General features: G+C 59.6%; 428 protein-coding genes, 4 tRNA genes and 4 pseudogenes (1 of these 436 cut by a window edge). 219 read left to right on the forward strand and 217 right to left on the reverse strand.

Annotated features, from left to right (window positions below):
- The first annotated feature begins 80 nt into the window (after positions 1-80).
- The 4 genes and pseudogenes from Q1A44_RS06130 to Q1A44_RS21880 form a co-directional block, all read left to right on the forward strand.
- The gene (locus Q1A44_RS06130) at positions 81-920 is read left to right on the forward strand and encodes a TraM recognition domain-containing protein (protein ID WP_299621445.1); all 840 of its coding nucleotides are present in this window, start codon (positions 81-83) and stop codon (positions 918-920) included.
- A 333-nt stretch (positions 921-1,253) separates the two neighbouring features.
- Positions 1,254-1,559, forward strand: coding sequence for a hypothetical protein (locus Q1A44_RS06135; RefSeq protein ID WP_299621448.1), 306 nt, complete (start codon positions 1,254-1,256; stop codon positions 1,557-1,559).
- Positions 1,560-1,690: 131 nt separating this feature from the next.
- Positions 1,691-1,978, forward strand: a complete 288-nt coding sequence (locus Q1A44_RS06140) for a hypothetical protein (RefSeq protein ID WP_299621452.1) — start codon at positions 1,691-1,693, stop codon at positions 1,976-1,978.
- Positions 1,975-2,727: pseudogene (locus Q1A44_RS21880) on the forward strand (recombinase family protein); the annotation flags it as partial. The gene Q1A44_RS06140 and the pseudogene Q1A44_RS21880, both read left to right, overlap by 4 nt.
- 758 nt (positions 2,728-3,485) lie before the next feature.
- On the opposite strand, the gene Q1A44_RS06150 reads toward Q1A44_RS21880, so the two are convergent.
- Positions 3,486-3,569: transfer RNA gene (locus Q1A44_RS06150), tRNA-Tyr, on the reverse strand.
- A 118-nt stretch (positions 3,570-3,687) separates the two neighbouring features.
- Between Q1A44_RS06150 and rlmB the strand changes: the two genes are divergently transcribed.
- The 3 genes from rlmB (at position 3,688) to Q1A44_RS06170 (ending at position 6,127) form a co-directional block, all read left to right on the forward strand.
- On the forward strand, positions 3,688-4,464 hold the full coding sequence (rlmB, locus tag Q1A44_RS06155; RefSeq protein WP_299621455.1) for a 23S rRNA (guanosine(2251)-2'-O)-methyltransferase RlmB: 777 nt from the start codon (positions 3,688-3,690) through the stop codon (positions 4,462-4,464).
- 606 nt (positions 4,465-5,070) lie between these two features.
- Positions 5,071-5,592 (forward strand): GrpB family protein, encoded by a 522-nt coding sequence (locus tag Q1A44_RS06165; protein WP_299621458.1) that lies wholly within the window; start codon positions 5,071-5,073, stop codon positions 5,590-5,592.
- A 64-nt stretch (positions 5,593-5,656) separates the two neighbouring features.
- Entirely contained in the window at positions 5,657-6,127 is a 471-nt protein-coding gene (locus Q1A44_RS06170) for a CoA-binding protein (protein WP_299621461.1), read from the forward strand.
- A gap of 38 nt (positions 6,128-6,165) precedes the next feature.
- On the opposite strand, the gene Q1A44_RS06175 is transcribed toward Q1A44_RS06170, so the two are convergent.
- Both Q1A44_RS06175 and Q1A44_RS06180 read right to left on the reverse strand, forming a co-directional pair.
- On the reverse strand, positions 6,166-6,549 hold the full coding sequence (locus Q1A44_RS06175; RefSeq protein WP_299621464.1) for a DUF2147 domain-containing protein: 384 nt from the start codon (positions 6,547-6,549) through the stop codon (positions 6,166-6,168).
- 243 nt (positions 6,550-6,792) lie between these two features.
- Positions 6,793-7,170 carry a DUF2147 domain-containing protein gene (locus Q1A44_RS06180; RefSeq protein ID WP_299621467.1) on the reverse strand — a complete coding sequence of 126 codons (378 nt, stop codon included), beginning with the start codon at positions 7,168-7,170 and terminating at the stop codon, positions 6,793-6,795.
- Between the two features lie 134 nt (positions 7,171-7,304).
- Between Q1A44_RS06180 and hisA the strand changes: the two genes are divergently transcribed.
- Positions 7,305-8,024 carry a 1-(5-phosphoribosyl)-5-[(5-phosphoribosylamino)methylideneamino]imidazole-4-carboxamide isomerase gene (gene hisA / locus Q1A44_RS06185; protein WP_299621469.1) on the forward strand — a complete coding sequence of 240 codons (720 nt, stop codon included), beginning with the start codon at positions 7,305-7,307 and terminating at the stop codon, positions 8,022-8,024.
- Here the strand turns inward: hisA and Q1A44_RS06190 are convergent.
- Positions 8,021-8,830, reverse strand: a complete 810-nt coding sequence (locus Q1A44_RS06190; RefSeq protein WP_299621471.1) for a hypothetical protein — start codon at positions 8,828-8,830, stop codon at positions 8,021-8,023. The two genes, hisA and Q1A44_RS06190, sit on opposite strands and share 4 nt — an antisense overlap.
- A gap of 91 nt (positions 8,831-8,921) precedes the next feature.
- The gene (locus Q1A44_RS06195; RefSeq protein ID WP_299621473.1) at positions 8,922-9,746 is read right to left on the reverse strand and encodes a hypothetical protein; all 825 of its coding nucleotides are present in this window, start codon (positions 9,744-9,746) and stop codon (positions 8,922-8,924) included.
- 133 nt (positions 9,747-9,879) lie between these two features.
- On the opposite strand from Q1A44_RS06195, the gene hisF reads away from it, so the two are divergent.
- Positions 9,880-10,641 carry an imidazole glycerol phosphate synthase subunit HisF gene (gene hisF, locus Q1A44_RS06200; RefSeq protein ID WP_299621475.1) on the forward strand — a complete coding sequence of 254 codons (762 nt, stop codon included), beginning with the start codon at positions 9,880-9,882 and terminating at the stop codon, positions 10,639-10,641.
- Positions 10,638-10,973, forward strand: a complete 336-nt coding sequence (locus Q1A44_RS06205) for a phosphoribosyl-ATP diphosphatase (RefSeq protein ID WP_299621477.1) — start codon at positions 10,638-10,640, stop codon at positions 10,971-10,973. The genes hisF and Q1A44_RS06205 overlap by 4 nt, the downstream gene beginning before the upstream one ends.
- Before the next feature lie 170 nt (positions 10,974-11,143).
- Here Q1A44_RS06205 and hisH read toward each other — a convergent pair whose 3' ends face one another.
- Positions 11,144-11,785: an imidazole glycerol phosphate synthase subunit HisH gene (gene hisH / locus Q1A44_RS06210; protein WP_299621479.1), complete on the reverse strand. Its 642-nt coding sequence runs from the start codon at positions 11,783-11,785 to the stop codon at positions 11,144-11,146.
- Positions 11,782-12,369, reverse strand: coding sequence for an imidazoleglycerol-phosphate dehydratase HisB (hisB, locus tag Q1A44_RS06215; RefSeq protein ID WP_299621481.1), 588 nt, complete (start codon positions 12,367-12,369; stop codon positions 11,782-11,784). The genes hisH and hisB overlap by 4 nt, the downstream gene beginning before the upstream one ends.
- 145 nt (positions 12,370-12,514) lie before the next feature.
- On the opposite strand from hisB, the gene Q1A44_RS06220 reads away from it, so the two are divergent.
- Positions 12,515-12,754, forward strand: coding sequence for an Lrp/AsnC ligand binding domain-containing protein (locus tag Q1A44_RS06220; RefSeq protein ID WP_299621483.1), 240 nt, complete (start codon positions 12,515-12,517; stop codon positions 12,752-12,754).
- A 24-nt stretch (positions 12,755-12,778) separates the two neighbouring features.
- Complete coding sequence (locus tag Q1A44_RS06225) at positions 12,779-13,270, forward strand: cupin domain-containing protein (RefSeq protein WP_299621485.1); 492 nt, start codon at positions 12,779-12,781, stop codon at positions 13,268-13,270.
- A gap of 9 nt (positions 13,271-13,279) precedes the next feature.
- Here the strand turns inward: Q1A44_RS06225 and Q1A44_RS06230 are convergent, their stop codons facing one another.
- The gene (locus tag Q1A44_RS06230) at positions 13,280-13,957 is read right to left on the reverse strand and encodes an MIP/aquaporin family protein (protein WP_299621487.1); all 678 of its coding nucleotides are present in this window, start codon (positions 13,955-13,957) and stop codon (positions 13,280-13,282) included.
- A 231-nt stretch (positions 13,958-14,188) separates the two neighbouring features.
- On the opposite strand from Q1A44_RS06230, the gene Q1A44_RS06235 reads away from it, so the two are divergent.
- From Q1A44_RS06235 to Q1A44_RS06265, 7 genes are all read left to right on the forward strand, one after another.
- Positions 14,189-14,560 (forward strand): hypothetical protein, encoded by a 372-nt coding sequence (locus tag Q1A44_RS06235; RefSeq protein WP_299621489.1) that lies wholly within the window; start codon positions 14,189-14,191, stop codon positions 14,558-14,560.
- Positions 14,557-15,630 (forward strand): Rieske 2Fe-2S domain-containing protein, encoded by a 1,074-nt coding sequence (locus tag Q1A44_RS06240; RefSeq protein ID WP_299621492.1) that lies wholly within the window; start codon positions 14,557-14,559, stop codon positions 15,628-15,630. The genes Q1A44_RS06235 and Q1A44_RS06240 overlap by 4 nt, the downstream gene beginning before the upstream one ends.
- The gene (locus Q1A44_RS06245; protein ID WP_299621495.1) at positions 15,627-16,382 is read left to right on the forward strand and encodes a hypothetical protein; all 756 of its coding nucleotides are present in this window, start codon (positions 15,627-15,629) and stop codon (positions 16,380-16,382) included. Before Q1A44_RS06240 ends, Q1A44_RS06245 begins: the two co-directional genes overlap by 4 nt.
- Positions 16,379-16,642, forward strand: a complete 264-nt coding sequence (locus tag Q1A44_RS06250) for a hypothetical protein (RefSeq protein WP_299621498.1) — start codon at positions 16,379-16,381, stop codon at positions 16,640-16,642. The genes Q1A44_RS06245 and Q1A44_RS06250 overlap by 4 nt, the downstream gene beginning before the upstream one ends.
- Positions 16,643-16,730: 88 nt before the next feature.
- Positions 16,731-17,735 (forward strand): hypothetical protein, encoded by a 1,005-nt coding sequence (locus Q1A44_RS06255; protein ID WP_299621501.1) that lies wholly within the window; start codon positions 16,731-16,733, stop codon positions 17,733-17,735.
- A 141-nt stretch (positions 17,736-17,876) separates the two neighbouring features.
- Positions 17,877-18,305, forward strand: a complete 429-nt coding sequence (locus Q1A44_RS06260; RefSeq protein WP_299621504.1) for a hypothetical protein — start codon at positions 17,877-17,879, stop codon at positions 18,303-18,305.
- Between the two features lie 122 nt (positions 18,306-18,427).
- A complete protein-coding gene (locus Q1A44_RS06265; RefSeq protein WP_299621507.1) occupies positions 18,428-19,720 on the forward strand; it encodes an O-acetylhomoserine aminocarboxypropyltransferase/cysteine synthase family protein in 1,293 nt (430 codons plus the stop codon).
- Positions 19,721-19,749: 29 nt separating this feature from the next.
- Here the strand turns inward: Q1A44_RS06265 and Q1A44_RS06270 are convergent, their stop codons facing one another.
- Entirely contained in the window at positions 19,750-20,427 is a 678-nt protein-coding gene (locus Q1A44_RS06270; RefSeq protein ID WP_299621510.1) for an SIMPL domain-containing protein, read from the reverse strand.
- 167 nt (positions 20,428-20,594) lie between these two features.
- Here Q1A44_RS06270 and Q1A44_RS06275 point away from each other — a divergent pair, with 167 nt between their 5' ends.
- Positions 20,595-23,093, forward strand: coding sequence for a hypothetical protein (locus tag Q1A44_RS06275; protein WP_299621513.1), 2,499 nt, complete (start codon positions 20,595-20,597; stop codon positions 23,091-23,093).
- 67 nt (positions 23,094-23,160) lie between these two features.
- Here Q1A44_RS06275 and hppD read toward each other — a convergent pair whose 3' ends face one another.
- On the reverse strand, positions 23,161-24,255 hold the full coding sequence (hppD, locus tag Q1A44_RS06280; RefSeq protein ID WP_299621516.1) for a 4-hydroxyphenylpyruvate dioxygenase: 1,095 nt from the start codon (positions 24,253-24,255) through the stop codon (positions 23,161-23,163).
- A gap of 133 nt (positions 24,256-24,388) precedes the next feature.
- Between hppD and Q1A44_RS06285 the strand changes: the two genes are divergently transcribed.
- Both Q1A44_RS06285 and Q1A44_RS06290 read left to right on the forward strand, forming a co-directional pair.
- A complete protein-coding gene (locus Q1A44_RS06285) occupies positions 24,389-24,844 on the forward strand; it encodes an Lrp/AsnC family transcriptional regulator (protein WP_299621519.1) in 456 nt (151 codons plus the stop codon).
- A gap of 25 nt (positions 24,845-24,869) precedes the next feature.
- The gene (locus Q1A44_RS06290) at positions 24,870-26,747 is read left to right on the forward strand and encodes a cation:proton antiporter (protein WP_299621522.1); all 1,878 of its coding nucleotides are present in this window, start codon (positions 24,870-24,872) and stop codon (positions 26,745-26,747) included.
- Between the two features lie 72 nt (positions 26,748-26,819).
- Here the strand turns inward: Q1A44_RS06290 and cobT are convergent, their stop codons facing one another.
- Positions 26,820-27,827 (reverse strand): nicotinate-nucleotide--dimethylbenzimidazole phosphoribosyltransferase, encoded by a 1,008-nt coding sequence (gene cobT / locus Q1A44_RS06295; RefSeq protein ID WP_299621525.1) that lies wholly within the window; start codon positions 27,825-27,827, stop codon positions 26,820-26,822.
- Positions 27,828-27,901: 74 nt separating this feature from the next.
- Between cobT and cobS the strand changes: the two genes are divergently transcribed.
- Entirely contained in the window at positions 27,902-28,663 is a 762-nt protein-coding gene (cobS, locus tag Q1A44_RS06300; RefSeq protein ID WP_299621528.1) for an adenosylcobinamide-GDP ribazoletransferase, read from the forward strand.
- A gap of 63 nt (positions 28,664-28,726) precedes the next feature.
- Here cobS and Q1A44_RS06305 read toward each other — a convergent pair whose 3' ends face one another.
- The 5 genes from Q1A44_RS06305 to Q1A44_RS06325 all read right to left on the reverse strand — a co-directional run bounded on the left by Q1A44_RS06305 (position 28,727) and on the right by Q1A44_RS06325 (position 33,804).
- Positions 28,727-29,239, reverse strand: a complete 513-nt coding sequence (locus Q1A44_RS06305) for a CarD family transcriptional regulator (RefSeq protein WP_299621531.1) — start codon at positions 29,237-29,239, stop codon at positions 28,727-28,729.
- A gap of 306 nt (positions 29,240-29,545) precedes the next feature.
- Positions 29,546-29,881, reverse strand: a complete 336-nt coding sequence (fdxA, locus tag Q1A44_RS06310; protein WP_299621534.1) for a ferredoxin FdxA — start codon at positions 29,879-29,881, stop codon at positions 29,546-29,548.
- A 53-nt stretch (positions 29,882-29,934) separates the two neighbouring features.
- A complete protein-coding gene (locus tag Q1A44_RS06315; RefSeq protein ID WP_299621537.1) occupies positions 29,935-30,321 on the reverse strand; it encodes an RNA-binding S4 domain-containing protein in 387 nt (128 codons plus the stop codon).
- Positions 30,322-33,213 carry a helicase-related protein gene (locus Q1A44_RS06320; protein WP_299621540.1) on the reverse strand — a complete coding sequence of 964 codons (2,892 nt, stop codon included), beginning with the start codon at positions 33,211-33,213 and terminating at the stop codon, positions 30,322-30,324.
- Positions 33,214-33,231: 18 nt separating this feature from the next.
- Complete coding sequence (locus Q1A44_RS06325) at positions 33,232-33,804, reverse strand: tetratricopeptide repeat protein (protein ID WP_299621544.1); 573 nt, start codon at positions 33,802-33,804, stop codon at positions 33,232-33,234.
- A gap of 74 nt (positions 33,805-33,878) precedes the next feature.
- On the opposite strand from Q1A44_RS06325, the gene Q1A44_RS06330 reads away from it, so the two are divergent.
- The 6 genes from Q1A44_RS06330 to Q1A44_RS06355 all read left to right on the forward strand — a co-directional run bounded on the left by Q1A44_RS06330 (position 33,879) and on the right by Q1A44_RS06355 (position 40,547).
- The gene (locus Q1A44_RS06330; protein WP_299621547.1) at positions 33,879-34,169 is read left to right on the forward strand and encodes an SCP2 sterol-binding domain-containing protein; all 291 of its coding nucleotides are present in this window, start codon (positions 33,879-33,881) and stop codon (positions 34,167-34,169) included.
- Positions 34,169-35,110, forward strand: coding sequence for an alpha/beta hydrolase (locus tag Q1A44_RS06335; protein ID WP_299621551.1), 942 nt, complete (start codon positions 34,169-34,171; stop codon positions 35,108-35,110). The genes Q1A44_RS06330 and Q1A44_RS06335 overlap by 1 nt, the downstream gene beginning before the upstream one ends.
- 28 nt (positions 35,111-35,138) lie before the next feature.
- Positions 35,139-36,143, forward strand: coding sequence for a ligase-associated DNA damage response exonuclease (locus Q1A44_RS06340; protein ID WP_299621554.1), 1,005 nt, complete (start codon positions 35,139-35,141; stop codon positions 36,141-36,143).
- The gene (locus Q1A44_RS06345; RefSeq protein WP_299621557.1) at positions 36,140-37,732 is read left to right on the forward strand and encodes an ATP-dependent DNA ligase; all 1,593 of its coding nucleotides are present in this window, start codon (positions 36,140-36,142) and stop codon (positions 37,730-37,732) included. The genes Q1A44_RS06340 and Q1A44_RS06345 overlap by 4 nt, the downstream gene beginning before the upstream one ends.
- Entirely contained in the window at positions 37,725-38,582 is an 858-nt protein-coding gene (locus Q1A44_RS06350; RefSeq protein ID WP_299621560.1) for an amidohydrolase family protein, read from the forward strand. Before Q1A44_RS06345 ends, Q1A44_RS06350 begins: the two co-directional genes overlap by 8 nt.
- Before the next feature lie 144 nt (positions 38,583-38,726).
- Positions 38,727-40,547, forward strand: a complete 1,821-nt coding sequence (locus Q1A44_RS06355) for a M3 family oligoendopeptidase (protein ID WP_299621563.1) — start codon at positions 38,727-38,729, stop codon at positions 40,545-40,547.
- A gap of 43 nt (positions 40,548-40,590) precedes the next feature.
- Here Q1A44_RS06355 and Q1A44_RS06360 read toward each other — a convergent pair whose 3' ends face one another.
- The 6 genes from Q1A44_RS06360 to Q1A44_RS06385 all read right to left on the reverse strand — a co-directional run bounded on the left by Q1A44_RS06360 (position 40,591) and on the right by Q1A44_RS06385 (position 46,485).
- The gene (locus tag Q1A44_RS06360; RefSeq protein ID WP_299621566.1) at positions 40,591-41,547 is read right to left on the reverse strand and encodes a Hint domain-containing protein; all 957 of its coding nucleotides are present in this window, start codon (positions 41,545-41,547) and stop codon (positions 40,591-40,593) included.
- A 276-nt stretch (positions 41,548-41,823) separates the two neighbouring features.
- On the reverse strand, positions 41,824-42,093 hold the full coding sequence (locus tag Q1A44_RS06365) for a DksA/TraR family C4-type zinc finger protein (RefSeq protein ID WP_299621569.1): 270 nt from the start codon (positions 42,091-42,093) through the stop codon (positions 41,824-41,826).
- A gap of 48 nt (positions 42,094-42,141) precedes the next feature.
- Positions 42,142-43,113 (reverse strand): Gfo/Idh/MocA family oxidoreductase, encoded by a 972-nt coding sequence (locus tag Q1A44_RS06370; RefSeq protein WP_299621572.1) that lies wholly within the window; start codon positions 43,111-43,113, stop codon positions 42,142-42,144.
- A 113-nt stretch (positions 43,114-43,226) separates the two neighbouring features.
- Positions 43,227-44,144 (reverse strand): hypothetical protein, encoded by a 918-nt coding sequence (locus Q1A44_RS06375; protein WP_299621575.1) that lies wholly within the window; start codon positions 44,142-44,144, stop codon positions 43,227-43,229.
- Positions 44,145-44,331: 187 nt separating this feature from the next.
- Positions 44,332-45,228: an RNA polymerase sigma factor RpoH gene (rpoH, locus tag Q1A44_RS06380; RefSeq protein WP_299621579.1), complete on the reverse strand. Its 897-nt coding sequence runs from the start codon at positions 45,226-45,228 to the stop codon at positions 44,332-44,334.
- A 234-nt stretch (positions 45,229-45,462) separates the two neighbouring features.
- Positions 45,463-46,485: an RluA family pseudouridine synthase gene (locus Q1A44_RS06385; RefSeq protein ID WP_299621582.1), complete on the reverse strand. Its 1,023-nt coding sequence runs from the start codon at positions 46,483-46,485 to the stop codon at positions 45,463-45,465.
- Here Q1A44_RS06385 and Q1A44_RS06390 point away from each other — a divergent pair.
- Positions 46,484-46,783, forward strand: a complete 300-nt coding sequence (locus tag Q1A44_RS06390; protein WP_299621585.1) for a DUF6476 family protein — start codon at positions 46,484-46,486, stop codon at positions 46,781-46,783. The genes Q1A44_RS06385 and Q1A44_RS06390 overlap by 2 nt on opposite strands.
- A gap of 79 nt (positions 46,784-46,862) precedes the next feature.
- On the opposite strand, the gene Q1A44_RS06395 is transcribed toward Q1A44_RS06390, so the two are convergent.
- Both Q1A44_RS06395 and Q1A44_RS06400 read right to left on the reverse strand, forming a co-directional pair.
- A tRNA-His gene (locus tag Q1A44_RS06395) sits at positions 46,863-46,939 on the reverse strand.
- Positions 46,940-47,016: 77 nt separating this feature from the next.
- Positions 47,017-47,499: a GNAT family N-acetyltransferase gene (locus Q1A44_RS06400; RefSeq protein WP_299621588.1), complete on the reverse strand. Its 483-nt coding sequence runs from the start codon at positions 47,497-47,499 to the stop codon at positions 47,017-47,019.
- An 81-nt stretch (positions 47,500-47,580) separates the two neighbouring features.
- On the opposite strand from Q1A44_RS06400, the gene Q1A44_RS06405 reads away from it, so the two are divergent.
- Entirely contained in the window at positions 47,581-47,769 is a 189-nt protein-coding gene (locus Q1A44_RS06405; RefSeq protein ID WP_299621591.1) for a DUF6324 family protein, read from the forward strand.
- A gap of 92 nt (positions 47,770-47,861) precedes the next feature.
- Here the strand turns inward: Q1A44_RS06405 and Q1A44_RS06410 are convergent, their stop codons facing one another.
- Positions 47,862-48,557, reverse strand: a complete 696-nt coding sequence (locus tag Q1A44_RS06410) for an opacity family porin (RefSeq protein ID WP_299621594.1) — start codon at positions 48,555-48,557, stop codon at positions 47,862-47,864.
- 277 nt (positions 48,558-48,834) lie between these two features.
- Here Q1A44_RS06410 and Q1A44_RS06415 point away from each other — a divergent pair, with 277 nt between their 5' ends.
- From Q1A44_RS06415 to Q1A44_RS06440, 6 genes are all read left to right on the forward strand, one after another.
- A complete protein-coding gene (locus Q1A44_RS06415) occupies positions 48,835-49,896 on the forward strand; it encodes an efflux RND transporter periplasmic adaptor subunit (RefSeq protein WP_299621597.1) in 1,062 nt (353 codons plus the stop codon).
- Positions 49,896-53,060 carry an efflux RND transporter permease subunit gene (locus Q1A44_RS06420; protein ID WP_299621600.1) on the forward strand — a complete coding sequence of 1,055 codons (3,165 nt, stop codon included), beginning with the start codon at positions 49,896-49,898 and terminating at the stop codon, positions 53,058-53,060. Before Q1A44_RS06415 ends, Q1A44_RS06420 begins: the two co-directional genes overlap by 1 nt.
- Positions 53,061-53,325: 265 nt before the next feature.
- Positions 53,326-57,510 carry an Ig-like domain-containing protein gene (locus Q1A44_RS06425; protein ID WP_299621605.1) on the forward strand — a complete coding sequence of 1,395 codons (4,185 nt, stop codon included), beginning with the start codon at positions 53,326-53,328 and terminating at the stop codon, positions 57,508-57,510.
- Between the two features lie 228 nt (positions 57,511-57,738).
- Positions 57,739-58,740: an ABC transporter substrate-binding protein gene (locus Q1A44_RS06430; RefSeq protein ID WP_299621609.1), complete on the forward strand. Its 1,002-nt coding sequence runs from the start codon at positions 57,739-57,741 to the stop codon at positions 58,738-58,740.
- A gap of 2 nt (positions 58,741-58,742) precedes the next feature.
- Positions 58,743-59,537 carry an ABC transporter ATP-binding protein gene (locus Q1A44_RS06435; RefSeq protein ID WP_299621612.1) on the forward strand — a complete coding sequence of 265 codons (795 nt, stop codon included), beginning with the start codon at positions 58,743-58,745 and terminating at the stop codon, positions 59,535-59,537.
- A complete protein-coding gene (locus Q1A44_RS06440) occupies positions 59,531-60,292 on the forward strand; it encodes an ABC transporter permease (RefSeq protein WP_299622825.1) in 762 nt (253 codons plus the stop codon). The genes Q1A44_RS06435 and Q1A44_RS06440 overlap by 7 nt, the downstream gene beginning before the upstream one ends.
- Here Q1A44_RS06440 and Q1A44_RS06445 read toward each other — a convergent pair.
- The 4 genes from Q1A44_RS06445 to Q1A44_RS06460 are packed head-to-tail and all read right to left on the reverse strand — an operon-like array spanning position 60,289 to position 64,894.
- Positions 60,289-60,843, reverse strand: coding sequence for a pyridoxamine 5'-phosphate oxidase family protein (locus Q1A44_RS06445; protein ID WP_299621615.1), 555 nt, complete (start codon positions 60,841-60,843; stop codon positions 60,289-60,291). The two genes, Q1A44_RS06440 and Q1A44_RS06445, sit on opposite strands and share 4 nt — an antisense overlap.
- Positions 60,836-61,876 (reverse strand): lipocalin-like domain-containing protein, encoded by a 1,041-nt coding sequence (locus tag Q1A44_RS06450; protein ID WP_299621618.1) that lies wholly within the window; start codon positions 61,874-61,876, stop codon positions 60,836-60,838. Before Q1A44_RS06450 ends, Q1A44_RS06445 begins: the two co-directional genes overlap by 8 nt.
- Positions 61,866-64,241 carry an ABC transporter permease gene (locus tag Q1A44_RS06455; RefSeq protein ID WP_299621621.1) on the reverse strand — a complete coding sequence of 792 codons (2,376 nt, stop codon included), beginning with the start codon at positions 64,239-64,241 and terminating at the stop codon, positions 61,866-61,868. Before Q1A44_RS06455 ends, Q1A44_RS06450 begins: the two co-directional genes overlap by 11 nt.
- Positions 64,238-64,894: an ABC transporter ATP-binding protein gene (locus Q1A44_RS06460; protein WP_299621624.1), complete on the reverse strand. Its 657-nt coding sequence runs from the start codon at positions 64,892-64,894 to the stop codon at positions 64,238-64,240. Before Q1A44_RS06460 ends, Q1A44_RS06455 begins: the two co-directional genes overlap by 4 nt.
- A gap of 381 nt (positions 64,895-65,275) precedes the next feature.
- Here Q1A44_RS06460 and Q1A44_RS06465 point away from each other — a divergent pair, with 381 nt between their 5' ends.
- The 10 genes from Q1A44_RS06465 to Q1A44_RS06510 all read left to right on the forward strand — a co-directional run bounded on the left by Q1A44_RS06465 (position 65,276) and on the right by Q1A44_RS06510 (position 79,499).
- Complete coding sequence (locus Q1A44_RS06465; protein ID WP_299621628.1) at positions 65,276-66,571, forward strand: sugar ABC transporter substrate-binding protein; 1,296 nt, start codon at positions 65,276-65,278, stop codon at positions 66,569-66,571.
- Positions 66,572-66,747: 176 nt separating this feature from the next.
- A complete protein-coding gene (locus Q1A44_RS06470) occupies positions 66,748-67,686 on the forward strand; it encodes a carbohydrate ABC transporter permease (RefSeq protein ID WP_299621631.1) in 939 nt (312 codons plus the stop codon).
- A 12-nt stretch (positions 67,687-67,698) separates the two neighbouring features.
- The gene (locus tag Q1A44_RS06475) at positions 67,699-68,535 is read left to right on the forward strand and encodes a carbohydrate ABC transporter permease (RefSeq protein ID WP_299621634.1); all 837 of its coding nucleotides are present in this window, start codon (positions 67,699-67,701) and stop codon (positions 68,533-68,535) included.
- Positions 68,535-69,299 carry an SDR family oxidoreductase gene (locus tag Q1A44_RS06480; RefSeq protein ID WP_299621638.1) on the forward strand — a complete coding sequence of 255 codons (765 nt, stop codon included), beginning with the start codon at positions 68,535-68,537 and terminating at the stop codon, positions 69,297-69,299. The genes Q1A44_RS06475 and Q1A44_RS06480 overlap by 1 nt, the downstream gene beginning before the upstream one ends.
- 4 nt (positions 69,300-69,303) lie before the next feature.
- Complete coding sequence (locus tag Q1A44_RS06485; RefSeq protein ID WP_299621641.1) at positions 69,304-70,197, forward strand: AraC family transcriptional regulator; 894 nt, start codon at positions 69,304-69,306, stop codon at positions 70,195-70,197.
- Positions 70,194-71,615, forward strand: coding sequence for a mannitol dehydrogenase family protein (locus tag Q1A44_RS06490; protein WP_299621644.1), 1,422 nt, complete (start codon positions 70,194-70,196; stop codon positions 71,613-71,615). Before Q1A44_RS06485 ends, Q1A44_RS06490 begins: the two co-directional genes overlap by 4 nt.
- A complete protein-coding gene (gene ugpC / locus Q1A44_RS06495; protein WP_299621647.1) occupies positions 71,603-72,637 on the forward strand; it encodes a sn-glycerol-3-phosphate ABC transporter ATP-binding protein UgpC in 1,035 nt (344 codons plus the stop codon). The genes Q1A44_RS06490 and ugpC overlap by 13 nt, the downstream gene beginning before the upstream one ends.
- A gap of 160 nt (positions 72,638-72,797) precedes the next feature.
- A complete protein-coding gene (locus tag Q1A44_RS06500; RefSeq protein ID WP_299621650.1) occupies positions 72,798-78,149 on the forward strand; it encodes a GAF domain-containing protein in 5,352 nt (1,783 codons plus the stop codon).
- Positions 78,146-78,481, forward strand: coding sequence for an Hpt domain-containing protein (locus Q1A44_RS06505; protein ID WP_299621653.1), 336 nt, complete (start codon positions 78,146-78,148; stop codon positions 78,479-78,481). The genes Q1A44_RS06500 and Q1A44_RS06505 overlap by 4 nt, the downstream gene beginning before the upstream one ends.
- Positions 78,474-79,499: an adenylate/guanylate cyclase domain-containing protein gene (locus Q1A44_RS06510; RefSeq protein WP_299621657.1), complete on the forward strand. Its 1,026-nt coding sequence runs from the start codon at positions 78,474-78,476 to the stop codon at positions 79,497-79,499. The genes Q1A44_RS06505 and Q1A44_RS06510 overlap by 8 nt, the downstream gene beginning before the upstream one ends.
- 31 nt (positions 79,500-79,530) lie before the next feature.
- Here the strand turns inward: Q1A44_RS06510 and Q1A44_RS06515 are convergent, their stop codons facing one another.
- Entirely contained in the window at positions 79,531-80,451 is a 921-nt protein-coding gene (locus Q1A44_RS06515) for a LysR family transcriptional regulator (RefSeq protein WP_299621660.1), read from the reverse strand.
- A gap of 103 nt (positions 80,452-80,554) precedes the next feature.
- Here Q1A44_RS06515 and Q1A44_RS06520 point away from each other — a divergent pair, with 103 nt between their 5' ends.
- Positions 80,555-81,943: an aminotransferase class III-fold pyridoxal phosphate-dependent enzyme gene (locus Q1A44_RS06520; protein ID WP_299621664.1), complete on the forward strand. Its 1,389-nt coding sequence runs from the start codon at positions 80,555-80,557 to the stop codon at positions 81,941-81,943.
- A gap of 111 nt (positions 81,944-82,054) precedes the next feature.
- Here Q1A44_RS06520 and Q1A44_RS06525 read toward each other — a convergent pair whose 3' ends face one another.
- The 9 genes from Q1A44_RS06525 to Q1A44_RS06565 form a co-directional block, all read right to left on the reverse strand.
- Entirely contained in the window at positions 82,055-83,320 is a 1,266-nt protein-coding gene (locus Q1A44_RS06525; protein ID WP_299621668.1) for an aminotransferase class V-fold PLP-dependent enzyme, read from the reverse strand.
- 48 nt (positions 83,321-83,368) lie between these two features.
- Positions 83,369-84,376, reverse strand: coding sequence for a glutamate cyclase domain-containing protein (locus Q1A44_RS06530; RefSeq protein WP_299621671.1), 1,008 nt, complete (start codon positions 84,374-84,376; stop codon positions 83,369-83,371).
- Entirely contained in the window at positions 84,373-85,632 is a 1,260-nt protein-coding gene (locus tag Q1A44_RS06535; RefSeq protein ID WP_299621674.1) for an aminotransferase class I/II-fold pyridoxal phosphate-dependent enzyme, read from the reverse strand. Before Q1A44_RS06535 ends, Q1A44_RS06530 begins: the two co-directional genes overlap by 4 nt.
- Before the next feature lie 2 nt (positions 85,633-85,634).
- Positions 85,635-87,110, reverse strand: a complete 1,476-nt coding sequence (locus Q1A44_RS06540; RefSeq protein ID WP_299621677.1) for an aldehyde dehydrogenase family protein — start codon at positions 87,108-87,110, stop codon at positions 85,635-85,637.
- A gap of 3 nt (positions 87,111-87,113) precedes the next feature.
- Entirely contained in the window at positions 87,114-87,998 is an 885-nt protein-coding gene (locus Q1A44_RS06545; RefSeq protein WP_299621680.1) for an NAD(P)-binding domain-containing protein, read from the reverse strand.
- Positions 87,999-88,017: 19 nt separating this feature from the next.
- The gene (locus Q1A44_RS06550) at positions 88,018-89,304 is read right to left on the reverse strand and encodes a TRAP transporter large permease (RefSeq protein ID WP_299621683.1); all 1,287 of its coding nucleotides are present in this window, start codon (positions 89,302-89,304) and stop codon (positions 88,018-88,020) included.
- A gap of 3 nt (positions 89,305-89,307) precedes the next feature.
- Positions 89,308-89,877 (reverse strand): TRAP transporter small permease subunit, encoded by a 570-nt coding sequence (locus Q1A44_RS06555; RefSeq protein WP_299621686.1) that lies wholly within the window; start codon positions 89,875-89,877, stop codon positions 89,308-89,310.
- A gap of 84 nt (positions 89,878-89,961) precedes the next feature.
- Positions 89,962-91,002 (reverse strand): TRAP transporter substrate-binding protein, encoded by a 1,041-nt coding sequence (locus tag Q1A44_RS06560; RefSeq protein ID WP_299621689.1) that lies wholly within the window; start codon positions 91,000-91,002, stop codon positions 89,962-89,964.
- A gap of 89 nt (positions 91,003-91,091) precedes the next feature.
- Positions 91,092-91,991, reverse strand: coding sequence for a LysR family transcriptional regulator (locus Q1A44_RS06565; protein ID WP_299621692.1), 900 nt, complete (start codon positions 91,989-91,991; stop codon positions 91,092-91,094).
- A gap of 271 nt (positions 91,992-92,262) precedes the next feature.
- Between Q1A44_RS06565 and Q1A44_RS06570 the strand changes: the two genes are divergently transcribed.
- The 7 genes from Q1A44_RS06570 (at position 92,263) to Q1A44_RS06600 (ending at position 100,065) form a co-directional block, all read left to right on the forward strand.
- On the forward strand, positions 92,263-93,759 hold the full coding sequence (locus Q1A44_RS06570) for a trimethylamine methyltransferase family protein (RefSeq protein ID WP_299621695.1): 1,497 nt from the start codon (positions 92,263-92,265) through the stop codon (positions 93,757-93,759).
- Between the two features lie 4 nt (positions 93,760-93,763).
- On the forward strand, positions 93,764-96,190 hold the full coding sequence (locus Q1A44_RS06575; protein ID WP_299621698.1) for an FAD-dependent oxidoreductase: 2,427 nt from the start codon (positions 93,764-93,766) through the stop codon (positions 96,188-96,190).
- 353 nt (positions 96,191-96,543) lie between these two features.
- A complete protein-coding gene (locus tag Q1A44_RS06580) occupies positions 96,544-97,788 on the forward strand; it encodes an HlyD family efflux transporter periplasmic adaptor subunit (protein ID WP_299621701.1) in 1,245 nt (414 codons plus the stop codon).
- Between the two features lie 8 nt (positions 97,789-97,796).
- Complete coding sequence (devC, locus tag Q1A44_RS06585) at positions 97,797-98,960, forward strand: ABC transporter permease DevC (RefSeq protein ID WP_299621704.1); 1,164 nt, start codon at positions 97,797-97,799, stop codon at positions 98,958-98,960.
- 11 nt (positions 98,961-98,971) lie between these two features.
- Positions 98,972-99,709: an ATP-binding cassette domain-containing protein gene (locus Q1A44_RS06590; RefSeq protein ID WP_299621707.1), complete on the forward strand. Its 738-nt coding sequence runs from the start codon at positions 98,972-98,974 to the stop codon at positions 99,707-99,709.
- Positions 99,710-99,711: 2 nt separating this feature from the next.
- Positions 99,712-99,906, forward strand: coding sequence for a hypothetical protein (locus Q1A44_RS06595; protein ID WP_299621709.1), 195 nt, complete (start codon positions 99,712-99,714; stop codon positions 99,904-99,906).
- Between the two features lie 3 nt (positions 99,907-99,909).
- On the forward strand, positions 99,910-100,065 hold the full coding sequence (locus Q1A44_RS06600; protein WP_299621712.1) for a hypothetical protein: 156 nt from the start codon (positions 99,910-99,912) through the stop codon (positions 100,063-100,065).
- Positions 100,066-100,126: 61 nt separating this feature from the next.
- Here the strand turns inward: Q1A44_RS06600 and Q1A44_RS21885 are convergent, their stop codons facing one another.
- Both Q1A44_RS21885 and Q1A44_RS06605 read right to left on the reverse strand, forming a co-directional pair.
- Positions 100,127-100,267 carry a zinc-binding dehydrogenase gene (locus Q1A44_RS21885; protein WP_366942593.1) on the reverse strand — a complete coding sequence of 47 codons (141 nt, stop codon included), beginning with the start codon at positions 100,265-100,267 and terminating at the stop codon, positions 100,127-100,129.
- On the reverse strand, positions 100,233-101,132 hold the full coding sequence (locus tag Q1A44_RS06605) for a zinc-binding dehydrogenase (RefSeq protein ID WP_299621715.1): 900 nt from the start codon (positions 101,130-101,132) through the stop codon (positions 100,233-100,235). The genes Q1A44_RS21885 and Q1A44_RS06605 overlap by 35 nt, the downstream gene beginning before the upstream one ends.
- Positions 101,133-101,236: 104 nt before the next feature.
- Between Q1A44_RS06605 and Q1A44_RS06610 the strand changes: the two genes are divergently transcribed.
- From Q1A44_RS06610 to Q1A44_RS06630, 5 genes are all read left to right on the forward strand, one after another.
- Positions 101,237-102,130 (forward strand): LysR family transcriptional regulator, encoded by an 894-nt coding sequence (locus Q1A44_RS06610; protein WP_299621718.1) that lies wholly within the window; start codon positions 101,237-101,239, stop codon positions 102,128-102,130.
- Between the two features lie 34 nt (positions 102,131-102,164).
- Positions 102,165-103,154, forward strand: a complete 990-nt coding sequence (locus Q1A44_RS06615; protein ID WP_299621721.1) for an alpha/beta fold hydrolase — start codon at positions 102,165-102,167, stop codon at positions 103,152-103,154.
- A gap of 132 nt (positions 103,155-103,286) precedes the next feature.
- Positions 103,287-104,180: a haloalkane dehalogenase gene (locus Q1A44_RS06620; protein ID WP_299622828.1), complete on the forward strand. Its 894-nt coding sequence runs from the start codon at positions 103,287-103,289 to the stop codon at positions 104,178-104,180.
- An 11-nt stretch (positions 104,181-104,191) separates the two neighbouring features.
- A complete protein-coding gene (locus tag Q1A44_RS06625) occupies positions 104,192-104,389 on the forward strand; it encodes a hypothetical protein (RefSeq protein WP_299621724.1) in 198 nt (65 codons plus the stop codon).
- Between the two features lie 146 nt (positions 104,390-104,535).
- Positions 104,536-104,934: an MAPEG family protein gene (locus Q1A44_RS06630; protein ID WP_299621727.1), complete on the forward strand. Its 399-nt coding sequence runs from the start codon at positions 104,536-104,538 to the stop codon at positions 104,932-104,934.
- 69 nt (positions 104,935-105,003) lie between these two features.
- Here the strand turns inward: Q1A44_RS06630 and Q1A44_RS06635 are convergent, their stop codons facing one another.
- Complete coding sequence (locus tag Q1A44_RS06635; RefSeq protein WP_299621730.1) at positions 105,004-105,999, reverse strand: LysR family transcriptional regulator; 996 nt, start codon at positions 105,997-105,999, stop codon at positions 105,004-105,006.
- Positions 106,000-106,013: 14 nt separating this feature from the next.
- On the opposite strand from Q1A44_RS06635, the gene Q1A44_RS06640 reads away from it, so the two are divergent.
- The 4 genes from Q1A44_RS06640 to Q1A44_RS06655 all read left to right on the forward strand — a co-directional run bounded on the left by Q1A44_RS06640 (position 106,014) and on the right by Q1A44_RS06655 (position 109,357).
- Complete coding sequence (locus Q1A44_RS06640; protein ID WP_299621733.1) at positions 106,014-106,448, forward strand: DUF6326 family protein; 435 nt, start codon at positions 106,014-106,016, stop codon at positions 106,446-106,448.
- On the forward strand, positions 106,438-107,193 hold the full coding sequence (locus tag Q1A44_RS06645; protein ID WP_299621736.1) for a class I SAM-dependent methyltransferase: 756 nt from the start codon (positions 106,438-106,440) through the stop codon (positions 107,191-107,193). The genes Q1A44_RS06640 and Q1A44_RS06645 overlap by 11 nt, the downstream gene beginning before the upstream one ends.
- 193 nt (positions 107,194-107,386) lie before the next feature.
- On the forward strand, positions 107,387-108,466 hold the full coding sequence (locus tag Q1A44_RS06650; protein ID WP_299621739.1) for a tartrate dehydrogenase: 1,080 nt from the start codon (positions 107,387-107,389) through the stop codon (positions 108,464-108,466).
- Positions 108,467-109,357: an alpha/beta hydrolase gene (locus tag Q1A44_RS06655; RefSeq protein ID WP_299621742.1), complete on the forward strand. Its 891-nt coding sequence runs from the start codon at positions 108,467-108,469 to the stop codon at positions 109,355-109,357.
- Between the two features lie 85 nt (positions 109,358-109,442).
- On the opposite strand, the gene Q1A44_RS06660 is transcribed toward Q1A44_RS06655, so the two are convergent.
- Positions 109,443-109,925 (reverse strand): GNAT family protein, encoded by a 483-nt coding sequence (locus tag Q1A44_RS06660; protein WP_299621745.1) that lies wholly within the window; start codon positions 109,923-109,925, stop codon positions 109,443-109,445.
- A 118-nt stretch (positions 109,926-110,043) separates the two neighbouring features.
- Between Q1A44_RS06660 and Q1A44_RS06665 the strand changes: the two genes are divergently transcribed.
- Positions 110,044-110,403, forward strand: coding sequence for a WYL domain-containing protein (locus Q1A44_RS06665; protein ID WP_299621748.1), 360 nt, complete (start codon positions 110,044-110,046; stop codon positions 110,401-110,403).
- A gap of 263 nt (positions 110,404-110,666) precedes the next feature.
- Here the strand turns inward: Q1A44_RS06665 and Q1A44_RS06670 are convergent, their stop codons facing one another.
- Complete coding sequence (locus Q1A44_RS06670; RefSeq protein ID WP_299621750.1) at positions 110,667-113,096, reverse strand: hypothetical protein; 2,430 nt, start codon at positions 113,094-113,096, stop codon at positions 110,667-110,669.
- A 563-nt stretch (positions 113,097-113,659) separates the two neighbouring features.
- Here Q1A44_RS06670 and Q1A44_RS06675 point away from each other — a divergent pair.
- Positions 113,660-114,436 (forward strand): methyltransferase domain-containing protein, encoded by a 777-nt coding sequence (locus tag Q1A44_RS06675; RefSeq protein WP_299621753.1) that lies wholly within the window; start codon positions 113,660-113,662, stop codon positions 114,434-114,436.
- A gap of 204 nt (positions 114,437-114,640) precedes the next feature.
- On the opposite strand, the gene Q1A44_RS06680 is transcribed toward Q1A44_RS06675, so the two are convergent.
- The 5 genes from Q1A44_RS06680 to Q1A44_RS06700 all read right to left on the reverse strand — a co-directional run bounded on the left by Q1A44_RS06680 (position 114,641) and on the right by Q1A44_RS06700 (position 119,299).
- The gene (locus Q1A44_RS06680) at positions 114,641-115,276 is read right to left on the reverse strand and encodes an aspartate/glutamate racemase family protein (protein WP_299621756.1); all 636 of its coding nucleotides are present in this window, start codon (positions 115,274-115,276) and stop codon (positions 114,641-114,643) included.
- Positions 115,273-116,112 (reverse strand): ABC transporter permease, encoded by an 840-nt coding sequence (locus Q1A44_RS06685; RefSeq protein WP_299621759.1) that lies wholly within the window; start codon positions 116,110-116,112, stop codon positions 115,273-115,275. Before Q1A44_RS06685 ends, Q1A44_RS06680 begins: the two co-directional genes overlap by 4 nt.
- 1 nt (position 116,113) lies before the next feature.
- The gene (locus tag Q1A44_RS06690; RefSeq protein WP_299621763.1) at positions 116,114-116,935 is read right to left on the reverse strand and encodes an ABC transporter permease; all 822 of its coding nucleotides are present in this window, start codon (positions 116,933-116,935) and stop codon (positions 116,114-116,116) included.
- A gap of 90 nt (positions 116,936-117,025) precedes the next feature.
- A complete protein-coding gene (locus Q1A44_RS06695; protein ID WP_299621766.1) occupies positions 117,026-118,300 on the reverse strand; it encodes a PotD/PotF family extracellular solute-binding protein in 1,275 nt (424 codons plus the stop codon).
- Between the two features lie 12 nt (positions 118,301-118,312).
- A complete protein-coding gene (locus Q1A44_RS06700) occupies positions 118,313-119,299 on the reverse strand; it encodes an ABC transporter ATP-binding protein (protein WP_299621769.1) in 987 nt (328 codons plus the stop codon).
- A 230-nt stretch (positions 119,300-119,529) separates the two neighbouring features.
- On the opposite strand from Q1A44_RS06700, the gene Q1A44_RS06705 reads away from it, so the two are divergent.
- Both Q1A44_RS06705 and Q1A44_RS06710 read left to right on the forward strand, forming a co-directional pair.
- Positions 119,530-120,228: a GntR family transcriptional regulator gene (locus Q1A44_RS06705; protein WP_299621772.1), complete on the forward strand. Its 699-nt coding sequence runs from the start codon at positions 119,530-119,532 to the stop codon at positions 120,226-120,228.
- A complete protein-coding gene (locus tag Q1A44_RS06710; protein ID WP_299621775.1) occupies positions 120,225-121,055 on the forward strand; it encodes a GNAT family N-acetyltransferase in 831 nt (276 codons plus the stop codon). The genes Q1A44_RS06705 and Q1A44_RS06710 overlap by 4 nt, the downstream gene beginning before the upstream one ends.
- Positions 121,056-121,147: 92 nt before the next feature.
- Here Q1A44_RS06710 and Q1A44_RS06715 read toward each other — a convergent pair whose 3' ends face one another.
- Together Q1A44_RS06715 and Q1A44_RS06720 are read right to left on the reverse strand one after the other, a co-directional pair.
- Positions 121,148-121,708 carry a nuclear transport factor 2 family protein gene (locus Q1A44_RS06715; protein ID WP_299621778.1) on the reverse strand — a complete coding sequence of 187 codons (561 nt, stop codon included), beginning with the start codon at positions 121,706-121,708 and terminating at the stop codon, positions 121,148-121,150.
- Between the two features lie 76 nt (positions 121,709-121,784).
- A complete protein-coding gene (locus tag Q1A44_RS06720; protein WP_299621781.1) occupies positions 121,785-122,570 on the reverse strand; it encodes an SDR family oxidoreductase in 786 nt (261 codons plus the stop codon).
- 119 nt (positions 122,571-122,689) lie between these two features.
- Here Q1A44_RS06720 and Q1A44_RS06725 point away from each other — a divergent pair, with 119 nt between their 5' ends.
- Positions 122,690-123,589: a LysR family transcriptional regulator gene (locus tag Q1A44_RS06725; protein ID WP_299621784.1), complete on the forward strand. Its 900-nt coding sequence runs from the start codon at positions 122,690-122,692 to the stop codon at positions 123,587-123,589.
- 185 nt (positions 123,590-123,774) lie between these two features.
- Here Q1A44_RS06725 and Q1A44_RS06730 read toward each other — a convergent pair whose 3' ends face one another.
- Positions 123,775-124,329 carry a TetR/AcrR family transcriptional regulator gene (locus tag Q1A44_RS06730; RefSeq protein WP_299621787.1) on the reverse strand — a complete coding sequence of 185 codons (555 nt, stop codon included), beginning with the start codon at positions 124,327-124,329 and terminating at the stop codon, positions 123,775-123,777.
- Between the two features lie 302 nt (positions 124,330-124,631).
- On the opposite strand from Q1A44_RS06730, the gene Q1A44_RS06735 reads away from it, so the two are divergent.
- Positions 124,632-125,372: a hypothetical protein gene (locus tag Q1A44_RS06735; RefSeq protein ID WP_299621790.1), complete on the forward strand. Its 741-nt coding sequence runs from the start codon at positions 124,632-124,634 to the stop codon at positions 125,370-125,372.
- Positions 125,373-125,788: 416 nt separating this feature from the next.
- On the opposite strand, the gene Q1A44_RS06740 is transcribed toward Q1A44_RS06735, so the two are convergent.
- Positions 125,789-126,358 (reverse strand): TetR/AcrR family transcriptional regulator, encoded by a 570-nt coding sequence (locus tag Q1A44_RS06740; RefSeq protein ID WP_299621793.1) that lies wholly within the window; start codon positions 126,356-126,358, stop codon positions 125,789-125,791.
- Between the two features lie 130 nt (positions 126,359-126,488).
- Here Q1A44_RS06740 and Q1A44_RS06745 point away from each other — a divergent pair, with 130 nt between their 5' ends.
- From Q1A44_RS06745 to Q1A44_RS06755, 3 genes are all read left to right on the forward strand, one after another.
- Positions 126,489-126,866: a DsrE family protein gene (locus Q1A44_RS06745; protein WP_299621796.1), complete on the forward strand. Its 378-nt coding sequence runs from the start codon at positions 126,489-126,491 to the stop codon at positions 126,864-126,866.
- A gap of 27 nt (positions 126,867-126,893) precedes the next feature.
- Positions 126,894-127,862 (forward strand): pyridoxamine 5'-phosphate oxidase family protein, encoded by a 969-nt coding sequence (locus tag Q1A44_RS06750; RefSeq protein WP_299621799.1) that lies wholly within the window; start codon positions 126,894-126,896, stop codon positions 127,860-127,862.
- 98 nt (positions 127,863-127,960) lie between these two features.
- Positions 127,961-128,401: a GFA family protein gene (locus tag Q1A44_RS06755; protein ID WP_299621802.1), complete on the forward strand. Its 441-nt coding sequence runs from the start codon at positions 127,961-127,963 to the stop codon at positions 128,399-128,401.
- A gap of 1 nt (position 128,402) precedes the next feature.
- On the opposite strand, the gene Q1A44_RS06760 is transcribed toward Q1A44_RS06755, so the two are convergent.
- Entirely contained in the window at positions 128,403-129,395 is a 993-nt protein-coding gene (locus Q1A44_RS06760; protein WP_299621805.1) for a LysR family transcriptional regulator, read from the reverse strand.
- On the opposite strand from Q1A44_RS06760, the gene Q1A44_RS06765 reads away from it, so the two are divergent.
- Both Q1A44_RS06765 and Q1A44_RS06770 read left to right on the forward strand, forming a co-directional pair.
- Positions 129,379-130,530, forward strand: a complete 1,152-nt coding sequence (locus tag Q1A44_RS06765; RefSeq protein WP_299621809.1) for an FAD-dependent oxidoreductase — start codon at positions 129,379-129,381, stop codon at positions 130,528-130,530. The genes Q1A44_RS06760 and Q1A44_RS06765 overlap by 17 nt on opposite strands.
- Positions 130,527-130,727 carry a hypothetical protein gene (locus Q1A44_RS06770; RefSeq protein ID WP_299621811.1) on the forward strand — a complete coding sequence of 67 codons (201 nt, stop codon included), beginning with the start codon at positions 130,527-130,529 and terminating at the stop codon, positions 130,725-130,727. Before Q1A44_RS06765 ends, Q1A44_RS06770 begins: the two co-directional genes overlap by 4 nt.
- A gap of 451 nt (positions 130,728-131,178) precedes the next feature.
- On the opposite strand, the gene Q1A44_RS06775 is transcribed toward Q1A44_RS06770, so the two are convergent.
- From Q1A44_RS06775 to Q1A44_RS06790, 4 genes and pseudogenes are all read right to left on the reverse strand, one after another.
- Positions 131,179-134,319 carry an efflux RND transporter permease subunit gene (locus Q1A44_RS06775; protein WP_299621813.1) on the reverse strand — a complete coding sequence of 1,047 codons (3,141 nt, stop codon included), beginning with the start codon at positions 134,317-134,319 and terminating at the stop codon, positions 131,179-131,181.
- Between the two features lies 1 nt (position 134,320).
- The gene (locus Q1A44_RS06780; protein WP_299621816.1) at positions 134,321-135,448 is read right to left on the reverse strand and encodes an efflux RND transporter periplasmic adaptor subunit; all 1,128 of its coding nucleotides are present in this window, start codon (positions 135,446-135,448) and stop codon (positions 134,321-134,323) included.
- Between the two features lie 121 nt (positions 135,449-135,569).
- Positions 135,570-136,489, reverse strand: a pseudogene (locus Q1A44_RS06785) (IS3 family transposase); the annotation flags it as partial.
- 27 nt (positions 136,490-136,516) lie between these two features.
- Positions 136,517-137,624, reverse strand: a pseudogene (locus tag Q1A44_RS06790) (IS3 family transposase); the annotation flags it as partial.
- 504 nt (positions 137,625-138,128) lie between these two features.
- On the opposite strand from Q1A44_RS06790, the gene Q1A44_RS06795 reads away from it, so the two are divergent.
- On the forward strand, positions 138,129-139,517 hold the full coding sequence (locus tag Q1A44_RS06795) for an integrase arm-type DNA-binding domain-containing protein (RefSeq protein ID WP_299621819.1): 1,389 nt from the start codon (positions 138,129-138,131) through the stop codon (positions 139,515-139,517).
- Positions 139,518-139,762: 245 nt separating this feature from the next.
- On the opposite strand, the gene Q1A44_RS06800 is transcribed toward Q1A44_RS06795, so the two are convergent.
- The 15 genes from Q1A44_RS06800 to Q1A44_RS06870 all read right to left on the reverse strand — a co-directional run bounded on the left by Q1A44_RS06800 (position 139,763) and on the right by Q1A44_RS06870 (position 155,003).
- On the reverse strand, positions 139,763-140,452 hold the full coding sequence (locus tag Q1A44_RS06800) for a recombinase family protein (RefSeq protein ID WP_299621822.1): 690 nt from the start codon (positions 140,450-140,452) through the stop codon (positions 139,763-139,765).
- Between the two features lie 573 nt (positions 140,453-141,025).
- Positions 141,026-142,996, reverse strand: a complete 1,971-nt coding sequence (locus Q1A44_RS06805) for a hypothetical protein (RefSeq protein ID WP_299621825.1) — start codon at positions 142,994-142,996, stop codon at positions 141,026-141,028.
- Positions 142,997-143,190: 194 nt separating this feature from the next.
- Positions 143,191-143,526 carry a hypothetical protein gene (locus Q1A44_RS06810; RefSeq protein WP_299621828.1) on the reverse strand — a complete coding sequence of 112 codons (336 nt, stop codon included), beginning with the start codon at positions 143,524-143,526 and terminating at the stop codon, positions 143,191-143,193.
- A gap of 252 nt (positions 143,527-143,778) precedes the next feature.
- Positions 143,779-144,222 (reverse strand): hypothetical protein, encoded by a 444-nt coding sequence (locus tag Q1A44_RS06815; RefSeq protein ID WP_299621831.1) that lies wholly within the window; start codon positions 144,220-144,222, stop codon positions 143,779-143,781.
- Positions 144,212-144,460 (reverse strand): hypothetical protein, encoded by a 249-nt coding sequence (locus Q1A44_RS06820; RefSeq protein WP_299621834.1) that lies wholly within the window; start codon positions 144,458-144,460, stop codon positions 144,212-144,214. Before Q1A44_RS06820 ends, Q1A44_RS06815 begins: the two co-directional genes overlap by 11 nt.
- Positions 144,461-144,574: 114 nt before the next feature.
- Positions 144,575-146,182 carry a type I restriction-modification system subunit M gene (locus tag Q1A44_RS06825; protein WP_299621837.1) on the reverse strand — a complete coding sequence of 536 codons (1,608 nt, stop codon included), beginning with the start codon at positions 146,180-146,182 and terminating at the stop codon, positions 144,575-144,577.
- Positions 146,179-147,288, reverse strand: coding sequence for an AAA family ATPase (locus tag Q1A44_RS06830; protein ID WP_299621841.1), 1,110 nt, complete (start codon positions 147,286-147,288; stop codon positions 146,179-146,181). The genes Q1A44_RS06825 and Q1A44_RS06830 overlap by 4 nt, the downstream gene beginning before the upstream one ends.
- A gap of 2 nt (positions 147,289-147,290) precedes the next feature.
- A complete protein-coding gene (locus Q1A44_RS06835) occupies positions 147,291-148,514 on the reverse strand; it encodes a restriction endonuclease subunit S (RefSeq protein ID WP_299621844.1) in 1,224 nt (407 codons plus the stop codon).
- 51 nt (positions 148,515-148,565) lie between these two features.
- Complete coding sequence (locus Q1A44_RS06840) at positions 148,566-151,568, reverse strand: type I restriction endonuclease subunit R (RefSeq protein WP_299621847.1); 3,003 nt, start codon at positions 151,566-151,568, stop codon at positions 148,566-148,568.
- Positions 151,569-151,796: 228 nt separating this feature from the next.
- Positions 151,797-151,871, reverse strand: a tRNA-Phe gene (locus Q1A44_RS06845).
- Between the two features lie 103 nt (positions 151,872-151,974).
- Positions 151,975-152,157: a DNA gyrase inhibitor YacG gene (yacG, locus tag Q1A44_RS06850; protein ID WP_299621850.1), complete on the reverse strand. Its 183-nt coding sequence runs from the start codon at positions 152,155-152,157 to the stop codon at positions 151,975-151,977.
- A complete protein-coding gene (locus Q1A44_RS06855) occupies positions 152,154-153,176 on the reverse strand; it encodes a ribonuclease E/G (protein ID WP_299621854.1) in 1,023 nt (340 codons plus the stop codon). Before Q1A44_RS06855 ends, yacG begins: the two co-directional genes overlap by 4 nt.
- Positions 153,173-153,742, reverse strand: coding sequence for a nucleoside triphosphate pyrophosphatase (locus Q1A44_RS06860; RefSeq protein ID WP_299621857.1), 570 nt, complete (start codon positions 153,740-153,742; stop codon positions 153,173-153,175). Before Q1A44_RS06860 ends, Q1A44_RS06855 begins: the two co-directional genes overlap by 4 nt.
- A gap of 9 nt (positions 153,743-153,751) precedes the next feature.
- Positions 153,752-153,970: a translation initiation factor IF-1 gene (gene infA, locus Q1A44_RS06865; protein ID WP_005978431.1), complete on the reverse strand. Its 219-nt coding sequence runs from the start codon at positions 153,968-153,970 to the stop codon at positions 153,752-153,754.
- Positions 153,971-154,112: 142 nt separating this feature from the next.
- Complete coding sequence (locus tag Q1A44_RS06870; RefSeq protein WP_299622833.1) at positions 154,113-155,003, reverse strand: carbon-nitrogen hydrolase family protein; 891 nt, start codon at positions 155,001-155,003, stop codon at positions 154,113-154,115.
- Positions 155,004-155,189: 186 nt separating this feature from the next.
- On the opposite strand from Q1A44_RS06870, the gene Q1A44_RS06875 reads away from it, so the two are divergent.
- The gene (locus tag Q1A44_RS06875; protein ID WP_299621860.1) at positions 155,190-156,152 is read left to right on the forward strand and encodes a LysR family transcriptional regulator; all 963 of its coding nucleotides are present in this window, start codon (positions 155,190-155,192) and stop codon (positions 156,150-156,152) included.
- A 38-nt stretch (positions 156,153-156,190) separates the two neighbouring features.
- Positions 156,191-156,889: an NAD-dependent deacylase gene (locus Q1A44_RS06880; protein ID WP_299621863.1), complete on the forward strand. Its 699-nt coding sequence runs from the start codon at positions 156,191-156,193 to the stop codon at positions 156,887-156,889.
- A 179-nt stretch (positions 156,890-157,068) separates the two neighbouring features.
- On the opposite strand, the gene Q1A44_RS06885 is transcribed toward Q1A44_RS06880, so the two are convergent.
- From Q1A44_RS06885 to meaB, 4 genes are all read right to left on the reverse strand, one after another.
- Positions 157,069-157,533, reverse strand: coding sequence for a copper chaperone PCu(A)C (locus Q1A44_RS06885; RefSeq protein ID WP_299621866.1), 465 nt, complete (start codon positions 157,531-157,533; stop codon positions 157,069-157,071).
- A gap of 46 nt (positions 157,534-157,579) precedes the next feature.
- Positions 157,580-157,918, reverse strand: a complete 339-nt coding sequence (locus tag Q1A44_RS06890) for a hypothetical protein (protein ID WP_299621870.1) — start codon at positions 157,916-157,918, stop codon at positions 157,580-157,582.
- 160 nt (positions 157,919-158,078) lie between these two features.
- On the reverse strand, positions 158,079-158,369 hold the full coding sequence (rpmB, locus tag Q1A44_RS06895) for a 50S ribosomal protein L28 (protein WP_299621873.1): 291 nt from the start codon (positions 158,367-158,369) through the stop codon (positions 158,079-158,081).
- Positions 158,370-158,510: 141 nt separating this feature from the next.
- Positions 158,511-159,497 carry a methylmalonyl Co-A mutase-associated GTPase MeaB gene (gene meaB / locus Q1A44_RS06900; protein WP_299621875.1) on the reverse strand — a complete coding sequence of 329 codons (987 nt, stop codon included), beginning with the start codon at positions 159,495-159,497 and terminating at the stop codon, positions 158,511-158,513.
- 94 nt (positions 159,498-159,591) lie between these two features.
- Here meaB and hrpB point away from each other — a divergent pair, with 94 nt between their 5' ends.
- A complete protein-coding gene (gene hrpB / locus Q1A44_RS06905; RefSeq protein ID WP_299621877.1) occupies positions 159,592-162,006 on the forward strand; it encodes an ATP-dependent helicase HrpB in 2,415 nt (804 codons plus the stop codon).
- A 143-nt stretch (positions 162,007-162,149) separates the two neighbouring features.
- Here the strand turns inward: hrpB and gndA are convergent, their stop codons facing one another.
- The 4 genes from gndA to Q1A44_RS06925 form a co-directional block, all read right to left on the reverse strand.
- Entirely contained in the window at positions 162,150-163,553 is a 1,404-nt protein-coding gene (gndA, locus tag Q1A44_RS06910) for an NADP-dependent phosphogluconate dehydrogenase (RefSeq protein ID WP_299621880.1), read from the reverse strand.
- A 57-nt stretch (positions 163,554-163,610) separates the two neighbouring features.
- Positions 163,611-164,606, reverse strand: a complete 996-nt coding sequence (locus Q1A44_RS06915; protein WP_299621883.1) for a 2-dehydropantoate 2-reductase — start codon at positions 164,604-164,606, stop codon at positions 163,611-163,613.
- A complete protein-coding gene (gene argF / locus Q1A44_RS06920; RefSeq protein WP_299621886.1) occupies positions 164,599-165,504 on the reverse strand; it encodes an ornithine carbamoyltransferase in 906 nt (301 codons plus the stop codon). The genes Q1A44_RS06915 and argF overlap by 8 nt, the downstream gene beginning before the upstream one ends.
- Positions 165,505-165,577: 73 nt before the next feature.
- The gene (locus tag Q1A44_RS06925; protein ID WP_299621888.1) at positions 165,578-166,750 is read right to left on the reverse strand and encodes an aspartate aminotransferase family protein; all 1,173 of its coding nucleotides are present in this window, start codon (positions 166,748-166,750) and stop codon (positions 165,578-165,580) included.
- A gap of 264 nt (positions 166,751-167,014) precedes the next feature.
- Between Q1A44_RS06925 and Q1A44_RS06930 the strand changes: the two genes are divergently transcribed.
- Positions 167,015-167,920, forward strand: coding sequence for a DMT family transporter (locus tag Q1A44_RS06930; protein WP_299621891.1), 906 nt, complete (start codon positions 167,015-167,017; stop codon positions 167,918-167,920).
- Positions 167,921-168,012: 92 nt separating this feature from the next.
- Positions 168,013-168,588, forward strand: coding sequence for a GcrA family cell cycle regulator (locus Q1A44_RS06935; RefSeq protein ID WP_299621893.1), 576 nt, complete (start codon positions 168,013-168,015; stop codon positions 168,586-168,588).
- A gap of 71 nt (positions 168,589-168,659) precedes the next feature.
- Here the strand turns inward: Q1A44_RS06935 and cueR are convergent, their stop codons facing one another.
- Both cueR and Q1A44_RS06945 read right to left on the reverse strand, forming a co-directional pair.
- Entirely contained in the window at positions 168,660-169,043 is a 384-nt protein-coding gene (gene cueR, locus Q1A44_RS06940; RefSeq protein ID WP_299621896.1) for a Cu(I)-responsive transcriptional regulator, read from the reverse strand.
- Positions 169,040-171,424, reverse strand: a complete 2,385-nt coding sequence (locus Q1A44_RS06945; protein WP_299621898.1) for a copper-translocating P-type ATPase — start codon at positions 171,422-171,424, stop codon at positions 169,040-169,042. Before Q1A44_RS06945 ends, cueR begins: the two co-directional genes overlap by 4 nt.
- A 146-nt stretch (positions 171,425-171,570) precedes the next feature.
- Here Q1A44_RS06945 and Q1A44_RS06950 point away from each other — a divergent pair, with 146 nt between their 5' ends.
- The 6 genes from Q1A44_RS06950 (at position 171,571) to mdoH (ending at position 180,647) form a co-directional block, all read left to right on the forward strand.
- On the forward strand, positions 171,571-173,220 hold the full coding sequence (locus Q1A44_RS06950) for a thiamine pyrophosphate-binding protein (protein ID WP_299621901.1): 1,650 nt from the start codon (positions 171,571-171,573) through the stop codon (positions 173,218-173,220).
- A gap of 27 nt (positions 173,221-173,247) precedes the next feature.
- Positions 173,248-174,456, forward strand: coding sequence for a CoA transferase (locus Q1A44_RS06955; protein ID WP_299621903.1), 1,209 nt, complete (start codon positions 173,248-173,250; stop codon positions 174,454-174,456).
- A 172-nt stretch (positions 174,457-174,628) separates the two neighbouring features.
- Positions 174,629-175,975 carry a tetratricopeptide repeat protein gene (locus Q1A44_RS06960; protein ID WP_299621906.1) on the forward strand — a complete coding sequence of 449 codons (1,347 nt, stop codon included), beginning with the start codon at positions 174,629-174,631 and terminating at the stop codon, positions 175,973-175,975.
- 45 nt (positions 175,976-176,020) lie between these two features.
- Positions 176,021-177,259 (forward strand): OpgC family protein, encoded by a 1,239-nt coding sequence (locus tag Q1A44_RS06965; RefSeq protein ID WP_299621909.1) that lies wholly within the window; start codon positions 176,021-176,023, stop codon positions 177,257-177,259.
- A complete protein-coding gene (locus tag Q1A44_RS06970) occupies positions 177,259-178,782 on the forward strand; it encodes a glucan biosynthesis protein (RefSeq protein WP_299621912.1) in 1,524 nt (507 codons plus the stop codon). The genes Q1A44_RS06965 and Q1A44_RS06970 overlap by 1 nt, the downstream gene beginning before the upstream one ends.
- Complete coding sequence (gene mdoH, locus Q1A44_RS06975; protein WP_366942594.1) at positions 178,767-180,647, forward strand: glucans biosynthesis glucosyltransferase MdoH; 1,881 nt, start codon at positions 178,767-178,769, stop codon at positions 180,645-180,647. The genes Q1A44_RS06970 and mdoH overlap by 16 nt, the downstream gene beginning before the upstream one ends.
- Before the next feature lie 62 nt (positions 180,648-180,709).
- Here the strand turns inward: mdoH and bhcD are convergent, their stop codons facing one another.
- The 4 genes from bhcD to bhcA all read right to left on the reverse strand — a co-directional run bounded on the left by bhcD (position 180,710) and on the right by bhcA (position 185,139).
- Positions 180,710-181,708 carry an iminosuccinate reductase BhcD gene (gene bhcD / locus Q1A44_RS06980; RefSeq protein ID WP_299621915.1) on the reverse strand — a complete coding sequence of 333 codons (999 nt, stop codon included), beginning with the start codon at positions 181,706-181,708 and terminating at the stop codon, positions 180,710-180,712.
- A 77-nt stretch (positions 181,709-181,785) separates the two neighbouring features.
- Complete coding sequence (gene bhcC, locus Q1A44_RS06985; RefSeq protein ID WP_299621918.1) at positions 181,786-182,949, reverse strand: 3-hydroxy-D-aspartate aldolase BhcC; 1,164 nt, start codon at positions 182,947-182,949, stop codon at positions 181,786-181,788.
- A gap of 11 nt (positions 182,950-182,960) precedes the next feature.
- Positions 182,961-183,935, reverse strand: a complete 975-nt coding sequence (gene bhcB, locus Q1A44_RS06990) for a beta-hydroxyaspartate dehydratase BhcB (RefSeq protein ID WP_299621921.1) — start codon at positions 183,933-183,935, stop codon at positions 182,961-182,963.
- A 13-nt stretch (positions 183,936-183,948) separates the two neighbouring features.
- Positions 183,949-185,139, reverse strand: coding sequence for an L-aspartate--glyoxylate aminotransferase BhcA (bhcA, locus tag Q1A44_RS06995; RefSeq protein WP_299621924.1), 1,191 nt, complete (start codon positions 185,137-185,139; stop codon positions 183,949-183,951).
- Between the two features lie 197 nt (positions 185,140-185,336).
- Here bhcA and Q1A44_RS07000 point away from each other — a divergent pair, with 197 nt between their 5' ends.
- The 3 genes from Q1A44_RS07000 (at position 185,337) to Q1A44_RS07010 (ending at position 189,029) form a co-directional block, all read left to right on the forward strand.
- Entirely contained in the window at positions 185,337-186,173 is an 837-nt protein-coding gene (locus Q1A44_RS07000; protein ID WP_299621927.1) for an IclR family transcriptional regulator, read from the forward strand.
- Between the two features lie 85 nt (positions 186,174-186,258).
- A complete protein-coding gene (locus tag Q1A44_RS07005; protein ID WP_299621930.1) occupies positions 186,259-187,428 on the forward strand; it encodes a M20 aminoacylase family protein in 1,170 nt (389 codons plus the stop codon).
- Positions 187,429-187,433: 5 nt separating this feature from the next.
- Positions 187,434-189,029 (forward strand): gamma-glutamyltransferase family protein, encoded by a 1,596-nt coding sequence (locus Q1A44_RS07010; protein ID WP_299622839.1) that lies wholly within the window; start codon positions 187,434-187,436, stop codon positions 189,027-189,029.
- Positions 189,030-189,090: 61 nt separating this feature from the next.
- Here Q1A44_RS07010 and Q1A44_RS07015 read toward each other — a convergent pair whose 3' ends face one another.
- The gene (locus tag Q1A44_RS07015; protein WP_299621933.1) at positions 189,091-191,319 is read right to left on the reverse strand and encodes an NADP-dependent isocitrate dehydrogenase; all 2,229 of its coding nucleotides are present in this window, start codon (positions 191,317-191,319) and stop codon (positions 189,091-189,093) included.
- Positions 191,320-191,553: 234 nt separating this feature from the next.
- Between Q1A44_RS07015 and Q1A44_RS07020 the strand changes: the two genes are divergently transcribed.
- Positions 191,554-192,240, forward strand: coding sequence for a fumarylacetoacetate hydrolase family protein (locus Q1A44_RS07020; protein WP_299621936.1), 687 nt, complete (start codon positions 191,554-191,556; stop codon positions 192,238-192,240).
- On the opposite strand, the gene Q1A44_RS07025 is transcribed toward Q1A44_RS07020, so the two are convergent.
- A complete protein-coding gene (locus Q1A44_RS07025) occupies positions 192,237-194,183 on the reverse strand; it encodes a serine hydrolase (protein ID WP_299621939.1) in 1,947 nt (648 codons plus the stop codon). The two genes, Q1A44_RS07020 and Q1A44_RS07025, sit on opposite strands and share 4 nt — an antisense overlap.
- 179 nt (positions 194,184-194,362) lie before the next feature.
- Here Q1A44_RS07025 and Q1A44_RS07030 point away from each other — a divergent pair, with 179 nt between their 5' ends.
- Positions 194,363-194,761 (forward strand): nuclear transport factor 2 family protein, encoded by a 399-nt coding sequence (locus Q1A44_RS07030; RefSeq protein WP_299621942.1) that lies wholly within the window; start codon positions 194,363-194,365, stop codon positions 194,759-194,761.
- A 9-nt stretch (positions 194,762-194,770) separates the two neighbouring features.
- Here Q1A44_RS07030 and Q1A44_RS07035 read toward each other — a convergent pair whose 3' ends face one another.
- The 4 genes from Q1A44_RS07035 to Q1A44_RS07050 form a co-directional block, all read right to left on the reverse strand.
- Entirely contained in the window at positions 194,771-195,280 is a 510-nt protein-coding gene (locus tag Q1A44_RS07035) for a rhodanese-like domain-containing protein (RefSeq protein ID WP_299621945.1), read from the reverse strand.
- Positions 195,281-195,282: 2 nt separating this feature from the next.
- Entirely contained in the window at positions 195,283-195,810 is a 528-nt protein-coding gene (locus tag Q1A44_RS07040) for a YHS domain-containing (seleno)protein (protein WP_299621949.1), read from the reverse strand.
- Between the two features lie 153 nt (positions 195,811-195,963).
- Positions 195,964-196,752: an SseB family protein gene (locus Q1A44_RS07045; protein ID WP_299621952.1), complete on the reverse strand. Its 789-nt coding sequence runs from the start codon at positions 196,750-196,752 to the stop codon at positions 195,964-195,966.
- The gene (locus Q1A44_RS07050) at positions 196,749-197,330 is read right to left on the reverse strand and encodes a uracil-DNA glycosylase family protein (protein ID WP_299621955.1); all 582 of its coding nucleotides are present in this window, start codon (positions 197,328-197,330) and stop codon (positions 196,749-196,751) included. The genes Q1A44_RS07045 and Q1A44_RS07050 overlap by 4 nt, the downstream gene beginning before the upstream one ends.
- A gap of 97 nt (positions 197,331-197,427) precedes the next feature.
- On the opposite strand from Q1A44_RS07050, the gene Q1A44_RS07055 reads away from it, so the two are divergent.
- From Q1A44_RS07055 to Q1A44_RS07080, 6 genes are all read left to right on the forward strand, one after another.
- The gene (locus Q1A44_RS07055) at positions 197,428-197,763 is read left to right on the forward strand and encodes a metalloregulator ArsR/SmtB family transcription factor (protein ID WP_299621958.1); all 336 of its coding nucleotides are present in this window, start codon (positions 197,428-197,430) and stop codon (positions 197,761-197,763) included.
- Positions 197,756-198,790, forward strand: a complete 1,035-nt coding sequence (locus Q1A44_RS07060) for a permease (RefSeq protein WP_299621961.1) — start codon at positions 197,756-197,758, stop codon at positions 198,788-198,790. The genes Q1A44_RS07055 and Q1A44_RS07060 overlap by 8 nt, the downstream gene beginning before the upstream one ends.
- 244 nt (positions 198,791-199,034) lie before the next feature.
- On the forward strand, positions 199,035-199,694 hold the full coding sequence (locus Q1A44_RS07065) for an ATP-binding cassette domain-containing protein (RefSeq protein ID WP_299621964.1): 660 nt from the start codon (positions 199,035-199,037) through the stop codon (positions 199,692-199,694).
- Entirely contained in the window at positions 199,672-201,348 is a 1,677-nt protein-coding gene (locus Q1A44_RS07070) for a capsule biosynthesis protein (protein ID WP_299621967.1), read from the forward strand. The genes Q1A44_RS07065 and Q1A44_RS07070 overlap by 23 nt, the downstream gene beginning before the upstream one ends.
- A gap of 1 nt (position 201,349) precedes the next feature.
- Complete coding sequence (kdsA, locus tag Q1A44_RS07075; protein ID WP_299621970.1) at positions 201,350-202,183, forward strand: 3-deoxy-8-phosphooctulonate synthase; 834 nt, start codon at positions 201,350-201,352, stop codon at positions 202,181-202,183.
- A 27-nt stretch (positions 202,184-202,210) separates the two neighbouring features.
- Entirely contained in the window at positions 202,211-203,707 is a 1,497-nt protein-coding gene (locus tag Q1A44_RS07080) for a phosphomannomutase/phosphoglucomutase (RefSeq protein WP_299621973.1), read from the forward strand.
- Positions 203,708-203,757: 50 nt separating this feature from the next.
- Here Q1A44_RS07080 and Q1A44_RS07085 read toward each other — a convergent pair whose 3' ends face one another.
- A complete protein-coding gene (locus Q1A44_RS07085) occupies positions 203,758-205,683 on the reverse strand; it encodes an AsmA family protein (protein WP_299621976.1) in 1,926 nt (641 codons plus the stop codon).
- A gap of 102 nt (positions 205,684-205,785) precedes the next feature.
- On the opposite strand from Q1A44_RS07085, the gene rimO reads away from it, so the two are divergent.
- On the forward strand, positions 205,786-207,186 hold the full coding sequence (rimO, locus tag Q1A44_RS07090; protein WP_299621979.1) for a 30S ribosomal protein S12 methylthiotransferase RimO: 1,401 nt from the start codon (positions 205,786-205,788) through the stop codon (positions 207,184-207,186).
- Here rimO and Q1A44_RS07095 read toward each other — a convergent pair.
- Together Q1A44_RS07095 and Q1A44_RS07100 are read right to left on the reverse strand one after the other, a co-directional pair.
- Positions 207,183-208,421, reverse strand: a complete 1,239-nt coding sequence (locus tag Q1A44_RS07095) for an L-rhamnose isomerase (protein WP_299621982.1) — start codon at positions 208,419-208,421, stop codon at positions 207,183-207,185. The two genes, rimO and Q1A44_RS07095, sit on opposite strands and share 4 nt — an antisense overlap.
- 9 nt (positions 208,422-208,430) lie before the next feature.
- Positions 208,431-210,533, reverse strand: coding sequence for a bifunctional rhamnulose-1-phosphate aldolase/short-chain dehydrogenase (locus Q1A44_RS07100; protein WP_299621985.1), 2,103 nt, complete (start codon positions 210,531-210,533; stop codon positions 208,431-208,433).
- 185 nt (positions 210,534-210,718) lie between these two features.
- Here Q1A44_RS07100 and Q1A44_RS07105 point away from each other — a divergent pair, with 185 nt between their 5' ends.
- The 10 genes from Q1A44_RS07105 (at position 210,719) to Q1A44_RS07150 (ending at position 219,511) form a co-directional block, all read left to right on the forward strand.
- The gene (locus tag Q1A44_RS07105; RefSeq protein WP_299621988.1) at positions 210,719-211,519 is read left to right on the forward strand and encodes a DeoR/GlpR family DNA-binding transcription regulator; all 801 of its coding nucleotides are present in this window, start codon (positions 210,719-210,721) and stop codon (positions 211,517-211,519) included.
- A 40-nt stretch (positions 211,520-211,559) separates the two neighbouring features.
- Positions 211,560-212,561, forward strand: a complete 1,002-nt coding sequence (gene rhaS / locus Q1A44_RS07110; RefSeq protein ID WP_299621991.1) for a rhamnose ABC transporter substrate-binding protein — start codon at positions 211,560-211,562, stop codon at positions 212,559-212,561.
- A 72-nt stretch (positions 212,562-212,633) separates the two neighbouring features.
- A complete protein-coding gene (locus Q1A44_RS07115) occupies positions 212,634-214,166 on the forward strand; it encodes a sugar ABC transporter ATP-binding protein (RefSeq protein ID WP_299621994.1) in 1,533 nt (510 codons plus the stop codon).
- A gap of 11 nt (positions 214,167-214,177) precedes the next feature.
- On the forward strand, positions 214,178-215,161 hold the full coding sequence (locus tag Q1A44_RS07120) for an ABC transporter permease (protein WP_299621997.1): 984 nt from the start codon (positions 214,178-214,180) through the stop codon (positions 215,159-215,161).
- Positions 215,158-216,144 (forward strand): ABC transporter permease, encoded by a 987-nt coding sequence (locus Q1A44_RS07125; RefSeq protein WP_299622000.1) that lies wholly within the window; start codon positions 215,158-215,160, stop codon positions 216,142-216,144. The genes Q1A44_RS07120 and Q1A44_RS07125 overlap by 4 nt, the downstream gene beginning before the upstream one ends.
- Positions 216,144-216,458 carry an L-rhamnose mutarotase gene (locus Q1A44_RS07130; RefSeq protein ID WP_299622003.1) on the forward strand — a complete coding sequence of 105 codons (315 nt, stop codon included), beginning with the start codon at positions 216,144-216,146 and terminating at the stop codon, positions 216,456-216,458. Before Q1A44_RS07125 ends, Q1A44_RS07130 begins: the two co-directional genes overlap by 1 nt.
- Positions 216,455-217,843 carry an FGGY-family carbohydrate kinase gene (locus Q1A44_RS07135; RefSeq protein ID WP_299622006.1) on the forward strand — a complete coding sequence of 463 codons (1,389 nt, stop codon included), beginning with the start codon at positions 216,455-216,457 and terminating at the stop codon, positions 217,841-217,843. Before Q1A44_RS07130 ends, Q1A44_RS07135 begins: the two co-directional genes overlap by 4 nt.
- Before the next feature lie 193 nt (positions 217,844-218,036).
- Entirely contained in the window at positions 218,037-218,387 is a 351-nt protein-coding gene (locus Q1A44_RS07140) for a hypothetical protein (protein WP_299622008.1), read from the forward strand.
- Between the two features lie 54 nt (positions 218,388-218,441).
- A complete protein-coding gene (locus Q1A44_RS07145; protein ID WP_299622011.1) occupies positions 218,442-218,831 on the forward strand; it encodes a thiol-disulfide oxidoreductase DCC family protein in 390 nt (129 codons plus the stop codon).
- A gap of 47 nt (positions 218,832-218,878) precedes the next feature.
- Positions 218,879-219,511 (forward strand): hemolysin III family protein, encoded by a 633-nt coding sequence (locus Q1A44_RS07150; RefSeq protein ID WP_299622013.1) that lies wholly within the window; start codon positions 218,879-218,881, stop codon positions 219,509-219,511.
- On the opposite strand, the gene Q1A44_RS07155 is transcribed toward Q1A44_RS07150, so the two are convergent.
- Together Q1A44_RS07155 and Q1A44_RS07160 are read right to left on the reverse strand one after the other, a co-directional pair.
- Entirely contained in the window at positions 219,503-219,763 is a 261-nt protein-coding gene (locus Q1A44_RS07155; protein WP_299622016.1) for a DUF6455 family protein, read from the reverse strand. The two genes, Q1A44_RS07150 and Q1A44_RS07155, sit on opposite strands and share 9 nt — an antisense overlap.
- A 70-nt stretch (positions 219,764-219,833) precedes the next feature.
- Entirely contained in the window at positions 219,834-220,184 is a 351-nt protein-coding gene (locus Q1A44_RS07160; RefSeq protein WP_299622019.1) for a YigZ family protein, read from the reverse strand.
- A gap of 102 nt (positions 220,185-220,286) precedes the next feature.
- Here Q1A44_RS07160 and Q1A44_RS07165 point away from each other — a divergent pair, with 102 nt between their 5' ends.
- Positions 220,287-220,562, forward strand: a complete 276-nt coding sequence (locus Q1A44_RS07165; protein WP_299622021.1) for a hypothetical protein — start codon at positions 220,287-220,289, stop codon at positions 220,560-220,562.
- Here the strand turns inward: Q1A44_RS07165 and Q1A44_RS07170 are convergent.
- Positions 220,559-221,284 carry a M48 family metallopeptidase gene (locus Q1A44_RS07170; RefSeq protein WP_299622024.1) on the reverse strand — a complete coding sequence of 242 codons (726 nt, stop codon included), beginning with the start codon at positions 221,282-221,284 and terminating at the stop codon, positions 220,559-220,561. The two genes, Q1A44_RS07165 and Q1A44_RS07170, sit on opposite strands and share 4 nt — an antisense overlap.
- A 126-nt stretch (positions 221,285-221,410) precedes the next feature.
- Between Q1A44_RS07170 and Q1A44_RS07175 the strand changes: the two genes are divergently transcribed.
- The 14 genes from Q1A44_RS07175 (at position 221,411) to Q1A44_RS07240 (ending at position 232,602) form a co-directional block, all read left to right on the forward strand.
- Positions 221,411-221,650 (forward strand): hypothetical protein, encoded by a 240-nt coding sequence (locus tag Q1A44_RS07175; RefSeq protein ID WP_299622028.1) that lies wholly within the window; start codon positions 221,411-221,413, stop codon positions 221,648-221,650.
- Between the two features lie 62 nt (positions 221,651-221,712).
- Positions 221,713-222,576, forward strand: coding sequence for a branched-chain amino acid aminotransferase (locus tag Q1A44_RS07180; RefSeq protein WP_299622031.1), 864 nt, complete (start codon positions 221,713-221,715; stop codon positions 222,574-222,576).
- Positions 222,577-222,579: 3 nt separating this feature from the next.
- Complete coding sequence (locus Q1A44_RS07185) at positions 222,580-223,176, forward strand: 2-hydroxychromene-2-carboxylate isomerase (protein ID WP_299622034.1); 597 nt, start codon at positions 222,580-222,582, stop codon at positions 223,174-223,176.
- Positions 223,177-223,238: 62 nt separating this feature from the next.
- Positions 223,239-223,694, forward strand: a complete 456-nt coding sequence (locus Q1A44_RS07190) for a universal stress protein (RefSeq protein WP_299622038.1) — start codon at positions 223,239-223,241, stop codon at positions 223,692-223,694.
- Positions 223,695-223,793: 99 nt separating this feature from the next.
- Positions 223,794-224,357: a NifU family protein gene (locus Q1A44_RS07195; RefSeq protein WP_299622843.1), complete on the forward strand. Its 564-nt coding sequence runs from the start codon at positions 223,794-223,796 to the stop codon at positions 224,355-224,357.
- 52 nt (positions 224,358-224,409) lie between these two features.
- Entirely contained in the window at positions 224,410-224,775 is a 366-nt protein-coding gene (locus Q1A44_RS07200; RefSeq protein WP_299622040.1) for a GFA family protein, read from the forward strand.
- The gene (gene tsaB, locus Q1A44_RS07205; protein WP_299622043.1) at positions 224,772-225,344 is read left to right on the forward strand and encodes a tRNA (adenosine(37)-N6)-threonylcarbamoyltransferase complex dimerization subunit type 1 TsaB; all 573 of its coding nucleotides are present in this window, start codon (positions 224,772-224,774) and stop codon (positions 225,342-225,344) included. Before Q1A44_RS07200 ends, tsaB begins: the two co-directional genes overlap by 4 nt.
- Positions 225,341-225,781 (forward strand): ribosomal protein S18-alanine N-acetyltransferase, encoded by a 441-nt coding sequence (gene rimI / locus Q1A44_RS07210; protein WP_299622045.1) that lies wholly within the window; start codon positions 225,341-225,343, stop codon positions 225,779-225,781. Before tsaB ends, rimI begins: the two co-directional genes overlap by 4 nt.
- Before the next feature lie 190 nt (positions 225,782-225,971).
- A complete protein-coding gene (locus tag Q1A44_RS07215) occupies positions 225,972-226,976 on the forward strand; it encodes a BMP family ABC transporter substrate-binding protein (protein WP_299622050.1) in 1,005 nt (334 codons plus the stop codon).
- A 97-nt stretch (positions 226,977-227,073) separates the two neighbouring features.
- Complete coding sequence (locus tag Q1A44_RS07220) at positions 227,074-228,594, forward strand: ABC transporter ATP-binding protein (protein ID WP_299622052.1); 1,521 nt, start codon at positions 227,074-227,076, stop codon at positions 228,592-228,594.
- A gap of 121 nt (positions 228,595-228,715) precedes the next feature.
- Positions 228,716-229,834: an ABC transporter permease gene (locus Q1A44_RS07225; protein WP_299622055.1), complete on the forward strand. Its 1,119-nt coding sequence runs from the start codon at positions 228,716-228,718 to the stop codon at positions 229,832-229,834.
- A gap of 4 nt (positions 229,835-229,838) precedes the next feature.
- A complete protein-coding gene (locus Q1A44_RS07230) occupies positions 229,839-230,813 on the forward strand; it encodes an ABC transporter permease (protein WP_299622057.1) in 975 nt (324 codons plus the stop codon).
- 119 nt (positions 230,814-230,932) lie between these two features.
- Positions 230,933-231,850: a sulfite exporter TauE/SafE family protein gene (locus Q1A44_RS07235; protein WP_299622848.1), complete on the forward strand. Its 918-nt coding sequence runs from the start codon at positions 230,933-230,935 to the stop codon at positions 231,848-231,850.
- Complete coding sequence (locus Q1A44_RS07240; RefSeq protein WP_299622060.1) at positions 231,850-232,602, forward strand: TIGR02186 family protein; 753 nt, start codon at positions 231,850-231,852, stop codon at positions 232,600-232,602. The genes Q1A44_RS07235 and Q1A44_RS07240 overlap by 1 nt, the downstream gene beginning before the upstream one ends.
- Before the next feature lie 102 nt (positions 232,603-232,704).
- Here Q1A44_RS07240 and Q1A44_RS07245 read toward each other — a convergent pair whose 3' ends face one another.
- From Q1A44_RS07245 to Q1A44_RS07265, 5 genes are all read right to left on the reverse strand, one after another.
- The gene (locus Q1A44_RS07245) at positions 232,705-234,234 is read right to left on the reverse strand and encodes an AAA family ATPase (RefSeq protein WP_299622063.1); all 1,530 of its coding nucleotides are present in this window, start codon (positions 234,232-234,234) and stop codon (positions 232,705-232,707) included.
- 41 nt (positions 234,235-234,275) lie between these two features.
- Complete coding sequence (locus Q1A44_RS07250) at positions 234,276-234,911, reverse strand: acyl-homoserine-lactone synthase (RefSeq protein WP_299622066.1); 636 nt, start codon at positions 234,909-234,911, stop codon at positions 234,276-234,278.
- A 114-nt stretch (positions 234,912-235,025) separates the two neighbouring features.
- The gene (locus Q1A44_RS07255) at positions 235,026-235,757 is read right to left on the reverse strand and encodes an autoinducer binding domain-containing protein (protein WP_299622069.1); all 732 of its coding nucleotides are present in this window, start codon (positions 235,755-235,757) and stop codon (positions 235,026-235,028) included.
- A 355-nt stretch (positions 235,758-236,112) separates the two neighbouring features.
- Positions 236,113-237,393 carry a crotonyl-CoA carboxylase/reductase gene (gene ccrA / locus Q1A44_RS07260; RefSeq protein WP_299622072.1) on the reverse strand — a complete coding sequence of 427 codons (1,281 nt, stop codon included), beginning with the start codon at positions 237,391-237,393 and terminating at the stop codon, positions 236,113-236,115.
- A gap of 111 nt (positions 237,394-237,504) precedes the next feature.
- Entirely contained in the window at positions 237,505-238,899 is a 1,395-nt protein-coding gene (locus tag Q1A44_RS07265) for a 1-acyl-sn-glycerol-3-phosphate acyltransferase (protein ID WP_299622076.1), read from the reverse strand.
- 83 nt (positions 238,900-238,982) lie between these two features.
- On the opposite strand from Q1A44_RS07265, the gene Q1A44_RS07270 reads away from it, so the two are divergent.
- From Q1A44_RS07270 to deoD, 4 genes are all read left to right on the forward strand, one after another.
- Complete coding sequence (locus Q1A44_RS07270) at positions 238,983-239,378, forward strand: hypothetical protein (protein ID WP_299622079.1); 396 nt, start codon at positions 238,983-238,985, stop codon at positions 239,376-239,378.
- A gap of 70 nt (positions 239,379-239,448) precedes the next feature.
- Positions 239,449-241,410, forward strand: coding sequence for a protein meaA (locus tag Q1A44_RS07275; protein WP_299622082.1), 1,962 nt, complete (start codon positions 239,449-239,451; stop codon positions 241,408-241,410).
- Between the two features lie 324 nt (positions 241,411-241,734).
- Positions 241,735-242,058 (forward strand): H-NS histone family protein, encoded by a 324-nt coding sequence (locus Q1A44_RS07280; RefSeq protein WP_299622085.1) that lies wholly within the window; start codon positions 241,735-241,737, stop codon positions 242,056-242,058.
- Between the two features lie 154 nt (positions 242,059-242,212).
- Positions 242,213-242,920 carry a purine-nucleoside phosphorylase gene (gene deoD, locus Q1A44_RS07285; protein ID WP_299622088.1) on the forward strand — a complete coding sequence of 236 codons (708 nt, stop codon included), beginning with the start codon at positions 242,213-242,215 and terminating at the stop codon, positions 242,918-242,920.
- Between the two features lie 88 nt (positions 242,921-243,008).
- Here deoD and Q1A44_RS07290 read toward each other — a convergent pair whose 3' ends face one another.
- From Q1A44_RS07290 to Q1A44_RS07360, 15 genes are all read right to left on the reverse strand, one after another.
- Positions 243,009-243,851 carry a DUF1989 domain-containing protein gene (locus tag Q1A44_RS07290; protein WP_299622091.1) on the reverse strand — a complete coding sequence of 281 codons (843 nt, stop codon included), beginning with the start codon at positions 243,849-243,851 and terminating at the stop codon, positions 243,009-243,011.
- A 79-nt stretch (positions 243,852-243,930) separates the two neighbouring features.
- Positions 243,931-245,100: a type III PLP-dependent enzyme gene (locus tag Q1A44_RS07295; RefSeq protein ID WP_299622094.1), complete on the reverse strand. Its 1,170-nt coding sequence runs from the start codon at positions 245,098-245,100 to the stop codon at positions 243,931-243,933.
- Positions 245,101-245,329: 229 nt separating this feature from the next.
- Positions 245,330-246,109: a succinate dehydrogenase iron-sulfur subunit gene (locus Q1A44_RS07300; protein ID WP_299622097.1), complete on the reverse strand. Its 780-nt coding sequence runs from the start codon at positions 246,107-246,109 to the stop codon at positions 245,330-245,332.
- A gap of 70 nt (positions 246,110-246,179) precedes the next feature.
- On the reverse strand, positions 246,180-246,788 hold the full coding sequence (locus Q1A44_RS07305) for a hypothetical protein (RefSeq protein WP_299622100.1): 609 nt from the start codon (positions 246,786-246,788) through the stop codon (positions 246,180-246,182).
- A gap of 16 nt (positions 246,789-246,804) precedes the next feature.
- On the reverse strand, positions 246,805-247,134 hold the full coding sequence (locus tag Q1A44_RS07310) for a hypothetical protein (RefSeq protein WP_299622104.1): 330 nt from the start codon (positions 247,132-247,134) through the stop codon (positions 246,805-246,807).
- Entirely contained in the window at positions 247,131-247,961 is an 831-nt protein-coding gene (locus tag Q1A44_RS07315) for a hypothetical protein (protein WP_299622106.1), read from the reverse strand. Before Q1A44_RS07315 ends, Q1A44_RS07310 begins: the two co-directional genes overlap by 4 nt.
- A 6-nt stretch (positions 247,962-247,967) precedes the next feature.
- Entirely contained in the window at positions 247,968-249,773 is a 1,806-nt protein-coding gene (sdhA, locus tag Q1A44_RS07320; protein ID WP_299622109.1) for a succinate dehydrogenase flavoprotein subunit, read from the reverse strand.
- 41 nt (positions 249,774-249,814) lie between these two features.
- Positions 249,815-250,186 carry a succinate dehydrogenase, hydrophobic membrane anchor protein gene (gene sdhD / locus Q1A44_RS07325; protein ID WP_299622112.1) on the reverse strand — a complete coding sequence of 124 codons (372 nt, stop codon included), beginning with the start codon at positions 250,184-250,186 and terminating at the stop codon, positions 249,815-249,817.
- 11 nt (positions 250,187-250,197) lie between these two features.
- Positions 250,198-250,581, reverse strand: coding sequence for a succinate dehydrogenase, cytochrome b556 subunit (gene sdhC, locus Q1A44_RS07330; protein WP_299622115.1), 384 nt, complete (start codon positions 250,579-250,581; stop codon positions 250,198-250,200).
- Positions 250,582-250,727: 146 nt separating this feature from the next.
- Entirely contained in the window at positions 250,728-251,360 is a 633-nt protein-coding gene (locus Q1A44_RS07335) for a DUF1194 domain-containing protein (RefSeq protein WP_299622118.1), read from the reverse strand.
- 83 nt (positions 251,361-251,443) lie between these two features.
- Complete coding sequence (locus Q1A44_RS07340; RefSeq protein WP_299622121.1) at positions 251,444-252,151, reverse strand: DUF4344 domain-containing metallopeptidase; 708 nt, start codon at positions 252,149-252,151, stop codon at positions 251,444-251,446.
- 87 nt (positions 252,152-252,238) lie between these two features.
- Positions 252,239-253,270 carry a MaoC family dehydratase gene (locus Q1A44_RS07345; protein ID WP_299622124.1) on the reverse strand — a complete coding sequence of 344 codons (1,032 nt, stop codon included), beginning with the start codon at positions 253,268-253,270 and terminating at the stop codon, positions 252,239-252,241.
- Positions 253,270-253,473, reverse strand: a complete 204-nt coding sequence (locus Q1A44_RS07350; protein ID WP_299622126.1) for a DUF1737 domain-containing protein — start codon at positions 253,471-253,473, stop codon at positions 253,270-253,272. The genes Q1A44_RS07345 and Q1A44_RS07350 overlap by 1 nt, the downstream gene beginning before the upstream one ends.
- Before the next feature lie 3 nt (positions 253,474-253,476).
- A complete protein-coding gene (locus Q1A44_RS07355) occupies positions 253,477-254,025 on the reverse strand; it encodes an NnrU family protein (RefSeq protein ID WP_299622129.1) in 549 nt (182 codons plus the stop codon).
- Positions 254,022-254,885 carry a CoA ester lyase gene (locus Q1A44_RS07360; RefSeq protein WP_299622131.1) on the reverse strand — a complete coding sequence of 288 codons (864 nt, stop codon included), beginning with the start codon at positions 254,883-254,885 and terminating at the stop codon, positions 254,022-254,024. The genes Q1A44_RS07355 and Q1A44_RS07360 overlap by 4 nt, the downstream gene beginning before the upstream one ends.
- Before the next feature lie 354 nt (positions 254,886-255,239).
- On the opposite strand from Q1A44_RS07360, the gene Q1A44_RS07365 reads away from it, so the two are divergent.
- Positions 255,240-255,560, forward strand: a complete 321-nt coding sequence (locus Q1A44_RS07365) for a hypothetical protein (protein WP_299622133.1) — start codon at positions 255,240-255,242, stop codon at positions 255,558-255,560.
- A gap of 146 nt (positions 255,561-255,706) precedes the next feature.
- Here the strand turns inward: Q1A44_RS07365 and Q1A44_RS07370 are convergent, their stop codons facing one another.
- Complete coding sequence (locus tag Q1A44_RS07370) at positions 255,707-256,462, reverse strand: sulfite exporter TauE/SafE family protein (protein WP_299622851.1); 756 nt, start codon at positions 256,460-256,462, stop codon at positions 255,707-255,709.
- 165 nt (positions 256,463-256,627) lie between these two features.
- On the opposite strand from Q1A44_RS07370, the gene mdh reads away from it, so the two are divergent.
- Both mdh and Q1A44_RS07380 read left to right on the forward strand, forming a co-directional pair.
- Positions 256,628-257,590: a malate dehydrogenase gene (gene mdh / locus Q1A44_RS07375; RefSeq protein ID WP_299622135.1), complete on the forward strand. Its 963-nt coding sequence runs from the start codon at positions 256,628-256,630 to the stop codon at positions 257,588-257,590.
- Between the two features lie 70 nt (positions 257,591-257,660).
- A complete protein-coding gene (locus tag Q1A44_RS07380) occupies positions 257,661-258,482 on the forward strand; it encodes an adenylate/guanylate cyclase domain-containing protein (RefSeq protein WP_299622138.1) in 822 nt (273 codons plus the stop codon).
- Here Q1A44_RS07380 and Q1A44_RS07385 read toward each other — a convergent pair.
- Positions 258,466-259,509, reverse strand: a complete 1,044-nt coding sequence (locus Q1A44_RS07385; protein WP_299622140.1) for a glycosyltransferase family 2 protein — start codon at positions 259,507-259,509, stop codon at positions 258,466-258,468. The genes Q1A44_RS07380 and Q1A44_RS07385 overlap by 17 nt on opposite strands.
- A gap of 178 nt (positions 259,510-259,687) precedes the next feature.
- Here Q1A44_RS07385 and sucC point away from each other — a divergent pair, with 178 nt between their 5' ends.
- The 11 genes from sucC (at position 259,688) to Q1A44_RS07440 (ending at position 271,971) form a co-directional block, all read left to right on the forward strand.
- Complete coding sequence (sucC, locus tag Q1A44_RS07390; RefSeq protein ID WP_299622142.1) at positions 259,688-260,881, forward strand: ADP-forming succinate--CoA ligase subunit beta; 1,194 nt, start codon at positions 259,688-259,690, stop codon at positions 260,879-260,881.
- Positions 260,882-260,893: 12 nt separating this feature from the next.
- Entirely contained in the window at positions 260,894-261,451 is a 558-nt protein-coding gene (locus tag Q1A44_RS07395; protein WP_299622144.1) for a succinyl-CoA synthetase subunit beta, read from the forward strand.
- A gap of 12 nt (positions 261,452-261,463) precedes the next feature.
- The gene (gene sucD, locus Q1A44_RS07400) at positions 261,464-262,348 is read left to right on the forward strand and encodes a succinate--CoA ligase subunit alpha (protein WP_299622146.1); all 885 of its coding nucleotides are present in this window, start codon (positions 261,464-261,466) and stop codon (positions 262,346-262,348) included.
- 501 nt (positions 262,349-262,849) lie between these two features.
- Positions 262,850-263,374, forward strand: a complete 525-nt coding sequence (locus Q1A44_RS07405; RefSeq protein ID WP_299622148.1) for a hypothetical protein — start codon at positions 262,850-262,852, stop codon at positions 263,372-263,374.
- 193 nt (positions 263,375-263,567) lie between these two features.
- Complete coding sequence (locus Q1A44_RS07410; RefSeq protein WP_299622150.1) at positions 263,568-266,525, forward strand: 2-oxoglutarate dehydrogenase E1 component; 2,958 nt, start codon at positions 263,568-263,570, stop codon at positions 266,523-266,525.
- Between the two features lie 4 nt (positions 266,526-266,529).
- Positions 266,530-268,029, forward strand: a complete 1,500-nt coding sequence (gene odhB, locus Q1A44_RS07415) for a 2-oxoglutarate dehydrogenase complex dihydrolipoyllysine-residue succinyltransferase (RefSeq protein WP_299622152.1) — start codon at positions 266,530-266,532, stop codon at positions 268,027-268,029.
- A gap of 416 nt (positions 268,030-268,445) precedes the next feature.
- Entirely contained in the window at positions 268,446-268,838 is a 393-nt protein-coding gene (locus tag Q1A44_RS07420) for an MAPEG family protein (protein WP_299622155.1), read from the forward strand.
- On the forward strand, positions 268,781-269,380 hold the full coding sequence (locus Q1A44_RS07425; protein WP_299622158.1) for a hypothetical protein: 600 nt from the start codon (positions 268,781-268,783) through the stop codon (positions 269,378-269,380). Before Q1A44_RS07420 ends, Q1A44_RS07425 begins: the two co-directional genes overlap by 58 nt.
- On the forward strand, positions 269,377-269,787 hold the full coding sequence (locus Q1A44_RS07430; protein ID WP_299622161.1) for an MAPEG family protein: 411 nt from the start codon (positions 269,377-269,379) through the stop codon (positions 269,785-269,787). Before Q1A44_RS07425 ends, Q1A44_RS07430 begins: the two co-directional genes overlap by 4 nt.
- Positions 269,788-269,863: 76 nt before the next feature.
- On the forward strand, positions 269,864-271,252 hold the full coding sequence (gene lpdA, locus Q1A44_RS07435) for a dihydrolipoyl dehydrogenase (protein ID WP_299622164.1): 1,389 nt from the start codon (positions 269,864-269,866) through the stop codon (positions 271,250-271,252).
- A gap of 215 nt (positions 271,253-271,467) precedes the next feature.
- Positions 271,468-271,971, forward strand: coding sequence for a fasciclin domain-containing protein (locus tag Q1A44_RS07440; RefSeq protein ID WP_299622167.1), 504 nt, complete (start codon positions 271,468-271,470; stop codon positions 271,969-271,971).
- A 72-nt stretch (positions 271,972-272,043) separates the two neighbouring features.
- On the opposite strand, the gene Q1A44_RS07445 is transcribed toward Q1A44_RS07440, so the two are convergent.
- Genes Q1A44_RS07445 through Q1A44_RS07460 form a run of 4 tightly spaced genes read right to left on the reverse strand, consistent with a single transcriptional unit; the run spans position 272,044 to position 274,940 of the window.
- Entirely contained in the window at positions 272,044-272,646 is a 603-nt protein-coding gene (locus Q1A44_RS07445) for a pyridoxamine 5'-phosphate oxidase family protein (protein ID WP_299622169.1), read from the reverse strand.
- Complete coding sequence (locus Q1A44_RS07450; RefSeq protein WP_299622172.1) at positions 272,633-273,361, reverse strand: 1-acyl-sn-glycerol-3-phosphate acyltransferase; 729 nt, start codon at positions 273,359-273,361, stop codon at positions 272,633-272,635. Before Q1A44_RS07450 ends, Q1A44_RS07445 begins: the two co-directional genes overlap by 14 nt.
- Complete coding sequence (locus Q1A44_RS07455; RefSeq protein WP_299622854.1) at positions 273,361-274,242, reverse strand: FtsX-like permease family protein; 882 nt, start codon at positions 274,240-274,242, stop codon at positions 273,361-273,363. The genes Q1A44_RS07450 and Q1A44_RS07455 overlap by 1 nt, the downstream gene beginning before the upstream one ends.
- A gap of 20 nt (positions 274,243-274,262) precedes the next feature.
- Entirely contained in the window at positions 274,263-274,940 is a 678-nt protein-coding gene (locus Q1A44_RS07460) for an ATP-binding cassette domain-containing protein (protein WP_299622174.1), read from the reverse strand.
- A 144-nt stretch (positions 274,941-275,084) separates the two neighbouring features.
- On the opposite strand from Q1A44_RS07460, the gene Q1A44_RS07465 reads away from it, so the two are divergent.
- Positions 275,085-275,900 carry a zinc-ribbon domain-containing protein gene (locus tag Q1A44_RS07465; RefSeq protein ID WP_299622177.1) on the forward strand — a complete coding sequence of 272 codons (816 nt, stop codon included), beginning with the start codon at positions 275,085-275,087 and terminating at the stop codon, positions 275,898-275,900.
- Between the two features lie 38 nt (positions 275,901-275,938).
- Here the strand turns inward: Q1A44_RS07465 and Q1A44_RS07470 are convergent, their stop codons facing one another.
- The 6 genes from Q1A44_RS07470 to argH all read right to left on the reverse strand — a co-directional run bounded on the left by Q1A44_RS07470 (position 275,939) and on the right by argH (position 283,121).
- The gene (locus tag Q1A44_RS07470) at positions 275,939-278,569 is read right to left on the reverse strand and encodes a TIGR02302 family protein (protein ID WP_299622180.1); all 2,631 of its coding nucleotides are present in this window, start codon (positions 278,567-278,569) and stop codon (positions 275,939-275,941) included.
- Between the two features lie 42 nt (positions 278,570-278,611).
- Positions 278,612-279,877: a diaminopimelate decarboxylase gene (lysA, locus tag Q1A44_RS07475; RefSeq protein ID WP_299622182.1), complete on the reverse strand. Its 1,266-nt coding sequence runs from the start codon at positions 279,875-279,877 to the stop codon at positions 278,612-278,614.
- 60 nt (positions 279,878-279,937) lie between these two features.
- Positions 279,938-281,119, reverse strand: coding sequence for a sugar-transfer associated ATP-grasp domain-containing protein (locus tag Q1A44_RS07480; RefSeq protein WP_299622185.1), 1,182 nt, complete (start codon positions 281,117-281,119; stop codon positions 279,938-279,940).
- Positions 281,120-281,231: 112 nt separating this feature from the next.
- Positions 281,232-281,549: a DUF2834 domain-containing protein gene (locus tag Q1A44_RS07485; RefSeq protein WP_299622188.1), complete on the reverse strand. Its 318-nt coding sequence runs from the start codon at positions 281,547-281,549 to the stop codon at positions 281,232-281,234.
- A gap of 4 nt (positions 281,550-281,553) precedes the next feature.
- Complete coding sequence (locus Q1A44_RS07490) at positions 281,554-281,730, reverse strand: hypothetical protein (RefSeq protein ID WP_299622192.1); 177 nt, start codon at positions 281,728-281,730, stop codon at positions 281,554-281,556.
- Positions 281,727-283,121, reverse strand: a complete 1,395-nt coding sequence (gene argH, locus Q1A44_RS07495) for an argininosuccinate lyase (protein ID WP_299622195.1) — start codon at positions 283,119-283,121, stop codon at positions 281,727-281,729. Before argH ends, Q1A44_RS07490 begins: the two co-directional genes overlap by 4 nt.
- 25 nt (positions 283,122-283,146) lie before the next feature.
- On the opposite strand from argH, the gene Q1A44_RS07500 reads away from it, so the two are divergent.
- A complete protein-coding gene (locus Q1A44_RS07500) occupies positions 283,147-283,713 on the forward strand; it encodes a TlpA disulfide reductase family protein (RefSeq protein ID WP_299622197.1) in 567 nt (188 codons plus the stop codon).
- A gap of 79 nt (positions 283,714-283,792) precedes the next feature.
- On the opposite strand, the gene Q1A44_RS07505 is transcribed toward Q1A44_RS07500, so the two are convergent.
- The 3 genes from Q1A44_RS07505 to Q1A44_RS07515 form a co-directional block, all read right to left on the reverse strand.
- A complete protein-coding gene (locus Q1A44_RS07505) occupies positions 283,793-284,857 on the reverse strand; it encodes a Hint domain-containing protein (protein ID WP_299622200.1) in 1,065 nt (354 codons plus the stop codon).
- 192 nt (positions 284,858-285,049) lie between these two features.
- Positions 285,050-285,967: a lipid A-modifier LpxR family protein gene (locus Q1A44_RS07510; protein ID WP_299622203.1), complete on the reverse strand. Its 918-nt coding sequence runs from the start codon at positions 285,965-285,967 to the stop codon at positions 285,050-285,052.
- 272 nt (positions 285,968-286,239) lie between these two features.
- The gene (locus Q1A44_RS07515) at positions 286,240-288,531 is read right to left on the reverse strand and encodes an adenosylcobalamin-dependent ribonucleoside-diphosphate reductase (protein WP_299622206.1); all 2,292 of its coding nucleotides are present in this window, start codon (positions 288,529-288,531) and stop codon (positions 286,240-286,242) included.
- Positions 288,532-288,729: 198 nt separating this feature from the next.
- Here Q1A44_RS07515 and Q1A44_RS07520 point away from each other — a divergent pair, with 198 nt between their 5' ends.
- Positions 288,730-289,161, forward strand: coding sequence for a DUF1489 domain-containing protein (locus Q1A44_RS07520; RefSeq protein ID WP_299622209.1), 432 nt, complete (start codon positions 288,730-288,732; stop codon positions 289,159-289,161).
- 21 nt (positions 289,162-289,182) lie between these two features.
- Here Q1A44_RS07520 and Q1A44_RS07525 read toward each other — a convergent pair whose 3' ends face one another.
- The 6 genes from Q1A44_RS07525 to Q1A44_RS07550 all read right to left on the reverse strand — a co-directional run bounded on the left by Q1A44_RS07525 (position 289,183) and on the right by Q1A44_RS07550 (position 294,191).
- Positions 289,183-289,926: a glucose 1-dehydrogenase gene (locus Q1A44_RS07525; protein WP_299622211.1), complete on the reverse strand. Its 744-nt coding sequence runs from the start codon at positions 289,924-289,926 to the stop codon at positions 289,183-289,185.
- Positions 289,927-289,981: 55 nt separating this feature from the next.
- Positions 289,982-290,860 (reverse strand): NAD(P)-dependent oxidoreductase, encoded by an 879-nt coding sequence (locus Q1A44_RS07530; protein ID WP_299622214.1) that lies wholly within the window; start codon positions 290,858-290,860, stop codon positions 289,982-289,984.
- A gap of 3 nt (positions 290,861-290,863) precedes the next feature.
- Positions 290,864-291,298: a heme-binding protein gene (locus tag Q1A44_RS07535; RefSeq protein WP_299622218.1), complete on the reverse strand. Its 435-nt coding sequence runs from the start codon at positions 291,296-291,298 to the stop codon at positions 290,864-290,866.
- An 18-nt stretch (positions 291,299-291,316) separates the two neighbouring features.
- On the reverse strand, positions 291,317-292,603 hold the full coding sequence (locus tag Q1A44_RS07540; protein WP_299622221.1) for a TRAP transporter large permease: 1,287 nt from the start codon (positions 292,601-292,603) through the stop codon (positions 291,317-291,319).
- Between the two features lie 2 nt (positions 292,604-292,605).
- On the reverse strand, positions 292,606-293,139 hold the full coding sequence (locus tag Q1A44_RS07545) for a TRAP transporter small permease (RefSeq protein WP_299622224.1): 534 nt from the start codon (positions 293,137-293,139) through the stop codon (positions 292,606-292,608).
- Between the two features lie 77 nt (positions 293,140-293,216).
- Positions 293,217-294,191, reverse strand: a complete 975-nt coding sequence (locus Q1A44_RS07550; protein ID WP_299622226.1) for a TRAP transporter substrate-binding protein — start codon at positions 294,189-294,191, stop codon at positions 293,217-293,219.
- A gap of 322 nt (positions 294,192-294,513) precedes the next feature.
- On the opposite strand from Q1A44_RS07550, the gene Q1A44_RS07555 reads away from it, so the two are divergent.
- Positions 294,514-295,182, forward strand: a complete 669-nt coding sequence (locus Q1A44_RS07555) for a GntR family transcriptional regulator (RefSeq protein WP_299622229.1) — start codon at positions 294,514-294,516, stop codon at positions 295,180-295,182.
- Between the two features lie 13 nt (positions 295,183-295,195).
- Here the strand turns inward: Q1A44_RS07555 and Q1A44_RS07560 are convergent, their stop codons facing one another.
- Genes Q1A44_RS07560 through hisS form a run of 4 tightly spaced genes read right to left on the reverse strand, consistent with a single transcriptional unit; the run spans position 295,196 to position 298,999 of the window.
- The gene (locus Q1A44_RS07560) at positions 295,196-295,711 is read right to left on the reverse strand and encodes a redoxin domain-containing protein (RefSeq protein WP_299622232.1); all 516 of its coding nucleotides are present in this window, start codon (positions 295,709-295,711) and stop codon (positions 295,196-295,198) included.
- Positions 295,712-295,770: 59 nt separating this feature from the next.
- Complete coding sequence (gene hisG, locus Q1A44_RS07565; protein WP_299622235.1) at positions 295,771-296,460, reverse strand: ATP phosphoribosyltransferase; 690 nt, start codon at positions 296,458-296,460, stop codon at positions 295,771-295,773.
- Entirely contained in the window at positions 296,457-297,527 is a 1,071-nt protein-coding gene (locus Q1A44_RS07570; protein ID WP_299622238.1) for an ATP phosphoribosyltransferase regulatory subunit, read from the reverse strand. The genes hisG and Q1A44_RS07570 overlap by 4 nt, the downstream gene beginning before the upstream one ends.
- Complete coding sequence (gene hisS / locus Q1A44_RS07575; protein WP_299622241.1) at positions 297,524-298,999, reverse strand: histidine--tRNA ligase; 1,476 nt, start codon at positions 298,997-298,999, stop codon at positions 297,524-297,526. Before hisS ends, Q1A44_RS07570 begins: the two co-directional genes overlap by 4 nt.
- Positions 299,000-299,116: 117 nt before the next feature.
- Here hisS and Q1A44_RS07580 point away from each other — a divergent pair, with 117 nt between their 5' ends.
- Positions 299,117-299,311: a SlyX family protein gene (locus tag Q1A44_RS07580; RefSeq protein ID WP_299622244.1), complete on the forward strand. Its 195-nt coding sequence runs from the start codon at positions 299,117-299,119 to the stop codon at positions 299,309-299,311.
- A 52-nt stretch (positions 299,312-299,363) separates the two neighbouring features.
- Here the strand turns inward: Q1A44_RS07580 and Q1A44_RS07585 are convergent, their stop codons facing one another.
- Together Q1A44_RS07585 and dnaE are read right to left on the reverse strand one after the other, a co-directional pair.
- Complete coding sequence (locus Q1A44_RS07585) at positions 299,364-300,407, reverse strand: hypothetical protein (RefSeq protein WP_299622247.1); 1,044 nt, start codon at positions 300,405-300,407, stop codon at positions 299,364-299,366.
- Positions 300,408-300,500: 93 nt separating this feature from the next.
- Positions 300,501-304,028 carry a DNA polymerase III subunit alpha gene (gene dnaE / locus Q1A44_RS07590; protein ID WP_299622250.1) on the reverse strand — a complete coding sequence of 1,176 codons (3,528 nt, stop codon included), beginning with the start codon at positions 304,026-304,028 and terminating at the stop codon, positions 300,501-300,503.
- Positions 304,029-304,237: 209 nt separating this feature from the next.
- Here dnaE and xdhA point away from each other — a divergent pair, with 209 nt between their 5' ends.
- From xdhA to Q1A44_RS07655, 13 genes are all read left to right on the forward strand, one after another.
- Positions 304,238-305,617 (forward strand): xanthine dehydrogenase small subunit, encoded by a 1,380-nt coding sequence (xdhA, locus tag Q1A44_RS07595; RefSeq protein WP_299622253.1) that lies wholly within the window; start codon positions 304,238-304,240, stop codon positions 305,615-305,617.
- Positions 305,614-307,911, forward strand: a complete 2,298-nt coding sequence (gene xdhB, locus Q1A44_RS07600; protein ID WP_299622256.1) for a xanthine dehydrogenase molybdopterin binding subunit — start codon at positions 305,614-305,616, stop codon at positions 307,909-307,911. Before xdhA ends, xdhB begins: the two co-directional genes overlap by 4 nt.
- Entirely contained in the window at positions 307,911-308,864 is a 954-nt protein-coding gene (xdhC, locus tag Q1A44_RS07605; protein ID WP_366942595.1) for a xanthine dehydrogenase accessory protein XdhC, read from the forward strand. The genes xdhB and xdhC overlap by 1 nt, the downstream gene beginning before the upstream one ends.
- On the forward strand, positions 308,861-310,378 hold the full coding sequence (locus tag Q1A44_RS07610; protein WP_299622259.1) for an ABC transporter ATP-binding protein: 1,518 nt from the start codon (positions 308,861-308,863) through the stop codon (positions 310,376-310,378). The genes xdhC and Q1A44_RS07610 overlap by 4 nt, the downstream gene beginning before the upstream one ends.
- A 54-nt stretch (positions 310,379-310,432) precedes the next feature.
- The gene (locus tag Q1A44_RS07615) at positions 310,433-311,515 is read left to right on the forward strand and encodes an ABC transporter permease (protein ID WP_299622262.1); all 1,083 of its coding nucleotides are present in this window, start codon (positions 310,433-310,435) and stop codon (positions 311,513-311,515) included.
- 8 nt (positions 311,516-311,523) lie between these two features.
- Positions 311,524-311,916, forward strand: coding sequence for a hypothetical protein (locus tag Q1A44_RS07620; RefSeq protein ID WP_299622265.1), 393 nt, complete (start codon positions 311,524-311,526; stop codon positions 311,914-311,916).
- Positions 311,916-312,836 carry an ABC transporter permease gene (locus tag Q1A44_RS07625; RefSeq protein ID WP_299622268.1) on the forward strand — a complete coding sequence of 307 codons (921 nt, stop codon included), beginning with the start codon at positions 311,916-311,918 and terminating at the stop codon, positions 312,834-312,836. Before Q1A44_RS07620 ends, Q1A44_RS07625 begins: the two co-directional genes overlap by 1 nt.
- A 46-nt stretch (positions 312,837-312,882) precedes the next feature.
- Positions 312,883-313,965: a BMP family ABC transporter substrate-binding protein gene (locus Q1A44_RS07630; RefSeq protein ID WP_299622271.1), complete on the forward strand. Its 1,083-nt coding sequence runs from the start codon at positions 312,883-312,885 to the stop codon at positions 313,963-313,965.
- A gap of 277 nt (positions 313,966-314,242) precedes the next feature.
- Positions 314,243-315,892: a calcium-binding protein gene (locus Q1A44_RS07635; RefSeq protein ID WP_299622274.1), complete on the forward strand. Its 1,650-nt coding sequence runs from the start codon at positions 314,243-314,245 to the stop codon at positions 315,890-315,892.
- Positions 315,893-316,232: 340 nt separating this feature from the next.
- Positions 316,233-316,841: a glutathione S-transferase family protein gene (locus Q1A44_RS07640; RefSeq protein ID WP_299622277.1), complete on the forward strand. Its 609-nt coding sequence runs from the start codon at positions 316,233-316,235 to the stop codon at positions 316,839-316,841.
- A gap of 86 nt (positions 316,842-316,927) precedes the next feature.
- Entirely contained in the window at positions 316,928-317,854 is a 927-nt protein-coding gene (locus Q1A44_RS07645) for an aldo/keto reductase (RefSeq protein WP_299622280.1), read from the forward strand.
- Complete coding sequence (locus Q1A44_RS07650) at positions 317,851-318,909, forward strand: FAD-binding oxidoreductase (RefSeq protein WP_299622283.1); 1,059 nt, start codon at positions 317,851-317,853, stop codon at positions 318,907-318,909. Before Q1A44_RS07645 ends, Q1A44_RS07650 begins: the two co-directional genes overlap by 4 nt.
- Positions 318,906-319,556: a DUF938 domain-containing protein gene (locus Q1A44_RS07655; RefSeq protein WP_299622286.1), complete on the forward strand. Its 651-nt coding sequence runs from the start codon at positions 318,906-318,908 to the stop codon at positions 319,554-319,556. Before Q1A44_RS07650 ends, Q1A44_RS07655 begins: the two co-directional genes overlap by 4 nt.
- 25 nt (positions 319,557-319,581) lie before the next feature.
- Here Q1A44_RS07655 and Q1A44_RS07660 read toward each other — a convergent pair whose 3' ends face one another.
- From Q1A44_RS07660 to Q1A44_RS07680, 5 genes and pseudogenes are all read right to left on the reverse strand, one after another.
- Positions 319,582-322,083 (reverse strand): FAD-dependent oxidoreductase, encoded by a 2,502-nt coding sequence (locus Q1A44_RS07660; RefSeq protein WP_299622289.1) that lies wholly within the window; start codon positions 322,081-322,083, stop codon positions 319,582-319,584.
- 201 nt (positions 322,084-322,284) lie between these two features.
- A pseudogene (locus Q1A44_RS07665) lies at positions 322,285-322,932 on the reverse strand (spondin domain-containing protein).
- A gap of 4 nt (positions 322,933-322,936) precedes the next feature.
- Entirely contained in the window at positions 322,937-324,349 is a 1,413-nt protein-coding gene (locus Q1A44_RS07670) for an FAD-linked oxidase C-terminal domain-containing protein (protein ID WP_299622292.1), read from the reverse strand.
- 27 nt (positions 324,350-324,376) lie between these two features.
- Positions 324,377-326,158, reverse strand: a complete 1,782-nt coding sequence (gene ggt, locus Q1A44_RS07675; protein WP_299622295.1) for a gamma-glutamyltransferase — start codon at positions 326,156-326,158, stop codon at positions 324,377-324,379.
- Positions 326,159-326,231: 73 nt separating this feature from the next.
- Positions 326,232-327,218 carry a D-glycerate dehydrogenase gene (locus Q1A44_RS07680; protein ID WP_299622298.1) on the reverse strand — a complete coding sequence of 329 codons (987 nt, stop codon included), beginning with the start codon at positions 327,216-327,218 and terminating at the stop codon, positions 326,232-326,234.
- A 158-nt stretch (positions 327,219-327,376) separates the two neighbouring features.
- Between Q1A44_RS07680 and Q1A44_RS07685 the strand changes: the two genes are divergently transcribed.
- Entirely contained in the window at positions 327,377-327,835 is a 459-nt protein-coding gene (locus Q1A44_RS07685; RefSeq protein ID WP_299622863.1) for an SH3 domain-containing protein, read from the forward strand.
- On the opposite strand, the gene Q1A44_RS07690 is transcribed toward Q1A44_RS07685, so the two are convergent.
- Entirely contained in the window at positions 327,836-328,222 is a 387-nt protein-coding gene (locus Q1A44_RS07690) for a RidA family protein (protein ID WP_299622301.1), read from the reverse strand.
- Positions 328,219-329,136: a haloalkane dehalogenase gene (locus Q1A44_RS07695; protein WP_299622304.1), complete on the reverse strand. Its 918-nt coding sequence runs from the start codon at positions 329,134-329,136 to the stop codon at positions 328,219-328,221. The genes Q1A44_RS07690 and Q1A44_RS07695 overlap by 4 nt, the downstream gene beginning before the upstream one ends.
- An 88-nt stretch (positions 329,137-329,224) precedes the next feature.
- Between Q1A44_RS07695 and Q1A44_RS07700 the strand changes: the two genes are divergently transcribed.
- The 3 genes from Q1A44_RS07700 to Q1A44_RS07710 all read left to right on the forward strand — a co-directional run bounded on the left by Q1A44_RS07700 (position 329,225) and on the right by Q1A44_RS07710 (position 331,674).
- Positions 329,225-330,217, forward strand: a complete 993-nt coding sequence (locus Q1A44_RS07700) for an NADPH:quinone reductase (protein WP_299622308.1) — start codon at positions 329,225-329,227, stop codon at positions 330,215-330,217.
- Positions 330,214-331,536 carry a mechanosensitive ion channel family protein gene (locus Q1A44_RS07705; RefSeq protein ID WP_299622311.1) on the forward strand — a complete coding sequence of 441 codons (1,323 nt, stop codon included), beginning with the start codon at positions 330,214-330,216 and terminating at the stop codon, positions 331,534-331,536. Before Q1A44_RS07700 ends, Q1A44_RS07705 begins: the two co-directional genes overlap by 4 nt.
- A 63-nt stretch (positions 331,537-331,599) precedes the next feature.
- A tRNA-Gln gene (locus Q1A44_RS07710) sits at positions 331,600-331,674 on the forward strand.
- 158 nt (positions 331,675-331,832) lie between these two features.
- Here the strand turns inward: Q1A44_RS07710 and Q1A44_RS07715 are convergent.
- From Q1A44_RS07715 to Q1A44_RS07760, 10 genes are all read right to left on the reverse strand, one after another.
- Positions 331,833-332,978: a M56 family metallopeptidase gene (locus Q1A44_RS07715; protein ID WP_299622314.1), complete on the reverse strand. Its 1,146-nt coding sequence runs from the start codon at positions 332,976-332,978 to the stop codon at positions 331,833-331,835.
- Entirely contained in the window at positions 332,965-333,360 is a 396-nt protein-coding gene (locus tag Q1A44_RS07720) for a BlaI/MecI/CopY family transcriptional regulator (RefSeq protein WP_299622317.1), read from the reverse strand. The genes Q1A44_RS07715 and Q1A44_RS07720 overlap by 14 nt, the downstream gene beginning before the upstream one ends.
- 80 nt (positions 333,361-333,440) lie before the next feature.
- Positions 333,441-333,719 (reverse strand): DUF2160 domain-containing protein, encoded by a 279-nt coding sequence (locus Q1A44_RS07725; protein WP_299622321.1) that lies wholly within the window; start codon positions 333,717-333,719, stop codon positions 333,441-333,443.
- Between the two features lies 1 nt (position 333,720).
- Positions 333,721-334,518 carry a carbohydrate ABC transporter permease gene (locus Q1A44_RS07730; protein WP_299622324.1) on the reverse strand — a complete coding sequence of 266 codons (798 nt, stop codon included), beginning with the start codon at positions 334,516-334,518 and terminating at the stop codon, positions 333,721-333,723.
- A gap of 204 nt (positions 334,519-334,722) precedes the next feature.
- Positions 334,723-335,586 (reverse strand): carbohydrate ABC transporter permease, encoded by an 864-nt coding sequence (locus tag Q1A44_RS07735; RefSeq protein ID WP_299622327.1) that lies wholly within the window; start codon positions 335,584-335,586, stop codon positions 334,723-334,725.
- Positions 335,583-336,656 (reverse strand): ABC transporter ATP-binding protein, encoded by a 1,074-nt coding sequence (locus tag Q1A44_RS07740; RefSeq protein ID WP_299622330.1) that lies wholly within the window; start codon positions 336,654-336,656, stop codon positions 335,583-335,585. Before Q1A44_RS07740 ends, Q1A44_RS07735 begins: the two co-directional genes overlap by 4 nt.
- Positions 336,656-337,720: an ABC transporter ATP-binding protein gene (locus tag Q1A44_RS07745; protein WP_299622333.1), complete on the reverse strand. Its 1,065-nt coding sequence runs from the start codon at positions 337,718-337,720 to the stop codon at positions 336,656-336,658. Before Q1A44_RS07745 ends, Q1A44_RS07740 begins: the two co-directional genes overlap by 1 nt.
- A 93-nt stretch (positions 337,721-337,813) precedes the next feature.
- On the reverse strand, positions 337,814-339,547 hold the full coding sequence (locus Q1A44_RS07750; RefSeq protein WP_299622335.1) for an ABC transporter substrate-binding protein: 1,734 nt from the start codon (positions 339,545-339,547) through the stop codon (positions 337,814-337,816).
- Between the two features lie 282 nt (positions 339,548-339,829).
- Positions 339,830-341,485, reverse strand: a complete 1,656-nt coding sequence (locus Q1A44_RS07755; RefSeq protein ID WP_299622337.1) for an alpha-glucosidase — start codon at positions 341,483-341,485, stop codon at positions 339,830-339,832.
- Between the two features lie 82 nt (positions 341,486-341,567).
- Positions 341,568-342,914: an ABC transporter substrate-binding protein gene (locus Q1A44_RS07760; protein ID WP_299622339.1), complete on the reverse strand. Its 1,347-nt coding sequence runs from the start codon at positions 342,912-342,914 to the stop codon at positions 341,568-341,570.
- Positions 342,915-343,028: 114 nt separating this feature from the next.
- Between Q1A44_RS07760 and Q1A44_RS07765 the strand changes: the two genes are divergently transcribed.
- Positions 343,029-343,940 carry a LysR family transcriptional regulator gene (locus Q1A44_RS07765; RefSeq protein WP_299622341.1) on the forward strand — a complete coding sequence of 304 codons (912 nt, stop codon included), beginning with the start codon at positions 343,029-343,031 and terminating at the stop codon, positions 343,938-343,940.
- On the opposite strand, the gene Q1A44_RS07770 is transcribed toward Q1A44_RS07765, so the two are convergent.
- Positions 343,906-344,937, reverse strand: a complete 1,032-nt coding sequence (locus Q1A44_RS07770) for a substrate-binding domain-containing protein (RefSeq protein WP_299622343.1) — start codon at positions 344,935-344,937, stop codon at positions 343,906-343,908. The two genes, Q1A44_RS07765 and Q1A44_RS07770, sit on opposite strands and share 35 nt — an antisense overlap.
- A gap of 94 nt (positions 344,938-345,031) precedes the next feature.
- Between Q1A44_RS07770 and Q1A44_RS07775 the strand changes: the two genes are divergently transcribed.
- The 5 genes from Q1A44_RS07775 to Q1A44_RS07795 are packed head-to-tail and all read left to right on the forward strand — an operon-like array spanning position 345,032 to position 350,984.
- Positions 345,032-346,543 (forward strand): tripartite tricarboxylate transporter permease, encoded by a 1,512-nt coding sequence (locus Q1A44_RS07775; RefSeq protein WP_299622346.1) that lies wholly within the window; start codon positions 345,032-345,034, stop codon positions 346,541-346,543.
- On the forward strand, positions 346,540-347,010 hold the full coding sequence (locus Q1A44_RS07780; protein ID WP_299622348.1) for a tripartite tricarboxylate transporter TctB family protein: 471 nt from the start codon (positions 346,540-346,542) through the stop codon (positions 347,008-347,010). The genes Q1A44_RS07775 and Q1A44_RS07780 overlap by 4 nt, the downstream gene beginning before the upstream one ends.
- Positions 347,011-347,055: 45 nt before the next feature.
- The gene (locus Q1A44_RS07785) at positions 347,056-348,024 is read left to right on the forward strand and encodes a tripartite tricarboxylate transporter substrate binding protein (protein ID WP_299622351.1); all 969 of its coding nucleotides are present in this window, start codon (positions 347,056-347,058) and stop codon (positions 348,022-348,024) included.
- A gap of 54 nt (positions 348,025-348,078) precedes the next feature.
- On the forward strand, positions 348,079-349,482 hold the full coding sequence (locus Q1A44_RS07790; protein ID WP_299622354.1) for an aldehyde dehydrogenase family protein: 1,404 nt from the start codon (positions 348,079-348,081) through the stop codon (positions 349,480-349,482).
- On the forward strand, positions 349,479-350,984 hold the full coding sequence (locus Q1A44_RS07795; protein WP_299622358.1) for an AMP-binding protein: 1,506 nt from the start codon (positions 349,479-349,481) through the stop codon (positions 350,982-350,984). The genes Q1A44_RS07790 and Q1A44_RS07795 overlap by 4 nt, the downstream gene beginning before the upstream one ends.
- A gap of 6 nt (positions 350,985-350,990) precedes the next feature.
- Here Q1A44_RS07795 and Q1A44_RS07800 read toward each other — a convergent pair whose 3' ends face one another.
- From Q1A44_RS07800 to Q1A44_RS07815, 4 genes are all read right to left on the reverse strand, one after another.
- Positions 350,991-351,767 (reverse strand): transglutaminase family protein, encoded by a 777-nt coding sequence (locus Q1A44_RS07800; RefSeq protein ID WP_299622361.1) that lies wholly within the window; start codon positions 351,765-351,767, stop codon positions 350,991-350,993.
- Between the two features lie 177 nt (positions 351,768-351,944).
- Positions 351,945-352,727, reverse strand: a complete 783-nt coding sequence (locus tag Q1A44_RS07805; protein ID WP_299622363.1) for a phytanoyl-CoA dioxygenase family protein — start codon at positions 352,725-352,727, stop codon at positions 351,945-351,947.
- Between the two features lie 9 nt (positions 352,728-352,736).
- A complete protein-coding gene (gene irr / locus Q1A44_RS07810; protein WP_299622366.1) occupies positions 352,737-353,156 on the reverse strand; it encodes a Fur family transcriptional regulator Irr in 420 nt (139 codons plus the stop codon).
- Between the two features lie 72 nt (positions 353,157-353,228).
- The gene (locus Q1A44_RS07815) at positions 353,229-354,014 is read right to left on the reverse strand and encodes a 2OG-Fe(II) oxygenase (RefSeq protein ID WP_299622369.1); all 786 of its coding nucleotides are present in this window, start codon (positions 354,012-354,014) and stop codon (positions 353,229-353,231) included.
- 138 nt (positions 354,015-354,152) lie between these two features.
- Here Q1A44_RS07815 and fabA point away from each other — a divergent pair, with 138 nt between their 5' ends.
- From fabA to Q1A44_RS07840, 5 genes are all read left to right on the forward strand, one after another.
- A complete protein-coding gene (gene fabA / locus Q1A44_RS07820) occupies positions 354,153-354,662 on the forward strand; it encodes a bifunctional 3-hydroxydecanoyl-ACP dehydratase/trans-2-decenoyl-ACP isomerase (RefSeq protein ID WP_299622372.1) in 510 nt (169 codons plus the stop codon).
- A gap of 114 nt (positions 354,663-354,776) precedes the next feature.
- Positions 354,777-355,598 carry a hypothetical protein gene (locus Q1A44_RS07825; RefSeq protein WP_299622384.1) on the forward strand — a complete coding sequence of 274 codons (822 nt, stop codon included), beginning with the start codon at positions 354,777-354,779 and terminating at the stop codon, positions 355,596-355,598.
- An 87-nt stretch (positions 355,599-355,685) separates the two neighbouring features.
- Positions 355,686-356,915: a beta-ketoacyl-ACP synthase I gene (gene fabB, locus Q1A44_RS07830; protein ID WP_299622386.1), complete on the forward strand. Its 1,230-nt coding sequence runs from the start codon at positions 355,686-355,688 to the stop codon at positions 356,913-356,915.
- Positions 356,916-356,924: 9 nt separating this feature from the next.
- Entirely contained in the window at positions 356,925-357,716 is a 792-nt protein-coding gene (locus tag Q1A44_RS07835) for an enoyl-ACP reductase (RefSeq protein WP_299622388.1), read from the forward strand.
- Positions 357,717-357,763: 47 nt separating this feature from the next.
- On the forward strand, positions 357,764-358,138 hold the full coding sequence (locus Q1A44_RS07840; protein ID WP_299622390.1) for a hypothetical protein: 375 nt from the start codon (positions 357,764-357,766) through the stop codon (positions 358,136-358,138).
- 66 nt (positions 358,139-358,204) lie between these two features.
- Here Q1A44_RS07840 and Q1A44_RS07845 read toward each other — a convergent pair whose 3' ends face one another.
- Positions 358,205-358,639 (reverse strand): peptidylprolyl isomerase, encoded by a 435-nt coding sequence (locus tag Q1A44_RS07845; protein WP_299622392.1) that lies wholly within the window; start codon positions 358,637-358,639, stop codon positions 358,205-358,207.
- A 136-nt stretch (positions 358,640-358,775) separates the two neighbouring features.
- On the opposite strand from Q1A44_RS07845, the gene Q1A44_RS07850 reads away from it, so the two are divergent.
- The 9 genes from Q1A44_RS07850 to Q1A44_RS07890 all read left to right on the forward strand — a co-directional run bounded on the left by Q1A44_RS07850 (position 358,776) and on the right by Q1A44_RS07890 (position 368,295).
- Entirely contained in the window at positions 358,776-359,462 is a 687-nt protein-coding gene (locus Q1A44_RS07850; protein WP_299622394.1) for a haloacid dehalogenase type II, read from the forward strand.
- Positions 359,462-360,280 carry an alpha/beta hydrolase gene (locus Q1A44_RS07855; protein WP_299622396.1) on the forward strand — a complete coding sequence of 273 codons (819 nt, stop codon included), beginning with the start codon at positions 359,462-359,464 and terminating at the stop codon, positions 360,278-360,280. Before Q1A44_RS07850 ends, Q1A44_RS07855 begins: the two co-directional genes overlap by 1 nt.
- Positions 360,277-361,248 (forward strand): threonine/serine dehydratase, encoded by a 972-nt coding sequence (locus Q1A44_RS07860; protein ID WP_299622398.1) that lies wholly within the window; start codon positions 360,277-360,279, stop codon positions 361,246-361,248. Before Q1A44_RS07855 ends, Q1A44_RS07860 begins: the two co-directional genes overlap by 4 nt.
- Positions 361,245-362,438, forward strand: coding sequence for an endonuclease/exonuclease/phosphatase family protein (locus tag Q1A44_RS07865; protein ID WP_299622400.1), 1,194 nt, complete (start codon positions 361,245-361,247; stop codon positions 362,436-362,438). The genes Q1A44_RS07860 and Q1A44_RS07865 overlap by 4 nt, the downstream gene beginning before the upstream one ends.
- A 4-nt stretch (positions 362,439-362,442) precedes the next feature.
- Positions 362,443-363,231, forward strand: coding sequence for a 3-oxoadipate enol-lactonase (gene pcaD, locus Q1A44_RS07870; RefSeq protein ID WP_299622402.1), 789 nt, complete (start codon positions 362,443-362,445; stop codon positions 363,229-363,231).
- 3 nt (positions 363,232-363,234) lie between these two features.
- Positions 363,235-364,560: a lyase family protein gene (locus Q1A44_RS07875; protein ID WP_299622404.1), complete on the forward strand. Its 1,326-nt coding sequence runs from the start codon at positions 363,235-363,237 to the stop codon at positions 364,558-364,560.
- On the forward strand, positions 364,557-365,786 hold the full coding sequence (locus tag Q1A44_RS07880) for a TCR/Tet family MFS transporter (protein WP_299622407.1): 1,230 nt from the start codon (positions 364,557-364,559) through the stop codon (positions 365,784-365,786). Before Q1A44_RS07875 ends, Q1A44_RS07880 begins: the two co-directional genes overlap by 4 nt.
- Before the next feature lie 100 nt (positions 365,787-365,886).
- A complete protein-coding gene (locus Q1A44_RS07885) occupies positions 365,887-366,978 on the forward strand; it encodes an alcohol dehydrogenase catalytic domain-containing protein (RefSeq protein ID WP_299622409.1) in 1,092 nt (363 codons plus the stop codon).
- A gap of 84 nt (positions 366,979-367,062) precedes the next feature.
- The gene (locus Q1A44_RS07890; RefSeq protein WP_299622412.1) at positions 367,063-368,295 is read left to right on the forward strand and encodes a mandelate racemase/muconate lactonizing enzyme family protein; all 1,233 of its coding nucleotides are present in this window, start codon (positions 367,063-367,065) and stop codon (positions 368,293-368,295) included.
- A 2-nt stretch (positions 368,296-368,297) separates the two neighbouring features.
- Here Q1A44_RS07890 and Q1A44_RS07895 read toward each other — a convergent pair whose 3' ends face one another.
- The 20 genes from Q1A44_RS07895 to Q1A44_RS07990 form a co-directional block, all read right to left on the reverse strand.
- Positions 368,298-368,564, reverse strand: a complete 267-nt coding sequence (locus Q1A44_RS07895; protein ID WP_299622414.1) for a hypothetical protein — start codon at positions 368,562-368,564, stop codon at positions 368,298-368,300.
- Positions 368,561-369,028, reverse strand: a complete 468-nt coding sequence (locus tag Q1A44_RS07900) for a CIA30 family protein (RefSeq protein ID WP_299622416.1) — start codon at positions 369,026-369,028, stop codon at positions 368,561-368,563. The genes Q1A44_RS07895 and Q1A44_RS07900 overlap by 4 nt, the downstream gene beginning before the upstream one ends.
- A gap of 62 nt (positions 369,029-369,090) precedes the next feature.
- Positions 369,091-369,783, reverse strand: a complete 693-nt coding sequence (locus tag Q1A44_RS07905) for an RraA family protein (protein ID WP_299622418.1) — start codon at positions 369,781-369,783, stop codon at positions 369,091-369,093.
- A gap of 3 nt (positions 369,784-369,786) precedes the next feature.
- Positions 369,787-370,911, reverse strand: coding sequence for a cobalamin-independent methionine synthase II family protein (locus Q1A44_RS07910; RefSeq protein WP_299622421.1), 1,125 nt, complete (start codon positions 370,909-370,911; stop codon positions 369,787-369,789).
- Between the two features lie 10 nt (positions 370,912-370,921).
- The gene (locus Q1A44_RS07915) at positions 370,922-371,533 is read right to left on the reverse strand and encodes a class I SAM-dependent methyltransferase (RefSeq protein WP_299622424.1); all 612 of its coding nucleotides are present in this window, start codon (positions 371,531-371,533) and stop codon (positions 370,922-370,924) included.
- Positions 371,521-372,486 (reverse strand): cupin domain-containing protein, encoded by a 966-nt coding sequence (locus Q1A44_RS07920; RefSeq protein ID WP_299622427.1) that lies wholly within the window; start codon positions 372,484-372,486, stop codon positions 371,521-371,523. Before Q1A44_RS07920 ends, Q1A44_RS07915 begins: the two co-directional genes overlap by 13 nt.
- Positions 372,483-373,019 (reverse strand): DUF6653 family protein, encoded by a 537-nt coding sequence (locus Q1A44_RS07925; RefSeq protein ID WP_299622430.1) that lies wholly within the window; start codon positions 373,017-373,019, stop codon positions 372,483-372,485. Before Q1A44_RS07925 ends, Q1A44_RS07920 begins: the two co-directional genes overlap by 4 nt.
- 2 nt (positions 373,020-373,021) lie before the next feature.
- Positions 373,022-373,630 carry a pyridoxamine 5'-phosphate oxidase family protein gene (locus Q1A44_RS07930; protein ID WP_299622433.1) on the reverse strand — a complete coding sequence of 203 codons (609 nt, stop codon included), beginning with the start codon at positions 373,628-373,630 and terminating at the stop codon, positions 373,022-373,024.
- Positions 373,631-373,754: 124 nt separating this feature from the next.
- Positions 373,755-374,723 (reverse strand): ester cyclase, encoded by a 969-nt coding sequence (locus Q1A44_RS07935; RefSeq protein ID WP_299622436.1) that lies wholly within the window; start codon positions 374,721-374,723, stop codon positions 373,755-373,757.
- Complete coding sequence (locus Q1A44_RS07940) at positions 374,720-375,739, reverse strand: LacI family DNA-binding transcriptional regulator (protein WP_299622439.1); 1,020 nt, start codon at positions 375,737-375,739, stop codon at positions 374,720-374,722. The genes Q1A44_RS07935 and Q1A44_RS07940 overlap by 4 nt, the downstream gene beginning before the upstream one ends.
- A complete protein-coding gene (locus Q1A44_RS07945) occupies positions 375,739-376,500 on the reverse strand; it encodes an SDR family oxidoreductase (protein WP_299622442.1) in 762 nt (253 codons plus the stop codon). Before Q1A44_RS07945 ends, Q1A44_RS07940 begins: the two co-directional genes overlap by 1 nt.
- Positions 376,497-377,543, reverse strand: a complete 1,047-nt coding sequence (locus Q1A44_RS07950; protein ID WP_299622445.1) for an ester cyclase — start codon at positions 377,541-377,543, stop codon at positions 376,497-376,499. Before Q1A44_RS07950 ends, Q1A44_RS07945 begins: the two co-directional genes overlap by 4 nt.
- Positions 377,544-377,636: 93 nt before the next feature.
- Positions 377,637-378,965 (reverse strand): histidinol dehydrogenase, encoded by a 1,329-nt coding sequence (hisD, locus tag Q1A44_RS07955; protein ID WP_299622448.1) that lies wholly within the window; start codon positions 378,963-378,965, stop codon positions 377,637-377,639.
- Between the two features lie 9 nt (positions 378,966-378,974).
- Positions 378,975-379,505, reverse strand: coding sequence for an ester cyclase (locus Q1A44_RS07960; protein WP_299622451.1), 531 nt, complete (start codon positions 379,503-379,505; stop codon positions 378,975-378,977).
- Positions 379,506-379,632: 127 nt separating this feature from the next.
- Positions 379,633-380,784, reverse strand: coding sequence for a carbohydrate ABC transporter permease (locus Q1A44_RS07965; protein ID WP_299622454.1), 1,152 nt, complete (start codon positions 380,782-380,784; stop codon positions 379,633-379,635).
- A gap of 28 nt (positions 380,785-380,812) precedes the next feature.
- Positions 380,813-381,841, reverse strand: a complete 1,029-nt coding sequence (locus Q1A44_RS07970) for a carbohydrate ABC transporter permease (RefSeq protein WP_299622457.1) — start codon at positions 381,839-381,841, stop codon at positions 380,813-380,815.
- A 105-nt stretch (positions 381,842-381,946) separates the two neighbouring features.
- On the reverse strand, positions 381,947-383,164 hold the full coding sequence (locus tag Q1A44_RS07975) for an extracellular solute-binding protein (protein ID WP_299622460.1): 1,218 nt from the start codon (positions 383,162-383,164) through the stop codon (positions 381,947-381,949).
- A 93-nt stretch (positions 383,165-383,257) separates the two neighbouring features.
- Positions 383,258-384,304: an ABC transporter ATP-binding protein gene (locus Q1A44_RS07980; RefSeq protein WP_299622463.1), complete on the reverse strand. Its 1,047-nt coding sequence runs from the start codon at positions 384,302-384,304 to the stop codon at positions 383,258-383,260.
- Between the two features lie 182 nt (positions 384,305-384,486).
- The gene (locus tag Q1A44_RS07985; RefSeq protein ID WP_299622466.1) at positions 384,487-386,637 is read right to left on the reverse strand and encodes a thiamine pyrophosphate-dependent enzyme; all 2,151 of its coding nucleotides are present in this window, start codon (positions 386,635-386,637) and stop codon (positions 384,487-384,489) included.
- Positions 386,638-386,771: 134 nt separating this feature from the next.
- Positions 386,772-387,995, reverse strand: coding sequence for an acyl-CoA dehydrogenase (locus Q1A44_RS07990; RefSeq protein ID WP_299622469.1), 1,224 nt, complete (start codon positions 387,993-387,995; stop codon positions 386,772-386,774).
- A 100-nt stretch (positions 387,996-388,095) separates the two neighbouring features.
- On the opposite strand from Q1A44_RS07990, the gene Q1A44_RS07995 reads away from it, so the two are divergent.
- Positions 388,096-388,983 (forward strand): LysR substrate-binding domain-containing protein, encoded by an 888-nt coding sequence (locus tag Q1A44_RS07995; protein WP_299622472.1) that lies wholly within the window; start codon positions 388,096-388,098, stop codon positions 388,981-388,983.
- Between the two features lie 96 nt (positions 388,984-389,079).
- Positions 389,080-389,427 carry a hypothetical protein gene (locus Q1A44_RS08000; RefSeq protein ID WP_299622475.1) on the forward strand — a complete coding sequence of 116 codons (348 nt, stop codon included), beginning with the start codon at positions 389,080-389,082 and terminating at the stop codon, positions 389,425-389,427.
- On the opposite strand, the gene Q1A44_RS08005 is transcribed toward Q1A44_RS08000, so the two are convergent.
- Together Q1A44_RS08005 and Q1A44_RS08010 are read right to left on the reverse strand one after the other, a co-directional pair.
- Positions 389,424-390,101 carry an SOS response-associated peptidase gene (locus Q1A44_RS08005; RefSeq protein ID WP_299622478.1) on the reverse strand — a complete coding sequence of 226 codons (678 nt, stop codon included), beginning with the start codon at positions 390,099-390,101 and terminating at the stop codon, positions 389,424-389,426. The genes Q1A44_RS08000 and Q1A44_RS08005 overlap by 4 nt on opposite strands.
- Positions 390,102-390,218: 117 nt before the next feature.
- On the reverse strand, positions 390,219-391,778 hold the full coding sequence (locus tag Q1A44_RS08010; protein ID WP_299622481.1) for a 5'-nucleotidase C-terminal domain-containing protein: 1,560 nt from the start codon (positions 391,776-391,778) through the stop codon (positions 390,219-390,221).
- Between the two features lie 152 nt (positions 391,779-391,930).
- On the opposite strand from Q1A44_RS08010, the gene Q1A44_RS08015 reads away from it, so the two are divergent.
- From Q1A44_RS08015 to Q1A44_RS08025, 3 genes are read left to right on the forward strand one after another with little or no spacing between them, the layout of a single operon-like run.
- A complete protein-coding gene (locus tag Q1A44_RS08015) occupies positions 391,931-392,275 on the forward strand; it encodes a DUF952 domain-containing protein (RefSeq protein WP_299622484.1) in 345 nt (114 codons plus the stop codon).
- Positions 392,272-392,700 carry a DUF1330 domain-containing protein gene (locus Q1A44_RS08020; RefSeq protein WP_299622487.1) on the forward strand — a complete coding sequence of 143 codons (429 nt, stop codon included), beginning with the start codon at positions 392,272-392,274 and terminating at the stop codon, positions 392,698-392,700. Before Q1A44_RS08015 ends, Q1A44_RS08020 begins: the two co-directional genes overlap by 4 nt.
- Positions 392,697-393,740 (forward strand): quinone-dependent dihydroorotate dehydrogenase, encoded by a 1,044-nt coding sequence (locus Q1A44_RS08025; protein WP_299622490.1) that lies wholly within the window; start codon positions 392,697-392,699, stop codon positions 393,738-393,740. The genes Q1A44_RS08020 and Q1A44_RS08025 overlap by 4 nt, the downstream gene beginning before the upstream one ends.
- Before the next feature lie 92 nt (positions 393,741-393,832).
- On the opposite strand, the gene Q1A44_RS08030 is transcribed toward Q1A44_RS08025, so the two are convergent.
- From Q1A44_RS08030 to Q1A44_RS08040, 3 genes are read right to left on the reverse strand one after another with little or no spacing between them, the layout of a single operon-like run.
- Positions 393,833-395,167, reverse strand: a complete 1,335-nt coding sequence (locus Q1A44_RS08030) for an MATE family efflux transporter (RefSeq protein WP_299622493.1) — start codon at positions 395,165-395,167, stop codon at positions 393,833-393,835.
- Position 395,168: 1 nt separating this feature from the next.
- Complete coding sequence (locus tag Q1A44_RS08035) at positions 395,169-395,669, reverse strand: PaaI family thioesterase (RefSeq protein ID WP_299622496.1); 501 nt, start codon at positions 395,667-395,669, stop codon at positions 395,169-395,171.
- A complete protein-coding gene (locus Q1A44_RS08040) occupies positions 395,666-396,088 on the reverse strand; it encodes a PaaI family thioesterase (protein WP_299622499.1) in 423 nt (140 codons plus the stop codon). Before Q1A44_RS08040 ends, Q1A44_RS08035 begins: the two co-directional genes overlap by 4 nt.
- A 120-nt stretch (positions 396,089-396,208) precedes the next feature.
- Here Q1A44_RS08040 and Q1A44_RS08045 point away from each other — a divergent pair, with 120 nt between their 5' ends.
- The 10 genes from Q1A44_RS08045 (at position 396,209) to Q1A44_RS08090 (ending at position 406,722) form a co-directional block, all read left to right on the forward strand.
- Positions 396,209-396,583, forward strand: a complete 375-nt coding sequence (locus tag Q1A44_RS08045) for a MerR family DNA-binding transcriptional regulator (RefSeq protein WP_299622502.1) — start codon at positions 396,209-396,211, stop codon at positions 396,581-396,583.
- A gap of 23 nt (positions 396,584-396,606) precedes the next feature.
- A complete protein-coding gene (locus tag Q1A44_RS08050; protein WP_299622505.1) occupies positions 396,607-397,413 on the forward strand; it encodes a nucleotidyltransferase domain-containing protein in 807 nt (268 codons plus the stop codon).
- 175 nt (positions 397,414-397,588) lie between these two features.
- A complete protein-coding gene (locus Q1A44_RS08055) occupies positions 397,589-397,990 on the forward strand; it encodes a MerR family DNA-binding transcriptional regulator (protein WP_299622508.1) in 402 nt (133 codons plus the stop codon).
- A gap of 107 nt (positions 397,991-398,097) precedes the next feature.
- Complete coding sequence (locus tag Q1A44_RS08060) at positions 398,098-399,879, forward strand: acyl-CoA dehydrogenase C-terminal domain-containing protein (RefSeq protein WP_299622512.1); 1,782 nt, start codon at positions 398,098-398,100, stop codon at positions 399,877-399,879.
- Positions 399,880-399,927: 48 nt separating this feature from the next.
- Complete coding sequence (locus Q1A44_RS08065) at positions 399,928-400,140, forward strand: hypothetical protein (RefSeq protein WP_299622515.1); 213 nt, start codon at positions 399,928-399,930, stop codon at positions 400,138-400,140.
- A 24-nt stretch (positions 400,141-400,164) separates the two neighbouring features.
- Entirely contained in the window at positions 400,165-401,322 is a 1,158-nt protein-coding gene (locus Q1A44_RS08070) for an acyl-CoA dehydrogenase family protein (RefSeq protein WP_299622518.1), read from the forward strand.
- A gap of 297 nt (positions 401,323-401,619) precedes the next feature.
- The gene (locus Q1A44_RS08075) at positions 401,620-402,252 is read left to right on the forward strand and encodes a glutathione S-transferase family protein (RefSeq protein ID WP_299622521.1); all 633 of its coding nucleotides are present in this window, start codon (positions 401,620-401,622) and stop codon (positions 402,250-402,252) included.
- Positions 402,253-402,369: 117 nt separating this feature from the next.
- Positions 402,370-403,581, forward strand: a complete 1,212-nt coding sequence (locus Q1A44_RS08080; RefSeq protein WP_299622524.1) for an acetyl-CoA C-acetyltransferase — start codon at positions 402,370-402,372, stop codon at positions 403,579-403,581.
- A 61-nt stretch (positions 403,582-403,642) separates the two neighbouring features.
- Positions 403,643-404,524 carry a hypothetical protein gene (locus Q1A44_RS08085; protein WP_299622527.1) on the forward strand — a complete coding sequence of 294 codons (882 nt, stop codon included), beginning with the start codon at positions 403,643-403,645 and terminating at the stop codon, positions 404,522-404,524.
- On the forward strand, positions 404,521-406,722 hold the full coding sequence (locus Q1A44_RS08090) for a 3-hydroxyacyl-CoA dehydrogenase NAD-binding domain-containing protein (RefSeq protein WP_299622530.1): 2,202 nt from the start codon (positions 404,521-404,523) through the stop codon (positions 406,720-406,722). Before Q1A44_RS08085 ends, Q1A44_RS08090 begins: the two co-directional genes overlap by 4 nt.
- A 58-nt stretch (positions 406,723-406,780) precedes the next feature.
- On the opposite strand, the gene Q1A44_RS08095 is transcribed toward Q1A44_RS08090, so the two are convergent.
- The 4 genes from Q1A44_RS08095 to Q1A44_RS08110 all read right to left on the reverse strand — a co-directional run bounded on the left by Q1A44_RS08095 (position 406,781) and on the right by Q1A44_RS08110 (position 409,964).
- A complete protein-coding gene (locus Q1A44_RS08095) occupies positions 406,781-407,293 on the reverse strand; it encodes a GNAT family N-acetyltransferase (RefSeq protein ID WP_299622533.1) in 513 nt (170 codons plus the stop codon).
- Positions 407,294-407,499: 206 nt separating this feature from the next.
- Positions 407,500-408,126, reverse strand: coding sequence for a Hint domain-containing protein (locus Q1A44_RS08100; protein ID WP_299622536.1), 627 nt, complete (start codon positions 408,124-408,126; stop codon positions 407,500-407,502).
- A gap of 208 nt (positions 408,127-408,334) precedes the next feature.
- A complete protein-coding gene (locus Q1A44_RS08105; protein ID WP_299622539.1) occupies positions 408,335-408,976 on the reverse strand; it encodes a sulfotransferase family 2 domain-containing protein in 642 nt (213 codons plus the stop codon).
- A 70-nt stretch (positions 408,977-409,046) separates the two neighbouring features.
- On the reverse strand, positions 409,047-409,964 hold the full coding sequence (locus Q1A44_RS08110) for a DMT family transporter (RefSeq protein WP_299622542.1): 918 nt from the start codon (positions 409,962-409,964) through the stop codon (positions 409,047-409,049).
- 67 nt (positions 409,965-410,031) lie between these two features.
- Here Q1A44_RS08110 and Q1A44_RS08115 point away from each other — a divergent pair, with 67 nt between their 5' ends.
- Positions 410,032-411,660 carry an AMP-binding protein gene (locus Q1A44_RS08115; RefSeq protein WP_299622545.1) on the forward strand — a complete coding sequence of 543 codons (1,629 nt, stop codon included), beginning with the start codon at positions 410,032-410,034 and terminating at the stop codon, positions 411,658-411,660.
- Between the two features lie 51 nt (positions 411,661-411,711).
- Positions 411,712-411,936, forward strand: coding sequence for a CsbD family protein (locus Q1A44_RS08120; RefSeq protein ID WP_299622548.1), 225 nt, complete (start codon positions 411,712-411,714; stop codon positions 411,934-411,936).
- Positions 411,937-412,012: 76 nt separating this feature from the next.
- Here the strand turns inward: Q1A44_RS08120 and Q1A44_RS08125 are convergent, their stop codons facing one another.
- From Q1A44_RS08125 to Q1A44_RS08135, 3 genes are all read right to left on the reverse strand, one after another.
- A complete protein-coding gene (locus tag Q1A44_RS08125; protein ID WP_299622551.1) occupies positions 412,013-413,902 on the reverse strand; it encodes an AMP-binding protein in 1,890 nt (629 codons plus the stop codon).
- A 254-nt stretch (positions 413,903-414,156) separates the two neighbouring features.
- Complete coding sequence (locus Q1A44_RS08130; protein WP_299622554.1) at positions 414,157-414,405, reverse strand: hypothetical protein; 249 nt, start codon at positions 414,403-414,405, stop codon at positions 414,157-414,159.
- 113 nt (positions 414,406-414,518) lie between these two features.
- Positions 414,519-416,792 (reverse strand): NADP-dependent malic enzyme, encoded by a 2,274-nt coding sequence (locus Q1A44_RS08135; protein ID WP_299622557.1) that lies wholly within the window; start codon positions 416,790-416,792, stop codon positions 414,519-414,521.
- Positions 416,793-416,970: 178 nt separating this feature from the next.
- Here Q1A44_RS08135 and Q1A44_RS08140 point away from each other — a divergent pair, with 178 nt between their 5' ends.
- The 6 genes from Q1A44_RS08140 to Q1A44_RS08165 all read left to right on the forward strand — a co-directional run bounded on the left by Q1A44_RS08140 (position 416,971) and on the right by Q1A44_RS08165 (position 423,208).
- Positions 416,971-418,074 carry a cupin domain-containing protein gene (locus Q1A44_RS08140; RefSeq protein ID WP_299622559.1) on the forward strand — a complete coding sequence of 368 codons (1,104 nt, stop codon included), beginning with the start codon at positions 416,971-416,973 and terminating at the stop codon, positions 418,072-418,074.
- A gap of 9 nt (positions 418,075-418,083) precedes the next feature.
- Entirely contained in the window at positions 418,084-418,482 is a 399-nt protein-coding gene (locus Q1A44_RS08145; RefSeq protein WP_299622562.1) for a cytidine deaminase, read from the forward strand.
- Entirely contained in the window at positions 418,479-419,786 is a 1,308-nt protein-coding gene (locus Q1A44_RS08150; protein WP_299622565.1) for a thymidine phosphorylase, read from the forward strand. Before Q1A44_RS08145 ends, Q1A44_RS08150 begins: the two co-directional genes overlap by 4 nt.
- Positions 419,786-420,955: a phosphopentomutase gene (locus Q1A44_RS08155; RefSeq protein WP_299622568.1), complete on the forward strand. Its 1,170-nt coding sequence runs from the start codon at positions 419,786-419,788 to the stop codon at positions 420,953-420,955. Before Q1A44_RS08150 ends, Q1A44_RS08155 begins: the two co-directional genes overlap by 1 nt.
- A 164-nt stretch (positions 420,956-421,119) precedes the next feature.
- Entirely contained in the window at positions 421,120-421,752 is a 633-nt protein-coding gene (upp, locus tag Q1A44_RS08160; RefSeq protein ID WP_299622571.1) for a uracil phosphoribosyltransferase, read from the forward strand.
- 124 nt (positions 421,753-421,876) lie between these two features.
- On the forward strand, positions 421,877-423,208 hold the full coding sequence (locus Q1A44_RS08165; RefSeq protein ID WP_299622574.1) for an SPOR domain-containing protein: 1,332 nt from the start codon (positions 421,877-421,879) through the stop codon (positions 423,206-423,208).
- A 2-nt stretch (positions 423,209-423,210) separates the two neighbouring features.
- On the opposite strand, the gene Q1A44_RS08170 is transcribed toward Q1A44_RS08165, so the two are convergent.
- The 3 genes from Q1A44_RS08170 to Q1A44_RS08180 all read right to left on the reverse strand — a co-directional run bounded on the left by Q1A44_RS08170 (position 423,211) and on the right by Q1A44_RS08180 (position 426,307).
- Entirely contained in the window at positions 423,211-424,224 is a 1,014-nt protein-coding gene (locus Q1A44_RS08170) for a hypothetical protein (protein ID WP_299622577.1), read from the reverse strand.
- Positions 424,225-424,340: 116 nt separating this feature from the next.
- Positions 424,341-425,549, reverse strand: coding sequence for a Coenzyme F420 hydrogenase/dehydrogenase, beta subunit C-terminal domain (locus tag Q1A44_RS08175; protein WP_299622580.1), 1,209 nt, complete (start codon positions 425,547-425,549; stop codon positions 424,341-424,343).
- Complete coding sequence (locus Q1A44_RS08180) at positions 425,546-426,307, reverse strand: NAD kinase (RefSeq protein ID WP_299622583.1); 762 nt, start codon at positions 426,305-426,307, stop codon at positions 425,546-425,548. Before Q1A44_RS08180 ends, Q1A44_RS08175 begins: the two co-directional genes overlap by 4 nt.
- A 176-nt stretch (positions 426,308-426,483) precedes the next feature.
- Here Q1A44_RS08180 and glyA point away from each other — a divergent pair, with 176 nt between their 5' ends.
- Positions 426,484-427,779 (forward strand): serine hydroxymethyltransferase, encoded by a 1,296-nt coding sequence (gene glyA / locus Q1A44_RS08185; RefSeq protein ID WP_299622586.1) that lies wholly within the window; start codon positions 426,484-426,486, stop codon positions 427,777-427,779.
- A gap of 46 nt (positions 427,780-427,825) precedes the next feature.
- Here the strand turns inward: glyA and urtE are convergent, their stop codons facing one another.
- The 8 genes from urtE to carB all read right to left on the reverse strand — a co-directional run bounded on the left by urtE (position 427,826) and on the right by carB (position 438,444).
- Positions 427,826-428,521: an urea ABC transporter ATP-binding subunit UrtE gene (urtE, locus tag Q1A44_RS08190; RefSeq protein ID WP_299622589.1), complete on the reverse strand. Its 696-nt coding sequence runs from the start codon at positions 428,519-428,521 to the stop codon at positions 427,826-427,828.
- Positions 428,514-429,263 (reverse strand): urea ABC transporter ATP-binding protein UrtD, encoded by a 750-nt coding sequence (gene urtD / locus Q1A44_RS08195; protein ID WP_299622592.1) that lies wholly within the window; start codon positions 429,261-429,263, stop codon positions 428,514-428,516. The genes urtE and urtD overlap by 8 nt, the downstream gene beginning before the upstream one ends.
- The gene (gene urtC, locus Q1A44_RS08200) at positions 429,260-430,426 is read right to left on the reverse strand and encodes an urea ABC transporter permease subunit UrtC (RefSeq protein ID WP_299622595.1); all 1,167 of its coding nucleotides are present in this window, start codon (positions 430,424-430,426) and stop codon (positions 429,260-429,262) included. The genes urtD and urtC overlap by 4 nt, the downstream gene beginning before the upstream one ends.
- A gap of 4 nt (positions 430,427-430,430) precedes the next feature.
- Positions 430,431-432,356, reverse strand: a complete 1,926-nt coding sequence (gene urtB / locus Q1A44_RS08205; RefSeq protein WP_299622598.1) for an urea ABC transporter permease subunit UrtB — start codon at positions 432,354-432,356, stop codon at positions 430,431-430,433.
- Between the two features lie 64 nt (positions 432,357-432,420).
- Positions 432,421-433,707: an urea ABC transporter substrate-binding protein gene (gene urtA, locus Q1A44_RS08210; protein ID WP_299622601.1), complete on the reverse strand. Its 1,287-nt coding sequence runs from the start codon at positions 433,705-433,707 to the stop codon at positions 432,421-432,423.
- Between the two features lie 383 nt (positions 433,708-434,090).
- Positions 434,091-434,474, reverse strand: coding sequence for a VOC family protein (locus Q1A44_RS08215; RefSeq protein ID WP_299622605.1), 384 nt, complete (start codon positions 434,472-434,474; stop codon positions 434,091-434,093).
- 3 nt (positions 434,475-434,477) lie between these two features.
- Positions 434,478-435,032: a thioredoxin family protein gene (locus Q1A44_RS08220; protein WP_299622608.1), complete on the reverse strand. Its 555-nt coding sequence runs from the start codon at positions 435,030-435,032 to the stop codon at positions 434,478-434,480.
- A gap of 79 nt (positions 435,033-435,111) precedes the next feature.
- A complete protein-coding gene (carB, locus tag Q1A44_RS08225; protein WP_299622611.1) occupies positions 435,112-438,444 on the reverse strand; it encodes a carbamoyl-phosphate synthase large subunit in 3,333 nt (1,110 codons plus the stop codon).
- Between the two features lie 184 nt (positions 438,445-438,628).
- Between carB and Q1A44_RS08230 the strand changes: the two genes are divergently transcribed.
- Positions 438,629-439,252 (forward strand): hypothetical protein, encoded by a 624-nt coding sequence (locus Q1A44_RS08230; protein ID WP_299622614.1) that lies wholly within the window; start codon positions 438,629-438,631, stop codon positions 439,250-439,252.
- 91 nt (positions 439,253-439,343) lie between these two features.
- Here Q1A44_RS08230 and Q1A44_RS08235 read toward each other — a convergent pair whose 3' ends face one another.
- Both Q1A44_RS08235 and Q1A44_RS08240 read right to left on the reverse strand, forming a co-directional pair.
- Entirely contained in the window at positions 439,344-440,597 is a 1,254-nt protein-coding gene (locus Q1A44_RS08235) for a cyclopropane-fatty-acyl-phospholipid synthase family protein (RefSeq protein WP_299622617.1), read from the reverse strand.
- A 64-nt stretch (positions 440,598-440,661) separates the two neighbouring features.
- Positions 440,662-441,426, reverse strand: coding sequence for an alpha/beta fold hydrolase (locus tag Q1A44_RS08240; RefSeq protein ID WP_299622620.1), 765 nt, complete (start codon positions 441,424-441,426; stop codon positions 440,662-440,664).
- Positions 441,427-441,503: 77 nt separating this feature from the next.
- Between Q1A44_RS08240 and Q1A44_RS08245 the strand changes: the two genes are divergently transcribed.
- Positions 441,504-441,878 carry a hypothetical protein gene (locus Q1A44_RS08245; RefSeq protein ID WP_299622623.1) on the forward strand — a complete coding sequence of 125 codons (375 nt, stop codon included), beginning with the start codon at positions 441,504-441,506 and terminating at the stop codon, positions 441,876-441,878.
- A gap of 2 nt (positions 441,879-441,880) precedes the next feature.
- Here the strand turns inward: Q1A44_RS08245 and Q1A44_RS08250 are convergent, their stop codons facing one another.
- A complete protein-coding gene (locus Q1A44_RS08250) occupies positions 441,881-442,909 on the reverse strand; it encodes a fatty acid desaturase (RefSeq protein ID WP_299622626.1) in 1,029 nt (342 codons plus the stop codon).
- Positions 442,910-443,151: 242 nt separating this feature from the next.
- Here Q1A44_RS08250 and Q1A44_RS08255 point away from each other — a divergent pair, with 242 nt between their 5' ends.
- From Q1A44_RS08255 to Q1A44_RS08280, 6 genes are read left to right on the forward strand one after another with little or no spacing between them, the layout of a single operon-like run.
- On the forward strand, positions 443,152-444,516 hold the full coding sequence (locus tag Q1A44_RS08255; protein ID WP_299622629.1) for a glutamine synthetase family protein: 1,365 nt from the start codon (positions 443,152-443,154) through the stop codon (positions 444,514-444,516).
- Positions 444,517-444,546: 30 nt separating this feature from the next.
- Positions 444,547-445,692 carry an iron-containing alcohol dehydrogenase gene (locus Q1A44_RS08260; RefSeq protein ID WP_299622634.1) on the forward strand — a complete coding sequence of 382 codons (1,146 nt, stop codon included), beginning with the start codon at positions 444,547-444,549 and terminating at the stop codon, positions 445,690-445,692.
- 53 nt (positions 445,693-445,745) lie between these two features.
- A complete protein-coding gene (gene hydA / locus Q1A44_RS08265; protein WP_299622637.1) occupies positions 445,746-447,158 on the forward strand; it encodes a dihydropyrimidinase in 1,413 nt (470 codons plus the stop codon).
- Positions 447,155-447,544, forward strand: coding sequence for a VOC family protein (locus tag Q1A44_RS08270; protein WP_299622640.1), 390 nt, complete (start codon positions 447,155-447,157; stop codon positions 447,542-447,544). The genes hydA and Q1A44_RS08270 overlap by 4 nt, the downstream gene beginning before the upstream one ends.
- Positions 447,541-448,224, forward strand: a complete 684-nt coding sequence (locus tag Q1A44_RS08275; protein ID WP_299622643.1) for an aspartate/glutamate racemase family protein — start codon at positions 447,541-447,543, stop codon at positions 448,222-448,224. Before Q1A44_RS08270 ends, Q1A44_RS08275 begins: the two co-directional genes overlap by 4 nt.
- Positions 448,214-449,131, forward strand: coding sequence for a dihydrodipicolinate synthase family protein (locus tag Q1A44_RS08280; RefSeq protein ID WP_299622646.1), 918 nt, complete (start codon positions 448,214-448,216; stop codon positions 449,129-449,131). Before Q1A44_RS08275 ends, Q1A44_RS08280 begins: the two co-directional genes overlap by 11 nt.
- Here Q1A44_RS08280 and Q1A44_RS08285 read toward each other — a convergent pair.
- On the reverse strand, positions 449,128-450,048 hold the full coding sequence (locus Q1A44_RS08285; RefSeq protein WP_299622649.1) for a GlxA family transcriptional regulator: 921 nt from the start codon (positions 450,046-450,048) through the stop codon (positions 449,128-449,130). The two genes, Q1A44_RS08280 and Q1A44_RS08285, sit on opposite strands and share 4 nt — an antisense overlap.
- 96 nt (positions 450,049-450,144) lie before the next feature.
- Between Q1A44_RS08285 and Q1A44_RS08290 the strand changes: the two genes are divergently transcribed.
- Genes Q1A44_RS08290 through Q1A44_RS08300 form a run of 3 tightly spaced genes read left to right on the forward strand, consistent with a single transcriptional unit; the run spans position 450,145 to position 454,100 of the window.
- Complete coding sequence (locus tag Q1A44_RS08290; protein WP_299622652.1) at positions 450,145-451,305, forward strand: acyl-CoA dehydrogenase family protein; 1,161 nt, start codon at positions 450,145-450,147, stop codon at positions 451,303-451,305.
- 2 nt (positions 451,306-451,307) lie between these two features.
- Complete coding sequence (locus tag Q1A44_RS08295; RefSeq protein WP_299622655.1) at positions 451,308-453,317, forward strand: acetate--CoA ligase family protein; 2,010 nt, start codon at positions 451,308-451,310, stop codon at positions 453,315-453,317.
- Positions 453,318-453,320: 3 nt separating this feature from the next.
- Positions 453,321-454,100: a carnitinyl-CoA dehydratase gene (locus Q1A44_RS08300; RefSeq protein WP_299622658.1), complete on the forward strand. Its 780-nt coding sequence runs from the start codon at positions 453,321-453,323 to the stop codon at positions 454,098-454,100.
- Positions 454,101-454,138: 38 nt separating this feature from the next.
- Here Q1A44_RS08300 and Q1A44_RS08305 read toward each other — a convergent pair whose 3' ends face one another.
- Positions 454,139-454,816, reverse strand: the 3' portion of a protein-coding gene (locus tag Q1A44_RS08305) for a cytochrome c peroxidase (RefSeq protein ID WP_299622661.1). It continues 588 nt past the right edge of the window; the window shows 678 of its 1,266 coding nt (coding positions 589-1,266); the start codon falls outside the window, past its right edge; the stop codon is at positions 454,139-454,141.

The raw sequence follows: 454,816 nt of genomic DNA on the forward strand, positions 1-454,816 counted from the left end.
CAGATGCCCCAAGGTCTTCCTCTCTGCCATCGCTCTCGCCGCCATCGTCATCTATTGGCTATGAGTCCTGACCCTAGACGATGTCCCTGGCTGATTTGGTCTCGAATGATCAACCTTGGCAGTTTTACCTCTGTCCGCCTGCTGAGTATCTCAAGGCCTGGAGCCCAATCCTGCGCACTTTCTTTGTTGGCGCGACGCTCTACCAGTCCCGGTCACCCGGGGCGCGGCGCAATACTTTCCTGCTGGACGAATGCGGCCAGCTTGCGGGCGACAGTGGCTTTCCCCTTGTGCCTCGCTTGTTCACGTACGGCGCTGGGATTGGTATCCAACCCATCGCGGTCTTTCAATCCGAAGCCCAGATGAACACTTTGGGGCCCGAGGCAAAGGCGTTGATTCAATCCAGCGCGGCGGGGAAATTGATGTTCGCGCTGCGTGATTGGGAAAGTGCAAAAAACTGTGCCGAGATGTGTGGATCGCAAACGCTGGTCTATGATGATCACCTTGCGCAACAGCGGGCGCAGCATGCCAAAAACACCGCGCTGAAATCCATCATTTCGGGCGGCGACACGATACAAGCGGCTATGACATTTGCTCATCAGGGCTTCGAGGCAGAGCATCAGTCAAAGCAACACCGCCAGCTCCAAACTCCGGATGAGGTGATGAATGCGCCATCGGATATGGCATATTTCTTTCATGAAGATGTGCCGCTCCCCATTCGGCTACAGCGCAGACCCTATTGGACCGAGCGGTGTTTGGCGGGCCGGTACCACCCCAACCCATATCATCCGCCTCTGGACCGCGTGCGCGTGCAAACGCGGTGGGGGCAACGCACCCGCCTCGTGATCGTCGAACCCGTTCCAACGCACTTTGCGCATCTGCCGCAGTATCGCGACGGGATGTGGTCGCGGGTGAAAGTTTGATCCATGGCACACTCTAAACCCAACCCGATCACTTTTGCTGATAGTCAGCCGAACTTGCCCGGCGGCGACTTTGCTGCGCGACTGAGAGACATTCGCATCGCGCGGCAGTTTGCGGAGCGCACAGCAGCCAAGGAACAGAACCTCGGTCCGTCACGCTCACATGAGCAGCGCGACGCTTCTATGGTCGCGCAAGAGCGCCCACATCCCGCACCGCGTCCCACGCCGAATTTTGCCGCTGACGTCGATGCCGCCGTATTTGACGCGCGCTGGGACGCAGAGCGTCGCCGCGCCACACAATCGCATTCAACCACCCCCAACCAAGGAGAACGATCCATGACAGACAAAACACCCCACCGCCCCGAAGAAACCCTGCGCGAAGGCCCGCTCAAAGCCGCCATCTGGCGCAATGAGAATGACAAAGGCCCATATCATTCCGTGACTGTGGCCCGGACATACAAGGATCAGGAGGGCAACCTCCAAGACACTCAGAACTTCCGCCCCAAAGACCTGTTGGGCCTGTCGGAACTGGCGCGCCGGGCGCACCATCAGGTCCACGATCTGGACCGCGAGATGTTCAAAGAACAGCGGCGCACGGCGCAGGAACAGGCGCAATCGAAGGGGCAACCCCAGTCCCGGTGAACAATGGGCTTGGGCGCACCTCACGCCCAAGCCTCTGAAACTAGGAAAATAATCCTTGTCGGATTTCAAAATCACGAGCACACTGTTCCTCTTTTGTTCACGTCAAGGAGGAACAACCAGAAAGGACATTTATGACCCAAACACCCGCACCACCGCCGCCCGCAAAAGTGGGCCAACCACAGATCCATTTCGACGTGCGAGAGTGGATGCCATACCTTGAGCATTGCGAGGTCTCCGAGGAGGAGAAACACAAGCTCATCGAAACCCTTTGGGACATCGTACTCGCCTTTGTCGATCTAGGATGGCGCGTCACGCCACCACAAAATATCAGTGGACAAAGCCTGGAACTGTCCGCCGTCCTGCGCGCTGCTGTGCTAAAGTCAGAAGACATCGTTGCACGGCAAAAGGAGGATGTATGAACCAGAAAGCGCTAGTTTACTGTCGAGTCTCGTCAAAGAGCCAAGAGACGGATGGGCACGGGTTAGAGTCTCAAGAAGCCCGATGTCGTCAATACGCCGAAGCCAAAGGCTATGACTTTGCCGCAGTATTCCCAGACACGATTACCGGAGGAGGTGACTTTTTGTAGCGCCCAGGCATGGTGGCCCTGCTGAGCTTCATTGATGCGCAACCGGACGATAATTTCGTCGTCGTTTTTGATGACGTCAAACGTGCCAGTCGCGATACGCGGGGCTTTCTTGATCTTCGCGACGCGTTCCGCGAGCGCGGGGTGCGTGTTGAAAGCCCCAACTTTTCCTTCGATGAAACACCAGAAAGCGAATTTGTAGAAACAGTGATCGCCGCCCAAGGCGCGCTTGAGCGCAAGCAAAACGGGCGTCAGGTGAAGCAAAAGATGAGCGTCCGTGTCAGTCTTGGCTATTGGTGCCACCTCGAACCCACAGGCTATCGTTTTGAGAAAGTCGAAGGGCATGGCAAACTGATGGTCCGAGATGAACCGTTGGCTTCTATCGTGCACGAGGGGCTTGAGGGGTACGCGAGCGGTCGATTCCAGACCCAGGCGGAATTGGGTCAGTTTTTGCAAGACGACCCGCGTTTCTCGCGGGGTGCGTCGGGTCTTGTGGGTGCGGCACGCGTATCGCAACTGCTGCAACAGCCGCTTTATGCGGGTTATATCAACAGCGAGGCCTATGGGCTGTCTTGGAAGAAAGCGCAGCATGAACCGCTGATCTCGCTTGAAACCTATGAGAAGATTCAAAAGCGGCGCGATAGCAAAGCCAAAGCGCCGAAGCGAGCCAATATCGGTGATGAATTTGCCCTGCGTAGGATTGCAGTTTGTGCGTGCTGCGAGGCACCGCTGCGTTCGTCCTTCTCGAAAGGTCGGCATGGGGTGCGCTATCCCTACTACCTGTGTCAGACCCGGGAATGCGAAGCCTACGGCAAGTCAATCAAACGGGATGTACTGGAAGATGATGTCGGAGCAATCGTAAAGCGCTTGGAACCGGCAGAGGGTTTGACCACGCTTGTAGCCGCAATGTTCCGTAAGGCATGGGATATTCGCCAAGCACAGGCGGCAGATGTGGCGCGCGTCATCAAACGCCAGATCGTTGGAATCGAACGTGACGTTGAAAAAACGTTGGATCGTTTGGTGGATACAAGCTCACAGACAGTCATCCGAGCCTTTGAACGCAAGGTAGACCAGCTTGAAAAGGAAAAGGCACTCCTGTCGGAGAGGGCAGTGAATCAGGCTCAACCAACGCGCTCATTCGAAGAACAGCTAGAACCGGCTTTGGCCTTCCTGACAAACCCTTGGAAACTCTGGGAAAGTGGTGAGATCGCCTTGCGTCGCATAGTCCTGAAATTGGCCTTTGCGGGCCACATCAAATGCTGCCGAAATGAGGGTGCTAGAACCCCAGAAATATCTTTACCGTTCAAGGCCTTAGGAGCGTTCTGCAGTGCGGAAGTCAAGAATGGTGGGCGACCCTGGAATCGAACCAGGCGTGCGTCTCCGCGAGGGAGTTACAGTCCCCTGCCACACCTTGCGGCCTGTCGCCCACTGCGCCATTAGGACAACAGTGCCCTGCAAGCGTGAGCGGGTGATTACCGGGCCGCAATTGAAGGGTCAAGGCACAAAATCAGACCAGCGCAGATACGTGCGGGCTATGAGGACAGAATGAAAAAACCCAAATGGGTCGTTGAAAAGGAACAGGCTAAAAAGGCGGATGCATCGGCGACCGTCTGGCTTTTTGGGTTGCACGCAGTGCGCGATGCGCTGGTTAACCCGGCGCGGCAAAAACTGCGCCTGATCGTGACGCTGAATGCACAGACCAAACTGGCCGATGCCATCGCGCAAGCGGGCATCACGCCCGAGATTGCCGATGCACGGCGGTTCACAGCTCCGCTTGACCCCGGCTCGGTGCATCAGGGCGCGGCTCTTGAGGTCAAGCCTCTCGATTGGGGCAGCCTCGCCGATGTGGCGATCGGCGCCGATGCGCCCCGCCTCATCCTGCTGGACCGGGTCACCGACCCGCACAATGTGGGCGCGATCCTGCGCTCTGCCGAAGTGCTTGGGGCCTCTGCCGTGATCGGTATGCGCCACCACGCCGCCCCCGAAACTGGCGCGCTGGCCAAAACCGCCTCGGGCGCATTGGAACGTCAGCCTTACGTGCGGGTACGCAATTTGGCCGACGCCATCATTGAACTGCAAGGGATGGGGTATCTGGTGCTGGGGCTGGATGGAGAAGCAGAGCAAACAATCGAAACCGCCACCACCGGTCGCAAGGACCGGCCAATTGCCCTGGTTCTGGGCGCCGAAGGGCCAGGATTGCGGCAAAAGACCAAGGAAACCTGCGACCAATTGGTGAAAATCGACGCGGCGGGCGGGTTTGGGTCGCTCAACGTCTCAAATGCGGCGGCGATTGCCCTATATGCCAGCAAGGACCACGAATAGGAGGCGGACATCCCCCACCCCACCAAGATTGCCACCTGCTGTTACTGCGGCACCCGCGCGGCGCTTGTTCTGACCGGTCGCGACCGTCACGAGTTGGCCTGTTCCAGCTGCGGCGCGCCGCTGCACGACCTCAAGATGCTGCCAAAACGAAGCAAGGGTGACCGCGAATTGGTCCGGCCTTCGTCCGTACGCAAACCATCCAAGCCGAAACCATCAAAAAAGAAACCCAAACGTCGTAAGTCACGCTGGGGCGACATTTTCGAGGACGTCTTTGATATCGTTGAAGATATCTTTGACTGACACGACGCAGGGGCCGCACGGGCCACACACGGCGATTAATTCTTTGTTCACAGCTTCGCGAGACACTCTTTTTCAGAGCGCAGTGCGGATTATCTGTTGTTCACACAAGGCAGGACTGGAACCCCTGCCAAGATTTACTGTCCCTCGTTCCATACCTTTGCGCCCCGTTCGTTTCTACGATCGGGGCGTTTTTTTTGTAAGGAACAACGGCCGCTGGTCCCGCTTGGTCGTGAAGGATCGTGGTCTGGATCATATGCTATAGCAAACATGCCTAAACGAAGCCCCCGGCAGCAAAGGCTAACTGAGATGCCAGATACCCCGCCCCCCCTTGGCCTGCGGCAGACCGCCCTGGCCCTCACCCCATACGATCCGCGATGGGCCGCCCTTTTTGAGCAAGAGGCCGCACGCATCCGCCAAGTGCTGGCCGGTTTGGTGTTTCATATCGACCATATCGGCAGCACCGCGGTGCCGGGGTTGCAAGCCAAGCCGATCATGGACATCGCGGTGCGTTGCGATGCGCAGGAGGATGTGGCCAATGCATTGACAGGCATTGGCTATATTGATCGCGGGATGCGAAGCGGTCGCCTCTTTATCCGATTGCGGGATGGCGATGTGCGTACCCACAACCTGCACCTGTACCAAACGGATGATGCAGACTGCAGGGATCAGATCGCGTTTCGCGATGCCCTACGATCAGATCCAGACCTTCGGGACAGTTACGCCAAGCTCAAACAACAGCTTGTCACCAATTTGGGCGATGCAGGGCGCGGGCACTACGCCGAAGGGAAAACCCATTTCGTGAGATCGGTTCTGGCACGGGCGCGTTAGACAAACCAGCGCAAGGCCGTTTCCGTCCCTTTTGCGCGGCAAGCAATTGAGGTAAGCGCAGCGCATGACCCACTATTCCCATACCCTTTTGCGCGACGTTCTCTACCGGACCAAAGTGATTGCAGCCGTAGGTGTGTCTGCCAATCCGATTCGCCCCAGCTATTTTGTGGCCCGCTATCTTACACTCAAGGGGTTTCGGGTGATACCTGTGAACCCTGCCTACGCGGGTCAGGATCTCTTTGGCGAAACCGTTATGGCAAGACTTTCGGATGTCGACGCACCGGTTGATATGGTCGATATCTTTCGTCGGTCAGACGCGGTGCCCCCGATTGTGGACGAGGCGCTGGGCACCCTGCCCCATTTGCGTACAATCTGGATGCAGATCGGGGTTGAACATGCAGCCTCTGCCGCCAAAGCCGAGGCCCGCGGCATCACTGTAATTCAAGATCGCTGCCCCAAGATCGAATATCAGCGCCACTATGGCGAATTGCGGATGGCGGGATTTGCGACAGGCGTAATTTCCTCACGACTGTAATGCGGCCCGGTTAAGGGCCGCTCACACTCTGCCCGCGACTAACGGACCCGGCGCCACTTCTGACTTTGACAAACGGGTCCAAGGCACCCCTTTACCGTCATCTGGTTGCCGTTGACCTGCATCCGCGCTGCGTATTCGCGACGGTGAGCGGGCACATAGGCACGGCCGCTGAAGGTGTCGCCTTTGGCCTGCATGTCCCAAAACACGCGCTGCCCGACTGTGGGGGCAGCAACGGGTGCGCCATTGCGGTCAAACACCTCTGTGATGGTGCCGCAAAAACTGTTGCCGCAGCGCGAGGACACAACATGTGCGCGCTGACCTTTGGCGTCTGGTTCGGTCAGCCACACGCCTTCCGGCGTCCCGGCATGCAGCGGGCTGCCGAGACTGACGACAGCCACAAGCACAAGGGTCGCGGAGGCCATCAAACCGCTTTTAAACTTGGAAAAATCACATATCTGTATCACCAACATCTCTCCTTATTGCAGGGATACTGGCTCTGGGTGCCGTGCCTAGTGAGGGGCCGTGCAGACGAAGCACGAAGTGCATATGCGCATGGCTGGTGGGGTCTACAAGTGGACACGAAAAAACCCGCGCCGAGGGACGCAGGTCATGCGCGGAAAAGCGCTTGTGCCGGACGCGTGTGCCGCCCGATGTATCAGGACGGCCTAGTTCAGGCGCGTCCAGGTCTGGCCTCGGCAGATAGGGCCGACACAGCCCGATACCTTGAGGGCATTGCCATTCAGCGACATTTTCGACCGATAGGTCTTGTCCACATCCGGTGCCCAAATGCGACCGCCGGAATAGCTGCCGTCGCCTTTGACTTTCATATCCCAGATGATCCGCTTGCCTTGGCTGGACGTGTCGTCGCTGCCCACCACTTTGCTGATGACGCCGCAAATCTCCGCGCCGCAAGGGGCGATATCGACATGCAGGAACGCGCCAGTGTCGCCCGCTTCGGTTTTCCAGGTGCCCGCTACAGGGTCGGCCATGGCCAGGCCTGTGCTGACGATCAATGCGCACGTGGCTGTGATCAGGTGTTTCATGAGTGTTTCCTCCCGTTGTGGGCACAACTGTGGTCCATGATCCGGCTCTGAGGCAAGAATGACCTTGGGTCGCGTTGCAAATCGTGACGTAAGGTGCCAAAGGGCACGCGATCCTCGCGAAAGGCCCCAAATCCATGATCCTGTATCCCGCAATCGACCTCAAGGATGGGCAGGCCGTGCGCCTCGTACATGGCGACATGGATCAGGCAACCGTGTTCAACGACGACCCTGCCGCGCAGGCCCGCGCCTTTGTGGAGGCTGGTTGTGAGTGGTTACATCTGGTGGATTTGAACGGCGCCTTTGCCGGGACCCCGGTAAACGCGGCCCCGGTCGAGGCGATCCTGGCATCTTGCGACGTGCCCGCCCAATTGGGCGGCGGCATCCGCGACATGGCGACAATCGAGATGTGGCTGTCCAAGGGGCTGGCGCGCGTGATTTTGGGCACCGTCGCCGTGGAAAACCCCGATCTGGTGCGCGAGGCAGCCCGCGCCTTTCCAGGACATGTGGCCGTCGGCATTGACGCGCGCGGGGGCAAGGTCGCGACCAAGGGGTGGGCCACGGAAACGGATGTGGACGCCACCGACCTCGCCCGGTCGTTTGAAGACGCCGGCGTCGCGGCGATCATTTATACCGACATCAACCGGGATGGGGCCATGGGCGGGCCCAACATCCCCGCAACCGACAGCCTGGCCAAAGCTGTCAGCATCCCCGTGATCGCCTCCGGCGGCGTATCATCGCTGGCGGATCTCACAGCGCTCAAGGCAACGGGCACAATCGCGGGCGCCATTTCGGGGCGCGCGCTATATGACGGCGCGATTGACCTGGCCACCGCCTTGCAAGCGCTCAAGGGCTAACCGCCCAGTTTCTTGAGCTGTTCTTCCAGCGATTTGGTACTGTCTTCCAAACGCTTGAGCTGCGCTTCGTTGTCCTTGACCGCTTTCTTGCGCCAATCATTGCGCAAACCCGCCGCGTTCTTGTTGGTCGATTTTTGGACGGTCCGCTCCTCGTAAACGACCGTATGCGGCAACGGTACTTTGCCGCCCTCACCCTCGCATTGCGCCGTGCGGGTGATGGTCACAAGCAGAACACTGGGCAATAGGATCAGCATGCGGCTGTCTTCGTTTATCGTGCTTTGGAACACCGAAAATGCCTCATACTCGATCTTGATCTCGATCTCGTAGCACGCCGAGCGCCCAAGTTTGTCCACCAGTCCCATCACGTCGACTTCGAAATGAACGGTGCCGAACATGGCGGTTACCGCCTTGTCGAGCGCGGGAATGTCGCGGAAACCACTGCGGGTCAGTGCGTCCGAGATCAATACCGATTGATCAAGACGCCAATCGGCTTCGGCACGCTCTTGATTGTAATCATAGGCCGGTTTGCGGTTCGAATGAAACAGGATGCGCGGCTCGATATCCTTGGAAAATTTGAACGGGTTCGGCAGGCCCGCACCGCCATCTGCACAATCCCATACATACATGAATTTGCGCGTCTCAGCGTCCAGCTCTAGTTGCAACTGCCTCCTCGCTCCGTTCTCCTCAAAAAGCGAAGGCTTGGGCGACCACAACCGCGGCCAGGGCAGTCCCAGCCTTTTGGTTTCACCGGTTGATGGGACATGAATGGGGTCCAGCTTGAGCTGACCAAGGTTGGGTAGGGTCATAATCTTCTCTGTTCTAAAATGCGTGCGGTAGTCTTGCACAAGCGGTCGAAAGGTCAAGCGGGGGCTGTACGCCGGATGCAAATGCGCCCGCTTAACCACCCAGCTCCTTGAGCTCTTTCTCCGTTTCCTCGCGTTCCTTCTCCAGCCCTTTCAAGGCCGCCTCACGACGCTTGATCTCTTCGCGATGCTCTTGGGCCTTTTCAGCGTTTTCTTCCAATTTCTTCTTGCGCCAATCGCCCCTCAGTTTGCGATCCAGCTCTCCGATACGCGGTGCAAAACGTTTGGTTATTGTCGCCAAAGGGTCATGAAACCACACCAGTTCCTTGCCATCATCCTCATGACAATACCCGGTCTGATCAACACTCACCGTCAGCGTCCCGGGCAACAACAGGAACACTCGGGCACTCACGATCAGCCCGGGAAAGAACAGCTCAAAAGGCTCATAAGTCATCTCGGCGACGACACGGTAACTGATCTTGGATTTGTTGTTCTGATCAATCATCCCCTCAAAGTTCGGCATGATCAGGTTCGAAAACGAGGCACCAATAGTGCCTTGCAGCTTGTTGCTGTCTGCCACCCCCAGATGGCGCACAAGGTCATTGACCGTTTGCTCGACGGACTCCTTCTGTGCTGCCGGATCGGGCGCGAAATAAGGCGCCAACGACGGATCCATAGGCTCCGGGATCACCACCAGCTTGGCGTCAATTTCGCCTAGTTTGGGCCAGGGCACAGGGTTGTAACTTCGGGTCGCGCAATCCCAGGTCATCGAAAGGTAGAGGTTCTCTCTCGCCAGTTCCTGGGCAATCTGCACCTCGGGTTTGACAGGCACAAAGGACTTCCCAAATGGAATGGGCCCTTGCACAGGTGGAACATGCGTCGCGTCAATCTGCGCTCCGTTGATGCTGAATTCGGTCATCTGAATGCCCTTTGAATATGGTATCGCAAAGCCTCAGCAGGCGCCTCATCGCGTCAATTGACAAGTCAGGAATGCCAGACTTGTTCGCCAAGGCGGACTTGCCCAGCCGCCACCGCGCGCCTATAGCATCCCCATGCTCAAGACCCGTATCATCCCCTGTCTGGACGTCGCCGATGGCCGCGTTGTCAAAGGTGTCAACTTTGTCGACCTCGTCGACGCGGGCGACCCGGTCGCTGCTGCCCGCGCCTATGACGCGGCGGGGGCGGACGAGCTCTGTTTTCTTGACATTCACGCCACGCACGAAAATCGCGGCACCATGTTCGATCTGGTGCAGCGGACGGCGGAACAATGCTTTATCCCGCTGACCGTGGGCGGCGGCGTGCGGACCGTGGCGGATGTGCGTGCGCTTTTGCTGGCAGGCGCTGACAAGGTGTCGTTCAACTCGGCAGCCGTGGCCGACCCCGACGTATTGGCCCGCGCCGCGGACCAGTTCGGCAGCCAATGTATCGTATGCGCCATCGACGCCAAGACGGTCGAACCTGGGCGCTGGGAAATCTTCACCCATGGTGGGCGCAAGCCAACGGGCATAGATGCGGTTGAATTTGCTCGCACTGCTGCCACCAAAGGGGCCGGCGAAATCCTGTTGACCTCGATGGACCGTGACGGCACGCGCGCTGGCTTCAACCTGCCGCTGACGCGGGCCATCTCCGATGCGGTCCGAGTCCCCGTGATCGCCTCGGGCGGTGTCGGCACGCTCGATCATCTGGTCGAGGGCGTGACCCAAGGTGGCGCATCTGCTGTCCTCGCCGCCTCCATCTTTCACTTTGGTGACTACACGATTGCGCAAGCCAAGGCCCACATGGCCGCTGCGGGCATCGAGATGAGGATCACATGACGCACGCGACCCCAGGCCAGCGCAGCGCGCTGGACGACCTCTTTGCCACGATCACGGCCCGAAAGACTGCGGACCCCGACAGTTCCTGGACAGCAAAGCTGCTGTCAAAAGGTCCGGAAAAATGCGCCGAGAAATTTGGCGAAGAAGCTGTTGAGGCCATCATCGAAGCGGTCAGAAATGACAAAAAGGCGCTGACGTCGGAGGCGGCGGATGTTCTCTACCACCTGCAAGTGATGCTCGCGGCGCGTGATGTCGATTGGCAAGACGTGATGGACGAACTCGCACGCCGCCAGGGCACCTCTGGCATCGCTGAGAAAGCCGCACGGAACTAGGCGAAAGACAGCTTCGCCTTACGAGCCAAGCCCAGGTGCCGCGCGCCCTCCTCTCTTTCCCTCCCCCGAGGCAATGGCACGAGGGGAAGAGCCCCAATGCTCGATCCCAGAAAAGCGAAACGCCGCCCCCATTCCGCAAGGCGGTGGGCGTCCTTCGTTACCACGTCCGCTCAGGGGGCCCAGGTCAGGAAATTACGGATCATGCGCAGGCCCACATCCTGGCTTTTTTCCGGGTGGAACTGCATGCCCAGCATCGTGTCACGGCCCACAACAGCCGTGACATCACCGCCGTAGTCCACATGCGCCAGGCGCAGCGCCGGATCTGCAACCTCAAAATGATAGGAGTGCACAAAATACGTGTGATCGCCGGTGGTCACCCCGTCAAAAACAGTATGCGGGGCGTCCAGCACCAGATCATTCCAGCCCATATGCGGTACTTTGAGCGCAGGATCAGACGGTGTAATCGGCACCACGGCGCCACCCACCCAATCCAGACCCGGCGTGTCGCTGTATTCGCGACCCATGGTCGCCATCAGTTGCATGCCGACGCAGATGCCTAGAAACGGGCGGCCCTTGACCTCGACCGCCTCGACCAACGCATCGTAAACGCCCCCCGCCCCGCGCAGCGCGGCCGCGCAGGCCGGAAAGGCCCCGTCGCCGGGCAACACAACCCGGTCGGCGCGCGAAACGACATCCGCATCCGCCGTCACCACGACGGTGCCCGCATCCGCCTCGCGCGCCATACGCTCAAACGCCTTGTGCGCCGAATGCAAATTGCCGCTTTCGTAATCGATCAGAACCGTCAGGCTCATAGCGCGCCCTTGGTCGAGGGAATGGCACCGGCGCTGCGCGGATCGACCTCAAGCGCCACGCGCAAGGCACGCGCCACCGACTTGAACGCCGCCTCAGCGATGTGGTGGCTGTTGAGGCCGTGCAGCATATCGACATGCAGGGTGATGCCCCCATGGGTCGACAACGCCTGAAAGAACTCGCGTACCAATTCTGTGTCAAAGGTCCCGATCTTGTGGGTAGGCAAATCCACATTCCACACCAGAAACGGACGGCCCGACAGGTCCAAGGCCGCACGCACCAGCGCATCATCCATCGGCAACAGGCACGATCCGTACCGCGCGATGCCACGCTTGTCGCCCACCGCCTCAGCCAAGGCCTGCCCGATGGCAATGCCCACATCCTCGACGGTGTGGTGGTCGTCGATATGCAGGTCACCGGAACAGCGCACCGTCATGTCAATCAGCGCATGGCGCGCCAGTTGATCCAGCATGTGGTCAAAGAAACCAACACCGGTCTGATTGTCATAGGCCCCGGTGCCGTCCAGGTTCAGTTCGACACTGATATCGGTTTCGGCGGTTTTGCGGGTCAGGGTGGCGCGGCGCATGGGCGGCCTCCGGATCAAGGGTTTGCATGTTGCGCCTTCTATAGGCGGGCAAACCTGCGCCGCCAAGCCCTGCGCGGATGGCTTGCCAATCGGCGTCCGCCCGTGTCACTTAAACGCGACTTGCGTGTTTGAAAGGCAATGCCCGATGTCCACTTGCGTCTTTATCCAGATCCGCTGCCATCCCGGGACGACATACAAGGTCGCCGAAGAGATCGCGCTGCGCGAAATCCATTCAGAGCTTTATTCGACCTCAGGCGATTATGACCTGCTGATGAAGGTCTATATTCCCGCAGGTGAAGATGTCGGCAAATACATCAACGATCAGTTGCTGGACATCAAAGGGATCGAACGATCACTGACAACGATGACCTTCAAGGTGTTTTGAGCCACCCAGACAGAGGAACGCGCCATGACCGACGACACCTACCTGATCACAGCGGACGAGATTGCGGCCATGCCCGGTCTGGAGAAGACGCATTTCCTGAACCAAAATGCACAACGTGTGAACAAATCGCTGGGGGATGTGACTGGCCTGACCGGCATCGGTTTTCACATCATCGAGGTGGAACCGGGCTTTGAAACGACAGAACATCACGTGCACTATTACGAGGATGAATGCGTCTATGTGCTGGCGGGCACTGCAACGTCTTTGATCGGAGGCGAAGAGGCCCAGATTGGCCCAGGCGATTTCATTGGCTACCGCAAGGGTGGCCTGGCTCATTCAATCAAAAACACTGGGACCGAGACTTTTCGCTGCATCGTCGTGGGCCAGCGATTGGATCATGATGTGGCTGACTACACCCACCAGGACAAACGAATCTTCCGCAATGCGGGCCTGCCCTGGAACCTCGTCGATCACACCGACATCACAGTTGTGGGCGGCACGGCCGGCAAGAAATGATCGCCAACCCTAGCCCTTGGCGACCACTATTTTTTCGTCCCGCAGCAACCAGCCAAAGAAATAGGTAGCAAGCATCGCCGCCATCAATTGCACCGCGATAAAAGCGGCCACGTCAGCGGGCGCGATCCCTGCAAAAGTGTCCGAAAACCCCCGCGCAATCGTCACCGCCGGATTGGCAAAGGATGTCGAGGACGTGAACCAATAGGCCGCCGTGATATAAAGGCCAACAGCCATGGGCACCGCCTTGGGCTGCGCCTTGAGACAGGCCAGGATCGTGCCGACCAATCCAAAGGTGGCCACAAACTCGCCGGCCCATTGGCCCAGCCCTGTCCGCGCCGTGGTCGAGGGGTCAATGATCGGATTGTCGAACATCACATGGGCCGCAAAGACGCCGATAATGCCCCCAAAAATCTGCGCCAACACGTAAAGGCCAGCATCACGCCCACCGATCTCGCGTCGCAACCAGAAACTCAGGGTCACGGCCGGGTTGAAATGCGCGCCCGAAATGGGGCCAAACACCGTGATCAGCACCACCAGAATGGCCCCTGTCGGGATCGTATTGCCCAAAAGGGCGATGGCTACGTTGCCGTCGGCCAACCGCTCGGCCATGATGCCTGAGCCGATGACTGTCGCCAAAAGGGAGAACGTGCCCAACCATTCGGCCACCAAACGTCGTTCGAGCGTCAAATCACTTCCTCCAAATAGGCATCAGCGGTCAAACTTGCGCCACGAATCGCGCATGCCTTTATTCTCTATCCTTAGGCACAACCGGGCAGGGAATGAAGCATGCTTGCCCCTGGCTATAGGCCACTTGATCACAATTTTCGCTTAGCTTTGCTTTGACGCGTATCCGCACTTTGCCGTGCGCATCGAACAGGTTAGGGTTCGCCCAAGGCAATCAGACGCATCGGAGACGTCATGGACATCGCACAGGCCATTGTTATGGCCATGCAGGCTTGGGGCATGATCGGGGCGCTGACGGCGGCCGTCTTTTTGACCATCGGCATGGACCGCATCGACGAGGATGCCCAGGGCGCTTATATCTTTCGCCCTCTCCTCATTCCGGGTGTCTTGCTGATCTGGCCCCTCGTGCTCTGGCGCTGGTGGCAGATCGAAAGCGAAGCGCGGGGCTGGGCCGAACGTTATCGCCCCGTGCGTGCGGGGCATGGCGCGGCTGTGATCGTGATGAGCATCGCCATCGTGACCATCGTTGCCCTGGGCCTTTCCGTACGGCAGGAATGGCCCGCAGACATCGCCCCCGTCCAACTGAGCCAAGGGGCATCCCAATGAGCGTCAAATACACCCCGGTTCAATGGAACCGGAACAAATGGATTTATGACGCCGTTATGCTGGCGGGCGTCGCCCTGTTCCTGTGGATCTTCCTGAACATCACCCCCGACGTTCTGGACCATGAACGGGCCATTAACCCGCAGATTCATAACGCCCGCGCCTTTGGTGCCTGCGCATTCATGATGTTGACGGTGATCCTGTGTATCGGCCCTGCTGCCCGGCTCAACAAACGGTTCTTGCCGCTGCTTTACAACCGGCGGCATTTCGGAGTGATGACCGCCATTGTGGCGATCACCCATGCAGGCTACATCCTGAACTGGTACTTCAACTTCTCCAGCTCCGACAAATATGTGGGCCTGCTCTATGCCAATTCGAGCTTTGGGCAGATTGCGGGCTTTCCCTTTGAACTCTTCGGGATATTTGCGCTGATCTGCCTGCTGATCCTGGCGGCGACCAGCCATGACTTTTGGCTGAAATTCCTGACACCGCCCGTGTGGAAGCGGCTACATTACCTGATCTATGCTGCTTATTTTGCGGTTGCGGCGCACATCTCGTTGGGCATCCTGCAAGATCAGCAAAACCATGTATTCACCGTGATGTTCATCGCCGGTGCGGCGGCTGTTATCGTTCTGCACTTAGCGGCGTGGATGGCCGATCGGGGCGACAGACCGATGGGTGCCGATGGGGCCTGGGTCGAGGTGGCGCGCACCTCTGCCATGCGCGAGGGCTACGCCAAGATCACTCGGCTTTCCAACGGCGACCGCGTCGCCATCTTTTTGATGGACGGCAAGCTATCGGCCATCTCCAACGCCTGCGCACACCAGAACGGGCCGCTCGGAGAGGGCAAGATCATCGACTGTCTGGTCACCTGCCCCTGGCACGGATTTCAGTACGATGTGCGCTCGGGCCGCTCGCCCGCGCCGTTCACCGAAATGGTGCCTACCTACCGGGTGCGCGTTGTGGGCGACATGGTCGAAGTGCATCCCGATCCCAAACCGCCCGGTACTTACATTGATCCCGTGCCGATGCCCGTGCCCGACACCACCCTGCCCGAAGGAGAACCCGCATGAGCGAGAAACCCTTTTTCGTTGGCTACTTGCCCGTGCCCTCCGGGCTGAAAACCTTTTTGCTCAGCGTTTCGGTCCTGCTCATGGCGGGGCTGGCCACGGCCGGTTTCCTGATGGGGGCGGCCCAGGACGATCCTGGTCCAGGTGCCTTTCGCTTTGATTATGGCCGCCAGACGGTGACGGGCGTGATTGAAATGACACCATACCCGATCTTGCACGTGACCGAAGGCAATGACCGGATCAAACCGGGCGACAGTTTCATGATGACGGCGGGCGGCAAATCCGGCGTGGACGGGCGGGCCATGCCGCTCAACGGGCAATTGGCTCAGGCCTCTGGCGTCGTGCTGGAGCGTGGGGACCTCTACATGCTGCAACTGCGGGGCGGGCGAAACGGGCTGCGCGCCGCCGAAGGGGACGCACCCGAGATCGCGGTTGAACCTCAGGGCCGCTGGCAATTGACCGGCGAGATTTGCGACGGGAAATGCCTGGCGGGTGCCATGCGCCCCGGACGCGGCTTGGCCCATAAGGCGTGCGCCAATCTGTGCCTTCTGGGCGATGTGCCCCCCATTTTCGTCTCGACGCAGCCTGTGCTGGGCTCAGAGTTCCTGCTGGTCACCGGCCCTGGCGGCACACGCCTGCCGCGCGACGCCTATGACTATGTGGCGCAATTCATCACCGCCGAAGGCAACGTGACCAAGCGCGGCGAAATGCTGGTCTGGGAGATCGAACCCGACACGATCCAGGTGGTCCAATGAAACGGATTGTCTGGCTGAGTGTCGCGGCGCTGATCGCCGCCATCCTGTTCTATGTCTCGCGGTTCTGGTCGTTCTCGCTCTGGCCCCGTTCGGGCCTCTTTGGGATAGAAGAGTTGCGCCCCCAAGGCGGCCTTGTCGGGCAATGGTTACGCGGCACGGATTTTGCTCCGTTCGAGCTGCTGATCTGGGCTGTGGGCGCGTTTCTGGTGCTGACCGTGTTGCAAAAGCTCTATGACAGGCTCAATCCGCCGCCCGAGTAACCCGTTGGGGGACACCCCCTTTTGCGAGGCCAGCATCCGGCCTATACTTGGGCAAAATCAGAACCCGAGCAGGTCAAGAGCAGGTCACATGGCACCCAAGGCAGCTGCACCGCAGAATTTCAACATCGCCATTGTCGGTCAGGCCGGTCGGCTCAGCTATGAGGCGCTGCTGTTTGCAGCCTCTTTGCGCCACAACAGCCCCGGCTTTGCAGGGCGTTTGCTCGTGGCCGAACCCCAACCCGGACCGCTTTGGCCCAAGGATCCGCGGATCGAACCCGAGGATGTGCGCGCCGCGTTGGCCGATATGGGCGCGGAAATCATCCCGTTCGAGAGCAGACATTTCGGCCATACCTATCCCTACGGCAACAAGATCGAGATGTTGAGCGCGTTGCCCAAGGGGGAGCCCTTTGTCTTTTTTGACACCGATACGCTGATCACGGGCGACATCATGTCGGTGCCGTTCGACTTCGATCGCCCAAGTGCCTCGATGCGTCGCGAAGGGACCTGGCCGACGATCGAGCTATATGGCCCCGGCTACGCCGAGACGTGGAAATCGCTTTACGACGCCTTTGGCCTCGACTTCGCCTCCAGCCTCGATCTGTCCGAGCCCGATGAATACTGGGCGCGCTACCTGTATTTCAACGCGGGCTTTTTCTTTGGCAACTGCCCCCATGCGTTTGGAGAGCTGTTCCTGAAATACGCGCTCCAGATCCTGAACGATCCGCCAGAAGCGATTGTCTGCCAAACGCTGGACCCATGGTTGGACCAGATCGCGCTGCCTTTGGTGATCCACGCCCTTGGCGGCGGGCGCGACAGTGCGGTGCATGACTATCTCGACGGTCCAGTCAGCTGCCATTATCGGCTGTTTCCCATGCTCTATGCCCGCGAAAGCGCGGCCGTGATTGACGTTCTCGAAACGGTGACGGCCCCCAATAAGGTCAAGAAAGTGCTCAAGGGCTATGAGCCGATCAAGCGGATGGTCTATCAGGGGCGCGGCGAAAAAGTCCGCGCGCTCTTTGACCAGAACGATATGCCCCGCCGGGAACAGGCCATCCGAAATCGGATCAAATCCAACGGTTTTTGGTTGCGCTAGCGGCTTGACGTAGCGTTACTTGCCGTCAGGAGAGAAAATGCCGCGGCGACGCTGTCGCCTTGCGAAGCTATCAGGACTAAGCGGGCCAAAATTTGACCAAACGATCAACGAACGAAATTCTGTTTGCGATTGGATCCTTCGATGTCTGAAACGACGCTGAAATTTCTGGAGGTATTGGCAACCGCCTTTGATGAAGGGCGTTTGATGGACCTGGCCCGTCACTACGCCTTTCCTATGCCAGCCTACACCAAGGATGATCTGCTTGTCTTTGGCTCGGCCGATACTCTCGTCGAAGGTCTGAGCATATACCGCGACATTGCAACCGAGGCCGGGATTATCCGGGTCAAGCCGCGTATCGTCGCCGAAGGTCTGCGCATCAACAACTATTCCAACCTTTGGGTCGAATGGGATCATCTGGACGCGGCGGGCGTCTGCAAACGGACAAGTCAGGTCCGCTATGTGCTGCGCTTTGAACCCCATTGCGCCATGCCGCTGATCGAATTGGTGGAATATATGGTCCCGGCCTTTCCCGAAATCGCGGCCCACCTTCCACTGGTCTATACCGGATAGGAACCTGTCGGCGCTCGCAACGAAGTGAAACCGCCCAAGTCCTTGCCCGCCCTTGCCCGCAGCGCGCGCATTGCCTAACCATGGCGCCAAGCTGCACGCAGATATCGCAAAGGACAGATCTCATGACCGACGGCCCCAAATACGGCTTTGACACCCTTCAAATTCACGCGGGCGCCCGGCCTGACCCGGCAACAGGTGCGCGCCAGACGCCGATCTATCAATCCACCGCCTACGTGTTCCGCGATGCCGAACACGCCGCCGCTCTCTTTAACCTGCAAGAGGTCGGGTACATCTATTCCCGCCTGACCAACCCCACGGTCGCCGTTCTCCAAGAACGGATCGCCACGCTTGAGGGTGGCGTTGGCGGTGTGTGCTGTTCTTCGGGCCACGCGGCGCAGATCATGGCGCTCTTCCCACTGATGGCACCTGGCCTGAATGTCGTCGTCTCCACCCGCCTATACGGCGGCACGGTGACCCAGTTCAGCCAGACGATCAAGCGGTTCGGATGGGAGGCCACCTTTGTCGATTTCGACGATCTGGACGCGGTCAAGGCGGCCATCGACGACAACACCCGCGCGGTGTTCTGCGAGGCGATTGCCAACCCCGGTGGCTATATCACCGACCTTGACGCCATCGCGAAAATCGCGGACGAGGCCGAGATTCCTCTGATCGTCGACAACACTTCAGCTACGCCTTACCTGTGCCGGCCCATCGAACATGGGGCGACGCTGGTTGTGCACTCGACCACCAAATACCTGACCGGCAATGGCACGGTCACGGGCGGTTGCGTTGTGGACTCGGGCAAATTCGATTGGTCCGCCAATGATAAATTCCCGTCGCTCAGCGCACCCGAGCCTGCCTATCACGGCATGAAATTCCACGAGACCTTTGGCCCGCTGGCCTTCACCTTTCACGGTATCGCCATCGGTCTGCGGGACCTGGGCATGACGATGAACCCGCAGGCGGCGCACTACACACTGATGGGCACCGAAACCCTGTCTCTCCGGATGGAGCGGCACGTGGAAAACGCGGTCAAGATCGCCAACTGGCTGGAGGCTGATCCGCGTGTTGATTACGTGACCTATGCGGGGCTGGAATCATCGCCTTATTTCAAACGTGTGGCCCAGATTTGCCCGCGCGGCGCGGGCGGGCTGTTCACCTTTGCGGTCAAGGGCGGTTATGATGCCTGCGTCAAGCTGGTGAACGCCTTGGAAATCTTCAGCCACGTGGCGAACCTGGGCGACACGCGGTCGCTGATCATCCACTCCGCCTCGACCACGCACCGTCAGTTGACGGCAGACCAGCAGCGGGCCGCCGGTGCCGCGCCCGAGGTTGTGCGCGTGTCGATCGGAACCGAAGACGCCGACGACCTCATCGCGGATCTGGATCAAGCCCTGTCCAAAGCGGCAAGCTAAGCCCACCGCGGGCGGGGGGACACCCCGCCTTACGGGATCAGATCAAACGTGATCGCAACAGATGCGCTCACGCCAACTTCGCCCGTCGCGATGGCCATGTCCTCGCTGCGGGCGGCCATCATCATCTGCGGTTGGCGAAAACCACCCTGTTCGCTCAGCGTAATGATCGGCCCCAATGCCACCCCAGCCGCCTCAGCCAGTCCCGCCGCGCGCGACATTGCATCCTTGACAGCAGCGGCCCGCGCCTCCGCTTCGACCGGGTTGGGGTTTTGCAAAGCGAACCGCAACCCGTTGAAATCGTTTGACCCTGCATCAAGGGCCGCATCCATAATCTCGCTCAGCCGCCCCAGGTCGCGGACCCGCACCGACACCGCATTGCGCGCCACAAAGCCGGTGATCCGCCGGGGCCCGTTGTTGCCGTTGTCCCAGATGGGCGACACGCTCAGCTGATCGGTCTGCACGTCGCGTGGCGCGACATCCAACGTGGCCAAAACCTCCAGCAGGGCATTCGCGTCAGCATTGACCTTGTCCATCGCCGCACCTGCGCGCCTGTCCGTATGCGTCACGCCCAGCGAAATCACGGCCATATCCGGCACCGTCGCCACCTGCGCTTCGCCCACCACCGACAAGATGCGCGGCGGCGCGTCGGCCTTGCCCTGCATCACAAACCCAAGCAGCATCGCTGCACTCAACATCAGCATTCGCATCACGCTGGCTCCATTTACCGTTCCGCTCTTTGCGATATTGCGCCGCTGGGGGCACGCGGCACAAGCCAATCGCGGTGTTTTACTTTTCATGAGCAAAGACCTGCACTATTCTTGTAGAAATGGCGTCCGGCGTGTTGCTCTGCACGCACAACTGCTAAAGGCCCGATATGAAGCCACAATTTGCGCTTTCCTTGTCCTTCGACGGGATCCGCCTGCTGCTCCGCGCGGCGGGGGGCTGGCAGGTCGTGGGCGACGTGCCGGTGAACAGTGACGATCTGGCGGGCGAACTGGCGGTTCTACGTAAAAAGGCAGGCGACCTCAGGCCCAAGCGGGTGCGCAGCAAACTGATCATCCCCGACGATCAAATCCGCTATCTCAGCGTGGAGACCGGGAACGTCGATCATGCCGCGCGTCTGAAGGCGGCAGAGCAGGCCCTTGAGGGGGCCACGCCCTATCCGGTGGATGCGCTTGTCTTCGACATTTCAGCGGACGGGCCCACAACCCATATCGCCGCCGTGGCCCGCGAAACCCTGACCGAGGCCGAAGCCTTTGCCAACGAGCATCGCTTTAACCCGGTGAGCTTTGTTGCCGCGCCACAAAACAGTGATTTTCTGGGCGAGCCGTTTTTTGGCCGAGCGGCCAAGGCCGACAGCTTGCTGATGAAAGGTGCTGTCGTCGAACCCGATGGGATCCGGGTGGTCGAAACGGGTCCCGTTGTCTGGCCAGAGCCTGACCCGGAGCCCGCAAAACAAGCCGCAGCGCCCAAGGCTGACAAGAACAAAACACCGGTGCCCATCGCGCCAGACGTATCCAAGGAAACTGATGCGCCCGCTGCCGCAAAGGTTCAGCCAACAGCACCACCCGCCGTAAAACCGGAACCTGCCACGGCCAAAGCCGAGCAGCCGACAAAACCTATTGACGCTCCTCAAGCGGCGGCCGACAAAAAACCTGTTCTGCAAACTGATCCCTCCCAAGGTAATGCCCCGACCAAGGCGTCCGAGGGCGTGGCCGCCCTGGGCTTTGCAAGCCGTCGCGGCACCCCCATCACAGCCGCGACACCATTGGGTGGCGTAACGCGGGATGCGCCCGCATCCGGAACGCCAGTCAAACCGGTGCCAATCCCCGCGCCAGCGCCCCCGGTTGAGCCACCCAAAGCCACCACCGAAAGCCTCCGCCCGATCGAGGTGACCGCACCAGCACCGCCCCTCCCCGAACCTGTCGCAGAACCGGCCGTGGCCCGCACCGGTGGATTCCTGTCGCGCCGCAAACCGCGCGCCGCACCCCTACCTGACAAAGCGGCTATCGCCGCCACCGCCCCGCCATCGCCCGCAGAGGCCGAAGCCAAACGTATGACCGTCTTTGGCGCGCGCGAGACGGCACCTGTAGGCGGCAAACCGCGCTATCTCGGGCTGGTGTTGATGGCCGTCCTCTTGGTCTTTCTGGCGGGCGTCGCGGCCTGGGCAAGCGTTTTTCTGGATGAAGGCCTGGCCCGGTTGTTCAAGGGCCCTGACCGCACTCTGGCCTCGACACTGCCTGACGACACTCAGGCGGCCCTGCTGGATGATGTGGGCGCGACCAGCACCCCGCCGGACGAAGCTGCCGCCGACGGCGTGGTCGTTGCCGCCCTGAACGACAGCCTCAGCGATGGGTTGACCGCCGAGGACGCCGCCGTTCTCGATGCCCTGCGCGATCCATTGCCCGAACCGCAAGCCCCCGAGGAACTCAATGCCGCTGCCCTTGAGGCGCGCTATGCCGTGACGGGCATCTGGCCCAAAGCCCCTGACGCGGCCACAGCCGCAGAAATCATTTCGCTCGATGATCTCTATATCACAAGCATCGACCCGGTCAGCCCGGCGCAGGATGCCGTTGCATTGCCCCCCGTCTCGTCCTTCGGCACCGATGCGCAACTGGCGGTTATCACGTCTCCTGCTGCGGCAGGAACCAATTTTGCATTCGACCTGAATGGACGGATCGTCCCCACCCCCGAAGGTGCGGTCAGCCCTGACGGGTTCACCGTTTTTCTGGGGCGGCCCGCCGTTACCCCGCCTGCCACGCCGGTCCGGTTTGCCACGGACCCGACAGAGGCCGGAACACTGGACACCCTGACCCAGGTCCGCCCCCGTGCGCGGCCCACCGACCTGGTGGAACAGAACGAACGGGCGACGCTTGGTGGCTTGTCACGCTCTGAATTGGCCGCGTACCGTCCACAATTGCGCCCGCAAGCGCCGCAGGAAGAAACGCCACCCGAAGCCGAAGATGCGCCGCCCAGTGCACTTGCCGCGACACAGTCGTTGCGGCCAGCCGCGCGCCCGCGCAATTTCGAACGTGTGGTTGCCCGCGCAACGCCGCAGCCCAGCGCAAGTGCCGCCGCTGCATCAGCGGCCAGCGTTGCACCGCGCACGGTCACGCCATCGATCCCATCATCGGCCTCGGTGACGCGCGAGGCAACCGTGCGCAATGCCATCAGCCTGAACCGCGTGAACCTGATCGGCGTCTATGGCAAACCATCTGACCGGCGTGCCTTGGTACGCCTGTCCAACGGCCGGTTCCGCAAGGTGCAGGTCGGGGACCGTATTGATGGCGGTCGGGTGTCGGCTATTGGCGAGGGCGAATTGCGCTACCGCAAGGGCTCGCGCAACCTCGTTCTCAAGATGCCCAAAGGGTAACGGAAACCGATACGGTTTCCGGCTGCTTTCCGACACGGAAAGCCCGCGCTGTGGCGGATGCTGTACCTTAGCTAGCCTTCAGTTCGCCGCTGTTGATCTGCTCTTGCTCAATGCTTTCAAACAGCGCTTTGAAATTCCCCTCGCCAAAGCCATCGTCGCCCTTGCGTTGGATGAATTCGAAAAAGATGGGCCCAATCACCGTCTTGGAAAAGATCTGGAGCAAAATCTTGGTCTCACCCCCATCCACGACCCCTTCGCCATCAATCAGGATGCCGTGCTTTTTCATGCGCTCCAGCGGTTCGTCATGGCCCACGACACGGGTTTTGCTGAGGTCGTAATAGGTGTCCGGAGGCCCCGGCATAAACTTCAGCCCGTTCTCGGCAATCGCGTCGGTACTGTCGTACAAATTGTCCGATCCCACCGCGATATGCTGGATGCCCTCACCTTTGTATTTCCTGAGGTAGGCCACGATCTGACCCGTTTCGCCCCGATCTTCGTTGATCGGAATGCGGATACGGCCACAAGGTGAGGTCAGCGCGCGCGACAAAAGCCCGGTAAACTTGCCTTCGATGTCGAAAAAGCGGATTTCCTTGAACCCGAACAGGTTCCCGTAAAACCGGAACCACGTGTCCATGTTCCCTTTGTGCACATTGTGCGTCAGATGATCGAGGTAAAAGAACCCGACGCCGCGCGGCTTGGACTGCGCCAGCCATTCGTATTCGTCGTTGTAGGGCGAGGTGTCGTAATACTGATCGACGAAATAGATGAGGCTGCCTCCGATCCCGTAGATTGCGGGCACGTCCAGAACTTTGCCCGTCTCCTCATAGGGTTTTGCGCCCAAGGAAACCGCGCGTTCAAAAGCGTGCTGCGCATCCACCACACGCCAGCCCATGGACGGGGCACACGGCCCATGTTCGGCCACAAAGCGCGCACCAAAGCTGTCGGCTTCAGCGTTCAGCACATAGGTGACATCCCCCTGTTGCCAAAGCTCGATATCCTTGATCCGATGCTTGGCCACCTTCTCATACCCCATCCGACCAAAAAGCGCGCGCAATGCGTCCGGCTCAGGATGGGCAAACTCGACAAACTCGAATCCGTCAGTGCCCGCGGGGTTCTCAGCACTGATCGTGGATTTCGGGGCATGGTGCGGGAACGGTCCCATCAGCGGTCTCCTTCTGGCGTTTGCGCAAATATATGGCACCCCGCGCGCGTTTTCCGCGCAATCACAGGCCCAAGCCCTGGAAATATTGCGCGCTTCACGCATAATTACGCCAAAAACCGCGTTTGGACCGCATATGCTTGATTCCACCGACACCCGCCTGATCAGCGCGCTGCAAAAGGATGCACATCTGACGGCTCAGGAGCTGAGCGACATGCTGCACCTCTCGGCCAGCCAGATCGGGCGGCGCAGGCAGCGGCTTGAGGCTGAAGGCTATATCGAAGGCTATGTTGCACGCCTGAACCCCAAACGGCTGGGGCTGGCGGTGCAAGGCTTCGTCCAGGTCCATCTGGGCACCCACGGGCCCGAACACTCGGCCAGCTTTGCCCGCCTGATCCACAGTCGCGCCGAGGTCACCAGCGCATGGACAATGACCGGCGATGCCGATTACCTGCTCAGGGTCTATTGCACCGACCTTGCCGCCCTCAATACACTGATCCACGAGGTGCTGCTGCCCCATCCGGCCGTCGCCCGGGTGCAAAGCCAGATCGTGATGGACCAGCTCAAACAGGATGGGCCGCTGCCCACCTGAGACCAACAAGCGGAGATGTGACCCCATGGAAGGCTTCCTCTATCAGGCCTCGATCTATCTGGCAGCGGCCGTCATCGCCGTGCCCATCGCCGCGCGGCTGGGGCTGGGATCGGTGTTGGGGTACCTGGCGGCGGGGATCCTGATCGGCCCTGTCTTTGGCCTCGTCGGCTCCGAGACGGCAGACCTTCAGCATTTTGCAGAATTTGGCGTGGTGATGATGCTGTTCCTGATCGGGCTAGAGCTTGAACCACGCGCGCTTTGGGACATGCGCAACAAACTGCTTGGCTTGGGCGGCCTACAGGTCCTGCTGTCCACGCTGGCGATCATGGGCGTTGCCATTGCCTATCATCAGCCTTGGGGCGTTGCCCTTGCGATCGGCCTGACGCTGGCGCTGTCTTCAACGGCGATCGTGCTGCAAACCTTGTCCGAAAAAGGGTTGATGCAGACTGCGGGCGGGCGCTCCGTGTTTTCCGTTCTTTTGACACAAGACATCGCCGTTATCCCCATTCTCGCATTCCTGCCGCTCTTGGTCGTAACATTGCCCGTCCAGATCAACGCGGACGGGTCCATCGGCGTGGGCCATGACAGCCACGGCGATGGCCACCACGGCGTAGCGATGAGCCTTGTGGATGGCCTACCTGCTTGGGGCGTGACGTTGGTGACCATCGGGGCCATCGCGGCTGTCATCCTAGCGGGCGTATTCCTGACCCGGCCCGTGTTCCGGTTCATCCACGCAGCACGGCTGCGCGAGATGTATACCGCGCTGGCGCTGTTGATCGTCGTTTCGATTTCCTTCCTGATGATGCTGGTGGGCCTGTCCCCCGCCCTCGGCGCCTTCCTTGCGGGTGTTGTTCTAGCTAGCTCTGAATTCCGGCACGAATTGGAAAGCGACCTTGAACCGTTCAAGGGGCTCCTCCTGGGCCTCTTTTTCATCACCGTGGGGGCGGGTATCAATTTCACCCTGCTGTTCGAAGATTGGCCTGCCCTGATCTCCATGGCCGTTCTGGTGATCCTGGTCAAAGGGCTGGTACTGTATGCACTGGCGCGGGCGTTCCACATCCATGGGCGCGACCGCTGGCTCTTTACCCTCGGGCTCGCGCAGGCGGGCGAATTCGGTTTTGTTCTGGTGGCCTTTTCCGTGGCCCAGGGTGTGATCCCGACCACCATCGCTGAGACGTTGTTGCTTGTGATCGCACTGACGATGCTGATCACCCCGCTCCTGTTCATTCTGCACGACCGGATCGCACGGCGCATGGGCGACGTAGGCGAAGAGGTAGAGGCCGACGAGATTGACCACGAAGGTCCGGTGATTATCGCCGGCATCGGGCGGTTCGGCCAAATCGTCAACAGGCTGGTGCAAGGGTCAGGGTTCAATACCGTGGTGTTGGATCACGACATGGAAACCATCGCGCTCATGCGGCGCTTCGGCTTCAAGGGGTTCCTGGGCGACCCCAGCCGCCCCGACATCCTGCATGCGGCAGGGCTGGACGAGGCCAGCGTTTTGGTCGTTGCCCTGGACGATCCCGAAACCGCGACACGTTTGGTGGCCTATGCCCGCAAGGTGCGGCCAGATTTGCATATCATTGCGCGCGCCTATGATCGGGTTCATGTCTACAGGCTTTATCAGGCCGGGGCCGATGACATCGTGCGCGAGATGTTTGACGGCTCGCTCCGCGCGGGGCGCTACGTGCTCGAAAATCTGGGCCTGAGCGACTATGAGGCGGCTGAGGCGGAACGGGTCTTTTACAACCACGACCGGGATGCCGTTCGCCAATTGGCCGAATTGTGGGATCCTGACAGACCCGCCTCAACAAACGATGCTTATGTCGCGCGGGCCAAAGGCCTGGAAAAGGAATTGGAGATCGCGCTTTCAGCCCGGCAGGACAAACCGAAACGAGCGTAAGGGGCGCGAGATCGGGGTCGGTGGGCGGGCGCCTTTCGGGCCACAAGCCCGAAACAGTCCCGCCAACCGACCTTATCCCGCCGCGACGCCCGCCTCCGCAAATGTGGCCATGCCGCTGTGGCACGCCACCGCACCTTTCAGAACACCAATGGCTAAAGCCGCCCCCGACCCCTCGCCCAAGCGCAAGCCAAGCTGCAACAGAGGCGCTTTGTCCAACGCCTCCAGCATCCGACCATGCGCGCCCTCGGCACTCAGGTGACCAGCCACGCAGTGGTCCAGTGCCCCGGGCGTCGTTCGCGCAAGGCAGGCAGCGGCAGCCGTGCAAATGAAGCCATCCAGGATGACCGGAATACGCAGGCTGCGCGCCCGGGCAACAGCGCCCGCCATGCCTGCCAATTCGCGCCCGCCCAAGCGCATCAGAACATCCAGACCATCACCAGCTTCCCCATGGCGCGCCAAGCCATCTGCCACAACTTGGGTCTTTGCGCTCAGGGCGTCACCCTCGACCCCTGTCCCGCGCCCGGTCCAGTCCGCCGCCGCACCGCCAAACAGGGCCACCGCAATGGCCGAGGCGGACGTGGTATTGCCAATGCCCATCTCGCCCACCACCAAGAGGTCAGCGGCTACGTCGACTGCGTCCCAGCCTGCGCGCAAGGCGGCAACCACGTCCGCCTCCGACATGGCAGGGCCTTGGGTGAAATCTTCGGTGGGCCGATCCAGGTCCAGAGGCACGACATCCATGCGCGCGCCAAAGGTCTTGGCCAACTGGTTGATGGCCGCACCGCCATGTTCAAAATTGGCCACCATCTGCACTGTAACTTCGGGTGGGAAAGCCGAGACGCCCCGCGCGGCAACACCGTGATTGCCCGCAAAAACGATGACCTGAGGGGCTTCCAACACCGGCTGCGGGTCACCGCGCCAACTGGCATACCACTGCGCGAGATCCTCCAACCGGCCAAGCGCACCCGGGGGTTTGGTCAACTGCCCGTTTCGGGCGGCTGCCCCTTCGGCGGCGGCGCTGTCTGCGCCCGGCATCTCAGCCAACAGGGCACGCAGCCCGTCCAGCGTGTCAAAGCCCATCGTCAATCTTCCTCTTGCCTGTCCCAGCCTTGGTCATTACCCAATGCCAACCCGCCCGCAAGTCAGGACCGGACATGGAAACCGAAAAAACCGACACCGGGCCTGCCTCGATGCTTTGGGACGTGCCTGCGGCGCTGGTCTTGCTGACCCGGTTGCCTGTACCTGCTTTGCCCTCAAAAGCTTTTGCCGACCCGGCACGCGCCGTCTGGGCCTATCCGTTGGTGGGCCTTATCCTTGCGCTGATCACCGGCGCGTTGATCAGTCTGAGCGCGGCGCTCGGCCTGCCCGCCCCCATCATAGCCGGGCTTGTTCTGGGTGTGTTGATCCTGCTGACGGGGGCGATGCATGAGGACGGCCTGGCCGACAGCGCCGATGGCCTTTGGGGCGGACACGACCGCGCCCGCAGGCTTGAGATCATGAAGGACAGCCGGATTGGTGCTTACGGCGTTCTGGCCTTGATCGTGGTGATGGGTCTGCGCTGGATGGGCCTGGCCGAAGCCACGTGGCCCGCCATCGTCGCTGCATTGGTTCTGTCCCGGATGATGATGCCGGCCTTGATGCTTGCCCTGCCTCATGCGCGCAGCGATGGCTTGTCCCACAGCGTCGGTGCGCCACCTCGGTCAAGCGTTCTGGCCGGTGTTTTCATCGGGACCGTTATCGCCGTGGCATGTGTCGGGATGGCGGGGGTCATTGCCCTGTGCATCGCAGGCTTATCGACGGTTGCCATCGGCGTGATCGCCCGCCGAAAAATCGGCGGACAGACCGGCGATATTTTGGGGGCCACGCAGATTTTGACCGAACTGTCGGTGCTGCTGAGCCTTGTTGCGATGGCATAAAAAAACGTGTCCCCGCGGGGACACGTTTGCTTTCAACCGCTTACGCGGCGCGTTAACCGAATTTTAAGCGGCGATACGGCTGCTCAGCACGTCGCCGACTTCTTTGGCGGCCGCATTTTCGTCCCCACCGGACACGGCGGCAACTTCGCGGGTCAAACGCTCAAGAGCGGCCTCGTACAGTTGACGCTCAGAATAGCTTTGCTCGCGCTGATCGTCGGTGCGGTGCAGGTCGCGCACAACTTCGGCAATGGCGATCAGGTCGCCCGAGTTGATCTTTTGCTCGTATTCCTGCGCGCGACGCGACCACATGGCCCGCTTGACCTTGGCCTTGCCCTTGAGGGTCTTCATCGCGGCGCTGATCACGTCAGGGCTCGACAGGGCGCGCATCCCGATGTCGGTGGCCTTGTTCGTGGGCACGCGCAGCGTCATCTTGTCCTTTTCGAACGAGATCACAAACAGCTCAAGCGAAATACCGGCCACTTCCTGGCTCTCGATCGACACGATCTGGCCAACCCCGTGGGCGGGATACACAACATACTCATTGGGGCGGAAGTCGAGATTCTTCGATTTTGTCATTCTTGGTCCTCATATGACGCCCGGACGTGGCACCGGAGTTCTGACAGTCAAAACCGCATCAGGCGGGGCAAGCATTGCCACGTCTCGGTGCGGTTTATTTCAGATTTCACAGGCCTCACCGCGAGTGAAAGGGTAAGGCAACCCATCGTCCATTGGTCGTTTATGAAGGAATCATAACACAAAAACGGGTCCACAGAAAGCTTACCCTAGGTCACCACCCGAAAAGGGGCGGTTTTTCAAAGTGCTACAGGCCGATTGTGATGCAGCAGGCGCAGCATGACGCGCCCCAAAAGCGATTCGGTGCGTTTATCCGCCCTCGCCCGCATTTTCCGAAAACAGCTCAAGCTTGCCGGGTTTGCCATCCATCTCATCTGCCGTCGGCAGCGGGTCTTTCTTGGTGACGATCACAGGCCACATCTCGGAATATTTGCGGTTGAACTCGACCCATTTTTCCATGTCCGGCTCGGTGTCCGGGCGGATGGCATCGGCGGGGCATTCCGGCTCGCAGACGCCGCAATCGATACACTCGTCAGGGTGGATGACCAGCATGTTCTCGCCTTCGTAAAAGCAATCCACCGGGCACACCTCGACGCAGTCGGTGTATTTGCAGGCGATGCAACTGTCATTGACGATATAGGTCATGCGGAAGGCTCATGTGGCTAGGGTCAGAAGACTAGCTAAATCAGCCGCCCGGATCATTCAAGGTGGCGCGCGCGCGAAAGATCAGCTTGCCGCCTGTCGCGCTTGGTTGGGCGGCCTTTTCCCTCGAATTTGGGGTTTTCCGGAACAGCGTCCTTCCGGGGTGGTGGCGGCGGGGACATATCGGTGTAAAGCGCTTGGGCCTCGGGCGCGGGGCCGCGCCTGTTGCCGATGGCCACAACCTCGACGATCCGAACATGATCGCCGATGGCAAAGGTCAACACGTCGCCTGCTGTCACGGTGGTCGCGCGTTTCGTGACCCGCTCGCCGTTCACCCGCACGTCACCTGCGGTCACGCGGGCCGCAGAGAGGGATCGTGTTTTGAAGAACCGCGCAAACCACAGCCATTTGTCCAGACGCAGTTTGGGCGCCGGGTCAGACACTTAGCTGTTGTCCTTGAGCCCCATGAGGGCTGCGGCAAACGGGTTGTCCGGGTCGATCTTCTTTTCGGGTTTGGGAGGGCGGGCAGAGAAGTTTTGCCCCTTGTTGCCACCAGGCTTGCGCGCCCCTTTGGGGCCACCCTTGCCTTGGGGCTTGCCCTTGCCGCGCGGTTTGCCCGCCCCTTGCGGTGCGCCGCGCCCGCGTGGGTTGGCCATACGGCCCCAGGTGAAGGTGTAGAACACCTCGGTCTCGACCGCGGCTGTGGCCGTGTCGGGGGCTGTGCCGGGGTCGATCTCCGTCTCGGAATTGACCGGCACACCGGGACTTTCCTCGGGCGTTTCGGACGCTTCAGCGATGATCGGGGCGATGCCTTCGTCCACGATGTCGCCTGTGCCTTCGGGCACGTCCGCAGGAGACGCGGCCACGTCGTCAGCACCGGTGGCCGGAGCCAAATCGCCTGCATCCATCACGGCCGTGTCGGCGTCCGGTTTGGCGGCGATCGCGGCATCCACCGCTTTGACCTTCTCCCGCTCGCCTTTTTCAGCCTTGTAGCCAAGCCCTTCCATCAGGGCCGCGAACTGTTCCAGCGTCATGCCCGTGATCGACAGCATGTCTGCCTTGGCCTCGAACCCGCCGCGCGAATCCTCGGCCCGCAGCATGTCGGCCAGACGTTCCAGCATATCGATGCGGATCGCCCGGTCACCTGCGTTGCGGTAGCCTGCCATCGTGTCGGCCCCTTGCGGCGCGTCTTTCATCGCGGGGATCGTGACCAGCCCCGGGGGAGGCGATTCGGGGAATTCGGACAACCCTTGAGCCAACGACCACAGAACAAGACGCAAGCGCGTAGGCGCGGGTTTCAGCAGAAGGGGCATGAAGATCGTGAACTGACCAAAGCGGATGCCGTGCTTGCGCAGCGCGCCGCGCGCGTCCTGATCCAGTGCCTTGACCTCGTCGGCCACAGCCGCGCGGGGCAGCACGCCCATCGCCTCGACCATGCGAAAGGCAAAGCCCTTGGCCAGACCGGCCAGCGCCTCGTCCCGCTGCATCGCCACAAGCGGCTCAAACAGGGCGGCCACTTTGCGGTCGATGAAATGCTGCAAGCGGCGCTGCACCTTTTGGGCCACGTCCGCGCCTGCCACATCGTCCACAAACACTTCGACCTGCGGTTTCAGGGGGTCAGAACCCGCCACCAGCTTGCCCACAGCGGACGCGCCCCACATGAGGCCGCCTTGCTCTGTATAGTCAATCTCGGTGTCCGGCGCGTTATAGAACCGGTCCGCCCGAAGGTGGAAATGGGGGGCGAGCGCCTGCAAGGCCGCCGTCTTGATTGTCTTGGCTTCGGCCGCGCCTGCGCCCTTGTCCTGAGAAAAACGGAACCCGTCCAACTTGCCGACGAACTCGCCTTCGACAGTCACTTCACCTGCGTCATTCACTTCGGCCACCATGGCCTCCTTCTGGCCTAGCCGGCGCAACAAGACTGAGGTGCGCCGGTCTACAAATCTTTGAGTCAGCTTTTCATGAAGAGCATCTGACAGTCGGTCTTCTACATGGCGCGTCTCGCGACGCCAATGGTCTATCTCGTCCACCCAGCCTTTCCGCTGGGCCACGTAGGTCCATGTGCGGATAAACGCCAAGCGTTTGCTGATCGCGTCAATGTCCCCGTCGGTGCGGTCGATCCGTTTGATCTGGCGCGCCATGAAGTCGTTGGGGATGCCGCCGCGTTCGTGCAAATACCGAAAGATAACGTCCAACAGGCTGGAATGTTCCTGGTGGCTGATCCCGCGGAAGTCGGGCACCCGACATACGTCCCAGAGCAGACGTACTGACGGCGCATCGGTGCAGCGCGCTGTGACTTCGGCACTTTCCGCCAGCGATTTGAGCGCCATCAGGTCGTCAGCCTCGCGGGCGCGGACCAGGACATCGTGATCCGGCGGGGCCTCTAGGCTGCGCACCAGTGCGTCGATGGTGCCGAATTGCAGGGCGTGGTTGCGCCATTGCAGTTTGTTGAGCGGGGTAAAGCGGTGATCCATGATCGCCTGCGCCACGCCGTCTTCAAGCGGGCGCACATCGCCTGTAACACCGAATGTTCCGTCCTTCTGGCCGCGTCCCGCCCGGCCCGCGATCTGGGCCAGTTCGTTCGGGGCCAATGGGCGCATGCGCCGTCCGTCGAATTTCGACAGCGAGGAAAAGGCAACATGGTCGATATCAAGGTTGAGCCCCATGCCGATGGCGTCGGTGGCCACCAGAAAATCGACCTCGCCGTTCTGGTACATGTCCACTTGAGCATTGCGCGTGCGGGGGGAAAGCGCACCCATGACCACCGCTGCCCCGCCCTTTTGGCGGCGGATCAGTTCGGCGATGGCATAGACGTTGTCGACCGAGAACCCCACGATGGCGCTGCGCGGGCGCATCCGACTGACTTTCTTCTGGCCCGAATAGACCAGTTGTGACATGCGCTCGCGCTGCATGTACTGGGCCTCGGGCACCAGGGCGCGGATGGGGCCGCGCATCGTGTCAGCCCCCAGAAACAGTGTTTCGTGCAAGCCGCGTGCCCGCAAGAGCCTGTCGGTAAACACATGCCCGCGTTCTGGGTCGGCACAGAGCTGGATTTCGTCAATGGCCAGGAAATCGACGCCCATGCCCTCTGGCATCGCCTCGACGGTGCAGACCCAATATTGGGTGCGGGGCGGCACGATCCGTTCCTCGCCGGTCACAAGTGCCACGACAGAGGGGCCGCGCAAGGCCACGATCCTGTCATAGACCTCGCGGGCCAAAAGCCGCAGCGGCAGGCCGATCACCCCGGTCCGGTGCCCCAGCATGCGATCAATGGCGTAGGTGGTTTTACCTGTATTGGTGGGGCCGAGAACGGCCACCACACGTGCGTCGCCCGACATGGGCTGTCCCCCAACTGCTCAGAGCGTGCGCCCGATGCCTCGGCTTTGAAGTTGCTCTTGGGCCTTGGTGGCGTTTTCGTGGTTGGGATGCAAGTCGAGGACTTGGGAAAAGGCCTGTTCAGCCCGGCGCAGGTCGCCAAATTCCTGCAACATCACACCCAACCCGAAAAGGGCGTTGTAGTTATCGGGGTTCAGGATCAGCGCCTTTTGCAGGTCATCCAGTGCGGGGCCATAAAGCCCCTTCATGTAATAGGCGGTGGCGCGCGCATGCCAGCCTTCGGCAAAGTCGGGGGCGTGGTCAGTCACGGCGGTCAGATGCTCGATGGCGGCGTCGAGGTCCTCTTCCTCCATCGCTTCGCGTCCGCGGCGCAACAGCATGTCGAGCGATGTGGAGCCTGATTGCGACCACGCCCGCTCGATATCGCGGCTGATGCGCGTGGCCTCGGCGGCCTCGGCCCCGCGCAGCGCAGCAAGCAGGTCGTCAATCCGAGACGCGTCATCCGTGGATTGCGCTGCCAAAGGTAAGGAATTCCCTACTGTCAGTAAAAGTGCCGTGACGACAGGGTAGAGTTTGCGAAGTCGAGTGCCCATAACAGGGAATGTAACAGCCCTGTTCCGATTTTCCATATCCAAGAGCAGGCCAGCCAACAAAAAGGGCATCAAACATGAGTGACACGCTGAACGAAGCCGTTGCGGTCTTGAACCAAAAACTGGCAGGCGCCGATTTTTCGGGCACCGCAAAATTCGACGTTGCAGGCGAAGGCGCGATTATCATCGACGCTGACGGCGCCCGCATTGCGGATGACGACGCCGATGTGACCCTGTCCGCCGATGCCGACACGTTCCGGTCGATCCTTGAGGGCGACACCAACCCCACATCCGCCTTCATGACCGGTAAACTGTCGGTGGACGGAGACATGGGCAAGGCGATGCAATTGGCGTCTGTGCTGGCCTGATGACCCTTTCGGCTGCCCCGCTTTACACTGATGTAAGCCCCGCACCGCTGGATGGGGCAGCCTATTGGACCCATGCGTCAGACGGGGTGCGTATCCGTCTGGGCGTGTGGCACCCGGATGGGGCCAAGGGGACGGTTCTGATGTTCCCGGGCCGCACCGAATACATCGAGAAATACGCGCCCGCCGCCGGTGACTTTGCCGCGCGCGGATTTGCCACCATTGCCATCGACTGGCGTGGTCAGGGCATTGCCGACCGTATGCTGGACGATGCCATGACCGGGCATGTGGACCTGTTTCAGGATTACCAACTGGATGTGTCGGCGATGATTGCCGCCGCCCGCGAACTGAACCTGCCCGAGCCGTTTTACCTGGTCGCGCATTCCATGGGCGGCTGCATCGGTCTTCGCGCGCTGCACGAGGCCCTGCCGGTCGCGGCAGCCGCGTTTACAGGGCCGATGTGGGGCATCCGCATCTCGGCCCATTTGCGCCCGCTGGCCTGGGCCTTGGGCCATCTGATGCCCGCGATCGGCCAAGGCCACCGCCTGCCCCCGAGCACGGAACCGCATCCATACGTCATCAAGGCCCCGTTCGAGGATAACCTGCTGACCACCGACCGCCCCATGTTCGACATGATGCGTGCACAGCTGGAGGCCCATCCCGAGTTGAGCCTTGGCGGCCCCAGCTTTGTCTGGCTCCGCGAGGCTTTGAACGAGACACTGGACCTGTCGCGGATGCCGTCGCCACCCGTCCCGTGCGAAACGTATTTGGGCACCAATGAGCGTATCGTGCACACGGGCCGCATCCATGACCGCATGGCTGATTGGGACGGTGGCACATTGCATATGATCGAGGGCGGCGAACACGAGGTGCTGATGGAAACGCCCGAAATCCGCACCGGCATTTTCGACAGCATTGCCGCGGCCTTCACCAAGGCTGGCTAAGTCCCGCACCCATGCTAGGTTTGCGCCTATGAGCGCGCTGACCTTCACCCCTTCCGGCATCTATTGCCCTGTCGGCGATTTTTATATCGATCCGTGGCGGCCTGTGGCGCGGGCCTTGATCACCCATGGGCATGCCGATCACGCGCGTTCTGGCATGGGGTCTTATCTGGCAACGGACATCGCGGCCCCTGTGATGCGCCACCGTCTCGGCGATATTGCCCTTGATACCATTCGTTATGGCGAGCCCCGTCAGATTGGCGGCGCAACAGTGTCTTTCCACCCGGCAGGCCATGTGCCCGGTTCGGCCCAGATCAAGGTTGAGGTTGCGGGTGAGATTTGGGTTGCATCCGGTGACTACAAAGTCACCGACGACGGCCTGTCGACCGCGTTCGAGCCCGTTAAGTGCCATCATTTCATCACCGAAAGCACCTTTGGTCTGCCCGTCTTTCGCTGGTCATCGCAAGCGGACGTTGCGGCACAGATCAACGACTGGTGGGCGGACTGTGCCGCGGCGGGCAAGACCGCATTTCTGGGCTGTTATGCCCTGGGCAAGGCGCAGCGGTTGCTGACGATGCTCGACCCTTCGGTGGGACCGATCCTGACCCACACTGCCATTGAAAACACCAACCGGATCATTCGGGGTCAAGGCATCTTGCTGCCTGACACCCAGCTTGCCAACGCCGATCTGAACCCCAAGGAATACCCCGGCGCTCTGGTTCTGGCGCCGCCTTCCGCCCTTGGCTCGGCCTGGGCGCGCAAATTCGGGGCGCAGGAAACTGCCTTTGCGAGCGGCTGGATGGCCTTGCGCGGCATTCGGCGCAGGCGGGCGGGGGACCGGGGCTTTGTCATTTCCGACCATGCGGATTGGTCCGGGCTTTTGGCAGCGATCACCGAAACGGGGGCCGAAAACATCTATGTCACTCATGGATATACCGACATTTTCACCCGTTACCTGAACGATCAGGGCTGGAACGCGCAAGTGCTGCAAACCGAGTTTGGTGGGGATGAGGCCGAGGATGAGGCCGCCGCATGAAACGATTTGCCGCCCTCTTTAACGCGATCGACCAATCGACCAAGACCACGGTTAAGGTCGCGGCCCTCACCGATTATTTCGAGAACGCGCCAGAGGCCGATCGCATCTGGACCATCGCCATATTTTCTGGCCGACGTCCCAAACGGGCCGTGACCACAACCAGGCTGCGCGAATGGGCGGCGGAGCAGGCGAGCATCCCCCTTTGGCTGTTTGAAGAGGCCTATCCCATCGTGGGCGATCTGGTCGAAACCATTGCCCTGGTCCTGCCCGCCGCCGAGACAGAGACCGACCATGGGCTGTCCCATTGGATCGACGTGCTGCGCGGGTTAGCCGCAATGGACGAAGACGCCCGCAAGACGGTGGTGCTGGAGGCGTGGAACAGTCTGGACGCGACGCAGCGCTTTCTTTTCAACAAGCTGATCACGGGTGGGTTTCGCATCGGTGTCAGCCAGAAACTGATGACCCGTGCGTTGGCCCGGGCCACGGGTCGGGACGAAGCGGAAATGGCACATCGTTTGATGGGTGATTGGGACCCGGCGACCGTGACCTGGCATGACCTGATCGAGGCACAGGACGCCGCCGCCAACGCTTCGCGCCCCTATCCGTTTTACCTGGCCTATGCGCTTGAGGGTGAGGCCGCCGATCTGGGCGATCCCGCCGCATGGCAGGCGGAATGGAAATGGGACGGCATTCGCGGCCAGCTGATCCTGCGCGAGGGGGCGCATTATGTCTGGTCGCGGGGCGAAGAGTTGATGACCGACCGCTTTCCCGAATTCACCCGCGCCCGCGATTTCATCCCCGATGGTACGGTGCTGGACGGCGAATTGCTGGCCTGGGGCGACGGCGCGCCTCAAGGGTTTGACGCGCTGCAAAAGCGGATCGGGCGCAAGACTGTGCCCAAAAAGCTGCTGCAAGAGGCGCCCGTGATCCTTTATGCCTACGACCTGCTGGAATGGCAGGGGCAAGATTTGCGGGGCGAGCCGATGCAGGCGCGCCGGGCGAAACTGGAGGCACTCTGCGCCGATCTGCCAGAGGACGCGCCCGTCAAGCTGTCCCCTACCGTGCCCTTTGACGACTGGGATGCGCTGGCCGACACACGCAGCACTGCGCGCACAGCTCATGCCGAAGGATTGATGCTGAAACGTCAGGACAGCCCATACCTCACCGGGCGCAAAAAAGGCGATTGGTGGAAATGGAAGCTTGACCCGCTGACCATCGACGCAGTGATGATCTATGCCCAATCGGGGCACGGGCGGCGGGCCAACCTGTTCACCGACTTCACCTTTGCCGTCTGGAACGGCAACGATCTGGTACCTTTTACCAAAGCCTATTCAGGCCTGACCGACGCCGAATTCCGCAAGATCACGGCCTGGGTCAAGAAAAACACCCTGCAACGGTTCGGCCCGGTGCGCAGTGTGACGCCCCACCACGTGTTCGAGATCGCGTTTGAGGGCATCCAGGCCTCGACCCGCCATAAATCGGGGGTTGCATTGCGGTTCCCGCGTATGGCTCGTTGGCGTCAGGACAAACCTGTGCAAGAGGCCAACAGCCTCGACGATCTCAACCAGATGCTGGACACTTATGGATAACGCGCAACCGCCCTTTGCCCCTGAAACACCGATCACACAGTTGCCTGCGGGGTCGTGGGATGCCCATGTGCACCTGTTGGGCGGGCCGTCGCACCCCCTGTCACCCACCCGAGCCGAAGATCCGCCCGCAGGCATCGATTTCGACGGGTGGCTGGCGATGTACCGCGACCACCTTGCCGCCCTGGGCTGTGATCACGGGCTTATCGTGCATTCCATCCTTTATGGAACGGACAACACCGTCACGATCGAGGCGGTGCGCGCAATGGGCAGGGGGTTCAAAGGTGTGGGCCTCTTGCCTGATGGCAGCACGACGGCTCAGATCAAAGCCTTTGCCGCGGCCGATATCTGCGCCGTTCGGCTGAATTACGTGCATGGTGGTGTGCTGACCTGGGACGGGGCCAAGGCAATGGCCCCTACGCTGGCGGATCACGGGATGCATGTGCAGATGCTGCTCCATGCGGACCAGCACATCGATGGGTTAGCGGATGATATTCGGGCCTTGCCCACGCCATTGGTGATCGACCATTGCGGCTGGCCCACGGATCTGGACCCAGACACGCCCGCCATCGACACGCTTTGCGCCCTGCTGCGCGAGGGGCATATCTGGGTCAAATTGTCCGCCCCCTATAGGTTCACGGAACACCCCGAAGCTGCCCATCCGCTCATGCGGCGGCTGATCGACGCCAATCCCGATCAGTGCCTGTGGGGATCGGACTGGCCGCATATCATGCTGAACGGCGCGTCGATGCCACGGGCGGCCACCTTGCTCGACAGCGCCGCGCAGATCATGACGACGGAACAACAAAGCAAAATCTTCAAGACCAATCCGGCACGGCTGTTCGCGCCCTAACCCTTCTCCAGTCCCCAAAAAACCCGAGGAAGGCCGCAGGTCGGCGGGCAAAGCCCCCCGTAAACCGTCAAACGCACAGCCGCACGCCCTTGTCCCCTCGTCCGCCACCCCATACCTATGGCGCAACACAAAAAGAGGTCTTTCATGTTCCACCTGCCCTTCCCCGTTCAAGACGCCAATGCCAGCCGGGGCGACCAACCCTTTGGCGACCTGCCGGAGTGGAACCTTGATGATCTCTACACCGGCGAGGACGCGCCCGAACTGAAACGCGATCTGGATTGGCTGGAACAGGCCTGCGCCAGCTTTGCCAACGATTACGAAGGCAAGCTTGATACGCTGGACGCGGCGGGGCTGTTGGAGTGCATTCAGCGCCAGGAACGGATCAACCAGGTTGCCGGGCGCATCATGTCCTTTGCAGGTCTGCGCTATTACCAGCTGACCACCGATGCGGGCCGGGCCAAGTTCATGTCCGATTGCCAGGAAAAGATCACCAACTACACCACGCCGCTGGTCTTTTTCACGCTCGAACTGAACCGGCTGGACGACAATCATCTGGGCAATGCAATGAGCGTGAACGAGGATCTGGCGCGCTACAAACCGATCTTTGACAAGATCCGCGCAATGAAGCCCTATCAACTCAGCGACGAGATGGAGAAGTTCCTTCACGATCTGGGCGTTGTTGGTGACGCCTGGGAACGGCTCTTTGACGAAACCATTGCGGGGTTGGAGTTCGAGATTGACGGCGAGCCGTTGAACATCGAAGGCACGTTGAATTTCCTCACCGACCCGGTACGCGAAAAGCGCGAGGCGGCAGCGCGCGAGCTGGCCGACGTCTTTGGCGACAACATCAAAACCTTTGCCCGCGTGCACAACACGCAAGCCAAGGAAAAGGAAATCCTGGATCGCTGGCGTGGCATGCCCACGGCCCAAACCGGTCGACACCTCAGCAATCAGGTCGAGCCGGAAGTGGTCGAGGCCCTGCGCAACGCGGTTGTCGCCGCTTACCCCAAGCTGAGCCACAGGTATTACGAACTGAAGCGCAAATGGCTGGGGCTGGACCGGATGCAGGTCTGGGACCGCAACGCCCCCCTGCCCATGGAAGACCCGCGCACCGTCGGCTGGGACGAGGCGGAAAAGACTGTGATGGACGCCTACAACGCCTTTGACCCGCGCATGGGCGAATTGGCGCAGCCGTTCTTCAAAAAAGGGTGGATTGATGCGGGTGTGAAACCGGGCAAGGCCCCCGGCGCCTTTGCGCATCCCACCGTCACAGATGTGCACCCCTATGTGATGCTCAACTATCTGGGCAAACCACGCGATGTCATGACGCTGGCCCATGAATTGGGCCACGGCGTGCACCAGGTTCTGGCAGCCGGTCAGGGCGAAATGCTGTCTTCCACGCCGCTCACCCTGGCTGAAACGGCCTCTGTCTTTGGTGAAATGCTCACCTTCCGCAAAATGCTGGATGGGGCAGAAACGCCCGCCCAGCGCAAGGTCATGCTCGCGGGCAAGGTCGAGGATATGATCAACACGGTCGTGCGTCAGATCGCGTTCTATGATTTTGAGTGCAAACTGCACGACGCCCGGCGCGGGGGCGAGTTGACGCCCGAGGACATCAACGCGCTCTGGATGTCGGTCCAGGCAGAATCGCTTGGGCCCGCCTTTGACTTCATGGACGGTTACGAGACGTTTTGGGCCTATATCCCGCACTTCGTCCATTCGCCCTTTTACGTCTATGCCTATGCCTTTGGCGACGGGTTGGTGAACGCCCTATACTCGGTCTATGCCGAGGGCGCGCCAGGCTTTGAGGACAAGTATTTCGACATGCTCAAGGCTGGTGGCTCCAAGCACCACAAGGAACTATTGGCCCCCTTTGGTCTGGATGCCTCTGACCCGAAATTCTGGGACAAGGGGCTAAGCATGATTTCAGGCTTCATCGACGAATTGGAAGCCATGGAGAGTTGAGGCGCAAAATGCGCGGCGGGCTTCACGCCCGCCTTGCAGAACCTCAGACGCTTTCCAGTAAATCGTGGTCGAAAGTATCCGCGATCCCAAGCCGATCCTTGATCTCCTGGGGAACCATGCGTTGCGCCGCGATGCGTGGCCGCGGCATTTCAGGAATGGAACGCTCGACGCCATAAAGCGCCTGGAATTCGTGAAAATTATCAAAGTTCTGGCGTCCAGCATGGTCCACAAAAGTCTCTGTCGGGACACCATTCGCAAGGATCACCTGATGGTTTTCCGTTTCAACGTGATAATACACGACAGTCAACGGCAACTCTGAAACCTCAACCCATTGTATGCTGGTGCCGTTCACCAAAGCAGACGCATTGATCACCAATTCGTCCACGATCATACCGTGGTCCGCTGTCACGACCAGATCCAGCGTCGGCAGGCCCGCCCCAAAGGCGTCCTGACGGATGCGAACAGGCAACAAACGGTCAGACCGTTGCAGCGCCGGAAAGACTGTTTGGCGCCCAACCCACAACACCCTGGTTTGCGCACCATCAGCAGTCAGAATGTCGTCACCAATACGCAGGTCTTGCACCTCTGTCGTGCCACCTGGCGTCGCAATCAACGTGCCACGCGCAAAGCAGGTTGTGAAATCGCTGGTGTCCAGTGTTCCGATGTCAAAAGACGCAGGAAAGTTGAAATCGGTCAGCAAAGAGTCGTCGGGGATCAAGACAAGGTATTCATTTGCGTTTGGATCAACAAAACTCGCGTTGCTTCGCACTACGGGCAGCTCGATCGTTCCGCCAGCGACCAGGTTTACTTGGATAGAACCCAAGAAAAAGTTGTCGTTGGTTCCTGTGTTGTTGACGTCATCGCCGAGTTCCCAAGTGGTGTCCGGCTCTTCATCGTTCAAGGCAAAATTGGGTGCCGATGATGTCCCCTGGAACAGGGCCGTGGTAGACGGGGCAAGAAACTGATATGTTGCAAAACCTTCGGTAATATACGTAGCCATAAAAATCCTCTAACGCCAAAGTCTGGGGAAATTTATGAGCCATCGGGCGTCACCCAAAATTTCCAGAACACGTTATACGCCCCATCCGGTACCGTCTAGAACAATTCTTGAGACGCCATTTGAAACGTATGGAACTCTTCGAATGGCAAGCGTTAATTTTAGGCAATTATTCGAGTATCGGGGGCTACAGCCACGGGAGGCGTTAAAGCGAGCGCCGCTGCGTGGCAAAATTCCGGCGGTTTTGGTAAAGCCCTGCTGGCTGCAAACCAGGACACGCTATTTCAGCTGGCTGTCCTTGGACCCACGCCGGTTGATCCCGCCCCGTGCCTTATACGCCGCATCCCGCTCAGCCACGCACTCCACGCACAGCTTGACGCCCGGCAAGGCTGCGCGCCGCGCCTTCGGGATCGGCTCTTCGCATTCGGCGCAATGGGTCAGGCTCTCGCCCACGGGTGCGAGCCGGGCCTTCATCCGCGCCAACTCGTCCGAGATCGACGCCTCGATCTGTTCAGAAACCGCTCCGTCCTTGGCCCATCCGCCTGCCATCCCCTGACCCTTTCATTGTTCCCATAAATACTGCCCCCAGAGGGTCGATCAGCCATCCGCCCCTGACGCTAGAGCCTGATCAATCATCGCCTGCGTGCCCCGCGAAAATTCCAGAGGACAGGGGTAGGCGATGCCCTCACGCACCGACCGGCAAAACGCCTCGACTTGCAGCACGTAGTGATTGGCCGCTGGAAAGCGCTTAACCTCGACTTCCAGACCGGGCTTGTGCCATTCCACCCGCGCCTCACCGAAAACGCCCGCATTGAAGGGGGCCGTAAGCCGGATCAGCCCCGCTTCGCCGTGAAAGCACATTTCTTGATAGGGATACATCCGGATGGACGTATAGGCGTTATAGGTGAACCCCTCAAAGGTGGCGTGCATATCGGCAAAGGTATCAACGCCGTTTTCCCAATCAATCCGGGCCGACAGCGACAGCGGCTCTTGCCCAGTCACAAAGCGGGTCGACCCAAAGACATAGACCCCGATATCGCGCAATCCCCCGCCGCCACTGGCGGCCTGATTGCGGATGTTGGCCATGTCACGGTTGTCAAAGGAAAACGCGCCGGTGACGTGGCGCAGGGCCCCTATGGCGCCGCTCTGCACCATATCCCGCGCGTGCTGCCATTGCGGGTGATGCACGATCATGTAGGCTTCTGCCGCCAAGGTGCCTGCCGCGTCCCGCGCCGCGATCAGGTCGTCAAATTCGGCCTCGCGCAGGGTGATGGGCTTTTCACACAGCACATGTTTGCCCGCCGCCAACGCCTTGAGCGTCCACTCCACATGCATGTGGTTGGGCAGCGGAATGTACACCGCATCAATAACCGGATCAGCGAGCAAAGCATGATAATTGTCATGGACAACCAAGTCCGGACAAAAGGAGCGAAACGGCGCGGCCTTGTCTGGATCGCGGGTGGCGAGGGCGGCCAGGCGCGCGCCTGACGCGGCATGGATCGCGGGCCCCATATGCTCGCGTGCAAACTTGGCCGCGCCCAAGATACCCCAATTGACTGGCCCTGCCATGCATCGTCCCCTTTTTGCTGTGGCCACCTTACGCCGCGCCCAATGTGTGGCAAGGCCCATCAGGCAGAGGCGCACCGATAGGTATGCACCAAGGCGAAGCGGTTACCGCCGCACTACTGCGCGCAACGTGCCAGGAACCGATCCACCAGATCCCCGTCAACACTGCTCAGGCAATGATGTCCAAAATACCACCAGATGAACTTGTCATAGGCCCGTTTGCGCGGCGGGCGTTCCAGAATGCCCGCCAGTTCACCCTCTGATCGCGCCACATCCGCCACATGGTGAAAATCAGACTGTCCACACAGGATCACAGGTTTGCGGTGCAAATAGGCCTCGATCCCCACCGCCGAGTTGATCGTTATCACCCGCTCCGCCACTGAAATCAGATCATGAATGTTGCCATCAAAGACCCGCAAATGCGGGTAGCGGGCACAGATCGCCTTTAGCTCGGCGCGGGTGGCCGCATCCTTGTCGCGCGGGTGCGGCTTGACCACGATTGGGCCATCCACCTTGGCACAGACCGTTTCCAGCATCTGCCAACGGTCGAGGTAACAGGTCTCGCCTACTACCCGGTGCCCCTCTGATTGCAAGAAGACCGCCGCTTTGACGGGGCCGAGGACCTGCGCGGCTTCGGGCTGTTCGTATCGCGATGTCCGTCCGCCAACGATCCGTTTGCGCAGGCGCCGGAAGAAGGGGCGGGCAACTTCCGGATCAATTTCGCCCTGGGGGAAATGTGCGGCCCCGATAGATGAGAAGGCCCGGATGCCTTGGCTGTCGAAGTTCCAGAACGGATAAATATAAGCCACGTCGGCGTTGCGCGCACGCGGGTGCGGAAAACGACCATGGTGGATCACATGGATCGCGTCGTCAGCCTCTATCGCATCTGGCAGAAGGTCCCGATCCAGCACGGTCACATCGAAGGAAACGCCGCGGTCCTCCAACCCTTCCATAAGCCGAAGGTAGAAGGGGCGCATACCTTCGCCCCCAAGGCTCAGCCAGGACCGCGGCACGTGAAATACAATGTCCGACATGCTGCCCCCTTTGCTGTCTTGGGTAACGATAGCCCTCCGCCCCCGCATTCAAAAGCCAAGAAGGTGCGCGTCCCCGTCTCTGTTCCGGGAACACTCCCCTACTGGCCGGCCAGCAACAAGCCCCACCGTAGCAAAAAGGGCCCTGCCGTCTCCGGCAGAGCCCAAATTTTCAAGAAAAATTTCTCGCTTAGGCCGTGGCCATCAGCCCCTTGGCCTTGGCAATCTCGCGCATCTTCTTTTGCAGTTTCTCAAAGGCGCGCACCTCGATCTGGCGCACACGCTCGCGGCTGACGCCGTATTGCGTTGACAAATCTTCGAGGGTCACCGTCTGATCCGCCAGACGCCGTTGGGTCAGGATGTCCTTTTCCCGGTCATTCAGCACGTCCAGCGCTTCGGCCAGCATCTCGCGGCGCACTTCCAACTCGTCGCGCGCCTCGTAGTCGCCCGCCTGGTCTGCGCTTTCGTCCTCAAGCCAGTCCTGCCATTGCATGGACCCTTCGCCTTCGGACCCGACCGTTGCGTTCAGCGATGCATCACCCCCCGACAAACGCCGGTTCATAGAGATCACTTCGGTTTCCGTCACGCCGAGGTCCGTGGCAATACGGGCCACGTTTTCGGGGCGCATGTCGCCCTCTTCCAGGGCACCGATCTTGTTCTTGGCTTTGCGCAAGTTGAAAAACAGCTTTTTCTGAGCCGACGTTGTGCCCAACTTTACCAGCGACCAGGACCGTAGGATATATTCCTGGATCGAGGCGCGGATCCACCACATGGCATAGGTCGCCAGGCGAAACCCTTTTTCGGGGTCGAACCGTTTGACAGCCTGCATCAGGCCCACATTGGCCTCGGAAATCACTTCGGCCTGGGGCAGGCCATAACCGCGATAACCCATGGCGATCTTGGCGGCGAGCCGCAGGTGGCTGGTCACCATCTTGTGGGCGGCCCCGGTGTCTTCCTTTTCGACCCAGGCCTTGGCCAGCATATATTCCTCTTCCGGCTCGAGCAGCGGGAATTTGCGGATTTCCTGCATGTAACGGTTCAGACCGCCCTCGGGTGTGGGTGCGGGCAGATTTGCGTAATTGGCCATTGGTCCCTCCTGGTCCCCCCAAATCCACTCATGTTTAGGGGCTTAACATTGCATATGGGACGGCGATCGCCTGTGTTCAAGGGTCAGGTGTCGTCGCTGGACCTAATATTGCCCCGCACGCTTTGGACGTACAGCCCCATGTCAGTGCGCTCACGCGCATGTGCAATTGATTTCAGGCACAGGTTAAAGCGATATTAAAGGGGTGTTCGGACCCCAATGGGTCAACGCAACGGGCTAGCCCAATATGTCCAGCAGCGCCGCGAAATCAGCCGGCAAAGGTGCCTCAAAGCGCATATTCGCTCCGCTCACCGGATGGACAAAACCCAACACGGCGGCATGCAGCGCTTGTCGTCCAAACCCGGCTACGGCGGCGACCCCTGCATCGCTCAGCGCGCCGCGCGCCAGTTTGCGTTTGCCGCCATAGGTCGGATCACCAATCAAACCGTGGCCCGCATGGGCCATATGCACCCGTATCTGATGGGTGCGCCCGGTTTCGAGCCAGCATTCGACCTGCGCCAGCACCGCCGGTGTGCCATAGCGTGCAACGACACGCGCCCGCGTGACAGCATGACGACCGCCCTGAAACAGAACAGCCTGACGTTGCCGGTCAGTTTTGTGCCGGGCCAGTTGTGTGGTCATTTTCAGCACATTGCCCGGCTCGAACGAGGCGCCTTTGATCCCGCGCAAACGTGGATCATTGGCATCGGGCACGCCGTAAACCAGCGCCCGGTAATACCGTTCCACCGTGTGGGCGGCGAATTGGGCGGCAAGCCCGTGATGGGCCTTGTCCGACTTGGCCACAACCAACAGCCCGCTGGTATCCTTGTCGATCCGGTGCACGATGCCGGGCCGTTTCATGCCCCCCACGCCGGACAGGTCATCGCCGCAATGATGCATTAATGCATTGACCAACGTGCCCGCAGGCGATCCGGGTGCCGGATGCACGACCATACCAGCCGGTTTGTTCACAACGATCACGTCGGCATCCTCATGGATCACGTCCAAGGGGATGTCTTCGGCGACAAGATGGCTTTCTTCGGCCACGCCCACGGTCACAGCGATGGCGGCCCCTTCGGCAACTCGCGCCTTTGGGTCATGCACGACCACGCCGTCGACTGTCACCGCCCCTTCGGCCAGCAACTTGGCCAGGCGGGTCCGCGACAGGGCCGCGGCCACTGGCACGTCACGCGCAATCGCCTTATCAAGGCGCGCGGGCGGTGCCTCGCCTATGACAAAGGATACGGACTTGGACGACATGGATCCCCCTTCGGAACCGGCCAACCTGCGGTTTTTGCGCCGGTTGGTGACGGTGCTGACCGCCACGATGATTTTGGGCGTTCTAACGGTGATCGTCCTGCTTGTCATCCGACTGAATGCCCCGGCACCGACGCTCGCCTTACCGGAACAGATCACCCTGCCTGACGGCGCGCGGGCCAGTGCCTTTACGATGGGACCCGACTGGTATGCGGTGATCACGCATGACGACGAGATTTTGATCTATGATCAAGTCACCGGAACGCTGCGGCAAACCATTTTAATTGGGACAGGCGAGTGATTCCACGGTCATGCATTTCCGATGCGCCGCATTTAGGGAAAATCCACCCGATTCTATCCTGTGTCATGAAGGGAAAGGGTGGTACCACCTCCTGGTCTCGAACCAGGGACCTCTTGATCCACAATCAAGCGCTCTAACCTACTGAGCTAAGGCGGCACTGCGGCATCAAATACCCATAGGGCGCGCCGATTGCAAGACCGGGAATGGGGAATAATCGCACCGAATTGCGTTGTTCAAAACCGGTAGGTCCAGGTCTGTTCCACCAAATCCTGACCAAAGGAATGAACGGATTTGGACGCCTCCAGTTGCCAACCCGACCGGGCATAAAGCGCACAGGCTGCCCGGTGGCTTTCATGAGTCCAAAGCCGCATCCCTGCGTAACCGGCACCCTTGGCAAAATCCATACAGGCACCAAGCAGTTTGCGGCCCAAACCGTGTCCGCGCGCCTCGGGCAATAGCAAGAACAGGCGCAGCTTGGCCGTGTCCGCCGTCAGACGTACACAAAAGATCGACCCAAGCCGCTGGTCGCCCTCCTGCGCAATCCAGCCCCGTTCGCAGGCTGGATCATGCCCCGCCAGGAAATCCTCAAGGATCGAGCGGACGAGCGGACCAAAACTGTCGTCAAAGCCTTCATCATGGGTGTAGAGCCGCGCGTGCGCGTCCACCAGCCACTCCAGATCGTCCTTTTCAAAAGGGCGCAGTTTCACCTCATCCATCCCGCGACCTTGCCGCCAAGCGGCTTGCGTTTCAAGCGTTCGCGGGCTAGCACGCTGCCTCCACATCCGCCGGAGGCCGTCATGGGTATCAACAGCGAACGCGACATCGAAGCCAACATGCAGATCGGTCCAACCGATCAGGGTATGGTGCGCATCTATATCGAGGCCAAAGGCGTGGAAATCCCGATGGACTTCGACCCCGAGGAGGCCGAAGAAATCGCGGACGAAATTCGGGCTGCCGCCAAGGCTGCAGCAACTGTCCGCAGTTAGCGCAGGCCACCCGAGGGGAGCAGCCTGCGCCTGACGTCATGCAACCAGATCAACTGGGTGGGGGCCTCCGGCACATGACGCCCATTGCTCCGTCAGAACGCGATCCGCGCGCCAAAGTTGACAGAAAAAGCGCTGACATCACCGCTTACCACACCGGTGGATGCACCTGTCGGAGCAAACCTTTTTGAATCCACACCATAAAATTCGCGGTAGCGTGCATCGGCCGTCAGCGTGACCCGATCCGTGGCGGCCCATGCCACGCCCGCAATCAGCTGTGCACCAAACGCCGTATCGCTTTCATTGACCTGGACGCCTGGGCCATAGACCAGGTCCTGCGAAAACCGCCCGATCCCGACACCTGCACCGACAAAGGGCGTGAGCGGGCTATTGGTCTGAAAATCAGCGAAAATATTTGCAAAGAGCGTTGTGGACTGAAGCCCGCCGGATACATTCACCTCGTTTGCAGGGCCATTGCCTGAAAAGGCAATCGTATCCGCGCCCGCGTCTGAATAGGACAACTCGATCTCGCCGCGCAGCCCAATCTTGCCATTGCCGATCTTCCCAAAATTACGCCCGACGCCGATGCCGAACTGGAAATCATTACCATACTGGGTATCGACAGATTGCGCCGCCCCGCCAATCAAACCATCGGCATCCTGCTTGCCATCAAGGATGATCCCCCCGAATGCGAACGCGTAGGTGTTTTGGGCTGCTGCTTGGCCTGCAGCTATGCTGCCAAGGCCTGCCGCCATTGTGGCTGCACGCAATACGCGTTTGAAATTTACCATCGATGTGTCCCTTCCTCTGTGTGACACAAAGCAAAACCGCCGCTGTCGCGCTTTATGCGATCACGGGGCGTCACGGGACTGTGACAGCTGCCTCAGCGGCGTGATCGCCCATGCGCAGAAATGGTGCCCGGCTTGGCCAGACCGCGCATCGCCTAACCAGCCGATCGGCTCAGCGATACCTGAGGCCGCCCATTGACCTGTTGGGCATTGCGCTAGATAGTTTCGGATGAAACACCTTCTTTTTCCGCTCATTTTGTTTGTTGCTATGGCGTTGCTGATGCCTGACAGCCCATCGGCTCAAGGGCGTGCCGCCGCCGTGGGCGTTCAAACTGTTGAGCAACGGGCCTTGGCCGAAACGGTTCCGATCTTTGCCGAAGTGACAACGGCGCGCGACGGCGCTGTGGCCAGCCGTGTCGCAGGCAACGTGGACAAGGTGCATGTTCTGGCTGGCACCCGGGTCGAAGCGGGCGACTTGTTGGTCGAGTTGAACCGCGAATTGCTGACGATCCTCGTGGCCCAGGCCGAGGCGCAGATGGCAGAGGCCGCCGCAGGCATCGCCACCGCCCGTGTTCAAGTGGACCGGACCGACAAGGCATTGGCGCGCATCGAGGCGCTGCGCGGCTCCAGCGCCTTCAGCGAAGGGCGTTTTGACGACGCCCAAGCCGACATGCTGGGCGCGCGATCACAATTGGCCGAGGCGCAGGCCCGCGAGAAAAGCGGCGAGGCGCAGTTGGCCGAGGCCCGTTATCAGCTTGAGCGCAGCCTGATCACCGCCCCCTTTTCCGGTGTCGTGATCGAGGTCAACACGATTCCCGGCGCGTTCATTCAGGCAGGCACGCCCGTTGTGCGCCTGTTGGACACCGACGCGTTCGAGATCAACGCGGGCGTACCCGCCCGCTACGTTCCCTATCTGGAACCAGGTCAAAACATGGAGGCCATCACCGAAACCGGCGTGGAGTTGACGTTGGAATTGCGTGCGATCCTCCCATTGGAGGACACTGCAACCCGCACCCGTGCCGTGCGCTTTGCCGCCCCGGGTCTTGGTGATCTGACCAATGTGGCCGTTGGCCAGTCGCTGACCGTCAATGTCCCCATCGGTGACGCACGCGATGTGCTGTCGGTGCCCAAGGATGCGCTGGTGCAGGCGCGCGGCGGCTGGACGGTCTTTGTCGCCGCAGAGGGCAAGGCGCAGCCACGCGCCGTAACGCTTGGCGTTGCTTTGGGAGACCGCTACGAAGTGCTGAGCGGTCTGGACGCGGGCGACGTGGTTGTGGTGCGCGGCAATGAACGCCTGCGCCCGGGCCAGGATATCGCCCCGAGCCCGGTGGAAACCAACTGATGGACATTATCCGCTATGCCATCGACCGCCCCGTCGCCGTTGTGGCTGCGGTTCTCATGGCGATGCTCTTTGGCGGGATCGCCTTGTCGCGCATCCCGATCCAATTGGCCCCCGATGTGCGCAAACCCATCGTCGTGATCGAAACCAACTGGCCCGGAGCCGCCCCGTCCGAGATCGAGCGCGAGATCGTCAACCCGCAGGAAGAGGCGTTGCGCGGTTTGGAGGGCCTTGAAATCATGACCTCCCGATCACGCACCGGCCAGGCCGAGGTGACGCTGGAATTTGGCGTGGGCACCAATATGAGCCAATCGCTTTTGCTGGTGTCCAACCGTTTGGACCGGGTCAGCGGCTACCCGGCAGAGGCGAACGAACCGTCCCTGAACACCTCAGGATCGGATGATAGCCCCATCGCCTGGGTCCTTCTGACGGCGCGCGAGGGCAACACGCGGGCCATGCCCACCTATGGCGATTTCGTCGAGGACGTGATCAAGGACCGGGTCGAGCGGATCGAAGGGGTCTCTGCCGTCAATGTCTTTGGCGGTGTGACCCGCGAATTGCAGGTGGTCGTCGATCCGCGCCGCCTGTCACGTTTCGGGCTGACCGTGCCGCAAGTGGTGCAGACGCTGCGCACCGAAAACATCTCGATCTCTGCAGGGGACGTGGATGAGGGCAAGCGTCGCTATGTCGTTCGCACCGAGGGCAACCTGAACACCGAAGAGGCCATTCGCAATGTCGTCTTGCGCTCGGGCGCTGCAGGCGGCGGTATTGGCCGGGTGCGGGTCAGCGACGTAGCAGAGGTCAGTTTCGCCTATAAGGAACCAAGCAGCCGGTTGCGATTCAAGGGCGCGCCGGGCCTTGCCTTCAACGTGGTGCGTGAAAGCGGTGCAAATGTAATCAACGTGATGGAAGAGCTGCGCGTTGTCCTTGCTGATCTGGCCGAAGGGCCGATTGCCGATGCAGGCCTTGACCTGGAACAGGTCTATGACGAGACAATCTATATCGACGGTGCGATCAGTCTGGTCACCCAGAATATCTGGATCGGGGGCGTATTGGCCGCTCTTGTCCTGATGCTGTTTTTGCGCAGCCCGCGCGCCACGCTTGTGGTGTCCTTGTCGATCCCGGTATCTATCGTGGCCACCTTCGTTGTCATGGCCGCGACCGGCCGCACGCTCAATGTCATTTCGCTGGCGGGCATCGCCTTTGCCGTGGGGATGATCGTGGACGCCGCCATTGTCGTGCTCGAAAACATCTTTCGGCTGCGCGAACAGGGCAAAAGCCGCCGCGAAGCCGCCTATCTTGGCGCAAGTCAGGTCTGGGGCGCGATCCTTGTGTCGGCGCTGACCACGGTGCTGGTCTTTGTCCCGATCCTGATCATGCAGCTTGAGGCGGGCCAGCTTTTTCGTGACATTGCGGTCGCGATATCAGTGTCGGTGCTGTTATCGCTGGTGGTGGCCATCACGGTGATACCGGCGCTGGCCAGTCGGCTGCTGGGCGCTGGCGATCAAAAACCCATGCGCCTCTGGGGCATCGACCACATTGCGGGCGGATTTCGAAACCTCGTCATGGCCTATGTTCGCATGACCGTGCGCTTTCGCGCGATCGGCATTGTCATCGTTCTGGCCATCGCAGGGGGTGCGGGCGTCGCAAGCTACGCCTTTCTGCCCCGCCTCGAATACCTGCCCGAGGGTAACCGCAATCTCGTCTTTGGCCTTATCATCCCGCCGCCGGGCTATAACCTGACCACAACCGAAACCATAGCCCAGCGCATTGAGGCTGTGGCAGAACCGCTGTGGCAAGCCGCCCCGGAAACCGAAACAGAGGATGGCATCCCGACCATCGCCAATTTCTTTTTCGTGGCCACGCCCGGCAATTCCTTTGTGGGCGCCGGTGCCGTTGATGGCCAGCGCGCCGCAGAGCTGATCCCCGTACTGAGCCGCCCGATCTTTGCCGAGCCAGGCACGTTCGGCTTTATGACCCAACCGTCACTGTTTGGGCGGGGCGTCGGCGGCGGGCGCACGATTGAGCTGAACGTCTCGGGTCAAGACCTGGACGATATCCTTGCTGTCGCAGGCCGGGCAGCGGGCATTGTGTCCGGCCTTTTGCCCCGGTCCGAAGGTCACCAATTCCGCCCGATCCCGGGACTCGAATTGGGGGCGCCCGAGGTGCGGTTGATCCCGGATCGGTTGCGATTGGCAGATGCAGGCCTCGACAGTTCTGGCCTCGCCGCGACGGTGGACGCCTTTAACGATGGGCTGCGGGTGGCCGAAATCACCGTGGGCGCCGAACGTGTCGATCTGGTCCTCAAGGGCGATCCATCGGTCAGTGACGCGGTGCGCACCCAGGACGTGGGCAGTTACCCGGTCGTGACGCCCAGCGGACAGATTGTGCCCGTCTCGGCCCTGGCTGACGTGGTGCTGACCGCGGGACCCACGGAAATCCGGCACCGCGACCGGCTGCGCACTGTCACGCTCGAAGTGCGCCCATCGGATGCGCTGCCACTGGAACAAGCTGTCGAGCTGTTGGAACGTGACGTCGTCGCGGTTCTGGAAGAGCAAGGCATTCCCGGAGACATCCGCCTCAGCGTATCCGGCACCGCCGACCAGCTGAGCCAAACCTGGGGCGCGATCCAGATCAATCTGGCTGTCGCCCTTGTCATTGTCTTCCTCGTGATGGCGATCCTTTTTGAAAGCTTTGTGTTGCCGCTGGTCATCCTGATTTCCGTCCCTGTGGCAGCAGCAGGTGGTGTCGGTGGCTTGGCCTTGCTCAACACCTATCAGACGCAGCCGCTCGACATGCTGACACTGCTCGGCTTTGTGATCCTGGTGGGGATTGTGGTGAACAACGCAATCCTGATCGTGCACCAGACACTTTATCATTTGCGCAGCGACGGTATGGAACCTGTGGCCGCCATCGAAGAGGCGACGCGCAACCGCATCCGCCCGATCTTTATGTCCACGCTCACCAGCGTCATGGGCATGCTGCCACTGATCATCTTTCCCGGCGAGGGGTCAGAGCTTTATCGCGGATTGGGTGCGGTGGTTGTCGGGGGGCTGTCCATGTCGGCCTTTTTGACGCTCTTGACTGTGCCGCCACTCTTGCGGCTGTGCGTGCGCAAGCCGGAGCCTGAAGAACAGACAAACAGCCCGCACTTGCAAAAAGCCTGAGCTGCAATATGCACTGCGCATAGCGGTTCAGAATGCGCTGATGTGAGTCGAAAACGTCAGCATTGATGCCCTATAGGTTGACGTGGGGCTGGGTTACGTCAATTAACCGTTGGTTGAAAAATGCGATGACGTAATCCCCAAAAATCTACCTATAAGTGAATAAAATCAAAAACCTGCCCCCACACAAGAAGTATCGTTTCTGAGAAATCGCGGCTCCGTGATAGACGTTAACTGATTTTTAACGACATTTTTTGGGGGAAAATTCATGGCCAAGATCAAAGGCAATAGCGGCGACAATTTGCTGAACGGCACATCCGGCGACGACGAGATCGACGGCAAATCCGGCAACGATACAATCTTTGGAATGACCGGCAATGACGACATCAAGGGTGGCAGTGGCGATGACACATTGTTTGGCGATCCCGGCAATGACACGCTCGATGGGGGCAGCGGCGAGGATTCTCTGGACGGGGGAACTGGCGATGACGAACTGGACGGGGGCAGTGGCCACGACACGTTAAGCGGCGGCGATGGCGAGGATACCCTGGACGGTGGCGCAGGCGACGATGTGCTGGACGGCGGCGCTGACAATGACACCATCGACGCGGGCAGCGGCGACGATGACATCATGGGCGGCGCAGGTAACGACGAGATTGATGCGGGCAGCGGCGATGACACCATCGAGGGCGGCGCAGGCGACGACACGATAGACGGCCATTCGGGCGACGATGTGGTCGTGTATAGTGGCTCTGTCGCAGATTTCGTCATCTCGATTTCTGGCGACACCCTGACAGTCGCTGACCAGACAGGTGCCGAGGGCACGGACACGCTGGAAAACATCGAGGTTATCCAGTTCGATGACTTCGTCTTTGACGTCGAAGGCGACACAAATAATGCACCTGTCGCTTTGGTCTCTGACCAGTCGGTGGGCGAAAACGACGATCTGAGCGTTGACCTGTCGGTGGTCGACTTTGACGGCGACGCGGTCAATCTGCCCGTGGTTTCCGTCACCAGCGACAATTCGACGACCACACCGGGCACCATCACGATTGTCGGGCCAGGCAGTCCGGATGCGGGCTACACCGGCGTCGGCTCGGCCACGACGTTCACTCTGCAATACACGCCAGGGGACGGCTATCAATTCCTGAATACGGGCGAGACGGTTACCGAGACCGTCACCATCACCAGTACGGATGAATTTGGCGCGACCTTTACCCAGACCTTTGACATTGTGATCGCCGGAACGAACAACGCGCCTGTGGCCAATGACGACACCGCCACAACGGACGAAGACACTGCGGTCAATATCAATGTGCTCGGCAACGATACTGACGTTGACAACACCGCCGCCGAACTCAGCGTCGTGACTGCCGATGCGCTCAACGGCACTGTTGTGGTTGAGGCAGATGGCACGCTGACCTACACGCCGGATGAGGATTTCAACGGCACCGATACGATCACCTATACAATGACCGATGGGCAGGAGACGTCGACGGCCAGCGTGACCGTGACCGTGAATCCGGTCAATGATGCACCTGTGGCCAATGATGACACCGCGACCATCAATGAAGACGGTACCGTCAACATCGACGTGCTGGGCAACGACACAGACGTGGATAACACCGCCGCAGAACTGAGCGTTTTGACTGCTGACGCGCCGAACGGAACCGTTGTGGTGGAGGCCGACGGTACACTGACCTACACGCCGGATGACGATTTCAATGGCACCGACACGATCACCTATACGATTACGGATGGCGATGAGACCTCGACCGGCACTGTCACCGTAACGGTCAATCCGGTAAATGACGCGCCTGTGGCCAATGATGACACTGCAAGCGTGGACGAAGACGGTTCCGTCAATATCGATGTGCTGGGCAACGACACCGATATCGACAACACCTCCGCCGAACTCAGTGTCGTGACTGCCGATGCGCTCAACGGCACTGTCGTGGTCGAGGCCGACGGCACGCTGACCTACACGCCGGACGACGACTTCAACGGCACCGACACCACTACCTATACGATCACGGATGGCGATAAGACATCGACGGCCAGCGTTACGGTGACGGTGAACCCGGTCAACGACGCCCCCCTCGCCAATGATGACAGCGCAACGGTGGACGAGGACGGTTCGGTCAACATCGACGTGTTGGCCAATGATACCGATATCGACAATACAGCCGCCGAACTCAGCGTCACGACCGCGGACGCCCCCAATGGTACGGTGGTGATCGAAGAGGACGGCACGCTGACCTATACGCCGGACGATGACTTCAACGGCACCGACACGATTACCTATACGATCACGGATGGCGATAAGACATCGACAGCAACTGTCACGGTCACGGTCAACCCACTGCCCGACGATCCCATTGCTGTTGAGGACGACGCCGAGACCACCCCAGACACCGCCGTCAACATCGACGTGTTGGCCAATGACCAGAACCCGGACAATGTGCCAGGCGGCCTGACAGTGACCGTGGCGGTGGCCGACAATGGCGTTGTGGTCATCGAAGCAGACGGCACGCTGACCTACACACCCAATGGCGGCTTTACCGGCACGGACCTGATCACCTACACGATTGAAGACGGCAATGGCGCGACCGCGACCAGCACCGTTTCTATTACCGTCCAAGAAGAATCGATTGGCAACACCGCCCCGACCGCGCTGACCACCACCATCGCAGCAACCCTTCTTGAAGAAGAGGGTGCAACCAACATCCTTGAGATTGACTTCAATACGCTCACCGCCGGGGGGCAGCCGATCATCAGCGATGCGGAGCAATCATTGGCCGAATTGTCTGTGACTGCGATCGAACTGGTGGTGGATGGGCGCATCATCACCCAAATCATCCCGACAGGCACGAACATCTTTGAATTGGACCTCGATGCACTGAACGTCGCAGATGGCGCAACAGCCACGTTCGAGATTACCTATACGGTGGATGATGGCCAAGGCGGCACCTCGAGCAACACGATCACGCTGGAAGTTACGAACCCAACGGACGAGGTCACAAACACACCACCCATCGCCACAGACGACACGATAACCCAGACCGAAGATGACGGAAACATCGTCATCAGCATTCTGGGCGAAGGGGGACTAGCAAGTGATCCTGACGCGGGCGATGTCCTGACGGTGACGTCCTTTGTCATCACGGACGCAGAGGGTAATCCCATAGACATCGATCTGGGGGGTGAAGAAGAGGGCGACGGGCCCCTGGTCGATGGAGTCCTGACGCTTGATCCGTTTGTGTTTGGACTGGGCGACGGCGAAACCGGGACCTTCCTGGTCACCTACACGGTCAGCGATGGCCAGGCTTCGGCGACAGGCACTGTTACGCTCAACCTGACCGGATCAGGCACCAACTCCGCGCCTATTGCGTTGACGGCGACTGAAGTCCTTCAGGATCCGGATGATGTGGTGCCCTTCCTCAATGCCTATCAGATTGACTTGAACCCCTTGGTCAGTGACCCCGACGGTGATCCTGTGACCATCGCTGTGACGTCGATCGAGGATGTGGATGGCAATGCGCTGACCTTCACCTTCCTCGATGGTGTGATCACGATCAGCCTCTTCTCGCTTGAGAGTGATCTGGGGCTGGTCGCGGGCGGGACCGAGAACCTCGTGATCACCTATACCGCCGATGATGGTATCAATCCGGCCGTCACCAGCACGGTGGATCTGACGGTGATTGCGCCACCCGAAGAACCGACAGGCCCTGAAACCACGATCCTCGATTTTGAAAACATCTCTGTCGAGGAGGGCTTTGCAGCCACGCTGGAATCGCTTGGCGGTCTTGGCTTTGACGGCACGGCCCAGGTGATCGAAGTTGACGAGGCCATTGCGCTTGATCCAAGTCGGGTGGCCACAGGGCTTGTGACCGGCCAGACCACCGACGGGGGCGGCACGGTCGCGACGATCCAAGGCACGTTCAACGGTTTTGATGACAATGATCAGCCGACCTATGCGTTTACGGCCCTGGCCTCTGGAGCGACGACGCAGATCGGCGGGCCGGATGTCTTCGTCAACACGTTCTTCCAGTCGCCCGAGGATTTCTTTGGCAACGCCTTCGATCTGGAAAGTATGTCGCTGACCGCGCTAGATGGCCCGGATATTGTCGTGACGATCATTACCTACCGCTACGAAGAGGTCAGCCCCAACAGCTTCAACTATGTTGAGGTTGGCAGCTTTGACGTGACGGTCTCGTCAACAACTGCGCTCGATCTCGACTTCTTTGCCGGGCAATTTGTGGACAACGATACCTTTGTCTTTGACGATCCTGAAACAACCGAGGTCGAAACCAGTGCCTTTGACAACATCGTGGCGATTCAATTCGTGACGACCGGGGTGCTGGTGCCGACAAATCCCGATGATCCCAACACCGACGTGCAGCCGATCAATGACGACGTTTTGGTGATCGACGATCTGGTGTTTACGTTCTAACCGACGACCGCTTTGAAACAGGCGTGGCCCAGGCGTCTGCCTGGGCCACTTGTGGTTTTAGACACTGCGCGACTCTGCCCGAAAAAATTGCAATACGCCCAAAAAATCATCGACTCTCTGCCGATGTTTCCCGAGACTTTCCAAACAGACGCTTCGGCATGTGAATCGGGGCGCGCACATAGCAGATTTTGGGGAGCCAACCTTGGGATCATCAAAGGGGAGACATTGATGTTTTATCGTACGTTGCTGGGCGTCGCATTGGCGGGGGCCACGGCTGTTCATGCCGAAACGGACCTTCCATTCGCATTGGACTGGAAATTCGAAGGGCCCGCCGCACCCTATTTTGCAGCCGTCGACAACGGCTACTTTGCCGAGAACGGTCTGAACGTGACCGTCGAGGCGGGTAGCGGGTCGCTGGACGCCATTCCAAAGGTCGCCACCGGCGCATTCCCCGTTGGCTTTGCTGATATGAACAGTCTGATCAAATTCCTTGACCAGAACCCCGGCGCACCGGTCATCGCCGCCATGATGGTCTATAACAAGCCGCCTTTCGCCATCATCGGCCGAAAGTCGCTGGGCATTGACGGCCCCAAAAGCCTTGAAGGCAAAGTGCTAGGCGCCCCGCCGCCGGATGGCGCATGGGCACAGTTCCCGATCTTTGCCGCCGAAAACGATCTGGACGTTGACGCGATCACCGTCGAACCCGTTGGCTTCCCAACGCGAGAGCCGATGCTGGCCGAAGGCAACGTGGCCGCGATCACAGGATTTTCCTTTACATCCTACCTGAACGCCGCCCGTCTGGGCGTGCCTGAGGATGATCTGGTCACCCTGCTCATGGCAGATTACGGCGTGGACCTTTATGGCAACGCGGTCATCGTGAACACCGAATATGCCGCCGAGAATCCAGAGGTGATCAAAGGGTTCCTCGCCGGTGCCGCTGCCGGATGGAAATCGGCCATTGCCGATCCCGCCTCGGTCATTCCGATGCTGATCGAGCGCAACCCAGCCGCTGATGCGGATCTTGAGCAGCGCCGTTTGCAACTGTCCATCGACGCCAACGTAGCGACCGACTGGGTCATGGAAAACGGCTTTGGCATTATTGACGCGGCGCGCATGGACGCAGCCCTGGCACAGATCGCCACCACCTATGAGTTCCAGACCACGCCTGATGCGTCGCTGTACTTTACCGACGCTTACCTGCCCGAAGGCGGGTTCAGCCTGGCAGACTAAGGTTGGACAATCTTATTGAAATCAAGGCGGTCCGGCACGCATACCGGACCGCCTCTGGCCCCTTGCCCGTTCTGGACGGGCTTGACGTCACCGTCCCCGAGGGCGGTTTTGTCGCCGTTGTGGGCCCGTCTGGCTGTGGCAAATCCACTTTAACCCGGCTCGTCGCAGGCCTTTTGATTCCGGACGCGGGCGAGGTGCGGGTACATGGCACGCCCATCACGGCGCCCCGATCAAATGTCGGGATGGCCTTTCAGAACCCCGTTTTGCTGGAATGGCGCACGATCCTGCAAAATGTACTTTTGCCCCTCGAAATTGTACCGACCAATCTGTCAAAGGCCGAAGGCGAAGACCGCGCGCGCAAACTTCTTGCCCTTGTCGGCCTGGAAGGATTCGAGAACAAGCGCCCCTCCGAACTGTCCGGCGGGATGAAACAACGTGCCTCGCTTTGTCGCGCGCTGATCCATGCCCCCGAAGTTCTGATACTTGATGAACCTTTCGGCGCGCTTGATGCCTTCACCCGCGAGGACCTTTGGCAAATCATGCATAGGGTCAAGGAGGAGGAACCGTTCACCGGCATCCTGATCACCCACGACCTGCGCGAATCCATTTTCCTGGCCGATCAGGTGGCTGTGCTGTCTGGACGTCCGGCCAAGACCCAATTCGTGCTGGATATCCCCGACACCGGCCCCCGCACCCTCGATCACCTTTACACGCCCGAGGCCGCTGACATGCTGAACACGCTCCGCCACCAGATCGAAGTGGCCCAAGGCCGCGCCCCGGCCGAGGCTGCATCATGAGCGCCCGCAAGTTTTTCGTCCCTCTCACCGCCTGCATCATCTTTCTCATCCTGTGGGAGGCGCTGGTCTGGGTCATGGGCTGGCCCAACTACAAGATGGCGTCCCCCAGTGACCTGATCCCTGCATACGAGAAGTATTGGAACCTGTTTCTGGTGATGGGTTGGCAAACCCTCTGGCGGACCATTGCGGGACTGGTGTTGGCGGTCATCTTTGGCACGGCCATCGGCATGATCATGGGCTTTTCCCGGATCATGCGCGACGCGCTCTACCCCCTTCTTGTGGGTTTCAACGCCGTGCCCAAGGCGACCGTCGTGCCCATCGTGGCGTTGATGTTCGTGGGGTGGCACGATTTCAACACCGTGCTCATCGCCTTCATGATCAGCTTTTTTCCGATCGCCGTTTCCGTCTCTATCGGCCTGTCAACGCTGGAGCCGGAATACCGCGACATCCTCCGCTCGTTGGGCGCCTCACAATCCACCATCTTCTGGAAAATCGCCCTGCCCAAAACCCTGCCCGAGTTCTTTGGCGCGCTCAAAGTGTCAGTCACGCTGGCCTTTATCGGGACCAACCTGATGGAGATCGTGTCGCCCCACGGTCGCGGCCTTGGCGCGCTTTTTGACAGTGGCAAGACAAACTCGGACTACCCGTTGATGTTTGCGGTCCTGATCGCTTTGGCCTTCCTCGGGATCGTCCTCTACTATGTGGTCGTGGCGTTGGAACGCACCTTTGCGGGATGGGCGGATCGCAGCGCCTAAGGCGCGACCCAGGTTCCTGCCCAGTCATCGTCGCGGGTGTAAACAGCGCGGCGGTGACGAGTGTCCAGATGCACGAGGTCGATCTCTGTCAGATTGCAGGTCAACACGGCAAAGCGGTCGCGATCTGCCGGTTTTTCGTAGCCGTAGACTTGCGCGATTGGCGTGCCCGGAATCGGCATCGTGCCATAGGACACGCGCGAGGCGACCGGAACCTTGGCCCACTCTGCCTCCACCTGCGGCCCAGTTCTGACCTCGACACGTCCCGTCAGGCGGATCTGCAATTGTGCCTCGGGCAGCCAGATGTGCAGCGCCGCAACGGGATTGTGTTTCAACGCTGTGATCTTTGGCGTCGCAATGTCCGTGTGCACCTCAACGACCGCCCTGTCAGGGTCGGCAAAACGCAGTGCGACAGTGCGTATTTCTGGCGTGCCATTCGGTGCCACGGTGCCAAAAGTCGGGAACCGAGCGGGCGAGGTACCGTCCGCGACACCGTGCTCCATGTGCTTCCAGGCATCCGCCAGAAAAGCTGCCAAATCGTTCGGATCACTCATAGCCCGTCATCTCCAGATACCCCACGCCTGCGTGGCTGCCGCCAACGGTCACCGGCCCCTCCCAATAAGGAATGGTCAGGCCCATCCAGGCCTGGGGGTTCAGCGCGCGCACCGTCACATCCACACCGCGCGCGGGCAAGGTCACTTGCCAAGTTGTTGGGACATTTCGTCCCCCAACATCCGACACCGTCACAGGCACAGCATCAAAAGCCCCATCGGCATAGGCCGTCGTTGCCCCATCCGGCTCAATCCAGGTGGCGGATGTGTATTCTGACCCGCCCATCTGGCGCAGTTGAAAGCCCATCAGCTTGTCACCCCCGTCAAAGGACAGCGAAAACCAATCCCATCCCACTTGCGTTTCCGACAAGGGTTGGGACGACCACTCGCGATCCAGCCAAGCAGAGCCGGTAACGGCCACATCGCCCTGCGGCAAGCTCAGGACCCCCTTGATATCGAAGAACGGCTGCGAATAATAATAACTCGCCTGCCCTTCCGGCGATTTGACAGAAAATCCCGCATCGCCATGAAAGACCAATGGCCCCTGTGCGTCGAGTGCAATTACATAGCCGAAATTGGGCCCTTGAGCGGTCAAACTCAACCGATCAAGATCCGGCCCCTCCAGCGCCCATTCGTCGATCCACGCCCTGAACGGCTCGGCTTGCACCCCCGCCTGCCCGATTCCGCCCCGGGCAAAACGTTCTGTCGCCAGATGCTGATCTGGCGTGGTGACAGCGGCATGGGCAAACCACACCTGCGGGGATTGCCATCCCGCCGCCTCACCGGGCGCCAGCGCCGTGCGAAAGAGCGTCCATTGCAGCCCGTATGCCTTGCCATCCGGCCCCTCAAGGTTCGCGGTCAGATACCACCATTCAATCCGGTAATCGGGGTGTGGCCCGTGATCGACGGGAAAGTCAAAGCGGGGAGCAGGCTGTGGCACCGCGAACCCCTCGGCGTCCGTACCCAGCCCCGAAAACCCTTGCGCCCAAAGGGCCATAGGCACGAGGCAGGCAAACAAAAACACTCTAACGTTCATTGGCAAACACCTTGAGCAGGGCCGAAGGCGGGGTCCGCATCAGACGCAAGGCCGGCCAAAGGGCCGCCAGCACTGCCGCGACCAACGCATAGGCCCCAAGTTGCGCATAATCGGTGGGAAACAGAAACATGGGCAAGCGCCAACCAAATGCTTCGACATTTACAATCGACAAAAGCACCCAGGCCAGCGCGAGGCCCAGGGGGACCGAACATACAAAGACCAGCACCGCGAGTGCCAACGCGCGCAAAAGCTCCAACTGACCCAGGCGCCGCCGTGTGAGGCCCAACGCCCACACGGGCGCCAGTTGCGGCACGCGCAGATCGGCCAAGGTCAAAAGGCTCATGAGGATGGCAAAGCCCGCCACGGTCAGGGTTAATGCGTTCAGGGCCGCGGTCACGGTAAAGGTCCGCTCGAAGACACTGAGCGACATCTCCTTGATTGCGGACTGGTTGATCATGGCGCTTTGAGGGATGGCCAATGTATCGGCAATCTCAATGCGCAGCGCTTGGGTGTCATCGGTGCGGATACCAAATTGCCGTGGGGTCTGGCCGGGATAGAGCATATCAAAGACCGTCTCGGACACCACCACCTGGCCCAGGGGATTGCCGTAGTCCCCCACGACCGCCGCAATGGGCAGAACCAGATCAGGGGCAATGGTAACCCTGTCGCCCGTCCACAGGTCTGCGCGGCGGGCCAGTTGTTCGTTTACTACGACCGCCTCGCCTCGGGCGATCTTGTCCCAGGCCATGGGCAGCGCATCCAGAAAGGCCCAATTCTCGCGATAGGTTGGTCCGACCCGCACGCCAAAAACGCGCACAGGCAAACCAGCCACTTGGGTTTGAGTGGACATCAGAGGCAGCGTTTCGAGGTTTTTGTCAGCGAGGAACGCGGCGAGGGCATTGCTTTGCTCGGCCGTATCAACCTGCACAAACAGCTCCGGTGCGAGCCGCTGATCGAGAAACCCGACAAAGGTCAGTCGAAAGCTCGACACCATCGTGGCCACGCCAATATTGGCCGAAATGGCCAACAACAAGGCCATGAGCGCCAGGCTCAGCCCCGGCAATTGCTGGCGTGTGTCGGCCCAGAACCATTGCCAGATTGGGCCCTGAGCCGCACGTTGCATCGAGGACAAGGCGCGTTCGGCCAATACCGGAAGCGCCAGCGCCGCGCCGATCATCAGACAGGCCAGCAAGGCAAAGGCCGGGATCAATCCATCCGCCACGATTGCCAACACGGCCGCAGCACCCAATAAGGCAACCGCCGCTACCATCTGCCACCGCAACCGACGTCCCGATGCCATGACCCATGCGCGCGGGCGCACGCTGGCCAGGATGGGCATGCGCGCGATCTGCCAGATCCGGCCTGCAAGCGCCGCCGCGGTACCCAGTACGGCGATCAAAAGCCCCGACAGCCACCATTCCGGGCGTAGCTGCAAGGTGCCAGACACTTGCGCCCCATAAAGGCCCCGCAATGTGGCCGCCACATCAGGCAACAACAGCGCTGCGATGACGTAACCCAGAACCACGCCGATCACGGCACCCAAGGCGGCCAGGGTCAGCATTTCGATCGTGATCACCACCAGCAACATGCGCAAGGGTGCACCAATGGCCCGCAAGGTTCGGATCATGCCGCGCCGTTGTTCAAACGCGAGACCGATTGTGCTGTGTACGATGAAAAGCCCCACTGCAAAGCTGAGCAAACCAAAGGCGGTCAGGTTCAGGTGGAAACTGTCGGTAAGCTGTCCGATATCGGCGGTCTGTTGGGCTGTCTGCACCCTCAGGTCAGGCGCGATGTCTGCCAGCGTCGGCCGGGTCATCGGCTGTTCCGGCAAGATGATCAGGCGGGACAGATCAGTGCGCCCCAGCACGTCCTGCACAACGCCGACGTCGCCAACCGCAACGCCCGGGGCGATGCCCGCATCCACAATGACGCGCGCGTGCGCGTCCAAAGCCTGAGCCGTTTCTGCCGTTGCAAAGAGTTGCCCGGCCGCATCACCGATCATGGGCAAGGCATCTGTACCCGCCGTGGGCCCAAGGCCCGCAGGCGAGGTGAGCGGATCAATTCCAACCAGACGAACGCCTTCGAAAGGTGCGTCGATGACGGGTGAGACCAGCCAGCCGGCACGGCGCAGCGCCACATATGTCTCTTGCGCGATCACGTTGCCCTGGCGCGGGACAAGTTGATCAAATTGGCCCTCACCCAAAGTGGCCGCCGCGGCGTCATAGCTGGCGCGTGCCTCACTGTTGATCGCCTGAACGCCAGACCAAAGCCCTGTGGCCAGCGCCAACCCCACGAGATAGGCAAAAAGCTGGATCGGATTGCGCCGCCAATGAGACAAGAGCGCAGCAAGGCAGGCCCAAATCATGTGATCAGACCGCCCGCCAAGTGAAATTCGCGGTCCATCCGGGCCGCAACCTTGGGCGAATGGGTCACGACCAACAGCGCCGCGCCGGTATCTGCGACAAGCGCGAGCATCTGATCCAACACGGTAGCGGCTGTTGTTTCATCCAGATTGCCGGTGGGCTCATCAGCCAGCAGCAATTTTGGTTTGGCCGCCAAAGCGCGTGCGATAGCGACCCGTTGTTGTTGCCCGCCGGACAGGGTTTCCGGATATTTGTCCAGATGGTCGGCCAAGCCCAGCACGCCAACGAGATGGTCACGAAAAGCCGGATCGTCCCGCCCTGCCAGTCGGGCCTGAAAGGAGATATTGGCCGCGACGCTCAGCGACGGGATCAGGTTGAACTGTTGGAAAACCAGCGCGATGTCTGTGCGGCGCAGCGCTGCGCGGCCACCATCATCCATCGCGCGCAGATCGTGACCACAGACGTGCACATCACCTGCGTCCGCCTGCTCCAACCCGCCCGCGATATGCAGCAGCGTGCTTTTGCCGCTACCGGATTCGCCGGTCAGCGCCAGGGTTTGCTGCGCTTCCATCCCAAAGGACACGCCACGCAAGACGGGCACAGACCCATCCGTGTCCGTAAATGCCTTTTGGACACCGTTGAATTCAAGCAGCATACCGTTCCCCTTGCCGACCCCATAGGTATGCCATCGCAAAGAGTTTGACAGGACGCAGGACAAAAAACTGCGCGGCCTGGATTTGCCCTCACAGGGCGAATTGCGAACGTCGAAACCGCAGATGCCAATCTGTCAGGCACTCTGCGGCAATTTTGAGCAGCGGCTCTCAGGATTGGAAAAAACTGGCCGTAGGTGACGATTCGCAATGCGCAACTGCTGGAAATTTTTAGGCTCACCTCGTTCAAAACGGGCAAACTTCGTACCAAAATGTAGATTTTGTATGTGTGTTTGCGGGTATGATATTGGCGGACGCCCCTCGGAATGTGTCAACATAAAGACACGAAGAAAATCAACGGACCTGTGATTTCTGGGAGGAACAACATGAAATCTCTACGTAACTCGGCCCTTGGCCTGACTCTGGGCGTGGCCGCTGCCTCGACTGCGTTTGCCGATGGCCATGCCAAAGAATTGACAATTGCGATCGTGAACAATGGTCACATGATCAACATGCAAAAGGTCGCCGAAGCCTATACCGAAGAAACCGGTGTTGCCCTGAACTGGGTGTCGCTGGAAGAGGGCGTTCTGCGCGAGCAGGTCACATCGGACACCGCCACCGGCGGCGGTCAGTACGACATCATCAACATCGGCATGCAGGAAGCACCCATCTGGGGTCAAGCAGGCTGGATCGAGCCGCTGGAATTCGGCGCAGACTATGACGTTGACGACATGCTGCCTGCCATGCGCAACGGTTTGTCCCATGACGGTACGCTTTATGCGGCGCCGTTCTACGGTGAATCGTCCATGGTCATGTACCGCAAGGACCTGACAGACGCTGCTGGCGTCACAATCGCGGACAACGACAGCTGGGACAACGTGAAGGCCGCAGCCGCAGCCATCCACGACCCCGACAATGGCGTCTACGGTGCCTGCCTGCGTGGTAAGCCGGGTTGGGGCGACAACATGGCGTTCGTGACGACAGTCGTGAACTCCTTCGGTGGTGCCTGGTTCGACGCGGACTTTAAACCAACTCTGGAATCCGACGAATGGAAAGCAGCCATCAACTTCTACGTTGACCTGCTGGGCACATATGGCCCTCCCGGCTCCGAAGGTAACTCCTTCAACGAGATCCTGGCCCTCTACAACGAAGGCAAATGCGGCATGTGGATCGACGCCACAATTGCGGCCTCGTTCCTTGAAGTTGACGGTGTTGCATACGCTCAGTCGCCAAATGCTGGTAACCCGGTTGGCGCGAACTGGCTGTGGGCATGGGCAATGGCTGTTCCTGCAGGCACAGAGAATGCGGCAGAAGCCAAAGCATTCATCGAGTGGGCCACATCCAAAGACTACATCCAAGCCGTTGGCAACCACCCAGACTTTGGTTGGGGTTCCGTTCCAACAGGTACACGTGCGTCGACATATGCGATCCCTGAGTTCCAAGCTGTTGCCGGTTTTGCCGCAGCTGAGAAAGCAGCGATTGACTCGGCGGCACCTGAAGCAACTGACATCAAGCCTTACGTAGGCGTTCAGTTTGCTGCGATCCCCGAATTCCCCGAAGTGGGTTCGGCCGTCGCTCAGGAAATCGCGGCAGCTCTGTCCGGTGCCAAGTCGGTTGACGAAGCTCTGGCAGCCAGCCAAGCGGCAGCCGATGCCATCATGAAGGAAGCGGGTTACTACTAACCCTTCCGCCTAAATGACAGAAAGGTCCGGTCGGTTTTGATATCGGGCCTTTCACCCCCAGCGGATAGCCCTGTTTGGTTTGGCCCTCGCGCCCGTTTCCTGCGCCGCTGCTTGACACACGACAAACGCTTTCAACACACTCAGTGCAACTCTCGATTTGCAAGGGATCTCTAGACATGGCCGATAGAACGATACCCAAATTGCTCCAAACACCTGCCGTTGTGCTGCTGCTGATTTGGATGCTCGTCCCCCTCAGCATGACGCTCTATTTCTCTTTCATCCGCTACGTACTGAACAGCCTGCGGCGCCCCGAGTGGACGACGCCCAGCATCAGCAACTGGCGTGGCTTCGGGAACTATGAATACGTTCTCAACGCCAAGGACTTCTGGTTCGCCATCCAAAACTCTGTCCTGATCGTCAGCAGCATTCTGGTCCTGACAGTCATCCTGGGCCTCGGCATCGCGGTCCTGGTCAACCGGACCTTCCCCGGGCGCGGCATTGTGCGGGTCCTGTTGATCTCGCCCTTCTTTGTGATGCCTGCGGTGAACGCGGTTTTGTGGATCAACATGATCCTCGATCCGGTCCTGGGCCTGCAAGGGATCGCAGTGGGCGGCCTGAACAACATAATCGACGGGCTACGCGACTTCCCGGTTCTGGGCGCCTTCTTCTCGCTTTGGCCAGAACTTGAACCGATCTCGTTCCGAGCCACGCAAACCTCGGCCTATGCGGTCATCATGATGGTGACATGGCAATGGACGCCCTTTGCGGTGCTGATCTTCATGACCTCATTGCAATCCGAGGACGAGTCGCAAAAAGAAGCGGCTACCCTGGACGGTGCAGGCGCATGGTCGCAATTCATCAACCTGACGGTGCCCCACCTGGCGCGGCCCATCGCAATCGTCGTGATGATCCAGTCGATCTTTCACCTGTCGCTTTATGCCGAGATCGAAATCGTCAGCCGCGGGAATGGGAACAAGAACCTGCCCTACCTGATCGGTGAATTCACCTCCAACAATATCGGTGCTGCAAGCGCCACGGGCATCTTCGCCGTAATCCTTGCCAACATCATCGCAATCTTCTTGCTGCGTATGGTTGGCAAAAGTCTGATGGACTAAGGGGAAAGACCAATGGCAACTGTCGCTCAAACTTCCAAATTCAGTAACATCTTCTGGCCCGTCGTGGCCTGGGTTGTGGCCCTGATCTTCTTCTTTCCGATCTTCTGGCTGGTCTTCACCAGCTTCAAGACAGACGCCGACGCGGTGAAGCCGGAGTTCCTGTTCTTCTTCACGCCGACGCTGGAAAACTACACCAACATGACCGAGAACTACGATTACTGGCGCTTTGCCATCAACTCAGTCATCACCTCGACCTTCGCTACGCTCTTTGCACTTTTCGTGGGCGTGCCATCGGCCTATGCCATGGCGTTCAACCCGTCCCGCCACACCAAGGACATCCTGATGTGGATGCTGTCGACCAAGATGCTGCCCGCTGCGGCCGTGCTTTATCCTATGACCTTCCTGACCAAGAACTTCCTGGGCATCTTTGACACCCACTTCCTGGTCATTCTGGTCCTGTGTCTGATCAACCTGCCCATCGTGATCTGGATGCTATTCACCTATTTCAAAGAGATCCCCAAAGAGATCATCGAAGCCTCGAAAATGGACGGCGTCACCACTTGGGGCGAGATCAAGGATATCCTGATCCCGCTGGCCTGGGGTGGCGTGGCCTCTACGGCGCTGCTTTGCTTCATCTTCTGCTGGAACGAAGCATACTGGACCGTGCGTCTGACCACGACCGAGGCGGCGACGCTGTCCAAGCTGATCGAAGGTAACCGCGCGCCCGAGGGCCTCTTCTTTGGCCGGTTGTCGGCTGTGTCCACGGCTGCCGTCGGCCCGATCATCGTGCTGGGCTGGTTCTGTCAGAAACAGCTGGTCCAAGGCCTGACATTCGGGGCGGTGAAGTAATGACCCTGAACGCGGCCCCCACGGATCTCACTGGCAAAACTGCCCTTGTCACCGGCGCTGCCGGCGGCATCGGCGCCAGTGCAGTGGCGCATTTTGCGGCGCTGGGGGCCACGGTCTATGCCACGGATATCGCGGACAGCTTTGATGGGCCCGCAACATATGCCAAGTTCGACATGGCCAGCGAAGACGGGCTGAGTGCCCTCACGGACTGGATCACCGAGATCAAGCCTGACATCCTGTTCAACAATGCCGCCCTCTTTGCCATGGGCAGCATTCTCGAAGAAGGCGATCTGGCCCAACTCGACAAACTCTTTGGTGTCAATGTACGCGGTTTCTATGCCGTCATGCAGGCGTGCGCCAAATCGATGGTGGCAGAGGGCAAGCCCGGGTCCATCATCAATCTTGCCTCCCAAGCAGGACATCGCGGCGAAGCTTTGGTGGCGCATTATTGCGCGACCAAAGCCGCCGTGATCAGTTACACACAATCGGCTGCATTGGCCCTTGCCCCGCACAAGATCCGCGTCAACGCGATCAGCCCCGGTGTGATCGACACGCCGATGTGGGCCACCGTTGACGCCCTGTTTGCCCGGTTTGAGGGCAAGGAACTTGGCCAAAAGAAACGCGAAGTCGGCGAGGCTGTGCCCCTTGGCTACATGGGTACACCGGACGACGTGGCTCGCGCCGCGGTCTTTCTGGCCAGCGATCAATCAGCGTATATGACCGCCCAGACCATCGGTGTCGATGGCGGCAATGTGTTGAGGTAGGGCCATGTCGATTATTGAACCCAAGATCGAGCTTGTGGATCGAACAACCCGGTCGATCCGTTACCTGGAACACGGCTGGCCCACGGAACTCTGCCGCTGGCACGCCCATGAAGAATACGAATTGCACCTGATCGTGGCGACACGGGGCAAAGCCTTTGTCGGCGACTATATCGGTGACTTCGAGGCCGGTGATCTGTTCCTGACGGGCCCGAACCTGCCCCACAACTGGGTCACCGACAAGGTGTGGACCGAACCGCTTGAGATGCGGGACATGCTGGTCCAGTTCAGCCACGAAAGCTTTGAGAAACTAGCCGAAGGGTTCCCCGAGTTCAATGAGGTGCGCAATATGCTGACCCTCGCACAGTCGGGAATCCAGTTCCAGGGCTTCAACCCCACCTTTGCGCGTGGCCATTTCGAGAGCATCCGCAACAATGAAGGCCCCGAACGCATTCTGGCCTTCATCCGTTTCCTTGTCCGCCTCAATGAACATGCGGAGAAAAAGGTGCTGTCGGTGAGCAAACTGGTGCAAGCCGGGGGTGGCAGCAAACATGCCCGCATTGGCGAGGCCGTGGATTACATCGTGTCCAACTTCAAGGAAGAGATGTCTGTGGCCCAGGCGGCAGAAAAGGCTCGCATGACCCAAGCCACATTCAGCCGGAATTTTCAGGCCGTGACGGGGCACAAATTCGTGGAATTCGTCAACAGCGTCCGCATCGGACAGGCCTGCGGGATGCTCTACGCCACCGATGATCCGATCTCGAAAATCAGCTTGCAGGCCGGGTTCCAGAACCTTGCCAACTTCAATCGGCATTTCTTGAAAGTGAAGGGCATGACCCCGTCAGAATACCGCGAAACCGCGCGCAAAGACCTTGCCCCCACTCTGGAGCATTCATCATGAACCTGTCCACGACATCGCGGGTCCATGCGACCACCTATGACCGGGCTGCGTGCGCCATTGGCGTGGTGCATCTGGGCTTTGGGGCGTTCCACCGGGCGCATCAGGCAGTGTATCTTGATGACTACATGGATGCATCAGGCGATCTGCGCTGGGGAATTGCCGCGGTAAATCTGCGCGCCTCCGAGGCGGGACAATTCCAGAAAGCGGCAGAAGACACAGCGCGTCATGACGGCTATTTCCTGAAATCGGTATCCGCCAAGGGCGAAGAGACCCTGCGCCGCGTCCGTGCTCACGTCTATTTCGCGGATTGGAGCGATGCGCCCGCCCCGACAGAGGCCCTTTTGGCCGCCCCGTCGGTGCACCTGGTTACGATCACTGTCACCGAAAGCGGCTATTACACCGATCCGAATGGCAACTTGAACCGCCAGAACCCGGTCATCGCCAGCGAAGTCTCAGGGGCATCGGCCAGCAGCGTCTATGGCTATCTGCGTGCGGCCCTGCGCCAGCGTATGGAGCAGTCGGGCGCGCCTTTGACCATCGCGTGCTGTGACAACATCCGCCAGAACGGCAAGATGCTGCGCCGCAACCTCATGGACTATCTCGAGGCCTGCAATGATGCGGCCCTGGCCAAATGGGTCAGCGAAAATGTCGCCTTCCCCTGCTCGATGGTGGATCGGATCACGCCGCGCAGTTCAGACGCCCTGGCGGCAGATCTGTCTGCTCTCATTGGTGTGGACGTGACCTCGCCCATCATGGCCGAAGACTTCATGCAATGGGTGCTTCAGGACAGTGCCAGTGGCCCTATGCCCGATCTGGGTCGGGCTGGCGTGACTGTCACCTCGGATGTGGACCCGTATGAGGAAACCAAGATCCGCGTGCTGAACGGCGGCCACACAGCGTTGTGCTATCTGGCCGCGCTCAAAGGGGTCGAAACCTTTGATGCCGCCATGCGAGTGCCTGAACTCAACGCGCATTTCCACAACTTTGAAAGCCGCGAAGTTCTGCCTGCGATTACACTGCCCCTGCCCTTTTCAAAGGACTTATACCTGTCGCAGATTGCCGACCGCTTTGGCAACCGCGCCATTGGCGACACCGTCGCGCGCATTTGTGCCGATGGCATGGCCAAGTTCCCGATCTTTATCCAACCCACGCTGCGGGGCTGTTTTGAGCAGGGGATCATGCCGATCCACACCATCCGCAGCATCGCCAGTTGGCATGTGTTCGCAAGCCATGTGGCGGCGGGCAAAATACCCTTTGACTACGTCGAACCACAGTGGAGCGCGCTGAGCGCGATGCTGGGCACTGACGCCTTTATCACCAGTCGCCAGCTCTGGAGCGACCTTCCCGAAACATATCCAGAATTCGCGGACGCGTTGCGCCGCGAGATTGCAGAAATGGAGACAAAATGGCCGGTCTGACACTGCGCGATGTGCGCAAAAGCTATGGTGCAACTCAAGTGATGCACGGCGTCGATCTTGATATCGAGGATGGCGAGTTCGTTGTGTTTGTGGGGCCTTCGGGCTGCGGCAAATCCACCCTGCTGCGCATGATCGCAGGGCTTGAGGAAATCTCGGGCGGATCGGTGGCCATTGGCGACCGCGAAGTCAACGAGGTGGCCGCCTCCAAACGTGGGGTTGCGATGGTTTTCCAGACCTACGCGCTTTACCCGCACATGACCGTCTATAAGAACATGGCCTTTGGTCTGAAGCAGGCCAAGACCGACCCGGCAGAGATTGACCGCCGTGTGCAGGCCGCTGCAGAGATCCTGCAGATCAAAGACTATCTGGATCGCAGCCCGCGCAACCTGTCGGGTGGTCAACGCCAGCGGGTTGCCATCGGCCGCGCCATCGTACGCGACCCCGATGTGTTCCTCTTTGACGAACCGCTCTCGAACCTGGATGCCGCTCTGCGCGTGCAGACCCGCCTTGAGATTGCGCGCCTGCACGAACGGCTCAAGACTACGATGATCTACGTGACCCACGATCAGGTCGAGGCTATGACGCTGGCCGACAAGATCGTTGTTCTGCGCGATGGCCGGATCGAACAAGTGGGCAGCCCCATCGAGCTTTACGAGCGGCCCAACAACGCCTTTGTGGCGCAATTCATCGGCAGCCCGAAAATGAACTTCTTCGGTGCCGCTGATCTCGCACCCACCGCGGCAACGACCCTTGGCCGCGCGATCTCTGACAAAGACAACGTTGGCCTGCGCCCCGAACACCTGGTGCCAACGGATGGCGCCGGCGCGGTTGTCGAAGGGCGGTTGGAACTGGTGGAAAATCTGGGTGAATACGCCCTTGTGCACCTGATCACCGCCACGGGCGTCGAATTCATCGCCAAGACGGAAAAACCGCCACTGCAGGAAAAAGGGTCGACCATCGGCTTTGGCATCAAGCCCGAGCTAGTGCATGTATTTGACAAGGAAACGGGGTTGCGGGCTTAATTAGCCCACATTGCCGAACAAAACCGGGCCTGACCTTTGCCAAAGGGTCAGGCCTTTTTCGTGCCAGGGGGTGAAACGATACCGATAGCGTCACACCGCATTTGCCGCTAGCCTGACCTGAACGGTATTTGAGCCTTTCAGACAAAGCGATTTGCACCCATTGGAACGAGAAAACCGCCCCGCCGCCATACGGCCTGCGTCTGATCAGGACGCCACCCTCAGCGCCTCGGACACCGTGGCGCAGTTGGCGGCGATGTCGCAAATCATGCAGGCCATCAACGCCTCGCGCCACGACACGGGCCCCATTTTCGACGCCATCCTCGAAAATGCCCAGCGGCTTTGCAACGCGCCAATGGCAGGGCTTGTTCTGGCCACGGCCCAGGACGACCACCAGACCCTGGCCGCCTATGTCGGCATGTTCCCCAAGGCGATTGAGCTGTTTGAAACAGGCCAGATGAAGGTCGATCCGACCCTGTCTTATGCCGCCAAATGCATCGCGGAGGGTGAGTTGATCGCCCTGCCCGACATGGGCCAAAGCGACCTCTACCAAAACGGCAGCCCCGTCGTTCGCTCCATGGTCGATGACAGCTACATCCGCAGTGTCCTGTTTGTTCCGCTGATCCGGGACGGATCGGCCATCGGCCTGATCACCCTCTTCCGACAAGAGGTGGACCCGTTCAGTGACAGCGAGATTGCCCTGATCCGCACCTTTGCCACCCAGGCCGTGATCGCCATCGACAACGCCCAGCAGTTCCACGACATGCAATTGCGGCTGGAACGCGAGGCGGCCACCAAACAGGTCCTCGCCGTCATCAGCCAAAACCGCGACGACGAAAAACCTGTATTTGACGCGATCCTGGAACAGGCGGAACGGCTGTGCGGGGCCGACGGCAGCGGGCTGCAATTGCTCAACGATGCGGGCACTGCGTTGCAGATCGAGGCCACCGGCGCTTCGAATGATTACGGTTCTTTCCCTCTGGGCACGACGTTTCCATTGGATTTACCCCTTGGCATGTGCATCGCCGTGCGCGAGGCCCGCGTTGTCCATTACGAAGACCTCAAGGAAACCGAGCTTTACAAGCAAGGTCATGAGGGTCGGCGCAAATTGGTCGATGTCGAAGGAGTGCGGTCGTTCCTGAACGTTCCCCTGCTTAGGAACGGCGTCGGTTTCGGCAACATTACCCTGTCGCGGCGCGTGCCAAAGCCGTTCACGGCTGACGAAATTGCGCTGGTCGAAACCTTTGCAGCCCAGGCTGTTATTGCCATCGACAACGTCCGCCAGTTCCGCGAAGTCCAGACCCGGCTCGAGCGGGAACAGGGCATGGCCGATGTACTTGAGGTCATCAGCCAAAGTCGCGATGACGAACAGCCGGTGTTCGAGGTGATCCTGAAAACCGCGGCACGCCTGTGCGGTGCTGACGCCGCCGCCGTTGCCATGGGGCAGGAGGGCGACACGCACCAGACCTTGAACGCCTCAATCGGCACGGATCAGGCTACGATTGACGTCTATGACGCCGGGCTGGTCAGTATGAACCCGGAGATTTCCATGGTCGCCAAAGCGATCATCACGCGAAGCGTTGTCCATATCGAGGACATGGCCGACACCGAAGGATACCGATCTGGCAACGTGCACTTCAAAACGGTCGTGGACGATACCGGCATCCGCACCAACCTTTTTGTGCCGCTGATCTCGAATGGTAAGGGCATTGGCGCGCTGATCCTGTTCCGCAAAGAAGTGCGGCCCTACAAAGCGGACGAGATCGCGCTGGTCGAGACCTTTGCCGCTCAAGCCGTGATCGCCATCGACAATGTGCGCCAGTTCCGCGAGGTGCAAAACCGGCTTGAACGCGAGCGCGCCTCGTCCGAAATTCTGGACGTCATCAGCCACAGCCGCGACGACGACACGCCCGTGTTTCAGGCGATTGTCGAGAACGCGGAACGGCTGTGCAATGCACCCATGACGATGCTCCTTTTGCTGAACGAGGCCCACACACAGTGGCAATTGGTAGCCAGCGCCGGGGCCGCCACCCGTTCGATGGAAACCGGGGACACCTGGACCGTTACGCCAAATGACGCATTGTATCAAAGCGTTGCGCAAGGACACCCCATCCAGCAAGACGACCTGAAAACCACGAAACTCTATCAAGACGGTGCTGTCGGCATGCGCCAATTGGTGGATGGCGAAGGGCTGCGCACCCGGGTCGCCGTGCCCTTGGTGTCAAACGGCAAGGGGCTGGGGGTGCTGGTCTTGTGTCGGCGCGAAGTTGCGCGCTTTGCCCGAGGCGACATCGACCTGGTGGCGACCTTTGCAGACCAAGCAGTGGTGGCCATCGAAAACACTCGCCAATTCCGTGAGGTGCAGCAATCGCTGGGCCGACAAACCGCCACGTCGGACATCCTGAGGGTGATCAACACCTCCGGCGCGGACTTGCAGCCGGTCTTTGATCTTGTCACCCACAAGGCGGCGGAACTGTGCGGAGCACAGTTTTGCATCATGTGGCGCTATGACGGACGGTTGAACCATTTTTGCGCCAGCCACGGATTCTCGTCTGATCAGATGGCGACGTACAAGGCCAATTGGCCCGCCCCACTGATCGAAAACTCGCTGAGCACACGTGTGATCCGCTCTGGTGACATCGAACATATCGAAGATGCGCAAGACCCGTCCTATTTCGACCACGACATCGCAAAGGCCTCCGGGTTTCGGCACTTACTTGGCGTGCCCATGCGGGTCGGCGACAATGTCTGGGGTGCGATCATCATGGCCTTCGCCGAAGGGGACAAACCGACACAGGCCGATATCGATCTGGTCGACACCTTTGCGCGGCAAGCGGGCATCGCCATCAAGAACGCCCAGCTTTTTCACGACACCCAGGAGGCACTCGAACAACAGACCGCCACCGCCGATGTTCTCAAGGCAATCAGTGAGGATGCTTTTGACCTGCCATCGGTCTTGCAGCGGTTGATCGAGGCGGCCGCGCGGCTGTGTGATGCGTCGATCTGCATTCTGTTCAACCGTGAGGGGGACAAGCTTGTTCTGGGGGCGAATACCGGGTGCTCTCCCGAGATGATCACCTTTCACCAGAATAATCCGCATGCTTTGGACCGGACAAATGTTGCCGGTCGTGCCGTACTGGAACGCCGCACGATCCATATTCCCGACATTACGCTCGACCCCGATTTCGCAACACCGCAATCAACCACATTGGGTGGCTGGCGGTCCATTATCGCGGTGCCCTTGATCCGCGACGGCGTGGTAATCGCGGTGCTGGACCTCGCGCGTCCCGATCCAACTCCGTTCACGGCCCGCCAAATTGAACTGGTCGAAACCTTTGCCGATCAGGCGGTAATCGCGCTCAACAACACGCGCCTGTTCGAAGAGGTGGAACAGCGCACCGACGAGGTCGAGGCCGCATTGGCACGGCAAACCGCCAGCGCTGACATTCTGCGCATTATCAGCCAATCGCCCACAGACACGACGCCGGTTTTTCACGCCATTGCAAAGGCTGGCAACCAATTGCTGAGCTGCGACAGTGTGGTTGTGATGTTGCGGGACAGCGACACCCTGACGCCTGTTGCGGGGGTCCAAAATGGCGAGGTGCTGACAACGCTCGTCCGTCGGAAAATCCCGATTGATCCAGGCCGCAATTACCCATCCCGTGTCGTGGTTACTGGCGAAATGGTTCACATCCCCGATCACACAAAGGTTGACCTGCCCCCGCACGAAGTGGACACCTTTGCCAAATTCAACCTAAAATCCGTTCTGTTTCTGCCGCTTATTCGCGAGGGCGAAAGCGTCGGCGTCCTGATTTTCACACGGACCGACGCGCCGCGCGCCTTCTCGGAGGACGAGATCGAGTTGGGCAATTCGTTCTGTGACCAGGCGGTAATTGCCATCGAGAACGTCCGCCTCTTTCAGGAGGCGCAAGAGGCGCGGGCTGCGGCCGAACAGGCCAATGAAGCCAAAAGCGCGTTCCTCGCAACGATGAGCCACGAAATCCGAACGCCCATGAATGCCGTCATCGGGATGAGCGGGCTTTTGATCGACACAAATCTTGATGCGGAACAACACGATTACGCACGCACCATCCGCGACAGCGGTGACGCCTTGCTGGGCATCATCAACGAGATCCTCGATTTTTCAAAAATCGAAGCTGGCCAGATGGATATCGAGGATCACCCCTTTGACCTGCGCGAGTGTATCGAGTCCGCTCTCGACCTGATCGCCGGCCGCGCGGCGGAAAAACAGCTCGATGTGGCCTATATTCTTGACGACAGCGTACCCCCTGCCATCAGCGCCGACCTGACGCGGATGCGACAGATTTTGCTTAATCTGTTGTCCAATGCGGTGAAGTTCACGGATGAAGGCGAAGTTGTCCTGTCCGTCAAGGCGGTGCCTGGCAAACGGGACGCGCTGAGCCTTGAATTCACCGTCAAGGATACCGGCATCGGCCTGACAGATGTGGGCATGAGCCGCCTCTTCCAATCCTTCAGCCAGGCCGACAGCTCAACGACCCGCAAATATGGTGGCACGGGCCTTGGCCTCGCGATCTCCAAGCGGTTGGCGGAATTGATGGGGGGAACGATGTGGGCCACCAGCGACGGCGCTGGACAAGGTTCAACCTTTCATTTCACCATTTCGGCGACCACTGCCGATATGCCGGACATAAAAGCCTGCACCCTGATCGGGCAGCAATCGGAACTGGTGGGCAAACGTTTGTTGATCGTTGACGACAATGCCACCAACCTCAAGATACTGGCACTGCAGACCGAAAAATGGGGCACCAAAACAGATGCGTTTTCCACCCCTGCCGCGGCTCTGGAACGGCTAAAATCGAAAAACGTTTATGACCTCGCGATCCTCGATATGCACATGCCTGACATGGACGGTGTGGCATTGGCCAAGGCCATACGCACCCTGCGCCCTCATCTGCCCATGATCCTCTTCAGCTCCCTTGGTCTGCGCGACAGCGACGCACCCAATGATCTTTGCGCTGCATACCTCGCCAAACCGCTGCGACAATCACAGCTGTTCGACACGCTTGTGACCCTGTTTAACGCAGCACCCGCACCTGATGCTAAACCCACCGCAAAACCCAAAGCCGACCCTGAAATGGGCAAGCGCCATCCTTTGCGCATTCTTCTGGCCGAAGACAATCTGGTGAACCAGAAACTTGCCATTCGATTGTTAGAGCAAATGGGCTACCGCGCCGATCTGGCGAGCAACGGCAAAGAGGCATTGGAAAGCGTCGCCCGCCAGACTTACGACGTTGTGCTCATGGACGTTCAGATGCCCGAGATGGACGGGCTGGAGGCCACGCGCAGAATCACTGCCGATAATGCCCCCGATGCCCGCCCCCGGATCGTGGCCATGACCGCCAACGCGATGCAAGGGGATCGCGAGATGTGCCTTGAGGCAGGCATGGACGACTATATCGCCAAGCCCATTCGGGTCGAACGGTTGATCGACGCGCTTATGGCCGTCCCGCCCCATATGAAGGAAGACAAATGACACAGCCACTGATTGATGCCTCTGTCCTTGACGAACTGAGTGAAGCGATGGGGCAGGATTTCGCCGCCGAGTTGATCGCCACCTTTCTGAACGAAGGCCCCGTTATGTTGGCCCAGTTGAAAGAGGCAGCGACGGCTGAGGATGCAGATGCCTACCGGCGCGCCGCTCATTCGATCAAATCCAACGCCCAGATTTTCGGTGCCACCGCGTTGGCCAATCAGGCACGTGACATGGAATTGGGGACGCTTGAGGACGCCGAACTGGCCGTCGGATCGCTGGAAACCACTTATGATCAGACCGCTCAAGCCCTGAAGGTGGCCTTGGATGCGTGATGCAAAGGGCCATCTGCTCATCGTGGACGACAACAAGGTCAATCGTCTGTTGATGTGCCGCAGTGTCGAGATATTGGGGCATCGTGCCTCGACCGCCGAGAACGGCAAAGTCGCAATGCAGATGCTGTCCGAGCAGAGCTTTGACATGATGCTTCTCGACATCGAGATGCCCGAAATGGACGGGTTCGAAGTGCTGGAGGCCCTGAAAGCAGACAGCAACCTGCGCGATCTGCCAGTCATCGTAACCTCGTCCGTTGAAGGGCTGGACAACATCGTGCGCTGCATCGAACTGGGCGCCGAAGACTACATCCCCAAGCCTGTCAACAAGACCCTGTTGAACGCTCGCGTAAGTTCGAGCCTCGAGAAAAAACGGCTCTACGACGAGCAGAAGGACCTGCTTCGACGCTTTGCCACGGATGAGGTGGCACAGGACCTGCGCGAACAGGGCTTCGCCATCGGCGGGCGCCGGATCAGCGCGACGGTTCTGTTCTGCGACATCCGTGATTTCACCGCCCTGTCCGAAGACATGGCGCCCGAAGACACAATCGACCTGCTCAACACATACTACACATTGATGTTTGAGGCTGTGACCAGTCATGGCGGCATCGTGAGCCTCATGGTGGGAGACGGGTTGATGGCTCTGTTTGGTGCGCCGCAACCTCTTGATAACTCTGCGCAATGCGCCGTCTCTGCCGCGCAGGAAATGCAAAGCATGGTCGCAGGACTTAACGAAGAGCGCGCAGCCCTTGAACAACCCGAGCTGAAAATCGGCGTTGGTATCGCAACTGGCGAAGTTGTGGCCGGATACGCAGGCACGGATGCGCGCGCGACCTACACCTGCATCGGCAAAACCGTGAACCTCGCCGCCCGCCTGGAGGCGCACACAAAAGTCGTGGACCATGCAATCCTGATTGATCACGCAACTTGGACGCAGATGTCCGATCATCAGGCATGCCAACCTGTTTCGTCGGTCCAGTTCAAAGGGTTTTCGGAAACCCTCAATGTCTTTGGACTTTGATTAGATAAAGGGCCTTGGGCGTATCAAACGTTCAAGTGGACCCCGAGTGTGCTTTTGCGAACCAAGCCTGCAACGCTTCGGCCACCTGCACCACAGGACTTCGCTCCGGCTCGTCAGAGCGAAACTCGCACTTCCAATTGACGACAATAGGCTTAGGGGACAAAGGCAGCGCAACGATGCGCTTGGACAGGATATGCGGCTCTACCGCCCATCGGGCGAGGATGCTTGTTCCCTGATTGGCCGCGACCAGTTCGATGATCGCTTCCGGTATCTCAACTGATGCGGTCCAGGTCGGATAGCGCCTTTCGGGGCGAAACAATCGCGCAAACTCCTGATCCGGTTCAGGGATTTTCGTGAATGTGATGAACCTCTGCCCTTCGATGTCACGCGCTGAAACCGTGTCGAACTTTGCCAGCGGGTGTTCAGGCGCGCAGATGCACACCAAAGGATCCGTAAACAGCGGCAACGCCCGCGTGGCCGGGTGCCCGTGTTCACCAGAGGTAATGGCGAGATCCACGTGCCGGTCCAGTAACGACGGGATCAGACCGCGCCGCGTGTCAGACATGATCTGAATGTCAATGCGCTCGGTCTGTGTGCGAAAGCTTTCGAGGAAGCTGGGGAACCAATGGAAGGCGCTGTAATTCTCGACAGCGATGCGCACGACATGGTCGATGCCTGCGTTCATCCGCCGGACTTCATCTTCGATCAGGAACAGTTCTTCGAGAAATTTTTCACTGAAGTTGGCGAGGTATTCCGCCGCGGCCGTCATGCGCAATCGCTTGTGGGTCCGTTCAAAGAGCGGCACACCAAGGCGCCTCTCGGCCTCTTTTATCCGATGGGACAATGCCGAAGGTGTCAGCCCAAGGGTGTCGGCGGCGTCAACAACCCGCCCGGTCCGACCAAGGGATCGGATCATTTGCAGGTGTCTTATGTCGAGGCGTGGTTCTTGCATGGATCAACTTGCATGAAGGAAATTCATCAAAACTGACATTATACGACATTGCGCCTCAGTAAACATTATTGAAAGCTGAAGCCGAAAATAGTGAGGCCACACAATGAACACGCAATCTGCAATGAATTCGCCCCGCGCTTATGATCGGTTGAATCACGTCCACGGGCAGACGGATTTGCGGGGCCATCAGGACAATGGGCCGACTGCAATGGTCGTGAATGGCCACGGGGTGCGGTTCGTTACAGACGAAGGGCAAAGCATCATTGACGGCTTTTCCGGCCTGGGCTGCGTTTCGCTTGGCTATAACAATGATCGTCTGGCCAAGGCCGCCTTCGAACAGATGCAAGAACTGCCCTTTGCGCCCACGTTTTATGGCCGCTCGCATCCGAAAGTCGCAGAGTTGGCCCACACGCTGACGTCCAAGGCTGCCGTGCCTTTCGAGAAGGCCATGTTCCAATGCTCGGGGTCCGAGGCGAACGATACGATGATCAAGTTCATCTGGGCGCGCAACATCGCCCGTAGTCAGCCACAGCGGCGTCGGATGATTTCGCGGTGGCGCGGATACTACGGAAACACAGTAGCTGCTGTGGCGCTTTCCGGGCAGCCGCATATGCATGCCAATTTTGGTCTTCCAATGGATGACTTTCTAAAGCTTTCCACCCCCAACTATTACCTCCACGCTGCTGACGGAGAGAACGAGCTAGAATTCTCGGCACGCATGGCGGCAGAATTTGAAAAGACAGTGCTTGATGCGGGTCCCGATACAATCGCGGCCTTTTTTGCGGAACCCATGCAGTCGGGGGGCGGCGCCATTCGTCCACCGGAAGGTTATTGGGACGCGATGCAGGCCATCATCCGCAAATATGACATCCATTTCCATGTCGACGAGACCGTCACCGGATTTGGCCGCACCGGGCACTACTGGGGGGCACAGGCCTTTGGGCTGACCCCGGACAGCACTACCTGCGCCAAGGCGCTGACCGCAGCCTTTTTCCCGATGTCAGCCGTTATGTTTCGGCAAGATCTGTTCGATGACCTGATGAAAAATTCCGATGCAGCCGGCGTACTCGGCCACGGATTCACCTATGCGGGTCACCCGGTCGGTGCCGCCGTCGCGCTTGAGGCCTTGTCGATTTATGACGACATTGATCTCGTCGGTCATGTGCAGAAGGTGTCAAAACCATTTCTTGCCGGTTGCGAGGCACTGATGGACCATCCACTGGTTGGCGACGTGCGCGGCATCGGCCTCTTTTGCGGCATCCAATTGGTACAGGACAAGGCCAGTCGGCGACTTTGGGACCCCAAGCTGAAGGTGGGCACCATGGTTCAGGACAGCGCCCATGCGCGCGGGCTGTACCTTAGGTCCATCCCCCCAGACCGCATCAGTTTCATGCCACCGCTGATCATCTCCAAAGATGAAATCATTGAGGCCACGGCGATCCTGAAAGACGCACTTGATGACGTCTGGGCAGAGGTGCGTGGCCGGGCCTGACCAATCAGCGCAGCGCTTAGCCCTTCAACCCGAAAAGTCGGCTTTTACGAGCCGACTTCTATGGCGTGCGACTTGTCATCTCAGGCATAAGCGACAGAAAGCGGCCTCGGGCTAGGACGCTGCGCCATCTACGATTTCACGCATGGCCTGAAGGAAGGCTGACACCTCGGCGACCGAATTGTAGTGGCACATCGAAACGCGCACGGCCGATGGCAACCCCAAAGGATCAAGAATGTTTCCTGAGTAATGATCTGCTTTGCGGGTGTGCGTTCGGATACCGCGTGCGCGCAGTGCTGTGACCAGATCAGGGGCATCTGTCCCTTCCAGCGTGATGGAAACCAATCCCTCGCGGGCCGGATTATCCTCGCCACCGATGATGCCCACGCCCGGCAGGTCCGCCAGACCGGCCAGATTGCCCGTGCCAAAGATCATTGCGTTGGTCAGCGCCTGTTCATGATCATGGATGGCCGCGCCCGCCGCCTCGATGCGTGCGCGCTTGTCCTGCGCATCACTCACCTGACCGCCCAGCCAGTCGAAATACTCGACCACATTGGACATTGTAGCATAGGCACCTGTGTCGCGTGTTCCCAATTCCCAATTGCCTTCGGGCCCACCGATCAGGCTGTCATGCGGCAATGCGTTCAACCGGGGTGATGTCCAGGCGATCCCGTAGCCATGGCGCGAAAACACCTTGTAGGGAGAAATCACATAGCCATCGATGTCGTAGCCCTTGATGTCGATCAGCCCATGACTTGCGTGCTGGATGCCGTCGACAATGATGATCGCATCCGGCGCGACGGAACGGATGGCCTTTGCCACGGCGGCAACATCCACGCCCATGCCGGTCACCGGCGACGTGTGCAGGATCGTGGCCACCCGGATGTCAGGGCGCAGATGCGGGATGTAATCCTCCGCCGTCACGCAGCCGGTCGCATCATTGTGCGGCACCTGAACATAGGGCTTGCCTGCCACCTTGGCCCAGCGTGTGCAGGCACTGCGGGTCGCAGGGTGCTCAAGTGTCGACCCGAGGACAACACCACCGTCCTCTGTTTCCAGAATGGCGTTCATGATCAGTCGAAACAGCAGTTCAGTCCCGCTTTCACCGGCAAAGATATCCCCCTCTGGCGCGTTGAAGAAGACACGCATATCGTCCTTGGCCTGATTGATCACACGCACAAGTTCATGTGCCATTTCATTGTCGCGCCCCTGATTGTCCGGGATCGCGGCAAAGTGGTTGGACGTCTCGACAACGCTGTTCAACGTCAAGGCACCGCCCGCGTTTTCAAAGAAGACGCGCGGCCCGGCCACAGGGCAAGTTTCGACATGTGCAAAACGCCCGCGAATGTCGGCCATCAAGGTGGGGTTGTCGGTAATCATTGGTGTCTGCCTTCTCTGAGACCGCCATGGGTTCTTGTGGTTTTAAATTTAGGCCAGGGCCTTGCGTACAACGGCCTCGGCCATTTCCGCCAATGCTATATGGGTCGTGTCACGGATACCATCGACGTGAGGGTCGATTATGCCGTCAGCCGAATTGATCAGGCCGTTGGCCGTCATCACCTCTAGCAGCCGTGCCTCCATTGCCGGTGTGTGAACCAAACGGGCGTCGCCAACGCGCAAAGCCATTGCGGCGCAAATAGCGCTGCAGCCCCAGTTCGAAACGGCCGCCGTCACCAGAACATCCGCACCGCTGACCGCGCCGATACCCCCGCCACAAGGGCAATCACCAGGGCCGCCGTAAGGGATCGCCGTTTTGACCACGTCCGCCACCACGCCCATGCCAATCTCGTTCCCGCCATCGCCGACTGCAACGACAGGTATGCCCCGCGCCAGACCTTCGTCAAAGAGCATATCAATACGCGCCCGGCCCATACCATAGTCGCGCCCGCGCATGTTGTAATAAATGCCGTTCTCGTTGCGCCCGACACGCTCTGTCGAAAACAAAAGGTCAGGCTTCAAACGCTTTAGCATGTCGCGCGCCGCCGCCTGCCCGGCTACATCCTCAACCGGATAGGATTCCAGCACAACGCAAGCCATAGACCCGTCGGCGCTGGCCTCCCTTGCGGTCGCATGGTCAACCACGGCTAGGCCACAGGCTCGCAGAACCGCCGCCATCGCCGCGATCAACGTTTCTTCGATCACCACGACGGTTGTGGCCCTGCGCGCCAGCCACAGGGCCCGCACCACCGCCGCGGCCCCCGATGGGCCGTCATTTTCACCCAGTTCGGGCGACAGCCACGCGCGCGACACCGAACCGGTCGTCACGATCACCGAGCCCCCCTGGGGGATCGCCAGCAATCTGTCCGCTGCCGCCGCCACGAGGGGGCCACCAACAAGCGCACGCGACGCGTCATATAGCGGTTCAATCCCGCGGTTGCCGATGTCGAGGTTGACCAATCTGTCCAGCTGTTCGTCATATTTGACAAAATCGCTCATCTGCTTCCCCCAAACAGTGTTTCCTCGAACCACGCCCCGTCATCCAGTCGCTCTGCGACCATTCCCGCGGCTCTGTCCAGCGCTGTCACCAATGCCGCCACGCCCCCAACCGCGTCCAATGCGCCAGCAGTGGGTTTCAAGCGCAGCGACACCCGCCCGCCCGGGGCCCCATGCGTGTTTACCGTCAACACCCCATTGTCACGCAAAAGGATCATCCCAATCGCTGCGGTTGCTTCGGCCGGCACGATGTTTGCAGTCTTGCGTCCGGCCATCACAAGCACCCGTTTCAGAACATCCTGTTCATCCAGCATCGGCCCTAAGTCAGAGCGTTGCACAACGTCCGCACCCCAGGCATGCGCCAAGGCATCAGCAATGGACTGACCATCGCGGGCCTCATTGCGCAAATCCTCTGGGTCAAACTTTTGCAGGCTGCGCATCGCACCCGCCGCAATCGGTGCGCGGGCCTCTTGGCCCAGCTCTGACGCCTTGGCGAGTGTTGCCAGAACCGGCGTGGATGCACCGCACAGGATACCGGCCCGGGGGCCGGACAAACCCGCCTTGTCGGCATTGGTGATCGCAAAATCCGCCCCCATGGTCAGGCTTTCAGCCCCACCATACAGCACGGGCCGAAGCCGCGCGCCATATGCTTCGTCCATGAAAACCGTCGCACCCGCTGCCTTGCCTGCGGAAATGGCAACATCTGTCTGTGCGTCCGGCAGCCGCGCCAGTGTACTGGTCACTGTGGTCAGCACCATCAAGGCGGGGCGATGTTCCACAAGCGCTGCGGCAGGCACGGCACTGCCCGGTATCTCGATCAGCTCGACACCCGCCAGTTTGCAGCCGCGCACAACGGACGCGTGGCTTCGGTCACCGTCGGGCACCACGGACACAACGGGCCGCCCATCTGACAGAGCCAGGATGGCAGCGACGATCCCGGCGCTGGTCCGGTTGGTTACGGCCACGGTGTCTCCGCCCCCGAAATGGGTAATGGCGACCTCTGCCAATTCGCCAGCGAAAAGACCGGGGCCGATCCATTCCTCGCAATAGGTATCCAGGTCTTCGGGTTTGAGCGGGAAGTAACGCGGATTACCGGTGAAAACGCCGATGGCTTCGCTTCCCCGCGACGCAACGACATCCGCTGCAATCGCCTGCGCGTGCCGCAGACGTCGAATTTCCGCTGCGCTGTCCGTCAGAAACCGGCCGCGAGCAAAGCCCACGGAAGGATCAAGCGCATTGCCGAAACGATCATTGCCCATGATTAGACTGCCGCCGTCACGCATTTGCGGAACGTGTAGGCCTCAAGCGCGCCTTCGATGGAGTACTCAGACCCCATGCCCGATTGTTTGATCCCGCCATAGGACATGCCGGGGATTTGCCCGCCGCCCTGATTTACCTGAACCCAGCCTGCATCAATCGCCCGGGTCATCCGAATGATCGTGCTCATGTCGTGGGTAAAGATAAAAGCGGCCAGCCCGTAATGCGTATCGTTGGCCTGAGCGATCATGTCAGCCTCGTCCTCCCAAGCGAGTGCGACAAGCACCGGGCCGAACACCTCTTCGCGCGCAATGCGCCAGGAATTGTCGAGGCCGGTCAGGATCGTCGGGATCGGGTGAAAGCCCGCGTCTGTGCCCTTGGGCGTCTCGCCGGTGAGGAAGATCGCCCCCTGCGCTTCGGCCTCGGCGACATAGGCGCAGATTTCGTCGTAACGCTCGGCATTGACCACGGCACCAATGTCGCTGTCTTCGTCGAGGGCATCGCCGACGGTCATGGCAGCGGCCTTTTCCGCGACGCGGGGCATCAGGTCATCCCAGACCGATTTATGGACAAACAGGCGCGACCCGGCGGTGCAGCTTTGCCCCTGCCGCGCAAAGCGCATGGCATTCACGACCCCCTGTGCCGTGGCGTCGATCCGCTCGGGCGTGCAGGCATCGGGAAAGATGATGCAGGGGCTCTTGCCGCCCAGTTCAAGCGTCACATTGGCGATCCTGTCGGCGGTGGAATGGGACACCAGCTTGCCGACCTCGGACGATCCGGTGAACGAAACCTTTGCAATGCCGGGATGATTGGCAAGGGCGGCACCTGCCTCTTCGCCAAGGCCCGTGACCACGTTGAAGACACCTGGGGGGAATATATCAGCGGCCAATTCAACCAACCGCAATACAGCCAAAGGCGCGTCTTCGGCAGGTTTCAGCACAAGGCAATTACCGGTGGCCAGTGCCATTGAAATCTTGACCGCCCCCAGCTGCAGCGGTGAATTCCACGGAATAATCGACCCGACAACGCCCAGCGGTTCACGCGTGGCATAGGAGAAAATTCCCGGCCCCAACGGCAATGTCTCGCCTTTTTGTTCGACGGCCACACCACCGTAATACTTCAGCACACCTGCAGCACCCGCCGCTTCGCCGCGCGACTGGGTGCGCACCGCGTTTCCACTTTCAGCAGCCAGAATGCGGGCGACTTCCTCCGCGTGGGCGCTGAGCCGGTTGCCCAGTTCGGTCAGCATCGCGCCCCGTTCGGATGCAGGGCGCGCAGCCCAATCGCGACGCGCACGTTCAGCGGCGGCAACGGCGAGGTCAATTTCGGCTGCTGTTCCGCGCCCAATTTCACAGATCACTTTGCGACGGGACGGGTTTTCCACCGCCAGTTTTGCGCCGTTCTCCGGCCAGTGCCATCTTCCGTCTATGTATGATCCGGCAAGCCCGTCGGTCGGCAAGGTGTATTCAAGTAGTGCCATGTTTCAGTCCTGTGCTTCATCGGGCAGCGCCCGCAACGTTTTGTAGATCGCGGAAAAGTCCAAATTTCCGTCCATTCTCGCAAACTCCGTGAACGCGCGCGCAGCTTCTGCGCCGAAGGGTGTGATCTGACCTGTGGAAGTCGCCGCCGCTTGCGCCAGTCGCAAATCCTTTGCCATGAGCGCCGAGGCGAAGCCCGGGGCAAATGCGTTAGACGACGGCGCGGCAGGCACCACGCCCGGGATGGGACAGCGATTTTCGAGCGTCCAGCTCTGCGCAGCGGCACCTGCGCAAAGCGCATAGAACTTGTGCAGGTCCAGTTGCAACGCGTCAGCCAGCGCAAAGCCTTCCATCACCGCCATTGCCGTGATGCCGCAGATCATGTTGTGGCACGCCTTGGCCGCCTGCCCCGAACCTGCCGGGCCAAAGAACGTGATCTTTGCGCCCATGGCTTCCAGAACTGGCTTGGCTCTAGCAAAGGCTTCATCCGCGCCGCCGACCATAAAGCTGAGGCTGCCCGCCTCCGCCCCTGTTGGCCCACCGGATACCGGCGCATCCAGCATCATGAGGTCCTTCGACTTGGCTTGGGCGGCCAAATCGCGCGCCGTATCAACGTCTATGGTCGAGCAGTCGATAAGCAGCGCGCTAGAGGCCGCCCCGGCGTGGACGACCTCGGCGTGGACCTTGGCGACGTGCCGCCCTTCGGGCAACATGGTCACAATGATCTCTGCCTCGGCGATGGCCGCAGCCGTTGGCTCAACCGCACCATCGAACATGGCGCGCATCTCGGCAGAGATATCCATGCCGAGAACATCATGACCCGCCGCCTGCAACACTTTCGCCATGGGCCGCCCCATCGTGCCCAGCCCGATAAAAGCAATATTTGCCATCAATTCTCTCTTTCCATAGTCAGCGCATCAACATCTCTGGCAGCCACAAGGCCAAGTTCGGAAACACGGCAAGCAGCGCAATCATCGCAGCCATGGCCACAACGAACGGCAACGCCCCCAGCATGACATCCGTCATCGGGCCGCGCCCACGCACCCCCTGCACAACATAAAGGTTCAACCCGATGGGCGGGGTAATCAGAGCAGTTTCAATCAGGATCATCATGACGATCCCGTACCAGACCGGGTCAAAGCCAAGGCTGAACATCAAGGGCGCGATGATCGGGATCGTCGTGATCATCATGGATAGCGTTTCCATGAAGCAGCCAAGCACCACATAAAAAATAACAACGGCCAGCAGCATCTGCATCGGTGACAGCCCAAGTCCTGTCACAAACTGGTTGAGCTGCGAGGTCAGACCGATGCCGGACAGGATCATGTTCAGGATATATGCCGCCATGATGATCAGAACGATCATGGCCGTGGTCACGACCGTGCCTTCCAGCGCCTCGTTCAGCATCTTCCAGTTCAGCCGCCCCCGCCCCGCCGCGATGATCAATGCGGCGACAACTCCCAAAGCCGCAGCCTCGGTCGGCGTGGCAAAGCCTGCATAAATCGAGCCAATCACCACGACAAAGACCATGATGGGAGGCAGAACCCCGATTGTGCCTGCGAACCGTTCGGCCAGAGTATAGTGAGCGCGGTGACCCGCCATTTCGGGCCGCAACAGCACGATGCCTATGATCGCCGCCATAAACAGCCCCGCCAGCATCAGCCCGGGAATGATCCCCGCGATATAAAGCTGCGGAACAGAGGTGTTGGTCAGAATACCGTAAATGATCAGGTTCACCGACGGCGGGATCAGAATGCCAAGTGTGCCACCCGCTGCAAGTGTGCCAAGAAACAGCTTGGGTCCATAACCGTGGCGGTCAATCTGCGGCACAGCAACCGTGCCGATCGTGGCCGCCGTTGCGACGGAAGAGCCGGAAGTGGCCGAGAAAAGCGCACAGGCCCCGATATTGGCATGCATCACGCCACCCGGGAGCCAGCCCAACCATTTGGCCAGCGCGTCATACATCGCGTCAGCCACACCCGAGCGCAGCATGATCTCTCCGAGCAGGACAAACAACGGGATCGCCATAAGCAGGAAGCCGGATGAGGCTGTCCAAGCAACCTCGCCCGACGCCTGATAGAGCGGCAGGAAACCGAAAGTGCGATCCAGAGTGACGGCCATCACGCCCAGAGCCGCCGCAATCGGCAGGCTAAGCGCGATCAAGACGATCAAGAGAATGAGGGCAGTCATGAGCATCGGTTATCTACGCTCCTGCGCGTCACGAATTTCGGCGTCGGTTTCTTCTTGCGCGCCGCGCACTCCGGCAATCGCATGCGCAGACGTCAGGTCGCGGCGCAGCAACGCGCGAATGGTTTCGGCGATCAGAATGGCCGTGACCGCACCAAAAACCCAAAGGCCTGCCGCCCAAAGCCCGTGCGGAATCCAACGCGGCACCTGCATCTGACTGTTGGAGACAGCACCCGTGCGCCATGAGTTTTCGAACAATCCGGTGGCAAACCAGGCAAGGAAAATAGCGAAGGCAAACATGGAAATCAAAGCAAGCAGATCAAGGACAGCCTGCCCCGGTCGGGGCAGCTGTGCGTGCAAGATGTCGATACGCACATGGGCGCGCCGGACGATCGCCAAAGAGCAACCCCAAGTCACTGTAATCGCCAGGATATAGCCCGCAACTTCGTCGGCATTGATGAGGCTGATCCCCAAAAGTTTGCGGCTAACCACTTCAACAGCGATCATCGCGACCGACAGCAGCAATGCCACGCCGCAGATGCGCGCCATCCAAGTCGAAACACGTTCAGCAAACTCATACATGGCCGGTCCTGACGACATTTTGTGGGTGACTTATCGACCGCGCAACCTGCGCCGCGCGGTCGGATTTGGAATGGGCGTTTGACGCTATTCGATGGTCACACCGACCACCGAACCGACGGATGCATTCCATGTTGCGACACAGTCTGCGCCACATTGTGCGCCCCAATTTGCCAGCACCACGTCGCGCAAGATCTTGTCGCGCAACTCGATATCCGCGTCGCTTACCGAAACACGGGTCATGCTGCCGGGATTGTCGCGCGTACAGCCCGCCTCGCCTGCGTTGCAGGCAAAACCTTCGGCGGTTTCGCTGCCAGCCCCGGCCCAGACTTCGTTTTCAAAGGCTGTGAACTGATCTGTCAGGAAGGTGCGGACACTTTCGTCCAGTCCGTCCCAGAGTTCGCCATTGGCCACAAGTACGACAGGCGACCACGCGATGGGCAATTCATAAATGTGGGTCGCAACCTCATTCCAGCGGGCGTTGAAGCCAGACATCGATCCGGTGATCGCACAGTCGATCACTCCGGTTTGCAGGCCTTGTACCACTTCCCCAAAACTCATCGAGACAGCCGTTGCACCGAGGGCATCGACAAAATCCCCAATGGCCGAGCCTGACGCGCGGATCTTGCGCCCTTCAAGATCGGACAGGCCCGACAAGGCATCACGGCAATAAACGACTTGGGCGGAATAGGGATAGACCCCCAACAATTCGACGCCATAAGCCGTGCGGTATTCTTCGGCCATGACTGGCTTCCAAGCGTCCGAAATGGCACGCGCCGTCGCAATATCGGGCGCAAGGCCAGGCAGGTCGTTTCCACCGTTCAAGGCGTTGTCGCCGATCAGATAGCCCATCGGTGTTTCCGCGAATTGCAGCGTGCCTTGCTCAACAAGGCGAATGATTTCGGACCCATCCATACCCAGTTCATTGAAGGGGCGAATATCGGCAGTGATCGCACCGCCAGACACTTCGGGCAGTGTCTTTGTAAAGAACGGCTGAGTGAAATCGGTATACATCGACACCATCCCCCAAGAGCCGACGACATTCAGCTTGGTTTCGGGCAAGTCCTCGGCGACTGCGGGGGCCGCAGCAAGGACAAGGGCGAGTGCAGATAGATTTGGCAGCTTCATTTCATTCCCTCCATGAGAAACATGAAGTGAGCCTAGAAAATCGCAACAATCGAATCCAATTGTCGTTTTTGCTCGGTCTCAATCGTTTTTTACGATCTGAGTGACTTCCAATCCTGTGCGATCATGGCCGCAATGCCTGCGGCCTCTTGGGCAAGGTCATTGCCTGGTTCTGTCCGATAGGACGCTGTGAAACTAAGCGGATTGAGCACAATCGGCGTCGTGATCTCTACCAGTTTTCCAGCTTCGATATAGGGCGCTGCATAGATTTGTGGGGCTGTGCATACGGCCAGTTTTGCCTCGGCAATCGCCACGCTGGCACCCAGTGCGTTGGACGAAAACAATCGCGGTGTCTGGACACCCGCCAGACGAAGACTTTCGACCAGCTCGATATAGGGTCGCGAATTCATTGCATAGCTCAGGATCGGAAAGGCCGCCAGCGCTTCCACAGTAACCACATCCGTTGCAGCAAGCGGGTGATCAGGCGCGACAGCCCAGATCATCGGCAACTCCAACAGTGGCACGTTGGCGATGAGGGCATGTGAAATCGGGCCCATCAAGAGCGCCAAATCCAGCCCCCTCTCCACGAGTTGATCCCTTTGGAAAGCGGTGTTGTTGACGATGATCTCGACGCTGGAATTGGGGTATTGTTGAGAATATGCCCCAATAAACCCGGGCAAAATAGTCGAGGCGAGTGTCTCGGATACGCCCAAGCGAAGGGTGCCTTCACGGTAGGGGTCAAGGCCCACAGCACGTGACATGCGGTCCATGCTTGCAATCACTTCGGTCGCATGGGTCAGCAGTTCGCGCCCCTTCGGTGTCAAAGCCACTGAATTCGAAGTGCGCGCAAACAATTCCGCGCCAAGATCGCTTTCAAGCCCGGCAATCCGTGCTGACACGGTGGACTGGGTCGTGTTCAGCTGGCTGGCAACTTTTCCAAAGTGCCGCAGATGGGCCAGCGCGACAAAGGTTTCCAGCGTGATCCGTTTCATGGTGCCCCGTTCAGGAATAGGCCATGGGCGGCAAAACTACGGGCAAAGGTATACTGCACCTGCGTGCGATCAGGTCGCCTGTTTCAAATGTAGTAATGCGGTTCATGGCCAGCTTTCGTAGGTTGGGTTCAGTCACGCTACAACCAAACAAAGCTCCAAAGAAATGTATTCTTGGGTGAAAACCCCTCATCTGGATGCGCGAATTTTTGAATTGAGTTCATCAAGGCTGCTTGTGCAGTGTCTGCGCAAACGCGCTTCATGAAAGAGTAACATGGCACGCAGAAGCAAAAGACGCACGTCCGTCACGGCAACAGCTGTTGCGCCCGCACCGCGAGGTGGGCGTTTTCGTCCATTGGATGCGGATGGGGTCGCGCGGATCGTTCAGGCGGCGATGGATATTCTGGCCCGGACCGGGATCGGAGGATGCCCGCCCGACATAGCCGGACGCATGGTGGACGCGGGCGCGACGCGACGCGCGGATGGGCGCGTCTGCTTTCCCCAGGCAATGGTTGAGACTGCCATCGCCCGTGCAGCAAAGCGTGTCAATCTGCCGGGCTTTGTCGAGAACTTGGGCCTGACCATCGGTGGTGGCAAAGTGCATATCGGCACCGGCGGCGCCGCGACCGAAATCCTGGACAGCAGCACCAACAGTTTTCGCGGTGCGCAGCTTGATGATCTTTATGACTTGATGCGCCTCGTCGGACAGCTGCCAAACATTCACTACGGCCTGCGCCCGGTAATCGCGCGCGACATGGATCAGCCGTTCTTACTGGATATGAACACGGGTTTTGCCTGCCTCAAGGCTTGCGCCAAGCCCATCGGCATCAGCTTTGACAGCGCCAAACATCTTGATCCGGTGGTGTCGATGTTTGACATGGCACTGGGACGTGAGGGCGGATTTCGCGCCCAGCCGTTTTGCTTTGGCGTGATTGTTCATGCGGTCTCGCCACTGCGATACGCGCCCGAGGGCATTGAGATCATGCAACGCGCCATGGCCCATCGGATGCCGCTGCAAATCTGCACGGCGGCGCAAGCGGGCGCGACTAGTCCGGTCACTTTGGCCGGGGCTTTGGCGCAGGGCCTCGCTGAAACGCTCGCGGGCTTGATGGTTGTGGATGTGATCGAGCCGGGGTTCCCCTGCATTTTTGCATTCATGCCGTTCATCTCGGATTTGCGCACCGGGGCAATGACCGGCGGGTCCGGAGAGGCGGCCGTTGCCGCCGCCGCCGCCGCGCAATTGCTGCTTCATCTTGGCCTGCCCTCAACGGCATCTGCGGGCATGACGGATGCCAAGATACCCGATGCGCAGGCGGGGTATGAAAAGGGGTACACCGTCACACTGGCCGCACAGGCCGGCGCCGACATGATTAACCTCAGTGTCGGGATGCTCGGGTCGATCATGGCCGCATCGCCGGAGGCTCTGGTCATCGACGACGACATGTGCGGTGCCATTCTGCGCACCGTGCGCGGGGTCGAAATGACGGACACCGCGATTGATCTGGACCGGATCGAGGCGGTGGCCACGGGGGCCGGCCACTATCTGGGCGAGGCGCAGACGCTGGAACTGATGAAAACGGAATACGTCTATCCCAGCATTGGCAACCGACAAAGCATCTCTGACTGGACTGACGCCGGGTCCCTCACGATCTGGGATGTTGCCAAGGATCGCACTGCAGAACTGCTGGCCGAAAAGCCAACCCATTTGCCTGCCGAGCGGGAAGCGGCGATCCGCGCCGCCTTTGATATTCGACTGACTGAAGGAAGTTGACCCGATGATAAACACTGCTCGCGTTGTTGTGATTGGCGGAGGCGCCGTTGGCACTTCGATCCTCTATCATCTCGCTCTGGCCGGCGTCACCGATACGCTGCTTCTGGAGCGCAACGAGCTGACGTCGGGTTCGACCTGGCATGCAGCAGGCAATATTCCGACCTATGCGACCTCGTGGCTTGGGATGCGTGCAGGGAATTACGGCTGGGCGACCTATAAAGACCTCGCCGAAAAAGTCGACAGTGCGATCACCTATCGCCATACGCAGGCGTTCTGGCCTGCCCATACCGAGGCTCGGATGGACCTCTTTCGCCACCTTTGCGGTGTGTCCGAAAGCGCTGGTTTCGATCTGCGCATGCTCACCCCATCCGAGATGGACGAGATGCACCCGTTTTGGCATCCGGATGACACTGTTCTGGGCGGCATCCTGGACCCCTACGAAGGCGACATAGACCCCAGCCAACTGACCCAGGCCCTGGCCAAGGGAGCGCGCCAACTGGGCGCGCAGGTGGAACGGTTCGCACCGGTGACTGCGATCGAACGAACAGCATCGGGCGAGTGGTTGGTGAGCTGTCCGAAGGGCCGCGTAAAGGCCGAAATCGTCATCAACGCGGGTGGCTTCTATGGCCGCAAGATCGCTGAAATGGCGGGATTGTCGGCGCCCGTCGTCACCCTCGAACATCAATACCTGGTAACCGAGCCGCTGGCGGCGCTCGAAGCGCACAGTGATCTTTTCCCGCTCGTGCGCGATCCTGACATCCGCTTTTATCTGCGTCGCGAACGCAACGCGTTTCTTGTCGGCTCTTACGCCCATGATGGCCGACCCGCCTGGAAACACGACGGGCCGCCGGATGATTTTGCGCACCAGCTCTTCCCCGACAGTGTGGAGGATATTCTCGACGTGCTGGAGGCGACGATGGCGCATGTTCCCCTGCTGGGCGAAGCGGGCGCGCAGCGCTTTGTGAATGGCCCCATCGCCTATGCGCCTGACGCTTTGCCGCTGGTCGGACCGGCCGCAGGCGCCCCAAATTTCTATCATGCCGCCGGTGTGCAGGTCGGCATCACCCATTCAGCCGCAATCGGCAAGGCCATGGCCGAATGGATCACCGAAGGGGAAACCGAATGGGACCTTGCCGCATGGGATCCGCGCCGCTTTGGCGATTGGGCGACACAGGATTACGCCCATGCGCGGGCGTCGCAGCACTATGACCTGCAATACGCTATCCCCTACCCGCACCGGAACATGCAGCGCGGACGCCCGGTGCAATCGACGCCACTTTATGAGCGCCTGAAAGCGGACGGCGCAGTCATGGGCCAGATCGCGGGGTGGGAACGCGCCTTCTGGTTCCAGACCGATACCATCAAGGACGGCGGCGACGACGGTCTATCGTTTCATCATGAACCCTGGCAAGACGCCGTCGCACGGGAATGCCGGACAATCGCAGAAAGCGTCGGCGTGATGGATCATGGTGGCTTCACAAAATACGATGTGCGCGGCCCGGGGGCCGAAACGTTCTTATCCAGACTGATGTGTGGCGGCATCCCTAAATCCGGTCGTGTGCGGCTGGGGTACATGCTCACACCCAAGGGACATTTCTGGTCCGAAGCAACGGTGGCACGCCTGGCCGAGGATCGGTTCTTGCTGTGCGGCCCGACTTTGGCCGATCTGAGGGATTTTGACTGGCTCAGCGCCCAATTGCCAGAAGATGGCGTCACATTACAACGCGGATATGCGCATGACGCGGCGTTGATGGTCATGGGACCAAAATCGCGCGAGGTGCTGCAACCCCTGACCGATGCCGATCTCTCTGCGGACGCGGCTCCATGGCTCTCTGTCGCGGAAATTACCGTGGCGGGCATTCCTGTGACAGCAATGCGGGTGTCTTATGTGGGCGAGTTGGGGTGGGAACTGCATCTGGCCTCTGAGCATCTTGTCCACGTTTATGAGGCCATAATGGCCAATGTCGGCAAATTTGGCGGGTGCCAATTCGGCTCTTATGCCCTGAATGCGATGCGGATCGAAAAGGGGTATCACGGCTGGGGCGCAGATTTCGGGACAGAATATACGCTGTTTGATGCTGGCCTCGACCGTTTTGCAAATATGAAGAAGGGCGATTTTACCGGGCGCGACGCTGTTTTGGCCCAAGCGCAGACCACTGCAAATTGGGAATGGGTCGGCTTGGAGATCACCGAACCCGCGTCCGAGCCGATGCCCTCGGACCCGATCATGAAGGATGGCGCTCTGATCGGTTACGTGACCTCGGCCAGTCATGGCTACCGAACGGGCAAAAACCTTGTTTTGGGCTACGTCAAGAGAGGCACTCTTGGCGCGGCCGAGGATTGTACAGTTCGCATGTTTGGTAATGACTGCACTGCGACCCGCCACAACCCCTACGTCTACGATCCTGAGAACGCCCGCTTGAAATCCTGAACGCGTTTCACTTGTCGCAAGAAGGGAGAGCGCCTGGTCCATCTCCGCCGGACAGTTGTCGACATCACGCTCAGAGTATTTGAGGCGTCCGCCGTGATAATTTCGCGCTCTCGTTCCGGCACGCTGAGGGTTCTGGAGCGCGAAATACACTCAACTTTTGCAGATCAGGCGTCTCAATTCTGTCATCGCGGGCAGCAATGCTAATGAGCGTCGCGCTGCCGCTCACGCATTCAGAAATCCTGTTCAGAACAGCCTCCATCGCGTCGGATGCACCATTTTCCTGTCTCGGATTGCATCTCTCAGGTCGATCCCCTATCTGCTAATGACGCATACGTCATTAATGGATGTACACAATGCCCGATCCAGCACCAAAAGACCTTCCCATGACGGATAACGGCATCGCGCGCGCCGCCGTGGAGAAGGAAAACATCGGCAAACCCGGAAAAGCACGCGGGCGCAATGGGCGCGTGGCGCAATTCATCCTGACCATACCCGGGTTTATTCTGGCCATCTTTTTAGGCGGCGTCATTGGGCTCTACTATCAACCCCCGGGGCTTCAGGCGATTTTCACAGCGACCGGACTGGAACCCGGGGGTGGCACCGACACCCCAATCGCTCAGGCGATCCTGCAGATCCAAACGCAGGAAGAAGTTGCTGTAATCTCGGGCGGCGATGTTGTCGCATTGGGCCGTGTTATCCCACAGGGCGACATTGTAACCGTTGCCCCCCCATTCGGAGCAGGCGATGCCCGAGTAGAGGAATTGCGCGTGCGCGAAGGTGATAGTGTTGCAGCAGGTGACCTGCTTGCCGTCCTCGACAATCGCGATCAGCTTGAAAGCACAGTCGAGGCCGCCCGCGCCGCCTTGCAAGTTCGACAAGCCGCGCTGCTACAGGCGCGCGCGGACGTCATGGCCAGCCTACGAGAGGCGCGTGCCGCGTTGGAACGGGCGGAAGCGACCGCACAAGCCGCCAACGCCGAACTGGAACGGGCCACCTCGCTTTTGGAACGGGGCGTGACAACTAGGGCGGTCTTTGATGCCGCATTGGCCCGCGCAACCGAGGCGCAACGTGATGTTGCCAGCCGAGAAGCGACTTTGTCGCGCTTCGACGTTGAGGGCGACGCACCGCAACCGGCCATTTTGCTCGCAGAGGCAGAGGTCGCAGCGGCCAAAGTTGATCTGTCAAGCGCGGAGCTTTCACTGGACGAGTCCTTTGTGCGCGCGCCCATCGACGGCACCGTGATTACGATCAATGTCCGACCCGGCGAAAAGCCTGGAAATGACGGCATCATGGAACTTGGAAACACGGCAGAAATGAATGTGGAGGCCGAGGTTTATCAGTCGATGATCGGCCGCGTCGCGATTGGCGACCCGGTCGAAATCACCGCAGACGCATTCTCGACCCCATTGAACGGTACGGTATCAGCCATCGGGCTGGCGATTGGCCGCCAGACGATCACATCTGATGACCCGGCTGCAAACACTGATGCGCGTGTGGTCGATGTGATCGTGTCACTCGATGCGGCCTCGTCGTCACGTGCGGCACGGCTGACCAATCTCGAGGTCATTACCCGCATCGACGCAGGCCGCGCCCCGTGACACGTTTGATGACACTTCTCACGGGGAGGCTCCCGATTGGCTGGCTGCAACTGGCGCACAGTCGCACCCGGCTGACTGCGGCACTGGCAGGCGTTGCCTTTGCAAATATTCTTGTCTTCGTCCAGTTGGGGATACTCGGCTCTCTTAACGATTCCACGATCGCCCCCTATGGCCTGTTTGAGGCTGACATCATGATTTCGTCAGTTGATGCAAACACGCTGCTCGACGGCTCGAACGTGGCGCGGGTGCGGCTGTTTCAGGCACTTGCAGTGCCCGGGGTGTCGGACGCCGCCCCGCTGTACATTCAAAATGTGGAATGGTCCCGACCTGATGGCGGAACCTCGACCTTGCAAACTGTGGGGCTGGAGCCCGAAGCCGCCGCATTCATTCCATCGCGTCTGGCCGACGTCATCCCCCAACTCATTTTGCCAAACACCATTCTGTTGGATTCCGGTACGCGCGGCTTGGCCCGAGAGGCACTGGAAGGCGTGACACCTTCGACCCCTTACCGACTGGAATTGTCCGGCCAAACCATCTCGGCCATCGGGACGGTGCGGATCGGAGGCGGGTTCACTGCGGATGGGTCGATCTATGCTTCGGATCAAACATTTCTGAACCTTTTTCAAAACCGAAGTTCTGCCGCACCAAACCATATCCTCGTCAATGTCGACGAAGGGCTTGATCCCGACGTTGTCGTTGCGCGGCTGCAAGAGGCATTGCCGACGGATGTAGTGAAAATCGGAACCAAAGACGACACCGCTGCGGCCGATCTGGCCTACCAGACCACGGAACGGCCGACCGGAATCATCTTTGGCTTTGGTGTCATCATCGGCATCATCGTCGGCATCGTCATCGTGTATCAGGTGCTGTCCACAGACGTGGCCGACCACCTGCGAGAATATGCAACCTTCAAGGCGATGGGCTATGCGCAACGGTTCTTTCTCGGGATTGTGCTGGAAGAAGCCGTTATCCTGGCCGTGCTCGGGTTTATCCCGGGTGTTTTGATATCATGGGGCCTCTACACAGGCATGGCGGCTGCGACCGGCTTGCCCTTGGAGATGGGGATAGGTCGCGCCCTGTCAGTTCTGGTTGGGACGATTTTGGCCTGCGTTCTGTCGGGCGTCATTGCCACCCGCCGCCTTGCGGCCGCAGATCCGGCAGATCTGTTCTGATGGCGCGGGATATGAGCCAACCCACGGATGTGGCAATTGCGGTCAATGGGCTGGACCACCATTTTGGCACCGGTGAGGCCCGTAAACAGGCCATTTTCGACGTAAACCTACAGGTTGAACGCGGAAAACTGACGATCCTGATGGGTCCGTCCGGCTCTGGCAAAACCACCGTTCTGACCTTGATGGGATGCCTGCGCGAGGTTGAAGAGGGCAGCGTCAATCTGCTGGGCACCGAATTGAACGGCGCGACCGAGGCGCAGCTTGTTGGGCTGCGCCGGAGGCTCGGCTTCATTTTCCAGGCGCACAACCTTCACGAAAGCCTGACCGCGACACAGAATGTGCTCATGGGCCTTCAGGTCCATGGGCCCGGCGACCAGCGCAAGCAGATCGCCGCAGCACATCACATGCTGGCTTTGGTCGGCCTCGAAGATCGCCTTGATTACCTGCCCGGCAGCCTTTCGGGTGGCCAGAAACAGCGAGTGGCCGTGGCCCGTGCGTTGGTCTCTAACCCAGACGTCATTTTCGCAGATGAGCCCACAGCCGCGCTGGACAAGGACTCCGGCCGAACAGTGGTCGAAATGCTGAAGGCTCTCGGTCAGGAACGCGGGACCACAACCGTCATGGTCACCCACGACAATCGCATCCTTGAACTGGCAGACAGGATCGTAACGCTTGAAGAAGGGCGGCTCGTGAGAGACGAATTCCCCAGACGCCAGACCCTCACGAGTGCTGCGGTCAAGGAGACATGACAATGCGCGAAACTTTCAAACCAACCGCGCTTGCAGTCTCATTGCTCTTGGGGTCCGCCATGCCTGTTGCGGCGAATTCCTTGAATGGCGATCAGATCAGGGCATTCTTTATTGGCACGCCCTTCGAGGTCCGGCGCCTGGGCATGCGCGCTCAGCTTGTCTATGCCCAAGACGGAACCTTCATCATGGATGGCTGACGCATGGCGGTCCGTGGCACCTGGGAAATCACCGGCAACACACTCTGTGCCACCATGCTGTCAGGGCCAAGAAAAGGCGAACAGTGCTTTACCCTTGAGGCGCTGGAAGGTGGCGGCTTTCGAACTTCCGAGGGGATGGTTCTAAACCCACTTCAATGAGCCAGAGCTGGCGGGCGACGGAAGGATTTGCCACCTTACCGAACAGAACCAGCCAGCGTGGTCATATTTTGACAACGATTTTCCCCAAATGGCTGTTCTTTGCCATGTAAGCATAGGCTTGCGACACATCGTTGAGCGGGAAGATGCGATCGATGACAGGGTTCAGGTCACCCCTCGCCCAAAGCGGTGTCAAATACTCCACGGTTGCTTTGCGACGGTCCGGGTGATCCAGAAGGTGCCAGACAAGGTGAAATCCCCTGATTGTAATTCCCTTTGTCAGTATCGGATAGAACGGCAACTCCGGAACCTGGCCTGATTGAAAAGCCCATCAGCACCATTGTCCCTTCAGCCGCCAAAGCGTCCGCCGCAGGTGCAATCATCTCTCCGATAACAGAATCGCAAACGAGGTCCACGCCCTTGCCCTTTGTGATCTCCGCGAGACGCTCGACCATATCCTCCTCTTGGGAAACGATCACGTGGTCCGCGCCTGCCTGCTTGAGGGCAGAGACCTTGAGACTTGTTCGCGTCGTTGCAATGCTGCGGGCGCGCAGTTGCCTGAGGATCTGAAAGGCCGCAGTCCCAACGCTTGAGCTTGCGCCGGTTATCAATGCGGTTTTACCGGCGGCATTGGCCGTCATTTCGCCCGCTTGCACAATCATGCCATAGGCGGTGGCATAGGCCATCCAAAAGGCGGCGGCGTCCTCAAAACTGACACCGTCTGGGATCTGTTCCAATGCGGCGGCGGGAACGTTGACAACCTCCGCCAGCGTTCCGTATTTTGCCCAATCCATCATCGGCAAGACACACACACGCTCACCTACAGCGTGGTTGCGCACCTCGGGACCTACGGCAACGATTTCGCCTGCACCCTCGGCGCCCAACGGTGCTGCCGGAATAGGCGGCTCCACCAAGTACTGCCCGGCGAGATACAGTAGTTCGGCGCGGTTCAAACCTGCCGCGCGCATACGCACCTGAACCTCGCCCGCGCCGGGAGGGGAAATGTCGCGGTCCACCAGCTTGATCTGTTCCGGCCCACCAAGGCTGTCGAATTGGGCAGTCATCGGCATTGTCATGTCCTTTTCAGCAAGTACTCCGCCGCACCCTATTGGTGCTAATTCGCTTGTTCACGCAGTAAATTGGCATCAATGTGGTGCAAAAATGCGAGGCGACTTTGGACTGGGAAGAGATCAAGACATTGCGTGCCGTTGTGCAGCACAAAACCGTGCGCGGCGCTGGGGATGCCCTTGGGATCCATCACACAACAGTGGGCCGCCGGATCGACTCGCTCGAAGCCTCACTTGGCACCAGCCTTTTCAATCGCACGCCGGACGGGCTATTATTGACGTCAGCCGGAGAGCACCTTTTCGCAGTTGCCCAGACCTTTGGCGAGGCTTTGATAGAGGCCGAGCGTAGCATTGCTGGGCTGGATCACGAACTGGCAGGTGCGCTTTCGGTCACGATGCCCGAACCCCTGCTCAACACTCTCTTTGTGCCAGAGCTGCCCCAGTTCGTCGAACACTTTGCGTCTGTGGAACTGCGTTTTGATACGTCTCTTTCGATCCGGGACGTGGCCCGCCGCGAGGCGGATTTCGCAGTCAGATTGGACAATAACCCGCCTGACACTTTGGTGGGAAAGCGGCTCTTCGCCTATAACGAGGCTGTGTATGCGACGCCGGAATACCTTCGACGTGATCCGAAATCCTATCGGTGGCTGGGTTGGGGATCGGCAACGCAGGGGGCGCCAGAATGGGTGCGCACTTCCGAGTTTCCGGACAACTCGGTGTGGGGCGTTTTCCCGACAATCCCATCGCAGCATGCTGCCGCGCAAGCGGGGCTTGGCCTGGCGATCCTGCCTTGCCTGTTTGGGGATGCGGATCCGGGATTGTGCCGCGCGGGGCGCAGGGCACCGGTGAAGAGTCGCGACATCTGGCTGTTGACTCACAATGACCTGCGCCGCACGGCGCGGGTCCAAGCCTTTATGCGGTTCGCCGAAGATATCTTGCGACGGAACGAGGCACGCCTCTTGGGTGAACTACCGACTAATCTGCAAAAACGCACCGCTTAGCTGAAAATACACTACGTGATGCCGCGATTTTGCGATGCTACTTCTGAACCTAAGCGAAATTGCCGGTTCGGAATGCACCATGCTCGACAGATCAATAGACGTACACTCCCGCATCAAAGAACTGGGGCTTGAGGAAGAGTACCCGTTTGCTTCCAACTTCGCACAAACAGCGATGGGCCAAATGCACTATCTCGATGAAGGCGAGATAAGTAACCGTTCGACCGTTCTCGCCCTTCACGGCAACCCCTCTTGGTCGTTTCTTTACCGCGCCCTTGTCAAAGGCCTGTCGGGTCAGAGGCGCGTTGTCGCCAATGATCACATTGGCTTTGGGTTGTCGGACAAACCGAAAGATGAAGCCGCCTATACGCTAAAGGCCCATATCGGCAACCTTGAAGCACTGGTCCTCAAGCTCGACCTGACGAACATCACATTGGTCATGCAGGATTGGGGCGGGCCTATTGGCTTGGGCGTTGCGGCGCGGCATCCAGATCGGATCCGCGCGCTGGTTGTGATGAACACATTCGGTTTCTACCCGCCAGTCGACGGGATGGACCCCGAAAGGCTGAAACTGCCGCCACCGCTTTTGATGATGCGTTCACGGGGGCTGGGCGACTTCATGGTCCGCCGCTTGGGCTTTTTCGAGCGGCAAGTCATGACGATGGCCACGGCGAACAAACAAACAAGGGCAGCAAAGCGCGCCTATCGAGACATCTTTCGCAACCCGGCCGAGCGAGCGGGTGTCATGGCCTTTCCGCGCATGATCCCGACCAGTACGGCCCACCCGGCGGCAAAGATACTGCTGCAAGAGACCGGCCCATTTGTCGAACAGTTTCAAGGCCCCGCCCAAATCTTCTGGGGGCTGAAGGATCCGTTGATCCCGATCGGCGCACTGGCGGCATGGAAAAAACGTCTACCCCAAGCGGACGTCACCACGTTCGAGTCCGCCCGTCACTATCTGCAAGACGATGAGCCGGAAGCGCTGGTGCGCGGGCTAGAGACATTTCTGCAAACCAGGGTCGATTGACCCACCAATCCCAAACCAACCGAGGTGAAAATGAAACTTTCCAGACGCATTATGTTGCAGGGCTCCGCAGCAGTCCTCGCTTTAGTCGCTGCAGGCCCGGTTCCAGCACAGGGGTTCGTGCCCTCCGCCGCAATGCCATTTGAAAAGAAGTATGTCGACGTAAACGGGTCCCGAATGGCCTATGTCGATGAAGGCACAGGACCTGTCGTGCTGTTTCTGCATGGCAATCCGACATCGTCCTACTTGTGGCGCAACATCATTCCCTTCGTTCTTGATGGCGATACCGAGACCGCCTCGGACTACCGCGCTATTGCACCCGACCTGATCGGCATGGGCGATAGCGACAAACCCGACATCGACTACACCTTTGCGGATCACGCGGCGTACCTGGACGGATTTATCGCTGCATTGGGGCTTGAGGACATCACCCTCGTGATTCACGATTGGGGGTCTGTTCTGGGTATGCGTTATGCGCGTTTGAACGAAGGCAACGTGCAAGCGGTGGCCTTCATGGAAGCTGGGATACCACCTGCACTTCCCGCACCCAGCCTTGAGGCCATGGGAGAGCCAAGCGCTTCGCTCTTTGGCATGCTTCGGTCTCCTGCCGGGGAAGCCGCCGTTTTACAGGGTAATTTCTTCGTCGAAGAGGTGTTGGGCAAGATGGCCGTCGCCACTCCACTGTCACAAGAGGTGTTGGATCATTACCGCGCGCCCTTCCCCACGCCGGAAAGCCGCAAACCTACATTGGCCTGGCCCCGCCAGGTGCCCATCGCAGGCGAGCCTGCCGACACCGCTGCCGTCATCACTGCCAATGGCGAATGGCTCTATTCCAACGAGTTGCCAAAACTGATGCTGCATGTCGCCCCGGGAGCGCTTATGCCGCCGCCTGTCGTGGAATACGTCAAGGCCAATGCATCCAACCTCGAAGATGTTTTCCTCGGGCCGGGCATACATTTTATTCAGGAAGATCACCCCGAAGCCATAGGACGTGCCTTGCGCGACTGGCTTGACCGTTTGCCCGGCTGAGGAGTGGAACAATGGACACGCGCGCCCCGACATTCGTGGTCACACAGTTGAACATGACGGACATGACCCGCCATCAAGCGGAATATGCCGACCCGCTCAACGCGATCAACGACCGGCACGGCGTCGAGACAGCTATCGCCACACTGATAAAGCCTGCGAAGGAAGGAAAGGTTGCAGCCAATTTGATCGCCGTCCTGCACTCTCCTTAGCAAATCACAGTTGAGGCTTGGCACGGCGAACCTGACGACCAAGTACTGATCAATCTGCGCCAATCGGCATCTGACGCCCAAACCCCATCTCTCATCACCCTGAACCGGATGGCCCAAGCCAATCAAACGACAGAAAGACAAGACCGATGACATTCGAAATTGCACTGATCGGATTTGCCCTCGTGACCATGACGGCACTGACAATCGAGATCGTTTACGCCTATGTCACCCAAGGGTTCAGCTATGGGTTTTCCTCTAACCGTCCCGTGATCGAGCGGAGTGCCTTGGGCCTGCGCCTTCAGCGTGCTTACCAAAACCAGATTGAGTCGGCGGCCTATATCGTACCGGTTCTTTCAGGTGCTGCCCTGCTTGGGGTGACCGGCGAAGGGCCCGCACTTGCTGCCGCCATCATCGTATTCGGACGCGCGGCATTCGTCTTGCTTTACTATACCGGCATTCCTTTCATCCGCATTCTTGGCTTCTCCTGCGGCTCTCTCGGATCGCTGTATTTGTCGGTACAGTGCTTGTTTTTGCTGGCGGCCTGACCTCTTACGAACGATAGCCGTTTAGTCTGTGACCAGCCTGGGTTGCCCTTGAAAAAGCCGACAGATTGGTCACGATCTTGCAACAAGGCTCGCCCATCTGTCCTTCGCAAGTTCCCTTGCGAGGTGATCAAAAGTAAGCCGGATGCGTCGGCTCGTTTGAATTTCGCGATGCGTGACCAGCCATGTCTGCATGCTGAAGGCTGGGGCGTCGGGCAGGATTCGGCGCAGGCCAAGGCGACCCTCGGCAACGATTGTCGGAAGGAATGCGATACCTGCACCATCACGTACCAGTTCATACATCGTACTGCCGTTTGACGTCGTGATGCCGAAGTTCTTTTTCGTAACAGGAATGCCCATTGCGGCGATCTGCGGAACCAGACGTTCTGGTGATTGATAGCCGATAAAATTGGCATCAGCGAAATGAGCAAGCGCTGTCGCGGGGCCCAGTTCGTCAAGATACGATTGTGAGGCAAAGAGCGAAATTTCGATGTCTGCAATCCGTTTGGCGATCAAGTCTGGTTGTTCGGGGCGCACATGACGAATGGCGATATCAGCATCGCGTCTCGTCAGGTCGGACATCTCGTTTGAGGGGACAAGCTCGACGCTGATGCCTGGATGGGCGCTGCGCAATGAGATCAGGCAACGCGGCAAAGCATAGGCCGCCATCGCGTCACTTGATGTGATGCGCACCGTGCCTTCGATGGTTTGGCTTTGACCTGTCGCAACGCGCGAAATTTGCGTTGCCGCGTCCGCCATGTGTCGAACATGCGCCAAAAGCTCGGTACCGGCCTCAGTGATCTGCATCACACGAGGACCGCGTTCAAAAAGAGTCAGGTCAAGCGCGTCTTCCAACGCCGATATCTGTCGGCTGAGCGTCGGCTGCGTCTGTTGCAACGCGCGCGCTGCACCCGACAAGGAGCCTTGTTCGACCACTGCGAGGAAGGCGCGAATATGGTTCCAATCGAAAGAGATCGCATCCCAGTTCATGGATTTTTGTATAGATGTTATCCGAAAATCGTCAATTCCATTCAAGTTTCGAATAGCGGAAATACCCGGTCGACCCAATTCTGGAGAGGCATATGTTAACCCGCCGAGAAACCAATGACCTTAGGCCAACCCTGTCGCTGCTTTGGTTGTTCGCCATTTTGAACATGGTTTTTCGCGACATCCACGAATTCACCATGGCTGACACGATCAATGAAGTGTTGTCTGGAACCGTAAACGGAAACCCGATGTCCGAGACAGTCTTGCTGTTTGGTGCGTTCGCAGTCGAATTGCTGCTGCTAGGTTTCCTGTTGTCGGCTGTTTTGCCGAAGCGGTGGGCGCGCGGTCTCAACCTCGTTCTTGTACCGCTGGCGGTTGCGGGCGTGTTCTCCATGCCCCCGGCCGACCCTGACGACCTGTTTTTCGCGCTGGTGGAGTTGTGCGCGTTTGTCACGGCTTTCGTTTTGGCCTGGCGTTGGACACCCGATGCACAGTCGCACGAAGATTTTGGAAACCAGAATGCGACATGACAGTGCAACACCTGAGAAGGATATGACGCCTTCCTACTCAATTCCCGTGTTTTCCCGATCTCTCGGCAGCTGGCGTCTTTCCGTCGAGCGGAGCGCATTTGATCAAGGTGTGCTTGCCGCGCATTACGATAAGAAGTCGGAGCAGTGGCAAAACATCGTCGATCGCTATGGTTTTGTGCCAGCCTACCAAGGGCTCATCCAGGGGGTCATGTGCCACCCACACTATCGCCAACATGCCTCCTCGTTGCGCGTTCTTGATGCAGGGGTCGGAACAGGCGCGATGTCGGCGGCCTTTCGCGAGCATATGGATGGCCATTTGGTCCTAGACGCGGTCGACATCTCCCAGGCCATGCTGCAACAGGCACAGCAACGCCTGCGCCATCCAAAAACAACGCTGAACCTTAGACGCGCAAACCTTGCAAACCTGCCTTACGCCGACAGCTCATTCGACGTTGTTCTCGCCGCCCATGTCATCGAGCATCTGCCCGATCCCAAGGTTGCTTTGGCCGAGTTGTACCGCGTTTTGAAACCCGGTGGCATCCTGATCGGCAGCATCACGCGGACATCGCTCTTTGGAGCGTTAGTTCAAATGTTGTGGCGAACACATCGCGTTTCATCGTCCGTTGCGCTGAACTGGTTGAACGCCTGTGGGCTACAGGCGACCAGGATCATTCCGTACAGAACGGACAGTCCCGCAAGCAGGCTCAGCCTCGGTTGCGTCGGTCGAAAGCCAAGCTTCACGTAGTGCATTTCAGATGCCATAGGTCATCGCGGGTTTCCATTTTGATCGTCTTCGTTAACGCGGTTGTCCGATCAACGGTCGTTCGCAACCGTGATACACCTTTACACGAATTTGCATGAGGGTGACGCGCGGGTGCTTCTGTTGCCTGACCTGCAGTATTGGCTTACGCAAAGCGCAATCAAAAAGGACTGCGCAAGTGTCAAAGAACAGCTGGAAAATTGCCGTCATCCCCGGCGACGGGATCGGAACAGAGACAACGCCAGAAGGCATTCGAGTTCTGGAGGCTGCCTCGAAACGCTTCGATCTGGGGTTTGACTTTGCCGATCACGACTTTGCCAGCGCTGATTATTACGCAAAACACGGACAGATGATGCCCGATGATTGGAAAGATCATTTGACGGGCAGTGATGCCCTGTTTTTCGGGGCCGTTGGTTGGCCCGAGGTTGTGCCCGATCACGTCTCGCTCTGGGGCTCGCTCATTCAGTTCCGCCGCGAATTTGATCAATATGTCAGCCTGCGGCCAGCCCGCGCCATGCCCGGGGTGCCGCTGCCGTTGGCGGGTCGCGCGCCCGGTGACATCGACATGATGATCGTGCGCGAGAACACCGAGGGCGAATATTCGTCCATCGGGGGCAAGATGTTCCCCGGCACAGATCGAGAAATCGTGCTGCAAGAAACCGTCATGACTCGCGTCGGCGTCGATCGCATCCTGAAATACGCCTTTGATCTGGCGGCAAAGCGCGGCAAGCATCTGACGTCAGCGACAAAATCCAACGGGATTTCGATCACGATGCCCTATTGGGATGAGCGAGTGGTTGAGATGGCAGCGCACTATCCGGATGTCAAAGTCGATAAGTATCACATTGATATTCTAACGGCACAGTTCGTCCTTCATCCGGACTGGTTTGACGTCGTTGTGGCCTCCAACCTCTTTGGCGACATCCTGTCCGACCTTGGCCCCGCCTGCACGGGCACCATCGGGATTGCCCCGTCGGGCAACATCAACCCGGAAGGCAAATTCCCTTCCCTGTTCGAGCCTGTCCATGGCTCCGCCCCGGATATCGCCGGTAAAGGTATCGCCAACCCGGTCGGGCAGATCTGGGCTGCGGCCATGATGCTGGAGCACTTGGGCGCGCAAGAGGCCAGCACCTCGATTATTGCCGCCATTGAACGGGTGTTGTCGGAGGAAGCTTTGCGCACGCCGGACCTTGGCGGCCCTGCCGACACCAAAACGTGCGGCGCGGCCATTGCGGACGCCGTGTCGGAAGGCTCTTAAGTGGTTGCGTCAGCTTTTCTAGAGGGCTTTGACGTCCAACGGGTCCAACTGCCTGATCTCGCCATTAACTACGCCATTGCCGGCACAGGCCCCCCGGTTTTGCTTCTGCATGGTCATCCCCAAACCCACGTCGTCTGGCGCAAGGTGGCACCCCGCCTAGTCAAGGCAGGGTATCAAGTGATTGCGCCCGATCTCAGGGGCTATGGGGACAGTGACAAGCCGACAAGTGATCCCACGCATTTTACCTATTCCAAAAGGGTCATGGCGGCGGACCAGATTGCTTTGATGGACCACCTCGGTCACGCGACGTTTTCGGTTGTCGGTCATGATCGCGGCGGCCGGGTCGCGCATCGCCTTGCGCTTGATTTTCCGGGTTCGGTGGACCGGTTGGTTGTCCTCGACATTGCGCCCACCCTCACGATGTACGCGAAGACCGATCAAGAGTTCGCCACGCGCTATTTCTGGTGGTTTTTCCTGATCCAGCCGGATGGGCTGCCCGAGAAAATGATCGCTTGCGACCCGGAGTATTTCCTGCGCAGACATATTGCGGGCCAAGTGAAGATCGAAGGATCTGTGGACGAGGTTGCGATGGCTGAATACCTGCGCAGCTACCGTGATCCAGCCACCCTGCATGCGATTTGCGAAGACTACCGCGCATCTGCAAGCATTGATCTGGAGCATGATCGCGAGGATCAGAACAGCCGCATTATTGCGCCCTTATTGGCTATTTGGGGTACACATAGCGTTGTCGGTGCCCTTTATGACGTCCGGGCGACTTGGGCGGAAAAGGCAACACACGTTACCGGCGTCGCTCTGCCATGCGGACATGCAATTCCCGAAGAGGCACCGACTGAATTGACCGCGCAAATCCTTGAATTTCTAAAGGGCTGAGGCAACGATGGGTAGCCTCTTTTGCCCCAGCTTTCGGATGTTTACACCACAATCAACGCTGCGCTACGCCACGGATACCGCCGGGTCAGGGCTGAGAGGGATTGGTGGCAAGGCGATACTTGCGAAACACTTCCCCGTCAAATGTGACTTCGCCTTCAAAACGGGCGCCAATACGGGCAAGGGCGCCAAGCTTTTTACGAGTCGGCGGAAGGCAGAACGTTACGGACGGGATGCGCGCATCTCCCCGCGCAAATGACAGCGCTTGCTCTGTCACCCGCGTGCCAATGCCAAAGGCAGACGGCTTTAGAACCAGTCCGAAATCCCAGTCGGAATCCTCAAGCTGAAAGCCGCCCCATCCCACATAATCTCCATTCGCCAAGACGGCCCAATGACCCAGCCCGTCCTGATCCCAACGAGCCTCTTTCATCGCCACAAAGTCAGACGCACGCTGCACGTCCCAAGCCGCATCCAGCAAAGGCATATGCACCGCCAAGACGGGATCAGACATATGGGCAGCAATCTCTTCCAACGGGATCGTCGAGAGACGCGAGAAAACGATTTCGGTCATACGCTTGGCGTCGTCCTTTCAAAACTCAGACGGCACCTTTTCAAGCAAGCCAACCAGGTCCGCAAGGGATTTCGCCAACGGGTTTCGCTTAAGCTCTAAAGCGGTTGCCCAACGGCTTGTGGGATACGCAATTTGTCGCCCTGAGGCAGGCTTTTACGCACCGGCCACACTGGGGAATAGCATCTCTTTCATTCGTCTGGCCATTCGGCGTCGCAAGAAAATCGGCCTGACCTATACCGATAACACCAGTCAAAAGACCAATCGCGTGATCTGGCCCATTTTTCTGGGATACCGTGAGACAAGCCTCATCATCGCCGCGTGGTGCGAGTTGCGCGCGGGGTTTCGATACTTTCGGACCGAACGGATCATCGAGGCAAGCGTGCTTAAGGACAATATCCCAAATCGAATGGACCTTGTTCCGGCAGAGTGGCACCGCGCAACCGACGCAGAGCGACAACGCTATGAAGAAGGTCGATGAGACGGCGTGCTTAACGGCTGGCTTGGGGCCCGGAACCGGAGCAGAAGAAGTCCTCCCGCAGGGCTGCTCCTGCCTTTGTTCCGTTCGTTTTGTGAAGTAGATAGTTTACTAGTGACAGGCGCGGACACCACACGCAGGAAGCTCTGCTGACACGCGCTGGCAAAACAATGCGTAACGTTTGGACTTACTGGCCGTCGTAACACAGCTTCTAGCGGGCGATTTCGCAAAGACTTCGCCCCGTCACGACGAAGTTAATTCGCTGTTCACCCGTTGGAATGATTGAACAAATAGGGCTCTTCGGTCAGTCCGACATAAAAAGGCTTAAGCGCTTGCAGGTTGAGAAGCGGTGCACTGGGGCTGTTGTCGCGGGTCTGCCAATATTCATTGCCAAGGCTCCATTGCGTCAGCCCGCCCAACCTTTCTTGCATCGCATTTACGTTCCCCATCATATCGGACACACCAACCGCGCTGCTGGCGCCGCGCCAGGTGATATTGCGCGCCGCTGTGAACGGGATCGCATCCAAGACAATCGTCGCAGTCCCTTTATCGGTTTTGCGTGATGCGATTGGTGCACTTATCTGCGCACTCAAAACAATACCTTTCGCCGTGAATACGATAACATGTCCGTCACGCGTGTGGCCGTGGCTGTCTTGCTCTGAACCTTCAATAATTGTCGAGACGTGGCACCCGTTTTCCGACTTCGCCGAGGCCGCTAATAGCCCAGAAGCGAAGCGGCCCTGATCTGCTTCCCACGCCACCATTATCACGATCTCGCCGCTCGGCAGCACGAGCGGTATCCCTTTGACGTTCTCTGCAAATGCGTCGAGGTTCATGACTTGGCGGTCAAAACCGCTATGCTCAGCCTCGACGAAGTAGTAGCCGGGTGGCACCCATTTAAACGAGGACGGCGAAACGTGATGCCGCTTCTCGTGGCCCTCCCAAGAAATGGATATTCCCGCCCCAAGTTCGCATTTCCGCAGGAAGGGTGTCTCTATCCACGTCCGATATATCTTGCGGTAGTCACGCGCCAACCCCGCCAGAATGGCGTTGAGCTTTTTGTCCAGTTCGGCGTCCGGATACTTGCCACCAGATGTCCCGAGATGGTCATTCAAAAGCGCCTTCACACGACCATTCAACGTGTCGAACGCATTCGCAATCGCCTTTGGATAAAGCTTTAGGCTGCCTTCCTTCAGACCTAGCGCGTCAGCATGATGATAGGTGCGTGCCAATGTCTCCAGGTCGCTTGCAAGGGTGCGAAGACGCACCAAGGCGGGCGAAAACGTTCCGCTTGGAATTGCATTGAACTGAGGCTCTGCCAACCATGGGAAAATTTGCCCCCAGGGCACAAACCACGCACCAACAGCGACGAAGTCTGCAAAAGGGTCCGCAGCAGCCGAAACTGCCTGTTTTGCGCGTGGTGCGGCGACGCGCATGCGAGGTGCCTCGTTGTCGGTGTTCGCGGCTTCGGCATTGGTATCTGGATCGACCGGTTCCACCTGCTCATCCAGGCCCGTCAAATCATTCGGCTCCGCCGCTTGGCGCAGGAATGCATCCAGTGACATCGGGGCCACACCATCCGCCTTGGCCTGTTTCACGTAGGCGTCAAAGGCCTGCGCTTTTGCCAGTGCATTGAGACCGTCCAGGTCCTTGACCTCTGCAATGGCATCCGAGACGCCTTTCTTCGACTTGCGCTTAACCGTATCTGGCGCTTCCGGAATGCTGGGAATAGGCGCGCTGCCCAATTGCCCAATTGACGTCTTCCCGATTGTGTCGACGTTTTTCAACAAGATGGCTTGCAGCGTTTCCTCCCACTTATCGACCAGCGGCTCGACACATTTGCCATGACTGATCCGCTCCACGCGACCGCTGCGCATCTGGTCTTCGTTTAACTCTGTATGGCCGAAACTGCCGGAAACCCCGACACTCGCACCCGTTCCGGCATAGGAAAATTCACCCGTCACGCCACCTTTCCAGAGCGTTTCCGAGGTGACGGAATCAAAGCTCAGTCTGACACCGCCCCAACCGCCCCAAACGATACCAACTGTCAGCAATTCACCGGCGCTCTTGAAGAACTCTTCTTTTGCATTCAGCCAAGTCCTGAAATTCTCGTCAAATTGCAGGTTCTCCGGATCGTTTGTGTTGCCGCTTTGGATCAAAGCTTGGTAAGCGCTCAGAACAGCCATCATTCGGTTGTAATGGCCCTGCCCGCTGTCGTCCTCTGGCGCCGCATCGTCCGGTGCGCCAACGAGTGACGCGATAAAGGCCTCTGGGCTCAGGGCGTCAAAATCTATGTATTCAATGCCCGCCGTCACAAAACGCTGCATCGAGATCGACAAGGCGTTCTTGGCATTGGATGCTTCTCTGGACACGGTCGCCGACAGGCCCGCCTTGACCTGAGACACGCCGCTCACCCCATAGCTGCCCGTGACCGACAGGTTCGCCTCGTTCAGATTAGCGGTATGGATGTATTGCGAATTGCTGGTGACCACGTCCATGGTCTTTTGAATTTTCGAGTTTGTCGCGGTAATTCCGTTCATCAGGACAGGTGGTCCGACCCGTCGAGTTTTCCCAAAAACAACTGCCCCGATTTGCAGCCCTTCCAGGATCATAGGCCCCTTGTCATTGCTCATCCAAATACCCTCAATAAAAGCAAGTTCATTAATTCTTGTTTTAACTCTAGAGCGCTTGGTCAAGTTCGACCAGATGTTGTGTGAACCGCCGGTTGTCCATCGAGAAAACGGGTATTTTTGCGCCCAAGCGCACAGTTATTAATGAGTCCGAGGGCTTGGCGCATTGCGTTTTGATCGCGACATTAAGCGGTCTTGGGTTCATGTAGAACGGCGACAAAACGGGTTTCATGCGGCGTATCCGTAGCAATCTTTGAAGTGGAGAGATGTTTCGAGCCGGAACGCATCCGAAATGAAAATGTGAACGGATTCGGCATTTGTCGGCTGGCCCCCTTTGCGCGTTATCTGATGTCGTTTGTCAGCCAAGCATCGCAGACCTCCTTGGCGGATCTAGCCAACAGAGAGCTTTCGCGACTTGGAATTCATGGCCCGGTCGAGCAACGCCTTCTTGTCCTCAAACGTCTTTGTTTACGCATTGCCTTTTGACGTTGCAGCGCCCAGCGCAGCTTGGAAAAACCCGATCGGCACATAAGAGCTGGCAGACCCATTCTGCCGAAACACCCACGTCCCGTCATGGCCGCACAAGCGGTCAGTTTTGTGCCGCCGTGTTTTTGCGTTAAACCTTTTCCATGTTGAAATTCGATGAAGCGACAACCAAACTTCTTGAGGTGGCCTATCAAGGCGGCGATGTCAGTCGCCGCAGGAGAATGGCTTTCGATGCGTTGCACCTGTGTGAAGGTGACACGGTTGCCGATATCGGATGCGGCAATGGGCTTCTGACCGCAGAGATTGCCCGCGCCGTTGGTGCGTCAGGACAGGTCATCGGGATCGACCCAAGTGCCGATATGCGTGCCGCCGCAAAAAATCGCTGCGCAGCCATACCGACCGCCCAGATCATTGATGGGTCGGCAGAGGTGCTTCCCCTTCCAACCGGTGGCGTGGACAAAGCCGTCGCTGTTCAAGTTCTTGAATACCTCAGCGATATTCCCGCATCTGTGGCGGAAGCGCATCGCGTTCTAAAGTCGGGCGGCAGGTTCGTCGCTGTCGATACCGGCTGCAAAACGCTGGATTGGTTCTCTGAAGACGAAGATCGAATGCGTCGCGTGCAGAAGGCGTGGGATCATCATTACGTTGAACCACGAGTTGCGGCGCTTTGGACTACTCTCGCAAAGGATGCCGGGTTCGTTGGGCACGAAGTGCATCCTTTCACATTTTGCGACACGACGCTTAGGCCCGACGGGATTGCGTTCATGCTCTTGCATCTGATGTCACGATATGCGGCAGAGAATGGACATATGAGGGTTACGGAGACCGACGCCTGGTTTGATGAACAGGTCGCCCTCGCACAGCAAGGACGGTTCTTTTTCTCGCTCACATACTACTGCATGGGTGCAATAAAGCCCTAGCGGGCCATTGAGATCAAGTCTGTAAGACGCTGTGACCACTGGCAGGTCTGATTGCAATTGGTCGTTTTTCACGCAGGTACAGCGCCTCCTTTTGACTCAGCCCCAGTCTTGGTGTTTGGTCTGGTTTAAGACACTGCTCGCTGTCTTAGCGCGCTTGGTCTCCAACGCTTTGACTATAGCCAGCGACCGTTGGGTGCTGACTGGTCACAACTGACTTGCAAAGACTGCCGCCGCGCGAACCCCGTCTATGAGGCGAATTTGAGAAACGGGCGCAACGCGTTTTTGAATATCAACCATGCCACCGCAGCCAAGAACGACGGATTGCACTCCGTCCTCGCGCGCGGCCTTTTCAATCTCGACGATGACTTGCTCAATGGCCGCATCGGCATCGTTTTCCAGGGCAAGAACAGGAACGCCGCTTGCCCGGACTTTGCCCAGCTGCCCTGACAAGCCGTAAGTACGGACGTTTTCTTCGAGTACAGGCACGGAAACATCGAGTGTCGTAACAACCGAAAACCGACCCCCGGCAATAGCAGCCAGATGATAAGCCGCCTGACCGATGCCGATCACCGGGCAGTTGGCAAGATCGCGCGCGGCAGGAAGGGCAGTGTCGTCAAAGCATCCGATGATGATCGCTGAAGCCCCTTGGTCAGAAGCTTTCGCGACCAGTTTCAAAAGGGGTCCTTCGGCCAGTTTTCCGTCTTCCGCCCCTTGAATTGCGGGAGGGCCATCATGGGACGTCCACCCTTCAAACCCGACCGTTGGCGCTGTTTCCCGTGCGGTGCGCAGCATCGCCTCGGTCATCGAACCGGTGCTGTTGGGGTTGATCAAAATGATCATAGCATCCCCTTGCCTGCATCTGATCCCATACGGGCCTTGCGCCGCGTGCTCAGCATAGCGAGGCACAGAAACAGGCCAATCATCAGCAGCGAGAATACCGTGGTCAATGTGCCAAGCGCGTAGAGCACCGGCGTGGTGACATTTGTCGTCATCCCAAAAATTTCGAGCGGCAGGGTGTTGTAGCTGCCTGATGTCAAAAGGGTGCGGGCAAATTCGTCATAGCTGAGCGTGAAACCAAAAAGCGCCACACCGATGAGCGAGGGGCCGATGATCGGCAGCACCACGTGGCGCAGGGTTTGCCAGGACGTCGCGCCCAGATCGCGGGCCGCTTCCTCATAGCTTTTGTCAAAACGGTTGAAGACGGCAAACATGATCAGCAAACCGAACGGCAGCGTCCAGGTGAGCTGCGAGCCAAACCCGGAAGTAGACCAATGCACGTTCAGCCCCGATTGCGAAAAGATCAGGCCTACTCCGAGCGAGATCAGAATGGACGGGATTACCAGCGATGTGATGATCAGATAGAACAGGATGCCGGAGCCTTTGAATTTTTTGCGAAAGGCCAGTCCGCCCATCACCGACAGCACGACGGTTGTCACCATTACCATCAAACCGAGTATGAAGCTGCGCCGGAAGCTGCCCCAGATATCGCCGACCGCCTGTTGTTCAAAGAGATCGCGGAACCAGTGTAGCGAAGTGCCCCGCATCGGGAAGGTAAGCCCGCCGCCTGGCCCCTGAAACGACAGGATCGCAATGGTGATCGTGGGCCCGTAGAGGAACAGCAGGAACAGAGCAAAAAATACGCTGAGGACATAAAAGGATTTGGACCGCCGCTCCATTCTACAGCTCCTTCCGGATATCGACAAAGCGCAGCATGATCCCGATGACGATCAGCACCGTCAGAAGCAACACGACTGCCGTGGCTGAAGCCGAAGGATAGGCCAAGAGCGCGATGTCGTTCGAGATCAGGCGACCCACATTGGCCGATTGCGATCCCGACATGAACCGAACTGTGATGAAATCACCCATCACCAGTGTAACCACAAAGATGGTGCCGATCATGATCCCCGGTTTGGTGAGCGGGATAATAACATTCCACAGAATTTGCGCGCCTGATGCGCCAGCGTCCCGCGCTGCCTCAATCAGGCTCTTGTCGATCCGCATCATCGTGTTGAAGATCGGAACGACCATGAACAGCGTATAGAGATGCACAAAGGCGAGGATGACGGCAAAGTCGCTGAAGAGCAGCCAATCGAGCGGTTCGTCAATCACACCCCATGAAATCAGAGCGGAATTGGCAATGCCGTTGCGCCCCAAAAACGGAATCCAGGAAATCATTCGGATGATGTTCGACGTCCAGAACGGGATCGTGCACAGCAAGAACAAAACAATCTGCCAGGTCAGGCTGCGGACATGGAAGGCGAGGAAATAAGCGACGGTGAACCCGATGCCCAAGGTAAGTGCCCAGGTGATAAGCGCATATTTGAAGGTGTTGAAAAAGACCCGGTAGGTGACGTTTGAGCCAAATAGAAACTCGTAATTCTCAAAATCAAAAGCGGGGATGATCGAAAACTCTGTGGCTTGCCAAAAACTGACCACCACGATCATCACGATTGGCAACACGAGGAAAAAGATTAGAACCGCCATGGTCGGCAGCGCCATCAGCCATCCAATGATTGTGTTGTTTTTGAGCACGTTTGAGCTTTCTGGAGAGAATTGGGATGAGCACGCACGCGCCCATCCCAGAGGTCATCAAGCTGCGATGAACTCGTTCCATTTGCGGACCATGTACTGGTTTTCGTCCATGACAGCGTTCCAACAGGCCACAGCCCCCATGCGATCCTGGAACGATCCACCGTCGCGCAATTCGCCCGCTTTGGCCAGAGCGTCACCGGTCGGCGAGGTGATGGTGTCGGTGGCCGCTTTACCCTCGAACCAATAGCCCCATTCATTTTCCGACATGAAGTTTTTGGATGTTTCGGGCACGGCCGAGTAGTACCCCTGACGCATAAGGTAGCCGCCGACCCATCCGTCGAGATACCAGTTGATGTACTCATAGGCCGCATCACGTTCGAGGCCGGTCAAGGCCGCCGATAGACCAATACCTCCCCCCCATGACCGATAACCCTCTTCCAGCGGTTGATAGACGCACGGCACGCCTTTGGACTTCACTGCAGTAATCGCTGGCGACCACATGGACTGGATCACAACTTCGCCCGAGGCCATCAGGTTCACACTCTCATCGAATGACTTCCAGAAGGCGCGGAACTGACCGTTTTTCTTGGCCTCGGTAAAGATCGCCATGGTCAGGTCGATCTCTTCCCGGGTCATGTTGCCCTTGTCGGGGTAGGTGTATTCACCCATCGATTCCACGACCATTGCCATGTCCATGATCCCGATGGACGAGATATCGAGGATCGAAGCCTTGCCTTTAAATTCAGGATTCAGAAGTTCGGACCAATTGTTGATCGGGCGGCCAATCAGGTCGGGGCGAATACCCAGCGTGTCGGCGTTGTAAATGGTCGGGATGAGGGTCATCCAACCACTTTCGTTGTCGACAAAACCCTTGCCATCGGGGCCTTCGGTAAAGCCGACAGTGTGGGGTGCGGTGCCTTGGGCGATTGTGCTTTCGGGTGTAAGCTTGCCGTTGCGGAAAATACCAACGATCTTGTCGTAGTTCTTGATCTTGGACGTATCCATCGCTTGCAGGTTCCCGGTCGGCCAGACCTTTTTGCAGATCCAGTATTCGATGTCGGCAATGTCAAAGCTGTTTGGCTGCGTCGCCGCGCGCTGTGTGACGCTGTCGCTGTCCAGCGCTGTCATTTCGAGAGTGAACCCAAGGTCTTCCTTCACCTTGTTGGCCACATCATTCAGGTTGGACACACCCGTGCCGAATTGGCGCAGGGTGACGTCTTTGATGTTTTGCGCCCAGATCATCGGGGCACCCAAAGTCGTGCCGGCGGCAAAGGCGGCACCGCCCTTGAGAACATTGCGTCTTGATAGTGTGGTCATGTCATTTCTCTCCATGTCAGGGGGTTTTCAGGCCGTAAGCTTGTGCAGGTTTGCGTCGTCCCAGGTCAGACCGACCTGATCGCCTGGGTTGAGGGGGTCGTTGAAAAATGTGGCTTCGGGGACCAGCGCGCTGATGTCCTGATCGCCCGCCACACGGGCCAGCACAGACACATGCGCGCCTTGGTACTCGACGGCCAGAATGCTGCCTTGCAGGTGCCCCATGCCCCTGTGCAACAGTCCGACAGCATCTGCGCGGATGGCAAACCGGCCCTGGGGCAAGGCAATCACATTGTGCCCGCCGATGAACTGCGCGACGAAGGCGGTCTTGGGGGCGTTGAAGACAATGCGTGCACTGCCCGCCTGTTCGATAACCGCGTTGTTCATCACGACGATTTCGTCCGCCAGTGCGAGTGCCTCGTCCTGTCCGTGGGTCACGTGGATGAAACTGATGCCAAGCTCGCGTTGCAACTTGCGCAACTCGCCGCGCATCCGGATGCGCAAGAACGGATCAAGAGCTGATAGCGGCTCGTCGAGCAGCAAGACTTGCGGGCGGGTAATCAAAGCTCGCGCCAAGGCAACGCGCTGTTGCTGGCCGCCCGACAACTGATCCGGAAGGCGGTCGCCCAAGGCGCTGAGGTCGACCAGTTCAAGCATCTCACCCGCTTTTCGCAGGCGTCCGGATCTGTCGTCACCGCGCATTTTCAAGCTGAATGCGACGTTGTCGATCACGCTCAGGTGCGGGAAGAGGGCGTAGTTCTGGAACATCATTGCCGTGCCGCGTTTGGCCGGAGACAGATAGGAAATGTCGGCGCCACCCAGCAGGATGGCACCGTCCGTGACACCCTCGTGCCCTGCAATCATTCGCAAGGTTGAGGATTTTCCACAGCCGGAGGGGCCTAACAGGCAAGCGTAGCCACCGGGTTGAAACTTGTGGTCGATGGCATCAACGGCAACCGTTACACCGTACCGCTTGGTCACGGAAACAAGTTCCAACTGTTGTTGCGTTGCAGTCATCTATCCCTCGCTCAGTTGCTTGACTGAACGCGGCGGGTTGGCAGCAAGGCAAATTCGGAATCCGATTTCCCGAGACACGTCACCCGGTCTGCTGAAAATTCATGCTACGCAATCCGTGCATGACGCCAAATTGAGCACAAAATTGTATACAAAATTATTTACACTTGGGTACAAGCGCCAGACTTGAGGCATCCGGATGGCTCTGCCATGTGTATGAACGAGACAAAGAGATGACACGCCACATGCACCTAGCCCCCAAGCAATCTGCCACCAGTGATGCCATTGCACAGGCGATTTCACTGGCCATTCACGAGCACAGGATCGCACCGGGCACCAAGTTGGGCGAGGACGAGCTGGCGGAAATCTACGGCGTTTCGCGAACGGTTGTGCGTGCGGCCCTGCAAACACTGTCGCATATCAAGCTGATCGACATTCGGCGCAATAGGGGCGCGTCGGTGGCCTCTCCTTCGACAACTGAGGCACATGAGGTTTTTGAAGCGCGCGAACTGCTGGAACCGCGCACCGCACGCAGTGCCGCTAAACGGGCGACACCGGCAGATATCACGCGACTTGAGCGGCACATTAATGATGAACACGCCGCACTTGCTGCATCTGACCCGGGCCGCGCGCTCCATCTGTCGGGTCTGTTTCACACCGAAATTGCTCGGATCGCCGACCAGGCGACAATTGCTGGGTTCATTGAAACACTTGTTGCGCGGTCCTCGCTGATCATCGCGCTCTATTGGCGCAGGGAAAGCGCGCTGTGCGAAAAACATGCGCACCATGCTTTGGTTCAGGCCCTTGCCGATCAGAACGAAGATCAGGCTGAACAGTTGATGCGCAGTCACCTTGTCGACCTTCACTCGGCGCTCGATCTACGAGAACGCAATGCCCGCACCCTTTCGCTCAGGGATGCATTATCTCAATGAGCATTCGCGCGATGACTGCTGATGACTTGCAAACCGTCCTTGGGTGGGCCACCGACGAAGGTTGGAACCCCGGCCTGGATGACGCTGCAGCATTCCTTGCCGCTGATCCATCCGGTTTCCTCTTAAAGGAAGTGGATGGCGCACCCGTTGCGGCCATTTCGGTGGTCAATCACAACGCCGCCCTCGCATTCCTCGGCCTCTACCTGTGCAAGCCGGATTTTCGTGGACAAGGGCACGGCATGGACGTCTGGCGCGCGGGCATTGCCCATGCCGGAACGCGCAGCGTCGGCTTGGACGGTGTGCCCGACCAGCAAGAAAACTACGCAAGGTCAGGGTTTGTGAAATACGGCAGCACCATCAGGTTTGAAGGACGGATCAACGCGGAAGTCGAAACGAGGGGCCGATCCGCTGCAATCAGTGAGATTGAAACACTGATCACCCATGACGCAAGAGCGTGCGGCGGCGACCGATTGGCATTTGCGACGGCTTGGTTTCATCCAACGCCAAATCGGCAAACGATGGTTCTGACTGACGGGAGCGAGATCACAGGCTGGGCAACCTTCCGGCGCTGCATCTCGGGCACCAAAGTTGGTCCGCTCTACGCCGACACACAGACTGATGCTCAGGTCTTACTCGCTTCAAATCCATTTGCGACGGGCGACGAGCCCGTAATTGTAGATGTGCAAGGGCAACAATCACCCCTTGGTAAAATGCTACAACGGAGTGGATTTGAGCCGGTTTTCGAAACGGCCAGAATGTTCAAGGGCCCGCCACCTGAGGCGTGCCCAACACGTTTTCATGCAATCGCTACAATGGAACTTGGGTGACGGGCGTTCCCTGTGTTTGACTGGAAAGCCAGCCCCCCGCGATCTGCGCATCGCGCGAGTTCAACAGGGTTTGCCGATGTAACTCCGCAATCTTATTCACTTAGTCCAGCGGCCTTTTCGATGATGTACCAGTTGCCTTCGTTCCACGTGATGGTCTGTACCATTTTGGCGATTTTCCAACCTTCGTCGGTGCGTATCAACCAATTGTCATAGTGGCCGACCATCTTCTGCACCGGGCCACCCTTGGAGTTTGGAAGGTGGTGCCGGGCATGCAGCATCGAACGGACATACGCGGTATCGCCGTCAATCTGAATTGTCAGCGGCATTGCAATATGCTGCGTGCCCTCAAGGTTCGCAAAGAAGGGCTTGACCGCACTCACCCAGTCATCGGCTGACAGGGTTTGCAGCCCGCCACCGAGCGAGGCAGTGAAGTCCATCTGGATTTCATCGGTAAACACCGAGCGGTGCAGGTCCCAATCCTGCATGTCGAATGCAAGACCATAGTTCGTAATGACTTGGCGAATTTCCTCGCGATCCAAAAGGATTTGCAATTTGACCTCAGGGCTGCTGACCGGATCTACGATCGGGATTTGCTGCGCGGCAACAAAGGTTGGCAGGAGCGTCGCAGCGACAATTGCGATGATAGGTTTCATGATGTTTTCCTCTGAAGAGTAGAACCAGTCGGCGCAGCACTGTATCGCGCGACGCCACCCTGGTTGGACTGGCGTATCAGCGGGCCAGAAAGCCGCCATTGATGAACAGGGTTTGAGCAGTCACCCATTGGCTTCCATCTGAGGCCAGAAAGTCGATCAGTGGAACGACATCGGTGATTTCCCCCAACCGTCCGGCCACGCTCATGTTGCTGAGATATGCGGTCGATTGCTCAGTCTCCTCTCCATGAAAAAAGGCTGTGTTGATCGGACCGGGTGCCACGACATTGACAGTCACACCCCTACTGCCGATTTCCTTGGCAAGCGCCCGGCTGAAGTCTTCAAGTGGCGCCTTGGAACCAGCATAGAGGCCGTACATGCCTGTTGTGGCCCCCAAAAGGGTTGTGCCCATGTTGATGATCCGGCCGCCATCTTCAATGTGCTTGGCCGCCTGCTGCATGGCAAAGAAAGCAGCCTTGGTGTTGATGCCGAAGGCACGGTCAAAATCGACTTCAGAAATCTCGGCAAAGGGTTTCTTGACGACGACGCCTGCATTGTTGATGACGATGTCGATCCGCCCAAATGCTTCCTTGGCATCGGAAAAGACCGCTTCGATGGCTTTGGTATCAGAAAGATCGCCACTGGTGATCAAGGCGCGGACGCCGTTTTCCTCCACAAGGCGCGCCGTTTCTTCCGCGTCAGCAATCGAGTGGGCAGAATGGTGATGTACCACGATATCTGCGCCGCGCGCGGCAAGGCTTAGTGCGAAGGCGCGGCCCATGTTGCGCGCAGAGCCGGTGATCAGAGCAACTTTGCCTGTCAAGTCGCGGCCGTAGTTGGTCGATGTATTAGTGTAGGTTGTCATTTTCTTTCTCCATCTGGTTGGAGACAGGATCGTTCCTGCCTTGGGGAAGAAGATGGCGCCGGTGATGGAATTCATGTAGGCAGATAAAAGTCATTCACTACATGTCAAAAAAGCAATTAATGATCGAAACGAATGAACAGCTTTTTCTGCGTGTTGTAGACGCGGGCAGCCTCAAGGCCGCCGCCGAACAAGTGCATGCTGATCCCTCGGCGGTGAGCCGCAAGATTGCCGCGCTTGAAGACAGATTGGGCGTAAAATTGCTGCAGCGGTCGACCAAGCGCTCGACACCAACCGAAGCGGGTGCGCGGTATTACGAGGGAATGCGAGCGTTGATCTCACAGCAATCCGCGCTCGAGGCGCAAGTTGCGGGATTGGTTGATACGCCTATCGGCATTTTGCGCGTCGCCGCACCGGTCGATTTCGGGGCCGAATTCGTCGCCCCCGTTCTAAGTACATTGCAAGAACAGGCTCCAAGTCTGAAGGTGGAATTGCTGCTCGGCAGTACGTTTTCGGATCTGGTGGAACAGAACATCGACGTAGCCATCCGTATCGGACGCCTTCCCGACTCCAGCTTGATTGCCCGAAGGCTCGGAGCGGTGCCCAGAGTAATAGTGGCGTCGAAAGAGTACGTGCAAAAGCAGGGGTTGCCAGAAACACCGGATCAGACAGAGTTGCACCCGTTCATCATCTATAGGCCCGAACAGAACAACAGCGTGGTCAAGCTGCGTAGGGCCGGCAAACAAGTCTCGATGCAGATGTCGGGTTCCCTTACGGTGAACAGCGTGTCAGCCATTCGCAAACTCGTATGTGCGGGCAAGGGTCTGCATCTCGGCCCCACGTGGGTGTTCAAGGACGGTTTAACCGATGGGTCATTGGTCCAGGTGTTGCCAGAATTCGAGTTGGACACCTTTCCGCTTCACGCGCTCTATGTTCCTACCAGCTACGTCCCCGCCAAAGTCAGGGCATTCATTGACCTGATGATACAGTCGGTACGTTCCAACGCGGCAATATCCGAGTAAACGCAGCACGCACTGGAAGGCATCTGACGCGGCCCACTCAGTTGACCCAATCAAAAAGCAGCGCATTTCAGCATTGCCAAACGATTGCTGCATCCAATCACAACTCCGGATAATACATCGCGGAGGCTGAGAGCAGCAGAGTTGCGCTTACATAGTTTGCGTTCTCATAAGGTAAGAAGTTGCAGCTAATCTGTTCCTTGATCCAATTCAATGACCGCGTTTCTACCAGCGTCGATAATCCGGCTGGCTTCTGCATCCGAAGAGGCCAACCGGGCCAGAGTCATCGTTCCTACCAATAGAGCCAATGTCGCAACGCCATCGTCAGCCGCGGGGTCCCCGGCACCGTTTAACATCGATGAAATGCGGTCAATTGCGTTGGATGCTTCTGCCCGAACTCCGGCCCCAAGCCGGGTCACCTCTGCTCCGTTGGCGGCGAACGGACACCCCTGCCCTCTGTTCTTTAGGTGAGCGAGGGAGAGATATGTCGCAATGTAGTCTGCGCGTGTCTCGCTCTGCGTTGCACGTTGCGTCTTGCTCAAGAGTTCATCGGCAGACCTCTCAAATGCAGCGGCGATTAGGTCCTCCTTCGACGGGAAATGGCGATAAAATCCGCCCTGTGTCAGGCCAGCGGCCTGCATGACATCCGAAACGCTGGTGGCACTGATCCCATTCGTTCGAAACAGCCGCGCAGCCGCATCTATGATCCGTTTATGGCTCTTTTGTTTCTCAGCGTCCGACATTCTCGGCATGGGCCCGTCTCCTGGGGGATTGACATTTTAGAGGTTGTATAACATCTATATTTTAAGAGTTCAATGATACTCTAAAATCTCGCCCATTGAGACAGCCATGATCTATCGAGTCAAAATCCCGACAACAGGAAGCCCCGGCCTCTCCGATCACAGAGAGGCCGGGGCCGTCCGCGTCCTGAAGGCTGGGGGCACTCATATCAATAGATCGACAGCCTTCGGATGCGTCGAAGGTGGCTTTCCTTCCCTTGAATTCGGGCCTGCGAATTCGTCCATCACAATCTGAAAGAAATAACATGACAGACTTCCTCATTTTCTATGTGCGCACCTTTGCCGTTGCGCTGCCGCTGATCGCAATGGCGATCATGATGATCGGCGTCAGCCGAGCCAATCTGTCTGCGCAACAAACTGGCCTGGCCGTGACGGTCGCTGCGTTCCTTTTCGGGCTTTGGTTCGCAATCGTTGTGCCACCTTCGGAATCCAACGTCCTGAACGTACCGCCGACCCTTCAGGATCCACCGATTGTGCTGGCTTTCCTGTTTGGCGGTGCCTTGATCATTTGGGGGCTCGGCTGGCTCACCCCGCTGGGGCGGCGCATCACCTTGGCCACGCCGCTTGCCGCTCTTGCAGCCTTTCAAATTCCCCGCATTATGGGTGGCGTTTTTCTGATCGGGTGGCTTGGAGGCAGCATCCCACCCGAATTTGCACTGCCTGCAGGGCTGGGTGACATCTGGGCCGGGATCGCGGGATGGCAGGCCAGCAAAGCCTTGGCAAACGGCGCGCCGGACGCGCGAAAGCTGCTGATACGAGCAAATATCATCGGGATATTGGACTTCGTCTTTGCGGTCGCCCTTGGCATCATGACGTCCGAAGGATTTGCACATCTATTGTCCCATGATGCGCCGAACATCGTCAACGATCACCCATTGGCGCTGTTCCCGGCCTTCTTTGTTCCGATCTTCCTCGGCTTCCATTTTCTGTCGATCAGCAAACTCCGGGCCGAACGTCGGAACAAAGCGATGCCTGCGACATCGTAAGTCATCTGACCCAAAGCGGGCAAACCAGCAATCAGGCACTGCTGGTGCGCGCGGCCGCGCGCATCAGCAACCCTGCTTTTCAGGTTCTGCGACAGCCCCTACATTCAGCCCGTAAGAGGCCCGGAGGGCATCCTGCTTTTAGCTTCATCGCGGCGCTTCACAGGTTCACGCACACGCCCGGTGCGGCGGCGGCCATGCAAGGGTTCCTGCAAACATCTGACGGCGCTCTCGGAGCGGCACGTGCAGCCGCATTGACTGGCCCTTTTGCCGACATGTCTTTCCCAACTGTCATGTTTTGTGCGACGACGCTCAGTTAGCTGGTCGCGTCGTGCCTTATTCCCTGAGACCAACAGGATGGTCCCAGGCGCGAAAGACAGAGCCCATCGTTGAATTTATATACAACCGTCAGACGGGTCCTAGTGTCGTCCAAGCAGCTCCTCGGGCAGCGCTTCAAGAAAGCGTTCGAATGGTTTTTGCGACCCCGTCCCACGAGACAAGACAAGGCTGCCGTGTAACAACATGACGACACGTTCGGCTCGCGCTTGCCCCACGGCCTTCGCTGTCCCTTGTTCGGTGGCCAGCTGGCTCAGCGCTTCTATCAGCGCCTCGAAAATGCGCTTGATTGCACAGGCAAAGGGGCCCTCATAATCGCTGGCAGAACTCAGCATGTTCAAAATGCAGGCTTGTTTGCCGCCGGAGTAAAGCGCATCCAACTTTTGCACCAATAGCTGAACGCGTTCGTCGATGGGCGCGTCGGTCTTTAACGGATCAAACAGGTTTTCGGTTAGCCAGCTTTCAGTCACCGCCAGAACCTCTTTTGCCATCTGCTCTTTGCCACCGGGAAAGCGGTGATAGAGACTCGCACGTTGAAGGCCGGTTTCTTCGGACAGAATAGATAGGGTGGCCCCATCATACCCGGTGTCTCGAAACACACGGGACAACGCCTCAATCAGCTCGCCCTCTCCTATGCTTGATCTTCGCCCCAATGTCAGACCCTCCAGATCACCGTTTTGTTACCGAACGAACGGTAAAATATAATTGCCGACGCGCGATGCGCTCGCTATTCGATATTTGAACGTTCGTTCGGTAAAAACAAGTCAAGAACTGGAACCCTTCATGTCAAAAACTGCAATCGTCATCTACTCAGACCCAAAGGCAAACTCTGAAGAAGCGCTCGGCCGCGTGTTCAACGCGATGTTCCTTGCCTACGAACTAAAGGAAAAACACCAAGACGTTGCCCTTATCTTCCAAGGCACCGGTGTGCGCTGGGTCAATGAACTGGTCAATCCAGACCACCCTGCCAACCCGCTCTATAACGCAATCTCCGACAAGGTGGTGGGCGCCTGCCTAGGATGTGCAGATGTGTTTGGCGCGACCGAGGATGTCAAACTGACGGACGTGGCGCTTGTCGGCGACAAGGCGATCCCGGGCACGTCAGGTGTCATTGACCTGTCGCGTTACCTCGATGATGGGTACCGGATCGTGACCTTCTGAACAAAACAAACTGCGGTGCACCCCTGCTTGGGTGGTGCACCAACCAATCTTGACCAAAGGAAAGCTCAAGTGTTCCATCCCGGTGAGTTGGCAATTCAGGAGGCGACTGGCGTACGCGAGGTAGCTGCCGCGAACTCCAGATTGATTTGGCGGTCTGTGCCGGACCACGTCGTTCCTTTCATAACAGCGCAATCCTATTGCGTGATTGGCGGTGTCTCAGGTGACGGCAACACGTGGGCAGAGTTCGTTGTGGGTACCGAAGGCTTTGCAGCAATCCATGATGGCGGCGCAACTGTCACGATGTCTCTGACATCTGCCAGTGGTTCGAAACCTCAGCTTGATCTGGCGGTTGGGCATTACCTTGGTGTGCTGTTCATTGATCTTGCGACGCGCAAACGTCTGCGCGTCAATGGCCGCATTGCTTCGATTTCAGGTCAAATGCTCACTCTGTCTGTCGAGCAGTCCTACCCCAATTGCCCCAAATATGTTCAGGCGACGCGCTTGACGGTCAGCAGTACGACAAGAGGTCCGAAAGGCACGGTAGCGGGATCGACAATTACCCCCGAAGTATCGAATTGGATTGCAACTGCCGACATGTTCTTTGTGGCCAGTGCCACAATCAACGGACAAGCGGATGTATCGCATCGCGGCGGCAAACCAGGCTTTGTCAAGATCAACGGGCAGACGCTATTCATCCCGGACTACCCTGGAAACTCCATGTTCAGTACGCTTGGAAATTTCTTGTTGCGACCGCTCGCCGGTTTGACATTTCTCGACTTCGAAACCAACCGAATGCTGCAGTTGACGGGTGACATTGAACTTGAGTTCGACGCTTTAGGCGGCATGCCTGCGTCGATGGACACCGGTAGGTGGTGGGCTTTCAAAGCGAGAAAGTTCGTGATTTCTTCGATGAGTAAGGAAGTTTCCGCTGAATTCATCGACGCGTCGCCTTTCAATCCCGCAGTCATGCCATACCCATTGAAATCGGTACGGTAGGATCTTGGCGCGGCCAGACACGATCACCGAAGACAAGGGCAAACCTTCATCCTTGCTACAGAGCTGTGCAGCGCAACACTTCACAAAGGTAAGAAAAGATGTCCCAGAACGACGCTTCATCACGACCGAACATCAAAGGCGGCTGCCTTTGCGGCGCCGTCACTTACAGGGTAACCAGCACGTTTGAAAAGTTGTTTTTGTGTAGCTGTGACCAGTGCCGACACATTACCGGATCGGCATTTGCATCCAACCTGTTCGTGGACGTCCAAGGGTTTGAGTGGCATGGCGGATCGGAAAATATCATGAGGTATCAAGTCCCGGGACGCGATATTTCCAAATCGTTCTGCCGGGTCTGTGGGGCTGGCGTGCCGTGGATCAGCGGTAACGGCACAAAGATGATTGTTCCCGCCGGATCCCTGAGCGAACAGATCGAGGTTGCCGAACGGATCAGGATATTTGCTTCGGAACAACCAGACTGGGCAGCCGATCTGACACGCGTCCCGGCACATGCGACGTTTCCAAAACCTTCGGGAATATAGCTTACGGTCCCTCGAACAATTCCTTGTCGCTCCGGGCTCCGTCGATCATGGCATCGAAGATGGCCCGAACCCTACGGTTGCGTCGCATGTCGTTGTGGCACACGATCCAAAGATCCCCAACAGGCGTATCAAGTACATCGCTCGTGCGGCGCAAACCAGGCCAGACTTCCCCCAAGATCATCGGCAAGGCAGCGGCGTGGTCACCTTGCGCACACATCGCTGCGCGCAAAATCAGTGAACTTGAGAAGAACTGCGGACCTGCCATGGCATTGGGATCAAATGCGATGGAGCCGAAATGTTCAGCCAATCGCGGATCACCTGCATGCCCAATATATGCATCTGGCTGGCCTTTGACATCGCGGTGCCTTTTGTCTGCGACGTACGTCGCCCAACGGATCGTCGCGAGTTTTCTGCCAAAAAGTGCGTCCGAGCATAGCCGCTTTGGACGGATCGCAACGTCTGCTTCGTGGCGGGACAGATCAAGCATCCTGTCGCTGCTGACCACTTGCACTTTCAAATTGGGATGATCCCGCCCCAGTGTCATCACATGGCGCGCAACAAAGAAAGACGACAAGACCTCGCTCGTTGTGATCTTGACAGAACCAGACAGTGTTTGGCTTTCGCCGAACAAGTTGCGGGCCACACTAGCTGTCTCCTGCTCCATCTTTTCGGCGGCGGCCACGATGGCAGCGCCTTCCTCGGTTGGGACGTAATGCCCGTTGTCACGCTGAAAAAGAGGGATGTTCAGCTTGTCCTCGATGGCGGCAAGGCGCCGAAATACTGTCGACGTTGTCACGTTCAAATGGCCCGCAGCCTCTGCGACGCGTCCAAAACGAGCGATATTCAACACAAGCCGGTAATCGTCCCAATCAAGCATTGTCATTCTCTTTTTTGCGAGTCTGTAACGCATAATTGAACCTGTACTCGCAAATATGCAACTGGTACTCAAGTCTCCTGAAACAAATCGCGAGACTAAAATGTCAAAACTCAACATTGCCGGCGGCGGATTTGCAGGTGTCTGGGCGGCCATGGCCGCCGCAGCGACACGGCACCGTCAGAACGCAACCAACATCGAAATCACGCTTGTGTCCAAGGAACCGCATCTTTGCATTCGCCCTAGGCTCTACGAAGGTGCGCGGCCGGACATGCTGGTGCCATTGGAACCCTTGCTCGAAACGATAGGCGTGACTTTCCAGCAAGCCCAGATATCCCAAGTGACGCCCGCCGCAGTACATACCGACGACGGGGGAAAGCTGCATCATGACCGCCTGATCCTTGCCATGGGGAGCCAAGTCGCGATCCCCGCAATCCCCGGCGCCGCGCAATATGGCTTTGTCGTGGATACATATGAACAGACCGCACGACTTGATGCACATCTTTCCAAGCTGGACCCGACAACCTTCAACACATTCGCCTGCGTTGTCGTCGGCGCAAGCTTCAGCGGGCTTGAAGTGGCGACATCCTTGCGTGATCGCCTCGGGCCTGCGGCGGCGATCTACTTGATTGACCGGCAGAGTCTTGCGGGCCAATCACTGGGCGACAGCCTGACGCAAGACATCTCATCAGCGCTGGAATCGTCGAACATAGAATTTCTGGGCGGCGAGACTGTGGCTCGTGTTACGGCGGATCATGTCATCCTTAGCTCAGGCAAAGCGATTGGCGCAAAGACTGCCATATTCGCGACCGGCCTGCGGCCATCTCCCTTGGTCAGGAATATCGGCTTGCACGCAATCGACGGTCGGGTGCAGCTGGACCAGAACCTGCAAGTCATCGGGCAACGTGGTGTTTTTGCCGCTGGCGATGTTGGGGTGGCTGCGGCAGATGGGGCACACAAGACCTTGATGTCTTGCCAACACGCGATGCCCATGGGGGTCGTGGCGGGCCAAAACGCGGTGCTCAATCTGCTTGGACAGGAGATGCAGCCCTATGCTCAACCAGACTATGCAACCTGCCTGAGCCTTGGTGCGTCTAACGCCATTTTTACGCGCGGCTGGAACAGGGTCATCGCGATGTCGGGCACAGAAGGGGCCGCGATGAAGGCACAGATCAACGAAACTTGGATCTATCCACCGGACCCGGAATTGGGGCGCGATGCAATCTTTGAGGCCATTTTACCCACACAGATATGATGCCGGCAGCACCACGCCCTCCTTTAACTCAAACTCAGAAAGAGCTCTTGCGTCACAGACAAAAAATATTCCTGACTGGCGCCAGCCGCAGCATCGATCTGCTGACGGCGCAGGCGCTGGCAGCAGATGGACACAAGGACTATGCCGGAATGCCTGACATCGCGGGGTGCAATCAAACCGCAGCTTCCGGCTTATGAAAAAAACAGGCGGAAGGGCTCGATCTTACCCCCATCGAGCTTGATGTGAGTGACTTGCAAGCCTGCCAAGGCGCCATCGCCACAATCGAGGCAACAACGTATCTCAGGGAACCGTATTGCCCGATTGGCACGCCTTGGTGGGATTCACGAATTGGCATGACAACGCAGTTGCCGATAGCTTCTGTCAACTCTGGAGGCGATAGAAGTCCGGAAGCCACATCAATCGGACACGTGAACAAGCCAGAAGGGACGTGTTCGAATACATCGGGCTGTCATATGATCCAAAACGAAAGCTCACGAACAACGGCAACACACTAAAAAAGTAGGCGCAGCCTGTTTGGCGTGGCTTGCCACAGGCCTCCCGCAGGGAAGGCACAATACCGCCCTTCTTTGCTTTCGTCACCGCCGCGCCCCAAGACATCATAGCAGTTGCTTCTTATTTTTGAGAAACCTAACATCTTACGGGTTTTGGAAAGACCTGGCGGATCGCGACGTAGAACACTGGTGTGAAAAACAATCCTAAAAACGTCACCCCAGACATTCCAAAAAAGACAGCCGTGCCCAAGGCTTGGCGCATTTCCGAACCTGGACCCGTCGCGATCAAAAGCGGTACTACTCCGAGGATAAAAGCAAAAGCTGTCATCATAATGGGGCGCAGGCGCAGGCGACTTGCCTCTATCGCTGCGTCAATGGCGGACAGCCCGCGTTCTTCTTGGGCTTGTTTGGCAAATTCAACAATGAGAATTGCATTCTTGGCCGCCAAGCCGACTAGGACGATAAGTCCGACCTGGGTCAGGATATTGTTGTCCATGCCGCGGTACATAACACCAGCCAACGCGCCTAGAACGGCAAGGGGGACAACCAGGATAATGGCGACCGGCAATGCCCAGCTTTCATAGAGTGCCGCCAAGAAAAGGAAGGCGCACAGGATGGAGAACGCGAAAATATAGGTCGCCGTGTTGCCCTGGTTGCGTTCTTGAAGGGCCAGTTCGGTCCACTCAAAATCCACTCCTGATGGGGCAAGTGACGCTGCCAACTGTTCCATCGCAACCAACGCTTCGCCTGTTGAGACGCCCGGCGCGGCAGAACCCTGTACCGGCACAGAAACTTGTTGATTATAGCGCTGTACCAATGCGGGACCTGCCGTTTCAACGATGGACACAAGCGTGCCAAGCGGGACCAAAGCGCCCGTCGCGGACCTGACCTTGAGGGCCGAAATATCAGCTTCTTCAAGGCGGAACCTTTCGTCAGCTTGGGCGCGGACCTGAAACAACCGCCCAAAGGCGTTAAAGTCGTTCACATAAGCAGACCCCAGATTGATCGACAATGTTTCGAATATAGCGCCAATCGGCACATTCAGCATCTGGGCGCGCACGCGGTCAATCTCGAGATAGACCTGCGGCGACGAGGCGGAGAATGTGGTGAAAACACCTTGGACCGCATCGGACTGTGCAGATGCCCCCATGATGGCATAGGCGGTGCCCAGCACGCGGGACATATCGGCGCTTTCGTTTTCCCTGAGTTGCAGCTTGAAACCGCCACCATTGCCCACGCCGCGCACGGCAGGGGGCGCGATTGCAATAATGAACGCCTCGCGCAGAGCCTGCATCCGGCCAAAGAGCTGACCCACGATGGCCGCCGCATTCAGGCCGCTTTCGACGCGCGCATCAAAGCCTTCAAAGGTGGTAAAGATAACCCCCTGGTTGCTGGCGTTGGTAAATGTAGCCCCTGAAAACCCCGCAAAGGCGACGGCATTTGTCACCCCTGGCGTATCCAATGCGATGTCGGTGGCTTGACGAATGATGGCGTCAGTCCGCTCAAGCGACGCGCCGTCCGGCAATTGCACAACCACGATGGCATAACCTTGATCCGCGTCCGGAATGAATCCGGTGGGCACCTCTTGACTGACCCAATAGGTCGTCCCGATCAGACCGGCGAACACGACAATGGACACCAACAACATGCGGACGGAGCTGACCAAGAGCGTCACCAGCCGTGCATACCAGTCCGTCAGCTTGTCAAAGCCCGCGTTGAAACCGCGCGCCAGTGGGGCGGTCAGCAGCGCAACAGGGTTTCGCGAGGGCACGTCCGAATGCGGTTTGAGAATACTCGCCGCGAGGGCGGGCGATAGACTGAGCGAGTTGATAGTCGAAATGACGGTCGCGACCGAAATCGTCACCGCAAATTGTCGATAAAACTGCCCGGTGATGCCCGGCACTAGAGCCGCTGGCACAAAGACCGCGATCAGAACCAACGTCGTACCAATGATGGCGGTCTGCACCTCATCCATCGTGTGCGCCGACGCCTCGCGCGGGGTCATTCCGTTGGCAATGTTGCGCTCCACGTTTTCGACCACAACGATAGCATCATCGACAACGATGCCAATCGCGAGGATCAATCCGAACAAGGTCAGCAGATTCAGAGTATAGCCAAGCGCCAGCATAACCGCAAAGGTACCAATCAGAGATACCGGGATGGCCAAAAGCGGTATTACAGCCGTGCGCCAGCTTTGCAAAAAAACGATGATCACGACAACGACCAACAAGATCGCCTCAAACAGCGTCTGATAGACCGCATTCACGGAAGCTGCGATAAACTCTGTGGGGTTGTAGACGACTTGGTATTCTAGACCTTGGGGGAAATCCTCGGCCAGTTCATCCATGACTGCGATAATCTCGTCGGCCGAGGCAAGCGCGTTTGACCCCGGGCGTTGGAATATTCCCAAGGCGACGGCAGGCTTGTTATTGAGATACGAGTTGTTGACATATGAGCGCGCCCCAATCTCGATCCGTGCCACATCGCGCACCCGTACCACGCGGCCTTCATCGGACGCTTTGACAATGACCCTGCCGAACTCTCGCGGGCTTTCCAGTCTGCCTTGGGTTGTGACGGTAACTTGAAATGCGCTGTCGCTTTCATTGGGCGGGGCCCCCAGAGAACCACCCGACACCTGAACGTTCTGTTCTCGCAGTGCCGCAACCACGTCACCCGCAGTCAAGCCCAGAGAGGAAAGACGATCAGGGTCTAGCCAAACACGGGCCGAAAATTCGCGTTCACCAAAGATGATCAGGTCACCCACACCGTCCAACCGCACGAGCCTGTCGCGTACCCGCGCACGGGCATAATTCGATACGTACAGTTGATCGAAGGTTTCGTCCGGCGACAGCATATGCACGACCATCATCAGATCTGGCGATGATTTAGTTGTGGTCACGCCCAAGGCGCGGACTTCCTGTGGCAGTCGTGGTTCGGCAGTTGCAACACGATTTTGAACAAGAACCTGTGCTGCGTCTAGATCGGTGCCCAACTCAAACGTGATCGTAAGGCTCATCGAGCCGTCGGCCGTGGAATACGACGACAGATAAAGCATCCCTTCAACACCGTTGATTTCCTGCTCCAACGGTGTCGCAACCGTGGCCGCAATTGTCTCGGCATCCGCGCCCGGATAATTCGCGCGCACCACGATCGACGGGGGGGCAATCTCGGGATATTGTTCGATCGGCAATTGCGTATACGAGATAAGACCAACAATCGAGGTCAGCACCGCAACAACGATGGCAAAGATCGGGCGGTTTACAAAGAAACGGCCCATATCAATTCTGCGCGACGGGTGGCAGTTCCACCATTTCGGGTGCCACAACCGACCCTGGTCGCGCCCGAATGATGCCTTCGACGACAATCACCTCGGACCCTTCCAGTCCGTCGCGGATTACCCTGTATCCATCGATCCTTGGCCCCGGGCGCACCGGAATGGGTGTCACGTTGCCCTCATCGTCAACCGACATGACAAGGCGGCGGTTTTGGTCGGCGACAATGGCCGCGTCCGGAACGAGGATACCTTCGTAAGGCAGCGACCCGGGCACGTTCACGCGCCCGAACAGACCAGGCGTCAGGATATCATCCGGGTTGTCCAGAACGGCGCGCACCCGCATCGTACCCGTTTCGCTGTCGATCCTGTTTTCTGAAAAGTCCAGATACCCCACTTGGGGTGGAATGCTCCTGTCCGAAACTGAAACTCTGACTTCAAGTCCGCCACCGCCCTCTTGCAGCGACACGCCGCGAACGCGTGCATCCCGTGCGTAAGCCAGAAAATACCTCTCATCGATATCGAAATTGAAATAAATGGGATCAGATGAGATGATCGATGTTAGCATTGTATCATTGGCCAAAACGAGGTTGCCCGGGTCCACCAGAGCCTGATCAATGCGTCCCGCCATTGGTGCGGTGATTTGGGAATATTCAAGATCCAGTTCCGCCAACTCAAGCGCTGCGCGCGACTGCTCCAACGTACCTTGCGCGGAAAGAAACGCCTCGCGGCGCGCGTCAACTGTGCTTTGTGGGATATTTCCGTTCGCAATCAGAGCCTCCGCACGCTCCAGCTGTTCCTCGGCGAAATCATATGTCGCTTGGGCGACATCAATCAGCGCCTGCGCCTGCCTGAGCGCGGTGCGAAACTGGCGTTGATCAATGGTGAAAAGAACTTGGCCTTCTTCGACGATGCTGCCGTCGGAAAAGTGGACTTCTTGAAGATAGCCGGTCACCCGCGCCCTGATAGACACATCCGCTCGCGCCTCAAATCGGCCAACGAATTCATCATCTTCAACAATTGTCTTGACGACAGGGCGCGCCACTGTAACCGGAGGCGGCCCTTGTTGCGCAACGGAAAACGAGGGCATCAGAGCAATCAAGATTGCGAGAAATAAGCCGATAGTCTGTTGCATTGTCTGGTCCGCAATGAAGGGGTTTTGTGACCTGACGGTCAGGAACGGTTCTGTACCGAAGGTCGCATTTGGATGTGGAGCACACAAGATGAAATATCACCCAATCAAGCGGTGGTTGGCCCCGCCGCTGCGGATTGTAAAGCCGCTCGATGTAGTCGAAGACATCTGCGCGCGGCTGGCTGCTTGTCCGATAGGTTTTTCGCCTGAGCCTTTCGGTTTTCAGCGAAGAGAAGAGGCTCTCCATCGCAGCGTTGTCTCGGACATTTCCGGATCGGCTCATCAAGCATGTGATGCCTTGATCAGCAATCAGCCTTTGGAAAGGCTCGCTGGTGTATTGGCTGCCTTGGTCCGAGTGGTGCAGAAATTCTTTCGGTCGGCCCCTGCTCCGGATCGCCATGATCAAGGCGTCTGTGACCATCTGGAAGGTCATCTGATCGCTCACGGACCAACCACACGGCGCGAGAACACAACGATGACGGCTGCAAAAGAGAGCCAGCGCTCAGCCGTCCAGACCTAGGTGAAGTCGGCCACCCATTTCTGGTTCGGGCCGTTTGCATCGAACTCTCGCTCAAGCACGTTGGCAGCTATGATCGACCTCGTGACCTCGTCTTTCGGTGGTCGCCGACGCTTTGGACGAGCTCTGAATGCCGCTTGCCGCATCAATCGCTCGACGCAATGCAACCCGCAGGAATAGCCCTCTTCAAGAAGCTCGTGCCAGACCCGTCGAGCACCATAGATCCGGTCCGATCGCAGAAAGCGCGCACGGATCGCCCCCGATAGCTCTTCGTCGCGGATCGACCGGTCGCTGCGTGGTCGTGTCAGCCAGGTATGGAAGCCGCTCAGTGCCACACCGAGCGCGTCACACATCCAACTGACTGGCCAGACCCCTCCGTGCTTCGCCACAAACCCAAACATTAAAGCTGGTCCTTGGCGAAGTAGGCGTTCGACCATTGTCCTCGGACCAATGGCGGAAGATGATCTCACCCTTTTCAAGATGTCCCGCTCCTCCTTCAGTTTCGACACTTCGCGCCGTAGGTTCTGACCTGCTCCCCTTTGAGTCCGCTGATTTAGGTTAGCTCTGTTCAGGTTTTGGTCTTCCTTTGACCGGGTAGCATATTCGTATGGGGTCAGGCCAGCGAGGCAGGAGTGAGGCCGGTGGTGATTGTAGTCGGCGCGCCATGCCGCAATCATGCGGCAGGCATGGCGCAAAGACGGGAACAGGTGTTCGGTCAGGCACTCTTCCCGCATCCGGCCGTTGAAGTCTTCGACCAGACCGTTCTGCATCGGCTCGCCCGGCGCGATGTAGTGCCAGCCGACTTGGCGGTCTTTCTGCCATTTCAGGATTGCGTTCGAAGTCAGCTCTGTGCCGTTGTCCGAGACCACCATGCACGGGTAACCGCGCAACTCGGCGATCCGATCCAGTTCGCGGGCGACACGCGCACCACCGATTGATGTATCGACCATGCCGGCCAGGCATTCCCGGCTAAAGTCGTCGATGACATTCAGCACTCGGAACCTGTGGCCATCCGCCAGCGCGTCAGACATGAAGTCGAGCGGCCACCGTTGGTTTGGGCCTTGCGGGATTGCCATCGGGGTCTTCGTGCCCACTGCGCACTTGCGTCCGCCCTGTTTGCGAACTGTTAACCCTTCTTCCCGGTAGAGCCGATACAGCTTCTTCCAATTCACTTGCCATCCCTCGCGCTGCAGTAGGATGTGCAGGCGTCGATAGCCAAACCGCCGCCGTTCTGACGCCAGTTCTTTCATCCTTGTCCGCAGTTCCGTGTCGGCAGAGCGCTTAGACCTGTGCCGATACACACGCGGATCGATCCCGGCCAACGCACAAGCGCGTCGTTGATTGTAACCCTTGGTCTTCATCGCCCAGTCCACAGCATTCCTCCTTGAACCAGGCCTCAGAAGTTTCTTCCGAGCATCTCTTTCAGCGTCGCCACATCCATCATCTGTTCGGCCAGCATTTTTTCAGCTTAGTGTTCTCGCTTTCCAGCGTCTTCAAACGCCGCGCGTCGGACACTTCCATGCCGCCATACCTGGAGCGCCATTTGTAGAATGTCGCATCGCTGATCCCGTGCTTGCGGCACAACTCCCTCGCCCCAAGCCCAGCCTGGTGCTCCTTCAGAATCCCAATGATCTGTTCTTCGCTGAAACGGCTTCTCTTCATAGTCTGTCTCCTCAGTTGGAGAACAGGCTAACCTCAAATCGAGGACTTTTTAGGGGAGCAGGTCAACAAGCGCCTATAGGAAAGTTGTACGTGCAAAAGCGTCAACCGTAGATTTTTCAGGTTTCTCGGACCTTTTGTCTCATATCGACCAATGCTAGACGCACTACACGACGGTCGTGTCCATGGCATTACCGGCGGCAACAACGGGAACTACTGGAACCCCGTAGGTGTGGATTGACTGAATTTGAACCGGGGAGGATTGCTACCCCAACCCAAATTAGGCAATCTCACAATACGTCAAGCTAACCGCGAGTCATTTTTTTCACTTGATTTTAATGGTGCCGGGGGCGGCACCATTTTACATCCATATCAGAATTCGATATCTTTATCAAAACCCCTTAAAAACATAGCGTAGACGACCAAATTTTCGCCCCAATCTTAGGATACAGAAGCCAAACTGCCCCCTCGTTTGCCCCCTCTGCAAGAAAACTCTGGAACTCGAAAATGCCTCGATATCTTTTATCTGACGCCAAATGCCGAAATGCCAAGGAAGGCGAGCACGGCGACGGCGGAGGTTTGTATCTCGACGTCAAAGGAACCGGTACAAAAAGTTGGAAATATCGGTGGTCGTCGCCCCCGGGAGACACTGCACGGCCCAAAATGGGGTTGGGGTCTTATCCCACTATTACATTAGCTGAGGCACGTATCGAGCACGAGCGCTGCCGAAAGCTGGTGGCGCAAGGAGTGGACCCTCGAACTGAACGCAAAACGGTGATGAAACCTGAAACGCTCAATGAAGCCACCGACAAGTATTTTGAGCTTAAACGCGAGGGGCTCAAAAGAAACGGGCAAGCTGGACGATGGCTTAGCCCTTTGAACAATCATATTTTGCCCAAGCTCGGGAGCAAGCCGGTTGCGAAACTAACGGTTGAAGATTGCGTAGAAGTTTTGGAGCCCGTCTGGCGTCAAGATACTGGTCGCAAGGCACTCGACCGTTTGGCGCAGGTGTTGACCAATGCAAAAGCTAGAAACCCCGAAGTCTTGGGAAGTCACAACGACATTAGGGAGAGCATTAGAGCGCTGCTGCCGCATGTAAGGCGGAAGAACAAGAAGCACCCATCACTACCTTGGGATCAAGTTCCCTCCCTTTGGATGAGCCTCGGCGGTTCAGTTTTTGACGTAGGTTTCAAGTTTTATCTCTTGAACTTACCTCGAACCGCAAATGTGACCCAAATGGTTTGGGCCGAGGTCAATTGGGAGGAAAAAATCTGGGACATTCCCGGTGAACGGATGAAAACAGGCGAGGAATTTGCCGCACCACTTGCTTGGCAATCCATGGCCATACTTCGGAAAGCAAAGTCAGAGTTTTCCTCAAAGAACGACTTTGTTTTCCCATCAGAAACCGCGTGGAAGAAGGGTGTCATATCAGAGAACACTTGGCGGTTGTGGCTTCGTTCTAACGGTTGGAAGGCAAAGGATGGTCGCTTTGCTGTTCCTCACGGTTTCCGAGCTTCATTCGGCACTTGGTGTCAGGATAATCAGATTTGTGATGGCCAAATGGCTGAACGGTGTATTCAGCACCGTGTCGATTCTCAGAAAGCGGCAGCATACTTGCGGTCAGAACTCTTGGATCAACGATCAGCAATTATGCAGAAGTGGGCAAATTTCGTTACGAGCCTTGAAGATGAAAAAATCCAAAAAGCTCGCGCAGAGGAAGAAGTGCAACGTGAGCTAGATGAGCCGCTCGAACGCGAAAACACGCAAGGCAAACGGCGAACTGGGCGCGAGGTTATGGAGTGGCTTCGTGAGGACAGTGTTGAACAAGAAGAAGCCGTTGAACATGATGAAACAATGGCGAGAGACCTTGCGTGGATAAGTCAACCAGACGACTAAATTTTTGAAATTTCTGAAATGCTATGGTTTTAAAAACTGGCAGGGGGGTGTTTTCCGGGCGGGTCCCCTTGATTGTTAAGTGAAGTCCTTATTTGCTTTGCCAACGGCAGACAGCGACTTCGCGCTCGCACGAAAGCGGATGCTAGTCCCCTAACGGGTCCCAGACGATGCTTGGCGGGTCCTGTCATTTCTCACTCACGTCTCGGGGACCGGAGTTGGACCAGACACCCAGTCTCATGAGGGATTCAATGTGCGCACTTCGGTGCGTCCAACCGTTTTCGCATGTTTGCAACCGTTCCGGGGTGCCAACGACCACCTCTGACCGTCTTAATTCCTCTGCCGTTCAGTTCTTCCGCTTGAGCGGAAAGACTGGTGATCCCGCAGTCGTGCAATTCAGCGAGAACATCAGCTAGTTCCATTGCTCGTGCGTTTGCATCAGCGCGCTGACGCGCGCACGACGCGGCGTTGCCCTTGTTGGCTCTCCTGATGGCGGCAATGCCATTGGGGTTTCCAAGACGGACGCCACGCGCTTTACAGGCAGCAAGAGCGGCTTTAGTACGCTCACTGATGGCCTTCGCTTCTTCCTGCGCCACCAGTGCTAGTATGCCTATCGTCAAAGGAGTCGCGTTTTCGTTGTCACATGCAACAAAATCGACCTTTGCCTCCTGCAAGTTCAAAAGAAAGGCCGCGTTTCTGCTAAGCCGATCCAGTTTGGCGATGACCAATCGACTGCCGGTTAGCTTGGCCTGCTTCAACGCAGCTTCAAGCCGGGGGCGGTCATTCTTCCGTCCCGACTCAACCTCCACAAATGAAGCGATGATGTCCGCCGCGTTAGCGGCTGCATATGCATCGATTGCGGACTTCTGAGCTTCCAACCCAAGGCCGCTTTGCCCCTGCTTTTCGCTACTGACTCTGATATACGAAACAATCTTCATACTGATCCCATGGCTTATAAACTGACCTAACGCTCGTTACGCCAGTTTATAAGCCATCTACGCTCTCTTACATATTGAAATTGTGAGGTTTCTTGGAAACAATTGGTTTCTCAAGGCAAACCAAAGCCAAAGGGAAAATCAACTCAACACAGTTTGATAGACTTCGCTTTCTCTGCTGCCATTCTGAACCAATCAGCAGGATTTGGCAGGAAACAAGGCTCTTAGACCGCAATCATCCGCGATGCACCTGCTAACCCATTCAGCAATTGTGATTTCGCCTAAGTGCGCATGTTGCGGGTGCAGGGTGACGGGGTGGCAGGTTTTTTAGCCACCGCGTTCCGCGAAAAATATATATTTGAGCACTCATCCCCGAAGATAAATAAATAATACTATCAAACATCCTAAAAGAACCTATCACCCTACACCCCTAAAATCCGGAAAACTGTTTAAAATCATATTTTTAAAACTGAGTGTAGGGTGGGTGCAAGCCCGAACTACTTAGCATCCTGCCACCTCGCGGAAACAAAAAAGGGCCCGCTTGGGCCCATTTTTGTGAATTGCCGCAAATCGTCGTCAGACAGTGAACAATTTGGAACGACGGCGCTTGCGTTTGGGTTCCTGCAAAGCAGTTTCATCGCTACCAACTGTTTTGGCTGATTGAACCGCTGAGGCTTCAAGTTTGTAGAGCTTGCCAGTCTTTTTTGAGGTTCCTTCAACCTCAACCAGACGGTAGCTTACACCGTCAGCCTCGCGGACGGTTCCTACATACTTCTTGATTTGCTGCGCAATCTTCTTGTCAGCAGCGACAGGGTAGAACGTTTCGCCGTCGGGACCGACTTTGTATCCGAAACCATTCATCGCGATACCCGCATCTTCAAGGACAGCACGGAATGCGAGTATATTGAGTCCGACTTCGTTGTGCGGCACCCCAGCTTTGAAGACCGTCGAATTGTCGTTTTCGTGCATGGAAATCAAAGCGTCCATAAAGTCATTTACAGGATCGTCTGTCTTAACGAGGGCAACAAGCTTCGAGCGATTTTCCATGAAGCCATTAACCCCTGCTGCGTCGAGGATACCTCCCACAATAGCAGCGTGACGTTCAAAACCACCCAAAGGTGTTCCAGTCCACTCAGGGCATCCCTTGGCAATCCAGTTCTGAACGAGGACCAAAAGGCACCAGAAGAAGTACGGTCCTTTTTGCTCAATCTCGGATTGGAGATCGTACTTGAACTGACTGGGGCTTCGTGCGCCCGGATTTTCCACACGAGGGTCTACTTCAATAAGCAACATGCGCTCTGCCAACTGAGGTGAAAGCGCTGAACGATTGCCTGTAAATGCCCAAACCGCCGTCGCTGGGGCTGATGCAATTTTGCTCGCCCCGAGGAAACGGCCCTTGTAGCTCGGGTAAGCCGTCATAGCTGCCGCAAGGGAATCGGATTCAATTTCTCCGTTGCTGCCAATATTGTCAAAAACGATATAGCTGCTTCCCTGTAGCATCGCGCTAATCAAAGTTTTCTGAACCTCTTCTTCTCGCAGTGGCAACGTCATCAAGGAAGGCGGTTGCAGAGTTGCAATGCGCTCAGCCGTCGTAGCGAGCAAAGTTGCCCCGCTACGCGGGCGGTCCTTGCGGATGAGGAAACCAGCACATGGACCCAATATCATCTCTCGCACAATTGAAGACAGCATATACGCCAACAAATGTGCGAAAGAAGGGAGTGAAGCTCCGTTCTTTAGAGCGGCTTCGAGTTCTTCTCGTGACATGCCATCAAGCGAGAAGTCCGCATTAAGGTCCAACAACGCTTCGACGCACTCCTTAACAAGCGCTTCGTCCGGCGCGCTGGGCACTTGTTCTATGTTTCCGCCTTTTGCTGGATCATAAAGAATCCCGTCCTGATATCCCTGTTGTGTCAGCACCTTACCTTTAGTAAAAGTTGGCACTGTCGTTAGACGGCGCAATGGCGGATATGAATCGCGTGGTCCTTTGAAAACGTGGTCAATCACATCGTCCGGTATCAACACTCGGCGCTGCTTTTCTTCATTGTCTACAAAAGTCGTTTTGACAAATTTGCAGTTGTTGTTGGCATGATGCTTAAAAAGTCCCTTATCAACCGTTACGATCAGGGCACGCCCGTCTTCATCGCGTTGAACAGCGACCAACTCAGCACTTCGGTGAAATAGGTACGGATTTGGTGTGTTCGTATCTGCGATACGCTTGCAGACATATTCTATCAGTAGGTCGGAATGGTCATCCACGCTCGGATAGAAGTCGCATCCGCTGAGGTCAGAGGCCTTCTGCTTGGTCAGTATTTTTGCTGTGCCCTTCCAAAGCTTGTCCAAATCTCGCTTTCCAAGCGCAGTGTTTTCAGAGAGCCCTGCAATGATTTTCTTTTGCTCTACGAGATCGACTTTCGCTTTGATTTTCCCTGTTATGAAAGCTTGAATCTCGCTTTCACTGGGGTCGGTCGGAAGGCCTGCAAGCAAGCCGTCCTGCATTGTCAGGCGCGTGACCTGATTGGAGTTTGTGTTCATTTTGTACTTCGTCATATTGCGAGGCTAGGCATGCCGTGACAACGCGCCAATGACCTCTAGGTGATTGAAAAATCAACGAAAACAGGGTATAATCCCCCCGTACTTCGTTGAAAACTAAGCAGGGTTGCACGTCCAATGTGCCGCCCTGCTATTTGTTTAACACAGGTCGGGTCAATCCGTTTAGGTAACGGGCCATGACCTATTTTTTCTTAGATTGTTTCGGCATAAACTTTGAACTGATCCGCAATGAAGCCTGTCGCGGGCTGCAACAACGGACAGTCGCCTTCGAGCTTCGAATACCAACGCCCGTCGCCAGCCTGAATGAAGCCAGCAATCTTCGCGGATACAATCGCAGCTTCGACGCCGCATCCTAGTTCGCGCTCGAATACGCCTATAGGCAATTCTGCGCCTTCTGCGCCTGTCGCAAATACAGCCTCTTGGAGCGCCTCTGCGGCCACAAGAATCTCAACAAGGACAGAGCGGTGCTTTGTGAGTGCTTCGTCCAAGAATAGAGAGTGTAGCGGGTCAATGGGGGTGTAGTTCATTTTCAATGTTCCATAGTCGTTGCTCCTTTGGTCGGGACAAGGAAAGTTTGCGGCGCAAAGATCGGGTCCCGTGCACTCTGCGCCTTGGCGCACGGGAGTTCGAAAGGCGGGGGAGGATGTGGACGACCAAAGTGCTCACATAGCCGTCCACTTGATCCAGTGGCACTTGCCCCGGAGACAAGAGCGACTGGACACTCAGCCCGCATTCCTGCCCTAGGGCCTCAGGAGTGTGGCCCGTAGGACGGAATCTTTTTAGTTCAGGCGTCGCAGGCGATCGTCCAAACGACGGTCCACTTCGTTTTCGAGGACGGCATCCCACTCTCCGCTACGGTGGAGTGCAATGCGGCGATGCGGGTCTTTCTGATCGTAGACATCTTGTTCCAATTCCGCACGCAGTTGGACGTCAGAGGCTTGGAGATTGGCCATTGCTATCGGTTCTCGCTCGCATGCCTCGCGAACAATCTCGCGCCACTCGCCCGCTGACGCGGGCTTACGTCCGCCATGCAATGCGACCATGATGTCAGGCTGCAAGACGCATGTGTGCACCACCATATCCTTAGTCATGTCAGCAAGGCGCTGCCCATATAGCTCCGCAAGCGCAATGCGCACCTTGGTTTCAATACCTGTAACGCGCTCGCGTTCGGCACTCGTCAGAGTCGTTCGGAAATTGGTTGCGCGTTCGTAATCATTGCTCATTGGCTTCGTCCTGTTTCATAGCCACATCAACCAAGGCGCATATTTCTGCATCCGTCGACTTGGCTCTTTTCTTTCGCTTTATTGCAACAATCACATCGCCAAGGTTGTAGTATCGCTTCTGCGCCCCACGGCGCCCTGACGGGCGCACCGTGAAAGGAAGGGTGCGCAACAGTGATGTTAGATAGTCGTGTTTTCTGCCTGTCACGGCAGCAATGTGTTCTCGTGTGATTGTGCTCATATGCTCGTCTCAAATCGGAGTTTTTATATCGCGAAGTATAGCAAAACCGAAACGAACCGTCGCGTTGCAACGGGCCAAATCAAGCATGTTTTTCATTTATTTTTTTGAGATTGCCTATGGAATTGCCTTAAGCCCAAGTTCTCTTAGGAAGTTGTTGTGAGCCCCCTTTGCCCTTTTTATTTTATCTTCAAGATCAACAAGTTCTTGGTGAACTGAACCTAAATCCACAGTCTTCTCCGCCTCGGAAGTGCTGACATATCGTGCTATGTTAAGGTTGAAATCTTTTTCCTCGATTTCTTCCATTGGTACACGTCGCGAGTAACGTTCTTCCTCTCTTCGATATTGATAAGTGTTGACTATCTTTTCGATGTGCTGATCAAGCAACTGGTTTTGCCGCTTCTCTTTGTCAAAATGCTCTGATGCGTTGATAAACAACACGTCGTCGAATTTTTTGCATTTTTTCAATACGAGAATGCACACGGGAATACCGGTCGAGAAAAACAGGTTCGCTGGTAGACCGATCACGGTGTCTATTCGACCGTCGGTGAGCAACTTCGTACGGATACGTTGCTCTGAACCTCCGCGAAATAAGACGCCATGCGGCAGGATGATTGCCATGCTCCCTTCTTGTTTCAGGTAGTGGAAACCATGCAGCAGGAATGCGAAGTCGGCGGCGGATTTCGGAGCCAGCCCGTAGTTCTTGAAGCGAGGGTCTTCTCCCAGAGACTCCGAAGGGTCCCAGCGGTAGCTAAACGGCGGGTTCGCAACAACAGCGTCAAAACGCGGCATCTTCGCCGGGTTTGCCTCCCGCAGCATGTCCCAGTCATTCGTCAACGTATCGCCGTGGAAGATTTCGAATTCAGTGTCTTTCACCCCATGCAGAAGCATGTTCATTCGAGCTAGGTTGTAGGTCGTGATGTTCCGTTCCTGCCCGTAAATCTTGCCGATGCCTTGAGGTCCCAGCTTGTTCCGGACGTTGAGCAAAAGAGAACCGGACCCGCACGCGAAATCGAATACGCTCTCGATGTGTTCCTTTTTGCCCAATGTCGGGTCTTGGCTGTCCAGCGCGACTATCGAGGAAAGAACGCTCGAAATATGCTGAGGCGTGTAGAACTCGCCTGCTTTCTTTCCCGAACCGGCAGCGAACTGTCCAATCAGGTACTCATAGGCATCGCCGAGGGTGTCCCGGTTGGTCGAGAATCCCGCCAACCCCTTCGCGATCTCCTGAATGATCTTGCAGAGCTTATCATTGCGCTCAACGTAGTTCTTCCCCAGCTTTTCAGAGTCGAGGTTGATCTCGGAAAACAGACCGTTGAACGTGCTGGCGAAAGACTCGTTCTCGATGTACTCGAATCCTTTCTTAAGCACGCTCAGCAGATCATCGCTTTGCGTACGCGCCATTTCGGCAATGCTGCTCCACAGGTGTTCTGGCTTGATCACATAGTGGGTTTTGCGGCGCATCTGCGCTTCAAATTCGCCCATGTCATCAGTGTTCTGCTCGTACCAGACCGTCAGTGGCGCGCGCCGGTCATTCTTGCCAAGCTCTGGGTAGTCGCGGCCCAGTTCCCTCTGTGCGGACGCCTCGTAGTTGTCGGACAGGTAGCGCAGGAAGAGGAACGAAAGCATGTAATCGCGGAAATCGTCAGCGTTCATCGCGCCCCGCAGTTGGTTTGCGATGTTCCATAGGGTATCGCCCAATTTCTTTTGGTCGTGTTCGGTCATGATGCTTCTGCCTCTTCGGCGACTTCCGGAAATAGCTCCGGGTTGAACGGGTAGCGTTCCAAGAACTGGGTCAGGATCGTTTTGAAGTATTCCTTGTTCTCGTCCAGCATAACTTGTGGCTCATAGAGCGAGTAGTTTCCGTGGCTCAGGATGTTGATGATCCGGGCGTGCAGGATACCTTCCGGATCATCATCCTGTTGCTTGATGCACGCCGAGAACTTGTTGAACCCGTGGAAGCTCGCCGACTTCTCCAAGATCGTTCTCAGCATGTTGAAATGATAGGTGTAGAGTTCATCGCGCTCAGCCGCCTGATATAGGTCGGACAACATCGCCACATGATGGAAAAACGGGGTTTCGCCGGTTGGGCGAAGGACATAGCTGGGCGGATTCTTCCGTTTGCTCAGAAACAGCTTAACCGCCCGTCCCAACTCGTTGCACATGACGTTGAAGAACAGCGTGTGGTGCGAAGAGATTACCGTTTTTAGCTGGTTGTCAGGTTGCTTGAGCAACTGCGCCAAGTGGTTGGCGACGGCGATGGCGTTATGTTCGTCGAGCGACGAAATCGGATCATCAATGTAGACGTACTTGACCCAGTTGTAGGCTTCAAGGTCGGCGTCCATGGCGACCTGCACAACGGCCAAGAAGAAACACCAGATGAATGTGTTTTCCTCACCTCGCGAAACTTTGATGTTGTCGATTGTTTCGGTGCCATCTTCGGTCGCGACCTCGCGGGAGAAGCGTACAGTCCGGTTTTCATAGTCAATCGCAAAGTCGAAGTCCGCGTATCGCTGTAACAGCGGCCTAACGCGGTTTTCCATTTCAAGGTCCACAAGGCCAACAAGAAAGCTGGAATCGCGGTTCATTTTCAGGACGCGCTCGTTGTCGCCGTCGAGATCGTTGTCCCATGTGAAAAGATCTTCGGTGAACGCGTTAAAATATAGCGTATCCCGGTCGTCGCCTTCCTTGCCAATGTCCTTAAAGGCCATCGACAAGCGGGTCTTGCCAGTGCCATTGTAGGCATAGATCAGGAGGTACTTCTTGTTTGCAAGTTGGCTGCGCAGTTCTGCTGCCAAGGCCAATAGATTATCAAAAACTGCCTCGGTCATTGCTACACGCCCTGATACTCAGGGAAAAGCCGATGCAACAGACCGTTTTTGTGGACCCTCAGTTGTGTGACGTACTTAGTCTGCCAAGCAATCAAATCGTCGATTGTAGAAAGGCAATCTGTGATCCTCTCCTGTTCACTAAGTTCAGGGCACGCCACGGGAATTTGCTCGATTGTAGACTTATTGACTGACGGAACCGCGCCTCCTGAATATTCAGAGAGGTTCAACAGTTGGGAAACGTAATACACAAACAAGTCGGTAGCTTGGCCTTCAATGCACTTTAGTCCCCCCACATTATTGTCGATCACGCACGGAATCGTAGTCATCACCCGGCGATTGAGCCTGATGGCCTCACCGATTCTGGCAAATATGGTTGATCCGACTGGAACAAGCTGCGCTCGAAGTTCTTTGAGATCTGGGTGATCGATGTAGTTTGCGGCCCGAGAAATGTTATGCTCACCTGCGATTAGGGAATTAGAAATATCGCTAACTTTATAGAACGGGAACTGCCCCTCTTTCTTCCCTTGATACTTTTTGGGGAACCCATATCCGGAAACAAAATGTGCAAAATCACGAATTTCCTTCTTGCTCCACGGGCCACTGTCCACAAATTCGGAAAACCGTAAATTGGGCACCAAGTCTCCGTTGGTTGGAAACAGGTTTTGCATCAGGCCAGTTTTTTGCTCTTTGAGTGCATCGAGTTTCATTTCTTCCGAATTGATCAACTCATCTACTGACGACAAACACTCAGCGATTTTTTCCTGTTCTCCGAAGGAGGGTGGCAAAGGCACACGAAGGGAAGAGAACTGCTTGTAGCTGACCATCTTGCCATCTCTGATGCCCTCAATTTCTCTACTCAACTCTTGAATGAACCGTTCTGTCTTGAGGATGTGCTTGAAATAAAGGTGAATCCCTTTTTGCCTTAGTCTCAAAATAACATAGGCGGGGCTACAAAGACCCAAGTACCGAGAAAACTCGATGCCTCCTTGAAACGAACGAAGACTGATTATGAAGTCTCCGGGCTCAACTACTTTGTAATTTCCAATACTCTTTTCAGAAACCGAGACGTGGTAGTCAATCTGATCGCGCGGCACGGCTCCATGTTCTTGAGTAATAGCTAGAATCGGAAGATCGGAATTGTGATCTTTGTTGTTTATCTGTTCAAAAAGGGTGCCGCCTGTCATAAAGGACCAAGGGCCGTCTTCCACAAACTCGGAAAACCGCATACTCGGCACCATTTTTTCCGAAGTCTCCTGCGTCACTTGCGTAGTATCCCCCTATTGCTCGTATGCACCAAGTCCGGAGATTTGTCTCCCATGGGCAAGTTTGTGAAGTTGCGGGATCAAGTCTTCCATTAGGGCAAGCTCTTTCTGGGTCCGCGCTTTCCAACCGAGTTCGAGCGGAGCCAAGAGATCGCTCAACTTCTCCCCATCAAAGATCATGCGTCGCAGAATGCCGTTGACGAATTCTTGAAGCAATGCGACCTCAACGCCGTGCTTCTCGGCAATGGCAGAAAGAGCCTCTGCGCTCTTCTCTTCCTTGAAACGTTCGAATCCGTCTCGGATGGCCTTTTCGCTCAGCCCCTCACCTTCGGTCAGCGTGTCGATATAGGCGGCAATATCTTCGCGATCATCCATGAACTTCGCGTCCGACTGGATCAGACCGACAATCTGAGCACGCGACATCTTCTGTTTGCCCGGCTTTTGCTGCGAGTAGTCGGCGATCAACCCCATGATGTAGTCGTAGTCGATCACCGCAGACGCAAAGAGTACGAACTCGAAATCGAGTTGCTGCACATCTTCCGGGGCTTTGTCCGGGCCGCTGTCTTGTTGCGATTTCAGGCGCTGGGCGGTATCCAGATACATCCCCCGGAACCCTAACAACTGTTCCTTCGGCATCGTTCTTTCGATACTGGCCTTATCGCCGGGCGTCAGATCGGTGTACTGGTCCAGTTGCGTGTTTAGGCGCTGTACCTCTTTGAAGAGGTTGATGAACTGGCTGCGGGCCGCGTCGCCTTTGAGGTTGGTCACGTCTTCCGGCGCGCAAGTGAGCCCCTGCGACTGCATGAAGGTATCGAGTTCTTTGACAGCAGATCCCAGCTTGTCGATGACCACTGGCGCGGAATCTGCCAGCCAGATTTCCTTCGGCGGCTTGGTGGACTCGCCGGAGAAGAGCGCAATCGCTTCATTCACCGACTGCTGTTGCTGGCGGAAATCAAGGATGTTGCCATAAGGCTTCGTGTCGTTGAGCACCCGGTTGGTGCGTGAGAACGCTTGGATCAGCCCGTGGTGTCTGAGGTTCTTGTCGACGTAGAGCGTGTTCAGGTACTTGGAATCGAAACCAGTCAGCAACATGTCGACCACGATTACAACGTCGACCTTCTGGTCATGGGGAAGGTCGTGGTTGGGGTACTGGTGGTCCTTAATCCGCTTCTGGACATTCTGATAGTAGAGGTCGAATTCCCCAATGCTATGGTTTGTACCGAAGCTCTTGTTGTAGTCCGCGATGATCTCTTTCAATGCAGTTTTCTTCTTGTCAGGCGCTACGGCGTTATCCGCCTTTTCCTGAGGCAGGTCTTCTTGAAGTTGCTTCACATCCTTGCTGCCATCAGCAGGCGGCGAGAACACGCACGCGATGTTCAGCGGAACAAACTCTGGGTCTGACGCCGCGATTTCGGCCTGAACTTTCCGGAGTAAGCCATGATACTCTATGGCGTCGTTGATCGACGCGGTTGCGAGAACAGAATTGAAGCGACGACCCGCTGTAACAGCGTCGTGCTTCTCTAAGATCGTCTCGACGACTTTGCGCTTCTGAACACTGACACCGGCAGTGGAAGGTGATTTCCCCTCTGGCTTGTAGTAGTCGACATGAAAGCGCAGCACGTTCCTGTCTTCGATGGCATGCGTGATCGTGTAGGCGTGCAGTTCCTGTTGGAAGATGTCTTCCGTAGTGACATACGACGCGGCTTGTCCCTCGACTTGCTGATAAGAGGCGTTCTCTTCGAAAATGGGCGTGCCAGTGAACCCGAATAGTTGAGCATTCGGAAAGAACTCGCGGATCGCCTTATGGTTTTCGCCGAACTGCGAGCGGTGACACTCGTCGAAAATGAAAACGACGCGCTTATTGCGAAGAGGTTCCAGCCGCTCTTTGTAGTTATTCTTGTTGGAGCCATCCAACGCGAGGCCGAGTTTCTGGATTGTCGTAACGATCACCTTGTCGGCGTAGTCGTCAGATAACAGACGGCGAACAAGGGATTCGGTATTGGTGTTTTCCTCGACGCAGCCCTCTTGGAACCGGTTAAATTCTTCGCGAGTCTGGCGGTCGAGGTCCTTGCGGTCAACGACGAAAAGGCACTTCTCGATGTCCGGATTGTCTTTGAGAAGTGTGGAAGCTTTGAATGAAGTCAGGGTCTTCCCGCTGCCCGTCGTGTGCCAGATATATCCATTTCCACAATTCTGGTGTATGCAGTCGACGATAGCCTTAACTGCATAAATTTGGTAAGGGCGCATCATCAGCATTTTCTGCTCGCTCGCGACCAAGACCATATATCGGCTAATCATTTGAGCGAGATTACATTTTGCCAAGAATGTTTCGGCAAAGCTGTCTAAGTGCGTGATTTTCTTGTTGTCATCGCTGGCGAATTGATAAAGCGGGAGAAATCGCTCATCAGCATTAAAACTGAAGTGGCGATTATTGTTGTTTGCGAAATACCACGTATCGCTTCGATTGCTGACCACGAAAAGTTGCAGGAAACACAGCAGCGTCTTTCCATAGCCATTGCCAATGTCGTTTTTGTAATCGACGATTTGTTGCATTGCCCTTCGGGGACTTATCGTCAGAGTTTTCAGTTCGATTTGAACGACGGGCACGCCGTTAATCAGCAGGATCGCATCATAGCGATGATGGCTGTAGTCAGTGCTGATGCGAAGCTGATTGATGACTTCAAAGTTGTTTTTGCACCAATCCTTGGTGTTGATCAAAGTATAGTCGAGCGGCGTCCCGTCATCGCGCTCGAAAGTGTTTCGCTCTCGCAGGACACGCGCCGCCGCGTAAACATCAGACGTAACGATTTGATCGAGAAGCCTAGCAAACTCGCTATCGGTCAGTCGGACGCGGTTTAGTTCTTCAAACTGCTGGCGAAAATTCGCTTCCAGCGAAAGGCGATCCCGGATGTCGGGGCGAAAACGATATTTCAGCGCTTCCAATTTCGCGATAAAGTCGCGCTCGATCTTATTCTCTAACACCACAGTTTGCCCGTTCGAATGCTCAAAGCAGGGCATACCCTGCCATTTTCTTTCTTTGTATCAACTGCCTTGCAACATTGCATGTGAAAACCACTGACAGCCAAACTGCTTTTGAACTCCATTACCGCTCTATGATTTCAAGCAATCCAGTAACCGCAGTTTTCGGGTTCTGGGCTATTGTCGCGCAGTGAGCGGCCATCGAAGTCGATTCGCCCCCTCAATTGCCCCCTCCGAGGTCAAAAAACGCTTTAAAATCAGTTATAATGGTGCCCGGGGGCGGAATCGAACCACCGACACGAGGATTTTCAATCCACTGCTCTACCCCTGAGCTACCCGGGCACGGGTGAACGTCTTGCGTTCAGGTGAGCGGGTTCTAGGGCCTCCATGCTAGGGTGTCCAGAGGCTTTTTGCCTGTTTCGCCTTAGCGCCACGCATTCCAGCCTCAGTGCGGTTTGCGCAACGCTTCCGCAGCAAGATCCGCTGCCTCGGCCTCGTCTTCCTCCGCTTCAGACGGCACGGCATAGCTGCCGCTCATCCAACGCGCCAGATCCACATCCGCGCAGCGGCGTGAGCAGAAGGGTCGATATTTTTGCACCGTTTCATCGCTACAAATCGGACACGTCATCCCAGAACCTCCGTCAGGGGCAGGCGCGCGCGCTTGCGCTGTAACTCGTAGTGGCCCAGGGGTGTCCAGCCCGCCATGACAGTGTCCACGTCATCGCGGCGTAGAGCGGCGCGTAAGGCGGCCTCGAAAGTACGCCGCTCCTTTTTCGGCATCGGGGCCAAGTCGATGGTGATCTGCCCTCCAAGTCCGCGGACCCGCAAGGCAATCGGCAATGCCCGCGCGCAGGCAAGGTTCGCCTTGAGGCCGGCCGCAAAGGAGCCATCAGCACCAGTATTCACATCGACGGCAATCAGGGCCCGCGTCGCCTCGACAAACAGCGACGCGCCCTCGCCCAAAGTCACATGTGCACCACGCGCGGCATCGAGACTATCGAGCGCACCGTGGCTTTCGAAACAGCCTGCTTCTGTGACCACGTCCGCAGGGTCCACCCAATCACGCCAAGCCAGGACATGCGGGCCATCGCCCTCCACCAGCAACTCGGGGCTCGCAACCATGTCAGCCGTCACATCCTCGGCTAGTCGCCGCATGGCTGCAATGTCATCTGCAACCTCGTCGGGCTCTGCCCCGGCGCAGGCCGAACGGAGGATGAGACCCATCGTCGACCCTTCCATCCCTTCGTGCGCCAATTCAAGCAGGCTGTCGCGCAGATCGTCATCACGAATGCTGCGCGACAGGTTCAGGCCAGGCGCATCAGGGGTCACGATAGCATAACGGCTCTTGAACAGGATTTTGTGCGTGACCGGGATCGCTTTGCCGGGCTCGGCATATCCGGTCACCTGCACATGCAGCGTCTCGCCCTGACCGATCCCCTTGACGCCGCGCAGATAGGCAGAGCCGTCCGGGGTTTTGAGAAATACACCCCCCTGCCCTTTTACAGGTCGGTCCGTTACCGCGCGGTAGATCGTGCCGGGACGCGGCGCGTCGCCGTCGATCAGAAAATCGTGCAAGATGCCATCCACCATGAGAGCCGCAGCCTCGCGACCCCCGATATGGTCCAGTAGTATTTGACGTCCCTTCATGCCCACACCTTTATGCCTGCGGCCTGCAACAGGCCTGCGGTCTCAGCAAGGGGCAAGCCGACAATGCCAGTGAACGATCCACTGATCCAGGGGATCAGGGCGCCAGCAGGCCCTTGAATTCCATAGCCGCCCGCCTTGCCCTGCCAATCACCCGTGGCGAGATATCCAGCGATCTCTGCCTCAGACAGCGCCTTCATGCGAACAGCGCTGACGACGGATGTTTCCCACGTCTGCGTCCCCTTACGCACGGCCACCGCCGTGATGACACGGTGGCGACGGCCCGACATCAGACGTAGAAACGCCGCGGCCTCTGCTGCATTGGCGGGCTTGCCCAAAATTCGGCGGCCCAAAGCCACAGTCGTATCGGCACACAACACCACATCACCCGCATCCGCCACAATAGCGGCAGCCTTTTCGCGGGCCATCCGGGCACAATAGGGGCGGGGCAACTCGCCCTTTGCAGGGTCTTCATTGATATCGGGGGCGCGCACAGTATCAGGCACAACGCCCAATTGCCCGAGCAGCTCAAGCCGCCTCGGGCTGCCTGATCCCAGGACAAAAGCCATGCGGATCGGTTATTTAAAGCGGTAGTTGATGCGGCCCTTGGTCAGGTCATAGGGGGTCATTTCAACCTGTACCTTGTCGCCTGCCAGAACGCGGATGCGGTTCTTGCGCATTTTTCCTGCCGTGTGTGCGATGATCTCATGGCCATTTTCAAGCTCGACCCGAAACGTCGCATTGGGCAGGAGTTCCTTTACGACACCGGGAAATTCGAGCGTATCTTCCTTGGCCATGGTCTCTCCTTGACAACACCGTCCGCCTCAGACGCGGACGCGCCACTAAATGCGCCTCTTGTGCCATAATTTCAAGGGGTAAAGAGCGGGCGGGGCCGTTGCGTCGCAAATCTGCGGCGCGCGGCAGCATGAAGCGATTGCTTCAACCCAGCGGCATCATCGGGGCGGCGGCATCGCGACCGCTTTGCGCCCGCCAATCGCGGCGGTTCAACACGCCCCCATCCCGGCGCACATCTGCAACGGCGCTCAGATCAACATCGGCATAGACCCAGCCGGGTTTGTTAATTTCACCCATGGCAAAGACACCCGTATCGGGAAAGCCCCGGTCTGGCGGGCCAAAGACACCACCCGCCCCAACACAGGTTTCCAGTGCAGGCGACCACATTGCATCACCCACCACCGAAGCCATCACAGTGATGCATTGATTTTCCAACGCACGGGCCTGTGCTCCGATGCGCACGCGGGAATAGCCCGTCATCGCCTCGGTCACGGAAGGCACAAGGATGATGTCCGCCTCGGCCAGCGCGCGTCCCAGTAGCGGAAATTCCGCATCATAACAGATCAGTATTCCGATCTTGCCCAGCGCTGTATTAAAGAGTTGTAGCGGCCCACCGGGTACAACATCCCATTCTTCCGCCTCGAACCGGGTCATGATCTGTTTGTCTTGAACGCCAACGCCCCCACCTGGCGAGAACAGGCGCGCGCGATTGACGGGGCGCGCGACACCGGGGGGCAAATCGTACGCGGCGGGGGCAGAGGCCGCCAAGATGTGCACGCCATGAGCCGTCGCCAAATCCGCATGGAGGCGATCCACCCGCGGTAACAAGCCCGACACAGCATGAAGCGACGCCTCAAGATCGGCGGCAACTTTCGGCCCGGCAAGCGTTGCAAGCTCCATCGCGCCATATTCGGGAAAGACCAACAGATCGGCACCGGCCTCGGCCCCACGACCGACCCACTCGGTTATTTTGGCCGCATAAGTGTCCCAGTCGTCCAGGACATCTACGGGGTAGGATGCCGTGGCGATCCTCACGGTATTTTCTTGTGTCATTTGCACAGAGTGCCTTGAATCACGGCTGGCAATCAAGTGACGCAACCCAATACGTCGACAGCGTTCAGTTTCCATTTTGTCAAATATCGAGTGCAACTAAACACAATTTTCATTGACCCAGGTCTCTTTCAGTTTCACAAAAGGTGAAATGGATGGAAGGTATGCGAGATGTTGAGCAAAGGTGTCACATTGCGGGGCCTTGAAGTGTTTGAGGCATTGGCCGCAACGGGATCGGTGGCGCAAGCGGCCACGGTCACGGGGCTCAGCCAGCCCGCCGTCAGCCAACAACTGCGCAACCTCGAAAACGCGCTGGCCACTGACCTGATCGACCACGGCAAGCGGCCCATGCGCTTGACCCCTGCGGGTCACTCTTTTTTGACCCGTGCAGAGGCGGCACTATCGCAATTGCGCTTGGCACAATCAGAGCTGACAGTGATGGATTTGGCGCATCTGTCGGCCCTCAGCATTGGCGTAATCGATGACTTTGAAAACGATCTGACACCGCGCCTTGTGACCATTCTCGCCGACAGTCTGACGCGGTGCAAATTTGCCCTTGCCACTGCGCCTAGCCACGAAATCCTTCAGTCCATCGCCGATAAGCGCCTGCATATCGCAATTTCGGCCAGCGACGGCACCATGCGAGACGGCGTGCTGGAATACCCGCTGGCGCGCGATCCGTTCATTCTGGTGGCACCCAAGGGCGCAGTGCGCGGCGAAGACCTATTGGCCACGCTGCGCGACCTACCGTTTCTGCGCTATGAGCGGGAGCAATTGATTTCGCGTCAGATTGAAGCGCATCTCGCCCGCCAAAAAATGGACCTGCCCGACCGTTTTGAAATCGGCAGCCACCTTGCCTTGATGGCCATGGTCGCCCGCCGGATCGGTTGGACGGTCACAACGCCACTGGGCTACATGCGTGCAGGCCGTTTTCACGACCAGGTTGAGGCGCACCCCCTTCCCTTCAAGCCTTTTTCCCGGACCATCTCGCTTTATGCCAGTGCGGACTGGGCTGGCAATGTACCAACGGATGTGGCGCGCACGATGCGCCACCTGATGCAAACTCACATGATCGAGCCTGCGCTTGCGCAATTGCCATGGCTGGCCGGTGAATTGCGGTTGCTCGACAGCTAGGGTCGGTTGAAAAGGGCACGGATAACATAGGCGGCGGCATGACACATCCAAACATCGTGATCCTCACAGGGGCTGGGATTTCTGCGGAAAGCGGGCTTGGCACATTTCGCGACGAAGGTGGCTTGTGGGCGCAGCACCGGATCGAGGATGTCGCAACGCCCGAAGGGTTTGCCCGCAATCCGCAATTGGTTGTCGATTTCTACAATGCCAGACGCGCTCAGGCGGCCGAGGCGACGCCAAATCCCGCCCATCTGGCCCTTGCGCGGCTGCAGGCGGAACATAGCGGCCAAGTGCTGCTGGTGACGCAAAACGTGGACAGCCTTCACGAAAAGGCCGGCAGCACCAACGCCGTGCACATGCATGGCGCGCTCGCCTCGGCGCTATGCGCCGCCTGCGAGGTCCGGTGGGAGGCCCCGCTGACGATGCATGTGGGTGAGGCTTGCCCAAGCTGTTCCCGTCCCACGGCCCGGCCGGATATCGTTTGGTTCGGGGAAATCCCCTATCACATGGACCGGATCGAACGCGCTTTGATGGAGGCCGACATCTTTGCCGCCATCGGCACCTCTGGCAACGTCTATCCCGCTGCGGGCTTTGTCCAAATGGCCGCCCATGTCGGGGCGAAGACGGTCGAGATGAACCTGGATCCATCCGCGACCGTCAACCTGTTTGAAGAAGTCCGGCCCGGCAAAGCCTCGGAAACCGTACCGCAATGGGTCGACAGTCTGCTATCTGACTGACCGGAGTTGACGGACCACAGGGCTGCCATGCGGGGATGCCGCATTTGGTGCGCGACCAAAGAAACCGCGCACCATTGGTCCCTTCGACCGTCGCACTCGGCAATTTTTTGGACGGGGAAGCAGGGCAGACCAGTTTCACAATCCCCGTAAGGTGGAGGTGTCTTCCGCCACCGCCCGGTTCAGTGCGAGTGCGCGCCCGCTTTGGGCTTACGCGCATTGTCCACGGGGATCGTGACCACCATCTCGCCGGCAGTTTCGAAGACCAGCGTGACTTCGATCTCTGCGTTTTGTTCCAGCGGGCCAGTCAACCCCATCAACATGATATGGTCGCCCCCGCGCTTCATGTGATGCGTGCTCCCTGCGGGCAATGCGACGCCGCCTTCGATCTCTGTCATCTGCATGACACCGTCGCCGGTCTCGATATGCGTGTGCAACTCAACGCGTTTGGCGGCGTCCGAGCGTGCCGCAATCAGCCGGTCATCCTGACCGCTTTCATTGGTGATCATCATGAATGCAGCCCCTGCCTTGGCCGACGGGCTGGCCGCGCGCGCATAGGGATCCATGATTTTGATACTGTCAGCCCAGGCCGGGACAACGAGAATGGACGCGGCGCAAGCGGCTGCGAAAAGTGAACGATAGGACATCTTGGTCCTCCTTGATCTGATCTGTAGGGTTGGCGTTTGGATCAGTTCATGCAGGCGGCGCGCGCGCGGGCGGCACAATCAAAGGCGGCATCACAGCCAGCAGGTCATCATGCAAGCCAGAGGCCTCGGTGCGCACCCGCAGTGTCAACGGCGTCGCCTTGACTGTCGGAACATCGACAGCAAGCAAATGTACCACGCAATCCGGGCACAGGTGCGGCGCTTGTGTTGGCTGCCCATCAGCGTCCATGTGGATCACGGTCGCGCCAAAGCCGGTGCAGATCACGATCTGGTCGACGGCCGTAGACGCACCGCGTGCCATGCCGGCGCTATGGCTGGTTACGGCCAGCACGAGGCTAAGCAAAAGAGCTGAAAGCATCCGCATCATGCCCAAACAGCTATCGACAATACCGGCCAGCTGCAACTGCGGCGAAATGCTTCAGGGCAGCAGTCGGACAAGACCAGATCACCCATCCTATGTCCCAAAATGAAACAACCCCGCCTGTGCATCACAAGCGGGGTCAAAACTTTGGATCGCAATAAAACGCTTAGGCGGTGGCCGCTTGCGCCTTTGCAATTTCTTTCTTCACTTTCTGGGCGTTGACCGACAGCTCAGTGTCCTTTGCCTTGGCCAGGTAAGCGTCAAGCCCACCGCGGTGATCGACAGAGCGCAGCGCCGACGCGGAAATGCGGAACTTGATCCCGCGCCCCAGCGTTTCGGACTGCAGTGTCACGTCGTTCAGGTTCGGCAGAAACCGGCGACGGGTTCTGTTTTTGGCGTGGCTGACATTGTTGCCAACCATGGGGCCTTTACCGGTCAGTTCGCATACACGCGACATGGGTTATCCTCTTCATCTGCGTGCCGCGTCTCGCCGGTGGTCCGGCGCTCAAGCGGCAGAGCACGCCCGAAAGGTCGCGCTGTCGAAATTCGTTTGCGGGCTTTAGGGGGAATCGGGGGCCGGGTCAACCCGCAATGGGGCTCATTCGCCGCCCTTTGCGCCTGCCAGGTGATCCAGCATTCGGGCCGCCGCGTCACTTGGGTCAAGCGTGCCTTGTGCAACCGCCGCCCCAAGCTCTGCCATCTCCGCGCGCGCGCCTGCTTCATCCAGTTGCGCCAAGAGGGCAGCGCGGACATCCTGTTCGAACCAATACCGCGCCTGATCGGCGCGCGTACCGTCGAAAAAGCCTGCATCGCGGCGCCAGCCTGCAAGTTCTTGCATGTCGGCCCAGGCAGCCTCGATCCCATCTTCTTGAAGGGCCGAAACCATCATCGCCTTAGGAAAGCCTTCGGGATCTTGTGGCCGTTTGCGCAAAAGCCGCAAGGCGCCAGCGTAATCTGCGCAGGTGCGTGTAGCCGCGGGTTTCAAGTCACCGTCGGCCTTGTTGATCAGGATCATATCCGCCATCTCCATGATCCCGCGCTTAACCCCTTGCAGCTCGTCCCCGCCCGCCGGGGCCAGCAGCAACAAAAACAGGTCCGCCATCTGCGCCACGACAGTTTCCGATTGCCCCACGCCCACTGTCTCGATCAGCACCACGTCAAAGCCTGCGCCCTCGCACAAGGCTACCGCCTCTCGGGTGCGACGGGCCACGCCACCCAGGTGCGTTTGGCTGGGTGAGGGTCGGATAAAGGCATTTGGTTCGCGGCTCAGCATCTCCATCCTCGTCTTATCGCCCAGGATCGACCCGCCCGAACGGGCCGAACTGGGATCAACAGCCAGAACCGCAACCCGCAGGCCCGCGCGCACCAGCATCATGCCAAACGCTTCGATAAATGTGGATTTTCCCACCCCCGGCGTCCCCGACAACCCGATCCTCAGAGCTTGCCTGCCGCGCGGCAATGCAGCCAACACCGCTGTCGCCTGCGTCCGCTGATCTGCCCGCGTACTCTCGACCAGCGTGATCCCACGCGCCAGTGCCCGCCGTTCTCCCGCTGCGATGCGCGCTGCAAGGTCTGAGATGTCCATGGGGCCGCCCCTTGTTGTCGGGATCGTTTTTGGGAAAGCCGGACGGGAATGTCCAGTGTTGGCGCGCATCGCGGATTGGGTCATAAGGCGCGCCATGACGGCCCATATCCCCTTGCCCATCGACGCCATCCTGCCCGACCTGCTGGACCGCTTGCGCCATGCGGGCCGCGCGGTTTTACAGGCGCCGCCAGGGGCAGGCAAGACGACACGCGTGCCGCTGGCCTTGCTGGACGCGGGGATGATACAGGGCAAAATCCTGATGCTGGAACCGCGCCGTCTCGCCGCGCGGGCCGCCGCCGACCGTATGGCCGCAACCTTGGGTGAAAAGACCGGCCAAACCGTAGGCTACCGGATCAGAGGCGACAGTACCGTAGGCCCCTCAACCCGGATCGAGGTGGTGACCGAGGGCATCCTGACCCGCATGTTGCAAGACGCCCCCGATTTGCCCGGGGTCGGCGCTATCATCTTTGACGAGTTTCATGAACGGTCCCTGAACGCTGATCTGGGCTTGGCCCTTTGCCTTGAGGTGGCCGAGGCGCTGCGCGACGACCTGATGCTTTTGGCCATGTCCGCAACACTCGACGCGGGGCCCGTGGCTGAGGTGATGCAGGCCCCCATTCTGACCTCAGAAGGGCGCAGTTTTGAGGTTGAACCGCGCTGGCTGCCCAAGCCCCGCCCCAAAGAGCAGCGGTTTGAAACAGCGATGGCCGACTTAATCCTGCACGCTGTAAACGAGGCCGAAGGAAGCCTTCTTGCGTTTTTGCCCGGAGAGGGAGAGATCAGGCGCACGGCAACGCTCTTGGAAGGGAAGGTAGGCGGCGTACCTGTCTATCCCCTGTTTGGCGCGATGGATTTCAAAGCACAACGCGCTGCTGTGGCCCCCGGCGGGGAACGCAAGATCGTGTTGGCCACATCCATTGCCGAAACCTCACTGACCATCCCCGATATCCGCATCGTGGTCGATGGCGGCCGCGCGCGGCGCGCGCGGTTTGACCCGTCTTCCGGCATGTCGCGGCTGATCACCGAACGGGTGACGCGGGCCGAGGCCACACAACGGGCAGGCCGCGCGGGCCGTGTGGCATCAGGCGTGGCCTACAAGCTTTGGACACGGGGTGAGGATGGGGCACTCGCCGCCTTCCCCCCACCCGAGATCGAGGCAGGCGACCTCAGCGCCTTTGCGCTGGAACTGGCGATGTGGGGCGGAACCGAGGACAGCTTGCGCTTTGTCACGCCGCCACATCCCGGGCGATTGGCTGAGGCGCGCAGCGTGTTGCAGATGTTGGGGGCCTTGGATGGTGAAGGACGAATAACAGCCCACGGCAAGGCATTGGCTCGCCAGCCACTGCATCCCAGGCTTGGCCATATGCTGGTGACCGCGGGGGATCAAGCGGCGACGCTGGCGGCCCTTCTGGCGGAAAGGGACCCGATGCGCGACCAGGGCACCGACCTGACCCTGCGCCTACGCGCCATCGCTGATCCGAAGGCCTTCGAGGGGCGGTCCCATCGTGGGACAATCCAGCGGATCAGGGACGAAGCTCGCAGGCTTCGCAGAGGCCGCAAGGGCGCCAAGCTCAGCTCTGGTGCAATGGCGGCGCTGGCTTATCCGGATCGGATCGGGATGCGCCGCACGGGCGACGCGCCCCGCTATGTCCTGTCAGGCGGCAAAGGGGCAGTGATGCCCAGTGGCGACGCCCTGGCAGGCCAGCGGCTGATTGTGGCAACCGATCTGGATGGAGACCCGCGCGAGGCAAAGATCCGGCAAGCGGCCGTTCTGAGCCAGGAGGAATTGGAGGCGCTCTTTGGCGCGCAAATCGGTTGGAAGGATGTCTGCCAGTGGTCGCGGCGCGAAGGCCGCGTGCTGACACGGTCGCAACAGACATTCGGGGCGCTGGTTCTCGAAGATCGAGCCTGGAAGGACGCCCCCGAAAACGCCGTGGCCCAAGCGATGCTGGACGGCGTGCGGCAATTGGGCCTTCGGCCTACGCCCGCTGCATTGCGACTGATGAAGCGGGCCGCGTTGATGGATGATGGTTTCGCCGATCTGTCGGAAACCACCTTGATGGAGACTTTGGAGGAGTGGCTTTTGCCCCACCTCACGGGTGCGCGCACAACTGCGGACTGGAAAGCCTTCGATATACTGCCAGCCTTGCAAAGCCTCCTGGGTTGGGACCGGATGCAACAGCTGGACCGCGCGGTGCCCGGCCATTTTACGACACCGCTTGGGCGCAAAATCCCGATTGATTATGCCGAGGATGTGCCTGGGATCGCTGTGCGCCTCCAAGAGATGTTTGGCGTGACGCGCCACCCGGTGGTGGGCCGCAAACCCTTGCAGATCACCCTGTTGTCACCTGCGCGCAGACCAGTTCAGGTAACTTCTGACCTGCCCCGCTTTTGGGAAACGTCCTACGAGGATGTCCGCAAGGACATGCGTGGGCAGTATCCAAAACACCCTTGGCCTGACGACCCGACCCAAGCCGACCCAACCCTGCGTACCAAGCCACGACGCTAAGGCGGAGGACGCCTCCGCATTGCGGGGATCGGATCGCCGTAGCGCTGACAGGCTTCAGTTCGACGAAAGGGCGCGGATTGCCACCGTTATCGGCGGCTTTCACAGTGGCGCAAATCCCTTAAGGCGTACCTCTTGGTGCGCCATCACCCGTCCCAGGTGCCGTGGTGGGTGCCGTCCTGGTCAACCCGTGCAAACCCATGTGCCCCAAAGTAGTCGCGCAAGCCTTGGATCATGTCTGCCGTGCCGCGGGCCAGTGCCATGCTGTCATTCCAGGCGAGAGCCGCCGCCAATGCGGGCACGGGTTGGCCCGCCATAGCCGCCGCCGCAACCACGCGGCGCAGCCCGGGCAAGCAGTCGCCGAGACGGGCAACCATCTCAGGCGACAGGATCATGTGGCCGTGGGGGAGTTCGGCACGGAACGCATCTGCAAACACATCCAGCAACGCCGAGCGAATAATGCAGCCTGCGCGCCAGATCTCCGCAATGCGGGCCATGTCGAGGTTCCAGCCGAACTCGTCCGATGCCGCCGCCATCACTCGAAACCCTTGGGCATGGGCCAGAATGCGGCCCGCCAGCATGGCATCCGCCAAATCGGCCTCTGACGGCAATGCGACCTCTTGCTTGCCGATATCCAAAGCTTCCTGAGCCGCAACGCGCACCGCCTTTTCCGATGACCAGCCCCGCGCACCCACTGCCGCTTCGATTGTGGAGGCGGATTGACCCAATTTCAGAGCCTCGATCAAGGTCCAGCGACCGGTTCCCTTCTGGCCAGCCTGATCGAGAATGACCTCAATCATCGCCGCGCCCGTCGCAGCATCTTTGGCGCGTAGAACCGCAGCAGCACTCTCGATCAGGTAAGAGCTGAGCGGACCATCGCTCCAATCCGCGAACATCTTTCCAATCTGTGGGGCAGGCAGGCCTGCCAAATCGCGCTGAATGCCGTAGATCTCGGCAATCATCTGCATATCGGCATATTCGATCCCGTTATGAACCGTCTTGACGAAATGCCCGGCACCGTCCGGGCCCAGATGCGCCACGCAGGGGTCACCTTCGAATTTGGCAGAAATGGCTTCGGCCATCGGTCGGAACTGGGCCCATGAATAGGCTGTGCCCCCAACCATCATGGATGGCCCGTGACGCGCCCCTTCGGCTCCGCCGGAAACGCCCATACCGACAAAGTGGATGCCCGTGCCCTCAAGTCGTTTGGTCCGCGCGCGTGTTGCATTGAAATCCGCATTTCCCCCATCAATGATGGTGTCGCCATTGGTCAAGTAGGGAACGACGGTGTCGATCATGTCGTCCATCGGCGCACCCGACGGGATCATGAACAAGATCGTGCGCGGAGTTTTGATTGCCTGGACAAAATCGGGCAGTTCGGTGTGGCCGGTCAAGTCTCCGTCCAGGTCTTTGGCCTTGGAAACAAAGGTACCGATCCAATCGGCTTCGCGATTGGAAACCGCCACATCAAATCCGTTTTCAGCAAGGTTCAGGGCCAACGCACTGCCCATCGTTCCCAACCCGTAGACCCCAATATCCGCCTGTGTCATGTCCGCTCCTTGCCCGTGGTTGTCTTGACCATATGCGGTGGGCGGGTGCGTGCAAGCCTATTGCCGAATGTCGTCAACCCCAAGGCCAGGAGGGCCCTTGCCTGCCGCCTCCGCCGCCTTGATCAAGGCGTGCATGCGGGTGTTTAATGGAGCCTGTCGCCCGTTGCGTTCCGCGAGGGAGAGGATTTCACCTTGTAGGGCGTCGATCTCTGTCGGGCGGCCCCGGCTCAGGTCTTCCCACATGGATGATCGGGCCTGGGCGTCGATCGTCAGCATCTGGGCCGCGATAACGCGAAAGAGTGGCGTGGGCAGGCGCAGAATGTGGGGGATCAGGTGCGGTGGCGCCGCAGTTGTTTTGGCAGGGGTGATCCCGGCCGCTCGCAGAACGTGCAGCGCCTCGGCCATTTGGTCGGCGATCAGGCGGCGCCAGCGGCGTTCATGCAATTGATCCAGCAACGGCATGTCCGCCAGCGCGTTGATGGCATTGCCAAGGTTGATCAACAGCTTGCCCCATTGGACTGCGGCAATGTCCCGATGCGGCGTCCAGATCAGATGCGGATTGCCCAGGCTCGGTAACGGACCCGCCTCGACCAATATGTCGCCAGAACTGGCCCGATGAAAAGCGGCACCGGATTTGGCGACGACATTGAAGGGTACAACACTGGCCCGCACGTCCGCCTGCGGCAAGGCACGGCGCAAGGCATCCGCGTTGGCGACACCGTTTTGCAGGCTGATCACCTGCGCGTGGGGCGCAAAAGCCTGAATGTCAGTCGCAATCTGAGCCGTTGCGCCCGATTTGACCGCAACAAGAACCAGATCAGCCTCAGCCAAGGCCTCAGCCGGGTCATCTGTCATGGCAAGGGCAGTCAGATGCAGGTCAAGCCCGCTGTAGTCCGTCAGGGTCAGGCCATCGCGGGCCACCGCCTCAATGATACGCGAGCGTGCCAGAAACCGAACATCGTGGCCCGCCTGCACCAAAAGACCGCCTACGAAACAGCCGATGCTGCCCGCACCTGCCACGCAGATGCGGGGGCGACGGGCGGTGTCAGACACCCAGACACCACCGCATGATCGCCTTTTGCGCATGCAGCCGGTTTTCCGCCTCGTCAAAGATCACTGAATGTGGGCCGTCCATCACCTCGGACGTGGCCTCGTCATCGCGGTGGGCGGGTAGACAGTGCATGAATAGGCTGTCTTCCTTGGCCTTGCTCATCAGGGCGGCGTTTACCTGATAGCCGCGCAACTGGTTATGCCGCCGCTCGCGCGCGGACTGCGGATCGTGCATCGACACCCAGGTGTCGGCCACCACAAGGTCAGCACCTTCGACGGCAATGTCGGGATTGCGTTCGGTCGTATAAAGACCGTTCAGGGCCGGTTCTGGGTCAAGCGGTTCGGGGCCGGTAAAGACCAGATCAAAATCAAATTGCTTGGCCGCGTGGGCAAAGCTGGCAAAGACGTTGTTGCCATCGCCGCACCAAACCACCTTTTTGCCTTTGATCGGGCCGTTATGTTCTTCGAACGTCATAACATCAGCCATGATCTGGCAGGGATGCGTGCGGTCTGTCAGCCCATTGATCACAGGCACTGTGGCATATTCAGCCATCTCAAGCAGGGTCTGTTCCTCGAATGTGCGGATCATGATCAGATCAACATAGCGGCTGAGCACACGCGCAGTGTCGGCGATGGTTTCGCCATGACCCAGCTGCATGTCGCGACCAGAGAGCACCATCGTCTCGCCACCCATCTGGCGCACGCCCACGTCAAAGGAGACACGGGTGCGGGTCGAGGGCTTTTCAAAGATCAGTGCCACCATGTGCCCGGCCAGCGGCTGGTCGTCATCAGGCGTGCCTTTGGGGCGGCCCGCCCGGGCGTTTTTCATTTTATGCGCGTGATCAATGATTTGCCGCAGATCGGTTTGCGACGTGGTGTGAATGTCGAGGAAATGGGTCATGACGTTGTCTCGTTTTGAAGAGCGCCGGGGGCCAGCCCCCGGACCCCCGGGATTTTCTTGGAACAGAGAAGGATCAGGCCGCGAGCTGTGATGCGGCTTTGTCGAGGCGCGTGATGGCCTCGCTGATTTCGTCGTCCGTGATGGTGAGTGGAGGCAGAAGCCGGATCGTGTTGTCGGCGGCGGGCACCGTGATCACCTCATTGGCGTAGCCCGCATTGACCACATCAATATTCGTGGCCTTGCATTTGATCCCCATCATGAGGCCCGCGCCGCGCACTTTCTCAAAGACGTCCGGATGGGCGGCAACCAACCCTTCAAGCTTTTGGCGCAAAAGGCCCGCCTTGCGGTTCACTTCGGCTAGGAAATCCGGGTTGCTGACGATGTCCATGACCGCGCTACCCACGGCACAGCCCAGCGGATTGCCGCCATAGGTGGAGCCGTGTGTGCCCGCCGTCATGCCACTGGCCGCCTCTTCGGTGGCAAGCACAGCGCCAAGGGGGAAGCCGCCGCCGATGCCTTTGGCCACCATCATTATGTCGGGCTCGATCCCTGCCCATTCATGGGCGAAAAGCTTGCCGGTCCGACCCACACCGCATTGCACTTCGTCGAGGATCAGCAATATTCCTTTTTCATCACAGAGGTCCCGCAAGCCCTTCATGCATTGATCGGGCACCGGAATGATCCCACCCTCCCCCTGCACAGGTTCGATCATGATCGCCGCTATCTCTTCGGTGATCGCGGGCGCGAAGGCATCGTGATCGCCAAAAGTCAGGTGGGTAAAGCCGGGCAAGAGCGGACCGAACCCCTTGGTCATTTTCTCGGACCCGGCTGCGGCGATGCCTGCGGCGGAACGGCCATGAAAGCTGCCCGAGAAGGTGATGATGTCGACTTTTTCTGGATGCCCTTTGTCATACCAGTATTTGCGTGCCATCTTGACGGCCAACTCGCAGGCTTCGGTGCCCGAGTTCGTAAAAAACACCGTATCGGCAAAGGTCGCGTCGACCAGCTTGTCGGCCAAGGCCTGCTGTTGCGGGATATGATAAAGGTTGGACGTGTGCCAAAGCGCACCAGCCTGTTCGGTCAGCGCCTGCGTGAGGGCCGGATGGGCATGGCCCAGCGCGTTGACTGCAATCCCTGCGCCCAAATCCAGAAAACGTCGCCCATCCGCCTCGATCAACCAGGAGCCTTCACCTTTGACAAACGTCAGAGGAGCGCGCGAATAGGTGGGCAGAACGGAAGAGATCATCTGGATCATCCTTGCAAAGAGCCGGAAAGCAACATGCAAGCGTTGGTGCATGAGCCGGACGGCAGGGTCAACAATTTAGAGAGGTTATGTGCGCCATGCGCACGAGATCACGAACGGGGCAGCCTTAGCTACGCACGGCACGTCGTCGGAGATGTTTCATCGTGATCATGCCTGTCGCTTAGGACATATCGCGCGCGGGCGCCAGATATTTTTTGCGACGCTTTGGCCTTGCGTGCGGCGGATCAGAAGCGCAGGACTGCGCGCATGTATCTGGCCAAAGAGCACAACCCGGCCCTGGCCGCTTCCCTGATCGGGGTTGCGACAGCGTTCATTGCGGCCACAACCCTCTTTGCCAAGGCATTAGGGACGGATCAGTTTGGCCCGGCAATGCATCCGTTTCAAATTGTGTTTGGTCGGTTCTTTTTTGCTTTTCTCAGCTTTTCACTGGCCGTGGCGATCCTGCGCCCCGAACTGCAGCGCCCGCATCTGGGGCTGCACCTGGCGCGCACCATCGGGGGTTGGGCGGGGCTGGTTCTGATGTTTGCGTCCGTGGCATATATACCATTGGCTGACGCGACAGCGATTTCGTTCCTCAACCCGGTCTTTGGAATGATCTTTGCCATTCCTCTTTTGGGCGAGAAAGTGGGCAAATGGCGGTGGCTGGCCGCAGGAATTGCATTGGTCGGCGCAATCATCCTGCTCCGGCCCACGCCAGACAGTTTTCATCCGGCGGCATTGCTGGCCCTTGGGGCTGCCGTCATTCTGGGGTTTGAACTGAACATCATCAAATTCCTGACCCGGCGCGAGAGCCCCTTCTCGATCCTGTTTGTGAACAATGCCATCGGCGTGTGTATCGCTGGTGCTGCCGTGATCTGGGTCTGGCAGGCACCGACCTTGGCGCAATGGGGGCTGATGGCGGCCATTGGCTGCGCGATGGCGGTGGCCCAGACCTGTTTCGTCAATGCCATGGCGCGGGCGGATGCGAGTTTTGTGGCCCCGTTCAGCTATGGCACACTGATTTTTGCGGCACTTTACGACATCCTCTTTTACGATGTGATCCCCGACGCGGTGACGATCCTAGGGGCCACGATCATCATAGCCGGCGCCCTGTTGCTCGCCTGGCGCGAGGGACGACGGCAGCGCCCCTTGATAGACGAACATCCCTTGTAACTTCGGCTCGGGTGCCTAAAATAGGGCGCTGACCCTAGACCAGAACCAGAGCGGCCCCGCGAGAGGCCGCTTTTTAGCTCAGAAAGCCTCCCATGTCCTGGACAGACGACCGCGTAGAATTGTTGAAAAAGATGTGGGGCGAAGGCCAGTCGGCCAGCCAGATCGCCAAGGAACTTGGCGGCGTGACCCGCAATGCGGTCATCGGCAAGGTGCACCGTCTGGGCCTGTCCAACCGCGCAGGCAGCGGGGCAGCGGCCACCGCCAAGGCAGAGGCCAAGCCCAAAGCAGCTCCCAAGCCCGCCGCAGCAGCCAAACCCAAGGTGGAGCCCAAGACCGAGCCCGCCATCAAGCCGCAGGCACCCGAGACCAAATCGACCCTGCCCGCCCGCAAGCAGATCATTCCGGCAGGCCAGCCTTTGCCGCCGCAACCTTCGGCCAACGAGATCAGCCCCGAAGCCTTGGCCAAGGTCAATGAGGTCGAGAAAAAGGCGAAAAAGATCAGCCTGATGGAACTGACCGAGCGGACCTGCAAATGGCCGGTGGGCGACCCCGCGACCGAAGATTTCTGGTTCTGCGGCCTGCCGGTCCAACAGGGCAAGCCCTATTGCGATGCGCATGTGGGTGTGGCTTTCCAGCCCATGTCCTCACGCCGGGATCGCCGCCGTTGATCTGATTGCGGCTTTGCACCCTGCTGGCGCCTCCACCAAGACTTTCTGGGTAAAGAGAACAAGTCTGGGTGTTAGTCGGCAAGGCCCTGGAGGATCGGGCAATCGGGGCGGTCGTTTCCGGCGCAGGCGTCCACCAGTTCTGTGAGTGTCGCCTGCATGGCCGTGAGCGCTGCAATCTTGTCTTTGATTTCCTTGAGATGTGTTTTCGCGATGTGTCGCACGTCTGCACTTGCGCGGCCGCGGTCTGCCCACAGCGCCAAAAGCGAACGGCAGTCCTCGATTGAGAAGCCCAGAGCGCGGGCGCGTGCCAGAAACCGCAACCGATGCACGTCCTGGGCATCAAAGCTGCGATAGCCATTGGCGCTGCGCTTTGGCTGGATCAACCCGATCTCTTCGTAATAGCGGATCGTTTTGGCGGGCAGGTCAGTGGCCCGCCCCACTTCCGAGATGTTCATACCTGCCCCTTTGATTTCAGCCGCAAGGCATTGCTGACCACAAAGACCGACGACAGGGCCATGGCCAATGCCGCGAGCGCCGGCGACAACTGCGGCCCCCCAAAAGGTACCAACACCCCTGCTGCCACAGGGATCAGCAGCGTATTGTAGCCAAAGGCCCAGCTGAGGTTTTGCCAAATGTTGCGCAAAGTCGCCTGACTGATCGACAACGCCCGCAATACCGCACCGGGATCAGGCGACATCAGAACAACATCCGCCGCCTCAATCGCCACGTCGCTGGCCCCGTTGACCGCAAGCCCTACATCGGCTGCGGCCAGGGCGGGGGCGTCATTGATCCCATCACCGACAAAAGCGATGGGGCCATGGTCTTGACGCAGCCGATTGACCGCGTCCACCTTGCCATCCGGTCGTGTGTTTCCGATCACGATATCGATGCCAAGGGTTTTGCCAACATGATCCGCGGTGGCCTGCGCATCCCCCGAAATCATCGCGATCTTGCGCCCCGTTGCCGCGATGCTGGCCAGTGTTTCGGCAGCACCTTCGCGGATTGGATCACTGATTGCGCAGACACCCGCATGGGTTCCATCCACCGCCACATGGACAGCCGTGACGCCGGTCTTGGCCCAGCCCTGCGCCGTCGCAATCAAGTCTTCGGTCAGGGCAATACCGTTGCGGTCCAGAAAGGCGGCATTTCCAACGCAGACCACGCGGCCTTCGACTTGCGCCATCGCCCCTTCGCCCAGCGTAGCCTCGAACCCGTGCACATCCTCCGGCACAGTCTTTGCCGCAGCAGCAATTGCCCGTGCGATGGGATGCTCAGAGCGGCTTTCGACGCCAGCGGCCAGGCGCAACACGGTATCACGATCTTCCATACAGACCATGTCCGTCACCCGGGGGGCGCCTTCGGTCAGCGTTCCGGTCTTGTCAAAGGCGATCACGCGCGCATCCTGCAACCGCTGCAAAGCCGCCCCTTTGTGAAAGAGGACCCCCAGTTCCGCCGCGCGCCCTGTGCCGACCATGATCGACATGGGCGTGGCCAGGCCCATGGCGCAGGGGCAGGCGATAATCAGAACCGATACGGCTGCGACCACAGCCGGGCCAAGGCTGGTCAGTATCAGCCAGGCAAAAAAGGTAATCGAGGCGATCAGTAATACGACAGGCACGAACCAACCGGTGATTTTGTTCACCACCTCTTCGACCGGCAAGCGGGACGATTGCGCCTGTTCGGTGAGCACGGCAATTCGGGCAAGCACCGTGTCTCGCCCCACATGGGTTGCCCGGAACGTCAGTGTACCGGTCGAGGCAAGGGTGCCAGCGCTGACCGTGTCGCCCGGCGATTTCAGAACCGGCACCGGTTCGCCTGTCAGCATGGATTCGTCGATATGAGTTTGGCCCTCGGTCACAATCCCGTCCACAGCCACCCGACCCCCGGGCCTGATCCGCAGCAGATCACCAACAATAACCTGATCTACGGGAACCATGCGTGTGGCGGCCCCGTCCACCACCTCTGCCGTGTCGGGTCGCAAACCGATCAACCGGCGCACGGCATCACCGGTGCGCCCGCGCGCCCGCGCCTCCAGCCAACGACCCAGCAGGATGAGGGTCACAATGACGGCGGCCGCCTCGAAATATACGCCAGTTGGGGGTAAGAGGGCAGGTGCAAGAACCGCCACCGCGGAAATGCCAAAGGCCGCCCCCGCACCAAGCGCCACCAGCGCATCCATGTCGGGACGCGCCTTGAGCAATCCCGGGATGCCACGTTTAAAAAATCCCGCACCCGGACCGGCCAGCACTACAGCCGTCAACACTAGCTGGGCCATATGGCTTACCTGCATCCCGATATTGGCGGCGATCCAATGGTGCAAGGGCGGGTAAAGATGGCCGCCCATCTCGGCAACGAAGACTGGCAAGGTAAGCAATGCAGCCAAAGCAAAGCGCAGAAACAGCGACCAGTTCGGATCTTGAGCCGGAGCGTCCGGTGCGGCGGCCTGGGCCGGGTACCCTGCGAGGGTCAAGCCGTCGCGCACAGCATCCAGTGACCCAATCGTTTGAACCGAAATACTGTGGTCCGCCAGATTTGCGCGCACCGACACAGTGCCCGGCACTTCGCTGACCGCCGCCTCGATGCGGGCGATGCAAGAAGCGCACGACATCGTCGGCACATAAAACCGCCCCATGCGCATCTCAGCCGGGTATCCAACTGCATCAAGCGCCTGCATCACCGCGTCAGGGGCGACGCCCCCCACTTGCCCGCTGTGATTGGCCAGATTGACCCGCGCCGCTCGCGCCCCGGGGATAGCGGCAAGGGCGGCTTCGGCTCGGCCCACACAGGACGCGCAGTGCAGCCCCGAGATGCCGAAAGAGATCGTTGTGTCTGTCATGAGTTGCTACATAAGGGTTCCCGTGACGGGAAGGTCAAGAGCGCTGTAACACTGCGCCACGCAGGTGTGAGTTGTGAGTCTTGCTCACCCATGACAGGAAGGCGCGGTAAAATTGCCGCTTGGCCCCAGCTTGGAAAGATCGCGTGATGAAAGACCTGCCCCCCTCCCCGCCGCGCGCGGCTGATGTGCTGGCCGCCCGGCTTTATGATGCAGGCTGTCGGCTGGCCTTTGGCATGCCGGGGGGCGAGGTACTGACGCTTGTAGATGCACTGGAAAGGGCAGGCATCCGATTTGTCCTGTGCAAGCACGAGAATGCCGCCGCCTTCATGGCCGAAGGTGCCTGGCATCGCAGCGGTGCCCCGGGCATTCTGGTGGCCACCGTTGGCCCCGGTGCCTTGAATGGCGTGAACGCCGTGGCCAATGCGCATCAAGACCGCGTGCCGATGATCGTGTTGTCCGGCTGCGTCGATGCGGACGAGGCGCAAACCTATACCCACCAGGTGTTGGATCAGACACAGGTTTTTGCCCCCATTACCAAAGCGACCTTCACCCTGAACACCGGGGCCGCCCATGTGATCGCAGACAAGGCCGTGACCATCGCAACGGAAGGACGGCCCGGTCCTGTGCATATCGACGTGCCGATCACCGTGGCGGTCACACCGGTGGCCCCCGAAATTCCGGCCCGCCGCGCATCGGCCACGCCCGTGGTTCCTGCCCCTGCTGACCTCGCGGAGATGCGCGCCCTTCTGGCGCGGGCGGAACGGCCTATCCTGATCGTGGGTGTGGACGCTCTCAACCAAGGCTTTGACGCCCGGCGCACCGATATTGCAGATCAGTTGCGCGACTTTGTTGAGGCTTTCAACGTTCCTGTGATCACCACCTACAAAGCCAAGGGCCTTCTGCCCGAGGATCACGCGCTGGCCCTGGGTGGTGCGGGCCTGTCGCCCAAGGCGGACGGGATCCTGTTGCCCATGGTGCAACAGGCAGATCTGATCATCGGTTTGGGCTATGACCCGATCGAGATGCGGACAGGCTGGCGCGATTTCTATTTCCCCGGCATCCAGACAATGATCGACATCACGGCAGAGCCGAACCACCACTATATGCACCAGGCCACGATCAACGTGATCGGCGACTGCGGATCGACACTGGCGGCCCTGTCCGATGGGGTTGACCCCCGTGCAACATGGGCAGGTGGCGAAGTGGCGGAGGCCAAGGCAGCCCTTGCCGTGGCCTTTCCCAAGGATGACACGTGGGGACCCGCGGCCGTCATCGACGTTTGTCGCAGCACGCTGCCGCGCGAAACGCTTGCAACTGCCGACAGTGGCGCACACCGCATCCTGCTGAGCCAGATGTGGGAATGCTATACCCCGCGCGGCCTCATGCAGTCCTCGGCGCTGTGCACCATGGGCTGCGCCATTCCGCTGGCCATGGGCGCGCAAGTGGTTGAGCCCGACCTCACGGTGGTCAGTTTTTCCGGCGATGCGGGCTTCCTCATGGTGGCCGGCGAATTGTCGACGGCAGCGGAACTGGGCCTCAAGACAATCTTTGTCGTCTTTGTCGACGCCTCACTGGCCCTGATCGAGTTGAAACAGCGGCAGCGGCAGTTGAAGAATACCGGCGTCGAATTTGCCAAACATGACTTTGCCGCGATGGGCCGGGCATTTGGCGGCGTGGGCCACACCGTGACCTCTCGGGAAGAATTGACGAAGGCGCTCAGCGCGGCGCAAACGTCTGACACCTTCACCGTGATCGCAGCCGTGATCGAACGTGGTGCTTATGACGGGCGTATCTGACACAGCCCGCAGACTGATGAGAAACAGATGACCAACACGCCCATGGCCCTCGACGGGCTCTATGTTCTCGACCTCAGCCGCATCTTGGCAGGCCCGACCGCTACGCAGTTGCTGGGCGATATGGGGGCCACAGTGATCAAGTTGGAAAACCCCAAGACCGGCGGCGATGACACCCGGGGCTGGGGGCCGAATTATGCCATGGGCACGGACGGGACAAAAACCGACCTGTCCGCCTATTTCATGGCCGCGAACCGCAACAAGCAGTCCATTGCCGTAGACATATCGACACCTGAGGGGCAAGAAACCGTGCGCCAGTTGGCCGCCCGCGCCGATGTGGTAATCGAGAATTACAAACCGGACGGGCTGGTCAATTACGGGCTGGATCACGCGACCCTGCTCAAGGCACATCCGGGGCTTGTCTATTGCTCAATCTCTGGCTTTGGGCAAACGGGGCCGAACCGCGAACAGCCCGGTTATGACCTGATGGCCCAAGGGTACGGCGGGATAATGTCACTGACCGGTGCGCCTGATGGCCCACCGATGAAGGTGGGCGTAGGCATCGCGGACGTGATGTGCGGCATGTATGCCACCATCGGAATTCTGGCGGCCCTGCGGCACCGCGATGCGACAGGGCAAGGCCAGCATATCGACCTCAGCCTCGTGGACGCGCAAATGGCCTGGCTCATCAACGAAGGCTGCAATTTCCTGACCAGCGGGAAAGTGCCCGAACGGCGGGGCAATGCGCATCCCAACATCGTTCCTTACGATGCGTTTGCGGCCAGTGATGGGCATGTGTTGATCGCGGTTGGCAATGATAGCCAATTCGTGCGGTTTTGCGACGCAATTGGCGCGACTTCGTTGGGGACTGATCCGCGTTACACCACCAATCTGGACCGCATTCACAACCGGATCAGCCTGACGGAAGCTTTGACGCCGATCCTGAAAGCGCTGCCCAAGGAGGACATCCTCGCCCGGATGCGCGCAGCCAAAGTGCCCGGCGGCCCGATCCAGAATGTCGAAGAAGCGTTGACCTCGGATCAGGCGCGAGCGCGGGGCACGGTCGTGTCCGTTCCGCGTGACGATGTAGCAGACGGTCACGTCCAACTCTTGGCGAATCCACTGAAATTTTCGGCCACGCCTGTGCAATATCGCAGCGCGCCCCCCCGGTTCGGGCAGGACACCGATGCAGTTCTTGCAACATTGCGCACTGACGATGGGCGGGAAAATGACACATAGCCCAAGCGCTTTGGCTGATTTCCGCCAAAAACGGGCCGCCCTGCTCACAAACTGATCACGCAACACCGCGGATCGCTTCACGGTTGCGTGTGACGGCGCCGATATCAAAGTCATCCGGGCGCATATGCGGTACACCATTCACAACGCACGATGTTTACGAGGAACCGCAGCCATGATGCACGATATTTGCCACGCCCCGGTCAGCCTGGATGATCCCACCCTGTTGACCGAATGGAATGGTATGATCCAGGCCTTTCTGGCGCATGGCACGGCAACGCCAACCCATTTGGGGGCCGTGTTGGCAGGTGCACCGCACTTTGCGATGGGTTTTGCGGCCAAGGGTCTTTTTTCCCTGATGATGGGCCGCAAGGAGTTGTGGGATGTGGCCGTCGACGCGGGCAAGGATGCTGTCGCCGCACTGGCCGCATCAGGCGGCAGCACACGCGAGCGGCTTTGGGTGCGCGCCCTGGGGGAATGGCTGGATGGCCGCCCATCGGGTGCTATCGCGGCGATGGAGCGGATTCTGGCTGACCATCCTACCGACACGCTCTCTGCCAAGGTCAGCCACGCCATCCGCTTTATTCTGGGCGACGGCGTCGGTATGCGCGCTTCGATCGAAAACGTTCTGGCGGCCCACAAGGGCCACGATCTGGAAGGCTACGTGCTGGGCTGTCACGCCTTCACGCTGGAAGAAACGGGCGAGTATGACGCCGCCGAGGCGGCTGGTCTGCGCGGGCTAGAGCTGGCCGGTGACGACGCCTGGGGCCTGCACGCCGTGGCACACGTCTACGACATGACGGCGCGGCCCGCTAACGGGATTGCCCTGATCGAAAACAACTGTTCCGCCTGGGATCACTGCAACAACTTCCGCTATCACGTGTGGTGGCACAAGGCGCTCTTGCACATGGACCGGGGCGAATTGGACATCGTTCTGGGGCTCTATGACACACAAATTCGCGCCGACAAGACTGACGATTACCGCGACATTGCCAACGCCACATCCATCTTGATGCGGCTTGAGCTTGAAGGTGTGTCGGTCGGTAACCGATGGGCCGAATTGGCCGATTTCGCCCAAGGGCGCACGGATGACGGCTGCGTCGTCTTTGCCGATCTGCACTACATGCTTGCGCTGACAAATGCGGGCCGAACAGAGGCATGCAAAGCGATGAGCACCCGTTTTGCGATTGATGCGACGCAGCCAGGCGAGATGTCTGCCCGCGTGGCCGATCCCGGCAAAGCGGCGTTGCGCGGTCTTAATGCCTTTGCCGAAGGCCGTTATGGCGATGCCTTTGCCGACCTGACTGCAGCCCGCCCCACAATGCAGACCATCGGAGGCAGCCACGCCCAGCGAGACGTGTTTGAGCGGATGACCATCGACGCTGGCCTGCGTGCAGGCCACGTGGATGCTGTCGAAACGGTGATCGAAGACCGCATCGCCCGGCGCGCCGGGACCATCGACCGTTTTGCAGCCACACGTCTCGACAGCATCGCAGACGCGCGGCGTATCCCCGCGCAATAACACACGGCCCCTGACATAGACCAAAAAGCAGAATAAAGACCGGCCATGACCTTTGCCGATCCCACCCAAACCGCAGCGGCCCCCGCCGCAGCCGCCCCCGCAAACCCTGCGCGGGTGCGCGACATCCGTCTCGATTTCTTTCGGGGCGTTGCAATGTTCATCATCCTGATTGCCCACACGCCAGGCAATTTCCTGACCTCATGGATACCTGCGCGCTGGGGCTTTTCCGACGCGACAGAGATATTCGTGTTCTGCTCGGGCATGGCCAGCGCCATTGCCTTTGGCCGCGCGTTTGAAACGGCAGGCTGGCGTCTGGGCACGGCCCGCGTCACGTTCCGCATCTGGCAAGTCTACTGGGCGCATGTGGGCCTCTTCTTTGCCACGCTCGCCCTGATTTCCGTCCTGACGGAAACTGGCTTGGGCACGCGCAACTACGTGGGTCAACTCAACCTCTGGCGGTTCTACGCCGAGGTCGATACTGGCACTGTCACCGACCTGATCGTGCGGTTCATGACGCTGCGCTATGTGCCCAATTACTTTGACATTTTGCCCATGTATATGGTCGTTTTGGTGATGATGCCCGTGATCACGGCGTTGGCCCGTGTTCGCACCTGGCTGGTGTTTGCCTTCATGGGCATCACGTGGCTTTTTGGGCAAACGGCGCTGGTAGAAGCCTTGGGCCTGCCCCATCTGGAACTGCCCGCAGACCCCTCGTCCGACCGGACCTGGTTCTTTAACCCGTTTGGCTGGCAACTCATCTTTTTCACCGGCTTTGCGTTTATGCGCGGCTGGATTCCAAAACCACCGGTAAACGCCGTTCTGATCGGGATCGCGCTTTTTATCGTGCTGGCCAACGTGCCTCTATCCAATATCGGGGTACGCGAACTTGGCTTTGACTGGGCGCGCGACTGGCGGCGCGAGAACACGGCATGGATCAGCAAATCCGACTTTGGCATCCTGCGCTACGTCCACTTTCTGGCACTGGCCTACCTCATGTGGGTCCTGGCCGGAGACAAGGGCAACCGCATCCGCGCAGGGCAAAGTGCGTTGGGCCGTGCCTGGGGACGGCTGTTGCGGATCATCCTCAAGGTTGGCCAACAGTCACTGGCTGTCTTTGTGGTGTCGATGTTCACCGCGCGTCTGATGGGCTTTGCCATGGACGTGTTGGGCCGTAACACCGGCACAGTTTTGCTGGTCAACTTTGCGGGCGCTTGCGTCTTGGTTGCGACAGCCTATGTGGCGGGGTGGTTCAAATCCAACCCCTGGAAAAAGGTGACCAACTGATGCTGCGCCGTGAGTTTTTGACCGCCCTCGCCGCCCTGGCTGTAGCCCCGCGCATGGCATGGGCCGAAGAGCCAGGCTTGCAAGTCGGTGATGCGGTGCCCTTTGAGGCGTCGCAAGTGACCGATCTCGCCCGCGAGATGGCGGGCAAGGCGTATCAGCCTCGCCCCCTCATCCCAGAGGCGTGGCGCAATCTGACTTATGACCAGTATCGCAAGATCTGGTTCGACAGCCGCAATGCACTGTGGGAAGGGTCGGACACACCCCAGCGGGTCGATGTGTTTCCCCCGGGGCTCTACTTTCCCCAAGCGATCAAGACCTATGTGGTCGAGGATGGCACGGCCCGCCCACTGCAATTCGACATGGGCGTGTTTGACAGCACCGACAAGTTTCCCGATGTGCCTATCGACGACACATTGGGCTATTCCGGCCTGCGCCTGCGGGCCGAGCTGCGCCAGCCCAGCATTTTTGAGGAATACGCAGTTTTTCAGGGGGCCAGCTATTTCCGCGGCATCGGCACTGGCGATATCTATGGCTTGTCAGCCCGGGGCCTCGCGCTGAAAACCGGCGACCCAATGGGTGAGGAGTTTCCCGACTTCACCGCCTTCTGGTTGGAAACACCGGCGCCCGGCGCAGGCACCATCGTGTTGCACGCCCTGCTCGACAGTCCCAGTTGCACCGGCGCTTACAGGTTCGAGATCACTCACGGGCAGCCCCTCGTCATGCAAGTCGCGGCAGAGATTTTCGCGCGCAGCGACATGACCCATGTCGGTATCGCGCCGCTGACCTCCATGTTCCTCTTTGACGACATGGATCGGCAGCGCTTTGATGATTTCCGCCCTGCCGTTCACGACAATGATGGCCTGCTGATCCACAACGGGGCGGGCGAGGTGATCTGGCGGCCGTTGGCCAATCCCGTGACGCTCCAGATCAGTGCCTTTGGCGATATGGACCCGCGCGGCTTTGGCCTGATGCAGCGGGCACGTGACTTTGACGATTTCAACGATCTCGAAGCGCTCTACCATCGCCGCCCCGGTCTTTGGGTCACCCCGGGCGAGGGCTGGGGACGCGGCAGCGTGCATTTGGTGGAAATTCCTGCCGACCTTGAGATTTACGACAACATCGTCGCCTATTGGCGCCCCTCGGGCACCATCAAGGCGGGCACGTCGCACCGCATGACCTACACCCTGGAATGGGGCCAGGACCCGGCCCCGCATGACGGCATGCCTCTGCGTGTCTTGAACACCGCCGCCGGTGGTCGCCCCGAAGGCGGACGCATCTTTACCATCGACTTCGAGAACGGGCCAAACATGCCCGATGACCTGAGCCGCGTGGACCGGCTTGTGCGCTCCAGCGCGGGCGAAGTGACCGAAGGGATCATCCAGCGCAATCCCGACACAGGCGGGCCACGTCTGGCCTTTACCTTTATGGCGGGCGACGCCGATTGGGCCGAGTTTCGCGCGCAATTGCGTCTGGACGGCGCGCCGCTTAGCGAAGTGTGGCTCTACCGGTGGACCAGATCGTAACGCCCGCCCCCCTTCGCGCGGACATGCCGCCGCGCGCGCCGCTGGACATGCCAGCGCAGAACTTCGCGCGCGCGCCCAATGTGGCACTGCCCGCGATAGACCGACCTGATCCCATCTGGCGTTTGGCGGTCTTTTTGCCTGCCCTGATGGCCACCGGGCTTATGCTTTGGGGCCTGCACGGACTGTTCGCCACAAGCGGGATGACAGCCTTTGAATATGTGCTTTTGGTGCTGATCGGGGCGACTTTTGTCTGGGTGACTTTGGCGGTGTCCACGGCGGGCGTGGGCCTTGCCGGCCGACTTGATCCAGTCGCCGGGCCGCAGATGGCTGGCCCGTTGGACGTAGCCCTTTTGGTGCCAATCTATAACGAGGTGGCGTGGGACGTTTTTGGCAATGCCAGCGCGATGCTAAATGACCTGACCCACCAAAAGGGCGGGCACCGCTATACCTTGTTCGTGCTCAGCGACACCCGAGACGAGGGCATCGCAACGCAGGAATGGCAAGCCTTTGCGGCCCTCCAAGACAGCGCACCGGATGGTATCGCGGTGCATTACCGACGCCGCTCTGACAACGCCGACAAGAAGGTCGGCAACCTCGTCGACTGGATCACCGGTTGGGGTGCGGCCTATGAGGGCATGGTCGTGCTGGACGCCGATAGCCTGATGACCGGGCGCGCCATTGCGCGCCTGTCATCTGAACTGGCCGCCGACCCCCGCGCGGGACTGATCCAAAGCTTTCCACAACTGATCGGGGCCGACACGCTGTTTGCCCGGATGCAGCAGTTTTCCAATGTCGCTTACGGCTGGCTTTTGGCCGAAGGGCTGGCGCATTGGTCGCGAGACGAAGGCAACTATTGGGGCCACAACGCGATCATCCGCACCCGCGCCTTTGCTTCTGCCGCAGGGCTGCCGCATCTTCAGGGCCTCTTGGGCGGTGACGATTTGATCCTGAGCCATGATTTTGTCGAGGCGTCATTGCTGCGCCGTGCCGGCTGGCGCGTGCGGTTCCTGCCCCGGGTCTCGGGCAGCTTTGAGGAAACGCCCGGCACACTCATCGACTATGTGTTGCGCGACCGCCGCTGGTGCCGAGGCAACCTGCAACACCTGCGCCTGCTGACTACGCGGGGCCTGCACCCGGTCAGCCGCTTTCACCTGTTTCAGGGTGCGGCGGCGTACCTAATGTCCCCCGCCTGGTTTGTCCTGCTGGTATTCTGGACCCTTTTGGGCCGCGACGCGGACACCAACGTGATCACCTATTTCAACGAGGCGAATCCGCTATTTCCCAACTGGCCCCCGGCCATGACCCACATCGACAGCGCCATTTTCCTTGTTGTGATGTATGCGATGCTTCTCACGCCCAAGATCACGAGCGCCGCAATCATTGCCACCAATCGCAAGGCGGTGCGGCTTTATGGCGGCAGGCGGTCCTTTGGGGTGGCGGTGCTGTTTGAACTGGCCCTGTCTGTCGCCTATGCGCCCATCATGATGATCCAGCAAACCCGCGCCGTGCTGCGCAGTCTCTTGGGCCGCAGCGAGGGGTGGGTGCCCCAACAACGCAACGCCCAGGCCTATCCACTGCGGGTGATGCTGAAATTTCACTGGGTCGAGACGGTCATGGGCTTGTTGCTGGTGGTTGGGCTGGCTGCAGGGTTGGTGTCATGGTGGCTGTTGCCGATTATGATCAGCCTTGTTTTGGCCGTGCCCCTGTCAGCGCTGAGTTCGGTTAACCTGCGCACTCGTGCACCTGCCGCACTGCGCCTCGACAACCCGCTGACACTGCGCGAACCCGCCATCGTGGTCAGCGCACGGGCGGCCCGGGCAGACATGCGCGGGCAGATTGATACGCCCAACATCGCCGCCGAATAATCCGGACGGCAAAAGACCGGCGCTGTTTCCAGCGGCCGGTCTTTTTGTCTAAAAGCTTGTTGTTAGAGTGCGACGCGCGTCGCCAGCCCTTTTTCCTCGGCCACTCTTGCAGCCACGGACGCCACCGCCAGATCCTGCAAACCAACGCCGGTGCCGTCAAAGAAAGTGATCTCGTCCTCGCTGCTGCGCCCGGCATGTTTGCCGTTGATCACGTCGCCGATGGGGGTGATGTCACCCTCGGAAATCAGCCCATCCGCAATGGCGTGCTGTGCCTCACCGATGGTGATGGATTGGGCAATCTCGTCGGCAAAGACAGTGGCGCCCGCAAGGATATTTTTGTCTACCTCCATCTTGCCCTTGGTGTCCGTGCCCATGCACGCGATATGTGTGCCGGGCCTAATCCAATCGGCCATCATCAACGGCTCAAAGGCAGAGGTGATGGTGATGATGACTTCGGCCTGCGCGCCCAGTTCTTCTTGGGTCACGGCTTCAAACGCCAGCCCCAGTTCCTTGGCCACTGCACCAAGGCGGGGCAGCATGTCAGGATGCGGGTTCCAGGCAACAACCTTTTCGAAATCGCGCTGCTCGGCTGCAGCGCGCAGTTGGAAGGTGGATTGGTGGCCTGACCCTACCATCCCCAGCACGCGTGCATCCTTGCGCGCCAGATGCGCAATGGAGACCGAAGACGAAGCCGCTGTGCGCACCGCCGTCAGGTAGTTCCCGCCCACCAGCGCCTGCAACTGGCCCGTATCCGGGTTGAACAGGAAAATGGTGGACTGGTGGTTGGTCAGCCCCTTGTCCATGTTGCCAGGCCAAAAGCCGCCCGACTTCACGCCCAGCGCTTTGCCCGCCCGGTCAAATCCCGACTTGAACCCATAAACCGCATCCGCATAGCCAATCGCCTCGCGGATGACTGGAAAGTTGTAGGCATCCCCGCGCGCCATCGCCCCAAACACCGCTTCAACCGCGTCAAAGGCGTCTGACCGGCTGACGACCTGGGCGCAAACCTCTTCGCTGATGATAAGCAGGCCTGCGTTCTCAGATGTTGGGGGTGAGGTCATGTGATCGTTCCTTGTGCGTTCGATGATAAGAGGGCGCGCATGTGATCCGACGCGCACCCCCGTCCAGTACGGTTTTGTCAGTAAGCCTTGCCGCGCGCCGATACGGGCCAAATCGTCTCGACCTTGCCGTTGCGCACGCCCACATACCAATCGTGCACGTTGCAGGTCGGGTCGCAATGCCCGGGCACCAGCTTGAGCTTGTCATTGACTTTCAGCACCCCATCTGGGTCGGCCACTACGCCATGCTCGTCCGAGCATTTGACATATTCAACGTCCGTGCGGCCAAAGATCGTTGGCAGACCACTATCGACCGATTGCGCCTTCAGGCCCGCATCCACGATGGCTTTGTCGGCCTTGGCGTGGCTCATGACGCTGGTCAGGATGAACAATGCGTTCTCCCACTCGCCCTGGTCGATGCGGTTGCCGTCCTTGTCCAGAATGCGACCGTAATCAGCATCCATAAAGGCGTAAGACCCGCATTGCAGTTCGTTGAATACACCCGAAGCACTCTCAAAGTAGTAAGAGCCCGTGCCGCCACCGCCGACGATATCGCTTTCGATCCCTTCCGCTTTCAACAGCTCAAGCGTCTCGGCCACTTGCTGAATCGCAATGGCGGTTTTGCCCTTGCGGTCCTCATAGCTGTCCATGTGCTGCATTGCGCCCTGATAGGCCTGAATACCTGCGTATTTCAGGCCGGGGGCCGCATCGATGGCCTTGGCCAGATCCACGACGGGTTGGCCGTATTGCACACCGCACCGGCCGGCACCTACGTCAATCTCGACCAGGCACTCAATCTGGGTGCCGTGACGCTGTGCAGCCTCGGACAAGTCCGCAACATTCTCTATGTCGTCTACACAGCAAATGGTGCGCGCGCCCAGCTTGGGCATGCGGGCCAGCCGGTCGATCTTTTCGGGCTGGCGCACCTGGTTTGAAACCAGAACGTCCTTGATGCCGCCCCGGGCGAACACTTCGGCCTCGGATACCTTCTGGCAGCAGACACCGACGGACCCGCCCAATTTCTCCTGCAACAAGGCCACATCGACTGATTTGTGCATCTTGCCGTGCACACGGTGGCGCATACCGTGAGACTTGGCAAAATCGCCCATCTTCTTGATGTTCCGCTCAAGCGCATCAAGGTCCAGCACCAGGCTGGGGGTCGCGATATCGGCCTCATCCATGCCGATGGAGGCAGGGATATCAAAACCAACTTCGAAGTCTTCGAGTTTCACTTGCGTGTTCATGTTCTTCCTCCTTAACCCTTGATCCAAGGGAGTTTATCCAAATCCACATTGCCGCCCGTCACGATGACGCCCACGCGCTTGCCTGCAAACACGTCAGGGTTTTTCAAGATGACAGCCAGCGGCACCGCACAGCTGGGTTCCATCACGATCTTGAGGCGCTGCCAGGTCAGCTTCATCGCGTCGATGATCTCTTGCTCGCTTGCGGTCAGCACGTCCTCGACGAATTGCGAGACAAAATGCCAGGTGTTTTCTTTCAGCGGCACCTTGAGGCCGTCCGCCACTGTCACCGGCGCATCATCCGCAATGATATGACCCGCCCTGAAAGACCGCGCCGCATCGTCCGCCTGATCCGGCTCTGCCGCGTAGATTTTCACATGCGGGGCCAGGTTCGACAGCGTCAGGCAGGTGCCCGAAATCATGCCGCCGCCACCGATGGGGGCGACAACACAATCCAGATCGCTGATCTCTTCAATCAGTTCCAGCGAACAGGTCCCCTGCCCGGCAATCACCCGTGCGTCATTGTAGGGGTGCACAAACTCGGCCCCGGTTGCGGCCTGCACCTCGGCAAACACCGTCTCGCGCGAGGTGGTCGATGGCTCGCACTCGGTGATAATCCCGCCGTAGCCTTTGACGGCATCCTTTTTGGCCTGCGGGGCCGTACGAGGCATCACCACATGGCACGGAATACCCCGGCGGCCCGCTGCATAAGACAGCGACAGCGCGTGATTTCCCGAGGAATGCGTGGCGACACCGTTCTTGGCCTGCTCGTCACTGAGGCCAAAAACCGCATTCGAAGCCCCGCGCACCTTGAACGCCCCCGCCTTCTGAAAGTTCTCGCATTTGAAAAACAGCTCGGCCCCGGTCACACCGTTCAGATAGGTCGAGGTCAGAACCGGCGTATTGTGGATATAGGGTTTGATGCGCGCATGGGCTGCACGCACATCGTCAATGGTCAGGTCCTGGCCCGTGGTCGTGATGTCCAGCATGTGGTGGTCCCCCTCAGGCTGCGTGTTGGATTGATGCGGCGCGGCTGGTGCGCAGGTATTCCTGCGCGGCGATTGTCCCGCTGCCCAAAGCCACAGGATAATTCAGATCGGCCATGCCCATCTCGACCGTGGCAAGGCCTGACAGCACCATCGTGTCGGTCAAACTGCCCAGATGGCCGATGCGGAAGGCCTTGCCATCCATCTCGCCCAGACCCACGCCAAAGGACACGCCGTAAGCGTCAAAGACGTGGCTGGTCAGAGCATTACTGTCAAAACCCTCAGGGACATAAATGGCGCTGACCGTGTCGGAATAGAGGTCAGGCGACTGCGCCACGAGGCTCAGGCCCCAGCCATCTACGGCACGGCGCACGGCCTCGGCCAGACGGAAGTGGCGAGCATAGACGTTCTCCAACCCCTCTTCGAACAGCATCTTGAGGCTTTCGCGCATCCCGTAAATCAGTTGCAAGGGGGGCGTGTACGGGAAGCCGCCAGAGGCGTTGGCCCCCATCATGTCTTTGAAGTCAAAGAACGTGCGGTGCAGCGTGGCACCATTCATCGCGTCCAGTGCCTTGGGGCTGACGCCCAGGATCGCCATGCCAGTGGCCAGCATGAACCCCTTTTGCGAACCGGACACTGCGATATCAACGCCCCACTCGTCCATACGAAAATCCATGGAGCCGAGCGAGCTGACACAATCCACGAACATCATCGCCGGATGGTCGGACGCATCCATCGCGGAGCGCACGGCGGCAATATCGGATTTCACACCGGTAGCAGTCTCATTGTGCGTAACAAGCACGGCCTTGATCTTGTGGCCCTTGTCGGCGCTCAATGCCGCTTCGAACTTGTCCGCCGGTGCACCGCTGCCCCAAGGGCATTCAATGATCTGCACATCGAGACCATGACGTTCACACAAGTCGATCCAACGGTGGCTGAACATGCCGTAACGGGCCACGAGCACCGTGTCGCCTGCGCTCAACGTGTTGCAGATGGCAGCCTCCCAGCCGCCGGTACCGCTGGCGGGAAAGGTAATGACAGTGCCGTCCTTCGTGCCGAACACCTTCTTGGTGTCCTCTAATACGGGCGCGAATGTTTCGACGAAATCAGGGGCGCGGTGATCGCGGGTCTGGACCTGCATGGCCGCTCGCAAGCGGTCGGGGATGTTAGTCGGGCCGGGAATAAAGACCGGGTTTTGGTCTGACATGGTGCGTCCTCCTGAATGTGTTGCACAAGATAGAGGCAGGCCGACTCATTGCAATTTTTTCGTAAAATATTTTCCGCAGGGCGAAATTAATCGTAATTATATGTTTTTATTTATTTTTTCTTTTTCCAGAATCCGTGGTCCGTTTTGAGGCAGAAAATACTCTCCCCCGCAAAACCCTTCTGATGTAAGCAAACCCCATGGATCAGACGCCCGAAAAACCCGCCAAACGCAAACGCGGCAGGCCCAAATCTCAGTTCAATGATGCGCCCACCGAGACGCTGCAATCGGTGGACCGCGCCTTGGTTGTGCTCAAAGCTGTCGCACGGTTGGAGCGTACGACGCTTTCGGATCTGGCTTTGGCGCTCGCCATTCCGACGGCGACAGCGCACCGCGTTCTCAAGACCCTACAAGCCCAGGACTTCGTCGCCTTCGACGAGGACACTCAAGACTGGATGGTAGGGATAGAAGCATACCGAACAGGTGCGGCCTTTCTCAACCAAAGCAATCTGACCCAAGTGGGTCACACCGTCATGCGCGCGCTTATGCGCGATACCGGCGAAACGGCCAATCTTGCTGTGCACGACAAATTCGAAGTGGTGTTCATCGGGCAGGTCGAAACCGCCAACCCCATCCGCGCATTTTTCCCCCCTGGGTCACGGTCGTCGATGCATGCCTCGGGTGCGGGCAAGGCGATCCTGTCCGCCCTTGGTGCGGATCAGGTCCAAAAGCTTTTGGCTCGCGTCACACCAGAGCAGTTCACCGAACACACGATTGCAGAGCCTCAGGCGCTTTTGGCCGAGCTTGACCGCATCCGGGTCCGCGGCTGGTCTTTCGATCGCGAAGAACGATACCTCGGCATGTCCTGCATCGGATCAGCCATCTATGATCGCAACGCTCAGCCCATTGCGGCGGTGTCGATCTCGGGGCCCAGCACACGCTTTGACGACGCCAAGGTGCCGGAACTTGGCACCGCGGTGGCCCAAGCTGCATCCGAAATCACACGCCAGACCGGCGGCCGATCACCCACCACATGATGCACAGCCCCTTGTGCGGGCTGCCCGGCTTGCCCTGCGCTGTCCACCCTGACTAAGCTGAGCGGACCGCAGCCGGAGACAGCACATGCCAATTCGAAACCGTTTTGCCGAACTTCACCCCGAAATCACCGCTTGGCGGCGCGATCTGCATGCCAACCCCGAATTGCTTTATGACACCCACCGGACCTCTGCGACGGTCGCGGACAAGCTGCGTACTTTTGGCTGTGACCAGGTGGTCGAAGGCATCGGGCGCACCGGCGTTGTCGGCGTAATTCATGGCAAAACCAATCGCAGCGGCAAGACCATCGCCATGCGTGCCGACATGGACGCCTTGCCGATCCTTGAAGCCACGGACAAGCCCTATGCCTCGACCGTACCCGGCAAGATGCACGCCTGCGGCCATGATGGGCACACCGCCATGCTGCTCGGTGCTGCGCAATATCTGGCCGAGACCCGCAATTTCGACGGCACAGTCGCGGTGGTCTTCCAACCCGCCGAAGAGGGCGGGGCCGGCGCTGATGAGATGGTCAAGGATGGCCTCATCGACCGGTTCAACGTTTCCGAGATCTACGGGATGCACAACTCGCCATTGCTGCCCTTGGGCAGTTTTGCCATCCGACCCGGTGCGTTTTACGCTGCCGCCGATACGTTCACGATTGAAGTGGCGGGCAAAGGCGGACACGCCGCACGTCCCAACAACACCATCGACACCACGCTCGCGGGATCTGCCATCGTCATGGCCCTGCAATCGGTGGTGTCACGCAACACCGACCCGCAACAGGCCGCTGTCGTCTCTGTCACCAGTTTTAGGACGGAGAGCGAGGCGTTCAACGTGATCCCGGAACGCGTCACCCTGCGCGGCACGGTGCGCTGTTTCGACATGCAGGTCCGCGCCGACACATTGCAGCGGATCGAGGATATCGCGTCGCTCACCGCTCAATCCTATGGGGCAACAGCCACGTTGGAATGTGGCGATGTCGCCTATCCTGTCATGTCCAACCATGCGGCCGAAACCGACCACTGCATCGCCGCCGCACGCGCCGTTGCGGGCGATTGCACCCCCGACGCGCCACGCACCACGGGTGGCGAGGATTTCGCCTATATGCTCCAAGCCTGCCCCGGCGCTTATATCCAGATCGGCAACGGGATCGGCCCTGGGCTGCACCACCCCGAATATGACTTCAACGACGAAGTGATCCCGGTGGGCTGTTCATATTGGGTGACGCTGGCGGAACAACGGCTGGCCGCCGCGTGACCGGCATGGATTTGCGCGCAACGCATCCCTATCCGTCCCGCCGCTCCCCGGTTCTGGCCGAGAACGTCGTCTCGACCTCACATCCCGTGGCCGCGCAAGCCGGTTTGGCGATGCTGGCGCGCGGCGGGAATGCCGTGGATGCGGCCATCGCGACGGCCATCACTCTGACGCTGGTTGAACCGACCGGAAACGGCTTGGGCTCTGACGCGTTTGCAATTGTGTGGGACGGATCAGAGTTGCATGGGCTGAACGCATCAGGTCGGTCTCCCAGCGCCTGGACGCCAGAGCGGTTTGCAGGCCACGACGCCATGCCCTTCCGCGGTTGGGAAAGCGTCACCATACCCGGCGCTGTTTCTGCCTGGGTCGCATTGTCGGACCGGTTCGGCAAACTGCCCTTTGCCGACCTTTTTACCCCCACCATCGGTTACGCAGAAAACGGGTTCGTGGTCACGCCCATCATAGCAGAGCTTTGGCGGCGCGCGGGTGAAGAACTGGGCGACCAACCCGGCTTTGCCGCGGCGTTCCTGCCAAGTGGCACGGCCCCAAAAGCGGGCGAAATGTTCACAAACGCCGCCATGGCCAAGTCCCTGCGCCTGATCGCAGACACCAAGGGGCGCGCCTTTTACAAAGGGGAACTGGCCCAGACCATTTGCGCCTTTGCCGCCGAACATGGCGCGGCGCTGACCATGGCGGACATGGCTGCCCATGCACCGGATTGGTGCGGGACCATCGCCAAATCCTTTGACGATCTAACCCTGCATGAAATCCCTCCCAACGGGCAGGGCATCGCCGCCCTGATTGCCCTGGGCATTCTCTCCCACACTGGCATCCGCGATCTGGATGCCGATGACCCGCAGGCGTTTCATCTACAAATCGAAGCCGTGAAGCTGGCGCTGGCCGATGCCGAGGCTTATGTGGCTGACGCTGAACACATGACAGATGTGACCAGCGATGACCTTTTGGGTGACAGCTATCTGGCAAGGCGCGCAGCTCGCATCGACCCGGCCAAGGCGCAGGATTTCGGCGCAGGCGCGCCCAAACAGGGCGGCACGGTCTACCTTACGGCGGCTGACGCGTCGGGCATGATGGTCTCGTTCATCCAGTCGAACTATGCCGGTTTTGGTTCTGGCGTCGTGATCCCGGGCACGGGTATCAGCATGCAAAACCGCGGCGCGGGGTTCAGCCTTGATCCCACCAGCCCCAATTGCGTCGGCCCGAACAAACGGCCCTTCCACACGATCATTCCCGGGTTCCTGATGGGGCCGGACGGCCCAAGGATGAGCTTTGGCGTGATGGGCGGACCGATGCAGGCGCAAGGTCACGTCCAAATGGTTCTGCGCACGCAACTGTGGGGGCAAGACCCGCAAATGGCCGTGGACGCGCCGCGCTGGCGCGTAACCGAAGGGATGGGCGTGGCCATCGAAGACACGATGCCCGAAGGCATACTGAGCGCCTTGGTCGCGATGGGCCATGAGATTTCTCTCGAAGCGCCGGACAATGCCTTTGGCTTTGGCGGGGCGCAACTGATCTGTAAACTGCCCGGCGGTGGTTATGCCGCCGGTTCAGACCCGCGCAAGGATGGGCAGGCCGTCGGGTACTGAGCCTGAACACAACAATGCCGCCCACAACGGGGCGGCATTATCAAATGCGCAACGGGCGCGATCAGGCTGTGCCCAAGATCCCGTTAAGCGTGGCGGAGGGCGCCATCACTGCCGCCGACTTGGCCGGATCAGAATGGAAGTATCCGCCCAGATCAACAGCGGCACCGCGCCCTTCGGACAGCTCTGCCACGATCTTGTCCTCATTTTCGGTCAGTGCTGCCGCGATGCCTGTGAAATGTGCCGCAAGTTCTGCATCGTCTGACTGGGCGGCCAAAGCCTGCGCCCAATAGAGCGCGAAGAAGAAGTGGCTGTCGCGGTTGTCTGGCTGGCCGACCTTGCGACCGGGGGACTTGTTGTGGTCCAGAATGCCTTGGGTCGCCGCATCAACAGCCTTGCCCAAAACTGTAGCCTTGGCGTTGCCATTGACCGCGCCGAAATATTTCAGGCTCTCGCCCAGCGCACAGAACTCACCCAGCGAATCCCAGCGCAGGTGGTTTTCTTCGACCAGCTGCTGCACGTGTTTGGGGGCCGAGCCACCCGCGCCCGTTTCAAACAATCCTCCGCCATTCATCAACTTGACAATGGACAGCATCTTGGCCGACGTGCCCAGTTCCAGGATGGGAAACAGGTCGGTCAGGTAATCGCGCAGCACGTTGCCGGTGATGGCAACGGATGTTTTGCCCTCGCGGATGGCCTCGAACGACACGCGTGTCGCCTCGCGGGGGGCCATGATCTGGAATTTGTCGGTCAGACCGGCTTCCATCAGCGCGGGCTCGACCATCTTGATCAGTTCCGCATCATGGGCGCGGGTCGCGTCCAGCCAGAAAATCGCCTGGCAGTCTTCAGCCGCCTGACGCTCAATCGCCAGCTCAATCCAGTTCTCGATCGGGGCCTTGCGCGTGCTGGCCGACCGCCAGATGTCACCCGCTTCAACCACGTGGCTGTGCAACTCGTCGCCATTGGCCGCAATCATGCGGACGGTTCCGTCGGCGGGGATCTGGAACGTGGTGGGGTGCGAGCCATATTCTTCGGCCTTTTGCGCCATCAGACCCACGTTTTGCACAGTGCCAGCGGTGGCCGGATCCAGCGCGCCTGTCTCTTTGAAATAGGCAATCGTTTCATCATAGACTGCCGCATAAGAACTGTCGGGGATGACGCAGTTGCTATCTGCCTCTTTGCCATCCGGGCCCCAGCCTTTGCCGCCCGCGCGGATCAGGGCAGGCATGGAGGCGTCGATGATCACGTCCGACGGCACGTGCAGGTTGGTGATGCCCTTGTCGGAGTTCACCATGTAAAGAGGCGGACGTTCCGCCATCAGCGCGTCGATCTCGGCCTTGATGGCCGCGCCATTTGGCATCGTGTCGATTACGTCAAGAACCGCACCAAGGCCCGAGTTCGGATCAACACCGGCAGCGTCCAGCGCCTCACCATGAGCGTCAAAGACCGGCTTGAGGTAGGCCATGACCGCATGTCCAAACAGGATCGGGTCCGAAACTTTCATCATCGTGGCCTTCAGGTGCAGCGAAAAGAGCGTGCCGTCCACCTTGGTCACCTCGATCTGTTCCGCAAGAAAGGCATCCAGCGCCTTGGCCGACATGAACGTTGCATCAACGATGGTGCCCGCAGGAAACTCAACGCCGTCCTTGAGCACGGTGATGGTGCCGTCGGCGGCCTCGTGCTCGATGCGCACAGGGCCCGCTTGGCGGCCGCTCAAAGTCACCGAAGTCTCGTTCGAGCGGAAATCGCCCTCTGACATAGTGGATACGCGGGTTTTTGATTCCGCTGACCATGTGCCCATCGAATGCGGATTGGCCTGCGCATAGGCTTTGACCGCTGCCGCCGCACGCCGATCCGAGTTGCCTTCGCGCAAAACCGGGTTCACCGCCGAACCCTTGATCGCATCATAGCGCGCGCGCACTTCTTTTTCTGCGTCGGTGCCGGGCTCTTCGGGATAGTCCGGCAGGTTATAGCCTTGGCCCTGCAATTCCTTGATCGCCGCCACCAGCTGCGGAACGGAGGCCGAGATATTGGGCAGCTTGATCACATTGGCAGTGGGGTTTTTCACCAGTTCGCCCAATTCGGCCAGATCGTCGGCCTGGCGCTGATCTTCGGTCAGATGCTCGGGAAACGTCGCAATGATGCGGCCCGCAAGCGAGATATCCTTGGTGCCCACAGAGATGCCCGCAGCATCTGCAAAGGTCCGAATGATCGGCAGCAAGGACGCTGAAGCCAGCTGTGGCGCCTCATCAACCTTGGTGTAAATGATGTCGGAAGGCGTGCTGTCTGCCATGTGAAAAACCTTTCTGTGATGAGCTGTCATTTTACGGGGCGCATATCCAAAATCCACGTGACTTTCCAGCCTTACCGTAACCCTGGACAGTAGCGGTCTTGTTTGTATACCGGTGTATACATAGATGCCGCACAGCTTTCCAGTGACCAAAGTGCCGCGCCTTCCGGGGGCGAATTTGATCTTGCTGGATACGGGCTGTAGCGTCGCGAAAAGACCAAAAGGACAAAGCGCAACATGCCTGATACCGTCATTGATCCGCCTCGCGTCCCATACCTGCCGGTTGTGGGCACGGGTGCACTCTTTCCCGTGCGCCGCGTCTATTGCATTGGACGCAACTACGCCGCGCACGCCGTCGAGATGGGGCATGACCCGGATCGTGAGGACCCGTTCTTTTTCCAAAAGAACCCCGACAACCTCGACCCATCAGGCGTCTTTCCCTACCCTTCACGCTCGCAGGACGTGCATCACGAGGCCGAAATGATGGTCGCGCTGAAATCAGGCGGTAGGGATATCCCGGTGGGTCATGCGCTGGATCACGTGTTCGGCTATGGCCTCAGCCTAGACATGACGCGGCGCGACCTTCAGGGCATTCAAAAGAAAATGGGCCGCCCATGGGAGATCGGCAAAGCCTTTGAGCGCTCTGCCCCCTGCGGGCCGCTGCATCCGGTTTCGCAGGTGGGTCACCCGGACAAAGGGCGGCTGGAACTGACGGTGAATGGCGAAACCCGGCAGGAGGCAGACCTGGACCAGATGATCTGGAAGGTGCCCGAGATGATCGCCTATCTGTCGGAATACTTCGAACTGGCCGCTGGCGACGTCATCCTGTCGGGCACGCCTGCGGGCGTGGCCGCCGTGCAGCGAGGCGATAAGATGGCACTGCGCATCGAGGGCCTTGGAACGCTAGAGGTGACAGTCACCTAAGGCTGGTTGGCAAAGACCACATTTGCCATGTTCTGCAACAGCGCCGGCAGCGGATCAGGTGGCGCACCATCCCCGCGCGGGTAATTCCTGTTTGCCAGAAAAGCGATGGACAAACCCTGATCGGGCCAGACCCACAAGAACGTACGTGACCCAGTGCTGGCCCCGTTGTGCGACACAAGGCGACGCCCGCCCGCATCCGTTCCGACGTTCCAAGCGTAGGCACGCCCGCCCGCATTGGGCAGTGGGTTGAACATCACATTGTCGCGAAACGCAGCCGAAGTCAGGCGCGCACTGCCCGCCAACCAACCCAGTCGAGCCAGGTCCATGGCATTGGCTTCGGTCCCGCCCACGGTCACTTTCCAGCTGCTGTTGTCATAGGAGGTGCTGTTGGTCTGGGTGCGATAGGGTTTGGTGCGATGCGACGTCTCGACAGGACGGCGATCGGCATACATCGCGCGCAGACTGGGCAGACCAAAGGGATCAGCCAGCTCCGAGCGCAGCAGGTCTTTGTAAGCTCGTCCCGTGGCCGATTCCATCGCCGCCCCCAGCATCCCGTAGCCATGGTTCGAATAGGTTCGCGTCTGGCCAATGGTACATCCCGCCACGCCATCAATAAACTGGATCAGGGGCGTGTCGTCATACCGGCTCAATGCGTCCCGTTGAGACTGAAAGTGGCTGGTGTAATCACGGTTGTCCGGCTGATGTCCGCGCCCATAAGAGCCGATGCAAGCTGTATGGCCCAGAAGGTTGCTGAGCCGGTGGGTGTGAAAGCCTGGCAATTCCGGCAAATGCGTCCGCGTGAAATCCGTACTGGCTATGGAAACCGGGCGGCCATTCTCCAACCGACCCCGTTCTTCGAGCCGACCAAAAAGGCTGCCCGCGACCGCCTTGGACACCGACGCCAGATAGTAGACGGTGCTGGCATTGGCTGCACGACCTGCGGACACGTCAGAAAACCCATCGCCCCGCTGCCAGATGCGTGTGCCGTTCAGCACAATGGCGGCCGATACGCCGGCAGGCGCGTTCGACCCCATGGACGGGATCAAACCGTCAAGCAGCTGATCCAACTGCGCCTTTCCGGCATAGCGGGCACGGTCGGGATAGGCCTCCATCCAGATGGCGCCATAGCTGTCGCCTTCGCGCTCGAAATCGACAGGGCGATACCCCTCGTCATTCAATTGGCGGAACAGATTGGTGTAGGACATCGCACTGCGGTTGGTGCGCACGGTGACGCGGCCCTGAATGCCCCGCTTGAACAACACGATATAGCGGATGTTGCCGCTGTCATTTTCGTAGCGTTCGTAATCCACCAGCCGGAACCCCTGGGCGGTCTTTTCATTCACCAGATCCTGATAGGTGGCGCGGTCAATGCCCCGGCGAAAGAACGTGTCCTGGGGCCGCGGGTCATCATACCATATGGCGGCAAAGCGCAGACCATCATCGGTCATGTAAGCTTCGGCATCGACAATCACCCGACCACGGGCCGCCTGTTCCTGGTTTTTTTCGCGAAAGCTGGTGCCGCTCAGATTGCGCCAAAGCGCCCAACCGATGTTTTCACGGTTCTCGATCCAGACCCCGGCAAAGGTCGTGTTGCCGCCCTTGCGGAACCCTTCGATATCGGTGGCGCGCATGCCGTTGCCGGTGTGCACGGAAAAACGGGCGCTGTATTGGGCAGACGTCAGGTCATGCTCCACTGCCCAATCGCGCCCATCATTGCGCCGCCAGTTCTGGGCATAGCGGGTGCGCGACCCGTCCTTGTAGACATCCACGTCGCCAATGCGAAACCCCTGGGCGCGGTAGCGCGTGACATTGGCATCAAAGGTTTCGGCTGAAATATCGCGCCAGGACGGGCCGGTATTTCCGGGCACCGGCGTAAACTCGGCCCCCTGCGCAGGCATGAGAAAAGCAAAAAGCGCGAACGCGGCGTGGCGAAAACGGATCATGGCAACACCTTCAAAAATTGGACTTGAAATATTCAACCATAAGTATCTGAGGGCGCTAAAGTTCGATCAAGTCAGGGCTCCCGCACTTGACAGCCACCAAAACAGCGCGATGAATCATTGGCGATTTTCGGCTTCTGGCGCATGGTCATATCAAATATTTCCGATACGGAGCTTTTGAAATGACCCCTACCCTGGACGACCTGAAACGCATTGCCATCGACTATACCGCTGCCTGGAATTCCAAATCACCCGAAGCGGTCGCTTCGTTCTATGCCGGCGACGGCAGCATCACCATCAACCGGGGCGAACCTTGGGAAGGGCGGGTACAAGTGGCAGAGATGGCCGCAGGCTTTCATGCTGACGTGCCCGATCTGACACTCAGCTGCGATGACATCCGACTGGCAGGCACGCACGCCGTCTATGTCTGGACGTTCACAGGCCATGATGCCGAAACAGGGCATCCTCTGAACATCAAGGGATGGGAAGAATGGGAATTGGACGAGGATATGAAAGTGTCAAAATCCCTCGGCTGGTTCGATGCCGAAGATTACGCGCGTCAGGCAGCAGGCACCGCCTGAGCACCTGCCTCAGCCTTGGGTCCAGGCGACCGTCGGCAAGCCACGTTTGATCCAACCGGGTCCAGCGCCTGATCCCAACATGCCCTCTGGTACGTCAATGATATTGGTGAAGCCCGCCTTGATCAGCCGGTTGCTGATCGCTCGTGACCGCACCCCACGGGCACAAATCAGCGCGACGGGAACATCCGTCCGCCCCTTGGTCTGTTTCAGTAAAGCGTCGGTGAAATCGCGGCGACGCATATCGAGGGGCACAGCCCCTTCGCCAATGCCCGTATGGCTCCACTCGTCTGGGCGACGAATATCAACCAGCAGCACTGATCCCGCCACCGCGGCCGCGTGGGCATCCGGGGTACTCAGGGTCCCGTCCCCACCTGCTTGGGCGGTGATGTTGAACCAGCGGGCACCAAAAACAGTGCCGCCGACGATTGCGGCCCCACCCAAAAGCCCGAAACCCCGGCGCGTCATGCGCGCCGGGGTCTTGGCCCGTTCGGGTGAGGGTAGCCCGGACGGGTCCGTCATCTTCAGCTCTCCGGTGCGGCGCTGGTGAATTTGGGGATCGTGTTGGTCGACGCAGGCTTGGGATCAAGCGACACCCAGTTGTTTTCCGACAAGGTGATGTTGCCGGGAATGTCTTCTTCCCAGAAGCCCACAACCACGTCTGTGATGTTCAAAAACAGCTTGTCGTCCACGATACGCCACAGGTTCGGGTTGCCGGGCACTTTGCCGCCTTTGGCCACGCCATAGGCGCAGTGGCCGTCATATTGGGGTGCGTATTTGGCCGGATTGGCCAGGAACGTGTCGCGGTTCTCTTCTGAGGAAAAGGCGAATGTGGCCCCGTTGTAATCTGCGGTGATCGACGCCTTGCCCGGAACGCCAGCCGTCTGTGTTGTACCGATAGGGTTCGATGGCAGGCTGAAATAGGCCACCACATCATAGCCTGAAACGGCAAAACCCGTCTCGTCGACATATTGGTCGCCCGCAAAGGCGGATGTGGCAAAGGTCAGCGCGCTCGCAGCGGCTGCGACGGTCAGAGTAAAGCGGTTCAACATGATAGGGTCATCCTTGGGTCAACATGGGGTCCGCAAGATCGCTGTCTTGGTGCGGATGATCAAAGGATAGGCCTGTTCTGTCCAGCATGTCAGCCGGCCTCGCGCCGTTGTGACCGATCGGTCACTTTCTGTGAGCGGGATGTTTCAAGCACCTCAGCGCAAGCGCGGTGGTTTGTCCGGGTCCGACCCCGGAGCCACCGCATCAGGCGCACTGACAAGGGCGGGTTGCGGCAAGTCAAAGCGCAAGCCCACCCGCGCCAGCCGTTCAGTCACCGGATCATTGGCGTCGAAAAACCCCACATCCATCGCCCCCGCCTCGATCCCCGAAAAGGTCAGCGCCTCGGATGCGGCGCGGGCCAACGCGCTTTCAGCCCCCGGCACGGTGCCAACAAAGGCCAGCATATGGCCGCGTGTCGCCGCCGCATCCGCCGTGCCCACAAGATAGGCCATTTGCGCCAGCCCCGTCGCCGTCGCCAGCTTGGCATCTATCGCCTCAATCAACACATCCGGCAGACCCTTGGGCGCGGACACCTCGGCAATGCGGGCCTCAACCTCATCCGGCCCATGCTCCAGCGTTTGGGCCAACCATTGCACCCCGTCCGCCTCCAAAAGGAAGGCCGAAGGTCCCACATCAAGGTTCAGGCCAAGGCCCAGACCCTGTTCGGCCAAAAGCCCCGCAATCACCCGCCCAGACAGAGCCGCATAGGGGGCGGCAGCCCCCACAAACTGTGTCAGACGCTCCTGCCGGTCAAAGACCAGAACGATCTGCCCGGTGCCCGGATCAAAGATCTGCGGCGTGACCTTGTCGCCCTCGGCCTCGCCTTCGAGCAGCAAAAACAGCTCTGCATCTCCCAACCGCTCATAGAAGCGCAGGCGCACCGCATCATCGTTGGGGGCCGCAACCATCGCCGCATGGGCCGTATCAAGAACAGTCTCAGTCATGTCAGCACCTCTTGAACCCGGGCGCGCAAGGCGGGCAGCACGTCCGCCGCGAACCAGGGATTTTTCTTGAGCCACCCGGTATTGCGCCAGGACGGGTGAGGCAAGGGAAAGGCGCGAGGCGCATAGTCGCGCCAGCCTGCAACGGTGTCGGTGACGCCCGTCTTGGTCCCCAGATGCCAAGACTGCGCATAACCTCCGATCAATAGAATCAAAGGCACATCGCCCACATGATCCATCACGGGCGCGCGCCACGTTTTGGCACATATCTTGGGCGGCGGACGGTCACTGCCTTTGGCGTCATAACCGGGAAAGCAGAAGGCCATTGGCACGATGGCCAGCTTGTCCCGATCGTAGAACGTGGCCTCGTCCATCCCAAGCCAATCGCGCAGCCGATCGCCCGACGGATCGGTAAAGGGCCGCCCGCTGTCATGCACCCGCGCACCGGGGGCCTGCCCCGCGATCAGAATACGCGCGCCGGGTTTGAACCAAACCACCGGGCGCGGCGCGTGGCCGGTTTCGGTTGCGGCAAAGCGGTCGGCGCAGATGCGGCAGGCACGAATGTCATCAGGCAAATTCATATGTCTCAGCTATGGGCATTACGCGCCCTTGGCAATCATTTCGATATCTGTCGAAATAAAACTTGCGCACAGCATTCATTTCGATAAAGCTAGAAATATGAAAATGGAATCGCCCCTCCCGCTCGACCTCACCCGTGCCGCCAGCGCCTTTGCCGCGCTTGGGTCCGAACAACGCCTGTCTGTATTGCGCACGCTGGTGCGTGCGGGCCCTGAGGGCCTCAGCATCGGCACGTTAGGGGAACGCACGGGCGTTACAGGCTCCACCCTGACCCATCACGTCAAAATCCTCGCCACGGCAGGGCTTGTCACGCAGGCCCGTCAGGGCCGCTCGATCATCTGCGCCGCCGTCGCCTTTGACGAAGTGCAAAGCCTCTCCAACTTCCTGCTCACCGAATGCTGCGCTGACAGCCCGAAGGGATCGACCAATGGCTGATACAACCACCTCTGCCGCGCCAACCGCACGTTGGTTCACCCGGATCGACCGCGTCTGGATCGCAAGCGCGGTCTTGATCGCCCTCGTCGCGGTCTTCGACCTGCCTCGTGTTGACGATGTGGTGATCTTTGCCGCCCGCGCCCTGCTGGGCACCCTGCCCTTTGTCCTTTTTGCCGTCTTCGCAATTGCTTATCTCAAGGCGACGGGCGCGGAAAACCTGCTGGCCAAGGCGTTTGAGGGCAATCCGGCCCGAATGATTGTCATGGCGGCCCTTTTGGGTGGCCTCTCCCCCTTCTGTTCGTGCGAGGTCATCCCCTTCATCGCGGCCCTTTTGGCCGTCGGGGCCCCTTTGGGCGCGGTCATGGCCTTTTGGCTGGCCTCGCCCCTGATGGACCCCGCGATGTTCGCGATCACCACGGGCGCCATCAGCATTGAATTCGCACTGGCCAAGACCGTCGCGGCCATCGCCCTGGGCCTGTTCGGCGGGTTCGGCACGCTGATGTTGTCTGGCACATCGATGTTCGCAAACCCCTTGCGGGAAAAACCTGCCGTCGGCGGATGCTGCGGCGTCAAAGCGCCTTTCTCGGCCAAGCCCGTCTGGAAGTTCTGGGGCGATGCCACCCGCATCAAAGTCTTTCGCGAGGCGGGTCTTGAGAACGGGATTTTCCTTCTGAAATGGTTGACGCTGGCCTATGTGATCGAAGGGTTGATGGTCTATTACATGCCTGCTGATCTGATCGCCAATATCCTCGGTGGGGGCGGTCTGGGCACCATCATCCTGGGCGCCTTGGTTGGGATGCCTGCCTACCTGAACGGCTACGCCGCGCCGCCCCTCATCGGCGATCTTCTGGAACAGGGGATGGCCCACGGCGCGGCCATGTCCTTCATGATCGCGGGCGGTGTCAGCTCGATCCCCGCCGCCATCGCGGTCTGGGCCCTCGTCAAACCACGCGTCTTTGCCGCATATCTCGGGTTTGCCCTCACCGGGTCGGTTCTGGCCGGGATTGCGTGGCAAATGATGGCCTGACCCGGTCACGCAAAAACAAAACGAAGTGAACCGTTACCCCGCCCCCGCGCGGGGTAACGCGTATGAGGCAATCGGTTGTCTTTTCCCCGGAAACAATACCCAGCCATAACTGTACATTTATCTACAACTTGGACATAATGTGGCCAAAGTCGGTGATTAGACCGTTAATACACCTCTGGTAAGGGGGGAACGGATTGCCCACCTGAATGAGGGGGCACATGAGCAGCACACCGCGAGGCACGCGATGCTAGAGTTCGAAAATGTATCCAAGTCCTTTTGGACAGGCACACAGCGCAAGGTGATCCTTGACCGTGTGTCTTTCCGTGTGGAGTTGGGCAGCTCGCTGGGGGTGCTCGCCCCGAACGGGACGGGCAAGACAACGCTGATCAACATGATGGCAGGGCTGGAAAAACCCGATGAGGGCGAAATTCGCCGAATGTGCAACATCTCGTTCCCGCTGGGCTTCATGGGCGGCGTGGTGCCCAAGATCTCGGCCCTGGAAAACAGCCGCTATATCGCGCGGCTCTATGGCCTCGACCCCGACTATGTGGAAAGCTTCTGCAAGTGGCTGTGCAATCTGGGCGAATATTTCGACCAGCCCTTGGGGACCTATTCATCCGGGATGCGGGCGCGGTTCTCCTTTGCGCTCATGCTGGCGCTCGACTTTGACATATACTTGATCGACGAAGGGATGCCCTCCAGCACCGATGTCGAGTTTAACCGAAAAGCGGGGGAGGTGCTGCAGGAACGGCTGCGCACCACCACCATCGTAATCGTGTCGCACCAGGCGCAAACGCTCGAAAAATTCGCGCGTTCGGCGGCGGTCCTTCTGGATGGCAAGCTGCACATGTTCGACACATTGGAAGAAGCGAAACGGCTCTATGACTACGAAACCCAAAGCTAGAAAGTTCCGCATCAAACGCTCGGCTCCGGCCCTAGGCAGCGCCGGCAACGACTCAGCACCCGAGGCGCCGCAGGCACGCCCAGCCGCGCCCGAACCAACCCCCAAAGCTGCGCAACCTGCGCGCCCCGCCCCTACGGCCGAGGTGGCGTCGCCGGCACAAGTCGCAAGCGAGAACACCATCGAAGCCATTCGCCAGGAAGGACTGACAGGCCGCCAACTGCGCATGGCCCGCCGCGTCGCGCAAAAGCATGAACTGGCCCCCACATCCGATTTCGACGCCGTGCGGCTCTTGCGTGCCAAGGGCATCGACCCGTTCCAACGCTCCAACATGCTCGAACTGGTGGTCCCCCAAGCGGGGGCCGAGCCGCATGAGGGCGGCGCGCCAGACGCCTTTGCCAACCTGCCTGCCCAGACCGGTGGTGCCGGTGCGGCCCGCACGCAATTGCCACAAACGGTGCCCGTCAAGAGACAGCAACTGCCCTCCACCGAGGTCAGCCCCGCCGAACGCCGCGCCGAAGAAATCCGCAACATCCAGCGCGACATCGCGCGCCGTCGCCGCAAGAAAACGGGCCTTTTGCTCATCCGGCTGGCGTTCTTCGTCATGCTGCCCACATTCCTCGCAGGCTACTATTTCTATGTCATCGCCACGCCGATGTACGCCACCAAGTCCGAATTCCTGATCATCCAGAACGAAGGATCGGGCGGCGCGGGCCCGCTTGGCGGTCTGCTGCCCACGCAATTTGCGACCAATTCAGACAGTATCGCGGTGCAAGGTTTCCTACAGTCCAAGGACGCCATGCTGCGACTTGACCGAGACGTGGGCTTCAAATCACACTTCACCCAGGACTGGATCGACCCGATCCAAAGGCTCAGCCCCGACCCCACAAATGAAGAGGCCTATAAGGCATACAAAAAGAACGTCAAAATCGGCTATGACCCGACCGAGGGCATGATCCGGATGGAAGTCGCCGCCGCCGACCCCCGCGTCTCGGCGGACTTTTCGCGCCAGTTGATCAACTATGCCGAAGACCGGGTGAACAACCTCTCGGCCCAAAAGCGTGACGACCAGATGGCCGATGCCCGCGCAGGCTTTGAACGGGCAGAGGCCGAGCGGCGCGCCGCCCAGGAAAACCTCGTGCGCCTGCAGATCGAAGGGTCCACGCTGGACCCGGAGGCCGTGATTGCCAGCTTGCGCACGCAGATCGGCAATCTCGAAACCCAGATCATCGAAAAGCGGATCGAACTGGCGAGCCTGCTGAACAACGCCCGCCCCAACCAAAGCCGGGTGGATGGCGCGCGGGGCGTGCTCGAGATTTACGAGCAACAGCTTGTCTTGCTCGAAAACAAGATGACGGACGTGTCGCAGGGTGAAAATTCGCTGGCCGAACTGGCGGCCCGCATCCAGATCGCCCAGGCTGACCTCGCCTCGCGCGACATGATGATGCAATCGGCCCTGCAACAGATGGAACAGGCCCGCGTCGAGGCCTCGCGCCAGGTCCGCTATCTGACCATCGCGGTTGAGCCGGTCGAGAGCGAAGAACCGTCATATCCCCGCGCATTCGAAAACACGATCTTGGCTTTCATCGTCTTTGCAGGCATCTATCTGATGATCTCGCTCACCGCGTCCATCCTCAGAGAACAGGTAACCAGCTAAGATGAAACATGTAGCGATCGCCGATCTGACCATCGGTAATGACCAACCGCTGACGGTCATCGCAGGCCCTTGTGCGCTCGAAGGGCTGGGCATGGGCCGCGATATCGCAGGCACGATGAAGGAAATTTGTGACGCCGCAGGCGCGCAATACATCTTCAAAGCCAGCTATGACAAAGCCAACCGCACCTCGCTGTCGGGCGGGCGCGGCATGGGGCTCGACGAGGGGCTGCAAGCTCTGCAAACCATCAAGAACGACATCGGCGTGCCCGTCCTGACGGATGTTCACAACGAGGGCCAATGCGCCATCGCCGCCGAAGTGGTCGACGTGCTGCAAATCCCTGCCTTCCTCTGTCGCCAGACCGATATGCTGCTGGCCGCCGGAAACACCGGCGCTGTCGTGAACATAAAAAAGGGGCAGTTCCTGGCCCCCTGGGAAATGCCCAACATCATCAGCAAGGTCGAAAGCACCGGCAACGAGCGCATTCTGCTGACCGAACGGGGCACATCCTTTGGCTACAACACGCTGGTGGCGGACATGCGGTCGCTGCCGCAGATGGCACAAACCGGCTATCCGGTGGTGATGGATGCCACACATTCAGTGCAACAACCGGGTGGCAAGGGCGGATCATCGGGCGGGCAGCGTGAATTCGCGCCCGTCATGGCCCGCGCGGCTGTGGCCATCGGCGTAGGAGCCGTGTTCATCGAAACCCATCCCGATCCCGACAGCGCGCCCTCAGACGGGCCCAACATGATCTATCTCGACCAGATGGCCGAAGTGATCGAGACTTTGATGGCCTTTGACGCGCTGGCCAAGGCGCGCCCCATTTCCATCTGAACGCCAAATTTCAAAGCGGATTTTTCAATGACCAAACCTGCTGCCACAGTGACGCAAAACACGTGGGAATTCCTGCGCGATCCCATGATCACCCCGACCGGTTTTCGCGAATATGACGCCCGCTGGAAATACCCGGACGAGATCAACCTGCCCGGCATCACAGCCCTTGGCCTTGGCCTCGGCACCCAAATGCAGCGGCGCGGGATTGAACCTGTGATCGCCGTTGGCAATGATTATCGCGACTATTCGCTGTCGATCAAAAATGCCCTGATGGTGGGCCTGATGCAGGCAGGCATTCAGGTCAAGGATATCGGCCCCGCCCTGTCCCCCATGGCCTATTTCAGCCAGTTTCACCTCGACGTACCCGCCGTCGCGATGGTTACGGCCAGCCATAATCCAAACGGCTGGACCGGTGTGAAAATGGGCTTTGAACGCCCCCTCACCCACGGCCCACACGAGATGAGCGAGCTGCGCAATATCGTGCTGAATGGCGAGGGCGAGACGCGTTCAGGCGGCGGTTACGAATTTGTGCATGGCGTGCGCGAGGCCTACCTGGATGACCTCGTGGGCGACTTCAAAATGACCCGCAAGCTCAAGGTGGTCTGTGCCACCGGCAACGGCACGGCAGCGGCTTTTGCCCCTGCGCTGTTCGAGCGCCTCGGCGTCGAGGTTGTGCCCAGCCACAATGAGCTTGACTACACCTTCCCCAACTACAACCCCAACCCCGAAGCAATGGAAATGCTGCACGACATGGCGGGCAGTGTGACTGCGTCCGGTGCGGATTTCGCCTTTGGCTTTGACGGCGACGGCGACCGTTGCGGCGTGGTGGATGACGAAGGCGAAGAAATCTTTGCCGACAAGGTCGGCGTCATCATGGCCCGCGATCTGGCCAAGCTTTATCCCGGCAGCACCTTTGTTGCCGACGTAAAATCCACAGGCCTCTTTGCGTCCGACCCGGAACTGCGCAAGCACGACATCAAGGCCGATTACTGGAAAACCGGTCACAGCCACATGAAACGGCGGGTCAAGGAACTGGGCGCTCTGGCGGGGTTCGAGAAATCCGGCCACTACTTTCTGGCCGAACCCATCGGGCGCGGCTACGATTGCGGCATGCGGGTCGCCGTGGAAATCTGCAAACTCATGGACCGCAACCCCGACATGAAGATGTCAGACCTGCGCAAGGCCCTGCCCAAGACCCATTCGACGCCCACCATGTCGCCTTACTGCTCGGATCTTGAAAAATACGACACGCTGGCGCGGATCGTGGACAGGCTGGCCGCTTTGCATGCCGATGGTGGCACGATTGCCGGACGCGCGATCAAGGATGTGGTCACGGTCAACGGCGCACGTGTGATTCTCGACAATGGCGGCTGGGGGCTTGTACGGGCCTCCAGCAACACGCCCAACCTCGTCGTGGTCTGCGAAAGCCCCGAGAGCGAGGCTGAGTTGCGCGCTGTCTTTGCCGACATAGACGCGATCATCCGGACCGAACCGTCGGTGGGCGACTACGACCAAACGTTCTAGCGCGACAGCGACACATCTGCGCAAGGCGTACCTGTCGGTGCGCCCCGCCCTTAGTCAAAGAGGCTGCGCAGGCCCTTCTTGATCTCGTCCTCGATCTTGGTCTTCGCCGCCCCTTCGAGGTCTTGTGCGGCATCGCCGCTCACGCCCAACTCTTCGGCCACGCGGTTGCGCACGGCCTCTTCAGCTTGCGTTTTCAGGCGTTCTGCCTCCTCGGCAAAGTTCAGGTCGATGGCCGCTTCCAGATCAGGCAGGATGCTGGGATTTGCCCAAGGCCCACGAATACGAACCGGAATAGCAATGCCTGTGCCCTCATTGGCGCGCAGCGCAATCGGTGTGAACGTATAGTCTATCGTCTGGGCCCCCAGACCGACCTGCCCCGCGCCCCGCGCCTCGTAATTGGCCAGTTTCAACAACAGATCATCATTGCGCAACACGCCCGCATCCATGGTCCATGTGGCGCCCAGACTGTCAAAAACGGTCGTGCCACCGCCCACAGCGCCGGACCGCATCAACCGGTCCAGATCAATGCCTATGATTGTGCCCTTGCCAAAGTTCACTGCACCCTGGCCCGACAGCGATTTCATGATCGCATCCACGGAAGACCCCGACCCCAGAAACGACATTTCGGCATCGGCCTGCCCCGTCAAACGTTCCAACCCGACGGCATCGCGCAGCAGCTCCTGCATCGCCAGACGTTGCGCAAACATCTTGCCGCCAACCGATAGGCCAGAGCGGTTGTTGATCACAAATTCGCCCGACAGCACGCCGGCATAGGCTGCCACTTCGCGCAGCTCGAACACCATCCGCGAATTGTCGTTGCGCAGCAGGGTCCGCGTGGCCCCCAGCTTGAACTGGCCCAAATCCACGCTCGACGCGGTCAGGGCAATCTCGCCATTAAAGGCGGCCAGACCGCTGGCATCAATGCGGTCCGTGGGCCATCCGCTGCCCACCGGCGCGCTTTCACCGCCGCCTTCGGTCGCACTGCGCAAATCAAGGGCCCCGGCATTCAGCTGTGCGTTGATCTGCGGCGTCCCATTCAGGCTTATATCGGCGGCACCGGTCAGGGCGTTGCCGCCCAGATCCGCCGTCAATCCGCGCAGCGACAAACGCCGGTCCGGCGTCAAAGTGATTTCGGTCGCAAGGTCTACCGACTGGCCCAGGCGCGCAGGCAGGCCCGGCTTTGGCAAAGCCAATGCAGCCAGAAATGCATCCGTGCTGGGCATATCCAAGGTCAGTTGCCCCGCCACTTCGCCCGCTGTGCTGGCACGCCCGTCCAGGGTCAGCGTCCCGCCGCCTGCCGTAATCTCGGCCTGAACGGGGCGAACCTCGCCCGTGATGAAGCCGGCAAACCCTCCAATAGTCGCGCTGACCTCGACGGGGCTGCCCGCAGGCTGCAAGCGGGCGGCAATATCGGCAGGCCCCAAACGCTCTGGCCAATCCAGAGTAAGGTCAACGTCCGAATAGGACACAAGGTCAGAGCCTTCAGCGTCATAGATCAAAGTCGCCTCAGTGACCTCCAACCGCTGGATCGACACCGCTTGCGGGGCACGGTCAGGGTCCACTTCAGTCTCGATCTGCGCCTCGCCGCTGGCATCGGTAAAGACCCAGCTCGCGCGGCCATCCGCCCGGCTTTCCAGCCGGATCGTAGGCCGGGTCGCCTCAATATTGGTAATGCGAATCTCGCCGCCCAGCAGCGCCATGACGTCCACACCTATGGCCGCGTTCTCCGCAGTCAGCATCGGCCCCTGATCAGACCACTCGGCATTGCCCACCTCAAGGCCGCCGGCACTGACCCCCAAAACGGGCCACAGCGTCATAGACACATCGCCCGTGATCGAAACATCGCGTCCGGTGGCCGTCCTGATCTGGTCCGCGGCCAGTTGCGCGATCCGCTCTTTGGGCAGAAAGAACAGCGACACCCCCGCAACAAGGATGATCACAAGGACAAATCCGATCAGGCGAATGATCCATTTCATGAGGCTGCTCCGTTCTGGCGACGTGTCGATGCGACACTACCGCGTGGAGTGTCGTAACCCCAACCCTTTTCCCCGCACAAGAGTTCCCCTATGAGGCTTACTATGAGCACAAACCCGCCAAATCTGCGCCCCGACCTCGCGCCCAAGGCGCGGCTTGACCCATCGCCTGCCGCGCAACTGGATGCCCGCACCCGCCCCGGACAGCCCTCCATCGGCATGGTCAGCCTCGGCTGCCCAAAGGCGCTGGTGGACAGCGAGCGCATCCTGACCCGGCTGCGGGCCGAAGGGTACGGCATTTCACCCGACTATTCCGGCGCGGATGCGGTGATCGTGAACACCTGCGGCTTTCTCGACAGTGCCAAGGCCGAAAGCCTTGAGGCCATCGGCGAGGCGTTGAACGAAAACGGCAAGGTTATCGTGACGGGCTGTTTGGGGGCCGAACCGGAATATATCACAGGTGCCCACCCCAAGGTTCTGGCCGTCACCGGCCCGCATCAATACGAACAGGTGCTGGATGCGGTGCATACCGCCGTGCCACCTGACCCCGACCCTTTCATCGACCTCTTGCCCGCGCGCGGGATCAGCCTCACACCCCGCCATTTCAGCTATCTCAAGATTTCCGAGGGTTGCAACCACAAGTGCAAGTTCTGCATCATCCCCGATATGCGCGGACGTTTGACCAGTCGCCCCGCCCACGCGGTCATGCGCGAGGCGGAAAAGCTGGTGGAGGCTGGCGTGCGCGAATTGCTGGTAATCAGCCAGGATACATCGGCCTACGGCGTTGATATCAAACATGCCGAGGCCCATGGCCACCGCGCCCATATCACCGATCTGGCCCGCGATCTGGGGTCGCTCGGGGCCTGGGTGCGCCTGCATTACGTCTATCCCTACCCCCATGTACGGCAATTGATCCCGCTGATGGCCGATGGCCTCGTGCTGCCCTATCTCGACATCCCGTTCCAACACGCCCATCCCGATGTGCTCAAACGCATGGCGCGTCCGGCGGCGGCGGCCAAGACCTTGGACGAGATTGCCGCTTGGCGCGACATCTGCCCTGACCTAACCCTGCGCTCGACCTTTATCGTGGGGTATCCCGGCGAGACGGAAGCCGAATTTCAAACCCTGCTCGACTGGATGGACGAGGCGCAATTGGACCGGGTGGGCTGCTTTCAGTACGAAAACGTGGATGGGGCCCGCTCAAACGCGCTGCCGGATCACGTGGCCCCAGAAGTCAAGCAAGACCGCTGGGACCGTTTCATGGAAAAGGCCACCGCCATTTCCGAGGCCAAGCTGGCCGCCAAGGTTGGCCAAACCATGCAGGTCCTTGTGGACGAGGTCGATGACGAGGCCGCCACATGCCGAACCAAGGCCGACGCGCCGGAAATCGATGGCAACCTCTTTATCGACGAAGGGTTCGAGGGCCTGAAGCCCGGCGATCTTGTCACCGTCGAAGTGGACGAGGCCGGCGATTACGATCTTTGGGGGCGGATCGTCACGACTTAACCGCGCCCCGCCACACTGCTCTGATACCGTTCAAGTTCAGTGATCAGCGCAGGGCCGTTCGGCACATCCGCACGCGCCGAAAACTCGGCCCAAACGGCACCGAATGGCATGTCCTTGAACTCTTCGGTCACGGCCATCCGTGTGGTGAAATCCAATGCATCTTCGGCCGTGCGCAACCGATCCCATGGCGTCAATAACGCCCGCAACAGCGCCTTTTGCATGTTGCGCGTACCAATGACCCAGGCCGCTGTCCGGCTGATGGTCGCGTCAAAGAAATCGAGGCCGATCCGCGTGCGCTCCAGCAGGTCCGCACTCACCAGTTCTTGCGCCATCTGCAAAATATCGTCGTTCAGCAGGATCACATGATCGCTGTCCCAGCGCATGGGCCGCGAGACATGCAGCAATATCTCGTCCAGCGACAGCGCCACCGCGCTCAGCTTGTCTGCAATGTTCTCGGTCGGGTGAAAATGGCCCATATCCAGGCACAAAAGCGTCTCGTTTCGGATGGCATAGCCCAGATAAAACTCGTGACTGCCCACGGTGCACGCCTCGACCCCGATGCCAAACAGCTTGCTTTCCACCGCATCCAGCATCGCCCCCTTGTCGTGACGTCTATCTAGCATGGTATCCAGCGACGCCTCAAGCCGCGCGCGGGCCGCCATGCGGTCCACGGGGATATCCTTGTAACCATCCGGCACCCAGATGTTATTTACACAGGCCGCCCCTTGCGCCGCGCCCATCACCGCGGCAATCTCGCGTGACCGTTTGCCATGTTCGATCCAAAAGTCGCGAATGCCAGCATCCGGGTGGCTCAGCGTCAGGTTATCATCGGCCTTGGCATGGGCGAAAAAGGTCGGGTTAAAGTCCAGCTTGATGCCGTGATCGTGGCCCCAATCGACCCAAGGCACGAAATGCTTGAATTCGATCTCGTCCCGATCCGGGGTGGCATCGGTGTCCAGATACATCGCATGCAGGTTCAACCGGTGCTGACCCGGGATCATCGAATAGGCAAATTCCAGGTCCGCGCGCAGCTCATCCGGGGTGCGGGCCCGGCCCGGGTGATTGCCCGTCGCCTGAATGCCCCCGCCCGACGCACCGGTCTTCTGCTCGAAGCCCACCACATCATCGCCCTGCCAGCAATGCATTGAAATCGGGATGGTTTTCAGCTGCGCCAGCGCCGCTTCGGTGTCCACACCCCATTCGGCAAAAGCGGCCTTGGCCGTGTCATAGCTCATGTTCTGTCCTTACCGCGTAAACGCCTGAACGTTGCCCGCGTCCACGTTGATGATGTTGCCCGTCGATTTCGACGACGTGTCTGCCGCCAGGAAATAGCAGGCCTCGGCAATGTCCTCAGGCAGGACAGAGCGTTTGAGCATGGAGCGGTTGCGATACATTTCCTCCAGCCCCTCCTTGTCGGTTCCATAGGTGTCGGCGCGCTGTTCCAGCCAATCGCCCTCCCAGATTTTCGAGCCGCGCAGCACCGCGTCAGGGTTCACAACATTCACACGAATGCCAGCCTCCGCCCCCTCCAGCGCCAAACAGCGGGCCAGATGAATCTCGGCGGCCTTGGCCGTGCAATAGGCGGCTGCGTTCGGCGAGGCCGCAAGGCCGTTCTTGGACGCAACAAAAACCACGGCACCGCCCATGCCTTGCACCCGCATCAGCTTGAAGGCTTCGCGGCTGACCAGGAAATACCCGGTCGACAGGATGTCCATGTTCTTGTTCCAGAGGGCCAGCGTCGTCTCCTCAATCGGGGCCGACGACGCAATGCCCGCATTCGACACCAGAATGTCCACGCCGCCAAATTCAACCGCCGCATCGGCATAGGCGGCGGCAACCGCGGCCTCGTCGGTGACGTTCATGTTCACCACACGCACCACATCCGCGCCGTAACGCCCCACCAGATTGGCCTGGGTCGCCGCCAGCCCTTCATCGTTTATGTCGGCCAACACAACACAGGCCCCTTCGGCCAGATAGCGCGACGCCGTCGCCGCACCGATCCCGCCGGCACCACCAGTGACCAAGGCGACCCGGCCCGCCAGCGATTTCGGCTTGGGCATGCGCTGCAACTTGGCCTCTTCAAGCAGCCAGTATTCGATGTCGAATGCCTCTTGTTCGGGCAGGCCCTGATATTCGCTGACCGCCGACGCACCGCGCATCACATTGATCGCATTGACATAAAACTCGCCCGAGATACGGGCCGTGGCCTTGTCCTTGGCAAAGGTGATCATGCCCACGCCGGGCACCAGATAGACCACCGCATTGGGGTCGCGCAGCGCCGGGCTATCGTCATGTTTGCAGCGGTCGTAATACGCGGCATAGTCCTTGCGATAGGCATCGACCTGTTCCGGCAGGCCCGCCAGAACAGCGTCCAGATTGCCCTCAGCCGGATCAAAAGGCACGACCAAAGGCCGGATTTTCGTGCGCAGGAAATGGTCAGGGCAGGACGTACCAAGGGCGGCCAGCGCCTCCATCTCCTTGGCATTCACGAACTCCAGAACTGCGTCACTGTCGTTGAAATGACCCACCATATGCTGGTTGCCCGACACAAAGCCCCTGATCGCGGGCATCAACCGGGCCGCAACGGCACGGCGGGCGTCCGCCTCCAAACTGTCATGCACAGAGCCACCAAACGCGGCCACACCATCGCTGCGCTCGGCCAACCAGCGGGTGGCCACGTTGATCACGTCGATGGTCTGGTCATAACACGCCCGGGCGGTATCACCCCAGGTGAACAGGCCATGGCTTTCCAGCACAACACCATCGGCATCGGGGTTCTCAACACAAAACTTCTCCAGCCAAAGACCCAGTTCGTAACCGGGCTTTTTCCAGGGCAGCCACCCGATCCGGTCGCCAAAAATTTTCTGGGTCAACGCCTCGGAGTTTTTCGAGGCCGCAATCGCAATGATTGCATCGGCGTGCACATGGTCCACATGTTTGCGCGGCACATAAGCGTGCAGGGGCGTGTCGATCGAGGCCGCGCGCGGGTTCAACATAAAGGTGCAATGGGGCAGATAGCCGACCATCTCATCCTCAAACTCAACCCCACGATACAGCGCCTTCAAAGCCTGCAACTTGTCCATATACAGGGTCGCAAACCCGTCCATCTTGATAGAGCCGATATCGCCGCCCGACCCTTTGACCCAAAGTACCTCAACCGTCTCGCCGGTCAGCGGATCAACTTCCTGAACCTTGGCCGAAGTGTTGCCGCCGCCATAATTGGTCACGCGCTTGTCCGAGCCCAGAATGTTCGAGCGATACAGCAAAAGCTCCGATTCGCTCATCCCCGCAGCGACTTGATCGTCCCAGCGCGGCTCAAGGAGCTGAGTTTCCAATGATTTCAACATCTTTCCTCCCGGTCAGCGCCACGCGCCTCTCAAATTTCTTGTCCCAAGGCTGAGCGGAGCGACCTGCGATGTCAATCATTTTCACTCAAAAACAATCATGCTGCACCGCAGTATGATTGGTAATGATCGTTTTTGATTGACAGGTGACCCGAATCTGCACACCGTAAAGAGCAAGGGAGGCCGCAATGCACGAAAAAGAACGCCACACGATCATCCTGTCCGCGGTCGAGGAACGGCCAGTCGTGACCGTCACGGACCTGTGCAACATGACCGGCGCATCAGAGGCCACGATCCGCCGCGACATCGCCACACTGGATCAGGAAAAGCTCCTGCGCCGTGTGCGCGGCGGGGCGGAGGCACTGACCCCGCCACAATTCGTGGGCCTCGCAGGGCGGCCGTTTTCGGTCAACGAAACCATGCGGATCGAGGACAAGCAGGCCATTGCCGCCGCCGCCGTCGATCTGTGCGAGGACGGTGACGCCATCATCATCAACGGGGGCACCACGACGTTCCAGATGGTCCACCCGCTGGCCAGCCGCCGGATGCAAGTCTTTACCAATTCGTTCCCCATTGCTGAACATCTGCTCAAACATTCCAAGAACACTGTGATGTTGTCGGGCGGCACCATTTACCGCGAGCAAAACATCATTCTGTCGCCATTCGACAACGACGTGACGCGCAACTTCTGCGCCCGGCGCATGTTTATGGGGGCGCAGGGTCTCGGCCCCTTGGGGCTGATGGAGGCAGACCCGCTCCTGATCCAGGCCGAACAAAAGCTGATCGGGCAGGCCGACGAACTGGTGGTGCTGGTGGACAGCAGCAAATTCGAACAACGCTCCAGCCTCGTGCTGTGCCCGCTGGCCCGGATCAGCACCGTCATCACTGACGACAACATTTCCGACAAGGCGGCTGCCATGCTGGACGCCGCCGAAGTGAAACTGATCGTTGCCCCACGGGGCAGCGCGCAGAAAGCCGTCGCCTCCTAGCAGGCGACCAATAAAGCGAACGATTTTAGGGAGGAAACCAATGAAACGTCGCACATTCACCGCACTTACCGCCAGCCTCAGCCTCGCGGCCAGCCTCATGGGCACATCTGCCATGGCCCAGGACAACATGCGCATCGCGCTGGTCGTCAAGGCGCTTGGCATCGGCTTTTTTGAGGCTGCCAATGAAGGCGCGCAAGAGGCCGCCGCAGAGCTGGGCAACGTCGAGGTCATCTATACCGGCCCAACCGACACCACCGCCGAAGGCCAGATCGAGGTGATCAACGCCCTGATCGCCCAGAACGTGGATGCCATCGCCGTGTCCGCCAACGACACCGACGCGCTGGTTCCCGCCCTCAAGCGCGCGATGCAGCGTGGGATCACGGTCATTTCCTGGGATTCCGGCGTCGCGGATGATGGCCGCATGGTCCACCTCAACCCGTCGTCCAACGCTCTGATCGGCAACATGATCGTCAAGCTGGCCGCCGACCACCTGCCCGATGGCGGTGACGTGGCGGTGCTGTCGGCCACGACCACCTCGACGAACCAGAACATCTGGATCGAAGAAATGACCAAGGTGCTGCCCAACTACCCGGGCATCAACGTTGTCTCGACCGTCTATGGAGATGATCTGGCCGACAAATCCTACCGCGAGGCCCAGGGCCTGATGCAATCCTTCCCGGATCTGGACGCCATTATCGCGCCCACCTCCGTGGGCATCGTGGCCGCGGCCCAGGCCGTTGCGGACGCGGGCAAGATCGGTGAGGTCAACGTGACGGGCCTGGGCCTGCCGTCTGAGATGGCGGGCGCAATTGAAAGCGGCGCGTCGCAGTCCTTTGCGATCTGGAACCCCATCGATCTGGGCTACTCCGCCACGATGATTGCGCATGCGCTGGCCTCTGGTGCCGCCACGGCCGCACCCGGCGCCGAAATTTCCATCGGACGCGTGGGCACCATCACGCTAGATGACAGCAACTCTGCCGCGATGGCCGACCCGTTTGTTTATGACGCGTCCAATATCGAGCAGTTCAAGTCGATCTTCTAAAGATCGGCATGGCCCCCGGCGTGGTCCCAACATCGCGCCGGGGGCGTCTTTCCCCCAAATCGAGTGCCTGCAATGCTCAAGCAAACGGATAGACCTGTGCCGTCGCAAGACGTGTCCCAAAGGCACGCCGTTCTGGCATTGAAGGGCATCACCAAAACCTTTCCCGGCGTCAAAGCACTCTCTGACGTTTCACTCAGCCTCTTTCCCGGCAAGGTCACAGCGTTGATCGGCGAGAACGGTGCGGGCAAATCCACGGTCGTGAAAATCCTGACGGGCATCTATCAACCCAACGGCGGCACAATCGAGGTCGATGGCATGCCCACCGCCTTTCCCGCGCCCCAGGACGCTGCGGATAATGGCGTCACGGCAATCCATCAGGAAACCGTCCTCTTTGACGAGCTTTCCGTCGCCGAAAACATCTTTCTCGGGCACGCCCCCCGCGGGGCCTTCGGGCTGATCGACCGCAAAGGGATGGTGGCCCAGGCCCGCGATCTGCTGAACAGCATCGGCGCCCAGATTGATCCCGAACACAAGCTGCGCGACCTTGGCATCGCCAACAAACACCTTGTCGCCATCGCCCGCGCCCTGTCCATCGACGCCCGTGTCGTGATCATGGACGAACCGACCGCCGCGCTCTCGCACAAGGAAATCGAAGAGCTCTACGAGCTGGTCGAAAGCCTCAAGGCCCAGGGCAAGGCGATCCTCTTCATCAGCCACAAGTTCGACGAAGTGTTCCGCATCGCCGACAACTACACCGTCTTTCGCGACGGCCAACTGATCGGGGACGGCGCCATCGCCGATGTGAGCGAAACCGAATTGGTCAAGATGATGGTCGGGCGCGACGTCAGCCAGATCTTTCCCAAACGCACACCCAACCCCGGCGACACTGTGCTCAAGGTCCAAGGTTACGACCACCCAACCGAATTTGACGACATCGGCTTCACGCTGCGCACCGGCGAAATCCTCGGCTTCTACGGCCTCGTTGGCGCGGGCCGCTCCGAATTCATGCAGGCCCTTTTCGGCATCACCAGAACCTCGGCCGGCACGGTCGAAGTCAACGGCAAACAAGTCGAAATCAGATCGCCCGCCGACGCCGTCGCCAATGGCATCGTCTACGTGCCCGAAGATCGCGGGGCCCAAGGCGCGATCCTCGATCTGCCCATCTTCCAGAACATCACGCTCCCCTCGCTGGGGCGTATCTCGAACAACGGTTTCCTGCAGTTGGCTGAAGAATTCAAACTGGCTCGCGACTATACCGAACGGCTGGACTTGCGCGCCGCCTCGCTCGACACGCCAGTGGGCAACCTGTCAGGCGGCAATCAGCAAAAGGTGGTTATCGCCAAGTGGCTCGCCACCCAACCATCAGTGATCATCCTCGATGAACCGACCAAGGGGGTCGACATCGGCTCAAAGGCGGCAGTGCACGAATTCATGGCAGAACTGGCGGCCCAGGGCCTCGCCGTGATCATGGTCAGCTCGGAAATTCCCGAAGTGCTCGGCATGGCCGACCGGGTTATCGTCATGCGCGAGGGACGCATCGCAACCGAGCTAGCGGGCGATGATCTGACACCCGAAACGCTTGTCCGCCACGCTGCCGGTATCTGAGGGGACCCGCCATGCTCAAACGTCTGATTTCCACCCGAGAGACGCTTCTGATGGCGGCCATCGTACTGCTGCTGGTCCTGATCTCGTCGCGCTTTCCCGCCTTTATCGGGCCATCCAACCTGGCGCGGGTCTTCAACGACACCTCGCCCCTGATCCTGCTGGCCATCGGCCAGATGATCGTGATCCTGACCAAATGCATCGACCTCAGTGTGGCAGCAAACCTTGCGCTCACAGGGATGGTCGTGTCCATGATCAACGTGGCCGCACCCGGCCTGCCCATGATCTTTATTCTGATGATCGCCGTGGGTCTCGGCACGCTTTTGGGCATGTTCAACGGCCTGCTGGTGTGGAAGCTCAGCATCCCGCCTATCGTTGTCACCCTTGGTACGATGACCATCTTTCGCGGAATTATCTTTCTGATTTCAGACGGAAAATGGGTGAACAGTCACGAGATGAGCGCCGCGTTCAAGGCCTTTCCACGCACCATCCTTCTGGGCCTTCCGGTCCTCAGTTGGATCGCGATCATCGCCGTCATCCTCTTTACCATCGTGATGACACGCACAACCTTGGGCCGCGCATTCTATGCTGCGGGCGGCAATCCCCATGCGGCCACGTATGCTGGCATCAACGTGGGCAAGACCCAATTCTGGGCCTTCACCATTTCGGGCGCACTGGCGGGGTTGGCGGGCTACCTCTGGGTGTCGCGGTTCGCCGTGGCTTACGTCGATATCGCGGGCGGGTTCGAGTTGGACGTGGTCGCGGCTTGCGTTATCGGCGGCGTGTCGATCATGGGCGGCATCGGCACAGTGGCGGGGGCCTTGCTCGGCGCCCTCTTCCTCGGCATCATCAAGAACGCGCTGCCGGTCGTCGACATCTCGCCCTTCTGGCAACTGGCCATCTCGGGCGGCGCGATCATCATCGCCGTGGCGCTCAACGCCCAAGCCAATCGCAAAAAGGGCCGCATTATCCTCAAACAGGCAGAACACGCGACATGAGCACCACCGACCGCCATATCCCCGACCGCCTGCGCTCCCGGCTGGAACAGCGGCTCAAAAGCTGGGAAACCTTGCTGTTGCTCGTGGCAATTGCCATCTTTGTAGCCAACAGCTTTGCCTCTCCCTATTTCCTCAACGCCTGGAACCTCAGCGACGCCACCTTCAACTTTACCGAAAAGGCGATGATCGCCTTTGCCATGGCCCTGCTGATCATCTCGGGCGAGATTGACCTGTCCGTCGCCGCCATCATTGCGCTGGCCTCCACCGCCATGGGGGCGGCAGTCCAGATGGGCGTGGGCACGCCGGGTCTGGTGCTGATCGGGCTTGGTGTTGGTCTGCTTTGCGGCGCATTCAACGGGGTGCTTGTCACCCGCTTTGGCTTGCCCTCCATTGTCGTGACCATCGGCACCATGAGCCTGTTTCGCGGCATCAGCTTTATCGTGCTGGGTGATCAAGCCTACGGCGGTTATCCGTCGTCTTTTCAATGGTTTGGCCAAGGCTACATCTGGTGGGTGATATCCTTCGAATTTGTCCTTTTCGGGATCATCGCCGCGATCTATGCGGTGCTCTTGCACAAAACCAACTTTGGCCGCGCCGTTTATGCAATCGGCAACAACCCGACCGGCGCGATGTTCTCTGGTATCCGGGTGCAACGGGTAAAATTCACGCTCTTCCTGCTCACCGGTCTCATGTCGGGCATCGCCGCCGTCTGTTTGACCGCGCGTCTCGGCTCCACCCGCCCCTCCATCGCGACGGGGTGGGAATTGGAGGTGGTCACCATGGTCGTCCTGGGTGGCGTCAGCATCCTGGGCGGCTCGGGCACCATCGTGGGCGTCGTCATCGCGGCCTTTGTCATGGGGCTGGTCACCTTTGGGCTGGGCCTCTTGAACGTGCCGGGCATCGTGATGTCCATCGTGATCGGCGCACTTTTGATCGGGGTCATCGCCCTGCCCCGGCTCTGGTCCATGTGGCGGCGCGCCTGATGGAAAAATATGCCTTCAAGATGAAGCTCAACCCCGGTTGCCGCGCCGAATATATCAAGCGCCACGACGAGATTTGGCCGGAATTGACCGCCCTTTTGCAAGAGGCAGGCGTGTCCGATTATTCGATCCATCTGGATGCGGAAACGGACATCCTTTTTGCCGTACTGTGGCGTACGGATGGGCACGGGATGGACACGTTGCCCGCCCACCCCGTGATGCAGAAATGGTGGGCGCACATGGCCGACATCATGGAGACGCATCCCAGCCTTGAACCCATCGCCACGCCCCTTGAAACGGTCTTTCACCAGCCATGACCCCGCGCCACATCGCCGTCATCGACATTGGCAAGACCAACGCCAAGCTTGTGCTGGTCGATGCCGCCGACCTGTCCGAAATCGCGGTAATCACGCGGCCCAACGCCGTACGACCCGGCCCGCCCTGGCCCCATTTCGACGTCGAAGGGCATTGGGATTTTCTGCGCGCGGGCCTGCGCGACCTTCATGCCGCACATGGGATCGACGCCATCTCGGTCACCACCCACGGGGCCTGTGCTGCCTTGCTGGATGAAAAGGGGGACTTGGCCGCGCCGATCCTGGATTATGAACACGCGGGGCCCGATGATCTGGCCCGGGAATACGCGGCGATCCGTCCCCCTTTCTCGGAAACCGGATCGCCCAAGCTCGCTGGCGGCCTCAACATCGGCGCCCAGCTTTATTGGCAGTTTCGACAGGACCCGACCCTGCGGGGACGCACCGAAACGATTGTCACATATCCGCAGTTTTGGGGCGCTCTGCTGACGGGCAAAGTGGCGATGGATGTGACGTCGCTGGGCTGTCACACCGATCTTTGGAACCCGCATGAGGGTACGTTTTCATCGCTGGTGGCGGGGCTGGAAATGGCGGACAAACTGCCGCCCGTGCGCAAACCCTGGGAGGTGCTGGGGCCGATCTTGCCTGCCATCGCAACCGAGACGGGGCTATGCCCCGGCACTCCGGTCCATTGTGGTATTCACGACTCCAACGCTTCGCTCTTGCCCTACATCCTGGCGCATGACGCGCCGTTCAGCGTTGTGTCCTCAGGCACCTGGGTTGTCGCGATGTCAGTGGGCGGCACGCCAGTGGTGCTGAACCCCGACCTTGATGCCTTGATCAACGTGACGGCGCATGGCACGCCCGCCCCCTCCGCGCGGTTCATGGGGGGGCGAGAGCATGATCTGGCCACAGGCGGTCCTTATCCCGACCCCACGGATGATGATCTGGATGCGGTGATGGCGCGGCAGGTCATGCTGTTGCCTGCAGTTGTGCCGGAAACAGGACCGTTCAAAGGGCAAAGCGCCACCTGGATCGGCCCCGAACCCGCGGTTGGCACCGTACGGCGCGGGGCGGCGGTGGCCCTTTATCTTGCGCTGGTGACGGCGGAATGCCTGCGCAATATCGGCCATGCCGGCGCGGTCATTGTGGAGGGACCTTTTGCGGGCAATACGGTCTATCTTGAGATGCTGGCCGCAGCGACGGGCAGCGCCGTGTTTTCCGCCGCGGGCGTCACGGGCACCAGCGCAGGCGCCGCCCTGCTGGCTTGTGATCCAAAGACTGTGCGCCCGAGCCAGAACCGGCGGATTGTGCCGCCCGCAGAGCGCGTTGCACAGCTGCAAGACTACGCCCAAATGTGGCAAACGCATCTGGATCAGCGCAGCCTCTAAAGGAACAGGCAAACCTGTTTTTCAATGTTCTGCCGGGCGCGAAGAAGGGGAAGAATGACGCTGTATCCAGCAGCGAACGGCGCGGTTTGTCCCCGCGGGGACATAACAAAAGGTTAATTTCCGGCCCTCAAGGGACTTGAAAAATAGTTAATGTTCTTTATTTGTTCTTGCATGAGAGAACGGAGCATGACCCATGTCCTATCATTCACATCAACCGGGCCTGTTTGATCCTGCGCAGGGTGCGTTGCCGATTTCAGCGCCAGAGCCCGCGACCGAAAAACAGATTGCTTTTGCCCAATCGCTCGCCGCGCGCACCGGTATAAAACTGCCTGCGGCCCTCTTTCGCGACCGGGCCGCATTGTCGGCGTGGATCGACCGGGCCAAGCCCGCGCAGCCGAAGGGCCGTTTCGCCAACTACCCCAGCGCCAAACAGGTCCAGTTTGCCGAACGGATCGCGCGCCTCAAACGCCGACAGATCCCGAGCGAATGTTTCAAGGACAAGACCATGATGTCGCGCTGGATCGACGGGAACAAACCGCGCTGAGCCTGCGTCGGTTTGACCCTCTGTCATGGGCGCGCGCAGCCCTAGATGTGGAACATGACAGAGAAAACACGCGTCCTATACAATGCTGACTGCCCGGTCTGCCGGTTCGAGATTGACCATTACGCCGCCTATAGCGCGGCCAAGGCCCTGCCCATCGGCTTTGACGATCTGAACAGCGATGCCCTGCACGAATGGGGCATCAGCGCCGATGATGCCACGCGGCGGCTGCATGTCCTGAAAGACGGAGCACTCTATTCCGGCATCCCTGCGTTCATCGTGCTGTGGCAGGATATGCCGCGCTATCGCCCGCTTGCGCGGCTGGTATCCCTGCCCGGTGTGAATTGGCTGGCGGTGCAGGTCTACGACCGCATTCTTGCCCCCCTGCTTTATCGCTGGAACCTGCGCCGGATGAAGAAGGGTGCCGAAACGTCAACGCAGATGTGAGGGCTTTGACGCTGGACTGAGACCGTTGCAACCGTCAGGCTGGTGCCATGGCTTATCCCTATTCCTTGCGTGAAACGCTGGCCGATGCGTCGGTTCATTTTGTGGGTGTGGTTGGCGGGATCATCGCCTGTGTCGCTCTGATCCTGCACGTTGTGCAAACCCAACCGGTCGACGAGATCGCCGCCACCAGCATTTACGGCGGCGTCGTCATCTTTGCCATGATCGCCTCTGCCGCCTATCACCTGGTGCCGTGGGAGCGGGCGCGGCCCGTCTTTTTGCGGATTGATCACGCCTCTATCTATCTCAAGATTGCGGCCACCTACACGCCGCTGGTCGTATTGATCGGGTCCGGCTTTGCTTATGTGGTGCTGGCGGGGGTTTGGGCCGTGGCCTTGATTGGCGCGATTGCCAAGGTCTGTTTCTTGACCGCGGATGGGCGCGGCGCCTTGTGGCTGTATCTGGCTATGGGATGGGCCAGCGTGTTGCTGATCTGGCCCATGTGGCAATCGCTGCCCGGTATCGCCACGACCCTCGTGGTGGCAGGTGGCCTGCTTTATACTATTGGCGCGTTGATTTTTGCCCGCGACGGGATGCGTTATCAAAACGCCATCTGGCACGTATTTGTCCTGTCCGCCTCGGCCTGCTTCTTTGGTGCGATTACAGTCGGCGTCTCAGCCTGAGCGGGCGGCGAGATCGGCAAATTGCTGGGCGTTGCGGCAAAAGGCCGGAGTTTCGGAGACCGCCCCTTTTTGCTGGTCCAGCCATTCGGCGCATTCGCCAGGACGGGTGCAGCCCGTACAGCGCAGCACCATGTCGGCCAGATCGCCGGGGGCCATATCGGCGCGCATGGCCGCCTCTTCAAGGTCGAGCCCACGGGCGGTTGCCATACGGTCCACCAAAGCGGCGTGATGTTTCAAACGTGTGTCGGTCATGATCCAGCCCTTTCGCTGATGCCTTGCCTCTAACGTCACATGGGCCGGGCATGGGTCGCTTTGACCCAGATCAAATGGCGTCCAGATAGGCCCGCACGCAGGTCTGGACGTGCCGAAATCGGTCCCCGCCCAGATGTTTGCCGCCGTACCAGCGGGTCACGATGATCAGGTGATCCTTGAGGCCCTCGCGCATCAGCATGCGGATGATGACCATACCCGCACCACTTTCGCCGTCGTCGCCTTTGATCGGGCCACCGTTTTCTAGATCAGCCGCCCAGGTGTTGTGCGTTGCCTTGGCATAGGCGCGGTCCTGTTTGAGGTCGGCCAAAGCGGCATCGATTGCCGCCCTGTCGGTCACACGGCAACCCGAGACCGCGTATTTCGACCCCCGGTCGCTGAGGATTTGGCCCAGTTGTTTCAAGGTAAGGTTTCCCCCACCGGACGCCGGGGGCCGCCCGTGCTAGCGTGATTGCATTGAACGACGCTTTTTCCGCACTTTTTCTTTTTCGATGGATTTTGCACCATGGCATTCCTTCAATCGGTTCCCCCCTACCTGCTCGAAGTGATCGGGCTAGCCGGTTTTGCCCTTTATGTGATGAATTACGGGCTATTGACCATGCAATGGCTAAACAGCAACTGCGCGATGTATTTTGCTGTCAACCTGATGGCGGCCAGTTTTGTATTGATCGGGCTGGCGGGCAGTTTCAACCTGGCCGCTGCCCTGATCCAGGGGTTTTTCGTGGTGATGTCGACGCTGGGTCTGTGCCTTCGCCTGCGCAAGAGGGACGCCGCCCGCTAGAGCCCTGCCGCCGTGCGGCGCACAAGCGCGATCCGCTGGGCGTTGGGCGGGTGCGTGCCAAGGAACCGGTTGCCGGGGTCGGGGATGCGGTTGAAGAACTGGACCCCCACCACCGGGTCATAGCCTGCCCGGGCTGTCAGGATGGTGCCCAACTCGTCTGCCTCAAGTTCGAATTCCTTGGAAAAGCTGCGCGCGCCAACCGATTGGCCAATCCGGCCGCCGATTTCCACAGCCTCGGAATTCCCCCCCGACAGGGTCGCAGCAATTTCGCTGAACAGCTCTGCCCCGACTTGTGCATTCAGGCGTTGCCGTTGGATGTGCCCCTGGATGTGATGCGCGGCCTCGTGCCCCATGACAAAGGCAAGCTCGTCCACGTTGCGTGCATCGGCGATCAGCGCGGAGTTGAACACAATCACCGGCTGGTTTTCCACCTCTTTGTCCAGCGTCTGGAATGCGTTGGGGGGCTGGCCCCGTCGCGTGTCCACCAGAATGCGGAAATCGCAGTTCATGCCGCGCGTGCGGTTCCTGCATTCGCGTTCGGCCAAAGGCTCCATCACCTTGACCACCTCGGCAAAGGCCCGTTCGGCTTGCCGTTGCGTCCGCAGCTCGTCCGGTGTGTCAACCACTTGAAGCTCGGGTGTGGGGGGGGCACTTGATATGATCACGGGCTCGCACGCAACACAGAGTGTCGTCGCCGCCATCGCCAGGGCCCATCGCATCATTGTGTCACTGCCTCATGTCCGCATTGTGTTTCGGGTGATAGTATCACGCCCCCGGACCGCTTCCAGCCCCCATCACGCAGCCGTGTGCCCCTAGGCAAGCGGTCGCGGATCGCCTAGCCTGCCCTTATGTTTACGATTGAGCACGAATTTGACGCCACCGTCATCACACTGGTGGATGAAGGTCAGGCCCCTTTGGAAGAAGACGTCATCGTCAACAGCTTTGCCGAGTGCGTAACCGTCGAACAATACGACCCGCGCCGTGATGCTGTGGTCAGGATCACCCTGTCGCCGGAACAGCTGCGCGATCTGGCGGCGGCCCTGGATCTGCCCGAGGGGGTTTATCAGTTGCGTGACGAGACTGGCTAAAAAGGTCTGGACCTATGACCTGTCTCTGATAGCGTGCCAGCGATCCAAGGGGAGTACAGCGCATGGCCATCGGCACCAAAATCCGCACCTATTACCAGGGCGCTTGGCATGACGAGGACGTGGCCATCATGCGTGCGGCCGATCATGGCAGTTGGGTCGGCAGCACGGTTTTTGACGGGGCCCGTTTCTTTGACGGTCGCGCGCCCGACCTTGAGGCCCATTGCGCCCGGGTGAACCGGTCGGCCGAGGCCCTGATGCTTACTCCCACCATCACCTCGGGCGAGATTGTCGATGCGGTGCGCGAGGGCCTGAAGGCCTATGACGCCTCGGAGGCGGTCTATATTCGCCCGATGTATTGGGGCCTGGATGGGGACGCGTCGGGGATCGTTCCCAAGGCCGACACCACCGGATTTGCCATTTGTCTGGAGGCTGTGCCGATGGCGGATCAAAACGCCTCGACCACCTTGGGCCGGACGCAATTTCGCCGCCCCGTGCTGGAGGATAACGTGGTCAACGCCAAGGCGGGCTGCCTGTATCCCAACAACGCGCGCATGCTGGCCGAAGTGCGCCGCAACGGATTTGGCAATGCGCTGGTGGCGGATGCGATGGGCAATGTGGCCGAAAGTGCGACGGCCAACGTCTTTATGGTCAAGGACGGCGAAGTCTTTACCCCCATTCCCAACGGCACCTTTTTGGCGGGCATCACCCGCGCGCGGCACATCAGCAACATGAAGGCTGACGGGATCAAAGTGCATGAAACCGTGCTGACCTTTGGCGATTTTGCCGATGCGGACGAGGTGTTCCTGTCGGGCAATATGATGAAGGTGACGCCCGTTACCGGCTTCGAAGATAAAAGCTATCAGATCGGTCCCATCACGCGGCGCGCCCGCGAGATGTATTGGGATTGGGCAGCAAGCGGGGCGTGATCCATGGGCAAACCGGTTGAATTCTGGTTCGAGTTTGCGAGCACCTACAGCTATCTGAGCGCCGCCCGCGTCGACGCCGCCTGTGCTGCTGCCGGTGTCGAACTGCGCTGGCGGTCGTTCTTGTTGGGGCCGGTCTTTGCCGCGCAAGGCATGCGCGATTCGCCCTTTAACATCTATCCGATCAAGGGTGCGTATATGTGGACCGATATGACGCGGTGCTGTGCGGACCTGGACCTGCCTTTTTCCAAGCCCAGCAGCTTTCCACGCGGCAGTTTGCTGGCGGCGCGCATTGCAGCGGCCCACGCGGATGCGCCTTGGATCGGTGCCTTTGTCCGGGCGGTGTATCATGCCAACTTTGCGGATGATCGCGACATCGCGGATGACGCAGTGGTCACGGCGATCCTGAACGAGATTGGCCAGGACGCGGGCTTTGTGATTGCGCTGGCAACCACGGACACCGGCAAAGCGCAGTTGCGCAGCAATACCGAGGCCGCCTTGGCCAAGGGCCTGTTTGGTGCGCCGAGTTTCGTGGTGGGTGACACCTATTTCTGGGGCAATGACCGGATGGATCAGGCCATTCGCCACGCCCAAGACAGCTAACACACGGGATTGCGCGCGGCTTTGGCTTGCGCCATGGTGACGTCACCGAAGTGGAGGGCGTCATGCGCAAATTTATGGTCGTGCTGGACGATAGCCGCGAGTGTCTGAATGCGATGCGATTTGCCGCAATGCGTGCGTCGCATACCGGCGGGGGCGTGGCGATCCTGTCCGTTATCCCACCTGATGAGTTCAATCATTGGATTGGCGTCGGCAACGTCATGCGCGAGGAAGCCCGCGAGCGCATCCACGCCCATTTCGAAGTCTTCGCCAAATGGATGCGCGACAAACAGGGCGTTGACCCTGAGCTGGTGATCCGCGAGGGCCAACCCGTTGACGAAATCATGGCCCAAATCCATGAAGACGCCGAAATTGGCGTTTTGGTCCTGGGTGCGGGCACCGACAAGAAGGGCCCCGGGCCGCTGGTCACCCAGTTGACGCGGAACTCTGGCAACTTGCCCATTCCGATCACCATTGTGCCCGGCGATCTGAGCAAGGAACGGCTTGAGGCGATCACCTGATCGGCTCTGCCTGCCCCGGAACACACTTTAGAACCATTCCAAACCTTGACTCGGAGCATGGCTGAGCGCATATCCTACGATAACCCTCAGGAGATCCGCATGTTCATCCAGACCGAATCCACGCCCAATCCCGCAACTCTGAAATTCCTGCCCGGCCAGACCGTGCTGGAAATGGGCACTGCCGATTTCCCCACCGCCGAAGCGGCCACCAAATCCCCCCTTGCAGGTCGCGTCTTTGCCGTTGATGGCGTGACCGGCGTGTTTTTTGGCAATGATTTCGTGACTGTGACCAAGGCCGACAGCGTCGATTGGGATCACATCAAGCCCGCCCTTCTGGGGGCCATCATGGAGCATTTTCAGTCGGGCCAGCCCGTCATGGATGATGGCCATGCGCCCGCCTCGGGCCATGCCGAGCATGACGGTGAAGACGGCGTGGTTGTGGGCCAGATCAAAGAGCTACTGGACAGCCGGGTTCGCCCTGCGGTGGCCCAGGACGGTGGCGACATCACCTTTCACGGCTTTGATCGCGGCGTTGTGTACCTGCACATGCAAGGCGCCTGTGCCGGATGCCCGTCCTCGACGCTCACCCTGAAGATGGGCATTGAGAATCTGTTGCGCCACTACATCCCCGAAGTGACCGAGGTTCGCCCTGTCGCCGTCTGACGGCGCACCCGCCTTCACCGCGCGGTGCTATTGCGGGGCGTCCCGGTTGACGATGTCGGCCGCGCCGCGCACGGCCTCTTATTGCCATTGCGTCGACTGCCGGCGCTGGACCGGCGCGCCGGTGGCGGCCTTTGCCGCCTTTGACGCTGTGTCTGTTCACGGTCTGGGGGCCCCGGTGGTTCATCCCTCTGGGGCGGAGCGTTGGAATTGCGCCGATTGCGGGTCGCCGCTGGCCGCGTGTTTCGCCTATTTGCCGGACCAGACCTATGTGCCCGTCGGCATTCTGGACCAGGCGGATGCGATTGCCCCCGCCCTGCACAGTCATGCAGACAGCCAATTACCCTGGTTGCACATCGCCGATGATCTGCCCCGGTTTGAGGCCAGCGCCCGTTCCCGATTGTCGGGATCAGCAGATTGACCCGCCCCCTGATCCTTGGGTTTGACACCTCGGCCGCCCATTGTGCCGCCGCCTTGGTACGTGGGGATCAGACACTTGTTGCGCGTGGCGAGCCGATGGCCAAAGGGCAGGCAGAGCGGTTGATGGACCTGCTGCAAGAGGTGTTGGCCGCCGAAGGCGTGACCTGGCAGGACCTGTCGGCCTTGGCCGTCGGAATTGGCCCCGGCAACTTTACCGGCATCCGCATCGGGGTGTCGGCGGCACGGGGATTGGCCCTTGGCCTAGGCATTCCCGCCTACGGCGTCACCGGGTTTGAGGCGCGTCAGCGGTTGGCCCCTGAGGGGACGGCCGTTGCGGTCCCCGCCCCCCGTGCCATGGCCTATGTCGTGGCGGGTGCCACAGCACAGATCGTACCGCTGGCCAGCATCGCCGCCCCCGCGCCCGAGCCGGAGCCTGCCGCCCTGGCCCAAGCGATTGCGGCTCATGCCAGCACCGTGTGGCCCGCCCAAGTGGCGGCCCCCGCCCCCTATTACGTCCGCCCCCCCGATGCCGCACCGGCCCGCGATGCCGCCCCGACGCTGTTGCCATGACGCCTGAGGCTCTGGCCGAACTGCATCGCGCGGCGTTTACTGTCGAGCGACCCTGGAGCGCGGATGAGTTTCGCGATCTGTTGGAGGCCCGCCATACGCACCTGACCTGCGCCATGCACGGCTTTGCCCTTTGGCGCAGTGTGGCGGGCGAGGCGGAGTTGTTGACCCTCACCGTTGATCCCCAACATCAGGGTCGGGGCCTTGGCACCCGCCTGATGCAGCGTTGGATGGCGCAGGCCGCGCGGGGCGCCGACAGCGCCTTTCTGGAAGTGGCGCAGGACAATCTGGCGGCCTGTGCCCTTTATGCGCGTTGCGGTTTTGCGACCGTGGCACGGCGGCCCAAATACTATGCGCGCCACGATGGTGCGGCGGATGCGCTTGTCATGCGCGCCCCACTTGGCGCGGCCCCTGATCCGGCCGATGCCGCAGGCCCATAAGGGCCCGGACCGCTGTCGCCCAAGCCTTGGGCTTTGCCCCAAGGTCAGTGGAAATGGGCATGCCAAAGCGCGAAAAAGCGGTTGACCCCACCCCGCCCCTGCGGCCTAATCCCGTATGATCAATGCGATCCCGGGCCAACGCAGCCCTGCTGCCAGTGCCCCAAACACAAAATTCGGGAGAAATGACCACATGACCCTCATGCAGAAATTCCTCGGCGCAAGCGCCGCTCTGGCCCTGTCGGCTGGTGCCGCTGCTGCTGATCCTGCTCTGATCTTTGATCTGGGCGGCAAGTTCGACAAATCCTTTAACGAGGCGGCCTTTAACGGCGCACAGCGTTGGGCCGAAGAAACCGGCGGCTCGTTCCTGGAAATCGAACTGCAATCCGAAGCCCAACGCGAACAGGCCCTGCGCCGCTTTGCCGAAGCGGGTGCCAACCCCGTCATCACGACCGGCTTTGCTTTTGCCGATCCAGTGAACGCCGTTGCGGGTGACTATCCTGACACTAAGTTCGTCAACATCGACGGCTGGATGCCCGAAGTGCCTGCAAACGTGCAGCTGATCGGCTTTCAAGAGCATCAGGGTTCTTACCTGGTTGGCATGATGGCCGCGATGGCGTCTGAAACTGGCACCGTCGGCTTTATCGGTGGTATGGACATCCCGCTGATCCGCCACTTTGGCTGCGGCTTTGCCCAGGGCGTCAAAGCGGTGAACCCCGACGCGACCGTCATTGCCAACATGACCGGCACAACCCCATCGGCATGGAATGACCCCGTCAAAGGCTCCGAACTGACCAAGGCACAAATCAGCCAGGGCGCGGACGTGATCTATGCTGCGGCTGGTGGGACGGGCGTTGGTGTTCTGCAAACTGCGGCAGATGAGGGCATCCTGTCCATCGGTGTAGACAGCAACCAGAACTACCTGCACTCCGGCAAGGTCCTGACCTCGATGCTCAAGCGCGTTGATGTCGCTGTGTACGATTCCATGACCGCTGGTGCGGACATCGAAACCGGCGGCTTCACCATCCTGGGTCTGGCCGAAGATGGCGTGGGTTATGCGCTGGATGAGCACAATGCCGACCTCGTTTCCGCCGAAATGAAAGAGGCTGTCGACACCGCGCGTCAGCAGATCATCGACGGCGATCTGGAAGTGGTGGCGTACTACACCGACGACAGCTGCCCCGTTCTGGACTTTTAAGTTCGGGTGATCCTTTGTTCGGGCCGCACGGTTTGCCCCGTCGCGGCCCGGATTTTTCAGCTCCAACACCTTTCCCAGCCTCACGGACGCGCGCCTGATGACAGCCCCCGCCATCGAACTCAAAGGGATCTCCAAAGCATTTGGACCCGTTCAGGCCAACAAAGACATCTCGATCCGGGTCATGCCGGGCACTATCCACGGGATCATCGGTGAAAACGGGGCGGGCAAATCCACGCTCATGTCGATCCTGTATGGGTTCTACAAGGCCGACGCAGGCGAAGTGTTTATCTCTGGTCAAAAGACCGAAATCCCCGACAGCCAGGCCGCCATCGCGGCAGGCATCGGCATGGTATTCCAGCATTTCAAGCTGGTCGAAAACTTCACCGTCCTCGAAAATATCATCCTTGGCGCGGAAGATGGCGGCTTGCTTCGCCCGTCGCTCGCCAAGGCCCGCAAATCGCTGCTTGAGCTTGAACAGGAATACGACCTCAAGGTCGATCCTGATGCCGTGATCGAAGAGATCGGTGTTGGCATGCAGCAGCGTGTCGAAATCCTCAAGGCGCTTTACCGTCAGGCCAATATCCTGATTCTGGACGAGCCGACCGGCGTGCTGACCCCGGCAGAGGCCGATCAACTGTTCCGCATCCTGGGCCGCCTGCGCGAAGAAGGCAAAACAATCATCCTGATCACCCACAAGCTGCGCGAGATCATGGATATCACAGACACCGTTTCGGTCATGCGCCGGGGCGAGATGACCGCCACGGTCAAAACGGCAGACACCTCGCCCGAAGAACTGGCCGAACTGATGGTGGGCCGCAAGGTCTTGCTGCGGGTGGACAAAACACCGGCGCAACCTCGTGATGTGGTGCTGGACGTCAAGAACCTCAAAGTGCTGGATGATCAAGGCGTTGAACGGCTGCGCGGCATTGATCTGCAAGTGCGCGCGGGCGAAATTCTGGGCATTGCGGGCGTGGCTGGCAACGGCCAGTCCGAACTTCTTGAAGTGTTGGGCGGCTATGCCGATGCCACGGGCGACATCACCGTCAACGGTCAGGCCCTCGATCTGACGGGGCGCTATTCCGACGGGCGGTCGCGCCGTGAACGGGGCATTGCCCATGTGCCCGAAGACCGGCAGCGCGAGGGCCTGATCATGGACTTCAGCGCCTGGGAAAACACCGCCTTTGGCTATCACCGCGATGCAGCTTACCAATCCGGCATCCTGATGAACAACGCCGCGATCAAGGCCGACACCCAGGCCAAGATGGACCGTTTTGACGTGCGCCCCCCCCATCCGCATCTGGCGGCCAAGAATTTTTCGGGCGGCAACCAGCAGAAAATCGTGCTCGCCCGCGAGATCGAGCGGAACCCTGACCTGTTGCTGATCGGCCAGCCGACACGCGGGGTCGACATCGGCGCGATCGAATTTATCCACCAGCAAATCGTGGCTCTGCGCGATCAGGGCAAGGCAATTCTCCTGGTCTCGGTCGAGCTAGAGGAAATCCTGTCGCTGGCCGACCGGGTCGCCGTCATGTTTGACGGACGGATCATGGGCGAACGCCTGCCGGCGCAGACAGACGAAAAAGAACTGGGGCTGTTGATGGCGGGGATGAATACATGACCCCTTCTTTTGGCCGGAAATATCCTGGGGGAGGCCCAAGGGGCCGGGGGCAAAGCCCCCACAAAACATCGCGCGTGCGCAGCACACAATCAAATACCTGGGCAGATAACGGAGCAAACCAATGGACGTGATGCCCAAATGGGCCGAGGTTGTGCTCGTTCCACTGATTTCGCTGATCCTCGCGGCCATCCTGTCGGCTTTGGTCATCCTCGCCATTGGCGAAGACCCGGTGGCTGCCGTCAAATTGATGGTTTCGGGCGCGCTTGGGTCAACCTATGGCTGGGGCTATACCCTTTATTACGCGACGAATTTCATGTTTACGGGGCTGGCTGTCGCGGTGGCCTTCCATGCGGGCCTGTTCAATATTGGCGGCGAGGGCCAGGCGATGCTGGGCGGGCTTGGCGTCGCGCTGGTGTGTTTGTTCATCCCTTGGCCGCATTGGACGCTGGCCGTCTTGGGCGCGACCGTTGGTGCGGCTGCATTTGGTGCGCTCTGGGCCGCTATTCCGGCCTATTTGCAGGCCAAGCGGGGCAGCCATATCGTGATCACCACGATCATGTTCAACTTTATCGCCGCCGCCGTGCTGAACTATATGCTGGTGAACATTTTGCGCCCTGCGGGCTCCATGGACCCGGCCACGGCCCGCTTTCCCGAAGCCGTCCACCTGCCCTCGCTGCATGAAATGCTTGCGCCCATTGGCATCAACTTTTCCAAATCTGCCCCGGCCAACGTATCGCTCGTGCTGGCGATCATCGCCTGCTTTGTGGTTTGGCTGCTGATCTGGCGTACTTCGCTGGGCTTGGAAATCAGGTCCTACGGCAAATCGGGCCGCGCGGCGCGCTATGCGGGCATCGGATCGGTGCGCATTACGATGATTGCCATGCTCATCTCGGGCGGCTTGGCGGGCATGATGGCCATCAACAACGTGATGGGCGAAGCCGAACGGCTCGTCCTGAATGCTGTGGAAGGCGCCGGGTTTATCGGCATTGCCGTGGCGCTGATGGGCCGCAGCCATCCGTTCGGGGTTTTCCTGGCCGCCATCCTCTTTGGCTTCCTCTATCAGGGTGGTGCTGAACTGGCCCTTTGGACGTCGATCCCGCGCGAGTTGATCGTGGTCATCCAGGCCCTGGTGATCCTGTTTACCGGTGCGCTCGACAATATGGTGCGGATGCCGCTGGAGCGGATATTCCTTGCGATACGGCAATCGCGCGAGGCCAAAGCAACCAAGGCGGCGGAGTAAGCACATGAATTTCCTGGCCCTCTTTGACCTCTCCGTCCTCGACACCACAGTCCGTTTGGCCACCCCGCTGTTGTTGGCCTGCCTTGCGGGCCTGTTCTCGGAACGTGCGGGCATTTTCGACATCGGCCTTGAGGGCAAGATGCTGGCGGCGGCGTTCTTTTCCGCGGCCCTTGCCTCGATCACCGGGTCGGTCTGGCTGGGTATTGCGGCCGGGATTGGTGCGTCGCTGGTCTTGTCGGCGGTCCATGGTCTGGCCTCGATCACCTTTCGCGGCAATCAGCTGATCTCGGGCGTTGCTATCAACTTCCTCGCGGCCGGCATGACGGTTCTGATCGCCCAAGACTGGTTCCAACAAGGAGGGCGCACGCCGTCCCTGCTGACCGGAGGGCGGTTTGAGCCGATCACCCTGCCCTTTGCCGAGGCGCTCAGCACGGTGCCGGTCTTTGGTCCGATCTATGCCGAGCTGATCTCGGGCCACTCGATCCTGGTCTATATCGCGCTCTTTTGCGTACCGGGGACGTGGTACATCCTGTTCCGCACCCGCTTTGGCCTGCGCTTGCGCGCGGTCGGCGAAAACCCGGCGGCCGTCGATACGGCGGGGGTTTCGGTTGTCGGTTTGCGATTTGCGGCCGTAGGGATTTGCGGCATCTTGTGCGGGATTGCAGGGGCGTACCTTGCGACGGCCTTGCAGGCGGGCTTTGTCAAAGACATGACCGCCGGACGCGGCTTCATTGCGCTGGCGGCGCTGATCTTTGCCAAGTGGAGGCCCTGGCATGCGCTTTGGGCAACATTGCTGTTTGGGTATCTTCAGGCCATCGCATTGCGGCCCGACATCATCGAAGGCGCGCTTGGGTTCAAGGTGCAGGTGCAACTGCTGGACGCCCTGCCCTATATCCTGACGGTCGTGATCCTTGCGGGTTTTGTGGGCAAGGCGATACCGCCACGCGCCGGGGGCGAGCCATACGTCAAAGAACGATAACGAAGGGCGTACCACAGGTACGCCGTCACTAAGGCCAGTTTCTTCGAATACACCCATCCAGTTCGCTGCAGAGCGGCATGGCCCTTGATTTCAGGGCCCGCACCGTCCTAACAGGGTATATGCAAATCTACCTGCCCATCGCCGAGGTTTCGGTCAACGCGTTCCTGCTTTTGGGGCTGGGCGGTATGGTGGGCATCCTTTCTGGCATGTTTGGCGTCGGCGGCGGGTTCCTGATGACCCCGCTTTTGTTCTTTATCGGCATTCCGCCCGCTGTGGCCGTGGCCACAGAAGCCAATCAGATCGTAGCCTCTTCCTTCTCCGGCGTCCTTGCCCATTTCAGGCGAAAAACGGTGGACCTCAGGATGGGCGTTGTCCTGCTGATTGGTGGCCTTGTTGGCGCCGCCCTGGGTGTGATCGTCTTTAACTATCTCAAGGCGCTGGGGCAGGTCGATCTGTTGGTCAAGCTTTGTTACGTCGTCTTTCTTGGCGTCATCGGCGGGCTGATGTTCATCGAAAGCCTGAACGCAATCCGCAAAACCGCCAAGGGCGGTGCGGTGCCGACGCGCAAGAAACACAACTGGATTCACAAGCTGCCCTTCAAGATGCGCTTTCGCGTCTCTGGCCTCTATATCTCGGTTATCCCGCCCTTGCTGGTTGGTCTGTGTGTCGGGGTTCTGGCCGCCATCATGGGTGTCGGCGGCGGGTTCATCATGGTGCCTGCCATGATCTACCTGCTGGGCATGCCCACCAAAGTGGTTGTTGGCACGTCCCTTTTCCAGATCATCTTTGTCACCGCGTTCACCACCATGCTGCATGCCACAACCAACTTTACGGTCGACGTGGTTCTGGCTGTCTTGCTGCTGGTTGGCGGTGTCATCGGCGCACAGATCGGCACCCGGATCGGCGTCAAAATGAAAGCCGAACAGTTGCGTATTCTGTTGGCCATCATGGTTCTGGCCGTCTGCGGCAAACTGGCCTTTGACCTGCTGGTCATGCCCTCGGAACTGTATTCCGTCGGCGCGGTGGAGGGGCATTGATGCGCTGGCTGATCGCCTTTCTGTTTCTCGCATCCCCTGCCTTTGCCGAGAGCGTGGTACTGGGCCTCAGCCAGAACGAGATTGCCATCACCACTAGCTTTGACGGCTCGGAAATCCTGGTCTTTGGCGCGGTCAAGCGCGAAGCCCCGATACCGGACGGCCCGCCCCTTGAGGTCATCGTGACCGTGGCAGGCCCTGATGAGCCTGTGAATGTGCGCCGCAAGGCAAAACGCTTTGGCATTTGGGTGAACACCGACGCCGTCGAGGTTGACCGCGCGCCCAGTTTTTACGCCGTAGCGACCAGCGGCAACTTGCGCGACGTGCTGAGCGATGTGGAAGACTTGCGCTATAAAGTCTCGGTCCCGCGCGCCATCCGCTCTGTCGGTGCGCCGATGGAAATCACCGATGCCGCCAGCTTTACCGAAGCGTTGATCCGGATCCGCAAGGAAAACGACCTGTACCAACTGATGGAAAACCACGTGGCGGTGGATGACCAGACCCTGTTTCGGGGCCGTATCGAATTGCCCGCGGCTCTGACCGAAGGCGCTTACGAGACCCGCATTTTTCTGACCCGCGAGGGTCGCGTGATCTCGCAATATGAAACGGCGATTGAAGTGCGCAAGGTGGGGTTGGAGCGGTGGCTTTTCAGCCTGAGCCGGGAACAGCCGTTTTTGTATGGTCTCATGTCACTGGCCATCGCGATTGCTGCGGGCTGGGGAGCGTCGGCGGCCTTTTCCCTGCTGCGAAACTAGCCATTTGTGGATGCCTCGGGAACGAGGGGCCAGCCTGTCAAACCAGTGGTTTGCATAGACCAGAGGCCGTCTCGGGTTTTTGTTTGAACCGAGAGATTGGGATCAATCTTCGGGTTCAGGTGCAAGAGTAAGCGGCGCCGCGGGGACCGAGCGCAAGTCGTCCACGCGTAGACCGCCCGATGGTTTGGACAGACGGTTCCGCACCACCCAAATCAGGCGATCCTGCGCCCGCGTGATCGCCACATAGGCCAGTCGTTTCCACAACGGTTGTCCCGCTTCCATCCGGCCCATGCGGGCAGCGGCATAGAGGTCGGGTGCGAACACCTGCACCGTGTCCCATTGCGAGCCTTGTGCCTTGTGGATCGTGACCGCAGCCCCGTGCAGAAACGTGGCCCCCATGCGGGCAGCGAAGGGGATGAAGGGTTCTTCCTCATCCGGTTTCTCGATCTTGACGATGGACGCCGCAGAGACTTGCGGGTCTTCGGCCCCCATCACGTGCAGGCGGGAAAAGCCGGGTTTGCGCCCCTCGCCCAGATAGATCACCTGCGCGCCCTTGATCAGGCCGCGCGCCTCAAGGTCGAGCCGTTTGTTGCGGTGTTTCAGGGGCAGTTCCAGCCCGTCGCAAATCAGCGGCTCCCCTTCAAGCAGCGCATCCTCGGGCGCGCCATAGACAGTGCGAAACGCGTTGATCAGGCGGATGCGAGTGGCGTTCCGCCAGACCAGAACAGGGCTGCGCGCCATGAGGTCAACCTCCACCCGCTGGCCCCAGACCACGCGCTCGTCTCGCCCTGCGGCTTCTTCGACCATCTTTTCGAACCGGTAGAAATCGACCTGCGGGTCGGCCAGCGCGTGGGCCAGATCAAGGATTGGATTGTCCGCCTCTTGCCGGTGGATGCGGTTGAGGTGCATCACCCGGCTTTGTGGCATCTTTTCGAACACCATTGTTCCCGATTGATTCACCGGGGCCAGCTGGGCCGGGTCGCCAAAGAGCAGCAGGGTGGGAAAGATTTCCTTGAGATCTTCGAATTGCTTGTCGTCCAGCATCGACGCCTCATCGACAAAACCGATGTCGAGCGGTTCCTCGCGCCGTTTCCAACCCGTGATGAAGTCCGATCCGCGCAGGCCGGCCGCTGCCAGTGCACCCGGGATGGATTTGTTGCCTTGGTAAAAGGCAAAGGCGCGGTCGAGGGCGGTGTCGGTTAACCCTTCGATCTCGGGACGTTCGCCATTGCCGGCCAGCCACTCGGCGATGCGTTCGTATTCGGGGTCGTAGACCGGTGTATAGAGGATGCGGTGGATGGTGGTGGCGGGCACGCCGCGAAAGCGAAGGACCGAGGCCGCCTTGTTCGTTGGGGCCAGGATGGCGAGGGTGCGTTTGTCCTTGCGCTTGCGGCTTTCGTAGTCGCCCGACACAACCTCGAGCCCCGCATTCTCCAGCGCTTTGTACAGCTCGGCCAGCAGTAGTGTCTTGCCGGAACCGGCCTTGCCGGTGATCGCCATGACGGCGGTGGCCGATCCCTTGGGCGGGCTGAGCAGTGCGTCGTCGAGGTCAATCCCCGCACTGCGCAACATCTCTGTTACGTGGTCATATGCGGTGGCCTGATCGTCAGAGAGGGAGAGCGCGGTGGTCATGGCGCGACCCTATATGCGGGTCGCGCCGGGGGCCAGCAGGATCAGGCCGTGCGGGCAAAGGCCACGCGGTTTGCAGTGCCGAACGCGTGCTCGAACCATTGGCGGGACAGATGCTGCGACACGCCCGCGCGCTCGGACACCTGGGCCGCATCGCTTTCGGCGAAGTGCCACAGACCGACGCTGATCTGATCGCGGCCCGTGCCTGTACTGCCCAAAACCTCTGGTGAAGCGCCGATCATGCGGTAGATGCGAACCATGCGCGCATCAAAGACGCCAACGAAATGCTCTACGCCAAAGTTCTGCATGATCTCACCGCCGCCCAGCATCAGGGCCGCCGCCACATGGCCGCCCGCGCCACGGGTCAGGCAGAACCGGGTGCATTCCCAGATCAGCGGGCTGGAGATCGGGCCAGACATCAGACCGGCAAAGTGATCGTTGACCATCGTGCGGCCCGTGGTGGGCAGGAACCGCATGGAACCCCCATGGCTGCCATCCGGCTCTTCCCAGATCACATAGAGCGGGTTCATGCCGTCGTACTCGTCCCGCTCCTCTCCGGCTGCATCAATGGTTACGTCCCACCCGAGGCGGGTCTTGAACTGGTCCGCGCGGTCGCGAAACATGGTCCGGGCGAGTTTGGGGTGATCATTCAGATCGGCGGCATAAACGTAACGCAACATTGTGCAGGCTCCTTGTCAGACCGGGGTAGGTATGACCGAAACACTACCAATGCGTGCGTTAACGTCTATTCATACATCCGTGCGGTGTATTTTCCTGCAAGGCAACGGGTGGATTCACACCACAATCAGCCCGCGACTCATTGCGCGGGCCACCGCGTGGGTGGTGTTCATCGCGCCCAGTTTGAACCTGGCGCTTTCGATATAGACCCGCAGCGTATGCTCTGAAATCGACAAGGTGTCGGCCACTTGGGCACGGCTGTACCCCATGGCCAGCAAGGTCATCGCATCAACCTCACGTGGGCTGAGGGCTTGTGACTGTTCCGGTGTACGTTCGGGCTCGAACTCCAACGCCTTTTCATTAAAGTAATGCGCAATCAGAATAAGATCGCGGCGATGTGCTTCGGTCCAGTCGGCCCACCAGGCGTCGTTGCACGAGTGGTTGACCGTAAAGAGCGCGAATTGTCCGTTTGGTCCGCGAATAGGGACCGAAAAACCCTGATTACCAACCCCGTGAGTGATGGCCTCGGCCTGAAAGGCTTTGGCGGCTTTGCTGGACCAGTCCAGTCGTTTCCAGTCAACGGGGTGAAAGCGTTGAAAACAGCCAAGAATAACAGGGTCGACCCGTAGATAATTCTGCTCTAGGTAGCGGGCGCGCCATGCGTTTGAATAGGTGCCGCATCCATATTGATCCCCGGCCGAGTCCACCCAGTGATACACAACGTGGTCGATGCCATAATGGTCGCAAAGCGCCTCTGAGGCCGCTTGGAGCGCGCCAAGCCCGTCAGCTCGTTCCAATTCCTCCATAATATGTTCCAACGGCTGCATCGCCGTCATTACGCTGGCCATCTTGCGCGTTCCTTATTGCGGCGATCTCGGCCATCGCAACAATCGCCGTGTCATCCAGCTGCTCTGCAAGGGCAGGCATGCCATTGGCGCGGGCAAAAGTCTTGAGGTCCGTAAGTACGTCTAAAATCCAATCGCTTCTCATGCCTAGACTCACCTTCAAGTGGTTAATGAAACGTTAAGACAACTCTAACATGAGTTAACTCTTGTTGGAAATTCGCGCATTTTCACTCCCCAGAAATAGTGAGGAGGCGATTTCCAACCCATTGAAACCGTTGAGACCGTCAGAAACGAAAAAACGCCCGCGCAATCATCAGGTGATTCGCGGACGTTAAAGCTCACTTTAAACGTGTGCGGCCTAGCGTCTGGCGTCCAGCGCGTCTTCCAAGGTGCGCAGACCCGTCTTGGGCGCTTGGACCAGCACCGACATATTCCCGGGTTTGTGTTCGTTGCGCAGCATCTTCATATGCGCAAGCGGCAAGTCGGCCCACTCGAACACTTCGGACATGCACGGATCAAGACGACGCTCGACCATCAGGTTGTTGGCGGCCGAGGCCTGTTGCAAATGCGCAAAGTGGCTGCCTTGCAAACGCTTTTGATGCATCCACATATAGCGAACGTCGAAGGTGCAGTTGAACCCGGTGGTGCCTGCGCAGATCACGACCATGCCGCCCTTCTTGCAGACAAAGGTCGAAACGGGGAATGTGCTTTCACCAGGGTGCTCGAACACCATATCGACATTGTTGCCTTTGCCAGTGATGTCCCAGATCGCCTTGCCGAACTTGCGGGTTTCGTTGAACCAATCTTTATATTCGGGCGTGCCGACGGTGGGCAGTTGTCCCCAGCAGTTGAAATCCTTGCGGTTCAGAACGCCCTTGGCGCCCAGATCCATCACAAAGTCCCGTTTGCTTTCGTCACTGATCACGCCGATGGCATTGGCGCCTGCCGTGTTGATCAACTGGATGGCGTAAGAGCCCAAGCCCCCCGACGCGCCCCAGACCAGAACGTTTTGCCCCGGCTTGAGGTCATGAGGTTCGTGGCCAAAGAGCATCCGGTAGGCCGTGGCCAGCGTCAGTGTGTAGCATGCGCTTTCTTCCCAGGTCAGGTGCTTGGGGCGCGGCATGAGCTGCTGGCTTTGGACCCGCGTGAACTGGCCAAACGACCCATCCGGCGTCTCGTAGCCCCAGATCCGCTGGGTGGGCGAGTACATCGGATCGCCACCATTGCAGTGCTCGTCGTCGCCGTCGTCCTGGTTGCAGTGGATTACAACCTCGTCGCCAACCTTCCAGCGTTTGACCTTGTCTCCCACAGCCCAAACGATCCCGGACGCATCCGAACCGGCAATGTGATAAGGTTGCTTGTGCCCGTCAAAGGGGCTGATGGGTTGGCCGAGCGCCGCCCAGACACCGTTGTAGTTCACGCCTGCCGCCATCACGAGGACGAGCACATCGTGGCTGTCCAATTCGGGCACATCCACAACCTCTTGCAGCATCGCTGTGTCAGGGTCACCGTGCCGCTCGCGGCGGATCGCCCAGGCGTACATCTGCTTGGGAACATACCCCATTGGGGGCATTTCACCCATCTCATAGAGGTCTTTTTCAGGTGCGTCATAGGACGCGATGCCGGTGTCGAGTGCCATTTCAGCCTCCGCGTTGGGGATTTGCGCCGCAGCGCAGAATCGAGAACTTATGAAGGCTGAATATTGGCCATTACGCAACAATGCAACACCAGTCGCATCATTTTTGTAATTTTATGACTTTGCGGTCGCAGCATTGGGCGTCACATCATCCTCCACCGTCAGCATGACATCGACCGAATTGGCATAGAACTGCAGAAGCGGGCGTTCGTCCTCGGCCACGCGCCAGGTTGAATTGTCTTCGAGGATTACGCCCCGTTTCGTCATCAGCCCAAGCGCCCGGTTCAAAAATCCACGGAAGCTGTCGCGCGAGACGCCGGGCGGGGTGCCCCGGGCGCGCGACAAGGCATCCGCCACCGCGTCATGCAGCGCGTCGCGCGTCATCGGCCCATCTGCCTCAAGCAACACACGCGCCAAGAGCGGGACGCCGACTATCGGCATCGTTGCCGCAATCCGGTCTTTGAGATCAGCCGCCAGATCCTCGATCGAGCCGTTGGAGGCGTGTTCGCGCAACGACAGGGGTGCACCAAAACTGACGCCCGCGATCCCGAAACGAGTGTACCGCCCCCGGATCTTTTGCCAAACCATGCGCAGGATAAACCCCATCACTACGGAAATCCGCGCGCCAAAGCGCCGGTCCCCCCGCTGGTGAGCGGCAACCAGCACCCGATCCTCAAGTACTCGGTCATAGTTGATCGCCACGGGCACAAAGACCACATCGCGCCCGGCGTCGGGATCGAACCCTTCAACCACATAAGACAGCAGCCCCATCTTGAGCGGCTTGAGTTTGCCATCGACCGTCAATCCACCCTCGGGGAAAATCGCCTGAGTCACCCCGCCTTGCGTGGCCATCTGGACATAACGCGCCAGAACCTTGCGATACAGCAGGCCGCGCGACCGGCGCCGGATGAAATACGCACCCATCGACTTGATCAACCGGCTCAGCGGCCAGATCCGCGCCCACTCCCCCACAGCGTAGCTGAGCGCCGAGGACTGCGCCGCCAGATAGGTGACCAGCACATAATCCATGTTGCTACGGTGATTCATGACAAAGACAACGGTAGCGTCGGGGCTGACGGCTTTGAGCCGACTGTCATTGTCCACGCCCGTGCGCACATCATAAAGCGTATTGGCCAACCAGCGGGCCGCCCTGATCCCAAAACCGAAATAGGCAAAAGCGGAAAAGCTGGGCACGATTTCACGCGCATAGCGGCGCGCCTGTTCAAAGGCTACGTTCTCCGGCAAGTCATTGGCCTCTGCGTGATCGACGATGGCTTGGGTCACTTCGGGGTCGTAGATCAGGCGTTGGATCATGTCATAGCGCCGCGCCAACTTGAAAGGCTCAATCGGCCGCGTCAGCCGTTCGTTGAGCTTGGCCACCGCGCGTTCCAGCCTGCGCCGGAAAAACCAGCGGACAGAGGGAAACAGGAAATGCGAGGCAAAGGTGACGGCCGCGAACAGCACGATCAGCACAAAAAACCAAAGGGGGAGTTCAACAGTCCGCATCATTGCGGTGACCCTTACAGGCGTGAGCGCCCGGGTAAAGGGCGATTGGGCTGGCATCGGCTGTGCAAACGTCGGAACATGTGGGCATGTATGACGGCGACTCCTTTTACACGCTGAGCACGGCTGGCCAAATCGGGCTGGTTTTGCTGTCTTTGGTCTTTGCGCTGATGACCCTGGGGTTGACCCGGATCATGATGCTGCGCCGTCCGCTGATCATTCGCCTGCCCTTGTGGTTCTTCCTCTTCATCTGCTTTGTCTGGGCGTCGCCGCAGGGCTACTATTCCTATTACCGCCTGATCTTTGACGGGTTGCCCGCGCAATGGGTGATCGGCGCCCTGCCCCCGCCACAGCAGATGATCGGCCTTTTGACGTTCCAACACCAGGCAACGCTGTCTGCACATAGTGTTGGCGTGCTGGGCTGGGCGATGTTGGCGGTGGCCCTTTGGCCGCAGCGCAGAAAATGCCGCAACGCAGCGGATTGACTGCGCCACAAAATTACCTATACCAGTCGCCAAACGTAATTTTGTTGCCCTGACGTACTGCGAGGTTCCGATGACCCAAAAAGACCGCCCTTGGCTGATCCGCACTTATGCTGGCCATTCCACCGCTTCGGCGTCCAATGCGCTGTACCGCGCCAATCTGGCCAAAGGGCAAACGGGCCTCAGCGTTGCCTTCGACCTGCCGACGCAGACCGGCTATGACAGCGATCACGTGTTGGCACGCGGGGAGGTGGGCAAAGTGGGCGTGCCCGTATCCCATCTGGGCGATATGCGGAGCCTGTTTCAGGACATTCCGCTGGAGCAGATGAACACCTCAATGACCATCAATGCAACGGCACCATGGCTTTTAGCGCTGTATATCGCGGTCGCCAAGGAACAGGGCGCGGACACAAGCGCCCTTCAGGGCACAGTGCAAAACGATCTAATCAAGGAATACCTGAGCCGGGGCACCTATATCTGCCCGCCCAAGCCAAGCCTCAAGATGATCGCCGATGTGGCGGAATACTGTTATACGAATGTGCCGAAATGGAACCCGATGAACGTGTGTTCCTATCACCTGCAAGAGGCGGGTGCGACGCCCGAGCAGGAATTGGCCTTTGCATTGGCCACAGCCACGGCTGTTCTGGATGAATTGAAGCCGCGCATTGATCCGGCCGATTTCCCCGCTGTCGTCGGCCGTATTTCCTTTTTCGTGAATGCGGGCATCCGTTTCGTGACCGAGATGTGCAAAATGCGCGCCTTTGTCGATCTGTGGGATGAAATTTGCGAACAGCGTTACGACGTGAGCGATCCGAAATTTCGCCGCTTTCGCTATGGGGTGCAGGTCAATTCACTGGGGCTGACGGAACAACAGCCCGAAAACAACGTCTATCGCATCCTGATCGAAATGCTGGCCGTGACACTTTCGAAGAAAGCGCGCGCGCGCGCCGTGCAATTGCCAGCGTGGAACGAGGCCCTTGGCCTGCCCCGCCCGTGGGACCAGCAATGGTCCATGCGGATGCAGCAAATCATGGCGTTTGAAACCGACTTGCTGGAATTCGACGACCTGTTTGACGGAAACCCTGCAGTGGATGCTAAGGTCGAGGCCCTCAAAGCAGGTGCGCGTCATGAATTGGGCAATCTGGACGCGATGGGCGGAGCGATTGCAGCCATTGACTATATGAAAGCGCAGCTTGTCGGCTCAAACGCCGAACGTCTGGGCCGGATTGAACGTGGTGAAACCGTGGTGGTCGGCGTGAACAAATATCAGGCGGGCGAGCCTTCGCCGCTGATGACGGGGGATGGCGGGATCATGGTTGTGGACCCGGCGGTCGAGCAAGAGCAGATTGATCGCCTGAACGCCTGGCGCGATGCACGGGATGCCACTGCGGTCGAGGCCGCGTTGGCCGATCTGCGGGCGGCGGCAGCGGCGGGTGACAACATCATGCCCGCGTCAATCCATGCCGCCAGCGTAGGCGTCACCACAGGCGAGTGGGCCGCGCAAATGCGCGCGGTACATGGCGAATATCGCGGCCCAACCGGTGTGGCCACAGGTCAGTCAAATATGACGGAGGGTCTGGATGATCTGCGCGATGCAGTGGATGCGGTCAGCGACCGCTTGGGCCGGCGCCTGAAGTTCCTGGTGGGCAAACCGGGGCTCGATGGGCACTCAAACGGGGCAGAACAGATTGCCGTGCGCGCCCGCGATTGCGGCATGGACATCGCCTATGAGGGTATCCGGCTGACCCCTGACGAGATCGTCGCCGCTGCCCGCGAGGACGCGGCTCATGTGGTGGGCCTGTCGATCCTCAGCGGCAGTCACATCCCTTTGGTCGAGGACCTGATGCAAAAGATGTCGGCCGCAGGCATGGGGGATGTTCCGGTCATCGTGGGCGGTATCATCCCCGACGACGACGCGGCGCGCTTGCGCCAAATGGGCGTGGCGCGGGTCTATACTCCCAAAGATTTTGAGCTGAACACAATCATGATGGATATCGTGACGCTGGCCGACCCAAAGGCTGTGGCCGCCGAATAATCCTGACTGATTGCGACATCGTTCAACCCGGGTAAGGACGGAACTCTTATTAGGTTTGCTTTAAGGGTCGAATCGCCGTTCGCCTGGCAGGCTCGGCTTTCTGACCTGACCGGAATTCGGTCAGGTCAGTGCTGTGTGCGATCGCTGCAACTGTTGGAAATCGCAAATTCCAACTTAAGATTGCGATTTTCTACCCCAAAGTGCAGAGTTCTCGTGATGCGCGTTGGCGCCCGCAACCGACACAAATCCGATCAGACAAAGCATTGATTTTCCCGATTATATTGCCGATAGCGTGAAATACCAAGCAAATAAGAGGGCCATCCAATGGCAATTGACCTGAGCAAGATGAGCCGTAAAGAGCTCGAAACTCTGCGGGCTGACGTCGAAAAAACGCTGACCAACCTGCACATCAAAGAAAAGCAGGACGCTTTGGCAGCGGTCCAAAAGGCTGCTGCTGAATTCGGCTTTTCCCTGGAAGAGCTGACTTCAAAAAGAGGCGCTGGCCGCGCCGCATCCAAGGGGACATCCACTCCGAAATACGCCAATCCCGATGACGCGTCGCAAACCTGGACGGGTAAGGGACGACAGCCGAATTGGTTCAAATCGGCAGTATCTGCAGGCAAATCGCCGGAAGATATGGAAATCTGATTCATTCGTCCCGACGCGTCGGTAAAAAGTGACAAGCCCCGTGCCGTCAAAATGACTGCCGGGGCTTTTGCTTGGCCAAGACGGATTTTCAATCTCGATATCCCCGCGCATAATGCGATAGCCTAGCCTAACCTGTCTTTGATCGGAGCATTCCATGACTGTCCATATCGGCGCCAAACCCGGCGACATTGCCCCAACGGTTCTGATGCCAGGCGACCCGTATCGCGCCAAATGGGCGGCGGAAACGTTTCTGACCGACGCAAAGCTGGTCAACGAAGTGCGCGGGATGTTGGGCTATACCGGCACCTGGAACGGCCACCCCGTCACCATTCAGGGGTCGGGCATGGGCATGCCGTCGCTGTCCATCTATGCCAACGAACTGATGACAGATTATGACGCTCAGACCCTCATCCGGATCGGATCCTGTGGCGGGATGCAACCGCATGTCGGCATCCGCGATGTCATCATTGCCATGACGGCAACCACGATCACTTCGCCCTCTTCGGGCATCTTTCGCGAGATCAATTTTGCGCCCTGTGCCGACTACGGTTTGTTGTCTGCTGCGGTCAATGCGGCGGCGGGCCGGGCGACGAAAACCCATGTTGGCGGCATCTATTCGTCAGATGTGTTTTATGCCGAGCGGCCAGATCTGGACGAAGAGATGGTGCGCCACGGCATTCTGGGCGTTGAGATGGAGGCGGCCGAGCTTTATACTCTCGCCGCTCGCCATGGCCGTCGCGCGCTTGCCGTTCTTACGGTCAGTGACCATTTGCAAACGGGTGAGGCTCTGCCGTCCGAGGATCGCGAACGCAGCTTTGGCGATATGGTCGAAATCGCGTTGGAAGCGGCGTTTACGGAGTGACGCGCCAAAGCGGCTGATCTTTGCACTGGACGCACCGTCGGAGCCTCCGGCGGGGGTTATTTAGAACAGAGAAGGGTGGAGACGCCCGTCAGCGCCCGTGCGAGCGATTGTACCTGTTGGGTTCAGGGCTGCTCCAACCGGTGAGCGTATCCGGGTCAGGTGCGAAAACATCGATCTTGAGCGGGTGGCACTGGGCCACGTCCGAGGTGTGTTCAGAGCCGCAATCCCCGCCGGGACATGCGCTGAGTGCGCCTAACAGGTCAATCTCCGCGAAGAGGTCGATATGATCCCCGGGGCGGACGGGTGACGCCTTCATGAAATATTGCCCGGTGTCGCGGGTGAAACCGGTGCACATAAAGACGTTCAGCACATCATGTACGTGCACTTCCGCCTCATGCAGCGGCAGTCCGGTGTGATCAGCCAGAGCCCGTGTGAGGTTGGAGTGGCAACAGTGGTGGTAGTGCCCACCTTTCAGCAGGTTGCCGGTATAGGGATCACAACGCGTGCCGATCACGTCATGCACAGACCCGCCAAATGCGTCGATGCCGTACCAGCCCAGACTGTCGTGGATCACTGTGGCCATGGGGCGCAGGGCGGGAAAACTGCTCCACATCCGTTCGCCGGTGGTGATGTGGGTGCCATGCAGGGCGCGGGTTTTGCCGGAATAGAATCGCTCGGACAGATCGTTGGCATTCCACAGGTTCAGGTCTCCGACCTGCGGCCCCTCGACCGAAGAGATGCGAAAGATGTGGCCTGCGGGCACTTCGAAGGTTGCGGCATCTCGCGGGGGGGCGAGCACTTCGGAGACTTTGGTCATGCTGTCGCGGGCGCGGGCATAGGCAGTCATGTCCGGTTGCGGCAGCGTGTCTGTCGGATAGCAGATGACCGGTGCAATGGCCCGGCGGGCGTCTGCATCTTTTGGTGTGTCCATGGCGGAGCCTCCCCTCTCCGCCATGGATTGCGCGCCGCGGCGCGCACTGCAAGCCCCTTTTGGCCAGGGCCCGCTGTTCCTAGATCACCACCACGTCCAATGGTGGAAAGCCGTTGAAGCCGATCGTGGCATAGGTTGTGGTATAAGCACCGCAATTGCGGATCACGATGCGGTCGCCAGCAACCAGATCAAGCGGCAGATCGACCATCTTTTTCTCGTAAAGCACATCGGCGCTGTCGCAGGACGGCCCCGCCACGATGCAGGGGCCGGTCTGGTGGCCGTCCCGCGCGGTGGTGAACTGGTAGCGAATCGCCTCGTCCATAGTTTCAGCCAGGCCGGAGAACTTGCCGATGTCGAGATAGACCCAGCGGTGAAGGTCGCGTCTGGACTTGCGCGAGACCAGCAGCACTTCGGCGGCAATGGCGCCTGCCTCGGCCACAAGACCGCGACCGGGTTCAGCCATAACATGGGGCACATCGCCAAAGCGGGCGAGAATCTGTGCCATGACGGCGCACGCATAGGCGGTGGGCACCTCGATCGTGTCGCCGTAAAAGGCGGGGAAACCACCGCCGATGTTCAAGAGGTCCAGATCAAAACCGGCGGCCTGCGCGTCCGCCCAGACCTGTGCGATCTGGTCAAGCGTTGGCCCCCACATGGCCGCCTGACGGGTCTGGCTGCCCACATGAAAGCTGAACCCGCGCGGTTTGAGGCCCAGCGCGGTTGCAAGTCCCAGAAGCGCCAGCGCCTTGTCGCGGGCACAGCCGAATTTGCGGCTGAGCGGCCAATCTGCTTGGCTCACATCCACAATCAGGCGGATATAGACCTGCGCGCCCGGCGCGTGTTCGGCGATCTTTTCCAGCTCTTCCTCGGCGTCGGCGGCAAACAGCGTGATACCCACGCCATGGGCAAAGGTGATGTCGGAGGCGCGTTTGATGGTGTTGCCAAAGGAGATGGCAGCCGGGTCGGCACTCTGGCTGAGGCACAGTTCGATCTCTGCACGCGAGGCCGCGTCGAAATGCGAGCCAAGTTGCACCAGCCGCGCGATGACTTCGCGTTGGGGGTTCGCCTTAACTGCATAATGGATGCGGGCATGGCCGAGCCCTGCGGCCAGCGCATGGTATTGGGTTTCGACCGCATCGAGGTCGAGGACGAGCGTAGGCCGGTAAAATTGATGTTTGGCAATATAGGCTTCGGCGCGGGTCAAGCGTGCGGGCATGCGCACCGCAAAATCGGTGACGAAAGCGTTCATGGTCATCTCCATCAGATGCGGACGTAGGCCGCAGGGATCAAAACGGAGACGTTACCGTCGCTACATACCGGACCCCGGACAGAGGCGCGTGCGTTGGCGTCTATAGCCGCCGTATCCGGCCAAATCGCGCGTTTGAGAAGATGTTATTTTTGCATGGCTGTACCAGCGTTTTTGACAGGGCTGGCGTATGCAAAAACGCCCCGTGCAGGACGGGGCGTTTTGGGCAGGATCAGACGGTTCGGTCGACCATCATCTTTTTGATATTCGCGATGGCCGCTGCCGGGTTCAACCCTTTGGGGCACGTCTTGGCGCAGTTCATGATTGTGTGGCAGCGATAGAGCTTGAACGGGTCTTCGAGGTCATCAAGGCGCTCGCCCGTGGACTCGTCCCGGCTGTCGATGATCCAGCGGTACGCATGCAGCAATGCGGCTGGCCCCAGATAGCGATCACCATTCCACCAGTAGGATGGGCAGGAGGTCGAACAGCAGGCGCACATCACGCACTCGTACAGGCCATCCAGCTTTTCACGGTCCTCGACCGACTGCCGCCACTCTTTGGCCGGGCGGTTTGTCTTGGTCTCAAGCCAAGGCATGATCGACGCATGCTGGGCATAGAAATGGGTCAGGTCGGGGATCAGGTCCTTGACGACGGGCATGTGCGGCAGGGGATAGATTTTGACATCGCCCTGCACCTCTTCCATCCCATAGATACAGGCCAGCGTGTTGATCCCGTCGATGTTCATCGCACAGGAGCCGCAGATCCCCTCGCGGCAGGACCGGCGGAAGGTCAGCGTCGGATCAATCTCGTTCTTGATCTTGATCAGCGCGTCCAGGATCATCGGGCCGCAGGTGTCCATATCGACCCAATAGGTGTCGACCTGGGGGTTCTTGCCGTCATCAGGGTTCCAGCGATAGATGCTGAATTTGCGCAGGTTTGTGGCCCCCTCGGGCTTGGGCCAGGTCTTGCCCGTCTGGATGCGCGAGTTCTTGGGAAGCGTCAGTTGGACCATGGAACTATCCTTGTTTGAAACGTTTGGGCGCGGTCGCGGAGGCGTGCGCGAATGGGGGCGTGTCGCATCATCATCGTGCCACACACAGGCTGGAGCCGCCCGACAGCACGCCGCGCTCGCGGCGGCTGCAACCGACAAAGACGGGGGCATCGGGATCGACGGGCGGCTGATACGCGCTGGCGATGCACTCCGCATAGCGGCGGTTTTCGCGGCGCGCACTGATACCCACGCCCACTGCACCGCCCAGCGCGGCGGCTGTATAAGGATCACCAAAACCGATTGTGAAGCCCACCGCGGCCGCAACATTGCCGCCGATCCGCCGGTTCCGAATACGCCGGCACTCATCCAGCGTCGCCTGGGATGTCGTGCCCGTGGCGGCGGCCACGACTCCGCTTGGGCTGGCTCCGAACTGGACGCCATAGGCGTCCAACAGGCAATCATTGGTCGCACTGGCCCCGGCAGCGGTGCCACCCTGGCCTGCAACGACCTGCGGCACGCCTTGATCTGATATGATCGCGTATGTGCCCGGTGCATTGGTCTGCGTGATGCAGCGATCAGCCGCTTGCAACGCCGGGTCGGCAACCGCGCTGGCGGCCCCCAGAACCGTCATCAAACCGATGGCACAAACTGCAAAGCCGGACGCCTTGAACCGGGTCTTTCTGAATACCTGTCGAACCAAAGTCACTCTCCTACGCTCAGGCGGCCAAGGCGGCGAGACCGCGTGTGGCAATGCATTGCTGTGTTTCGGGGCGTTGCAGCACGGTTGTGATCAAAGCGACGGTGGCTTCGTCCACACCGGTGATCGCGTCGCCCGCAAAGCTACGCAATTCGCGCAGGCTGGCATTGTCGATCACACAATCTGTAAAGGGCGTGACCGCCGCCTGGGGCACAGCGGGAAAGCGGGTGCTGAGCGCCTTGGCGACGGTGGCCTTGGCGCTGCGGCGACCCACATCGTCCACCGCCTGTGTGGTCTCTGCGCAAGCGGTCAGGGCCAGAATTGCAGCAAGGGAAAGGGCACGGATCATGGCAGGCTCACTTTGGCGGATGCGGTATCCAGCAGGCGCGACAACCGCTCTGCATCCTGGGGAAAGGTATCTGCCAAACGTTCCATGAACCCCAGATCGCGGGCTGCTGTCCACAGCAGCAATTGGTATTCCAGATCATCTGCCATTTGCGCGCTGCGGCGGTCGGTGGCCAACTGGGTCACGTCGGTCTTTTTGTCCTGAAAGGACGACCCACCACCATAGCGCTGTACTTTGCCCCGCGACAGGTCGCGACCGGGCAGACCAATTTTTTCTAGCCGTTCAGCCCGGTAATCCTCGTTCACCATCCAGTCGTCATAAAGCAGCGGAACCACATCGCGGTCCTGCACCCGATCCAGCATCGTCTGGTAGGTGCGCATCGCGTTCATCATCACGCGGGCACGCTCCAACGGGCCGTAGCCAGTGTTGCCCTGGATCTTGCGCAAAAGCGAGGCGGACCAGTGTAGAAAGCTGCGATAGATGATCACGCAGGTTTCGGCGGCCGCAAACAGGGGCTGGCGTTTGGGATCGGGCATATGATCCTCGTAGGACACTACCGTAAAGGGGGCGGGCCCAGCCGCAGCAAGTTTGGCCTTGAAGCCATCAACCGATGCCTCGGCCCCACCTTGAAACACCGAAATCCCGCGCGAAGACTGCACGGGGTCTCGGCCCGGACGGCAGTTGTTCAAAAACAGGCCATTGCCCCCCGGTGCGTTGCGCAGCATCCAGTCGATCAGAGCATGATTGCCCGACCGCCGCATTCCATAGACACGAAGCACCTGCGCAGGCGCAAGTGCAACGGTATCCTTGGTGCGGGCGGCGACGGCCATGCGCGCTTAGTAGACACGCGCTTTGGGCGCGATCTTCTTGAGGTCGATGCCGCCGTCATTATGGCTGGTCAGCGGGTTCAGGTGAACCCCACGGAAGCCAAGCGACGCCTCATTGCCCTTGAACCAGACAAGGCTGTGCTTGCGCCAGTTCTCGTCATCGCGGTTCGGGTAGTCCTCGTGTGCATGCGCGCCCCGGCTTTCCTTGCGCGCGGCGGCTGCGGTGATCGTGGCCACCGCATTGGGCATCAGGTTGGTCAGCTCAAGCGTTTCCATCAGGTCAGAGTTCCAGACCAGCGACGTGTCGGTGACTTTCAAGTCGCTTTGCTTGGCGGCCACGTCCTTCATCTTTTCCTCGCCCTCGGCGAGCGTCTTGTCTGTGCGGAACACGGCGGCGTCGGCCTGCATGGTTTTCTGCATTTCAAGGCGCAGTTCGGCGGTGGGCACGTGGCCTTTGGCATAGCGCAACCCGTCAAAGCGGCTGAACGCGGCCTCGACCGAGCGTTGGTTTGGCGTGGGAACGGGCGTTTTGGGATCAACAATCTCGCCTGCGCGGATGGCGGCAGCCCGACCAAAGACCACAAGGTCGATGAGCGAGTTGGACCCGAGCCGGTTCGCCCCGTGGACCGAGGCACAACCCGCCTCGCCCACAGCCATCAGGCCGGGTGAGACGTTGTCGGGATTGTCCTTGGTGGGGGCCAGCACTTCGCCCCAATAGTTCGTCGGGATGCCGCCCATGTTGTAGTGCACGGTAGGCAGAACCGGGATCGGTTCCTTGGTCAGGTCAACACCGGCAAAGATACGCGCGGATTCCGAAATCCCCGGCAGGCGCAGGTCCAGCGTTTCCTTGGGCAGGTGATTGAGGTGCAGGTGGATGTGATCTCCCTGTTCGCCCACACCGCGCCCTTCGCGGATTTCCATGGTCATGCAACGCGAAACCACGTCGCGGCTGGCCAGATCCTTGTAGGTCGGCGCGTAGCGTTCCATGAACCGCTCGCCCTCGGAGTTGGTGAGGTAACCGCCCTCGCCCCGTGCACCTTCGGTGATCAGGCAACCCGCACCGTAGATGCCGGTGGGATGGAATTGCACAAACTCCATATCCTGCAGGGGCAGACCGGCCCGCGCCGTCATGCCACCGCCGTCACCGGTGCAGGTGTGGGCCGATGTGGCGCTAAAGTACGCGCGGCCATACCCACCGGTCGCCAGCACAACCATCTTGGCGCTGAACAGGTGCATGGTGCCGTCATCCAGCTTCCAGCACAGCACGCCCTGGCACACGCCGTCTTCGGACATGATCAGATCGATGGCGAAATATTCAATGTAGAATTCCGCATTGTTCTTGAGCGACTGGCCATACAGCGTATGCAGGATCGCGTGGCCGGTCCGGTCAGCGGCGGCACAGGTGCGCTGCACCGGGGGGCCTTCACCAAATTCGGTTGTGTGGCCACCAAAGGGACGCTGGTAAATCTTGCCCTCTTCGGTGCGCGAGAAAGGCACGCCGTAATGTTCGAGTTCATAGACCGCCTTGGGTGCTTCGCGGGTAAGGTATTCCATCGCGTCCGTGTCACCCAGCCAGTCGGAGCCCTTGACCGTGTCATACATGTGCCACTGCCAGTTGTCGGGGCCCATATTGGACAGCGACGCAGCAATGCCGCCTTGTGCAGCAACCGTGTGCGAGCGGGTCGGGAACACTTTGGTCACGCATGCCGTGCGCAGACCTTGCTCGGCCATACCCAGTGTCGCACGCAGTCCGGCACCGCCGGCACCGACGACCACGACGTCATATTCATGCGTCTCGTAATCATATGCAGCCATTTGTCAGGCCTCCTTTTTCAAAGCGCGATGCGCCTGGTTCTTTACAGTGCCATCCGCGCAAGAGCGAACAGCCCAAAAGCGATTAGCCCGTAGGAAAATGCGCTGGTCGCGATCAAGGTCAACTTGCCCGCCGTTCCGTGCACATAGTCCTCGATGGCGGCATGGGCCTCGCGCATCAGGTGGACAACGATGACGATCAGCGACAACGCACAGACAATCGCCGGGAACGGGCGGCTGAAATAGGCGATGACCTCTTGGTGGGTTCCGCCCAGCGCACCGTCAAAGATGAAAACAAACAGCGGCACCAGTGGCACCAGAAGGATCGAACTGACCATCATCTGCCAGTGGTGGTGGGTGCCCTCACGACCAGAGCCAAGGCCGGTCACGCGTTTACGGTCTGTGATAAAGCGCATCTGAAAGCCTCCTAAACCGCTATGGCGACGATCAGGGTCAGCACAGTTGCCAGCCCGAACATCCCAATTGCCATCTTTTCCGAGACCTCGACTTCGACGAAATAGCCAAAGTCCCAGAGAGCGTGACGCAAACGGCCCAGCATGTGATAGAAAATGGCCCAGGTCGCCGCCAGCATGATCAGCTTGCCCAGCAGGCTGCGCAAAAGCCCATCAACAGTTGCAAAGGCTTCAGCCGAACTTGCGGCGGCAACAAGCCATGCCACGACCAGCAAAGCGGCCCCGAGGCAAGCGATGCCCGTAATCCGCACCATGATCGACGAAATCGAAGTCATCTGCGGGCGATAGATTTGCAAGTGCGGCGATAGCGGGCGGTTGCCCCGATTGACGTCGGCCATAATGCGTCCTTTTTGTTCCCTGTCCCTTGATAACGCATTCTGTGCACGTGTCACGTGCCGACCCATCACAAATAGCGCGGTGTTTTGGCGCATTTTGCAGTTTATGCCAAATTGTGATCACACTTGAAAAGACTGTGATCACAATCTTACGGGGTAGGCAGCAGTGTTACCTGTCTCGACGTCTCGCGCTGCAATTTGCGTTTGATTTGTTCGGGATAGTCCGCGAATCCGTTTGCCGTTGCCACAAAGGCTCCCGGACCGGTGATCACGTTTTCAAAGAAGTATGCCGTAAGGTCGGTTTGATCCGTCTCTATTGCCATGGCGTTGACCGTGATATCGGCTGCATTCAGCGCACTGCGCTGTGTCGCCGGTTCAATCCCCTCATTGGACACGCCGTCGCCAGACACATCAATCACTTTGCGCACACAATCGGAGACAGGGGCAAAGGCATTGCGGCTGATTGCCAACGCCTCGCCGATGGCGGTCGAATAGTTGCGCCAAATGCGCAGGTCATTCTGTATTGTGTCCGCCAGGGACAATACGTCGCCGTACCCTTTGATCTGCGTCCAAGGAACAGTCTGGCGTTGCCGCGATGATCCCGTCCATTGTACCAGGCTGACCTGCGCGTCTTGATCGACCAACGCGTCAGCCACGATCCCATCGCGCAGGGCCAACGCCAGCCCGTCCATCTGGACGCGGTATTCATCCTTGTCGACGGACCCCGACACATCGACCGCCAAAAGCAGTGCCAGTTCGCAGGCCTTCGCGGGTGTGGACATCAAAAGGAGTATGGCAATGCATCTCAACATCAGATCAGCCTAGCGTGGCGCGCGTCCAAACGCATCTCACTTTGGCGTGCCGGTCAATCCAGCACGTCAAAAAGGTCGCGCAAATGCGCTTCAAACTCGGTGCACATAATAATTTGGACCTCGGCGGGATCGTAAAACGCGTTCGCCTCGCCACATTCTTCGATCACCACACCAACACGGTCAGGCAGGTTGAAATCCCCATTCAGTGCCGCAACTTCGGCGGCGATCACGTCCACGGTCAGATTGTCGAAGCCATTCGCTTCAAATTGCAAACTCGTGCCCTGCCCCGCAATATCGTCAAAGGCAGCACTCCAACTGTCATAGGCCAGTTCAAATTCTTCGGGGCAGGTCTCTGCCCGATCCATAGGAAGGCCCATGTCGTCGGCGAAGTCCTCGCGAACCTCTGGGTTGGCCCCATAGAACAGACACACAGTGTTGTAAAAACGTTGTTCGTCCGGCCCATGCACATCCCAATAGGCCACGTCGCCCGCAACCTCGGCCTCACCCAAAAAGCCAAAGGCGGCGTCATAAGCAAGGTCGACCGCCGCCTCTTCTTCGTAAAACGCGTCTATCATCAGGATAGACGCGACATCGGCGGCGTCTTCCTCTTGTCCAAAAACGGGCAGGCCCAATACGTCGATCAGGGCATGGCCAAATTCATGGTAAAAGATGCCCAACAGGTTCGCTTCGACAAAGCCGTCCCGCGTCTCATCCGCCCAGACAGGGCCCGCCAAGATCAAGAATGCCAACAGGTACCGCATCGCGCCCTCCAAGGGATGGTTGGTGGGGCGTCGCGCGCGCGCAAGCGTCGGGCGCGCGTCACCCATCATCCCAACAGCAAATCATTTTCAGACCGGCATCAAAGCCCAGTAATCCAGATCGAGCAACACCTCGGGCAAGTATTTCCCATCGTCACCCTTCAGCGCGAAGGGTGCACCTCCTTTGGTCGCCACCAGCCGCAAGCGGATCGCGCCCACACCGGGCGCGTCTGTTTCGGCCTTGTCCAGAACTTCCGACCAGGCCCGGATCGTGTCACCGGACAGGCAGGGGTTTGCATGAGCGCCCCCGTTCAGGCCGACGACCATCTGCGCATTGGCCAACCCATTGAAGGACAGCGCGCGCGCCATGGAAATCACATGCCCGCCGTAGATCAGCCGACTGCCATCGGGGCGGGCCGAAGTGTTAAAATGCACCTTGGCCGTGTTCTGCCAGAGCCGCGTGGCCATCATATGCTCGGCCTCTTCCACGGTTACGCCATCCACATGGTCGATCCGCTCGCCAATTTCATAGTCGTCCCAGCGATGCGCCTCGCCCGCCAGGCCAAAGTCGTAATCTGAAAAATCGAGGCCTTGCGGCACAACCAAATTGCTTGCGCTTAGCGCGGGGGCGAGGTCTGGGATCACAGTCTTCGGGGCCGCGGCATCAAGGTCGCCCTTGCGCACCATGACCCAGCGCACATAGTCCAAGACCGTCTGCTCCCGCTGGTTCAACCCCGTTGTCCGTACCCAGACGACACCGGATTTGCCGTTGGAATTCTCCTTGACCCCAATGACCTCAGATTGCGATCTGAGCGTATCGCCCGGCCAGACAGGGGCATGCCACCGCCCTTCGGCATAGCCCAGATTGGCCACGGCATTCAGCGATATATCCGGAACAGTTTTGCCAAAGATGATGTGAAAGGCGATCATGTCATCCAGCGGTGCTGCACCCAGCCCACAGCCTTGCGCAAACTGATCCGACGAATACAGCGCATGTCGCGCCGGATAGAGCATGTGATACAGCGCACGCTCCCCACCTGACACCGTGCGCGGCACCGCATGGTCGATCACCTCACCGACGCGGTAATCCTCGAAAAAGCGGCCCTTGTTAGTTTTGGCCATCAGTGCTCTCCCAGCTTAACGTCCGGGGTGTAATCGCCCGGCACCTCTTTGGTGACCGCCTGACCACAACGCATGGTTCCTGCAGCATGATCCCAGGTTTGCGTCGGGCTGCCGTGCAGCGCCCACCCCTTGTTCAGCGCATCCGTGACCTTGTGACAAAAGGCTGATGTGTCTTCCTCAGACAAAAAGCGATACAAAATCATGACTTACCCCGGGAATGGCCAGACACCGGCCCAAATGTGAATGGCCGCCACAACCCCAAACATGACCAGCGTGATCACGACCAGCAGAATGTCTTTCTTGGCCTCGCCAGGTGCGGGGCGTTCCCAATTCGGCTCTGCCCGGTTGATCAGAACGACCGATCCGACAGCCCAGGCGAGCAAACCACCAAACAGAATGATCGAGGCCAAATCGCCATTGACCAGTAGGTGGGCCACGGCCCAGATCTTGACCGCTGTGAGTTGCGGGTGGCGCATCCTGCCACGCAGGCGGCCCGTGGTGGCCGACATGCCATAGACGAAAAAGGCAACCAACATCAGTAGGTTGTTGATGTGGATCATAAAGCCAGGTGGATACCAGACCGGGATAAACGCCGCCCATTGATACCCAAAGATCATCGCCAGGACGCTGGCGACAATCAGCAGCGCGACGCCGCCTTTGCCCGCGTTGCCAAGGCTGGCGCGCAAGCCCGGGGCCAGGCGTTTGAAATAATGGGCCAGAATCCATAGGAGTAGTCCAAGGATCAAAAGGGTCATGTAGGTGTCTCCGCTGCGAGGGCCGCGATGGCCTCGGCTTTGGCCAAGGTCTCGCGCGCCGTCACGATGTGCAGATTCTCGACGATACGTCCATCCACCACCGCCACCCCCTGGCCGCTGGCCTCGACGTCCTGAAAAGCCGCAATCTGACGGCGGGCCAGGTCCAACTCTGCCTCAGACGGGGAAAACGCGGTGTTGGCCACGTCCAGTTGCGCCGGGTGGATCAGCGTTTTGCCGTCAAAGCCCATGTCGCGCCCCTGGGCACATTCCACGGCCAAACCTTCGTCATCCTTGAACGCGTTGTAGACCCCGTCGACAATGGCCAACCCATGCGCCTTGGCCGCCAGCAGGCACAGGCCCAGACCCGTCATCAAGGGCAGGCGATCCGCACGAAATCGTGTTTGCAATTCCTTTGCCAGATCATTGGTGCCCATAACCATGCCCTGCAAAAGCGGGTGCGCGGCAATCGCCGCCGCGTTCAGCATGCCCAAGGGCGTTTCCATCATGGCCCAGAGCGGTGTGTCGCCTGTGATTTCGGCCAGCGCGTCCAGATCCGATGCGCTTGAGACCTTGGGCATCAAGATCGCATCGGCGCCCATCGCCTTGGCGGCGGCGGCATCGTCAGCGCCCCATTCAGTATCCAGCCCGTTGATACGCACGATCCGCATCCGCGCGCCATATCCACCCGTGGCCAAAGCCTCGGCCAAGGTTGCTCGCGCAGCCACCTTTTCATCCACAGACACCGCATCTTCGAGATCAAAGATGATCGCATCCGTCGCGAGACCCCGCGCCTTGTCGAGCGCGCGCGGTTTTGAACCGGGAATATAAAGGACAGAGCGGAGTGGGCGGGCAAAGGCCATGCGGGATTCCTCGGGGGACATAAAGTTGCGCGTTATGGGGCATTTATTTGCAGATAGTTCAAGGGGTGATTGCCGCATTGCAGCAATTTTACCTTGCCTGTGATGGGAAATCTCAAATGCGACAGATCACCGAACGGGCCGTTAACCATTATTTCAGGCTCTGGCGGCAGGCTTTGTACATTCCGAGACCTCCGGGAGGGCCGTTTCAGCAGGGCCGCTGAACAGTTTGACGGAGCGAGGCCGAGGGATGGAGATGGAACCGGCGCTGCCCGGTCATCGCCGGAACACCGGCAGGGCCAGATGACCAGAGGTGATGCCTTTTGAGACAAAGGGCTGAACGTGATGATACGGAACATGAAATTCTTGAAGATGGGCGCAGTGGCCGCGACCTGTGGACTGACCATATTGACCGCCGGGCTGGCCAGCGCACAGCAGCAGCGCAATTGCGGGCCGCGCGATCTGGTGGTGGCGCGGCTGGCCGAGGGTTACGGCGAAACCCGTCAATCCATGGGGCTCGGCGCGAACAACGCAGTGATCGAGGTGTTTGCCTCGGATGAGAGCGGAACGTGGACGATCACGGTCACGACACCCAATGGGATGACCTGCCTTGTCGCCAGCGGTCAGGCGTTTGAAGCGTTGGCCGAAGCGCTCCCCGCGCAAGGCAACGATGCTTGAGAAGACGATGGCGTAGAAAGCCTACGCCTCAGGGGGATGCGGCCAGCGTGGCGAAGAAAGGCGCACTTTCGAGTGCGCCTTTTGCATATGAGACACCCTTTGAGACGTTCCCTTGGCATACGCTCATATCCGTACGCAGCCCCGGTTCAGGTCAAACCGTCCCAGATCAGCTTGGTCCCTGTCACTGTCAGCAATGCGTAGGTCAGCAGGAAAAACGCCCGTTCCGGCACAAGCCGGTGCGCCTTGACGCCAAGCCATGCCCCCAAAAGCGCAAAAGGTGCCAGCACCAGATTGGCCATTCCCGTCTCAACCGTAAACATGCCCAGAAATGCATAAGGGACGAACTTGGCAATGTTGATCGCCCAAAAGACCAATACGGTGCTGGCCTGGTATTCGGTCTTCGTTACTTTCAGGGACAAAAGGTACACTGCCGCAGGTGGCCCGCCGGCATGGCTGACAAAGCTTGTGAAGCCGGCGATGACACCTGCCACTGCGCCCGCCCATTGCGGCAACGCGCGTGCGGCCATCCGGATCCAGCCCCGTTTTTGCGCAATTTGCCACAGAACAAAGCCGACCGAAATCACTCCGATCAACACGCGAAACACGTCCGCATCTGCACGGGCATAAAGCGCGGCACCCAATGCCACACCAGGCACCCCGCCCGCGATCAGCAAAAGCGCTGCGCGCAGGTTCCATTTGCCCCAATAGGGCCGCAGCGTCGCCAAATCGATCAGCATCAGCAAGGGTAGCATTACGCCCAATGCGAGTCCTGGCTCAACCACCAGCGCCAGAATCGACGCAGCGGCAAAGGCCGCCCCCGATCCAAAACCTCCTTTGGAAATGCCCGCAAAAACGACGGCAGGGCCAGCAACCAGAAAAAACCCAAATGTCAGCTCCAGCATCGCCCGTCGTCCCAAAAGTACCGCGTTCATACCCCTTTAGCCCGGCTAGGCACCGCCCACCAGCGGTCTCGCGCGCCTGTGCCGCAGCGCAGCACCCTTGCGCCAAAGCCCAACTCGGGCTACGCACCGCGCCAAACCAAAACCCTAGTGCGGAGAACCTCACCCATGGCCAGACCCAAGATCGCGCTGATTGGCGCAGGGCAAATCGGCGGCACGCTCGCCCACCTCGCAGCTATCAAGGAGCTGGGCGACGTGGTCCTGTTCGATATTTCCGAAGGTACACCTGAAGGCAAAGCCCTCGACATCGCGGAATCCGGCCCCTCCGAAGGCTTTGACGCCAAGATGAGCGGCACGCAGGACTACGCCGACATTGCCGGCGCCGACGTCTGCATCGTCACCGCCGGTGTGCCACGCAAGCCGGGCATGAGCCGCGATGACCTCTTGGGCATCAACCTCAAGGTCATGAAATCCGTCGGCGAAGGCATCGCTGCCCACGCGCCAAACGCTTTCGTCATCTGCATCACGAACCCGCTGGATGCGATGGTCTGGGCTCTGCGCGAATTCTCTGGCCTGCCCCATGAAAAAGTTTGCGGCATGGCCGGTGTTCTGGACAGCGCACGCTTCCGCCACTTCCTCGCCGAAGAGTTTGGCGTGTCCATGCGTGACGTCACCGCATTTGTTCTGGGCGGCCATGGCGACACCATGGTGCCGCTGACCCGCTATTCGACCGTGGCCGGTATCCCCCTGCCTGACATGGTGAAGATGGGCTGGACCAGCCAGGAGAAACTGGACGCCATCGTCCAGCGCACCCGTGATGGCGGAGCCGAAATCGTGGGCCTGCTGAAAACCGGCTCCGCGTTCTACGCGCCAGCTACATCCGCGATCGAAATGGCCGAAGCCTACCTGAAAGACCAAAAACGCGTCCTGCCCTGTGCGGCCTATGTGGACGGCGCTTTGGGCCTCAAGGGCATGTATGTCGGTGTGCCCACCGTGATCGGCGCGGGCGGCGTCGAAAAGGTCATCGACATCCAGATGACCAAGGATGAGCAAGCCATGTTCGACAGCTCGGTCAACGCCGTGAAAGGCTTGGTCGATGCGTGCAAGGGTATCGACGACAGCCTGGCATAATTCGACCCGCTTGTGATTTTTTGGGCCGGATGCCGTCGCGTCCGGCCCTTTTTACGTCTATATGTATCATATGCCTCAGTCGCGCCCCATCGAACGCAAGTTGACAACCATTCTGGCCGCGGATGCAGCCAACTACTCCGGTCGGATGCGTCGGGACGAAGAAGGCACGGTGCGTGCCCTTCGTGCGGCCCGCGAGGTGATCGACAGTGGCATCACCCGGGCGCATGGCAGGATCGCAAACACCTCCGGCGACGGGCTGATCGCGGAGTTTCCATCCGTCATTGACGCCGTCCGCTGCGCCATCGACATCCAACAAACGCTGAATGGCCGAGAGGACCTTTTGCCCTTCCGCCTTGGCGTGCACCTTGACGACGTGATCATCGAGGGCGAGGATTTGTTGGGGGACGGCGTGAACCTGGCGGCGCGGCTCCAGGAGATGGCTGAAATCGGCGGCGTTCTGGTCAGCCAACAGGTCCGCGACCATGTGCGTGACAAAATTCGCGGGGCCGAATTGCGCCCCCTTGGCCCTGCTGCGCCAAAGCATCTCGATGAGGTTGGGCTTTATGCCGTTGTCGCGCCGGGACTGGTTGCCCCGCGCCTGCTCGACAACCTGGGTCCTAAAGTGCCCAGACCAACGCCTAAGCCCGATCCCGCGCCAGAGCCTAAAGCGGTCTCACAAATGCCCTCTCACGCCATCGAGATGCGGAAAAACTATGTCAAAACCCGCAAATTTATCTGGGTCGGCATTGCCGGTTTGGCCGGTGTCGATCTGATAACCGGAGCGCCGTTTCTGGTCACGGCGGTCCCAACGGTCGGCCTAGGGTACTTGCTTTGGGACCGGTGGACCAAGCTGCGTGAAGTGGAAAAAGGGGCCCTCAGCCCAGAGAGCTGAGATCCAGCACGTCTGAAATCCATGGATTTCGCCGGATCAAATCCGTGTCGAATGCGCTGGGAGATAAGGCAGCGGCATCCACCATGCCGGACGGATCAAACGGCACCTCTCGCATCAGATCAAAGGCCTCCAACCGCGCGCGCCGTTCTGGCGTGAGTGAAAACAATGTTGCATGCGCCGCCCTGAAATCTTCCAACCGGTCCCCTTGTTCCAGCATCCAGTTGATTTGCGCCGCGCGGTGCCCTTGCAAAACCGCTTGCTGCACTTCCGCAGAGTTCAGCCGATAGCGCAAGAATTTCAGTGCCCAATGTAGAGGCGTCAGCCCATCAAAGTGCAGCAGCCGGGTGGTGGTCGACACCTGCTTTGGCGCGCGTTTCCAGCGCTCGGATCCTCGGATCGTGGCGTTGTGCACACCCAATCGCAAGCCTTGCCGCACGGATACGCCGCTTTTGCCCGCGCCATGTGAATACTGACCCCGCTTCATGAACCTGGCAAAGTCACCAAAGGCGCGCGCGGCATCCTCTGGCTCCAGATCAGAGGACGCACGAAAGGTGCCGTCAAACAGTTTCGACTGCGGCCCGTCAGGAAACAGTCGCTCCAACACGGGCAGGTTCAGTTCAGTTGTACCGCCCGTCAACGGGGCCAGCTCACCCGCCAGATGATCGTCTTGCCAAATGAACTCATCCGCATCGATGTGAAACAGCCAATCGGTCTGGGCGCGTCGTTGGGCAAAATTGGCGTTGATCGTCTGGCGGCGCATCTGCGAAGCAGGCCGCCCTTTCTCACCCATGCGTCCCCGCCAATAACCCCGATCACAGCCCACAGCGATACAGCCGTCAATGGCTTCGATCACAGGACGCGCAGGATCATCTGGATCATCAAAGAACACGTGTACCGCATGTGCGCCGGTCGCCAAGTGCCAGAGCACATTGGTCCGCACCAGGGCCAGAGGTTCGCAGACAGTCATGACCACGCCCCATGTCGGAGAGTGCTGAGTCTGCGTCGTTCCGGCGCGCAAGTCTGTCACGCGAATCCCCTATTCCACTGCCATTTCAAAATTTGTGATCACACTTTTCAAACGTGTGATCACAAAAAACCGATTTCACCGCAAAAACCAGCCACTGCGACACCTTGGCCATTTACGCAGCCCTCAAACTTGGCCGATGAAGGCTCTAACTGATTGAGTTATACGGGACCGAACTGTCATGAACATCCATGAATACCAAGCCAAAGCCCTTTTGCGCAGCTACGGGGCTCCGGTCTCTGACGGGCGCGTCGTTCTCAAGGCCGAAGACGCCAAGACGGCAGCGGGCGCGCTGGACGGCCCGCTGTGGGTGGTCAAGGCGCAAATCCACGCGGGCGGTCGCGGTAAGGGTACGTTCAAAGAGGCCGATGCCGGTGACAAAGGCGGTGTACGCCTGACCAAATCGGTCGAAGAGGCCGCAACAGAGGCCAAGAAGATGTTGGGCCGCACCCTGGTCACGCATCAGACCGGTCCCGTCGGCAAGCAAGTCAACCGCATCTATATCGAAGACGGTTCCGGAATCGAGACCGAGCTGTACCTCGCCCTTCTGGTAGATCGTCAAACCAGCCGCGTCAGCTTTGTCTGCTCCACCGAGGGCGGCATGGACATCGAAGAGGTTGCAGCCTCAACCCCCGAAAAAATCCTCAGCTTTTCCGTTGATCCGGCCACGGGTTACCAAGCCTTTCACGGTCGCCGCATTGCGTTCTCGCTGGGCCTCTCCGGCAAGCAGGTCAAGCAATGCGTGGGCCTGATGGGTCTGCTCTACAAAGCCTTCATCGAGAAAGACATGGAGATGCTGGAGATCAACCCGCTGATCGTGACCGACAGCGGTGATCTGAAAGTGCTTGACGCCAAAGTGTCGTTTGACGGCAACGCGATGTACCGCCACGCCGACATCAACGAGCTGCGCGACGAGACGGAGGAAGACCCCAAGGAACTCGCCGCCTCGAAATACGACCTCAACTATATTGCGCTGGATGGCGAAATTGGCTGCATGGTCAACGGCGCGGGTCTGGCCATGGCCACGATGGACATCATCAAGCTTTATGGGGCCGAGCCCGCCAATTTCCTCGACGTGGGCGGTGGTGCGACCAAGGAAAAGGTGACCGAGGCGTTCAAGATCATCACCTCTGACCCGCAGGTCAAAGGCATCCTGGTCAATATCTTTGGCGGTATCATGCGCTGCGATGTGATCGCCGAGGGTGTTGTGGCCGCTGTGAAAGAGGTCGGCCTCAAGGTGCCGCTGGTTGTCCGCCTCGAAGGCACGAACGTGCAGCAGGGCAAAGACATCATCAACAACTCGGGCCTGGACGTGATTGCAGCCGACGACCTGAAAGATGGCGCGCAAAAGATCGTGAAAGCGGTCAAGGGCTGAGGGCCAAACGGGATGCTGACCTTCGCTCTGACACCAGCGGCTGGCCATGTGAACACTCTTTGGCGACGGATCGCACAGGGTGTGGCCGTGCTGTGTGCCATAGGCGGCGCCACCAATGCCACGGCCGATAGCGACCCGGCCTTGGCGGCGTTTCGGGATATGTGCTTTTCGCCGTTTCTAACGGCCGCCACCGCACGCGCCGCTTTTGACCTACCGGGGGTCCGCGCAGAGTTTTATGACCTCGACCCGTTTTCCAACGTCGCCCCCTCGCTCGTAACTGGACGTGCAGCCACACCGGGCACGGATCGGCGCTGCGAGGTGGCGTTCGATGGGGTCCGCTTGCAAGACGCCTATCTGGCCGTTGCCCAAGCGGTCGAGGTCGAACGGCTGGACAGAAAGGTTCCCGTACCTCCCGAATTTGTTGTGCAATCCGGGGCCTTTTTGGTCGATGCGCGACAACTGAATCCAAACCGTATCGCCGTCGTGCAAGTGGGCTTGCGCCCCGGCCCGAACGGCCAAGAGACATTTCTGTCGGTGGAGCGGTTGAACCCGCTGTCCGACCAAAACTAAGGAACCACACGCATGGCCGTACTCATCGACGAAAACACCAAAGTGATCTGCCAGGGCCTGACCGGCTCTCAAGGGACATTCCACACCGAGCAAGCGATTGCCTATGGCACAAAGATGGTCGGCGGCGTGACCCCCGGGAAGGGCGGCATGACCCACCTTGATCTGCCCGTCTATGACAGCGTGCACGAGGCGATGGCGCGGACAGAGGCCAACGCATCCGTGATTTACGTCCCACCCCCCTTTGCTGCGGACTCGATCCTTGAGGCCATCGACGCTGAAATGCCGCTGATCGTCTGCATCACCGAAGGCATCCCGGTTCTCGACATGATGAAGGTTGAGCGGGCGTTGGAAGGCTCCAAATCTCGCCTTGTGGGTCCCAACTGCCCCGGCGTGATCACACCTGACGCTTGCAAGATCGGCATCATGCCCGGCCACATCCACAAGCGCGGGTCCTGTGGGGTTGTGTCCCGCTCGGGCACGCTGACCTATGAGGCGGTCAAGCAGACCACCGATCTGGGCATCGGCCAGTCCTCCGCCGTTGGCATCGGCGGTGACCCGATCAAAGGGACCGAGCATATCGACGTGCTGGAGATGTTCCTGGCCGACCCCGAAACCACCTCGATCATCATGATCGGTGAGATTGGCGGCAGCGCCGAAGAAGACGCGGCCCAGTTCCTCGCCGACGAGAAAAAAGCAGGCCGCTGGAAGCCCACCGCCGGTTTCATCGCGGGCCGCACGGCCCCTCCCGGCCGCCGCATGGGCCACGCCGGCGCGATCGTTGCAGGCGGCAAAGGCGGCGCCGAGGACAAGATCGAAGCCATGCGCGCCGCGGGCATCGTTGTGGCTGACAGCCCGGCGACCCTGGGCGAGGCCGTAATGGAGGCGATCAAGGGCTGAGCAACGTCCCGATACAGGGGCCGCGTTCAGCAAACGGATTATCAAGAGGGAACGGGACGGGTTCGCCACCTCGCACCCCCTTGAATACAAAGGCCCCGGCAACAGTGAAGTCAGTTGCCGGGTCAGGGTGAACCGGGTGGCAGCCTGCCACCGGAACGGAGTGAAGACGCGTGAAACCGTCAACATCAAAGAGAGCGTCCCATCCCGCACGGCGGGCGACCGCCTCGGCCATCGGGTTGCGATCCCGTTTCCTTGCGAGTCTTATCCTGTGCGAGCGGGGGGCGGCCTGAGATGCTTTATTCCAGCGCGCACAAGTTCATCTACTCCCAGCTTCCCCGGTCTGGAAGCACGTCAACGGCGATCTCGCTGCGGCGCTATTGCGGCCCGCCCCGTTGGGTGCAGGACACGCCATCATGCCCCGAAGTTGTATCGGAGCAAGGTGTGATTGGACAGATTCAGAGGCGCGGGCCCGCGTTTGTACGCTCTCGGTTTTTTGTCCACATGCCACTGGCGGAAATCAAACAAGAGATTGGCCCCGCCATTTGGGACAGCTGCGAAATCCTGTCGAATATCAGAAACCCCTTTTCGCGCGTGGTCTCCCTTTACAATGTCCGGATCAAGCAAGGGCATTCGCCGCAACCAGCGGATGTCGATGACGCGCGCGCAGAGCTTGAGCAAAGCCTCGAAATCGAGGCATTTGCCGCGCATACCCATATGATGATGCATATCGACGGCACGTTTGCCATCGATACGGCCTTTCCCAATGAAACGCTGGATGAGGCGTTGGACACCTGGGCGCATGCAAAGGGATTGCGAGACTTCCCGCAGGACCAGCCACGCAGACAAGTGAACACAAATAACGTGGCTGGGCGTCCCGCCGAAGACTTGCTGACAGAAACTGTTCGCAGCCAAATTCTCGAACACTTTGGCTGGTTTTTCGACCTGTTCGGTTATTCCCGAAACGTCTCGGACGCGCATCTGCCCCCTGCACAGCATGCCCCAGCCCAAGCATCGGTGGCCTCGTGATGCGCGTGGCTGCGACATATCTCCAGGGTCACAAGCGCATTTTTTGCGCCGACTGGCCCAACGAAATTCACCAATTTCCGTACCGGAACCTGCCCGGCGGAACAGGCCTCTTTCTCGCGCGTGACCCCAGTCGAACAGACTGCGCGACCGGTTTCCTGTCTCCGTCTTCGGCAAAACTCAGCGTGGTATCCCAATGACCGACCAATCCCCCAACGACCAGTTCCATGCCTCCTCCTTCATGCAGGGGCACAATGCGGAATATCTGGAACAGATGTATGCCCGCTATGCCGGGGATCCGAACGCGGTCGACGAGGCGTGGCAGGCGTTTTTCAAGGCGATGGGCGATGATGAGGTCAGCGTGAAACAAGAGGCGTCCGGCCCGTCCTGGGCTCGGGGCGATTGGCCGCCGATGCCCGGTGATGACCTGACCCAAGCCCTCACCGGCGAGTGGGCCGCGCCGGCGGAAGTCAAAGGGGCCGGTGAAAAGATCAAGGCCAAGGCCACCGAGAAGGGCGTCGAGGTTTCCAACGACCAGATCAAGCGCGCTGTTCTTGACAGTATCCGCGCCCTGATGATCATTCGCGCCTACCGCATCCGGGGCCACCTTGTCGCTGACCTTGATCCGCTTGGCATGCGTGATCAGACTCCCCACCCCGAGCTTGATCCAAAATCCTACGGCTTTACCGAGGCCGACATGGACCGTCCGATCTTTATCGACAAGGTGCTGGGCCTCGATGTGGCCACCATGCGCGAGATCATCGACATCGTGAAACGCACTTATTGCGGCACCTTTGCCCTGCAATACATGCACATCTCCAACCCCGAAGAGGCCGGTTGGCTCAAGGAACGAATTGAGGGACTGGGCAAGGAAATCCAGTTCACCCGTGAGGGCCGCAAGGCGATCCTGAACAAGATGGTCGAGGCCGAGGGCTTTGAGAAATTCCTGCACGTCAAATACATGGGCACCAAGCGGTTTGGCCTTGATGGCGGTGAAAGCCTAATCCCCGCGATGGAGCAGATCATCAAGCGTGGCGGTGCGCTTGGCGTCAAGGAAATCGTGATCGGCATGCCCCACAGGGGCCGTCTGTCCGTTCTGGCCAACGTGATGGCCAAACCCTACAAGGCGATCTTCAACGAATTCCAGGGCGGAAGCTTCAAACCCGAAGATGTCGATGGCTCGGGCGATGTGAAATACCACCTCGGTGCGTCCAGCGACCGTGAGTTCAGCGGCAATTCCGTACACCTCAGCCTGACGGCTAACCCCAGCCACCTTGAAGCTGTGAATCCTGTCGTTCTGGGCAAGGCTCGCGCGAAACAGGATCAACTGAAGGACGAGGAACGCACCTCTGTCATGCCCATCCTGCTGCACGGCGATGCAGCCTTTGCCGGTCAGGGCGTTGTGGCGGAGTGTTTCGCCCTGTCCGGCCTCAAGGGCCACAAAGCAGGCGGCACAATGCATATCGTGGTCAACAACCAGATCGGGTTTACCACGGCGCCGCACTTCTCGCGCTCGTCCCCTTATCCCACTGACAATGCGTTGGTAGTCGAAGCACCGATTTTCCACGTGAACGGTGACGATCCCGAGGCCGTGGTGCACGCTGCCAAGGTTGCCACCGAGTTCCGCCAGAAATTCCACAAGGACGTGGTCATCGACATCTTCTGCTACCGCCGGTTCGGCCACAACGAGGGCGACGAGCCCATGTTCACCAACCCGGTGATGTATAAGAAGATCAAAAAGCAAAAGACGACCCTGACGCTGTACACAGAGCGTTTGGTGCGCGACGGGTTGATCCCCGAAGGCGAAATCGAGGATATGAAGGCCGCGTTCCAGGCACGCATGAACGAAGAGTTCGAGGCCGGCAAAGACTACAAACCCAACAAGGCCGATTGGCTGGACGGCAAGTGGTCGCATCTGGACAAAAACAAGGACGACTACCAGCGCGGCAAGACCGCCATCGCGCCCGAGACTTTCGAAGAAGTCGGCCGCGCCCTGTCGACGGTTCCCGATGGTTTCCCGCTGCACAAAACTGTGGGTCGCCTGATGGACACCAAAAAGGCGATGTTTGAAAGCGGCGAAGGTTTTGACTGGGCAACTGGCGAGGCGCTGGCCTTTGGCTCGCTCTTGACGGAGGGCTACCCGGTGCGTCTGGCAGGCCAGGACAGCACGCGCGGCACCTTCAGCCAGCGGCACTCGGGTCTGGTCAATCAGGAAACCGAAGAACGGTACTTCCCGTTGAACTCGGTTCGTCCCGGACAAGCACAATACGAAGTTATCGATTCCATGCTGTCGGAATATGCGGTGCTGGGTTTTGAATACGGCTATTCGCTGGCAGAACCCAACGCTCTCACCCTGTGGGAAGCGCAGTTCGGCGACTTTGCCAACGGCGCGCAGATCATGTTCGACCAGTTCATCAGCTCTGGTGAAAGCAAATGGCTGCGCATGTCGGGCCTTGTGGTCCTGCTGCCCCACGGGTTCGAGGGCCAAGGGCCGGAACACTCCTCAGCCCGGCTGGAACGGTTCCTGCAAATGTGCGGCCAGGACAACTGGATCGTCGCCAATTGCACAACGCCTGCAAACTATTTCCACATTCTGCGCCGTCAGATCCACCGCGACTTCCGCAAGCCGCTGATCCTGATGACGCCCAAATCTCTGCTGCGCCACAAGCTGGCGGTCAGCAAGGCCGAGGAATTCACCACCGGCAGCAGCTTCCACCGCGTGCTCTGGGACGACGCCCAATTCGGCAATTCCGACACCGAACTGGTGGCCGATGACAAGATCAAGCGCGTCGTCATGTGTTCGGGCAAGGTGTATTACGACCTGCTGGAAGAACGCGACGCCCGCGGTATCGACGATGTCTATCTGCTGCGCTTTGAACAGTTCTACCCCTTCCCCGCCCAATCGGCGGTGAAAGAGCTGGAACGGTTCAAAGGGGCCGAAATGGTCTGGTGCCAGGAAGAGCCCAAGAACCAGGGCGGTTGGACCTTTATCGAGCCGAACCTGGAATGGGTTCTGGGCCGGATCAACGCCAAACATACGCGGCCCGTTTACGTTGGCCGCGCGACCTCCGCATCGCCCGCCACCGGTCTGGCCAGCATGCACAAGAAACAACAAGCCGCTCTCGTCGACGAAGCGCTGACCATCAAAGGATAAGACCATGACCACAGAAGTCCGCGTGCCCACCCTGGGCGAAAGCGTCACCGAAGCCACCGTTGCCACCTGGTTCAAGAAGCCAGGCGAAGCCGTTGCCGTAGATGAAATGCTTTGCGAGTTAGAAACTGACAAGGTGACCGTCGAAGTGCCCTCGCCCGTTGCAGGCACATTGGGCGACATTGTCGCCGCCGAGGGCGAAACCGTGGGCGTCGATGCCTTGCTGGCGACAATCTCCGAAGGGGCCGCAGCAGATGCGCCTGCTGCAGAGCCCAAGGACGAAGCGCCTGCACCTGCAGAAAGCGCAGAAGCAAGCAGCGTGGACGTCATGGTCCCCACTTTGGGCGAAAGCGTGACGGAGGCGACCGTCAGCACATGGTTCAAGGCCGTGGGTGACGCCGTGGCGCAAGACGAAATGCTCTGCGAGCTTGAAACCGATAAGGTCAGCGTCGAGGTTCCCGCCCCTGCTGCCGGTGTCTTGGCCGAGATCAGCGCGCCCGAAGGCACGACAGTGGATACCAGCGCGAAGCTCGCTGTTATATCGGCCTCTGGCGCGGTTGCCGCAAGCGCACCTGCGCCCGCCGCAGCGTCCGCACCCGCCGCCTCGTCCAAGGATGTTGAGGATGCGCCATCAGCCAAAAAAGCGATGGCAGAGGCAGGCGTCAGCCGTGACCAGGTCACCGGCACAGGCCGCGATGGCCGCGTGATGAAAGACGACGTGGCCCGCGCCGTGGCCGCTGCCGCCAGCGCACCCGCACCCGCCGCAGCCCCGGCAATGCCCCGCGCGCCCGTCGCCGCCGATGATGCGGCCCGCGAGGAACGGGTCAAGATGACCCGCCTGCGCCAGACCATCGCCAAGCGCCTCAAGGACAGCCAGAACACTGCCGCCATGCTCACCACCTATAACGAGGTCGACATGACCGAGGTGATGGCGCTGCGCAACGAATACAAAGACCTGTTTTTAAAGAAACACGGGGTCAAACTGGGCTTCATGTCCTTCTTCACCAAAGCGTGCTGCCACGCCCTCAAGGAGGTGCCCGAGGTCAATGCCGAAATTGACGGCACTGATGTGGTCTACAAAAACTTCGTCCATATGGGCATTGCCGCGGGCACGCCCCAAGGCCTCGTGGTGCCTGTGATCCGGGATGCAGACGCCATGGGTTTTGCCGCCATCGAAAAGGCCATTGCCGAAAAAGGCGCCCGCGCGCGGGACGGCAAACTGTCGATGGCAGAGATGCAGGGCGGCACTTTCACGATCTCAAACGGCGGCGTCTACGGCTCGTTGATGAGTTCCCCGATCCTGAACCCACCACAATCAGGCATCCTCGGCATGCACAAAATCCAGGACCGCCCCATGGCCATCGGTGGCCAGGTCGTGATCCGGCCGATGATGTATCTGGCACTCAGCTACGACCACCGGATCGTGGACGGCAAAGGGGCGGTCACGTTCCTTGTTCGGGTGAAAGAAGCGCTGGAAGACCCACGGCGGTTGTTGATGGATTTGTAGAAATTAGCTTAAGGGAGTTATGGGCCATGTGGATTGTTGGGACTAATTGCAGCCCTAGTTGTGGATAGCGTAGCTAGCATAGATTGGCCGACTTTTGTCGCAGCAATCGGCATCGGATCACTGCTTACTGTCATTGTTCAGTCTGTTCTCTCACATCACCAAGAGAGGCGACAACGGCAATGGACCGAACGACGCAACGCTTTCATTGGCTTTTTAGAGACCTGGAGAGATCAAGACAAAGAAGGTGTTACAGTGGAGAATAGGTTCGATGTTGGTCACTGGATGTTACGGTGCGAATTGGTTGGGTCCAAAAGACTAGCAAATGCTCTAAGCGATTGGCATTCGGCGGAACCAGAAAGTGAGGAGCGCGCTAACGCGTTTGCACGGCTCAAAAACGCAATGAAAAAGGATTTAAGATGAGCCCCGAACTCACCTATCTCACCTACGCCGTGATCCTGCTGATCGCACACATGCTGATCCAGGCCACATTATCGGACTTGTCAAAAGGGATCGGATGGGCGCTTGGCCCCCAGGATGAAAAGCGGGACCCCAGCGTTGTCGCGGGCCGCCTTGAACGGGCGCTCACCAACTACGTCTACAATCTGCCCGCCTTCATTGCGCTGGCCCTCACCCTCAAGGTTACAGGTCTGGGCACGGAAACAACGGCCCTCGGCGCTGCGATCTGGTTCTGGGCCCGGGTCGCGTATGTTCCCGCCTACGCGTCGGCCATACCCCTGACCCGTTCCGTCGCATGGTTCACCTCGCTGGGCGGTTTGGTCCTGATGATCCTGCCGTTGCTGGGCGCGTGAAATTGCGGGCCGCATATGATCGGGCTGTCGCCGCGCGGCGTGCCTTTGCCCTCCCGGGCTATCCGACCTTGGCACAAGCCGGGTTTGACGGAGATTATGTGTCGCCCATCCAGATTACGTCGGGCAATCTGACAGGCCCCTTGCTGATGTCCAAGGACTGGTTGGATGCCCCATCGGCACACAAACATCGCGAGACGTTGCGTGTCACCGGCTATCTGCCCAACAACCCGTTCAATCAGGTGGTCAACCGGGTTTTGACCCTCTTGGGGATGTGCCGGACCGATATCTATATCACGCCGATCTTTCACCTGCTGACGCCCACACGCTCCTCCACCATCCCGGTTGCGGCCGCGCGCGCAAGCTTTGACGCCGTGGGGCGGTTCGAATTGATGGGGCGTCGGCCCGTAGCACTCGGTACAGACAGTGCGCGGGTACTTGAGCATTTTGGCGTCGATCACGTCAAAGCGCCCCACCCTTCGGCACGGATCGGCAGCTATGATGCGCGGGCCGAATTGATTGCGCAGGCGGTTCGGGCGACATGACACCTGAGCTGACGGCACTCACCCTCGCGGCCTTGCTTCAGGTGGTCCAATTCGTGCTTATGGCCGTGCCCGCCAACCTTGAGCTTGGGCCCGCCAAAACCGCCTCGCCCCGCGACCGCGACCGGCTTGGCGGCGATGTCGAAGACCTGCTGAGCAAACGAACTGCGCGCCTTTACCGCGCCTTGGACAACCATTTCGAAGGGCTGATCCTCTTTACCATTGCATGCGTGGTGGTGACTGTAGCGGAAAAGTCCGGCACGCTCACAGCGACATGTGCCTATATCTACCTGATCGCGCGCATCGCCTATGTTCCGGCTTATGCGTTCGGCCTCAGCCCATGGCGCAGCTATATCTGGTTCGTGGGTTTCGGAGCCACGACGGTCATGCTGATCGCGGCACTGCTATGATTTTTCGCTGGCTACAAATATTCCGGTGGGTTGAGGGCAGCGTCCCCGCCCCGCACTCAACAAAAGGACCGACACAATGGCTTCTTACGACGTAATCATCATCGGCTCCGGCCCCGGCGGCTATGTCTGCGCCATCCGCTGTGCGCAACGGGGCCTGAAAACAGCGATCGTCGAAGGGCGCGAGACGCTTGGTGGCACCTGCCTCAACGTGGGTTGCATCCCTTCCAAGGCACTGCTGCACGCCTCCCACATGCTGCACGAGGCAGAGCACAACTTTGCCACCATGGGCCTCAAGGGCAAAAGCCCTTCCGTCGATTGGAAACAGATGCTGACCTACAAGGAAGACACGATTGGCCAGAATACCAAGGGCGTCGAATTCCTGATGAAAAAGAACAAGATAGACTGGCTCAAGGGTTGGGGTAGCATCCCAGAGGTGGGCAGGGTCAAGGTGGGCGACGAGGTCCACGAGGCAAAGTCCATCATCATTGCGTCCGGGTCTGAACCGGCCAGCCTGCCCGGTGTCGAGGTCGACGAAAAGGTTGTCGTGACGTCCACCGGCGCGCTCGAGCTTGGCAAAATCCCCAAAAAGTTGGTGGTGATCGGGGCCGGCGTCATCGGACTGGAGCTTGGCTCCGTCTACAAGCGCTTGGGCGCTGAGGTAGAGGTGATCGAATTCCTTGATGCGATCACCCCCGGCATGGACGCTGAAGTGCAACGCCAGTTCCAGAAGATTCTCGTGAAACAAGGCATCAGCTTTACCATGGGGGCGGCAGTGCAAAAGGTCGAGACGACCAAAACAAAGGCCAAGGTACACTACAAACTACGCAAGGATGATAGCGACCAGGTGGTCGATGCTGATGTCGTTCTGGTGGCCACGGGTCGTAAACCTTATGTCGAGGGTCTGGGCCTGGAAGCGCTTGGGATCAAGATGACCAAACGCGGGCAGATCGCGGTAGATGCCCATTGGCAAACGAATGTGCCGGGCATCTACGCCATAGGCGACGTGATCGAAGGGCCCATGCTCGCCCACAAGGCCGAAGACGAAGGGATGGCCGCGGCCGACCAGATTGCGGGGCATCATGGCCACGTCAACTATGGCGTGATCCCCGGCGTCATCTACACCCACCCCGAGGTCGGCAATGTGGGCGAGACCGAGGAAACCCTCAAGGAACAGGGCCGCAAGTACAAGGTCGGAAAATTCAGCTTTATGGGCAACGGCCGGGCCAAGGCCAATTTCGCGGGCGACGGGTTCGTGAAAATCCTGGCCGATGCGGAAACCGATCGCATCCTGGGCGCACATATCATCGGCCCCGCTGCCGGCGACCTAATCCACGAGATTTGCGTTGCGATGGAGTTTGGCGCATCCGCCGAAGATCTGGCACTGACCTGCCACGCGCACCCCACCTATTCCGAAGCCGTCCGCGAGGCGGCGCTGGCCTGCGGTCTCGGCGCAATCCACGCATAAGGGCCATGGCGCGTCCCGCCGATGGGACGCGCATCTGTTTTCGGCAAAGCTTTTCCGAAATAGGACCGCGCGATCAGAGGAAACCTGCCCATGGGCGGTTTGCCTCCGATCTCGCGCTTCCCGCGCAATTCCCTTTTGTCACAGACGTGCTTTGTAGGTGATCCAAGCGGTGCCGTCCGGCCCGTGTTTTTGGAACGATTGCAAAGGATGACAGCATGGATCGACGCAGCACATTGAAACTGATCGGCGGCGGCGCAGCACTGGCGGCCTTGGGCGCCTGTGCCGCGCCACAAGGCGCGGACATTATCGACGTAGCCTCTGGTAACCCGAACTTCTCAACCCTTGTGGCAGCCATACAGGCGGCGGGTCTGGTGGATACGCTCAGAAGCGAGGGGCCTTTTACGGTTTTTGCGCCGACCAACGACGCCTTTGCGGCCTTGCCTGCGGGAACCGTGGAAAGCCTGCTCTTGCCCGAGAACAAGGATCAATTGGTCAATATCCTGACTTATCATGTGGTACGTGGCCAGATCACCGCCGGAGACGTGCTGGGTACCCAACAGAGTGTAGTGACCTTGCAGGGCGGCGTTCTGGCCGTCGATGGAACCGTGGGCAAGGTTGGCACGGGGGTGACCGTGAACGGGGCCAACGTCGTTCAAGCAGATGTCTTTGCGACAAACGGTGTGATCCATGCGATCGACCAGGTGTTGCTGCCCGAGTAATCTGGCATCAGATGTCAGGGGCGAAGCGGAATTTGACACAAATTCCGGCAGTTTTCCGATCATCGGAAAACGTCACCACATGGTGCGGGCCGCGCGCTCGGGCCATTCGGCATCGTAAGCTGCACCGCCTTCTTCCCCCGACGAGGCTTCCGCCAGAATCTCTCCCACTGTCGGAAGCCCATCGGTCACCTCACCAGACCAAACCCCGCCTCGGATCACGGCGCGAGCGCATTGGGTGTAAACCTCGCCCACCCGGATCACGATAACCGTCGCGGGCTGGCGCGTACCCTTGGCAAAACGCGCCCGCAGCGCTTCATCTGTCGTCAAACGGGCCGCTCCATTTATCCGCACAATTGTATTCGAGCCCGGGATCATGAACATCAGTGACACCCGCCCATCCGTTACGATGTTGCGCAGTGAATCCAGGCGATTGTTGCCACGCCAATCGGGCATCGCCAGCGTTTTGGTATCAAGCGCCGTGACTACGGGTCCATCGTCCCCGCGAGGGCTTCCATCAGTGCCCTCAGGGCCGACAGTCGTCAAAACGCAAAAGCGCGATGCCGCAATCCACTTGGCGTAAAGCGGCGTCAGATGATCGGCGACTTTGCGCAGCGACGGCTGGCCCGGCTTGCCATAAAGCGCCTCCAGCTCTGCGATATCTTCAACGTAATCCATCGGGATCGAACCCTCCCTCGCGCATCAGCGCGTCCGAGCGCGCCTCGACCGTTTCCTCCAGATGGGCGAGAAACGCGTCCCGCTCCATCCCCGGAGCGATGGAAGGCATAAATTCGACCACCGCCAAGCCAGGTTTGCGCCACATGCCCTTGCGGGGCCAGAAGACGCCAACATTGGTGGCCACGGGCACGCAGGCCTGGCCCAACTGTTCGTACAATACCGCCGTGCCCACCTTGTAGGGCACCTTGACCCCGGGTGCCACGCGCGTGCCTTGCGAATAGATGATCAACTGGCCGGGATCGACCAATCCGGCCTCAACGTCCCGCACCATCTTTCCGATGGCTGCCCCACGTTTTCCCCGTTCCACTGGCACACAGTCGAGCCGTTTGGCGTAAAAGCCGATGATCGGGGTCCACAAGATGTCTCGCTTCATGATGAACTTGGCCGAAGGCAGAGCCGTAAAGATCATCATGATATCGAGGAAGGATTGATGTTTGGCTGCGATCAAAACCTCGCCCTCAGGCACCTCGCCGCGCACTTCGGCCCGGATGCCAACCATCCAGCGCATCGTCCAGAAGACGTAGCGGCTATAGGCCTTGCAACAAGCCCGCGCACCATCTTTACTCAGAAGTGCATAGGGCAGATAGGCCAGCCCATAGACCAGCATCATCACATACATCTGGAGGATAAACAGGTAAGAGCGCAGCCGTTGCATCACGAGATCGTCCTTAATGCGCGATCCGCCGCGAGGGCGGTCGCCGCCAGCGCAACCGCGCCGGAAATGATGGGCAGCAACAGTGGCACCAGCCACCCTGCCCCTTGAAAGCCAAGGCCTGTCAGAAACCCTGGCGTATCTCCGCCTGATGGCATCAACCAGACCGCCAAGAGCCCAATAGCGACGCCAACCGCAGAGCCCACGAAGGCCCGCAAGGTAAATCGGCGGACAAAGGCCTGCGCGATATAGCTGTCGGTGGCCCCCACAAGCCGGAGAACGTGGATCACCTGCGAATTGGCCGCCAAGGCCGCGTTGGCGGCAAGCGTGACCATCGCCGCAACCGCCGCCAGGATCAGCAGGGCCGCCCCCCATCCCAGCAAGCGCAAGCGTTGGGCAGCCGCCACCAAAGGCGCGCGCCACCGGCTGTGATCATCCAACACCGCCCCCGGCACTTCGGCCGCAAGGCGCAAGCGTAGCCCTGTAGGGTCAAATCCGGGTTGGGTCGATGTAATCTCGATCAGCCGGGGGACAGGCAGGCTGTCCAGCGGCAGGTCCTGGCCAAACCAGGGGGCCAAGAGCGCCTGTTGTTCGGCGTCGCTGAGCGCGCGGGCCCCGGCGACACCCGGCGTGGTCTGCAACACCTGCAAGGCCGCCGCGGTCTGGATCGCGCGCTGGTCCAGCGGGGCCACGATACGGATCGTGGCCGTTTGCGCCAACTCATCCCCCCACCGCGTCGCCAAACGGCCGCTGGCCAGCGACAGCGCCAGAGCAAAGACGGCGAGGAAGGCCATGGCACCAGAAGCAAAGAGTGTCAGTTGGGCGGTAAAGCCCGTGGGCGGCACAACCCGGTCTGCATGGCGATCCCCTGCCATCAAGGACATGACGCTGCGCAGGTTGAAGATCACAGATCCGCCCCCGCCAATTGCACGCGCCGGTTCGAGATCCGTAACACACGGGCCTGCACCTGAGCCTTGGCGGCCCGGATCAAGGACAGATCATGGGTGGCGATCAGCACGGTCTTGCCCATGCGGTTCAGCTCCACCAGCAACTGAAGCAACCGTTGAGACATATCCCAATCCACGTTGCCCGTCGGCTCGTCGGCCAGCACGACATCTGGGGACATGATTACAGCGCGCGCCAATGCGGCCCTTTGCCGTTCGCCGCCGGACAGTTCGGGCGGCAAAGCCCCCGCTCGCGCGGTGAGGCCCACCCAAGACATCAACTCGCCCAAGTCAGGACCAGCAACTTCGGCATGACGGCCGGAGACCGTCAGCGGCAACGCAATATTGTCGGCTACGGGCAGATGATCCAGAAACTGCACATCCTGATGCACCACACCGATCTTGCGGCGGATCATTGCCACATGGTCACGCTGCAAACCGCGCACATCTGCCTCAAATACTCGGACATGACCTGCCGTGGGCAGCAGCGCGCCATAACACAGTTTAAGGAAAGTCGTCTTGCCCGCCCCCGACGGACCGGTCAGAAAATGGAACGAACCGGGGGCCAATTTGACGGAAATATCCGACAAAAGCTCGCCGCCGCCATAACTGTAGGCCACATTTTCCAGCTCAATCACGCCTGCCCTCGCCTTTGTTGACCTGTTGTGCCCCAGCACCATGCGGGTTTCAATCTGAATGCCGGGCAGGTTCAGTTGCGTTTATGACTTTTCTGCGCCCGCCCTACAACATATGGTAAGCCAGAGGATGAGACAGGGAACGACATGCGGCTAATCTGCCCCAATTGCGACGCCCAATATGAGGTTGTGGATGATGTCATTCCGACCGAGGGGCGGGACGTTCAATGTTCCAACTGCGGCCAGACCTGGTACCAGCATCACCCTGATCACATGCCCGAAGAGGCCATTCAGGAACCCGACGCGCCCGAAGATCTTGTTGAGCCTGACGACACCCCAGCCGAGGATGAAGAACGGGCGACAACTCCTGAACCACAACGCCGTGAACTTGACCCGTCCGTCGCCGATATCCTGCGCCAAGAGGCCGAGTTGGAAAGCAAGGCCCGGGCCGAAGAGACCAGCGGTCTCGAAAGCCAGCCCGATCTGGGCCTGGACGCGGCCGAAAGCGAAACCGACCGCCGTGCCCGCGAGGCCCGTGAACGCATGGCCCGGATGCGGGGCGAAGACCCAACGCCGGAACATGTCTCCGAAGCAACCGCTGCGGCGGCTGCCCTTGGATCGCGCCGTGACCTGCTGCCCGATATCGAAGAGATCAATTCGACGCTCCGATCAACCAGCGACCGTCAATCCGGCACCACAGCAGAACCGGGGCCTGACCCTGCGCCTCAGGCCTCGGGCGGGTCCGGGTTTCGGCGTGGCTTTGTGCTGATGATTGTGCTGGCATGTATCCTGGCCGCAATCTATGTGATGGCACCGCAGATTGCGCAATCTGTTCCCGGCGTTGACCCGTACCTCAGTGCCTTTGTGGCCCAAGTAGACACCGCCCGATCCTGGCTTGATGGTCAGGTCGAACAGCTTTTGACCTGGCTTGACACTGTGGCCTCGTCACAAGACGGGGGTTAAAGCGCGGGTTCAAGCGCGGACCCACACCTCAGCCTTTCTCAAAACCGATCAAGCAACCGGCCAAGGTAGTCCAGCTCGACGTCCGGACGTTCGCCTTCGCCCGAACGGCGGCGGATTTCATCCAGCAGATCGCGCGCGCGACGATAGACGTCTTCGCCCTGCAAGAGCCCCTCTTCGGTGCCTACGCTGCCATTTGATCCCGAATCGCGGCCGAGTGGGTCTTGCGCCTCGGCGCGGCGATCAGCCTCGGACGTGCCTTGGCCCTGTTGGCCTGCTTGCTGTTCCTGCTGCATGGCCTCACCCAAGGCGCGCATGCCCTCGCGAAGGGCCTCCATCGCCTGAGATTGGTTGTCGATGGCGTCGGCAAAATTGCGCTGGCGCAGGGCCTCTTCAGCCCCGTCCATTGCACGACCCGCCCTGTCCAGAGCATCGCGCGCGGCATCGCCTTCGGGCGTGCCCGCCCCGGGCAGGCTGCCTTGCTGGCGGCGCAATTCGTCACGCAGCGCCTGCTGGCGATCGGCCAAGCTGCCTTGCCCTTGGCTATCGCCTTCGCCGCCCTGGTTCTGGCCTTGTTGCTGCCCTTGACCGCCTTGTTCCCCAGCGCCTTCCTGACGTCCTTCACCTTGGCCGCCCTCGGTATGTTCGTTGCCCCGACCCTGACCTCCGCTTCGGCCTTCATTGCCTTGGCTTTCGCCCGCCTGTGCATTCGGGTTGAACTGTTCCTGCAGATCGCGGAAGGCCTGATCGCTGAGGCCCTGCTGATCGCGCAACGTCTCGGCCAGCCCTTCCATGGCCTGTTCGCCCGCACTTTGCCCATTCTGGCCTTCGCCACCCTGGGTGACGCGCATGTTCTCCAGTAACTCCTGAAGCTCTTGCAAAGCCTGCTCGGCTTCGGCCATGCGGCCTTGCTCCATCAACTCCTGAATACGGTCCATCATTCTCTGCAGATCGTCTTGGGTCATCTGCATCTGGTTTTGCGGGTCACCCGACTGCGGCTGATCCGGGTTCTGTTCGGCATTCCGCTGGGATTGCTGCATCAGCTGGCGCAGGTAATCATCGGTCGCCCGGCGTAACTCGCGCATCAGTTCTTCAATCTCGGCCTCGCTGGCCCCATCGCGCATTGCCTGATTCAAACGTTCCTGTGCCTCGCGCAGTCGTTCCAGCGCACTGGTCAGGTCCCCTTCTTCGATGGCGAGAGCCAGACCCCACAGATCATCGGCCAGATCGCTTTGCTGCTCATCGGTCAGCCCATAGCTCGCCAAAGTCTCAAGCCGGGTGATCGCGCGGCTCAGACGCAAGCGGTTGGTGTCCTTGCGAAACACATCGTCGGGGCGATGGGCGACGGCGCGCAGAATTTGACCGATCCGTACCGCGTTGCCCCGCGCCCACAGAAGGTCGCGACGTTGTTCGATGATGGCGGCAGCCAGCGGGTCGAAAAAACGGCGACCCGGCAGGATAATGTCGCGCGGCTCTGACAACGCCTGTTGTTCGGCGGCATCCAACGCGCTCAGCGTCACGGTCACCGGCAAATTGGCCCAGGGGTGTTCCGAGAAATCCTCGATCAGGCTTTCTTCAAAATCTGTCCGGTCGCCCGCGACCGGCATAGGGAGCGCAACGGTAATTTCAGGGCGCGGGTCGGGGGCAATGGTCAACCCATGTCGGCGATCCACCGCATTTAGATCAAGTACGATGCGCGCCTCGCCCGCCTCGACGCCGTAATCGTCGGTGGCAGCGAAGGGCAATGTCATCTGGCCCAATGCGTTGCTGTCCGCGTTGCCGATAATGTCGATTTCGGGCACCTCATCCGGCAGGACCGCCACCTCCCAAGTGCGTCCGCCCGGGCCGTTCACTGAAATCTCGCCCTCTTGCACGACGATGAAGTCTTGTTCGGGGGCTGAGGCCGGGGGCAACTCACCCGTGCGCCCCGACACAGTTTCCGCCACGGTCAAAGCGCCAACCTCACCATAGAGGCGCAGGGTGATCAGGCTGCCCGCAGGCACAGCCAGGGTCCCGTCGGCCACATCGTTGAGGTAGATCGTGGGCCGTCCGGTGTAACGCGGGCTTTCGGCCCAACCTTCCCAAACGGCACCACCGGCAAGGCCAGCATTGCCGCCCGGGCCCATTTCGGCAACCGACCCGACACGCCAGATCGAGCCAAATATAAGCGCCACGGCAAAACCAAGCACCGCCACATAGCGCAATGCAAAAGGATCGCGCCGCGCGATGCGCAGGTCAGCGGGCACAGCCTCAGCTTGCGCAGCGCGGGCTGACATCCGGGCCTGGTGTGCACGCCACACGGCTGTCGAAGCCGCATCGCTTTCGCCGATGGCCTGGCTGTCCATCAACGCCTGGACCGGCCGCCCGGGAAGTGTTTCGTCTAGACGGGCCAAAGCAGCCGCATGGCTCGGAATTCGGAAGCGCGCAAATGCGTAGACCAAGGCCGCCGCGCCCGCGAGGGCCGCAATAACCGCAAAAGCCCATACAACTTCGACCATCACGCTGTCTTGCAGACCCAGCATGAGAACTGCCAGCACAGCCAAGCAAACCGTGACCAACGGCCACGCCGCCTGCCAGAGGTTTTCAGCAAACATTCCGGCCCGCGTCAAACGCAGGGGCCAGCGCAGGGCGTTCAAGCCCTTGCGCACGTCATGCCGGGAAAAATTGGCCATGTGTTTCGCGTCCCTTGTCGGCGGCGCGGCGCACCATAGCGCCTAAAGCCATGGTGGGATGGTATCGCGATTTATCATTTCGTCAAACGTCGGACGTGCGCGGATCACCGCGTATTGATCACCATGCACCAAAACTTCCGGAATCAGGGGCCTGGTATTGTATTCGCTGCTCATTACCGCGCCATATGCCCCAGCCGAGCGGAAGGCGACCAGCTCGCCGGCAGCCACGGGGGGCATCATTCGCTGTTTGGCAAAGGTATCACCAGATTCGCAAACCGGCCCGACGATATCGATCGGGGCCTGTTCGGTGCCGGGTGCCGGTTCAATCACCGGGATGATATCGTGATGGGCCTCGTACATGGCGGGGCGAATGAGGTCATTCATCGCACCATCGAGGATCAGGAAATTGCGGCCCTCGCCGGATTTCACATAGATCACTTCGCTGATCATGCAGCCCGCATTGCCCGCGATCAGACGACCCGGCTCAATCTCGATCTCACATCCCAAGTGGCCCACGGTTCGCTTGACGAGCGCGCCGTAATCGGTCGGCAATGGCGGGGCCTCGTTGCTGCGTGCGTAAGGGATGCCCAGACCACCGCCCAGATCGAGACGGCGAATGTTGTGGCCATCGGCGCGCAGGATCTCGGTCAACTCTGCGACCTTTTGATAGGCCAGCTCAAACGGGGCCAGATCGGTCAGTTGCGATCCGATATGCACGTCGATGCCGATGACATCCAGATGCTCCATCGCACCCGCCATGGCATAGACCTCGCGGGCGCGCGCGATCGGGATGCCGAACTTGTTCTCGGATTTGCCGGTGGCAATCTTGGCATGGGTTTTGGCATCCACATCTGGGTTTACGCGGATGGTAATTGGGGCGGTCACACCGACCTCGCATGCGACGCGGTTCAAAACCTCCATCTCAGGCTCTGACTCCACATTAAACTGGCGGATGCCGCCCTTCAACGCGAGGCGGATTTCATCTGCCGTTTTGCCAATGCCGGAAAACACGATCTTGTCACCTGGTACGCCCGCAGCCTTGGCGCGCATATATTCGCCGCCAGACACCACGTCCATGCCTGCGCCTGCCTGCGCCAAAGTCTTGAGGATCGCCTGATTACTGGCCGCCTTCATCGCATAGCAAACAAGGTGGTCGGTCCCTTCCAGCGCCTCGTCCAGCATTCGGTAGTGCCGCAACAACGTCGCGGTTGAATAGACATAAAACGGAGTGCCCACTGCCGCGGCAATCTCGGCGATGGGGACGTCCTCGGCGTGCAAAGCGCCATCTTTGTAAATAAAATGATCCATGACCCGCGCCGTGTATCGGGCCGCGGGTCACAGATCAATCGGGCAAATGCACGGCTGTTGTCAGCGCTTTTTCTTCATCGCGGCCTGCATGCGGGCCACGGCCTTGTCCTGCCGGTCGACAACACGATCCCAAATCGGCGCGAGGTCAGGGTTATGCAGGCCACGGCCCGTGCCCATCTGATACAGCATGTGAGACGGGTTGTCGTTGCATTCCAGAACTTTGGGCCCCTCATGGGTGACCGCGATGTCAAAGCCGCATACGCCAAATTCAGGAAAGACAGCGTGGGCCTGAACAGCAATATCAAGGGTCTCTTGCCAGTGTGGCAGTAGGGCGCCTTCCAAGGTCGCGCCGGAGACCGGGTGTCGGGCCAGCTGTTCCGCCGCAGGGCCAGTGCCTCGAATGCAGGATTTGACGGCACCAGTGCTCAGGTCAAGGTCGGCCAAAAGGCTGCCTTCTTGCCAGAAATTATCCGACATGGCCGTGGGTGCGGGCATTTTCCATACTGCATACACCGGCTTGGGGCCACTGCCGTCATTGGCCGTCAGTACCCGCACACAGCCAATCGCTGGGCCAGCGATGCGCGCCATCTCGGGATGCGGATCAAGGGCCGTCTGGAACAGGAACCCGCCGGGATAGCGATCCATGACCTCAGCCGCAAAATCGGCAATCGGACGGGCCTCGCCATTGGCCAGGCGCAGCGTCTCGCCTTCCTTGCTGTCGATACGGACAGACCCTTCGGACAATGAGCCGAAATAGGGTTTTCCAAAGATCGGATATGTGGCGTCATCGCGCAAGAACGCGGCAAGGCTCTCCGCATCGCGCATCACCGGCATATTGCCGACCGACAAATGGCCGCTGGAAATGGCCTGTGTCCGGGCCGTCGCGATGCCAAGCTGTTCCAGAAGTTGCGTATACAAAAGTTTGTTGCCCACAAAGGACCGCGTCGGAACGGCAATCGGCGGGTTCATCGCCGTGTTCAGGGCGTTGATGCCACCCTGGCCCAGAAACTCACGCTTCTGTGCCATCGGGATGGCCGGATCATAAAGGCGAAGGCTGTAATATTCGTTTGAGCCAAGCTTTTGCTTGCCGCCCCGCATCGCGAATATCTCGCGCATCTGACGAAGCGGATGCACGCCGTGATCCTGCATAACTTGTGCGATCATGGATGCCGCTGGTTTCTTGGGCGCGTCAGGCCCGACCAAAAGTGCGCCCTGTGGCGCGTTCATGCTTGCGTCGCTCATTGCGTTGCCCCGCTTTGATGCCAGTTTTCTGCTCTGACATCCGTATAAGTGGCAAAAATGGCGACATTTGGGCGGGATTGTTTCCAATTCCACTCAAATTGAAGTGACTTGGCTATTGGATGGGGCGAGACCGCAAAAACAAATACAGGGGCAGACCGCAGCTGACCCCGATGCAGAACGTGGCCGGAATCGCGACAAGGGCCAACCAGTTCCGGCGCACAGCCACTTCGGAAATGATCCAGACCGTCAGCGCCACGGCTGCGATGGTCAGGTCCCAGACCAGACCGCTCGTCGCGGCGTTCACATGCCAGGCGTCAACCATGGCCATGAGGTCATAGCCGTTCGCGTTGAACCACGTGATGAAATAATACATCGGGTGGATCGCGCCCCAGACGGCCAAGGCGAGGTAAAGGATACGGACGGGCGACATCGTTCTAGAAAATGCCGACGCCGACGCGCAGCGGCCCTTTGGACACACCCACACTGGCCCCTGTATGCAACCCGCCCGGGCCGATACCGATGTTCAGGTTCGCGGATGGCTGAACCGGTTCGCCATCCACCCCACAGGCGACAAGGCCCAGCAGGGCAACAACAGACAAAATACGGATCATAACAACACCTCTTTCCAGCGGGCGACCTGCGCGCGGACCTGAGATGGCGCGGTGCCCCCATAGGATGTACGCGATGCGACCGAGTTTTCCACGCCCAAAACGTCGAAAACATCCTGAGTGATGCCCTCATGCGCGGATTTCATCTGTTCCAACGTGAGATCCGGCAAGTCACAGCCTTGAGATTCGGCCACTGCCACAAGCGATCCGGTGATGTGATGCGCGTCCCGGAAAGGCAGGCCCAAGACACGCACCAACCAATCGGCCAGATCCGTGGCTGTGCTAAAACCAGACCCGGCGGCGGCGGCGAGGCTCTCGCGATTGGCACTCATGTCGCGCACCATCCCGTCCATCGCCGCCAGCGCAAGCATCCAGTTGTCAGCGGCATCAAACACCTGTTCCTTGTCTTCCTGCATGTCCTTGGAATAGGCCAGCGGCAGCCCCTTCATCACCATCATCAGGGCCGTGTTGGCGCCGAAAATGCGTCCGACCTTGGCGCGGATCAACTCGGCGGCATCCGGGTTTTTCTTTTGCGGCATAATGCTGGACCCGGTCGAGAACCGGTCCGACAACGTGACAAAGCGGAACTGGGCGCTGGACCAAATCACCAACTCTTCGGCAAAGCGGGAAAGGTGCATGGCGCAGATGCTGGCCGTGCTCAGAAATTCGAGGGCAAAGTCGCGATCACTTACCGCGTCGAGGCTGTTGGCCGCCGGTCGATCAAAGCCCAACGCCTCTGCCGTCATCTGTCGATCAATCGGGAACGACGTGCCCGCAAGCGCGGCCGCACCCAGGGGCGCTTCGTTCATGCGCGCACGAGCATCGCGAACGCGCGACAAATCCCGGCCGAACATCTCGACATATGCCATCATGTGATGGCCCCACGTCACCGGCTGGGCCGTTTGCAAATGAGTAAAACCGGGCATAACCCAGTCGGCCCCCGCCTCTGCCTGTTCCAGCAATGCAGCAATCAGCGACAACAGCGCCCCTTCGGCGGCGTCACACTGATCGCGCACCCACAACTTGAAATCCGTCGCCACCTGGTCGTTGCGGGACCGACCTGTATGCAAACGGCCTGCCGGTTCGCCGATTACCTCTTTCAGGCGCGCTTCGACATTCATGTGAATGTCTTCCAAGGCAGTCGAAAACTGGAACGTGCCTGTTTCAATCTCTGACAAGACCGTGAGCAGACCTTCCCGGATCGCCTCGACATCCTTATCACTCAGAATACCGGTGGCCCCCAACATGGCCGCATGGGCACGCGAGCCTGCAATATCCTGGGACGCCATACGCTGGTCAAAGCCGATCGAGGCATTAATTGCCTCCATGATCGCGTCTGGGCCAGCGGCAAAGCGGCCGCCCCACATGGTATTGGCGGATTTATCATCGGTCATCGGATGGCCCCATTGAGGAAGAGACATGAAAAGAATACTTGCTGCCGCCCTCTACATGGCCCTCGCCTTGGGCGCAATTCCCAGCCACGCCGATACCGCCGCTGCCGCAGCGCTGCGGACAGGCGATATGAAAAAGCTGATCTTCCACAGCACGCCAGAGGCCGCGTCCAACGCCGCCTTCAACCTGGCCGATGATGCGGGGACACAAAGCCTTGAGGTTTACCGAGGCAAATATATCCTGCTGAACTTCTGGGCCACCTGGTGCGCGCCCTGTCGGCACGAGATGCCGATGCTGTCTGCGCTGCAAACCGAATTTGGCGGTGACGATTTCGAGGTGGTTACCATAGCCACAGGGCGCAATTCGCCCGCAGGTATCGTCAAGTTTTTCAACGATACCGGCATCGACAACCTGCCCCGCCATCAGGACCCAAAACAGAAACTGGCCAGCCAAATGGGCATTTTCGGCTTGCCGATCACAGTGATCATCGACCCCGAAGGCCGTGAAATTGCGCGGCTGCGTGGAGACGCTGATTGGGCCAGTGACAGCGCCAGGGCGATCATCGCAGAATTGATCGGTGCGGGCGAAAGTTAACGCGCCAGGCGTCGCGCGATCCTGCTTTCTCTGTTCCAAGTAAATCGCGGGAGGGCGAAGGGGCAGAACCCCAACCCGCTCAAGCCGCGTGGTTCAGGATCGCAGCTTCGCTCGCGCTCAGGTTCCGGCGTGCATAGTCACCGTATGTGTGGGCGTCGAATTCAAGCTGTGGAAAGCCCTCAAGCAAGCGCGCCCGATCGCCGTCATCCAAAGTGGACAACGCGGCGTTGGCGGGATGAAAGCTCTCGGTCTCGACGCCGTTGGCTCGTAAAATCTCGTGACGGGGCAACAGCAGATGAACGTAAGTCACCTCGCGAACCTTCAGATCGACGGTAATAGTAGTGCCGTTGATCAGGTCCTTGGCCGCAACCAAAACCTCCGGCGTGTTGAAAAGCGACCGGGCCACATCCCCCTGGATCAGCATGCGGTGCTCCGGCGAAACCAGCAATTCCAAATCGGGTCGCTCTACCCCCAATGCGCCTGAGGCGATGCGCACAGGGCGCAACTTTGGCATCGCAAAAAGGCGCGCGCCCGTCATGCGGCGGGCTCCGACCCAAAGGATTTCCTGCGCGCCATTGTCCTTGGTCTGAACACGATCGCCTTCGCTCAGCTCTTCTATGTGCTTGGGGCCATCCGGTGTGTCAATCAACGTACCCGGCGTGAAACATATCACACCGCCCGAACTGGGTGCTGTGCGATCACTTGGTGACGTGTTCAGAGTATGATGGACAATCCACAAGTCCGCATTGCGGGGTGGAATATCGTCGATGAACATCAGCAGTGGCGGGGCGCCTGTGCCCACTTCGATCAACGTGACGGTATAGCTTTTGGCCCCATCGGTGACGACAAAACTGCTGTCTGCCATCGGGCTACCATCGTCTTCGGGCAGCGTCCGCAGAGGCGTGCGATCCATCGCTGCCCCCACCAAACGGTGTACCATGCGCGCTGCCCTGCGCCGCATCACCTCAGATCCGTCTGCCCCATCCAAGCGCAATACATTTTGCGGACCGTCCACACGCACAGCGTCCCCACGCCATGCCCATGCGGCACCAACAGTCAGTGACTGCACCGGTGCGGCCTCAAGACCGTCCACTTCTGTTTGCGACCAGGAGATGACAAACGTGCCACGAAAGCCCGTTCCCATTGCCTGTATGCCTGCCTAGTTTATTTTTTTATTAACGATAGGTTAACAAACAAGACCTAGCCAAGGAAGGCATTTTAAGTGATGAAAAACAATTAGTTACAACGATAAGTTGAGGTGGTGCACGAATACATCAAAGGCCAGCCACAACATCTAGAGGGTGGCGATACCTCAACCACAAGTCGTGAGTTTGATCTAGAAACCTAGGCGAAAGCGAACCGAGCCAACGATTTGACCCTCGGGCTGGCCTTCAAATTCCTCGCCCAGATAGGTGACCCCGTAAAAGCCCGACAGACCGCTTTCGCCCTGCCACATGACCCCTGCGCGTAACCGTTCCCGAGACGACGCCACTTCAAAGCCCCGATCTTCGGGCAGAAACGCGCTGTCCGCTACATGTGCAATATCAGCGCCCAGCACAAAGCTATAGCCCGTCCAGTCGCCCGTAATCGCACGATACCGCTGACCCGTGACGCTGTCGCGCACCAGCAATTCATCCTGACCCATCTCGCCAAAGGTCAGGTCAAAGCCTGCGCGCAGCATCGTTTCGACCCCGGCCCGGCCTTCTACGAAAGGACGTAGTGACGTCCGTTCGCCTAAGGCAAAGCTCTGGCCGGTTTCCACCACAAGTGACGGCTCCACGCTATTGGCGATCTGAGCATTCAGAACAGTGTCAGAGGGCCGACGGATGCCAAAGATGTCGTGGAACCAGTCCTGAAAATCGTCAAGGCCCGTTTGCGGCCCGATCACGACCAGGTCGCTGCCCACGGCAAACTCGGTCTGACCGCGTTGAAAATGCGTGTGCAAGCCGATGGACAAGGCCCCGGCATAGGGCCGATCGCCCGGATCCGGGCTGCGCAGGTTGTCAGGGGCCAGAATCTCGGCACCCAGGCGCAGCTCAAGCAACTGGCCAAACCCTTCGGGCGCCTGACCCGCCCAGGACGGTCCCCAGACCCGCGACGACGCGATGGACCCGGTGCGCCACCTGTCTTTGCCATCGCCGAAAAAGTCGTTGGTGATCAGGCGGCCATAGCCGAGGCGCGTCCGCTCTTGGGCATAAGATGGGTGCGGGAGGCATAGCAACGCCAAAAGCGCTGCGGTCAATACTCGAAACATCAAGTCGTCCTGATCAAATGTGCCCCCCCGGGCAAGATCGGGATACTGGACAGCCTGCGGATTGGCTAGTGCGGATCGGCCACAGTGAATATTTGTTGGCAGTTCACGCGCCTTTCTTTCGCCACGAAAAGGGCTGGATCGGTAACGGGTCATACGCTTCACCCAGCGTTTCGCGGTTAGTCAAAAAGCTGACGCGAACGCTGTCCGAATGCCGGGGCGTCACACACCCCGCAAAAGCCTCAAACCGACGTAAATCTGTGCAGGTGCTCAGCTCAACCGCACTTGGAGAAACCGCAGGACGCGCATGTCATACAGCCTTCGATCATCCGCATCTCATAGCTTCCACAGCTAGAGCATGACTTGCCGCGGGGCGCACTCAGTTGCACGGCATCGGCCTTGGGGTCAGATTTCAGACCCATGCCCTCGCCCTCGATAAAACCGATGACAACCATATGCTGTTCAATCACGCCGCCAATGGCCGCCAAAATGGACGGGATATACTTGCCCCCCATCCATGCGCCGCCACGCGGATCAAACACTGCTTTCAGTTCTTCCACAACAAAAGACACGTCTCCGCCGCGCCGGAACACCGCCGAAATCATACGGGTCAGGGCCACGGTCCAGGCAAAATGCTCCATATTCTTGGAATTAATGAACACCTCAAATGGACGACGATGGCCACCAATGACCAGATCGTTGATGGTGATATAGAGGGCATGCTCGCTATCCGGCCATTTGACTTTGTAGGTGCTGCCCTCCAACGCGTTCGGCCGGTCCAGGGGTTCGGCCATATAGATGACATCGCCATGGGGCTGCATCGGCTCAGTGTCCCCATCGGCCATCACTGTGGCCTCGGCTGGCTTCTTCTCTTCAGAAATACTCAAAACCGAACCGGTCACGTCATTGGGACGGTAAGTCGTGCAGCCTTTGCAACCCTGATCCCAAGCCGCCATATAGACATCCTTGAAGTCACCAAAACTGATATCCTCGGGGCAGTTGATGGTCTTGGAGATCGACGAGTCCACCCATTTTTGCGCTGCGGCCTGCATTTTCACATGCTCGATGGGCGCCAACGTCTGAGCGTTAACAAAATAGTCGGGCAAAGGCGCATCGCCTTTCAGATCGCGCCACATCTGCACGGCATAATCCACGACCTCCTCTTCGGTGCGCGAGCCGTCCTTCTGCAAGACTTTGCGGGTATATGCATAAGCAAAGACGGGCTCGATCCCCGAGCTGACATTGCCTGCATAGAGCGAAATCGTCCCTGTCGGCGCAATCGAGGTGAGCAAAGCATTGCGGATGCCGTGTTCGGCAATTGCGTCGCGTACATCTTCATCCATCGCCATCATGGAGCCACTCGCGAGGTAGCCATCTGCGTCAAACAGCGGGAATGCGCCCTTCTCCTTCGCCAATTGCACCGAACTCAGGTATGCGGCGCGGGCAATCGTTTTCAACCAGCGCTCGGTCTGACGCGCCGCCGCGTCGGAGCCATAGCGCAGGCCTAACATCAACAGCGCATCCGCCAGCCCCGTTACGCCCAGGCCAATGCGACGCTTGGCGGCGGCCTCGCGGGCCTGCGCCTCCAGCGGGAACTTGGACGCATCGACCACGTTGTCCATCATCCGCACGGCCGTCGCGACCAGATCGGCCAACGCCTCTTCATCCAACTCGGCTGCTGCGTCAAACGGTTCTGTCACCAAACGAGCGAGGTTGATCGAGCCCAGCAAACAGGCGCCATAAGGCGGCAGGGGCTGCTCTCCGCACGGGTTCGTCGCGGCGATGGTCTCGCAATAGTTCAGGTTATTCGCCGCATTGATCCGGTCGATAAAAATCACACCGGGCTCGGCATAATCATAGGTGGCTTTCATGATGCCGTCCCAAAGGGCACGCGCCTGCACAGTCTTGTAGACGGTGCCGTCAAAAACCAGGTCCCATGGCCCATCCGCCTTCACGGCCTCCATGAACGGATCGGTGACCAGAACCGACACGTTAAACATGCGCAAACGGGCCGCGTCGGATTTGGCAGTGATGAAATCCTCGATGTCCGGGTGATCACAGCGCATCGTAGCCATCATTGCACCCCGGCGCGACCCCGCCGACATGATCGTGCGACACATCGCATCCCACACATCCATAAACGACAGCGGTCCAGAGGCATCCGCTGCCACGCCTTTGACACCTGCGCCCTTCGGCCGGATGGTCGAGAAATCGTAACCGATGCCGCCCCCCTGCTGCATGGTCAGCGCCGCCTCTTTCAGCATCTCGAAAATGCCACCCATGCTGTCGGGGATCGTACCCATGACAAAGCAGTTGAACAAAGTCACCGACCGCGCCGTGCCCGCCCCTGCCGTAATCCGACCCGCAGGCAGAAATTTGAAATCCTCCAGGGCCTCATAGAACTTGCCTTCCCACGCCGTCGGCGTCTCTTCTACGCTTGCCAGGTCGCGGGCGATGCGGCGCCAGCTGTCTTCGACAGTGACGTCGATGGGCGTGCCATCGGCCTCTTTGAACCGGTATTTCATATCCCAGATCTGTTCGGCGATTGGCGCGGCAAAGCGTGTCATGATGGCATCCCCATGGTGGTCGTCGATTCTGTTCGCGGCAGTGCAGGCAAGCAACCTACGCCAATTGCGCCACAACCACTAGTGAAAAACAAGCGCTGGCCACCAAATCTAGGGGTGCGGCAACCACAACACCTTGCAGCTTTGGGCAAGTCCGCTACAATATTTGGTGTGTATCGAGGGTGAGACAGGGGCGAGTCTGTGGATAACTACATCAACTTGATCAAGCTTTCGGTGGGATCCGAGACGATGGACGACCTTGTTGCATGGCAGGCAACCAAGCGGGCACAGACACCCGATGGCCTGCCCCGCCACGTCACCCGCATGTGGCCCAAGCGCGAAGCCGAGATCCTCAATGGCGGCTCGATCTTTTGGGTGATCAAGGGCGTGTTGACCTGCCGACAGCGGATCCTGCGCCTGGACGAATATATCGGCCAGGACGGCATCCGCCGCTGCGCCATCGTGTCCGACCCGGAACTGGTCCGCGTGCAATCGGCCCTAAAACGTCCCTTTCAGGGGTGGCGCTATCTCAAGCCGGGCGACACGCCGCCAGACCTGCCCAAAGGCCGCGCGAGTGAAGAGCCGCTTCCCATCGAATTGAACCGCGCTCTGGCCGAGATTGGCGTGCTCTGATCTCCCGCAATACAGCGCAGGTCACGAAAAAAGCATCCCGCCATTGATGTCGAAATTGGCCCCAGTGATGAACGCGCTGTCATCGCAGGCAAGGAACAACACCAGATTGGCAACATCTTCGACAGTGCCCTGCCGCTTGACGGGTGCTGCAGCCTCAAAACCGCGACGGCCCGCATCCGGCGTGTGCACGTTGTGAAAATCAGTGTCGATCATGCCGGGGCAGAGCGCATTGACACGGATATCCGGGCCCAGTTCCTTGGCCAGCCCCCGCGTCATCGTCATGATCGCCCCTTTGGACGTGGCATAGGGCACGGCGCCCGGCCCACCTCCATCGCGGCCCGCCTGACTGGCTAGGTTTACAATTGCACCTTTGCTCATGTGAGCCAGACAGGCCTTGGTCATCATAAAGGTACTGGTCAGGTTCAAATCCATCACCGTATGCCAATGATCCAACGTGGACTCCGCCAGCGTTTTGCGGGCAACCAAACCACCCGCGTTGTTAACCAGCACTTGCAGCCCGCCAAACTCGGTGACCGTTTGATCGACAAGCGCATCGACTTCAGTCTGCTTGGTCAAATCGCCCTGCATCGCAAAGGCGCGCCCGCCCGCAGCTTTTATCTGTGCGACGACGTCATCTGCGCCCGCACTGCTGGCAAAATAGTTGATCGCGACACTGGCCCCCTCAGCGGCAAGCTTTAGCGCGGCGGCAGCGCCAATGTCGCGGCCACCTCCGGTCACGATTGCGGATTGTCCTGCGAGTTTCATGAAAAGCCTCTACGCGTTGAAGTTTCGTTAAGCGATTCCGATCACCGCGCCACCGTCAGGGCGTGCGTTTCAGGAAAAGGTCAAAGATTTCGGGCACATTCCCGTCGCCCATGCCCGCATCCAAAGCGGCCAGCAAGTTTGCGGCGGTGCCTTCTGCAATCTCGGCCCGACTACCCATGTCCGCGACCATCTGGACAAAATATCCGATGTCCTTGTTCGCGTTGGCGATGGAAAAGCCCAGGTCGCTGACCCCATCGACGGCATAATTCTTGCAAAACTGCATGAAAGGCGAGTTGGACGGCCCCGCGGACATGATGTCGAAAAGCTGTTGGCCATCGATGCCCGCCTGTTTGGCCACTGCAAAAGCTTGCGCCATGGTGCAAACGGTGGTCATGCCCATGAAGTTGTTGATCAGCTTGGTCGCGTGCCCTGCCCCCAGATCACCCACGTGAAAGACGTTCTCGCCCAGCACATTCAGGACCGGTTTGACGGTCTCAAAGGTGTCGACATCACCGGCCGCCATGATGTTCAGCAAACCATCCTTGGCATGTGCAGGGGTCCGGCCCAGAGGGGCGTCTATCATCCCCGCGCCCTTCGCCGACAGATCGACACCGATCTTGCGGGTAGAGGTCGGGATTGAGGTCCCGAAGTCAATCACCACCGCCCCCGCGCGAATACCCGCCAGGATGCCATCTTCGCCATAGATCAGGCTTTCCACCACTTGGGATGTCGTCACACAAAGCATCACAATATCACTGGCGGACGCCAGGGCCTTGGCCGATTTGACCTCTGACGCACCACGCGCGACGGTCGTGGCCACGACCTCTGCGTTGCGGCCCATGACAACCAGATCAAAGCCATTATTTTGCAGGCATTCAGCCATGTTGCTGCCCATCAGGCCGAGGCCAATGAAACCGATGACAGGATGTGCCATGTCTTACTCCTCAAGCATTTTATCGTTGGAAAAGGCGGCGACAGCGGCCTGAGCGACTTGCAAATCCTGGGCAGGAGACCCGGAACTGATCCCGATCCCACCGACAACGACACCATCCGCAAAGACCGGCAAGCCGCCCGCAACGGTTACCATGCGCCCACCCAGCGTGGACGATATGCCATGGGCCGGCATGCCCGGTTGATTGACCTCGCCCAGCACATCAGTCCCCTTTTGAACGCCCGCGGCGGTAAAGCTTTTGTCGATGGCCAGGCCGATGCTGGTGATCTTGCCACCATCCATACGCTCAAAGGCGATGAGGTTGCCGCTTTCGTCTGTGACGGCGATGCACATTGGCACTCCGATCTCTTGCGCCTTGGCGCGGGCTCCTGCGATCAGCGCGTGAGCGTCCTGTATATCGAGCCGTTTGAGTGTCAGCATCACGTCATCCTTTGCGCATCAGTTGCCAATGATCAGGTTTGGCAGTGTCAGGGAAATGGCAGGGACAAAGGTGATCAGCATCAGTGCGGCAAAGATGGCCAGATAGAATGGCCAGATCGTACGCACGGCCTTTTCCATCGGCAGCTTGCCCACCGCACAGCCCACAAAAAGGCATGTGCCGACAGGCGGCGTACAGAGGCCCAGGCCCAGGTTCACCAACAGGATCATGCCGAATTGTAGCGGATCGATGCCCAGCATGTTCATGACCGGCAAGAAGATCGGCGTGCAGATCAGGATCAGCGCCGCCATGTCCATTATCATGCCCAACAACAGCAGCACGGCATTGATCATCAACAGAATCAGGATCGGGTTTTCAGTGATGCCCAGCAGGAACTCGACCGTCTTGGTCGGCACCCGGTTGAAGGTCAGCATATAGGCAAAGGCACCGGCACAGGCGATTAGGATCATGACCATTGACGTGGTCCGCACCGAGGAAATGACAGCCGTCTTGAAGGCCTCCCACGTGAGACTGCGATAGACGACAAGCGTTACGATAAAGGCGTACATGGCCCCGAACGCACCGGATTCCGTGACAGTAAAGACGCCCGACAGGACCCCGCCCACAATGATCACGGCCGTCAAAAGGCCCGGGATCGAACCGACAAAGGCGATGGCAAGGGCGGTCCAGCCGGGAAACTGCTCTGCCTGATAGCCGCGTTTGACCGCGACCACATAGGCGGCAATCGCCAGACAACAGCACATCAGAACACCAGGGACGACGCCCGCGAGAAACAGCTTTGAGATTGACACCGCCCCGCCCGTGGCCAGTGCAAAGATGATCATGTTGTGGCTGGGCGGGATGATGATGCCTGCGATGGACGAGGTGACGGTGACGTTCACGGCATAGTCCGCGTCATAGCCCTTGTCCTTCATCACCGGGATCAGGATCGACCCCAGCGCCGAGATATCGGCGATGGCCGACCCGGAAATGCCGCCAAAGAGCATGGACGAAAACACGTTCACAATGCCCAGACCGCCCCGCACCGCGCCAACGGCGGCTTGAGCGAATTTGACCAGGCGCATGGCGATACCGCCATGAAACATCAACTCGCCCGCAAAGATGAAAAACGGGATCGCCATCAGGGAAAACACGTTTATCCCCGACACGATGCGTTGAAAGCCTACGAATAGGGGCAGCCCTTCGAACCAGAAAGCGGCCAACGCCGAAATGCCAAGCGCATAGGCCACGGGCGTGCCGATAATAACGCAAAGGGCAAAAACCCCCAAGAGAACCATAAGTCCCATGACTATCCCTGATCTATATTGTCTTGTCGCACATCCAGCCCAAGGCACAGGCGGATGAGGTGACGGGTGGAAAAGAGGAACAAAAGAGCGCCGCTGATTGTCAGGGGCAGCGAACGCAGCCCCTCTGACCACTGGATAAGCGGAATCAGGGTGTTCCATTTGAACTTGGTCAGCTCGATCCCGTACCAGAACATCATGCCCCCAAATCCGGCCATCAGAATGTCAGAGACGAAGACAAAAACCGAGCGTACCCGCGTCGGCACCATGTTGCGGAATATCACAACCGACAGATGCGTATGGTTATGCACCCCTGCCGCCGCGCCCAGAAAGGCGATGACCATCACCAGTAACAGCGACACCTGTTCGACCCATGTAGGCGTGTCGTTCAGGACGTAGCGGCCGAATACCAGCCAGGCAAAGATCGCCGTCATCACAACAAGTGCGATACCTGCCAGCAAGACACATATCCGGGCAAGAAGATCATAGGCTGCGTCCATCCATTTCAAGGCGGCAGGTGGTGTGTGTGGATCTCGCATAAGAACCCCTCTGAGGCAAAACGCCCGGCATCCAGAGGTGGAGCCGGGCGCTCTTTGTATTGACGCGTCAGCGCGGCTTATTCAGTGGCGCGCGCCATATCGACCAGGGATGCCATATCGGGGTTGGCCGCCAGGTAGTCAGCATAGACCGCATCCATTGCAGATTGGAACGGTGCTTTGTCGGCAATCTCGTTCACCTTGATCCCCGCCGCTTCCACGTCTGCGCGGGCCTGCTCTGATCCGACAGCCCACAGTTCGCGCTGGTACAGGGCCGCTTCTTGGGCTGCACCGCGAACGGCCGCCTGCATGTCAGCCGACAGCGCGTTGAACTTGGTTGTGTTTACACAGATGCACTCAGGAATGATCAGGTGCTCGGACAGCGAATAGTGCGAGGTCACCTCATAGTGACCAACGCTCTTGAACGAAGGGAAGTTGTTTTCCGCGCCGTCCACAACGCCGGTCTTCAGAGCCTGCTGCACTTCGGAGAAGGCCATGGGAGAAGGGTTGCCGCCCATTTCGGCGATCATCGCGGTGTAGAGGTCGTTGTTCATTACCCGGATCTTGAGGCCTTCAACATCCGCAGGTGTGTTGATCGGTTTCTGGGCATAGAACGACCGTGCCCCGGCATCAAACCACGCGAGCGGAAGAATGCCTGCCTCGCCCATCGCTCCGGCAACGACTGCGCCCGCATCGCCTTCCATGACCCGGAACATGTGCGGCACACTTTTGAAGATGAAGGGCAACGACACAAGGTTGGCCTCTTTGACCATCGGGCCGATGGGGCCGAGGTTGAAGTTGCCGATCTCGATCGCACCAATGCGGACCTGCTCGATCGCATCAGGTTGCGAGCCAAGGACACCGCCGTGGAACACGTCCACGGTCACTTCACCGCCCGTGGCCGTGTCGACCAGCTCGGCAAAGCGGTCCATCGCAGCAGTGTTCGGGTGGCCGTCATTGTGGATGTTCCAGGCGCGCCAGCCGTCGGCGGACGCGGATGTTGCAATCAAAGCGACAGCCGTTGCAGCCGCTAAAAGCGATTTCGTGAAAGTCATGGGTTCTCCTCCCCGTTTTATTTTGGACAGGATTTGGCTTTTGTTGATTAAGGGAGGCGGTGCGCACATTGCTTCCCACTTCCTCCCAGAGCCAGAATCACTGATGGCACCATAAGGAGACTAGTATCCAAGTTCTGTCAACAATTGCCTTCTAGGATGTCAGTTTGCTTGACAGCCACAAAGACACGTCTATGCATCTAATGCAGGTGGGCGATCAAAGCCGTGCAAAAACACCATAACGATTTTTACCCTGATTTCATAAACTTACGCTGATATAGGTTACGGGAATCGGAACAACACAAGAGGGCTAGCGCAAGACATCGTGGACGACTTTACCAGACGAACGACAACAGATGCCGTCTATGAAAAGCTGCATGACGAGATTGTTTCGCTCCAGATTCTGCCCGGCACCAAGCTGTCGGAAACAGAAGTCGCGCGTCGATTTGGCGTGTCGCGCCAACCTGTCCGCAACGCCTTTACCAAGCTTGGGAACGAAGACCTGCTGGTGATCCGCCCGCAAAAAGCGACCGAAGTGCGTGGCTTTTCAATGGAACGGGTGGAGCTTGCCCGGCTCGTTCGCCTGGCCGTCGAGCTAGAGATCGTGCACCGCGCAGTCGAGGTTTGGGACGCACTGCGCGAGGCAAAACTGGCCGAAAACATCGCCTTACAAGAGCAGGCCATTGCAGACGGCGATCTGACTACCTTTCATGCGCTGGATTATGATTTTCACAAACTGATCTACGAGCTCAGCGGCAATCCACTTGCCTTTGATGTGATGTTGGAATGCAAACAGAAAGTCGACCGTCTGTGCCTGCTCAGTCTTGGCAAGGCGAGCGAGGCCGGCGCAATCCTCGCCGATCACCGCAACATCGCAACTGGGTTGGCGTCCGGCAGTCTGGAGCAGGCGCAAGGTTCCATGCGAAAACACCTGTCTCGCCTCGACGAGACGATCGCCTTTATTCACAAAACGCATCCCGACTACTTTGAATAGGGCTGCGCGCCTGTCAGGCCGTACCCCGTTCAGGCCGGTCATTGGTGATGTTGAAAATCATACCGTCCAGCAACTCTTCGAGGTCAGGACGCGCCGCCGGGCCATTCGAAATATCGACCAACATCAGCGTTCCGTTCGGGCGAATGGCAAAGGCCCCCGGCTCTGCAAACAGGCTGTCTGTTTCAGCCTCTGACAACGGCTCAGAGACATAAAGCCCAAGGGCACGCATCTGTGCTTCGCTCATGCCGTAACACAGGTCAAAATCCAATCCGAACTCGGCCTTATCTGCCATTGCCTTGGCCTCGGTGTCGGCGGACACAACCGCAACATCCATGATCTCTTGCCAGTCTGCCAGAACCGCATTCAGTTTGTTGAGGAACCGTTTGCAGCGGGGGCAGTGGCGGCCCCGGTAGACGAACAGCATGGTCCAACGATCCTTGGTCTGACCAATAGTGATCGGGTCATCGCCCCCTGCCACGGCAAAGGTCATTTCCGCGATCTTTGCGCCCACATTTGGTCTGGCTGTCATAACCGGTTCATCCTCTGCAACGTTGAACGCACCCTATGCCCAGCCCATAGATCACGCAACTAGCGCAACCGTTCGAGCAAGCCGCGCAAAATCTGCCGGTCTGCGTCGCTGACCTCCGCCACCCGGCTCCGCCAGAGTGTCGCCTGGCTGGCCAGGATCAACCCATCGGACAAAACCTTGAGGTGATTGGCCCGCAAGGTCTCTCCGCTCGACGTGATGTCGGCAATGGCCTCGGCCGTCTCGTTCGCGACCGTCCCTTCGGTCGCGCCTTGGCTGTCGACCAGTGCATAATCCGCCACACCTGCATCGCGCAGGAAATCCCGCACCAGCCGGTGGTATTTCGTGGCAATCCGTAACCGAAACCCATGGCGGGCGCGAAACACCGCCGCCACTGCATCCAGATCTTCGGTCAGGTCCACATCCACCCACCCTTGCGGGACTGCCAGGATCAGGTCGGCATGGCCAAACCCCATTTCGGCCACCGGCTCGACCTGCTGTTCCCAACGAGGTAGTTTTTCATGCACAAGATCGGTGCCCGTCACCCCCAGATGGATGCGACCCGCCGCCAATTCACGTGGCATTTCGCCTGCCGACAACAGCACCAAGGATACACAATCGACACCCGACACTTCGCCTGCATATTCGCGGTCAGATCCGGTACGCGACAAATGCACCCCGCGTTTTGCAAACCATTCAAACGTCTTTTCCATCAGCCGTCCCTTGGACGGCACGCCAAGTTTGACGGTCATGATGCAGCCTCCAACTGGGCCACAAGGCCGGGGCGCAGAACACCACCCACAGCCGGGATTTCCTGGCCGTTGCCAAGTCGACGGGTCAGCGCGTCATAACGCCCGCCACTGGCAATCGCAGGCAGGTCAGGCCGCGCCTCGGCATAAAGGCCAAAGACAAAGCCATCGTAATATTCCATCGAGGTGCGGCCAAAGCTGGTCTCGAAGCCCAGTTGATCCACATCCACACCGCGTTTAGCCAAGGCGTCAATGCGTTGATCAACCCGGCGGACGGCTGGGACAATGGCAGGTAGATCAGCACTCAGGTTGCGCAACTGCTGCACGGCAAAAGGCAAGGTTTCACGCACCGCCAACAAAGCATCCAAGCTGTCCATCTCGGCGGCGCTGATTGGCGGTTCCTGAGCGTCGGCGCGCAGGGCTGCAATCCGGTCGTCGATCTCAGTCTGCGTGCGCATACCAGTCAATGGCGCCTCATTGGGCACGTCGCCCGCAAGCAGTGCCGCGCGGCTTGATGGCAAAGGCGCGCGGCCCGCAAAACGGTCAAGCAGGGCCCGAAACCGGCGCGGTCGCCAGATGTGACGGCGCAACGCCTCCTTACGTCGATCCGTGGTCCGAAGCCCGTCGACGGCGGCCAGCAAAATGCCGATATCGCCCGTAGCCGCGCGCAAATCCAGATGGGTCACCGCCTGGGAAATCAGGGCAAACACCTCCGCGTCCGCGGCCGCAGGGTCGGCACGGTCAAAGACCTCATAACCCGTTTGCAGATACTCATTGGCGCGGTCCGGGTCGTCTTCCTGGCGGCGAAACACCTCGCCCGCATAGGTGTAGCGCGCCGGTTCCGCCCCGTGCGCCATATGCATCTGTACCACCGGCACCGTGAAATCAGGTCGCAGCATTTGCTCGCCCCGCAACGCATCGCTGGTCACGTAGGCCCGCGCGCGGATGTCCTCGCCATATAGGTCCAAGAGCAGTTCGGCCGACTGCAGAATAGGTGGTTCCACGATTACGCCACCCTGCGCCACAAAGCCGTCGCGCAGGGCCAGTGCCCGGGTCCGCGCATCGGTCATTGGTCGAGGATCTCGCGCACTTTGGCCAGCATCTGATCGCGGGGCACTTCGAACTGGCTGGGCCGGTCTTTCCATTCGTCATGGGTCGCGGTTTCGGCGATCTTGGCCCCGAGGATCAGGTCCTTGATCTGCACCACCCCGCGTTCCTTTTCGTCGCCACCTTCGATGATGGCAATCGGGCTGCCGCGCTTGTCCGCGTATTTCAACTGGTTGCCAAAGTTCTTGGGGTTGCCGAGATAGACTTCGGCCCGGATGCCCGCCTGCCGCAACTCGGCCACCATAGCCTGATAGTCGGCCATACGGTCACGGTCCATCACGGTGACAACGACGGGGCCTGCCGCCTCTGCGCCCGACCGACCGGTTGCGCGCAGTGCGGCAAGCAAGCGGTCTACGCCAATGGAAATGCCTGTTGCCGGCACTTCCTGCCCGGTAAAGCGCTTGACCAGATCGTCATACCGCCCGCCGCCTGCGACCGAACCAAAGTTGCGCGGACGGCCCTTTTCATCTTTGACTTCAAAAGTCAGCTCGGCCTCATAGACGGGACCTGTGTAGTAGCCAAGGCCGCGCACAACAGACGGGTCGATAATGATGCGATCAGGGCCATAGCCCGCAGCATCCAGCAGCGCCGCAATCTCTTCCAACTCGTCCACGCCCTTGCTGCCAACGTCAGAGCCTGACACCAGTTCGCGCAACCGCGCGACAGTAGCAGCACCGGTATCCCGCTTGGCCTCCATAAAGCCCATCACGATGTCAGCTTGCGCGTCGCCAAGACCGGCACCATCGGTGAAATCACCGCTTTCGTCCTTGCGGCCTGCACCCAGCAACGCATGCACGCCGTCAGGACCCAGGCGATCCAGCTTGTCGATGGCCCGCAGAACGATGCCGCGCTCGGCCTCTTTGTCGTCGCCCGCGAGGCCCGCAACCTCCATCACGCCGTTCAAAACCTTGCGGTTGTTAATGCGGATCACATAGTCGCCACGGGCAATGCCCACGGCTTCCAACGTGTCGGACAGCATCGCACAAATCTCGGCATCTGCAGCCATGGACGCTGATCCAACCGTGTCTGCATCACATTGATAAAACTGGCGAAACCGGCCCGGACCCGGCTTTTCATTGCGCCAAACCGGGCCCATCGTATAGCGGCGATAAGGGCTGGGCAGATCATTGCGGTGCTGGGCATAGACGCGGGCCAAAGGGGCCGTCATGTCATAGCGCAGCGCCAGCCAATCGCCATCCTCCTCCTGCCAGGCAAAGACACCCTCGTTCGGGCGATCCACATCGGGCAGAAACTTGCCCAGCGCCTCGACGGTCTCGACCGCACTCGATTCCAGCGCATCAAAACCATAGCGATGATAGACCCCGGCAATCGCGCGCAGCATCTCTGCACGCTCGGTCACATCCTTGCCGAAATAGTCGGCAAATCCCTTGGGCGTCTGCGCCTTGGGGCGGGGGGTCTTCTTGGGCTTGGCCATCGTGCCACTCCGTTTGATACACGGGCGCGGGATAGCCTAGGCAGTGACGCGGGGCAAGGCGCACGTCGGGCTTGTCAGGGGCTGCGCAATGGCCCACATGACGGGCAGGAGGCTGATATGCAAAAGCTCGAAGAACAGATCGCCCATCTGACCCGCACCGTCGATGACCTGTCAGAGATCGTGGCGCGCCAAGAAGGCGAGATTGCCATTCTGACCCGGCGTGTCCAATTGCTGATGGAGCGCGAAGGCGCGCGCGAGGCCCAAGGGGGTGGCGGCGTTGTGGTTGGGGACGAACGTCCACCGCACTACTGAGTGCTTTGACAGATGTGCGAGTTGACAGTCCGGGAGCCTCAAATCGCGCAGACTATGGTGTTTTCAAAGCGGCGGCTAAAACGACGCCTTCGTGCAACAGCATATCCGCCCAGCGCGCGTTTTCCTCGAAACGCTCGTAGGCGCTCACAAACACTGTCGTTTGTTCAAGCCGATCCACCCGTGTGCCGCAAGGCTTGGATTTGCCAACGCGGCATATCCGGGATTTGACCTTTTCGTAGGCTTTGTCCGTCGTCGAATAGGGATACTCCTTGGCCGGTAGCCCATAACGCAGTTGTTCGTGCATCTGTGGCGTGCCGAAAAGCGCGAGGGCAGCCGTGAACTGACGCGGGCAATGGTCGGTAAAACCCGTCACATAAAAAGTGCGCGGCATGTCCCCGTCCGGCACCGTGTCATAAAGCTTGTAGCTGGCTCCCTTACGTGCCGCTTGGGCGACCAGTTTACCAAGCTTCTCGCCACGTGCCTCACACACCCGTGCGATCTCGCCAAAGGGGATGACGGCTCCGAAAGACACATCGGCCGTATCGACGCCTCTGACCTCATCCTTGCGCGGCGCGACCAAATTCAACAGGCCCCGCGGCCTTGGGTCGGGGGTTGGCTCGGCCACAGCTTCAATAACGGAACTTTCCGGGGTTTCCAAAGCCAGGACCAAGACCGGAACACTCGCAGTCACGACCTCTTCCCCTGCGTCGATGGCCGCCTGTGAAGCAGCGGCGCGGCGCAGCCATCCCAATACACTTTTGGGCCGTTTTGGTTCTGCAACAGTTTCGGCCAGCGGCTCTGCGGTCGGGCTTTCGAGTGACATGGCCACCGCTGCCCCGACAGCATCCGCAGCTTCATCTGTTGGCACGGCATCATGCGCAGAGAGGGCGCTCGCATCGGGCGCCGGTTCAGACCGGCGAAAGAGGCCCGCGAAAATCGGCCGATCAGCGCTCACTTCTTCGGGTGGCGCCAAGACGCTTCGGGTGCTGTCGGCGGGTACAAAATCGGCGTCGGTCACTTGCTCGACCCCGGCAAGCGGATCGCCGCAGCCTGCCAGCACCGCCATCAGCGGCACAATGATCCACCCCTTGCGCATCCCGCGCGCCCTCCGTTCCCTCGACATTCGCTTTGGTAAACAAAGTCCTAACGGCTCGGATACGCCGCGTCCAGTTGGACGCCCCGAAGTGAGTTACAGATCGTGCACGTCAACGACGCCCGAGAGCGATTTGATCGCGCCTTTGATTTGCGGCGTTACCGGAAAATCGCCGCCCAGATCCATCTCGACCTCGCCCGGCAGACTGTCATCCATCAGGCATATGGTAATGGGCCCCCGCCCCGCGGCCTTGGCCGCTTGGCGTGCGCCGTCCAGGACCGACGCCACCGAGGCGAGCGCGGTTGGCTCATCCACGAAAATGCGCAGACCCATCCCTTCAACATCCGCCACGACCGTATCAATCGCCGCCACAGAGCGGCCCAACAGCTTGAGCTGATCACTTTCCATCGTGGCCTCGACTGTGACGATCACCTTGTTGCCAGCCACCAGAATATCCTGGGCCTTTTCAAGACTGTCCGAGAATAGAGTGACCTCGAACGCGCCGGTTGTGTCGGACATCTGGCAAAAGGCAAATCGGTTACCGCGTGCCGACTTGCGGATTTGCAGACCCGCCACCACACCCGCCAGTTTGGCAACCGACGGTTGGGTTTCGGCCTTGGCCGTCACCTCGTCCAGCGTGACGATCCCCTTGCGTTTCAGCGGCCCCATATAGTCGTCCAGCGGATGGCCAGAAAGATAAAATCCCACGGCCTTGAACTCTTCACCCAGCCGTTCGGCAGGCAGCCAATCATCCACCGGCATCATGCGCGGTTCGGGCAGATCATCGCCCGCTTCGCCAAACAGAGACACTTGGTTGCTGGATTTCTGGTCATGCACCGCTGCCGAATAAGCGCCCAGCGCATCCAGCCCGTCAAAGACGCGCCGCCGGTTGGGATCAAGCTGATCAAAAGCGCCTGCGCGCGCCAGCATCTCCAGTGGCCGCTTGCCAACCCGTTTCAAGTCAACCCGGCGCGCAAAATCAAACAAGTTTACAAACGGCTTGTCGGGGCTGTTGGCATCCTCAGGATCAGACCTGCGGCCAGCAACCACCAGTCGCATCGCCTCAACGCCCACATTCTTCAGCGCGCCCAGCGCATAGACCAGCGCGCCATCGGCAACCTTGAACGTCGCATCACTGCGGTTCACGCAAGGCGGCACATAGGGCAGTTCCAGCGCTTTGCGGACCTCTTCGAAATACACGGCGAGTTTGTCGGTCAGGTGGATATCGCAGTTCATGACGCCCGCCATGAACTCCACCGGGTGGTTCGCCTTGAGCCACGCCGTTTGATAGCTGACGACGGCGTAGGCCGCCGCGTGGGATTTGTTGAAACCGTAGTTGGCGAACTTGTCCAGCAGGTTCCAGACCTCGATCGCCTTGGGTTCATCCACGCCGTTCTCAGCCGCCCCCTTGAGGAATTTGGGCCGCTCTGCGTCCATCGCCTCTTGAATCTTTTTCCCCATGGCGCGGCGCAACAGGTCCGCACCGCCAAGCGAATAGCCCGCCATTTCCTGGGCAATCTGCATCACCTGTTCCTGGTAAACGATGATGCCCTGGGTTTCGTCCAGAATGTGGTCAATCGTCGGGTGTAGCTGCTCACGCTCGGACAGCCCGTTTTTCACCTCGCAGAATTTCGGAATATTCTCCATCGGGCCGGGGCGATAAAGGGCCACAAGAGCGATGATGTCCTCGATGCAATCCGGTTTCATCCGCTTGAGGGCATCAATCATGCCCGAGCTTTCCACCTGGAACACCGCAACCGTTTTGCCCGCCGCATAAAGCTTATAGGACGGTTCGTCATCCAGCGGGATGCCGCCAATGTCGTTCTCCATCCCGTCGGCAGGGGTATAGAGTTCGGTGCCATCCGCCGCGATATGCAGGGGGCGACCTGTGCCTAGGATCTGTTCGACCGCGTTCTGGATCACCGTCAGGGTTTTCAGGCCCAAAAAGTCAAACTTGACCAGCCCCGCCTGTTCCACCCATTTCATGTTGAACTGGGTGGCAGGCATGTCGGACCGCGGGTCTTGATAAAGCGGCACAAGCGCGTCCAGGGGCCGGTCGCCGATCACGACACCGGCGGCGTGGGTCGATGCGTTACGCAACAAACCTTCGACCTGTTGGCCGTATTCCAACAGGCGGGCGACGACTTCCTCGTTGCGGGCTTCTTCACGCAGACGCGGCTCGTCCGTCAGGGCCTTTTCGATGCTGACGGGTTTCACGCCCTCGACGGGGATCAGCTTGGACAGCCGGTCCACCTGCCCGTAAGGCATCTGCAAAACACGGCCAATGTCGCGCACAGCGGCCTTTGACAAAAGCGCCCCAAAGGTGATGATCTGCCCCACCTTGTCGCGGCCGTATTTCTCCTGGACATAGCGGATGACTTCTTCCCGCCGGTCCATGCAGAAATCGATGTCAAAGTCGGGCATGCTGACCCGTTCGGGGTTAAGGAAGCGTTCGAACAGCAGCGCGTATCGCAACGGATCAAGGTCAGTGACCGTCAGGGCATAGGCCACGAGACTGCCCGCACCAGACCCACGGCCCGGCCCCACCGGAATATTCTGTTCCTTGGCCCATTTGATGAAATCGGCCACGATCAGGAAGTAGCCCGGAAAGCCCATGCCCTCGATGATATCCAGTTCGAAATCCAGGCGCTTCTGGTACTCTTCCACGCTCGCCGCATGAGGGATAACCTTGAGCCGCTCGACCAGCCCAGCATTGGCCTGCTTGCGCAACTCTTCCACCTCGTCATCCGCAAACTTGGGCAGGATCGGGTCACGGCGATAGGCCATGAATGCGCAACGGTGTGCAATTTCTACTGTATTCTCAATTGCTTCCGGCAAGTCCGCGAACAGAGCAACCATTTCGGATTGCGACTTGAAATAGTGTTGGGCGGTCAGGCGACGGCGCGGTTCCTGCTGATCGACATATGCGCCATCAGCGATGCAGATCAGCGCGTCATGGCTCTCATACATGTCGGCCTTGGGGAAATAGACATCATTGGTGGCCACCAAAGGCAGGTCCATCACATAGGCCATCTCGACAAAGCCGCGTTCGGTCAGACGCTCGGCCTCGGGCTGGCCACCTTCGCCCGGGTGGCGCTGCAACTCGACATAAAGGCGGTCGTCAAAAGCGGCGGCCAAGCGATCCATCAGCACCTGCGCCGCAGGACGCTGTGCCGTCTGCAACAACTTGCCCACTGGCCCTTCCGGCCCGCCCGTCAAACAGATCACACCGGCCGAATGGCCCGCCAATTCCTCGACCGTGACATGGGGAAGCTCTGACCCCTCGCGCAGGTAGAGGCATGAGTTCAGCTTCATCAGGTTTTCATAGCCCGCCTCACTTTGGGCCAGCAGCACAACGGGGGCCGGGTCCTTTGGCCGCTCACCCGGACGGGGTACAAGGTACTGCACATCGACCTGACAGCCGATGATTGGCTGCACGCCTGCGCCAGCCATACCCACCGAAAATTCAAGTGCCGCAAACATGTTGTTGGTGTCGGTCAGGGCGATGGCGGGCATGCCTGCCTTGCGCACGAGGTCGGGCAGCTTTTTGAGGCGCATGGCCCCTTCCAGCAGCGAATATTCGGAATGGGTGCGCAGGTGAATGAATCGGGGCGTATCTGACATGGCTCCAGCCTAAGCCCAGCCCGCCCCCATATCCAGTGGTGCCGCAAAGTTATGCACACCAAATCAGGCACGCCGCGTCGCGCGCGATGGCTATTGCCAAGACCCCGCACCCGCGCATAGCCTATTGGGCAACATGCCCGCGCCCACCTCTACGCCGCATCGAGGTCGCGCAGATGAACAGGGCTTTGGTACCGCGGCAGGTCACTCTCATGCGCACCACATTTCTTCTCAACGGAAGGAACGTCACCGCCGATACATCACCCACCACCACACTTCTGGATTGGCTCCGCGAGGAACAGGCGCTGACCGGCACGAAAGAGGGCTGCAACGAAGGCGATTGCGGGGCCTGTTCCGTCATGGTCACGGATGCGGATGGCGCACGCGCGCTCAACGCCTGCATCCTCTTCATGCCCCAAGTCGAGGGCAAGGCCGTGCGCACCGTCGAAGGTATCGCGGCCCCCGATGGCACATTGCACCCGGTACAAGAGGCGATGGTAGATCATCACGGCAGCCAATGCGGGTTCTGCACGCCCGGGTTCATCACCACCATGGCCACCGCGCACCTGAACGGGGCCACGGATCACGACACGCAGCTTGCGGGCAACCTGTGCCGCTGCACCGGCTATGCGCCAATCATCCGCGCCGCCAAGGCCGCCGAACACGCACCCATCCCCGAACATATGCACGACCAAGCGCTTCTTTCGGCCAAAAATATCCCGGGAACGGCGCAGACGGGGACAGAGCCCCCAACCACCCCCGACGCCCTCGCGAAATGGATGGATCAGAACCCGGGTGGCACGCTTGTCGCCGGGGCGACGGATGTGGGGCTCTGGGTGACCAAGGGTTTTCGCGAACTGGGGCCAACGGCGTTTCTCAACCGCATCCCAGAGCTGTCCGGCGTCACGATCAGCGACACCGAAATCCGCATCGGGGCCGGGACAACCCTGACAGAACTGCAAGACGCCATTGCGCCGCTCCACCCCAGCTTTGGGGAATTGATCCGGCGCTATGGCTCTGTGCAGGTACGCAATGCCGCCACGATCGGCGGCAACATCGCCAATGGCTCGCCCATTGGCGACGGTTCCCCCGCACTGATCGCCCTCGGTGCCACTCTGCATTTGCGCAGCATCGATGGCCCCCGGTCACTGCCGCTCCAAGATTTCTTTGTCAACTATGGCAAACAGGATCGCGCACCCAATGAGTTTGTTGAGGCGATCACAATTCCCCGGCAAGCGGACTACTTGCGCTGCTACAAACTGTCGAAACGCTTTGACCAAGACATCTCGGCCGTGTGCGGATGCCTCTGGATCGAGGTGCAGGATGGCATCGTGCACACCGCACGGCTCGCCTATGGCGGCATGGCCGGCACCCCGACACGCGCCGCCGCAGCCGAGGCCGCGCTTACGGACCAACCGTGGCAAGAGGACACTGTGCGCGCGGCAATGGACGCCCTGTCCCGCGACTTTACCCCGCTCAGCGATATGCGCGCATCGGCGGCCTACCGCATGGAGACCGCGCAAAACATGATCTGGCGATACTGGACAGAGGACCAGGGCCTCGCGACGGACATACTGGACGTGACCCCATGAGCGTCGCTAAGCCCCTGCCACATGACGCTGCTCGTCTGCATGTGAAAGGCCAGGCCCGCTATGTGGACGACATGCCGATGCCGAAGGGCGCGCTGCACCTCGCGTTCGGCCTAAGCCCGAAAGCCAGCGGGCACATCACCGCGATGGACCTGCAGGCAGTGCACAATGCCCCGGATGTGGTGGCTGTCCTGACTGCAAGCGACCTGCCCTTTGCCAATGACGTGTCACCCTCTGCGCATGATGAGCCGCTGCTGGCCACAGGCGAGGTTCATTACATGGGCCAGCCGGTGTTCATGGTCATCGCGCGCAGCCACCTCGCCGCGCGCTTTGCCGCCCGCCAAGGCAAGATCGAGATCGCCGAGACCACCCCGATTTTCAGCATCGAGGATGCTTTGGCCGCGGACAGCCGTTTTGAAGACGGCCCGCGGATTTACCAACGCGGTGATACCCAAACCGGGCTTGGAGGGGCAAAGCACCGCCTTTCAGGGCGGTTTCATATTGGCGGCCAGGAACATTTCTACCTCGAAGGCCAGGCTGCACTCGCCCTGCCCGGCGAGGCGGGGGACATGCATGTCATCTCCTCCACTCAGCACCCGACGGAAATCCAGCACAAGGTGGCCGACGCAATAGGGTTGCCAATGCACGCCGTCCGGGTCGAGACGCGGCGCATGGGGGGTGGTTTTGGCGGCAAGGAAAGCCAGGGCAACGCGCTCGCAGTGGCCTGTGCGGTGGCTGCGCGGCAGACCGGTAAACCCTGCAAGATGCGCTATGACCGCGATGACGACATGATCATCACCGGCAAACGCCACGATTTCCGCATCGACTATGATGTGGGCTTTGACGGCGCGGGTCGCATCACGGCGCTGGATGTTCATCACTACACCCGCTGCGGCTGGGCCATGGACCTGTCCTTGCCTGTTGCGGATCGGGCCATGCTGCATGCCGACAACGCCTATTGGTTGCCCCATGTCCGCATCGAAAGCCACCGTCTACGCACCAACACGCAGTCGGCCACCGCCTTTCGCGGCTTTGGCGGCCCGCAAGGCATGATCGGGATGGAGCGAATCGTGGATCATGTCGCCGCCCATCTGGGTCTTGATCCGCTGATCGTGCGCCAAAGGAATTTTTATGCGGCCGTCGGGGATATTTCCAGCCAGGAGAAGGTGCAGACGACGCCCTATGGCCAGCCGGTTGAGGACTTCGTTCTGGATCGGATGGTGGATCAGTTGGTTTTGTCCTCGGACTATCAAACCCGGCGACGTGCGGTTGCCGATTGGAACGCTACCAATCCCGTCTTGAAAAAAGGTATTGCCCTGAGCCCCGTGAAGTTCGGCATTTCCTTTACCCTGACCCACCTCAATCAGGCCGGCGCCTTGGTCCATGTTTATGCAGACGGGTCGATCCACCTGAACCACGGCGGGACAGAGATGGGCCAAGGCCTGTTTCAGAAGGTGGCCCAAGTGGCCGCCAGCCGCTTTGGCGTGCCATTGGAGATGGTCAAGATCACGGCAACCGACACCGCCAAAGTGCCGAACACATCGGCCACCGCCGCGTCTTCCGGGACAGATTTGAACGGCATGGCCGTCAAGGCAGCTTGCGACACCATTCGCGCCCGCATGGCCGACCATCTGGCCAAACTGCACCAATGCCGCCCGGATCAGGTTGTGTTCGACGATGGCCAGGTCACTGCGGGCACTAGAACCTACAGCTTTGCCGAGGTGGCGGCCATGGCCCATCAGGCTCGGATCAGCCTGTCCTCCACCGGGTTCTACAAAACACCCGATATCGAGTGGGACCGGATCAAAGGCCATGGTCGCCCATTTTTCTATTTCGCCTATGGGGCAGCGGTCACCGAAGTCGTTATCGACACCCTGACAGGCGAGAACCGGATCTTGCGTGCTGATATCCTACACGATGCAGGGGCTTCGCTGAACCCCGCGCTGGATCTGGGCCAGGTCGAGGGCGGGTATGTTCAGGGCGCGGGCTGGCTTACCACCGAAGAGCTGGTTTGGGACGATCATGGACATTTGCGGACCCATGCGCCCTCCACCTACAAAATACCGGCCTGCTCCGATCGCCCTGATGTGTTCAACGTAGCCCTCTGGGAGGGCGAGAACCGGGCCGACACGATATACAAATCAAAGGCCGTCGGGGAGCCGCCGTTGATGCTCGGCATTTCCGCCTTTTTGGCGCTGTCGGATGCGGTGGCGGCTTGCGGGCCACACTATCCCGATCTGCACGCCCCTGCGACGGCCGAAGCCGTGCTTGCGGCCATCCACCGGGCGCGGGGCTGATGCTCGACCTTGAGGCACTGTCCTGGGCGTTGGAGGCGCATCCGGTGGTCGTGCGCGTCGTTCTGGTTGACGTGCGCGGATCGACGCCGCGCGGCGCAGGCACCGCGATGCTGATCTGGGACGACGGGGCGTCGGGCACCATCGGCGGGGGCCGGTTGGAGTGGGAAGTGACCACAGCAGCGCGAGACATGTTGGCCATAGGCGCGACAGAACCCGCGCTGCGCACATTCGCATTGGGGCCTGCGTTGAACCAGTGCTGTGGCGGTGCCGTGACTGTTGTACTCGAACGCTGGGATGCGGCCCGTTTTCGGGAAATGAGCCCTGATTATTCTGGCATACACGTCCGTCCGGTTACTGCGAACGCGGGCGATATGCCCCCGATCTTGCGGCGCAAATGTGAGGCATGGGCGGGGCGTGACGCGCCGTTGCCGACGACGCTGCAAGGGGGCTGGCTGGCCGAGGCCATCTGGCGCAATCGCCGTCCCGTCTACATCTATGGGGCCGGGCATGTGGGGCATGCGCTGGCGCGCGTGTTGCACCCAATGCCCGACCTTGAGGTCATTGTCAGCGACGCGCGCGTGACGGAACTTGCCAAGCTGCCAGACCAGATCAGCGTCACCGCGTCCCCACCCGCCCAAGCGGTGATGCAGGCCCCGGATGGGGCGGCGCATCTCATCATGACCCACGACCACGATCTGGACCTGGCGCTTTGCCACGGCTTGTTAGGGCGGTCCTTTGCCTATGCCGGGTTGATCGGGTCGGCCACGAAATGGGCGCGCTTTCGATCTCGGCTGGCAGCTTTGGGTCACGCGGATGCCGACATATCGCGCATCACTTGCCCCATCGGCGACCCGGCCCTTGGAAAACATCCGCAGGCTATTGCTGTAGGGGTCGCTGCGCAGTTACTAAAGATCAAGGCCCCAAAGCGGGCCATGGGGGACGAATTCGCATGACAGCACCTCTGCTGGACCTCTCCGGTGTGACCAAGGCCTATCCTGGCGTGGTAGCCAACGATTCCGTTCACCTGACGATTGCACCGGGCGAAATTCATGCCCTTCTGGGCGAAAACGGGGCGGGCAAATCAACTCTGGTCAAGATGATCTATGGGCTCGTCAAACCAGATGCAGGCACGATGCAGATGCATGGGGCCGCCTATGCACCAACCGACCCAAGGGCCGCGCGGGCGGCCGGTGTGGGCATGGTGTTTCAGCACTTCTCGCTCTTCGACGCGCTCAGCGTGGCAGAAAACATCGCCCTCGGGATGGAGGCTCCGCCGCCCATGCGCACGCTGGCCGCGCGTATCCGCGAGGTGTCTGAAACTTACGGTTTGCCTTTGGCCCCCGACCGGATTGTCGGGGACTTGTCGGCGGGCGAACGGCAACGGGTCGAGATCATTCGCTGTCTGCTTCAGGACCCCAAACTGTTGATCATGGATGAACCGACCTCGGTTCTGACACCGCAAGAGGTGGATATCCTGTTTCAGACTCTGCGCAAGCTGAGCGGCGAGGGCACCGCGATCCTGTATATCTCGCACAAGCTTGAGGAAATTCGCGCGCTTTGCGACGAGGCGACGATTCTGCGGAGTGGCAAGGTCGTGGGCGACTGCGTACCACGCGAAACATCAGCCCGAGACATGGCCGAAATGATGGTCGGCGCGATCCTTGCCGTGCCAAAACGGGGCGCGCCTGCCCTTGGTGCGGTCAAACTGGCAGTGTCGGGGTTGTCCGTACCGTCTCCTTCGGCCTTCGGCATGGCGCTCAAGGAAATCTCCTTTGAAGTGCAGGCGGGCGAAGTTCTGGGCATTGGCGGCGTGGCTGGCAATGGGCAGGACGAATTGCTGGCTGTTTTGTCGGGCGAGTTGCGCTCTGACCCCGGAATGGTCGCCTTTGACGGTCTTGAATTACACAAGGCAGGTCCAGAAACGCGGCGCGCCATGGGCCTTTTGGCCGCCCCCGAAGAACGCCTGGGCCATGCAGCCGCCCCAAATATGTCGCTGACTGAAAACGCGATGCTGACCGGTGTCGCCCGCGAGGGGCTGGCCACGCGCGGGATGCTGAACTGGGCCAAAACCCGCAGCTTTGCCGAGCGGATCATCAAGGATTTTGACGTGCGCACGCCGGGGCCAGAGAACGCGGCACGGTCGCTATCGGGGGGTAATTTGCAGAAATTCGTAATCGGGCGCGAGGTGTTGCAACGCCCTGAGGTTCTGGTCGTCAATCAGCCGACCTGGGGCGTGGATGCCTCCGCCGCTGCGGCGATCCGGCAATCCTTGATGGACCTGGCGGCAGGCGGGGCCGCGGTGATCGTGATCAGCCAGGATCTGGACGAGTTGATGGAAATATCAGACCGCTTCGCCGCCTTGAATGAAGGCCGCTTATCGCCGCCAGTATCCACCCAAGGCCTGGACGTCGAACAGATCGGCCTGATGCTGGGCGGCGCCCACGGGATGGAGGTCGCACATGTTTGAGTGCCGTCCTCCTGGGAGGATTAATTTGGAACAGAGATGCAGGAGGCCGCGCCCATGATCCGGCTTGAGGCGCGCCCACAGCCCTCGGCGGCGATGGCGTATGCAACGCCTGTCTTGGCGGTTGTGCTGACCATGATCTTTGGCGGCGTGCTCTTTGCCATTCTGGGCAAGGACCCGATTGACGCGATCATCACCATTTTCTGGGAGCCGCTGTTTGGCGAGTTTTCCTTCTTTTACCGCCCCCAACTGCTGATCAAAGGCGCGCCTTTGGTCCTGATCGCCATTGGCTTGGCGCTCGGATTCAAGGCAGGCATCTGGAACATTGGGGCCGAAGGGCAATACATCGTCGGCGCCATCTGTGGTGCTGCGGCGGGCCTTGCGTTTTACCCGCTGGAAAGTGTATTCATCTTTCCACTGATGATTTTGGCGGGCGCTTTGGGGGGATGTCTATGGGCGCTGATCCCCGGTATCCTGAAGGTGAAATTCGGCACGAACGAGATCCTCGTATCGCTGATGCTGGTCTATGTAGCAGAGCAGCTTTTGGCCTCCATGTCATTGGGATTGCTGAAAAATCCGGAAGGGTTCGGATTTCCGGGCTCGCGCAACCTGCAACAGTATCCGTCCGCACATAATGCCGAACTGATTGCTGATACAGGCATGCATTGGGGCGTCGTGGCAGCCCTGATCGCAGTGATTTTCGCCTATGTGCTACTGAGCCGTCATCGCCTTGGCTTTGCCATTCGGGTCACGGGCGAGGCGCCGCGCGCCGCCAAATTTGGTGGGGTAAACCCGAGCCGATTGATCCTGTTCTGCCTCGGGATGTCAGGGTTGTTGGCAGGGCTCGCCGGCTTTTTCGAGGTGTCGGGGCCTGCCGGACAAATCACCATAGACTTTAATGTGGGCTATGGGTTCACAGCTATCATCGTGGCCTTCCTGGGGCGGCTCAATCCGCTGGGAATTGTGGCGGCGGGTTTGCTGATGGCGCTCACGTATATCGGCGGGGACATTGCGCAATCCCAACTGGGCCTGCCTGCAGCGGCGATACAGGTGTTTCAGGGGATGCTGTTGTTTTTCCTGCTCGCGCTGGACGTACTGACGAATTACCGCGTGCGGTTTGGAACGGGGGAAGTCGCGTGAGTGTGAGGATGGCGACGCTTTTCGTCTTGTTTGCAAGCAACCTCGCGTCGGCGAGTGCGTATCACGATTGCACCGCACCTTTGGTTTTGCCGCTGAATGTTTCTCCCCCGGAACCCGAACTCGTCTTTCAACTCACCCTGTCAGATCATGATCAACCTTCTCCATTTGTCGGGCAAGGCACTGCCTTCAATGGCGCTGTCGCAAACGATATGATTTGGCGCGGCTTTTGGTTCAAGAGACAAGGCGAATTGCATATGAGCGGGCTTGTCGAGGTGGACGGACAAAAAGAAGAGTGGCAGGCGAGCGGGATGTCCGTCGAAGACGTCTTTATGATCCTGACGATAGATCGCGGCGACGGCATCCCATTGATGGTGCGTTGCTTGCCGAAGGAGCATGTTTGATGGACCTTTCCGCAATCAACCCCGTCCTGCTGATCGCCGCCATGATCGCCGCCTCAACTCCCATTCTGTTGGCTGCAATTGGCGAGTTGGTCGTTGAACGGGCCGGTGTTCTGAACCTCGGGGTTGAGGGGATGATGATCACCGGAGCGGTTTGCGGGTTCATTATTGCAGTTAACACCGGATCCCCCGCCGTGGGGTTCCTTGCCGCCGCCGTTGGGGGCGCGGTTCTCAGCCTGCTCTTTGCTTTCCTCACGCAAGTAGCGCTGGCCAATCAGGTGGCCTCCGGCCTCGCCCTCACGCTCTTTGGGCTGGGGCTGTCGTCGCTTTTGGGTCAAAGCTATGTGGGAATCAAACCGCCAGCAATGCCGGACACGCCACTCGGGACTTTGGCCGACATTCCTGTCATTGGGCCGATCATGTTTGGGCACGATATCATCGTCTACCTGGGGCTCGCCGTTGTGGCCGCCACCTGGGCGACACTCAAGTTCACACGTGTAGGGCTGATCTTGCGGGCGGTGGGCGAAAACCATGACGCGGCCCATGCGCTGGGGTACAAAGTGAAACGGATCCGCACGCTGGCGATCCTGTTTGGTGGGGCCTGTGCTGGGCTGGGCGGCGCCTATATCAGCCTCATCCGCGTGCCCCAGTGGACCGAAGGGATGACAGCCGGTGTGGGGTGGATCGCGCTCGCTCTGGTGGTCTTTGCCAGTTGGAAGCCTTGGCGGGTCCTGCTCGGCGCCTATCTTTTTGGCGGTATCACTCAATTGCAACTCAACCTGCAAGGCGCAGGCGTTGCCATTCCGGTCGAGTATTTGGCAATGTCCCCCTACATCGTGACAATCATCGTTCTGGTGATTCTGTCGCGCGACAAATCACGTGCTCCGGGCTCACTGGGGCGCACATTCCACGCCTCGCAATAGGGGCACTGCCCCAGAGATGGGGCCAACAACCGGGGGTTAACTCTTTATGAAACTGTCTCATCTTTTGGCCACAGCGGCGCTTGCCATGGGCCTTGCCGGTGCTGCTGCTGCAGACGGCCATGCCAAGACCAAGGTCGGCTTTGTCTATGTCGGTCCCGTGGGCGACGGCGGCTGGACCTATGAACACGATAAGGGCCGCCTCGCGGTCGAGGCCGAGTTTGGCGATGCCGTCGAAACCGTCTTTGTCGAGAACGTGGCCGAGGGCCCGGATTCCGAGCGTGTGATGACGCAAATGGCGCTGGACGGGGCTGACCTGATCTTTACCACGTCCTTTGGTTATATGGACGCAACCAACAACGTTGCCGCCAAATTCCCCGATGTGAAATTCGAGCATGCGACCGGCTACAAGCGTCTGCACCCCAACGTGTCGACCTATTCGGCGCGCTTCTATGAGGGCCGGGCCATTCAGGGCCATATCGCGGGCAAAATGACCAAGTCGAACATCATCGGCTATATCGGTTCCTTCCCGATCCCCGAAGTGATCCGGGGCATCAATTCGGCCTATATCCACGCCAAAAAGGTGAACCCGGACGTCGAGTTCAAGATCATCTGGGTTTACACTTGGTTTGATCCCGCCAAAGAGGCGGATGCCGCCAATGTGCTGATCGAGCAAGGCGCTGACGTTGTGCTTCAGCACACAGACTCCACCGCCCCTCAGGCGGCCGCCCAAGAGGCCGGCAATGTGGTAACCTTTGGTCAGGCCTCCGACATGGGCCAATACGCACCCTTCCCGCGCGTGTCCTCGATCATTGACGACTGGGCGCCCTACTACATCGCACGCACCCGCGCTGTGATGGACGGCACATGGGAAAGCATGGACACATGGGACGGCATCGGCCCAGGTATGGTCGGCATCGGCGAGATTTCGGATGCGGTGCCTGCAGACGTCAAAGCCGAGGCCCTGGCGATGAAAGCGGCCCTGGCAGATGGCTCATACCACGCCTTCACAGGTCCACTGAACAAGCAGGACGGCACGCCCTTCCTCGCCGAAGGTGAGACGGCAGATGACGGCACGCTGGCCGGCATGAACTTCTATGTCGAAGGCATCGAAGGCGAGATCCCGAACTAAGCGGGTCACAACACCAGAGTTAAGAAAACCCCGCCATCGCGCGGGGTTTTTTTGTGGCCAGGAGGCAGCAAGAACTAAAGCGTTCGTGGGTCCGCACTACCCGCCAATACCGCGATATGTACAAAAAAAGATTTTTGCGCCGAATATCTAAATATGCCAAAAATTTCTAATTGCAGATCAATTTGCTTCGATTCCGCTATTACCCGTTATTATTGTCGTTAACCATGCAACCTGTTAAGCTTCCCGTTATATTCCAATTCATAAACGGTTGAACGCTATGGAATTGCTGCTGCTGCTTGCTGGGATGATGACGATCGGGGCCGTGAGTTCTACCTCGTCTGGGACCGTCGAAACTGAAACAGATTCAGACGACGATCCCGTTGACGTAACGGATACCTCCGAAGACGGGCCCATCGACGTGCCGGAGCCCTCAGAAGACGAACTGATCGAAGGTACCGACGACAACGATAGTCTCAACGGCCTGGATGGGGATGACACGATCTTTGGCATGTCAGGTCATGACGCGCTGGCGGGCGGCGCGGGCAGTGATTTCATCGATGCGGGCGCAGGCGACGATAAGGTCTTGGAGAGCGGCTATTTGCTTGCGGACTACCCTGACGGTTTCGTTGACGGCGATGACACCATTTTTGGCGGGGAAGGCAATGACTACCTCGATGGGTATGATGGCAACGACAGTGTTGATGGCGGTTCGGGCAACGACACGGTGCTGGGCAGAGATGGCGATGACACGCTGACAGGCGGCACAGGAAAAGACGACATCTACGGATTGGCGGATGATGACAGCATCGACGGTGGAGCGGGCGATGACACGCTTTCAGGCGGCGCTGGATCTGACACGATCATCGGCGGCAACGGCAACGATGCAATCAACGCCAAAAGCCGCGATGACCGCGACGATGAGATGTTCTCCGAGTCGCTGGATGGTGGAGCAGGCGATGATACCATCCGCTTTGGCGATGGCAGCGCCGTCACAGGTGGTAGCGGGGCGGACAGTTTTATCGCGCTGGAAAGCCTGTCCAACACGCTGGTCAGTGAAATAACCGACTTTGATCCGTCGCAAGACACTCTGTTCGTTGATTTGGGCGTGCCCAACGGGACGACAGGTGGCGAATTCACGCTTCAAGAGCGCGACGACGGCCAGGGCCGCGATCTGTTTCTTGGGGATGAATTGGTGCTTCGGCTATCAGGCGACACGCCTTTTACGCTGGACGATATTTCCCTTACCGTCAGGTTTGAATACAGTGACGGCACACCGGTGGAGTACACCATCGGTGACAGCGAAAACGGCTTTGGCACAAGCGTAATAGGCAGCGCTGGTGACGATATCATTACCGGCAGCAGTGCCGGAGATGCGATTGCCACCGAAGGCGGTTCCGACATTGTGAACGGTGGCGCGGGCGATGATATCATTTTCGCGCAAGGCGGTAACGTCGTAACCTACCGCGACGAAAGCGACGCCGTTACGATTGTTGACCTTGAGAGAGACACCATTGATGGCGGCGCGGGCGACGATATCATCGTCTCCTTCAACAGCAACGATCTGACAGGCGGCGAAGGCGACGACGTATTTGTCCTGCAAAATGATCCCGGTGCCTTTAGTGAGAATGACGATGTCGTTTCTGGTGACCCAGACAAATTGGACCCGACAATCATCACGGACTTCACAGCCGGAGAGGACACGATCCTGGTGAGAGACGTGCCAGGAACAGCCCTCGATGAAAGCGACATTTCTATCACCGCTCTTGAAGACGGGACAGGCGCAGAACTGACCGTCGAAGGTCAGGTTGTTGCCATCATCATCGGCGGTCAGGATCTGACCATCGACGACATCGCAATACAAGAGCTACCGAATGGTGAATACGTCCCCTACGATGCCTACAACGTGATCGAAGGTTACCTATCATAGCGTTCATGATGCGCGAAACATCGGTAGCCAGCGCACAAGTTGCCCCCCTTTTGAGTGAAGATTTATAGCCTTGTGTGTTTCTCCCGTGACCACCATCTTCGGTCGTGGTGGCGCAGACTGGACCGAGCGTTTCTCGCCACGAAATATGCGAACCCGTAGGGCCGATACAGAACGTCGCGCGGCCTTTTGCAGCTCGAACTGAGGTTTGGTGTCGTTCTGCTCCAGTTCAGGAAAAAGCCCTACGCCTCATCTACCATCTGATCAAATCCGTCCCGTACATCTGCCTCCTTTGCCCGTAAGGCGGATTTCAATCCGCCCGCACACGTGGCACCCTAGCACCATGATCACCTTGCACCACCTCAACCGGTCCCGCTCGCACCGCATCCTTTGGCTCCTCGAAGAGGTCGAGGCCGACTATCAGATCAAACACTACACCCGCGACGCGCAAACCAACCTCGCCCCACCCGAGTTGACAGCGATCCACCCATTGGGCAAATCCCCGATGATCGAGATGGACGGGCGGTTGATTACCGAAAGTGCGGCCATCACCGAAATGATCTGCGCCCGTTTCGCACCCCACATGGTGCCCCCCATCACCACGCCAGCCTATGTTTCGCATCTCGAACTGATGCATTTCGCCGAAGGGTCGGCCATGACGCCAATCCTGCTCAACCTTTATGTTGCGCGTTTGGGAGAGGCAGGCGCGCCGCTACACCCCCGGATCACGCAACAGCTTGATGCGCATTACGGCTATATGAACGATGTGCTGCGACCTTCCGGTCATTTCGTGCTCGACGGTCTGTCGGCGGTCGACATCATGCTCAGCTTTCCGGCCGAGATCGCGATGCGCCAAGACCGGGCGGCCGATTTCCCCCGGCTCGCCAAATTTGTCGAGATGATACACGCGCGGCCCGCCTATCAAAGGGCCACGGCCCTTGGGGCAGATTGACCTGTCCCCCAAGGACGGCCCCGGCCCAAGGCACCTGCGCGCATTAACCGTTGCACGTACTGCGCTGGCCATGGCACCAATTGCCCATGATCACATCCCCCAACGGCACCCCGCTCTCCGCCCTGACCTATGGCACCATGCAATTCGGCAGCAATGCAGATGCCGCAGAAAGCCAGGCCATGTTCGACGCCGCCCGCGCGGCAGGCATCACCCATTTCGACACGGCTTACGTCTATAACGGCGGCGCCTCCGAAACGCTCTTGGGGCAGATGGTTCAGGCCGAGCGTGACAACCTGATCATCGCCACCAAGGCCGCATTCGAGGGCGGGTCCACCCGCCAGATCATCCTGGACGGGTTCCAGACCTCGCAACAACGCCTGCAACTTGACGTGGTCGATATCCTGTATCTGCACCGCTTTGACGACAACACACCGTTGCAAGAAACGTTTGACGCGCTGGCGACGCTCAAGCACTCGGGCAAGATCCGCTATATCGGCGTTTCCAATTTTGCCGCTTGGCAAGTGATGAAGGCGCAAGCGATTGCCGCCAAATTCGAGATGCAAATCGACATCGTTCAGCCCATGTATAGCCTCGTCAAACGGCAGTCGGAGGTGGAGATTTTCCCCGCCTGCGTGGACCAGGGCATTGAACTGGCGCCCTATTCCCCGCTGGGCGGCGGGCTTTTGACCGGCAAGTACGCCGCTGGCGAAACCGGGCGACTGACTGTCGATCCCGCTTACAAGGCCCGCTATGATGTGGAGTGGATGCGCAACGCAGCCAAAGGCCTCAGCGCACTCGCCGCTGATCTTGACGTGCATCCCGCAACCCTTGCCGTGGCATGGACCATGGCGCATCCTGCCCGCCCCAAGACAATCATTTCGGGCCGATCCGCTGCGCAACTACAACCCTCTGTCGACGCGCTCGAGTTCAATATGACTGCCGAACTGTATGACCGGATCACTGCCCTTTCGGTCACGCCTGCCCCCGCCACCGACCGGCTCGAAGAGGCATGACAGGCATCATCGTGATCGGCGGCGGCATCGCTGGCATCTCCGCCGCGGCGCGTCTCTCTGCCCATGCCCACGTCACGGTGATCGAGGCTGAGGATGCACTTGGCTACCACGCCTCGGGCCGGTCCGCGGCGCTGTTCGAAGAAAACTACGGCTGCGCCTCGGTTGTCGCGCTGAATCGCGCAAGTGCTGCCTACCACCAACCCTACCTCACCCCGCGCGGCTTTCTCTTGCTGGGTCGCACGGGCGAGGACACGGGGTTCGAGGCCGATCTGGCCGACCTGAATTCGGTCGAGATCACAGTGGACGAGGCCCGCACCTTCGTCCCCATCCTGAATGATACCGTGACGCGCGCTGCATATCACGCCAGCGCCCAGGATATCGACACCGACCGGATGATCCAGGATTTCGCAAAGGTGGTGCGTGGCAATGGTGGCCAGATCATTACCGGCAAACGGGTCACCGGGTTCGAACATGGATCAAATTGGACGGTACACTGCGGAACCGATGCATTCACCGCTCAAATGGTGGTGAATGCCGCTGGTGCCTGGGCCGACCAGATCGCGACACTGGCGGGTGTCAGACGAATTGGCATCACACCTTGTCGCCGCTCCATGGCGCGTATCCCGGCACCGGGCGGGCATGACGCAACGAAGTGGCCGATTTTCTTCGGCGTAGGCGAGACATGGTACGCCAAACCGGACGCGGGAAAATTGCTGGTGTCGCCCGCTGACGAGGACGCGGTAGAGCCGCACGACGCCTGGGCTGACGACATGGTGCTGGCCGAGGGTCTCGACCGCTACGCCCAGCACGTCACCGAACCTGTCACCCGGGTTGAAAACACCTGGGCGGGCTTGCGCAGCTTTGCCCCCGACCGCACGCTTGTGTTGGGCCGCGACCCGGCGCGCCCCAGTTTCATATGGTGCGCGGGCCAGGGCGGATATGGCTTTCAAACCGCCCCTGCAGCCAGTCAATTGGTGGCGGACCTGACGCTGGAACACCCGTCAGAACTGGACCCCGGGGTCATTGCCGCTCTGTCGCCGGAACGGTTCGCATGAGCAACAGGCTGCCCCCCTCCGCCTCCATCGCCACAGCCGCCGCAGGTGGGAAACTGCACGCGCCATCAGCCGAACGTAACGCCGACGCGCTGACCGAACTGCTCAGGCGGATCGCCCCATCCACGGGCCACGCCCTTGAGATTGCCAGCGGCACCGGACAGCACATCGCACGCTTTGCCACCACCTTTCCCGGGCTAACCTGGACACCGTCCGAGGTTGCCGCCGACCGTCTGGCCAGCATCGACGCCTATCGCACAGAAGCGATGCAGGCGAACCTGCGCCCCGCAATCCACCTCGACGCCTGCACGGCAGGGTGGTCGGGCCACATCCCTGCGCAAGATCTGATCCTGACGATCAACCTGCTGCACCTGATTGCCGAAAACGCCGCCAGGACCCTTATCCAGGAGGCCGCACTTGCGCTATCAGCCAAAGGCACCCTGATGCTCTACGGCCCCTTCCTGCGGAACGGCAAGACAACCAGCGACGGCGACGCGCAGTTTCATGCAGACCTGCAACGGGCCAACCCCGACATCGGATACAAAGATCGAGATCAAGTCATCAACTGGGCGACCAAAAACGGCCTCGCCCACGCTGAAACCGTGCAAATGCCCGCCAACAACCTCGCCCTGATCTTCACATCCCCATAAGGCGGAGGTGTGCTCCGCCTCCCGCTCAGCCGTCCTTGCGGATCGTCTCGTTCTTGGGGTCATAGGGGCTGTCCACGACGATCTCGCAATCCCAAAGCTGGTCCAGCATCTTGACCTGCAATTTCGTGCCCGGTGCCGCCAGTTCGGGGCTGACATAGCCCATCCCGATAGACTTTCCAAAGGCCACCGAATACCCGCCCGACGTCAGACGACCCACGCGCGCGCCTTCGTGGTAAAGCACCTCACGCCCCCAAGGGTCCGCATCGTCAGGCCCATCAATCAACAGCGTCACACATTTTGAGCGGACGCCAATCGCCTCCATCGCGTCCTTGCCGTGAAAGTCTTTGGACAAGTCCACAAAACGGGGCAAATCCGCTTCAATCGGTGTGGCATCCCGGCCTAGCTCAGTCCCAAAGGCGCGATAGGATTTCTCCTGCCGCAACCAGTTTTGGGCCCGCGCACCCACCAGCTTCATACCGTGGGGCTCACCGGCGGCAACCAACTGGTCCCAAAGGTAATTCTGCATCTCAATCGGATGATGCAACTCCCAGCCCAGTTCCCCCGTATAGGCCACGCGGATCGCCCGCACCGGGCACATGCCAAGCTCAATGTCACGACAGCTCAACCAGGGGAACCGCTTGTTCGACAGGGCCGTCTCAGGCTCCGCATCCTTGATCAGCGACGCCAGAACATCCCGCGATTTTGGCCCCGCGATGGCAAAAACACCCCACTGCGTCGTCACCTCATGTGCGTTGATGCGGCCAAATTCCGGCTCTTTATCCTCAATCGCCTTATACAGGTAATCCTGATCATAAGCCGTCCAGGCCCCGGCCGAGACGAGGTAATAATCATCCTCGGCAATCCGCACGATGGTATATTCGGTCCGCGTCGTCCCCGCTGCCGTCAGGGCATAGGTCAGGTTGATGCGGCCCACGCGTGGCAGCTTGTTGGTGGTGAACCAATCCAGAAACGCCGTGGCACCCGGCCCCGAAACCCGATGCTTGGTAAAGGCGGTCGCATCAATCAGGCCCACGCCCTCGCGCACAGCCTTAGCCTCGTCCACAGCATATTGCCACCAGCCACCACGGCGGAACGACCGCGCGTCATGGTCAAAATTCTCCGGCGCATCCAGAGGGCCATAGTAATTGGGCCGCTCCCACCCGTTCACAAAACCAAACTGCGCCCCCTTGGCCGCCTGCCGGTCATAGGCGGGCGAGGTGCGCAAGGGGCGACAGGCGGGCCGCTCCTCATCCGGATGGTGCAGGATATAAACGTGGTCGTAGCATTCCTCGTTCTTGCGCGCGGCGAACTCGGTTGTCATCCAGTCGCCATAGCGCTTGGGATCAAGCGAGGCCATGTCGATCTCCGCCTCCCCCTCGACCATCATCTGCGCCAGGTAATAGCCCGTGCCACCCGCCGCCGTGATGCCAAACGAAAACCCTTCAGCCAGCCACATATTGCGCAAGCCAGGCGCCGGGCCCACCAGCGGATTGCCATCGGGCGTATAGCAGATCGGCCCGTTGAAATCATCTTTCAACCCGCTCTCTTCACATGACGGCACCCGGTGGATCATCGCCATATACTGCTCTTCGATCCGCTCCAGATCGAGCTGGAAAAGGTCCGCCCGGAAACTGTCTGGAACGCCATATTCAAAGCGCGCAGGCGCGTTTTTCTCATAGACACCCAGGATCCAGCCACCACGTTCTTCGCGGACATAAGACTGCGCATCCGCATCCCGAATAACCGGGTGTTCGGCATTGCCCTCGGCGCGGAATTTCACCAGTTCCGGGTCCTGCTCCATCACGATGAACTGATGCTCGACAGGGATTGCAGGCATCTTGATACCCAGCATCTTGGCAGTGCGCTGCGCGTGGTTGCCAGAGGCAGTGACCACGTGTTCCGCCGTGATGACAATCTGCTCGTCCGACGGGATCAGGTTGCCACCTTTCTCCACCATCTTGGTGACGGTGACGTCCCAGGCCTTACCATTCCAGTGAAAGGCATCCGCCTGCCACTTGCGTTCAATCATCACCCCACGCTGACGGGCCCCTTTGGCCATCGCCATGGTCACATCAGCGGGGTTAATATAGCCGTCCGTCTGGTGGTAAAGCGCCCCCTTGAGGTCATCGGTCCGAATGAGGGGCCATTTCGCCTTGATCTGATCCGGGGTCATGAACTCATAAGGCACGCCACAGGTCTCAGCCGTCGAAGCGTAAAGCATATATTCATCCATACGTTCGTCGGTCTGCGCCATGCGCAGATTGCCCACCACGGCAAAGCCGGCGTTCAGGCCGGTCTCTTCCTCCAACGTCTTATAGAACTTGATGGAATAGTCATGAATATGGGTCGTCGCATAGGACATGTTGAAATAAGGCAGCAACCCCGCCGCGTGCCAGGTGGAGCCTGAGGTCAACTCATCGCGTTCCAGCAGCATGACGTCGTCCCAGCCCGCGCGCGCCAAATGATACGCAATCGAGGTGCCAACAGCGCCCCCACCCACAACCAGTGCCTTGACCTGCGTTTTCATAGCGCGATTCCCTTTCACGACCTTTGGCCTTGTTCTAAGCATCCCGCAGGCCACCCGCGCCAGCCACCCGACCGCTCACAGCAAAAAAACGACCTCAGAGCCGCTTCGCTTCTTCTCTTGTAAAATACTCCGGGGTTTGGGGCAGAGCCCCAAGACCGCGTGTCAACGCAAATAAATCATGCCGCGCAAGCGTCCTTCGGATCAACGGATGCGTTCAAAGGTGACGGTGCCAATCGGGTCCAGCCCATCAGGTCGCAAAAATGCCGGATGGCTCAACAGACGCACGGATTGGCGGGGCCGGGTGTCGATATTCGGCCCCTCGAAATCGAGGCCACTGTCAGCCCCCGCATCCCACACCCACAAGGGCAATACAGCAATGTCCTTCCAGTCGCCGCCACCGCGCAAATCGGCACCGCTGACACCGGAAAACCAATCCGGGCTGGGGGCCAGCATCGTGGCAAAGGAAACGCGGGCATGCCTCTCGGTCAGATCAATTTCGAACTCAAAGCGTCCGACCCCATCCGCGATACCCGGCAATACGACAGGCATGCCTGCCCGGCCACGGCGACGTGCCTCTGCCAGTTACGCCTCCAGCACTGACACCCGGCCATTCGTGGCCACCAGCGCCAACCCGCTTGACGCCGTTTGACCGTCTTCAAAGAGGGCATAGCGCGACGTATGTGCCACCGCGATCAACCGAGACCAATGCGGCATGTCGGGGTGCATGCCCCCCGCATCTCCTGCCCAATTCATGGCAACCGTCACCCGGTAGCGGGCCGCCGGGTCTTGGGCCAGGGCTGCTGTTGCCGCACTGATCAGCAGCACGAAAAAGGCGCAAACCAACCGCACCGGATCAATCCTTCCGCGGGCCAAAGATTTTGCCCGGGTTCATGATCCCCAGCGGATCAAGGGCCCCCTTGATCGCAGACATGAATTCGGTTGTCGCACCCAATTCCTTGACGAGATAGGGCATCTTGCCCTGACCGATCCCATGCTCGCCGGTACACGTGCCCTCCATCGCGATAGCCTCATCCGCCAACCAGGCGACAAAGCGTTCGGCGCGGGCGACCTCGTCCGCGTCGTCCATGTCGATCAGCACGAGACAATGGAAATTGCCGTCCCCCACATGACCCACAATCGGCGACAACAGATCAAGCTCGGCCGCCTTGGCCTGCGCGCCTGTCACCGCCTCTGCCAGCCGGGAAATCGGCACGCATACGTCCGTTGAAATCCCTTGGGCTCCGGGCCGCAGTTGCAGCGTCGCCCAATAGAGATCATGGCGCGCCTTCCACAACTTGTTGCGCTCTTCGGTGCTGGTGGTGGCCGCGAAATCCGTGCCACCCACATCCTCTGCGATGGACGCAAACATCTCGGTCTGCTCCCGTACGCTCATGTCCGAGCCGTGAAATTCCAGCAGCAATAAAGGCACTTCCGGCAAGTCCAGGCCCGCATAGGCGTTGGCCGCGCGTACGTTCAACTCATCCATCAGCTCGATACGGGCCACGGGAATCCCGTATTGAATCGTGGTCATCACCGCCTGACACGCCGCATCAATGGACGGAAAGGACATGCGCGCCGCCGAAATCGCCTCGGGAATGCCCTGCAATTTCAATGTGATCTCGGTAATCAGGCCCAGCGTGCCTTCGGAACCGACCAAAAGCTGCGTCATGTTATAGCCCGCGCTGGTCTTTTTGGCCCGCTGCGCGGTGCAAATGATCTGGCCATCGGCCATCACCGCCTCCAACGCGATCACATTGTCCTTCATCGTGCCATAGCGCACCGCATTCGTGCCCGACGCCCGGGTCGAGGCCATGCCGCCCAGCGACGCATTGGCCCCAGGGTCAATCGGGAAAAACAGGCCCCGATCCCGCAAATGGGTGTTCAACTGCTCGCGGGTCACTCCGGGTTGCACCACGCAATCCAGATCATCGGAGTGCACCGCCAGAATCTGATCCATCTGGCTCAGGTCCACCGAAATCCCGCCCGCCGGCGCGTTCACATGGCCCTCAAGCGAGGTGCCCGTGCCAAAGGGGATGACCGGTACCCTATGGGTGGCACAGACTTTGACAATCTCCGACACCTCACGGGTCGAGGTGGGAAAAACCACCGCATCCGGCGCCTGCGCCTTGATCCAGGTCGTGGTGTGGGCATGCTGGTCGCGGACCGCCTGACCGGTCTGTAATCTGTCCCCAAACTGCTGTTTGAGCACGCCCAGGGCAGTGGCGATGCCCTCTTCATTGCGCGGCATGTCAATGGCTTGCACCATATATCGTTCCTCCCTGTCGCGCCGGGGCTAGTCGCCCAGCGCAATCCCCTCGCGGCGCGGATCGGCCCCGCCTTGCAAAACGTCGCCAATCGCAATGGCATGCAGACCCGAATTCAGGCCCCGCACATTCACCTCAAATCCCATCGCCTCCAACGCAGGGGCAAGGCCCTCGGCCTCGGTACCCTCTTCGACGTCAAAGGTGCCAAATCGGTTTACGGCGTGGGGCAGGTCAATGGCTTCCTGCACATTCATGCCCCAGTCGATATGAGCAATGATCGCTTTCGCGGTATAGCCGATGATGCGACTGCCCCCGGGGGACCCAATGGCCAACACCGGTGCCCCATCCTTGAACACAATCGTGGGCGACATCGAGGACCGGGGCCGCTTGCCCGGCGCCAGCGCATTGGCAATCGGCACACCGTCGCGGTGGGTGCGGAAACTGAAATCCGTCATCTCGTTGTTCAGCAAGAAACCATTCACCATAAGCCGCGCGCCAAAGGCGTTCTCGATCGTTGTCGTCATCGAGGCCACATTGCCATAGCTGTCCACAATCGAGATGTGCGAGGTCGAAGGCAGCTCAAGGCTCTCGTCATCCGCCCAATTCATTGCGTGATCAAAGGCCGGATTGCCAGGGGCCACTTCCTCCAATGAGGTCTCGCCTTCCAGCAAGGTAGCGCGATTGGCCAGGTAAGCGGGGTCAACGAGCCCCTTGGTCGGCATCGGCACAAAGTCACTGTCCGCCATGAACCGGCCCCGATCCGCAAAGGCCAGTCGCGAGGCATCCCCGATCAGCCGCCAGCTTTCGGGGCTCTCCGGGCCAAGCCCTGCCAGATCATAGGATTCGAGCATCCCCAGGATCTGGCCCACCGTCAGCGCCCCGGACGATGGCGGGCCCATCCCGCACACATCATGGGCGCGATACGTCGCACAAACAGCGGGGCGCGCCTTGACCTGATAGGCGGCCAGATCACGCTGGCTCAGAACGCCGGGATTATCCGAGAACCCCTGAACGGTGGCCACAATATCGTCAGCCATCGACCCATGGTAAAACGCATCCGCCCCCTCACTGGCCAGCGCCCGCAGCGTCTCCGCATAGGCGGCGTTTACCAATGTTGTCCCTTCGGCAATCGGTGTCCCGTCCGGCAAGAAATAGGCGGCAGTGGTGGCCGCGCGACCCAACCGCTCCGCATCCCGTTCGACCAAACCGGCAAGGCGGGCCGACACGGCAAAGCCGCCTTCAGCCAGCCCAATCGCATCCTCAAACAGCGTCTCCCACGGGGCCGTCCCCCAACGCGCATGCATCTCGGCCATCAAAGCAGGCGTGCCGGGCGTGCCAACAGACCGGCCCCCGACAACCGCATCGAAAAAGCCCATCGGTTCCCCGTTTTCATCTTGAAACAAGGTCGGCGTAGCCGCCATCGGTGCTGTCTCCCGCCCATCAAGAGTGATCAAAGACTGCGTCGCCGCATCATACCAGACCAGGAATGCCCCGCCCCCCAGACCAGAGGATTGCGGCTCGACCAGACCCAATACGGCTTGGACGGCAACCATCGCATCCGCCGCCGTTCCGCCAGCGGCCAGAATATCGACACCGGCCTGAACCGCCAGCGGGTTGGCCGCGGCCACCATATAGGTCTGCGCCGACACAGGCTGTCCTGCGGCTTTAGCGGCAAGCGAAGCTGCCACCGCCGCCGACCCTGCCACCACCGGTCCGTCCGTGCCCACTTCGGGCTGCACGGCATCGGCGGTCTGTTGGGCCAAAGCAGCCCCCGCAATCAAGGAAAACGCAACAGTCAGACAAAAACGCATAGGTCTCTCCTCTGGGTGCAAAAGGCTTTTTCTTGAAAAGCCTTGGCCGGAAATCGTGTCGTTTCCCGGTCGGTCAAAGCATAGATGGAACCACCTGATCCGGTGGCCGATGCCCATCGTCGAAGGTTTTGATATTGATGATGACTTTCTCGCCCATCTCGACCCGGCTTTCACGGGTGGCCGAGCCCATATGAGGCAACAACACAACATTGGGCAGTTCGCGCAAGCGCGGGTTCACCTTGGTCCCCTGTTCATACACATCCAGACCAGCGGCAGCCAGCTCACCGGAACGCAGCATCCGGGTCAACGCGTTCTCATCCAGAACCTCGCCCCGCGAGGTGTTCACAATCACCGCCTCCGGCTTCATCAGCTTGAGACGGCGCGCATTCATCAGGTGAAAGGTCGACGGCGTGTGCGGGCAGTTGATGCTCAGCACATCCATCCGGGCCACCATCTGGTCCAGGCTCTCCCAATAGCTGGCGTCCAGCTCCTGTTCGATTTCGGGGCGCAGGCGGCGGCGGTTGTGGTAATGCACCTGCATACCAAAGGCCGCCGCGCGGCGCGCTACGGCCTGACCAATCCGGCCCATGCCCAGAATGCCCAACCGACGACCACCGACGCGGCCCCCAAGAAAAGCGTTCGGCGCCCAACCATCCCAGTCATCGCCCTGCATGGCCGCCATTCCTTCGGGAATGCGGCGGGTCACGGCCAAGATCAGCGCCATGGTCATGTCGGCGGTGTCATCGGTCAGGACACCCGGGGTGTTAGACACCAGTATGCCGCGCTGACGGGCTGTGGACACGTCAATGTTGTCCACGCCTGCCCCGTAATTCGCAATCAGCTTCAGCCGGTCGCCGGCCTGGCCGATCATCGCGGCATCCACCGTATCAGTGATCGTGGGCACCAGCACATCCGCGCTTTTCATCGCCTCCACAATCTCGGCCCGGCTCATGGCCGCATCACTGTCGCGCAGGCGCACATCAAAAAGCTCGCTCAGCCGGGTTTCCACCTCGGCGGGCAACCGTCGCGTTACGACAACACTCAGACGTTCCTTTGGCATTGATGCCCTCCCCGCTCTTGGCGTGTTCGCCATTTAGGGGCATGGTGGCGGATGTGAGCACGAGGCACAAGAACCTCGGCCATATCAAGAGGCAAGAGATGCGCAGAACCAATCCTGTCATTTGGGCATATCGCCTGATTGTGAGCATTTTTTTGGCGATGGCCGTGGCCTTGCCCGCTGTTGCACGCGACACCGGCCCCGTGACCAACCTTCCCATGCCCCGCTATGTGTCTCTCAAGGCCAACGAGGGCAACGTGCGACGCGGCCCGTCCCTGACCCACCGCATCGACTGGGTGTTCCAACGCCGCGACATGCCCTTGCGCATCACCGCTGAACACGGCCACTGGCGCCGGGTCGAAGACCGCGATGGTCTGGGTGGCTGGGTGCATTACTCGCTGCTGTCGGGTACGCGTACCGTGATCGTCGAGCAAGACATGCTGACCCTGCGCACCAAGCCCGAGGCCGAAGCCCCGGTCACCGCCGCGCTTGAGGCAGGCGTGATCGCCCGGCTCGGCAAATGTGGGCCCGAATGGTGCCGCTTGACCTCTGCCGGGTTTCGGGGCTGGGCCCCCAAGGCGCGCCTTTGGGGTGTGGCCATGGACGAAGTCCGCGACTGACTAACCTACCTGAGCAACAATCCTAATTTCAACAATTGCGCCCACCCGCCTGAGGCCTGCAACCTCAACGGCGGTCCATGCCGGATAAGGGTCGTGCAATCGCGCACGCCTGATCTCGTCAAAAAGGTCGAAATGCCCGCGCAGCCCCACGTGATAGCTGGTCATTTCGACCACCGCATCCAGCGTCAGGTGCGCCTCGGCCAAAACGGCCGCGATCTTGTCAAAACAGGCGTGGAACTGAGCCTCTGCCGTTTGAGGCATCGCACCATCCGCGCCAGCGCCGGTGACCCCGGTCAAAAAGACATGGGTTCCCGACACGATCCCCGGTGACATGCCTGCCGCCGCACATGCGTCGCGCAGAGCGGGCGGGATCAGTGCCCGCTTCACCCTGCCTCACCGGTCGCTGCGATGAAGTCCAGTGTCGCCTGTGCCAGTTCCGGCCCCACATCCTCCTGAAGGAAATGACCGGCCTCGGGCAGGATCTGATGCGCTTGGCCCGCCGCACCCGGCATCCGTTTCTGAAACACTCGTTCAATGCCCGCCATGATCTTGTCATCCGCCCCAAAGGCGGTCAGCACCGGCAGATCCAACCCACTCAACACGCGCCACGCGGCGCGATTGGGTTCAGAGGCCGGATCATCGGGATGGGATGGCACAAGGGTCGGAAACTGACGCGCACCCGCCTTGTAGCTTTCGTCCGGGTAAGGCGCGTTATACGCGGCAATCTCGGCTTCAGAAATCTTCTTGGTTGTGCCGCCATAAACGATCCGTCCGGAATTGAAGTCTGGCACCGTCTGCGAATAGTCACGCCACGCCTCAAAAGCCGCGCCCATGGGCTGATCGCCCGTGGGCAGTGCCGTATTGGCCACGACCAGCCGGGCAAAGCGGTCGGGCATCGCGGCCAACAGGCGCAGACCGATCAAACCGCCCCAATCCTGACAGACCAGAGTGACCCCGCGCAAGTCTTGTTGCTCAAGCCAGGCGGTCATCCAATCCACATGGCGCTGATACGTGTAATCGCTGCGTTCGGCAGGTTTGTCCGACTTGCCAAAGCCCACCAGGTCCGGGGCCACAACCCGATGCCCCGCCGCAACAAAGACGGGGATCATCTTGCGATACAGATAGGACCAGGTCGGCTCCCCATGCATGCACAGGATCGGGGCGGCATCGCGCGGCCCCTCATCCAGATGATGAACACGCAACTCACCACCCTCGCCGTCGTCAATCTGGGTATAATTGGGCGCAAAATCATAGCCTGGCAGGTCGGCAAAAGCAGCATCAGGGGTACGCAGGGCTTTCATGGCATCCTCCTTTTACGGTAGGTCCAGCCTATCAATCCAATTCCGCATGACCAGCCCCATGGCCCTGCACCCCAAAAAGAGCATCAAAATGCACGCAATATCCTACACCCGATTTGGCGCCGCCGCAGACGTATTGGAACCCGTGGCGCTGCCGACGCCCGATCCCGAGCCGGGCGAAGTGCTGGTGGAACTGGCGGTTTCGGGCGTTAATCCCTCGGACGTCAAGGCGCGCGCGGGCACGCGACCCGGTGTGGTCAAACCCGCCTTTGACCGGATCGTGCCGCACAGCGATGGCGCGGGCACGATCGTGGCTGTGGGCGAAGGGGTCGACACCACCCGGATCGGCACCCGCGTCTGGATCTGGAATGGCCAATGGCAGCGCGCCTTTGGTACAGCCGCCACGCATATCTGCGTTCCGGTGATGCAGGCCGTGCCGCTGCCCGATGCCGTCTCTTTCGAGACGGGGGCCACCTTGGGCATTCCGGGGCTGACGGCCTGTCACGCCGTCTTTGGCGGTGGCGAGGTCATGGGCAAAACGCTTTTGATCCAGGGCGGGGCAGGCACCGTTGGGCTGCTGGCGGTGCAACTGGCCAAATGGGGCGGCGCAAAGGTCATCACGACCACCGGTGCCACGGGTTCCGAGGCCGCGACCAACGCGGGGGCGGACGTGGTGCTGGATTACGGCGCGGAAGAGATGGCCAATCAAATTCTCGCGGCCAATAACGGCCAACCCATTGACCGGATCATCGAGGTCGAATTTGGCCTCAACATCGACACCGACGCCGCCGTCATTGCCCCCAACGGCACCATCGCCGCCTATGGCTCGGCCAAGGCGATGACAGCCGAACTGAATTTTGGCCCCCTCCTTTTCAAGGCGGCGACCATCGACATCATCCTGATATATCTCTTGCCCAAACCCGAACGGGACGCGGCCATCGCGCGGCTGCATGCGGCACTGGCGGATGGGGCGCTGCATTGCCCCGTGGCACAGGTCTTCGCCCTCAAGGACTGCGCCGCCGCCCACAAGGCGGTCGAGGCGGGCACGCGCAACGGCGCCATTCTGCTGGACACAACCGCATGATCCGCGTCCTTCTCATTCTGCTCTGCCTCGGGGCAAACCCGGTCTGGGCCCAGACCACCGAACAACCTCAAGGCAGCATCGAGGTTGAGGACAGCGCAACGCAGGACGCCGCCATCGCCGTGCGCATTCGCGACATCCTGAATGAATTGGACGGATATGAAGAAGTGACGGTGACCGTGTCCTCGGGCATCGTCACCTTGCGGGGCACCACGCTTGATGCCGCTGCCGCTGCGCGCCTGAACGAGATTGCAGCGCGGGTCGTGGGCGTCGTCGCCATCGAAAACGAAGTGGTCGAAACCACCGATGTGGTGGCCCGGCTCAATCCGGCAGTCGAACGGTTCCAGAACCGGTTCAATCAGGCGGTGGCACTCTTGCCGCTGGCGGCTGTGGCACTGCTGTCATTTTTACTGATTCTGACGGCGGGGATATTCCTGGCGCGGATGCGCAATCCATGGGACCGGATCGCACCGAACAAGTTCATCGCTGACATCTACCGCCAGATCGTGCGCATCGCCTTCTTTGTGGGCGGGCTGGTAATTGCACTCGATATCCTCGGGGCCACTGCGCTTTTGGGCACGATCCTCGGGGCTGCGGGTATCGTGGGCCTCGCCATCGGTTTTGCCGTGCGCGATTCGGTCGAAAACTTTATCGCCTCGATCATGCTGTCGATCCGGCAGCCCTTTCGGCCAAACGACATCGTCGAGATCGAAGGGGACATCGGCAAGGTGATCCGGCTCACCAGCCGCGCCACCATCCTGCTCAGCTTTGATGGCAACCACATCCGCATTCCCAATGCGACCGTCTTCAAAAGCCGGATCGTGAACTATTCCACAAATGACGCCCGCCGCTTCGACTTCGAGATCGGTGTCGCCTCGGATGCGGATCTCGATCAGGTGCGGACCCTGACCGACGACGTGGTTGCAGGCCTGCCCTTTGTGCTGGCCGAACCGGCGCCGATGTCCTGGATCGACAGGATCGGGGACGGGGCCGTGATCCTCTTTGTGACAGGCTGGATTGACCAAAACCACACCTCGCTGGCCCTGGCCAAGGGCGAAGCGATCCGCATGGTCAAAGCCGCCATCGAGGCCGAAGACATCGAAGTGCCTGACACCACCTACCGCATCCAGATGGTCGGCGGCACGCCAGCACCATTTGAAGCCACAAGCCCCGCACCCAAAGCGCCAGAGCAAAAAATCACCCCTGTCGTGGCAACAGATGTCGAAGACACATCCAAGGCTGCCCTGGACCGCATCGTGGAAGCCGAGCGCAGCGACCCGGAAACGCCGGACCTGCTGACAGAGAACGGGTTGAAGGAATGATGCGTTTTTTGCCGCAAAAGGCCTTGCGTGCCGAGCCACACCAGACTAATTAGCCCCTCACGTTGGGATGTAGCCAAGTGGTAAGGCAACTGTTTTTGGTACAGTGTACCGTAGGTTCGAATCCTACCATCCCAGCCACCTTCTCCGTCCAGTTCCGCACGCTATAGGGATCGCATAGAGCGACCGGTTAAAGCAGTCTGTCTCGCGCACATCAAAACGATCTCGGGAATCGGTCCGGCCTGACCAACATCAGTGCGCACCGGTTTACAAACGGCACACCGCGCAGGCGATATTCGTCAGTCGCGGATGCGGCCAAAGGTGGACAGCCGGTTGATCTCGTCCAACCGCTCCAGGTTAACCACCGTGGACAGCATCAGCCTGTCATGGCTCCAATCGCCAGGGCTTTGGATCGCCATCGCCGTCAGCATCACGGCCGCCATCAAGGGCAAAACCGTGGCCGCATAGACCAGACGCGGGTGGCGCAGGCTGCGGGCGTCGAACAGGGTCATGATCCGCCGCTCAAGAAAGCTCATCTTGCCATCGCGCAGCGCCGAACGATCCGCCGTCACCAGCGTCACCTTTGGCACCGCGACAACAAACGTGCGATCCCGGCGCAGGGTCTGTTGGCACACGTTCAACAGCGTATCGCTATAGGCCTTGATCCCGATCCGTCCCGAGGTCAGCACTTGCTGATCACAGCTCAGCTCGCGCAAGTCTTCGACGTGGCGCTTCCACGCATGGTAGGCGGGGTTGAGGAAAAAGAAGGGCTTGAGGACCTCCAGCAGGATTTCCCACTCGATATCGCCCTGGCGCAGATGCTGGAACTCATGCGCGATAGACACCTTGAGCGCCTCGCTATCGGTCAGCATATGGGATGGAATCACCACGTAGTAATGGCGCAGCCCCCGGGTCGAGAACGGCACCAACGTACGATCCGACAGCCGGATATGGACCCGCCCAAAAGACCGCCAATCATAGCTGGCCGATACAATCTTGCCCAGGCAGAACATCGAAAACACAAGCCGCCCGGTGCCGACGACAAGGCCCGTCAAAAAGGCAGCAATGGCGGCCCAGGCCACCCAACTGCCCGCCCGCATAACATCGGCCGTAAACGTGTCACGCAATTGCAAGAGCCGCTCAAACTCGCTCGCCTTCATCTCGAATCCGCCATTGAGGTAATAGGCGACAATCATGTCAGAGAAGGTCACATTGACCCCCGGCCCCAGCAGCGCGGTCTGCGCGGCACTCAGCCCGAGGATCAAAAAGGGCGAAAAGACGATGGCCAGAAAGACGGTGTTCAGCAACAGCAATTGCGTTGTGTAGGCGTGGCGCAGCCCGGTGTGATCCAGCACAAGGCGCGCTGCGCGCCACAGGACAAAAGCCACAAGAAAGAGGATATTGGCATTGAGGAAAGCGTCGAGGACGACATCACCCGGTATCATTTTTCAACCTCCGATCCACGAGTGCCCGGATTTGCCCCAATGCCTCTTCGGTCAGGCTGTCATCATTGACCAGCCGCGCCACAAGGGACGCGGGCGTGTCATCAAACAGTTTCATCGAGAGGTCTTTCAGTGAGCGGGTCTGATACGCGTCCTTGGCCAGTGTCGGGATAAAAACATGGCGTTTGCCATCCTTCCGACTGGTCACGAATTCCTTTTGTTCCAGGATGCGCAGGATGGTCGCCGCAGAGGTATAGGCCAGGTTCCGGGTCTCGGGCAGTTGGTTCAGCACATCACGCACTGTTCCCTCGCCCAGGGCCCAAAGCTCATTCATGAACTCAAGCTCAACTTCCGTCAGCAGATCGCTTTTCTTCTTCTGTCTCATACCATCCCATTCGCGTGCATCTGCCCACTCGTTATGGGGGGCGAGTAAATACGAAAACTTTCGTATCTCAAAATGATTTCTCAGACCTTCCAGAAGCAGAAGACGCCCCAGGCCAGTGAAATGCCCAAAGGCACCCACAGCGGTTCACCAAAAATGCCCAGCCAGGCGAGGAAGACATAAGCCGATCCAAGCAGCGTCAGAAACAGCCGGTCGCCCCGCGTCGTGGTCAGGCCCAGCGCGCCTTTGCGCTCGGAGGTCCCGGGCTTTTTGATCTCGATAAAGGTGATGATCGCCATGGCCGTGAACAGGGCGATGAAAAACGCGCCCGTGGGCCAGGTCCATGCCATCCAGGTCAACATCTCACACCCTCCCCATTGCAAAGCCCTTGGCGATATAGTTCCGCACAAAATAGATCACGATGGCGCCCGGGATGATGGTCAGGGTCCCTGCGGCAGCCAGCAGGCCCAGCTCATAGCCCGCCGACGAGGCCGTCTTGGTCATCTCCGCCGCAATGGGTTTGGCCTGCACCGCCGTCAGAGTCTTGGCCAGCAGCAGCTCGACCCAAGAGAACATGAAGCAGAAGAACGCCGCGACCCCCACGCCCGCCTTGATCGTCGGCAGGAAAATGGTGACGAAAAAGCGCGGGAAGGAATAACCATCGACATAGGCCGTCTCGTCCAGCTCTTTCGGCACGCCGCTCATGAACCCCTCCAGAATCCACACCGCCAGCGGGATGTTAAAGAGGCAATGGGCCAGCGCCACGGCCAGATGCGTGTCAAACAGGCCGACAGAGGAATAGAGTTGAAAGAACGGCAAGGCAAACACAGCCGCCGGCGCCATCCGGTTCGTCAGCAGCCAGAAAAACAGCGTCTTGTCCCCAAGGAACCGATAACGCGAGAACGCATAGGCCGCAGGCAGCGCGACACAGATCGAGATGACGGTGTTCAGCGACACATAGATGATCGAGTTGAAATAGCCCCAATACCAGCTCGGATCGGTGAAAATGACCCGGTAATTCTCCAGCGTGAAGGTCTGGGGAAAGAGGCTGAAACCCGACAGAATCTCGTTCGTGGTGCGGAAACTCATGGCGACAAGCCAGTAGATCGGCAGCATCAGAAACAGGATGTAGACGATGGGGATCAAAGAGCGTTTACGCATGGCCAAAATCTCCGCCAAAGCCCGCCTGCGCCAAGCCCGACCTCGGGAGGCGATCAAGCTTGTTCCACCCTTCGAGCCAAGAACGGCAGATGTCCCAAGCACGACGGTCGTTGCAGAAAGCCCTCCTGGGGGGGAGGTCGGGCTTGGCGCATGCGCGCCGGTCATGCACGACATCAGCCGTCCCGCGATGTACAAACGACCCCATCATTGCGCGTCATCCTTAGTCATCAAGGTATAGAACAGCCACGACACCAGCAGCGTGATCGCGAAATAGATCAGCGACATCGCCGCCGCCGGACCCAGATCAAACTGGCCAAGCGCGATCTTCACCAGATCAATCGACAGCAAGGTCGTCGAGTTGCCCGGGCCCCCACCGGTCAAAACAAACGGCTCCGTATAGATGTTGAAGCTGTCCATGAAGCGCAGCAAAATCGCGATGGTCAGAACCGTCTTCATCTTGGGCAACTGGATATAGCGGAACACCTTCCAGGGGGACGCCCCGTCAATCTTGGCCGCCTGGTAATAGGCATCCGGGATCGACACGAGGCCCGCATAGCTCAGCAACACAACCAGCGAGGTCCAGTGCCAGACATCCATCGTCACAATGGTGATCCAGGCCGCCAGCGGGCTACGGGTCATGTTATATTCAATGCCCAGAACCTCGTTCACGAAATACCCCAAAAGACCGATATCCGGCAGGGTAAAGATGTTCCACATCGCCCCCACCACGTTCCACGGTATCAGCATGGGCAGGGCCATGGTCACCAGACAAACAGGCACCCAAATGCCCTTGCGGGGCATCGACAGGGCGATGATAATGCCCAAAGGCACCTCGATGATCAGGATCAGAAAGGTGAACAGAAACTGCCGCCCCAACGCGTCGTGAAAGCGATCCGAGCGCAGGATTTGCTCGAACCAGCTCAGCCCCTCCCAGAAAAACAGGTTGTTCCCAAAGGTTTCCTGCACCGAGTAATTGACCACCGTCATGATCGGAATCAGCGCGTTGAACGCAACCAGCAGCAGCACCGGCAGAACAAAGAACCACGCCTTCTGGTTTTCGGTTTTCATGACGCAATCTCCGTTGCTAGCCAGCCATCGCGATAAAGCCGCGTTTGATCCGCGCGAAAGGCCAGATGCACGGTCGCGCCCTGTTCCGGCGCGGCCCCTTCAATGATCGCTTTGACAGAGGTATCGCCCACCATCGCCTCAACCACACTGTGGCGTCCCACATCCGACACCTTGCGCACACGCGCTTCCAAACCCGCATCACCCAGCGACACAAATTCAGGGCGGATACCGATCTGCGTAGCCCCCCCCTGCCCTGTGACTTTACCTTCAATCGCAATAGGTTGCCCTTCGAACCGAACTGTGCCGCCGTCTTCGGACGCATCCAAAACGTTCATGCCGGGCGAGCCGATGAAGTGGCCCACAAAGGTGTGCTGCGGCCGCTCGAACAGCTCAACCGGCGTGCCGATCTGCACAATTTCACCGTCCTGCATCACGACGACCTGATCGGCAAAGGTCAGCGCCTCTGTCTGATCATGGGTCACATAGATCATCGTCGCGCGGACCTGCTGGTGCAGCTCTTTCAACTTGCTCCGCAGCTTCCACTTCAAATGCGGATCAATCACGGTCAGAGGTTCGTCAAACATCACGACATTCACGTCGTCGCGGACAAGGCCCCGGCCCATGGAAATCTTCTGCTTGTTGTCAGGTGACAGATGCGAGGCGCGGGTCTTCAGCATCTCGGTCACTTCGAGCATCTCGGCAATCTCGCGGACCCGCGTATCGACATGCGCCTCTGCCACGCCGCGATTGCGCAGGGGAAAGGCCAGATTGTCGTAGACAGTCATGGTGTCGTAGATCACCGGAAACTGAAACACCTGCGCGATGTTGCGTTGATCGGGGGGCAGGCCCGTCACGTCGCGGTCGTCAAACAGGATACGCCCCTCGGACGGCGTCAGCAGACCCGAAATGATGTTGAGCAACGTGGACTTGCCACAGCCCGACGGGCCCAGCAGCGCATAGGCGCCGCCATCCTGCCAATCGAGGTCAATCTTCTTGAGCGCGTAGTCCGCGGGTTTGCCGGGCTTCGGCAAATAGGAGTGACGCAGGTTGGAGAGGGTGATTTTAGCCACTAGGCGACGAGCCTCCCATCATCCGAGAAGTAGAATGCGTGGGACGCATCCATATAGAAATCATGCGCCTCACCCACCTCATAAGGATGCACGCCATGGGCCAGCGACACCCAGCCGTCATCCCCCAATTGGAAGTGTGCGCTGGACTCAGACCCGGACAATTCCGTTACCAAAACGTTACCGGATAATTTAACATAATCTGTCCCCGCGGGGACAGGCGTGACATGGTGCGGCCGAATGGCAAGGGTGTATGTCCCGTCCGCCAGGTCCGCCGCCTTGCCCGCCAGCGTCCAGGTGGCACCTGTATCCATGCGTGCTTGACCGCCCGCTTTGGTGATCCGTGCTGCGTTGATCGGCGGGTCGCTGAACACACGCGCGGCGGTCAGGTTCTCGGGGTTGCGATAAATTTCTGCCGTGGGGCCAAACTGGGTGACAACGCCATCGTCCATCAGGGCCGTCTTGCCACCCAGCAAAAGCGCCTCTTCCGGCTCGGACGTGGCATAGACAACCACCGACCCGCGCCCGGCAAATAGTTCGGGCAGTTGCTCGCGCAACTCTTCGCGCAATTTGTAATCGAGGTTCGCCAAAGGCTCGTCCAGAAACACCGCGCGGCTTTCCTTGGCGATGGCGCGCGCCAGGGCGCAGCGTTGCTGCTGCCCACCCGACAATTCCTGCGGGCGGCGCTTCAGCATCGGACCAAGTTGGAGGATGTTGGCGGCTTCCTCGACCCGGCCCGCGATCTCGGACTTGGCCATGCCTGCAACCCGCAAGGGGGAGGCAATATTGTCGAACACCGTCATCTGCGGATAGTTCACAAAAAACTGGTGGACGAGGGAAATGTTGCGCTTCTGCGTGGACAGTTTGGACACGTCCGTGCCGTCCATGAAAATCTGACCGGACGCCAGGGTATCGAGACCCGCCATCAGCTTGATCAGCGATGTTTTGCCCGACCCGGTCTGGCCCAGCAAAACGTTGAAATGGCCGGTCTCCAGCACCAGCGACGTCGGCTTGATATGGGTGATCCCGCGGGTCACCTTGCTGGCCTGTTTCAGCTCGATTGTCATGTGGTCTACCTGTTGCAAAAGCGGCCGGAGGTGTTGGGTCCCCCGGCCAGTGTCAGCCCGCGCAGCCTGAGCCGCGCGGACCGAACGTGGAGTTTACTTGCTCCAACGTGCCACAAGCGCGTCGTAGTTCACGGTCTCGCCTTGCGGCTTCTCGTTGTCGAGCTTGGGCTTGGCGCCGCCATTGGCGAACCACCAGTCGGCGTCGCGCGGCTCGTTCAGACGTGGACCACAGCCGCCATAGACGTTGGCTGCCTCATCCGCGGCCTGCATCCGGGCCATGGTGATGTCCATCTCTTCGGCCAGACGATCCATCGCCTCTTGGGGTGTGAAAGCGCCCGAGTTCACGTCACCGATCTGCTGCCACCAGATTTGGGCCAGCTTGGGATAGTCCGGCACGTTGATGCCCGTTGGCGACCAGGCCACACGATCAGGCGAGCGGTAGAACTCGACCAGACCGCCCAGTTTCGGGGCGCGTTCGGTAAAGCTTTCGTGGTTCACCGTCGTATCGCGGATGAACGTCAGACCCACGTGGCTTTTCTTCACGTCGACCGTCTTGGACGTCACGAACTGCGCATAGAGCCACGCGGCCTGTGCCCGATCCGACGGGGTGGATTTCAGGAAGGTCCAGGAGCCAACGTCCTGATAGCCAACCTTCTGGCCAGTTTCCCAGTAAGGACCATGCGGGCTGGGTGCCATCCGCCACAGTGGGTTGCCTTCGGCATCCACGGTGTTGTTGCCCTCGGACTGCGGCTTGACCATGTCGGCGGTAAAGGCGGTGTACCAGAAGATCTGCTGGGCCACGTTGCCTTGGGCCAATGCCGGCAAGGATTGGTAGAAGTCATAAGACGCCGCACCGGGAGGGGCGTAGGCGCGCAGCCATTCGTCCCATTTGCGGATCGCATAGACCGCCGCCGGACCGTTCGCGGCACCGCCACGTGTCACGCTTGCACCCGCAGGGTTGCACGACCCCGCTTCCATGCGGATGCCCCATTCGTCGATGGGCACGCCGTTGGGCTCACCCACGGAACCGGCACCGGCCATGGACAGCCAGGCATCTGTCATCCGCCAGCCCAGGTCAGGCGCACGTTTTCCGTAATCCATGTGGCCATAGATATCGACACCGTCGATCTGTTTGACGTCTTCCGAGAAGAACTCGGCGATGTCCTCATAGGCCGACCAGTTGACCGGCACGCCCAGTTCGTAGCCATATTTGGCTTGGAACGCGGCCTTGTAATCCTCGTTGTCGAACCAGTCCTTGCGGAACCAGTAGAGGTTTGCAAATTGCTGGTCGGGCAACTGGTACAAGTCCCCATCGGGACCGGTGGTAAACTGGATCCCCATGAAATCCTCAAGGTCCAGCGTGGGCGAGGTGGTGCTTGCCCATTCGCCCGCCATCTGGTCAGTCAGGTTATAGGCCAGTTGCAGGCGTGAGTGCGTGCCAATCAGGTCAGAATCATTGACATACCCATCATAGAGGTTCCGCTTGGTCTGCATCTGTGTTTGCACAGCCTGCACGACTTCGCCCTCGCCCAGGATCTGGTGATTGACCTTGATACCGGTGATTTCCTCAAAGGCTTTGGTCAGCACTTCGGACTCATAGCCATGCGTCGGAATGCCTTCGGACAGGACGTTGATTTCCATGCCTGCATAAGGCTCTGCCGCGCTGATGAACCACTGCATTTCGGCCAGTTGCTCAGCTTTGGACAGCGTCGATGGTTGGAATTCGGAATCAATCCATTTTTGGGCTGCGGCCTCATCGGCAAAAGCAGTCCCATGCCCCGCAACGACGGCCAAGACCGCGGTCGCGGAAAGCAGATACTTGCGCATCTTGTCTCCTCCCTAGATTTTTGGATGGGCCGTTTATTGCCCATGCCGATCAGCGTAGAGCGAAGATCACAAAGCTGTCAAACTAATTTATTAGTAGTTTTTTAATGTTTATTTACAGATACTTGAATGATCCAAAGCGCTGTAAGTGATGGCTGACGCAACGTTCCCTAAACCGGTGCTGGTTGCGAGGTCGGGCCATTTCTGGCCGATGCGGAGCACACCGAAATGCCCGCCCATCATTCACACACGCGCCGTAAGCTGTGCCTGAATTGGGCGCGGACATCAAATCCCCTTGCCCCACGCCGCCGCAGCAAAAGGAGCCAGCCGCAATTTGCGATCTGCGCCGATCTTTATGCTTGGCAGGTTAGAGAGTAGGCAGGTCCACCCGTCGGCCCCGACTGCATCAGGCACTTTGACCTCGACGGATGTTGCGGCAAAGCTGGCCACGACCAGCAGTTCCTGACCCTGCCAGCGCCGGATATAGGCAAAGACATCCGGGTGTTCGTCATAAAGCAGGGTGAAATCGCCATGGGTGATCACCGGCGCGTTTCGACGCAGCGCGATCATGTTGCGGTAGAATGCGAACACCCCGTCCGGGTCGGCCCGGTCCTGGTCCAGGTTGATCGACCTGTGATTGGGGTTTACGTCTATCCACGGCGTCCCTTGGGTAAAGCCCGCCGCGTGCCCCGCATCCCATTGCATTGGCGTGCGCGCATTGTCCCGCCCGTTGGCATTGGCGCCATCTATAAACGCCTGCGGGTCCTTGCCTGCCGCGATCTGATCCTTGAACTGGCCCAGCGTTTCGATGTCGCGAAACTGTTCAAACCTGTCAAAGCGCACATTGGTCATCCCGATCTCTTCGCCCTGATAGATGAACGGCGTGCCCTTCATCATATGTGTCACCAATCCCAGCATCTTGGCTGAGCGCACGCGGTAATCGCCATCGTCGGCGTAATGCGAAACAGGGCGGGGCAGATCATGGTTTGACAGGTAGAGCGAGTTCCATCCGTCCTCGGCAAGCGCCACCTGCCAGTCGTTCAGGATCATCTTGTGCGTGACCAGGTCAAAGAGGTTAGGGCCGAACCGCCCCTGATGCGGGTCCCAGGCGGCCTGGATATGGTTGAAGTTAAAGACCATGTCGAGTTCGGCGCGGTCGCGCCCGCAATAGCCCAGCGCGGTGTCCGGCGTGGCCGCCCAGGTTTCGCCTACCGTCATCACATCGCGCCCCTTGAGGCATTTTTGGTGCATTTCCCGGATGAACCGGTGCATATCCGGCCCTTCATAATAGTGCCGTGCATCCACGTCCTTGCCGATCAGTTCGATCACATCCATCCGAAAACCACCGATCCCCTTGTCGAGCCACCAGTTCATCATGTCATAGATATCGTGCCGCAGCGCCGGGTTGTGCCAGTTCAGGTCTGGCTGTTGCGCCCCGAAGTGAGCGTAGTAGTAGCGCCCCACGCTTTCGACCCAGACCCAGGCCGGGCCGCCAAAGCAAGCCCGTTGATCGTCAGGTGGGCCGTTGGTCGACGGTTGGGGATCGCGCCAGTAAAAATAGTCGTGTTCGGGGCAATCCCGCGTCTCGCAGGCCCGTTGGAACCAAGCGTGATCGGAGGAGCAGTGGTTGACCACCAGATCCATCACGATGCGAATGTCCCGCTTGCCCGCCTCGGCCACCAGTTGGTCGAAATCGGCCAGCGTGCCGAACTCTGCCGCGATGTCGCGGTAGTCCGAAATGTCGTACCCGTTGTCGCGCATGGGCGAGGCATAGACCGGCGACAACCAGACAAAGCCGATCCCGAGGTCGGCCAGATGGTCCAGCTTTGAGATGATCCCCGGAATATCCCCGATCCCGTCGCCATTGCTGTCACAAAAGCTGCGGGGGTAGATCTGGTAACCGGTGGCGGTTTTCCACCAGGGGAGCGTGTCGGCGGTCATGTCTGTTCCTGTCTTTTGTCGCTCTTTGGGCCCCCGAGAGCATTCGCCCCCGGAAGCCCCTGTTTGGGATCTTGGGAGGATCCTATTTCAAATTGTCCCAGGCCGCTTGGATATCGCGCGCCACCTCTGCCGCCGGGGCACCACCCGAGAAATCGACCATGCCTGTCCAGAACGCTCCGGCCCCAATCGCCCCCGGCATCAGGTCGGACGCATCAAAACGGAAGGTGGTCGCGTTTTGCAAAATCTCGCCCTGACGGCGCAGGCTGGTGTTGTGATAGGTGTCGAGATTGACGGATGTGTGCGGTGTCAGGAAGCCTTGGGTTTCGATCGACATCCAAATCTCGTGCGCGATGGGGGTTTTCAGGAATTCGATCAGGCCGCGGGTGGCGGGGCTGTCGCGGGTGATGGACACAAGCGTGCCCGCCCCCAGTACGGGTCGGCCAAGGTCCTTGCCCTCGTAGCTGGGAAAATAGAAGAAATCGGCGTCCTCGCCCAGTGTTGTCCCCTCGGGGAAAAAGGCGGGGATGAACGAGGCCTGGCGGTGCAGGAAACAGTCGGGCGGCGAGGCAAAGAGCCCTTTGGGACTGTCGCGGAAATCCGTGGCCGCGATGGCGTCGGCCTGGCCCACAACAAAGGCGTCGTTGCGCGCGAACCAGCCGAATTCTTGAATCGCCGCCACCACGCGCGGATCATCAAAGCGCATGTCGTTGGCGACCCAGGCGTCATAGGTTGCGGGGGGTTGGGTACGCAGCATCAGATCCTCGACCCAGTCGGTTGCGGGCCAGCCCGTGGCCCCGCCGGACCCGATCCCGATGCACCACGGTGTTCCGCCATCGGCCACGATCTGCTGGGTCAGCGCCTTGAGCGCTTCCATAGTTTTGGGCACCTCGTACCCTGCGTCCTCGAAGTTTTCGGGCACGAACCAGACCAGCGATTTAACGTTCACGTTGTAGGCCAGCCCATAAAAACCATCGACCCCGTCGCACGAGCCCAGCGCTTGCCAGGAGGCACCCGCCGCATAGGTGCTTGCAATCCATTTGGCGGTGTCCGTGCCCAGATCGGCCAACTGCCCGCGCCGCGCCAGATCGCACATCAGTCCAGGTTGCGGGAACACCGCGATATTGGGTGCAGACCCGCCTTCGGTGTCGATCAGGATTTGCTGCTCAAAGCTGTCAGAGCCGGACACGATCACCTCGGCCCCTGTGGCATGGGAGAAGTAGGCCATGACCGCCTTGCCCGCCGCAGCATCGGGGCCAAGCCAGGGACCCGCCAGAGTGACAGTCTGGCCGGAATAGTCATGGGCGGCGGCGAAGGCACTCAGGCTGTCCCAGTTGAAGGCGCCTTCACCCGGTGTGTGAATGAGGTTTGTGTCGGCCCAGGTGATTGGTGCGGTCAGGCACAGAAGCGCGGTGGTTGTGGTGGTTTTCATGGATGTATCCTCCCCCTGTTTGGAACGTGTCGCTTTGGTCGATAGGGGAAGGCGCTCCATCAAGGAAATACGAATTGTAGCGACTACTATAGGATTAACCTATACCATGACAGTATGGACCGTCGCCTGACCCAATTCCTTGCCGTTGCCGAGGCCGGCAATGTCTCTGCCGCCGCAGCAGCCCTGAACGTGTCGCAGCCGACAATTTCAGTGAACATCCGCAAGCTGGAGGAGGAGCATGGCGTGCCGCTTTTCACTCGCAGTTCGCGGGGTGTTGTGCTGACCGAATTTGGCAAGGTGTTGTGCGAGCACGTGCGGGTGATGGCGCGCCTGAACGACCACGCCAAGGCCGAGATCAGGGCGATGAAACAGGCCAACCGACCAAGCCTCAAGATCGCTTGCGGCTTCACCTGGTGGCATCTCTTTGTGCGCGACGCTATCCGCGACTGTGCGACGGATGCGCCTGACGCGGCCCTGCATGTGGACATTTGCAGCAGTCTGGACGGGTTGCGCCACCTGATGTCGGGGGATGTATCCTGCTTTATCGGCACCAGGGTGGACAATATCACCGGGGGCATGGGTTTTCGGTTCGCGCCGCTTTTGGCTGTCGAGGATGCCTATTTCACACGTCAGGATCACCCGCTGATTGGGCAGGTCATCACGCGCCGGGACTTGTCCGCCTATCCGCGCATGGATGTCGCCCCGTTCGTCAACCGGCACTTTGGGATTGCCGAACCAACGGGCACGCCCGGGCTTTGGCCCAAAGAAGCGCCCGCGCACCTGTCTACCAACTCGATGACTGCGGGGATCGGGATGCTCAAGGACAGTGAGGCCTATCTGATCTATCCGATGTTGACCCAGGAGTATTTCGCGGCACAGGGCATCGGGATGCTGAATGTCAGCGACCGCCCCACGCACAAGATCCAGATCGGGACCTACACGCTGGCGGAAAAGACGCCGAGTGAATTGCAGATCGCCTTTCTTGATCGGATTACGCAGGTCGTGGCGGGCGAGAGGATGCCCTGACCACCAGTTCGGGCGCGCAATGCTCGCCCGTGATCGGAGTGTCGGGCGTCTTGATCGCGGCGGCCAACCCCTGGCCTGCCTTGCGTCCAATCCGCTGTGCGGGCAGGCGCACGGTGGTCAAAGATGGCTCTATGTCTGCCGACCCTTTGAAGTCGCCAATGCCCACGATTGAGACGTCCTCGGGCACGCGCAAGCCCGCCGTCATCGCCGCATAGATCGCACCGGTGGCCAGAATGTCATTGCCACAGATCAAGGCGGTCGGTTTGCGGTCTTGGGCAAAAAGCTCGCTTGCGTCTCGTTTCGACGCCGAGATGCTGTAGATCGTTGTGCGTGTCCAAGTCTCAGGCACCTGAACGCCCGCCTGCGCAAGCGTGTCGAGGATCGCGGTGCTGCGCGCTTTGGCCCGGTCGTTGCCTTCGGTTGGCGCGAACATGCAGGCCACATCGCGATGGCCCAGTGACAGGACGTGATCCGCGATCATCTGGCCCGCCAATTCATTGCTCGCCCCAATAGAGGGGTATTGGGACCCGTTGGCATAGTTCCACATCAGCACGGTCGGCACCGCCTGGCTGTCGAGCAGTTGAAACACCGCCGCGTCATGATCCAGGCCTGTTAGGGCGACCCCGTCCACCCGGTGTTCAAGGAATTTGCGCAGGATGGCGTATTCGCGCTGCTGATCATAACCATGCGAGGCCAGCAGGATTGTGAACCCTTCGTCGGCCACGGTTTCGGAGAAGGCCTGCACCACTTCGGCAAAGATCGTATGTTCGATCGTGGGCACCAAAACCCCGATGGTTCCAGAGCGGATCCCATGGATCGTCTGGGCCGCGCGGTTGCGAATATAGCCCTGGCTGCGCACCGCCCGTTCGATCCGCCTGCGCGTCGACAGCTTGAGCAATTCGGGGTGGTTGAAGTAGCGCGAGACGGTGGAAGCAGAGACCTTAGCCGCCTTGGCGACCGTCAGGATATCCGCTTTTTTTCGTTCTTTTTCAGTCATCTGGATGCGCTTTTGAGCTAATTTATGAAAACATTTGCAAAACTATTTTCATGCCATAGCCTAGTTCGTCAAGCAGCGTTGCGGGGAGGCAGCGATGGAATTTCTGTTCTATATGGGCGACGTGTTCACCCCGATCAATTTCGGCCTTTTGCTGCTGGGCACCATTGGCGGGTTGATCCTTGGGGCCACCCCGGGCCTTTCACCGACGATGGCGGTGGCTCTGCTTATCCCCTTCACCTTTCAGCTTGAGGCGGCGCAGGGTCTGATCCTGCTTGGGGCCGCCTATACCTCGACTGTTGCAGGCGGGGCCGTCAGTGCCATCCTGCTGAAAATCCCCGGTGCGCCTGCCAATATCGCGACGACCCTTGATGGCCATACAATGGCGCAAAAGGGTCAGGGCGCGAAGGCGTTGCAGATCAGTTTTCTGGCCTCGGCCGTGGGTGGCGTCTTTGGCGTTTTGCTGCTGATCTTCCTGACCCCCGTTCTGGCGCAATGGGCATTGGCGTTTGGGCCAAGTCACCTCTTTTGGCTCGCAATTCTGGGTGTGACTGTCATCGGATCGCTGGACAGCAAGTCGGTGGTCAAGGGCCTGCTGTCGGGTTGTATCGGGCTGTGGCTGGCCACCATCGGCTTTGACGACATCATGGGGGCGCAGCGGTTTATATTTCACCCGGCTTTAGGCGGCGGGATCAACATAATTGCCGCTCTCATCGGTCTCTTTGCCATCCCACAGGTCATCACCATGTTCGCCAAGGGGCGTCACAATGACGGGGCCGAGGTGATCAAGGTGCAAAAGCATCCCATTTCGGGTGCCTTTCGCGAATTGATGCGCAGCAAGCGTGCCCTTGGCATCGGCACTGCAACCGGGTCGATCATTGGGCTGATCCCCGGTGTCGGCGGGCAGATTGCGGGTCTTGTGGCCTATGACCAATCTAAGAAGTTCAGCCCCGATCGCGAAAAATTCGGCACGGGCCATTCCGAAGGCGTCATTGCCGCAGAGTCCGCAAACAACGCCATGGTTGGCCCCTCTCTGGTGCCCTTGCTGACACTGTCGATCCCTGGATCGCCTACGGCGGCGGTGCTGCTGGGGGGCCTGTTGATCCACGGGATTTTCCCCGGCTCGGACCTGTTTGACAACCACCCTGATGTGGCGTGGACCTTTATCAATTCCATGCTGATCGGGCAGATCCTGATGTGCATCTTTGGGCTGTATGTTGCCGGTCTGGCGGCACGTGTGGCCCAAGTGCCGCAATCGGTGATGGCCGCGGTCGTGTTGGGTCTTGCCGTCTTTGGCAGCTATTCGGTGCAGTCGTCCATGGGCGACGTCTATGTCATGGCAAGCCTTGGGGTGATGATGTATTTCCTGGAACGCTTCGGCTTTTCCGCCGCCCCGTTGGTACTTGGCCTGATCCTTGGGCCCATTGCGGAGGCGAACTTTATCCAAGGATCGATGATCGCCAATGCCACCGACGGCATGGCCCCCTATTTCCTCGGCGGTCGTCTGAACATCCTGCTGATCGGGGTGGTGGTCGCCTCGATCCTCTATTCCGGCTACATGGAGCTGCGCACACGCCGCTACACCTCAAAAGAGGAGATTATTGCATGAGCGCGCCGTCCCTGCCCCGCCTTCAGCATATCGTCGGGTCTGGCATCGTTGCCGCCGTGGGCGTCGTAGTGGCCTATATCAGCTATACCCAGCAACCCTCCGAGGCGTTCCTGTTTCCGCGCCTGATCGCGACCGTCTTTGTCGTTCTGGCGTTGTGGACCTTTGCCAAGGCGTGCCTTGGCTGGACAAAGGTCGGCAACGGGATCAGCGGGCGGCAATTTGCCAATCTGCTGCCCGGGCTGGTCGTGGCACTGATCTATATCTTCTGGGCAGCCAAGGGGGTGGGATTTTACACCGCCACGACCATCGCCTTTTTCATTCTGCTGAGCCTGTATGATCCGGCGCCCCACATGGCGCTGAAGTCATGGGTCAAGCGCATCATCATCACGGCTGGTTTCATGGCCGTTATGTACGGTCTCTTTGCGAAACTGTTGAACGTCTACACACCGCGAGAGGTCTTTTTCTGAACCGCAAGAGCGGCAGGAAATTCACATCCTAGGGAGGAACTGACTATGAAATCTTTACTTGCAGGAGCGGCCATCGCATTGGCCGGAATGACCGGGGCGGTCATGGCCGACGGACACGCGAATTACCCCGAGCGGCCCATCATGATGATGGTCAGCTATGGGGCCGGTGGGGCCACCGACTTTCAGGCGCGCATCGTGACCATGACGGCGGGCAATGAGGATGCCCTGGGCATGCCCATCGCCATCATCAACAAGCCCGGTGCGGGCGGGCGCGTCGGTTGGAACTGGCTGGCGGGGCAAGCCGAGGCCGATGGCTATACGCTGGGGGCCTATAACATTCCCCATTTCATCGCCCAGTCCATCAAGGGCGGCGTGCAATACTCGCGCGACAGCTTTGAACCTATCGCCAACTGGGGCGCTGATCCTGCCGTTCTGGTCGTGGGTGCCGACAGCGCATTCAACACGCTTGAGGATGTTGTGAGCTTTGCCAAGGAGAACCCCGGCAAGCTGACCACCTCTGGTGCGGGCCTCTTTGTTGGTCACCATATTGCAGCGCTCCAGATGGAAAAAGCGGGCGACATGAAGATGGCCTATATTCCCACCAAAGGGGGCGGGGCCGCAGCCATGAAGGCCGTGATCGCGGGTGACGTGATGGCAGGCATCAATAACCTCAGCGACGCGTTCCGCGCCCGTGAGGCGGGCAACGTCAAAATCCTCGCCGTGGCCGACCTTGAGCGGAACGCGTTTCTGCCGGATGTGCCCACCATGATGGAAGCGGGACTGGATGTGGACAACTCGTCCGTCAACTTCCGGGGTGTCATGGTGCCCAAGGGCACGCCGCAAGGCATCATCGACAAGCTGGCCGAAACCGTGCCAACAATGTTCGAAAACAGCCGCGTCGCAGGCAAGATGAAAGCAGGCGGTTCGCCCATGCACGTCATGACCCGTGACGAAGTGCTGGACATGTGGGCGGCGCGCGAGGAAACCCTCAAGGAACTGCTTGCAGGTCTCTGAAACCATATCGGCGGGGCGCATCACTCGCCCCGCCGCACCCTGAAGGATTTCACCATGAATGCCCCTGATGATCTAGCCGAAGTGGACGCCATCGTTGCCCGCGCCCGTGCTGCACAGGCCCGGTTTGAGGCGGATGGATCGCAAGCACTTTATGACCGCGCCGCACAGGCCGCCGGTTGGGCCATCATGGAACCTGCCCGCAATCGCCATTTGGCCGAGCTGGCCGTCGAGACGACGGGCCTGGGCAACGTGCCCGACAAAATCACCAAGAACCATCGCAAGACGCTGGGCCTGATGCGCGACATCGCGACGGCCAAGACCTTTGGCGTGATCCGCGATGACCCGGCCACCGGCATCACCGAGATTGCCCGCCCCATCGGCGTTATTGGGGCGGTCGTGCCCTCGACCAATCCCGGGGCGACGCCCGCCAACAACATCATCAACGCGGTGAAGTGCGGCAATGCCATTGTCGTGTCCCCTTCGCCCAAAGGCGTGCCCACCTGCGAGGCGCTGCTGGGCTATATCCATGCAGAGTTCGACAAGGCCGGGATCGACCGCGATCTGGTCCAGATGATCCCCGGGCGTGGGTCCAAGGACAAGACGCAGCGGTTGCTAGAGACTGCCGACCTTATCGTCGTGACGGGCAGCCAGAACAACGTGCGCCGCGCCTATACGTCGGGCACGCCTGCGCTGGCCGTGGGGGCCGGGAATGTAACCGTGATCGTGGACGAGACTGCCGATCTGGCGGCGGCGGCGGACAAAATCCGCGCCTCGAAAACCTTTGACAATGCGACGTCCTGTTCGTCCGAAAACTCGGTTGTGGTGGTCGATGCGATTTATGATGCGTTTGTCGCGGAAATGGCCCGCACCGGCGGCGCGCTGATCAAAGATGAAAGCAAAGTTACCTGCAAACTGTGGGTCAAGGGCCACCTTAACCCCCATGCCATCGCGCGGGACGCGGATCAGATGATCGACGCGTTGGGCCTGAGCGGCGAAGTGCCCGAGGGTACCGAATACCTGGCTGTGGAAAGTACCGGCATTGGCCCCGATCATCCGTTGTCGGGTGAGAAGCTGAGCCGGGTTTTGACTGTCTACCGGGCCTCTGATTTTGACGCGGCTGTCCAGACTGCCCGCGCCATTCAATTGCATCAGGGGGTGGGTCATTCGGTGGGCATTCACACCGCTGATCCCGAACGCCCCTTGACCTTGGCGACCGCCATTCCGACCAGTCGGATCATTGTAAATCAGGCTCATACCTTTGCCACTGGCGGCTCCTTTACCAACGGGATGCCTTTCTCGCTGTCTATGGGCTGTGGCTCCTGGGGGGGTAATTCGATCGACACGAATGTGCATTGGCGCCATTTCATGCAGACCACAAAAATCGTGCGCGAAATTCCGGGGCACGAACCTGATCCAAGCGCGTTTTTCGCCGACTATTGGGCAGCCTACGGCAAATGATCTTTACGCCTGACCATCCGCCCCAAGGCACCATTCGCGATTGGCTGAACGGCCGTGCGGCGGATGGTGGCACGGCGATTGTGTTTCCTGAAACGGGCGAGGTACTGAAATGGGCCGCGCTGCGCGATACGGCGGCGGCCATGGCTCAGGCGATGTACGATCAGGGCATCGTCAAGGGCGAGAGCGTCGCCATCATACACCCCAACGGAAAAGATGGCGTTCTGGCCATTTACGCGGCCCTGTATGGCGGATTTCGGGCGACGATGATCAACCTTGCGGCCGGACCTGATGCCATCGCCTATGCGCTGGAGCATTCCGGTGCACGCTTTGCCTTGGTGCATGACAGTCAGCGCGAAACCTTTGCTCAAGTGGCACCGGACGGGATGCAACGGCTTGATCCTGCGCGTGGCGGCGCGGCGGCGTTGCCTGCACTTTCGCCGGATGATCATGCGTTGCTCATGTATACCTCAGGCACGACTGGCAAGCCCAAAGGCGTCGTGCACAGCCATTCCAGCCTGCTGGCGGGCGGATGGACAACCGCTGTGGCTCATGCGCTTGCGCCCGAGGATCGTGGGTTTTGCGTCTTGCCCATCTATCACATCAACGGGCTGTGCGTGACGATGATGGGGGCGCTGGTGTCGGGGGGATCGCTTGCCATGACGGCCCGCTTCTCCGCCAGCAAGTTCTGGGATCAGGCGGATCAGGCGCAGGTCACCTGGTTTTCGGTTGTGCCCACCATCGTCAGCCATCTGTTGCACGGCGCGGCCAGCCCGACGCCTGCCTTGCGCGACCGGCTGCGCTTTGGCCGTTCGGCGTCTTCGGCCCTTGCGGTAGAGACGCAATCGGCCTTCGAAGCCCGGTTTGGCGTGCCCATCGTCGAGACCATGGGGCTGACCGAAACCGCCGCCCAAATTCTGTCAAACCCCCTGCCCCCCGGCATCCGCAAAGTGGGCTCGCCCGGCGTGCCGTTCGGCAATGAGGTTCGGATTCTGGATGCGGCTTTGGCCGAGGCCCCGCGGATGCAAGAGGGCGAGATTGCCATTCGCGGCCCCAATGTGATGCGCGAGTATCTGAACAACCCTGAGGCGACGGCCCAGACATTCGCAGGCGAATGGTTGCGTACCGGCGATCTAGGACACATGGATGCGGATGGCTACGTCTTTGTCACCGGGCGGCTCAAGGAGTTGATCATCAAGGGCGGCGAGAACATTGCGCCGCGCGAGATTGACGAGGTTCTGTACTCGAACGCGGATGTGGTCGAGGCGGCCGCCTTTGCCCGGTCCTGCCCGCGCTATGGCGAAACTGTCGAGGCGGCGGTGGCCCTGACCGATGGATCGGGTCAGACCGGAGCCGATCTGGTGGCGCTGTGCCAAAGCCGCTTGGGGAAGTTCAAGTCGCCCGATATCATCCATATTCTGGATGAGCTGCCCAAGGGGCCATCGGGCAAGATCCAGCGGCTGAAATTGTCAGACCTGATCCCGGCCCCGCAAGCCGCCGAATGATTGGCCTTAGAGGCGTGTGACAACCACGCTTTGATGGATGAAGTCCGCCCAATGGGACGTTTCCATGAACGCCACGTCGCCTGCATCGCGCCCGCAGGCGACGACGGCCATGCCCTCGGCCACGCTCATCCCTGTGGCGTCCACCAGATGCCACGCATCGTTGAGCCAGACCTGCGCCACCGCATGAAAATCCTGCGGATCCACATCGGCCCCATAGACCGAAGCGTAGCGTGCCGGAAGGCCCGCAGCTCGGGCCAAAGTACAGACCAGATGGGTATAGTCGCGACACACCCCCTGACGCGATACAAACGTATCCATGGCGGTTGTGCCGCCGTGCGAGCTGCCGGGTCTGTATTCGATTTCCTGGCGGACCCAATCGAGGATGGCGGTGGTTTTCGCGCCGCCCTCCAGATGGCCGAACTGCCGCTGCGCAAAGGTGGTGAAAAGGTCGGACTGGCAATAACGCGAGGGGCGCAGATAGGTCAGAACCGTGCTTGGCAGGCTGTGCGCGGGGCTTGCCGCCAACACATCCAAAGTGACAGCAGGGCGCGTGATCTCGACCGTCGCACCATAGCGCAAATCAAGGCGCGTGCCCGGCACCATGGCCCAGACCCATTGGCCCACCTCCGCCTGCCCACTTACTCGCTGCAAACTCGCATCAGTGATGTCCAGTGCGCTGTCCAGGATCGTCTGACCTTCGGCGACCGCAACCTCGAGCGCCAAGAGAACGGGGTCGGCCTTGGCAATCTGATAGGCCATTTCAACGTCAATTCTGATGCGCATGTGTGCCCCCATTCTCATACGCCCGGCACATCGTCCGCCGGGATTGCGGAGCACTATGCGACAGGTTGCGGCACGGAAAGCAGATTTTCAGGTCACGGGCCGCGACACGGACGCACAGCACCGGAGCACTGCCGAAAAATGCGGCGCGATGTAGCGTTGAGGAATAAGTCCCTGCGCTTAGTGCAGGATCGGAAACCAGTCGGTACGCAGCCTGTCACCCGGTGCCATGCCATGGCCCGGAAAGGGCGGCGAGGTGGGGCCGGGGCGCGCGACATAGCGCGCGTCGTCTCCCACCATCCGCACCGAGAACGCTCGCCGTCGCGTTGTGCTTGTGTTGCCGCGCGCGCCATGCAGCGTGCGGAAGTGAAAGGCCACTGCGTCGCCCGGCTCCATCTCGAATTCGACGATCCGCATCCCTTCCGACTCTGGATCCGGCACCGGGATATAGTCCCCTTCAAAGAAGGCTGCTTCGGACACCCAGCGGGTCGGCACCACATCCTTGGGCCACAAATGCGAACCCGCCACGCAGCGCAGCGTTGCCGCGCGCACCGGATCGAGGGGCGACCAAAAGCTGATCGTCTGCCGCCCTTCGACGAAATAGTATGGATTGTCCTGATGCCAGGGCGTGGCCATCGAGGTGCCCGGCTCTTTGACCAGCACATGGTCGTGAAAAAGCTGCACAGTTTTTGACCCCATAAGGTCCGCCGCCACCGTCGCTGCGGGAGCCGCCCGCAACACCTGAGCGAATTCGGGGATACGCTGCCAATTGCAATAGTCGTCAAAGAAGAGGCCCGTTTCGCCCGCCCGGTCATTGGTCGAGGCATAAGGGCCGGGATCGGCCATGTTGCGCGCCACACCCGCGCGCAAATCCTCAACGTAATCGGCAAAGAGGCCACGGATCAACACCACGCCGTCCGCCTGATAGGTGGCAATGTCGTCCGGGGTTAAAATAGGGTGCATGAAGGCGTGTCAGCCCTTGCGGCGCAAGCGAATCACAACATCGACAGAGGCGATTTCGGCACCTTCAGGCGCGTCGGGCAGTTGCGCGATCACCAGTTGGTCAGAGGGCGCGTCGGTCAGCTTGGCCTCGTCCTCCCAAAAGAAATGCGGGTGGTCGTGGGTGTTGGTGTCGAAATAGCTTTTGGAGCCGTCGACCGTCACCTCCTGCATGAGGCCCGCATCGCAAAAGGCACGCAGCGTGTTGTAAACAGTCGCCAGCGACACGGCTTCGCCCTGATCCTTGGCAGCCTCAAAAAGGCTTTCGGCGGTCACGTGGCGGTGCTGGCCGTCTCCGATCAGCAGCGCGGCAAGCGTCACGCGCTGGCGCGTGGGGCGCAGCCCTGCACCGGTGAGCCAAGTGCTTCCGACTTGATGCTGATCTTCAATCATTGCGTCCTCGCGTTGCCTTACAACATATAAAGGGCCAAACCGCCGCAATTCAATTGCAAATGAGTCGCAACCTCACGCAGTGCGACCGAAAAAGCCCATCTGCTCGGACGGCGAAAACCGCGCGCCGGGCCGGTCATAATGCGCCAGTACGGCCACGATCCGCGATCTGTCCCCTTTGATCCGCGACACACGGTGTGCGGTATTGCGGCCCAGAAACACGTTCAAGGTGCCCGCATCCTGCGGCATTTGCGTGGGTGTCATCCGCCCTTGCAGCAGGTCGGCAATCCCTGAGTGGTTTGGATCATCGTCGCTGCGCAGGTTCTGGGCATATTCAAACACGCCACCGCCCTTCGGGGCTTGCAACAGCAACGTGGTCGTAAAGATCGAGCGATCAAAATGCCAGTTCAGCGCCTCGCCATCGCGGTATTCCAGCACGTTGAGCCCAGAAAGCGGGTCGTCCATGACAAAAAGCTGCGGCTGATCCATCACGACCGCCAGAAACTCCATGAACGGCGCCCAATTATAAAGCTGGTCCAAGGCTGTACCCTGCATCTGGTCATGACAGAGCGTGTGATTAGCCGTCTCGACCTTGGTCAGGGCCGGATCATCAGGAGCGAGGCCGTCGACTTCGTCCTTGAAATAGATGTTGTGCCACCGGCTGTGGTTGAAGGATTCCGTCGCCATACGCGGGCGCACATGGTCCAGCGTTGCCTCCACGGCCTCGGGCCGCATCAGGCCCACCAGGTTAAACAGCCCGTCACGTCCCAGCCCTGCCTTGGCCGCCGTGACCATGGCCTGCCATTCGGGGCTGCCGGGTTGGTCCAGCGGGTAGCGGTCCAGATCAAGAATATGTTCCATGCGCGGACCCTGCGCCAATTCATCCCGCGCCTGCAAGTCTCTTTGCCGCGCCCCCTGCACTTGCGCCCCCGCGCGCTGCGGTGATAGACGGTTTCGAACCGGCGCGTCCGGACAGTTGCGCAACAAAATGAGGCCCAGATGGCGGATTTTCCCACCAGCTTTGACAAAGATGACCTGTTGAAATGCGCGCGCGGCGAGCTGTTTGGCCCCGGCAACGCACAGTTGCCCGAACCACCCATGCTGATGATGGACCGGATCACTGACGTGTCGGCCGATGCCGGTGCTCATGGCAAGGGCCATATCGTGGCCGAGTTCGACATAACGCCCGACCTTTGGTTTTTTGACTGCCACTTTCCCGGCAACCCGATCATGCCCGGGTGCCTCGGCCTTGACGGCCTGTGGCAATTGACCGGCTTTAACCTCGGTTGGCGCGGCTGGACCGGGCGCGGCTATGCCCTGGGCGTAGGCGAAGTCAAGCTGAAGGGCATGGTGCGTCCAGACCGCAAGATGCTGACCTACAAGATCGACTTTACCAAGGCGATCCAGACCCGTCGCCTGACCATGGGTGTGGCCGACGGCATCGTCGAGGCGGATGGTGAAGTCATCTATGAGGTCAAGGACATGAAGGTCGCGTTGAGCGATAGCTAAGAAATCACGCGCCCTGCGTGCTGTGCCAAATACCAGCGTACCTGTGAACGCCAAAAAAAAATCAGTTCGGGTTCCGACAGATTGAAATTTGTTCAGTAGCGTATCTGACGTTACATGAACAAAGAGGTAGATATGTCGACTGACCAAACTGCAAGCGCGCTGTGTGAAGCGCAAATAGAAGAGTTCCTCAAGCCTGGTGGGTTCAAAAGTTGGCCCAACATAGCGAAACGTCTGCTTTCGCGGCGGCGGGAGTTAACTGAGGCATATTATGATATTTCTGAACAATGTAGGCAGGACCCGCGTCTCATCTATTGCTTTATGGACGCTCTGTTTTGCAGCGCCAGCGCATGGAGTGAGTCCGCGGTAAAAAAGATGCGGCATGATGAGAAGCGAATGTACTCCGTCAACGCAGAGATCAGCGAAGTTGCACACCAACTTAGTGACCTATTGGCAGAACGCGATGACTTGCAGAACAAAAGCAGTTTTGGAACGGATACATATTATCACATCATCGACGTTGTCGAAGCCGCAGCACGTGGCAACGGGTCGTTCAATTTATGGGTCAAAGAACCGCTTGATAAGATACGAGGCCAATTCGACATGAAATACTGGCCGGATTTGCATGAGTGCATTCATGTGATTTCAGCTGACGCAGATCGGGCTAAGATAAGGTTTAGCAGCCAGGTCACACAGGCTGCATTGGACAGTTCGCGGTCATCACGATCGGATATCGTGCGCGCACTTTTTCGACGTACACAAGACAGCGTTGGCTCATCGGCGGTGGACCTCCCAGATGGGTTTAAACTCAAGGACGACACGTGGGCATCTTTGATCAACGTAGCATACGATTTGCACGCAGACAGCCTAGTGGATGGCCCTTACATCAAGCGGCTGCGTCAGCGTGACCGGCAGAAGAAGCGAGAAACTACGCCATAAGTCCCTGGCCGCACCAAGGCTAAACGGGTTGCACCCAACACCACCCCTGTCCTACATGGGGCAACACTGAGTTGAAGGAGCGCGCACATGCGCAGGGTCGTTGTCACTGGGTTGGGGATCGTCTCATCCATCGGGAATAATGCCGACGAAGTTCTGGCCAGCCTCAAGGCAGGCACATCCGGGATCGTCGCCAGCGAAGAAATGGCCGAACACGGCTTTCGCAGCCAGATCGCGGGCACGCTCAAACTCGACGTGACCGAGCATGTGGAAAAGCGCGCCTTGCGGTTCATGGGGCCGGGTGCAGCCTATGCCCATATCGCCATGAGCCAGGCGATTGCCGATGCGGGCCTCGAAGAGGACGACATCGTGAACCCGCGTACGGGCCTTGTGGCCGGATCGGGCGGGCCATCGACCTCCGCCATGCTGACCGCGCATCAGACCGTGCTCAAGACCGGCGCAACAAAGCGGATTGGCCCCTTTGCCGTGCCAAAGTGCATGTCCTCTACTATTTCGGCCAACCTCGCCACCGGCTTCAAGATCAAGGGCATCAACTATTCCATCACGTCGGCTTGCTCGACCTCGCTGCATTGCATCGGCAACGCAGCCGAACAGATCATGCTGGGCAAGCAGGACGTGATGTTTGCGGGCGGTGCCGAAGAACTGGATTGGACCCTGTCCTGCCTCTTTGACGCGATGGGCGCAATGTCGTCAAAATATAACGATGCGCCCGCCACGGCGAGCCGCGCATTTGACGCCGATCGCGACGGGTTCGTAATTTCGGGCGGCGGCGGTATCGTCGTGCTGGAAGAGCTGGAACATGCCCGCGCGCGCGGGGCCAAGATTTACGCAGAAGTCACCGGCTACGCGGCCACATCGGACGGCCACGACATGGTCGCACCCTCTGGCGAGGGCGGCGAGCGCGCAATGCGCCTTGCGCTGCAAACCCTGCCGGACGACCGCGCCGTCAGCTATATCAACGCGCACGGCACCTCGACCCCCGTCGGCGACGTGGGCGAGATCGAGGCGGTGCGCCGCGTCTTTGGCCAGGGCAGCACACCGCCCGTCAGCTCTACCAAGTCGATGACCGGCCACGCCCAAGGGGCGGCAGGCGCCCTTGAGGCGATCTTTAGCCTGCTGATGCTCGACAACGATTTTATCGCGCCGTCCATCAATGTGGCGACGCTTGACCCCGCCCTCGCGCTCGAAGAGATCGCGACAGCGATGAAGGCAGAGGCGGGCCTCGATTCCGTCATGACAAACTCCTTTGGGTTTGGCGGCACCAACGGATCAATGATCCTTTCGAAATTTCACGGGTAAGATTTGAACATGTCGGAATTGCTCAAGGGAAAACGCGGCCTGATCATGGGTGTTGCGAATGATCGCTCTATCGCGTGGGGGATCGCAAAGGCGCTGCACGAGGCGGGGGCAGAACTGGCCTTTACCTATCAGGGCGAGGCCTTTGGCAAACGGCTGGAACCGCTCGCTGCTTCCGTTGGCTCTGATTTCATGGTGGATGTTGACGTGACGGATGACGCGTCCCTGGATGCGGCCTTTGAAGGACTGGGCGCGCGCTGGCCCACCATCGACTTTGTGGTCCATGCCATCGCCTTTTCGGACAAATCCGAGCTGACGGGCCGGTTCCTGAACACGAGCCGGGCGAACTTCAAACACTCGATGGATATTTCGGCCTATTCCTTTATCGAAGTGGCGCGCCGCGCCCATCCCCTGATGATTGAAAATGGTGGGACACTGCTGACCCTGACCTATCAAGGCAGCAACCGGGTTGTACCCAATTACAACGTGATGGGTGTGGCAAAGGCGGCGCTGGAATCGGCGACCCGTTACCTTGCCAACGATCTTGGCCCCGAGGGCATCCGCGTGAACGCCATTTCCCCTGGCCCGATGAAGACCCTGGCCGGGGCCGCCATCGGCGGGGCGCGCAAGACCTACAAGCACACTGATCTGAACGCGCCTTTGCGCTCGAACGCGACGCTTGAGGCCGTTGGCGGCACGGCGGTGTACCTGTGTTCCGATGCAGGCGTCTGCACTACGGGCGAGATAATCCGCGTGGACGGCGGATTTCACGTGCTGGGCATGCCGCAGCCTGAATTTCTCTGACCGCCAAATTTTCGCCAAACTGATATGCGATGGTTTGGCTCATGGATATGGGCCAACTTGACCGCGCGCAACACACCGAGCGCATCTTGAACCGCCGCGCGGCACGCGCAAAGCGGTCGAAATGGCTGGGCCGTTTACTGTTTTCGCTGATTGGAATGGGTCTTTTGATGCTCTTGCGCCTGTATCCCGAAACCGTCGCCGATGTGGTGGCATTGGCGCAGATGCCGAAGTCGGAACAGCACCCGCAACCCATGATCCAAAGGCCCAGCGACGTGCTGGTGCGCCGAATGCCCAATGATGCAGTGCCGGTGCGCCGTGGTGGTGCACTGCCCGGCAATGGGAGCAGCGTACCTCAGACAGACACCAGGGCGCAGGCGGATTCTATTGCGCAGCAGCTGCGCGATTTTGCACCGGGCGGTTAAAGTGCGACGGCCCATGGGACGGCGGGCGGGGCGTCTTTGCCAAAGGCAAAGAGCGTCCGACCAGCGTCACGCAGGATCGAAAGACACTACTTCAAAGTCAAAGGTCAGATCCTTGCCCGCCAGGGGATGATTGGCGTCCAGCATGACTTCCTCTTCGCCCACCTCAACAACGGTCACGGGCATGGGATGCCCTTCCGGCGTTTGCATCTGTAACTGCAAGCCGACCTCAAGCGGGATCTCGGCCGGGATCGCATCGCGCGGCACTCCCTGGCGCATCGCAGGGTTGATCGGGCCATAGGCGTCAGCGCAGGCGATCTTGACCACCTTCTTTTCGCCCGCCGCCATGCCTGGCAAGGCTACGTCCAGACCCGGAATGATCTGGCCAGACCCTACCACAAACTCCAACGGGTCACGGCCCTCAGAGCTGTCAAAGACGGTCTCATCCATCAAAGTGCCCGTGTAATGAATGCGTACGGTATCCCCGTCCTTGATCTCGCCCATCTTGTCATTCTCCCTTTTTCCGCGCTTTACCGGCGGTCCGGGGCACCCTGCCCGCACAATCAGGGGCGGTAAACCCCATCTGGCCCCTTTTCGCCGCGCGGCCCACATGCCAAGCTGCCGTAAAAGCGGAGGTTCCATGCCCATCACCACCTGCATCTTTGACGCCTATGGCACCCTGTTCGATGTGGCCGCCGCCGCACGGCAAGCGGCGGGGGAACCCGAGTTCGCCGACCTTAAAGAGGACTGGCCTGTTCTGGCCGAACAGTGGCGTCTGAAGCAGTTGCAATACACCTGGCTGCGCGCCATCACCCGCGCCCATACCGATTTCTGGCAAGTGACGCAGGAAGGCCTTGACTGGGCACTGGAAAAGACCGGGCACGCGGGCAAACCTGCCATGCGCGAAAGGCTTTTGGCTCTTTATTGGGAGTTACAGGCCTATCCAGAGGTGCCCGAGATGTTGCACCGTCTCAAGGCTGCCGGGCTGAACACCGCGATCCTGTCCAACGGCTCACCCGACATGCTGGCGGGTGCGGTCCAATCGGCGGGTATCGCCGACGTGCTGGATGACAGCCTGTCGGTCGAAAGCGTGGGCATCTTCAAACCCGATGCGCGCGTATACGACCTGGTGGGTGAACGCTTTGCCTGCGCCAGTGCCGAGGTTCTGTTTGTATCCTCCAACGGCTGGGACGCGGCGGGGGCCGCTGGGTACGGATTTACGACCGCTTGGGTGAACCGCGCAGACGAACCGGTCGACCGTCTGCCTTGGACACCACAGCACATCCTTTCTGACCTCAGGGGCATTCCCGAGTTGGCGGGCGTCTGATGCCGCAGTTCACCACCTCTGACGGGTTGCGCCTGCATTACACCGACGCAGGCGCGGGCCTGCCCATCCTATGTCTGGCCGGGCTGACGCGCAGCACGGCCGATTTCGACTATGTTGCGCCGCATCTGCCGGCCTGCCGCCTGATCCGCATGGACTATCGCGGGCGCGGGCAATCGGACTGGGACAAGACCTGGCAAAATTATACGCTGCCCATCGAAATCCGGGATGTCATCGAATTGCTCGATCATCTTGGAATTGATGCTGTTGCCATCCTCGGCACATCGCGCGGGGGGCTCAATGCGATGGGCTTTGCCGCGACTGTGCCTGATCGGTTCCTTGGCGCGGCCTTGAATGATGTGGGACCGGAACTGGCCCCGGCGGGCCTTGCGATGATCATGACATATCTCGGCAAACGCCCAGCCGCTCGCACCCATGCAGAGGCCGCCGCCGCCCTCGCCCATGTGATGATCGGATTTCCCGGCGTCTCGGCGGACCGCTGGATGCAAGAAGCGCGCACGCATTTTCGCGCGGTCGATGATGGCCTCGATATCACGTACGACCCCGCTCTGCGCAGCGCCGTTGAGGCAGGGGGCGACGTGCCCGATCTCTGGCCCTTCTTCGATGCCCTTGCGGGCAAACCGCTCTGCCTGATCCGGGGGGCCAATTCCGATTTACTAGCCGAGGCCACGGTGCAAAAAATGCAGGAGCGCCGCCCCGACATGATCTATGCCAACGTGCCTGACCGGGGCCATGTCCCCTTTTTGGACGAACCCTTGGCACTGGACGCGCTGCATACCTGGATGAAAGCCCTGAGATGAATATCGACATGATCCGCGCTGCTGCTGCCCGCCTTGAGGGTCACGCCCGGCGCACACCGCTGCTCAATTCACCCTTCATCGACGAGATCGCGGGCCGACGCGTCTGGATTAAACCCGAATGCCTGCAACATACCGGCAGCTTCAAGTTTCGCGGCGCGTGGTCGGCCATCTCTGCTCTGGACGAAGACCTCCGCGACAAAGGTGTCATTGCTTATTCCAGCGGCAATCACGCCCAAGGCGTGGCCATGGCCGCCACGCGCCACGGCATTACCAGCGTTATCGTCATGCCCAGTGATGCCCCCACCATCAAGATCGAGAACACGCGCGCCTTGGGCGGTGAGGTGGTCCTTTATGACCGCGAAACCGAGGATCGCGACGCCATTGGCTCAGCCCTTGCCGAAGAACGCAGCCTGACCCTGATCAAACCCTTTGACAATCCGCAGGTCATCGCGGGCCAGGGCACCACCGGGCTTGAGATCGCGGCCCAAGCCGCCGAAATGGGCGTGACAGAGGCGCAAGTGCTGGTCTGTTGCGGCGGCGGCGGACTGACCAGCGGCATCGCGCTTGCCCTAGAGGCCGACGCGCCAGGAATGCGCGTGCGCCCGGTCGAACCTGAGGGCTTTGACGATGTGGCCCGATCCCTTCGTTCGGGTGCGATCGAGCGGAACGCCAGAACCTCGGGCAATATCTGTGACGCAATCATCAGTCCGGAACCGGGCCAAATGACTTTCCCGATCATGCAGCGCCTGTGCGGTCCGGGGATCACCGTGACCGAGGAGGATGCACTGCGGGCCATGGGTTTGGCGTTTTTGCGCCTCAAGCTGGTGGCGGAACCAGGTGGGGCCGTCGCTCTTGCTGCCGCGATCTGTCGTCAGGACGAGATAGAGGGAGAGGACGTTGTCGTCACGATTTCGGGCGGCAATGTGGACTCTGCCCTTTTTGCCAAAGCATTGGATACAGCCCTATGACCGAATTCAGTATCGCCAGCTTCAACGTGAAAAATCTGATCGGCCCGGATCAGGAATATTACCGTTTTCAGCAATACACGCCCGAAGAATACGCTTGGAAGGTCGATTGGCTCGCCGAACAGATCCAGACGATGGATGCTGATGTCATTGGGTTCCAAGAGATTTTCGAAGAAAGCGCCCTGCGCGATGTGATCCGAGAGGCTGATGCCGAAGGGATTGCGGGCAATGCAGAGCATATCCCGGGCCGTGACAAACGCTATCGACGCAAGGCCATCTTTCGCAAGCTGGCCTATGGCCCCTACACTGATGCGGCCCTCGCCGTGGCGCCGAATGTGAATGACGGCCGCCCCGGTCAGCGGCGGCCCGGCGTGGCCATTCTGTCCCGTATGGGATTTGTCGGTGCGCCCGAGATCATTCAGGATCTGTCAGAGCCTTTGGACATTGATTTTTGCTGCATGGGCGATGCGGGCGGCGGTGGGTCGTTCCAACTGACCCGCCTCAGCCGCCCGATCCTCAAGGTGCAGGTGCCGGTGGGCAACCACGTTGTGACCGTATTCAACTGCCACCTGAAATCCAAACTGGGTGAATATGTGCGGCCTCCTGGCGCGGCCCTTGCCCCCGAAGTTGATCTGACTCAATACGATGCCGTTGGTCGCGCCTTGGGGGGGCTGCGCGCTGCGTTGCGTCGCATGGCCGAAGCCTGGGTGCTGCGCCGCGCCATCGTGGCAGAGCTAGAGCAAGGCAACCCCGTCATCGCAATGGGCGATTTCAATGATGGTGAGCACGCGGTCAGTTCAGAGATTATCAGCGGCGAACATCCGTTCAAAAATTATGCCTGGATGCTGCGCCACGGTGCCCAGACGCCGCGCGACCGCTATTCCGACGCGGAAAACGAACAAATCCGTGAAGACATCGAAAGGGTCCGCCTGCATTCGGCTGAAAAGCAATTCGTGCGCAAATCCGCCCGCGACATGGTCTATACCTCGGCCTTTGGCGGCGTCTTCGAGAGCATTGATCAGATTTACATGTCCCGCCATTTCATCGAAGGGGCCAAGGACAGCATCGGGCAGATGGACTATTTCAGCGTGCTGAACGATCATCTCACAGATGGCAGCCACGCCGAGGCGCCATATAACAAGCTGGCATCCGATCACGGGCAAATCATTGCCCATATACGACTGAAGGACTGACATCATGCACATGGCTGACCTGGGCGACGTACGCCTGCATTACCGGATTGATGGGCCCGAGGACGGTGCGCCGGTGGTCTTTGCCAACTCACTTGGCACCGATATGCGGCTTTGGGATCCGATCATGCCGCTCTTGCCAGGCGGGTTACGTGTGCTGCGCTATGACAAACGGGGGCACGGGTTGTCGACCTGCCCCTCCGGCCCTTATGGCATGGGCACGCTGGTCAGTGATGTTGAACAGTTGATGGACCATCTGGGATTTCGCGATGCATTCTTTGTTGGTCTGTCCATTGGTGGGCTGATTGCCCAAGGCTTGGCTGTCAAACGGCTGGACCTGATGCGCGCCATGGTCCTGTCGAACACAGGCGCCAAGATCGGGACCAAGGATATGTGGGCGGACCGGATCGCCGCCGTCGAAGCGGGCGGGATCGAAGCGCTGGCCGATGCCACGATGGAGCGGTGGTTTTCACGCGCCTTTCTGGACACGCCGGAATTGGAATTGTGGCGCAACCTTTTGGTCCGTCAGCCGGATGCAGGTTATGCCGGGTGCTCAGCCGCCATTTCGGGCACGGATTTCTATGCGACCACGGCCACCCTGCGCCTGCCCACCTTGGGCATTGCAGGCAGCGAGGACGGCGCAACGCCCCCTGATCTGGTCCGCGAGATGGTCGATCTGGTGCCGGGCAGCAAATTTCATCTGATCCGCAAGGCCGGCCACCTGCCCTGCGTCGAACAGCCAGAGGAATACGCCCGCGTCCTGACTGATTTCATGCGCGCGACGGGGCATATCTGATCCATGGCGGCCAGCGTGTTTTCCTCTGCCCTGTATGGGCAGCTTTTTCCGACGGGAGAGGTCGGCCGCTTGTGGTCAGACAGCGCGGAAGTTCGCGCGATGCTTTTGGTCGAGGGAGCCTTGGCCAAAGTGCAGGGGGCGCAAGGGGTTATCCCCGAGTTGAGCGCCGCCTTTATCCACCGCTCAAGCCTTGAGGTGCAGATTGATCCCGCGGGCCTTGCCAAGGCCACAGGCCAGAACGGCGTGTCTGTGCCCGGCCTCGTGGCCGCCTTTCGCACGGCAATGGAAGCGCCCGAACATGCGCAATTTGCCCATTGGGGCGCTACCAGTCAGGATATCATCGACACCGGGTTGATGTTGCGTCTGCGCCAGACACTGGCCGCGCAAGAGGAGCGCGCGCGCGCTTTGCTGAAAGCGCTTGCAGCCCAGGCCCGCGCCTATGCCGAAACGCCGATGACGGCGCGCACTTATGGACAGCATGCTACGCCGACCTCCTGGGGGGCGGTCTGTGCGCAATGGGGCGGGCCAATTGCCGACGCGGTCGAGGTGTTGCCGGGCCTGCGCGATGGGGCGCTTTGGGTCTCGCTCAGCGGTGCGTCCGGCACGGCATCCGAACTGGGGGCCGATCCGGCGGCCACCCGCGCGGCGCTGGCCAAGGCCTTGAACCTGAACGATCCGGGGCGGACATGGCACACCGACCGCGGGGCGATCTTGCGCATTGCGAATTGGATGGGCGATCTAGTGGCGGTTTTGGCCGGAATGGCTCAGGGCCTGCTGGGTTTGACGGGATCGGACACGGGCGAGGTGCGTCTAGGTGGTGCCGGGTCATCCTCTACCATGCCACAAAAGCAGAACCCTGTGGGCCCTTCCGCTTTGGTGGCGTTGAACCACCAGATGGCGGGGCTGCGTGCGTCGCTGCAAGCGGCCTCAACGCATCAATTCCAGAGGGACGGGGCGGCATGGTTCACCGAATGGATGGTGCTGCCGCAGATTGCGCTTTGCGCCGCATCTGCGCTGGAAATCGCCTGCAGGCTGGCCGAGGGGATGGAACCTGTACCAGACCGTATGGCGGAAAACACTGGTGGTTTGGGTCTGATCCATGCCGAAGCGCTCAGCTTTGCGCTGGCCGCGACGATGTCACGCCCCGACGCGCAAGCGCGGACCAAGGAACTGGTGGCCGAAGCCGTGCAGTCTGCCGCGCCGCTGGGCCGGGTCGCGCAGGCAGCGCATCCTGATTTGCCAGCCACCCTCTTTGATCCAAGCTCCCAAATGGGTGCCGCCCCCGCAGAGGCGCGCGCCTTTGCCGCTCGTGTGGACGCCTTGCGTTGAGGCTGCCGGTTGTTTTCATCCTGATCTCGGTCATGCTCGATTCCATGGGCATCGGGTTGATCATCCCGGTAATGCCCGACCTCATTCGCGAGGTGAACGGCAGTACAATCGCCGCGGCGGCCTTGTGGGGTGGGGTCTTGTCGACCTCGTTCGCAGTGATGCAATTCCTATTTGGTCCGGTTTTGGGGGGATTGTCGGACAGGTTTGGGCGCAGGCCGGTCTTGTTGGTGTCACTCATCGTCATGTCGTTGGACTACCTGGTTATGGCCGTGGCGGGCACAATCTGGCTTCTGCTGGCAGGGCGGGTCGTAGGCGGGATAACGGCAGCGACCCAGGCCACGGCTGCCGCCTATATGGCCGACATCTCTGCGCCCGAGAAAAAGGCCGCAAACTTTGGGTTGATCGGTGCTGCCTTTGGCCTTGGCTTTGTCATCGGGCCGGTGATGGGCGGGCTTCTTGCCGAATATGGGACGCGGGCCCCGTTTTACGCTGCCGCCGCTTTGGCCGCGCTAAACGCCGCCTTTGGCTGGATAGTCCTGACCGAAACGGTAACCGACCGCATCCGCCGCCCGTTCTCTTGGACCCGCGCCAACCCGCTGGGCACGCTCCGAACCTTGCGCGCCTTGCCGGGTCTAGGACCGCTCTTGCTGGTCTTTTTCCTCTATCAATTGGCATTCATCGTCTACCCCGCGATCTGGAGCTATTTTGGCCAGGAACGGTTTGGGTGGAGCCCGGCGATGATCGGGCTAAGCCTTGCGCTTTTTGGGATCATGCTGGCCATTGTTCAAGGCGGGCTCATGCCCTTGGTGTTGCGGGTGCTGGGCGAACGAGGGGCGGTGATCTATGGCCACGGATTTGACGTTCTGGCCTTTCTCGCATTGGCCTTTGTAACTTCGGGCACGCTCGCCCTAGTCCTGACGCCATTGGCCGCCCTTGCGGGCGTGATCACGCCCGCCCTGCAAGGCATCATGTCCAAGTCGGTGGGTGATGATCAACAAGGTGAATTGCAGGGCGCACTGACCTCGATCAGTGCCTTTGCGATGATCCTGTCGCCCATGGTCATGACATCGGTCTTTGCCGCGTTTTCGCGGGAAGGCGCACCGATCTACCTCCCCGGCGCGCCCTTTATCCTTTCTGCCGTCCTGATCCTGATCGGGCTTTCTGTCTTTGTCCGGGCGGGCCATGTCCGCCCCTCGTCCGGCGTCCGCAGCACACCTGCGCCATAACAACGTCGCATTCCGCCTTGCAGCGGCGCGCAGGCTGGGCCACCGTCACCCCAACGCCAGACAAAGCCGCCCCGCCAAAGGGGCGGAGCAAGGGACAGACATGCAAACCATCAAAGCCGCCGTGTGCCACGAATTCGGCACCCCCCTCGTGATCGAAAACATCCTGCTGCGCGCGCCCGAGATGGGCGAGGTCGAAGTGACGCTCGACGCCGTGGCGATCTGCCATTCGGATATTTCCTATGCGGATGGGGCCTGGGGCGGCAGCCTGCCAGCGGTTTATGGCCATGAGGCGGCAGGTATCGTCAGCGCGGTTGGTCCAGGCGTCACGGGGGCTGCCGTGGGCGACAGCGTGGTTGTGACCCTGATCCGATCCTGCGGCACCTGCCCCACCTGCGCAGGCGGCCAGCCCACGGGCTGCGAAACCCCTTATGACGGGGACAAGGGGCCGATCCGCACGGAGCAGGATACCAAGCTGCATCAGGCGATGGCCTGCGGGGCCTTTGCCGAAAAGGTAGTCGTAGACCAAAAGCAACTGGTCAAAATCCCTGACACCATCGCCAAGGATGCCGCCAGTCTGATTGCGTGCGGCGTGATCACCGGCGTCGGCGCTGTGGTCAACGCGGCGGGCCTGCGCGCGGGCCAAGACGTGGTGGTCATCGGGGCCGGAGGCGTGGGATTGAACGCCATTCAAGGCGCACGGATCGCAGGGGCCCGCCGCATTGTGGCCGTCGACATGACCGAGGAAAAGCTGGAGGACGCCAAGGCCTTTGGCGCGACCCATGGCGTTTTGGCCACCGGCAAATGTCCTTGGCGCAACAGCTATAAAGCCTTGGGCGGCAAAGGGGCAGAGGCCGTCATCGTGACGGTTGGCGCAATCCCTGCTTATGAGCAAGCGCCCCGTTATCTGGGCCGGGGCGGCAAGGTCATCATGGTCGGCATGCCCCATTCCGGGGCCATGGCCAGCTATGAACCGGTTGTACTGGCGGCGGTGGGTCAGGGCATGGTCGGCTCCAAAATGGGGGACGTGGTCATTCAGCGGGACATTCCGTGGATGGTGGACCTGTACCAGCAGGGGCGTTTGCAACTGGACAGCTTGATTTCGGGGCGCTGGACCCTTGACCAGATCAACGAGGCGATTGCCGATACCAAATCAGGCACGGCGCGCCGCAACGTGATCATGTTCGATCGGTAGACGCGGCTCTGCAACGGCTGCTTTGTAGGGGGCTTTGCCCCCCCACCACGACCTTTTTGGAACACAGAAGAGAGACCCATCGCGATGAAACTGGCCGATCTTGATATCATTGTGACCGCGCCCCCTGCCCCCGGCTGGGGCGGGCGGTACTGGATTTTGGTCAAGCTGACCACCGATGATGGGATTATCGGCTGGGGGGAATGCTATGCGTCCTCTGTCGGGCCCGATGCGATGCGCGGCGTGATCGAAGACGTGTTTGCCCGCCATATGGCGGGCGAAAACCCCGAGAACATCGAGCTGATGTTTCGCCGGGCCTATTCATCGGGCTTTACCCAGCGCCCTGACCTGACCGTCATGGGCGCGTTTTCGGGGCTTGAGATTGCCTGTTGGGATATCCTCGGCAAGGCGCGGGGCCGTCCTGTGCATGCGTTGCTCGGCGGTTGTATGAATGATCGCGTTCGCGCCTACACCTATCTCTATCCGCTGCCGCATCACGACTTGAACGACTTTTGGACTTCACCCGAGATGGCGGCAGAGTCCGCTCTGGACTGCGTCGAGCGCGGCTACACCGCCGTGAAATTTGACCCCGCTGGCCCCTATACGTTGCGTGGTGGCCATATGCCGGGCATGCGCGATATCGAGATGTCGGTCGCCTTTTGCAAAGCAATCCGTGAAGCCGTTGGCAGCCGTGCCGATCTGCTGTTTGGCACCCACGGGCAGTTCACCACTGCTGGCGCAATTCGTTTGGGGCAGGGCTTGGAACCCTATAGCCCGCTCTGGTTTGAAGAGCCCATTCCGCCGGATGCGGTTGAGGAGATGGCCAAGGTCGCCCGTGCCGTACGCATCCCCGTGGCCACCGGCGAACGTCTGACCACCAAAGCCGAGTTTGCGCCAATCCTGCGCAGCGGAGCCGCAGCTATCCTACAACCTGCGCTGGGTCGCGCTGGCGGGATCTGGGAGATGAAGAAGGTGGCGGCAATGGCCGAGGCCTATAACGCACAGATGGCTCCGCATCTTTATGCGGGCCCCGTGGAATGGGCCGCCAATGTGCAACTGGCCGCCTCAATCCCGAACATCCTAATGTGCGAATGTATCGAAACGCCGTTTCATGATCAGCTGATCAAAGGGACAATCCGGGTCGAGGATGGGTTTATCACGCCGTCAGATGCGCCCGGCCTTGGGATTGAGGTCGACGAGGCGCTGGCCCGCGCCCATCCTTATACCGGCGACGGTCTGCATTTGCAGATGCAGGAAGCGCCCTGTGACTATGCGCATGGTAACAGCTTTGCCGGGGGTGCACCGCTGGTGCCGGACTGACGTTACCCGGGTGTGAGCAGGCCTGAGAGTCCTGCCATGCCAACGCCAAATCCAAAGATCGCAAGCAGCATGATCGTCACGCTCAGGAATATCCAGGGCACGCTTGGTTTGCGGATGGCCAGGATGATCAGGGTGCTCCAACTGATCAGGCAGGTCCCGATGATGGTCGCAATGCCCCAGCCCCAACCCATTTCCGCGACAAGCGAAATCGTGTCGCCCAAGCCCGAGACCACGTCATAGGTGCTCAACTGAGGTATCAGAGTGATCATCTGTAAAGCCGGACCTGGGATACAGCGATGTCGGCTTGCATCTCGCGCCCGATGGCGAGGACGCCAATGCGGCGCAGGCGCGCGGGGTTGAATTTGGCCTCTGTCTTGTGCGCCTCAAGATCGGCAAATTGGATTTTGATCGTTGTCCAACTGTCTGGCGCGAGGAAGTCAGCGCGAAAGCTCTGCCAGGGCCGCGTGATCTGATCCGTACGCAGGCGTAGGTCATAGACCTCTCCGTTGCCCAATACATCCAGTGCGATGCCGCGCCAATCGCTGGCATCAAAGGTCTCGCCACCGGCCGGATCAAAAGCGACTTGAACAAAGCCGCCATTGTTCTCAAGCGACACCGCGCCGGTCAGATGGATCGCGGCACGGCCGTGTACCGTGGCCCGCACCGCCTGCCCGCGAGACACGCCGCCCATCACCGTATCGGCGACATATTCCCAGTCTGGTGACAATTCCATCAAGGGCTCCTCAGCCTGAGTGTTCATCGGCAACAACGCCAGCGCAAAAGCCAGCGCACGGATCACGTGCGCGCAGCCTCGAACGCGGCCCATGCGACCTCGAACTCGGCAAAGCCGATTTGTTTACCTTTAACGGCATCGAACACGATCTGTTCAGACCGCATGAGCGTTTGGATCGCGCTTTGCAGAGTCGGGATCACATCCGTAGGCACCACAACCGCCCCGTGCCGGTCGGCGTGCACCAGATCGCCGGGGCGGATGTCGAGGCCATGGATCCGAACCGGTGCGTCGAAATCCACAACATGGACATAGCCGTGACTGGGGCCAACCGATCCGGCCACCACGGGATAACCCTCTGCCACATCGCCCAAGTCGCGCATCACCCCATCGGTCAGCGTACCTGCCAGGCCAAAGGCCTTGTGAATGTTGGTGTTCACTTCGCCCCAATAGGCACCGATGGCGTTGGGCACGTCCAAGTCCTGCACCACACAGACGGCTGGGCGCGCCCCATCCGCCATGTATCTGTAATAGGCCATCCGCCGCGCCTTGATCACCTCTGGTGCTTCGGTCGGCGGGGCGACGGCCCTGATCCGTGCCGTGCGGGCATAGCCCACCATGACGCCCGCAGGGTCCGAGGCCAGCATTGTGCCGCGCGTGAAACCATTAAAGCCCCGCTTGCCCTGCGCCACCTCAATGGCATTGCAAACGGTGGGTGTATCGACAGACTTCAGCACGTCAAAAAGAGCGTTGTCCATGGCCTACCCCTTGACCATCGCGGCACCTTCGCACAGCGAAGTGAGCTTGGCATAAGCGATATCGGGATCGACGGCCCCGAAGCCTGCAAAGGTGCCAAAGCCGCAATCGCTGCCCGCAATAACCCGGTCAGAACCGACGATTTCCGTGAACCGCTCCAGCCGCTGTGCCACGACCTGCGGATGTTCGACAAAGTTCGTCGTGGTGTCGACAACGCCGGGCACCAGCACTTTGTCATCGGGGATTTCTGCCCGGCGATCCCGGAACACAGCCCATTCATGAGCGTGGCGCGGGTTTGACGTCTCGAACAGAACGTAACGGGACTTGGTCGCCATCAACGTGGGAAAGACGGTGTCCATTGCAATGTCACAGGTGTGCGGCCCCTCGTAATTGCCCCAACAGATGTGCACGCGAACCTTTTCGGCAGGCACATCTGACAGCGCATGATTCAGCGCATCGACATGGGCGTCCGCAATTTTGACAAACTCGGCGTCAGTGAGATCGGCAAAGAGCATGTGACGGCTGAGCGCCAGATCGGGGCAGTCAAGTTGCAAGTCGAGCCCGGCGCCCACGATGGTTTCGTATTCGGCCTTCATCGCGTCGGCCAGTGCCGCGAGATAAGCGTCACGCGTGGGATAGAAATCGTTTTGCAAAAACAGTGAGATCACGCCCGGCGAGGCTGCGTTCATGAACCCGCGTGTGGCCCCATGTTCGGCCATGGCGGCCTTGAGGTTGGAGATGTCTTTTTCCAGCTCGCCCTGCCCCTTGCTGCGCACCTCGCCCGTGCACATGGGGCGGGCATATTTGGGCGTGCCCCCATCGTCTGCCAAACGTTTGAGAAAGCTGGGAAATTGTTTCAGATCACCGGGCGCATTGCGCGGGCTGTCGCCGGAAAAACCGGTATAGCGGTCTTTGACATAGGTCGCATAGCTGATCTTGGAGGTCTCGCCGTCGCTGACGATGTCCACCCCGGCGGCCACCTGTTTGGCAACGGTTTCCGACACAGCGCGGGCCATCGCCGCATCAAATGCTGCCTGGTCATAGGGTTCTTCGCGTTCGCGGGAAAAGATGAAATCGACGACCTCTTGGGTCCGGGGCAAGCTGCCCACATGGGTTGTGAGGATAGTCAAGTCGGCTCTCCTAGTCTTTGCGCGCCATCAGGACGCTGTGTTTGTCTGTTTCAGGGTCTTCGGCCAGAAATCCGGTCAGGCGCAGCCCGTTTTGCTCAAGACAGGCGACATATTCAGCGGGCGACAGGGATGCGTGATAGACGGGTTCGCCGCCCACTGTGCCACTGGCCTCGCCCGCTTTGGGCCCGACGGTTAGCAAAAGCGATCCGCCCGGTTCCAGGTGCCGTGCCATATGCGCGATGCAGGTGCGTTGTTCGTCCGGGCGCAGATGGAAAAAACTGTCCCAGGCGATGATCCCGTCATAGGTCTCGGCCAGATCAAGCTGTTTCATATCCGCATGCCGCCAATCACCATCCGGCCAGCGGGCGCGCGCAATAGCGAGCATGGGTTCAGCAAAATCGACGCCAGTCACGCGGAACCCTTCAGCGATGAACCAGCGGGCAATGGGTTCGCCCGCGCCGCATCCCAAGTCCAGCACCCGTGCCCCAGTAGGCAAACATGCCGAAAACCGTGCCAGCCATCGCGCTTCGAAAAGGGCCCGCGAACGTTTGGCGTCGTAGGCCGCGGCCTGGCGTTCATAAACGTCGCGCGTCTGATCCGGTGATGCGCTTATCCGGTCCATGTGGGGCCTGCCGGATCGTCGGTCGCCACCACGTGATACAGCGACGCCTCGCCCGTCATCGAAGGCACAGCACAGTGGGGCAGGTTTTCCGGAACACTCATCGTATCGCCGGGGGCGAGGGTTGTTGCGCCCCCCTCCCAAGTCACCCGCCAGTGTCCGCGCATCGGCATCAGAACCGAGGGGCGGTCATGTATGTGCATCTCGTCCGTCGCGCTGCCCCGGGTGATGAAATCGACCTCAAACCCCGGCTTGTCCCGAATAATCCCGGTCTCGCCAATAACCTTGCACGGGCTGTGCTGCCCAAGGGCCATCATGTCGTTGTAGCGGCGCACGCCCATTCCGACGACCTGCATGGGCGTCATTTCAGGATAGTCCTTTAACGCGTCGTCGGTCAGCACAGGCATCGGCGCGACACCGGCGGGCAAGGCCTCGCCCTTCTTGCTATCATACAGCTTGCCATTCTCGCCCAGAACCAGACCGTGATCGCTGGCATCCTCGATCACCTGAGGCGCCCAGATAACGCCGCCGCCTGCATCGTCACCCCCAAGAATGGCCATGATCATCCCATAGTCGGTGCCGATATTCTCAAAGCCCCGGAAAATGCCGGTGGGAATGTTGATGATGTCGCCTTCCTCCAGCACGACCTCGCCCGCGTCGCCCCAACGGCCCCAGAAAAACCGCCAACGGCCCGACAGGACAAAAAACACCTCGGCGGTGCGGTGCGAATGCAACGAGTTGCGGCATTTGGGTGGCTGACCCGCCGCCCCGATGTTGAACCCATGCGGGATACCGATATGGACATGTTGGTCCGGACTTTCCGAGACGCCGCCACCAATGATGGTAAAATTCTCCTTTTGATCCGATCCAGGCGTATGCGCGTCGATAAACGCGGTTTTGCAAGGCATCAGATCGCCGTAACGCACGATGCGCGGCTCCATCTCGGCGGGGGTCATATCGGGGTCCTTTCAGGTGGTAAAAGCGGTTCGGGCAAAGGCGTGCGCGGGGTTGTGCCCGTCATCTCGGCGTGGATCCAGACCATGCGATCGCAAAACCAGACCTTGGGCAGCACTGTGGCTATCACACCGAGAAGCGTGGCCCAGGGGTTCAAAACGATCAGGCCATAGATCAGGGGCAGCAGGCCGAGGCCTGATAAGCCCGTCAGCACATGTGCCGCCCGGATGTGATGAGCGGCGACATCGTAGCGGTCGCGGGCCAAGAACACCCGCTCACCAAGTGTGGCGCGTGCGGCCCAAGACCCAAAGTCGGCAGGCGGTGCGAAGGCACGCGGGTTGAAAAACGTCCAGAGGGCGGCCAGCAAAAAGACAGGCAGTGCCCACCAACCAATCCAGACCCGGCTCCAGATCGCAAGGACCAGCAGCGGCAAACAGCTAAACCGCGTCCAAACGCTAAGCGGGTTGGCATGGCGGCGCCAGTCGGCGTCGCCCATACCCATCATCCGTTCTGCCAGCGCATAGACGTCTGCCATTGCTATCCTCGCAACCTCGCGTTCTCGGCTTCCAGTTCAGCAATGCGCGCGTTGAGTTTTTTCATCTCAGGACCCACCAATTGCGCAATCTCGGTAGCATCAAAGCGAGGTGTAATGAATTGCGGGCAGTTCCAGTCAAATGCGTCCAGCTTGATGGTCACCAACCGTTCAACCCGGCCTTGGCCCTCGACCGCCAGTTGTTCGGCCAAGGCCGGATCGTCAGCGGCGTTCTGAAAGGTCGCATGGCCTTGCAGCTTCATTCGGGCCTTGCGCGGATAATCCATCGCGAACAACGACACACGCGCATCGCCCGCCACGTTGCCTTCGGAAATATGCTGTTTGTTGCCGCGATAATCCGCAAAGCCAATCATGTGATCGTCCAGCACCTTGAGAAATCCCACAGGCCCGCCACGATGCTGAATATAGGGCCAACCAGTTTCGGACACGGACGCCATATAAATCGAGCTGCGGCTTTCCAGAAAAGCGATGTCATCAGGACCCAGCGCCCTGGTCCGCGGCCCATAGCTGCGGGCATACATCTCGCGCGATCCTTCGATGTCTTGCAGGGCCTGAACCGCAGGCGTGAACATCAATTCGTCATAGCGTTGCATTGGAAACTCCTTTGGAACACCCGCAACAGACACGGGCACATCCAAATTGGGAACCAATAGGTTCCCAATCAAGACATCCCCGCCCCTTTCGCTTCATTGTTCCTAAAATATGCAAATCCCGACCTCAGCCCGTTTGCAGCAGTATCTGCTTCCAAATCGCTGTCTCATCAAAGAGCGCATATTCCCGACGCAAGCCCCAGGGGCCGAATTCGGCATGGGAAATCCCCAGCACATAAACCTCGGCCCCCGTGGGCGCGCCGAAGTAACCCCACCCGTCATGCTTGCCATGCAAGCTCCAACGCAGGGCGGCACGCGGCGGCATCATCGGATCGTCTCGACCAATCTGGTGGTCGATGGTGAATGTTGCATCCGGGAACGACGCCCGCAGCCCCATCCAGAACCGATCAACTGGCGCCGTCCCGTGCCCGGTCACACCGCCAGGATACTCTGACTGTGCCGCCCGATCATATTCGGCCGGGATCACTGCCATGTCCGCGCCCATAATCCGGGTCAGAATATCAGCGTATTTCGCGCCCCAAGCGTTGTCATTGCCGCGACCCTTGTATGGCCCCGGCTGATCAATTGCGGGGGTCAACGGGCGTACAGCGCTTTCCATACCACCCTCCCGTTCGATCAGATCGGCGGCATAGGCTTTGGCCTCCCACCCGATCTGGTTCACGATGGCGGTCTGGTCGCGGATCAACCATTCATCGTTGATCTGATCGTTGATCGCATGACAGTCGGCAATGATCCGGTATTGCAGTTTCTTCCCGCTCGCCGGTCCATAAACGCCATCGGCAGTATGCGTAGCCGTGGACAGAATGCGGTGCGAGGACAACATCCCTTCCTCCGGCGTGCCGGACCAGATGACATCCTCGCCCAAAAGCGCGCGGTCCGGGAACTCGGCCAGAGTGGCCATGGTGGCACCGATGACCTTTTCATTGCCGATGACAACAGAACCGGGCGAGCGCACCACGATGTCGGGGCTGTAATAATGGTGCAGGGTCGCGATGCCCCGGTCTTCCCAAATCTCCTTGGTAATGCCGATGATATAGTCGGGGAAATCTTTCCACCGGTTCGAGAAACCCTTCATGAGGTCCATCCTTTGGGAATACGGGCCGAGCCGCGCAGGACGAGCGGGCCGTCCAACGCCACACGGCGGGGTTTGGTATCAGGATCGGCGAGCCGGTCCATCAGAATATCAATCGTTGCGGTGACCATCTGGCCCGCAGGCTGGCGCACTGTGGTCAGATCATAGCTGGGCCAGGCTGACAGGGTGACATCGTCATAGCCCACCACCGACACATCGCTGGGGACGGACAGGCCCAGTTCGAACCGCAGCACGTCCATCACCGCAAAGGCCATGTGATCATTGGCCACGAATACCGCATCTGGCCTGTCGGGACCGCAAAACATCTCGCGCGTAATCGTCTTGGCCTGTTCAAAGTCAAAGTTTGCTGCCTGTCGCGCCACAAGCGATTGCCCCGCTGCCTTCAGCCCCGCGACAAAACCTGCCTCGCGGTCCCGCTGGGTCGAGGCACCATCCCAGCCCGCGATATGCGCAATGCGACTGTGACCACCCGCCACCAGAAACTCGGCAAGCTTGCGCCCACCGTGATAGTTGTCGGACGTCACGGCGGACAGCCGGTCATCATCCTGCGCCCGGTTGAACAGAACAATGGGAATACCCGCCGCCTCACAGCGGCGCGTCAGGTCGTTGGACATGCCGACGCTGGCGGCGATGATCCCATCCACCTGGTAATCCAACAGTTCTTCCATCACCTCGTCCGCCTCAGCGCCCGAGTTCGAAGCCATAAAGACCAGCACGTGATAACCGCGATCCTGCAACTCACGGCTCAGCCGCTCCATCGCTTCCGGGTAGAATTGGTTTTCCAGATAGGCGACCACAAGGCCGACAATGCGCGAGCGTCCTGTGATCAAGCTACGCGCCAGAACGTTTGGGCGGTAGCCCAGTGCATCGGCGGCCCGGCGCACTTTGGCGGCTGTGCCTTTGGACACCGATGCACCGGGCGTGAACACACGGCTCACCGCCGAGCGCGAGACACCCGCCCGTTCGGCTACATCCAGCGCTGTCACCTTGTCGCCCATCAGTCTGCTGTCCAGCCTCCGTCGATCATCATCGCAGTGCCCGTCACCATGGCAGACGCGTCCGAGGCGAGGAATTGCACCGCGCCCATGATGTCGCTGACCTCGCCCACGCGGGGCAGTTTTATCTTGTCCATGATCCAGGCCAGTCGGTCCGGGTCGTTGAATGTGGGTTCGGTCAACGGTGTGCGAATGAAAGTGGGGCAGATCGTGTTGATCCGAATCCCCGCCTTGCCCCACTCGATGGCCATGGATTTCACCATCCCTTCAACCGCATGTTTCGAGGCACAATAGACAGCCCGATCAACGCCACCCACGTGACCCATCTGGCTGGAGATATGGATGATGGACCCCGGTTTACCTGCCGCCATCATCGCCTTGGCTGCATGAGTTGATAGGAAATAAGCGCCGCGCACGTTGATGTTCATCACCGCGTCATAGTCATCCGGCGCGGTCTGTGTCGCCGCACTGTGACGGGCCAATCCTGCCGAATTCAACACCACGTCAAATGGGTCCTCACAGGCCGCAGCCACAGCCGTCACATCCGTCTGATCCAGCGACAGCGCCTCGGCCGACCACCCTTCGGCCTGCATCGCATTCACGGCTTCCTGCAACACATCGGCGCGGCGTGCGGCGCAAACGACATGCGCCCCCGCCTCGGCCAATGCCACAGCACATCCCAGACCAATACCGGAGGAGGCCCCGGTCACAAGGGCTCGTTTACCGCCAAGATCGAAGGACGGAGTACGTGGCAGGTCAGTCATAGCGCCCGCCCCGTTTCCGGGTCAAAGCCCGCGCGCACCTTGTTGAACTCGCGCATCCGGGCAAAGACATCCACACCAATCTGGGCATACATATGCAACAGATCCACCATTACCCAATTCTCCCGGATCAAGCCGTTCTCTACCCGCCAAAAGTCCAACGAGCGCATCTCGATCTTTTTGTCCACAGGCGGAATGCCCAACCAGCCGTCATGGCTGATGGTCTGGTACATGTCCGGCCAGCCGGTAACCGCAGCATAGTTCCGGTCACCAAAGAAATGGTAGGTAATCTCGTCCACATAGCGGCCCCGGTCCGGCATCCCGTTCAGGAACGGAATCTGGTGCCAGTTGCGAAAACCCTCGATGCCGCGCCCGGTGCCGATACCCGAAGGGCCGTACCACGTCATCTTGGGATGCCAGAAACGGTCCATCTCCATTACTTCGGGGCCGCCCTGGCTGGGGTGCCGCTTCATATGCTCCAGCATATCAATGATGTGTTGGCAGGTCGCCGCCCCCGCTGCCGGATCAAAGGGGCCAGGCACCAGACCGTCGCAGGTGGCGGGCCCGGGCACGTGCCATTCGCGGCCAAGGGACGGCACCATCGGCCAGGCACCCGCTTGCATCATCACTTCGGGGATGTCCCACAGGGCCTGCATCTCGACGATCTGACCATCTTTGATCTGATAGAATTCGTGAAAGCGCATGTGCATGATGTGACCGGTGGGCGGAATATCCAACCAGGGAGCAACAAACGCACCCGTATAGTAACCGCCGCAACCGACCCAATCATTGCCCTCGGGCGTTGGCCCGGCCATCACGATATGATCCCGTCGCTCAAGATCGGGCACAGCAGACATCAGAGGCGCATAAGCCTTGTCTAGATAGGCATCCACACCCACCGTTGTCTCGAACGGAAAGGCGAGGCGAAACGCAACATCCGGCGCACAAACCGCCTTCATCGCCGCGCGCAAAGCGTCCAGATCAAAATCATACATGGCCGCCCGGATGGGGGCGACAAGTTCTTTGTTCCGCGAATGGGGATCCATAGTCTCTGTTCCAAAAAATCTCTGCGGTGGTCGCCCGCCCTGCGCCAAAGGTTCAAGACCGATGGCGCAGGGCTGACCCCCGACATTTGCTATTTATTCCGCCGCGTCACGCGCAGGCGCACCTTCGCCATAAGGTACATTGACACCGCCATAGCGGCGGACACGCAGATTGCATTGCTCGGCGTGTCCGACAAAACCTTCCAGCATACACAAGCGCGACCCGTAGGCGCCAATCGCTGCTGCGGCTTCGTCGGTCAGCACTTTCTGATAGGAGTGTGTTTTCAGGTACTTGCCGACCCAAAGCCCGCCCGTATAACGCCCGGCCTTTTTTGTGGGCAGGGTGTGATTGGTGCCAATCACCTTGTCGCCATTGGCCACATTAGTGCGCGGACCAAGGAAAAGCGCACCGTAGCAGGTCATGTGCTCCAAGAACCAGTCGTCGCGATCGGTCATCACCTGCACGTGCTCGGACGCAACATCATCAGCCACGCCGAGCATCTCTTCGTATGTGTCGCACAGGATGATTTCACCATAGTCGTCCCACGACTTCGAGGCTGTATCTGCCGTCGGCAATATCTTGAGAATACGCGCGATTTCGGCTTGAGTCTCTTCGGCCAGTTTGCGCGAGTTGGTCAGCAGGACGGCGGGGGAGTTGTAGCCATGCTCGGCCTGACCCAAGAGGTCAGTGGCGCACATTTCGGCATCCACTGTTTCGTCGGCGATGACCATGGTTTCTGTCGGTCCCGCGAACAGATCGATACCGACGCGGCCAAACAATTGCCGTTTGGCCTCGGCCACAAAAGCGTTACCTGGTCCCACCAGCATGTGGACAGGATCAATGGTCTCGGTTCCGATGGCCATGGCGCCCACCGCCTGGATGCCGCCCATGACATAAATTTCATGCGCGCCGCCCAGGTGCATTGCCGCGATCACCGCTGGGTTCGGCTTGCCTTGCCACGGTGGAGTGGCAGCCACAATGCGCGGCACGCCTGCCACGCTGGCCGTTGCGACAGACATATGGGCCGAAGCCACCATCGGAAACTTGCCACCGGGCACATAGCAACCCACGGATTGGACGGGGATATTCTTGTGCCCAAGGATCACGCCTGGCATCGTTTCAACTTCGATATCCAGCATCGAGTCGCGCTGCGCCTGGGCAAAATCACGCACCTGTTGTTGGGCAAACTTGATGTCTTCGAGTTCGCGAGGCGTAAGCTCGGCGATGAGGGCGTCAATCTCGGGCTGGGTCAGACGGAAAGACGGCGGTGAGTAGCTGTCGAATTTTTCAGACAGCGCACGCACAGCAGCGTCGCCATTAGCCTCGATATCGGCAAGGGTGCTTTCGACGATGGCGCGGGTTTTGGCGTCGTCTTCGGCGCGCTCTGCATCCGGCTTGCCGCGCTTGAGATATTCGATTGTCATGTCTTCACCTTATGCTTGCGGACGCGGCGGAACCTTGTCGCCCCGATCAAAGGCTTCCCAGCCTTCGCCGTTGAATACATCGACGCCCAGTTGGGCCAGAACGTGCGGGAAGTCGACCATCACGTAGTTGTCCGTAATCCGACCGTCCTCGACCTTCCAAAAGTCCATGTACCTGATTTCGATACGCTTTCCAGACGCGGCCACCCCCATGAAGTCGCCAGCATGTGTGGCCTCCTGCCGACCGAAGGCCGCTGCCCATTCGCCCATGTAAAGCCGCGCTTCATCCACGCAGACCTTGTCCGAGAACGCCGCCTGGAAGGGGCGCTGCCAATTGTCCTGAAACTCTTGCAGGCCGTTTTTCGTGCCGCAACCGGTGTTGCCCATCCAGCGAAAAGACTGGGCAAAGAACTGGCCAATATCGTCGATGCGGTGATCGTTGAGGCCATCCACCATCCCTTCGATTACCGCGCGCGTGGCGTCGGTCTTGGACAAATCTGTGTCACGGGTCAGTACCGCCTGTTCGGGTCGGGATCCTTTCATCGGATACTCCTTTCATATTGAACTTGAAAACGCGTCGAACGATCGACGCAGTTCAATATGAAGTCCCGGGGCAATCGGTTCAGCGCAGGATGCTGCTGCATCCTGCTGGATCGGGTTGCTTTGCTCATCAGCCCTTTACAGCTCCTGCGGTGAGGCCTGACACGATCTGGCGTTGGAACACCATGACCAGGAGAAAGAGCGGGGCCGTGATCGAGACAGCTGCCGCCACCGCCTCGACCTGATCGGTGGTTGTGGTTTCTCGGTTGAAGTAGCCCGCGATGGCTGGAACCATCGTCTGGTTCTGCGCATCCAACAAAAGGGCCGTCACGAGGAAATCGTTGTAGCCAAGAAGGAAGCTGAACAGCCCTGTCGTGATCACGCCTGGCCACATGACTGGCATGATCACACGGCGGAAGGCCTGAAAATGTGAGCAGCCGTCAACGCGAGCGGCCTCGTCAAGCTCGGCCGGAATGTTCTGGAAGAAGCTGCGCAGCATCCAGATCGTAAACGGTTGGTTGATTGCCACCAGCACCGCGATGATCGCCCAGGGCTGACCGTAAAGCGTCGGGCTAAGATCGCCCAGAATGGGCCGCAGAATCTCGGCCGAGTTGATGAACCAGGGCAGGTAGCCTGCCACGAGCACCGAATGCGGCAAGGCGCGGAATACCAGCGCCACGATCAACAGCCAGAACGCGAGATCAGAGCCGGAGCGCGCAAGCCCGTAGCCGGCCAGAGTGCCCACCGTTAGCGAAACCGTCACAACACCTGCCGTGACGATCATCGAATTCATGAAGTTGCGGTAAAACTGGTTTTCGCCCCAAACGGCCACGTAATGCTCGGTCGTGAGGCCGAGGATTGGCGTGCCAAGCGGCCCCGCGATGCTGTTTAGCGCGCCGGAAACATAGGGCAGCACACCAAAGAAAATCAGCACAAAGATCAAGCCGTAAACGGCCGCGCCAACAAGCCAGCCCAGCACGATGAAACCGGAGGGCGAGTATTGCTGCACCAATCCGGGCAGGCGGGTGAACGCCCAGCGGATTGCGAAATAGAGGACAACCAGACCAATCACGATGTCGAGAAGGCTGAGCCCGTTTCCGGCGGCACGCGTTGCAGGCCCGGTGATCACATCCCAGGCACTGGCGGCGAAGGCGTCGCGCGGGGACTTTACGCTCATCACCGCGATCCACACGATGGGGAAGGCCGCGATCAGGCACCAGAAGGCGAGGAAGGTGCCGGATGCAATTTTCAGCGACAGCGGTTGTGCGGTGGCTTTACTCATGTGCGGTTCCCTTTTGGACAGACGGGCATCAGTGTGCCCCCCCTTTGTGGTCGCGCCACGTGCGGCGCAGCGGCAGGATCAGCAGGACCACGATACCCACCATGGTCAGCATGGCGCTGGCAGCGGCTCGGCTGATGGCGCGGTTGCCCGCATCATCCGGCGTGAGGAAATCGAAGGTCAGCCATTGCAACGAGATCACGTGCGCCTGGCTGCGGAAGCCGATGATTTCATCAAAGACACGGTAGCAGTCCATCAGGTGAATCAGCGCGATAAAGATGATCAGCGGCATCAGGTGCGGCACGATCACATAGCGCAGCCGCTCGAACCGGGACGCGCCGTCAATGATGGCGCTTTCCAGCGTGTCCATGTTCACCGTTTGCAGCCCCGCGTAGAAGATCACGAAGGCAAAGGGAGCCACGTGCCAAACCCGGTAGAAATACATTAGCAACTCGATGGTCCACGCTTGGGCAAACATCGCAATGTCCTGCCCGGTCCAGCGTTCGAGTGTAGCGGTGAGAATGCCGTCGCCGACAAAGAGCCAGTAGATCGACAACGACCCGATCACCGGCGTGATAATGAAGGGCAGAAGTGAGACAAAGATAACCGGACCACGCAGGCTTTTGGCCGCGTTATTGACCGCCAATGCGATCATCAGGCCTACGCCGATGACCAGCGGCAGCGTGACCAGCGTGAACATCAGTGTGAACCGCAGGGCCTTCCAAAAGTCGATTTGAAGGATATCTCGCCACTGGCCCGAGCCGATGGCCTCCCAAAACTTGTCCATTTGCAGGACGTTCTGGTAGCTTTGAAAGCCGACCCAGGCGGTGGTGGTCTGGGTCTTGCCGGTCACCTCGTCGATGATGGGCACCGTTTTGACCTCGGTCGTACAGGTCTGGGTCAGGAAGCCAGGCGTGCAGGTTTCCACTTCGATCTGTTGCATAACCGGCTGGGTGATCTGGAACGACTGGATGAACACCGAGATCAGCGGCGCCGCAATAAAGAGCAGCATCATGAAAACCGATGGGCCGACAAATGCGGCAAAGGTCTTGAACTTCATCGTCTGTCCTTCCTGAAACAGGCAGTCCGCTTGGCGCAACCGTACCGGACATACGGCTGGGCAAAGCGGCTGGCCGGGGGCACCCCCGACCAGCCTGAGATGTGATCAGAGCACGCCGGCTTCTTTGGCCGATGTGGTGTAGGCTTCTTCGATCGCTTGCAGTGTCGCGGCCGCATCACGCTCGCCTGTGAGGAAGGCGGGCAACTCGTTGCCGAGTGCTGTGTGCAGCAGACCCATTTGCGTGGTCGAAGGATATGGCGGTGCCGATGGCGAAGCGGTGGCCGTCTCGATGGCGCCCTTGGCCAGGTCGCCCGGCACATAGCCGTTGATCAGCCAAATCGCCGCTTCGTTGTTGGCGGTGACCATGTCCTCGTCCAGGCCTTCCATCGCCAGACGGAAAGCGGCGTCAGCCTCTTCGTCCGTTATGTTGGCCGCGATCACGATACCGTCCCACCACAGGGTGGTTGCCGGTGCGCCGCCTTCAACGGCCACAGGTGCGCCCGCCATTGCGACCTTGCCCACGACCGAGCTTTCGCTTTCGTCGTTCATGGCACCGGCGCGACTGGCCCAGAGGTTCGCCATAGCGATCTTGCCCTGCTGGAATTGCTGCTGGACATAGGTGCTGTCGCTGACCAGGACTTCGGGGTCGGTATAGGCGAGCGTTTTCTGCATCGTGGCCAACGCGTTCATCCCTGCTTCGGAATTTACGGCGGTGGTGTTGTCGGCGTTAAAGAACGTGCCGCCAAAGCCGGGATACATGTTCACGAATTCCTGGGCGAGGTTCCAGCCGGATTTCATTGTGGCCCCAATGGGGTAATCCACTACGCCTGCCTTTGCGATCACGTCAGCCGCAGCAAAGACTTCATCCCAGGAGGTGGGCGTGTCGATGCCCAGATCGGCCAGGATATCGCTACGGTACATGAGGTGTTGGGTGTTGACCATCATGGCGATGGCCATTGTCTTGCCATCGACCTTGATCAGCTGGTTGGGCTGCAGGTTTGCGCCGTATTTCGCGACAAGATCGTCCAGAGGACGAATGGTGCCCGCATTCAGGAGCGGCGTGATGGTGCCGTTGGACACGCCACCGATGTGGTAGAGTGATGGGTTGGCCTCAAAGGCGGCAGGCTGCTTCGTGCGGAATTCCTGATCCAGCTCTGCTTGGAAGTTGCCGCACTCGGCCATGGCGTCTGTTACGGCTTTCCAGGCTTCAAAACCCGCTGTCAGCGACTTCAGCGGTACGGTGTTTTCGTAGCTGCATGCGGCAAATGCCGATGTGCCCAAAAGCGAGACCGCGCCCGCCAGTGCCAGTTTCTTCAAATACATATGCAAACTCCCTGTTGCGTTGTGCGCCAGTGCATCTTGCAAGTCTGCACTGGTCTGGTTGGCCCGGCCGGGTGCCCCCGGCCGGGCAGTTCTTCAGGCGATACGCTCGCCGGAATTGCTGTCAAAGGCGTGGCAAATGCCAACCGGAATGGAGAAGGATACCGTGTCGCCAATCTGGGCGCGGAACTCCTTGTGCGTCTTGACCGACACCAATTGCCCGCCGGCACGTACTGTCAGCATGACCGCGTCGCCCAAAAGCTCGATGGTATAGATCGGGGCCGTGATCTGGCCCTCGCCGTCGGCCAGCGCTGCATCTTCGGCCCGGAACCCCAGGGTCACCTTGCCGTCGCCCGCAGGCAGACCCGAGATCGACACGTTATCACCGGTGAAGGTGCCACCCTTCATCTCGCCGTCCATCAGGTTCATGGCGGGCGAGCCGATAAAGCTGGCGACGAAGGTGTTGGCGGGATGATCATAGATTTCGGTGGGTGTGCCGACTTGTTGCACCTTGCCCTGCTTCATCACCACGACACGGTCGGCCAAGGTCATCGCCTCAATTTGGTCATGGGTCACATAGACGGTTGTCACTTTCAACTCGTGGCTGAGATTCTTGATCTGGGCACGGGTCGACACACGCAACTTGGCATCAAGGTTGGACAGGGGCTCGTCCATAAGGAAAACATTAGGTTCGCGCACAATGGCCCGCGCCAGGGCCACCCGCTGGCGCTGGCCACCTGATAGTTCCGCAGGCTTGCGGTGCAGAAACTCATCCAGCTCAACCATTGCGCTGGCGCGGCGCACCCGCTCATCGTGTTGCGCTTCGGGTACCTTGCGGACTTTCAGAGGGAACCGGATGTTCTCGTACACGTTCATATGCGGGTAAAGACCGTAAGACTGGAACACCATCGCCACATCGCGGTCTTTGGGATCAAGGTCATTGACCCGTTTGCCGTCGATCAGAATGTCGCCTTCTGTCGCGTCCTCAAGACCCGCGATCATGCGCATCGTCGTGGTCTTGCCACACCCTGAGGGGCCAAGCAGAACAAGGAACTCTTCGTTCCCGATGGTCAGGTCAAAGTTGTCGACGCCGACGAATGAGCCCCAACGCTTGTTGATATTGCGCAACTGAATTTCGGCCATCCGGTCCCCCACAGAAATGTGATGTCCTCACGCTAGTCAGCAGGTGCCGGACTTGGCAACTGTTTTTTGCACACGTGTGCAAAAATGCTGAAATCCTCTGATTCGAGGCTCATTTTTGCGTCGAGCTACGGCAATCTCATCCCACAGTCACGGCGAATCAATCCGCTCTCTGAGTGTAAAAATCAGCGCGCGTACAGCTCTGCGGCAGCCTGAGCTATACCTGCGGCAGAGGGCAAAGTGGCCGCATAGGCCCGGCCAGTCGCGATAAAGCTGTCCTGCGCCGTGTAGCGGGCCAGTTTGCGATGGCCTGCTTCAAAGAGTGCGGTCATCACCCCCTCGGCCACCCCACCAGAACGGCGAGTTTCGTCTACAACAAGCACCGCATTGCACCCCCGCACCGCAGCCAACACGGCATCAATCGGCAAGGGCGACAACCAACGTAAATCCACAATCCGCGCACCTGGCACTTCCGCTTGTTCGGCCAGGTAACGCCCGTTGCCAAAGGTCACGATGGCGACATCCGTGCCCGTTCCGTGAACGCCCACCGCACCCAGGTCAATCCGCTGCTCCGGCGCGGGGTACGTGCGCATCCAGGCCCCATCCCCCGGCGTCACATCCCGCATCGGGTAGAGGGCGATTGGCTCCACAAACACGCTCACGCGGTTCTCTTCGCGGGCTAAACGGTGGCATTCGCGCAGCATCATGGCCGCCTCTGCCCCATCGGACGGGCAGGCTACGATCAGACCCGGGATATCGCGCAAAACCGCCAAGGCATTATCGTTATGAAAATGCCCCCCGAAGCCCTTTTGGTAACCCAACCCCGCAATCCGCAGAACCATGGGATTGGTCCATTGCCCGTTAGAGAAAAACGGCAACGTCGCCGCCTCACCGCGCAACTGGTCTTCTGCGTTGTGCAGGTAGGCAAGAAACTGGATTTCGGGCATCGGGATGAAGCCGTTATGGGCCATGCCGATTGCCAGGCCCAGAATGCTTTGTTCATCCAAAAGGGTGTCAATGACCCGCGCCGGGCCAAACCTGGCCTGCAACTTCTGGGTCACGCCATAAACGCCGCCCTTACGCCCCACATCCTCGCCCATGACAACCGTTTCGGGATGAGCCAGCATCAGATCCGTCATCGCCCAGTTGATCAGGCGGGACATCGGCTGGGGCGTGTTCATCTGGGCCATGTCACTGCCAAAGGCGGCCTTGCGCGCCTCGGCGCTGGGGCCGTTGCGCTTAGAATGAACGCGGGGCGGCGGCACGATGGCCGACATGACGGCGGCGGCATCCGGCAAGGGCGCGGCATCAGCCACTCTTGCAGCCTCGGCGCGCACCCGGTCAAGAGTAGCGGTGTAGGTGTCGACGACGTCTTGGGGTGTCAGGTCCATTTGCAAGAGGCCTGCGGCGCTGCGCAAAAGCGGATCATTGGCTTCGTCCGCCTCGACCTCTGCCCGGGGCAGATAGCTGGTGGCGACATCCGCGCCGGCATGGCCATAAAGGCGCACGGTACTTAGGTGAAGCACAGCGGGCTTGCGCTGGGTCCGCACGAAATGCGCCGCCTCGGCTGTTGCACGGTAGGCATCCCACATGTCCAACCCGTCGCCTTGGAAGTAAGCCAAACCGGGACGATGGCGCAGGCTGTTTTCCACCCAACCCGTGGGCGTTTTGGTCGAAATGCCAATCCCGTTGTCTTCGCAGATGAACAAAAGTGGCAAGGGCACACCCTGGACGCTGGTCCAACCGGCGGCATTGATCGCACCTTGGGCAGTGGAGTGGTTCAGGGATGCATCCCCAAAGCTTGCCACCGCAATCCCGTCTTTTGGCACGATCGCGCCCTCGGGCGAATTGCGACGCGCAAGACCCAAACCAAAGGCGGCCCCGACGGCCTTGGGCAGATGGCTCGCGATAGTCGAGGTTTGGGGCGGGATGAACAGGTCACGACTGCCCAGCACCTTGTGGCGCCCGCCACTGGTCGGATCATCGGCGGCACAGGCAAAGCTGAGCAGCATGTCGCGGCACATATCCTGGCCCTTCTGGGCCGCCCGTGCCACCTGAAAGGCCCCATCGCGGTAGTGTAGAAAGGCAATGTCGTCCGGGCGCAGTGCATGGGCCACTGCTGCCATCCCTTCATGTCCGGAGGACCCGATCGTGTAGAATCCCTGCCCCGCCTTTTGCATTTCGCGGCTGACAATATCCAGAGCGCGGGTCAGGCATTGATAGGCAAACAGCGCGCTGGATGCCTCTGGATCAAGCCCATTCGGTATCACGTTAGGCAGATCGCGCGCCGCAACACGGCGCAAAAAGTTATCGTGAACAATCGAAACGCGGTCCATGTAGCCTCTGTCGGAAAAGGGGTATTTAGCGTCCTACGGGGATATCTAGAGCCGAAGGAAGGGCTCTATGCTTCTTTTGGCCAGAAATATCCTCGGGGGGGCCGAAGGCGGGGGCAGACAGCCCCCTCCACCGTTTAAACGAATGCTTGCAAGCCCGTTTGGGCGCGCCCCAGGATCAATGCGTGCACATCGTGCGTCCCCTCATAGGTGTTCACCGTTTCAAGGTTCATCATGTGACGCATGACCTGGAATTCGCCGGATATTCCGTTACCACCATGCATGTCGCGGGCGTTGCGCGCGATATCTAGGGCCTTGCCGCAATTGTTGCGCTTCACGATGGAGATCATTTCGGGTGCGGCTTGGGCCGCATCCATCAGACGTCCCACTTGCAACGAGGCTTGCAGGCCCAGCGCAATCTCAGTTTGCATATCGGCCAGCTTTTTCTGGAAAAGCTGCGTTTGCGCCAAAGGTTTGTCGAACTGCTTGCGGTCCAGCCCGTATTGACGGGCCGCGTGCCAGCAGAACTCGGCCGCGCCCATCGCGCCCCAGCTGATGCCATAGCGTGCGCGGTTCAGGCAGCCGAATGGGCCTTTAAGACCCTGCACATCGGGCAGCAACGCGTCCTCGCTCACGATGACATCCTTCATCACGATCTCACCGGTGATGGAGGCGCGCAGGCTCAGCTTGTTTTCGATCTTGGGCGCGGACAGGCCCGCCATCCCTTTTTCCAAAACAAAGCCGCGGATCTTGCCGCCATGCGCTTCGGATTTCGCCCAAACCACAAACACATCCGCAATCGGCGCGTTGGAAATCCACATCTTGGCGCCGTTCAAGATATAACCGCCATCGACCGTCTTGGCGGTGGTTTTCATCCCCGCAGGATCTGAACCCGCGTCGGGTTCCGTCAGGCCGAAACAGCCGATCCATTCGCCTGACGCAAGTTTCGGAAGATACTTCTGGCGCTGCGCCTCGGAGCCGTAGGCGTAGATCGGATAGATCACGAGGCTTGATTGGACCGACATCATCGACCGATACCCCGAATCGATCCGTTCAACTTCCCGGGCAACGAGGCCGTAAGACACATACGAGCCTCCGAGCCCGCCATAGTCCTCAGGCAAGGTCACACCCAAGAGCCCCATGTCGCCCATTTCACGGAAAATCTCGGGCTCGGACGTCTCATTGGCAAAGGCGTCAATGACGCGGGGCGCAAGCTTTTCAGCGGCATAGGCGGCGGCAGAAGCCTGGATCATCCGCTCGTCTTCGGTCAGCTGATCCGCAAGGCGGAAGGGGTCGGCCCAGTCAAAGCTGCCCAAATCCGGTGCATCCTTCGCCTTCAGGATTTTTGTTTCTGCGTTCATGCCGGCGCCCCTCTCAAGGATAGAAGTTTTGCGCAGTATTGCAGAAAACAGGTCAGAGTTCTAACGATGGCTTGTTCTGCAATGCATGAGAAAAACTCATATGTTTACCCATCGGCGTTTCCTGCCTTCCATATCTGCCCTATTGGCGTTTGAGGCAGTTGCCCGGCTTGGATCGGCCACAACAGCTGCGCAGGAGTTATCGCTGACGCAAAGTGCGATCAGCCGACAGCTCAAGACGTTGGAAGAACAGATTGGTGCCCGCCTTATTGCTCGCGAGGGCCGAGCCCTCGTGCTGACCCCGGCCGGGCGCGATTACGTGGAGCAGGTCCGCGATATCCTGATGCGTCTTGGGTCAGCGTCAGTTGCCGCTGGGGCCAATCCGTTGGGCGGAGCATTGAACCTTGCCATTCTGCCGGCCTTTGGCATGCATTGGCTGGCTCCACGTCTGGCTGATTTCGCCAATCGCCATCCTGAAGTCACGGTGAATCTGTCGACCCGTTTGGCCCCATTCGATTTTCGCGCCGAAGCCTTTGACGCCGCCATTCATTTCGGGCGTAAGGATTGGCCTGGAGCCAGCCACATGCACTTGATGCCCGAGAATGTGGTGGCAGTGGCCGCCCCAGGCAAAGTGCCCCAGGGATCAAGGCCACAGGATCTGGGGGATATGCCACTCTTGCATCTCGACACCCGGCCTAGAGCGTGGGCGCGTTGGTTCGCCGGGCATGGCTGCCCGCCGCCACAGACTGCCGGGATGGTATTTGACCAGTTTTCAACAATGGCACAGGCGGCCATTCACGGATTGGGCGTCGCTCTCTTGCCTGATTTTGTTGCGAGTGCGCATCTGAAAACCGGCGCGCTCGAACAACCCGTGGCGGACGCAGGCCAAAGCATTGGCGATTACTACCTGGTTTGGCCCAGCGAGCGGCCCGATCCGCCTAGCCTTCAGTCTTTCCGAAACTGGTTGTCAGCGCAGTTGTCGCACCCCTGATCGGTTACTCGCCCAAATTCAGCCGCATTTTACACGTAAAAGGCTTGCATGCGAATCTGTCTCAGGGGTGGGGCCGACATCAAAAGGAGTGCTGCCATGAAGCACAAATTCACCGCTTTGGCCGCCGCGGCCACAATGGCCATCGGCACGGTCGCACACGCGGCCGAACACAACATTCTGATTCTGCCCGATGCCTATTTTCCGGCAATCACCTATATGGAGCCGGGCGATACCGTCCGCTTTACCAACGTCTCGGGGTCCAACCAGTCCATCATTGCGAAGAACAATGATTGGGTCATTGGCCCCATCGCACCCGACAGTGAAGTGACCATGGTCATCGAAACTGGCGTGCAAAAGACGTTCTACAACAAAGATCTGACCAACGATGACGGCACCTATTCCGTCGAAGGCAAGATGAGCTTCAGCGCGGCACCGCTGAACTAATCAGCATCTGACCAAGGTTCGATCAATTCCGGGCCCTCGGCCCGATTTGAGTTGACAGTTGTCGCAACCCGGTGCCAGGTCAGCGCATCATCCGGGGCTGCGTGCATCAGGCGCGCGGCCCCTTTGCCTTTTTCGCCCAGCCACAGCCCGATGTCGTCGGGTTCCAGGATCACCGGCATCCGGTGGTGGATTGCAGACATGGGCGCGTTGGCGGCGGTCGTGACAATGGCAGCAGTGCGGATTTGGTCATCGTTGTCGCCCTTGCTGGCCCAGGATTGCCAGATCGCGGCAAAGGCGAGCGGTGCCCCATCGCTGCGGGTGATGTACCAAGGCAGCCGCGTATCCCCGTCCCGCGTCCATTCGTAAAACCCCGACGCGACCATGACAGCCCGCCGTTCACGGCAGGCTGCTCGAAAGGCCGGTTTTTCCGCAATGGTTTCGGCCCGCGCGTTGATCAATAGCGGGCCGTCATTGGCCTTTTTGTACCAATGCGGGATAAATCCCCAACGCATTGGACCCAACCGTCGGCCATCGCCCTCATTCCGCAGCACGTGCACCGAGGTGGTCGGGCAGACGTTGTAATTGGGCACATCCGGCAAATCATTGGCAGGCGTCGCCACAAAGAGTTGCGCCATCGCGTCAGCGGGCAGAGTTACGGCAAAGCGTCCACACATCTGTTCAGATTAGTTGATCACGACCGATGCGCCAAAGGAAAAGCCCCACATGCAGCAAAGCATATGGGGCTGATACAGGACCCGTAGGGCGTACCTATCGGTACGCCATCCGTGGACTTATTTTGCAGTGATACGGCCATCTGTATAGGGCGTGAACGGCCCTTGAGCGGCAAGGTATTCGGCCGTCACATCCGCAAGATCAGGGCCAAAGTCATAGGCGTTCATCGCATCGACAAACATCCCGTACCCATCCCCGCCATTGCGGACGTAGTTGTTGCTGACCACGCCATAGACCTTGTCCATCTCGATGGGCGCACCGCCCACCATGACGTCGCTGACCCGCTCGCCCGCAGGTTTGGATACGTCAAAGGCATAGCTCATCCCCGCCACTTGCGGGAAACGACCTGCGCCGTCCTCGATCTGACCCACGCCGTTTTCCAGCGCTTCGATGACCGTGGCACCCGTGACCTGGAATGTGGACAACGTATTCTGGAAGGGCAGCACCGTCAGCACTTCGCCCATCGTGATAGGGCCTGCATCAATCGACGCCCGGATACCCCCGCCGTTCTGGATCGCGATCTCGATCCCCTGATCCGCGACGCGGTCCAGCATCGCATCCGCAATCAGCGACCCCATGGAGCATTCCATGGCCCGGCATACGGACCGGTCGCCACCGATCACGTCTGCGGCCTCGGCCACAACGCGGGTTTTCATCTCTTCGATCGGCGCGCCCATTTCGGCGATCCGCGCGAGGAAGGCCTCGTTCGGCGCCACAGAGGCATCCAGCACAATCGGATCACCCGAGGCTGCCGTCACATTGCCCGCATCGTCAAAGGTCACCGTCAGGTGGCCCAGATACTTGGTGTAGGCATAGGCCTGCGCCACCGGCGTATCCCCAACCATCGTGGGATAGGCAGGTGTTTCACCGTCATCGTTGGACATCAGCGTGTGGCTGTGCCCGCCGATCACCACGTCAATGCCCGGTACAGCCTCGGCAATGGCAAGGTCTTTGTTCAGGCCCACGTGGTTCAGCGCAATGATGATGTCGACGCCTTCGCCTTCAAGCGTTGCAACATCAGCGGCCAGCGCCTCAATCTCGTCCTGGAACACAACGTTCGGACCGGGGCTTGAGGTCTCAACCGTGTCCGTCGCCAGGGCAGAAATCACGCCGATCTTTTTGCCACCGACCTCAAGCACCACGTGGTTCTGCACACGGTCTTTCAGCAACGCCTCGCCGCTCAGGTCCAGGTTGCCGGAGATCACGGGGAAGGTCACCGCGTCGATGAAATCGGCCAGTTTGGGTGGGCCATCGTCGAACTCATGGTTGCCCACGGCCATTGCGTCATAGCCCATCTGTTCCATGAACTCGGCTTCGGCGGCCCCTTTGTAGGTCGTATAGAACAGCGACCCCTGGAACGGGTCACCCGCATCCAGAACCACAACGTTCTGATTGCCCAGGCTCGCCTTTTTCTCGTCGATGGCGGTTTTCACCCGCGCCACACCGCCAAAGCATTTGCCTTCGGCTTCGCCCTCGGCGTTACAGGTCGAATCAAAACGGTTGATCGATTCAATCCGGCTGTGCATGTCGTTGGTGTGTAGAATGTGCAGCGTATAGTCAGCCATGGCCGTGCCAGCACTCAGTGCAAGCGTCGCGGCGCCCATCATCAGTCGGGTCATTTCAGGTCTCCCTTATTGGTTATGGCGGCATCGTGCCCGCAAGTTCGCACCAGAGTCAAAGCCCCGTGATAAAAGGTGACGCAACGACTGCGCAAAACCGGGTGGCCAACCGCGGACTTGACCAATTTGCAGGCGGCAGGCATCACGACCCCATGTTGATTTTCAAGATTTTCCGAGGCCCCGAATGGGCCGCCTTGCGCAAGGATGGGACAACCACCGGCGCACCGATTGATGTGGCCGACGGCTATGTCCATTTCTCCACCGCCGCCCAGGCATCCGAGACCGCCGCCAAGCATTTTGCGGGCCAGGACGATCTGTTTCTGGTCGCGGTGGAGGCGGATGATTTGGGTGATGACCTCAAATGGGAAGTGTCGCGCGGCGATGCCCTGTTTCCGCATCTCTACCGCGAGATGCGGATTGGCGACGTTCATTGGGCTCAACCCTTGCCCTTGCAGAACGGCGTTCATCAGTTCCCGACAGGGGCGGGCTTCGAATGACGCATGTCGATCCGACCCGCGCCCAGTTCGACGCTTTCAAGGGCCTCGACCGGGATCACCCCGTCGAAATGCTGAATCTCGTCCGATTTCGCGATTTGGCGAACTATCCCGGTGATCATGTGCTGGCACGCGACGGACTGACCGGGGCGGAAGCATATGGGCATTACGGCAAGCACAGCGGGCCGGTACTGCAAAAGGTTGGTGGCGAAATCATTTGGCGCGGCGGGTTTGAGGCGATGTTGATAGGCCCCGACGATGAGGCGTGGGATGCGCTCTTCATCGCCCGTTACCCAACCGCGCATGCTTTCCTAGCCATGGTTTCGGACCCAGAATATCAGGCGGCGGTCGTGCACCGCCAGGCGGCGGTTGCCACATCGCGCTTGATCCGCTGCACACCGGCGGCGGGCGGGTCGGTTTTCGGATGAAGGCAACGCTTGAACAGATTGGCCTGAAGGCGCTGCGCCGGATTGATCCCGAGACGGCGCATGGGCTGGCCCTCACCGCGCTGCGCACGCCCTTTGTCGCCCTGCCCGGGCCGGTGACGTCGCCCCGGTTGCGAACCACAGTCGCAGGTCTCGACCTGCCCAACCCCGTGGGCCTCGCCGCAGGTTTCGACAAGAACGCAACTGCCATCGCGCCGCTCAGCCGTGCAGGCTTTGGCTGGATTGAGGTCGGCGCGGCCACGCCGCTTGCCCAGCCTGGCAACCCCAAACCGCGACTATTTCGGCTGACCGAAGACGCGGCGGCCATCAACCGTTTCGGTTTTAACAATGACGGGATGGACGCGATTTGTGCCCGCCTTGCCCGCCGACCCGCAGGCGTTCCTGTGGGTCTGAACCTTGGCGCCAACAAGGACAGCAGCAGCAAGGCCGACGATTTCGCCCGCGTGCTGGAACATTGCCGCGATCATATCGACTTTGCGACCGTCAATGTCTCAAGCCCAAATACTGAAAAGCTGCGCGACCTGCAGGGGCCAATGGCCCTCGCCGCCTTGCTGGACGGGGTGATGCAGGTGCGGGGGCAAGTGCCCGTGTTCCTCAAAATCGCACCGGACCTGACAGATCAGGACCTCGCCGACATCGCCAAAGTTGCGCAAGACGCGCGGGTCAGCGCAATCATTACGACCAACACAACGCTGGATCGTGATGGTCTCAATAGCCCGCTAGCGCGGGAAAAGGGGGGGCTCTCCGGCGCGCCGCTATTCGAGAAGTCAACACGGGTCCTGGCCAAGATGTACCGGCTGACTGACATCCCTCTAATCGGCGTGGGCGGCATCAGCAGCGCCCGCGACGCCTACGCAAAAATTCAGGCCGGTGCTTCGGCGGTGCAGCTTTATACCGGGCTTGTCTATGGCGGCCTTAGCCTTGCCGCGCGTATCGCCGAAGGGTTGGACGTCCTGCTTCAACAAGACGGTTACAGTTCAGTCGAAGACGCCGTCGGCACGAAATCAAAAGACTGGCTCTAGCCCTTCATTGTTCCAAAGACACTGCCGGGGGTGAGCCGCGTCTTGGAAACACTCATCGGAGTGTTTCAGTGGCGAACGGGCTCTGCTCCGGTTCATCCACCGGCCCCACGCTCCAAAGCCGGATAGCGCACCCCCAACGTCACGCCCCGCGCAATGAACGAGATGAGCAAAGCGGCCCAGAGCCCGTGGTTCCCCATCACAGGCAGCAGCACAAAGATCGCTGCCCAATAGATCACAAAGCTGATCGCCATCATGTTGCGCATATCGCGACCCCGCGCAGCGCCGATGAATATCCCGTCCAACATCCACGCTGCACAGCCCACCAGCGGGGCCGCCACCATCCACCACAAATAGGTTCGCGCTGCGGCCTGCACATCGATATCTTTAGCCATTAAGTCGATGATCCAGGGCCCGGCCAACGCAAAGACCAGCGCCGTGGCGACGCAGATCACCATACCCCACATCCCCGTCATCAACGCGCTTTTGCGCACCCGGGCCGGATCGCCGCGCCCATACGCCCGCGCAATCAGCGTTTCGGCGGCAAAGGCGAACCCGTCCATTGCATAAGCGGTGATATACATGAACTGGATCAGCACCTCGTTGGCTGCCAGCGTCACATCGCCAAAACGCGCTCCGATAAAGACAAAGCTGGAAAAGATGATCATTAGCATGGCCGACCGCAGCAGAATGTCGGTATTCAGCAGCGCCATCTTGATCAGCTTGGCCCGGTCAAAAACCTGCGCCCACACCCGCCAGGCAGGCCGGGCAAAGGCATCGCGGCAAAGCCACAGCGCAAGGGCTGCGCCCGACAACTCGGCGATCACCGTGGCAATCGCCACGCCCGGCACGCCCCATCCAAATCCCAAAACAAAAACGAAATCGAGGATGATGTTCATCCCGTTCATCACCAGCTGGATCCAGAACACGCCTCCCGTCCGCTCCATCGCGATCAACCACCCGGTGAGCGCATAGATCGAGATGGCGGCGGGCGCCGTCCAGATGCGGATCGACAGATATTCCCGGGCCAGGTCCTCGACCTCGGTACTGGCCGGGGCCATTTGGAAGGCCGCCCAAAAGACTGGCCATTGCAGTAGGATCAACCCAATCCCACCCGCAAGCGCCACCATAAGCGCCCGAGTCAACCAGGCCGAAACCTCGTCATCGTCGCCAGCCCCTGCGGCCTGTCCAACTAGGCCCACGGTCCCCATGCGCAGAAAACCAAAGATCCAAAAGACCGTCGTCAGGATGATTGCGCCAATGCCAACAGCGCCAATAGGGGCCGCCTCGCCCATCTGCCCCACCACGCCCACATCGACTGCGCCCAAGATCGGCACTGTCGCGTTTGAGAGCACAATGGGTAGCGCGATCCTGAGGACCCGTCGGTGCGTCAGTGGCGCAAGGGATGTTCCGGGGGTGGTAACGCTCATCCTAACGGCGCTGCGGCATCACAAAATGCCCCGTCGCCTGCGCAAAGAGCTTGTCGCGATTGTCTTGCCAACCTTCCACATGAACAGAGGCATAGCGCCGACCGGCCCGGATCACCCGCGCCCGCGCATAGGCGTCACGTGGCAGGCCGGAACGCAAGTAATCGACTGAAAAATCCACCGTCTTGGGTAGGCGCGGCAAACGCGTGCCTTGAGACGGATCAAAATCGAGGCTGCCGCTTTCGATGTCTTCCCACAAGTAGGACCAGCTCAGGGTGATTACCGCCGTGACCTCCAAGAAGGCGGCCGTAACGCCACCGTGCAAGGCAGGCAGTAGCGGGTTGCCGATCAACTTCTTGTCAAAAGGCAGCACGCCCGTCAGCTCATCACCACGCCGATCAAAACTCATCCCGAGATACTGGATATAGGGCACGCCCCCCACCAGAGCGCGCAGTGCATCGTCACGGCGCTGTTTTACGATCTGTACCGGTTCGGGACGTTTCATCGCTTGCCCTCGACGGTGAAAGCACCTGTCGCGGTGGCCACCGGATTGTCGGTATCGTCATCCGTTGCCGTGGCCCGCACAAACGCGACGGATCGTGTCACGTGGTAGCAAACGGCACGCGTTGTAATCGGCTGGCCGGGCGTGGCTGCACGCATGTAATCAATGCGCAAATCGATCGTCGCCGTACCCCCGCCATTTTCCGGATGGCACATCACAGCCGCCCCGCAGCAGGTATCCATCAGGGCCGACACTGCCCCACCACTGATCACGCCCGTCTCGGGATCGCCAATCAGGCGTTCATCATACGGCATGGTAATAACCGCCTCGCCCGCGTCCATTTTGGCCAGCGTCATCGACAGGTCCTGCGCATGTGGGATCGCCTCGATGAATTGGCGGGCGAGCTTGAGTTTGTCAGGCATGGGGCAGCGACTTCCTTGACGCGGATACAGCGAAGTTATGAGCGCCACGGCCGGTCGGAGCAAGCATCTGTTGCTCTTGGCGCGCCTCGCGCTTAGGATTCGCGTAGGGAGAGAGAATGCATGGCTGACGACCGTCTAAGCTTTAAGGAGATGTGCGCGCAGTTCGACGTGACGCCGCGCACCCTTCGCTATTACGAATATATCGAGCTGCTGCAGCCCGAGCGCGAGGGCCGATCCCGGTTCTACAGTCCCCGCGACCGCGCACGGATGAAACTGATCCTGCGGGGCCGCAAATTCGGCTTTCAGCTAGAGGACATCCGCCAGTGGCTGTTGATCTACGAGCATGAGGGCACAGAGGCACAGATGCGTGCGTGGATCGAATTGGCCAATGGGCAACTGGGCGAATTGGCCGAACAGCGCAGGCAACTCGACGAGGCTATCGACGAATTACAAGACCTGCGCGACAGCGTCGCAAAAGAGATCGGCACAACCTGAATTATTGAGCAGAGGCGAAGGACATGCAGCATCAAACCGTGATTGCAACCATCGCCAATGCTCTGCAGGACACGCCCGGCATCAGGGCCCTGTTTCTGAGCGGGAGCCACGCATCAGGCCATGCAGATGATTACAGTGATGTCGATTTTGTGTTGGTAGCTGACGATGGGGCCAGCGACGCGGTGGCGGCTCTCTGGCGCGATGCGGTGGCGCAGACCGGCGAGATCGTGTTGTGGTGGGACAGGTTGACCAGGCCCGCATTGATCAATGCAATCACGGCGGATTGGACGCGCACCGATGTCATAGTCCTGAAACCGGACCAGATGGGCCATCACAACCAAGCAGGTTTGAAACCTGTTTTTGACCCTGACGATCTGCACTCTGGTTTGGCGCAAGCGGCCCCGCCGCGGGGCACCAGCCCAGCCCGCCTGAAATACCAGTTCGAAGAGTTCATTCGCATCATCGGCCTGCTGCATCTGGCTGAGGGGCGCGCCGAGTTTATCAACGGTGTGCTGGGTGTATTCCATCTGCGCAACCTACTGGTCGAATTGATGATCGAGGAAACCGGCGCGCCCGATCGTGGCGGTCAATTGAACCTGAACCGATTGATTACCGACGAACAAAAGGCGGTTCTGACCGCCCTGCCCCCGGCGATACCCGAACGGGACGCGATGATTGATGCCCACCTGGCCTATGCTAAGGCGTACCTCCCCCGGGCGCGCAAGTTGGCTGCGGCGCGCGGCATTGATTGGCCCGAACGCTTTGAAGAGGTGACTTGGGCGCAGCTGAACCGGACGCTTTCGGTCACCCGGCCTTACGACCTGCAATAGCGACTGCGGGCACGCGCGACGGTGGTTTATCGCCGATGCCCGTGGTTGACGTGCTTGAACATCACGTCAACATATCAAGTGACGCAACGTACAACTTACGTCAACGTTAGGTGCCTGTTGCATCGAATCCCGCGATTGCCCATGTCACCATCGTAACAGCCAGACGAGTGATCCCATGAGTGATAAAACACTGACGATCCGCCAAATGTGCGAAGCCTTCAATGTAACCCCGCGCACCTTGCGGTTTTACGAGGCCAAGGAATTGCTTTTCCCCGTGCGGGAAGGCCAGAAACGCCTGTTCACCAAACGCGACCGCGCGCGTCTCAAACTGATCCTGCGCGGCAAGCGCTTTGGTTTCAGCCTTGAAGAGATCCGCCAGCTTTTGGACCTGTATCATATGGGGGACCAGCAACAGACTCAGCTGGCCCGCACCTACGAGATCGCGCGCGACCGCCTGGCTGACATGGAGCTTCAGCGTGACGAACTGAACGAGGCCATCGACGACCTCAAGAACCAGCTCAAGTGGGGTGAAAAGATGATCGCCTCGATGAATGTGACCAAGAACGCGGCCGAATAACACGGCGCACCGAACTCGTGCGATCGACGCCGCGCCAGGCGCTGATCCACAGCCCCCAAAAGGCCGCGTACGCGGCCCCACCAGTTGACGACCTAGGGAGAGAGACCATGCCCAGCTACACGCCCCCCACCAAAGACATGCAATTCATCCTGCACGATGTGCTGAACATCACCGGCAGCGATATTCCAGGCTACGACGAACTTGAGGCCGATTTCACCTCTGCCATCCTGGAGGAAGCGGGCAAGCTGACCTCCGAAGTGCTCGCCCCTCTGAACGTGGTTGGCGACAAGGAAGGCTGCCGGTTGGAAAACGGCGTTGTCTGTACACCTACCGGGTTCAAGGACGCGTTCGAGCAGGTCAAGGAAGGCGGTTGGCCCGGTCTGGACATGCCCGAGGAGTTTGGTGGCCAGAACATGCCCTATGTCATCGGCACTGCCGTAGGCGAGATGTTCAGCTCGGCCAACATGGCCTTCACCATGTATCAGGGACTAACCCACGGTGCGGCTTCAGCCATCCTGGCGCACGGTTCGCAGCAGCAAAAAGAGACCTATCTGCCCAAGATGGTGTCCTGCGAATGGACCGGCACCATGAACCTGACGGAGCCTCATTGCGGCACTGATCTGGGCCTGATGCGCACCAAGGCGGAACCACAGGAAGATGGTACTTTCAAAATCTCCGGCCAAAAGATCTTTATCTCTGCCGGTGAGCACGACATGTCCGACAACATCATCCATCTTGTGCTGGCCAAGATCGTTGGCGGGCCTGAGGGGATCAAGGGTGTGTCGCTCTTCATCGTGCCCAAATTCTTGGTGAACGAAGACGGTTCACTGGGTGCCCGCAACGGCGTGGCCGTTGGCAACATCGAAGAGAAGATGGGCATCCACGGCAACTCTACCTGTGTGATGAACTATGACGGGGCCGTGGGCTACCTGATTGGCGAAGAACACAAGGGTATGCGCGCCATGTTTACAATGATGAACGAGGCCCGCATCGGCGTCGGCATGCAGGGTCTGTCCCAGGCCGAGGTCGCCTACCAGAACGCGCTGGACTATGCCAAGGACCGCCTTCAAGGACGCGACGTGACCGGCACCAAGAACCCCGATGGGCCTGCCGATCCGCTGATCGTGCACCCCGATATCCGTCGCTCGCTGATGGACCAGAAATCCTTTGCCGAGGGCGCGCGCGCTTTCATCCTGTGGAGTGCGACGATGATCGATGCCGCGCATCGAGGCAAAGACGAGACAGCCGATGGCATCGTGTCGTTGCTCACACCCATCATCAAAGGGTTCCTGACCGATCAAGGCTATGACATGACGATCAAGGCCCAGCAGGTCTATGGCGGTCATGGCTACATCGAGGAATGGGGCATGTCGCAATACACCCGCGACGCCCGTATCGCGATGATCTATGAAGGCGCAAATGGCGTGCAGGCGCTGGACCTTGTGGGGCGCAAGCTGGCGCAGGACGGCGGCAAGCACGTGATGGCGTTCTTTGAAATGGTCAAAACCTTCATCAAAGAGAACGCAGGTCAGGACGAAGCCTATGACAAAGAGTTTCTTGAGCCGCTCAAAGCCGCGTCCAAGGATCTGCAAGCGGCCGGCATGTACTTCATGCAACAGGGGATGAAGAACCCCAACAATGCGCTGTCAGGCTCTTATGACTTTATGCACATGTTTGGCCATGTTTGCCTGGGGCTGATGTGGGCGCGGATGGGTAAAGCATCGCGGGCGGCACTGGCGAACGGCACCTCGGACCCCGAGTTCCACGAGACCAAGCTGGCCACGGGGCGCTACTACATGGCGCGCCAACTGCCCGCTACGGCGTTGCACCTGACCCGCATCCAGACCGGCGGCGACACCGTGATGGCGCTGGAGGCGGCAAACTTCTAACGTGGTGTGGCGGGGTGAACCCCGCCCTGCCGCAATCCGGAGAGACATGTGCCCAAACGTTTTCGCCTCACCCGCCGCTTTCCCGTCGCCATGACCGAAGACGGCTATCGCCGCCTCAAACGGTTCGCAAGCGATGCGGGACTGGACGAAGGCGAGGCACTGTCCTTCCTTTTTGAGAATTTCGATAGCGTCATGAATGACGAAAACCTGACGGCGCGCCTGCGTCTGTTCAATGCCGAGTTGGAGGCGCGCAAACGCTAAGCGCACCGTTCGGGGAGGAATGAAATGAAAGATCCCGGAATCGCCCCAGTGGGCTGGATGACGGACGAACACCAGATGATCGCCGACATGACCGCGCAGTTCATCACCAATGAATGGGCACCACATTTTGAGCGTTGGCGCAAGCAGGGCGAGATGGATCGCTCCACATGGGCGCAGGCGGGCGAATTGGGGCTGCTCTGCCCCTCGATCCCCGAGGAATACGGTGGTGCGGGTGGCGACTTCGGCCACGAGGCTGCGATCCTGATCGAAGCCTCCCGCGCCAATCTGGCATCTTGGGGACACGGCATCCATTCGGGCATCGTGGCCCATTATGTCCTGGCGTACGGCACAGACGAACAAAAAGAACGCTGGCTGCCCAAGATGGTGACCGGCGAACTGGTCGGCGCATTGGCGATGACCGAGCCGTCGACGGGCTCGGACGTGCAAGCGATCAAGACCCGCGCAATCCGCGAAGGCAACGCCTACAAGCTCAATGGCTCCAAGACGTTCATCACCAACGGGCAACACGCCAACCTGATCATCGTCGCGGCCAAGACGGACCCGTCGCTCGGATCCAAAGGCGTGTCTCTGGTGGTGGTGGAAACCGACGACGCCCCCGGCTTTGCCCGCGGTCGCAACCTGGAAAAGATCGGGATGCACGCGGCGGACACGTCCGAGCTGTTCTTCGACAACGTGGAAATCGCGCCCGAGAATATTCTGGGCGGCGAAGAGGGTCAGGGGTTCATCCAGCTGATGTCGCAATTGCCCCAAGAACGCATGGTCATCGCCTGCGCCGCTGTGGGTGCCATGGAAGGGGCCGTCAGTCGGACCATCGCTTACGCGCAAGAACGCGAAGCCTTCGGTGGTCCGATCATGCAATTCCAGAACACGCGATTCAAACTGGCTGAGGCCAAGACCAAGACGATGGTCAGCCGGTCCTTCTTTGATGAATGCATGGCCGAACATCTGCGTGGCGACCTGACGGTGGATAAGGCCGCCATGTGCAAATACTGGACCACGGATACTCAGGCCTGGGTCCTCGATGAATGCCTACAATTGCATGGCGGGTACGGGTTCATGCAGGAATACGCGATTGGCGAGATGTGGACCGATGCGCGGGTGCAGCGGATCTATGGCGGGACCAATGAAATCATGAAGGAATTGATTGCGAGGGCGTTTTGAATCTCAAGAACAAAGCTCTCGCCAAATCTGTTGGAGCCTCCGGCGGGAGTATTTTTGAAGAAAAGAATCGAGGGCAGGTCCACCGCTCCGCCCGGCCTGATATCGGGATTGACCCTGCAAGGCGGGACGTTGGGGCTTCTCCTCTTGCGGTCATCGGCTCTCCAGCCTGTACCGCGCTGACAAAAAGGTATGATTCTGGTTAACAACACGTGAAGTAAAGCAGGACTTCGGCTTCTTCTCTTTTTAAATACTCAAAACTCAACAGCGCCCTTCCGCGCGCCGATCGGAGAAACGGACATGACCCTGAAACTGCATTGCTTTGGCGAAAGCGGAAATTCTTACAAGGCAGCCCTGGCGCTTGAGTTGTCAGAGTTGGACTGGGACCCCGTATTTGTCGATTTCTTTGGCGGCGCATCGCGCAGCGAGGCGTTTCGCGCCTTGAATCCTATGGGCGAGGCGCCTCTTTTGGTGGATGGGGATCGCAAGATCAGCCAATCGGGTGTCATTCAGCAATATATCAGCGACAAGACTGGCAAGTTCAACGGCGAGGGTGATGACCGCTATGAGGTGTTGCGCTGGGTATTGTGGGACAATCACAAGCTCAGCTCAATGTGCGGCATGACCCGTTTTCTCATGAACTTCCTGCCGGAGGACAAGCGCCCAGCGGAAGTGATCGCTTTCAACCTGGGCCGCCTCAAAGGGGCCTATACCGTTCTGGAAGCTCACCTGGAGGGTCGAGACTGGATTGTCGGAAACGCGCCGACCAATGCCGACATCAGTTGTTGCGGTTACCTCTATTACCCTGAGCCCTTTGGCTTTGACCGAGCGGAATGGTCCAATATTGATCGGTGGTTAAGCAACATTTCGTCCCTTCCCGGATGGAAAGCCCCCTATGATCTCATGCCCGGTTCCCCCGCCGACCGAGCGTAACTGGGCTGGTTTACCTAAACCGCCGCAACGTCACCCTTGATTGGACCGACCGGTCCACCCCACTTGATAGCCAAGACACCACACGCAAGACCGCCCCTGGCGAAAGGACCGCACACCATGACCGAAGCCTATATCTATGACGCGCTGCGCACCCCCCGCGGCAAGGGACGCAAAGACGGCAGCCTTCACGAAGTGACGGCGCTCCGCCTGAGCGCCCAGACCTTGAACGCTGTCAAAGAGCGCAACAACCTGGATGGCCACGCGGTCGAGGATGTGATTTGGGGCAACGTGACCCAGGTGATGGAGCAGGGCGGCTGTCTGGCCCGTTCGGCCGTCTTGGCCTCGGATCTGGACGAACGCATTCCCGGCTTGGCCATCAACCGCTTTTGTGCCTCCGGAATGGAGGCGGTGAACCTGGCCGCCAACCAGGTCAAGGGCGGCGCCGGTGAGGCCTATATCGCAGGCGGTGTCGAGATGATGGGCCGCGTGGCCATGGGGTCTGACGGGGCGGCCATTGCGGCTGATCCGTCCATCGCCATGGACAGCTATTTTGTACCCCAAGGCATCAGCGCGGACATCATCGCCACCGAATACGGGTTTAGCCGCGATGACGCCGATCACCTCGCCATGGTCAGCCAACAGCGTGCAAAGGCCGCCTGGGATGCAGGTCGCTTTGACAAGAGCGTCATCACCGTCAAGGACGTCAACGGCCTCGCCATTCTGGACCATGACGAATACATGCGCCCCCAAACCGACATGCAGTCGCTGGGCGGCCTAAACCCTGCCTTCCAGGCCATGGGCGAGGTCATGCCCGGCTTCGACAAGGTCGCGCTTATGAAATACCCCCACCTTGAGCGGATCAACCACATCCACCACGCGGGCAATTCGTCGGGCATCGTGGATGGCTCGGCCGCCGTTCTGATCGGCAACAAGGAGTTTGGCGAGAAATGGGGCCTCAAACCCCGTGCCCGCATCCGCGCCACCGCCAAGATCGGGACCGATCCCACCATCATGCTGACCGGCCCTGTGCCCGTGACCGAAAAAATCCTGAAGGATCACGGCATGGACATCAGCGACATCGACCTCTTTGAGGTGAACGAGGCGTTTGCCTCTGTTGTGCTTCGCTTCATGCAGGCCTTCAACGTGGACCACGACAAGGTCAACGTGAACGGGGGCTCGATCGCGATGGGCCACCCTCTGGGCGCCACGGGGGCCATCATCATCGGAACCTTGTTGGACGAGCTTGAGCGCGCTGACAAAGAGGTCGGCCTGGCCACTCTTTGTATCGCATCGGGTATGGGTGCGGCGACAATCATCGAACGGGTGTAACGGCGTGACAGACGCCCGCAGGATTTATCAAGACATGCTCGACCGCACAACGGACGCTTTGATGTCGCGAAATCCCGCGGGCTATGCCCAACATGTGACCTACCCCTACGAAGTGCGCACCGTTGACGGAGTTGTTGTCTGCACCTCGGACGAAGAGTTCCGCACCCTTTTCAACGGATTTGTCCAAGAGCTGGATGCCTTGAACGTGACCCAATACACCCGCACCTGTGATACGGCGAAGTTTGTGACTGCGAACCATATCTCGGGCTATCACACAACGCGTGTTGAGGCGCGTGGCACCGAGGTTCTGGCCCCGTTCCTGACCCGCCTTAGCCTGTATCGCGGGCGCGATGACGTTTGGAAGGCCAGCATTAGCGACACCTCGTTGCGCAGTGCCGACTGGCAGATCATTCCCGACTGGCTCGAACAACAATCCGGCTTTTCCATACGGGGCCGTGCGTCCGAAGATCAACAGCGCCTGCATCTGTTCCAGACAATACTGGACCGCATCAGTGCCGCCTTTCTGAGCAAGGACCCAGATGGCTGGTTGAACTGCACCAGCCTGCCGTTTCACATGATCACCCGCCAGGGCGTCGAAACCTTTGACACCGAAGAAAAAGTACGCCGCGATTTCGAGATCTATTGCCAGGAGTTTGAAATACACGGCATCACAGACATCGTCCGCGAGGCAAAAACCGCCGAGATCATAGATGGCGACCAAATGGTTGGCACCTATAGGACCCATATCCTACGCGGCGCGAACCACGTCGTCCCGCCGTGGGATGCATCCATGACACTGCGCTGCGAAAACGGCCTGTGGCGTGTGACAACAGTCATGCGCGCCATTGGGCACTTGAACTGGTCGGCCCTCAACCCAGCCGACATCGAAGACGTTCCACAAGACACTACCAATGACACTCCGAAGAAGGGAGATCACCAATGACCGATTTCACAATGACCAAAGACGCCGAGGGCGTCGCCACCATCACCTGGGATGTGGCGGACAAATCCATGAACGTGATGTCTTTCGAGGGCCTTGAACTGCTCAATGACCTTGTGGACGACGCCTTGGCCGACGATGCGGTCAAGGGCATCGTGATCACCTCGGGCAAGGACACGTTCGCGGGCGGCATGGACCTGAACCTGCTGGCCAAGATGAAGGAAAGTGCGGGCGACGATGCCGCCAAAGGCCTTTTTGAAGGCACGATGAAAATGCACGGCCTCCTGCGCAAGATCGAACTTGCGGGCATGGACCCAAAGACACAGAAGGGCGGCAAGCCGATTGCGTCGGCCATCCCGGGCACTGCTGTTGGCATCGGCCTGGAACTGCCTCTGGCCACGCACCGCACCTTTGTGGCCAACAACCCCAAGGCGCGCCTCGGCCTGCCTGAAATTTTGGTTGGTATCTTCCCCGGGGCCGGTGGCACCACGCGTCTGACCCGTATGTTGGGTGCCATGGGCGCATCGCCCTTTTTGCTGGAAGGCAAGCTGAGCGCCCCTGAGGCTGCCAAGAAGGCGGGCCTGATACACGAAGTCTCTGATGATCCGATGGCTGACGCCCGCGCCTGGGTGCTGAGCGCCAAGGATGCCGATCTGGTCAAACCCTGGGACGCCAAAGGTTACAAAATGCCCGGTGGCGCGCCGTACCACCCAGCCGGTTTCATGACCTTTGTCGGGGCGGCCGCCATGGTCAACGGCAAGACCCAAGGGGTCTATCCTGCGGCCAAAGCCCTGCTGAGCGCCGTGTACGAGGGCGCGCTGGTGCCCTTCGACACCGCACTGAAAATCGAGGCGCGCTGGTTCACCAACGTTTTGCTGAACCCATCCTCCGGAGCGATGATCCGTTCACTCTTCCTCAACAAAGAAGCCTTGGAAAAAGGGGCAGTGCGCCCGGCGGGCATCCCGGATCAACGGGTCAAGAAACTGGGCGTCTTGGGCGCCGGTCTGATGGGGGCTGGCATCGCGCTGGTATCTGCGCAGGCAGGCATCGAAGTCGTGTTGATCGACCGTGACCAAGAGGCCGCGGACAGGGGCAAGAACTACACCGAAAAATACCTGGAAAAAGGTATGGCTCGGCGCAAGGTCACCCAACAGAAGGCAGACGCCATGCTGGGTCTGATCACGGCGACGCCCGATCTGGACGCACTGAAGGGCTGCGACCTGATCATCGAGGCCGTGTTCGAAGACCCCGCCGTAAAGGCGGAGATCACCGCCAAGGTCGAAGCGGTAATCCCAGAGGATTGCATCTTTGCTTCCAACACCTCTACCCTGCCGATCTCGGAACTGGCCAAAGCGTCCAAGAACCAGGACCAGTTTATCGGCATTCACTTCTTCTCGCCCGTCGAAAAGATGTTGTTGGTTGAGATCATCAAGGGCGCCAACACTGGCGACCGGGCCGTGGCCAAGGCGCTGGACTACGTCCGCCAGATCAAGAAGACACCGATCGTCGTCAACGACACGCGGTTCTTCTATGCCAACCGCTGCATCATTCCTTACGTCAATGAAGGGGCGCGGATGGTCACCGAAGGGGTTGAACCAGCGTTGATCGAGAACGCGGCCAAGCTGGTCGGCATGCCCCTTGGGCCCCTGCAACTGACCGACGAAACCGCGATTGATCTGGGTGCCAAGATTGCGCGCGCGACAATGGCCGCGATGGGTGACGCCTATCCAAAATCCGGGGCCGACGATCTGATCTTTTGGCTGGAGGAAGAGGGGCGCCTGGGCCGCAAGGCTAATGCCGGGTTCTACAGCTATGACGACAAGGGCAAGCGCACCGGTCTTTGGGATGGTCTGGGCGAAAAGTACCCTGCCGCCGAGGATCAACCTGACCTGACTGAAGTGCAGCATCGCCTGCTGTTCAGCCAGGTCCTTGAGGCAGTTCGCGCGCTCGAAGAGAATGTGCTAATGGACATCCGCGAGGGCGACGTAGGTGCGATCCTCGGCTGGGGTTTTGCCCCATGGTCGGGTGGCCCGTTCAGTTGGTTGGACATCATGGGCGCGCCATACGCCGCTGAACGGTGCGACCAGCTGGAAGCCAAATTCGGTGAGCGGTTCAAGTGCCCCGCTCTGCTGCGTGAAATGGCGGAAAAGGGTCAAAGCTTTTACGGTCGCTTTGGTCCAGAATCAGCCAAAGCCGCTTAAGGTACTGATCGAAAAAATTTAAAACGCCGCTGGGTATAACCTGGCGGCTTTTTTCGTTTTACAAAACGATATATGAGTAAAAGCGGGTTTGCGGCGTGGACAGACGATCCACCACCTCAAACCCGCATTTGAACAAAACGCCCGAGGATGCGGGGTGATCAAATTCCACGCCTGCCAGCACCGTGATGTTGTGGCCCGGCGGAATGGCTGTCAACAGACCCCGGATCACTTCGGTGGCGTAACCGCGCCCCCACACAGGGTCGGCCAGCATATAGCCTAAATGCAGTGTTCCGTCCTCTTCAGAGGCGATGATCAACAGCCCTACCAGTACTCCGGATGCAGCTTCCAACACAGAAAACACATCGCTTTCCTCCGCGCGGGCGCGGACCCAATCGGCGATATGCCCGGTCCCGTGCGGCAAATGCAGGGGTTCGGGTAGCGGCGCCAACACATTTGGCGTCAGAACATAGGCCAAATCCTGTTCTAACGCCGCGCGCCGATCCGGGTCTGACAGAATCCCACGCCAGGCGGTGACCCGTAATCGCTGTGTGGTGAAATCCGGGATCTGCATGGCATCCTCCCTGTCATCAACCGGACTATACCACAAACGAAGATAAAAAAGGACGACCGTTTTGGGTCAACCTGCCTGGGTGGACCTGTTCGGTCCCTGCACCCGGCGACTGCGCCGCTGTTGGGAACGGTGCGCCGGTGTGACCGGCAACCGGGTGCAGAGGGGGGAAGGCGCGTTGTGATTGTCAGCGCGCCAAAACGAAAAACTCAGGCGGCCATCTGGTCCTCGACCATCATGCATTCGACCAAAAAGGCCGCCTCACGGGCAGGCACCAACTCATAGCTGTGCGTCTCACATCCCAACTGATCAAGGCGCAGGTGCGCTCGGGGGCAGTGGATCAGCGCGCCACCTTCGGCATAAATCACCTGCTCATCCGCAAAGACCAATACGATCACTTCGATCTGCGTGCGCGGCGGGGTGCGCCGAATACCACGAAACCCGTCAAGCGCCTTCGCGGGGATGACAGCAAACGGGTCGCCCTGCGCATCGCAGGCCGCGTCGCTCTCGATCAGAACACCTTGGTCCGGCAGTAGCTCAAGGTCGGCACTGTTGCCCAAGGCCCCTGCGGGCACATACACAGAGGCATAGGCGGCGGGGATCATCATGTCAGCCACCCAGAACACCTCGCGGCGTACTTCGATCAGGGGGCGCAGGCCATTGTCAAATGTCAGAACCATGTCACCGGGAGCCAACGCCTCAACCGCGCGCCAGCCCATCGCTGTCGCAATCCGTGTGCCGGACAGCAGGCCGCGCGTCTTCATCACGGACCCGTCGCAGGCACCCGAGGTGTCGGCCATGCGTCGTGGTGCAGTCTTGTTCATCCATCCAAACATCAGATCCATCCCCATGGTTCCGGCGCTTACCAGCAGCAGCGCCTGTTGCGTTCGATGAAACCAATTGCAGTGATTCTCGGGGCAGAGACGGGCCGCGAAAGAGGCGGAAATCGGGCACTGTTGCGAATTTCCCGATCAATCCATTTAGCGTACTGTGGATTTGTGAAGGTTTTGCGACAATCGCGGGGGCCGAACGCCCGCTGGCCTGTCAGTCAAAGCTGTAGCCGAATCTTTCGATGTCTTCGCCACAGTCCTCAGCAACCGCCTGGCGGGCCATATCCGAGTAATACGTGCGAAAATCGGCATCCCGGTCAGAGGTATTGGCCCGCGGCAGCGCAAGGGCAAAGCCGAGATGGTCCCAAAGCGGCTGGGCATCCTGTTCCAATGTCTCGATCCGGATATAGGCATTGCAGCGCTCTTGCCCCGAAACGTCCGTCATATAATGGCGCGCGGGGCTCGCCTGCATTGAGGCGCGCACCTGCCCTGCTTGCACGAAATCCTCAAACGGCAGCTGCCCGGCCAGCGCCACGGCGGGATGATCAAACCTCTGGCCCCGAAGCCAGTGGTAGTAACTGACCATCCTGTCCCAAGGATTGCGCACCAAGGTAAAGGCAAAGAGCCCATCAAGCGTCGGCACCAGCCCATCGATATCCGCCAGGGTACTGTGCTTCCAAAGCCGCCCCCGGCTCTGCACATCCTTGAGCCGCCGCCTGCGCTTGAGTGCCTTGGGCGTATCACCCAGCATGATGTCGTCCTTCATCGCGCGCCCTTCAAGCGCGAGCGCCATAGCGGTTCCGCCCGTTTTGGGGGCGTGGACAAAAACATATTGGCGGCCGAGCGAAAGGATCATGCGCCCAGTCTAGCGGGCGTTGCGCTCGGGTCCATCCGTGGCATTTGCATATTTCTGGAACAATGAAAAATCATTGGTTTGCGCTGCGCAGGGCGATGATGACCCCTGCGAGTGCGATCAGGACGATGCCCACCCCTTGCGCCCATGTGATCGTCTGTCCCAAGAGCCACCAACCAAAGACGGGGCCGAAGATCATCACCGCATATTCAAACACCGCCACGTGGCTGGCCTCGCCCAATTGATAGGCCTTGTTCAGCAAGCCAACACCCACCACTGCACCCAAGACCTGAATCAGCAGGTAAGGCAGCGCTGCATCAATGGGCCAGACCCAACCCCGAGTGAGAAAGGCCATCCCCCCAGCTCCGACCTCTGGCTGGATCACGGTCAGCGCGCTCAGCATGACTGCCCCCAATGCGCCTTGGGCGAGGAATATCCCCAGCAGCAGCGTCAGGGTGCTTTCCCCTTCGCAAAGTGCGCGTGTGGCGACGACACCGGAAGCATAGAGCAGTCCACCGAGCACGGGCATGACGATGATCCACCCCAAGCTACCCCCAGATGGGCCCAGAACCACCAGGATGCCCAAGAAACCCACAGCAACCGCCGCGATCCGCCATGGTCCGATCCGTTGGCCGAGCACAAAAGCCGTGATCAGCAGCACAAAGATGGGCGAGGTGAAAAGGCCCGCCAGCGCCAGCGCAATCGGCATGAAGGCAAGTGCGCTGAAATAGCAAAACATGCCCAGCGCGATCAGCAGGCTGCGCCCGGCCACCTCGCCAAACCGCCGTGGGCGCACCGTCCCGAAGCCCAACGCTGACAAAAGCAACACCAACGGCGCCGCTAACAGCATCCGCACCAACAGGAACTGCCAGACCGAGATGGTTTGGGCGATCACCGCCACGTAAATGTCGATCAGTCCGATGATCCCCATGGCCCCGATCATGCTGAGCGCAGCCGCGACCGGGCGCGTTTGAGGGGCCGTGTACATCATCTCTTTCCAATTTGAATTTGCCCGGCCATAAGTTTCGGCCAAAGGGACCGAAGCCGGGGAGGGCGCAATGGGTTGGATGGCAGATGAGACGGGTCTGGACAAGACCGAAGCGAATTACGTGGCACTCACGCCCTTGTCGCATTTGCGCCGCGCGGCGCAGGTCTTTGCCACCCATACGGCTGTGATCTATGGGCCGCACCGTGTTACTTATGCCCAGTATCATGACCGTTGCTCCCGCCTGGCATCGGCTTTGGCCGGGATGGGCGTTGTACCCGGCGATGTGGTCGCCACCTTGATCCCGAACCTGCCTGCGCAGGCGGAGGCACATTTTGGCGTGCCTGCCTGCGGTGCCGTTCTCAACACGATCAACACCCGCCTCGACGTGGATACGGTTGCGTATATTTTTAGCCATGGTGGGGCAAAGGTTGTGATGGTTGACCCGCAGTTCCTTGAGCTGGCTGAGGCAGCAATTGCCAAGATGGCAGGTTCGGCCCCTCAGGTTATCGAAGTGGCGGACGCCGCCCACGGCTGGCCGGCAAGCGGGCGCTACCCCGAGTATGAGGATGTTCTGGCCACTGCCGACGCTGACTTTGATTGGATCATGCCAAAGGACGAATGGGAAAGCCTCGCACTGAACTACACCTCAGGCACCACTGGGCGGCCCAAGGGCGTCGTCTATCACCACCGCGGCGCTTATTTGATGACCATGGGCACGGTGATCAGTTGGAGGATGCAGCTGAACCCGGTCTTTATGGCCATCGTACCGCTGTTTCACTGCAACGGGTGGAACCACACGTGGATGATGCCACTGTTGGGGGGGACCCTGGTTTGTTGTCGCGATATTGCGGCAAAGCCCATCTATGACGCTATCGCCGACGAAGGGGTCACCCATTTCGGCGGTGCACCTATCGTGTTGAACATGCTGGTCAACGCGGATGACGGCGATCGACGCCCCTTCGATCATGTCGTCGAAGTGTTCACCGCAGGCGCTCCCCCTGCCCCTGCAACTTTGGGCAAGGTCGAGGCGTTGGGCTTTAACGTCACGCAAGTTTACGGCCTGACTGAAACCTATGGCCACGTGACGGAATGCGTCTGGCGCGGCGCAGATTGGGATGGCTTGCCACAGGACGAAAAGGCAACGATCAAGGCCCGACAGGGCGTGGCCTTTCCGATGATGGAACATATCACGGTTATGGATGCAGACATGGCACAGATCCCCATGGACGGATCGGCCCAGGGCGAGATCATGGTGCGTGGCAACTCGGTGATGAAAGGGTATCTCAAGAACCCTGATGCGACGGCCGAAGCGTTTGAGGGCGGCTATTTCCATTCCGGCGACATCGCGGTTCAGCACCCTGACGGCTATATCCAGATCGCGGACCGGGCCAAGGACATCATCATCTCGGGCGGCGAAAACATCAGCTCGGTCGAGGTTGAGGGCGTGTTGATGGGTCACCCGGATGTGAACCTGGCCGCCGTTGTGGCCAAGCCGGACGACAAGTGGGGCGAGGTGCCTTGCGCTTTTGTCGAGCTGAAGCCGGGCACTGCCCCAACCGAGGCGGACTTGATCGCCTTCAGCCGCGAAACCCTCGCGGGCTTCAAGGCCCCCAAACAGGTTGTGTTTCAAGACCTGCCCAAGACGTCGACCGGCAAAATCCAGAAGTTTGAGCTGCGAAAGTTGGCTCAAGACCTCTGATCTCGGAACCGAATGCCATGTCCCTGTGTTGTGTCATCAACGCAATAAAACATGGAAGTACCAGACATGTATTGGGATGCCATCAAGGGCAATTTGAGACAGGTTGCGAGTTCGATCAGGACCAAATGGTGCGATTTGACCCAAGGCGGGCCGCAACGGGTCAAGGGCGATGCTAAGGTTCTCGCTGACCAGGTCCATGGCCGTGCTGGTATCGCCAAGGACAAGGCACAACGGCAAGTCGACGCCTTTGTCGTCGAGCAAAAAACCAAGTTCTGAACCCAGTTCGCCAAACGAAAATGCCGCACCTCTGAAGGCAGAGGTGCGGCACTCATTTGTTCGAGCCTTGGTCCGCCTAGTCCTTGGCGTATCCGATGGTCTGCAACGCCACTTTGATCTCGTCCAATATCGCCGGGTCGTCGATTGTCGCGGGCATCTTGAACGCTTCGCTGTCTGCAATCTTGACCACGGTTCCGCGCAAAATCTTGCCCGATCGTGTTTTGGGCAAACGGTCCACGACCACAGCCTGTTTGAATGCGGCAACCGGTCCGATCTGGTCGCGGACGCGTTTGACGCATTCGGCCACTATCTCGTCGTGAGGGCGGTTCACGCCGTTGGTCAGACACAAGAGCCCCACGGGCGACTGCCCCTTGAGCGCATCAGTTACACCCACAACCGCACATTCGGCCACATCCGCGTGGCCTGCCAGTACCTCTTCCATTGCACCCGTACTCAGCCTGTGGCCGGCCACATTGATCACGTCATCGGTGCGCGCCATGATGTAAAGGTATCCGTCCTCGTCCATCATCCCCGCATCGCCCGTTTCGTAATAACCGGGAAAGGTGGTCAGGTAGGACTTGCGAAACCGGTCATCGGCATTCCACAGCGTGGGCAGCGTGCCAGGCGGCAAGGGCAGCTTGATCGCGATAGCGCCCAGTTCGCCCGCGGCCACGGGGTGGGCCGCCTCATCCAGAATCTGGACGTCAAAACCGGGCATCGCCACAGTGGGCGAACCGATCTTGACCGGGAGCGCCTCAAGGCCCGCAGGGTTACCGGCGATGGTAAAGCCTGTCTCGGTCTGCCACCAGTGGTCATAGACCGGCACACCAAGGATATCCTGCGCCCATTCGATGGTGTCCGGGTCAGCCCGTTCACCGGCCAAGTAGAGCGCGCGCAAACCGCTCAGGTCGTATTTCTGACGCTCCAACCCCTTTGGGTCTTCGCGTTTCACGGCGCGAATGGCCGTGGGTGCAGTAAAGAAGGATTTGACGTCATGTTCGGCAATCACCCGCCAGAACGTGCCTGCATCGGGAGTACCTACGGGCTTGCCTTCGAACACGATGGTGGTGTTGCCGTGGATCAGCGGTGCATAGCAGATATAGGAATGGCCCACGACCCAGCCCACGTCAGAAGCGGCCCAAAACACTTCGCCCGGGTCGACCTGATAGATGTTTTTCATCGTCCAGTTCAACGCCACCAGATGGCCCGCTGTCGGGCGCACAACGCCTTTGGGCGCGCCGGTGGTGCCAGAGGTATATAGGATATAAGCCGGGTGATTGCCTGCAACTGGCACGCACTCGGCCGGTTTCACGCCCTCTTGGCAGGCATGCCAGTCCACGTCCCGATCAGTCAGGTCGCAGGGGTGTTGATCACGCTGAAGGATCACACAGACATCGGGTTTGTGATCGGCCATCTCGATGGCCCCGTCCAGCAGTGGCTTATAGGCCACGACCCGGCCTGGTTCGAGGCCACATGAGGCCGCAATGATCGCCTTGGGCGTGCAATCGTCGATCCGCACGGCAAGTTCGTTTGCCGCAAAACCACCAAAGACCACGGAATGGACCGCCCCGATACGGGCACAGGCCAGCATGGCCACAAGCGCCTCGGACACCATTGGCATATAGATGATCACGCGGTCGCCCGTTGCTACACCCTGGGCCAACAAAGCCCCGGCAAGCGACGCCACCTGGCCTTTCAATTCGGCATAGGTGGTCTTGGACTGCGTACCGGTGATGGGGCTGTCATGGATGATGGCGACCTGATCGGCGCGCCCGCGCTCGACATGGCGGTCCACGGCGTTCCAGCACGTGTTCACACGCGCATCGGCGAACCATTCATAGAAATCGTTGCCCCGGTCGAACAAGGCAGTGGCGGGCGGTTCAACCCAATCAATCGCCTGCGCCTGCTTCAGCCAATATCCCTCAGGATCCGACTTCCAACCTTCATATTCCGCGCGATAACTCATGGTGGTCTCCTCCCTCATGCCGCTGGGTCAGGCATACGAAAGACCAGGGCGCCCGGGCAAGGTCACGCGCGCCCCAGACGACAGAATGCCGCGCAAAATTTGCAAAAACTACTGAACAAGGTCTGCAAATATTTGCAAAGCCCCTAAAAATACGCAGAAAACTGGAAACATCGTCAGCCTTTGCAAATCTGCAAAGCGCCAACTGCAAATTTCGCAGAAAATGGGCGTCGTCATCGATCCGTGCGCCGCTCGGCTCACCGGACGTCCAACCACTCTGATCGGATCGCCGCGACGCAATCGAGGTCATCCGTGGCCGAGCAACTGACAGGGCGTGGACGGGCATACACGGTCCGACGTTCAAATGTGGTGTCGCCGCGCGCGATTTCGCGGGTCACGGATCGATAAATATCACCCTGATAGTTGAATGTGCCTTCGCGTTCACTCACGACTTCTTCGCACGCGGCGAGGGTGAACATCATCAAAATAGGAACACCGAAACGCATTTGATTTCCTCCAATTCAAGCAAAAGAATGCCAAAATTAGATACCAAGGCCGTCAGATTCTCAAACTTTTTTGAGAATTCGCAGCCTCTGGCGTGCCAGTTTCACTGACCTGCCTATCCGTAATGCGTCACTGGGGTTCCGGCAACGGCCGACATATTCAACAGCCCCCGCGCCGTGATCGAGGGGCTGACGATATGCGCTCGATTGCCCATTCCCATCAAGATCGGGCCAACCTCCAGCCCGCCGCCTTTCATCTTGAGAATATTGCGCACGCCCGATGCCGCATCCGCATGGGCAAAGACCAGCACATTGGCAGGTCCCTGCATCCGGTTGCCTGGAAACAAACGCTGACGCAGCTCGGGGTCGAGGGCTGTGTCGATGTTCATCTCGCCCTCATAGCAAAAATCGTGACCTTGGGCGTCAAGGATGCGGATCGCCTCGCGCAAGCGCCAGCCAGAGCCATCGCCTTGATTTCCGAACTGTGATTGCGAGCAAAAGGCCACGTTGGGTTCCACCCCAAACCGGCGCACGTGACGGGCGGCACCGACTGCGATCTCGGCAATCTCTGCGGGTTTTGGATGCAGGTGGACCTGCGTGTCCGCCACAAAGAGCGGCCCATCCTCAAGGATCATCATGCTAAGCGCACCAACAGGATGATACGCCTCGCGCCCCAGAACCTGTGTGATGTAGTTCAGATGCCAGCGGAACTCACCAAAGGTACCGCAAATCAGGCTATCCGCCTCTTCGCGATGGACCATCACGGCACCGATGGCGGTGGTATTGGTGCGCATGATCGCACGGGCCAGGTCGGGCGTCACACCGCGCCGACACATCAGGCTATGATAGGTTTCCCAGTAATCGCGATAGCGCGGGTCGTTTTCCGGGTTTACCAGATCGACATTCCCGCCGACGTTGAGGGTCAAACCAGCCCGCTCGATCCGCGCCTCAATCACTTCGGGTCGGCCGATCAGGATGGGTCGCTCGGTGGTTTCCTCCAGCATGGCCTGCGCGGCACGCAAGACCCGTTCATCCTCACCCTCAGCAAAGACGATGCGGCGCGCACGGGCGCGGGCGGCCTCAAACACCGGGCGCATCAACAGCGCAGATTTAAAGACCGAGCCATCAAGCCTTTCCTTGTAGGCGTCCAAATCCTCGATGGGGCGCGTCGCTACACCTGTGTCCATCGCGGCCTGCGCCACCGCAGAACTGACGATGCCCACAAGTCGCGGATCAAAAGGTTTCGGGATCAGATAATCGGCCCCGAATGTCAGTTGTTCGCCTTGATAGGCAGCGGCGGCCTCAGCGCTGGTGGTGGCTCGGGCAAGGGCGGCAATGCCGTCGATACAGGCCAACTGCATCTCATCATTAATGGTAGTGGCACCCACATCCAGTGCCCCCCGAAAGATGAATGGAAAGCACAACACATTGTTGACCTGATTGGGAAAGTCGCTGCGCCCCGTCGCGATGATGGCATCCGGAGCGGCGGCGCGGGCATCCTCCGGCAGGATCTCGGGTGTTGGATTGGCCAACGCAAAGATGATGGGCCTCTTGGCCATCTGTTTCACGTGCTCTGGCTTGAGCACGTTGGGACCGGAAAGGCCAAGAAAAAGGTCTGCCCCCGCGATCACGTCATCCAATGTGCGCAAATCGGTGTCTTGAGCAAAGGCGGCCTTGGACGGATTCATGTCCTCGGCCCGGCCCTCGTATACCAACCCGTGAATATCGCACAGCCAAACGTTTTCACGTTTGACGCCCATCTTGAGGAGCATGTTCAGACAGGCAATTCCCGCCGCCCCACCACCGGTCGAGACAATCTTGATGTCTTCAAATTTCTTGCCCGCCACGTGCAGCGCATTTTTGGCCGCGGCCCCCACAACGATGGCTGTGCCGTGCTGGTCGTCATGGAAAACAGGGATGTTCATCCGCTCGCGGCATATCCGCTCAACCACGAAACAGTCGGGCGCTTTGATGTCCTCAAGGTTAATAGCCCCGAATGAAGGCTCCATCGCGCAAACGATATCCGCCAGCTTTTCAGGGTCGGATTCGTCCAATTCAATGTCAAAACAGTCGATAGAGGCGAATTTCTTGAAGAGCACCGCCTTGCCCTCCATTACCGGTTTGGAGGCCAGCGCACCGATATTGCCCAGACCCAGAACAGCCGTCCCGTTGGTTACCACCGCCACCAGATTGCCCCGCGCGGTAAAGCGGGCTGCGTTGCTGGGATCGTCCTTGATCTCAAGGCAGGCTTCGGCCACGCCCGGCGAATAGGCCCGCGCCAGATCACGACCATTGGCCATGGGCTTGGTCGCTCTGATCTCAAGCTTACCGGGTTTGGGAAATTCGTGATAATCGAGAGCTGCCTGGCGCAGGTTCGGTTGGTCGGACATGGTGCCTCCCTGGCAAAATATGGTTTAGCGTTAAACCAGTTTTGACGCAGGGGCAAATTGTGATCGGTGCGGGTTTGATCACAATCCAATGTGCGCTGTCCCGCTTCGTTGCAGTCCGTTCACGCATTGCATCCCTCACCACCTTTGCGTTTATTTGGCGCGAAGAAGGAGGATCCGCATGTCTGAGATACGGGCCGAGATACGCCTGCCCACCAATGAATTGCGCGACGACATTCCCTTTTTCACAAAGGTATTGGGGATGCGGATGGACATGATCTATCCCGCCGATGACCCGAGCGTCGCGGTGTTTTCAGGCCATGGCCTACGTGTTCGCATCGAGGCTGGCGCGAACGAGCCGCCCGGCACCTTGCGCATTCTGACAGACGATCCCAATGGGTTTGCTGACGGCGTGCGTGAACTGACCGCCCCAAATGGCACGCGTGTCGAGATCGCAGAACTGAACCCGCCCCTGGTTTTGCCCGACACCATCCACAGCTTTGTCGTCCGCCGCCTCGCCGACCAGGCCCCTTGGGTTATTGGCCGCGCGGGCATGCACTATCGCGATCTGATCCCGGATCGTCTGGGCGGTTCAATCATCGCAAGCCACATCCGCATCCCCGATGGCGGCCCAGTGCCCGATATGGTGCATTACCACACGGTCGGGTTTCAATTGATCTTTTGCTACCGAGGCTGGGTGGACCTCGTCTATGAAGATCAGGGGGAGCCCTTCCGTCTCCACGCAGGCTGTTGCGTGATCCAACCGCCCGAAATCCGGCACCGGGTTTTGTATGCCAGCGACAATATCGAAGTGATCGAGATTGGCGTGCCAGCCGAACATGTCACCACCATTGACCACGAGATGAATCTGCCCAACGGTCCGGCCAACCCGGACCGCCGGTTTCAGGGTCAACGCTTTGTCCACCACAAGGTGGACGAGGCCACTTGGGCCCCTTTCCGCCTGCCGGGGTTTGCGGCCCGTGACACCGGGATCAGCGATGGCACACAAGGGGTCGCTGGTGTTCAGGTGGCCAAACGCAGTGACGGCCCGACGGCATGGGCAGTTCATGACAGCGACATCCTGTTCACCTTTGTGATGGAGGGCACAATGACCCTTGAGGGGGAGGGCCGCGATCCTTTCCCCCTGTCACCCGGCGACGCCTTTGTTATTCCACCCGGGATGGCAACGCGCTATGCAGAGCCTTCGACTGATTTGGAACTGCTGGAGGTGTCACTGCCGGGCCGCTTTACGACCCATATGCAGACGCCAAAGGACGGGACATGAGGACCTGACATGAGTGCTTTGAAAGATGCCGCTATGGCTGTGCGCGAGAACGCCCATGCGCCCTATTCCAACTTTCAGGTGGGTGCCGCGATCCGCGCGGCCTCTGGCACTGTTTATGTGGGCTGCAACGTCGAAAATGTGGCCTATCCCGAAGGGACCTGTGCCGAAGCGGGCGCAATTGCGGCCATGGCGGCGGCAGGCGAATACCGGATCACAGAGGCCTATGTGGTCGCAGGCAGCCCCATGCCCGTGACCCCCTGCGGCGGATGCCGCCAGAAACTGGCTGAATTCGGTGCGGGCGACGTGGTTGTAACCATGGCCACGACGGGGGGCATTGAGCAGTCGATGACCCTCGCCGAGTTGCTGCCCGGCGCTTTCACCACGGCCCACATGGATGGCGAGGCATGAGCAACGCCCGCGCCATCATCGCCAAGCTGCGCCAACGCCAGACGCCCAACCGCGAAGAACTGAATTGGTTCGCTCAAGGTTTGGCTGATGGTACCGTGACCGACGCACAATCAGGGGCCTTTGCCATGGCCGTATGCCTGAACGGGCTGGGCGATGTGGGCCGTGTGGCCCTCACCATGGCGATGCGTGACAGTGGGCGCGTACTAGAGTGGGATCTGCCCGGGCCAGTCCTCGACAAACACTCCACCGGCGGCGTTGGGGATTGCGTGAGCCTCGTGCTGGCCCCCGCCATGGCGGCTTGTGGCGCTTATGTGCCGATGATTTCCGGGCGTGGACTGGGCCATACAGGCGGCACGCTGGACAAGTTGGACGCGATCCCCGGCGTCAGCACGCAACTGAGCGAGCGCCGCTTGCGCGACACCATTGCCAAGGCGGGCTGCGCCATTGTAGGCGCATCCGCCGATATCGCCCCTGCGGACAAACGGCTTTATGCGGTGCGCGATGTGACCGCCACGGTGGAAAGCCTTGACCTGATCACGGCCTCGATCCTGTCCAAGAAGCTGGCGGCGGGCCTCGATGGCTTGGTGCTGGACGTCAAAACCGGTTCTGGCGCGTTCATGAAGGACATGGACGAGGCGCGCGGCCTTGCCGAAGCATTGGTCAAAACCGCCAATGCCGCAGGGTGCAAAACCACCGCCCTGATCACTGACATGAGCCAACCGCTGGCCCCCGCCCTTGGCAATGCCTTGGAAGTGGCCGAGGTGATGCGAGTTCTGACGGGCCGTGCGGCGGGTCCCCTGGTCGAGATTGCAGCCGCCCTCGGCGGCGTTCTGCTGGCCAATGGTGGATTGGCAAAGGACGTGCAGGCGGGCGCTGATGCCATTGCGGCAGTCATCAAGGATGGGCGCGCGGCTGAACGGTTCGGGGCCATGGTCGCGGCGATGGGTGGGCCAGTGCAATTTGTTGAAAACTGGCCGCGCTTTCTGCCAGAGGCGACCGTCATCCGCGAAGTCAGCGCTCAAAGCACGGCTTTTATCACCGCCATTGATGGCGAGGCTCTTGGCCTCGCAGTCGTGGACCTGGGAGGTGGCCGCGCAGTGGAAAGCGACCAGATCAACCCGGCTGTGGGCTTGTCGGACGTGGTGCGTCTGGGCAGCAAAGTGGCCAAGGGCCAGCCTTTGGCCGTCATTCACGCCGCCCGCCCGGCAGATGCGGATCGGGCCGAGGCTGCGCTGCGGCGCGCGATTTCCACTGGGCCGCTGGCCCCCGCAACCCCAGACCTGATCGCGGATCGGATCGGCTGATGGCGCGCGCGTTCCTCGTGGTCATGGACTCCGTCGGTATCGGCGGGGCACCGGACGCAGGCGACTATTTCAATGGGGATGTCCCGGACACCGGCGCAAACACACTGGGCCATATTGCCGAGGCTTGTGCAGCAGGTCAGGCCAATGAGGGGCGCAGCGGCCCGCTGTACCTGCCGCATCTGGAACGACTGGGCCTTTGGGATGCGATGGCGCTGGCGGCGGGTGAAACCGTTGCGCCGGGCCCCTTTGGAGCGGCGACAGAGGTATCGCGCGGCAAGGACACGCCATCCGGCCATTGGGAACTAGCCGGGGTGCCCGTGCCTTGGGACTGGCACTATTTCCCAGATACTCAGCCTGCTTTTCCCAAAGACGTGGTCGCGGCTGTTTGCACGGCTGCGGGCACCTCGGGGATATTGGGCAATTGCCATGCTTCGGGCACCGAGATCATTGCCCGGCATGGGGTGGCCCACATAGAGACTGGCGAACCCATTTGCTATACCTCGGCGGACTCTGTGTTTCAGATTGCCGCTCACGAAGAACACTTTGGCCTCGACCGGCTTTTGCGCCTGTGTGAAGCCGTCGCGCCCATGCTGCATGAGATGCGCGTCGGTCGGGTCATTGCGCGGCCTTTCATCGGCACGCCCGGCGCCTTTGAGCGGACAGCACACCGCCGCGACTATGCCATCGCACCACCCGCGCCAGTCCTCAGCAATTGGGTGCAGGACGCAGGCCACCATGTTTTTGGGGTTGGGAAGGTTGGCGATATCTTTTCCATGCAAGGGTTTGACGAGGTCCGCAAAGGGCCCGATGCCACGTTGATGGAGCATCTGTCTGACCTCGTGGACACAGCCGAAGAGGGTAGTCTCACCTTTGCCAATTTTGTCGAGTTTGACAGCCTCTACGGCCACCGACGTGATGTGGCGGGCTATGCCCGGCATCTGGAGTGGTTTGACGCGGCCCTGAGCAAGGTGCTGGCCCGGATGCGCCCGGACGACATGATGGTTTTGACAGCAGATCACGGCAATGACCCGACCTGGGTGGGCACCGATCATACCCGCGAACGGGTGCCCGTTTTGGTGTCTGGTGGTCACGAAAGCGCGTTGGGGCCTTTGGGCTTTGTCGATGTGGCGTCCATCGTGGCGCGCCATCTGAGCGTTTCACCAAAATGAGCGCCTGACGGCGCACATGATTTTTGCCGCGCATCCGCGCGGGATGAGGGGCTGTCTACCCCTCAAACACCCCGAGGATATTTTTGACCAGAAGAAACCACCCCGTTGTTTCTGGCGCGCGGACGCGGCACAAGGGGGCCGATTTTGCACAAGGAGCGCATGCCATGTCTGACCATCTCACGATCGTTGATCACCCTCTGGTTCAGCACAAACTGACCATCATGCGCGATCGTGACACGCCCACCGCAGTGTTTCGCCAGCTTTTGCGCGAGATCAGCCAGTTGTTGGCCTATGAGGTGACCCGAGGCTTGGAGATGACCACCAAGCGCATCAACACACCCATGGCAGAGATGGACGCCCCCACACTGGCCGGCAAAAAGCTGGCGCTGATTTCGATCCTGCGCGCGGGCAATGGGCTACTGGATGGCGTGTTGGAGTTGATCCCCTCGGCCCGCGTGGGATTTGTCGGTCTTTACCGGGATGAAGAGACCCTGCAGCCGGTACAGTATTACTTCAAAGTGCCCGAAGCGATGGAAGACCGCGTCGTCATTGCCGTCGATCCGATGCTCGCCACTGGTAATTCTTCGGCGGCGGCGATTGACCTGCTCAAGCAGAGTGGGGCAACGAATATCCGCTTTTTGTGCCTGCTGGCCGCACCTGAGGGAATCGCCCGCATGAAAGAAGCGCATCCGGACGTGCCCATCGTCACAGCGGCGGTCGATGAGCGGTTGAACGAGGTCGGTTACATCGTTCCAGGCCTGGGCGATGCCGGCGATCGCATGTTTGGCACCAAATAGCGCCCCTTCCGCTTTACTCAGAGCGTGCTTTCAGGCATCGTTCCTCCCATATCTTGTGGGGGATATGATGAAAGTTACAAGAGTTGTTGCCGTTGCTGTTACAATAGCATCGTTTGGGGTTGGTTTGTCTCATGCGCAAAACCTGCGCGATGTGCAGGCCCCGGCAGAGTTTCCGCCCGCCTCGTACAAAGGCACCCAATATGTGGACAGCAAGGGTTGTGTCTATATTCGCGCGGGCATTGACGGCAATGTCACCTGGGTGCCGCGCGTCAACCGCCAACGCCAGTTGTTGTGTGGTCAGACCCCGAGCCGTGTAGCGCAAGGCGCGCCCGCAGCAGCCCCAGCGGCTGCTGCACCTGTTCAGATCACTGTGGCCCCGCCCGCACCTGCCCCCGCGGCCCAAGCGCCTGCGCCCCGGGTCGCCACCGCTCCTGCGGCCAAGCCCGCGCCTGTCAAACCGGCGCCGACCCCACGGGTTTCGACCACCCCCGCGCCCAAGCCTGCCCCCCGCGTCGTTGTGCGTCGTCCAGCGGTAGTGGCCCCAGTCGCGCGCCCCACGCCAGCACCCAAAGTGGTCAAGGCCCCACCGGCAAAAGCAGCACCTCAACCCCGCACAGTGGCCAAAACTGACACGGTGCGCACCCGGCAAGCCGCTTGTCCGGGTGCGTCGCCCATCAGCCAACGCTATATCAATTCGGGCACCGATCTGCCGGTTCGCTGTGGCCCACAGACCATTCGGCCCGTTGCAGATGCCGCCACCACTGCAACGGCTGGCACCGTTGTGACCCAACAGACCCGAGTTGTGCCCCGCCATGTCTATGACAACCGCCGCGCCGACACCGTCACCCAACCGCCCGCCGGATATCGTGCCGTCTGGGAGGATGATCGGTTGAATCCGCGCCGTGCGGAACAGACCCTTGAAGGGATTGCACGCAGCCGTCTGATCTGGACCCAGACTGTGCCCCGGCGTCTGATTGAGCGTAACACCGGCCGTGATGTGACCAGCACCGTGGCCCTCGTCTATCCCTATACCGATATGGCCACGCAACAGCGTGATCTGGGCACCGTCACAATCGTCCGCCGTGACGGTCTGTTGATGAAACGGATTGTGCGCAATGGATCAGCGCCCGTCAGACAGCCCACCGTGTCCACCCGCTCTGCTCCGGCGCCGGTAATCCAACCCAAAGCGAAAGCGCAGGCACAACCGGCTAAGCCAAAGGCTGTGACCCGTGGACAATATGTTCAGGTTGGTATGTTTGGCAGTGACGCCAATGCCAAGGCTGCGGCCCAGCGTTTGGCCAGGACCGGATTGCCCGCCCGTATGGGCACCCTCAAGCGTGGCGGCAAATCCTATCGCCTGGTGTTGGCAGGGCCCTTCGATAGCGCCGAAAAGACACGGCGCGCTTTGGGACAGGCGCGGCAAGCCGGGTTCAACGACGCCTTTGTGCGCAAGTGACCTCAGCTTTCGCAAATCGCCTGCAACTGTAGCCACTGGGCGTCGCGCATGATGGGGTCCGGCACTGTGCCACCCATTGGATCGGCCTCGATCAGATCAAGCGTTTCCTCGCCTGAGATGTCGCGCGCGCGCGCGTAGGGCGTGCTGCGCACTTGCGCGTCGGCAAAGGCTGGAAGCAAGTCTTCGGCGGGCACAAAAGCCATCGGATTGGCAAGCCGTGCCTCGGCAAATGCGTCAAGCGCGCGTTCAGGCATCACCCCCGTCGTCAACAGCGTTGCCGTGGCCCGCGTACCTGCATGTTCGAGCACCTGACGCAACGGATGGACGGCCGTGCTCCGCACCTTCTCGGCCAGAACATAGCCTGCGGCGACATCAGGTTCTTCGAAATCCTCAACGAGCGCGCGGTTCAACAGAACCGTGCCTCCGGGCAATGACAGCGCCTCGCGCACACCGCCGGGCAGGATTACAACGCGGGCAACGCCAGTGCGGCCTGCCAGCGCCTTGAGCGCAGGTGCGGCTTCGGTACTGCGGCACGGGGGGCCCGAGACCCGTTCGATCCGCGCCAGCAGGGCGATGCCGATTTCGGCCTCTTTCACCGGCGGTACGACCCTGAGCGCATGTTCAACCAACGCACCCGGCAACCAGAAGATTGCCAGCGCCGCCACGGCAGAGCCTGACAAAGCAGCCCCCAACCAGCGCAACCGCCCGGGCCGTGGGCGTGCCTTGGCTACGGCCTTGCGCAAAGTGTCAATCGCAGTGATCATTTCCGCCTCAGCAGCGTCAAGATCGAGTGTTTCGTCCGGGTCGCCATCTGGGAAAAAGGTGGCGCCTGTGCCCTCGGGCGGCGCCCTTTCGATGGCCGCCAGTGACCAATGGGTGAGAGCTGTGTCATTCAGATCCGAGATCACAAGCGTCGCATCCCCGATGGACACGACGACTTCGCGCCGTTGCGCGGTCGGGCTGGGGCGCCACAGGCCCGTCGCTTCGAGCCGATCATATTTGCTGAGTGCTGTCATGCGTGCCAACTGCTCGGGTCTTAATGCCCAGTGGGTAAGCGTAGCACGCGCGCCTCAGCAGGCCAAGCGATCACGCAGTGCCAGCCGTGGCGGACCAATGGGTACGCCTAACAGCGTTACCGCAATCCGTTGTCGTTTGCCTCGGCTCGTTCGCCTGGTTCCGGCGTCAGACCGTACGGTGCAGCAATCCGCCAGACATGATCAGGCACCATGTTCTTCATTTTGGCGGGCATCGCTTGGCGCAGATGCAGGATCGTCTCCGCGGCTTTCATCTCGACCCGAGTGCGCGCAAATTCCAGCCCCCGCGGCCCCGTGCGCGGCTGCAACCAACTGACGATGGGGCGGACCCAGTTCGGCATCCTACGCAACGGCAACCCGCCTGCCGCACGGGCGGTGTTGGCGATGAACCCTTTGACAGCCGCCTGCCGTTTGCCGCGTGACCCGACGGGTTCAAGAACGATCCGGTCGCCGAGGCTTTGCAGCATCTCGGCCCCACGCGCGTTGCGCACGATCACCCATTGATCGCCCTCGCCAGCCATATACCCCACCGTGATGTCCGCCAGCACATTGGTGTAGTCCACGCAGGTGCGGCACGTGAGTGGGAAGAAATCTGAAGCCAAGTCAGAGATAGGCAATTGAAGAAAGGGGATCAGCCGCTCCCGCCCGTCATCAAAGCGGATTTCGACGCGGTAGTCGGCCCGAAACTCAAGATAGCTGATGCTGTCAGGATCTTCGTCCAGCAAGCTTAGGAAGGTGTGAAAATTTTCGGTTGTGGTGTTGTCAGAACAGGGCGTACCAATGACGTAGAGGCGGTCGAAACCAAGGTCAGCTTCGAGTTTGCGCAGTGCATAGACTTGGCATGGTATACCTATGACGGCGAGGCGGGCAAAGCCGCGCTCCTGAGCCTCTTCCAGCAAAGCCAGCAAGGGGGCATAGCCCATGCGCATGCCGCGTGCACGGCTCATATCGGCGGCCTCGGTGATCAAGGCGGGTTGGGGTTTCCAGCGGTCCTTGGCATCGGGCACCATTGTCAGAACCGCATCGACCTTGCCGGTTGCCAGCAGGTCAGCCGCCAACCCCGTCGTGATCCCCGTCCATTGCGCGCCTTTGGCCGGGGTAGCCATCCGGGCGCGATGCATCGCCTGCACAGGGCCAAAAAACAGCTCGTCCCCCTGCCCGCGCGCGCGACCGTGCACGACCTGTTCCATCGCCGGATAGTTGGGCTTGATAAACTGGCATGCCGCTCCGCATGCCGACGGATCGGCCATGCGCGAGACACCGCAATCGGTGCACAAACTGCGCGGCGCCGGGTCGCGCAGGCTCATGTGAATTGTTCCGAGATCAAACGCTCTTCGAGCCCGTGGCCCGGGTCGAAAAGGATGCGATGGGATATGCTGGGCTCTGATCGTATCTCGACCGCCGCCACACTGTCAAAAGACCGCGAATCCGCCTCGGCCATTACTGGGCGCTTGTCGATCTCAAGCACGTCAAAGCGGACATGGGCCGTCTTTGGCAAAAGCGCCCCACGCCACCTGCGGGGGCGAAAGGCGGCCACAGCGGTGAGCGCGAGCACATCAGAGCCAATGGGTAAAACCGGCCCGTGCGCCGAATAATTATAGGCTGTTGAGCCCGCAGGTGTTGCAACCAGCGCACCATCACAGACCAGTTCGTCCATCCGCAGCCGACCATCGACGGTGATCCGCAGCTTGGCCGCTTGGGGACCTGCACGCAGCAGCGACACCTCGTTGATGGCCAGCGCCTTGTGCGCATAGCCGTTCTTGTCCCACGCTGTCATCGACAGGGGGTTGATTTCGGCCTCTTCTGCGGCATGCAAACGGTCGGTCAGCCCGCTTTCGGCATATTCGTTCATCAAAAAGCCGATTGTGCCCCGGTTCATACCGTAAACAGGCACGCTGAGGTGTTCGGTGTCGTGCAAGGTTTGCAGCATAAAACCATCGCCACCCAAGGCCACAATGACCTCTGCCTCGTCCAACGGAACGTTGCCATAGCGCCCAATCAGGGTGGCCCGTGCCGTCTGGGCCACGGCCGCCCGGCTGGCCGCAAAGGCGATCCTGAGGCTCATTCACGTTTCCTATTGCCGACGTTCTGCGCCAAAAGAACCATATAATTTCGCAGCTTACCAGCGTTGCCGCATCTTCCGCTCACAAAGTCGCTTTACATCCTTTGCCATCGCTGCGGTTTCCGATAGGAAACGGCGCAAGTTTACACCGATTCATGCCCCCGAAAAGGAGAGTGTCGATGAATGCGACGCACCGCACCGATGGTTTTTTCACCCAGTCCCTGGCCGACCGTGATCCCGAGCTGTTTGGCACGATCCGCGATGAGCTGGGCCGCCAGCGCGACGAGATCGAGTTGATCGCATCCGAGAATATCGTGTCCCAAGCCGTGCTTGAGGCGCAAGGGTCGGTGATGACCAACAAATACGCCGAGGGTTATCCAGGCCGTCGCTATTATGGTGGTTGCCAGTATGTGGATGTCGCCGAAACACTGGCGATCGAGCGGGCCAAGCAGCTTTTCGATTGTGGCTTTGCCAACGTCCAGCCGAACTCGGGCTCTCAGGCCAACCAGGGTGTGTTTCAGGCACTCTTGCAACCTGGCGACACTATCCTCGGCATGTCGCTGGACGCAGGCGGCCACCTGACCCACGGCGCCAAGCCCAACCAGTCGGGCAAGTGGTTCAACGCCATCCAATATGGCGTGCGTCGCGACACCCTCGACATCGACTATGACCAGATGGAAGCGCTGGCGCTTGAGCACAAACCCCAGATGATCATCGCGGGCGGTTCGGCCATTCCGCGCCAGATCGACTTTGTCCGCATCCGCGAGATTGCGGACAAGGTGAGTGCCTATGTGCTTGCCGACGTGGCTCACTTTGCCGGTTTGATCGCCGCTGGATTGTACCCCAACCCGATGCCCCATGTGCATGCGGCGACCACCACAACCCACAAGACCCTGCGCGGCCCCCGTGGCGGCATGATCCTGACCAATGACGAGGCCCTGGCCAAGAAGTTCAACTCGGCCATTTTCCCCGGCATTCAGGGCGGCCCGCTGATGCATGTGATCGCGGCCAAGGCTGTGGCCTTTGGCGAGGCGTTGGACCCGTCCTTCAAGCTATACCAAGAGCAGGTGATCAAGAACGCCCAGGCATTGGCCGATCAGCTGCACAAGGGCGGGTTGGACACCGTGACCCACGGCACCGACACGCATCTGATGCTTGTCGACCTGCGCCCCAAAGGGGTCAAGGGCAACGCCACCGAGAAGGCCCTGGGCCGTGCCCATATCACCTGCAACAAGAATGGTGTGCCCTTTGACGACGAAAAACCGATGATCACATCCGGTATCCGTCTGGGATCGCCTGCGGGCACGACCCGCGGATTTGGCGAACCTGAATTCCGCCAGATCGGGGACTGGATCAACCAGATCGTGGACGGCTTGGCCGCGAATGGTGAGGACGGCAATAGCGCGGTCGAAGATCGTGTAAAGGCCGAGGTTGGCGCTTTGTGTGCCCGCTTCCCACTCTATCCAAACCTATAAGATTTCGGACCCCGCGATGCGCTGGCATGGCGGGGTTCGCCCCTGACTACAGCGCCAGATCCTGCATCAACTCTTCTTTGGAATAGGCATCCTTGGCAACCCGCCGTTTGACGCGCCCCCCTTCCATCAACACAAAATCATCGCCCAGCGCATAAGCGAAATCGGCGTTCTGTTCGACCAGGACGATGGCCATCTCGCCTTGGGTCCTGAGCAGGCGCAAAGCATCGCCAATTTGGTCTATGACATTGGGCTGAATGCCCTCGGTCGGCTCGTCCAACAACAGAACCTTGGGCCGCGTTATCAGCGCCCGCGCGATGGCGAGTTGCTGCTGCTGGCCGCCGGATAGGTCGCCACCGCGCCGCGCCTGCATGTCACGCAGCACCGGAAAGAGGTCAAAGATGTGGTCCGGCACGCCGTGATCCGCCTTGGGCAAGCAGGCAAAACCGGTCTCAAGGTTTTCCTGCACGCTCATCATCGGGAACACTTCGCGCCCTTGCGGGACATAGGCGATGCCTGCGCGCGCGGCGTCAAAGGCGGTGACCGTGCGCATCGGTTTGGCATCTACCTGCACCGCGCCGCCAGAGGCCGGGTGCCGCCCCGCGACGGCCTTGAGCAGGCTCGTCTTACCCACCCCGTTATTGCCCATCAGAGCCGTAATCTGCCCCTGTTTGGCAGCAAAGGAGATGTCATAAAGGATCTGGCTTTGCCCGTAGTGCAGATCAAGATTTGCAACATCAAGCATGGGCACGCCCCAGGTAAACGTCGACAACCGTCTTGTTCGAGGTGACATGATCGAGGCTGCCTTCGGCGAGCACAGACCCTTCATGCAAAACCGTCACTTTGCACCCCAATCTGCGCACAAATTCCATGTCATGTTCGACCACGACAACGGCGCGCGTCTCGGCCGCGCGGCGCAGAATGTCTGTGGTTTTCTCGCGCTCCTCCACCGTCATGCCCGCCGCCGGTTCATCGACCAAAAGCAGCTTGGGGTCCTGAGCCAGCAGCATCCCGATCTCAAGCCATTGCTTTTGGCCGTGACTCAACTCGCCTGCCGTGCGGGTCAGTTGATCGCTCAGGCCGATCTCGGTCGCGATCTCTTCGATCCGGGCGGCGTTCTCGGGCGTCTTTTTATGCATCAAAACGGCAAACGGCCCACGCGGGTTTTTCAGCGCCATAGCGAGGTTCTGGCGCACGGTCTGATCCTCAAACACGGTGGGTTTCTGGAATTTACGGCCAATGCCCTCACGGGCAATCTGGCTTTCGGACATGCCCAGCAGCGAGGTGTTCTTGTCACCCCAGATCACGCTGCCCTCGTCCGGCTTTGTCTTGCCCGTCACGATGTCCATGAACGTGGTCTTGCCCGCCCCGTTCGGCCCGATGATGGCGCGCAGCTCGGCCTCGGCGAACTGGACCGACAGGTTGTTGATCGCGCGAAAGCCGTCGAATGTGACTGTGACGCCAGAGACCTCCAAAAGCGTACTCATGGCTGTTTCCTCACCAGATAGTCAAAGAGCCCGCCGATGCCCTTTGGGAAGAAGAGCGTGACGGCGACAAAAGACACGCCAAGCAGTACAAGCCACCAATCCGTCCATTGGATCGTGTAGAACCCTAGGTTTATAGGCGGTGCCCCACCGCCGGTGAACCAACTGGAGAGCAGCGAGACGAACGCCGCGCCGATGACCGCGCCATAAAGCCGCCCGCGCCCGCCGATGGCCACCCAAACAGCTAGGTAAATGGAAGCGATGGGTGCGATCTCTCCGGGGTTGATGATGCCCGCTTGCGGGTAATAGAGCGCGCCCGCGATGCCAGCCACGATGGCCGTGATGGTGAAGATGAAAAGCTTGTAGCTTTCCACGTGATATCCCAGAAACCGCACGCGCGCCTCATTGTCTCTGATCCCTTTGACGACGCTTCCCATCTTGCCAGACACAATCCAGGCGAAGAACACGTAGCCAGCGGCCAGCGCAAAGGCAGAGGCGAGGAAGAAGACGATGGAGATGGTCGCCTGCGGCGTGTCCTCGAACCCGGGGATGTTTTGCAGGCCCGAGAGGCCGTTGTTGCCGCGCAAGCCGCTATCATTCTGAAACAGGTAAAGGGCGAGGGCGAGCGTCATCGCCTGCGTCAGAATCGACAGGTAAACGCCCGTAACCCGGCTGCGGAAGGCCAACCAGCCAAAGACCAGCGCGAGGAGGCCCGGAACGAGAACAACCATCAGCAGCTGCAGAAACAGGCTGTCGGCAAAACCCCAGATCATGGGAAATTCCGAACTGCCCACCACGCCGAAAATCTGATTGCCGATGGCGTCCGATATTTCCTGCGGTGTAGGCGGGATGGTCTGGGCCATTAGGTTCGGCACCACGATGGCCTCCGTCCGCGCATACATCAGCCACATGCCGATGGCGTATCCGCCGATCCCGAAAAAGGCGAAATGGCCAAGCGACAGTATCCCGCAATAGCCCCAGACCACGTCCATAGCGATGGCAATGAGGCAAAGGCAGAGCGTCTTGCCCAGCGTCTTGACGAAAGAGGTGGAGATCAGGCCGACCCCCGTCGCCTCGGACATCAGCGTTACGATGGCCGTGAACAAGCCCAGAGCGGCAAGGAACCACAAGACTGAAGGATTACGGGCGATGAAGGTGTTTTGCATGGGATCAGTCCGCCGCCGCCCGTCCCTTGAGGGCAATGATGCCCTTGGGTCGGAATTGGATGAAAAGGATGATGAAAAGGATCATATAGGTCTGTGCCGCCAGCGTGTTGGACGGGTTCAACCACTCGATCCCTTTTTGCAGGAAACCGATCATCGATGCCCCCAAGAGCGTCCCCCAGACATTGCCGACCCCGCCGACAACGACCGTCATAAAAGATTGGACGATATAGTCGGTGCCCATTTCAGACGTCACCTTGGCATAAAGCCCGATGGCCACGCCCGCGATGCCAGCGATACCTGACCCAAGGCCAAAGGTCAGCATATTGATCCGATCGGGATTGATACCCATGGAGGCGGCCATACCGGGGTTTTGCGTGACGGCGCGGACTTCCAGCCCCAGCCGGGTCCGTTTCAGAACGTAAAGAATGAGGGCAAGGAACAAGAGTGCCAGAATGAAGATTGCGATGCGGATATAGCTGATCTGGATTACGTCAGAGATGACCCACGCCCCGTCGAGCCAACCGGGTGAGGTCAACGGGCGGGCCTGGGTGCCAAAGATGTTCTTGGCCAGTTGTTGCAATGCGATTGAGATGCCGAAGGTGGCCAACAGCGTCTCCAACGGGCGGTGATAGAGGTGGCGGATCACCAACCGCTCCATCGAAACACCTGCGCCGAAGGTGATTGCAAAGGCCAGCGGCAGCGCCACGATGATCGACAAAGTGTAATCCGGGATGAACAGCTGGACGACATAGCCTGTGTAAGCCCCCATCATGATGAATTCACCATGCGCCATATTGATGACGCCCATCACGCCAAAGGTGATGGCAAGGCCGATGGCCGCGAGGAAATAGATCGACGCAAGCGACAACCCGTCCAGCGCCAGATCCGCGGCCTGAGCAAAGGCGACGCGCTGCTCGACGGACGCCAGTGCCGCCTCGGCTGCCGCAGTAATCGTTGGGTCAGCTTCGTCATAAGTCTCAAAGAACACATGAGCCGCGATTGCCGCATCACGATCCGAAACAGTGACCAACGAGGCAACCAGCCCAGCATCCGCCAGTTGGGCATAGGCCGCCTCGCGCATTTGATCCGTACCAAGCTGGGCAACAGGAACATCACCAACACGCCCTTCGACCACATTTGCCTCAAGGGCAGCGCGGATCACATCTGGAGGCGTGCGTGACGGCGCAAGCTCAGCCTCGACCAATTGTGCATAAAACCCATCAGGGTCAATCATCGGATCAAGAACACGGGCGATGTTACCTTCAGGCTCAGACGCGCTGACCCCCGGTTCGGTCGTGAGAATTTGGTTCAACACGCTGCGCGCCTCGACACTGGTGTCGCTGGACAGGCTGTTGATTGCAGCGATCCTGTCGGCGGGGTCGTCCGCAAAACGCGCGGAAAGGAAGTTTGCAAGTTGGACTTTGCGGGCCTTGAGCGCTGCGTCAGGTTCGCCCTCAATGGACGCCAGGAGAGGGGCAAGCTGGGCCGCCTCGGGCCTGCGGGCAATGGAGGCGACGGCGGTTTCGCGACGCCCAAGATCAGGGTCGCTGAGCTGGAATTGGACAAGGGCCGTGCCAATGACCCTACGTACGCCGCCATTGGGGCGGATTTGGGTGAATTCGGATTTTAGGGCGAAGCTCGCCGCGCCTGTGTCGATATCCGTCAGGGCCAGATCATCGCCATCGGCATCGCCGATAAAGAACTGACCGTCATCACGCTGCCAAACGTTGCGGGCCGACCATTGTTCCAGAAAGACCGGGACTTGGGGCAGACCAGAAGCCACCAGATCATCCAGAGCCACACTGACAGACCGGCGAGAAGGCTTGGCGATTTCATCGGCGTGGACCTGCAAGATATCTTGCACGGTCTGAGCCTGCGCGGAAACGAATGTGCCTAGCCAGACGGCAAGGGCGAGAACGAGATAGCGCATGTGCGGCAGGCCTTTGGGGTATTGAACGCGCGGGGCAGCACAACAGCCGCCCCGCGCAAAACGTTTAGTAGTTCGAAGTCAACTGAACGCAGGTCTCGGTTTCGGTGTTGTACATGCCGCAACCCAGCTCTTTCCAATCCGACGTCAGAACGGCAGAAGCAGGCAGGAAATCGGTCCAGGCATCGCCGGGCACTTCGGCCGTTTGGCTGATGATGTCGAACTGACCTTCGGCTGTGATCTCGCCAATCAGGACAGGCTTGGCCAAGTGATGGTTGGGCAACATGACGGCGGTGCCGCCGGTCAAGTTCGGGAATTCCTGGCCATACATTTCGGCACGAACCGCATCCACATCCGTAGTGCCCGCCGCTGTGACTGCGTTGATCCACATGTTGAAGCCGATGTAGTGAGCCTCCATCGGGTCATTGGTCACGCGCTCTTCGCCGGCAAATGCTTTCCACGCTTCGATGAACTCGGCGTTGGCTTCGGATTCAGCCGACTGGAAATAGTTCCAGGCCGCCAGGTGACCGACAAGGTTCGAGGTGTCGAGGCCGGACAGCTCTTCTTCACCCACGGAGAAGGCCACGACAGGAATGTCGTCGGCGGAAATGTCAGCCGCCGCAAGTTCTTTGTAGAACCCGATATTGGCGTCACCGTTGATCGTCGAGATCACGCCAACCTGCTTGCCATCCTCACCCAGGGCCACAACGTCGCCCACAATGGTCGCCCAGTCGGAATGGCCAAATGGCGTGTAGTTCACAAAGATATCGTCGGCGGCAATGCCCTTGTCCTGCAGATACTGCTCAAGGATATTGTTGGTTGTGCGAGGATAGACATAGTCGGTGCCCAAGAGCGCGAATTTCTCGACGCCCAGTTCCTCAAGGAAGTAATCCACCGCAGGGATCGCCTGCTGGTTGGGGGCGGCACCGGTGTAGAATACGTTGCGCGAGCTTTCCTCGCCCTCGTATTGCACGGGGTAAAACATCAGGCCGTTCAATTCCTCAAGAACCGGCAGCGCGGATTTGCGCGACACCGATGTCCAGGAGCCGAAGATCACATCAACCTCGGACACGGTCAGCAACTCGCGGGCTTTTTCGGCAAAGAGGGGCCAGTCAGAGGCGGGGTCGACGACCACGGCCTCAATCTCGCAACCCAGAACACCGCCCTTGGCGTTTTGCTGTTCGATCAGCATCAGCATGGTGTCTTTGAGTGTCGTTTCGGAGATCGCCATGGTGCCGGACAGCGAATGCAGCACGCCGACCTTAACAGGGTCTGCGCATTCGGCGGCCACGAGGCTGGTTGAGGCCAGCAGTGCGCCCGTCACGTAAGAGGTAAGTTTCAGCTTTTGAGCCATGATTTATCAGGTCCCTGTTGTCGCTGCGGGGACCAAAGACGGCACAACAGCCGCTTTTGTCTACGACCCATCAGGTGTAGTCTGGGCCCGCAACAGTGATGTTGTAGTCGCGCGGTGGAGGTAATCTGCCAGGATGATCCGCCGCGCGGCGTTCGTACCCGTCGTTGGGCTCCATACCCTCTGCTTATGCCACGCGACATGACTAGCGACGGGATGGGCATGACCGCATCAAAGCCCGCATTTGCCTAAATGAATGCCTCAAAAAGGGCCGTTCGCCTATAAATTGAGCAACGCAAAAGCGTTAGATCGGCCCATTTTGGCCAACGACTGAGACAAACGAGTCGGTATGGCGTCAGATACAGTCACCTGAAACCCCACGCGTCTTAACCCGCGTTCGCAAAATCCACATGGATATGGTTGCCGTCGGGATCCCGGATATTGAACGCGATCAGCCCCGTTTCCTGAGACTCGGAACGCCGAAATGGCGTGGCTGTTTCGGTCAAACGTGCGGCAAACGCCTCGGGCACCCCAGAGGCGGTAAATGCAAAATGCTCAAGCTTGAGCGACAGCTCTGATCCTGCCCCGGGCGCGCCGTCCACTTCGACCAGATGCACGGCTGCCGTGTCGCCTGCATACATCCAGGCCCCGCCAAAACCGAAATCGGGCCGTTCGCCGCGGCGCAGCCCTAGAATATCTCGGTACCATGCAATCATCGCGTCCAGCTGTGCGGTGCGCAGGTTCACATGATCCAGTTTTTCAATCTGCATCTCTTAAGTCTTCCATTTGATCGAACAGCCAATGGACGGCGTCTGTTCCCTTGGCCCCTGCTCCGTTTTCGCGATTTGCACCATCGCATCGTACAACTCGCGCGGTTGCCCATCCGGCGGTGGTTCCAATTTGGATGCATCCAGACGGCCACGGTATTGCAGGCCCATATCCCGGCCAAAGCCAAAGAAATCCGGCGTACAAACGGCGCCATAGGCGTGCGCCACGGATTGGTCGACATCATGCAGATAGGGAAAGGGGAAATCGCGCTCTTGCGCCATCTTGCCCATGTTCTCAAAACTGTCAGCCGGATAGGCTACCGGATCATTAGAGCAAATTGCGGCCACGCCGATTCCGTGCTCTTGAACGTCGCGCACGTCACGGATGAGCCGGTCGAGGATGGCAATCACGAAGGGGCAGTGATTGCAGATGAACAGGATCAGCATTCCATTCGGCCCCGCCACGTCACCTCGCGAATAAGTCCGTCCATCGGTAGCCAGCAAGGCAAATTCCGGCGCGGGCCAGTCACAGTCGCAGATCGGCGGGGTCAGTGCGGCCATGGCATGTCCTGTTACATGATGCGGATTGGGCTGAGGCCGTCACTGTGCCAAGCCGGGTCGCAACAATCAACGGGGCAGCCTAGCCCTGCAGCGCCTTGACACCCACATCGCCCTGTGCCTGTTCACGGATCGCAAGCGCTGCCGCATGGGCACCTGCGGCGGTGGTGAAGTAAGGGATCCGGTCATAGAGCGCGATAGAGCGGATGGATTTGCTGTCCTCGACGGCCTGCGCGCCCTCGGTGGTGTTGATCACAAGCTGCACGCCACCGTCCTTCATCGTGTCGGTGACATCGGGGCGTCCCTCATAGACCTTGTTGACGGTGCCGCAGGGCACATCATTTTCGATCAACCATTTGGCCGTGCCGCGCGTGGCAATCATGGTAAAGCCAAGCTCTGTCAGGATTTTCGTAGCATCCAGCAATTGCGGGGTCTTGTCCGCATCCTTGATCGACACGAATGCACAGCCTTCGCCGGGCAGGACCATTCCCGCCCCCATCTGCGCCTTGAGGAAGGCGCGGCCAAAAGTCCGGTCCCAGCCCATGACCTCACCTGTCGATCGCATTTCTGGCCCCAGGATCGTATCGACACCGGGGAAACGGGCAAAGGGCAGAACCGCCTCTTTGACCGAGAACCACGGCATATTCGGATCGGCCAGCGTCAGCGGGTCGGCCAGCGGTAAGGTGCTGTCATAGCTTGCATCGGCATCATAAGGCGCGCGCTGCGGGAAGTTGGTCAACGGCTCACCGGCCATGACCCGCGCTGCGATGGATGCGATGGCGCTGTCGGTAGATTTGGCAACAAACGGCACCGTGCGCGAGGCGCGTGGGTTAACCTCGATCAGGAAAATCTCAGACCCTTGAATGGCAAATTGCACGTTCATTAGGCCGACCACGTTCAGGGCTTTGGCCAAGGCGTGAGTCTGCACTTCGATCTCTGCGATCAGGTCCTTGCTGAGCGAATATGGCGGCAGCGAACAGGCGCTGTCGCCCGAGTGGACGCCCGCCTCTTCGATATGCTGCATGATGCCTGCCACGTGGACGTTGGTGCCGTCACAAAGCGCATCGACATCCAACTCGACTGCACCCGCCAGATAGCTGTCAAGCAGCACGGGGCTGTCGCCCGACACCACAACCGCCTCGGAGATATAGCGGTTGAGCTGGGTCATATCCCGCACGATCTCCATCGCGCGACCGCCCAGAACGTAGGACGGACGAATGACGAGGGGGAAGCCGATATCTTCGGCGATCTCAAGCGCTTCGGCATCAGAATGGGCGATGCCGTTCTTGGGTTGTTTCAAACCGAGGTCCTGCACCAGACGCTGGAACCGCTCGCGGTCTTCGGCCAGGTCAATGGCGTCGGGACTGGTGCCCAGGATCGGGATACCCGCATCATGCAACTGCTGCGCAATCTTCAATGGCGTCTGACCGCCGAATTGCACGATGACGCCGTGCAGGGTGCCGTTGTCCTGCTCGACCCGCATGATCTCCATCACATGCTCGAAGGTCAGCGGCTCAAAATACAGACGATCCGAAGTGTCATAATCCGTGCTCACCGTTTCCGGGTTGCAGTTGATCATGATCGTCTCATAGCCCGCATCGGTCAGCGCATAACAGGCGTGACAGCAGCAGTAATCAAACTCGATCCCCTGCCCGATCCGGTTCGGACCACCACCCAGAATGACGACCTTTTTGCGGTCCGACGGGCGGGCCTCGCATTCTACGTCGCCGAACACGGGATGCTCGTAGGTCGAGTACATGTAAGGCGTTTGCGCCTCAAACTCGGCGGCGCAGGTGTCGATCCGTTTGAACACGGCGACAACGCCCAGGTTTTCACGGGCGCGGCGCACTTGCACTTCGTCCCGGCCCGTCAACGTGGCCAGACGGGCGTCGGAAAAGCCCATCATCTTCAGGGCGCGCAGGCCTTCTTCGGTCATGGGCAGGCCGTCCTTGCGAACCAGTGCCTCGGCATCGACAATCTCGCGGATGCGGGACAAGAACCAAGGATCGAACATGGTCACGCCGTGGATTTCATCGTCCGACAGCCCGTGGCGCATAGCCTGGGCGATCAGGCGCAAACGGTCGGGCGTCTGAACAGAAATCGCTTTGACGATGGCCGCATGATCGGGCGCGCCGGGGATGTCGATATCGTCGAGACCGGTCAGGCCCGTTTCCATCGATGCCAACGCCTTTTGCAGGCTCTCGTGGAAAGTCCGGCCAATAGCCATGACTTCGCCCACCGACTTCATCGCGGTGGTCAAAGTCGCCTCGGCGCCGGGAAACTTCTCGAACGCGAAGCGCGGGATTTTGGTGACGACGTAGTCGATGCTGGGTTCAAAGGATGCAGGCGTGACGCCGGTAATGTCGTTGTCCAACTCGTCCAGCGTAAAGCCAACGGCCAGTTTTGCCGCGATCTTGGCGATGGGGAACCCCGTGGCCTTGGACGCCAGCGCAGAAGAGCGTGAGACCCGCGGGTTCATTTCGATCACGACCATGCGCCCGTCTTCGGGGTTGATCGCCCATTGCACGTTCGAGCCGCCCGTTTCCACGCCGATCTCGCGCAAAACGGCGATCGAGTGGTTGCGCATGATCTGATATTCTTTGTCCGTGAGGGTCAGCGCGGGGGCGACGGTGATCGAATCGCCCGTGTGCACCCCCATCGGGTCCACGTTCTCGATCGAGCAGACGATGATGGCGTTGTCGGCAGTGTCGCGCACCACCTCCATCTCGTATTCTTTCCAGCCCAGCAGGCTCTCATCCACGAGGATTTGACCGACGGGGCTGGCATCCATACCAGACTTGCAAATCGCCATGTAATCGTCGCGGTTATAGGCCACGCCGCCGCCTGTGCCGCCCAGGGTGAAGGCGGGACGAATGATTGCAGGCAGACCGATGTCTTCAAGCGTCTCAAGCGCGATGGAAACGCCTGCGGCCAGGTCCTTGTTGCCGTTCTCATCCACCGGCGCGGTCACGATTGTGGCCCGGGGATTTTCAATGCCCAACCGGTCCATCGCTTCACGGAAAAGTTTGCGATCTTCTGCCATTTCAATGGCTTCGCGTTTGGCGCCGATCATTTCGACATTGTATTTGTCGAGCACGCCCATCTCTTCGAGCTGAAGGGAGGTGTTCAAACCGGTCTGACCACCCATGGTCGGCAACAGCGCGTCGGGCCGCTCCTTGGCGATGATCTTGGCGACGGTTTCTGGGGTGATCGGCTCGATATACGTGGCATCCGCCAGGCCCGGATCGGTCATGATCGTGGCCGGGTTCGAGTTCACCAGAATAACGCGGTACCCTTCCTCGCGCAGTGCCTTACAGGCCTGTGCACCCGAGTAGTCAAACTCGCAGGCTTGACCGATAACGATAGGACCCGCGCCGATGATCATGATCGACTGAATGTCGGTACGCTTTGGCATCGAAGGCCCCCCGGAATGTGCAAATTGTCCTGCGTTATAGGCATCGCGGGGGCAGGTGCAAGGGCGATAACGGGCGCATATTGCAGACATGCCACCATGCCCTCATGAACCGCGGGCGTTTTCGGCGGATTTATCGTGCGGCTCTTGATATGGTTGTGGTCATGCAAGGCAAAGGGCCGCGAAAATGAGCGTAGAAAACATCAATTTGAACTTTATCAACAAGTCAGCCGATACTAACAATTCAGGGATTGTGATCTATCAGCAGAATGTCGCAGTTGACTTCGACGAACTGACAGTTGCCTGGCGCGTGATCCAGAATGTCGGACAGCTGGACAATCATCGCTTTGTCTACCCAATCCTTTTCGATATGTCGGCGCGCGATTCCTATGGCAGCTATACGCCTCAGATCACGGCGGATAACGGAAACGCCTACGAAATGATCAATGATGGGTCGGGGGATATTTTGCGCCTTGCATCCAACACGGCGGCATCACCAAACGAGGTTCTTGCGCAAAACAACCTTCCGCAAGGGGCGATCGACATTTGTATTTACAGAGACGGCAAACTCTTGGCGCAAAAGACAGGCATCGCGCCATGCCAAAAGGCCGCGTTCCAATTTCAGCCGCGTCTCTATATCGGCGTTGCCTCTGGGGTTCAGGAAGGGGACGTGTTGAGCTCTGCCCTGCTCAGCCAGATCAACGGCCAGATCAACCTTTTTGGTATCAGCAGTGCAGACATTATCATGACCGGCGGGGGACCAAATGGCACACCATTTGACTTTCATCTAGAGAATATCGCCCATGACTGACGTGCCTTAGGTTTAAGCGCCACCGACGATTTTTCACGCAATCTGGCCAAACCCCGCCCGAGGCCACGTATTGTCAAAGTAGGGTGCACCCCTATGACCCGGCCAGTGCCGCGCTGGGTGTCGTCTTTGCCTTGGGTGACAAAGGGTCAGCTGGATATAGGTAATCCCGCGTCAGCGGCACGGCGTCCCGTTTATGCGCCAGCTGGAAGTGGTACACACCCTGCATCTGGTGTTCGAACGCGAGGATACAGACCGTCAGGTAATAGCGGAACATACGAATGAACCGGTCGTCATATATGGCACTTATCTCGTCGATGTGAGCGTCAAAGCGGTCGCGCCAATGGCGGATCGTCTTGGCATAGTGCAACCGCCACACCTCGATATCGGTCTGCCACAGGCCGGATTTTTCCATCGTCGGCGCAAGTTCGGACAGCGAGGGCACATAGCCCCCGGGAAAGATGTATTTGTTGATCCACGAACTGTGTGCCTGCGGCGGACCAGAGCGACCAATAGTATGGATCAGAGCAACCCCATTGGGATCAAGCAATTCGGCCACGCGCCCGAAATACTGACCGTAATTCGGCACCCCCACATGCTCCAGCATCCCCACTGACACGATGCGGTCAAAGGTACCTTGGGTGTGGCGATAATCCTGCAAGCGGAACTCGATCTGATCAGCCAACCCTGCCGCCTCGGCGCGGCCCTGTGCAGTGGCAAGCTGGTTTTCACTCAGCGTCACACCGGTCACTTGGCAGCCATAGTCTCGCGCCAATGTCAGCGCCATGCCCCCCCAGCCGCACCCGATATCGAGCACACGCATCCCCGGTTCAAGCCTCAGCTTGCCCGCGATATGGGCCTTTTTGGCGATCTGCGCCTGCTCAAGCGTCATGTCAGGGTCCGAGAAATAGGCGCAGGAATACTGCATGTCCTCATCCAGGAACATCGCGTATAGGTCATCCGAAATGTCGTAATGATGCGCCACATTTTTACGCGCAGTGCTGGGGGCGTTGTGCTGGATAAAGCGGCGCATATGAAACCGCGCGCGATTGGCCATCAGCATCCAAGGCGGCAGGCTACCCGCGTAACGGTTGCGAATGATGATCGCCAATGTGTCGTCCAGCGAACAGTTGAGGGGCGTGATCTTGCCGTCCATATATCCCTCGCCCAGACCCAGATCGGGGTTCAGGATCAGAGCACGCAAGGCCGCCGTTTCGGTAATCTGCAAATGGGCTTGAGCACCGGTATCGGGCCCATAGTCGCGTGTTGCACCATCAGGGTATGTTACCGATAGACGGTCTTGAACCATCATTCCGGTCAAGAAGCGATCCAGTAGCTTGTCCCACATAACACCGATCCTCACACGTCGACTGAACGTAAAAATGGGGCAGTCACCGGGTTTGCGTCAAGTCTTAGACATCGGGTGCGTCCAGATATGCCCTCACGGTGCCTTCAAATTCGCGTGGAAATTCAGCATGCAGCCAATGTCCGGCCTTCGGGATCTTGGCGAAACGGGCATTGGGGAAGAGCCCGGTGATCGTAGGCCGATAATCGCGCGCCACGTATTCGGACGCGCCCCCCGACAGAAACAGGACGGGGCCGTCATGACGGGTCTGCACTTCAGGAAAGCTCAATATCGCAGGCATATTCTGCGCCAAAGCATCCAGGTTGAACCGCCATTTCTTGCCCGCCACGTCCAGCGACTGGGTCAGAAAACTGCAAAGCGCCGGGTCGACGCCCAAATCGGCAAGTTGAGCATTGGCATCCGAACGCCGAGCAACCGCCCCAAGGTCAACGGCGCGCATGGCGTCAATAAACTGGATCTGGCTATGGCTGTAGGCAACGGGCGCAATATCGCCAACCACAAGGCGGCGCAGCGTTTCGGGGCGGGTCAGCGCCAGCATCATTGCGGCCTTGCCCCCCATCGAATGGCCCACAACGTCCATCGGCGCGCCGATATGGTCGATGACTTCGGACAGGTCCAGTGCCAGGTCCTCATAGCCATGGGCGTCTGACCAGAAACTGTACCCGTGGTTGCGCATATCCACGGTGACAACCTTTCGCGTGTCAGACAACCGTTTGGCAATGACGCCCCAATTCCGGCCCGAGCCATAGAGGCCATGGGCAATCAACAGCGGTGTTCCCGTGGCGGAACCGAACTCTGAATAGGCTAGCATGGCCGGAGCCTTAGCCCGAAACGGGCCCCACGACCAGAGGGATTGAGGCGCAGCACAGTGCCGGATAAGAGTATCCCATGGAAACCCAACAAAGCATAGACGCCCGTGCCACCCGCGTCCTGCGCGGTTTGGAAACAGCCTATGGCGTAAGAGCGACAACTCTCGCCAAGGCGCTGCGCAAGACAGGGCGTCGTCTGCCCAAGCGGCTCCAAAACGAGGCGGAACGGATCGTCAAGGCGCAAGGCTTGGGCGGGCACCCAAAGCTGATGCAACAGGTGGATGGCGCGGCGCTGGACACGGCCGAAGCCAAAGTGGTCGCACATCTCAAGACCATCGACCGTGCCGATCAGCGCAAGGGCCGGATGATGGCCGTGGCGGGCGCCATCGTATTCAATTTGCTGCTGGTCGGCGCAGGCTTCGTCGCGTGGATGGTGTGGGCGGACATACTTTAGATCTACGTCGCCGCAAATCCGCGTGCTTTGCGAAATGATACCAGCTTGCGGCTTTTCTCGTCCCACAAGTCCAGACCGGCGCATTTGAAACTCTGCATCAGGGTCATGCGGCTGCACTCCACCAGTTCCTCGTGGTCGCGCAGGACCTCTGGCAGACGGTAAAAGGGGATGCGGCTATACAGGTGATGGACGTGATGAATGCCGATATTGGCCGTGAACCAGGCCAGGATCGGCGGCAGATCAAAATGCGAGCTACCGTGCAGTGCGGCCTCGTGCAGTTGCCAATCTTCGCCCTGATCCCAATGCGTCTCTTCAAACTGGTGTTGGATGTAAAAGAGCCAAGTGCCAACGGACGCAGCAATCAGCGTGGTCGGAAGAAACACTAGAAACAGAGCCTGCAAGCCGCCAAAATAGACGATGGTGCCGAGGATCGCCGCAATGGCCGCGTTGGTGCCCATGGCACTGATCCAGTATTTGCGCCCCTGATCCATGAACCCCAAGGGTAACCGGTTCTGCAGGATAAACAGATATGTGGGGCCAAGGCCGAACATGATGATCGGATGCCGATAGGCGCGGTAAAGGAACCGGCCAAAGGCGGTTCGCTGGTGATATTCCGCAACGGTCAGCGTGATCACGTCCCCAATACCCCGGTGATCGAGGTCACCGGCATGGCTGTGATGGATCGAATGAGAGCGGCGCCACACATCGTAAGGGGTCAAAGTCACAACGCCTAACGCACGACCGATCCAATCGCTCAGGTTGCGGTTGTCATAGAATGATCCGTGGCCGCAATCGTGCTGAATACAAAACAGGCGCAAAAGAAAGCCGCCATTCACAGCCGAGATCAGGAAAGCCCCGAGATAGCTGTACTGCGCGACCCAACAGGCCAGCACCCAAAGGGCCACAAAAGGGATCAGGCTGATGCCCAGCTCAAAGCTGCTGCGCAGCGTGTCGGGTTCGCGATACTTCGCCAGGACTTTCACCCAGTCGCGCGGCGCCATTGTCTGATTGGTATTGCTCAAGTCTGCCATGCCTGCGTCGCGTGATTTTGAGGAACCGCGATAAAGCATCCCGGCCACATAGCAAGCGATAAAGCGCCATGCGTCGAATTGACTGTTTTTTGTGATGCACCGTGATCAAAGGCGCAACAGGGGCGCGTGCAGGCTTGCCACGTGCCACGCCGCCCCCATAATGCCGAATGACCCGGCCATACTCATGGCCGCGTGCGGTCGCAAGCGACCGGGATACGCCTCGCCTCGGATTGGAACCAAAAATGCCCTCCCCCATGACCTTTGATGATTTGAAAGCCGCCGTGCGCGACGGGCAGATCGATACTGTGCTTGTCTGTTTTGTCGACATGCAGGGCCGATTGATGGGCAAACGGTTCCACGCGGTGAACTTTGTCGAAACATCGCATCGCGAAACGCATTGCTGCAACTATCTGCTGGCTACGGATCTCGAAATGGCGACCCCCGAGGGCTATGCCGCCAGCAGTTGGGAAAAGGGCTATGGCGATTATGTGATGCGGCCCGATCTGGGCACCATCCGACCCGTACCCTGGCTGGATGGCACCGCAATGGTTCTGTGCGACATCCTTGATCACCACACGCACGAACCCATCCCACATGCGCCCCGCCAGATCCTCAAGGAACAGATTGCGCGACTGAAAGCCCTGGGCTTTGACGCGATGATGGCGACGGAGTTGGAGTTCTTTCTGTTTGAGGGCAGTCTGGATCACATCCGCAAAAGCGGCTTTCGTGATCTGACGCCGATCAGCGGCTATAATGAAGACTACCACATCTTTCAGACCACCAAGGAGGAAGGGGTCATGCGCCCCATCCGCAACCATCTCTTTGCCGCCGGTCTGCCCGTCGAAAACACCAAGGGCGAGGCGGAAAGCGGACAGGAGGAACTGAACATCCGTTACGCTCCGGCGCTGGATTGCGCCGATCACCACAGCATCGCCAAACACGCGATCAAGGAGATCGCCTGGCAAAATGGCCATGCCGCGACATTCCTGCCCAAGTGGCATGCGGACAGGGTCGGCTCGTCCAGCCATGTGCATCAATCGCTCTGGACCGGGGAAACGCCCGCCTTTTACGACCCCGATCAGCCTTATGGCATGTCCAGGCTGATGGGCCACTACATGGCGGGGCTGATCGCCTATGCCCCGGATTACACCTACTTCCTGGCCCCTTACGTCAACAGCTACAAACGGTTTGCCAAGGGCACCTTTGCCCCGACCAAAACCGTCTGGTCCGTCGACAACCGCACCGCAGGGTTCCGACTGTGCGGGGACGGAACCAAGGGGATCAGGGTCGAATGCCGCATCGGTGGATCAGACCTTAATCCCTATCTGGCTCAGGCCGCGATGCTGGCTGCAGGGATCAAGGGGATCGAAGATCAGATGGAATTGGCGCCACCGACCAAGGGCGACGTCTATGAGGATGCCAAGGCGGGCGACATTCCTCGCAGCCTGCGCGACGCAACTGAAACCCTGCGCAACTCCGCGTTCTTGCGCGCTGCCATGGGCGATGCCGTGATCGACCACTACACCCGCGCCGGCGAGTGGGAGCTTGAAGAGTTCGACCGCACCGTCACCGATTGGGAAATCGCCCGCGGATTTGAACGGGCCTAAGCGCCCATTTTGCAGATAAAGGCCACCCTTATGACCCTCACCGCCAATTGGTCCTACCCCACTGCAATCCGCTTTGGCGCGGGCCGGATCACTGAGATTGCCGAGGCCTGCACCGCTGCGGGCATCACCCGACCCTTGCTTGTCACCGACCGGGGCCTTGCCGGGATGGAGATTACGACACGCACCCTCGACCTGCTGGAAGCGGCGGGGATGGGTCGCGCGATCTTTGCCGAGGTGGACCCAAACCCGACTGAAAAGAACGCCGCCGCCGGCGTCGCGGCCTATCGCGACGGCGGGCATGACGGTGTGATCGCTTTTGGCGGCGGGTCGGGGTTGGACCTGGGCAAGGTGGTTGCTTTTATGGCTGGTCAGACCCGCCCGCTCTGGGATTTCGAGGATATTGGCGATTGGTGGACGCGCGCCGACGCGGATGCCATTGCGCCCATCGTTGCCGTACCCACCACCGCAGGCACCGGATCAGAGGTTGGCCGCGCCTCTGTCATCACCAATTCCGAAACGGCGCATAAAAAGATCATCTTTCACCCCAGGATCCTGCCCAGCGTCGTGATCTGTGACCCCGAACTGACTGTAGGTATGCCCAAATCGATCACGGCCGGCACGGGCCTTGATGCCTTTGCCCATTGTGTCGAGGCGTTCTGTTCACCCCACTACCACCCCATGTCGCACGGCATGGCGCTGGAAGGGATGCGGTTGGTCAAAGAGAACCTGCCCCGTGCCTATGCGGATGGCAGCGACCTCAAGGCGCGCGCGCACATGATGTCGGCGGCCGCGATGGGAGCCACCGCCTTTCAAAAGGGGCTGGGGGCGATCCATGCCCTGTCACATCCCATTGGCGCGATCTATCACACGCACCACGGTACAACGAACGCGGTCTGCATGCCCGCCGTTTTGCAGTTTAACCGACCCGCAATTGAAGGGGTCATTGGGGACGCGGCACGCTATCTGGGGATCGACGGCGGCTTTGACGGTTTTTGCAGCTTTGTCGATAATCTGAATGTATCGCTTGGTATTCCGGCCTCGCTTACCGCCCTAGGGATTGAAAATCCCGACATTGACCGGATCGTTGCGGGCGCTTTGATCGACCCGAGCACCGGTGGCAATCCCGTGGAAATGACGGCTCAGAACACGCGCGAACTGCTGCTAAAGATCGTCTGAGGCGGGTTGCAGGGCCTCGAAATTCCGGCAAGCTGGCGTGGCGAAAGGTGGATATGACGACAGAGATTGATCTTGTTATACGCGGCGGCGAGGTCGTTACCCCATCGGGCATCGTTTCGGGCGATGTGGGGATCACAGCGGGCCGGATCGTATCGGTCGGCACACCCGTGCATGACGCCAGTTCAGTCATTGAGGCCAAAGGCAAATGGATCATGCCGGGCGGCGTCGACACCCACGCCCATATCGAACAGATGTCCGGCATGGGCCAGTGGAACGCTGACACGTTTGAAACGGCCACGCGCTCTGCTGCGATGGGCGGAACGACCAGCGTAATTTCTTTTGCGGCGCAAAACGCCGGCCAGACGCTGGCAGATACGGTGGCAGATTATGCAGCGCGCGCGCGGCGCGGGGCCATGATCGACTACGCCTTTCACATGACGATCACCGATACACAAGCTTCTGATTTCAAATCTGATCTGGGGCGGCTCATCGGATCCGGCCACCGCTCGATCAAGGTTTTCACCACCTACAACATCCAGCTGAGCGACGCCGAAATCCTCGATATCATGGCCCAAGCCAAGCGACATGGCGCGATGGTCTGTGTCCATGCCGAAAACGATGCCATCATCGCCCAGGCCCGCAGCGCCCTGATCGCAGCGGGCCACACAGCACCGCGTGATCACGCCCGGTCGCGCCCCCGCATGGCAGAGATCGAGGCCATCGCACGTATGTGCCGCTTTGCCGAATATCTGGACCAGCCGGTGATGATCTTTCATGTCTCCACCGCGGAAGGCTGCGATGTCATACGTGCGGCCCGGGCCCGCGGCGCACCCGTTCAGGCCGAAACCTGTCCGCATTACCTTTTCATGACAGAGGATGTTTTGGACCGCCCCGGCACGGAAGGGGCGAAATGGATGTGCTCCCCACCCCAACGGACCGCAGCAGACCAACAAGCCCTTTGGGCGGCACTTGAGGACGAAACGCTATGTCTAGTGTCGTCGGATCACGCGCCATACCGCTATGACAAAACGGGCAAGATGTCCGCAGGTCCTGATGCATCCTTTGACAAAATCGCAAACGGCTTGCCCGGGCTCGAGACGCGGTTGACCTTGATGTTCGACGCAATGGTGTCGCGTGGTGGTCAAGGACCTGAAGCCTTTGCCCGGATCACCGCAACTCAGCCTGCGCAGGCCTATGGTTTGTTGAAAAAAGGTGCCATCGAGGTCGGCAAGGACGCTGATCTGGTTCTGTGGGACCCGGAAAAGACGCTGACGTATGGGCCGAATGACCTGCACGACAATGTGGGCTATAACCCTTGGGAGGGACACACCGTCACGGGCTGGCCCACAGACGTGATCCTGCGCGGTCAGCCGCTTGTCTCGGATGGCGTGTTTCTCGGCCCAGCCGGGCAGGGCAAGTGGATCGACCGGCCCGAAATGAAACAACCGCGAAAGACGCCCGCATGAAATGGCCCGACGCAGCAAACGACCTTGCCATCACGTTTTTCTATTATCGGGACCTTCCCCGCGCAATGCGGTTTTACGAGGATATCCTTGGTCTGCCTTTGGCGATCGACCAGGGCTGGTCCAAGATTTATCGGATTTGCCCGGGCGCACATGTGGGATTGGTGGATGAAACCAAGGGGATGAACAAATGGGCGGCTGTCAAACCTGTCCAACTGTGCATTCGGGTGCCCCAGGTGGATGACTGGTACGCCTACGCGCAAGCCAAGGCGGTGGACAATCTGTCAGAGCTTTTCGTCAACGATGCCTTGGGTATCCGCGCCTTTGTCTTTGACGATCCTGAAGGGTATCAGATCGAAATCCAATCTGCGACGCGGCCCGGCGCATGAGCACGCTGATCATCATAAATCCAAACGCGTCACAAAAGGTCACGGACGGGATTGACGCCGCCGTTGAACCATTGCGCCGCTTTGGCATACCGATCCGCTGCCTGACCCTGGCCGAGGGGCCACCCGGCATCGAAAGCCAGCGACAGGCCGACCAGACCATTGCACCGATGCTGAGGCTCGCGGCGGCGCAAACGGATGCGGCAGGCTATGTCATCGCCTGCTTCGGCGATCCTGGGCTGCATGCGCTGCGCGACCAGACGTCCCTGCCCGTTCTGGGCATTCAAGAGGCGGCGGTGATGACTGCGCTGACGCTGGGCCAGCGTTTTGGTGTCATCGCGATCCTGCCCCCCTCAATCCCCCGGCATCTGAGGTCTTTTGGCGCGATGGGCGTGCTCGACCGATTGGCGGGCGACCGGGCCCTCGGCCTCGGCGTTGCCGATCTGGCCGACCCGGACCGCAGCCTCGCAGCGATGATCGCAACGGGCAAACGGCTGCGGGACGAGGACGGGGCCGACGTGCTCATCATGGGCTGTGCCGGCATGGCCCAATATCGCGACCCTTTGTGCGATGCCACTGGTCTGCCGGTGGTCGAACCATGCCAAGCGGCGGTCAGTATGGCCATGGGCCACATTGCTCTTGGGCTGTCGCACTCTGTCGAAAGGTCTGATCATGCTGGATGAAACCGCTAAAGGCGTCTTTACCATCGCGGTAACGCCGTTCCTGCCAAATGGCGATCTGGACTTGGACAGCATCGACCGGATGGTCGACGCCTATATCGAAAGAGGGGCCACAGGGCTGACCATTCTGGGCATGATGGGCGAGGCGGGCAAGCTTTCTGCCGAGGAGTCGGTTACGGTCGTCGAACGGGTTGTCAGCCGTTGTTCTGTTCCGGTGGTCGTCGGCGTTTCTGCCCCCGGCTTTGCCGCCATGACCTCCCTCAGCGACGCGGCGATGGATGCAGGTGCTGCTGGTGTTATGGTCGCCCCACCCGGGTCGCTACGCACCGACGCGCAAAGCCTGACCTACTACCACAACGCCGCAGATGCCTTGGGCAACGCCCCTTTTGTCTTGCAGGATTTTCCACTGGCCACCGGCGTTGTCATCTCGACCGACGTGATCCTCAAGGTGGTTGAGGATTGCCCGACCTGCGTGATGCTCAAGCACGAGGATTGGCCAGGCCTTGAAAAGATCAGCGCTTTGCGTGCCGCATCAGACGCGGGCGCACGGCGGATTTCGATCCTGTGCGGCAATGGTGGGATGTACCTGCTGGAAGAAATGTTGCGCGGCGCGGATGGCGCCATGACGGGCTTTGGCTACCCCGAGATGATGGCGCAAGTGGTGGCCGCCTATCATGCCGACGATCTGGAGCAAGCGCGCGACATCTTTGACGCTTACATGCCCATGATCCGGTACGAAGCACAGCCGGGGCTTGGCCTTGCCATCCGCAAATATTCACTGGCTAAACAGGGTGTTATCGCCCATCCGACGCTGCGCAAGCCCGGCGCGACCCTGTCACAGGCGGCGATGGCCGAAGTGGATACGCTGGCCAAACGACAAGCAAAACGCCTGGCTGATCTGGGCCTTTAGAAGTTGGTCCGCAGATCACGCGGCGACATGCCAAAGAGCGCACGAAAGGCGCGGGCCATTGCGCTCGCGTTGTCGTAACCGCAGCGCTGCGCAATCTCGGCAACCGACAGGTCGGTATCCAGCACCAAGTGTCGCGCATGGATCAGGCGGGTCCGGCGATAGACAGCCTGCGGGGTTGCCTTGAGCGTGGCCTGCATACGCGTCTCCAGAGTCTTTTGCGTGCATCCAACCGAACGGGCCAGTGCCGGGATGCTTAACGGTGTTTCAACGTTTTCCCGCATGATCGCCAACGCACGATTGACCAGACGCCCCACGCCGATGCCAGACCCAAGCCTATGATCCGTAACATCCCGTGACATGAAAAGCTGTGCCACATCCATTGCCAAGAGCGCGCCATGGTCCTGGTCAATCATGTGACAGACCAGATCAAAGGCGGCCATCGCGCCGGAACAGGTCACCCGATCCCGATCCACAACAAAGCGTTCGCGCACTGTATCCACCTGTGGAAACTGTTCAGAGAACGCAGTCAACACGTCCCAATGGATCGTCGCGCAATACCCGTCCAACAGCCCCGCCTGCGCCAGCAACCAACTGCCGGTATCAAAGCCGGCCAAGGCGGCATAGCGGGGTGCCACTTGATGAAGCCTGCGTGCCAGGGGGCGTGGTTCAATCTGGCGCACCGCATATGAGGGCATCAGGATCAGCATATCGCCCCGCCCCTCCGCCAAGGCCATATGGGGGGCCACCTGCAATCCGCTTGAGCTATGAACTGCGCCGCCATCCAAGGTACAGAACCGCCACTCATAGAGCGCACCATTCGCAAGCGTATTGGCCGCGCGCAGGGGCTCGACAGTATTGGCCAGGCAATGGTTCGAAAACGCATCAAACAGAAGGATATCAAAGCGGCGCGGCAGCATGTTTTCCTCCATTCCTGCACGATTAACATCCAACTCTGCACGCCATGGCAAAGCAAGGCAGAGTTTCATCGCGCTGACAATAGGGAGCACCGCGTCATGCATTTTGGTCTGTCAGACGAACAAGAGATGATCGTTTCGACCGTTCGAAGCTTTGTGGAAAAGGAAATCTATCCCCACGAGGCCGAAGTCGAGCGTACTGGCGAAGTGCCATATGAGCTGGCGCAAGAGATCAAGCGCAAATGCATGGAACTTGGGTTCTACGCCTGCAACTTTCCCGAAGAGGTAGGCGGTGCGGGCCTGAGCCATGTGGATTTTACGTTGGTGGAACGGGAACTGGGGCGCGGTTCAATGGCGCTCACCCACTTCTTTGGCCGTCCGCAAAATATCCTGATGGCCTGCAATGACGATCAGCGCGAACGCTATCTCTTGCCCGCCGTGCGTGGCGAGCGGATGGATGCGCTGGCGATGACGGAACCAGGTGCGGGGTCTGACGTGCGTGGCATGAAATGCCAGGCTGTGCGGGATGGGGGTGATTGGGTGATAAATGGCTCGAAACACTTCATATCGGGCGCCGATCACGCGGATTTCTTTATCGTTTTCATCGCCACGGGCGAAGACGCCACGCCCAAAGGACCCAAGAAACGGATCACCACCTTCCTCGTGGATCGCGGCACCCCCGGCTTTACCGTGCGCGACGGCTATAACTCGGTCAGCCACAAAGGGTACAAGAACTGCATCCTCGATTTCGACGATTGCCGCTTGCCTGACGCGCAGGTGCTGGGCGAGGTCGATGGCGGTTTCGCGGTGATGAACGAATGGCTGTATGCAACGCGGATCACGGTCGCCGCTTTCAGCGTTGGACGCGCGCGGCGCTGTTTTGACTACGCGCTAAACTATGCGGCGGAACGTCGACAGTTTGGCCAACCCATCGGCAAATTCCAGGGCGTGAGCTTTCAGATTGCAGACATGATCACCGAGATTGACGCCGCCGACTGGTTGACCCTGGCGGCCGCTTGGCGGCTGGACGAAGGACTACCCGCCAACCGCGAGATCGCGTCGGCCAAGCTTTATGCCAGCGAGGCGCTTGCGCGGGTCACCGATGCTACCTTGCAGATCTTTGGCGGCATGGGCCTGATGGATGACTTCCCCATTGAACGGTTCTGGCGCGATGCGCGGGTCGAGCGGATCTGGGACGGCACGTCAGAGATCCAGCGCCACATCATTTCCCGGGATCTCCTGCGTCCTCTGGGGGCGTGAAGATGCGCGACCTGAGCCGGTTGATACGCCCGCGTTCTGTCGCGGTGATCGGCGGCGGCGCGTGGTGTGCCGAAGTGGTACGCCAATCCGAGCGGATGGGCTTTGCCGGGTCGATCTGGCCGGTTCACCCCAAGGCAAAAAGCGTCGCGGGCCGCCCAGCTTTTGCGTCGCTAGACGCCCTGCCCGCAGCGCCAGATGCGACGTTTATCGGCGTGAACCGGCGCGCCACCGTCCAGATTACAGGCCAGTTGGCGGCCATGGGTGCAGGCGGCGCTGTGTGCTTTGCCTCGGGCTTTGCCGAAGCGCATGCGGAAGACGAGGAGGGCACGGCCCTACAAGCACAATTGATTGCCGCCGCGGGTGATATGCCGATCCTCGGCCCAAATTGCTATGGGTTCATCAATGCGCTGGATGGGGCGCTCTTGTGGCCGGACCAGCATGGATGTACCCGCGTTGACCGCGGTGTCGCCATTCTCACCCAAAGCTCCAACATTGCCATCAACCTGACCATGCAGCAACGCGCGCTGCCCATCGCCTATACGGTGACCTGTGGCAACATGGCCCAGACCGCACAGGCCGAGATCGCGAGCGCGCTGTTGGACGATCCGCGTGTCACAGCACTGGGTCTGCATGTCGAAGGATTTGGCAACATTCGCGCCTGGGAGGCACTGGCGGCCAAGGCCTATGCACAGGGCGTTCCGATTGTGGCGTTGAAAGTTGGCGCGTCAGATCAGGCACAGGCCGCGACGATCTCGCATACTGCATCCTTGGCGGGCAGTGATGCGGGCGCGGCGGCCCTGTTGAAGCGTCTGGGCATTGCCCGCGTGGCCGGTTTGCCCGAGCTGTTGGAGACCCTCAAACTGCTGCATTGCAACGGGCCGCTTGGTGGTCGAAACGTTGCCTCAATCAGTTGTTCGGGGGGTGAAGCGAGCCTGATCGCGGATATGGCGTTGGGCAGCGGATTGCGTTTTCCCGCCTTGACCACATTGCAGAAAACCACGTTACGCACCGCACTTGGGCCCATGGTGGCGCTAAGTAACCCATTGGATTATCATACCTATATCTGGCGCGACGGTGATGCCATGGCCCGCGCCTGGGCCGGTATGACAGGCGCAGAGATCGACATGACATTCTCCATTGTCGACTACCCGACGACCGACCCCGCCGATTGGATTTGCGCAACCGACGCGGCGCTAAAGGTGCGAGCCGATACCGGCGCGCCTTTTGCCATGGTCGCTTCCTTGCCCGAATTGATGCCCCCGGATGTGGCGCAGAGGTTGATAGACAACGGCGTCGTCCCGTTCATGGGCCTGCGAGAAGCGTTGGCCGCGACCCGGGCCGCAGGCGATATCAGACCGCCCTCCGCCATGCCGATATCTTTGCCCGGCGATCAACCGGCCACAACCAGCTTGACGGAAGCAGAGGCAAAAGAAGCGCTAGCAGAATATGGGGTGCCAGTGCCGCACTCCTATTGCGGGCCGGTCAACACGCTGATTTCTCGTGTAAAATCACTGTGCCCACCCTTCGCCGTGAAAGGCGTGGGTCTCGCGCACAAATCGGAACACGGTGCTGTGCGCCTGGGCGTTTTAACATCCGGGTTGGTCGAGGTTGCCCGGGACATCGGCACGGACAACATATTGGTCGAAGAGATGGTCCCTGACGCCGTCGCCGAATTGCTGGTCGGCGTAACGCGCGATCCGGCCCATGGATTTGTGTTGACGCTTGGGGCGGGCGGCGTGCTGACCGAGGTACTGCGCGATACGATTTCGCTTTTGCTGCCCGTCACCGCGAACGACATCAAAAACGCCTTGGGCACCTTGAACTGCGCTCCTTTACTGGACGGGTACCGGGGCAAACCCGCCGCGCATTTACCTGCGATCACCGATGCAGTTCTGGCAGTACAGGCTTACGTTCTTGCGCATCAGGACAGCGTCAGCGAAGTTGAAATCAATCCGTTGATGTGCACGCCCGACCGCGCCGTGGCCGTCGACGCCCTTATCAGAAAGGCCTGAGAGATGAGCCCGATCAAAACCCACCGCGAGGGTGCCATCCTGCAAGTCACGCTGGACCGGCCCAAGGCCAATGCCATCGACCTGGCCACCAGCCGGATCATGGGGGACGTGTTTCAGGACTTTCGCGACGATCCCGATCTGCGCGTGGCCATTGTAACCGGCGGAGGAGACAAGTTTTTTTGCCCAGGCTGGGACCTCAAGGCGGCGGCGGACGGCGACGCCGTGGATGGTGATTACGGCGTCGGCGGCTTTGGTGGATTGCAGGAAATGCGGGCCATGAACAAACCTGTCATTGCCGCTGTGAATGGCATTGCCTGCGGTGGCGGGCTGGAGCTTGCCCTGTCCGCCGACATCATTCTGGCGGCAGATCACGCCAGTTTTGCCCTGCCCGAAATACGCTCGGGGACGGTTGCGGATGCGGCCTCTGTCAAGCTGCCCAAACGGATTCCCTATCACATCGCGATGGAGCTTTTGCTGACCGGCCGATGGTTTGACGTGGAGGAGGCGCATCGCTGGGGGCTGGTCAATGAAATCGTGCCACAAGACCAGTTGAAGGACCGCGCCTGGGAGCTTGCGCGCCTGCTCGCCTCTGGCCCGCCGCTGGTTTACGCGGCGATCAAAGAGATCGTCCGGGACGCCGAGGACTCCAAGTTTCAGGACGCGATGAACCGGATTACCAAGAGCCAACTGGGGGCCGTCGAAACGCTCTATCGGTCAGAAGATCAGCTGGAAGGCGCGCGTGCATTTGCCGAGAAACGGGACCCAGTGTGGAAAGGGAAATGACGTTTTCTCTTCCCTAAAAACTGTTGAATGACAGTGTCTTAGTCTATTTTCTCCTGACTGACATCAACGGGCAAACCGCTTGGCACTGCGGCTGGAATTCCCAAGCGCCCGTCAACTGACGCAGTGCCTGTCAGCGCCTTGAGGAAGGCGACAACCGCCTCTTGATTACCGCTCGACATGGCACGCGGTTTAATCGAGATGGCGGCACGCTGACGGGCCAGTTCGCGCGGGTCCTGCCACACCATAAAGTCGATTTGTTCAAGCCACGGTACCTCGGGCAACGCCGCCATATCAGGTGTCCAGGCATCCAATTTTCCCTGGGGGTTCAGATGGTGTTTCACGATCCCTGCCAGGGTCGGGTAAGCCCCGTTGTGACCATAGGGTGCCGTCAGTTCCACATTGCGCAGCATGGGCGTTCGGAAGGCATAGGCATCGGCCAGATCATCGCTTTCGCCCATATGGCCCACGTCGCGGACCATGGGGTCAAAGCGACGGGTGCGCCCCGGGCCGAAAGGTGGCAGGCCGATCGCGTGAAAACCTTGATCCGACATCAGCGGACCGGCATGGCATGTAGCACAGCCACCAGACCCGTAAAACACTGACATTCCTTGCTTTTCCCGCCGAGAAAGAGCGTCGGTATCCCCGGCCAGATAGGCATCAAACGGGCTGTCGAAACTGGTCCATTCAAAGATCATGAAGGCGCTGAGCGCGTTGGC

The sequence above is a fragment of the uncultured Tateyamaria sp. genome, from assembly GCF_947503705.1.
Taxonomy (GTDB): Bacteria; Pseudomonadota; Alphaproteobacteria; order Rhodobacterales; family Rhodobacteraceae; genus Tateyamaria.

Excerpts from the sequence above, each read along its gene's own strand:
- Q1A44_RS07030 (WP_299621942.1), top strand. The coding sequence starts at position 194,363 with ATGACCCCTACCCTGGACGACCTGAAACGCATTGCCATCGACTATACC.
- Q1A44_RS08295 (WP_299622655.1), top strand. The coding sequence starts at position 451,308 with ATGCGCGACCTGAGCCGGTTGATACGCCCGCGTTCTGTCGCGGTGATC.
- Q1A44_RS06835 (WP_299621844.1), bottom strand. The coding sequence starts at position 148,514 with ATGCGGTTTTCCGAGTTTGTGGAAGACGGCCCTTGGTCCTTTATGACA.
- Q1A44_RS08150 (WP_299622565.1), top strand. The coding sequence starts at position 418,479 with ATGAGCAACGCCCGCGCCATCATCGCCAAGCTGCGCCAACGCCAGACG.
- urtC (WP_299622595.1), bottom strand. The coding sequence starts at position 430,426 with ATGCAAAACACCTTCATCGCCCGTAATCCTTCAGTCTTGTGGTTCCTT.
- urtA (WP_299622601.1), bottom strand. The coding sequence starts at position 433,707 with ATGGCTCAAAAGCTGAAACTTACCTCTTACGTGACGGGCGCACTGCTG.
- cueR (WP_299621896.1), bottom strand. The coding sequence starts at position 169,043 with ATGAACATCTCGGAAGTGGGGCGGGCCACTGACCTGCCCGCCAAAACG.
- Q1A44_RS07765 (WP_299622341.1), top strand. The coding sequence starts at position 343,029 with ATGGACCGTCGCCTGACCCAATTCCTTGCCGTTGCCGAGGCCGGCAAT.
- Q1A44_RS07070 (WP_299621967.1), top strand. The coding sequence starts at position 199,672 with ATGACTACGAAACCCAAAGCTAGAAAGTTCCGCATCAAACGCTCGGCT.
- Q1A44_RS08175 (WP_299622580.1), bottom strand. The coding sequence starts at position 425,549 with ATGAGCCTGCGCGACCCGGCGCCGCGCAGTTTGTGCACCGATTGCGGT.
- Q1A44_RS06600 (WP_299621712.1), top strand. The coding sequence starts at position 99,910 with ATGGCGGTCCGTGGCACCTGGGAAATCACCGGCAACACACTCTGTGCC.
- Q1A44_RS07980 (WP_299622463.1), bottom strand. The coding sequence starts at position 384,304 with ATGGCCGAAATTCAGTTGCGCAATATCAACAAGCGTTGGGGCTCATTC.
- Q1A44_RS06245 (WP_299621495.1), top strand. The coding sequence starts at position 15,627 with ATGAGCGAGAAACCCTTTTTCGTTGGCTACTTGCCCGTGCCCTCCGGG.
- Q1A44_RS07170 (WP_299622024.1), bottom strand. The coding sequence starts at position 221,284 with ATGATGCGATGGGCCCTGGCGATGGCGGCGACGACACTCTGTGTTGCG.
- sdhD (WP_299622112.1), bottom strand. The coding sequence starts at position 250,186 with ATGCGCTTTATCACAGACCGTAAACGCGTGACCGGCCTTGGCTCTGGT.
- Q1A44_RS07905 (WP_299622418.1), bottom strand. The coding sequence starts at position 369,783 with ATGGACAACGCTCTTTTTGACGTGCTGAAGTCTGTCGATACACCCACC.
- Q1A44_RS07585 (WP_299622247.1), bottom strand. The coding sequence starts at position 300,407 with ATGCGCAAGGGGTGGATCATTGTGCCGCTGATGGCGGTGCTGGCAGGC.
- Q1A44_RS06770 (WP_299621811.1), top strand. The coding sequence starts at position 130,527 with ATGATGCCGGCAGCACCACGCCCTCCTTTAACTCAAACTCAGAAAGAG.
- yacG (WP_299621850.1), bottom strand. The coding sequence starts at position 152,157 with ATGACGTGTCCGATTTGTAGCGATGAAACGGTGCAAAAATATCGACCC.
- Q1A44_RS08275 (WP_299622643.1), top strand. The coding sequence starts at position 447,541 with ATGAGCACGCTGATCATCATAAATCCAAACGCGTCACAAAAGGTCACG.
- Q1A44_RS07840 (WP_299622390.1), top strand. The coding sequence starts at position 357,764 with ATGGGCCAACTTGACCGCGCGCAACACACCGAGCGCATCTTGAACCGC.
- cobT (WP_299621525.1), bottom strand. The coding sequence starts at position 27,827 with ATGGGCTTTGACACGCTGGACGGGCTGCGTGCCCTGTTGGCTGAGATG.
- Q1A44_RS06925 (WP_299621888.1), bottom strand. The coding sequence starts at position 166,750 with ATGATCTCTTCCGTTCTGCCCACCTATTCGCGCGCTCCTCTGACGTTT.
- sdhC (WP_299622115.1), bottom strand. The coding sequence starts at position 250,581 with ATGGCCGACGTCAATCGGGGCAACCGCCCGCTATCGCCGCACTTGCAA.
- Q1A44_RS06470 (WP_299621631.1), top strand. The coding sequence starts at position 66,748 with ATGGCCGATAGAACGATACCCAAATTGCTCCAAACACCTGCCGTTGTG.
- Q1A44_RS07370 (WP_299622851.1), bottom strand. The coding sequence starts at position 256,462 with ATGCTGGAGCTGACATTTGGGTTTTTTCTGGTTGCTGGCCCTGCCGTC.
- Q1A44_RS06555 (WP_299621686.1), bottom strand. The coding sequence starts at position 89,877 with ATGTATGAGTTTGCTGAACGTGTTTCGACTTGGATGGCGCGCATCTGC.
- Q1A44_RS07900 (WP_299622416.1), bottom strand. The coding sequence starts at position 369,028 with ATGGAATTGTCACCAGACTGGGAATATGTCGCCGATACGGTGATGGGC.
- Q1A44_RS06560 (WP_299621689.1), bottom strand. The coding sequence starts at position 91,002 with ATGAAGCTGCCAAATCTATCTGCACTCGCCCTTGTCCTTGCTGCGGCC.
- Q1A44_RS06625 (WP_299621724.1), top strand. The coding sequence starts at position 104,192 with ATGGACACGCGCGCCCCGACATTCGTGGTCACACAGTTGAACATGACG.
- Q1A44_RS07145 (WP_299622011.1), top strand. The coding sequence starts at position 218,442 with ATGACAGAGAAAACACGCGTCCTATACAATGCTGACTGCCCGGTCTGC.
- Q1A44_RS07045 (WP_299621952.1), bottom strand. The coding sequence starts at position 196,752 with ATGACTGAGACTGTTCTTGATACGGCCCATGCGGCGATGGTTGCGGCC.
- gndA (WP_299621880.1), bottom strand. The coding sequence starts at position 163,553 with ATGACACAGGCGGATATTGGGGTCTACGGGTTGGGAACGATGGGCAGT.
- Q1A44_RS07705 (WP_299622311.1), top strand. The coding sequence starts at position 330,214 with ATGATCCGCGTCCTTCTCATTCTGCTCTGCCTCGGGGCAAACCCGGTC.
- Q1A44_RS06220 (WP_299621483.1), top strand. The coding sequence starts at position 12,515 with ATGTCCACTTGCGTCTTTATCCAGATCCGCTGCCATCCCGGGACGACA.
- Q1A44_RS07000 (WP_299621927.1), top strand. The coding sequence starts at position 185,337 with ATGGATCAGACGCCCGAAAAACCCGCCAAACGCAAACGCGGCAGGCCC.
- Q1A44_RS06830 (WP_299621841.1), bottom strand. The coding sequence starts at position 147,288 with ATGACCGAGGCAGTTTTTGATAATCTATTGGCCTTGGCAGCAGAACTG.
- bhcB (WP_299621921.1), bottom strand. The coding sequence starts at position 183,935 with ATGCTGGACATCACGACCACGGGCCAGGACCTGACCATTGACGATGTG.
- Q1A44_RS06265 (WP_299621507.1), top strand. The coding sequence starts at position 18,428 with ATGACCGACGGCCCCAAATACGGCTTTGACACCCTTCAAATTCACGCG.
- Q1A44_RS06405 (WP_299621591.1), top strand. The coding sequence starts at position 47,581 with ATGGGTATCAACAGCGAACGCGACATCGAAGCCAACATGCAGATCGGT.
- xdhB (WP_299622256.1), top strand. The coding sequence starts at position 305,614 with ATGAGCGTCGCTAAGCCCCTGCCACATGACGCTGCTCGTCTGCATGTG.
- hrpB (WP_299621877.1), top strand. The coding sequence starts at position 159,592 with ATGACGGCCCATATCCCCTTGCCCATCGACGCCATCCTGCCCGACCTG.
- Q1A44_RS07985 (WP_299622466.1), bottom strand. The coding sequence starts at position 386,637 with ATGGACCGCGTTTCGATTGTTCACGATAACTTTTTGCGCCGTGTTGCG.
- Q1A44_RS07825 (WP_299622384.1), top strand. The coding sequence starts at position 354,777 with ATGAACAAAGAGGTAGATATGTCGACTGACCAAACTGCAAGCGCGCTG.
- Q1A44_RS06530 (WP_299621671.1), bottom strand. The coding sequence starts at position 84,376 with ATGAGCGATTTTGTCAAATATGACGAACAGCTGGACAGATTGGTCAAC.
- Q1A44_RS06710 (WP_299621775.1), top strand. The coding sequence starts at position 120,225 with ATGAGCATTCGCGCGATGACTGCTGATGACTTGCAAACCGTCCTTGGG.
- Q1A44_RS06970 (WP_299621912.1), top strand. The coding sequence starts at position 177,259 with ATGCTGCGCCGTGAGTTTTTGACCGCCCTCGCCGCCCTGGCTGTAGCC.
- Q1A44_RS06855 (WP_299621854.1), bottom strand. The coding sequence starts at position 153,176 with ATGAAGGGACGTCAAATACTACTGGACCATATCGGGGGTCGCGAGGCT.
- argH (WP_299622195.1), bottom strand. The coding sequence starts at position 283,121 with ATGACCGATGATAAATCCGCCAATACCATGTGGGGCGGCCGCTTTGCC.
- Q1A44_RS06680 (WP_299621756.1), bottom strand. The coding sequence starts at position 115,276 with ATGATCATTTTGATCAACCCCAACAGCACCGGTTCGATGACCGAGGCG.
- Q1A44_RS07060 (WP_299621961.1), top strand. The coding sequence starts at position 197,756 with ATGGCTGATACAACCACCTCTGCCGCGCCAACCGCACGTTGGTTCACC.
- Q1A44_RS06705 (WP_299621772.1), top strand. The coding sequence starts at position 119,530 with ATGACACGCCACATGCACCTAGCCCCCAAGCAATCTGCCACCAGTGAT.
- Q1A44_RS06685 (WP_299621759.1), bottom strand. The coding sequence starts at position 116,112 with ATGGAGCGGCGGTCCAAATCCTTTTATGTCCTCAGCGTATTTTTTGCT.
- Q1A44_RS06130 (WP_299621445.1), top strand. The coding sequence starts at position 81 with ATGTCCCTGGCTGATTTGGTCTCGAATGATCAACCTTGGCAGTTTTAC.
- Q1A44_RS06350 (WP_299621560.1), top strand. The coding sequence starts at position 37,725 with ATGGATAACGCGCAACCGCCCTTTGCCCCTGAAACACCGATCACACAG.
- lpdA (WP_299622164.1), top strand. The coding sequence starts at position 269,864 with ATGGCTTCTTACGACGTAATCATCATCGGCTCCGGCCCCGGCGGCTAT.
- Q1A44_RS06950 (WP_299621901.1), top strand. The coding sequence starts at position 171,571 with ATGAAAGACCTGCCCCCCTCCCCGCCGCGCGCGGCTGATGTGCTGGCC.
- hisD (WP_299622448.1), bottom strand. The coding sequence starts at position 378,965 with ATGACAATCGAATATCTCAAGCGCGGCAAGCCGGATGCAGAGCGCGCC.
- Q1A44_RS06545 (WP_299621680.1), bottom strand. The coding sequence starts at position 87,998 with ATGGCAAATATTGCTTTTATCGGGCTGGGCACGATGGGGCGGCCCATG.
- Q1A44_RS07440 (WP_299622167.1), top strand. The coding sequence starts at position 271,468 with ATGGATCGACGCAGCACATTGAAACTGATCGGCGGCGGCGCAGCACTG.
- Q1A44_RS08045 (WP_299622502.1), top strand. The coding sequence starts at position 396,209 with ATGGCTGACGACCGTCTAAGCTTTAAGGAGATGTGCGCGCAGTTCGAC.
- Q1A44_RS06780 (WP_299621816.1), bottom strand. The coding sequence starts at position 135,448 with ATGCAACAGACTATCGGCTTATTTCTCGCAATCTTGATTGCTCTGATG.
- carB (WP_299622611.1), bottom strand. The coding sequence starts at position 438,444 with ATGCCAAAGCGTACCGACATTCAGTCGATCATGATCATCGGCGCGGGT.
- sucD (WP_299622146.1), top strand. The coding sequence starts at position 261,464 with ATGGCCGTACTCATCGACGAAAACACCAAAGTGATCTGCCAGGGCCTG.
- Q1A44_RS07965 (WP_299622454.1), bottom strand. The coding sequence starts at position 380,784 with ATGAGTAAAGCCACCGCACAACCGCTGTCGCTGAAAATTGCATCCGGC.
- Q1A44_RS06820 (WP_299621834.1), bottom strand. The coding sequence starts at position 144,460 with ATGAGCACAATCACACGAGAACACATTGCTGCCGTGACAGGCAGAAAA.
- Q1A44_RS06455 (WP_299621621.1), bottom strand. The coding sequence starts at position 64,241 with ATGATTTGGGCCTGCCTTGCTGCGCTCTTGTCTCATTGGCGGCGCAAT.
- Q1A44_RS06575 (WP_299621698.1), top strand. The coding sequence starts at position 93,764 with ATGATAAACACTGCTCGCGTTGTTGTGATTGGCGGAGGCGCCGTTGGC.
- Q1A44_RS06140 (WP_299621452.1), top strand. The coding sequence starts at position 1,691 with ATGACCCAAACACCCGCACCACCGCCGCCCGCAAAAGTGGGCCAACCA.
- Q1A44_RS07005 (WP_299621930.1), top strand. The coding sequence starts at position 186,259 with ATGCCAATTCGAAACCGTTTTGCCGAACTTCACCCCGAAATCACCGCT.
- Q1A44_RS07200 (WP_299622040.1), top strand. The coding sequence starts at position 224,410 with ATGTCGGCCGCGCCGCGCACGGCCTCTTATTGCCATTGCGTCGACTGC.
- Q1A44_RS07515 (WP_299622206.1), bottom strand. The coding sequence starts at position 288,531 with ATGACACGCTTTGCCGCGCCAATCGCCGAACAGATCTGGGATATGAAA.
- Q1A44_RS06285 (WP_299621519.1), top strand. The coding sequence starts at position 24,389 with ATGCTTGATTCCACCGACACCCGCCTGATCAGCGCGCTGCAAAAGGAT.
- Q1A44_RS06930 (WP_299621891.1), top strand. The coding sequence starts at position 167,015 with ATGTATCTGGCCAAAGAGCACAACCCGGCCCTGGCCGCTTCCCTGATC.
- Q1A44_RS07130 (WP_299622003.1), top strand. The coding sequence starts at position 216,144 with ATGGAAAAATATGCCTTCAAGATGAAGCTCAACCCCGGTTGCCGCGCC.
- rpmB (WP_299621873.1), bottom strand. The coding sequence starts at position 158,369 with ATGTCGCGTGTATGCGAACTGACCGGTAAAGGCCCCATGGTTGGCAAC.
- Q1A44_RS07745 (WP_299622333.1), bottom strand. The coding sequence starts at position 337,720 with ATGACAATCGAGCTGAAACAGGCCAGCAAGGTGACCCGCGGGATCACC.
- Q1A44_RS07505 (WP_299622200.1), bottom strand. The coding sequence starts at position 284,857 with ATGGGAACGGGCTTTCGTGGCACGTTTGTCATCTCCTGGTCGCAAACA.
- dnaE (WP_299622250.1), bottom strand. The coding sequence starts at position 304,028 with ATGTCAGATACGCCCCGATTCATTCACCTGCGCACCCATTCCGAATAT.
- Q1A44_RS07095 (WP_299621982.1), bottom strand. The coding sequence starts at position 208,421 with ATGAGCTATGACACGGCCAAGGCCGCTTTTGCCGAATGGGGTGTGGAC.
- hisS (WP_299622241.1), bottom strand. The coding sequence starts at position 298,999 with ATGGCCAAGCCCAAGAAGACCCCCCGCCCCAAGGCGCAGACGCCCAAG.
- infA (WP_005978431.1), bottom strand. The coding sequence starts at position 153,970 with ATGGCCAAGGAAGATACGCTCGAATTTCCCGGTGTCGTAAAGGAACTC.
- Q1A44_RS07315 (WP_299622106.1), bottom strand. The coding sequence starts at position 247,961 with ATGGCCGTCGCCGCCCGCACCAAGGATACCGTTGCACTTGCGCCTGCG.
- Q1A44_RS06525 (WP_299621668.1), bottom strand. The coding sequence starts at position 83,320 with ATGATTACCGACAACCCCACCTTGATGGCCGACATTCGCGGGCGTTTT.
- Q1A44_RS06960 (WP_299621906.1), top strand. The coding sequence starts at position 174,629 with ATGATGCACGATATTTGCCACGCCCCGGTCAGCCTGGATGATCCCACC.
- Q1A44_RS06580 (WP_299621701.1), top strand. The coding sequence starts at position 96,544 with ATGCCCGATCCAGCACCAAAAGACCTTCCCATGACGGATAACGGCATC.
- Q1A44_RS06375 (WP_299621575.1), bottom strand. The coding sequence starts at position 44,144 with ATGTCGGACATTGTATTTCACGTGCCGCGGTCCTGGCTGAGCCTTGGG.
- Q1A44_RS08270 (WP_299622640.1), top strand. The coding sequence starts at position 447,155 with ATGAAATGGCCCGACGCAGCAAACGACCTTGCCATCACGTTTTTCTAT.
- Q1A44_RS06465 (WP_299621628.1), top strand. The coding sequence starts at position 65,276 with ATGAAATCTCTACGTAACTCGGCCCTTGGCCTGACTCTGGGCGTGGCC.
- Q1A44_RS08125 (WP_299622551.1), bottom strand. The coding sequence starts at position 413,902 with ATGAGTTATCGCGCGGAATATGAAGGTTGGAAGTCGGATCCTGAGGGA.
- meaB (WP_299621875.1), bottom strand. The coding sequence starts at position 159,497 with ATGGACATCTCAGACCTTGCAGCGCGCATCGCAGCGGGAGAACGGCGG.
- Q1A44_RS08025 (WP_299622490.1), top strand. The coding sequence starts at position 392,697 with ATGAAGGCAACGCTTGAACAGATTGGCCTGAAGGCGCTGCGCCGGATT.
- rlmB (WP_299621455.1), top strand. The coding sequence starts at position 3,688 with ATGAAAAAACCCAAATGGGTCGTTGAAAAGGAACAGGCTAAAAAGGCG.
- Q1A44_RS07405 (WP_299622148.1), top strand. The coding sequence starts at position 262,850 with ATGCCACTGGCGGAAATCAAACAAGAGATTGGCCCCGCCATTTGGGAC.
- Q1A44_RS06270 (WP_299621510.1), bottom strand. The coding sequence starts at position 20,427 with ATGCGAATGCTGATGTTGAGTGCAGCGATGCTGCTTGGGTTTGTGATG.
- Q1A44_RS07165 (WP_299622021.1), top strand. The coding sequence starts at position 220,287 with ATGGCATTCCTTCAATCGGTTCCCCCCTACCTGCTCGAAGTGATCGGG.
- Q1A44_RS06810 (WP_299621828.1), bottom strand. The coding sequence starts at position 143,526 with ATGAACTACACCCCCATTGACCCGCTACACTCTCTATTCTTGGACGAA.
- upp (WP_299622571.1), top strand. The coding sequence starts at position 421,120 with ATGTCTGACCATCTCACGATCGTTGATCACCCTCTGGTTCAGCACAAA.
- Q1A44_RS06510 (WP_299621657.1), top strand. The coding sequence starts at position 78,474 with ATGCGTGATGCAAAGGGCCATCTGCTCATCGTGGACGACAACAAGGTC.
- Q1A44_RS06815 (WP_299621831.1), bottom strand. The coding sequence starts at position 144,222 with ATGAGCAATGATTACGAACGCGCAACCAATTTCCGAACGACTCTGACG.
- fabB (WP_299622386.1), top strand. The coding sequence starts at position 355,686 with ATGCGCAGGGTCGTTGTCACTGGGTTGGGGATCGTCTCATCCATCGGG.
- Q1A44_RS06225 (WP_299621485.1), top strand. The coding sequence starts at position 12,779 with ATGACCGACGACACCTACCTGATCACAGCGGACGAGATTGCGGCCATG.
- xdhA (WP_299622253.1), top strand. The coding sequence starts at position 304,238 with ATGCGCACCACATTTCTTCTCAACGGAAGGAACGTCACCGCCGATACA.
- Q1A44_RS06640 (WP_299621733.1), top strand. The coding sequence starts at position 106,014 with ATGTTAACCCGCCGAGAAACCAATGACCTTAGGCCAACCCTGTCGCTG.
- Q1A44_RS07525 (WP_299622211.1), bottom strand. The coding sequence starts at position 289,926 with ATGAAACTCGCAGGACAATCCGCAATCGTGACCGGAGGTGGCCGCGAC.
- Q1A44_RS07135 (WP_299622006.1), top strand. The coding sequence starts at position 216,455 with ATGACCCCGCGCCACATCGCCGTCATCGACATTGGCAAGACCAACGCC.
- Q1A44_RS06935 (WP_299621893.1), top strand. The coding sequence starts at position 168,013 with ATGTCCTGGACAGACGACCGCGTAGAATTGTTGAAAAAGATGTGGGGC.
- rimO (WP_299621979.1), top strand. The coding sequence starts at position 205,786 with ATGAGCACAAACCCGCCAAATCTGCGCCCCGACCTCGCGCCCAAGGCG.
- Q1A44_RS06890 (WP_299621870.1), bottom strand. The coding sequence starts at position 157,918 with ATGATGCGGATGCTTTCAGCTCTTTTGCTTAGCCTCGTGCTGGCCGTA.
- rpoH (WP_299621579.1), bottom strand. The coding sequence starts at position 45,228 with ATGGCCAATTACGCAAATCTGCCCGCACCCACACCCGAGGGCGGTCTG.
- Q1A44_RS07485 (WP_299622188.1), bottom strand. The coding sequence starts at position 281,549 with ATGTCGCCCGTCCGTATCCTTTACCTCGCCTTGGCCGTCTGGGGCGCG.
- Q1A44_RS07185 (WP_299622034.1), top strand. The coding sequence starts at position 222,580 with ATGGGCAAACCGGTTGAATTCTGGTTCGAGTTTGCGAGCACCTACAGC.
- Q1A44_RS07055 (WP_299621958.1), top strand. The coding sequence starts at position 197,428 with ATGAAAATGGAATCGCCCCTCCCGCTCGACCTCACCCGTGCCGCCAGC.
- Q1A44_RS06305 (WP_299621531.1), bottom strand. The coding sequence starts at position 29,239 with ATGACAAAATCGAAGAATCTCGACTTCCGCCCCAATGAGTATGTTGTG.
- Q1A44_RS06570 (WP_299621695.1), top strand. The coding sequence starts at position 92,263 with ATGGCACGCAGAAGCAAAAGACGCACGTCCGTCACGGCAACAGCTGTT.
- Q1A44_RS06690 (WP_299621763.1), bottom strand. The coding sequence starts at position 116,935 with ATGGCGCTGCCGACCATGGCGGTTCTAATCTTTTTCCTCGTGTTGCCA.
- Q1A44_RS07960 (WP_299622451.1), bottom strand. The coding sequence starts at position 379,505 with ATGAAAGGATCCCGACCCGAACAGGCGGTACTGACCCGTGACACAGAT.
- Q1A44_RS06660 (WP_299621745.1), bottom strand. The coding sequence starts at position 109,925 with ATGACCGAAATCGTTTTCTCGCGTCTCTCGACGATCCCGTTGGAAGAG.
- Q1A44_RS08080 (WP_299622524.1), top strand. The coding sequence starts at position 402,370 with ATGACCGAAGCCTATATCTATGACGCGCTGCGCACCCCCCGCGGCAAG.
- Q1A44_RS07990 (WP_299622469.1), bottom strand. The coding sequence starts at position 387,995 with ATGAACGCAGAAACAAAAATCCTGAAGGCGAAGGATGCACCGGATTTG.
- Q1A44_RS07805 (WP_299622363.1), bottom strand. The coding sequence starts at position 352,727 with ATGCACCCTATTTTAACCCCGGACGACATTGCCACCTATCAGGCGGAC.
- Q1A44_RS07150 (WP_299622013.1), top strand. The coding sequence starts at position 218,879 with ATGGCTTATCCCTATTCCTTGCGTGAAACGCTGGCCGATGCGTCGGTT.
- Q1A44_RS08235 (WP_299622617.1), bottom strand. The coding sequence starts at position 440,597 with ATGTGGGACAAGCTACTGGATCGCTTCTTGACCGGAATGATGGTTCAA.
- Q1A44_RS06630 (WP_299621727.1), top strand. The coding sequence starts at position 104,536 with ATGACATTCGAAATTGCACTGATCGGATTTGCCCTCGTGACCATGACG.
- sucC (WP_299622142.1), top strand. The coding sequence starts at position 259,688 with ATGAACATCCATGAATACCAAGCCAAAGCCCTTTTGCGCAGCTACGGG.
- Q1A44_RS07615 (WP_299622262.1), top strand. The coding sequence starts at position 310,433 with ATGATCCGGCTTGAGGCGCGCCCACAGCCCTCGGCGGCGATGGCGTAT.
- Q1A44_RS06240 (WP_299621492.1), top strand. The coding sequence starts at position 14,557 with ATGAGCGTCAAATACACCCCGGTTCAATGGAACCGGAACAAATGGATT.
- Q1A44_RS07410 (WP_299622150.1), top strand. The coding sequence starts at position 263,568 with ATGACCGACCAATCCCCCAACGACCAGTTCCATGCCTCCTCCTTCATG.
- Q1A44_RS08120 (WP_299622548.1), top strand. The coding sequence starts at position 411,712 with ATGGAAGTACCAGACATGTATTGGGATGCCATCAAGGGCAATTTGAGA.
- Q1A44_RS08250 (WP_299622626.1), bottom strand. The coding sequence starts at position 442,909 with ATGGCAGACTTGAGCAATACCAATCAGACAATGGCGCCGCGCGACTGG.
- Q1A44_RS06880 (WP_299621863.1), top strand. The coding sequence starts at position 156,191 with ATGACACATCCAAACATCGTGATCCTCACAGGGGCTGGGATTTCTGCG.
- urtD (WP_299622592.1), bottom strand. The coding sequence starts at position 429,263 with ATGAGTACGCTTTTGGAGGTCTCTGGCGTCACAGTCACATTCGACGGC.
- Q1A44_RS07950 (WP_299622445.1), bottom strand. The coding sequence starts at position 377,543 with ATGGATCCCCATTCGCGGAACAAAGAACTTGTCGCCCCCATCCGGGCG.
- Q1A44_RS06445 (WP_299621615.1), bottom strand. The coding sequence starts at position 60,843 with ATGAGTGATCCGAACGATTTGGCAGCTTTTCTGGCGGATGCCTGGAAG.
- sdhA (WP_299622109.1), bottom strand. The coding sequence starts at position 249,773 with ATGGCTGCATATGATTACGAGACGCATGAATATGACGTCGTGGTCGTC.
- Q1A44_RS07280 (WP_299622085.1), top strand. The coding sequence starts at position 241,735 with ATGGCAATTGACCTGAGCAAGATGAGCCGTAAAGAGCTCGAAACTCTG.
- Q1A44_RS06945 (WP_299621898.1), bottom strand. The coding sequence starts at position 171,424 with ATGACAGACACAACGATCTCTTTCGGCATCTCGGGGCTGCACTGCGCG.
- Q1A44_RS08260 (WP_299622634.1), top strand. The coding sequence starts at position 444,547 with ATGACCCTCACCGCCAATTGGTCCTACCCCACTGCAATCCGCTTTGGC.
- Q1A44_RS06190 (WP_299621471.1), bottom strand. The coding sequence starts at position 8,830 with ATGACCCTACCCAACCTTGGTCAGCTCAAGCTGGACCCCATTCATGTC.
- Q1A44_RS06565 (WP_299621692.1), bottom strand. The coding sequence starts at position 91,991 with ATGAAACGGATCACGCTGGAAACCTTTGTCGCGCTGGCCCATCTGCGG.
- Q1A44_RS07660 (WP_299622289.1), bottom strand. The coding sequence starts at position 322,083 with ATGAAAACGCAGGTCAAGGCACTGGTTGTGGGTGGGGGCGCTGTTGGC.
- bhcC (WP_299621918.1), bottom strand. The coding sequence starts at position 182,949 with ATGAACACGCAAGTGAAACTCGAAGACTTCGAAGTTGGTTTTGATATC.
- Q1A44_RS06490 (WP_299621644.1), top strand. The coding sequence starts at position 70,194 with ATGAACCTGTCCACGACATCGCGGGTCCATGCGACCACCTATGACCGG.
- Q1A44_RS06390 (WP_299621585.1), top strand. The coding sequence starts at position 46,484 with ATGGATCCCCCTTCGGAACCGGCCAACCTGCGGTTTTTGCGCCGGTTG.
- Q1A44_RS07800 (WP_299622361.1), bottom strand. The coding sequence starts at position 351,767 with ATGCGCATCAGAATTGACGTTGAAATGGCCTATCAGATTGCCAAGGCC.
- Q1A44_RS06255 (WP_299621501.1), top strand. The coding sequence starts at position 16,731 with ATGGCACCCAAGGCAGCTGCACCGCAGAATTTCAACATCGCCATTGTC.
- Q1A44_RS07920 (WP_299622427.1), bottom strand. The coding sequence starts at position 372,486 with ATGACCCCCGCCGAGATGGAGCCGCGCATCGTGCGTTACGGCGATCTG.
- Q1A44_RS07750 (WP_299622335.1), bottom strand. The coding sequence starts at position 339,547 with ATGCGCAAGTATCTGCTTTCCGCGACCGCGGTCTTGGCCGTCGTTGCG.
- Q1A44_RS08040 (WP_299622499.1), bottom strand. The coding sequence starts at position 396,088 with ATGCCTGACAAACTCAAGCTCGCCCGCCAATTCATCGAGGCGATCCCA.
- Q1A44_RS07270 (WP_299622079.1), top strand. The coding sequence starts at position 238,983 with ATGTATGACGGCGACTCCTTTTACACGCTGAGCACGGCTGGCCAAATC.
- Q1A44_RS08170 (WP_299622577.1), bottom strand. The coding sequence starts at position 424,224 with ATGACAGCACTCAGCAAATATGATCGGCTCGAAGCGACGGGCCTGTGG.
- Q1A44_RS07510 (WP_299622203.1), bottom strand. The coding sequence starts at position 285,967 with ATGTTTCGAGTATTGACCGCAGCGCTTTTGGCGTTGCTATGCCTCCCG.
- Q1A44_RS08110 (WP_299622542.1), bottom strand. The coding sequence starts at position 409,964 with ATGATGTACACGGCCCCTCAAACGCGCCCGGTCGCGGCTGCGCTCAGC.
- Q1A44_RS07340 (WP_299622121.1), bottom strand. The coding sequence starts at position 252,151 with ATGCGGTACCTGTTGGCATTCTTGATCTTGGCGGGCCCTGTCTGGGCG.
- Q1A44_RS07465 (WP_299622177.1), top strand. The coding sequence starts at position 275,085 with ATGCGGCTAATCTGCCCCAATTGCGACGCCCAATATGAGGTTGTGGAT.
- Q1A44_RS08230 (WP_299622614.1), top strand. The coding sequence starts at position 438,629 with ATGAGCGTAGAAAACATCAATTTGAACTTTATCAACAAGTCAGCCGAT.
- Q1A44_RS08280 (WP_299622646.1), top strand. The coding sequence starts at position 448,214 with ATGCTGGATGAAACCGCTAAAGGCGTCTTTACCATCGCGGTAACGCCG.
- Q1A44_RS08155 (WP_299622568.1), top strand. The coding sequence starts at position 419,786 with ATGGCGCGCGCGTTCCTCGTGGTCATGGACTCCGTCGGTATCGGCGGG.
- Q1A44_RS06460 (WP_299621624.1), bottom strand. The coding sequence starts at position 64,894 with ATGCTGCTTGAATTCAACGGTGTCCAAAAGGCATTTACGGACACGGAT.
- Q1A44_RS08035 (WP_299622496.1), bottom strand. The coding sequence starts at position 395,669 with ATGAAACGTCCCGAACCGGTACAGATCGTAAAACAGCGCCGTGACGAT.
- Q1A44_RS07925 (WP_299622430.1), bottom strand. The coding sequence starts at position 373,019 with ATGGCAGACGTCTATGCGCTGGCAGAACGGATGATGGGTATGGGCGAC.
- Q1A44_RS07240 (WP_299622060.1), top strand. The coding sequence starts at position 231,850 with ATGCGCTGGCTGATCGCCTTTCTGTTTCTCGCATCCCCTGCCTTTGCC.
- Q1A44_RS06745 (WP_299621796.1), top strand. The coding sequence starts at position 126,489 with ATGTCAAAAACTGCAATCGTCATCTACTCAGACCCAAAGGCAAACTCT.
- Q1A44_RS07020 (WP_299621936.1), top strand. The coding sequence starts at position 191,554 with ATGCCTGATACCGTCATTGATCCGCCTCGCGTCCCATACCTGCCGGTT.
- Q1A44_RS07455 (WP_299622854.1), bottom strand. The coding sequence starts at position 274,242 with ATGTCCTTGATGGCAGGGGATCGCCATGCAGACCGGGTTGTGCCGCCC.
- Q1A44_RS07275 (WP_299622082.1), top strand. The coding sequence starts at position 239,449 with ATGACCCAAAAAGACCGCCCTTGGCTGATCCGCACTTATGCTGGCCAT.
- Q1A44_RS07975 (WP_299622460.1), bottom strand. The coding sequence starts at position 383,164 with ATGTATTTGAAGAAACTGGCACTGGCGGGCGCGGTCTCGCTTTTGGGC.
- Q1A44_RS07335 (WP_299622118.1), bottom strand. The coding sequence starts at position 251,360 with ATGTCCACACCCGCGAAGGCCTGCGAACTGGCACTGCTTTTGGCGGTC.
- Q1A44_RS06550 (WP_299621683.1), bottom strand. The coding sequence starts at position 89,304 with ATGCTCATGACTGCCCTCATTCTCTTGATCGTCTTGATCGCGCTTAGC.
- lysA (WP_299622182.1), bottom strand. The coding sequence starts at position 279,877 with ATGGATCATTTTATTTACAAAGATGGCGCTTTGCACGCCGAGGACGTC.
- Q1A44_RS06760 (WP_299621805.1), bottom strand. The coding sequence starts at position 129,395 with ATGTTGAGTTTTGACATTTTAGTCTCGCGATTTGTTTCAGGAGACTTG.
- Q1A44_RS06355 (WP_299621563.1), top strand. The coding sequence starts at position 38,727 with ATGTTCCACCTGCCCTTCCCCGTTCAAGACGCCAATGCCAGCCGGGGC.
- Q1A44_RS06410 (WP_299621594.1), bottom strand. The coding sequence starts at position 48,557 with ATGGTAAATTTCAAACGCGTATTGCGTGCAGCCACAATGGCGGCAGGC.
- Q1A44_RS07010 (WP_299622839.1), top strand. The coding sequence starts at position 187,434 with ATGGATTTGCGCGCAACGCATCCCTATCCGTCCCGCCGCTCCCCGGTT.
- cobS (WP_299621528.1), top strand. The coding sequence starts at position 27,902 with ATGGAAACCGAAAAAACCGACACCGGGCCTGCCTCGATGCTTTGGGAC.
- Q1A44_RS06795 (WP_299621819.1), top strand. The coding sequence starts at position 138,129 with ATGCCTCGATATCTTTTATCTGACGCCAAATGCCGAAATGCCAAGGAA.
- Q1A44_RS07265 (WP_299622076.1), bottom strand. The coding sequence starts at position 238,899 with ATGATGCGGACTGTTGAACTCCCCCTTTGGTTTTTTGTGCTGATCGTG.
- Q1A44_RS06735 (WP_299621790.1), top strand. The coding sequence starts at position 124,632 with ATGACAGACTTCCTCATTTTCTATGTGCGCACCTTTGCCGTTGCGCTG.
- Q1A44_RS07115 (WP_299621994.1), top strand. The coding sequence starts at position 212,634 with ATGCTCAAGCAAACGGATAGACCTGTGCCGTCGCAAGACGTGTCCCAA.
- Q1A44_RS07290 (WP_299622091.1), bottom strand. The coding sequence starts at position 243,851 with ATGGACACACCAAAAGATGCAGACGCCCGCCGGGCCATTGCACCGGTC.
- Q1A44_RS08030 (WP_299622493.1), bottom strand. The coding sequence starts at position 395,167 with ATGAGCGTTACCACCCCCGGAACATCCCTTGCGCCACTGACGCACCGA.
- Q1A44_RS06335 (WP_299621551.1), top strand. The coding sequence starts at position 34,169 with ATGACCCTTTCGGCTGCCCCGCTTTACACTGATGTAAGCCCCGCACCG.
- Q1A44_RS06175 (WP_299621464.1), bottom strand. The coding sequence starts at position 6,549 with ATGGCCTCCGCGACCCTTGTGCTTGTGGCTGTCGTCAGTCTCGGCAGC.
- Q1A44_RS06235 (WP_299621489.1), top strand. The coding sequence starts at position 14,189 with ATGGACATCGCACAGGCCATTGTTATGGCCATGCAGGCTTGGGGCATG.
- Q1A44_RS07645 (WP_299622280.1), top strand. The coding sequence starts at position 316,928 with ATGATCACATCCCCCAACGGCACCCCGCTCTCCGCCCTGACCTATGGC.
- Q1A44_RS06400 (WP_299621588.1), bottom strand. The coding sequence starts at position 47,499 with ATGGATGAGGTGAAACTGCGCCCTTTTGAAAAGGACGATCTGGAGTGG.
- Q1A44_RS06505 (WP_299621653.1), top strand. The coding sequence starts at position 78,146 with ATGACACAGCCACTGATTGATGCCTCTGTCCTTGACGAACTGAGTGAA.
- hisA (WP_299621469.1), top strand. The coding sequence starts at position 7,305 with ATGATCCTGTATCCCGCAATCGACCTCAAGGATGGGCAGGCCGTGCGC.
- Q1A44_RS07085 (WP_299621976.1), bottom strand. The coding sequence starts at position 205,683 with ATGAAATGGATCATTCGCCTGATCGGATTTGTCCTTGTGATCATCCTT.
- Q1A44_RS07445 (WP_299622169.1), bottom strand. The coding sequence starts at position 272,646 with ATGGATTACGTTGAAGATATCGCAGAGCTGGAGGCGCTTTATGGCAAG.
- Q1A44_RS08135 (WP_299622557.1), bottom strand. The coding sequence starts at position 416,792 with ATGTCCGACCAACCGAACCTGCGCCAGGCAGCTCTCGATTATCACGAA.
- Q1A44_RS08300 (WP_299622658.1), top strand. The coding sequence starts at position 453,321 with ATGAGCCCGATCAAAACCCACCGCGAGGGTGCCATCCTGCAAGTCACG.
- Q1A44_RS06675 (WP_299621753.1), top strand. The coding sequence starts at position 113,660 with ATGTTGAAATTCGATGAAGCGACAACCAAACTTCTTGAGGTGGCCTAT.
- Q1A44_RS07935 (WP_299622436.1), bottom strand. The coding sequence starts at position 374,723 with ATGAAGGGTTTCTCGAACCGGTGGAAAGATTTCCCCGACTATATCATC.
- Q1A44_RS07550 (WP_299622226.1), bottom strand. The coding sequence starts at position 294,191 with ATGACTTTCACGAAATCGCTTTTAGCGGCTGCAACGGCTGTCGCTTTG.
- Q1A44_RS07245 (WP_299622063.1), bottom strand. The coding sequence starts at position 234,234 with ATGACCACCGCGCTCTCCCTCTCTGACGATCAGGCCACCGCATATGAC.
- Q1A44_RS07570 (WP_299622238.1), bottom strand. The coding sequence starts at position 297,527 with ATGACCGATGCGCGGACCCGGGCACTGGCCCTGCGCGACGGCTTTGTG.
- Q1A44_RS08105 (WP_299622539.1), bottom strand. The coding sequence starts at position 408,976 with ATGATCCTTTCGCTCGGCCGCCAATATGTTTTTGTCCACGCCCCCAAA.
- Q1A44_RS07125 (WP_299622000.1), top strand. The coding sequence starts at position 215,158 with ATGAGCACCACCGACCGCCATATCCCCGACCGCCTGCGCTCCCGGCTG.
- Q1A44_RS06205 (WP_299621477.1), top strand. The coding sequence starts at position 10,638 with ATGACGCACGCGACCCCAGGCCAGCGCAGCGCGCTGGACGACCTCTTT.
- Q1A44_RS07355 (WP_299622129.1), bottom strand. The coding sequence starts at position 254,025 with ATGACCCTTTTGATCCTTGGACTACTCCTATGGATTCTGGCCCATTAT.
- hisB (WP_299621481.1), bottom strand. The coding sequence starts at position 12,369 with ATGCGCCGCGCCACCCTGACCCGCAAAACCGCCGAAACCGATATCAGT.
- Q1A44_RS08215 (WP_299622605.1), bottom strand. The coding sequence starts at position 434,474 with ATGCAGATTGAAAAACTGGATCATGTGAACCTGCGCACCGCACAGCTG.
- urtE (WP_299622589.1), bottom strand. The coding sequence starts at position 428,521 with ATGCTTGATGTTGCAAATCTTGATCTGCACTACGGGCAAAGCCAGATC.
- Q1A44_RS07430 (WP_299622161.1), top strand. The coding sequence starts at position 269,377 with ATGACACCTGAGCTGACGGCACTCACCCTCGCGGCCTTGCTTCAGGTG.
- Q1A44_RS08055 (WP_299622508.1), top strand. The coding sequence starts at position 397,589 with ATGAGTGATAAAACACTGACGATCCGCCAAATGTGCGAAGCCTTCAAT.
- Q1A44_RS07790 (WP_299622354.1), top strand. The coding sequence starts at position 348,079 with ATGAATGCCCCTGATGATCTAGCCGAAGTGGACGCCATCGTTGCCCGC.
- Q1A44_RS08180 (WP_299622583.1), bottom strand. The coding sequence starts at position 426,307 with ATGAGCCTCAGGATCGCCTTTGCGGCCAGCCGGGCGGCCGTGGCCCAG.
- Q1A44_RS06450 (WP_299621618.1), bottom strand. The coding sequence starts at position 61,876 with ATGAACGTTAGAGTGTTTTTGTTTGCCTGCCTCGTGCCTATGGCCCTT.
- Q1A44_RS07760 (WP_299622339.1), bottom strand. The coding sequence starts at position 342,914 with ATGAAAACCACCACAACCACCGCGCTTCTGTGCCTGACCGCACCAATC.
- Q1A44_RS07025 (WP_299621939.1), bottom strand. The coding sequence starts at position 194,183 with ATGATCCGTTTTCGCCACGCCGCGTTCGCGCTTTTTGCTTTTCTCATG.
- Q1A44_RS07735 (WP_299622327.1), bottom strand. The coding sequence starts at position 335,586 with ATGAAAACCGAAAACCAGAAGGCGTGGTTCTTTGTTCTGCCGGTGCTG.
- Q1A44_RS06475 (WP_299621634.1), top strand. The coding sequence starts at position 67,699 with ATGGCAACTGTCGCTCAAACTTCCAAATTCAGTAACATCTTCTGGCCC.
- Q1A44_RS08115 (WP_299622545.1), top strand. The coding sequence starts at position 410,032 with ATGGGTTGGATGGCAGATGAGACGGGTCTGGACAAGACCGAAGCGAAT.
- argF (WP_299621886.1), bottom strand. The coding sequence starts at position 165,504 with ATGACCCATTTCCTCGACATTCACACCACGTCGCAAACCGATCTGCGG.
- Q1A44_RS07065 (WP_299621964.1), top strand. The coding sequence starts at position 199,035 with ATGCTAGAGTTCGAAAATGTATCCAAGTCCTTTTGGACAGGCACACAG.
- Q1A44_RS07860 (WP_299622398.1), top strand. The coding sequence starts at position 360,277 with ATGAATATCGACATGATCCGCGCTGCTGCTGCCCGCCTTGAGGGTCAC.
- Q1A44_RS07725 (WP_299622321.1), bottom strand. The coding sequence starts at position 333,719 with ATGTTGACCTGGATGGCATGGACCTGGCCCACGGGCGCGTTTTTCATC.
- Q1A44_RS07155 (WP_299622016.1), bottom strand. The coding sequence starts at position 219,763 with ATGACCGACACACGTTTGAAACATCACGCCGCTTTGGTGGACCGTATG.
- Q1A44_RS07655 (WP_299622286.1), top strand. The coding sequence starts at position 318,906 with ATGAGCAACAGGCTGCCCCCCTCCGCCTCCATCGCCACAGCCGCCGCA.
- Q1A44_RS08020 (WP_299622487.1), top strand. The coding sequence starts at position 392,272 with ATGACGCATGTCGATCCGACCCGCGCCCAGTTCGACGCTTTCAAGGGC.
- rimI (WP_299622045.1), top strand. The coding sequence starts at position 225,341 with ATGACGCCTGAGGCTCTGGCCGAACTGCATCGCGCGGCGTTTACTGTC.
- Q1A44_RS07635 (WP_299622274.1), top strand. The coding sequence starts at position 314,243 with ATGGAATTGCTGCTGCTGCTTGCTGGGATGATGACGATCGGGGCCGTG.
- Q1A44_RS07610 (WP_299622259.1), top strand. The coding sequence starts at position 308,861 with ATGACAGCACCTCTGCTGGACCTCTCCGGTGTGACCAAGGCCTATCCT.
- Q1A44_RS06700 (WP_299621769.1), bottom strand. The coding sequence starts at position 119,299 with ATGACTGCAACGCAACAACAGTTGGAACTTGTTTCCGTGACCAAGCGG.
- Q1A44_RS07775 (WP_299622346.1), top strand. The coding sequence starts at position 345,032 with ATGGAATTTCTGTTCTATATGGGCGACGTGTTCACCCCGATCAATTTC.
- pcaD (WP_299622402.1), top strand. The coding sequence starts at position 362,443 with ATGCACATGGCTGACCTGGGCGACGTACGCCTGCATTACCGGATTGAT.
- Q1A44_RS06605 (WP_299621715.1), bottom strand. The coding sequence starts at position 101,132 with ATGCCGATGACTGCCCAATTCGACAGCCTTGGTGGGCCGGAACAGATC.
- Q1A44_RS07915 (WP_299622424.1), bottom strand. The coding sequence starts at position 371,533 with ATGGACCGGATAAGCGCATCACCGGATCAGACGCGCGACGTTTATGAA.
- irr (WP_299622366.1), bottom strand. The coding sequence starts at position 353,156 with ATGATTGAAGATCAGCATCAAGTCGGAAGCACTTGGCTCACCGGTGCA.
- ugpC (WP_299621647.1), top strand. The coding sequence starts at position 71,603 with ATGGCCGGTCTGACACTGCGCGATGTGCGCAAAAGCTATGGTGCAACT.
- Q1A44_RS07835 (WP_299622388.1), top strand. The coding sequence starts at position 356,925 with ATGTCGGAATTGCTCAAGGGAAAACGCGGCCTGATCATGGGTGTTGCG.
- Q1A44_RS08070 (WP_299622518.1), top strand. The coding sequence starts at position 400,165 with ATGAAAGATCCCGGAATCGCCCCAGTGGGCTGGATGACGGACGAACAC.
- Q1A44_RS06275 (WP_299621513.1), top strand. The coding sequence starts at position 20,595 with ATGAAGCCACAATTTGCGCTTTCCTTGTCCTTCGACGGGATCCGCCTG.
- Q1A44_RS06620 (WP_299622828.1), top strand. The coding sequence starts at position 103,287 with ATGCCATTTGAAAAGAAGTATGTCGACGTAAACGGGTCCCGAATGGCC.
- Q1A44_RS07945 (WP_299622442.1), bottom strand. The coding sequence starts at position 376,500 with ATGACTGACCTGCCACGTACTCCGTCCTTCGATCTTGGCGGTAAACGA.
- Q1A44_RS06695 (WP_299621766.1), bottom strand. The coding sequence starts at position 118,300 with ATGGAGAGAAATGACATGACCACACTATCAAGACGCAATGTTCTCAAG.
- Q1A44_RS06805 (WP_299621825.1), bottom strand. The coding sequence starts at position 142,996 with ATGACGAAGTACAAAATGAACACAAACTCCAATCAGGTCACGCGCCTG.
- Q1A44_RS07365 (WP_299622133.1), top strand. The coding sequence starts at position 255,240 with ATGAAATTCTTGAAGATGGGCGCAGTGGCCGCGACCTGTGGACTGACC.
- Q1A44_RS07450 (WP_299622172.1), bottom strand. The coding sequence starts at position 273,361 with ATGCAACGGCTGCGCTCTTACCTGTTTATCCTCCAGATGTATGTGATG.
- Q1A44_RS07535 (WP_299622218.1), bottom strand. The coding sequence starts at position 291,298 with ATGCTGACACTCAAACGGCTCGATATACAGGACGCTCACGCGCTGATC.
- Q1A44_RS07140 (WP_299622008.1), top strand. The coding sequence starts at position 218,037 with ATGTCCTATCATTCACATCAACCGGGCCTGTTTGATCCTGCGCAGGGT.
- Q1A44_RS06595 (WP_299621709.1), top strand. The coding sequence starts at position 99,712 with ATGCGCGAAACTTTCAAACCAACCGCGCTTGCAGTCTCATTGCTCTTG.
- Q1A44_RS06540 (WP_299621677.1), bottom strand. The coding sequence starts at position 87,110 with ATGGCACTACTTGAATACACCTTGCCGACCGACGGGCTTGCCGGATCA.
- Q1A44_RS06885 (WP_299621866.1), bottom strand. The coding sequence starts at position 157,533 with ATGTCCTATCGTTCACTTTTCGCAGCCGCTTGCGCCGCGTCCATTCTC.
- Q1A44_RS06195 (WP_299621473.1), bottom strand. The coding sequence starts at position 9,746 with ATGACCGAATTCAGCATCAACGGAGCGCAGATTGACGCGACGCATGTT.
- Q1A44_RS07695 (WP_299622304.1), bottom strand. The coding sequence starts at position 329,136 with ATGAAAGCCCTGCGTACCCCTGATGCTGCTTTTGCCGACCTGCCAGGC.
- Q1A44_RS06965 (WP_299621909.1), top strand. The coding sequence starts at position 176,021 with ATGACCTTTGCCGATCCCACCCAAACCGCAGCGGCCCCCGCCGCAGCC.
- Q1A44_RS06765 (WP_299621809.1), top strand. The coding sequence starts at position 129,379 with ATGTCAAAACTCAACATTGCCGGCGGCGGATTTGCAGGTGTCTGGGCG.
- Q1A44_RS06250 (WP_299621498.1), top strand. The coding sequence starts at position 16,379 with ATGAAACGGATTGTCTGGCTGAGTGTCGCGGCGCTGATCGCCGCCATC.
- Q1A44_RS07420 (WP_299622155.1), top strand. The coding sequence starts at position 268,446 with ATGAGCCCCGAACTCACCTATCTCACCTACGCCGTGATCCTGCTGATC.
- rhaS (WP_299621991.1), top strand. The coding sequence starts at position 211,560 with ATGAAACGTCGCACATTCACCGCACTTACCGCCAGCCTCAGCCTCGCG.
- Q1A44_RS06645 (WP_299621736.1), top strand. The coding sequence starts at position 106,438 with ATGCGACATGACAGTGCAACACCTGAGAAGGATATGACGCCTTCCTAC.
- Q1A44_RS07995 (WP_299622472.1), top strand. The coding sequence starts at position 388,096 with ATGTTTACCCATCGGCGTTTCCTGCCTTCCATATCTGCCCTATTGGCG.
- Q1A44_RS07345 (WP_299622124.1), bottom strand. The coding sequence starts at position 253,270 with ATGGCCAAAACTAACAAGGGCCGCTTTTTCGAGGATTACCGCGTCGGT.
- Q1A44_RS07380 (WP_299622138.1), top strand. The coding sequence starts at position 257,661 with ATGCCTCAGTCGCGCCCCATCGAACGCAAGTTGACAACCATTCTGGCC.
- deoD (WP_299622088.1), top strand. The coding sequence starts at position 242,213 with ATGACTGTCCATATCGGCGCCAAACCCGGCGACATTGCCCCAACGGTT.
- Q1A44_RS06725 (WP_299621784.1), top strand. The coding sequence starts at position 122,690 with ATGATCGAAACGAATGAACAGCTTTTTCTGCGTGTTGTAGACGCGGGC.
- Q1A44_RS06535 (WP_299621674.1), bottom strand. The coding sequence starts at position 85,632 with ATGGGCAATGATCGTTTCGGCAATGCGCTTGATCCTTCCGTGGGCTTT.
- Q1A44_RS06800 (WP_299621822.1), bottom strand. The coding sequence starts at position 140,452 with ATGAAGATTGTTTCGTATATCAGAGTCAGTAGCGAAAAGCAGGGGCAA.
- Q1A44_RS07730 (WP_299622324.1), bottom strand. The coding sequence starts at position 334,518 with ATGCGTAAACGCTCTTTGATCCCCATCGTCTACATCCTGTTTCTGATG.
- Q1A44_RS07310 (WP_299622104.1), bottom strand. The coding sequence starts at position 247,134 with ATGATCCGTGCCCTTTCCCTTGCTGCAATTCTGGCCCTGACCGCTTGC.
- Q1A44_RS07720 (WP_299622317.1), bottom strand. The coding sequence starts at position 333,360 with ATGAGACAGAAGAAGAAAAGCGATCTGCTGACGGAAGTTGAGCTTGAG.
- Q1A44_RS08255 (WP_299622629.1), top strand. The coding sequence starts at position 443,152 with ATGCCCTCCCCCATGACCTTTGATGATTTGAAAGCCGCCGTGCGCGAC.
- Q1A44_RS08240 (WP_299622620.1), bottom strand. The coding sequence starts at position 441,426 with ATGCTAGCCTATTCAGAGTTCGGTTCCGCCACGGGAACACCGCTGTTG.
- Q1A44_RS07425 (WP_299622158.1), top strand. The coding sequence starts at position 268,781 with ATGGTTCACCTCGCTGGGCGGTTTGGTCCTGATGATCCTGCCGTTGCT.
- Q1A44_RS06860 (WP_299621857.1), bottom strand. The coding sequence starts at position 153,742 with ATGGCTTTTGTCCTGGGATCAGGCAGCCCGAGGCGGCTTGAGCTGCTC.
- bhcD (WP_299621915.1), bottom strand. The coding sequence starts at position 181,708 with ATGACCTCACCCCCAACATCTGAGAACGCAGGCCTGCTTATCATCAGC.
- Q1A44_RS08245 (WP_299622623.1), top strand. The coding sequence starts at position 441,504 with ATGGAAACCCAACAAAGCATAGACGCCCGTGCCACCCGCGTCCTGCGC.
- Q1A44_RS08010 (WP_299622481.1), bottom strand. The coding sequence starts at position 391,778 with ATGACCCGACTGATGATGGGCGCCGCGACGCTTGCACTGAGTGCTGGC.
- Q1A44_RS07625 (WP_299622268.1), top strand. The coding sequence starts at position 311,916 with ATGGACCTTTCCGCAATCAACCCCGTCCTGCTGATCGCCGCCATGATC.
- Q1A44_RS06420 (WP_299621600.1), top strand. The coding sequence starts at position 49,896 with ATGGACATTATCCGCTATGCCATCGACCGCCCCGTCGCCGTTGTGGCT.
- hisF (WP_299621475.1), top strand. The coding sequence starts at position 9,880 with ATGCTCAAGACCCGTATCATCCCCTGTCTGGACGTCGCCGATGGCCGC.
- Q1A44_RS07970 (WP_299622457.1), bottom strand. The coding sequence starts at position 381,841 with ATGAAGTTCAAGACCTTTGCCGCATTTGTCGGCCCATCGGTTTTCATG.
- Q1A44_RS06430 (WP_299621609.1), top strand. The coding sequence starts at position 57,739 with ATGTTTTATCGTACGTTGCTGGGCGTCGCATTGGCGGGGGCCACGGCT.
- Q1A44_RS06520 (WP_299621664.1), top strand. The coding sequence starts at position 80,555 with ATGAACACGCAATCTGCAATGAATTCGCCCCGCGCTTATGATCGGTTG.
- Q1A44_RS07795 (WP_299622358.1), top strand. The coding sequence starts at position 349,479 with ATGATCTTTACGCCTGACCATCCGCCCCAAGGCACCATTCGCGATTGG.
- Q1A44_RS07650 (WP_299622283.1), top strand. The coding sequence starts at position 317,851 with ATGACAGGCATCATCGTGATCGGCGGCGGCATCGCTGGCATCTCCGCC.
- Q1A44_RS07755 (WP_299622337.1), bottom strand. The coding sequence starts at position 341,485 with ATGACCGCCGACACGCTCCCCTGGTGGAAAACCGCCACCGGTTACCAG.
- Q1A44_RS07220 (WP_299622052.1), top strand. The coding sequence starts at position 227,074 with ATGACAGCCCCCGCCATCGAACTCAAAGGGATCTCCAAAGCATTTGGA.
- kdsA (WP_299621970.1), top strand. The coding sequence starts at position 201,350 with ATGAAACATGTAGCGATCGCCGATCTGACCATCGGTAATGACCAACCG.
- hppD (WP_299621516.1), bottom strand. The coding sequence starts at position 24,255 with ATGGGACCGTTCCCGCACCATGCCCCGAAATCCACGATCAGTGCTGAG.
- urtB (WP_299622598.1), bottom strand. The coding sequence starts at position 432,356 with ATGCGCTATCTCGTTCTCGCCCTTGCCGTCTGGCTAGGCACATTCGTT.
- Q1A44_RS06515 (WP_299621660.1), bottom strand. The coding sequence starts at position 80,451 with ATGCAAGAACCACGCCTCGACATAAGACACCTGCAAATGATCCGATCC.
- Q1A44_RS07540 (WP_299622221.1), bottom strand. The coding sequence starts at position 292,603 with ATGGGACTTATGGTTCTCTTGGGGGTTTTTGCCCTTTGCGTTATTATC.
- Q1A44_RS07235 (WP_299622848.1), top strand. The coding sequence starts at position 230,933 with ATGCAAATCTACCTGCCCATCGCCGAGGTTTCGGTCAACGCGTTCCTG.
- devC (WP_299621704.1), top strand. The coding sequence starts at position 97,797 with ATGACACTTCTCACGGGGAGGCTCCCGATTGGCTGGCTGCAACTGGCG.
- Q1A44_RS07500 (WP_299622197.1), top strand. The coding sequence starts at position 283,147 with ATGAAAAGAATACTTGCTGCCGCCCTCTACATGGCCCTCGCCTTGGGC.
- Q1A44_RS07680 (WP_299622298.1), bottom strand. The coding sequence starts at position 327,218 with ATGCCAAAGGAACGTCTGAGTGTTGTCGTAACGCGACGGTTGCCCGCC.
- Q1A44_RS08220 (WP_299622608.1), bottom strand. The coding sequence starts at position 435,032 with ATGGCCGCACTGACCCCGCCGATCTGCGACTGTGACTGGCCCGCGCCG.
- Q1A44_RS07545 (WP_299622224.1), bottom strand. The coding sequence starts at position 293,139 with ATGCGAGATCCACACACACCACCTGCCGCCTTGAAATGGATGGACGCA.
- Q1A44_RS08075 (WP_299622521.1), top strand. The coding sequence starts at position 401,620 with ATGACCCTGAAACTGCATTGCTTTGGCGAAAGCGGAAATTCTTACAAG.
- Q1A44_RS08290 (WP_299622652.1), top strand. The coding sequence starts at position 450,145 with ATGCATTTTGGTCTGTCAGACGAACAAGAGATGATCGTTTCGACCGTT.
- ccrA (WP_299622072.1), bottom strand. The coding sequence starts at position 237,393 with ATGGCACTCGACACCGGCATCGCGTCCTATGACGCACCTGAAAAAGAC.
- Q1A44_RS08140 (WP_299622559.1), top strand. The coding sequence starts at position 416,971 with ATGTCTGAGATACGGGCCGAGATACGCCTGCCCACCAATGAATTGCGC.
- Q1A44_RS07715 (WP_299622314.1), bottom strand. The coding sequence starts at position 332,978 with ATGATACCGGGTGATGTCGTCCTCGACGCTTTCCTCAATGCCAATATC.
- Q1A44_RS06330 (WP_299621547.1), top strand. The coding sequence starts at position 33,879 with ATGAGTGACACGCTGAACGAAGCCGTTGCGGTCTTGAACCAAAAACTG.
- Q1A44_RS07780 (WP_299622348.1), top strand. The coding sequence starts at position 346,540 with ATGAGCGCGCCGTCCCTGCCCCGCCTTCAGCATATCGTCGGGTCTGGC.
- Q1A44_RS08285 (WP_299622649.1), bottom strand. The coding sequence starts at position 450,048 with ATGCTGCCGCGCCGCTTTGATATCCTTCTGTTTGATGCGTTTTCGAAC.
- Q1A44_RS06165 (WP_299621458.1), top strand. The coding sequence starts at position 5,071 with ATGCCAGATACCCCGCCCCCCCTTGGCCTGCGGCAGACCGCCCTGGCC.
- Q1A44_RS07395 (WP_299622144.1), top strand. The coding sequence starts at position 260,894 with ATGCTGACCTTCGCTCTGACACCAGCGGCTGGCCATGTGAACACTCTT.
- Q1A44_RS08095 (WP_299622533.1), bottom strand. The coding sequence starts at position 407,293 with ATGCAGATCCCGGATTTCACCACACAGCGATTACGGGTCACCGCCTGG.
- Q1A44_RS06955 (WP_299621903.1), top strand. The coding sequence starts at position 173,248 with ATGACCAACACGCCCATGGCCCTCGACGGGCTCTATGTTCTCGACCTC.
- glyA (WP_299622586.1), top strand. The coding sequence starts at position 426,484 with ATGAATGCGACGCACCGCACCGATGGTTTTTTCACCCAGTCCCTGGCC.
- Q1A44_RS08000 (WP_299622475.1), top strand. The coding sequence starts at position 389,080 with ATGAAGCACAAATTCACCGCTTTGGCCGCCGCGGCCACAATGGCCATC.
- Q1A44_RS07845 (WP_299622392.1), bottom strand. The coding sequence starts at position 358,639 with ATGGGCGAGATCAAGGACGGGGATACCGTACGCATTCATTACACGGGC.
- Q1A44_RS07360 (WP_299622131.1), bottom strand. The coding sequence starts at position 254,885 with ATGGCCTTTGCCCGCCCACTCCGCTCTGTCCTTTATATTCCCGGTTCA.
- Q1A44_RS07120 (WP_299621997.1), top strand. The coding sequence starts at position 214,178 with ATGCTCAAACGTCTGATTTCCACCCGAGAGACGCTTCTGATGGCGGCC.
- Q1A44_RS07300 (WP_299622097.1), bottom strand. The coding sequence starts at position 246,109 with ATGGTCCAACTGACGCTTCCCAAGAACTCGCGCATCCAGACGGGCAAG.
- Q1A44_RS06730 (WP_299621787.1), bottom strand. The coding sequence starts at position 124,329 with ATGTCGGACGCTGAGAAACAAAAGAGCCATAAACGGATCATAGATGCG.
- Q1A44_RS06370 (WP_299621572.1), bottom strand. The coding sequence starts at position 43,113 with ATGGCAGGGCCAGTCAATTGGGGTATCTTGGGCGCGGCCAAGTTTGCA.
- Q1A44_RS07350 (WP_299622126.1), bottom strand. The coding sequence starts at position 253,473 with ATGATTTTGTATCGCTTTTTGTCTGAGGAAGACACATCAGCCTTTTGT.
- Q1A44_RS07195 (WP_299622843.1), top strand. The coding sequence starts at position 223,794 with ATGTTCATCCAGACCGAATCCACGCCCAATCCCGCAACTCTGAAATTC.
- Q1A44_RS06715 (WP_299621778.1), bottom strand. The coding sequence starts at position 121,708 with ATGAAACCTATCATCGCAATTGTCGCTGCGACGCTCCTGCCAACCTTT.
- Q1A44_RS07640 (WP_299622277.1), top strand. The coding sequence starts at position 316,233 with ATGATCACCTTGCACCACCTCAACCGGTCCCGCTCGCACCGCATCCTT.
- Q1A44_RS06840 (WP_299621847.1), bottom strand. The coding sequence starts at position 151,568 with ATGCCCTGCTTTGAGCATTCGAACGGGCAAACTGTGGTGTTAGAGAAT.
- Q1A44_RS07620 (WP_299622265.1), top strand. The coding sequence starts at position 311,524 with ATGGCGACGCTTTTCGTCTTGTTTGCAAGCAACCTCGCGTCGGCGAGT.
- Q1A44_RS07295 (WP_299622094.1), bottom strand. The coding sequence starts at position 245,100 with ATGAACGCTTTCGTCACCGATTTTGCGGTGCGCATGCCCGCACGCTTG.
- ggt (WP_299622295.1), bottom strand. The coding sequence starts at position 326,158 with ATGCGTTTTTGTCTGACTGTTGCGTTTTCCTTGATTGCGGGGGCTGCT.
- Q1A44_RS06615 (WP_299621721.1), top strand. The coding sequence starts at position 102,165 with ATGCTACTTCTGAACCTAAGCGAAATTGCCGGTTCGGAATGCACCATG.
- Q1A44_RS07865 (WP_299622400.1), top strand. The coding sequence starts at position 361,245 with ATGACCGAATTCAGTATCGCCAGCTTCAACGTGAAAAATCTGATCGGC.
- Q1A44_RS07230 (WP_299622057.1), top strand. The coding sequence starts at position 229,839 with ATGAATTTCCTGGCCCTCTTTGACCTCTCCGTCCTCGACACCACAGTC.
- Q1A44_RS06775 (WP_299621813.1), bottom strand. The coding sequence starts at position 134,319 with ATGGGCCGTTTCTTTGTAAACCGCCCGATCTTTGCCATCGTTGTTGCG.
- Q1A44_RS07670 (WP_299622292.1), bottom strand. The coding sequence starts at position 324,349 with ATGGTGCAAGCCATTGACATGCCGCGCAATGAAGAGGGCATCGCCACT.
- bhcA (WP_299621924.1), bottom strand. The coding sequence starts at position 185,139 with ATGTCAGACCAAAACCCGGTCTTTATTCCCGGCCCGACTAACATCCCC.
- Q1A44_RS06135 (WP_299621448.1), top strand. The coding sequence starts at position 1,254 with ATGACAGACAAAACACCCCACCGCCCCGAAGAAACCCTGCGCGAAGGC.
- Q1A44_RS07855 (WP_299622396.1), top strand. The coding sequence starts at position 359,462 with ATGCCGCAGTTCACCACCTCTGACGGGTTGCGCCTGCATTACACCGAC.
- Q1A44_RS06425 (WP_299621605.1), top strand. The coding sequence starts at position 53,326 with ATGGCCAAGATCAAAGGCAATAGCGGCGACAATTTGCTGAACGGCACA.
- hisG (WP_299622235.1), bottom strand. The coding sequence starts at position 296,460 with ATGACCGTCAAACTTGGCGTGCCGTCCAAGGGACGGCTGATGGAAAAG.
- Q1A44_RS07875 (WP_299622404.1), top strand. The coding sequence starts at position 363,235 with ATGGCGGCCAGCGTGTTTTCCTCTGCCCTGTATGGGCAGCTTTTTCCG.
- Q1A44_RS07470 (WP_299622180.1), bottom strand. The coding sequence starts at position 278,569 with ATGGCCAATTTTTCCCGGCATGACGTGCGCAAGGGCTTGAACGCCCTG.
- Q1A44_RS08100 (WP_299622536.1), bottom strand. The coding sequence starts at position 408,126 with ATGTTTGGATGGATGAACAAGACTGCACCACGACGCATGGCCGACACC.
- Q1A44_RS06485 (WP_299621641.1), top strand. The coding sequence starts at position 69,304 with ATGTCGATTATTGAACCCAAGATCGAGCTTGTGGATCGAACAACCCGG.
- Q1A44_RS07015 (WP_299621933.1), bottom strand. The coding sequence starts at position 191,319 with ATGGCAGACAGCACGCCTTCCGACATCATTTACACCAAGGTTGATGAG.
- Q1A44_RS07940 (WP_299622439.1), bottom strand. The coding sequence starts at position 375,739 with ATGGGCGACAAGGTGACAGCGCTGGATGTAGCCGAACGGGCGGGTGTC.
- Q1A44_RS07630 (WP_299622271.1), top strand. The coding sequence starts at position 312,883 with ATGAAACTGTCTCATCTTTTGGCCACAGCGGCGCTTGCCATGGGCCTT.
- Q1A44_RS06325 (WP_299621544.1), bottom strand. The coding sequence starts at position 33,804 with ATGGGCACTCGACTTCGCAAACTCTACCCTGTCGTCACGGCACTTTTA.
- Q1A44_RS06720 (WP_299621781.1), bottom strand. The coding sequence starts at position 122,570 with ATGACAACCTACACTAATACATCGACCAACTACGGCCGCGACTTGACA.
- Q1A44_RS06590 (WP_299621707.1), top strand. The coding sequence starts at position 98,972 with ATGAGCCAACCCACGGATGTGGCAATTGCGGTCAATGGGCTGGACCAC.
- Q1A44_RS06365 (WP_299621569.1), bottom strand. The coding sequence starts at position 42,093 with ATGGCAGGCGGATGGGCCAAGGACGGAGCGGTTTCTGAACAGATCGAG.
- xdhC (WP_366942595.1), top strand. The coding sequence starts at position 307,911 with ATGCTCGACCTTGAGGCACTGTCCTGGGCGTTGGAGGCGCATCCGGTG.
- Q1A44_RS07215 (WP_299622050.1), top strand. The coding sequence starts at position 225,972 with ATGACCCTCATGCAGAAATTCCTCGGCGCAAGCGCCGCTCTGGCCCTG.
- Q1A44_RS07685 (WP_299622863.1), top strand. The coding sequence starts at position 327,377 with ATGGCCGTGGCCTTGCCCGCTGTTGCACGCGACACCGGCCCCGTGACC.
- Q1A44_RS06320 (WP_299621540.1), bottom strand. The coding sequence starts at position 33,213 with ATGTCGGGCGACGCACGTGTGGTGGCCGTTCTCGGCCCCACCAATACA.
- hydA (WP_299622637.1), top strand. The coding sequence starts at position 445,746 with ATGACGACAGAGATTGATCTTGTTATACGCGGCGGCGAGGTCGTTACC.
- Q1A44_RS07885 (WP_299622409.1), top strand. The coding sequence starts at position 365,887 with ATGCAAACCATCAAAGCCGCCGTGTGCCACGAATTCGGCACCCCCCTC.
- Q1A44_RS07580 (WP_299622244.1), top strand. The coding sequence starts at position 299,117 with ATGCAAAAGCTCGAAGAACAGATCGCCCATCTGACCCGCACCGTCGAT.
- Q1A44_RS08145 (WP_299622562.1), top strand. The coding sequence starts at position 418,084 with ATGAGTGCTTTGAAAGATGCCGCTATGGCTGTGCGCGAGAACGCCCAT.
- Q1A44_RS07490 (WP_299622192.1), bottom strand. The coding sequence starts at position 281,730 with ATGATCCGTATTTTGTCTGTTGTTGCCCTGCTGGGCCTTGTCGCCTGT.
- Q1A44_RS07700 (WP_299622308.1), top strand. The coding sequence starts at position 329,225 with ATGCACGCAATATCCTACACCCGATTTGGCGCCGCCGCAGACGTATTG.
- Q1A44_RS07035 (WP_299621945.1), bottom strand. The coding sequence starts at position 195,280 with ATGACGGACCCGTCCGGGCTACCCTCACCCGAACGGGCCAAGACCCCG.
- fdxA (WP_299621534.1), bottom strand. The coding sequence starts at position 29,881 with ATGACCTATATCGTCAATGACAGTTGCATCGCCTGCAAATACACCGAC.
- Q1A44_RS07770 (WP_299622343.1), bottom strand. The coding sequence starts at position 344,937 with ATGACTGAAAAAGAACGAAAAAAAGCGGATATCCTGACGGTCGCCAAG.
- Q1A44_RS06345 (WP_299621557.1), top strand. The coding sequence starts at position 36,140 with ATGAAACGATTTGCCGCCCTCTTTAACGCGATCGACCAATCGACCAAG.
- Q1A44_RS07815 (WP_299622369.1), bottom strand. The coding sequence starts at position 354,014 with ATGGAACATATTCTTGATCTGGACCGCTACCCGCTGGACCAACCCGGC.
- Q1A44_RS08090 (WP_299622530.1), top strand. The coding sequence starts at position 404,521 with ATGACCGATTTCACAATGACCAAAGACGCCGAGGGCGTCGCCACCATC.
- Q1A44_RS06480 (WP_299621638.1), top strand. The coding sequence starts at position 68,535 with ATGACCCTGAACGCGGCCCCCACGGATCTCACTGGCAAAACTGCCCTT.
- Q1A44_RS06825 (WP_299621837.1), bottom strand. The coding sequence starts at position 146,182 with ATGACCGAACACGACCAAAAGAAATTGGGCGATACCCTATGGAACATC.
- hisH (WP_299621479.1), bottom strand. The coding sequence starts at position 11,785 with ATGAGCCTGACGGTTCTGATCGATTACGAAAGCGGCAATTTGCATTCG.
- mdh (WP_299622135.1), top strand. The coding sequence starts at position 256,628 with ATGGCCAGACCCAAGATCGCGCTGATTGGCGCAGGGCAAATCGGCGGC.
- Q1A44_RS06260 (WP_299621504.1), top strand. The coding sequence starts at position 17,877 with ATGTCTGAAACGACGCTGAAATTTCTGGAGGTATTGGCAACCGCCTTT.
- Q1A44_RS06340 (WP_299621554.1), top strand. The coding sequence starts at position 35,139 with ATGAGCGCGCTGACCTTCACCCCTTCCGGCATCTATTGCCCTGTCGGC.
- Q1A44_RS07180 (WP_299622031.1), top strand. The coding sequence starts at position 221,713 with ATGGCCATCGGCACCAAAATCCGCACCTATTACCAGGGCGCTTGGCAT.
- Q1A44_RS07175 (WP_299622028.1), top strand. The coding sequence starts at position 221,411 with ATGTTTACGATTGAGCACGAATTTGACGCCACCGTCATCACACTGGTG.
- Q1A44_RS07190 (WP_299622038.1), top strand. The coding sequence starts at position 223,239 with ATGCGCAAATTTATGGTCGTGCTGGACGATAGCCGCGAGTGTCTGAAT.
- Q1A44_RS07890 (WP_299622412.1), top strand. The coding sequence starts at position 367,063 with ATGAAACTGGCCGATCTTGATATCATTGTGACCGCGCCCCCTGCCCCC.
- Q1A44_RS07080 (WP_299621973.1), top strand. The coding sequence starts at position 202,211 with ATGACCAAACCTGCTGCCACAGTGACGCAAAACACGTGGGAATTCCTG.
- Q1A44_RS08060 (WP_299622512.1), top strand. The coding sequence starts at position 398,098 with ATGCCCAGCTACACGCCCCCCACCAAAGACATGCAATTCATCCTGCAC.
- Q1A44_RS08015 (WP_299622484.1), top strand. The coding sequence starts at position 391,931 with ATGTTGATTTTCAAGATTTTCCGAGGCCCCGAATGGGCCGCCTTGCGC.
- Q1A44_RS07560 (WP_299622232.1), bottom strand. The coding sequence starts at position 295,711 with ATGACAGCCAGACCAAATGTGGGCGCAAAGATCGCGGAAATGACCTTT.
- Q1A44_RS07225 (WP_299622055.1), top strand. The coding sequence starts at position 228,716 with ATGGACGTGATGCCCAAATGGGCCGAGGTTGTGCTCGTTCCACTGATT.
- odhB (WP_299622152.1), top strand. The coding sequence starts at position 266,530 with ATGACCACAGAAGTCCGCGTGCCCACCCTGGGCGAAAGCGTCACCGAA.
- Q1A44_RS08085 (WP_299622527.1), top strand. The coding sequence starts at position 403,643 with ATGTCGCGAAATCCCGCGGGCTATGCCCAACATGTGACCTACCCCTAC.
- Q1A44_RS07930 (WP_299622433.1), bottom strand. The coding sequence starts at position 373,630 with ATGCAACGCTATGACGAATTGATGTTCACGCCTGCGGTTCAGGCCCTG.
- Q1A44_RS07040 (WP_299621949.1), bottom strand. The coding sequence starts at position 195,810 with ATGTTGAACCGCTTTACTCTGACCGTCGCAGCCGCTGCGAGCGCGCTG.
- Q1A44_RS07250 (WP_299622066.1), bottom strand. The coding sequence starts at position 234,911 with ATGTTGCGTTACGTTTATGCCGCCGATCTGAATGATCACCCCAAACTC.
- Q1A44_RS07850 (WP_299622394.1), top strand. The coding sequence starts at position 358,776 with ATGCCCATCACCACCTGCATCTTTGACGCCTATGGCACCCTGTTCGAT.
- Q1A44_RS06290 (WP_299621522.1), top strand. The coding sequence starts at position 24,870 with ATGGAAGGCTTCCTCTATCAGGCCTCGATCTATCTGGCAGCGGCCGTC.
- Q1A44_RS06385 (WP_299621582.1), bottom strand. The coding sequence starts at position 46,485 with ATGTCGTCCAAGTCCGTATCCTTTGTCATAGGCGAGGCACCGCCCGCG.
- Q1A44_RS06360 (WP_299621566.1), bottom strand. The coding sequence starts at position 41,547 with ATGGCTACGTATATTACCGAAGGTTTTGCAACATATCAGTTTCTTGCC.
- Q1A44_RS07100 (WP_299621985.1), bottom strand. The coding sequence starts at position 210,533 with ATGTTGAAATCATTGGAAACTCAGCTCCTTGAGCCGCGCTGGGACGAT.
- Q1A44_RS06755 (WP_299621802.1), top strand. The coding sequence starts at position 127,961 with ATGTCCCAGAACGACGCTTCATCACGACCGAACATCAAAGGCGGCTGC.
- Q1A44_RS08050 (WP_299622505.1), top strand. The coding sequence starts at position 396,607 with ATGCAGCATCAAACCGTGATTGCAACCATCGCCAATGCTCTGCAGGAC.
- Q1A44_RS08005 (WP_299622478.1), bottom strand. The coding sequence starts at position 390,101 with ATGTGTGGACGCTTTGCCGTAACTCTGCCCGCTGACGCGATGGCGCAA.
- Q1A44_RS07050 (WP_299621955.1), bottom strand. The coding sequence starts at position 197,330 with ATGAATTTGCCTGATGACATTCGTGCCTGCCGCATCTGCGCCGACCGC.
- Q1A44_RS06875 (WP_299621860.1), top strand. The coding sequence starts at position 155,190 with ATGTTGAGCAAAGGTGTCACATTGCGGGGCCTTGAAGTGTTTGAGGCA.
- Q1A44_RS07785 (WP_299622351.1), top strand. The coding sequence starts at position 347,056 with ATGAAATCTTTACTTGCAGGAGCGGCCATCGCATTGGCCGGAATGACC.
- Q1A44_RS08130 (WP_299622554.1), bottom strand. The coding sequence starts at position 414,405 with ATGCGTTTCGGTGTTCCTATTTTGATGATGTTCACCCTCGCCGCGTGC.
- Q1A44_RS07895 (WP_299622414.1), bottom strand. The coding sequence starts at position 368,564 with ATGATCACTCTGATACCTCAGTTGAGCACCTATGACGTGGTCTCGGGC.
- Q1A44_RS07480 (WP_299622185.1), bottom strand. The coding sequence starts at position 281,119 with ATGAGCGACGCAAGCATGAACGCGCCACAGGGCGCACTTTTGGTCGGG.
- Q1A44_RS07255 (WP_299622069.1), bottom strand. The coding sequence starts at position 235,757 with ATGGCCAGCGTAATGACGGCGATGCAGCCGTTGGAACATATTATGGAG.
- Q1A44_RS06415 (WP_299621597.1), top strand. The coding sequence starts at position 48,835 with ATGCCTGACAGCCCATCGGCTCAAGGGCGTGCCGCCGCCGTGGGCGTT.
- Q1A44_RS06180 (WP_299621467.1), bottom strand. The coding sequence starts at position 7,170 with ATGAAACACCTGATCACAGCCACGTGCGCATTGATCGTCAGCACAGGC.
- Q1A44_RS06170 (WP_299621461.1), top strand. The coding sequence starts at position 5,657 with ATGACCCACTATTCCCATACCCTTTTGCGCGACGTTCTCTACCGGACC.
- Q1A44_RS07105 (WP_299621988.1), top strand. The coding sequence starts at position 210,719 with ATGCACGAAAAAGAACGCCACACGATCATCCTGTCCGCGGTCGAGGAA.
- Q1A44_RS07530 (WP_299622214.1), bottom strand. The coding sequence starts at position 290,860 with ATGGCACATCCTGTCATCGGTTTCATTGGCCTCGGCCTGATGGGCAGC.
- fabA (WP_299622372.1), top strand. The coding sequence starts at position 354,153 with ATGGCGGATTTTCCCACCAGCTTTGACAAAGATGACCTGTTGAAATGC.